The organism is Amycolatopsis viridis (assembly GCF_011758765.1).
Taxonomy (GTDB): Bacteria; Actinomycetota; Actinomycetes; order Mycobacteriales; family Pseudonocardiaceae; genus Amycolatopsis_E; species Amycolatopsis_E viridis.
The window spans coordinates 338559-786039 of sequence record NZ_JAANOU010000001.1; the positions used below are offsets into that span (position 1 = coordinate 338559).

Genomic DNA, 447481 nt, shown 5'->3' on the forward strand with positions numbered 1-447481 from the left:
CAGGAACACCGGGATCCGCACGATCAGGTGCAGGCTGCGGTAGCCGTTCGGCTTGGGCGCGGCGATGTAGTCCTTGGTGCGTACGATCTCGACGTCGTCCTGGCGGCCGAGCATCTCGGCGACCAGGTAGACGTCGGGCACGAACGGGCACACCACGCGGATGCCGGCGACGTCCTCGATGTGCTCGCGGATCGTCTCGATGCGCAGGTCGAGCCCCTTGCGGGCCAGCTTGTCGAGGATCGCCTCCGGCGACTTGACGCGGCTCGCCAGATGCTCGATCGGGTCGTGCTGGTTCGCGAAGTCGAACTCCTCGGACAGGATCCGCAGCTTGGTCATCAGCTCGTCGATGCCGAACTTGTAGACCATGAGTTCGCGCTGGAGCGCCCGGAGCAGCGCGGCCGAGCGGCCGACATCGTCGAGCACGGTCATGCGACCAGCCTACCCAGCGGGTTCAGGGTGCGTCCCGCACCGAGCGGGTGGCTCCGGTCGAGGCCGCGACGACGCAGCAGATGGCGAGCCACTGCAACGGGTGCAGCGCCTCCCCGAGCACCAGCAGCCCGGACAACGCGGCGACCGCCGGTTCGAGGCTCATCAGGATGCCGAACACGCGCGGTGGGATCTTCCGCAGCGCCTCCAGTTCCAGCGAGTACGGGATGACCGAGGACAGCAGCGCCACGGCCAGTCCGATGAGCAGCACCCACGGCGACAGCAGGCTCGTGCCGCTTTCCACGACGCCCACCGGCATCGCCGCGACCGCGGCGACCGCCATGCCCAGCGCGAGGCCCTTGCCCTCCTCGGTCCGCTTGCCCAGGGACGCGGACAGCAGGATGTACAGGCCCCAGCAGGCGCCCGCGACCAGCGCGAACAGGATGCCGAGCAGCGACAGGTCGCCACGCGTCTCGGCGAGCAGCACGACACCACCCGCCGCCAGCGCCGCCCACAGCACGTCGAGCCAGCGCCGCGACCCGGCCAGCGCGACCGCGAGCGGCCCGAGGAATTCGATGGTGACCGCGATGCCCTGCGGGATGCGCGCGAGGGCCTGGTAGAAGGTCACGTTCATGGTGCCGAGCACCACGCCGTACGCGATGACCACCGGCAGCGCCCGGCGGCCCATGCGCAGCACCGGACGCCACACGATCAGCAGCACCAGCGCCGCGAAGAACAACCGCAGCGCGACCGTGCCGGCCGGCCCGGTGCTCGCGAAGAGCTGCTTGGCGAGCGAGGCGCCCACCTGGACGCTGACGATGCCGATCAGCACCTGCAGCGGCGGGGGGATGACCCCGAGTGCCCGCCCCGCCGCGGCGAGCACCCGGGGTTTCGGCAGGCGGCCGCCGACGCCTTCCACGTGAACCTGAACCACGTCTGAAGACGCTAGCGGCCGCCACCGACAGTTCCCAGCGGATCCGGGGCAAGTGCTGTGCAGGCCACCCCCGGAGTGCGGGTTTCCGCGGACAGCGGTCACTCGCTCAGACCTGGGCGGGGACGTCGGTCAGCCGGCGCAGGGTGAACGGCTCGGCGAGGATCTCCTCCAGGACCTGGGCGACGTGGGTGAAGTGCGGCAGCGAGAAGTGGTACTCGAGCGCGGCGCTGTCGGCCCACTCCTCGACGATGATCATGCGGCTGGGGTTTGCCGGGTCCGCGTAGGGCTGGTAGCCCAGGCAGCCTTCCTCGGCGAGCGACGGTGCGATCATCGCGGTCAGCTCGTCGCGCAGGCGCTGCTCCTGCCCGGGCTTGGCGGTGAAACCGGCGACGATGGTGAGGGTGTTCGACATGGTGGGATCTCCTGATCGTCTGGGGTGAACGAGATCCATCCTGCGGCGCCGGCCGGCGCGGGCCCAGGGCTCCGCGCGGCCGGGGTTCACCGAGCCTGGGTCTGCGGGGACCAGGCACCGCAGCGCGGTTCTCGCGGATACTGGGGGCCATGGACCGCGCACAGCAGCTCACCGAGTTCCTCCAGACCCGGCGGGCCCGCCTAAGCCCGGACGAGGCCGGTGCCACCACCTTCGGGGGGCGGCGGCGCGTGCCGGGCCTGCGCCGGGAGGAACTGGCGCTGCTCGCCGGGGTGAGCGTCGACTACTACACCCGCCTGGAACAGGGCCGCGCCCGCAACGTCTCCGCCGACATCCTGGACGCCGTCGCCCGCGCGCTCCGTCTCGACGCGGACGAAACCGCCCACCTGCACAACCTCGCCCAGCCCGGTGCCGTCCGGAAGCGTCCCAGCCGGCCGCAGCAGGTCGGTCCCGAGATGCGCCAGGCGCTGGAGGCCCTGACCACGGCCCCCGCCTACCTGATCGGACGCCGCCTGGACGTCCTGGGGTGGAACGAGCTGGCCCGCCTGCTGGTCGCCGACTTCCCCGCGCTGCCCGCGGCCGAGCGGAACATGGCCCGGCTCGTCTTCCTCGACGACGCGGCCCGCGACCTCTACCCGGACTGGGAGAGCAAGGCGCGCGACACCGTCGCCAACCTGCGGTTCGACGCCGGCCGCCACCCCGACGATCCCCTGCTGGCCGCGCTGGTGGGCGAGCTTTCCCTGCACAGCGCGGACTTCCGCCGCCTGTGGGCCGGCCACGCGGTGCGCGGCAAGACCCGTGGCCGCAAGCGGTTCGCGCATCCCCTGGTGGGCGAGCTCGCCCTGGACTACGTGGCGATGCGCGCCCCCGATGACCCCGACCTGACCATGATGATCTACAGCGCGCCCGCGGGTTCCGACGCCGCAACCGCCCTCCAGCTGCTGGCCGGTCTCGCCGCCCCGGCGGATCCGCGGACCCTGCCCAGCCGCACCTGACCGCCGGCAGGACCCAGCGGAGACGACGAGACCCCCACAGCCGGCAGAGCCGTGGGGGTCGCCGTCCGCGGGAAGATCAGCCGAACCGGCCCGAGATGTAGTCCTCGGTCGCCTTCTCGTTGGGGTTGGAGAAGATCTTCTCCGTGTCGTTGATCTCCACGAGCCGTCCCGGCTGGCCGACACCCGCCAGGTTGAAGAACGCCGTCTGATCCGACACCCGCGCCGCCTGCTGCATGTTGTGCGTGACGATCACGATGGTGTAGTCCTTCTTCAGCTCGGCGATGAGGTCCTCGATCGCCAGCGTCGAGATCGGGTCCAGCGCCGAGCACGGCTCGTCCATCAGCAGCACGTCCGGACGCACGGCGATGGCCCGCGCGATGCACAGCCGCTGCTGCTGGCCGCCGGAGAGGCTGCCGCCCGGCTTGTGCAGCCGGTCCTTGACCTCGTTCCACAGGTTCGCGCCGCGCAGGGCGCGCTCGGCGATCTCGTCGAGCTGCTTCTTGTTCTTCGTGCCGGCCAGCTTGAGCCCGGCCACCACGTTGTCGCGGATGGACATCGTGGGGAACGGGTTGGGCCGCTGGAACACCATGCCGATCGTGCGGCGGACCTGCACCGGGTCCACCGAGGACGAGTAGATGTCCTCGCCGTCCAGCAGCACCTGCCCGTCGGCTCGCGCACCCGGGATGACCTCGTGCATCCGGTTCAGCGTGCGCAGCACGGTGGACTTGCCGCAGCCGGACGGGCCGATGAAGGCGGTGACGTTCCGCGGCGGCACGGACAGCGTGACGCTGTCGACGGCGTGGAACTTGCCGTAGTAGATGTCGAGGTCCTTGACGTCGATTCGCTTGGCCATTGCGGAACGCTCACTTCTTCTTCGGGGCGACCATGCGGGACACCACCGTGGCGATCAGGTTGATGAGGGCGATGATGAGGACCAGCGTGAGCGCCGCGCCCCAGATGCGGTCGAACCCGACGCTGCCCGGCTCCATGGAGTTGGTAGCCCGCTCGTTGTTCATCAACAATGGCAGCGAGGCCTGGTTGTTGCTGAACAGGTCCCAGTTGAGGTAGGCGGAGTAGCCGACCAGCACGAGCAGCGGTGCGGTTTCGCCCATGACCCGGGCGAGCGCCATCATGATGCCGCTGATGATGCCGGACAACGCGGTCGGCAGGACGATCTTCATGATCGTCTTCCACTTGGGCACACCCAGCGCGTAGGACGCCTCGCGCAGGTCGTCCGGCACGATCCGCAGCATTTCCTCCGCGGACCGCACCACGACCGGGATCATCAGCAGCACCAGCGCCAGTGACACCGCGAACCCGCTGCGCGGCAGGCCCAGCGTGGTGATCCACAGCGCGTAGATGAACAACGCGGCCACGATCGACGGCACACCCGACAGGATGTCCACCATGAACGTGGTGATCCGCGCGAGCCGGGTGCCGCGGCCGTATTCGACCAGGTAGATCGCGACGAGCAGGCCCAGCGGCACCGAGATGATCGCGCACATCAGACCCTGTTGGAGGGTGCCGATGATCGCGTGCAGGGCGCCGCCGCCGACCTCGTCGGACAGCACCGACCCGAAGTCCTGGCTCCACCAGTTGGTGTACGGGATGCGCTTCACGCCGTTCGCGATCACCGTGTACAGCACCCACACCAGTGGCGCGACGGCGATCAGGAACGACAGCCACACGAGCACGGTGGCGAGCGCGTTCTTCGCCTTCCGCCCGGCGCTGACCTGCTGGAACGCCGGCGGCGAGGCGAGGCGTTCGGTTTCCGAAAGCGTGGTGGTCATCAGTCCGCCTTCCGCTCGCCGATGATCGACCGGCCCGCGAGGTTCACCGCGAAGGTCAGCACGAACAACACCAGACCGGACGCGATGTAGGCACCGGCGGACTTGGGGTTGTTGAACTCGGCGTAGTTCGCGGCGATCTGCGACGCGAACGTCGCGCCGCCGTCGTTGAGGCTCCAGCCGAACGTCTTGCCCGCCGGGATGTAGAGGATCACGGTGAGCGCGATCGTCTCGCCCAGCGCCCGGCCGAGGCCGAGCATCGAGGCGCCGATGTAGCCGGACTTGCCGAACGGCAGCACCGTCGTCCGGATGACCTCCCAGCGCGTGGCGCCCAGCGCGAGCGCGCCTTCGATCTGGGCGGTCGGCGTGCGCTCGAACACCTCGCGGGACAGCGAGGTGATGATCGGTAGCAGCATCACCGCGAGCACGACGCCGGCGGTGAAGATCGTGCCCTGGAAGTTCGGGTAGACGTTGCCCGTGCCGAAGATCGGGATGAACCCGAGGTTCTTGTTGAGCCATTCCGCGATGGGCGCGAGCTTCGGCGCGAACACGAGGATGCCCCACAGGCCGAAGATGATCGAGGGCACCGCGGCCAGCAGGTCGACGACGTAGGCGAAGGGCCGGGCCAGCCGACGCGGCGCGTACTGGGTCAGGAACAACGCGATGCCCAGGGAGATCGGCATCGCGATGAGCAGCGCCAGCAGCGACGTGTAGATGGTGACCAGCAGCAGGTCCAGGATGCCGAACCGGAGGTGGTTCGGGTCCCCGGTCTGCCATATGCGGGCGGTGAGGAAGTTGAGCTCGTTCGCCTTGAGCGCCGGGATCGCCTGCACGATCAGGAAGATGCCGATCAGCCCGATGAGCGCGACGACGAAGACGCCCGCCCCGGTCGTCAGGTTCTTGAAGATGCGGTCGCCGGGCCGCACCTTGGCGGTCCGGTTCGGTGTGGCCAGTGCCGAGGGGTTCTCAGTGGCCGGTGGTTGCGCCGTAATCGGGGGCCTCCGGGAGTGGTCCGAACGACGACGGACGCCCACCGGTGTCCCCGGTGGGCGTCCGCCTCGCGAATGACTCGCTCATCACGTACTCAGTGCAACCCAATCAGGGGTGGCAAGCAAGGATCAGGAGATCGCGTTGATCGAGGTCAGCACCTTCTCCTGCAGCGACTGCGGGAGCGGCACGAACCCCTTGTCCGCGATCGGCTGCTGCGCGGTGGTCGCCGCGACGGTCAGGAACGCCTTGACCGCCTTGGCCGTGTCCGCGTCGTAGCCCTTCGAGCAAACGATCTCGTAGGTGGTCAGCAGCAGCGGGTACGCGCCCGGGGTGTTGCTGGCGTAGATCTTCTTGAGGTCCATCGCCAGGTCGTTGCTGCCCGGGGTGCGGAACGAGGCGGCGTCCAGGGCCTTCGCCACGTTCTGCGGGGTCAGCTCGACCGCGCCCGAGCCGCTGTCGATCTTGGCGGCGGACAGGCCGTCCTTGACGTAGGACGACTCGACGTAACCGATCGCGCCGTCGGCGGCCCGGATGCCCGAGGCGACACCGTTCGAGCCCTGCGCGCCGTTGCCGACGCCACCCTTGAACGCCTTGCCGGTGCCCTGCGTCCAGGCGCCTTTCGAGGCGGCCTCGAGGTAGGTCTGGAAGTTGTCGGTGGTGCCCGACTCGTCCGACCGCGAGAACACCTGGATCGGCTTGTCCGGCAGGTTGACGCCCGAGTTGAGGGCGGCGATCGCCGGGTCGTTCCACTTGCTGATCTTGCCGTTGAAGATCTTGGCCGCGACCTCGCCGTTCAGGGTGAGCGAAGGAACGCCGTCCAGCTTGTAGGCGATCGCGACCGGGCCGACGACCAGCGGCAGGTTCCACGCCTCGCCACCGGCGCAGCGGGCGTTCGCCGCGTTCTGCTCGTCACCGGTCTTCAGCGGCGAGTCCGAGCCGCCGAAGTCGACCTGCTTCGCGGTGAACTGCTTGACGCCGGCACCGGAACCGGACGCGTTGTAGTTCACGATCTGGCCCTGGCAGGCCTTCGCGTACTGCTGCGCGAAGATGTCCACCGCGGTCTTCTGAGCGGTCGAGCCCTCGCCGGTCAGCGGCGTCTTGCCGCCGCAGACGACGTTCGCGGTCGCGCTCGGCGCGGTGGCCGCACCCGAGGTCTGGGTCTTGCCGGACGAGGCCGGGTCCTGACCGCAGGCGGCGAGCACGAGGGCTGCGCTCGCCGCGATGCCGAGAGCACCCATCGGCCGCATGATCTTCACTTCATGTCCTCCAGCTTGGGAACGCCATTCGTCGCAACCGGACACTAGGCAGCACGGGTGGACAAGCGCCTCTCAACAGATGAACGCAAAGTGAACAAGGTCCCGAATGTGAGGCGCGCTACTTCACTCGACTGGGTGCCGTGTCCTACCCGTGACCTGCGGGTTCGCGATCCGTGACGAAACCTTGGCGGAGGGTTAACACAACGGAACGGCGATCACCGTTCGTATTGGACGTCGACCTCGTGACGGGTGAAGCCGAGTCGTGTGTAGACGGCGATCGCGGGTGCGTTGTCGCCTTCCACGTAGAGGATCACCTGGGGCAGGCCGCGGTCGCGCAGGTACCGCAGACCGGCCAGGGTCAGCGCCTTGCCCAGCCCGCCGCCCTGCGCGCCGGGGTCGACTCCGACGACGTACACCTCGCCCGTCTCCCGGCCGCCGAACCGTCGCGGGTTGGCGGGGTGGACCTTGGTCCAGTGGAAGCCGAGCAGCTTGCCCGTGCCGTCCTCGGCGAGGAAGAAGCCGTCCGCGTCGAACCAGTCCTCGGCCTCCTCGGCACGCAGGTCCTCGACCGTGAGCCTGCCCTGTTCCGGGTGCCAGTCGAAGGCCCGCGCGTTGACCTCGATCACGGCCTGCTCGTCCTGGCCGGGCACGAAGGTGCGCAGCGCGACGCTCTCCGGCAGCCGGGGCTCCGGCCAGGCCGGATCCACCTCGGTGCGCATGACGAGTAGTTCGCGGGCACGCGTGAACCCGGTTCGCCCGGCGAGGGCGGCCGCGCCGGGGTGGTCGCCGTGCGCCCACACCCGCAGGGGCGCCCCGGCGGCGCGCTCGACGAGCGCGGACACCATCTCGGTGCCCACGCCCCGGCGCCGGTGGTCCGGCCGCACGATCAGTTCGGCCACCTGGCGGCCGAACGCGTCACCGCCGGGATCGAGGTGCGCGTACCCGGCGAGCGTGCCGTCGGACCTGGCGAGGAGGTGCGGACCGGTCCGGAACTCGCCGGGCAGCTCCTCACCCGGGCCCAGGTCCGGTCGTCCGTCCACCTCGCGGGCGGCGAGCAGCAGCTCGCGCACCTCGGCGATGGTCTGCCCGTCCAGTTCGTCGACCCACACCACAGTCAGCACGAGATCAACGCTAGTCCGGATCAGCGGGGGGAGAACTCGGTGGACAGCTCGTTCGGGTCGAAGTTGAGCGAAGTCACGCCGGGCTTGACGCCGGGCTTGGCCGGGCGCTCGAACTTGTAGCCGACGTTGCGCACGGTGCCGATCATCTGCTCGTGCTCCGGGCCGAGCTTGGCCCGCAGCCGCCGGACGTGCACGTCCACCGTGCGGGTGCCGCCGAAGAAGTCGTAGCCCCAGACCTCCTGCAGCAGCTGGGCGCGCGTGAACACCCGGCCCGCGTGCTGCGCGAGGTACTTGAGCAGCTCGAACTCCTTGTAGGTGAGCTCCAGGGTGCGGCGGCGCAGGCGCGCGGTGTAGGTGGTCTCGTCGATCACCAGGTCGCCGACCCGCAGTTCGGTGTCCGCCTGGGTGGCGCCGCCGTCGCGGGTGGTGGCCAGCCGCAGCCGGGCGTCGACCTCCGCCGGGCCCGCGGTGGGGAGCAGGATGTCGTCGGTGCGCCACTCGGCGCTGACCGCGACCAGGCCGCCCTCGCCGACGACGGCGATGACCGGCGTGCCGGCCTCGTCCTCGCCGGTGCCCTTGAGCAGGCGGCAGAGGCTCTTCGCGGACGCCAGGTCGGTGCGCGCGTCGAGCAGGATCACGTCCCGGTGCCCGGCGTCGAGGAGCGCGGTGACCTCCGGCGCCCGGACGCGTACGGTGTGCGGCAGCAGGTCAAGAGCGGGAAGGACGGCAGTGGCTTCCGCCTCTGAAGTGAGTACGAGCAGGTCCAGGCTCATCGCCACACCGCCTTCTTGCTAGTTCGCAGCCTTGAGCGCCCCTGGTCTCCGGGCCCAAGGGTAGCGGGTGAACTGCGGAAACCACCTCCCCTGTGCAGCCACCGTCACACTGACGGCACACTGGTTGGCCGAGGCTGAGGCCATCGCCGCCCCGACGCGAGACAGATCGGACACGAAGAGTGAGCAGACCTGTGACCCAGGACCGAGCCGTTCCGCCCGCTGGTTCGCGGCGCCGTGGCCGTCGCACCCGGCGCATCGTCATCAGCCTGGTGGTGCTCGCCGCGCTCCTGGTCGGAGCCGATTTCGGGCTCGCTGCGTTCGCCGAGCACACGGTGTCGCAGAAGGCCAGGGAGCAGCTGGGGCTGAGCGACGACCCCTCGGTGACGATCGAGGGCTTCCCGTTCAGCACGCAGGCGATCAGCGGCGACTACCGGCACATCGCGATGTTCGCGCCCGGCGTGCCGATCAAGGACCTGCAGGACGTGCTGGTGACCGCCGACCTGTACGACGTCCGGGCCCCGCTGTCCGACCTGCTCAACGGCAACACCAAGGCGATCGACATCGGCCGGCTGGAGGCCCAGGTGACGATCAAGGCCAGCGACATCAACAAGGTGGACCCGCTGACCAAGGTCGAGGACCTGCGGATCGCGCCGGCGAGCGTCTCCTACGTGCAGACCGGCCAGGACGCGCAGAGCGGCACCGACACCGGTTCCGGCGAGGGGCAGGGCCAGGACGGCACGGGCGAGCAGGACCAGGACAAGTCGAAGGCCGGTGTCCGCATCTCCGGCTACGTGCAGGTCGCCGGTCAGCGCGTGGAGCTCTTCGCCTTCGCGATGATCGAGCTGCACGGCTCGCGGATCGAGATCGTGCCGACGCGTCTCCAGTACGGGAATGACAAGGGGACAACGGTTGTTCCCCATGCTGTACAGCAGGCGCTGCTGCCGAACTTCAAGGCCACGATCGACACCGGCAACTTGCCGTTCCAGGTGACCCCGACCGCGGTGCAGGTCAACAACGGCTCGGTCACCATCAAGGGCGAGGCCAAGAACGTGACGTTCGGCGGGGCGAGCGGCTCGACCGGAGGGTGACAAGCGGATGACGGGCGTCTGGGTCGTGCTCGGCACGCTGGTGGTCGCCGGGATCGCGGGTGCGCTGCTGCGGGCGCGAAACGGACGGGTCCGCGCCGCGCGGCGCGCGCCTGCTACCGCGCTGCCCGGGCCCGTCGAAGCCGCGCTCGGCGCCGGCGCCCGGGTCACCCTGGTGCAGATCTCCACCACGTTCTGCACCCCGTGCCGGCACACCCGCGCCCTGCTCGGCCCGCTGGCCGAGCGCACCGACGGACTGGCGCACGTCGAGCTCGACGTGACGAACCAGCCGGAGGTCGCCCAGGCGCTGGGTGTGCTGCGCACGCCCACCACGATCGCCTACCGCTCCGACGGCACCGAGCTGTTGCGCGTCGGGGGCGTGCCGAAGGCGCCCGCCCTGCTCGAGGCGCTGCGGCCGCACCTCCCGGCGCGGGTCGCGGATTAGAACGTGTTCCGCGCGGCCGGCGTGCTCGCGCCGCTGCCGCCGCGTCCGCTGACCAGGTGGGAATTTATTTCCTGGATGGTGGGAATGCTCTCAGTGGATGGACACCCCTCCCACTTTCAGGGATCCCCGGGTAGCCTGACCACCGTGTGCAGGCTGCCACTCACTCTGCTGACGCAACGTCGCGCGGTCGACTTCTGCCGCGTGCGCAGCAGCCTGTGTCTCCTCTAGCGGGTCCCACCCGCTCTCCCCGCCGGAAATACTCCGTTCCGACGCGTGCTCGCACGCGCCCTGCCAGGGAGGTGACATGTCAGCAGGCCCAGCCGTAGACCCCCGCGGACCCCGGTTCGCGGCGATCATCACGACCGTCGTGCTCGCGGTGGTCCTCATCAGTGGATGGTGGCCGCTGCTGGCCGTGCAGACGGTCGTGTTCGCGATCGGTGCGTTCATCGGGCTCAAGCCCGCCCCGTACTCGGTGCTCTACCGCCGTCTCGTGGCGCCGCGCCTGGCGCCGACGACGGAGCGGGAGGACGCGGCGCCGCTGCGGTTCGCGCAGGCGGTCGGGTTCGTGTTCGCGTTGATCGGCACCGTCGGGTACGCGTCGGGGATCACCGCGCTGGGCATCGTCGCGACGGCGTTCGCGCTGTTCGCGGCGTTCCTCAACGCGGCGTTCAACTTCTGCCTCGGCTGCGAGATGTACCTCCTGATCCGGCGCTTGGCGCCGAGCCAGGCTTCCTGACGAGTCCACCCACGAGAAGAAGAAAGCGAGTAGTGCTCTCATGAGCCGTGAAGACGTCCTGGTCACCACGCAGTGGGCCGAGGAGAACCTGAACACCCCGGGCGTGGTCTTCGCCGAGGTGGACGAGGACACCACCGCCTACGACGGCGGCCACATCCGCGGTGCGGTCAAGATCGACTGGAAGACGGAGCTGCAGGACCCGGTCCGCCGCGACTTCGTCGACCGGGCCGGGTTCGAGGCCCTGCTGTCCGAGAAGGGCATCTCGAACGACGACCTGGTGGTCCTGTACGGCGGCAACAACAACTGGTTCGCCGCCTACGCCTACTGGTACTTCAAGCTGTACGGCCACGACAAGGTCAAGCTGCTCGACGGCGGCCGCAAGAAGTGGGAGCTGGACGGCCGCGAGCTGACCACCGACGAGGTCAAGCGCGAGCGCACCAACTACGTCGCCAAGGAGCCGGACCTGTCGATCCGCGCCTTCCGCGACGAGGTCGTCGACGCGATCGGCACGAAGAACCTGGTCGACGTCCGCTCGCCGGACGAGTTCACCGGCAAGCTGCTGGCCCCGGCGCACCTGCCGCAGGAGTCCGCGCAGCGCGGTGGCCACATCCCGTCGGCGCTGAACGTGCCGTGGGCCAAGACGGCGAACGAGGACGGCACCTTCAAGACCGCCGAGGAGCTCAAGGAGCTGTACTCCGAGGCCGGCCTGGACACGTCCAAGGCGACCATCGCCTACTGCCGGATCGGCGAGCGGTCCAGCCACACCTGGTTCGCGCTGCACGAGCTGATCGGGCTCGAGGACGTGAAGAACTACGACGGTTCGTGGACCGAGTACGGCTCGCTGGTCGGCGTGCCGATCGAGACCGGGACGGGGAAGTGACGATGAGTGCTGACGGTTGCGGCGCGCCGGTGCAGACGGCGACGCCCGCGGACATCGACACGCAGGGTCAGGTCGTGGTGGCCGGCAAGGTCGTCGGCAGCGACGGCCCGGTCAGCGGCGCGTACGTGCGCCTGCTCAACGGCGACGGCGACTTCGCGGGCGAGGTCCAGGCGTCCCCGGAGGGCGACTTCCGGTTCTACGCCGCGCCCGGCGCCTGGACGGTGCGCGCCCTGCACCGCACGGGCAACGGCGAGGCGTCGCTGACCGCCGAGGGACCGGGCCTGCACCAGGTCGCGATCTCGGTCGGCTGACGATCCACCGACCACGGCCACTCCCGCTGCGCAGCGGCGGGGGTGGCCGTCGTCTTGCCAGGTGACAGCCGCGCGTGGGCGTGGTGCTCGCCACGCCGGTGCGGGGCGAGTGAAGTGCCTGGCAGCGGCTATTCTGCTGGGCGTGGAGATCCTGTTTACGACGCTGCTGGTGCTCGCCGCCATCGCGATCCTCTGGTTCACCGTGTACGTCGTCTACCGGCTGTACGCCGACCAGCGCTGACCGATGACGTCCGGCGATGACGCCGTCGCAGCCGCCGCTGCCCGGGCGGAGTCGACACGGGGACGCAACCTCCCCCAGTTCGACGACCTGCCCATCCCGGTCGACACGGCGAACCTGCGCGAGGGCGAGAACCTGAACGACGCCTGCCTGGCGCTGCTGCCGCTCGTCGGTGTGTGGCGCGGGGAGGGCGAGGTCAACTACCCGACGATCGAGGGTCCCCGCCGCATCGCCCAGCAGCTCACCATCGCGCACGACGGCCGCCCGTTCCTGTACCACGAGGCCCGCTCGTGGCTGCTCGACGACGAGGGCAACGTGATCCGCGCGGCCGCGCGCGAGGTCGGCTGGTGGCGCCCGCAGGCCGACGACACGATCGAGCTGCTGCTGGCGCACAACACCGGCATCGTCGAGGTCTTCTACGGCAAGCCGCGCAACCAGACGTCCTGGGAGCTGGGCACCGACGCGGTCGTGCGCACCTCCACGGCCAAGGAGGTCACCGGCGCGCAGCGGCTCTACGGGCTGGTCAACAACGGCGACCTGGGCTACGTCGAGGAGCGCGCCATGGTCGGCGAACCCATGCAGCCCCACGTTTCCCTTTACCTCAAGCGCGTCGTGGGCTGACGGCTCCCCACCAGGAGACGTGAGGATGCGCTGGCTGCGCTACGGCCCGGACGCCGCGCTCGTCGAGTGCGAGTCGCTGGCCGAGATGAGTGCCGTGCGTGCCGCCGTGGTCACCGCGGCCCTGCCCGATCTCGTCGAGGTCGTGCCCGGCGCGCGCACCGTGCTCATCGCCGCGCGTCCCGGTTCCACGGGTCTCGACGCCGCCCGCAGGCTCATCGAGTCGGCCGACCTGGAAGCGGTGGACGGCGGGGAGTCGCGGGAGATCACGATCGACGTCCGCTACGACGGCGAGGACCTCGACCTCGTGGCGCGGACCGCGGGCGTCACCGCCGACGAGGTGGTCGAGCTGCACACCGGCGCCACCTACACCGTCGCGTTCACCGGGTTCGCCCCCGGTTTCGGCTACCTCACCGGCCTGCCCGAGCCGCTCCAGCAGTCGCGATTGGACACCCCGCGCACGCGCGTGCCGGCCGGGTCGGTGGCGATCGCGGGCGAGTTCACCGGCGTCTACCCGCGCTCGTCGCCCGGCGGGTGGCGACTGCTGGGGCACACCGACGCCGTCCTGTTCGACAGCCGCGCGGAGCGGCCCGCGCTGCTCGCTCCCGGCGACCGGGTGCGGTTCCGGAGCGTCCGGTGAGCCGCGCGCTGGAGGTGGCCGCGACCGGGCCGCTCGCGCTCGTCCAGGACCTCGGCCGGTCCGGGCACGCCCACCTCGGCGTGCCGCCCTCCGGTGCCCTCGACGTGCCGGCGCTGCGGCTGGCCAACCGCCTGGTGGGCAACCCGGAGAGCGCGGCCGGGATCGAGGCGCTGCTCGGCGGGCTCACCGTGACGGCCCGCACGTCGTGCACGGTCGTCGTCACCGGGCCGCCGGTCGCGGTGGCGGTCGACGGCCGTCCGGCGGGCTCGCACGTGCCGGTCCACCTCGGCGCCGGGCAGACCCTGACCATCGGGCGGCCGGACACCGGCCTGCGCTGCTACCTGGCGGTCTCCGGCGGCATCGCCGTCGAACCCGAGCTGGGCAGCCGCTCCCGCGACGTGCTGTCCGGGATCGGCCCACCGCCACTGGAACCGGGCGTCGTGCTGCCGCTGGGCGCGCCGCACGGGATCCCGGCCGGCGCCGACACCGTCACCGCGCCGCCGAACCGGGCCGAGCTGGTCGTCCCGGTGGTCCTCGGCCCGCGCGACGACTGGTTCGGCGAGGCCGCCCACCAGTTGTCCGTGCCGTGGACGGTCACCAGCGAGTCGAACCGGGTCGGCCTGCGCCTGGACGGCCCCGCGCTGCGGCGGACCGCCGAGCGGGACGGTGCCGAACTGCCCAGCGAGGGTGTGATCACCGGCGCGATCCAGGTGCCGCCGAACGGGCTGCCGGTCGTGTTCCTCGCCGACCACCCCACGACCGGTGGCTACCCGGTGATCGCCGTGGTCGTGCCCCGGGCGCTGCCGGCGCTCGCGCAGGCCCGGCCGGGCACGACGGTTCGTTTCCGCCCTTAGGCGTAGAGGTTCTCGTATCCCTGGGCCAGCTCGGCGTGGATCGCCGAGGAGTCCGGCAGCGGGGTGCCGTCCAGCGTGTGCACCCGGGTCAGCTTGCGCACCGAGGACGCGAGGAACACCCCGTCCGCGCCGGCCAGGTCCGCGGTCCGGATCGTCTCGATCTTCGTCGACCAGCCGGCCCGCTCGGCGGCGCGGAACACCGCCGCCTGCGTGGTGCCGGGCAGGATGCCGATGGTTGCGGGCGGGGTGTAGAGCGTGTGGTCGCGCGCGACGATGACGTTCGACGTCGGCCCTTCCAGGACCGAGCCGTCCGTCGCCGTGAAGATCACGTCACCCGCGCCGCGGCGGGCGGCCTCCCGCCCTGCCGCCATGTTCACCGCGTACGACAGCGACTTGGCACCGAGCAGCAGCCACGGCGCGCGTTCGGCCAGGCCCGGGTCGATGCCGCGCTCCAGGGTCACCACGGCGACGCCTTCGTCGCGGGCCCGCAAGACCTTCGGGTCGATTTCGATGCCGAGCGCGAAGGCGGTCGGCTCGGCATCCGGTTCGACGCCGCGCGTGTACACGAGCTTCAGCGCGAACTCGCGGGTGCCGGACCAGTTGTCGATCACGGTCCGCGCCGCGCGCTGCCAGGCGGCGTCGTCCGGCTCCGGCATGTCCAGCATCGAGGCGGAGCGCGCCAGCCGGTCCAGGTGCGGGCGCAGCTCGCGGGCCGTGCCGTCGGCGACCAGGACCGTCTCGAAGATCCCGTCGCCGCGCATCAGGCCGAGGTCCTCGACGCGGATGTGCGGGGTGTCCGGGTCGGCCAGGGTGCCATCCAGAAAAGCGAGTACGCGCATGCGGTCACCGTACTCACCTAACATCGGGGTATGTCGCTCGTTTCTCCGCTCCTCGGCGCGCCGGGCGCCGTCCCGCCGCCGGACGACCACCCCGAGCAGGGCGTGCCCTGGCACTGGGGTGACCCGTTCGCCGAGCAGCGCACCGCCGCGCGTGGCGCCGCCGTGGTGGACCGCTCGCACCGCGAGGTGCTGGAGGTGACCGGGCCGGAGCGCCTGTCCTGGCTGCACCTGGTGATCTCGCAGCACGTCACCGAGCTGGCCGACGGCAGCGGTACCGAGGCGCTGGTACTGGACAGCCAGGGTCACGTCGACAGCCACATGGTGCTGGCGCACACCGGTGCGGCGGTGTACCTGGACACCGATCCCGGTCCGCAGGCCACCAGCGCGCTGCCGAAGGGCGGCAAGCAGACGCTGCGCGAGTACCTCGAGGCGATGAAGTTCTGGTCGCAGGTGGAGATCGCCGACGTCTCCGGTGAGCTCGCGATCCTCACCCTCCTCGGCCCGGATGCGGACCGGGTGCTGTCCGCAGTGGACGTCTCGCTCGGTGCCGAGCCGTACGCGGTGGTGCCGGTGGGCGGCGGTTTCGCCCGGCGCATGCCGTGGCCCGGCCGGTCCGCTGTGGACATCGCGGTGCCGCGCGACGAGCTGGCCGGGTGGTGGCGCCGCCTCACCGACGCGGGTGCCCGCCCGGCGGGCAGCTGGGCGTTCGACGCGCTGCGTGTCGAGTCGCTGCGGCCCCGCCTCGGGGTCGACACCGACGAGCGGACGATCCCGCACGAGGTGAACTGGATCGGCAGCGCCGCGCACGTCGCGAAGGGCTGCTACCGCGGGCAGGAGACGGTGGCGAAGGTGTTCAACGTCGGCCGCCCGCCGCGCCGGATGGTGCTGCTGCACCTGGACGGCTCACCGGAGATCTACCCCGAGACCGGTGACCCGGTGAAACTCGGCGACCGCGTGGTGGGCCGGGTCGGCAGCGTGGCGCAGCACCACGAGCTCGGGCCGATCGCCCTGGCGCTGCTCAAGCGGTCCACCCCGGCGGACGCCGAGTTGCTGGCCGGTGCCGAGGACCGGGTGGTGCAAGCCGCGGTCGACCCCGATTCGGTGCCCGCGGAGGGCGCCGCGCCGGGCCGGGAGGCGGCCGCACGGCTGCGCGGGTGACCGCACCCGCCCTGGCGCCGGGGCCGGGTATGGAGCACTATGTCCCGGTGATCGAAGTCCGGCCGGGCGGGCGCCGTCGCATCGACCGTGTCCTGGACCCCGCCTACGTGCGGGGCCTCGCCGAGCTGTCGCTCGAGCAGCTGCGGGCACGCCGTGACGAGGCCGCCCAGGAGGAGACTGATCTCTCCTACCTGCGGCGATTGCTGCACGCCCGGATCGACATCGTGCGGGCCGAGCAGGAGCGCCGCCGCTCCGGCGGGAGCAGCATCGTCGACCAGCTCGCCACGATCCTGTCGGACAACGCGCTGCGTCCGGCCCGTGGTTCGGGCCGGCACCAGCAGCTGGAGCCTTCGCGCGCCGGCGAGTACCGGCGCCAGGCCGAGGCGCTGGTGGGCAACGCGGACCTGACCGACGTGGGCGCGTTGTCCGACGCGAAGCTGGCCGGCACGCTGGAGGACTACCGCGGCGAGGAGGCGTCGGTGTCCCTGCGGCGGCGCGAGGTGCAGGACGTGGTGGACCAGCTGAACGCCGAGATCGCCGCCCGCTATGCGCGGGGCTCGGCGAACGTCGACGACCTGCTGGCGGCCGAACGCGCCGAGGACAGCTAGAGCGTTCCGCCGTGCTCAGTTGAAGTGCTCGCGGGCGGCCAGCTCGTTCCAGTGGTCGCGCAGATCGGTGAACAGCTCGGCGATCTGTTCGACGTCGCCGGTGCGGAGGGCGTCCATGATGCTGTGCACCTCCTCGGCGCTGGTGTCCGACTCCAGGACGGGATCGGGGATCAGCTGCACCAGCCCGCCGTAGTCGAGCTCCACCGCCGAGCCGGGGTCGAAGTTGGTCAGCCACCGCTCGGTCTCGGCCAGGATCAGGGCCGGGCCGGAGTCGCCGAGGGTCTCCTCGACCAGTTCACGCGCCTCGGCCACGCGCCGGGTCGCGTCGCTCATCGCCACCCGCCACGAGACCTCGCGCCCGGGGTCGTCCGGCCCGGAGCCGAGGTTCAGCCGCCGGTGCTTCGGGTCGACCAGGGCGAACCACGGCAGCGGCACGGTCCAGGTCGTGGACAGGACGTGGACCGCGGCCTGCGGCAGGTCGCCGAGCGCCGAGCTGGCCCTGGCCTTGAGCTTCTCCTCGCTCGCGCCCGTCGCGTCCAGCACCGTGGCGTGCAGCGCCGGGTGCGCGTCGCCGAGGAAGCTCACCAGCGCGGCGGCCGAGCGGGCGCGCACCTCCAGTGGGCACACGAGCGGGCCGGGCCCGACCTGCGCGCCGCTGTCCGTCGGGACCTCCGCCGGGTCGAGCACCAGCACGTCGCGGTTCGGCAGCGCCCGCCCGCCGGGCAACTCGCCCGGGAGCAGCCGGACCGGCGTAGCGGTCTGTGACTTCAACCACATGAGCTGCTCGCGCTCGGCGGCGGAGGCACGGGTCAAGCGGGCCTGTTCCACCGCTTTCCGCAGTTCGGGCGGAGGGGGATCGCCGAACGCGGACAGGGGTTCGTACACCCGGAGGTAGGCCACGAACGGTCGGAGCACCGTTGAATCGTGGCACGTCCACGCGTGCTCGCGTCCACCGACCGGCGCAATCCCGGCAACTGTCGTGACAAGCACACGAAGCCACGTCGCACTGGACCCCCCGGACAGGGTACGGTGTCAGCAAGAACCAATTGTCGAGACGATGCGGGGCCGCCGATTCCCCCGGCCGCCCCGTTCCCTGTGCGAGGGGGTCGAGCCATGGGGCGCGGCCGGGCCAAGGCCAAGCAGACGAAGGTGGCGCGAGAGCTCAAGTACAGCACTCCCGACACAGATTTCGCTGCGCTTCAGCGCGAGCTGTCAGGACAGTCCTCCAATTCTCATCCTCATGACGAGGACGAGAAGTACGAGGACCCGTACGACCCGTACGCCGACGAGGACGACGAGGACGACGGCTACCGTCGTTGACGTCTGATCAGCACACGAGGGTGGGGCCGGCGCTGACCGGAACCCGCCCTCGTGTGCTGTGTCATGCCTCGGCCGGCGCTGGAACTGGAGAGGTGCGATGGCGGACATCCAGCGGGTGGGCGTGGTCGGAGCCGGGTTGATGGGCTCCGGGATCGCCGAGGTGCACGCACGGGCCGGTGTGGACGTGACGGTCGCCGAGGTGAACCAGCCTGCGCTGGACGCCGGCCGGGCCCGCATCGAGAAGTCGCTGCGGCGTGCCGTCAAGGCGGGCAAGCTCGCCGACGAGGACGCGGACGCGGCTCTCGGCCGCCTCACCTTCACCACCGATCTGGCGTCCTTCGCCGACCGCGACCTCGTGATCGAGGCCGTGCTCGAGCAGGAGCAGGCCAAGGTCGAGGTGTTCCGCTCGCTGGACGAGATCGTCGAGCGGCCGGACGCGATCTTCGCCTCCAACACCTCCTCCATCCCGATCACGAGGCTGGGCACCGCCACGAGCCGCCCGCAGCAGGTGATCGGCATCCACTTCTTCAACCCGGTCCCGGTGCTACCGCTGGTCGAGTTGGTGCCCTCGCTGCTGACCGGTGAAGACACGATCGAGCGCGCGGACGCGCACGTGACCGGGTCGCTGGCGAAGACCGTGATCCGCTCGCCGGACCGGGCCGGGTTCGTCGTGAACGCGCTGCTGGTGCCGTACCTGCTGTCGGCGATCCGGATGGTCGAGTCCGGCGTCGCGTCCGCCGAGGACGTCGACCGCGGCATGGAGCTGGGCACCGCGCACCCGATGGGGCCGCTGCGCCTGTCCGACCTGATCGGGTTGGACACCGTCAGGGCGATCGCGGACTCGATGTACGCCGAGTTCAAGGAGCCCCTCTACGCGCCGCCACCGCTGCTGCTGCGCATGGTCGACGCCGGGCTGCTGGGCAAGAAGAGCGGCCGCGGCTTCTACACCTACGGCTGATCGTGGACGAACCACTGCGCGTCGGGCTGGTCGGCGCGGGTCCGTGGGCCCGCACCGTGCACGCGCCCGGCCTGGCCGACCACCCCGCGACGCGGTTGACCGCGGTCTTCACCCGGCGTGCCGAGGCCGCCCGCGAACTGGCCCAGCCCTACGACGCCGACGTCTGCACCAGCCTGGACGACCTGCTTGGCCGGGTGGACGCCGTCGCGTTCGCGGTGCCGCCGGCGACGCAGGCGGAGCTGGCGGTCGAGGCGGCCGGGGCCGGCAAGCACCTCATCCTGGAGAAGCCGATCGCGGCCGATGTCGCGGGCGCCGAGCGGCTGGCCGAAGCGGTGTCCACGGCGGGTGTGGCGAGCCTGGTGATGCTCACCCTGCGCTACGCGACCGCGACCCGGGACTGGCTGGCCGGGCTCGCTGCGGCCGGCGCCTGGAGCGGCGGCGGGGTGCGGTGGCTGTCGGGCGGCCTGCTCGGCGGGCCGTACGCCTCGTCGCCGTGGCGGCAGGCGGACGGCGGCACGCTCGCCGATGTCGGGCCGCACGCGTTCGACCTGCTCGACGCCGCGCTCGGCGGGATCGAGCGGGTGACGTCCGCGCACCGCGGGCCGCACGACCTCTGGCACGTGGTGTTCGAGCACGAGGGCGGTGCGCTGAGCTCGGCGACGTTGTCCCTGCGGATGCCCCTGCGGCCGACGGTGGTCGAGTTCGTCGTGTACGGCGAGCACGGCTACCGCACGCTGGGCCGCCAGGACGGCGGAGCGGGCCAGTCGTTCACCGCGATGCTGGACGACTTCGCGGCGATGATCGACACCGGCACCACCACCCACCCCTGCGACGTCCGCCGCGGCCTGCACCTCCAGCGGTTGCTGGAGACTGCCCGGTCGCTCGCCGCCTAGCGTCGGGTCCGCGCGCTCACCCGCCTCGGGTGGCCATTGCCGCGACGCGTTCGGCGAGGCGGGCCGCGGCCGCGCGCAGCTCCGGCGGTTCGAGGATTTCGGCCTCGAACCCGAGCCGGGCGACGTGCACGGCCAGCCAGTCCGGATCGTCCCCACCCGCCAGGAGCACGCACCACCCGTCGCGGTCCTCCTCGACGCGCCCGATCTGCGGCGGCACCAGGTCCCGCACCTCCTCGGCCGTCGCGTGCAGCCGCACCCGGGCCAAGTAGCGGTACGGCGCCGCGGTGACCGACCGCTGCACGTAGGCGACCGGGTCCGGGTGCTGCCGCGGCCGGAACCGCCAGGTCGTGGCCACCACCTCGTGCATCCGGTCCAGCCGGAAGGTGCGCCAGTCGTCCCGGTCGACGTCCCAGGCCATCAGGTACCAGCGGCGGTTGGTGGCGACCATCCGCACCGGCTCGACCGTCCGCTCCGCTTCCGCGCCGCGGCGGTCCGCGTAGCGGAACCGCACCCGCACCGCGTCCCGGCAGGCGCGGGCGAGGGTGACCAGCAGCTCGGCGTCGATCTCCACTCCCGCAGCGGCCAGCGTCTCGGTGGCGCCGTGCACCGCCCGCACCTCCGCGCGCAGTCGCGGCGGCATGACCTGGTCGAGCTTGGCGAGCACCCGCAGTGCCGCCTCACCGGCACCGACGACCGTCCCGCCGGTGGCCAGCCGCAGCGACACGGCCGTCGCGATCGCTTCCTCGTCGTCCAGCAGCAGCGGAGGCAACCGCGTGCCCGCGCCGAGCTGGTACCCGCCGCCGACGCCCGCGGTCGCGTGCACCGGGTAGCCCACCGCGCGCAGCCGTTCCACGTCGCGGCGCACGCACCGGTCGGTGACACCCAGCTCGGCGGCGAGCTCGGCCGCGGTCCACGACGGCCGCCGCTGTAGCAGTGCCAGCAACCGCAGCACCCGTTCGGTGGTCGCTTCCACGCTCATAACCGAATGGTTCCACAGATCGCGGAACATAACTGTCCGCAATATGCGGGAGGCTGACCGCATGAACTGGAACCCGCTGCTGCGCGAGCAGATCACCGCGCACTGGAGCACGCAGCTGCGCGACCGCCTGGAGGGCCTCACCGACGACGAGTACTTCTGGGAGCCCGCCCCCGGGTGCTGGAGTGTGCGCCCGCGCGGCACGAGCACCGCGCCGGTGCAGGCCGGATCCGGGTCGATGACCATCGACTTCGCGATGCCGCAACCCGAGCCCGCGCCGGTCACCACGATCGCGTGGCGGCTGGGGCACGTGATCGTCGGCATCCTCGCGACCCGCAACGCCCTGCACTTCGGCCGCACGCCCACCGACTACCAATCCTTCGAGTACGCACCCGGTGCGAAGGAAGCACTGGCCCAGCTCGACGAGGAGTACGCCACCTGGGTGGCCGGTGTCGAATCCCTCGGCGAGGCCGGCCTCGCGCGCCCGTGCGGCGAGGCGGAGGGACCGTTCGCCGAGCAGCCGATGGCGGCGCTGGTCCTGAACATCCACCGCGAACTGATCCACCACCTGTCCGAGGTGTGCCTGCTGCGCGACCTGCACCTGCACACCCGGACCCGTCCGGAGGCGAACTGAGCATGGCACGCGACCTACAGATCACCTTCGACTGCGCCGACCCCGCGGGGCTGGCCGTGTTCTGGGCCGAGGCGCTCGGCTACCAGGTGCAGGGCCCGCCCGCCGGGTTCGAGTCGTGGGAGCAGGCGCTCGACGCGATGGGCGTGCCCCCGGAACGGCGCAACGACGCCTCCGCCGTGGTCGACCCGGACGGCGCCGGGCCACGGCTGTTCTTCCAGCGGGTGCCCGAAGGCAAGCAGGTGAAGAACCGGGTGCACCTGGACGTGCGCGCCGCTCCCGGTCTCCAGGGCGACGAGCGGATGGCTGCGCTGGAAGCGGAGGCCGACCGGCTGGTCGCCCACGGCGCGAAGCGCCTCGAACGCTTCGAGCCGCACCCGCCGTTGGGCGCCGGGCACCTCGTCATGGCCGACCCGGAGGGCAACGAGTTCTGCCTGGACTGACCGCCGGGCCGGAGCCCGGTGCATCTCGCTGCTCGTGACCCCGCCGAGGGCCGGGCTAGTCGCCGTACTGGCCGCGGCGGCCGCGTTTCACGTCGCTCCGGCGCTTCTTCGCCGCCAGCCGTCGCTCCTTCGCGCCACGCGACGGTTTGGTGGGGCGCCGGGGTGGCGGGGGCGGTGCGGCCGCCGCGCGCAGGGCCGCGGCCAGCCGCTCCCGCGCGGCCTCCCGGTTGGCCAGCTGGGCGCGGTGTTCACTGGCCGCGATGGTGAGCACGCCGTCGGTCAGCCGGGACCGCAACCGCTCCAGCAGCCGCGGCCGCAGGTCCTCCGGGATCGCGGGGGACCGGGCCACGTCGAACGACAGCTCGACCCGCGAGTCCGTGGTGTTGACGCCCTGGCCGCCCGGCCCGGACGAGCGCGAGAAGCGTTCGCGCAGCTCGGCGGCCGGGATCACCAGCCGCCGGGACACGTGCAGGTCAGAACCGGGGGTGGTCACCGCTCAGCACGGCGCGCGGTGCGTCGCTGTCCTCGGTCGTGCGGATCTCGCCCAGCACCCAGGCCGGCACGTGCCGGGCGGTGAGCACGGCCAGCGCGCGGTCGACGTCCTCGGACCCGACCACCGCGACCATACCGACGCCCATGTTGAACGTCTTCTCCATCTCGGCCCGGTCGACCTTGCCGCGCTGCTGGATCAACGCGAACACCGGCGCCGGCGTCCACGTGCTGCGTTCCAGCTCGGCGCGCAGCCCGGCGGGGATCACCCGCGCCAGGTTCGCCTCCAGACCGCCCCCGGTGACGTGCGCGAAAGTGCGGACGTCGGCCTCGGCGGCGAGGGCCAGGCAGTCCTTGGCGTAGATGCGGGTCGGTTCGAGCATCTCCTCGCCGAGGGTGCGGCCGAACTCCTCGACGTGCCCCTCCAGCGGCATCCGGGCGATCTCCAGCAGCACGTGCCGGGCCAGCGAGTAGCCGTTGGAGTGCAGCCCGGACGCGCCCATGCCGATGACCACGTCACCCGGGCGCACCCGCTCCGGCCCGAGCACCTCGGACGCCTCGACCACGCCCACCCCCGTGGCGGAGATGTCGTAGTCGTGCTCGCCCATCAGGCCCGGGTGCTCGGCGGTCTCGCCGCCCAGCAGCGCACAGCCCGCCTGGACGCAGCCCTCGGCGATGCCGGCGACCAGCGCGGCGATCTTCTCCGGCACCACCTTGCCGACCGCGATGTAGTCCTGCAGGAACAGCGGCTCGGCGCCGGTCACCACCAGGTCGTCCACGACCATCGCGACGAGATCGATGCCGACCGTGTCGTGCTTGTCGAGCGCCTGCGCGACCGCGATCTTCGTGCCCACGCCGTCGGTGGAAGAAGCGAGCACCGGCTCCTTCCACCGGTCGAGCTTGAGCGAGAACAACCCGGCGAACCCGCCGACCCCGCCCAGCACCTCGGGCCGGCTCGCGCGCTCCGCGTGCGGCTTCAGCAGCTCGACGGCCTGGTCACCGGCCTCGATGTCGACGCCGGCGGCGGCGTAGGTGGCGCTGGTGGACTCGCTCACGGCAAGCGGACTCCTGAACTCGACGGAACTCACGGACGCCGGACGGCATCCTCAGCACCGTACCCGGCCTGGGTGACCGTCCGGGCAGCCGCATCCGCGGAGTCCAGTCCCTCCAGCACGTACTTGCCGATGAGGGCGTCGTCGGGCAGCGGGATCGGGTACTGGCCGTCGAAGCAGGCCGTGCACAACCGGGTCTTGGGCTGTTCGGAGGCCGCGACCAGGCTGTCCAGCGACACGTAGCCCAGCGAGTCCGCGCCGATCAGGCGGCGGATGCCCTCCAGGTCGGCGCCGTTGGCCACGAGTTCGGCACGCGAGGCGAAGTCGATGCCGTAGAAGCACGGCCACCGCACCGGCGGCGACGCGATCCGGACGTGCACCGCGACGGCGCCGGCCTCGCGCAGCATCCGCACCAGGGCGCGCTGGGTGTTGCCGCGGACGATCGAGTCGTCCACCACGACCAGCCGCTTGCCGCGGATGACGTCGCGCAGCGGGTTCAGCTTCAACCGGATGCCCAGCTGGCGGATGGTCTGCGACGGCTGGATGAAGGTGCGGCCGACGTAGCCGTTCTTGACCAGGCCCTGGCCGTACGGGATGCCGGACGCCTGCGCGTAGCCGATCGCGGCGGGCGTGCCGGACTCCGGCACCGGGATGACCAGGTCGGCCTCCGCCGGGTGCTCGGCCGCGAGCCGTTTGCCGATCTCGACGCGGGTGCCGTGCACGCTGCGGCCGGCGATGGAGGTGTCCGGGCGGGCCAGGTACACGTATTCGAAGATGCAGCCCTTGGGTTCCGGGCTGGCGAAACGCGCGGACCGCAGGCCCTCGGCGTCGATCGCGATCAGCTCACCGGGCTCGACCTCGCGGACGAACGACGCGCCCACGATGTCCAGGGCGGCGGTTTCGCTCGCCACCACCCAGCCGCGCTCGAGCCGGCCCAGCACCAGCGGCCGCACGCCGTGCGGGTCGCGCGCCGCGTAGAGCGTCGACTCGTCGGCGAAGACCAGGCAGAACGCGCCGCGCAGGGTGGGCAGCAGTTCCAGGGCCGCGGCCTCGGTGCCCTTGTCCGCGGCGGCGTCCGCGAGCAACCCGACGACCAGGTCGGAGTCGCTGGAGGAACCGGTCAGCTCGCCGTGCGGCTTGAGCCCCGCGGCGCGGGTGCGGTCCCGCAGCTCGGCGGCGTTGACCAGGTTGCCGTTGTGGGCGAAGGAGATGCCGCTGCCGGTCGCGGTGTGCCGGAACATCGGCTGGGCGTTCTCCCAGGTCGAGGACCCGGTGGTGGAGTACCGGCAGTGCCCGACCGCGATGTGCCCCTGCAACGAGGAGAGCACCTGCTCGTCGAACACCTGGCTGACCAGGCCGAGGTCCTTGAAGACCACGATCTGCTTGCCGTCGGAGACCGAGATGCCGGCGGCTTCTTGCCCGCGGTGCTGAAGCGCGTACAGGCCGTAGTAGGCCATCTTGGCGACTTCTTCACCGGGGGCCCAGACGCCGAAGACACCGCACTCTTCTCGCGGTTCACGTTCGGGCTGGTCGTCGATGTGGTGGGAAACCACGAAAGTGCTCCCTGGAGACGAGGGCAGGCCTACTCAAGTGTAGATCCTGACCGATCGGTGTGGCCCCCCGTGATCAGTGGCGCTGGCCACGGTGCCGGTCTCCCCTGGTGAGCGGTGTCAGCTCGCGGCGAGCCAGGTGGCCCGGCCGGTGCCGGTGGGCACCCAGCAGCCGCTGCGCGCGGGCGGCTGGGCGGGGGCCGCCGTGTCGTCCGGCAGCGCGAGCAGTTCGTCCAGCACCGGCTGGGCAGCGCCGGACGTGCGCCACAGCACGGTCCGCGGCGCGAGGATGTCCTCCTCGCCGCCGGGCATCCGGGTGGCGACGACGTCGTCCTCGGCGTTGAGGCGGACGACGTCGATGACCGAGTCGTGGGCGCGGACGCCGACGACCGCGATCACGGCGCCCTTCGCGTCCCGCGGGTGCACGAACTGGTAGCCACGGGCGATCAGGTCCTGCAGCAGGTCGTCGATCGACCTGGGGGCGTCAGTGGAGGACATCGTCGAACTCGCCGTCCTTCGCGCCCGCGACGAAGGCTGCCATCTCGTCCCGGGTGTAGATGAGTGCCGGCCCGTCCGGGAAGCGCGAGTTCCGGACGGCGAAGGTGTCCGCGGTGAGCCGGGCGACTTCGACGCAGTTGCCGTTGGCCCCGCTGCGCGCGCTCTTGCGCCAGGTCGCGCTGGTCAGACCGCCGGCGGGCATCCCGTTCACGAACTGGTCAGCCATACTTCCCCCAACCTTCGGGTCAGTGCATCTGCGTGGTGCAAATGCACGTGCACTGGCCTTGTGGTGATCACGCTACCACCGGTTACTGCATGGGTAAATGCACGTGCAATTGGCAGCGCAGGCCGGAATCGCAGGGTGAGGAATGGTGCGAATCAGGCCACTCGATCGGGTGACGAGAACTGGCCTTGCTGGCCTTGTTCGATCACCTGCGGTCAGAATTCCCGATCAGAGCTCGGCCCGCTTCTTCAGCAGCATCTGACGCGTGCGATCCGGGGTCTCCGCGTCCACCGTGAGCCGGTCGAAGGCGCGGCCGTACACCTCGAGGTCTTCCGGTTTCTCCAGGTAGGACGCGCCGTTGAGGTGCTCCACGTAGGCGATGTTCGGCAGGTCCGGCTCGGCGAACTGGAGCAGCGAGAAGGCGCTTTCCGCCGCGAACCCGCTCAGGTCGAACGGGACGATCTGCAGCGCGATGTGCGGCAGTTCGGTCAGCTCCAGGAGCTTGTCGATCTGCTCGCGCAGCACACCGGCACCCCCGATCGGGCGTTCCAGGACGGCCGCGTCGAGGACAGCCCACACCCGCGGCGGTTTCGGGCCGGTCAGCACCTTCTGGCGGCGCATCCGCAGGCCCACCTTGCGTTCGGTGTCCTCGTCCCGGCTGTCCGGGTCGCCGTGGCTGACCACCGCCCGCGCGTACCGCTCGGTCTGCAGCAGGCCGGGCACGAACATCAGCTCGTAGGTGCGGATGCGGAAGGCGGCCTCCTCCAGCCCGATGTAGTTGTCGAACCAGCTGGGCACCAGGTCGTTGTAGGGCTGCCACCAGCCGGGCTGGTTGGACTCCTTGACCATCTGCACGGCCCACGCGCGCTCGGCCGGGTCGTGCACGCCGTACATCGTCAGCAGGTCGGTGACGTCGCGTTCCTTGAACCCGACCCGGCCGAGCTCCATCCGGCTGATCTTCGACTCGGACGCGCGGATCTCCCACGCCGCCGTGGCCCGCGTGATGCCGGCCTTCTCGCGGAGGCGGCGCAGCTGGGTGCCGAGGATCATCCGGCGCGCGGTCGGGCCGGTGCCCGGTTCGGAGCCGGGGAGGTCGATGGGAGCCATCAAGGACCCTTCCTCGCAGGAATCACCGGCTATCCAAGTTACATCGCGGCAGGACGCAGTCAAGAGCGGTGTGGTGCAGGGGCCGTTACAGCCGCACCAGCGGCAACCAGTGCCCGAGGTCGGCCCGGGTCCCGGACGCGGTGACCCGGCCCTCCCGCAGCGCGTCCGTCCACTCCAGACGTCCGGTGGCCAGCTCCAGCCAGGTCCGCGGGTCGGTCTCGACCACGTTCGGCGGCGTCCCGCGGGTGTGGCGTGGCCCCTCGACGCACTGCACGGCCGCGAACGGGGGCACGCGCACCTCCACGCTGCGGCCGGGCGCGTCCTGGGCGAGGGTGCGCAGGCTCAGCCGGACGGCGGCGGCCAGTGCCGGCCGGGCGGGCTGGCCGGCTTCTCCGCTCAACCAAGCCGAAACGGCCTGCAGGGCGGTACGCAATTCGGCAGGGTCAACCGGACGCGGTGCGGGCATGATCAGACAGTAGAGTGCACGGGAGCACACTGAGCACAGCGACGCGGAAACACGGGGTTCGCACATGGCGCAGCGGGACGAGGCAGATCGGCTTCTACCCAATCCTCAGCCCGAGCACAAGCCGGGCAAGCCCAAGATCACCGAGGAGATGCGCGCCAACGCCAGGGCGAACCCGAACAGCTGGCTCTACGTGATCGACGAGGCGTTCGACCCGCACGGGCCGGTGCCGTCGTGGGCCGTCGTCGGGGCCTACCCGGTGAACGGGAGCGGCGACATCGTGGAGGACTTCCACCCCAACGATCGTTACCGGCCGTCGCCCAAGGCCCTCGGTTTCCCGGAACCGCGCAACGACCTGGAGCGCCTGCTGCAGCTGGTGCGGACCAATCACCGGCCGGCGAGCGACCTGCCGCCGGTGATCCTCGACGCCACGCTGTTCGTCTACGCGCTGGCCCCCATGCAGCGGACGGTCATCGGGTTCCACAACACCGACGGCCGCGTCCTCGTGCCGGCCTACACCGCCAAGTCGCTGGTGCCGCCGGAGTGGCCGCACGCCCGCGCGGTGCTCGGCCGCGACATGGTGCCGCTGCTCGCCGGGCACGCGGTCGCGATCAACCCGCACGACGTGGTGACCGCGGTCGTCCCGGCCGAGCACCTGGTGGCCGCGCTCGAGCAAGAGCAAAAAGACTAAACATTCCGCGCGGCGAAGCCAGTCGCATCACGCTTTCGAGGTAAGTCGACTCGCAAAAAGACTTCCATAGAGGCATCGTGACGACCATCGGAGGATGGGAGTCGCCGTGCGATTGTGGAGTTCTGAACTGCGCCTGGGCACGCTCCTCGTGTCCGTGGCATTGGGGACGACGGCGCTGTGCGGAGCCGGGGCGTCCACCGCGTCCACACCGGACTACTCGAAGGCGGAGGGCACCTTCGCCGGATCGCAGATCGCCGCGGTCGAAGGCACCGGGGACCCGCCCCGGTTCGCCGCGGACGCCGGGGCCCTCGGGCACGACGTGAGCGGGCACCAGGGCGAGGTGAACTGGCCGGGCGCCTGGGGAGCGGGCGGCCGGTTCGTCTACGTCAAGGCGACCGAGGGCACCGGCTTCATCAACAAGCAGTTCGCCCAGCAGTACAACGGCTCCTACCAGGTCGGCATGGTCCGCGGCGCCTACCACTTCGCGCGCCCGGACGTGTCCGGCGGCCGCGCGCAGGCCGAGTACTTCCTCGCGCACGGCGGCGGCTGGTCGCCGGACGGGCGGACGCTGCCCGGCGCGCTCGACGCGGAGTACAACCCGTACGGCGACGCCTGTTACGGGCTCGACCCGGCGCGGATGGTGGCCTGGCTGCGCGAGTTCTCCGACACCTACCACGCCCGCACCGGGCGATTCCCGGTCATCTACACGTCCACCAACTGGTGGAACCGGTGCACCGGGAACAACGCGGAGTTCGCGCAGTCGAACCCGTTGTGGATAGCGCGGTACCAGCCGACGATCGGTCCGTTGCCCGCCGGCTGGACGCGCCAGTTCATCTGGCAATTCGCGGACTCGGGCGCGCTGCCCGGTGACCAGAATCTGTTCAACGGCGCACTGGACCAGGTCAAGGGATTCGCCGCGAACAACTAATGGCGTAATCCAGTCGAGTTACGACCAAAGTCGGGCGGTCACCGGCAACAGGCACGAATCATCTGCCGGTAACCGTCAATTCACGGGATTCGGTGACATCACAGGTTTTCGTCACCAAGAATCTCGTCCGGGGCGGTCTCCCTGCACACCGGACCGCCCACCGCGAGGGCACAGGAAAGGACTCCGGTCATGTCTGCTCCACAGAAGAGATGGTGGCGGTGCGCCGCGTCCGCCGCCGCGTCCGCCGCCGTGCTCGTGGTCGGCGCACTGGCCCCGGCCGGTGCGGCGCCACGCACCGTCGACGGGATGCCGACCGACGACTACGTCGCTCGTTACGACCACCCGATGGGTTCCCAGATCAGGCGCGTCGAGGGCGACCATTCGACGCCGGAGACGCAGGCGATCGCCGGCGGGGACCTGGTCGCGTCGGTCGAGGGCATCGACGTGAGTGGCCACCAGGGCAACGTCGACTGGGCGGGTTACTGGGGCCAGGGGAAGCGCTTCGCCTACGTCAAGGCGACCGAGGGCACCTACTACACCAACCCGTACTTCGCCCAGCAGTACAACGGTTCCTACAACATCGGCATGATCCGCGGCGCCTACCACTTCGCCACCCCGGACAACGCTTCCGGCGCCACGCAGGCCAACTACTTCGTCGACCACGGCGGAGGCTGGTCCGGGGACGGCAAGACGCTGCCGGGCGCGGTCGACATGGAGTACAACCCGTACGGCTCCACCTGTTACGGCCTGTCGAAGGGGGCGATGACCGGGTGGATCAAGGACTTCAGTGACACCTACCACGCCCGCACTGGGCGCTACCCGGTGATCTACACCAGCACCAGCTGGTGGAGCCAGTGCGTCGACGGGGCGTTCGCCACGACCAACCCGCTGTGGGTGGCGCGGTACTCCTCGAGCGTGGGCGCGCTGCCGTACAACTGGGGGTTCCACACGTTCTGGCAGTACACCTCCAGTCCGATCGACCAGAACACCTTCAACGGCGCCTACGACCGGCTGCAGGTTCTGGCTACCGCCCGCGACTGAGCGGGTACTGCCGCCCGACGTGGCGGGTCTCTCGTCGCTTTCGCCGGTTTCGCCAGGCAGAATGCCCGTGATCAGTGCACGATGTCCGGGCATGGTGGAACCAGGTTCGGCGTCGATACGTCCGAGCAGGGCGTAGCGATCAGGAAGGCGACGTCGATGACCTACCCACCCCAGCCGGGACAGCCGGAATACGGGCAGCAGCCAGATCCGCACGCCCAGCAGCCAGATCCGCACGGCCAGCAGCCGGGCGCCTACCCCCAGTCGGGGGACTTCCCGCAGCAGGGTGGGCAATACGGCCAGCAATACCCGGGCCAGCAGCCCTACGGCCAGCCCGAGTACGGCCAGCAGCCTTACGGTCAGACCGAGTACGGCCAGCAGCCCTACGGTCAGCCCGGGTACGGCCAGCAGTACCCGGGCTACGACCCCAACTACCCGCAGACGGCGCAGTTCGGTTACGGCGCCCCGCCGCCCGGGGGTGGCGGCAGCAAGAAGGGGCTCTGGATCGGCCTGTCGGTCGGTCTCGTCGTGGTGCTCGCGGCGCTCGGCATCACCGGCTTCTGGGCGCCCGGCTTCTTCCTCGGCAGCGACGACGGGCCGCAGGCCACCGCGCAGCAGCTCATCGACGGGATCCAGAAGCACGACAAGGCCGCGCTCACGGCGCTGAAGTGCGCGAACGCCGACGGTGACGTCCAGGACACGATCGACTCGGTCAACGAGGTCGAGAGCGTCCGCATCGGGCAGGTCAAGCAGAACGGCGACAGCGCAACGGTCGACTTCACCGGCACCGCGTCGGGTGAGCAGGGCACCGGCACCGCCACCCTCGCGAGGGTCAACGGCAAGTGGTGCTGGAAGAGCGTGCAGACCCAGCGGGTCAACACCGGTTCCTCGACCCGGTCGTCCTCCTCGCGGTCGAGCCGCAGCAGCAGCTCTTCGTCGAGCTCGTCGTCCGGCAGCAGCACCGGGGGCACCGGCGGCAGCAACGGCAAGGCCATGGTCGAGGACTTCCTGGCCAAGATGGCCGCGGGTGACGTGAACGGTGTGAGCGCGCTGGTCTGCACCGACGCCACGCAGGACAACAAGGACGACGCGCGGGAGGCGGCCGAGAAGCGCGCCAACGTGCGGCCGACCTACGACAACGCCACCGACCGGATGGTGTCCGGCGACCTGAGCGGCACTCAGCAGGGCGAGCAGGTGACCGGACTGTTCTTCGCGGAGAACTTCGACGGCGCGGGCTTCTGCATCTCGGTGTTCGGGGTCTTCTAACCGCGGGATCGGCGGCCGAGGCCGGGGCGCCTCGGCCGCATGATCAGCGCCGCGACGTAGTACGTGCAGGGCGTCGCGGCGCGGTTGGCGTAGGAGAGGGTGACGTCCGCCGCGAGGTAGAGCGAGTCACCCTCGCCCAGTTCCAGGGTCTGCTCATCGATCGTGAGGGTGAGCAGGCCCTGCTGCACGTACAGGAACTCGTGCGAACCCGCCGCGTAGGGCGGGTAGGTGCCGGCCTCGCAACCGGGCGGCAACGTCGACCGGATCCACTCGAAGTTCACGCCGGGCACGACGGGCGTGAGGATGGTCCGCCGCCACCCGCCCGGTTCGTCGACCACGTCTTGGTCCGCGGCCCGGCGGACCACCATCCGCACCGGCTCGGTGAGCAGGTCCGTCAGCGGCAGCCCGAGCCCGTCCGCGATGCGGTCGAGCACCACCACCGTCGGCGCCTTCGCGCCACGCTCCACCGCGGACAGCATGCTGACGCTCACCGCGGACCGGTCGGCCAGCGCCTGCAGGGTCATCCCGCGGTCCGTCCGTGCGGCCTGAATGCGTCGGCCCAGTGCGGCGAGGTTCATGTATTCTATAGTAGTGGTTGATTCTCCTATCGTGAAATCGGTGGTGTCGGCCGATCTGCCGTCGATCGCCGAGATCTACGCCGGTTACGTGCGCGGCAGCACCGCGACGTTCGAACTGGACCCCCCGGACCTGGCCGAATGGACCCGCCGCTGCACCGCCGTGACGGACGCCGGCCTGCCGTTCCTGGTGGCCGAGCTGGACGGCCGCGTCGCCGGGTACGCGTACTGCTCGCCGTGGAAGCCACGCCCGGCCTACCGGCACACCGCGGAGAACTCGATCTACCTCGCGCCGTGGGCGACCGGCCGTGGTGTGGGCGGCGTACTGCTGGACGCGCTCCTGGACAGCTGCCGGGAAGTCGGCCTGCGCGAGGTGATCGCGGTGATCGCCGACCCGGAGCGCAACCCCGCCTCCCCCGCGCTGCACCGCCGCCGCGGCTTCGCCGACATCGGGGTGCTGCGCAACGTCGGCTACAAGCACGACCGCTGGCTGGACACGCTGCTGCTCCAGAAGAGCCTCGCCGGCTAGCTACAGTTCGGCCATGGAAGATCGCCGCGGGCCCTTGCTCGTCACGATCCTGACAGCGGTTGCGCTGCTGGCCGGGGTGAGCGGCTGGCTGCTGACCGACCCGGCCACCAGCCGGGCGGACGCGTTGCGCACCGGCGGGCTGGCCAGTGGCGCGGTGGTCGCGTTGTACGCGTTGTGGCTCAACGACCGCCGGCGCCGCGTCGAGGAGCGCCGCCAGGAAACCGAACGCCAGCGGCACGAGCTGGAACTGCTCCGCGCGGAACGCGACCGCGAACGCGTGACCGACGAACGCTTCGCGAAGTCCGTCGAGCTGCTCGGCTCCGAGGCCGACCAGGTCCGCGTCGGCGCGATGCACGCGCTCGCCGGGCTCGCCCGCGGCAATCCCGGCTACACCCAGACGGTGCTGGACGTGCTCTGCTCCTACCTGCGGCGCCCCTTCCCCCACCCGGCGTACGGCGACGACACCGACGAGGCCGACGCGAACCGCGAGCACCAGGTGCGGCTGACGGCGAAACGGCTGATCCGGCACCTGCTGCCGCACGTCTCCACACCCGACGCACCCGTGTACGACCTCGACCTGACCGGTGCCAGGGTGACGCGGCTGAACCTGTCCGAACGGGTCGTCGGTCAGGTCCTGCTGGAGCACGCGGAGCTCCAGCACGTCACCCAGCTCATGGGTACGCGGTTCCGCCGGCGCGCCTACTTCACCGGGGTCCGGCCCGGCGACGGCCTGTACCTGACCGGGGCCGAGTTCGAGGACACCGCGGTCTTCTCGGAGATGGTTTCCGCGCACGACGTCGTCCTCGACGGCGCCCGCTTCCGCGCCGGCCTGAGCCTCGCCGGGGCGGAAGTGGCGGGGCGCCTGTCGCTGCGGGACGCGGCGGTGGACGGCGGCCTGTACCTGTCCGGGGCGCGGTTCACCGGGGACGCCGACCTCCGGCTCGCCCGCGAGCCCGGCACCGTCGACTTCGCCGGTGCCGAGGTCGACCAGGCGCGGGAGGTCCGCCTTCCCGCGACCTGGTCGCTCGAACCGTCGGCCGGAGGCCGCGCCCGGCTCGGCTGAACCTCAGTCGAACAGCTTGGGCAGCGTGCCCTCGAACGCCTCACGCAGCTCTTCGAAGCCGAAGGTCGCCACGCCCTGGATCTCCAGGCCGCCCGCCTCCGGGTCCACCACGCCGGCCTTGCGCCACGGCAGCCCGCGCGCGGTGCACATCTCGGTGAACCGCAGCTCCTCCGTGCGCGGCACCGCGACCAGCACGCGCCCGGTCGACTCCGAGAACAGCTGCACGAACGGGTCGGCGTCCTCGTCCAGCAGGGCCCGCGCACCGCACTGCCCCACCAGCACCATCTCCACCAGCGCCTGCGCCAGCCCACCGTCGGACAGGTCGTGCGCGGCCGAGATCATGCCGTCCCGCGAACCGGCGACCAGGACCTCCGCCAGCAGCCGCTCGCGGTCCAGGTCGACCTTCGGCGGCAGACCGCCCAGGTGGCCGTGGATGACGTGCGCCCACGCCGAACCACCGAACTCGTCGTGCGTCTCGCCCAGCAGCAGCAGCGTCTCACCGGCCTCGGCGCCGATCCCGGTGGGAATGCGCCGCCGCACGTCGTCGATCACGCCGAGCACACCGACCACCGGTGTGGGCAGGATCGCGGTGTCCCCGGTCTGGTTGTAGAAGCTCACGTTCCCGCCGGTCACCGGGACGCCCAGCTGCGCGCACCCGTCCGCGATGCCGTGCACGGCCTGCTCGAACTGCCACATCACGCCCGGGTCGGTCGGCGCGCCGAAGTTCAGGCAGTCCGTCACGGCCAGCGGGGTGGCGCCCGTGGTCGCCACGTTGCGGTACGCCTCCGCGAGCGCGATCTGCGCGCCGGCGTACGGGTCGAGGTAGACGAACCGGCTGTTGCAGTCGGTCGACACGGCCACGCCGCGGCCGGTCTCCTCGTCGATCCGGATCATGCCGCCGTCGGCCGGCTGCGCCAGCACGGTGTTGCCGCGCACGTACCGGTCGTACTGGTCGGTGACCCAGTCCTTCGACGCCTGGTTCGGCGACGACACCACCTTCAGCAGCGTCTCGCGGAGCTCGTCCGGGGTGGACGGGCGGTGCAGCTCGTCCGGGGTGTCCGCCTGCAAGGCGTCCTGAGTGGACGGACGGGCGACGGGCCGGTCGTACACCGGGCCCTGGTGCGCCACGGTGCGCGGCGGCACGTCCACCACGGTCTCGCCGTGCCACGTCACCACCAGGTGCTCGCCGTCGGTGACCTCGCCGATCACCGTGGCGATCACGTCCCACTTCGCGCACACCGCGAGGAACTCGTCCACCTTGGACGGCTCGACCACCGCGCACATCCGCTCCTGCGACTCGCTGGAGAGGATCTCCGCCGGGGTCATCCCCTCGGCGCGCAGCGGCACCTGGTCCAGCTCGATCCGCATGCCGCCGTCACCGGCCGCGGCCAGCTCGGACGTCGCGCAGGACAGCCCGGCGCCGCCCAGGTCCTGGATACCGACGACCAGCTTCTCGGCGAACAGCTCCAGGCAGCACTCGATGAGCACCTTCTCGGTGAACGGGTCACCCACCTGGACGCTCGGCAGCTTCTTGCGGCCGCCCGTCGTGGATCCGGTCCCGTCTTCGGTGAAGACGTCACTGGCCAGCACCGACACGCCGCCGATGCCGTCCAGACCGGTCCGCGCCCCGAACAGGATGATCTTGTTGCCGGTGCCCGACGCGAACGCCAGGTGCAGGTCCTCGACCCGCATCGCGCCCACGCACAGCGCGTTCACCAGCGGGTTGCCCGCGTAGCTGGCGTCGAACGCGACCTCGCCGCCGATGTTCGGCAGACCCAGGCAGTTGCCGTACCTGGCGACGCCGGCCACCACACCCGGCAGCACGCGGCGGGTGTCCGGCGCGTCGGCCGGGCCGAAGCGCAGCGAATCGGCCACCGCGAGCGGCCGCGCGCCCATCGCGAGGATGTCGCGCACGATGCCGCCGACACCCGTCGCGGCACCCTGAAAGGGCTCCACATAGGACGGATGGTTGTGGCTCTCCACCTTGAACGTGACCGCCCAGCCGTCACCGATGTCGACCACGCCGGCGTTCTCGCCGATGCCGGCGAGCATCTTCGACCGCATCTCCTCGGTGGTGGTCTCACCGAAGTAACGCAGGTGCTTCTTCGACGACTTGTACGAGCAGTGCTCGCTCCACATCACCGAGTACATGGCCAGTTCGGCGTCCGTCGGCCGCCTGCCCAGGATTTCGCGGATGCGCGCGTACTCGTCGTCGGCGAGCCCGAGCTCGCGGTAGGGCTGGGGCAGGTCCGGCGTTTCCGCGGCCCGCTCGGTCGTGTCGATGGCCAGGGTGTCGGTCACGGGTCCCAGGGTACTTGCAGCGCTCTGACCGGCCGAAAATCGGTGGTGTCAGGTGAGCCGGCGCACTTACGCTCCGTTGTCATGCGCCTCCCGTCCCGGCTCACGCCGCTGCGATTCCTGTGCGCGCTCCTGCGGGCGCGGCCGTGGCTCGCCGTGTCCGCGTGCGTGCTGGGCGCCCTGTGGCTGCTGCCGGCCGCACTGCTGCCGCTCGCGATCGGCGCGGTGGTCGAGGACATCCGCGCGGGCGAGGACCTGCTCGGCGGTGCCGGGCTGGTCGTGCTGCTCGGCGTGGCGCAGGCGGTGTGCGGTGGTGCATTGGTCCTCGCGGTGCACACGATGTGGATCCACGGTGCGGCGGCGACCCAGCAGGCGGTGGTCGAGCACACCGCCCGGCTGGGCGCGTCGCTGCGGCCGCAGGCCGAGACCGGTGACGTGATGGCGCTGTCATCGTCGGACAGCAACCAGATCGGCAACCTGTTCGAGGTGGCCGGCCGGTTGTTCGGCTCGGTGGTGGCCTTCCTGACCGTCAGCCTGGTCCTGATCGGGATGTCGCCGCTGCTGGGCACGATCGCGCTGGTCGGTGTTCCGCTCGCGACGCTGAGCATGGGCAAGCTGGTCGCGCCGCTGCAGCGCCGCAAGGGCGCCCAGCGCGAGGAGCTGTCCAGCGTGAACGCGCTGGCCGCGGACATCGTGTCCGGCCTGCGGATCCTCCGCGGGGTGGGCGGCGAGCAGCAGTTCCTCGGGCGGTTCCGGAACGCGAGCCAGCGGGTCCGGCGGGCCGGTGTCGAGGTGGCGCGCAGCGAATCGTGGCTGGTCGGTGCCGAGGTGCTGCTGCCCGGCCTGGTCACGGTGGCGATCACCTGGCTGGGTGCGCGGTTCGTCGCGGCCGGGACGATCACCGTGGGCCAGCTTGTGACGTTCTACACGTCGGCGGCGTTCCTCGTGGTGCCGGTGGCCACCGCGACGGAGTTCACCGCCGCGTTCTCCTCGGCGACGGTGGCGGCGAAGAAGGTCTGCGCCGTGCTCCGGCTGCGGCCGCTGCTGCCCGAGCCGGACGAGCCGGTCGCGCTGCCGGACGGTCCGCTCGAGCTGCACGACACCCGATCCGGGTTCACCGCGGTCGCCGGCAAGCTGACCGTGGTGGACGCGGGCCCCGAGGCCGAGCCGATGGCTGCCCGGCTGGCCCGGTTCACCGACCCCGAGCCCGGTGAGCGGGTGCTGGTCTCCGGCGTGCCCGCCGACCGCGCGGCGCTGGCCGAACTGCGGTCCCGGGTGGTCTACGCACACAACCAGGACCTGTGGTTCTCCGGCGTCCTGCGTGAGCAGATCGTGCCGTCCGAGCGCGCGGCGGTCGCGCTGTGGGCCGCTGACGCGGACGACATCGTCGAGGGCCTGCCCGCCGGGCTGGACGAGCTGATCGGGGAACGTGGCCGCGAGGTGTCCGGAGGGCAGCGGCAGCGGCTGAACCTGGCCCGCGCGCTCGCCCTGAACCCCGACACCCTGCTGCTCGACGAACCGACGTCGGCGGTCGACGCGCACACCGAGGCCCGCATCACCGAACGGGTCACCGAGCTGCGCCGCGGCCGCACGACCGTCGTGTTCACGGAAAGTCCACTGTGGAAAGCAGTGGCGGACGAGGTGGTCACGTGCGCGCGAAGCTAGTCCTCGCGACCGCCGCTGAGGCCCGCCGGTGGGCGCGGAACCTGCTGCGGACCAACCGGCGCGATTTCGGCCTCGCGGTCGGGCTGTTCGGCCTGGCCACGGCCGCCGGGCTGGCCGGCCCGCAGATCCTCGGGCACCTGGTCGACCTCGCCGCGTCCGGGGGCGGCCCGATCGACCTGCTGGCGCTGGCGTTCCTGGTGGTCCTCGTGGTGCAGGCGGTGCTCAAGCGGCTCGCCCGGTTCCGCGCCGGCGTGCTCGGCGAGCGGGTGCTGGCCGAGACGCGCGAGGGGTTCGTCGAGCGCGCGCTGCGGCTGCCGCTGAGCACGGTCGAGGCGGCCGGCACCGGTGACCTGATCAGCCGCGCGACCACCGACGCCGACCGGATCGACTTCTCGGTGCGCAACGCGATCCCGCAGATCTCGATCTCGCTGATCACGATCGTGGTGACGGTCGCGGGCATGATCGTCACCTCGCCGTTGCTGTCGCTCGGGCTGCTGGTGTCGGCGCCGATCCTGGTGCTGACCCTGCGGTGGTACCTCCGGCGCGCACCCCGGATCGTCGAAACGATGCTCGACCAGTGGTCCCAGGTGCAGTCGAGCCTGCACGAGACGACGGAGGGCGCGCGCACGGCCGAGGCGCTCGGCCTGACCGCGCGGCGGATCGAACTCGGGCACCGCGCGCTCGCCGGGGCGGTCCGCGGCGAGCGGCGACTGCGTGACGTCACCGTGCGCTGGATCCCGTGGCTGCAGATCACGCAGGTCGTGCCGGTCGCGGCGGTGCTGCTGCTCGGCGGCTGGGCCTACCGCGAGGGGCTGGTCGGGCTGGGCACGATCACCACGATGGTGGTCTACGTCCAGGCGCTGGCCGGGCCGATCGAAGAGGCCATGTGGTGGATCGAGGACCTGCAGGTCTCCGGCACCGCGCTGCGCCGCGTCCTCGGCGTGCGCGGCGAGGCGATGCGGGCCGGCGGTCCGCGGCCGCGCGGCCGGGAGATCGTGGTGCGGGACGTGCACTACGGCTACTCGGCCGGGCGCGAGGTGCTGCACGGGATCGACCTGCGGGTGCCGCCCGGCGAGCGGCTGGCGATCGTCGGCCCGTCCGGCGCGGGCAAGTCGACGCTCGGCCGCTTGCTGGCCGGGGTCGCGGCACCCAGTGCCGGCTCGGTGACGATCGGCGGTGCGGAGGTGTCCGAGCTGGCCGAGGACGTGCTGCGCGGCGAGGTGCTGCTGCTCACCCAGGAGCACCACGTGTTCTCCGGCACGCTGCGGGAGAACCTGACGCTGCCGGCGGGGTCCTGGCCGGACGCGGAGCTGGTGCGGGCGTTGACGGCCGTCGGGCTGGGTGAGTGGTTCGCCGGGCTGCCGGACGGCCTGGAGACCCGGCTCGGCTCGGGAGCGCTGCCGGTGCCGGCGGCGACCGCGCAGCAGCTCGCGCTGGCGCGCGTGGTGCTGGCCGATCCGCACACCGTGGTGCTCGACGAGGCGACCTCGCTGCTGGACACGTCGTCCGCGCGGCACCTGGAGCGGTCGTTGAGCGGAGTGCTGGAGGGCCGGACGGTGATCGCGATCGCGCACCGGCTGCACACGGCGGCGGTCGCCGACCGGGTCGCCGTGCTCGAGGCCGGCCGGATCACCGAACTCGGCACCCACACCCAACTGCTCGCCGCCGGCGGCCCGTACGCGCGCCTGGTGGCCGCCGCCCACGTCGGCTGAGCCGCCACCCCACCCCCCGGAGCCGCCAACACGCGGCCAGGAGGCGCCAACGCGCCGCCCGCGGGAGCCAACACGCCGCCCCGAGGAGCCAACACGCCACCCGCGGGAGCCAACACGCCCGCCTCGGCGTGTTGGCCGGTGCGGGCGCCGTGTCTGTCGTTCCCGGCGCCGTGTTGGCCGGTGCGGGCGCGGTGTTTGCCGGTGCGTGAGGCGCAAACACGCGGGGGAGCCAACACGCCGCGCGGAGCAGCGAACACGCTGCCTGGGGGAGGCAACATGCCGCCCGCGGGAGTCAACACCCCGGCCCCAGCGTGTTGGCCGGTGCGGGCGCCGTGTTTGTCATTCCCGGCGCCGTGTTGGCCGGCGCGGGAAGCGCCAACACGCTGCGCGAGGCAGCCAACACGCCGCGCGGAGCAGCGAACACGCCCCCCGCAGGCGCCAACACGCCGCCCGGGGGAGCCAACACGCCGCCGGGAGGCGCCAACACGGCGCCGGGAGCAGCGAACACGCCGCCCGGGGGAGCCAACACGCCGGGCGCGGGTGTGTTTGCCGTTCCCGGCGCCGTGTTTGCTGGTGTGGGTGGGGTGTTGGCTGGTTGGGGTGGGGTGGGGGCGTCGGGTCAGGCGCTGACCAGGCTGTCCACGACGCTCAGGAACACGCCGAGGCCGTCGTCGCTGGGGCCGGTGAGCGCGTCGATCGCGTGCTCGGGGTGCGGCATCAGCCCGACGACACGGCCGTTGGCGCTGCAGATTCCGGCGATGTCGTCACGCGAGCCGTTCGGGTTCTCGCCCACGTAGCGGAACACCACGCGGCCCTCGCCCTCCAGTTCGTCCAATGTGGACTGGTCCGCGACGTAGCCACCCTCGCCGGACTTCAGCGGCACCAGCACCTCGGCGCCGGCCTCGTAGCGGGTCGTCCACGCCGTCGTGTTGTTCTCCACCCGCAGCCACTGGTCCCGGCACACGAAGTGCAGCTTCTTGTTCCGCACCAGCGCGCCCGGCAGCAACCCGGCCTCGCACAGAATCTGGAAGCCGTTGCAGATGCCCAGCACCGGCATGCCGCCCTTGGCCGCGTCGATGACCGACGACATGACCGGGGCGAAGCGGGCGATCGCGCCGCAGCGCAGGTAGTCGCCGTAGGAGAACCCGCCGGGCACGATCACCGCGTCCACCCCGTGCAGGTCCTCGTCGGCGTGCCACAGGTTCACGGCCTCCGCGTCGATGTAGCGGGCGGCGCGGGCCGCGTCCACGTCGTCGAGCGTGCCGGGGAAGGTGATGACCCCGATCTTCACGAGAGCCTCCGCACGGTCCACTCCTCGATCACCGGGTTCGCGAGGAAGCCTTCGGCGATCTTGGCGAGCGTCTCGTCGTCGACCGAGTCGTCGACCTCGAGCTCGAAGTGCTTGCCCTGGCGCACCGAGGTGACCCCGGTGAAGCCGAGCCGCGGCAGCGCCCCGGCGACGGCCTGACCTTGCGGGTCGAGGATCTCGGGCTTGGGCATGACGTCAACCACCACACGGGCCACGGCGGGTCGCTCCAGTAATCGCAGGTAGGCGGTACCCACAGATTCTAACCGTGACGCGCAGCGTCTCCGCTGAGGGTGGTCGTGGGGAAGCGGCCGGAGTGACGCAGGTAACCCGGCGGTGCAGCATCCGGCGCGGACTCAGTTCACGACCTCGACCACGTCACCCGGGCGCAGTGCCTGGTAGAAGGCGACCGCGTCGGAGTGCGAGAGGTGCACGCACCCGTGCGACTGCGCACGCAGGCTGCCCTCGTGGAACGCCACGCCGGTGCTGGTGAAGAACACCGAGTACGGCATCGGGCCCTGGTACTCCCGGCTGTAGTGGTCGATGTCCTTGTACTGCACGCGGAACGTGCCGGTGGGCGTCCGGTGCCCGGGCCTGCCCACGGTGACCGGCACCGGTCCCCGGGTCACCCGGCCGTTGTCGGCGAGCCAGGCTCGGTTGGTGTGCAGCTGGAGACAGACCTTCGCCTGCGAACCGCACGGCGTTTCCGCTGCTTGTGCGGCCGGCGCGGCGATCCCGATCGTACCGAGGATCGCCGCCCCCGCCGCGATGCCGATGATCTTTCGCATACGGGCGGCTACCCGCTAACGCCGCCGGCCATACAACCCGGTGACGAGTTTCCGGACGAGATCGTCGGTTTTCCCGGTCCGGTCGAACGTCGTCAGCTTGAGCGGCACCGCGAACCGCTGCCGGGCGACCGCCTTCGGACGCGCGAACTCACGCAGGCCCTCCGGTCCGTGGATCCGCCCGAAGCCGGAGTCGCCGACGCCGCCGAACGGCAGCGCGGCGGTGCCGGCGAACGAGAACGGTGCGTTGATCGAGATCATCCCGGCCTTGAGCCGCTGGGCCAGCCGGGTGGCGTTGCGGCGGGCGAAGACCGTGGAGCCCAGCCCGTAGGCGGTGGCGTTGGCCTTGTCGACCGCCTCGTCCATGTCGCGCACCTTGGCGATGGTCATGGTCGGTCCGAACGTCTCCTCGCGCACCGCCGCCGAATCCTCCGGCACGTCGACCAGGACGGTCGGCTCGACGAACCGGTCGCCCACCCCGCCGCCCGTCAGCGCGCGGCCACCGCGGGCGAGGGCGTCGGCGATGTGCCTGCGGACGACGTCCAGCTGCGCCGGCATGGTCATCGGGCCGTACTGCTCACCCGGCCTGACCCGGCGGGTCAGCTCCACGACCTTGTCCACGAACCGGTCGTAGACCTGTTCGTGCACGTACACGCGCTCGACCCCGATGCAGGTCTGGCCGGAGTTGGAGAACGCGCCCCACACGGCCGCGTCGGCGGCCGCGTCCACGTCCGCGTCGGCGTCGACGATCAGCGGGTCCTTGCCGCCGGCCTCGATCACCACCGGCGTGAGCGTCTCCGCGGCCGCCGCCATGATCTTCTTGCCGGTCGCGGTGGAGCCGGTGAACGCGATCTTGTCGACGCCGGCGCCGACGAGCGCCGCGCCGGTCGCGCCGAAACCGGTGATCACCTGCAGCACCGGGTACTCGGGCGCCACCTCGGCGAACGCGTCGGCCAGCCACTGGCCGACTCCCGGGGTGTACTCGCTCGGCTTGAACACCACGGCGTTGCCGGCCGCGAGCGCGTACGTGATCGAGCCCAGCGGGGTGTAAACGGGGTAGTTCCACGGCCCGATGACGCCGACCACGCCCAGCGGCTGGTACTCGACGCTGGCCGTGTGGTTGGACAGCAGCAGCCCGGCCGGGCGGCGTTTGCGCCCGAGCACCTTGCGTGCGTTGCGGGCGGCCCAGTGGATGTGCTCGACGGCGAGGACGACCTCCAGCTGCGCGTCTCCGGCCGGTTTGCCGGTCTCCCGGCTGACGACCGCACACAGCTCGGCCATGCGGTGCGTGATGACGGCGTTCCACCGGCGCAGCCGCTCGGCGCGTCCCTCGAACCCCAGGCCCGCCCACCAGGCGGCGGCCTGCCGTGCGCGGTCGACCGCGGCTTGGACGTCCTCCGCGGTGTGCACCGGGTACGTCCCCACGACCTCGTCGGTGGCCGGGTCCAGCGAGTCGAACGTGTCCCGGACGGCTGACGGTTTCGGCTCCACGGCGGTCATCGGCGGCCTCCTTACTACTGTTCAGTAGCCTCAGCATGGCACACCTGGTGGCCGAGCTCACTCCCCCGAGCGGTGCGACCGGTTCAGCGGACCGCCCGCCCGGAGTGATCTTGGCGGCGGCGATCCGGCGGTCCTACGCTGAACCCGACCGAAGGCGGAGGAGTCAACCATGCGAGTAGTCCATTTCGGACACGCCTGTGTCCTGCTGGAGACGGGCAACGCGCGGATCCTGCTCGATCCCGGCGCGTTCTCGGAAGGTTTCGAGGGCGAGCGTGAGCTGGACGCGGTCCTGATCACCCACCAGCACTTCGACCACATCGACAGCGAGAAGCTGCCCAAGCTGCTCGAGGCCAACCCGGGCGCGAAACTGGTCGTCGACCGGGGCACGGAAGAGACCGTGCGCAAGCTCGGACTCGAGTACCAGGTCGTCAACCCGGGCGATGCGCTCGAGATCGGCGGCGCCGCGATCAACGTCGTCGGCGGGCAGCACGCCGTCATCCACGCCGACATCCCGGTCATCCCGAACGTCGGCTACCTCGTCGACCACGGCGCCTTCTACCACCCGGGCGACTCGTTCTTCGTGCCCGAGCAGCAGGTCGACGTGCTCGGCCTGCCCACCGGGGCGCCGTGGCTCAAGGCTGGGGAGGCGGTGGACTACCTGCGTGCCGTCGCGCCGCGGGTCGCCGTGCCGATCCACGAGGCGGTGCTCGCGAACCCGGCGATGCACTACGGCCTGTTCACCAACCTGGCGCCGGAGGGCACCGAGGTGCGCGTGGCGGCGCGCGGCGAGGACGTCAAGCTCCGGTAGGTCGTGCCGAAGGCGCGGTTCTCCAGCGCGACGTCGACCGCGTCGAGGAACGCGTGCCGGAGACCGGGCCGGGCCAGGTCGGCCGCGTCGATGCCGAGCCGCACGAGACCGCCACGCCGGGCGGCCCGCGCCGAGGCCAGCACGAGCGCGAACGCCCGCACGGTCTCGGTGCGATGGTGGTGCGCGGCGAAGCTGTGCACCCGCGACCGGTGGACGGTGCGGGTGCGCAGGTCGTGCACCGCGGCGAGGTCGGCGCACAGCGCGAAGTGCTCGGCGGCCGCGGCGAGCGTGCCCGGTGAGGCGAGCCACCGCGGCGGGGCGAACCCGTCCGCGGCCAGGCCCAGCTCCTCCAGTGCGGCCTTGGCGGCGATCATCCGCAGCCGCGCCTCGTGCGCGGGCAGGCCGGCGAACTCGGCCTTCCGGTGCAGGGTGACGACGCGGTGGCTGGGTGGGATGCGGTGGTCGTAGCCGTGCAGCAGGAGACCGTCACCGCGGCCGGCGCGGTCCCGCACCCAGGCGGTGACGGCCGGGCTGCGTCCCGTGCCCGGCGCGACGAGGAGGGACAGGGGGACGGTGCGGCGGTCCAGCTCCGCGGCGAGTTCGGCGCAGCGGTGCAGCGTCCGCGGACCGATGCCGGACAGCGAGACCAGCAGACGGGCGTCCATGGCACCCAGCGGACCAGATCGTCATGACCAGGCTCTTACCCGCGGGTGACGGCAACCATGACGGGAGCTGACAGGGTTCACCGCCACGCTCGGAGGCATGAGCGATGAACTGAGCGGGAAGGTCGCCCTCGTCGCGGGCGGCACGCGCGGGGCGAGCCGGGCGATCGCGGTGGAGCTGGGGCGCAGGGGCGCGTTCGTGTACGTCACGGGGCGGACCTCCGGTGCGCACCGGTCCGAGGTGAACCGGCCGGAAACGATCGAGGGCACGCTGGAGCGGATCACCGCCGCGGGCGGCACGGGGGCGGCGATCCGGGTGGACCACCTCGACCCGGAGCAGGTGGCGGCGCTGGCCGAGCGGATCGACCGCGAGCAGGGGCGGCTGGACATCCTCGTGGACGGCGTCTGGGGCGGCGACGAGTACATCGGCTGGGGCAAGGCGGTGTGGGAGCTGCCGCTGGAGCACGCGCTGCGGTCGGTCCGCCTGGGGATCGACGCGCACCTCGTGACCAGCCACTTCCTGTTTCCGCTGGTCATCCGCCATCGCGGGGGGCTGGTCGTGGAGATGACCGACGGGACCGAGGAGTACAACCGGAAGTTCCGCGAGGGCACGTCGATCGGCTTCTACGTGGCGAAGGCGGCCTCGCACAGCATCGTCAAGGCCGAGGCGCACGACCTCGCCCCGCACGGCGGGACGGCCGTGGCGCTGACGCCGGGGTGGTTGCGGTCCGAGGCGATGCTGGAGCACTACGGCGTGACCGCGGAGACCTGGCGGGACGCGCTGGAGAAGGAGCCGCACTTCGCCATCTCGGAGTCGCCGGTGTTCGTCGGGAGCGCCGTGGCCGCGCTGGCCGCCGATCCTGATCACGCGCGGTTCTCCGGGCAGACGCTGAACAGCGGGCAGCTGGCCAGGATCTACGAGTTCGACGACGTGGACGGCAGCCGCCCGGACGCGTGGCGCTACATCGACGAGGTGGTCGAGCCCGGCAAGCCCGCGGACGTGACCGGCTACCGGTGACGGTCGGCCATCCGCCGTGCCGCGTCCGCGAACGCGGCGCGCACGGCGGGTGGCTCCACGACCTCCACGTGCACACCGAGCCCGAGCAGCATGCTCGCCGCGATGTCGGGTTGTTCGAGGCCGAGCTCGACCTCCACCCAGCCGTCGTCGTCCGGCGGGCCGGCGGCGTCGAGCGCGGCGAGCGCCAGGTCGGAGTCCACGACCTGGGGCAGCATCCGCACCCCCCACCTGCTCAGGCGCAGCCGCACCGGGTGCCGGTGCACCGAGCGTTCGAACTGCGCCGAGGACTTCTGCCACCAGCCCGCCAGGTCGAAGCCGGTGGGCCGGTCGAACCGGTCGTCGAGCAGTTCGACGGTGCTGATCTTGCTGACGCGGTAGGTCCGGGTGGCCTCCCCGGCCCGCGCCACCAGGTACCAGACCCCCGCCTTGAGGACCAGGCCCAGCGGTTCGAGGACGCGCTCGACGAGGTCGTCACCGCGGCGGTAGGTGATGCCGGCGCGGCGCTGCTCCCACACCGCGCGAGCGATGTCGGCGAGGTGCTCGGCGTCCTCCTCCGAGCGGAACCAGCCGGGCGCGTCCAGGTGGAACCGCTGGGCGAGGTGCTGGGCCTGCTCCCGCAGCGGGGCGGGCAGGGTCGCGGACACCTTGGCGTGCGCCGCGGAGACCGCCGTGCCGAGACCCAGTTCGGCGAGCGCGCGCGGCACGCCCATCGCGAAGATCGCCACCGCTTCCCGGGAGGTCAGACCGTCCAGCCGGGTGCGCCAGCCCTCGACGAGGCGGACCCCGCCGTACCGGCCCGTCTCCGTCCACAGTGGAACACCGGCGGCCTGCAGCGCGGCGATGTCGCGGTGCATGGTCCGCTCCGACACGCCCAGCGCGTCGGCCAGCTCCCCCACGGTCGCGCTGCGCCTGCTCTGCAGGGTGAACAGCAGGGCCACCAGACGTTCCGCGCGCATGACTCCGATGATGCCCGAGCCGGGCGTGCACCCTTTCGCGATCCCGCGTGCTCTTGTGGGTGGTGACGTCAGGAGGGAGCAGTGGGATGGTGGCCGACCGCGGTTGGGCGAGCGAGCAGTTGATCAGGGCCGCGCAGGACGGGGACCTCGAATCGATCACCGCGGTGGTGCACGGGGCCGATTCGCACGTGCGGCGCTTCGCCGCACGTCTGTGCGCCACGCCGCTGGCGTGCTGGATGTTCCGGATCGTCTCGAACGAGTGCCTGCGGCGCCTGCGGCGGCCGGCCCGGCGACCGGTCAGAGGATCGGCTGCGGAACGTACTTCGACGCCTCCGGGAAGCGCTCCAGCACGTCCTCCACCCGCTGCACCACCGCCGCGACCTGGGCGGGTGCCACTCCGGTGAACGAAATCCGGTCAGCCAGCAAGCCGTCCAGGGCGGCCCGGTCCAGCGGCAACCGCTCGTCGGCGGCGAGCCGGTCCAGCAGGTCGTTCCCGGCGCCCTTTTCCCGCATCGCCAGCGCCACCCCGACCGCGTGCTCCTTGATCGCCTCGTGCGCGGTCTCCCGGCCCACGCCGCCGCGCACCGACGCCATCAGCACCTTCGTCGTGGCCAGGAACGGCAGGTACCGCTCCAGCTCGCGAGCCACCACGGCCGGGAACGCACCGAACTCGTCGAGCACCGTGAGGAACGTCTCCAGCAAGCCGTCCAGCGCGAAGAACGCGTCCGGCAGCGCGACCCGGCGCACCACCGAATCCGACACGTCCCCCTCGTTCCACTGGTCGCCGGCCAGCTCGCCGGTCATCGATGCGTACCCGCGCAGCACCACGGCCAGCCCGTTCACCCGCTCGCACGACCGCGTGTTCATCTTGTGCGGCATCGCCGACGAACCGACCTGACCCGGTTGGAAGCCCTCGGTCACCAGCTCGTGCCCGGCCATCAGCCGGATCGTCTTCGCCAGGCTCGACGGCGCCGCCGCCAGCTGCACCAGCGCGGACAGCACGTCGAAGTCCAGCGACCGCGGGTACACCTGCCCGACGCTGGTGAACGTGCGCGCGAACCCGAGGTGGCCGGCGATCCGCCGCTCCAGCTCGGCCAGCGTCTCCGCGGACCCCAGCAGGTCCAGCATGTCCTGCGCCGTGCCCACCGGGCCCTTGATGCCGCGCAACGGGTACCGGCCGATCAGGTCGTCCAGCCGGTCGAACGCCACCAGCAGCTCGTCGGCCGCGGTCGCGAACCGCTTGCCCAGCGTCGTCGCCTGCGCGGCCACGTTGTGCGACCGCCCGGCCATCACCAGCTCGGCGTGCTCCACCGCGAGCGCGGCTAGCCGCGCCAGCACCGCCGCCACCCGCGAGCGGATCAGCTCCAGCGACCGGCGGATCTGCAATTGCTCGACGTTCTCGGTCAGGTCCCGCGAAGTCATGCCCTTGTGCACGTGCTCGTGCCCGGCGAGCGCGTTGAACTCCTCGATGCGCGCCTTCACGTCGTGCCGGGTGACCCGCTCCCGCTCGGCGATGCTGCCCAGGTCGACCTGGTCCAGCACCCGCTCGTAGTCCTCGACGACCCCGTCCGGCACCTCGACACCCAGCTCCCGCTGGGCGCGCAGCACGGCGATCCACAGCTCGCGCTCGAGCTTCACCTTGTTCTCCGGCGACCACAGGGTGACCAGCTCGGGCGACGCGTAGCGGCCGGCGAGGACGTTCGGGATCTGCGGTTTCGTCACGACCCAAGCTTAGAGAGCGCCCGCGCCAGCCTCGCCCGCGCCACCGCCCGTGGATCCGGATCGACCTCGATCAAGGCGTTGACCACGGCACCGTCGACGATCACGATCAGCTCGTCCAGCATGTCCGGCTCGACGACCAGCCCGGACCGGGCGAAGATCTCGGTCAGCAGCTCCCGCAGCTCGGCGCCGAGCGCCCGCATCAACGGCCGCAGGTACGGCCGCCGCCCGGTGGCCACCAGCCGCTCGTAGCGCAGCAGCACCGCCTCGTACCCCGGGTCCTCGCCGAGCAGCTGGTCCAGGACCAGTTCCACGACGCTGTCCACGCCCCGCGGTTCGGCGGGCAGCTCGTCCAGCTGGGCCCGGCCCTTCGCCAGCTCGGAACGGCCGTGGTGCTCGGCGGCGGCACTGATGAGGTCGTCGAGCGAGTCGAAGTAGTACGTCGTGGACGCCAGGGGCAGACCGGCCCGTTCGGCGACCGCACGGTGCCGGATCGCGTCGAAACCGCCCTCGACCAGCAGCGCGGCCGCGGCCTCGACCAGCGCCGCCCGCCTGCGCTCACCCTTCGGTGTGCTCGCCCCGGACGTCATGGCCGCCCATCTAACCAGCTAGAAGCGCGACGCGAGCGCGGTGGCGATCCGCGCCACATCGGTTGCCGGCGGCGCGGCGCTGCCCGGCGCCGGCGTGCTCAGCACGATCAACGTCCCGCCGTGCGCGGTCGCCCGCTCGTCCGCCACCGCCCCGCCGGTGAGCTCCGGGAGCTGCACGCTCGCGCCCGGCGGCAGCACCGTGGCCGACACCGTCCCGGTCCGGCCGTCGATCGCGACGCCGTAGCTCACCGAGCGCGACCCCGGCGTGCAGACGTCCCCGGGGCGCGGCCCGGTGACGCCGGTGGCCGGGAGCTCGCCAGCGAGGGCGGTGGCGAGCTCCCGGTCCACCTTGTCGCACCCGGAGGTGCCCTCGGCCCGCGGGCCGTTCTCCCCGGCGGTCCCCTCTCGTCCCTGCATGGCGGAGGGGCCGGGAAGGCTGGAAGCGGACGGGAGACGCAACGGGGTGTTCACCGGTTGCTCCGGGCCCGCGACATGATCCGATTGAGTGGATCTAGGGGGGACGAAACCGGCAATACCGGCACCGAGCAGGGCGAACACCACGCACAGTGATGCCACCGCGATCGTCGTCCGGCGCCGCGCGGCGGCCCGGGCGGACGCCTCCCGCACGTCCCGCACGTCGAAGCGCGCCGGGGGCGGCTCGCCCGGCGCGGCGCGGAACAACTCCCTCAGCTGGTGCTCATCCACCGGCCTCCACCTCCTCGCCCAGCGCCTCCCGCAGTCGCGCCAGCCCACGGGCCGTCTGGCTCTTCACGTTGCCCTCGCTGCAGCCCAGCACCGCCGCGACACCGGCCACGTCCAGGCCCTCGAAGTACCGCAGCACCAGCACCGCCCGCTGTTTCGGCGGCACCTCGCGCAGCCCGGCCAGCAGGTCCGCGCGCGTGACGACCTGCTCGTCGAGCCGGGCACCGGCGGATTCGGGCTCGGGCAGCCGCTCCACCTGCCGTTCCCGGCGCCAGGGCCGCCGCGACTCGTCGATGGCCGCGCGGACCAGCGTCCGCCGCAGGTAGGCGTCGGTCGCGGCGCGGTCCCGGATGTGGTTCCACTTCCGGTGCAGCGCCACGAACGCCGTCTGCGCGAGGTCGTCCGCCCGGTGCCAGTCCCCGCAGAGCAGGTACGCCGCCCGGCGCACGGCGTCACGCCGGGCCGCGAAGTACTCCGTGAAGTCCTGTTCGGGGTCGTGCACGCCCTCGTCCACGCGTCCAGGCTCTCCGCTCGTCGGTCCCGGCGTAAAGACGGAACCGCCCGGACGGTGGGTTGCACCTTCTTGAAGATCATCTAAATGGTGTGATGTGATCTGACTGTGACCTCAGAAGCCACTCCATTGATCGACTTCCGCTCTGACACCGTCACTCGTCCGGACGACGAGATGCGCAGAGCGATGGCGGCCGCTGAGGTCGGTGACAACGTGATCGACGTGGACCCGACGGTCCGGGAGCTGGAGGAGCGGGCGGCTGCGGTCCTCGGCATGCCGGCCGCGCTCTGGACCCCCAGCGGCACGATGGCCAACCTCGTCGCGCTGTCGGTCCACCTCGAGCGCGGCGACCGGTTCCTCGCGCCGAAGAACGCGCACGTGCTGACCAACGAGCTGGGCTCGGCGGCCTGGCTGGCCGGAGGCATGCCCGAGGCGCTGGAACACGACGGCGGTCCGGGCCGCCCGAAGCCGGAGACGGTCGCGGCGGCCACCGGTCCCCGTGGCGGCCCCTACTACACGCTGCGCACCACGCTCCTGTGCCTGGAGAACACCCACAACGCGGCCGGCGGCGCGGTCATCCCGCCGCACGAGCACGCGCAGTTGCTGTCCACCGCCCGGCAGGCCGGCCTGCGGGTCCACCTCGACGGCGCCCGCATCTGGCACGCCGCCGTCGCGCTCGGCCTGCCGCCCGCCGCGCTGACCGTGGGCGTGGACAGCGTGTCCGCCTGTTTCAGCAAGGCCCTCGGCGCGCCGGCCGGGTCCGTCGTCGCGGGCAGCCGCGAGTTCGTCGAGCGGGCCCGCCGGATGCGGCAGATGCTCGGCGGCGGCATGCGGCAGATCGGGGTGCTCGCCGCGGCCTGCCTGATCGCGCTCGACCGGGTCCCGCTTCTGGCCGAGGAACACGACAAGGCCCGGCGGCTGGCCCACGGGCTCCGCGAGCTGGGCTGGGAGGCCGAAACCCCGGAGACCAACATCGTCCTGGCCCCGGTCGCCGACATCGCGGTGACGCTCGCGTCGTTGCAGGCGCAGGGCGTGCTCGCGCTGCCGATGGCCGGCAAGGTGCGGTTCGTGCTGCACCGGGACGTCTCGGCCGCGGACGTGGACGAGGCGCTGCGCCGCATCAAGGCCGGTGGTCACCCGTGACCGGATGGGTGGTGTTCGACTACGGCGAGGTGATCTGCGGCCGGACGACCGCGTTGCCGGACCTGGCGGCCACACTGGGCGTGCCGCTTGCCGACTTCGAGCCGCACTACTGGCGGCTGCGGGACGGCTACGACCGCGGCAGTTCCGATCTGGAGTACTGGGGCGGGATCGGCGCGGCGCTCGGCGTCGGAGTGGACGAGTCCACCGCGGACACGCTCACCGGCATGGACATCCGCGGCTGGTCGGACGTCCAGCCGTCGTCCCTGGAGCTGGTGGCCGGGCTGAGCGAGGCCGGTGTGCCGCTGGCGCTGCTGTCGAACGCGCCGTCCTCGTTCGCCCGGTTCGCCGAGCGGCAGGACTGGATGCGGCACTTCCGGGTGCGCGTGTTCTCCGGCGACGTGGGCGTCGCGAAACCGGACCCGGAGATCTTCGAACTGCTCGTCGCCCGCCTCGGCGTGCCGGCGGGCGACTGCGTGTTCTTCGACGACCGTCAGTCCAATGTGGATGGAGCTCGAGCCGCGGGCCTGCGCGCGCACCGCTGGGACGGCGCCGAGGCCGCGCGGGCGGTGCTCTAGGGCCGGAGCTGCTTGCGCTCCTTGTTGTTCTTGATCGCGTTGTAGGCGGCGGCGCCGAGGAAACCGACCCCGCCGATGACGGCGATCCACAGCACGGCCTTGAACAGGAAGCCGACCACCGATCCGATCACCATGAACGCGAGCCAGGCGATGATCAGCGCGCCGACGATCTTCCAGAACATGGCTTCCCCTCCGGTTGGGCCACGCGGGCTCGGTCGTCCCGCTACGAGCAGCCTCGCACGGCTGACCGCGGGGATGCCCGTGTTTTCGTCAACGTTCAGGGAAAACCGGGGGTTCCCCCGGAGAGCCAGCCGCCGAGCCGCCGCACGCCCTCGGTGACGTCCGCGGTCGCCCCGGCGAACGAGAACCGGACGAACTTCCCGCCGTCGACCGGGTCGAAGTCGATGCCGGGGGTGATCGCGACCCCGGTGTCGGCGAGCAGGCGCTGGCACCAGCTCAGGCTGTCGGTGGTGTGCGCGGACACGTCGGCGTAGGCGTAGAAGGCCCCGTCGACCGGGGCGACGCGGTCCAGCCCGATGCCCGCCAGGCCGTCCAGCAGCAGGTTCCGGTTGCGCCGGTAGTGCGCGACGTGCCCGTCCAGCTCCGCGTAGGAGTCCGGTTCGAACGCGGCGACCGCGGCGTGCTGGGCGAGCGCGGGCGCGCAGATGTTGAGGTTGCCGGTGAGCACGTCGACCGCGCGGTGCAGGCGTTTCGGCGCGAGCATCCAGCCCAGCCGCCAGCCCGTCATGGCGAAGTACTTGGAGAACGAGCCGAGCACGATGGATTCGGCGGTGGACTGCCACGCGCAGCCGGGCTCGGTGCCGTAGGAGATGCCGTGGTAGATCTCGTCGCTGATCAGTTGCACGCCGCGGGACGAGCACCAGCCGGCGATGGCGGCCAGCTCACCCGGCGGCAGCATCGTGCCGGCCGGGTTGGCCGGGCTCGCGACGATCAGCCCGTCGATCGGGCCCAGCTCCTCGAGCAGGTCGACGGTCGGCTGGAAGCGGGTGCTCTCGTCGGTGGCGAACTCGACGACCTCGCAGCCCAGGGCGGACAGCAGGTTGCGGTAGGCCGGGTAGCCGGGCCGGGCCATGGCCACGCGGGCACCCGCGTCGAACGCGGACAGGAACGCCAGCAGGAACCCACCGGAGGAGCCGGTGGTGACGATGACGTCCTCCGGGCTGACGGTCATGCCGTACCGGCGGTCGTAGTGCCCGGCGATGGCCTCCCGCAGCTCCGGGATGCCGAGCTGGACGGTGTATCCCAGGTTCTGGTCGCGAAGCGCCCGCGCGGCGGCTTCCCGCACCGGCTTCGGCGCACCCGCGCTCGGCTGTCCGGCGGCGAGACTGACGACGTCACCGTGGGTGCGCTGCCGCGCGGCCGCCGCGGAGAGCACCTCCATGACGTGGAAGGGCGCGACGTCCGCCCGCTTGGCCGGACCGGGGAACGAGGCTGAGGCGACCATGGGCTCAGCCTAGGAGGTGGGACGATCCCGCCCGGATGGGCAGGTCCCGGACGCCCCCGCCCGTCCCGGCGCCGTGTTGGCCGCCGCCGGCGCCGTGTTCGCCGCCGCGGGCGCCGTGTTCGCCGGTGCGGGCGCCGTGTTGGCCGGTGCTGGCGGGGTGTTGGCCGGTGCTGGCGGGGTGTTGGCCGGTGCTGGCGGTGTGTTTGCCGGTGCGGGCGGTGTGTTCGCCGCCGCGGGTGGCGTGTTGGCCGCTGGTGGCGTGTTTGCCGGCGCGGGTGGCGTGTTGGCCGGTGCGGGCGCTGTGTTCGCCGCCGCGGGCGCCGTGTTGGCCGCCGCGGGCGCCGTGTTCGCCGGTCCGGGCGGTGTGTTTGCCGGTGCGCGCCGCGCTGCGCTGGCGACCGCGACCGGCAGCACAAGGAAGCGGCAGCACAAGGAAGCGACTACCCCTCAGAACTCCCCCCGCTCCCGATCCCCAGCCCGCTTCGGTCGCCGGCCAGGGGTGTCAAGGCACGCTGTCCCGCCTCGACACGCCTGCTCGGCAACTGGAACACAATCCGGCATCGGGGGCGGGGGAGGTCCCGGGTGACCACCGAGCGCCGAAGGTGCCACCGGCCCAAGGCCGGTTCACGAACGAAGACCAGAAGATGGCAGGCGACGGGATGACCACACTCAAGTGGTTTCCGCTGCTAGTAGCCCCGGTAGCCGCCGCCGTGGGCCATGCTCTTCAGGCCGGGGTGGTCGTCGAAGCCGCCGTACCGGCCGAACGTGTACCGCACACCGGCGATGATGTTGTCCACCGGGTTGTAGATGTCGTCGTGGCCGGGCAGCTTGTACGAGTTGAACGTCGAGTCGATGCACTGCATCAGGCCCTTGGACGGGTGGCCGGCTTTCGCGTTGCTGTCCCACAGGTTGATCGCGTTCGGGTTGCCGCCGGACTCCTTCTCGATGATCGCCCAGATCTTGTCGGTGTCGGCCTCGGTCACGGGGACACCCGCGGCCTGGAGGATGCGGATCGCCTCTTCGATCCACTGCCGCACGGTGCCCGGGGGATGGCCGGTGGGCGGCCCACCGCTCGGGCCGAGACCACCACCGCCACCACCGCCACCACCGCTGCCGGAGCCGCCGCCGCGCAGCCCGCCGGTGCTCTTCATCGGTGTCGGCTTGCCGCCCAGCCGCGGCACCGACGCGTAACCGCCCTCGACGTCCTTGCGCACCAGGCCCATGACGCGGCTGATCTGGTTGTGCGCGCCGTTGAGCAGACCCTGGATCTCCTCCCGCGCGACCGCCGCGATGCCGCTCGTCCGCTGCGCGTTCGCGGCCATGATCTCGGCCGACGTGGGTGCGGGCATCGTCGCGCCCGCCCGGCCTTCGCGGACCTCGCGTTCCCGCGCCTCGGCCGCGTTCGCCCTGGTCACCGCGTCGCTGTTGGCGTCCTCGATGTCTCGCTGCGCCTGCTGCCTGATCGTGTTGACCTGGTGCTTCACGTCGGCCAGCGACGTTTGCAGGTTCGCCAGCTCCCCGGCGACCTCGTCCAGGTGGTCGTTGACCTTCTTGCCCGCGTCGCCGATCTTCCGGACGTAGTCGAAGAACGCGTCCGCGGCGGGGCCGCTCCACGTGCCGCCGCCCAGCGCGCTGGTCGCGTTGTGCAGGGCGGCCGAGTGGTCCGCCGAATCCTTCGACGCCTGCGTGAACTGGTCGGCGACGGCCTGGATGCGCGCCGGGTCGAGCTTCTCCACCTGCTGCGCGCGGGTCTGGACGTCGTTCCATTCGGGCGGCATGCCCGGTGCGGCCACCATCAGATCCGCGAGGCCCCGTCCTTGACGGTGACGCTGTCGCGCGCCGCATCATCCGTTTCGCGCAGCGCCCGCGCCGCGTCACGCAGCGCGGAGCCGGTCGAGCGCATCAGCTCGGCGGCCGCGTCGAACTGCTGGTGCACCCCGTCGCGGAACGTGCCCAGCGCGTGCACCATGCCGTCCGACGGGTGCTCGCCCGGCGCGCGCTCGTCCGGGTGCCTGATCGCGCCGAACGGGTTCTCGCCGGTGACCCCCATAACCTTGTCCTTGGCCTGCTTGAACCGCTCGTGGAGGGCCTCGACCTGGCCTGCCACGTACTCCAACGAGTCCGGATCGCTTTCGGGCACGTCGCTCACTGTAAGGACGATCATCCGAACCCGGGCGCGGTTTCCGGCAGGTTCCACCATCGGGTGACGTCACCCCTCGTCGAGCAGCTCCGCGACCCGCCTGGCCAGCAGCTGGTTGTCGGCCGGCGCGACGGTGGCCCAGTCGTGCCCGCCGACGTGCACCAGGTAGCGCCCGGCGTCGGTGTCGTAGAACGCGACCACCTGGCCGGCTCGGTGCCCGTGCCGTTCGACTCCGAACTGGCCGCGCGTGGTCATCCCGACCAGCATGCCGGCCAGCTCCTGCGCTTCCCACAGCTCGACGCCACGGTCCGCCAGCGCGGTGACCAGCGCCCGTGGATCGCCGCCGGCGTCCGCGTCGGCGGCCCGCAGCGTGCTGTGCGGCAGGCTCACCGAGTGCCCGACCCCGGCCGGCTGGTCACCGGCGACCGACACCGCCGACTCGGCCAGGGCGTTCGGCCGCGCCGGGATCAGCCACACCTCGCCCGAGTCCACCACGGCCAGCACCGCCTCGGCACCGTTGCTCGCGGCGAGACCGCGGATCTCCCGGTCCGTCCACACCCACACGTCCACCGCGACCTGCGGGTTCGCCAGCAGCATCACCAGGTCGGCGATCTCGCCGCCAGCCCGGCGCCCGCGCGCGAGGCCCCGGTCGGCGAGCTGCTCCCAGGCGTGGTCCTCCAGCCGGCGGCGCTCGCTGTGGGTCGGCCCGGCGCTGGGCACACGCAGCGCCGGGTGGGCGCGTGGCAGCCGCAGGCTCTGCCACAGCACGTCGAACTCGAGCGCCGTCAGCACGAGGCTCATCGATCGCCGATCGTGTCCGGTGCCACGTCCCGCCGGTCGGCGAACAGGTCGGTGTCGTCGACGCCGAAGCGCCGGACGCTGCTTCCCGCGTCCTCGCTGTCCGCCGCGCCGTCGGGCGGGGCGGCGGGTTCGAGGATCGCGCGGGTCGCGGCCGGGCCCGGGGTGTGCCCGCCGCGGCGGGCGAGGCGGGCTTCCTCCTCCTCGGGCAGGTCACCCATCGGGACCTGGTGGATCCGGTGCCCCGCGGTGGCGCGGCCGGCGCGGCCGGGCCGGTCGTCCTCCGCGGCCAGGGCCCCGCTCGTTCCGGCGGCGCCGAGCGCGGGCGCGGCCTCGGCGAGCGCGCCGGGCCCACCAGGGCCCCGCACCGCGGCGAACCCGGGGCCGACGGCCGTCGGCGTGGTCGTGACCGGGGGAAGCGCTCCGGCGGCCCGGCCCCTGGCGAGCTCCCCGGCCGCCGGTCCACGGGGAACGCCCTCGCCCGCACCGAGACCGGCGCGGGCTCCGCCGCCCGGCGCGGGCCGCCCCTCGGCCGGCTCACCGGGACCGCGGACCGGTCCCGGGCCCGCCGCCGGCTCGGCGGCGATCTGCGGGGCGGGACCGAGCAGCACTCCGCGGCCAGGTGCGCCGCGTGGACCCGGACCGGCCGCACCCTCCACGCTGCCCGTTCGCCCCGCGGCGTTGCCGGCCCCGCCCGAACGGCCGTCGGCACCGGAGGGCCGCACCGGCGCCGTGCCCGATGCGGGGCCGCTGGGCTCCTGGCCGGCGAATCCGGCGGCGCCGGACCCCGGTTCGCCCGCACCGGCCGGGGCGCCACCCGGTCGAGCGGGTCCACCGGCGAACGGGACGGGGCCGGTGGCGCCCGCAGGCCCGGTCGCCCCGGCCCCCACGGCCGGGCCACCACCCGGGGGCGGCACGGGCGGGAGGTCCGTCGTGCCCTGCGCCTGCGTCACCGAGGTGTCCGGCACCGGCGCACCGCCGGTCACCGGGCTCACCCCCGCGCCGGGCGCGGACACCGGCGAGATCGGCTCCGGAGCGTCCACTGTGGACACCGAGCCGACGTAGTTGCCGCTGTCGTGGGCGTAGGCGTTGAGCGCGTCCACCGCCTGGGCCTTCGCCTCCTCCGCGGCCCGCACGTCGGCCGCGTGGTCGGTCTCGAACCCGAACAGGCTGAACGCGCTGTCGCCGAAGGTGTAGCCGCCGGCCTTGCGCAGGTCCTCCGGTGCCGGCAGCTTGTTCCTGGTCCGGGTGAACGCCTCGGCCTGCTCGAACATCATCCGGGCGGCCTGCTCGACCTTCGCGGTGGCTGCGCCGGAGAACCCGGCCTCCCGCGCGACCACGGCGGACGCCTGCCCGGACGCGTGGCTCTCCCAGTCCACACCGAGCGCCTTGAGCTGCGTGCGCAACGCTTCTTCGGTGCCGGCCAGCGCGGCGGAGATCGACTTCAGCGCGTCCACCGCCGTGGTGATGGCGGCCGGGCCCGGGCCGTCCCGGAACTTCTCCACGACCTGCGCGAGCTGTTCCGGCTGGTAGCCGTCGAACCGCTGGTCCCGCAGCTTCGCCACGAGCTCCGGGATGTCGTACTTGCTGCTGTCGAACGTGGCCACGCCACACCTCACTTCAGCGTTGTCCGGCGGTGGTCACGAGCCGTGCGGGCGGTGGCGGCGCAGCGTCGCCGCCTTCTCGTCCTCGCCGGTCTGGTAGGACTGCGCGGCCTGCCGGAGCCGGGCGGCCAGCTCCCGCAGGTTCCCCACGTAGGCCCGCACGCGCTCGGCGTAGGACGAGCCGCCCCGGGCGACCAGGCGGTTCCACGCGTCGATCGCCGTGGTGCTGATGACGTCCTGGGCCGGCGCCGTGATGTCGAGGTCCGCCAGGTTCCGCCGGATGCGCTCGTCGAGGGCGCCCGCCTGCTCGTCGATCACGTTCGCGACGGCGACCAGCTGGTGCGGGTCGACGCGCAGGTCCGCGGGCACCGACGGCACGGTCGCGCCGAGGGCGCCGAGCGTGGGCACCAGGCCCTGACCGGCGCCGGACAGGTCGTGCTCTGCCATGAAACGCACCCCCGGGTACGGACGGTGACCGACCAGTTCCGGGGAGAAGGCTACCAACCGCGGGGTCAGCCGTGGCCCGGTTCCGCCGAAGCTGCCGGCACCGTGATCTCGCCGCGGGCGGCCTTCAGCCCGATGTCGGTGCGGTGGTGCGACCCGGCGAGGTGGACCTTCGCGACCCGCTCGTACGCCTGCGCCCGGGCCGCGTCGAGGTCCTCGCCCACGCCGACCACGGACAGCACGCGGCCGCCGTGCGACACCACGGCGCCGTCGTCGCGGCGTCGGGTGCCGGCGTGCAGGACGCCCTCGGCCTCCGCCCCGGTGATCACGTCACCCGGGCGCGGCACACCCGGGTAGCCGTCGGCGGCGATCACGACGGTCACCGCGGAACCCGGGTGCCACTCCAGCGGCGGCTGCTCGGCGAGGGTGCCGGTGGCGGTCGCGTGCAGCAGCCGGGCCAGCGGGGTGGCCAGCAGCGCGAGCACGACCTGCGTCTCCGGGTCGCCGAAGCGGCAGTTGAACTCCACCACCTGCGGGCCGTCGGAGGTCAGCGCGAGGCCCGCGTAGAGCAGGCCGGAGAACGGGGTGTCGCGAGCGGCCAGCTCGTCGACCACCGGCTGGACGATGTCGCGCACGATCTCGTCGACCAGTCCCGCGGGCGCCCACGGCAGCGGGGCGTAGGCGCCCATGCCGCCGGTGTTCGGGCCGGTGTCGCCGTCCCCGACCCGCTTGAAGTCCTGCGCGGGCAGCAGCGGCACCACCGTGCGGCCGTCGACCAGGCAGAACAGTGACACCTCCGGCCCGTCGAGGAACGACTCGAGCAGCACCGGGTGGCCGCCGTCGAGCAGCTTCATCGCGTGCGCGCGTGCTGCGTCCCGGTCGGCGGTGACGACGACGCCCTTGCCTGCGGCCAGCCCGTCGTCCTTGACCACCCAGGTCGGGCCGAAGCGGCCCAGCGCGTCGTCGAGCTTCGCCGGGTTGTCCACGATCTCGCTGCGTGCGGTGGGCACCTTCGCGGCGGCCATCACGTCCTTGGCGAACGCCTTCGAGCCCTCGATGCGGGCCGCCGCCGCGGATGGGCCGAACACCGCGATGCCGGCCTTGCGGACCGCGTCCGCCGCGCCCGCGACCAGCGGCACCTCCGGGCCGATCACCACGAGGTCGGCCCGCCAGCTCTTCGCCAGCTCGGCGACCGCGGCCGCGTCGGCGACGTCGACGCCGAGCTGCTCGGCCAGCGCGGCCGTACCGGCGTTGCCGGGCGCGCAGGCGAGCGCGGTGACGGCCGGGTCGTGGGACGCGGCGAGAAGCAGGGCATGTTCACGGGCGCCGGAGCCGATGACAAGGACACGCACGGAACTGAGCCTAGAGGGTTGCCGACGGCACGCCCCGTTCACCCGTCCGCCAGCCGCGCGCCGCCCGCCCGTGCTGCGGCCGTAGTCCGCACCGGCGAGAGTGGTGCGCGATCCCCTTTCGTCCCCCCAGGAGGTTGATCGTGCGGAGAAGACTCGCGGCACTGGTGCTGTCCGGCCTGTTCCTGGCCGGCACCGCCGGTGTCACCAGTGCGAGCCAAGCCGCCCCGGCGAACGAGGAGCGTGCCGAACCAGTGGTCGTCGGACACCGAGGCGCGCCGGGCTACCGGCCGGAGCACACGCTCGCCTCCTACGAGCTCGCCTACCGGCAGGGCGCCGACTGGGTCGACGTCGACCTGGTGCCCACCAAGGACGGCCAGCTGGTCGCCCGCCACGAGAACGAGATCGGCGGCACCACCGACGTCGCCGCGCACCCCGAATTCGCGAACCGCCGGACCACGAAGGTGATCGACGGTGTCCCGCTCACCGGCTGGTTCACCGAGGACTTCACCCTCGCCGAGCTGAAGACGCTGCGCGCCACCGAGCGCATCCCGGACATCCGCCCGGACAACAAGATCTACAACGGACGGTGGCAGATCGCGACCTACCAGGAGGTGCTCGACCTGACCCGGCGCCTGGGCCGCGAGCTGCACCGCACCCTCGGCACCTACCCGGAGGTCAAGCACTCCACCTACTTCGCCTCGATCGGCAACCCCACCGAGCCGAAGCTCGTCGACATCCTCAACCGCAACGGGCTGAACAAGCGCAGCGCACCGGTCGTCATCCAGTCGTTCGAGGTGGCGAACCTCAAGGCGCTGAGCAAGCAGGTGAAGGTGCCGCTGGTGCAGCTCACCTCGGCCACCGGGGCGCCCGCGGACTTCGTCGCGAGCGGCGACAAGCGGACCTACGCCGACCTGGTCACGCCGATCGGGCTCAAGGAGATCTCCACCTACGCCGACTACCTCGGGCCGGAGAAGGCGCAGATCATCCCGCGCACGGCGAGCGGCACGCTCGGCACGCCGACCTCGCTGGTCGCCGACGCGCACGACGCCGGCCTGAAGGTGGTGCCCTACACCTTCCGCAACGAGAACAGCTTCCTGCCGGCCGAGCTGCGGTCGTCGTCCGACCCGGCCGCGTGGGGGAACGTCTTCGCCGAGCTGGACGCCTACCTCGCGACCGGTATCGACGGGCTGTTCGCCGACCAGCCGGACACCGCGCTGGTGGCCGTTCGGTCCTGAGTGGATGGTCCGCGGACACGTCCCGTGCGATCACGGGCCGTGTCCGGTTTTCCGCGCTTGGTGAACGTGATCCCGAACACCCGAAATTTCTTCGCGTCATAGCCTGTCGCCCGGCTAGTCTCAATGAGGACTGAGGGGGATCTGTTTCTCGTTCGGGGTTTCCTCCTGCGGTCGGCCCCTTTCCCGTGAGCCTTCGCAACTGGACGGACACCAGCCCATGACCACCACTTCGGACGACAGACTTCCGAACGCCGACAAACTCGACAGCGCCGTGCTGAAGGTGGCCGCGGTCGTCGTGCTCGGCGCCGTGATGGCGATCCTCGACACCACGGTCGTCAACGTCGCCCTGCAGGCGCTGACGCTGCAATTCCACACCTCGTTCGACACCATCCAGTGGGTCGCCACCGGGTACATGCTGGCGCTGGCCACGGTCATCCCGGTCACCGGCTGGGCGTGTGACCGGTTCGGCACCAAGCGGCTGTACATGCTGGCGATCGCGTTCTTCCTCATCGGCTCGGCGCTGGCCGGGGCGGCGTGGAACATCGAGTCGCTGATCGTGTTCCGGGTCCTGCAGGGCCTCGGCGGCGGCATGCTGATGCCCGCCGGCATGACGATCCTGACCAAGACCGCCGGCCCGCACCGCGTCGGCCGCGTCATGGCCGCGCTCGGTGTGCCGATGCTGCTCGGCCCGATCGGCGGCCCGATCCTCGGTGGCTGGCTGGTCGACTCGGTGAGCTGGCGCTGGATCTTCTACATCAACGTGCCGATCGGCGTCGTCGCGATCCTGCTGGCCTGGCGACTGCTGCCGAAGGACGACCCGCGCCCGGCGGAGAAGTTCGACTTCCCCGGCATGCTGATGCTCTCGCCCGGTCTGGCCGCGCTGATCTACGGCGTGTCGAACATCCCGCACCACGGCGGTGTCGGGGCGACCAACGTGTGGCTGCCCGGCATCATCGGGGTCGTGCTGACCGTCGCGTTCGTCGTGCGGGCGCTGAAGGTGCCGAACCCGCTGGTCGACCTCACCCTGTTCCGCAACCGCACGTTCAGCGTGGCGATGGTGACCATGACCCTGTTCATGATCGCCTTCCTCGGTTCGATGCTGATCCTGCCGACGTACTTCCTGCTGGTGCGCGGGGAGAGCGCCCTGCAGGCCGGTCTGCTGCTCGCGCCGCAGGGCATCGGCGCGATGATCACCATGCCGATCGCGGGCAAGCTGGTCGACAAGATCGGCGCGGGCAAGGTCGTGCTGCCCGGTCTGGTGCTGATCATCGCGAGCATCGCGGTGTTCACCCAGGTCGGTGCCGACACGTCCTACCTGCTGCTGATGGGTGCGCTGTTCGTGATGGGCCTCGGCATGGGCATGACCATGATGCCGATCAGCACCGCGGCGTTGCAGACGCTGACCCAGCGCACCGTGGCCCGCGCCTCGACGGCCATGAACATCGTGCAGCAGACGGCCGGTGCCGTCGGTTCGGCCGTCGTGTCGATCATCCTGGCCAGCCTGCTCGCCGGGAAGTTCGGCGTGCCGACCAGCGACGGTCAGCTGGCGGCGACGGCCGCCCTGATGAACCCGGCCACGCACGACGGTGCCGCCGCGGCCAGCGCCGACGCGTTCGCCTCGACGTTCATCTGGACGCTCGTGCTGGTGGCGCTGTGCCTGGTGCCGGCGCTGTTCCTGCCGAAGAAGCCGGCCCTGCCGCCGGAGGAGGACGCGGTGGAGGGTGCCGCGCCCGCGGTGATGATGCACTGACCTCGTAGTCGGAAGGGGCCCCGGATTTTTCTCCGGGGCCCCTTCTCGTGCGCCAGGCCCGTGCCGTGCGTCTCTCACCGGGTGGGGCGCGTGCCGTTGGGTAAGGATTCCGGTATGGAGCTCCTGACCTTGATGGCGGTGCTGGCCGGTGCCCTGGGTCTGACCGCGGTCGCCCGGCGGTTCAACCTGTCGGCGCCCCTGCTGGTGGTCGTGGCGGCGCTGGCCGTTTCGTTCGTCCCCGGTGTGCCCCGGGTGGAGATGGAGCCGGAGCTCGTCCTCACCCTGGTCCTGCCGCCGCTGCTGTACTCGACCGCGCGGGAGAGCTCGTTCGCCCAGTTCAAGGCCGCTGCCCGGCCCATCATCGGGCTCGGGGTGGTGCTCGTCGTGGTCACGGCGCTGGTCGTCGGGTTCGTCGTGCACCTGTTGCTGCCCGATCTGCCGATGTCGTCGGCGTTCGTGCTCGGTGCCGTGGTCGCGCCGCCGGACGCGGTGACCGCCGCCGCGATCGGCCGCCGCCAGCACCTGCCGCGACGGCTGATGACGGTCCTCACCGGGGAGAGCCTGGTCAACGACGCCGCCGCGCTGACGCTGTACAAGATCGGGCTCGCCGCGGTCCTCGGTGCCGCCGGGTCGCTCGGCCACGGCTTCCTGGTGTTCCTCGTCGCCGCGGTGCTCGGCATCGGCGTCGGGCTCGCCGCGGCGGCGCTGGTCTCCTTCATCCGCCGCAAGCTCGACGACCCGCTGATGGAATCGGTCTTCGGCATCATCGTGCCGTTCGCGGTGTACGTGACGGCGGAGCACCTGCACCCGTTCTCCGCGGACTTCAGCGGGTCCGGCGTGCTCGCGGTGGTGGCCGCCGGGTTGTACCTCGGTGACCGCTCGCTCTACGCCGGCTCGGCCACCCGCGTGCAGGACTCGTCGATCTGGGCGTCGTTCGACGTGCTGCTCGAAGCGCTCGTGTTCGCGCTGATGGGCCTGCAGCTGCCGTTCGTGCTGGAGGGCGTGAGCGCCAACGCGCACGACAACTGGCAGCTGTGGTGGTGCGCGCTCGCCGTGCTCGGGGTCGCGATTGGCATCCGCATCCCGTACGTGTTCCTCAACGCCTACCTGCCCCAGGCGGTCCGGTTCTTCGGGCGCGAACGCGACCGGCCGCCGGCCCGGAACCTCCTCGTGCTGTCCTGGGCCGGCATGCGTGGGGTGGTGACGCTCGCCGCCGCGGCCGGTGTGCCACTGCTGACCCACGCCGGGCAGCCGTTCCCCGGCCGGGACGAGATCCAGCTGTGCGCGTTCGTCGTGGCGATCGGGACGGTGCTGGTCCAGGGCCTCACCCTGCCCGTGCTGATCCGCCGGCTCGGCGTGCACGACAAGGACGACGCGGAGCGCGACGCCGAGGAGGAGATGGCGGCCCGGGAGGCGGCGATGCACGCGGCACTGGACCGCCTCGACGAGATGACCCCCGAGCTGGTCGGCAAGCTCGGCATCCCGCAGGAGCGGGCCGAACGCCTCGGCAACCGGCTGCGGGCGCTGGTCGAGACGCGCTACCGCGGTGCGGTGGCGGCGATCTCGCTCAGCGCGGAGGAACGCGAGTCCAGCCCGCACGCTGCGTTCGTCCAGGCACGCCGCGACCTGCTGCTCGTCCAGCGCGAGACGATGCTGGAGCAACGCGCCGAGGGCAAGCTCGACGACGAGGTGCTGCGCAAGGTCCTGCGCGAGCTGGACCTGGAGGAACTCGCCCTGTCGGACACGCTCATGGCGCGGCTGTCCTGACTTCGCCCGCGTGGCGGCTCACGGGCCGGCCAGCTCGCCGGTGACGCGCAGCGCCCGCGGCGGTCAGGACCTCGCCGCGGAAGTTCGCCGTGCCGGTCGTGAACAGCTCACGCAGAACGATCAGGAACTCGCGCAGCCGGGCGACCGGCCGCTCGGAGCGCAACCCGAAAGTGCTCTCCAGCAGGTCGTTCGCGCCCAGCAGGCCGGGGTGGCGAAGCTTTCGCGTCCCAGCTCGTGGGAGCCCTCGCGCCGGCCGGCCGGGTCCCGCCACCGTGTGGACCATGTCGCTCACCGAAGTCATCGAGGGAACCCGCCAGGCCGTCTCGGCCGATCCGGCCAACGCCGCCGTCTCCTTCACCGTCGCCGGCACGCTGGTCGACGGCACCGCCACCCAGGTCGACGTGCGCGTCCGCGACCACGCCTTCCGCGTCGACGAGCCCACGCCGCTGGGCGGCACGGACACCGCGGCGAACCCGGTCGAGTACGCGCTGGCCGCCCTCGGATCGTGTCAGGTGATCACGTACCAGTTCTGGGCGGCCAAGCTCGGCGTGCCGCTGGACAAGGTGTCCGTGACCGTCGAGGGCGACCTCGACCTGCACGGCTTCTTCGGCTTCGACGGGACCCGCCCCGGCTTCACCGAGGTGCGGGTCACGGTCGAGCTGGACGGCCCGGCCGGGCCCGACGCCTACGCGGACCTCAAGCGCCAGGTCGACGAGCACTGCCCCGTCCTCGACCTCTTCCGCAACCCGACACCGACACAAACCTCACTGGGCTGACCTGCCAATCGGCGCGGGTAGCGGTGCGCGCTGCTTGCGTGGTGCGACCGACCGCGCCGCGCCGAGGAGGGGACGTCGCCTACAGGAACTGGTGGCGGACGATGGTCTGTTCGCGGCCCGGGCCGACGCCGATGGCCGAGACCCGGGCCTGCGACAGCTCCTCGATCCGCTCCACGTAGGCCCGCGCGTTCGCCGGCAGCTCCTCGAACGTCCGGCAGTGCGAGATGTCCTCCCACCAGCCGGGCAGCTCCTCGTAGATCGGCACGGCATGGTGCACGTCGGTCTGCGTCATCGGCATGTCCTCGGTGCGGAAGCCGTCCACCTCGTACCCGATGCAGATCGGCACCCGCTCCAGCCCGGACAGCACGTCGAGCTTGGTGAGGAAGAAGTCGGTGATGCCGTTCACCCGGGTGGCGTACCGGGCGATCACCGCGTCGAACCAGCCGGTGCGCCGCGACCGGCCGGTGGTGACGCCGAACTCGCCGCCGGCCTTGCGCAGGTGCTCGCCCATCGCGTCGTTCAGCTCGGTCGGGAACGGGCCGGACCCGACGCGCGTGGTGTACGCCTTGAGGATGCCGAGCACGGTCGTGATGCGGCCCGGCCCGATGCCCGATCCGGCGCTCGCGCCGCCCGCGGTCGGGTTCGACGAGGTCACGAACGGGTAGGTGCCGTGGTCGACGTCGAGCAGCGTGCCCTGCGACCCCTCCAGCAGCACCGTCTCGCCCCGTTCGAGGGCCTTGTTGAGCTGGAGCCGCGTGTCGGCGATGCGGTGCGCGAACTTCTCGCCCGCGGCCAGCACCTCGTCGGCCACCTGGTCGGCGTCCAGCGCCTTGCGGTTGTAGACCTTGACCAGCACCTGGTTCTTGAACTCCAGGGCGGCCTCGACCTTCTGGCGGAAGATCTTCTCGTCGAGCAGGTCCTGCACGCGGACGCCGACGCGGGCGATCTTGTCCTGGTAGCAGGGGCCGATGCCGCGGCCGGTGGTGCCGATCTTGCGGCTACCCAGGTAACGCTCCGTGACCTTATCGATCGCCACGTGGTACGGCATGATCAGGTGCGCGTCCGCGGAGAGCAGCAGGCGGCTGGTGTCCACGCCGCGCTTCTCCAGGCCGTCCAGCTCGTCGAGCAGCACGCCGGGGTCGACGACCACGCCGTTGCCGATCACGTTGGTGACACCCGGCGTGAGGATCCCGGACGGGATCAGGTGCAGGGCGAAGTTCTCGCCGTTCGGCAGGACGACCGTGTGACCGGCGTTGTTGCCGCCCTGGTAGCGGACGACCCACTGGACACGGTCGCCGAGCAGGTCGGTGGCCTTGCCCTTGCCTTCGTCCCCCCACTGGGCACCGATGAGCACGATGGCCGGCATGTGACACTCCAGGTATTCGGCAACAGGAAATTCAGCGCAGGCAAATGCCGGTGCATGAGCGTAACGGAGGACCCGGTGGCGCGGGGAACGGTGCTGGCTTGCGGGTCTGGTTCGTCACTCCTTCGCAACGAGCCGGGGGTGCGCGAAGTGCCCGCCCAACCCGGCCGGAACGACGTGGATCCCCTGCTCGAGGGCACTTCCGGGGAGCCGTTGATCGTCGTGGGGACGGACGCGGACCTGGCGGCGGTCGTGGTGCGGATCATGCGGAAGAACCGGTTGGGGGACACGCCGGTGGGATACGTGCCGGTCGATCCGGCGTCCCCGGCGGCGCGGCTGTGGGGGCTGCCGGCCGACCCGGCGGACGCGCTCGCCCTCGCCCGCGACGGTGAACCGCGGCCCCGGGCGCTGGTGCGCGACGACAGCGGCGGCGTCCTGATGGGTGAAGCGACGATCGGCCCCGTCACCGGAGAAGCGTACTGTGACGACGTGGTCGCGTTCCGTGGCTCGGCCCGGTCGTTCCTGGTCCGGCCCGGCGCCGGGGGCGTGCGCGTGCGAGTGGTCCGCGGTCTGCTCCGCCGGGCGAGCGAGGTGTCCGGGCGCGCCTGCCAGCTCGGCTGCCACCCGGCCACAGTGGTGCAGAACGGGGTGCCGCACCCGCGGCCGCTGACCCGCCGGACGTGGTACCGGCACACCGAGGACCTGCTGGCGATCCACTCCGGATGACCGGGCGGCTGGCGCGCAGTCAAGGCTGCCCCGGATTCGGCTCACAGGCTGGGAAGCCGGGTCCAAGTGCTGGATTCGTGCTTAGCGTTGTCCCGTGTCTCCCAGCCTCCCCGCGAAAATCCTGCCCCTCGCCGCTGCCGCCGCCCTGCTCGCGAGCGGGTGCTCCTCCGGCGCGACGGCCACGGACGCCGGCCCGCCGCGCCCCGGCGGCACCCTGACGATCGCCGTCGGCTCCAATCCGGACTGCCTCGATCCGCAGCAGACGGGCACCAACGCGGCCCTCAACGTGGGCCGCCAGCTCGTCGACTCGCTCACCGACCAGGACCCGGCCAACGGTGAGATCAAACCGTGGCTCGCCGAGCGGTGGGAGAGCAACGCCGACTCCACCAGCTTCACCTTCCACCTGCGGCCCGGCGCCACGTTCGCCGACGGCACCCCGGTCGACGCGGCCGCGGTCAAGACCAGCTTCGACGGTGTCAAGGCACTGGGCGCGAAAGCGCTGCTGGGTCTGGGGTACCTGGCCGCCTACCGCGGCGCCACCGTGGTCGACCCGTTGACCGTGCGGATCGACTTCACCGCGCCCAGCGCGCAGTTCCTCCAGGCCAGCTCGACGATGTCGCTCGGCATCCTCGCGCCGGCCGCGTACGGGAAAACCCCGGAGCAGCGGTGCCAGGGCGACGGCCTGATCGGTTCCGGGCCGTTCGTCTTCGACAGCTTCAAGCAGAACGCCGACATCGTGATCACCAAGCGCAAGGGCTACGCGTGGGGGTCGTCGCTGTGGCGGCACCAGGGTGAGGCGTACCTCGACCGGATCGACTACAAGATCGTGCCCGAGCCCGGCGTGCGCACCGGAAGCCTGCTGTCCGGCCAGATCGGCGCGACCACCGAGGTCCAGCCGGTGGACGAGACCCAGTTCCAGGGCAACGGGTTCAGCGAGCAGACCCGGCCGAACCCGGGGATCGTGTTCAACCTGCACGCCAACGTCACCCGCGGTGCCCTCACCGACGACAACGTGCGCCAGGCGCTGGTCAAGGGCGTGAACCGGCAGGAGGTGGTGGACACGGTCCTGTCGCCCAACTACAAGCCGGCCACGAGCATCCTGGCCTCCACGACACCGTTGCACGCCGACCTGTCCGCCCAGCTCGCCTACGACCCGGCGGGTGCCGCGCGGTTGCTCGACGCCGCCGGCTGGGTCCCCGGCGCCGACGGCATCCGCGCCAGGAACGGCCAGCGGCTGACGGCGAAGGTCGTCTACGCCCTGGTGTTCAACCAGAGCCAGAGCGTGCTGGAGCTGATCCAGCAGCAGCTGCGCAGGATCGGGTTCGACCTGGTGCTGGAACCGCACCCGAACGCCGAGGTCCTGCAGATCCAGCAGGTGAACAGCTACGACCTCCTCTGGTACAACGTGACCCGCGCCGACCCGGACATCCTGCGCAACAACTTCTCCACCAAGGCGGGCAACCGCAGCCGGCTGCTGCCCGGCAACCCGCTGGACGCGGTGCTCGACGCGCAGGCAGCCACCGTCGACCCGGCGGCCCGCAAGCAGCCGGTGACGGAGGCGCAGCGGCTCATCGTGGCGAACGGCTACGCCATCCCGGTGTTCGAGCTGACCCAGGTCGTGGCGCTCGGACCGGACGTGCACGCGGTGAACTTCGAGGCGTCCTCGCGGTTGCAGTTGTTCGACACGTGGACGTCGGGATCATGAGGCGGTACCTGCTGCGCCGGGCCGGCCAGGCGGTCCTCGTGCTGTGGGCGGCGTTCACGGTGTCGTTCGTGATCCTGTACCTGCTGCCGGGGGACGCGGTGCTCGCGAAGCTCGGCGGCGCGGACACCGGCACGGCGCTCACCGCCGAGCAGGTGGCCCGGGCGCAGGCGGAGTACGGGCTGGACGACCCGTGGCCGGTGCAGTACGGGAAGCGCTTGCTCGCCGCCCTGCACGGTGACTTCGGCAAGTCGATCACCACCGGGGACAGCGCCACGCACATGGTGCTCACCGCGCTGCCGCCGACGCTCGCCGTGGCCGGGCTCGGCCTGGTGCTGGCGATCCTGTTCGGCGGTGGTGCGGCCCTCGCCGGCACCTACACCCGGCACCGGTGGCTGGGCACCCTGTTGCAGTCGCTGCCGCCGCTGGGCATCTCGCTGCCGGTGTTCTGGGTGGGCCTGGTGCTGATCCAGATCTTCTCGTTCCAGCTGCGGGTACTGCCCGCGCTGGGCAACCACGGCCCGGAGTCGCTGATCCTGCCCGCGATCACGCTCGCGCTGCCGACCGGCGCCATCATCGGGCAGGTGCTCGCGAAGAGCCTGCGCACGCAGCTCGCCGAGCCGTACGTGGAGATCGTGCGGGCCCGGGGCGCCGGACGGGCGCGGGTCCACTTCGGACACGTGCTGCGGAACGCGGCGATCCCCGCGCTGACCATGCTGGGCGTGGTCGCCGGTCAGCTGCTGGCCGGCTCGGTGGTGACGGAGACGGTGTTCTCCCGCGACGGCGTCGGCCGCGTCACCACCGCGGCCGTCAACGCGCAGGACGTGCCCGTGGTGCAGGCGGTGATCGTGCTGGCCGCGTTCTGCTTCGTGGTGATCAACCTGGCGGTGGACCTGCTCTACCCGCTGCTCGATCCGCGGGTGCGGAGGGAGGTGGCACATGTCTGACGTCCTCGCGAGGCCGGCGCGCGGCGCGTTCCTGCTGCGACGGCCCGGTTTGGTGCTGGCCGTGCTGGTGCTCACGCTGGTCGTGGCGTGGGCGCTGGTGCCGTCGCTGTTCACCAGCCACGACCCGCTGACCGGAGTACCGCGCGAGAAGCTGCGGGCGCCGTCGGCGGCGCACCTGTTCGGCACCGACGAGACCGGGCGGGACGTGTACGCCCGGGTTGTGCACGGGGCCGCGATGTCCCTGCGGGCCACGCTGCTCGCGGTGCTGATCGCGCTGGTCGCCGGATCCGTGCTGGGCCTGGTCGCCGGGGCCCGCGGCGGCTGGCTGGACTCGGCGCTGATGCGGGTCATGGACGTGCTGCTCGCGATTCCGCCGATCCTGCTGTCGCTGGCGCTGGTCACCGCGCTCGGGTTCGGCACCACCAAGGTGGCGATCGCGGTGGGGGTGGCGAACGTGGCGAACTTCGCGCGCCTGATGCGCGCGGAGGTGATCCGGGTGCGGACCGGGGTGTACGTGGAAGCCGCGCGGGCGAGCGGCGTTCGGTGGTTCGGCGTGCTGGTGCGGCACATCCTGCCCAACGCGGTGGGCCCGGTGGTGGTGCTGGCGGTGCTCACGTTCGGCACCGCGGTGCTGGAGATCTCCGCGCTGAGCTTCCTCGGCTACGGCGCGGCGCCACCGTCGCCGGAATGGGGGTCGCTGGTGTCCGCCGGCCGCGCGTACCTGGCGAGCGCCTGGTGGATGACCACGTTGCCCGGTCTGGTGATCGCCGCGGTGGTGCTGTCGGCGAACCGGTTGTCGAAGGCCCTGGACGGAGAACGGCATGAGTGAACTGCTGGTGGTGCGCGATCTCGCGGTGTCCTACCGCACGCGGTCCGGTGTGGTACCGGCCGTCCGGTCGGTCGGCCTGACCGTGCGAAGTGGACAGACGGTCGCGGTGGTCGGCGAATCCGGTTCGGGCAAGTCGACCACCGCGCACGCCGTGATCGGGCTGCTGCCGCGTGGCGGGCGCATCGAGAGCGGCTCGATCACCTTCGACGGCCGCGAACTGACCTCGCTGCCGGAGAAGGCGTGGCGCTCCGTGCGCGGCGCGGAGATCGCGTTGATCCCGCAGGACCCGACCGTGTCGCTGAACCCGGTCAAGCGGATCGGCGAGCAGGTCGGTGAGGCTCTGGTCGTGCACGGGCTGGCGACCCGGCGCGCGGCCCCGGCGCAGGCCGTCGAGTTGCTGGCGCGGGCCGGGATCGACGACCCGGCGCTGCGGGCGCGGCAGTACCCGCACGAGCTGTCCGGCGGTCTGCGGCAACGCGCGCTGATCGCGGCGGCGCTGGCCGGGCGCCCCCGGCTGATCATCGCGGACGAGCCGACCAGCGCCCTGGACGTGACGGTGCAGCGGCGCATCCTGGACCACCTCGCGGAGCTGGCCGCGGAGGAGAACCTGGCGCTGCTGCTGATCACCCACGACCTGGGGGTCGCGGCCGACCGGGCGGACGAGATCGCGGTGATGTCGCAGGGCCGGCTGGTGGAGCGGGCGCCGAGCGCGGAGCTGCTGGCCGCACCGGCGCAGGACTACACGCGGCGGCTGCTCGCGGCGGCGCCCAGCCTGTCGACGGAGCCGCTGCGGTCACGCCGCCCGGCGGGGCCGGCACTGGTCCGGGTTTCCGGACTGCGCAAGGACTTCGGCGCGACCCGGGCGGTGGACGACGTGTCGTTCGAGATCCCGCGCGGGCAGACCTTGGCGCTGGTCGGCGAATCCGGGTCGGGCAAGTCGACGACGGCGCGGATGGTGCTGCGGCTCGCGGAACCGTCCGCGGGCACGGTGTCGTTCGACGGTTCGGACGTGACCGCCGTGCGCGGTGCGGAGCTGCGGCGGCTGCGGCGGCGGATGCAGCTGGTGTACCAGAACCCGTACGCGTCGCTGAACCCGAAGCTCACGGTGGGCCAGATCGTGTCGGAGCCGTTGCGGGCGTTCCGGGCTCCCGGGCGCCCTGAGGAGTTGCTGGACCAGGTGGCGTTGCCGGCGTCGATGGTGCGGCGCAGGCCGGCGGAGCTGTCCGGCGGGCAGCGGCAGCGGGTGGCGATCGCGCGGGCGCTGGCGCTGCGCCCGGAACTGGTCGTGCTCGACGAGCCGGTGTCGGCCCTCGACGTGTCCGTGCAGGCCCAGATCCTGGAGCTGCTGGTCCGCCTGCAGGACGAGCTGGGGCTGACGTACCTGTTCATCTCGCACGACCTGGCGGTGGTGCGGCAGGTGGCCGACCACGTCGGCGTGATGCGCGCGGGCAACCTGGTGGAACACGGCCCGGCCGACCAGGTCCTGCGGGAGCCGCGGCACGCCTACACCAAGGAACTGCTGAACGCGATCCCCGGGCGGGTGTCGGAGGTGGCCTGACCGCTTGCTCCGGCCTGCGGCGGGGCGCGGCGGGCGCGGCCGGGTTGCGGCGGGTAGCGCCCCGGGCATGGGCCGGTTTCGAGCCGGGGGAGGCTGGGTGTGCCGGCTCGGGTCTGCAACCGGGACGTTCACATCCCGGGCCGGTGGGTGGGCCGCCGGTCGTTGGTACCCGGCCGGCGGCCCGCCGCTCCACCTCTGCGGCCGATCACGGTGCTCGAGTTTTCGGCTGGAGCTGGGCGGTTCGCCAGTGGTTCAGGGATGCGGCCGTGGGACCGGGCAGGTGAGCAGTACCGCGGATATGCGGCATCGCTTCGCCACCCAGCTGTGCAGGTTGGGGTCGATGTAGGTGAGGACGTCATAGATGTCCTGCTGGCGCTGGGTTAGCTCCTTGTTCCAGATCGGCTCATGGTGAGCGAGCCGATTGCGGAACTGGTGAAGGCGCTTGATCGGCTGCTCGATCGTGTGCCGGGCGCGGCTCGGGGCGTGTGGGAATCCGCTGGCCAAACTGGGCCACAGGGTGGTGTTGTACTGCTTGGCCAGCAGATACCGCCAAAATCCGAAGGTCAGTTCCGAGATGGCCTGGCCTTCGCTGGCGTGCTTTCCCTTGCGCCGGACCCGCTGACGGGCCTTTCGGATCTCCTCCCGCGCGGTCGCGTCGAGGTCCTGGCCCGGGTCGTCGAGCCACGAACCGGGACGGCCCTTCGTCTGGTGCCGCGCGGCCAGCTGGCTCGCCAGGACGTTGCGCAGCGCGATTTCCAGGTGGCCGAGGGTTTCCCAGTAGGCGGAGCCCGCCAGCGAGTTCCACGCGTAGAGGTCCAGGGCGGCGGCGCGGTCGTGGTGGCATTTGACCAGGTAGTCGGCCATTCGTGGGGTGCTCATCACAGCCAGCACGGCAGTGTTCGGTTGGTGATCCCCAGTCACGTCGGGTATGGTATTCGGTGAAGACCGCTGAACGGTCCCTGGTGGCTCTGAACAGGGTGGGCCACACCGCTGCGGTTGTGCTTCAGAAGGCGCCGCCCGATGGGCGGCGCCTTCTTGTTTCTGCAGCTCCGACGGCCTTGATCGGCACTGGTGGGCTCAACCGTCAAGCGGACGTCGGTGAACCGGCGTTCTCGCCAGTTCTTCCGGGTCCGCACCTGGTGCGCCGCGCCGCGGTGGGCGGGTCGCCGACCGCTGGTACCGGTCGGCGGCCAGCCACACCGATCACGGTTCCTGGCCGGTCAACCCACCCCCGTCACGCGGTTCCTGCACCACGCGCAGGATTTCCCGCGCCGCGGCGTCGTTCTGCCGGAACGACGGGCCGTTGGTCCGCGGCCGGGTGAACGCGGCCGCCGAGCGGGCGCTCGTGTGCGGGCCCAGCGCGAACCGCCGCGCTTGGGGCCTGCCGAGCGCGTCCAGCAAGCGGCCGTCCGACACCCGCGTGTGGATCAGTCCCGACGGCAGGTCCCGCACCCGCTCCTCGGCCAGCTCGCCCGCGCCCCGAAGCTGCGCCAGCAACCCGTCCGAGGCACGCGAAACGCTCGGCGGCGGCAACCGCGCCTCGATCAGCGTCCGGGCCGTCACCGAGCCCGGGAAGCTGCCCGAGGAGGCCACGAAGCCGTCTTCGCCGAGCGAGATCCGGACGTCCGCGCCCAGGAACGACACCACCCCGGCCTGGTGCAGCGCCAGCAGCTCGTGCAACCGGCGGGGCGGGGGACCGCTCGCGTAGTACGAGAAGAACCCGTGCCACCAGCCGTCCACATCGGACACGTCCAGCCTGCCGGACGCCATCAGGGCCGGCATCTGCTGGTACACCGACAGCAGGGCCATGAACGCACCCAGGTCCGCGGAGTACGCGGCATCCGCCCGCCGCGCCAGGTCGGCCTCCACATAGGACCGCAGGTACTTCCCGAACTCCTCCGCCGAGCCGAACCGCAGTCCGGCCAGCGGGCGGTCCAGCCGGTCGAGGTCGAGCCGGTCCTCCTCGGCCGGCACGGCGCGCCGCACCAGCGCCTGCATCTCGGCGCTGTCCCAGTCGAACGCGGCGAACGCCCGCGCGAACTCGGCGAAGGACATCAGCACCCGCGACGAGTGCCCGGTGAACAGCTCGCTGTAGTACCCCCACGCGAGCTCCTTCGCCACGTGCGGCCACACGTCCGCGCGGAAGTCCAGGTGCCGCTCCCGCGCCAGCAGCTCCGCCACCCGCGCCTGGCCGAAGAACCGCGGCAGCTCCAGCGGCGAGCCCTGCAACCGGTAACCGGGCTTCGCGTGGTAGGGCACCCCGCGCCGGGACCCGATGTGCAGCACCGGTTCCGCGCCGCTGCGCTGGTACACCAGCCCGCCCTCGTGCTCGGTGAACCGCCCGCCGCGGCCCTCGGTCAGCAACAGCATCAGGTCGACGAACGCCAGCCCGAACCCGCGCACCAGCACCGGTTCGCCCGGCGCGACGTGCTCGTAGTCGACGTCGGCGGTGTAGCCGGCCGGGTAGTAGGCCAGCCCGTGCCGCGCCGCGAACCCGGCCAGTTCCCGCTCACCCGAACCCGGGTCGGCGTCGAGGTGCCCGACCGTCAGCACCACCGCGTCCACGTCGAGCGGGTCGGCCACGCCCGCGAGCCACACCCGCGTCCCGTCGATCCGCGTCACCCGCGTGCGGTGCTCCACCACCTCGATGCCGCCCGGCAACCCGGCCAGCACGTGCCGGTACACCCAGTCGAGGTAGGCGCTCGTCAGCCGCCGGGTGGGGAAGGACGTGCCGCGCAACGCGTCCAGCTCGTCCCGCAGGTCCGCCGGTACGTCGTAGCCGATCCGCCCGTTGCGCACCTCCTGCGCCCACTGCCACAGCGACGGCCCGCTCCGCACCGGGCCGGCCATCGTGACCGACTCGTCGGTGAACATCGTGACGTCCTCGGCCATCGAGTTCATCCGCAGCAGCGGGGACTGCTCGTACCGCCAGATCCGGCCGGCGCCGGGCGGGAACGGGTCGATCAGGTGCACCACCAGGCCCGCGGGCCCGAGCAGTTCGGCCGCGTTGGCGGACAGCCGTTCCAGCACGCCGATCCCACGCGGCCCCGCCCCCACGATCGCGAGCTGAGACGGCGCCATGCCCTCGACGCTACGGAAAAACCGGCGCGGCCGGCCGCTCTCCCGAATCCTGGACGCCTACCGGACCCGCGCGATGACCTCCGGGGCCCGGCGGTAGAGCCGCAGCACGCCACCGATGGTGAACTCGGTGAGCAGGTCGACGAGCGCGTCGCGGTCCGGCGCCGCGCCGTGCCAGTCCATCCCGACCAGCGACTCGACCATCGCGAAGTACATCGTGACCAGCGCGGTGTCCGCACGGCCCGGCTCGACGCCGAGGGCCGCCCAGCGCCGCCCGCTCGCCTCGGTGTAGACCCGCGCCAGCCGCTCCCGCAGCCGGGACAGCGCCGGGTCGCCCGCGCGCTCGGCCTCCTGCAACAGGGGCAGCACCACGGGGTGTTCGGCGACGAAGTCGAACAGGTTCGCGTAGTTCCTGCGTGCCCAGCTCTTCAGGTCCAGGCCGGTGTCGCTCACGCCGACCGTGGCGATTGCGGCGTACGCCTGCTCCTCGGCCTGTTCGAGGACAGCCGCGAACACCGCGCGCTTGTCGCCGTACACCTCGTAGACCGCCTGGCGGGTGAGGCCCGCCTCGCGCGCGATCCGTTCGATCGTGGCGCCCGCCAGGCCGCTCGTGGCGAACACCTGCGCAGCGGCGGCGAGGACGAGCGCCCGCTGTTCGTCGACCGGCACCTTCCGGGGCCGGCCGGGTCCACGCTTCGGTGGCACTGCCATGCCTGCCACCCCACCACATTCGTGCGCCGGCCCCGCTGCCGGAAATCGCCCACCCGGGGGAGCGGTCGTGCGGACCCGTTCGCCAGACGTCACGCCGCCGGGCGGAGCGGTGCGGGCCTACTGGAGGCCGGTCGCCGCGGCGGCCGCCGGGTCGGAGTCGGCGATGAACTTCCGGCACCGCTCGTACTCCTCGGTCTCGCCGAGGCGCTGGGCGGCCTTGGCCAGGGCCGCCAGGGCACGCAGGAAGCCCTGGTTGGGGCGGTGGTCCCAGGGCACCGGGCCGAAGCCCTTCCACCCGGCGCGGCGCAGCTGGTCCAGGCCGCGGTGGTAGCCGGTGCGGGCGTAGGCGTAGGCGGGGACGAACTCACCCGCCTCCAGCGACCGCTCGGCCAGGGCCGCCCACGCCTCGCTGAAGTCGGGATGCTCGGCGGCCACGTCGGCCGGGTCGGTGCCCGCGTCCATCGCGGCCTGGGCGTCCACCCGGTCGGGCAGCCGGGTGGGGTCAGGTTCCAGCAGGTTCGTCATGGTGCCCAGTATCGGCGGTTCACACGAACAGGCTCGCGAGGACCCCGCTGCCGAGGAGGACGAGGGCGGCGATCAGAACCGCGGCGACGAAGCGTTTCGGCATCACGGGCCGACACGATGCCCGGCGGCCGCCGCCGGCGCAAGCGGGTCACGCCTCAGGGTGAACCCTGATTTTCGCTCGTCCCGCTCCACCGGCGCGGACGACCATGGATGATGTTCGCATGACGAAGGCGCTCGAGGGGGCCGCCGAGGGTCTTGCCGTGCCGCGCGGACCCATCGGCAAGACGAAGCTGTTTTTCGCGACCCACTGGGAGCGGGGCGCGGCGGGACGGCCCACGCCGGAGTGGGTGCTGCGGTTCGCGTACGGGATGTGGCTGGTCGCGTTCGCCTTCAAGGTGCTCGGCTCGTCGTGGGACATGTCGTGGCACTTCAAGTTCATCCGCGACGACTTCGCGCCGCCGCACCTGATCAACACCGTGGGCACCGGCATCGTCATCGTCCTCGTCGCGATCCACAGCTACACCGGCCTCGGCTGCGACCGCCGCTCGCTGCGGCTGATGCAGGCCGGGCTGGTGATGTTCCTGATCGCGGCGCCGCTGGACGTCATCAACCACCGAATCAGCGGGCTCGACCTGACCGCGTGGAGCCCCACGCACATGCTGCTCTACATCGGCACCGGCGTGATGCTCGCCGGTGTCCTGGACGGCTGGATGAAGTCCGCACCGCCGGGCCGGTTCCGCACGCTGGTGCTGACCGGGCTGTGGGTGTTCTTCCTGGAGAACACGTTCTTCCCCAACGGCCAGCAGGAGTACGGCATCCTCAGCCTGCGGGCGTGGGAGCGCGGCGCCCCGGAGGCCGAGCCGTCGCTGCTGAGCTTCGCCGCCCAGCAGATCGGCCACCCGGTGGACCGGGCCGCGGTGCTGCACTTCGCGATGCCCATCGCCGACTGGGTCTACCCGTTGTGGGGCGTGGGGGTGTCGGCGCTGGTCCTGGCGATCGCCCGGCACACGATCGGCCGGGCGTGGGCGGCGACCGCGGTGGCCGCCGTGTACGTGGCCTACCGCGCGATCATCTGGCCCCTGCTCGTGGCCGGCACGTTCCCGGCCTCGGCGATCCCGTTCTACCTGATCGCCGTGGGGTTCGCGGTGGATGTGGCGTTCCGCGCCGGCCGGGGGCACCGCGTGCTGACCCCGCTGGCCGGCGGGCTGCTGGTGGCCGCGTTCGGGTACGGCGCGCTGTGGCTCCAGTCGCAGCTGCGGCCGTGGCTGCTGGGCGACGCGCACACCGAGTCCGCGCCGCCGTTCGCCTACTGGCCCGCGCTGGCGGTCCTGGTGGGGCTGCCGCTCCTGTGGTGGGCCCTCACGCGGCTGGTGAGGACCCACCGGGAGGTACCGGTCAGCTGATCTTCTGGCCCGCCGACTTGAGGTGCTCGGCGGCCTCGACGATCCGCTTGGCCATCGCCTGCTCGGCCTGCTTGAGGTAGCTGCGCGGGTCGTAGGTCTTCTTGTTGCCGACCTCGCCGTCGATCTTCAGGACGCCGTCGTAGTTCTTGAAGAAGTGGTCGGCGATCGGGCGCGAGAAGGCGTACTGGGTGTCGGTGTCGATGTTCATCTTCACCACGCCGTAGGACACCGCCTCGTGGATCTCCTCGAGCAGCGAGCCGGATCCGCCGTGGAAGACCAGCTCGAACGGCTTGCTGCCCTCGGCCAGGCCCAGCTTCTCCGCGGCCACCTGCTGCCCGCGCTTGAGCACGTCCGGGCGCAGCTTCACGGCGCCCGGCTTGTAGGCGCCGTGCACGTTGCCGAAGGTCGCGGCGAGCAGGTAGCGGCCCTTCTCACCGGTGCCCAGCGCGTCGACGGTCTTCACGAAGTCGCCCTCGGCGGTGTACAGCTTCTCGTTGATCTCGTTCGAGACGCCGTCCTCCTCACCGCCGACCACGCCGATCTCGACCTCGAGGATGATCTTCGCCGCGGCCGCCTTGGCGAGCAGTTCGGCCGCGATCTCCAGGTTCTCGTCCAGGTCGATCGCCGAGCCGTCCCACATGTGCGACTGGAACAGCGGGTTCTGGCCCTTGTTGACGCGCTCCTGGGACAGCGCGATCAGCGGGCGGACGAAGCCGTCCAGCTTGTCCTTCGGGCAGTGGTCGGTGTGCAGGGCGACGTTGACCGGGTACTTCTCGGCGACGACGTGCGCGAACTCGGCGAGCGCGGTCGCGCCGGTCACCATGTCCTTGACCCGGGTGCCGGAGGCGAATTCGGCGCCACCGGTCGAGATCTGGATGATCCCGTCGCTCTCCGCGTCGGCGAACCCGCGCAGGGCGGCGTTGAGGGTCTCCGACGAGGTCACGTTGATCGCCGGGTACGCGAACTCGCCCGCCTTGGCCCGGTCCAGCATCTCCGCGTAGACCTCGGGGGTGGCGATGGGCATCGTGGGTCCTCCTAGCTGTGGTTCGCCTTCCTTGCCCGAATCGTACGAGGTCGGCGGTGGGAGGACAGTGTGCTGGCTCTCTGCGGCGCAGGTCAGGAACGATCAAGTGACCAAAGCCGCTCCGCCCCGGGCGGAGCGGCTTCGCGTGGTCAGGACAGCAGGGCCTCGCTGACGGCCCGGTAGGCGGGCAGCGGGTCGTCGCCGAGGGCCTGGACGCACACGTGGTCGGCCCCGGCGTCGAGGTGGGCCTGGATGCCGCGCGCGATCGAGTCGATGTCGCCGTGCAGGGCGAGCGCGTCGATCAGCGCGTCGCTGCCGCCGTCGTCCAGGTCGGCCTCGGTGAAGCCGTGGCGGAGCAGGTTGGTGCGGTAGTTGACCAGGCCGAGGTACGGGTGCTGGACGGCGGGGCGCCCGATGGCACGGGCCGCGCCGGGGTCGGTCTCCAGCACGATCTTCTGCTCGGGAGCCAGCAGCACGCCCTCGCCGAGGATCTCCCTGGCCTCCCTGGTGTGGGCGGGCGTGGTCAGGTACGGGTGGGCGCCCGCGGTCCGCTCGGCGGAGAGCTTCAGCACCTTCGGGCCCAGGGCGGCGAGCGCGCGGGCGGCGACCGGCACGCCCGCTTCGTCGAGGCCGTCGAGGTAGTCGACGATCTTGTCGTAGGGCTTCTGGTACTCCTGGGTCGCCTCCGGGTGGCCGATGCCGACGCCGAGGAGGAACCGGCCCGGGTGCCGGGCCTCGATGCGGTGGAAGGACGCGCCGACCGTGGCCGCGTCGTCCTTCCACATGTTGACGATGCCGGTGGCGATCGTGATGCGCTCGGTGGCGTCGAGCAGCTCGTCGACGATGTCCAGCCGCCCGTCGGGGGAGCCGCCGATCCAGATCGCGCCGTAGCCGAGTCGTTCGACCTCGCGTGCCAGGTCCGCGTCCAGCTGGTGCCAGTGCCGCCAGATACCGATCTTGCCGAGTTCAAGGGCCATGCCGGTGCCAACTCCGGCGGGGGTGCGTGGAATTCCTCTACCTTGGGGTCATGGCGAAAATCGGTGACCTAGAGGTGTATCCGCTCAACCTGGGTGGCAACGTCTTCGGCTGGACCGCCGACGAGCAGCAGTCCTTCGCGGTGCTCGACGCGTATGCGGCCGCGGGCGGGAACTTCATCGACACCGCGGACGTGTACATGGCGCGCGTTCCGGGCAACTCGGGCGGTGAGTCGGAGACGATCATCGGCAACTGGCTGGCGCGTCGTGGCCGCCGGGACGACATGGTGATCGCGACGAAGGTGGGCGCCTGGCCGGCGCGGCCGGGGGTGAGCGCGAAGAACATCCGCGAGGCGGTGGAGGACTCGCTGCGCCGGCTGCGCACCGACCACATCGACTTGTACTACGCGCACAAGGATGTCGGGGACGTGCCGCTGGCGGAGACGCTGGAAGCGTTCGACTCGCTGGTGCGTGCGGGCAAGGTGCGGTACCTGGGGGCGTCGAACTACAGCGCGGACCGGCTGGCCGAGGCGCTGTCCATTTCGGACCGGGAGGGGTTCGCCCGGTACGTCGCGGTGCAGCCGCAGTACAACCTGGTGGAGCGCGGGTACGAACAGGAGCTGGCCCCGCTCGTGGCGAAGGAGGGGTTGTCGTCGCTGCCGTACTACGGGCTGGCGCGGGGGTTCCTGACCGGGAAGTACCGGTCGCGCGAGGCGGGCGGCAGCCCGCGGGCCGAGGGCGCGCTGGCGTACCTGGACCACCGGGGCGAGCGGGTCCTGGCGGCCCTGGACGACATTGCGGCCGCCCACGGGACCACACCGGCCGCGGTGGCGCTGGCCTGGCTGGCTGCCCAGCCGACGGTCACCGCGCCCATCGCCAGCGCCCGGAACGTGGACCAGCTGACCGACCTGCTGGCTTCCGTGGCACTGCGGTTGAGCGACGCGGAGCTCGCGGCCCTGGACGACGCGTCGCGGTAGGCGCCGGGCGCGCTCGCCGCCGGGCCGGGCGGGAACCGGCGGCCCCGGCCGCCGTTCACCGGGCCACCTCCACTTCCAGTCCCAGCACCCGCACCGTGCGCCGGCGCCGCAGCCAGCCGCGTCCGGGCGGAGCGTCCGGCAGCTCGTCGAGGAACGCCTTGCGCTGCCCTGGTGTCGCCGAGCGCCAGCGCAGGGACAGCGTCGGGCGGACCGGGGCGATGAAGGGCCGTACGCCCTCGTGCGCCTGGTCGAGCCGTTCGTGGTAATCGGGATCGGGGCGGTAGGCGAGGTCGAGGTCGATCAGCGGGTCGGGGCCGCCCGCGTGGTGCTGGCACCGCGCGAGCATCCGGGCGAGCTCGTCCAGCGCGATCCGCACGGTCCAGGGCATCTGGTCCCGCCAGCGGCCGGGAAGCGGTGCGTGCACCGGCGCCGCGGGACCGTCCTCCGCGAGCACGATCAGCGCCCGGATCCGGGTGCCCGCGAGCTCGACGAGAACCTGCTGTTCCTGCGGGTGGACGACGAACCGGGCCTCCCGCCCGGCCAGGACCGACCCCGAGCGTTGCGCCACCCACTCCTGCGCCTCACCGGGCGAGACGAACGTGAACACCAGCTCGTCGCCGGCGAGGGTCATCGCGACCGGGAACAGGGAACCGAGGTCGTGCATGAACTCCGAGCCGACGACGAGTGCGGCCTTCGAGCCGCCTGTGGTCATCGCCCACTCCTCTTGTGCGAGCGCGGCCTACACCTGCAGGTCGGCTTCGATGCGCTTGAGGTAGTGCCGGGCCAGCGCCAGGTTCGCCCGCTCCCGGTCCAGCACCAGGTACAGGAACATGGACGCGCGGGAGCCGGGCGTGTCGAGCAGCCGGATCAGGTGGTACTGGCGGTGCAGCGTGATCAGGATGTCCTCGATCGAGTCGTTGAGCCCCAGCGACGACATCACGCGCAACTTCGACCGCACGACCTCGGTGTTGCCGGCCGCGGCGATCTCCAGGTCGAACCAGTCGTCGCCACCGGCGGTGCCGAGCGACATCCCGCTCTCGTAGTCGACCAGGGCGACGCCGAGAGCGCCGGTGATGCTCATGGCTTCCTTGAGCGCGGTGTCGATGTTCATCATGATCAGTTCCTCCTGTAGCGGGTTTCCGTGCCGGCTAGGCGGTCAGGATCGCGGCGATCCGGTCGATGACGGGCCGGGTCTCGAACAGCAGGCGCCCGACGTTCAGCCCCTTGTCCCCCAGCACCACCATCAGCGCGATCCGGCCGATGGCGTAGACGGCCATGTAGCCGTCGCTGCTGAACACGACGGTCTGGTTCAACGTGCCCTGGCCCGCCAGCTCGGACGCCTGGCGGGCGATGCCCAGGTCGGCGGCGGCGAGCGCGGAGATCTTGGCGGGGTCGATGGTCTCGGCCACGTCGGCGAAGATGCAGATCCCGTCGACCGCCGCCACCACCGTGTCCGTCACCCCGGCGACACTTTCGCGGAGGCCGCGCAATTCGGCGGCGAGTGCGTCGAAGTCCACCACTTGTCCGTCTTTCTCCGTCAGCGGGCGCAAAGTCTCAGGAACGCGACTTTGCGTTCACCGGACGTCAGAAAAATGGCATAAAAATGGGCGACAGCCGAGTGGAATGTCATTCACCCGTTCGAGTGGCGCCTGATCAAGGAGACTACCTCAACTGCACTGAGAGCGCGGGAAGGTGGTCGTGTCTAACCCTGTACAACACGAACGGGTGAAATTGATCGCATCCGGTAACGGCTGGCCGTAGTGGTGGTCGTGTGACAATTTCCGCGCCGGCGGGCCACTGGTTTCCGCTTTTCGGTCGCCGACGTGACGTGGCACGACGGTGATACTCATTCCGAAAAGGACGGACGCGGGAGGGGATCGGTGTGCCGCGGGCACGCCGGGCGGCGATCGCCGGGCGGGAAACCGCGCCCACGGTGAGGACCAACGCGGATTCGTCCGTTCGGCCCAGTCGACACCGCCGTGTGAGATGCGCTACCCCGGCGCGGGCGTGTCGTGGCACGAGCTGGTTCCACTGACGCCGAACGGCAGTGGACTGGCAAGCTCACTCGCATGCGCGCGAGCAGACTGGTCTCAGCCCTGTTGCTGCTCCAGACCCGGGGGCGGATGACCGCGCGGCAGCTGGCCGACGAACTGGACGTCTCCGTCCGGACGATCTACCGGGACATGGACGCGCTGTCCGCGGCCGGCATCCCCCTCTACGCCGACGCCGGTCACGACGGCGGCTACCAGCTGCTCGACGGCTACCGCACCCGGCTCACCGGGCTGACCACCGACGAGGCCGAGGCGCTGTTCCTGTCCGGGTTGCCCGGGGCCGCCGCGGATCTCGGGCTGGGTGCCGTGCTGGCCACCGCCCAGCTCAAGCTGATGGCCGCGCTGCCGGAGGAGCTGCGCGACCGCGCAGGCCAGCTCCAGCAGCGCTTCCACCTGGACACCTCGGGCTGGTACGCCGACCCGGAGCCCACCCCGCACCTGGCGGCGGTGGTGCAGGCCACCTGGAACCAGCTCCGGGTCCGGGTGAAGTACCGCAGGTGGGCCGCCCCGCACGAAGTGACCAGGGTCGTCGAGCCCTACGGCGTGGTGCTCAAGGCGGGACGGTGGTACCTGGTGGGGGGCAGTTCCGGGTCCGTCCGGACCTACCGGGTCTCGCAGATCCTCCGGGTGCAGCCGCTGGCCGAGCGGTTCCCGCGGCCGCCCGGGTTCGATCTGGGGCGGCACTGGGACAGCTACCTCGAGGAGTTCGACGCCCGCCGGTACGTGGGCGAGGCGACGGTCCGCATGACGACGTCGGTGTTCGACCGGCTCACGCACCTGCTCGAACCCGATCTGGCGCGTGCGGCGCGGGAACGCGCCCAACCGGACACCGCGGGCTGGATCCGCACGGTCATCCCGATCGAGTCCACGGACCACACCGCGGGGCTGCTGCTCCGGCTCGGTGCCGAGGCGGAGGTGCTCGCACCGGACTCGCTGCGGCAGCGGCTGGCCACCACCGCCGCGGCGCTCGCCGAGCTGTACGGCAGGCCCGCGCCCCCGGCATGACATCGCATTTCTCGTGATCTTCGCTGACACCGGATGTCAGTGGACCGCCGTTAGCGTCCGGACGCCGGGCCTGCCGCCCGGGTGCACGACGTGAACAGCGAAGGACGAGAAGTGATCCCGGAACACGAGACGTTCGACGGAACCTGGCCGTTCCCGGCCCGCTACTGCGAGGCCGCGGGCTTCCGGCAGCACTACGTGGACGAAGGTCCACGGCGAGGCGGGGAAACCCTGGTGCTGCTCCACGGTGAACCGACCTGGGGCTACCTGTGGCGGCACCTCGTCGGCCCCCTGTCCCGGCAGCACCGGGTGGTCGTGCCGGACCACATGGGCTTCGGCAAGAGCGACACGCCGCCCGGGCGCGGCTACCTCGCCGACGAGCACGTGGACAACCTGGAGCAGCTGCTCGTCGGCGAACTCGACCTGCACGGGATCACGCTGGTGTTGCACGACTGGGGCGGTCCCATCGGCACCGGTTTCGCCCTCCGGCACCCGGATCGCGTCAGCCGCATCCTCGCCACCAACACCGTGCTGCCCCTGGGGCTGCCGGGCTACGCGGAACTGATGCAGCACAACTTCGCGGACAGCTCGTGGTTCCGCTGGGCGCGGGCCGCGCACGCCGACGGCACCCTGGAAGTCCTGCTCGGCAACGCCGGCCACACGATCACCCACCTGATGCTCGCGTTGCAGACCATCACCCGGCCGCAGATCCTCACCCCGACCTGGGTTCGCGCCTACTCCGCGCACTTCACCGGCCGGGCGCAGTGCCGTGGCGTGATCCGGTTCCCCCAGCAGCTCGTGGCCCCCGACCCGGACGCTCCCGCGCCGGCACCGCCCGACCCGGCGGCCGTGGCGGCGCTGCGGGGCAAGCCCGCGCTGCTCGTGCAGGGGATGCGGGACACCGCGCTCCTTCCGCGCTACACCGTGCCCGCGTTCCGGCTCGGCTATCACAGCGCCCCGGTCGTCGAACTGCCCCAGGCTGGTCACTTCACGCCGGAGGACGCGCCGGAGACCCTGCTGGCCCTGCTGGACCTGTTCCTCCAGACCACCTGACCCGCGCTCCACCGGAGATCCCAGATGACTCTCAGCTCCACCAGACCCGTGCTCGTTCTGCTCGCCCTCGGGCTGTTCGCGATCGGCACCGACGGATACGTGATCACCAGTCTGCTTCCCGACGTCGGGCACGCCCTCGGTGTGTCCGACAGCGCCGCGGGACAGCTCATCACGGTGTTCGCCCTCGCCTACGCGGTCGGCGCCCCCGTGCTCGGCGTACTGACCGGCGGCCTGCCCCGGCGCCCGCTGCTGATCGGCAGCCTGGCGGTGTTCGCGCTGACGAACGCGGGCGTCGCGATCGCCGGTTCCTACCCGGTCATGATGGTCGTGCGGGTACTGGCGGCGCTCGCGGCCGCCGTGTTCACCCCCGCCTGCTCGGCCACCGCGGCCGTCCTCGCCGACGATGGCCGGCGCGGCCGGGCGCTGGCCACGGTCGCCGCCGGCGTCAGCCTGTCCACCGCGCTCGGGGTGCCGCTCGGTGCGCTGGTCGGCGCCGCGTTCGGGTGGCGGGTGACCTTCCTGGCCATCGCCGTGCTCGCCGCACTCGCCACGGCCGGGCTCGCCCTGCTGCTGCCCAGCGTGCAGACACCGCCGGCCACCGGGTTGCGCGCCCGAATCGCGGTCGCCCGGACCCGCGGCGTGCCCACCGCGCTCGGTCTCACGGTGCTGTGGATCGCCGGGGCGTTCACCGTGCTGACCTACATCAACCCGGTGCTCGGTGACCTCGCCGGGGTGCGCGGGTCCGGGCTGGCCGTGTGGTTGCTGGTGTTCGGGGTGGCCGCGGTCGCGGGCAATGCCGTGGGCGGGCGCGCGGCCGACGGGTACCCGGCGACCTCGCTGGCCGTGGTGACCACGGCTGGGCTCGCCCTCGCGCTGACTACCTTCGGCGTGCTCGCCTCGCTCGGGGTGCACGGGCGCACGGGCATGGTTGCCGCTGCGGTGGTGCTCGCGGTGTGGGGGGTGTTCGGGTGGGCGTTCATGCCGGTCCAGCAGCACCGGCTGGTCGAGCTGGCCGCCGGGGACGCCGGGGTGGTGCTCTCGCTCAGCGCCAGCGCGACCTACATCGGCATCTCGCTGGGCGGGTTCGCCGGTTCGCTCGCGCTCACCTCGGGTGGCGTCGCCGCGGTGGGCTGGACCGCGGGAGCCATCGAGTCGTGCGCCGTGCTGGCCGCGGTCGCCATCGCGGTGGCGCACCGCCGGGTACGGGGTGTCCGGGCCGCGGCCTCGGGTATGGACACCGCGACTTCACCTACTCGGTAGTAGCTTACTCGCGGTAGGTTGAGGTAGGGTCCGGCCATGGCCAACGTCAAAGGCAAGGTCGTGCTCATCACCGGAGCTGCGCGCGGCATCGGCGCCGGGCTCGCCGAACGGCTCGCGGCCCGCGGGGCCAAGGTCGCCCTCGTCGGGCTGGAGGCGGACGAGCAGCGCAAGGTCGCCGAACGCATCGGCGATTCGGCGCGCGCCTGGGAGGCCGACGTCACCGACTGGACCGCCCTCGAAAAAGCCACGGCCGGCGTCGTGGAGCACTTCGGGGGCATCGACATCGTGATCGCGAACGCGGGAATCGCCACGACGGGCTTCGTCCGCTCCGTCGACCCCGCCGCCTTCGAGAAGGTCATCGAGGTCGACCTGCTCGGCGTGTGGCGCACGTTCCGCGTCACGCTGCCGCACATTATCGAGCGCAAGGGCTACCTGCTGGCGATCTCCTCGCTCGCCGCGATCACCCACGCCCCCGGCATGGCCAACTACGCCGCGGCCAAGGCCGGTGTCGAAGCCTTCTGCAACAGCCTGCGCGCCGAGGTCGCTCACCTCGGCGTCAAGGTCGGCGTCGCCCACCCCACGTGGATCCGCACCGATCTGGTCGAAAGCGCCGACGCCCACCCGGTGTTCGGCAAGCTGCGCGCCGGCATGCCGGGCCTGCTCGGCCGGACCTACCCGCTCGGCGTGGCCCTGGACCACATCGAGGCCGGTGTCCTCAAGCGGGCCCGCGTCATCCACGTACCGAAGTGGGTCGGCCTGCTCAAGGTGGTCCGCGCGCTGCTGCCGCCGGTCGTCGAGCTGGGTTCGCGCACCCGGGTGCCCGCCGCCGACCGCGCCGCGCTCGAGGACATCAAGGCCCGCGGAGCGCGCGAGGCCGCGGTGACCGGGCACGGCGGACGGGCCGCGATCCGATAGGAGCCGACATGTCCCGCCGCGACCAGATCAGGATGACCGGCGACGAGGTCCTCGCGTTCCTCGCCGGGGAGAAGGTCATCAACGTCGCCACCGTCAACCCCAACGGCCGCCCGCACCTCGCCCCGCTGTGGTACGTGCCGCGCGGCGAGGGTGTGGCGACCTGGACCTACCGCAAGTCCCAGAAGGTCGCCAACCTCCGCCGGCTGCCGCAGGCCACCGTGCTGGTCGAGAGCGGCGACACCTACGACCGGCTGCGCGGCGTCCAGTTCGAGGCCGACGTCGAGATCGTCGAGGACACCCCCGCCGTCGCGGCGATCGGCGCGGCCCTGGCCGAGCGCTACGGCGGCGGCTCGCTGGCCGCCGACGTCGTGGCTGCCCAGGCGGCCAAACGGGTCGGGCTGGTGTTCACGCCGACGAAGATCGTCAGCTGGGACCACACCAAGCTCGGCGGCGTCTACTGAAGCCAGGCGCCCAGCGTCGGGTTGATCTCCCGCACCGAGTAGCTCTCCAGCGCGCCTTCCGCGACGTACGGGTCGGCGTCCAGGAGTTTCTGCAGGGCGTCGGCGTCCTCGGCCTGGATCAGGTACGCGCCGCCGGCGTCGTCGGTGAACGGCCCGGCCACCGCGACCGTGCCCTCGTCGGCGAGCTTCTTCAGGTACTCGCGGTGCCGCGGTCGCACCTCCGCGTACTTCCCCTGGTCGTAGACCGTCTGCACCAGGAACCAGGCCATGCGCACCTCCGTCTGAGTACTGCTTCGCACGCTACCGGGTGACCAGGCTCAACCGATACGCTGGGCCGAGCGTGTGCAGCACGTGGACAACGGGTTGGCCGAGGACAGGCGGGGGTACATGGCGGACGGCAGCGCGGGGCGCAGCGTCGAACGCACGCTCGGGCAGTTGCGCACCATGGACGGGGTCGGTACCGCGTCGGCCCAGCCGGCCGGCCCGCTGACGCTGGAGGACCTGTACAAGGTCCACCGGATGCGGCTGGTGCGGCTGGCGATCCTGCTGGTCGACGAGCCGGCCACGGCCGAGGACGTCGTGCAGGAGGCGTTCACCGGCCTCTACCGGAACTGGGGCAAGCTGCGGGACGCCACGGCCGCGGTGGCGTACCTGCGCACCGCGGTGGTCAACGGGTCGCGCAGCGTGCTGCGGCGCCGCAAGACGGCACGCGAGTACGTCCCGCCGCACGCGGTCAACGCGCGCTCCGCGGAGAGCCTGGCGATGCTCTCCAGCGAGCACCAGTCGGTGGTGGACGCGCTGTCGAAGCTGCCGCCGCGGCAGCGCGAGGTGCTGGTGCTGCGCTACTACGGCGGCCTCTCCGAGGCGGAGATCTCCGAGGTCGCGGGCATTTCGAAGGGCACTGTGAAGTCCACCGCGAGCCGGGCGCTGGAAGCCCTCCAGAAGGCCATGAGTGGCTGAGCTGGTTTAGACCAATATGCTGGAGCCTGTGACGGGTTTCGTGCTGACGGGTGGCAGGCTCGCCCTCCCCGAGGGCCTGGTGGACGACGGGTGGCTCGTCGTCACCGGCGGGACGATCGCGGGCATCGGGACCGGGACGCCGCCACCGGGTGAGCAGGTGGACGTGGGCGGTGCCTACGTGGTGCCCGGGTTCGTCGACGCGCACTGCCACGGCGGCGGGGGCGGGTCGTTCTCCAGCGGCGATCCCAAGGAGATCGCCACCGCCATCAAGGCGCACCGCAGGCACGGCACGACCACCATGCTGGCGAGCCTGGTGTCCGATCCGGTGCGGGCGCTGGTCGACCAGATGGCGGTGCTGCGCGAGCTGGTCACCGACGGCGAGCTGGCCGGCATCCACCTGGAGGGACCGTTCATCGCCGCGTCCCGGTGCGGCGCGCACGACCCGGCGGTCCTGCGGGAACCCGACACGGCGACCGTCGACGCCCTGTTGCGCGCCGGCCACGGCGCGGTGCGGATGGTGACGCTGGCGCCGGAGCTGCCCGGCGGCGTGCGCGCGGTGCGCCAGCTGGCGGAAGCCGGGGTGATCGCCGCGATCGGGCACACCGACGGCACCGAGGAGCAGATCCGCCCGGCGATCGACGCGGGCGCGACGGTGGCGACGCACCTGTTCAACGGCATGCGGCCGCTGCACCACCGCGAGCCCGGCCCGATCGGTGTGCTGCTCGACGACGAGCGCATCACCATCGAGCTGATCTGCGACCTGGTCCACGTGCACCCGACGGTGCTGCGGATGGCGGCCCGCTACGCCGGCCGCGGCCGCACGACCCTGATCACCGACGCCATGTCGGCCACCGACGCCGCCGACGGCCGCTACCACCTGGGCCGGCTGGAGGTGGACGTGCGGGACGGGGTGGCGACACTGGCCGACACGGGTTCGCTGGCCGGCAGCACCTTGACCATGGACGCGGCGTTCCGGAACCTGGTCAGGGGCGCGGGGCTGTCCGTCCCGGACGCGGTGCGGGCGACGTCCGGGCGGCCCGCCGAGCTGCTCGGCCTGGACGACCGGCTCGGCTCGTTGCGCACCGGCCTGGCGGCGGACCTGGTGGTGCTGGACGGCGACCTGCGGCCGGCCCGCGTGCTGCGCCATGGCACCTGGATCGCCTGATCACGCCTCCGGTGCGGCGACGTGCTCGACGTACAGCGGCGTCGCGACGAGGATGGTGCGCTCGTCCTCCGGCAGGACCGCGGTGACCCGCGCGTACCCGGCCACCCAGGCGGCTGCGAACCGCGGCTGGAGACGGTCAGCCAGCCGGTCCATGGCCGCCACCACCCCGCCCAGGAACCGCTCGTCCCCGGGGTTCCCGGCCCGGTCCGGGTCGGTCAGCTTCAGCAGCACCTGGGTGAACCGCACCCACATCGACTGGTGCCACCCGTCGTCCATGTCCCGCACGGCGGGCAGCGATCCGACCAGGTGGTGGCGCGAGCCGTGCAGCAACAGCCGGAGCCGGCCGCCCGTCGGGTACTCCGCGGTGGCCTCGTCCACGTCCAGGAACACCACCGCCCCACCGACCTCGCCGTAGGCCATCGGCGCCTCGAAGTGCACCCACTCGCCGGGACGCACTCCGGGCTCGGCGAACCACCGGGGCGCCCGCGGCGACGCCTCCAGCGCGGCGACCGCGCCCGCCAGCCCCGGCTCGGCCTCGCGCGCCGGCTTGCCCACCTTGATGCCGCCGACCGGGGTGCTCACCTGGGCCTCCACGTCCCGCAGGCCGCGCGGGCGCTTCGGCAGGTCGGGGACCAGTTGCCGCAGCTTCGCTTCGGAGACGTAGATCAGTTCACGCACCTGCCCATGGTGCCCGTAGTTGATTACGCTGTGGCCGTGAGCGAGGCGAAGGATCCGGAACGGTTGCTGGCCGAGGCGCTGCAGGCGCAGGCCCGCAACGCGCCGCACCCCGGCCCGCCACCCGGCGGGTGGCCGGAGCCGGGGCTGCTGTCCGGCGCCGGGGCCAGCCCGCTCGAGCGCGAGCGCCTGGCCCTGGAACACCCGCCGGGAAAACCGGCTGCGCCGCCGCGCCGGGGCGTCCCGGCCGGCCCGCTGCCGGTCTACTGGGTGCTCGGGCTGGCGGCCCTGCTGGGCCTCGCGACCGGCGCCGTCATCGGCCTCATCACTCTGTTCTGAGCCCCCATACTGCACACAGGGTCACCCTGTACCGTTTTGTGTTGTGATTCTCGCCGAGACCGCGACCACGCTCGCTCTGATGCCGAAGTGGTTCAACCCCGAGTACCTGCTGACCCAGTTCGGCGCGTACGTGATCGTCGGGCTGTGCCTGGTCATCTTCATCGAGAGCAGCATCTTCCCGGTGCTCCCCGGTGACTCGCTGCTGTTCACCGCCGGCCTGTTCGTGGCGCAGGGCTCGATCCACGCCCCGCTGTGGCTGGTCTGCACCCTGGTGACGATCGCGGCGCTGCTCGGCAACGTGGTCGGCTACCTCATCGGCTGGAAGGCGGGCCCGGCGCTGTTCAAGCGGCCGGACTCGCGGTTCTTCAAGCAGGAGTACGTCGACAAGACGCACGCCTTCCTGGAGAAGCACGGCCCGAAGGCCGTCGTGCTGGCGCGGTTCGTGCCGTTCGTGCGCACGTTCATCACGTGGATCGCCGGTGTCGGCCGGATGGACCCGAAGAAGTACTTCACCTACACCGTGATCGGCGGCATCCTGTGGGCCGCCGGTATCACCGCACTGGGTCACGTGCTCGGCAACATCTCCTTCATCAAGACCAACATCGAGGCCATCTTCATCCTCATCGTGCTGGTCTCGGTGGTGCCGATCGTGATCGAGTACGCCAGGAACCGCCGCGAGAAGAAGCTCGCCGCCGCCCGGTCCGCCGCCGCGCCGGCCGCCGAGTCCGACGCCGAGGTCACGCAGCGGATCCCGCGCGTCGAGCCCTGAGCACGACCCGGAAGGCCGCCGCACGGGAATCGGGTGCGGCGGCCTTTTCGCGTCTCGGACAGCGCCTCCGGGAGCGATCGCCGGCAGGCCCCACGATTCAGCGAAACCGCCTGGGCAGTGGCCAGGTGGATGGCGTCGAGCGAGCACAGTCCGGGTGTGCGGCAGCCCGGACCACCTCGTCGACCTCGTAGCGTGCGATGCGAGCCAACACGGCAGGGACGACGGCGAGGAGTGCCGGCTCGGTCCGCATCAGGGCCCTGGGCAGCTCGACGTTCTTGTACTACAGCCCGCCGCCGGTCGGCGCGGGCTCAGCTCATCGAGAACATCGAGCCCGGGTTGAACAGGTTCTCCGGGTCGAGCGCCTGCTTGATCTGCCGGTGCACGCGCATCCCGACCGGCCCGATCTCGCGCTCCAGCCACTCCCGCTTGATCTTGCCGACGCCGTGCTCGCCGGTCACCGTGCCGCCCAGCGCCAGTCCCACCCGCAGGATCTCGTCGAACGCCCGTCGCGCCCGCGCGAACTCGTCCGCCGAGCCGGGCTGGTAGACGATCGTCGGGTGCATGTTGCCGTCGCCGGCGTGCCCGACCACCGCGATGCGCAGGCCGACCTCCTCGCTGATGCGCTGGCACCCGGCGATCAGCTCGGCGATCCGCGTGCGCGGCACCGAGACGTCGTCGGTCAGCCACACGCCGTACTGCTCCAGCGCGGTCAGCACCACCCGTCGCGCCTGCATCAGCATGCGGCCCTCCTCGAGGTCGTCGGTGGCGTACACCATCGTCGCGCCGCTGTCGGCGCAGATCTGCTCGAGCGCGGCGAGTTCCCGGCGCGCCGCCTCGCCGCCCGAGTCGGACTGGCACAGCAGCAGCGCCTGGCACTCGGATCCGGCGCCGAGGTCGGTCTTCAGGTACGTCTCGGCCGCCTTGATCGAGCTGGCGTCCATGATCTCCATCAGGGACGGCACCAGCCCTTCGCGCACGGTGCGCGCCACCGCGGCGCCGGCGGCCTCGGTGGTGTCGAAGCCCGCGACCAGCGTCGCCGGCGCCTGCGGCAACGGCCGCAACGCCAGCGTGGCCTGCGTGATCACACCGAGCGTGCCCTCGCTGCCCACGAACAGCCGGGCCAGGTCGTACCCGGCGACGCCCTTGACGGTGCGCCGGCCGGTCTTCAGCAGCGACCCGTCGGCCAGCACGACCTCCAGCCCGAGCACGGAGTCGGTGGTCACGCCGTACTTCACGCAGCACAGGCCGCCGGCGTTGGTGGAGAGGTTGCCGCCGATCGTGCACCAGTCGTAGCTGGACGGGTCCGGCGGGTAGAACAGCCCGCGCTTCTCCACCGCGTTGCGGAAGTCGAGGTTGACCACGCCCGGCTGGACCACCGCGAGCCGGTTCCCCGCGTCGATCTCGACGATCCGGTCCAGCTTGGTCATCACCAGCACCACGCAGCCGTCGATCGCGTTCGCCGCGCCGGACAGCCCGCTGCCCGCGCCGCGCGGCACGATCGGCACCTTCGCCGCCGCGCAGGCCCGGACCACCGCCTGCACGCCCTCGGTGTCGGAGGGCAGTACCACCGCCAGCGGCCGCCCGGAGGGGGCCAGCGGCATCATGTCGCGGGCGTAGCTGCCGGTGACGTCGGCGTCCGTCAGAACGGCGTCCCTGCCCAGCTCGGCGCGGAGGGTCGTCAGCAAAGCGTCGGTGCTCATGCATCTATGGTAGTGCGGTCACGTTCGCAGTGCGGAAAAACTTTTCCACCCAGGGCGCGGAAATTCAGTTGCCTGTGGCAACTAAAGTGTCATCGACCACAACGGCGTTATTTGACTGGCGCAACCAACTATCCGGGGTGCATCCTTGACGTAAGCAACTAGTTGCTTCGGTCAATTAAGACAACCCGCACGAAGAGAGTGATCCGGCCATGCCATCACGCGTCGAGGAAGCGGCCTTCACCGACACCGAGCTCGACATCGCCGACGAGCTCGGCGTGCAGCTCGTCCGGTTCATGCGCCTGCTCACCAAGGCCAAGTCCCAGGTGGCCAAGCTCGGTCCGGACGGGATCGAGCGCGCGGCGTACGCCATTCTCTTCCAGCTCGTCCACGACGGGCCGCAGCGCACCAGCAGGCTCGCCGACGCTCTGCACGCCGAGATCTCCACGATCAGCAGGCAGAGCAGCTCGCTGGTCCAGCACGGCCTGGTCGAGCGCCTGGCCGACCCGGAGGACGGGCGCGCCTGCCTGCTCGCCCCGACCCAGGAGGGCCTGCGCGTGTTCGAGGAGAACCGCAAGCAGCGCAACCGCTGGCTCGCCGAGGTGCTCGCGGAGTGGCCGGAGGAGGAACGCCGGGTCCTGAACAAGCTCCTCGACCGGCTCAACACGGGGATCGAAGCGCACGCTCCACATCTCGCCGACCAGATCTCGGCACGCACCAAGGGGGAAAACGCATGACACGCGCCTCACGAGAACAACCGGCGCCGATGGGCGGCGCCGTCGCGGACGAAGGCCCGCGCCTGACCCACAAACAGATCCTGACCATCCTCAGTGGACTCCTGCTGGGGATGTTCCTGGCGGCGCTGGACCAGAACATCGTCAGCGTCGCGATCGTCCGGATCGCCAACGACCTGCACGGCTTCGACCAGCAGGCGTGGGCGACCACGGCGTACCTGATCACCGCGACCATCGCGACGCCGTTGTACGGCAAGCTGTCCGACATCTACGGGCGCAAGCCGTTCTACCTGACCGCGATCGCGTTGTTCGTGGTCGGCTCCGCCGCGTGCACGTTCGCCAACTCGATGTACGAGCTGGCCGCGTTCCGGGCGTTCCAGGGCCTGGGCGCCGGCGGTCTGATGTCGCTCGCCATGACCATCGTCGGCGACGTGGTGCCGGCCCGGGAACGGGTCAAGTACCAGGGCTACTTCATGATGGTGTTCGGTAGCGCGACCGTGCTCGGCCCGGTGCTGGGCGGCCTGTTCTCCGGCTTCGACACCCTCGGCGGCCTCGACGGGTGGCGCTGGATCTTCCTGATCAACGTGCCGATCGGCGCGCTCGCGCTGGCGGTCGTGGCGAAGGTGCTGAACGTGCCGCACCAGCGGCAGGACCACCGCATCGACTGGTTCGGCGCGGGCTCGCTGGCCATCGCCGTGGTGCCGCTGCTGCTGGTCGCCGAGCAGGGCCGCAGCTGGGGCTGGGGCTCGACGACCTCGGTGATCTGCTACGCCGTCGCCGCGTTCGGCGTCGTGCTGTTCCTGTTCGTCGAGTACGTGATGAAGGACGAGGCGCTCATCCCGCTGCGGCTGTTCCGCAACTCGACCTTCAGCGTCTCGATCGGTGGCGGCACCCTCGTCGGTATCGGCATGTTCGGGTCGATCAGCATGATCCCGCTGTACTTCCAGGTCGTGCGGGGTTACTCGCCGACCCAGGCGGGCCTGCTGATGCTGCCGCTGGTCCTGGGCATCATGACCGGCTCGCAGATCTCCGGCCGGATCACCGCGAAGACCGGGCGGTACAAGATCCTGCCGGTGATCGGCACCGTGCTGATCGCCGCGGGTGCCGCGCTCTACGCGCAGGTGCACTACGACAGCCCGCTGTGGCAGCCGCTGCTGATCGCGCTGCTCATCGGCCTGGGCCTGGGTGGCTGCATGCAGACGCTGATCATCGCCGCGCAGAACGCCGGCCCGCGCCGCGACATGGGTGTGTCGACCGCGTCGGCGACGTTCTTCCGGCAGATGGGCGGCACCCTGGGTGTCGCGGTCTTCCTGACCATCCTGTTCAACCTGCTGCCGGGCAAGATCGCCGACGCGTTCGGCGGCGCGCTCCCGAAGGGCTTCGACCAGGGCCAGCTGGGTGCGCTGCAGGCGGACACCAGCGGGCTGCACAACCTGCCCGACGCGGTCCGGGTGCCGATCCTGACCGGGTTCACCAACTCGATGCACGGCGTCTTCTACGTCGCCGGTGGCGTGGCCCTGCTGGCCGCGGTGGTGCTGGCGTTCATGAAGGAGATCCCGCTCGCCGGTGGTCCCGCCGCCAAGCCCGCGCCGCCGGTCGAGGGTGGCGAGGCCCTGCTGCCTGCCGAGGACGCGCAGGCCACGCAGGCCACCGCGGAGGACACCTGGGCGGACGCGGACGCCGCGTTCGAGCAGGAGCGCGAACCGGTTCTCGTCGGCGGGAAGCATGCGCTGAGTGAGAACGGGCACGGCGAGTACCAGCTCACCGGGCAGACCGCGCCGATCACGAACGCGGTCGCCAGCGCCGGGGAGGAGCAGGCCCTGGGCACCGGCGGGCAGGCCATCAACGGCACCGTGCGGCGCCAGGACGGCAGCCCGGTCGGTGGCGCTGCGCTGACCCTGATCGACCAGCGGGGCCGTCAGGTCTCGCGGGCGACCGGTGGTGGCGACGGCGGCTACCGCATCAGCGCGCCGGGCACCGGCACGTACGTGCTGATCGTGTCCGCGGCCGGGCACCAGCCGCAGGCGGCCAGCGTGGTCGTCGGGGGCGGGCCGGCCCGGCTGGACCTGACCCTCATCGGCTCGGGCGAGGTGAGCGGCGTGGTCCGGGTTGCGGGCAAGGCTGTGCCGCTGCCGGGCGCCACCGTGACGCTGACCGACTCGCGCGGTGAAGTCACCGGCGCCGCGATCAGCGACGCTGACGGCGGGTACGTGTTCCGCGGCGTCGGGTCGGGCATCTACACGCTGGTGGCCAGCGCCGACCGGATGCGCCCGGTCGCGTCCCTGATCAGCGTGCCGGACAGCGGCGTGCTGCACCAGGACATCGAGATCGCGGCGGCTGTGGTGCTGGCCGGGACCGCCCGGACCGACAGCGGTCGGCCGGTGCCGGACGCGCGGATCACGGTCCTGGACGCCGACGGCAACGTCGCCTCGGTCGCCCGGACGGATGAAAACGGCGAGTACGTCGTCACCGATCTGCCGGAAGGTGACTACACCGTCGTCGCCAGCGGGTACCCGCCGGCGACGAGCCAGGTGAACCTGCCGGGTGGTGGGGACGTCCAGCACGACGTGCGGCTGGGCTACGAGCAGGTGCTCGACCAGCTCGGCGACCCGGCCGGCAGCGGGGCGGAGAGGTCATGAGCGGATTGCGCGCGCAGATCCACACGGCCGAAGGCTGGGCGGTGGAGAACGCGGTCCTGACGGTGACGGACATGAGCGGCCAGCAGGTCGCGCGTGCCGTTGCCGACGCCACGGGAGCGGTGGTCACCCCACCGCTGCCCGCGGGCGTCTACACCGCGGTCCTCACCGCCGCCGGGTACGCCCCGCTCGCCCGGACCGCGCAGGTCGGATCGGACGGTTCGGGTTCGCTCGGCGAGCTGGTGGTGACGCCGATGGCCGGAGCCATCGAGCTGCCGCCGCCCGGTCCGTGGACCATCGACCCGGTGCACTCCAGCGCCGTGGCGACGGCCCGGCACCTCGGGATCGCCAGCATCAAGGCCCGGTTCTCCGACATCAGCGGCCGCATCGACATCGCGCGGCCGGCCGAGCGGTCCCGGGTCGAGGCCGAGATCAAGGCCGCGAGCATCGACACCGGCATCAAGATGCGTGACGACCACCTGCGGTCGCCGGAGTTCCTGGACGTCGAGACCCATCCGATGATCGGGTTCGTCAGCACCGGCATGCGGCAGCGCGGCGCGGACACCTGGACCCTCGCCGGTGAGCTGACGCTGCACGGCGAGCGCAAGGCGATCGAGATGGAGCTGACCTACGGCGGTTACGGACCCGACCCGTGGGGTGGGATGCGCGTGGCGTTCCACGCGGAGACGCAATTGCACCGCAACGATTTCGCGATCAACTACAACGCGATGGTGCGGGCCGGGGTCGCCGCGATCGGCTCGAACATCAAGATCGAACTCGACATCGAAGCCGTTCAGGGCGAGTCGTTACCGCAAATGTGAGCCGGTTGCGCGGTCGCGCGTTTTCGTCAACGCGCGACCGCGTTCCGTAACGATCGACGCAATTCCGCCGCACGGTTGAGTGCTGTTCGCTCGCGGCACGTAGGCTTTCCGGGTGACTTTCGACTTCGCCGCGTCCGAAGCCGTCGGCGTGGGCTGGTTGGACACGGCCGGCCCGCTGCTGGTCTGGGTCATCGTGCTCAGCTTCGTGTTCGTCGAATGCGCCCTCATCATCGGGCTGTTCCTGCCCGGTGACTCGCTGCTGTTCGCGGCCGGGGTGGTGCTCGCCTCGCACGGCGCGGACGCGAGCGCCTGGCTGCTGTCGGTGGCTGCGCTGGTTGTGGCGGTGGTCGGCAACCAGGTCGGGTACTACATCGGACAGCAGACCGGGGTCCGGTTCATCGCCCGGCGCGGGGGCAAGGTCCTCAACCGGCGCAACCTCGACCGGGCCAGGGAGTTCCTCGACCGCAAGGGCTTCCTCGCGATCGTCGCCGCCCGGTGGATCCCCTGGGTCCGCACGCTGGCGCCGCTGATCGCCGGCGCGGCCCGCATGAACCCGCGCCGCTTCGTGCTCGCCACCGCGCTCGGCGGCGTGTTCTGGGTGCCCACGCTGGTCCTGCTCGGCTACTACGGCGCCGGCTTGCTGGACACGATCCCGTGGGTGAAGACGGTGCTGGTGTGGCTGTCGGTCGCGTTCTTCGTGTTCGGCACCGGCTACGGCGTGTTCCGCTACCGGCAGGAGATGCGCCGCCCGGTCGAGGACGAGCCGGACCAGGAATACCCGGCCGCGGCCTAGCACGTCACGAGTCGATGCCGGCCCAGACCTCGAGCTGGATGCCGTCCGGGTCGCGGAACACCACGACCGCCGAACCCGGCAGCGTCCGCGACGCCTTCGCCGGGCTGTACTCCACCCCGTAGTCCGCGAGCCGCTGCTCCCACTGCTTCAGCTCGGCGTAGGTGCCCACCGTGAACGCCACGTGGTCCAGCCCGGTCCGCCGCTCGTCGAACGGACCGCGCTCGGTGTCCGGGTGCTGCAACAGCACCACCGAGAACGCCTCGCCGGGCGCCTGGAGGCGGACCTTGCGCAGCCCGGTCGCCGGGTCCTCCCGCCGACCCGTCTCCCGCAGGTCCAGCACCCGCTCGTACCAGGGCACGCTCCGGTCGACGTCGGTCACCGTGAGGGCCAGGTGGTGCACTCCGGTCAACTTCGGCATACCGTCCCTCTCACCCGTTCGAGCCCCTCCGTCGGTACAACGTGCCACACGGGTTCCCGGTTTCCGCGGGACGTACCTGTGGACAACCGGGAGATTCATCCACAGGGTGTGGACAGCTTCCTGGCTCGTCCTCGTCAGCGATCCAGGAGCCGGAGATGGATCGCCGAGCAGATCGGCCCGTCGACACTCCGCCCGCAGCTGGGCTGCTGGGTCTTCTTACTCCTTCGCTGTGACCGATGCCGACGATGCGGTGCTGGGAAACGTTGCGCTAGGCGCGGTTGACCAGGTGCACGGCACCGGATGGGTGTCGTACTGGACCACCTCTGCCGCGCGCGGACGGGGAGTGGCCACCAGAGCAGGTGCCGCCGTGGCCGAATGGGCCGTCACCGACGTCGGCCTGTTCCGGCTGGAGCTGGGGCACCGGATGAACAACCCGGCGTCGTGCCGGGTTGCCACGCGCGCCGGGTTCCCGGCTGAGGGCGTGCAGCGCCAGAAGCTCGTGTACGACGGTGTGCGTCACGACGTGGAGCTGCACGCCCGCCTGGCCACGGATCCCGTCCCCAGCTGATGGCTCGCGCCGCGTCTCCCCGCTCCGGCGCGGCCGGACCAGCTGAGCGCCGCTTCAGATCACGAAGTTCTGCAGCGGCAGGTTCTCCAGCACCAGGTCGGCCCGGCTCGCGGTGGTCTCGATCAGGTCGGCGTTGCGCTGGTCGCTGCCCAGGGCCCGGCCCTTCGCCTCGACCAGGGTGCGGCCGTAGCGGCGGTGCCGGTTGACCAGCCGTTCGATCCGCTCCTGCTCGTCCGGCTTCAGGAACCACACCTCCTCGAGCAGCCCGGGCACCTCGCGCCACGGCTCCTCGTCGACCAGCAGGTAGTTGCCCTCGGTGATGACCAGCGGAACCTCCGGCGGCACGCACACCGCGCCGGCGATCGGCTCCTCGATCTCGCGCCGGAACAGCGGCGCGTACACCGTCTCGCTGGTCTCCTTGATGCGGCGCAGCAGGTTCACGTAGCCGTGCGAGTCGAACGTGTCCGGCGCACCCTTGCGCTCGGTGCGGCCCAGCCGCTGCAGCTCGACCTGCGCGAGGTGGAACCCGTCCATCCCGACCACGACCGCGCGGTTGCCGAGCGCGTCGGCCAGCCCGCGGGCCAGGGTGGTCTTGCCGGCCGCGGGCGCGCCCACGATCCCCAGGATGGATCGCCTGCCCCGCGTCACCAGGCCCTCGGCCCTGGTCAGCAGCTCGTCGAACGTCGGACTCGTCACCGTCATCGCACTCCCAACTTCCGCACTTCCGGGACCCACGCCCGGGGTCCCGCGTGCCGCACCTTCGTCGCGGCCACCTCGTTGGCGAACCGGATCAGCTCCGGCAGCCGAAACCGTCCCACGCCGTACGCCAGCGCGCCGTGCCAGACGTCACCCGCGCCCAGCGTGTCCACCGCGCGCACGCGCGGCACCTCGATCTCACCAGCACCGTCCGCCGTTTCCCAGCGCACCGGCCGCGGCCCGTCGGTCACCACGACCGCGGGCACGCCGCGTTCCCGCAAACCCGGCCCCGGGGCGCGGAAGTGCGCCGAGCAGGCCGCGATGCCGACCAGCGGCAGCAGGTCGTCCAGCACCGGTTTCCAGCTGCCCGCGTCCAGCACGACCGGGATGCCGCGCTCGCGCGCCCACCGCGCCACACCGAGTGCCAGCCGCGGCAGGTGCCCGTCGACCAGCACCACCCGGACGTCGTCCGGCAGTTCGCCGGGCATCGCGCCGGGGTGCTGCCCGGCGTTGCGGGACACCACCGTCCGCTCGCCGTCGCGGTCGCGCACCGCCACGGCGCTCACCGCGGGCGGTTCGTCCTGCTCGGGGGCGATGTCGGCGACCCGCACGCCGTGCGCGGACAGGTCGGCGCGGGCCAGCCCGGCGAGCGGGTGCCGGCCCAGTGCCGTCACCAGGACGGCCTCCTCGCCGAGGGCCGCGACCGTCACGGCGGCGTTGGTCGCCGGTCCACCCGCGGCCACCTCGACGCCCAGCGACTGCACCTTCTCGCCCGCCGCCGGCAGCTCCGCCACCCGCTGCACGAGGTCGACCGTGCACAGCCCCGCGAGCAGGACCGTCATGCCGACAGTCCGGTGTGGATCGCCGACTCGACTTCCGTCACCTGCCCGTCCTCGTCGACCCGCAGCGCGCCGGTGATCAGCCCGACCACCTGGTTCATGCTCGTCGTCTTCGGTGACACCACCGCGACGCGGCGGCCCAGCCGGTGCACGTGGATGCGGTCGGCGATCTCGAAGACGTGCGGCATGTTGTGGCTGATCAGCACGACCGGCAGGCCGCGCTCCCGGATGCGGTCGATCAGCTGGAGCACCTTCGCCGATTCGGCGACGCCGAGCGCGGCGGTCGGCTCGTCCATGATCACCGCCTTGGTGCCGAACGCCGCGGCCCGGGCCACGGCGACACCCTGCCGCTGGCCACCGGAGAGTGTCTCGACCGGCTGCGTGATCGACTTGATCTTGATGTCCAGCTCGTCCAGCACCCGCTGGGCCTCGGCGCGCATCTTCGCCGTGTCCAGCTTGCGCACCAGCCCGAGCACCCCGCCGCGGCGGATCTCCCGGCCCAGGAACATGTTCGTCGCGATGTCCTGCGCCGGCGCGAGCGCCAGGTCCTGGTACACGGTCTCGATGCCGCACCGGCGCGCGTCCAGCGGTGTCCGGAAGTGCACCGGTTCGCCGTCGACGAAGATCTCCCCGGAGTCCGGCACCAGTGCCCCGGACAGCGCCTTGATCAGGCTCGACTTGCCGGCACCGTTGTCGCCGACCACGGCGAGCACCTCGCCCGGTTCCAGGTCGAAGTCCGCGCCGTCGAGGGCGGTGACGCGGCCGAAGCGCTTGACCAGGCCGCGCGCCGAAAGGGTGGGGGTCATTTCTTCCTCCTGGCGAGCCGGTCCACGGCCACCGCGGCGATGACCAGCGCACCGGTGGCGACGTCCTGGTACAGCGAGTCGACGCCGAGCTGGGTCAGTCCGGAGCGGAGCACGGTCACGATCAACGCGCCCATCATCGTGCCGAACACCGATCCGCGTCCGCCGAACAGGCTGGTGCCGCCGAGCACGACCGCGGTGATCGAGTCGAGGTTGCCCAGCTGGTAGGCGTTCGGGTCGGCGTTGGGCACCCGGCCGAGCGCCTGCCACGCGGCGATGCCGAAGATCAGCCCGGCCACCAGGTACACGGACACGATCGTCCGGTTGACCTTGATGCCGGTCAGCCGCGCCGACTCGGGCGCGTTGCCGACCGCGTAGACGTGCTTGCCCCACGCGGTCCGGGTCAGCGCGTACCACAGCACGAGGTACATGACCAGCGCGAGCGTCATCCCGTAGGTGACCGGGATGCCGCCGAACAGGTAGCGGCGGGTGCCCAGCCAGGCGGGCAGCGAGCCGGGCGCGATGGGCACCGCCTGCCCGCCCGCGACGAGCTTGCCCGCCGCGGTCAGCATCGTGAACAGGCCGAGCGTGACGATGAACGGCGGCAGCTTGATCCGGGTGACCAGGGAGCCGGTGACCAGCCCGAGCAGGGATGTGACCAGCACGCCGAGGATCAGCGCGAAGATCCCGGGCACGCCGCCGACCAGCAGTTTCGCCATCAGCAGCGTCGCCAGGACCATGGCCGCGGCGTTCGACAGGTCGATGCCGGCGGTGAGGATGATCAGCGTCTGCCCGAGCGCGAGCGTGCCGACCACCAGCGACTGCTCGACCACCAGCGACAGGTTGTCCAGGTCCAGGAACGTGCTGGTGGACACCGAGAACACGACGACCGCGACGACCAGCGCGAGCGCGGGCCCGATGGCGGGGGCGCGCAGGAAGAACTCGCCGAGGCTCTCGCGTTCGCCCCGGTCCACCGTGGTGGTTGTGGCTGTCATTTCGTCCCCCAGCAGTTCTGCAGGCCCCACTCGGTGTTCTGGCTGGCCACGCCGGGCATCGGGTGGTCGGTGATGACGACGGAGCCGGTGTCGATGAACCCGCTCGGCTTCTGCCCGGTCCTGGCGTACCGCACGGCGGCGGTGACGCCCTCCTCGGCCATCTTGCGCGGGAACTGCATGACCGTGGCCGCGTACAAGCCGTCGCGCACGTTCTGCACGCCCTGGCAGCCGCCGTCGATCGAACCCATCACGAGCTGCCCCGCCAGGCCCCGCGCCTGCAACGCCGCGTACGCGCCCCGCGCGGTCGGCTCGTTCATCGTGTAGACGGCGTCGATGTCGGTGGTGCGCTGGAGCAGGTTCTCCATCTTCTGCTGGGCGATGGACTGGTCGCCGTTGGCGTTGTCCCGGCCCACGATCGCCGGATCACCGTCGGAGAGCCCGCTGCCCTCGAGGAACCCGTTGTGCCGGTAGGTGTCCACGGTGCTGCCCGCGGTGCCGTCGATCATGATCACCTTCGGCGGGCGGCCCCCGAGCGCGGCCTTGACGTAGGCGCCCTGCTGGCGGCCGGCCGCGACGTTGTCCGTGGCGTAGGTGGCGTCCACCGCGCTCGCCGGTTCGGTCGCGGTGTCCAGCGCGATCACCAGCACCCCCTCCTGCCGGGCCCTGGCGATGGCGGCGAGCACGCCGGTGGAGGAGTTCGGGGTGATCAGGATCGTGGTGACGCCCTGCTGGACCATGTTCTCGATGGCCCGGACCTGGCCGTCGTTGTCGCCGTCGAACTGGCCGGCCAGCGCCATGAAGGCGGCGCCCTGAGCCTGCGCGGCAGCGCTCGCCGCGTTGCGCAGCTCGACGAAGTACGGGTTGGTTTCGGTCTTCGTCACCAGGCCGACCTTGGCCTGGCCACTGCCCGCCGGGGCCGAGTTCCCGCCCCAGTGGCGCTCGACGGTGCACCCGCTGACGGCCAGCACGCCGGCCGTGACGAGGCACAGGAGACTCCGCTGTCTCACTGGCTCACGCTGCCCTCCGCATCGAGGCTGATCACATTGCCGATCGGGACGGTAGGAGGGCTTACACTCTTCGGCAAGCGTTTGCGCAAACGCTTGCGGACCGTTCGCGCTCGTTGGAGAACCCTGATGCCGTCCAGGCCCACCCAAAAGGACGTCGCCGACCTCGCCGGCGTCTCGATCACCACCGTCTCACACGTGGTGAACGGGACCCGCGCGGTGGCCCCGGAAACCAAGGCCGCGGTGCTGCGCGCCATCGAGGAAACCGGCTACACCGGGGACGCGGTCGCCCGCTCGCTGGTCACCGGCGGCACCCGGCAGATCGGGGTCGCGATCTCGCTGCTGGCCAACCCCTACTTCGCGGCGCTCATGCAGGCCATCGAACGCGAGGCGGCCGCCGCCGGCTACACCGTGCTGCTCGCCGACACCCACGACACGGTCAAGACCGAGCAGGAGACCGTGCGGACGCTGCGGTCCCGGCGGGTCGAAGGCATGCTGCTCACCCCGGCCGCGGGCGACGGGCGCGTGATCAGCGAGCTGGTGTCGCTCGGGCTGCCGACCGTGCTGATCGACCGGCTCACCATGCGCGCCGACGTGGACCAGGTCGGATCGGAGAACATCCAGTCGACGTCCGCGCTCACCGAGCACCTGGCGTCGCTGGGGCACCGGCGGATCGGGTTCGTGGGCGGCATGCCCGGGCTCGCCACGTCGGAGGAGCGCACGCTCGGCTACCGGCTCGGCCTCGGGCGCGGGGGCCTGTCCTGGAACCCGGAGCTGGTGGTGCCGGGGCATTCGTCGCGGGAGGGCGGTGCGGCGGCGACGGCGAAGCTGCTGGCGTTACCGGACCGGCCGACGGCCCTGGTGGTGGCGAACGATTCGATGATGGTCGGCGTGCTGCACGAGATCCGCCGGCGCGGCCTGGTGGTCGGGCGGGACCTCGCGCTGGCCGGGTTCGACGACGTCGAGTGGTCGGACCTGGTCGAGCCGCCGCTGACCACGATGGCCCAGCCCATCGAGGAGATCGGGCGGCGCGCCGTGCGGCTGCTGCTGGCGCGGATCGCGGAGCCGGAGCGGCCGTTCGAGACGGTGCGGTTGCCGCCCCGGTTGATGCACCGCGCGTCCTGCGGGTGCGGCTTGTAGGACGCCTGCCGTGCCGCGGTCGGACAGCCGAGTCCGCGGCGGGAGCTGAGGAACAGGGCCCCCTGTGGTACGACCCTCGAGGTAGCGGGGCAGCAGCCGGGCACTGCGGGTCTGCCAGGTGATCACGTCGGCGGCGCCCCCTTGTGCCGGACCCGGCGTGGTAGCCGCGAAACGGGCACGGAACCACGATCGCCGCTTCCGCGTCCCACCCGGACCGGGAGAGAGGAATCCGGTGGGGGTATCCGACATCATCTTCGGACTCGTGTTCGTGCCACTGGGGCTCTGGATAATCATCAACCCGCGGTCCGTGTGCGAGCCGTCCGACCGGCGCGGCGGCGGCCGCGAGTACACCCAGCAGGAACTGGTGCTCGCCCGCCTCGCGGGTGCCGCGGGCATCCTGCTTTACGTGGCCGCGGTCATCTTGTTCTGAGCGCTCGCGCGCAGCCGGTCCGGCCGCAGCCCGAGCTGGGTGGTGGCTGGTGCGCAGGCAGTCCGGGCAGGTGAAGCTGCGTTGCTGCGGCACCGCGCTGGGCACGCCGGTCAGCCCTCGCAGCCGGGCCGCTTCCACGTCCGCGTCGTCATCATCGCGGCGTTCGCGCTGCCGCCCGCCGCCCGCACCTGATCCCGTGCCGGGCGTCGGCGGGGGCGGTCACAGGGTGGCTGCGGCTTCCAGGAGCATCCAGGCGCCCAGTTGCACCGAGAGGTCCCGCGCCGGGTCGCCGGCCGGCGGTGGCGGCGGTGGCGCGGGCGCGCTCCATTCCGGGCCGAACAGCGGACCGCCGGCCGCGTCGGCGGCACCGGTCCAGGCGGCCTCCGCCGAGGCGAGCACCAACGACCGCGCCGCGTCGGCCTCCGGACCGGCGGGCAGGCGGTGCGCGGCCAGCGCCAGGTAGCGCGCCAGGATCCCGGCGAACAGGCCGCCGTCCCCGCCGCCCTGGCCGCGCAGCACCCCGCCCGGCGCGCAGTGCGCCGCCACCGCCCGGACGGTCCGGCCTGCTCTGTCCAGTTCGGACATTTCCAGGCAGGTGCCGAGGAAGACCCCCTGGCAGTAGGTGTAGATCTCCTGGACCAGGTCGTGACTGTCCACCCGTAACCCGTCCCACACCAGGCCGGTGTCCGGGTCGACGAGCGTCTTCTCCATCCAGTCCAGCAGTTCCCGCGCGCGGGCCACGTCCCCGGCCCGTGCGAACAGGATCGCTGCCGGGCCGTTCGACGGCGCGTTCTTGAACCGGTCCCCGCGCCGCCACCAGATTCCGCCACCGCCCTCCGGCGACCACCCCGACCGCAGCTCACCGAGGAAGAAGCCCACGTCCCGCCCGGTGCGCTGGAGCGCGAGCCCGAGCCACGCCAGGTCGTCGTAGTAGTCGTTGCGCCAGTTGCCGAAGTTGCGCAGCCGCATCGACGACACGAACCGGTCGATCGCCGCCGCCCGCGCGGGAGTGGGGTCGCGCAACTGGGCGTCGACGAGGCAGTCCAGGAAATGCGCCTGCCACCAGTAGTTCCAGTGCCGGTGCACCCGCTGGCCGGGAGTCGCCGGCCAACCGCTCCGCGCGAGCAGCGTGCCCGGCAGGCCCCAGAGGCGGCGCAGGTGCCGGGTGACGATCGCCCGTTCCGCGGCGGCGGCCCAGTCGCTGTGCATGACCCCCATCATGGTTGCGCGCCGGGCATCGCGCTGAGCACGGCTTCTGCCAGGCCGGCTACCAGGCGCTGGCCAGGTCGGCGTGCTGCTGGATCCAGGCGTGCATGACGATGCCGGCGGCGACCCCGGCGTTGATCGAGCGGGTGGAGCCGAACTGCGCGATCGAGACGACCATCGCGGCCGCGTCGTGGGCTTCGGCCGACAGGCCGGGTCCTTCCTGCCCGAACAGCAGCACACACGCCCGCGGCAGGTCGGCGGTCTCGATGCGCTGCGCACCCGGGGTGTTGTCGACCGCCACGATCGTCAGCGCGCGGTCGTGCGCGTACGCGGCGAGCGAGGGGACGTCCGGGTGGTGTTCGAGGTGCTGGTAGCGGTCGGTGACCATCGCGCCCCGCCGGTTCCAGCGGCGCCGTCCCACGATGTGCACCGCGGCCGCCGCGAACGCGTTCGCGGTGCGCACCACCGTGCCGATGTTGTGGTCGTGCTGGAAGTTCTCGATCGCCACGTGGAACGGGTGCCGCCTGCGGTCGATGTCCGCGACGATCGCCTCCCGCCGCCAGTACCGGTAGGCATCCACGACGTTGCGCCGGTCGCCGTCGGCGAGCAGCTCCGGGTCGTAACGCTCGTCGGCGGGCCATTCGCCCGCCCACGGGCCGACGCCCACGGGTTCCCGGGCGGTCCATTCGGTCGGGCCGGCCTCTTCGTTCATGCCACGATCATGCGCCGCGCCCGATCCGCGCGGCGATCCGCGGTCACATCGCCGCGGTTCGCGACCTGGGCCGTTCGCGCGGGCCGGTTGCCCCCGCACCCCGCTGATCGGGGCACCGCAGTCGACGAGGCTGTTGAGCAATCCTCTTGTGGGACAAGTGATCAAACTGATACTTTCGCGCTCCGCTCCCGACCGGAAAGGCGGCACGATGGAACTCCGCAGGACTTTGCTCGCCGCAGGTGCCGTCGCCGCGACCGCCACGGCGGTGCTGGCCGGCACCAGCACCGCCGCGGCCGCCGCCTATTCCCCGCCCGGGGGCTGGGACCACATCTGGCGGGCCGCTGATGGCACCGCAGTGGTGTACGTCGAGGAGCACGGCGACGTGATCAAACTGTGCGACACGAAGAGGAACTCGTTCGGTGCGTTTCTAGCGGTGTGGAAGAACGGCTCCATCATCACCAACTGGACAGCCGGCGACGGGGGCTGCAAGACGCACCAGGCGTCGGAGGGCAAGCCGTACGACCTCCCGGAAGGAGTGCGGATCGAGCTGCGGTTCCACGGCACAGCAGGGGGCCCGGACACGAGGCAGTCCTTCACCAACGACCACTGAGCCGCCCGCGGGCGCGATCGGCTGCGTCCCCGGAAGGGTCTCCGCCGGGCCACCGGCCCGGGCCGCCTGAGGCAGTTCCCGAGCATCCCGGAACCTCCCGGTGAGCGCGAGCATGCCGTGATCTTTCGGCGTTCTCCGCGTAGCGCCCGGACCTCGCGTGGTGTCCTATGCCTGCCGCATCGCGTGTGCCGGCGGGTGTTCCCGGTGCTTCCAGCGCAGGTACGCGCCCGCGTAGGAGAAGACCACCAGCGCCAGCGCCACCGCGGCCACCACCGGCAGCATCGACCGCGGGAACACCGTGCCGTAGATGTAGTAGGCGTTGAACCCGCCGGGGAGCGGACCGAGCCCCTGCAGCTCGCGGAAATAGTCCTCGAGCGCGGTGAGCGGGCAGGGGATCGGTAACACGTTCACGGCCACGCCCCAGATGGCGAAGAACACATGCACGAAAATGCTGCGCGGCCACCGCCAGGCGAGAAACCCGCCGAGACCGATGTAAAGCAGTGCCAGAATGTGCACCCCGACCGTGATGTCGGCCAGCACCCTAGCGGTCGTCACGCCGCCCCCTTCCCGCGAATCCCCTGGTCCCGACATTACTCCCGATCAAGGTAGGAATGCCGACTCGAATTCCGGAGATCACTTCGGGGTTTCCCCCTAGGGGGCGGCGGTAATCACAGTCCGAGGTCGTCCAGGTTCAGCAAGTAGCGATAGGTGAGGCCCTCCTTCTCAATGGCCTCACGGGCACCGGTGTCGCGGTCGACCACCGTCGCCACGCCGACCACCGTCGCCCCGGCCTCGGTGAGCGCCTCGACGGCGGTCAGCACGCTGCCGCCGGTGGTCGAGGTGTCCTCCACCGCCAGCACGCGCTGCCCGGCGACCTCGATGCCCTCGATGCGGCGCTGCATGCCGTGCGACTTGGTGGCCTTGCGCACCACGAACGCGTCGAGCACCTTCCCGTCGGCCGCGGCGGAGTGCAGCATCGCGGTCGCCACCGGATCCGCGCCGAGTGTGAGCCCGCCCACCGCCACGTAGTCCCAGTCGGCCGTCAGCTGACGCATGAGCCGGCCGATGAGCGGGGCCGCCGCGTGGTGCAGCGTGGCCCGCCGCAGGTCGATGTAGTAGTCGGCCTCCTTGCCGGAGGCCAGCACCACCTTGCCGTGCACCACCGACAGCTCGGTGACGAGACGTGCCAGTTCCAACTTCGCGGTTCGATCCAACGCCGGGTTAGCCACGTCCGGAAGTCTTACACACGGCTACGACATTCCCGCGCGTGCGCACGCCCGGTCGAACCGCGCGGCCCACTCACGCAGCTGGTCCCGCAGCTCGGGCGGCCCGACGACCCGGAACTCCGCGCCGAGCGAGCCGAGCGCCAGCGCGGGCCAGTCCAGGGAGGCGGTGGTCATGCGGATCCGGCAGTGCTCCGCGCCGGCCTCCTCGACCGTCGCCCACCGGCCGATCCGGTCCCGCACCACGGCGGCAGGCAGCTCGACGACGACCTCCACCTCGTACGGCCGCGGCAGCGCCCCGAGCGCGTTGCGGACGAACTCGGCCGCGTCGGCCGCGGGCAGTTCCCGCGGCCGGAACCGCGCACCGGTGCCGCGTGGCTCGCTGAGCCGGTCGACGCGGAAGCTGCGCCAGTCGTGCCGGGTCAGGTCGTAGGCGACCAGGTACCACTGGCGGCCCAGCGGGACCAGCCGCAGCGGTTCGACCTCGCGCGCCGACCCGCGGCCGCCGGCATCGGTGTAGGCGAACCGGATGCGCTCGCCGTCCCGGCAGGCGAGTGCGATCGCGGTGAGCACGCCCGGGTCGATGCGGGGCGCGGAGGTGCCGGGCCACACGGCCGGCACGGTCATCTCCCGCAGCGCGTCGACCCGGCGGCGCAGGCGGGCCGGCATCACCTGCGTCACCTTCGCCAGCGCCCGGACCGAGGACTCGGCGAGGCCGTCGGCCGAGTTCTGCGCGGCCGTCTGGAGGCCGACCGTCAACGCGACCGCCTCGTCGTCGTCCACGACGAGCGGCGGCAGCGAGGCGCCCGCGGCGAGCTGGTAACCACCGTCGACGCCGCGCTGCGCCTCCACCGGATATCCCAGCTCGCGCAGGCGGTCGATGTCGCGGCGCAGCGTCCGCGGCGAGACGCCCAGCCGGTCCGCCAGCTCGCTGCCCGGCCAGTACCGGTGGGTCTGCAGCAGGGACAGCAACCGCAGCGTCCGGGAGCTCGTGTTCGCCATGGTTCCGATTCTCGCCCAATTCAGGCCAGAAAGTGGCCGGTATGCCACCTATCGTGGTCTCACCAGGGAAAACGAGGAAGGGAACACGAGATGACCACCGCCGAGACCACCACCGGTGAGCGCGCCGACCTGCTGGCCGCGCTCGCCAAGCACCGCTTCTTCCTGACCTTCACCACCCGCGGCCTGACCGACGAGCAGGCTCGCCTGCGGACCACCGTGAGCGAGCTGTGCCTGGGCGGGCTGATCAAGCACGTCACGTCGGTCGAGCGGGACTGGGCGGCCTTCATCGTCGAGGGCGCCTCCGCGATGCCGAACTTCGCGGAGATGACCGAGGCGGACTTCAAGCAGCGGGAGGACGGCTTCAAGCTGCTGCCCGACGAGACACTGGCGGGCGTACTCGCCGCTTACGAGGAAGTCGCGCGCCGCACCGACGAGCTGGTCGCCACCGTGGACCTGGACGCGGTCCAGGAGCTGCCGAAGGCGCCCTGGAACACCGAGCGGGCGTGGTCCGCGCGCCGGGTGCTGCTGCACATCATCGCCGAGACCGCCCAGCACGCCGGCCACGCCGACATCATCCGCGAGTCCCTGGACGGCCAGAAGACGATGGGCTAGGTGCGGTCGCGGCCGGCGACCAGGCTGGAGATGCGCCGCAGCAATCCCCGCGGCAGCAGGCCGCCGATCGCCACGATCGCCTTGTACTGCGGCGACGGAACGGAGATGACCTTCCCGCGCCGCAGGTCCGCGAGGCCCTCGGCGACCACCCGGTCGGGGGAGAGCCAGAACGCCTTCGGGCCCGGCTTGGCCAGACCGGCGCGCGCGTGGAACTCCGTCTCGGTGAACCCGGGGCACAGCGCCGTCATCCGGATCCCGGCCGGCAGTGCCGCGGCGATGCCCTCGGTGAACGACGTGACCCAGTTCTTGCTCGCCGTGTACGTCGAGCCGCGGCCGGAGAAGAACCCGGCCACACTGGAGACGTTGATGATGTCGCCGCGGCCACGCTCGATCATGCCGGGCAGGGCCGCGCGCGTCAGCCGCAGCACCGCGGTCACGTTCACGTCCAGCTGCGCCTGCAACTCGTCCACCGGCGCGGTCCAGAACTCGCCCGCCAGGCCGAAACCGGCGTTGTTGACCAGCAGATCGACCGGGTCGGCGGCCAGCCGCGCCTCGACGGCGGCCCGGCCGTCCGTGGTGGCCAGGTCCGCGGGCAGCGCGGTGGCCGTGACCCGGTGCCGTTGCGCGAGCTCCCCGGCAAGCGCTTCCAGCCGCTCCGCGTTCCGCGCGACCAGGACCAGGTCGTAGCCCTCCTCGGCGAGGCGGCGGGCGAAGGCGGCGCCGATACCGGCGGTCGCGCCGGTGACCAGCGCCGTGCTCACGGCACCGGCCCGGCGGGCGGCGTGCTCAGGCCGGGCTGCCCGGAATCGCCGGGCTGCCAGTGCCGTCCACCGGCGGCGTACTCGTCGTCGAACGGGTCGACGATGTCGGCGATCTCGCCGAGGTCGCGGAGCAGGCGCTCCAGCCGGGACGGCCCGGCCTGCGGCGCGACGCTGGCGAGCACCCACTCGTTCTCCAGCCACGCCACGCCGACGTCCCCGCCGAGCGCGTCGGCCGCGTCCACGAGCTCCTGGGTGATGACCGCGCGGGCGCCCTCCGGGTCGTCGGCGAACGCGTACCGCTGGCCGACCGGGCCGAGCAGCTCCGGCATGTCCGACCGCTGGAACGGCACGCTCGCCAGCCACAGCTCGACGAGCACCGGGTGCACCCGGTTGCACCGCACCGCCACCACGACCGCCGGGATCTGCCCGTCGGCTTCGATGTCGAACACGAACACCGGGCGGCGGCCGTCGGCGGTGAAGGTGGACCCGACGACGACGTTGACCGCCGTCTCGGCCCGGAAGTAGCCGAGCGCGCCACCGGACCACTGCCGGACGAGCCGCTCGTCCTCCTCGGCGAACTGCCATCCGCGCAGGTCGGACCAGCGCATCCGCTCCCGGTTGCGGGAGCCCTCCCTGGTCCGGTCCACGGCGAGCAGCAGCAGACCCGCCACCAGTGCGACGGCGGCGATGACGAACCAGACCCACGCCGGAATACCCACGGGGGTGAGGGTAGCGCGCTGGGCCGCTGAACCAAGGTCAGCGGCCCGTGTCGCAACCCGTTAGTCCGCCCGGGTGACCACCAGCGTGTCGCCGGAGTCCAGGTCGGGCACGTCCACGCGGACCGTGTCGCCGTCCCGGACCTCGCCGGCCAGCAGCTTCTTCGCCAGCTGGTCACCGATGGCCGACTGCACCAGCCGGCGCAGCGGGCGGGCACCGTAGATCGGGTCGAACCCGTTGAGCGCGAGCCAGTCGCGCGCGGCCGGGGTGACGTCGAGGCTGAGCCGGCGCTGCGCCAGCCGCTGGGCCAGCTTCGCCACCTGGATGTCCACAATGGAGGTCAGCTGCTCGGTGTCCAGCGAGTGGAACACGACGATGTCGTCCAGCCGGTTCAGGAACTCCGGCTTGAAGTGCCGCTGCACCGTGGACAGCACCGCATCCCGCCGCTGCCGCTCGTCGAGCGAGGCGTCCGCGATCGCCTGCGAACCGAGGTTCGAGGTCAGGATCAGGATGGTGTTGCGGAAGTCGACCGTGCGGCCCTGGCCGTCGGTCAGCCGGCCGTCGTCGAGCACCTGCAGCAGCACGTCGAACACGTCCGGGTGCGCCTTCTCCACCTCGTCCAGCAGCACCACCGAGTACGGCCGCCGCCGCACGGCCTCGGTCAGCTGGCCGCCCTGGTCGTAGCCGACGTACCCCGGGGGCGCGCCGACCAGCCGCGCGACGCTGTGCTTCTCGCTGTACTCGCTCATGTCGATGCGGGTCATCGCGCGCTCGTCGTCGAACAGGAACTCCGCCAGCGCCTTGGCCAGCTCGGTCTTGCCGACCCCGGTCGGGCCGAGGAACAGGAAGGAGCCGGTCGGCCGGTCCGGGTCGGCGACCCCGGCGCGCGTGCGCCGCACCGCGTCCGACACCGCCTGCACGGCCTCGCGCTGGCCGACGACCCGCCTGCCGAGCTCCTCCTCCATCCGGAGCAGCTTGCCGGTCTCGCCCTCGAGCAGGCGGCCGGCCGGGATGCCGGTCCAGGCGGAGACCACGTCGGCCACGTCGTCGCTGCCGACCTCTTCCTTGAGCATGACGTCGGCCCCGGACGAGCTGTCCGCGGAGTTGCGCTGCGCCTCCTCCAGCTCCTTCTCCAGCGCCGGGATCCGGCCGTACCGCAGCTCGGCCGCGCGGCCCAGGTCGGCGTCGCGCTCGGCCCGGTCGGCCTCGCCGCGCAGCTGCTCCAGCTGTTCCTTGAGCTCGCGGACCTTCTCGATCGAGCCCTTCTCGTTCTGCCAGCGGGCGGTGAGGGCGGACAGCTCCTCGCGCTTCTCGGCCAGCTCGGCGCGCAGCGCGGCCAGCCGCTCGATCGAGGCCGGGTCCTCCTCCTTGGCCAGGGCCATCTCCTCGATCTCCAGGCGCCGCACGGCGCGCTCGACCTCGTCGATCTCGACGGGCCGGGAGTCGATCTCCATGCGGAGCCGGGACGCGGCCTCGTCGACCAGGTCGATCGCCTTGTCCGGGAGGAACCGCGCGGTGATGTAGCGGTCGGACAGCGTCGCGGCCGACACCAGCGCGGCGTCGGTGATGCGGACACCGTGGTGCACCTCGTAGCGCTCTTTGAGGCCGCGCAGGATGCCGATGGTGTCCTCCACCGATGGCTCGCCGACCAGCACCTGCTGGAAGCGCCGCTCCAGGGCGGCGTCCTTCTCGATGTGCTGGCGGTACTCGTCCAGGGTGGTCGCGCCGACCATGCGCAGCTCGCCGCGGGCGAGCATCGGCTTGATCATGTTGCCGGCGTCCATCGCGCCTTCACCGGTCGCGCCGGCGCCGACGATGGTGTGCAGCTCGTCGATGAACGTGATGACCTGACCGGCCGACTCGGTGATCTCCTTGAGCACGGCCTTGAGGCGCTCCTCGAACTCGCCGCGGTACTTCGCGCCGGCGACCATCGAACCCAGGTCCAGTGCCACGACCCGCTTGCCGCGCAACGACTCCGGGACGTCACCGGCCACGATCCGCTGGGCCAGTCCCTCGACGATCGCAGTCTTGCCGACGCCCGGCTCACCGATCAGCACGGGGTTGTTCTTCGTGCGCCGCGACAGCACCTGGACCACGCGGCGGATCTCGGCGTCCCGGCCGATCACCGGGTCCAGCTCGCCCTTGCGGGCGCGGTCGGTCAGGTCGACGCCGTACTTCTCCAGCGCCTGGAACGTGCCCTCCGGGTCGGGGCTGGTGATGCGGGCGGAACCGCGCACCTTGGTGAACGCCTCGCGCAGCGCGTCCGGCGTGGCGCCGTGCCGCTTGAGCAGGTCGGCCACCTGACCGCCCTCGGCCGCCAGACCCACCATCAGGTGTTCCGTGGAGACGTACTCGTCACCCAGTTCGGTGGCGAGCTTCTGCGCGTGCGTCAGCGACTTGACCGCGGGCGGGTCGAACTGCGGGTTGGACACGGTCGCGCCGGTCGCCGAGGGCAGTGCCTGCGTGATCGGCTCCAGCTCCTTGTGCACCTGACGCGGGTCGGCGCCCACCGCCGTCAGCAGCGGGCCGGCCAGCCCGTCGCCCTGCGCGAGCAACGCACCGAGCAGGTGTGCGGCGGTGACGCTGGGGTTGCCCGCCACGGTCGCCGCCTGCGCCGCCGACGAAATCGCCTGCTGGGTCTTCGTCGTCGGGTTGAAAGCGTCCATCCCACACTCCATGTCGCGACTGCCTGCCGGAGACCCTCCTCCAGGTCCCTCGACAAGTACAACGGCAACAAACTTGAGTGTGTTCCGCTCAACCTCAACTTCTTCGGAAGAGCCAGGAGACAGCTTGCGGGGGACAGAGGCGGCCTTCGCGAGTCCGGTGGACGTCGGGGATCACGGGTTGGAGGTCCCCGCTGACCAGAGGGACCCGTGCCGGTCACTGCCGATGCTGTGTGAAGCCGGGTGAGCTGGGACGTCGCGCGGTGAGCGGTCGCCGGCCACGCCGGCATCGACCGGTGTCAGGTCGCCTTCGGCAGGCCCAGCCCTTCCAGCAGATGTTCTGCGCTGCGGCGAACATCGTGGTCCGGGTCGTTTTCCTTGAGAAAACGCGCAACGGAGCGCACGATCGACCAGCTCGCCAGATAACCCATAGCCACGAGGAGCGCTTGGCGCACATCGGCGTGCCGGTCACGTGCGAGTTCCTGGATGGCCGTTACGATTTGCGGGTCTTCGTTACTCGGTGCGGAGGCCGCGGTCAGATAAACGGCGTGGATCTTCTCATCGGAGGTGCGCGCGGTTCGAAGAAATTCAAAGGATTCCTCGATGGTCCAGCAAGGGAGCGCGGACCGGAGAATTTGAGCGGCCTCCGCCGCTTGCGCTCCTTGGACAACGAGGTACCGGAGTTCGAGGTAGGGGTCCTCGAGAAATGTGATGACCGTTCCGCCGTCCTTTGTCACCCAGACCTGACGTTGCGGGGATTCGCTCTCCCGGGTGGCCGAGTGAATGTGCCACTTCTTGTCGTAGGCGACATAACCCACCTGATCCCTGCTCACGTCGCGCTTCAACACAATGCGCGCACCTGACATGCGTGTCCCTTTTCTGCTCAACTCGGCCATGAGGTTCGCCGATGAAGTTACCGAAGAATCACTCGACCGCTGCTGAGTCAGCAGTTCGACGGATGCGTCAGTTCCACGTCACGCGCCAGCGGGGCGCCGGCGACGACCTCGAGCGGCGCGGCCACCGGGGCGTAACCGCTGGTCACGAGCGTGTAGTCGCCCGCGGGGAGGTCGGTGAAGGCGTACCGGCCCGCCTCGTCGGTCAGGGTCATCGCGACCACCTCGCCGGCCGCGTCGAGCAGCGTCACCTGGGCCTCGGCGATCGGCCGGTCGTCGCGGCCGGCCCGGACGACACCGCTGAGCCGCGCGGTCGGCACCAGGTCGACGTCGTGCGTGGTCTGCCCGCCCTCGATGGTCACCAGCGGCACGGCGACCGGCTGGTGGCCCGGCGCCGTGACGGTCAACGTGTGCACGCCGCCGGGCACGTCGTCGACGCGGTACCACCCGTCCCCGCCGGTGACCAGCGACGAGACGACCTCGCCCTGGTCGTCGGTCAGCACGAGCGTCGCGCCACCAACCGGCTGCCCGCTCGCCGAGCGAACCACGCCGCTCAGCCCACCGGCGCTCGCCATCTCGAGGTCCCGCCGCAGCGGCTGCCCGTCGACGGTGACCATCGCGGCGCTGGGCTGGAACCGGGCGGCAGCCGCGATCAGCAGGTAGGTGGCGTCCGGCGCAGCGGTGAGCCGGTAGCTGCCGTCCGCCGCGGTCAACGTCCGCGCCACCTGCTGCCCCGACCCGTCGGTCAGCGTCAGCGCGGCACCGGCCAGCGGACGGCCCGACGGGCCGGTCACCACGCCGTGCACCGACGAGCCGGAGGGCACCGGCGTGGCCGTCCCGGTGTCGCCGGTCTGCTCGCTCAGGTCGAGGCTGCGGCGCAGCGGCACCTCCTTCATGAACACCACCGCGATCAGCGTGACCACGGCGATGATCCCGCCGGCGAAGAAGATCGAGCCGATGCTGTCGCCGTAGGCGGCCCGCACGATCGACTGGATCGGCTCCGGCAGCGCCGCGAGGTTCAGGCTGCTGCCCGCGCTCGCGGCGCCGGCGTGGATGCCCATCGCGGCGAGCGCGCTGGACACGTGATCGCTGACCTTCACGCCGAGCAGGGCGCCCAGGGCCGACACCCCGGCCGAACCACCCAGCGTGCGGAAGAAGGTGACCACCGACGACGAGGAACCCATGTCCTTCATCGCCACCGTGTTCTGCACGACCAGCACCAGGTTCTGCATCAGCGCGCCGACGCCGAGGCCGAGCAGCGCCAGGTAGGCGCCCATCAGTACCAGGTTGGTCTGGTGGTCGATGCTGCTGAGCAGGAACAGGCTCGCGACCAGCAGCACCGCGCCGCCGAGCATCCACCCCTTGGTCTTGCCGGTGCGCGAGATGACCTGGCCGGCGATCGTCGAGGACAGGAACAGCCCCAGCATCATCGGGATGGTCATCAGACCGGCGTGCGTGGGCGAGTAGCCGCGGGAGAGCTGGTAGTACTGCCCGAGGAACACCGCGCCGCCGAACATCGCCGTGCCGACCGACAGGCTGCCGATCACCGCGAGGGTGAAGGTGCGGTTGCGGAACAACCGTAGCGGGATCACCGGGTCCGAGACCCGCGATTCGACGAGCACCGCCAGTGCCAGCGCCACGACCGCGCCCGCCACGTAGCACAGCGTCGACCAGGACCACCAGGCGAAGCTGCCGCCGGCCAGGGACACCCAGATCAGCAGCAGCGAGACGCCGCCGACGAGCAGGGTCGCGCCCAGCCAGTCGATCTTCACCTGGCGCTTGAGCACCGGCAGGTGCAGGGTCTTGCCCAGGACGATGAACGCCGCCACCGCGACCGGGACGGTGATCCAGAAGTTCCAGCGCCAGCCGAGCGGCGAGTCCACGATCACACCACCCAGCAGCGGTCCGGCGACCGTCGCCAGCGCGAACACCGCGCCGATGTAGCCGCTGTAGCGGCCGCGGTCGCGCGGGGAGATCATCGCCGCGATCACGACCTGGACCAGCGCCTGCATGCCGCCGAGGCCCAGACCCTGGACCGCGCGGAACGCGATCAGCTCGGGCATGGACTGGGAAATGCCGCCGAGCACCGAGCCGGCCGTGAAGATGACGATCGACAGCTGGTACAGCATCTTCTTGCTGAACAGGTCCGACAGCTTGCCCCAGATCGGGGTGCTCGCCGTCGAGGCCAGCAGGGTGGCGGTGACCACCCAGGTGTACTGGCTCTGCGAGCCGTCGAGGTCGGCCAGGATCGTCGGGAGTGCGTTCGAGACGATCGTGGAGGACAGCACGGCGACCAGCAGCGCCAGTAGCAGGCCGGCGAACGCGCGCCCGACCTGGCGCGGTGTCATCGCCTCCTGGTTCGCTGTGGTGCTCACTTCTGCGATCACTTCCTCTTCTCCGCCGGGGCGGACGGGCAGGAGTCCGGCGCGTGGCCGAGGGCCTCGCGCAGTCCTTGGTTCATCACGGTCAACCGGTCGGTGAGCGCTTCGACCTCGTCGTCGGTCCAGTCCGCGAGCGCGCGCTGGATGAAGTCGACGTGCAGTTCGCGCCAGCGCTCCAGTTCGGCGAGGCCCGTCTCGGACAGGCTGATCAGGCTGGCCCGGCCGTCCTCGGGCGCGGGCCTGCGCACGATGAGGCCGGCAGCGGCGAGCTGGGCGATCTGCCTGCTGATCACCGAGATGTCGACCATCTTGCGTTTCGCCAGTTCCGACGGCCGGCTTTCGCCGTGCACGTGGAGTTCGGAGAGCAGCATGGCGGCCGCGGGGTGCAGGCCGTCGTGCTCGCGCTGCCAGGACTGGGTGATCCAGGCGTGCTGGAGCTGTCCGGCCGCGCGCAGGGCGCGCATCAGCTGGACGGCCTTCTCTTCGCGGTCCCCCATGGACCCACCTCCCGGTTGGTTGTCACATACAACTATAGAGGCGGTAGTTGTATGCCACAACTATCTAACTAGGTGATGTGTCCCACGACCGCGGCTTCTCCGGAACCACCCGGAAGGAGCAACTTCGCGTGGATCGGCATCCGGGCCGGATACTCTGCGACCGGCCGGTAACTCGTTCGCGAGCCGGTGACTGACGGAGCGGGGTGGATTATTCATGATCGTTTTCTGCGGCAACGGGCGCTCTGGCCTGCTGCTGCGTGGCGCGCGCCGGCGGTTGCGCGTTCATGAATAATCGATCGCGAGCATGACCGAGCACCCCGGAGCAGCCCCGCAGCCATGACCGCCGGCCCCGTCAGTCCCGTACCCCGGTCCGTGCACCGGCAGGCGCCGCCTGCCGTCACGGCGATGGTGCGCCTGATCCGGGACTCCTGGGCGAAGGCCGAGCCGTACCTGCCCGAGGTGACCCAGTTCTTCTACGGGATGCTGTTCACCCTCGCCCCGGCGACGCGGGACTTCTTCCCGATCAACATGGAGGTGCAGCGCAACCGCATGGTGCGCGCGCTGGTCCACGTCGTGCAGATGGTCGACCAGCCCGACGACCTGGTGCCGTTCCTGCGGCAGCTCGGCCGCGACCACCGCAAGTTCGGGGTCGTGCCGAGCCACTACGAGGCGGTGGGCACCGCGTTGCTCGCGGCGATGAAGACCCAGCTCGGCCCCGACTGGACCGACGAGGTCGAACGCGCGTGGGCGGAGGCGTTCACGATCATCGCCCGCCAGATGCAGGAGGCGGCCGCCACCGACACCAACCCGCCGAACTGGTCCGCGCGGGTGGCCGAGCACCGGCGGCTGACCTGGGACCTGGCGATGGTGCGGCTGGAGCCGGACCAGCACATCCCGTTCCGCCCCGGGCAGTACCTGAGCGTCGAGGTGCCGCAACGGCCGCGGTTGTGGCGGTACCTGTCCCCGGCGAACGCGCCCCGCCCGGACGGCTCCGTGGAGTTCCACATCCGCGCCATCGAGGGCGGCTGGGTGTCCCGGGCCATCGTGAGCCACACCCAGCCGGGCGACGTGTGGCGGTTCGGGCCGCCGGTCGGCACGCTCGGCGTGGACCGGGACAGCGGCCGGGACGTGCTGATGGTCGCCGGCGGCACCGGGGTCGCGCCGATGCAGTCGATGCTCGACGAGCTGTCCCACTGGGGCGAGAACCCGAAGGTGCACCTGTTCTACGGCGGCCGCACGTGGGAGGACCTGTACGCGCTGGAGATGTTGCGGATGCTCGCCTCCTGCAACCCGTGGCTGACCGTGACGCCGGTGGTCGAGTCCGGGCCGCGGCCGGTCGGCGGCGAGGAGGGCACCCTGGCCGACGCGGTGACCCGGTACGGCGCGTGGCCCGGGCGGGACGTGCTGGTCGCGGGCTCACCGGCGATGATCCGGGCGACCGTGTCGCGCATGCTGGTCGCCGGCACCGCGCTCGACCAGATCCGCTACGACCCGTTCACCATCGACTGAGTCCGCGCGTGGAGATCCCGGTCCCGGACGGCACCATCCGCGGGCACCTGGCCACGCCGGGGCGGTTGGTCGCCGGCGAGCCGCCGTGGCCCGGGGTCGTGGTGGTGCACGACGTGGTGGGCCTGTCGCGGGACGCGCGGAACATCACCGACCGCTTCGCCGCCGCGGGGTTCGTGGCGCTCGCCCCGGACCTGTACTCGCGCGGCGGGTTCGTCCGGTGCGTGCGGTCGGTGTTCCGGGAGCTGACCGCCGGCCGCGGGCGCGCGTTCGACGACCTCGCCGCCGCCCGGTCCGTGCTGGCCGCCCGGCCGGACTGCACGGGACGCGTCGGCGTGGCGGGGTTCTGCATGGGCGGTGGGTTCGCGCTGGTGGCCGCCTCCCGCGGGTTCGCCGCGTCCGCGCCGTACTACGGGCCCCTTCCCAATGACCTGTCCGCTTTGGACGGAGCTTGCCCGGTCGTGGCTTCCTACGGCGGGAAGGACCGGTGGCTGAAGGGTGCCGCGGCGAAGCTGGACGAGGAGCTGTCGGCCCGCGGTGTCCCGCACGACGTGGTGGAGTACCCGGAAGCCGGGCACAGCTTCGCGAACCAGTTCCCCGGCCCGGTCGACGTGCTGCTCAAGATCGCCGGGATGAGCTACGACCGCGACGCGAGCGAGGACGCCTGGCGCCGGGTGCTCGCCTTCTTCGCCGAGCACCTCCGCTGACGCTCAGGGCGCCAGCAGCAGCCGGGCCCAGGCGTCGGTGAGCCAGCGCGCGAACCGGTCGGGTGTCCAGCCGCGCCGGTGCACGAGCAGCACCCAGTACTCGGCGGCGGCCATGCTCCAGATGACGTCGGCGACCTCGTCGTCGGACAGGTCGCCGCGCAGTTCCCCGGTGGCGCGCAGGTTCGCGGCGAACCGGTGGATGTCGCGTGCCCGGCGGTCGGTGAGGTCGTCCCACAGCTCGGTGGTCGCCGGGTCCGTCGCGGCGGCATCGCCGAGCGCGAGGAACACCGGCGCCAGGCGCAGCTGGATCCGCGCGACGGCCTGCGCGTAGATGCCGATCTTGTCGCGCGCAGCGGTGGCGGCGCGGATCTGCTGCACGTAGTCCCGCTCCGCGGCGGGTACGGCTGCGTCGGTGCCGGACAGCGCGGTCTCGGCCAGCGCGTGCAGCAGCTGCGGCTTGCGGCCGACGGAGGAGTACACCGTGTCCACCGCGACCCCGGCGCGGCGCGCGACCTGAGCGACGGTCATCGCCGGATAGCCCGACTCCGCCAGCAGGTCACGCGCGGCGGTGAGGATCGCCTGCCGGGTCTGCGCCGCTTGTGCCGCCCGCCGCGGTGAGTGGTAGCGGCGGCGCGGCTGCCCGGCGTTGACGTCCTCCACAATCGGTTCTAGCCTTCCATTATTCATCCGAAGCGTAACGGGATGAATTTTATCAGGAGGCCACCATGGCGGATGGGTCCGGCCGCCGGCACCCCGGTCATGCTCGACCGAGCGCTGTGGATCGGCCGCGAACCCCACCCCACGCCACCGCTGCCCGCGGCGGACGGTGCTCGATCCGCTGCTCCTCGCCGCCGCGCACGAGGCGGGGCGGCGTTCGGCGCGGCGTCACGGTCACCGGCCCAGCCGTCCGCCGACGGACCGCGCTCCGGCAGGCGGTCGGTGCCGGCACCACCTGCCCGCGACGTGCACGCCGGCCGGGGAGCCGGGCATCCGCTCGCAGGCGGCCGCGGCCCGGGAGCACGACGTCGGCCCGGCTCCCCGTGCTCCGGAGGAGATGGCACTCCGCGGCACCGGCGCGCCGGTGGCGTGCCGCCCGCCCGGTGCGGGCGTTCCCATCACCACTTCCTGGAGGTGCCCATGACCCGCCCACCCCTGGTGGCCCGGCAGTTCAGCCACCCCACCGGACCCCTCGGCCGGGTCGCCGGCCGGATGATGGCCCTCGGCAACGGCGGGTTGAACGCGTGGGTGGTCGCCACGACCGCCGCGCGGCTCGACCCGGCCGCGGTCGGCCGCGTAGCCGAGCTCGGACCCGGCCCCGGACTCGGTCTCGCCCGGCTGCTCGACGCGTTCCCCCACGCGCAGGTGTGGGGAGTGGACCGCTCCGAGGCGATGCTGCGGCAGGCGCGCCGCCGCAACGCGGCGGCCCACCGCGCCGGCCGGCTCACGCTCCTGCGGGGCGACACCACCGCGATCCTGGAACTCGCGCCCGTCGACCTGATCGTCGCGGTCCACGTCCTGTACTTCCTCGCCGACCCGGCAACCCAGCTCGGCCGGCTGCACGCCGCGCTCGCCCCGGGGGGCGTGCTCGCGCTCGGCTACCAGTTGCGGCCCCACATGCCGGCCATCTCGCAACAGCAGTTCCCACGGGGCGGTCACCGGCTCTACGAGAGCGACGACGAGGTCCGCGACGTGCTGCGGGACGCCGGGTGGTCCACAGTAGACATTTCAGTGGACGGGCCGCGGGAAGCCCCGCACGGGCGGCTCGCCCTCGCCACCCGGTGACCCGCCCCCGGACGCGCCGAGGGGCCCGCACCACCACGGTGCGAGCCCCTCGGCGAAACGGTCATCGCCGCCGGCGTGGTTTCCAGACCACCAGCGCCGTCTCCTGCCTCATCGGCACCAAATCCTTGCGGTAGGACCGGTGCACCGCCGCCGCGGCCTGCTCGGCTGCCGCGTACGCCGTGGCGATCTCCTCGGTCAGTTCGGCGATCCGGGACTGTAGCGCCTCGACCTGGTTCTCCAGTTCGATGATCCGCTTGATGCCCGCGAGGTTGACGCCCTCCTCCTGGGACAACCGCTGCACCTCACGCAGCAGCGCGATGTCCCGCATCGAGTAGCGCCGACCGCCGCCCGCGGTGCGTCCCGGCGACACCAGGCCCAGCCGGTCGTAGGACCGCAGCGTCTGCGCGTGCAGTCCGGACAGCTGCGCGGCCACGGAAATCACGAAGACCGGGGTCTCCTCGTCCGCCCCCTGCGGCAATCCGCCGAACACCTCGATCAACTCCTCTCCCGGAGCAGTTTCGTGATCTCCGGACGCGGGTCCTGCTTCCCGGCGATCTGCGCGTACGCCTCGAGCGCCTCCCGCTCCGCCGCCTCCAGCCGGGACGGCACGGCCACCTGCAGCGTGACGAGCAGGTCGCCCTGCGCACCGTCGCGCTTGCGGATGCCCTTGCCGCGCACCCGCAGGACCCGGCCGCTGCCGGTGCCCGCGGGCACCTTCACCGAGACCTTCCCGTCCAGCGTCGGCACCGTGATCGTCGTGCCGAGCGCCAGCTCGTGGTAGGCCACCGGGACCGTGATCGTCAGGTCGTTGCCCGAGCGGCCGAACACCGGATCCGGGTTCACGTGCACCCGGACGTAGAGGTCACCGGCCGCGGCGCCGCCCCGGCCCGGTTCACCCTGGCCGGCCAGCCGGATGCGCTGGTTGTCGTCCACCCCGGCCGGCACCCGCACCGTCAGCGTGCGCGTCTGGACGCTCACACCCTCGCCACCGCACTCCGGGCACGGGTCGTCGATGATGCGGCCGCGGCCACGGCAGTCGCGGCACGGCTCGGAGAACGCGAACGCCCCCTGGCTGCGGCTCACCAGCCCGGACCCCTGGCAGGTGGGGCACGTGCGCGGCGAGGTGCCCGGACGGGCACCGTTGCCGTGGCAGGTCGAGCAGGTAGCCGGGCTGGACAGCCGCAGCGGCAGGGTCGCGCCCTGCACCGCCTCGGTGAAGTCGATCCGCACGTCCGTCTCGACGTCGGCGCCGCGCTGGCCGCGGGCCGCCGTGCCCTGCTGGCCGCGCCGGCCGAACAGGCCGCCGAGGATGTCGCCGAGCCCGCCGAAGCCGCCCTGCGCACCCGCGGTCTGGCCGAAGATGTCGCCGAGGTCGAAGCCGCCCGCGCCGCCGCCGGCACCCGGGAAGCCGAAGCCACCGGGGCCGCCGCCCGACCCGAACAGCCGCCGCGCCTCGTCGTACTCCTTGCGCTTGGCCGGATCCGACAGGACGCCGTACGCCTCGGAGACGGCCTTGAACTTCTGCTCGGCCTCCGTGTTGCCCGGGTTGGCGTCCGGGTGGTTCGCCCGCGCCAGCTTGCGGTAGGCCTTCTTGATCTCGTCCTGCGAAGCGTCGGAGGAGACGCCCAGCTCACGGTAGAAGTCCTTGCCGATCCACTCCCGTGCACTCACCGGACGTCTCCTCCTCTCGCTGTGGGAACAGTGCTACTGCTGGGTGTTCTCATCCGGCAACTGCTCGACGGGTAGCTCACCCTCGACCGGGGCGTCGCCCGGCTCGTGGTCGGTGACGCCCACCAGCGCGGCTCGCAGCGTGCGGTCCCCGAACCGGTAACCGCGGCGCAGCACCGTCGTCACCGTCGGCCCGGACACGTCCGGCGAGGTGCTGTGCTGCACGGCCTCGTGCACGCTCGGGTCGAAGGGGTCGCCCTCCGCGCCGAACGGCTCGAGCCCGATCCGCTGCAGGCTCGCGACCAGCTTGTCCGCGACCGCCTTGAACGCACCGGTGAGATCACCGTGCTGCTCGGCCCGCTCGAAGTCGTCGAGCAGCGGGAGCAGCTCGCCCACCACGGTGGCCTTCGCCGCGGAGACCACGGCCTCCCGGTCGCGGTCCACCCGCTTGCGGTAGTTCGCGAACTCCGCCTGCAGGCGCTGCAGGTCGGCGGTGCGCTCCGCGAGCTCCTTCTCGACCTCGGACGGGGCGGCCACCGACTCGTCCACGATGGACTCGCCGAGCGACGGCCCGGCAGGGGCCGCCGGGGCGTCCTGGGCGGACGCCCCGGCAGCCTCCGGCTGGGTCCGCACCTGACCGGTCTCCGGGTCGATCTTGCGCCGGTCCCGGACGACCAGGGGCTCGGTGACCGGCTCCTGCTCGTCGATCTCGTTCGAGTGGCGTCCCGTCACTTCTTCTCGTCCTCGTCCACGATCTCGGCGTCCACCACGTCATCCGCGCCCTTGCCCTCGGACGAACCCGACGCGCCCGACGCGCCGGCCGCACCCGGGTCGCCGCCCGGAGTGGCGCCGCCGGACTGCTGCGCGTTCGCGTACAGGGCGGTGCCCAGCTCCTGCGACGCGGTGTTCAGCTTCTCGATGGCTTCCTTGATCTTGGCCGTGTCGGTGCCCTTGAGCGCCTCGTTGGCCTCGTCGATCGCGGTCTTGACCTTGCCCTTGAGGTCCTCGGGCAGCTTGTCGTCGTTGTCCTTGACGAACTTCTCGGTCTGGTAGACCAGCGTCTCGGCCTGGTTGCGGGTCTCGGCCTCCTCGCGGCGCTTGCGGTCCTCCTCCGCGTGCGCCTCGGCGTCCTTGACCATCCGGTCGATGTCCTCCTTCGGCAGCGCGGAGCCACCGGTGATGGTCATCGACTGTTCCTTGTTGGTGCCCAGGTCCTTCGCGGTGACGTGCACGATGCCGTTCGCGTCGATGTCGAAGGTGACCTCGATCTGCGGCACGCCGCGCGGGGCCGGCGGGATACCGGTCAGCTCGAACATGCCGAGCTTCTTGTTGTGCGCGGCGATCTCGCGCTCGCCCTGGAACACCTGGATCTGCACCGACGGCTGGTTGTCGTCCGCCGTGGAGAAGATCTCCGAGCGCTTGGTCGGGATGGTCGTGTTGCGCTCGATGAGCTTGGTGAACACGCCGCCCTTGGTCTCGATGCCCAGCGACAGCGGGGTCACGTCGAGCAGCAGGACGTCCTTGACCTCACCCTTGAGCACACCGGCCTGCAGCGCCGCGCCGACGGCGACGACCTCGTCCGGGTTCACGCCCTTGTTCGGCTCCTTGCCGCCGGTCAGCTCCTTGACCAGGTCGGACACGGCCGGCATGCGGGTGGAACCGCCGACGAGCACCACGTGGTCGATCTGGCCGACCGAGATGCCCGCGTCGCGGATGACGTTGTTGAACGGCGCCTTGGTGCGGTCCAGCAGGTCGGAGGTGATCCGCTGGAACTCGGCACGGGACAGGTTCTCGTCCAGGAACAGCGGGTTCTTGTCCGCGTCGACGGTGATGTAGGGCAGGTTGATGTTGGCGCTGCTCGAGCTGGACAGCTCGATCTTCGCCTTCTCCGCCGCCTCGCGGATGCGCTGGAGCGCCATCCGGTCCTTGGTCAGGTCGATGCCGTGGCTGGCCTTGAACTTGTCCACCAGCCAGTCGACGATCCGCTGGTCCCAGTCGTCACCACCGAGGTGGTTGTCACCGCTGGTGGCGCGGACCTCGACGACGCCCTCGCCGATCTCCAGCAGCGAGACGTCGAAGGTGCCGCCACCGAGGTCGAAGACCAGGATGGTCTGCTCCTTCTCGCCCTTGTCCAGGCCGTAGGCCAGGGCGGCCGCGGTCGGCTCGTTGACGATGCGGAGCACGTTCAGGCCGGCGATCTGCCCGGCCTCCTTGGTGGCCTGCCGCTGCGCGTCCTCGAAGTAGGCGGGGACGGTGATGACCGCGTCGGTGATCTCCTCACCGAGGTAGGCCTCGGCGTCGCGCTTGAGCTTCATCAGCACGCGGGCGCTGATCTCCTGCGCCGTGTAGGCCTTGCCGTCGATCTCGGTCTTCCAGTCGGTGCCGATGTGCCGCTTCACGGACCGGATCGTCCGGTCGACGTTGGTGACGGCCTGGTTCTTCGCCGGCTGGCCGACCAGCACCTCGCCGTTCTTGGCGAACGCGACGATGGACGGGGTGGTCCGGGAGCCTTCGGAGTTGGCGATGACCGTCGGCTCGCCGCCCTCCAGGACAGCGACGACCGAGTTGGTCGTGCCGAGGTCGATGCCGACCGCTCGCGCCATGGTGTGTTCCCTCCTGGTATGCCTGGTGCGCAGCTTCTCGAGCTGCGGTTTCGCGCCCGCGTTGAGCGCTTCCCACTCAAGTTCTATCTCGGGCGCGCGATGGGCGTCAACCAGACTTGAGTGCTACTCGCTCAACCTTTCTGACAGGGTAACGAGCGGGTTCGCGCCGTTGTTCCCGGCGTCTCGGAAACTTCCCGGGCGATCAAGCCGGCGCCACCGACACATCGCCGCTGGTGCTGTTGAGCTCGAGGACGTGCTGGGCGGACGGGTCCTGCACCACGCCGACGGTCCGGGCGCCGCTCGTGGTGTCCCCGGTCACCCGGTAGCGGTCCGGCGGCACGAGGACCCGGACGTTCCCGCTGAGGGCTTCGGCCCGGACGTCCTCCGGGACGCTCAGCCGCACCTCGATGTTCCCGGACTGGGTGTGCACGGTCACCGGGCCGGCGACGTCGGCGACCTCGATGTTGCCGGAGACGGCGCCCAGGTCGGCCGATGCGACGCCGTACACCTGCAGGTTGCCGGACGTGACCGTCCCGGCGACGGTGGTGCCGCGGGGAACGACGACGTCGTAGTCGGCCGTGCAGTCGTTGCCGCAGCCGTCCAGGACGAGCTGCGTCCCGTTGACGCGGTAGGCCCGGTCCGGCTGGGCGCCGTCGTAGTGGAACGTCTGGTGCACCGAGGTCGTGGCGGTGTCCTCGACCCGGATCCGCACGTCGCCGGAGAGGTTGTCGACCTGCACCGACGAGATCGACTGGGTCACGCTCTGCTGGACCTCGGCGCGATCGGAGATGTGCCACCCGTTCCACGCCAGCGCGATCCCGGCTCCGGCGACGATCAAGGCGACCCCGCCGATCGCGAGTGCAGGCTTCCCCATTGCGTCCTCCCGGATCACGTTTTCGTTGTGGATCACGCTATGGCACGCGGTGGGCCGCCGGTATCGGGGAAGCCCCCGGTTCCACCCGGGGGTCACCCGGAATCGCACTAGGGTGATCAGCGGCCACCGCGGCCACACTGTGACGAGGAGGAATCGATGCCACAGCCACCGAACCCCTACGAATTCCTGCCGTCGGTGCCGTCCTTCACCGTCCGCAGCGACGACGTCGCGGACGGGGAGACGCTCCCCGCTCCGCAGCTGAGCGGCATCTTCGGCGTCCCGGGTGGCGCCGACCGGTCACCGCACCTGGCGTGGGAGGGCTTCCCCGCGGAGACGAAGAGCTTCGCGGTGACCTGCTACGACCCGGACGCCCCGACCGCCAGCGGCTTCTGGCACTGGGCCGTCTACAACATTCCCGCCTCGGTGACCGAGCTGTCCTCCGGCGCCGGTGACGGCTCCGGCCTGCCGCCGGGCGCCGTGACGCTCACCAACGACGGCGGGGTGCGGCAGTTCCTGGGCGCGGCGCCGCCGCCCGGGCACGGTCCGCACCGGTACTTCTTCGTCGTGCACGCCCTGAACGTCGAGTCGCTGGACCTGCCCGACGGTGCGACGCCGGCCTTCCTCGGCTTCAACATGTTCGGCACGACCGTCGGCCGGGCGACGATCACCCCGGTGTACGAGAACAAGGGCTGACGCGCCGCGCGGTGGCGTCGCGGGCCGGCGGCGCCACCGCGGCACCGGCAGCTCAGGCGGTGGCGTCGGCGGGTAGCCGGCCGGCCGGGCGCTCGGCGATGATTTCGATGTCCGGCGAGCCGTCGAGCCGCAGTGCGCAGGGCACCAGGTCGCCGCTCGTGTCGGGCGAGGTGCGCACCCACTCCTCGATCTCCTCGGCCCAGCCCGAGCTCGCACCCGCCACGACGATGTGGTCCGGGCTCAGCAACCCCACCACCACGCTGTCCTCGCCGACCTTCCCGGCGGCGTTCTGGTGGAAGTCGTCCAGCACGATCGCCGACCCGGCGCACAGGTCGTCGTCGCCGCGGCCCAGGGTGAGCAGGGTGCCCTTCTCCTCATCGGTGTACGTCCGGACGAAGAGCCCCCGCTTGAGGTTGGCCATCGCTTCGCCCGCCAGCGCCAGGTACTCCTCCTCGCCCATCTCCTCGACCGTGTTCCGCAGCAGGTGGAGCATGCCGACCCGGCCGGCGGGGGTGACCGTGGTCCGCGCGAAGCCGAGGTAGAGCCTGCCCGCCACCACCGGCAGGGCGGCGTAGTGCTGCAACTGGCTGTCGTGGGTGCGCAGGACGGGCAGCCATTCCCCGTCGTCCCCGTCGTCCGTGACCGTCTCCTCGGCGCGCTCCTGCGCTGCTTCCTCGGCGGTCCGCGCCATCACCTCGGCGGCGTGTGCCAGCGCCGCAGTCCAGTCGTCACCCTCGGGGCGGTCGAACTGGTGGGTTCGCTCGACGCGGCCGAACATCCCGGCCAGGAAGACCCGGTCCACCCGGGAGGGCTGCCAGAGGCAGTGCACCCGGGTCACGTCGGCGGCCTGGATGTTGCGTTCCGCCTGCACCTGGCGCCACGCCTGCCGGACGGCGTCCTCGTCCTTCGCCGGCGCCACTCCCCGGGCCAGATCGTCCTCCCTGCCCTTGATCTGGAAGATGACGACGTTCATGTCCATATCCACGGGATGTGGGACGTCCTTGAACGGCGTTTGGTTGCCCGTTCAACGAGGTTTGAGAAGGTACTCCACGGTCGGTCGCAGCTCTTCCGCGCTCGGCGGCTCGTCGTCGATCAGGCCCTGGATCAGCAGGCCGTCGATGCCGGCCAGGAACACCCGCAGCGCCACCAGGTCGTCCGGCCGCACCATCGACGTCAGCACGTCCAGCCACCGCCGCGCGGCGGGCCGCAACTCCGGTCGCCGCGCGGCCAGCAGGTACAGCTCGTACTCCGCCATCGTCCGGCCGCGCCGCGGTCCGAGCGCCTCCGCGAGGAGCGTGGCCACTTCGGATGCCCCGCGGCTGCCCCGGGAGCGGGCCCGGTCGATCGTCCAGTAAACCTCGGTCGCCATGTCGCGGGCGCACGAGATCAGCGTCGCGATCAGCAGGTCGTCCAGAGTCTCGAAGTGGTAGGTCGTCGAGGTCGTGGGCACCCCGGCCTCCACGGCCACCGTCCGGTGCGTGACCCCGGCGACCCCGTCCCGCTCGATCACCCGCAGCGTGGCGTCGATGATCTCCTGCCGCCGCTTCTCGCCGCGCGCCCGGCGGCCGTCGCGCTGCGGCTTCACGCCGAGCCCACCTCGATCAGCACGACTCCGCCGATCACCAGCGCCAGCCCGGCCACGATCGTCACGTTGATCGTCTCCCCGAGGAACAGCACCCCGATCAGTGCGACGGCCGCGACGCCCACTGCCGCCCAGATCGCGTACGCCACCCCGACCGGCATCCCGCGCTTGAGCACGCTCGCGAGCGCGGCGAACGCGACGAGGTACCCGGCCACCACGAGCAGCGAGGGCCACAGTTTGGTGAAGCCCTCCGACAACTTCATCGAAACAGTAGCGGTGACCTCGGCCGCGATGGCCAGAGCGAGAAGCAAATAGGCGACCATGCGGTCAAACTACCGGTACGATCGTCCCGGTATCCAGCGAGTCCTACGCCACACTCGTGGGACTCGAGTCGCGCCGATCGGTTACTCATGGGTAAATCCGGTTAGGCTCCCGCCAACCCACCACACACGGACGAAAGGCCCCGATCATGGGTGCACTGCAGATCACGCTGGGCGTGGTCGGCGTCGCCGTAAGCATCGTCGCTTGGATCATGTTCGGCACCGGCGTGTACCGGATGGTCCGGATCATCCGGCTCGGACAACCGGACGGCACGCGCAACGGCCCCTTCGGGCCGCGCCTCGTCACACTGATCAAGGAATTCGCCGCCCACACGCGGATGAACAAGTTCCGCCACGTCGGCCCGTGGCACTGGCTGGTCATGTGGGGCTTCCTGATCGGCTCGTTGTCCTGGTTCGAGGCGTACGGCGAGACGTTCGACCCGCACTTCCACTGGCCGGTCATCGGCGCCTGGAGCATCTGGCTGCTGCTCACCGAACTGCTCGGGCTGGGCACCGTCGTCGGTGGTCTCGCCCTGGTGGTCGTCCGCCAGCTGAACCACCCGCGCCGCGCCGACCGGCAGTCGCGCTTCGCCGGGTCGAACTTCAAGCAGGCCTACTTCGTCGAGACCGTCGTGATCGTCGAGGGCCTGGGCATCCTCGGCGTGAAGGCGTTCAAGATCTCCAGCGGCATCGAGGACCCGGCGCTGTGGACGAGCTTCGTCACGAAGCCGCTCGCCGAGATCCTGCCGGCCAGCACGGTCGCGGTCACCATCACCGCGCTGGTCAAGCTGCTGTCCGGCATGATCTGGCTCTACGTCGTCGGCCAGACGCTGACCATGGGCGTGGCCTGGCACCGGTTCAGCGCGTTCTTCAACATCTACTTCAAGCGCGAGGACGACGGCGGTGTCGCACTCGGCCGGCTCAAGCCGATGATGAGCGGGGGCAAGCCGCTCGACTTCGAGGAGGCCGACCCGGAGAAGGACGTCTTCGGGGCCGGTCAGATCGAGGACTTCAGCTGGAAGGGCTGGCTCGACTTCACCACCTGCACCGAGTGCGGTCGCTGCCAGTCGCAGTGCCCGGCGTGGAACACCGGCAAGCCGTTGTCGCCGAAGCTGGTCATCACGCAGCTGCGCGACCACGCCTACGCGAAGGCGCCGTACCTGCTCGCCGGCGGCAAGAAGGACGTCACCGGGGAAGAGGTGGGCCTGACCGGCGAGAACCCGTACGCCGGCATCGACGTCCTCGCCCTGGCCGAGGCCGAGCGGCCGCTGGTCGGCGACGACGGCGGTGTCATCGACCCGGACGTGCTCTGGTCGTGCACCACCTGCGGTGCCTGCGTCGAGCAGTGCCCGGTGGACATCGAGCACGTCGACCACATCGTCGACATGCGCCGCTACCAGGTGATGATCGAGTCGAACTTCCCGACCGAGCTGAACGGGATGTTCAAGAACCTGGAGAACAAGGGCAACCCGTGGGGCCAGAACGCCAAGGACCGGATGGCCTGGGCGGAGGACCTGGACTTCGAGGTGCCGGTGTTCGACGGCGAGCTGGGCGACACCGAGTACCTGTTCTGGGTCGGCTGTGCCGGTGCGTTCGAGGACCGCGCGAAGAAGACCACCCGCGCGGTCGCCGAGCTGCTGCACATCGCCGGGGTCAAGTACGCGGTGCTCGGCCCGGAGGAGTCCTGCACCGGTGACCCGGCCCGCCGCGCCGGCAACGAGTTCCTGTTCCAGATGCTCGCGCAGCAGAACGTCGAGGTGCTGAACTCGGTGTTCGAGGGGCGCGAGCCGGGCAACCGCAAGATCGTCGCGACCTGCGCGCACTGCTTCAACACGCTCGCCAACGAGTACCCCGAGCTGGGCGGGCAGTTCGAGGTGGTGCACCACACGCAGCTGCTGAACCGCCTGGTGCGGGAGAAGCGGCTGGTGCCGGTGGCGCCGATCGCGGACGACGTCACCTACCACGACCCGTGCTACCTCGGCCGCCACAACAAGGTGTACGAGGCGCCGCGTGAGCTGGTCGGCGCGTCCGGGGCGCAGTTCCGCGAGATGCCGCGGCACGGGGACCGGTCGATGTGCTGTGGCGCGGGCGGTGCCCGGATGTGGATGGAAGAGAAGATCGGCAAGCGGATCAACATCGAGCGCGTGGACGAAGCGCTCGGCACCGCACCGTCGAAGATCGCGACCGGCTGCCCGTTCTGCCGGGTCATGCTCACCGACGGGGTGACCGCGCGGCAGAACGACGGCAAGGCGAGCGAGAAGGTCGAGGTCGTGGACGTCTCGCAGCTGCTGTTGTCGGCGGTCAAGCGCCGCCCGCAGCCCGAACCGGCGCCCGGCGCGGAGTCGCTGCCCGCCGTCGGGTCGGACCCGCTGGAGGCGGACGCCCGGACCGACAAGGTGCCCACCGGAACCCCGTTGCCGGCCGAGGACAAGTAGCCCGGCGAGTCCGGACCGCGGGGGCGCCACCGATCAGTCCGGTGGCGCCCCCGCGCGTATCAGCCCTGGCCAGGAGCGCAGTGCGGCGGCTGCTGCGGCGAACATCGGGGACTCGATCGTTCCCAGCGTGCCGGTGTCCTTGCCGCACGCACCAACAGAGCAGCTGCTCCAATATCAGAGCCGGCGGCACCGGTCACAGCGCGGCTCGGGCGTCCAGGCCTGCGCCTGCGCGGCGAGTTCCGCGCGGATCCGGTGGCGCGGCTTGATGTTTCCGGCCTCGTCCTGCCACGGCGTGCCGAACACCCGCATTTCGCGTCGCCACTCCCCGCACACCGGACATCGCACGCGGCGGAAGACCCGACGGCTCGCCACCTCGCCGTGCCGCCCTCCCGACATGTCACCCCTTCCGCACCCGGAAGTAGGACGAGCCGGAATGCTATCCACAGTGTGCCGTGGCGAGCACGAGTGGAGCCGGCCTGGTGCGTCCGCGACCGGGAGCGGGCGGGCTCGACGCGATGCTTCCGCGTCCCGCCGGCCACCTCAATAGCCCGATCGAGTCAACCGGCAAACCGGGACACGAAGGTATTTCGGGCCAATGAGGCCATAGGTCGTGCGGACCGCATGCGTCACCCAATACGGTGACGATCATGACTGCACACCGACGCACGGTGGGCTCGGGTGAGCTCGCGGCCGAGCTCGGCCTGTCGCGGCGTTCGATCAGCCGGTACGCCGAGCGCGGCTGGATCAAACCGGCACTGGTCACCCCCGGCGGCCAGTACCGCTGGGACGTCGAGGACGTGCGCAACCAGCTCGACGCACTGCGGGAGCGCCACCACGACCAGCGCCGCCTGTCCACCTAGGACCAGAAAGCGCTTTCCAGCCACACACCCCGCGGCGCCCGGCCCACACGCCCGCACCCCCAGCAACCACACGCGCGCCCGCCACCCCCAGCTGGCGTGTCTACCGCCCCGCGCGCCGTGTTCACCGCTCGGGCGGTGTGTTGGCCGCCTCGGGCGCCGTGTTGGCCGCTCGGGCGCCGCGTTGGCCGCTCCGCGCGCAGTGTTGGCCGTTCCGGCCGGCGTGTCCGCTGTTCCGGGCCGCGTGTTGGCCGTTCCGGACAGCGTGTTGGCTGCCCTGGGCGTGGTGTTGGCTTCGCCGGGCGGGGTGTTTGCCGTTCCGAGCGGCGTGTTTGCCGGCCCGGGCCGTGTTTGCCGTTCCGGTCCGCGTGTTTGCCAGCCCGCGCGTCGTGTTTGCCGGCCCGCGCGTCGTGTTGGCTGCTCCGCGCGCCGTGTTTGCCGCTCCGGGCGCGGTGTTTGCCGTTACGGGCGGGGTGTTGGCCGGGGCGTCGCATCGGCGGGTGCCGAGCTCGGATCGGTCGCCGGCCCGGGCCGCGCCTCACCCCACCGCGAGTGGCAGGCCGGTGAGTGCGGCTCTCGCCACAGCCGAGAAGCGTTAGCCGCGCCGGTTGTCGTCATCGACACAGGGACACCGCCCGCAGCCGCGGGTACCGTTGGGCGGCGCCCGGGCCCGACCGCCCGGCCCGCCCGGCTCTGACGGGCCGGAAGCACGTCCCACTGCCGGGACCCGATCGGGACCACCCCGGCTCCTCGGAAGGAACTCCCTTGCGGCGAAAACTGCCGCCGATGATCCGCGCGCTCGGAAACCACAACTACCGCCTGTGGGCGGCCGCCGATCTCGTGTCGGTGACCGGCACGTGGATGCAGGTCCTCGGTCTGAACTGGGTGGTGCTGGCGCGCACCGGCTCGGCGACTTCGGTCGGGCTGTCGGTGGTGCTGTCCACCGTCCCGGCCCTGCTCGTCGGGCCGTGGGCGGGCGCGCTCGCCGACCGCTTCCCGCCGCGGCGGATCATCCTCGCCGGCCAGACCACGCACCTGGTCATCGCGCTGCTGCTGGGCATCATGGTGTGGCGGGACATGCCGCTGGCCACGGTCTTCGGCCTCACCGCGCTCGCCGGGCTGGTGGGCGCGTTCGAATCGCCCGCGCTGGGCCGGTTCGCCGGGCAGGTGGTGCCCCGCCGCGACCTGGGCAACGCTCTCGCGCTCGGTTCGATCGTCAACTCCGCGGGCCGCGTTCTCGGCATGAGCCTCGCCGGCGTGCTCGCCGCCGCGGTCGGCAACGCCCTGCTCTTCGTGCTCAACGCGGCCAGTTTCGTGGCCGTGATCGTCACGGTCCTGGTCATCCGCACACGTGAGTTGCACCCGCTCGCGGTCGCCCGGCCGGAGCGTGCCGGGGTGCGCGCGGGCCTGGCCTACGTGCGCGGCAGCCATCGTCTGGTCGTGTTGTTCACCCTCGGGTTCGTGCTGTCCGGTCTCGGCCGCAACTACCAGGTCACCATGGCCGCGATGGCCGACGGCCCACTGCACGCCGGGGCTGCCGGCTACGGCCTGCTCTCCGCCGTCTTCGCGGTCGGCACCGTGATCGGGGGCGTCGTCGCGGCGCGGGTCCGGGAGCTCACCCTGCCGCTGCTGCTCGGCACCGCCGCGGTGACCAGCGTCCTGCAGGCGGTCAGCGGGTTCCTGCCCGGCATGCTGGGGTTCGGCGCCGTGATCCTGCCCATCGCCACCGGGGCGGTCCTCATCGACACCGCGAAGAGCACGCGCCTGCAGCTCGACTCGGCGGAGGACATGCGCGGCCGGGTGCTCGCGATCGACGGGGCCGTCGCGGCAGCCGCGGGCGCCACCGGCGCGCCGCTGCTCGGCTGGATGTGCGAGCGGTTCGGTGCCGGTCACGCGCTGCTGGTCGCGGGTGTGGTCACGCTGGTGGCCACCGCCGTGGCGACCCTCGCGGTGCAGCGAGCGCGCCGCCGCGCCGTCGAACCGGTGCTCGTGGCGTCAGCGGCGTGAGGCGGACATCTCCTCGGCGCTGATGATCGGCGCCGAGCCGGCCAGCGGACGTCCCGCCGACTCGCGGGTGCAGAAGATGCAGACCGCGCCGATGATCCCGGCCGCGATCAGGTAGTAGGCGGGCCAGTTCAGGTCGCCGGTGGCGGCCACCAGTGCCCCCATCACGGTCGACGTGGTGCCGCCGAACAGCGACACGGAGATGTTGAACGCGATCGACAGCGCCCCGGCCCGGATGCGGGTGGGGAACATCGCGGGCAGCGTCGAGGGCAGCGTGCTGGAAAAGCACACCAGCGTCAGTCCCATGATCGCGAGGCCGGCGAACGTCGCCACGCCACCGCCCGCGCGGAGCAGCAGCACCGACGGCAAGGACAGCACGACCAGCCCGATGCACCCGGCCAGCACGACCGGGCGCCGCCCGAACCGGTCGGACAGCCGGCCCAGCACGGTCACCACGAACATCAACAGGACCAGCACCACGATCTGGAGCACCTGCGCGGCGGTCTCCCCGACGCCGTCGTGTCCGTGACCGGGCAGCGTGTCGGTCAGGTAGGTCGGCATGTAGCTGGTGAGCATGTAGTTCGTCACGTTCCAGGCGAGCACCAGTCCGGCGCACAGCAGCATCGCCGGCCAGTAGCGGGCGAAGATGGTGCGGAACTCGTCCCGTGCGGTCCCGCGCTGTTTGCCCTCGCCGGCGACGAAGTTCGCGAACGCGGGTGTCTCCTCCAGGCGCAGCCGGAGGTAGAGGCCGACCATGCCGATCGGCAGCGCGATCAGGAACGGGATCCGCCAGCCCCAGCTGAGCAGCTGCGCCGGGGTGAGCACCGCGGTCAGCACGGTCGCGATGGTGGCGCCCAGCGCGTAGCCGGTGAGCGTGCCGAACTCCAGCCAGCTGCCGAGGAACCCGCGGCGGCGGTCCGGCGCGTACTCGGCGATGAAGGTCATCGCGCTGCCGTACTCGCCGCCGGTCGACACACCCTGCAGCAGCCGGGCGAGGAGGACCAGCAGCGGCGCGGCGATGCCGATGGTCGAGTACCCGGGCACGACGCCGATCGCGAAGGTGCCCACGGCCATCAGGATGACGGTGAGCGACAGCACGCTTTTGCGGCCGATGCGGTCGGACAGCGGACCGAACAGCAGCCCGCCGAACGGCCGGATCAGGAACGACACCGCGAACAACCCGAACGTGGCGATCGTCGCGACCGGGCCGCTCAGGTCGGTGAAGAACACCTTGCTGATCGTGGTGGTCAGGTAGCCGTAGACGCCGAAGTCGTACCACTCGGTGATGTTGCCGATCGCCGCGGCGCCGACCGCCCGTTTGACGACTGCCCGATCCGCAACGTTGACGTCTGGGTCTTGCACCGTCGGCGCGTACCCAGCGGCGGGGCGGGAAAAACCAGCCGGCCGCATGGGTCGCGCCACAGCAGCCACGGCTCGAGTTCACCCGACCGCGCTACCCGGCGGCCGGTCGCACCCGGATTGACCTGCGCTGATCGCGGGTATCCGCCGGAGCGGACCAGTCAGCGGCGACCAGGGGCGGCAGCATGTTGAGCCGGAACGAGCAGCAGCAGCTGAGGACGATCGAGCAGTGGTTCGAGATCACCGATCCCGAGCTGACCAGATCACTGCGCGACGGGCGGCTCCGTAATCTGGGCCTGCCGCGACGGCTTCTGTGCCTCGCGCTGATGGTGCTCGGCGGGGCGTTGATCGGGGTGGGCGCAGTGGCCGCGAACGTTTTCCTGCTGTTCGCCGGCATCGTCGGTCTGACTCTGGGGGTGTGCCTGCGGATCGGGGCGATCCGGCCGTGACGGCGGGGCGGGCACCGGCCCGCCCCGCCGCGTGCGGTCAGCCGAGGACCGCTCGCATCTCGGTGATCTCGGCTTGCTGGGTCTCGGTGATGCGCTGGGCCAGTGCCTTGGCCTCGCCGTTGACGCCCTGTGCCAGCTCGGTCCGCGCCATCTCGACCGCACCCTCGTGGTGTTCGGTCATCATCCGGAGGAACTCCTGGTCGAACGCGGTGCCGGTGGCGTGCTCGAGCATGGCCGTCCCGTCGCCACCCGTGTCACCCGGCATCGAGTGGCCGGTCGGCGCGGCCGGTGCGCCCCAGCGGGTGAGCCAGCCCCGCATCTGCTGGATCTCCGGGTCCTGTGCTCGCTGGACGCGGCCCGCGAGGTCGAGCACCCGCGGGTCGGCGGCGCGGCCCGGTGCCAGCTTCGCCATCTCCACGGCACCCTCGTGGTGGGGGATCATCATCGACACGAACTCGACGTCGGCCTGGTTGTGATCGGGCTGCTGGGCGGGTTCGGCGGACTGCCCGGTGCAGGCCGTGAGGAGTGCGGCGGTCAGCAGGAGACCGCCCAGGATCTTGCGCATGGGAAAAGAGACCTTTCGTGTGTTTGCTGTTGCGAATTCGGCGGGCGGGCGCCGATCACAGCCGCAGCACACACGTGTGGTCGAGCATGGCGCGCCCGGAGGGACGGTCCGGCGCGCGCGAGCGGGGACGCCCGGCGGGGCGGCGCGACGGTGGCGGGGTCCGGATGGCGCGCAACAGCATCCCGAGGCCGAGCACCACGCCGGCGAGCAGGACGGCGAGGCACAGGTGCAGCACGTCGTGGGTCACGCCGTGATCCTGGTGACCGACGGGATGCCCGGAGTCCGCCATCACGCTCATGGCCGGGCTCTCGGGAGCGGCGGCACCGGCGAAGTGGTGCATGCCGACCAGGCCCAGGGCGAGCAGGCACAACAGCACCACGCGTCGCCAGCCGGTCACCGCCACGGGGTCAGGATATCGGCATCGGCGGACCCGGTGGCGGCATCGGTGGCTCCGGCGGTGTGGGTGGTGGCGGCGGTTCGGGTGGCGTGGGCGGCACCGGTTCGGGACCCGGCCCGGGCGGGATCGGCTCGGGACCGGGAGGTTCGGGATGGACCATGGTGTCCTCCTCGGTCGGCTGTGGCCGTTCCGGAATACTCCTGCCGTGCGCGGGCGAACGCCTAGACTCGACCTCATGCGGCGACACCGGCCGGTAGTCGAGGTGCCCGACGTGGTGGGTCTGGGTGCCGGCGACGCGTGCGCCATCGTGCGCCGCGCCGGGCTGGTGCCGGCGGGTCCGGAGGGGATGCCGGCGCCTGAGGACGGTGTGGTCGTCGCGCAGGCGCCGATCGGCACCGCCGGTGCCGAGGAGGGTGCGACGGTCGTCCTCATCACCCAGCACGGGCGCCACCCCGCGGACGACCCGATCACCCCGCCGCCGACCGAAGAGGCCGACACCCTCCAGCCCGCCTGATCCGGACCGTCCACACCTGACTGTCCGTATCGGACGCCCTCGCCGATCACTCGACAGAGTGACACGGGGAACTTTTCCTGTGGGTGATTCCCAACCTTTGACACTGGTTTGACGCCCTCTGGGCCAAACGGGAGCATTCCGCTCCATGTTGATCAGTCACACGCTGACAGTGCGGCTGTTTGTCGACCTGCTGCGGCAGTCCAGCGCCCTGTGTCCACACGGCGCCCGTAGCTGACCCGAGCTTCCCCTTTCGGCATTCCGGGGGAGAACTGTGCCCATTTCCGGGCACGCGTTTTCATGGGAACGAACATGGAGAAGGCATGCGCCTGAAATCGCCAGGATGGCGAAAACTGTTGACCGGCACGGCGGCGGTCGCGATCGCCGCCGGTGCCGTGACCTACACGGGCACGAGCAGTGCCTACGCGGACGTGCAGGTCGTCACCGACGCGAAGACCGCCGCGGACGGCAAGCAGTACTGGGTGGAGAACCACCTCGTCGGCGGAGACCTCGCGAAAATCCGCAGTGAGGGTGCGCAGCGCAAGGAATGGCTGCTCGTCTGGGCCGGTGACGAGAACATCGCGGACACGGCCGTCAAGGACGTCAAGAACCTGCCGGGCACCCTCGGCGGCGGCCTGAACAAGGCCAAGAACGCCCTGCCCGGCCCGGACTTCCTCGCCGTCATCGACGCCACCAAGGGCTCGCCGACGTACGGCAAGGTCGTCAACACCGCCACCGTCGGCCCGCTCGTCGAGAACGAGCCGCACCACATGCAGTACGTGTGGCACAAGGGCGACACCATCTACGCCGGCGCCCTGTTCGCCGCGGCGACGTACGCCTTCGACGTGAGCGCGTTGCCGCAGCTCAAGCTCAAGGGCGTCAGCCTGCCGACGCAGACGCTCGGCGGTTCCGTGCCGGACGCCTACTGGGTGCTCAAGGACGGCACCGCGTACGGCACGTACATGGGTGGCCCGGTCGCACCCGGCCCGTACACCTACGCCAACGGTCAGACCGTGGTCGGCAACGGGTTCGCCGGCAGCCCCGGTGAGGTCGTGCGCTTCGACCAGAACGCGCGGGTGCTGTCGCAGACGTCGGCGGCGACCCCACAGGGCGACAACGCGAAGCTGTGCGAGAACCTGCCGACGCTGAGCCAGCCGACCTGCGCCAACCCGCACGGCATCCAGGCGCGCGAGGACCTGAACACGCTGGTCACCAGCGACTACGCGGAACCGCGCAACATCATCCTGGACCCGGTCAAGCAGCCGTCGCCGTACCTGCGCCGGCCCACCATCCGGACCTGGGACATCTCCGACCGCAACAACCCGAAGCTCAAGGCGGTGTCGTACCTGCCGGACGGCCCGCGGGCCAAGGACTACGACCCGCTGTACGCGGAGAGCCGCGCGGCCATGGAGGCCACGGTGACCAACCTGCCCGGCCACAAGGGCGCGTTCGCCGAGACCATGCAGGGCGGTTCGGTGTTCTACACGCCGGACATCACCAAGCCGCAGCCCCACTGGTACCAGGTGTGGGACGACGGCGCGTCGAACCGGGCGCTGGGCAACAACGACAGCATCGGCGCCAGCTCCAACGGCGGCTGGATCCAGACCAGCCCGGACGACCGCTTCCTCTACCGCGCCATCCAGGGCCGGCAGAAGGGGACCCTCGGCCCGGACGACCCCGGTACCACCGGTGGCGTCTACGTGCTGAACATCGAGAACCTGCTCGCGCAGGGCCCGGACTGGGCCGGTCCCGGCATCCAGACCAAGGAGCAGGCGCGCAGCGGCGCGGACAACGGCGTGCTGCCCACGCTCGCGGGTGCCGCGCCGATCAACCCGGGCACCCCGGGCGCCGGCCCGCACTGGGGCGCGTTCGACAACTTCGTGCTGGGCGGCGACGGTTTCTACCACGAGACCAGCTCGCCGGACCGGGTCGCGGTGTCGAACTACTTCGTGGCACGGTCCGGTTTGGACGGTGACCACAAGGTCAACATCGTGAACCTGTCGCGGGACGGCAAGGCCACGGTGGACCAGGACTTCCGTGACGAGTTCACCGGAGCGGTGGGCATCAACTTCAACCGGAAGTCGTGGCCGCACGGCGAATTCGGCAACGCCAAACCCCACTCGGAACTGTTCGTCGTCGCTGACGCGGACGTGAAGTGAGCACCGCCGTGCGTGGCCGGGCGGACCCGGCCGCGCACGGCCCGGCGCGCATCCCTGTCGAACACCCCTAGCGCTGGAAGAGGTACCTCATGGACCACGGGTCCCATCCGGTCACCGGCTCGGCCGGGCTGGATCTGGCCGCGCTGATCGTGCGGCTGGTGTTGTTGCCCGCCACGGCCTTCGTCGCCGGGATCGGGCTGCTGCGCCCGCAGGTGGAGACGCTGCCGCGCCGGCTGGGGCAGGTCACGGCGGCGCTGGGCGCGCTGTCCGCGGTGCTGGCCGTGGTGTCGGCGGCCGCGTTCGACGTCAACGTCGTGGGCGCGGTCGTGCACGCGCTGCTGGTGCTGGCGGTGCCGGTGCTGACCACGCGCCGCCCGCCGGCGGGCCGGTGGGCGGCGATCGGGCTGCTCGTGCTGCTGATCCTGGAGACCGCGCTGGGCCGCAGCGGCGTGGAGTTCGCGGTCGACACGGTGTACGTCGCCGGAACGGCCGTCTGGTTCGGGCTGGCCGCGCTGGCGCTGGCGCGGGTGCGCACGCCCCGGTTGGGTCCGCTGTCCTGGACCCTCGGCGGCGGGCTGGCCCTGGCGGCCGCCGTGCAGCTGGTCCTGTCCGGGGTGGCCTTCGACCGGCGGGTCTACGAGACGCTGTTCGGTGTCGCGTTGCTGGCCGCTCTCGTGCTGCCGATCGCCGCCACCGCCGCGCGCCGGTTCGCTGTGATCGGGGTCGCCGCGGCGTTCCTGGCCTGGAGCGCGGTCGTGGCGCTGCCGAAGCCGGCCGAGCTGCCGGTGCCCGGGGTTCCGCTGCTCGCCGACGCCGGGGGCGCCCCGGTGCTGGTCAGCCCGCAGCGGCCGGGCGTGAACCTCGTCCACCTGTCCGCGCCGGGCTCGGTGCGGGCCGGCGACGGGACGTCCGTCGAGGCCGTCCCGCGGCCCGGTGCCTCCGGTTACTGGGCCGAGGTCGAGCTGCCCGCGGGACGCAGCGAGCTGGTGGTGGGCGACCGGGTCGTCGAGGTGGACACCGGCACGTCGGCGGGTGTGCCGACGGCGGCCGGGCCGGACGGCCCCGAGTGCGCGACCACCGCGCTGGGCGGGCTGGTGGCCGGCCGCAAGGACGTGCTGACGAGCTGCCCGGCCGACGAACTGTCCGAAGAGGACGCCGACGCCCTGCGCAAGCTGGTCGGTTTCCTGGCCGACCGCAAGACCCAGTCCATCACCGTCGTCGACGACACCACCCCGCGCGGCACGGCGGCGGGACGCGTGGTGCGGGAAGCCGCCGCCGCCGACCGGATCGCCGTCCGGCCGGAGGGCGCCGCGCTGGTGGTGGTCTCGGGCTGGGCGCGGGCGGCCGCGGCACTGGACGGCGCGGCGGCCGCGCAACGGGAACAGCCGGCGTACCCGTTCGGACTCTACGTCGCGCCGTGGCTGCTGACCGGGCCGCTGGTGAACAGCGTGGCGAGCTCGACGGTGCCGCTGCGGTTCGACCCGCGTGAACGGGCCGCGGTGAGCTACGCGGTGGCGCTGGACAACGCGTTCCCCGGTGAGGCGGCGACCGTGACCGGGTTCCGGCAGTGGCTCGGCCCGGAACAGCCGGCCGCGCCACGGGTCCAGCTGTTCGCGTCGGCGCAGGTCAACGCGATGCCGATGCTGCCAGGGCAGCCGCACGCGCCGGGCATGGACTCGCCCGGCGCCGGGCCCGGGTTCTTCGTTCCACAGGGGACGGTCGTGCCGGTCAGTTTTCCGCTCGGATGACCTGGGCGGAGCAGGAAAGGAGAGTGCAGGAAATGCGCAGGAGTGTGGCGAGGGTGCTGGCGGGTGGCGTGATCGCGGCCGCGGCACTCGGTGCCGGGGGCGGCGTCGCGAGCGCCGCCGAGGTGCCCATCTGGGTCGTGCCCGGGGCGGACGCCGGTCCGCTGCTCGACCCGGCGATCGGGGCGCCGGCCACGGCGCTCACGCCGGTCTTCGGACTGCTGACCGAACTGGCCGGCTGACGCCGGGCACGCGAGAGGGCCCCGCACCAGGTGGGTGGTGCGGGGCCCTCTTGGTGCTCAGCTCAGCCGAAGCTCGGCAGGAGCTTGCCCGGCGCCGCGTTGACGGACCGGACCAGCCCGATCACCGGCACGCCCAGCGGCGCGAAGGTGTAGGCGTTGTTGAGGTTGGTCGTGTCCGGCTCGTCCACGACGGCCACCTCGCCCGGCGCGGGCGCGGCCAGCGCGGGTGCCGCGGCGCCGAACACGGCCGCCCCGGCGAGGGCGCTCGCGACGAGGCCCCGGATCACGGTCTTCTGCATGGTCCCACCTTTCTCGACTGTCGGGGATTGCGTTACCCCGCAACGAGAATGGCAGGACAACCGGGTGATTGTCCTGCCATTCCAGCGCTTGGGAATCAGCAGATGGAATCCGCCGGCTTCGGGTTGGCGAGCCCGAACAACGGGCGCAGCTTCAGGCCGATCCAGGTGCCACCGAGGGCGAACACGCCCCACAGCCAGCCGTGCAGGCTGCCGGTAGAGATGCCGGCCAGGTAGGCGCCGATGTTGCAGCCGCCGGCCAGCCGGGCACCGATGCCCATCAGGATCCCGCCGAGGACGGACGCGACCGCGGTGCGCCACGGAATCTCGGAGTGGATCTTCCAGGTGCCCGCCGCCGCGGCGGCAACCGCCGCGCCCAGGATGATGCCGATGTCGGTGAGGCTGGTCTTGTCCGTCCAGATCGGACCGGCCAGCGACTTGGCGTTGCTGGTGGTTTGCCAGAACTCCCAGGTTTCCGGGTGCAGACCCAGCAGCTGCAGGAACTTGGCACCCCACAACGCGAAGGCGAACGTGACGCCCCAGGTGCCGCCGGACACGAGCACGACCGCGCCGGCGAGCACGGCCAGCACGACGGCACCGACCAGCAGCGGCCACGAGCCGCGGAAGACGCGTGCGACCCCCTTCGCGGTCGGCGGGACGCCCACCGGCGGCGGGTTGCGGCGCGCCTGCACGACCCGGGTCACCACGACGACGAGCCCGAGTACGGCGATGGTGATCGCCCACGAACCCCACCATCCGACGTGGTCGGCGAGCAGCACACCGGACACCTGCGGCCAGCCGTTGAAGACCGGGAACGCCCAGGTGTAGAGGACCGACCCGGCGATGAAGCCGCCGAGCGTGAGCACGATCGACGACTGTCCCGCGCCGACCGCGAACAGCGTGCCCGACGCGCACGCGCCGCCGAGCTGCATGCCGATCGCGAACAGCGTCGCCCCGACGAACAACGCGAGCCCAATCGGACCGGCGGTCGCCTTCGGCGTGGTGCCGAACAGGCCGGTCCCGGTGCCGATGAGCAGCGCGATCAGCGTCGCAGCCGTGCCGAGCAGCAGCGCGTGGGCCCGCAGGCCCTCTCCGTTCCCGACGGCCAGCAGCTGCCGCCAGGCCGAGGTGAACCCGAAGCGCGAGTGGTACAAGGCGAGGCCCAGGAACAGTCCGATGACCAGCAGCGCGCCGAACTTGCCGCCGTAGGTGGCCCAGACGTACCAGCTCAGCGCGACCGACCCGGCGGCGGAGATCAGCAGCGGGACCTTGCGGACCGGCTGCTCCGGCTCCGGGATCGGCGCCGCGCACGAAGTGGGCGAGCGCAGCAGGAAGTTGCCGGCCGGCGGCCGGTCGGTGACAGCGGACACAAAGCACTCCAAAACGGACCACGGGGATGAGCCACGGACCACGTTAAGACTCCGTGAACCGTTCGCCCAGCTCATCCCACAGTGCGGTACGCCATCAGGTGGCTGGTGCCGCGCACGAACCCCAGCTGCTCGTAGAACGGCACGACTTCCGGCGCCGCCACCAGCTGCACCCGTCGTGCGCCGGCGAGTTCGACCAGCCGCCGCACCATCCGTCGCCCGAGCCCGCGGCCCTGGTGTCCGGGGTGGACCACCACGTCGACGATCAGCAGGTACATCACCCCGTCGCCGACGAGCCGGGCCATGCCGGCGAGCTCGCGCCGGTCGCGCGCGAGCACGCCGTGCACGGAGTTCTCCAGCGCGGCCCGGCAGGCGTCCGGTCCGGGCGACGGCCAGCCCACCGCGGCCCGCAAGTCGCGATACTCGGCCACCGTGGGTAGACCGTCCTCGACGGTCACCGCGGCTGGTGCGCCGAGGCCGGCCCCACCGGCGCGGACGTGATCGCCCGGTCGATCGATCATGCCGCCAGCCTGGCACCACGCGCGACGTACGTCACGCCGCGAAGATCGCCTGGGCGGCGGCGAATCCGGCGAACGCGGCGCCGATCCCGGCGGCGATCGTGATCACGACGTTCATCGCCGCGTAGAAGTACGCCTTCTGCTCGATCAGCCGCAACGTCTCGAAGCTGAACGTGCTGTAGGTCGTCAGGCCGCCGCAGAACCCGGTGCCGAGGAGCGTGAACAGCGGCTCTGGCAGCGCCGCGCCGGCCAGGGCGCCGAGGACGAGGCAGCCGGTCAGGTTGATCAGCAGCGTGCCCCAGGGGAACGGCCCCCCGTGCCGCGCCTGCACGGTGCGGTCGGTGAGGTAGCGCAGCGGCGCACCGATCATCGCGCCGGCGATGACGAGCAGCGCCGTCATCGCCCTGCCAGCCGGCGGGTCAGGGCGGCACCGGCGAAGACGGCGAGCATGGCCGCCAGCAGGGTCCCGGCCAGGTAGGCGAACGCGACGGCCACCAGGCCCGGCGACAGGAGGTTGTGGAACTCGACGGCGTAGGTCGAGAACGTGGTGAAGCCGCCGAGGACGCCGACGCCGAGGAAGGGCCGGACCAGCGGGTGGGCGACCCGGATCTCGGTGACGATCACCATCAGGACGCCGATCAGGAAGCACCCGGCGACGTTGGTCGCGAACGTCACCCACGGGAAGTGGCCGGGAGCCGTCGGCCAGGCACGGGTCAGGCCGTACCGGGCGAGCGCGCCGAGCCCGCCGCCGATCGCGACCGCCGTGACGGTGGGTAGCTGCGACGGGCGGGGCGGGGCGGTCGCGCCGGGATCACCGCTCACGGCCACCACCGTAACGTGTCAGTCCGCCTGCTCCGGCTCCTCGGTCAGGTCATCGAGCAGGCGGTCGAAGTCGAACTCCGCGCGCAATGCGTCGAAGATCGGCGTGTCGTTGCGGACGCGCTCGTCGGTCTTGCTCATTTCGCATCTTCTCCCTCGCCCGCGCGTGCACTCCCACACGGTTCGGTGTCGCAGGAAGGGCGCTCTCCCCTCGCCCTTGATTTCCTACGATCGGGTTAACGGAAGGTAATATTACCTACTCACCGTAAACACGCAGCGGACAACAGCGGAAGCACAACGCAGATCACACCGTGACAACGTGCCATCGGCGCGCGATACTGGTCAGTAGAGGCGGTGCGGGCGATGGCACTCCACGATGAAGAACAGCGACGGCTGTTGGAGATCGAGCGGCAACTTGCCGCGGAAAACCCACGGCTGGCGCAGCGGCTGGCCGAGCTCCGGCCCATGCGCCTCTCCGGGGTCCTGCTGTCGGTGCTCGGCATCCTCTGCTCCCCGGTCGCCGGACTGTTCCTGCTGGTCGCCGCGGCCCAGTCGCACGCGCCGGTCCTTTACGTGATCGGCACCGTGTTCACCTCCGTCCTGCCCACGGCGCTGATCTGGCGCGCCTGGCTGCACCGGCTGCCCTAGCCTCGCGAACAGCTATTCCGCCTGGGTGGAGTCGCTCGGGGGTTCGGGCGAGGGCCGGGTGTCCCGTTCGGCCTGGTTCGACAGGAAGTGCGGGCTGACGAACCAGAGCGTTGCGAACGTGGCGCCGACCAGGACCGCCACGATCGCCATCGCGAGTGAGCCGTAGACGACCTTCGCGATCAGCGACACCGTCGCGGTGATCGCCGCCGCCAGGCAGCCCAGGCCGGCCAGCACCGCGCGGTTGCCGGCGCGCAGGATGTCGTCCCGGCGCCCGGCGCGGAACAGGATCCGGTGCCACGCCGCCGGCGCCGACAACAGCGCGGTGGACAGCACCGCCAGCAGGACCGCGACCAGGTGCACCGCCTTCTCGAACCCGCTGGCCGACCGGAACTGGGCGGTGAACACCACCGACAGCAGGAAGCCGAACAGGATCTGCACCCCGGCCTGGGCCACGCGCAACTCGCCGAGCAGCTCGTTCACGTTCCGCGCGAGGCGCTGGTTGGGGGTCTCTTCGTCGCGACCGGCCACGGAGATCAGCCTATGGGAGGATGTGCACGGTCACAGAATGACCGATATAGGGAGCATCATGCGAATCGTTCCCTTGGTTCTCGCCGCGGCGGCCCTCCCGGCGCTGTGCCCGGCCGAAGCCGCGGCCGCGCAGGCCGGCTTCGGTTCCGCGGTCGTGCGCTACCGGGCCGACCTGGTGCCGGACGGCGCCACCGTGCGGGCCTTCACCGCCTCCGTGGCGGGCACGCTGACCACATTGTCGGTGCGCGGCCTGCTGCCCAGCCGCGAGTACGGCGCCCACGTGCACACCAAGCCGTGTGGCGCCGCGCCCGCCGACTCCGGCCCGCACTACCAGCACGTGGCGGACCCGGTGCAACCCTCGACCGACCCGGCCTACGCCAACCCGCGCAACGAGATCTGGCTCGACCTCACCACCTCGGCGGACGGCAGCGGGTTCGCCGTCTCGCACGTGGACTGGACCTACGGTGACCGCCTGCCGGGCTCGGTGGTCCTGCACGAGACGCACACGCACACGGACCCGGGTCACGCCGGGACGGCGGGTGGGCGGCTGGCCTGCCTGAACCTGGAATTCGGGCCAAGGTGACCGCCACGACCAGGTGAATTCGGCGTGGGCCGGCGGCCGGTGGGTAGGCCCGGACGGAGGACTGGACGAGGGGGGAAGCGGTGGAAGCGATCCCGGACGACCATCCGGTCTGGGTGACCAGCGCCGAGGGCACCGCCGAGCACGCGGTGCCGGACACGGCGATGGCACCGGGCCTCGAGCTGGAAGCGGTGTGCGGTGCGCGGTTCCTCCCCGCCGCGATGACCGCCCCGCCAGGCAAAACGTGCGACGAGTGCCTGGCGCACCTCCTGGTTCCCGCCCCGCGCGAGCCCGAGCCGCGCCGCCTGTGGCGCCGTTACGTGGCGAAGCACTGAGGTGGGGTCACCGGTGGCGGTGTCACCGGCGCGCCCGTGTGGAGGCCCGCACGACCAGCTCCGGCTTGAACACCACGGATCGGTGCGGCGGCCGGTTCTCCGGGTCGGCCGTCTCCGCGATCAGCAGCTCGGCCGCGGTCTGCCCCAGCCGTCGCGCGGGCTGGCGCACCGAGGTCAGCGGCACTGCGGCGGCCCCGGCGAACTCGATGTCGTCGTAACCGACGATCGCCACCTCGTCCGGCACCCGCACGTCCGCGCCGACCATCGCCTGCAGCACGCCCAGCGCCAGTAGATCGTTGGCGCAGAACACGGCGGTCGGCCGCGGGCTCATCCCGAGCAGCCGCGCACCGGCGTCCCGCCCGGACACCACGTCCAGCTCGGCCGTCTCGATCAGCGACAGCTCCGCGCCGGAGCCCGCCAGCGCCGTTCGCAGCCCGCGCTCGCGGTCCCGGCACTGGGTGAGGATGCGCGGCCCGTTGACCAGCGCGAGGTGCCGGTGCCCGGTCTCCAGCAGGTGCCGCCCGGCCAGCTCGCCGCCGGCGAGATCGTCCACCGACACCGAACTGGCCTCGTCCGCCGGCACCTTCCGGTCGACGAACACGTACGGGATCCCGCTGCGCCGGAACACCTCCAGCGCCGCGCCCGAGGTGTCGACCGGGCTCAGCAGCAGGCCGCGCACCCGCTGTTCGGCCAGCAGCGACAGGTACGACTCCTCGCGGTCCACGCGCTGCCCGCTGTTGCAGGTGATGACGGACAGGCCCGCGTCGTGCGCGGCCTGCTCCGCGCCGCGGGCGACGTCGACGAAGAACGGGTTGGCCAGATCGAGCACGAGCAGCGCCATGATGCGGCTGCGCCCGGCCCGCAGCTGCCGCGCCGACTCGTCGCGGACGTAGCCCAGCTCCTCGATCACCGACAGCACACGTGAGCGGGTGGCGGGCGAGACGATGTGCGGCCGGTTGACCACATTGGACACCGTGCCGATGGAGACCCCGGCTCGCCGGGCCACATCCTTGATGCCGACCATGCGCCCCCTCGCGTTCTGCCAGGTGGTCCAGCGTAGCACGGCTGAAACGTTCAACCGCGCGGCCCGTGGGCGGCGCGACGTGGTCCGGGCCGGACTACTATTGATACGTTTCACCATCGCCCGATCCACTTCGGACTCCGAAACCACTGATCCGGTGACAGCAGCCCGCGCGGCCCGGCGCCAGCACCCATACTGGGGCCATGAACAAGCCGGAGCCGTTGTTCAGCTCGTCCCGGGCCTTCCGCTTGTGGCGCTACAGCGTCGAGCACTCGGAGCTGGTCCTGCGCACCGACGACGACCCGGAGGACCTGGTCGAACTGTTGTTCGAGGGTGTCCTGTCGGTGCGTTTCGACCAGCTCCGGTTCGCCGACATCGTGGTCGGCCGGGCCGAGGACCACATCCTGCAGAGCCCGACGGTCGACATCCCGCACCTGTGCATCGAGCTGGGATCGGCCGGTCACAGCGCCGAGGTGGTGTGCCGCCGCCTGACCTGCGTCGGCGGCACGTACCCCGACGGCAAGATCCTGTGGACGGTGTCCGCCGGGCGGCCCCGCTCGCGCCGCCACGCCGAGCTCCCAGCGGTCGAGCGCACCTGAGGCACGGTGGCCGGGGTCACCGGGGACAATGGCAGACGTGACCGCGACCCTGAGCAAGCCCGCACTGAAGATCGGCCCGTACCAGGTCGATCCCCCGGTGGTGCTCGCGCCCATGGCCGGCATCACGAACGTGGCGTTCCGGCGCCTGTGCCGCGAGTACGGCGCCGGGCTGTACGTGTGCGAGATGATCACCGCGCGCGCCGTCGTCGAGCGTCATCCGGGCACCATGCACATGATGACCTTCGACCGGGGCGAACACCCCCGGTCGATGCAGCTCTACGGTGTCGACCCGAAGACCATGCGGGAAGCCGTCAAGATCATCGTCGGCGAGGGCCTCGCGGACCACATCGACAGCAACTTCGGCTGCCCGGTCGCCAAGGTCACCCGCAAGGGCGGCGGCGCGGCGCTGCCGTACAAGCGGAAGCTCTTCGCGCAGATCGTGCGGGCTTCGGTGGAGGCCGCCGGTGCCGCGGGTGTGCCGTTCACCGTGAAGTTCCGCATCGGTATCGACGACGACCACCTCACTTTCCTCGACGCCGGCCGCATCGCCGAGGCCGAGGGCGCGGCGGCGGTGTCGCTGCACGCCCGCACGGCCGCCCAGCGCTACTCGGGCAAGGCGGACTGGAGCGCGATCGCGCGGCTGAAGGAGGCCGTCCAGACCATCCCGGTGCTGGGCAACGGCGACATCTTCACCGCGGGGGACGCGCTGCGGATGGTCGCCGAGACCGGCTGCGACGGTGTGGTGGTCGGCCGGGGTTGCCTCGGCCGGCCGTGGCTGTTCGGCGAGCTGGAGGCGGCGTTCGCGGGCCGGCCGATCCCGGCCGGGCCCAGCCTCGGTGAGGTTGCCCAGGTGCTGCGGCGGCACGCCGAACTGCTGGTCCAGCACGACGGCCACGACAAGGCGATGCGCGACCTGCGCAAGCACATGGCCTGGTACTTCATGGGCTTCCCGGTCGGCTCCGAGCTGCGCCGCCGGTTCGCGATGGTGTCGTCGATGGCCGAGCTCGACGAGCTGATCGGCCAGCTCGACCACGCGGCACCCTTCCCCGCCGACGCGCTCGGACCCCGCGGCCGGCAGGGCTCGCCCGGCAAGGTCACGCTGCCCCATGGCTGGCTCGACAACCCGGACGACGACCTGGTGCCCGAGGCCGAGGACATGCACTCCGGCGGCTGACGACCGCATCCGCTGCTCGATGGGCAAGCTGACTCACCGCGCCAGGGCGAAGGCCGACTACCTCTGGTTCATCGGATCTCGGGAATGGCCGGTGTTCGTCTCGGCGCTCGGCGTGCTGCTCGGCCTCGTCACGCTGGTGCCGAGCGCGGTCGGCATCGTGCTGTCGGTGGTCGCACTGGCCCTCGGCGTCCTGACGCTCGTCCGCGACGTGCGGATGCTCCGCGGCCGCTGGGCCGCCTACGAGTTCGCCACGATCGCCGCACCCTTCCCGCACGCCGACGTGCCACCCCCGGCCGGCTACCCCGCCGCCCGCTACGTCGACCTCCCCGGACGCGGAACTGCGCTGGTCAGCGATCCGATCGACCGGACACTGTGGACGCAACGGTTCCCGGTCGAGGTCGCCCCGGAGCCCTACCGGCTGCCGGCGGAGCTCAAGGCAACCGCGCCGTACGTGCTGCCGCTGCGGGCGCACGGGCGGTTGCTGTTCAACGGCAGGGTGCTCGGGATGCGGGGCGAACCGCTGCCGTCGGTCGGCCACGGCGCGCCGGTCCGGCTGCAGCGCACCCGGTTCTTCGACGCGCAGTGCTCCAACGAGCTGGCCACGCTGCGGATCGCGCGCCGGGACACCGACCAGGTCTTCGACCTGCGGCGGCACCTGATGGTCGACACCGCGGGGCGTCTGCGCACGCTCGCCGAGAGCCGGCTGGCCGACATCGTCGGGGTGTCCACGGTGGCGGTCACGACCGACGGGTTCGTGCTGGTGGTGCTCCAGTCCCAGCGGAACTCGGCCAGCCAGTCGCTGCTCGCACCGTCCGGCAGCGGGTCACTGGAGCCGCGCGACCTCGGCGGCGACCTGCACGAGGTGGTGCGGGCGGGCATGGAGCGGGAACTGTGCGAGGAGACGGGGGTGCGCCGCGACGAGATCCGGCGGACGACGGTCGTCGGGTTCGCGCGCTGGATGGACCGCGGCGCCAAGCCGGAGTTCTTCGGGCTCACCGAGTTGTCGGTGAGCCGGCAGGATCTCCTCGGCCGCCGGCCGAGCCGGTCGGAGCGCCAGTTCACCGCGGCCGTGCGGTTCGAGGAGATCGACCTGGCCGCCTGCGGACGCGAGCTGGCGGCCGGCGCGCAGCTGCCGACATTGCCCGCGCTGATCGAGCAGAGTGGTTCGCTGCCCCTGCTGCTGGCCCTCCGCGCGGCCGCGTCGTGGACAGTTCGCACTGGTCTGGAGGAGGACGACCGTGTTCACCCCTAACGGCCGTGACGGGCTGCGCGACTCCCTGATCGCCGCGGCCCAGGCCGACGAGCGGATCGGCGGTGCCGCACCGGCGGAATCGGCCCTGGTTGACCGAGAGGACCAGGCCGCACCGTTGCGCGCACACCGGGAGGCGCGCTCGTGAGCTGGCGACCACCGGACGGATCGCCGCCGGACAATCGACGGCTCGAACGGTACCGGCGCCGGGCCGGGCGGGTACACCGCGACTCGGGTGGTGCGGGCCTGGTCTTCGTCGAGCCCGAGGTGCGCTGGACCCAGGTGGGCGGCGCGCTGTGGTGGCGGCGCTGGTCGGCCCCGCACTACGCCGCGCACCTGTGGATGGCGTTGCCGTGGCTCGGCGTTTCGGTTACGGACACGATCGTCGACGCCCGTTTCCTGGAAGCCGAGTTGGCCGACTGGGATGCCGGACGATTCGCAATGCACGGCGAATCGCTCGCGGTGGAGTGGTTGAGTCTGGAGGAATCCCACGAGCTCGCCAGGATCGAATTCGGTTTGTGACTCAACCTGAGCCGCAGCGTTTCGCGCCGGTAGCTTATGCCGGATGTGGGACCTTCTCGGCGACCTGGTGGGTTCGCTGCTCCGCGCTCCGTCGGTGGTCGGGCAGGTGATCCGGTGCCGGCCGATCTAGCTCGCTCGGCATCCCCGTGATGATCCGTGGGTCATCAAAACGTTGTGGGCGTTGACGCTGCACGAGCTTGACGCCGAAGTCCCGGCCGACCAGACGACAGCGTTGATGGCTGTGGCGGCATACGAGCTGCGACGCTGGCAAACGGGCCCTCAGGGGATCTCAGCCTGGCTGGTTGACGAACCCGAGGCGTTCCGGGCAGCGACAGTCTGCCGCGCGAGCTCGCGTATTCGTCTGCAGGGGCAAGCCGGGAGGCGCCGCTCTGCGCCGGCGAGAGATCTGGTGGGTCGTTGGGATGTTGCTGGAGATAGCAGAAGGGGTGCCTCCCGAACCCGGATGGCACCCCTTCTGACCTGCGACGAGCGGATGACGGGAATCGAACCCGCGTTCTCAGCTTGGGAAGCTGATGTTCTACCATTGAACTACATCCGCAGCGACGCACAGCATACACAACGTCTTCTCCGCGCGAAGCGACCCCCTTGACTCGGCGGGGCGCAAGTGACAACACTCGTTGTCGAAGGGGAGGTGCGCATGGACGAGCGGCTGCCGGATCCCGAGTTGTTTCGCAGCGGGGGGTTTCGCCTGGCGGCGAAGGTGTTCGTCAAGGACGACATTCGCGCCACGGAGCGGCAGCTGCGCCGGTTCCGCGAGTTCGCCCAGGTGGAGGATCCGCTGGCGGATGCGGTCGTCGCCTTGTTCCGGAGGTTGCCGAAGAACCACGGGCGCCGCCTGTTCGAACACGCCCTGACCCACGGCGTCCACGACCTCGACAAACCGCCGAAGGAGCTTGTCGACTTCTTCGAGCACGTCGAGGCCACCCCGTACTGGGTGGACCCGGCCCGGCTCGACCGCGGCGCGAGGGCGATCGTCCGCACCGGGGTGCTCGGGCTGTTCCCACTCGGCGACATGTCGCTGATGGGCGGTTACCTCGCCTCCCGCGCCATCAAGACCCTCGTCGCCACCGGGGAGATCGAACGCAAGGCCAGCCGGCGCCTCCTCGAGACCGCGGCGTGGTGGATGGACGTCACCACCCCGGGCGCGCTGGCCGTGCACGCCGCGGGCTACGCGTCGGCCCTCCGCGTCCGGCTGGTGCACGCCCACGTCCGTGCCGCGATGCACCGGCGGCCCGACTGGGACTACCAGGAGTGGGACAAGCCGATCAACCAGGTGCAGACCGCCGGCACCCTGCTCCTGTTCTCCCTCGTCTTCGTCTACGGCACCCAGCTGCTCGGCATCCGCTTCAGCGACCGGGAACGCGCCGACATCCTGCACCTCTGGCGCTACGCCGGCTGGCTGCTCGGCGTCGACGAGGAACTCCTGCCCGCCACCGAGGAGGACGCGTGGCGCCTGTTCTGGCTGCTCGCGTCCACCGAGTTCATCCCCGACACCGACTCCAAACGGCTCGCCAAAGCCTTGATCGACACGCACGCGGCCATCGGCGAGGGCCGGGGCGCCGTCGGCAAGGTCCTGGCCCACCTCTCGGTCGCCGTGCACTCCTCCATCAGCCGCCTCGTGCTCGGCAGAGCCAACGCGGACTTCCTCGAGATCCCCGACGACCCGGTCGCCCAGGGCGCGATTCTCGCGGTCGCGGTCGGTAACTTCGCTGCCGAGACCGCGCGGCGCTTCATCCCCGGCGCCACGGCGCTGCGCGAGTACCTCGGCGCCCTGGAACGCCGCCGCTACGTCGAGCGCCTCGGCCGGATCGCCGAGCTGGATCCCACCTACGCGAGGCACATGCAGGCTGCCTAGGGTTAGCGTGTGCTGCTCAGTGACCGTGACCTTCGCAAAGAGCTCGAGGCCGGCCGGCTCGGCATCGACCCGTTCGACCCGGCGATGCTCCAGCCGTCCAGCATCGACGTGCGGCTGGACCGATTCTTCCGGGTGTTCAACAACAGCCAGTACACGCACATCGACCCGAAGCTCCAGCAGGACGAGCTCACATCGCTGGTCGAAAAGGACGGCGACGACGCGTTCGTGCTGCACCCGGGCGAGTTCGTGCTCGCGTCCACGTTCGAGCTGGTCTCGCTGCCCGACGACCTCGCCGGCCGCCTCGAGGGCAAGTCGTCGCTGGGCCGCCTCGGGCTGCTCACGCACTCCACCGCCGGGTTCATCGACCCCGGATTCACCGGGCACATCACGCTCGAGCTGTCGAACGTGGCGAACCTGCCGATCACGCTCTGGCCCGGCATGAAGATCGGGCAGCTGTGCCTGTTCCGGCTCACCAGCCCGGCGGAGAACCCGTACGGCTCACCCGCCGTCGGCTCCCGCTACCAGGGCCAGCGCGGCCCGACGCCGTCGCGGGCGTACCTGAACTTCCACCGCGTCGACACCGACCGCTAGAGCCCGAACAGCTCGCGCGCCCGCCCGGCGGCCGCCTGCAGGTCGCCGGCGCCGGGAACGACGTCGTCGACACCGCGCAGGCCGGCGCGGTCGAGCAGGCGCTTCTCGTTGACCACCCATTCGCCGCGGGACGCCAGGACCGCGTGCCCGGCCTCCATCGCCGCCGTGGCGAGGGCTCCCGCGAACTCGGTCACGCGGCCCTTCGGCGCATATGCCTGCTCGGCGTAGCTCAGGGTCAGCGCCGCACGTTCGCGCCAGAACGCCGTCGCCGACGAGCGCAGCGCAGCCGGGAACTCCGGCCGCGGCAACGCACCCGCCAGGACCCGGTTGACCGCCAGCTCCGCGACCACCAGGTAGCTGGGGATGCCGGCCAGGTGGAACATCAGCGGTTCCCAGTGGAACCGGCCCTGCTCGGCCTCGGCCACCTCGTGCTCGACGACGTCCAGGTCGCGGTAGTGGACGTCCACCTTGCGGCCGTCGATCGTCAGCCACGCGCCGCCGTTGAAGACGCCGCCGCCCCACGCGCCGATCGCCGAGACCTCCCCGGGCCAGCCGAGAGCGCGCAGGTCGTCCGGGTCGAAGGCGCCGCGGTAGTAGACCGCGAAGTCCCAGTCGCTGTCCGGGCCGGCGGTGCCGGTCGCGCGGGATCCGCCCAGTGTGACGGCCTGCACCGCGGGCAGGCCGGCCAGCCGCGCGGCCACGTCGTTTTCGAAGCTCACGTCCTCGAACTCTCGTGGTCGGTGGGTCGGTTCACCCAGTCGTACCGCAGGACTGGACCATTCTCGCGGTTGCCCCGGGAGGACGCATCCCCTTTTCCAGGGCTCAGCGTTCGAGGGCGTCAGCCGACGAACGCCCGCTCGATGATGGCCCGGGTCTGCACGCCCGGGGGGAGCGTGCCGAAGGCGGTTCCCCAGTCGCCGCCGAGCCGGGACGCGCAGAACGCGTCCGAGACGGCCTTCGGGGCGAACCGCACCAGCAGCGAACCCTGCAACGCCAGCGCCATCGTCTCGGCCAGGTGCCGCGCCCGGTACTGGAGGTCCGTCAGATCCGACAACTCCTTGCGCACCCGCGCGATGGCGTCGTCCAGCCGCGGGTCCGCACCGGCCGCCAGGTCGAGCTCGGCGAAGAACGCCTCCACCGACTCGGGTTGCTTGCCCATCGCGCGCAGGGCGTCCAGTGCGGCGACGTTGCCCGAACCCTCCCAAATGGACAGCAGCGGCGCCTCGCGGTAGAGGCGTGGCATGCCGGAATCCTCGACGTACCCGTTGCCGCCCAGGCATTCCAGCGCCTCGGCGGTGTGGGCGGCGCCGCGCTTGCACACCCAGTACTTGGTGACCGCGAGCGCCAGCCGCCGGAAGGCCTGCTGCGACGGGTCCTCGCTCGCGCCGGCCAGCCGCATCGCGACCGTCGTGGCTGCCTCCGACTCGATGACCAGGTCCGCCAGGACGTTCGCCATCGCGGGCTGGTCGGCGAGCTTGGCGCCGAAGGCCTCGCGGTGACGCGCGTGGTGCACGGCCTGGACGACGGCCTGACGCATCAGCGACGTGGTGCCGAGGACGCAGTCGAGGCGGGTGTTGTTGACCATCTCGATGATGGTCGGCACGCCGCGGCCCTCCTCGCCGATCAGCCAGCCGACCGCGCCGTCGTATTCGATCTCGGACGAGGCGTTGGACTTGTTGCCCAGCTTGTCCTTCAGCCGCTGGAAGAAGATGCGGTTGCGAGTGCCGTCGGGCAGCACGCGCGGCAGCAGGAAGCAGGACAGCCCGCCGGGTGCCTGCGCGAGCGTGAGGAACACGTCCGACATCGGCGCCGAGGTGAACCACTTGTGGCCGGTCAGCACGTACGTGCCGTCGCCCGCGGGCCGGGCTGCGGTGGTGTTCGCGCGGACGTCCGAGCCGCCCTGTTTCTCGGTCATCGACATACCGGCGATGAGCCCGCGCTTCGCCGTCGGCACGCGCAGGCCGAAGTCGTACTCGGTGGCGGCGAGCAGTGGTTCGTAGGTGGCGGCCAGTTCCGGGTTGTGGCGCAGCGTCGGGACCGCGGCGTAGGTCATCGAGACCGGGCACATGTGGCCGGGCTCGGCCTGGTTCCACACGACGATCTTCGCGGCGCGGGCGACGTGCGCGCCCGGCCGGTCCTGGCGCCACGGGGTGGCGTGCAGCCCGTGCCCGACGGCGACGGTCATCAGCTCGTGCCAGTACGGGTGGAACTCGATCTCGTCGACGCGGTGGCCGTAGCGGTCGTGGGTGTGCAGCTTGGGCGGGTTCTCGTTGACGACGCGGCCCCACTCCTGACCCTGCGCGCTGCCGGCGAGGCGGCCCAGCTCGTGGACCTCGTCCTCGGCCCACGCGGCGCCCTCGCGGCGCAGCCCGTCCAGCAGGGCGGCGTCGGCAGCCACGTCGTAGTCGACCAGCGGCGGAACCTGGTTGCGGACCTCGTGGGTGTCAGGCATCAGGGCCTCCCAATGCGCGGAAGATGAACGTGCGGAGCGAGCCGATCGCGTCGATGCTGTCGGTGGTCAACGGGCCGATCAGGACCTCGGCGGCGCCACCGACCAGGGCGGCAGCGGTGAGGTCGGCGTCCTGCGGAGGCAGCAGGCCGCTGCGCACGCCCTCGCGGACGTGACGGGCGAGCTCGTCGCGGAACACGCGCCGGAAGACCATGCGCTCGGCCTCGATCGGCGCATCGACGGGCTCGGCGAGCAGCGCGTACGCCTGGCGCGGCACCTTCAGGGCACGCTCGGCGAAGGTCTCGATCACGGCGGCGACGCGCTCGGCCGGGGTTCCGGGGCGGTCGGCGGCCTTCTGCACGGCCTGGACCTCGTGGTTGACGATCCGCTGGAACAGCTCGACGACCAGCTCGGCCTTGCCGGGGAAGTGCCGGTAGACGGTGCCCGTGGCGACGCCGGCTTGCTCGGCAACGGCGTTGACCGAACAGCCGGCGTAGCCGCGTTCGGCGAGGACCGCACCGGCCGCGGCCAGGATCGCCTCGCGCTGGGCGTCGAGGCGAGCCTGGACCTGCGGGGTGCGGCGGTAGGGCATGAAAGAAGTGAAGCACTGATTCAGTGCTTCAGGCAAGTGCTTGCCGGTACACCTTCCCGGTCAGCTCGGTGATCCGGTCCGCCGAGTCGCGCCAGCCGAGGGTGGTCGGCTCGGAGGTCAGGACCGCCACGATGCGGCGGTCACCCTCGCCGACCGCGCCCGTGGTGTGCATGACGCGGTTGGTCAGGTCGACATCGCCGCTGGATGCGACCGCGGTCGCCGAGCGCACCTCGGGCGAGGCGAGCACGCTGCGCGAGGTGCTGGAAACGCATTCCTCGCCCGGTGCCGGCGCCGCGCCGTAACCGGACCAGCCCTGCTTCACGCCCTGCGGCTTCGGCAGGGCGCTCGGGATGCCGAAGGACTGGTCGAACCCGTCGGCGCCGCACCGCGTCGAGGCGTGCAGGTTGTCCATGATGAAGTCGCGGACCTTGGGGTGCGCGTCCTCGAGGATGTATTCGTACGTCTTGACCATGTCGGCGGCACTGGTCGCGGTGTACCCCCAGGTACCGCGCTTCTCCGCGGGCGGCGGAGCTGTGTCGCTGAGACCGATGCGGGCGACCGAGCGTTTGATGATCTCCTCCCAGCCGTCCCGCACCCAGAGCGTGCTGGCCGCGTCGTCGTTGCTGGAGCGCAGCATCGGCTCGAGCAGGGCCCGGTCGTCGTCCGGGATCTCGTAACCGGGGCCGCGCGCTTCCAGGTAGTCCAGCGCGATGAGCACCTTCACCAGTGAAGCCGACCGGTACTGCCGGTGGGCGTTGGCACCGTGGGTCTTGCCGGTGGTGCGGTCCAGCACGAGATATCCGGCGGTCATGCCCTCGGGCAGGTCACTCGTCGCGGCCGTGGCGGCGGTGGTCGGCGCGACGAGCATCGCGACAGCAGCCGCGCATGTGAAAAACTTGCGCAAATCAATCCCCAGTGGTTGGTGACAAATCGGATGCTCTGGGAGCTTATCGGGTCTGCCCGTAGCGCCTCGCGATGTCGCCGTACCGGGCGAGCACCGCCGCGCGCAGCTCCGGATCGCTGCGCGGCACGGGCTCGATGAAGACCTCGGTGACGTCGGAGAACTCGTCGTGCAGCTCGCCAGCCAGACGCACACACGCTCGCTCGACCTCCGCCGCGCCCAGCGCGTCGTCGAAGTCCACCCGCGCGCACACCAGGACCTGGTCGGTGCCCAGCAGCATCGTCTGCAGGTCAACCACGGCCTCGATCTCCGGTGCCGCCGCCAGGTGCTCGCGGATACCGCGCACCACCGTGAGATCCGCCTGCCGCCCGATCAGCAGCCGCAGGTTGGTCAGACCGAGGATGAACGCCACGACGGCCAGCAGCAGGCCGATCAGGATCGACGCGATCCCGTCGTACAACTCGGAGCCGGTGACGTGGTGCAGGAACAGCCCGGCGAACGCCAGCACCAGACCGATCAACGCCGCCGAGTCCTCCAGGAACACCGTCTTCGGCGCCGGGTCGTCGATGTAGCGCAGGAACCGCCAGATCGTCCGGTTCTGCTCCGCCGCACCCCGCCGCACCTGGTTGAACGCCTGCGACCACGACACCGACTCCATCGCGAACGCCAGTCCCAGCACGACGTACCCGACGATCGGCTTGGTCTGCACGACCGGCTCCCCGAACACCGTGGCGAAACCCTCGTACAACGCGAAGGTTGCCCCCGAAGCGAAGATCGACACCGCGGCCAGCAGCGACCAGAAGTACCGCTCCTTGCCGTAGCCGAACGGGTGCATGACATCCGCCGCGCGGCCGGAGCGGCGCAGCGCGGTGAGGAGCAGGATCTCGGTGAACGTGTCCGCCACCGAGTGCGCCGCCTCCGAGAGCAACGCTCCGGAACCGGTGATCACCCCGGCGACCGCCTTCATGATCGCGATGGCCAGGTTCACGCTCCCGGCCAGCACCACGGTCAGGGTGCTCTCGCCGCCCGCGTCCGGACGTTCCGATTCCTCGCTCACCGGCCGATCGTACGAGTCGATCAGAGCCGCTGCAGGCCGTCGAGGACGCGTTTCATCAGCTCCAGCGGCGGACGTCCCTCGGCGGTCCGCTCGATGCCGTGGATGTGCAGCAGGCCCAGTTCGGCCATGTCGGACAGCAGCACACGGGCGACGCCGAGCGGGATCGACAGCAGCGCCGCGACCTCGGCCAGCGAGCGCGGGCTGTCGACGATGGCTCGCACCGGCTGGTACTCGGCGCTGAGCGCGGGGCCGGTCCACTTCGCGTCGGCGCGGATGGACACCATGGTCTCGATCGCCAGCTCGTACGCCGAGTGCGTGCGCCCCTTGGTCAGTACGTACGGCCGCACGCGCAGCCGGTTGTCGTCCTCGGCGTCGAGCAGCTCGGCGGGCGCCGGCTCGCCGGCGGGCTCGGGGCGGGGCCGCGGCGAGGGCTTGAACTCCTCGTGCGGTTCGGGGTCCGGCAACGGTTCGGGCTCCGATTCAGGCACGGGCAGCGGTTCGGCTGCTCCGGTGTACCGCGCGAGCTGCTCCTCGGCAGGCCACCGGGCGCCGGCGGCCCGTTGGGTTTTCGTGGTCTCGGTCTCGGTGGGGGGCTGGCCCGGGGCTCGTGGTCCCGGACCGGGGGTTTCGGCGTGTTCGCCGGTCGGCTTCCGCAGCCGGGTCGGGGACGGGAGCCGGGCAACGGCGTGCCCGGGCACCGGCTCTCCAGCCGGTCCGGTCTCGCCGGGTTCACCCATGCTCGGCCCCGTTTCGCGCGCGTCAGCCTCCTCCGCGGGCAGCATCGGCAGCGTGACGAACAGGATAACCCGGGTGTCGAGCCGCCGACGGAAGGTAACGGCAGGGACCGCCCTACCGCGGTGGTGTCTTCCGGCGGTGCGCCGGGCCGCATTGCCCCCGGGATTCACGGTGGACTTCGAAAGCAGGAAGCGTTCCGCGGGGGCGGTCGACCCTGTCACAGTGGGTGAGTGCACCGTTCTTGCTGGAGCGGGGTGCTCCCCCAGATTTGCCGGAAAAGGTGGCTTCCCGCCCGGTTCGCTCCACCCAGGTGAAGGTGGGTTGTACCTGCGATCGGGCCGGCTGCTCCGAGGAATCGCGGCAGGAGTGCGCGTATCCGGCCGTGCGGTTGACGCCTCTGTTGCTGGAGCCGCTGATGTGCGACAGGCCGGCGGCGGCGACCAGGCAGCCCGAGGTCGCCGACATGGCTGCCTTGCGTCAGCAGAACGCCGAAATTCCCGGATTGCTTTGATGTCGTAGATCGCTGCGCGAAATTCGTCGATGGCGACCGCCATTCCCACGTCGCCCCGAATATGAGCCGCGGGCAAAGCAGCACGGTGAGAAATCGTCGGTCATGCCATTTTGACTCCGCATGGCACGCCGGCCCTGTCACCGGCCGGGCCCGCCGAGGTCCGGAAGCTGCTACCCAGCACCGTGTGCGCGCACCCGGGCCGGAGCGCTCGCGCAAGGCGCAGTCGCGACTTGAACCCGCGGCTCGCCCGGGTTGGGCACCGCTGGACGCAGGCCGCAGATAGCGCTTGCTAAGCAGACGGCAATAGGCGAAATGGGTGATGACCTTCGGTAACTGGTTGCCGTTGACGGCAGACCCCAGGTACTCGGAATTGCCCGGTTCCCGATGCGGTAGCATCGCTCCGCCACAGATCGTCACCCTGGCTGCGCCAAGGGACGGGCGGCGCGACGTCACGAGTTGCCGTTTGCACCTTGCTGAGTCCTCGTACGGGAAGGACCTGATGTCTGATCGAACTGTGCCCGGTGGCGGGGCCGCCGAAACGAGTGCAGAGGTCACGGGGCCGATACCGGTGGTCTCTGGGGAGGTCGGCAAAATTCCTGGCTCACATCGTGCGTCTGTGCTTCTGGCGAGCCTCGTCATGGTGCTTGCCGGGGTCGTGGCAACTGCAGCTGCTGCGGCAAGGCCCAGCTGGGCACTCCCGCTGTCCATTGCAGTAGTGGTGATCGGCGTGGTGGCAGCGGGGATCGGCCTGCGCCGGACCCCGCCGGCAGCGACCCCGCCGGCAACTGCTGGGCCGCCGCCGGAGCCGCAGTCCGACACGCCGGACACCCTGTTCAGCGGCGAGTACCAGCGGAGAATCGTCTTCGGAAAGCTGTCCGGGCGTCTTCAAGGGTTGAACCGCCGCATGCTTTACGACATCAACACCCTCGAGCATGCGGTCGAAGACCCCGATCTGCTGAAGGGTCTCTTCGGGATCGACCATTTGGCCACTCAGCTGCGCCGCCAGGTCGAGAACGTCGCAGTCCTCGGCGGCGGTACGTTGCAGCGCCGGTCGGACACTCCAGTGCACGTCAACGGTGTCCTGCGGGCGGCGGTCGCCGAGATCGAACACTTCAAACAGGTGGAAATCCTCCCGGCTGACGACCTCCAGATCCACGGCCGCGCCGTGGCCGAGGTGATTCACCTGCTGGCCGAGCTCCTGGAAAACGCCACGACCTTCGCCGATCCCGGCGCGCCGAAGGTCGCCCTGCGCGCGCAGCGGGTGACGGCGGGGCTGTGGATCCAGGTCCAGGACCGAGGTCTGGGCATGCCCTGGGAGGAACGCGAGCGCATCAACCGCTTGCTCGAGGTTTCGACCACGCTCGACGTCGGTGAGCTGCTCGCCGAAGGCCGCATCGGTATGGGTGTGGTCAAGGAGCTGGCGCGACGCTACCGCATCCGGGTCAAGCTGGACGAGAACATGTTCGGTGGTGTCGACGCCAACGTGGTCCTGCCGCATGACCTGCTGGTCGTGGACGTCAAGTCCCAGGAGGCACCGTCCGAGCAGAAAGCGCTCTCTCCGGCCCCCCAGGTCGCGCAGCCCAAGCACGCCGAGCCCGTTCCCGGTGGCTCCCCCGGACGCCATGAACGTGCTGACGACTCGTCGCAGTCTTCGCCGGCCACGTCCACACATGGCTCCGCGGTCGGTCCACCGCCTGCCACACTGCCGGTGCGGGCGCCTGGAGCAGCGTTGTCTGCGCCACTGCACGGTGATCCCAGAGCGTCGAGGGATGCCCCAGCGCCACCGTTGCCGCAACGGAGCGCAGCGCCGACCCACCTGCCACCCGGGCTTCGCGACGAGCCGTCGCATCCCACGGTCCTGGTCCCGGGACACAATCACACGTTGGCCTCGGCGGCCCTGCGCGGCCTGGCGCTCAGCCAGGAAGAGTCCGCGACGCCGCCCACGACCGCTACCACACGAACGCAAGGAGAGTCTCCGTGACCGACGACCTGACTTGGCTGCTACACCGCCTCGTCGACAGGGTTCCCGGTTCTCGCTCCGCAGTCCTGCTGTCCGCGGACGGCATCGCCAAGAACTGGTACGGGTTGGCCGACGACGAGGCCGAAACGCTGGCGGCGATGGCCGGCTCGATCTGTTCGTTGGCGAAAGCGGTCGGGACGCGCTTCGGCGGAACGCCCGAGGGTAATGTGCGGCAGGTGCTGGTCGAGACCGATGGGAGCATTTTGTTCGTCACGGCCCCCAGCATCGGCACCGTCCTCGCTGTCCTGGCCGGCCCTGGGGTGGACGCTGCCACCCTCAGCTATGAGATGGGACGCCTCGGTGACCAGTTGCCTCAGCAGTTGGCTACTCCCGCCCGGCAAGACATCGCGGCGGCGCAGCTGGGAAATCGATAAGGCGTGCCGGACAAGACCGAAGATCCGGGCACAGCGGAGCCCGAGGACCTGTGGGAGCGCCCCTACACCATCACAGCAGGGCGGACGCGCGCCAGCGTGCCACTGGACATGATGTCGCTGGTGTCCGCGACGGGCACCGTCGCGCCCGACCGGTTGCAGCTGGAACACGCGCAGGCGCTACGGCTGTGCGGCAACCCCATCTCGGTCACCGAGGTCGCCGCGGTGCTGAAGCAGCCGATCGCCGTCACCAAGATCCTGCTCGCCGACCTGGTCGTGGCCGGTGCCGCTACCGCGCACACACCTCGCCTGGTCGATTCGTCGAAAATTGACTTGCTGAAGAGATTGGCTGATGGACTCAAGAAGCTCTGACACCGTCCCCGATCAGGCCAAGATCCTGGTCGCCGGCGGCTTCGGCGTGGGCAAGACGACCTTCGTCGGCGCCGTCAGTGAGATCGCGCCCCTCTCCACCGAGGAAACTCTCACCACCGCCAGCGTCGGCACCGACAGCCTGACGGGAGTCGCCCACAAGAGCACCACCACGGTCGCCTTGGACTTCGGCCGGATCACGATCGCCTCCGACCTGGTGCTCTATCTCTTCGGGACGCCAGGGCAAGACCGGTTCTGGTTCATGTGGGACGAGCTCTCCCGGGGAGCTCTCGGGGCCGTCGTTCTGGCCGACACCCGGCGCCTCCAGGATTGTTTCGGCCCCATCGAGTTCTTCGAGCAGCGCGGCATCAACTTCCTCGTCGCGATCAACGACTTCGGTGACGCTTATCCCTACCCGGACGCGCAACTACGCAGTGCCCTCGAGTTGAAACCGCACGTTCCCCTTCTGCACTGCGACGCCCGGCGCGCGCGCTCCGCGAGTTCGGTGCTGGTCACCCTCGTGGAACACATCGCGACCATGTCTCACCGGCCAGCCGCAGAAATCCCCGTTCTGACCACCGCGACCCAGATTCGGAGTATGCCATGACGTACGAGCAGGACGATCGTTTGCGGACCGTTCCGCGGGACCCCGAGGTCTCGGCCCGGATGAAGCGCCTCGCTGAGCTGAACATCGGCAAAGAGCCCGACCCCGCATTCGATGCGTTCGCCGCCAAGCTCGCATCGATCACCGACACCCCGTTCGCCATGGTCAACTTCATCAGCGACCGGGAACAGTACTTCGCCGGTCTCTACACCCCGTCCGGAAATCAACGCGGCGCCGCCCTGCAAGCGGCCCAGGCCACCGAACATCACGGCGTGGGCCGGACGATGGACCTGGACCACGGGTTCTGCCCGCACGTGGTGAGCAGGCGCCTGGCGCTGGTACTCGACGATGTCTGCGAGTGGCCGCAGTTCGTGGGTAACCCGGTCATCAACAAGCTCAGCGTTCGCTCCTACCTCGGCGCGCCGCTGATCGACCGCACCGGGACCGCACTGGGCACCATCTGTGTCATCGACACCCAGCCGCGGGAGTGGGGTCGGCCCGGACTGCAGACGATCAAGCAGCTGGCGGGCGAACTGCTGGAACAGATTCACCTGCGGGAGCGCTGAGCGCGCGGTCGCGGGCGGCGTTCCCCACGCCGAGTTCAGTCGCCAGCTGTTGCGACCACTGCCCCTTCGCCTCCCCGAGCGCGAACTCGGCCAACCGCAGCCGCTGGATGTCGGAGGTGCCCGCCGGGGCATACATGTGGTGCGCGTCGCGTACGTACCGTTCCACCTGGCGGTCGGCTATCAGCCCGTACGCACCATGGATTTCCATCGCGAGTTTCGCGGAGGCCTGCGACAGCTCGTAGTTTTCCAGCTTGGCGCTCATCAGTTCCGCATCACAGGGCAGCCCTTGGTCCAACATGGCGGCCGCGTGGTAGGCCAATACCCGGGCGGTCATCAGCTGCGACTGCATCTGGCCGAGCTTCTGCTTGATCGTCGGCATCATGGCCAGTGCCGCACCGTAGCGGGTGTGTTCCCTGGCGAACCGCGTGGTCGCGTTGACCAGCGCCTGGTGGACGCCGAGAGACACCGCGGTGAGGTTCGGCCGCCCGTACAAGATGCTGGAGGAGTAGGCCACCGCGAGCCCGTCTCCTTCGTCACCGAGCCGGTTCTCCGCCGGCACGCGACAGTTGTCGAAGATGAGCTCACCGAAGCTGAAACCGTGCAGCCCCATGGTTTCCTGCAACGGGCCCAGGGAGAACCCGGGCCGGGTGGACTCCACGAGGAACGCTGTCAGGCCACGTGAGCCTTCCCCCGTCCGCACCACCACGCCGTGCAGGTCGCCGACATGGCTGTTCCCCACGAACACTTTGCGACCGTTGAGAACGTAGTCGTCCCCGTCACGCCGGGCTGTGGCCGACATGCCGAGGACATGACCGCCGGATTCGGGTTCGGTCACCGCGATGGTGGGAAGGCAATCCCCAGCCGCGATGGCCGGCAACCACTGGCGTTTTTGCTCGTAGTTGCCGAAATGCAGGATCTTGGCCACACCGAGCTGGGATGCTTGGGCCATTGCCCCCATCGCCCCGCTGACGCACGACAGTTCTTCGATGATGATGGTCTTGGCCAGATGACCCAATCCCATGCCACCGAACTCCGGCCCGATCGTCACCCCGATCCAGCCCTGCCGGGCTACCAGCCGTGCCAGCTCGTTCTCGACGGCCCGTGATGCCTCCATCTGTCCGATGCGTGGAGCGATGTGCTCTTCGGCGAACTGGCGAACCTCCGCGCGCAAACGATCATGCTCCGGCGACTCAAAGTAGGTCGGAAGGTACACACTGCTCCCCAGGTGAGCTGTTCAGGCTTCGGGAGGTTACCCGATGGCCACCTCATGGCGAGCGTGTCATCACTGTGCGTCAGGCGGTACCGCCTACCTGGTGATCACGGTGCGTACTTTGATGTGATCTCGCTGACTGTGACAGCTATCCCCGTCCTGGTCCGAAGTCGTGACCGCGTCCGGCCGCACCGGCCGCCAGCACCCCGGCCGCCCGCTCGCGCCGCGTCGCCGGACCAGCGTGTCCGGTGCTGGACCCCCTCCCGTTACACTGCAGCTGCGGGCCGTTAGCTCAATCGGTAGAGCTGCTGACTTTTAATCAGTAGGTTCCGGGTTCGAGCCCCGGGCGGCCCACCGATCGCCCCAGGTCAAACCGGGGATGGCGCACGGTGGTGCGCGTGCGCACCGGTGAGTGGTTCAGCGGCGCGTGGTCCGGCGCAGCCAGAGCAGGCCGATCACCGGCAGCACGAGCGGGATGAACAGGTATCCCTCGCCGTAGCCGGACCACACGGTCGCGTCCGGGAAGGCGGCCCGGTCGAACACGCTCAGCGTGCCGACCACGAGCACGCCCAGCAGCTCGGTCGTGCACGCCGCGACCGCCAGCCGGAACGAGCCGCCGCCACGCCGGGCCAGCGCGACCGTCGCGACGATGTAGATCACCGCGGCCACGGCCGACAACGTGTAGGCCAGCGGCGCCTCGTGCCACTTCGTCGTGATCTGCACCGCGGCCCGCGACGTCGCGGCGAGCGCGAAGATCCCGTACACCGCGACCAGGATCCGGCCCGGACCGGTCGCCGCGGTCCGCTGCGACTTCGGCGTCTTCTGCTCGGACGGCTCAGCCATGCCCGGCACCCCATATCTGGTGGATCCGCTCGACCATCACCGGGATCGCGAGGCAGGCCACGCCGAGGATCACGGTGCTCGACCGGCTGCGCTCGGCGAGCGCCCACGCCGTGCCCACCGGCAGGATCACCAGGGCGCCGACGAGGTAGGCCAGGTAGGTCACCATGCTGTGCGGGCGGTCGCCGGCGATCAGCAGCACGACGCCGACGACCAGCTGCGCGACGAGCAGCGCCTCGACGACGGCGAGCGCGGCCAGCAGCGGGCGGCCCGGCTCGCGGCCCCGCGCGGCGGCGACGAACGCCCACACGGCGACCAGCGCCGCAGCGGCCGCGACGGCCACGCCGAACCCGGTGATCACCCGTTCAGCTTAGCGACGTGGTGCGGGCTGCCGGCCGACAGGAGCGGGCTCGGCGGAAACAAACCGACCACGTCCGCGCTCACCCGGATGGCCGGCACAGCGCCCGGCGCACCTCGTGCCGCCGGGAGCAGTGCGGAGGGGCCAGCGCTCGCCGGACGGCGCGGCGATCGGGTGGTGGAAAGTCCACCGGATCACTCTGCGTGATCGGGAAAAGGGCGGGCAGGCCGCCGGTTCGGCGGTTCGGCGCGCGCCCGGCCACGGGGACCATGAACTCCGGGCACGGTGGTCCGCGACGGCACGAGAGGAATCGGGTGATCTTCGAGCTGAGCTGGCGGGGAAACCCGGAACGGATATTCACGGCGATCGTTTCCAGGGCCACGGCCCGCACACCGGCTCTGCGCCCGCCCGGCCGCTGCCCGCAGCGCACCTGTCCGTGGTGCCGGCGGGACGAGCGTCGCGGCGGGTGATTCCCGCACCGAACCCGTACTCGGTTCCTTCCGGGCGTCGTCAGCGGCCATCGGCTGCGGGCGCACCCTGCCGGTGCGCTGCCACCGCGCCCCGGCAGGATGTGCCCGGTGAACTCACCGAAACCGATCACGCGACGGGTGAAGTCCTGGGCCGGCGCGCGTCCCGCCCGGATCGCGATGGCCACGCTGGCGGCCGCGGGGGTCGTCCTGGCGGCAGCACCCACCGCCGCGGCCGGTGAGCCCCACTTCTACCGCTCCTGCGCGCAGGCCGATTTCTCCTGCCAGAACGGCGCCAAGATCTCCGGCCCGACCGACTACAACCGGTGTGCCACGGGCTGGACCACGAAGGTGTGCGTCCAGTACGACGGCGACGTGGTGTACGTGCAGGACGGCTCGGCCGACGGGCGTTCCGCGCTCGGCGCCATCGAGGCCTCCAGCGGGGTGCGGATGCGGGTGTGCCGCAACCCGTACGGGCACGGAACCTGGGTGAGGTGCAAGTTCGACTGGAGCGAGAGCGCCGCCAAGCAGGTCAAGGGCGGCGTCCTGCTGAGCTTCGACGAGATGCACCTCGGGACGCTCTGGTCGTTCACGCAGAACTGACGAGGTCGCTCCCCGGCCCGGAGCCTCTACTCTGGGGTGATCGTTCACCCGTCGGGAATCTCAAGATCACTTGACCGGACCAGCGCCGCGCTGGGACCCTTCTCCCATCGAGTACCGAGAGGGATGGACCGTCGCCGAGATCACGGCCCGCGTGCTGGTCGACGCCGGGGTGCGGCGCGCCTACACCGTGGCCGGCAGCGCGTTCCTCGAGTTCCTCGACGCCATCCGGTTCGAACCGCTGATGGCGCTGGTCACGGCACGCCAGGACACCGGTGCCGCGTTCATGGCCGAAGCCGAGGGCAAGCTGCGTGAGGTCCCCGCGCTGCTGCTCGGCGGGCCCGGCCCGGGCATCGCGGACTTCCTGGTGGCGGTGCGCTCGGCCTACCAGGACGGCACGCCGATGGTGGTCCTGGTCGAGGAGCGGGCGAGCGTCCGGCTCGCCGCTCCGGGCATCCAGGACGGGCTCGCCGAGCTGGACCCGCTCACGCTGTTCGGACCGTTCGCGAAGTGGACCGGCCGCGCCGGGACGGCCGCGCAGGTGCCGGTGCTGGCCGCGCAGGCCGTTCGCGCCGCCCGGGAGGGGCGCCGCGGTCCGGCGGTGCTGGCGGTGCCCGCCGACTTCTGGGTGGCGCCGTTCCACGACGTCATCCCCGACCCCGAGCCGCGTCCGGACGACACGGGCGCGGCGCTGCGGTCCGCGCACGAGGTCGCGGCGCTGCTGGCCGACTCGCGCTACCCGGTGCTGATCGCCGGTGGTGTCGGACGCGCCGCGCGCACGGACCTGATCGCCGCCGCTGACCAGCTCGGCCTGGCCGTCTACACCGCGTTCCGCCGGCAGGACAGCTTCCCGGAGAACCACGCGCGCTACGCCGGCCACCTCGGCCTCGGCATCCCGGCGGGGCAGCTGGACGCCCTGGAGCGGGCCGACGTGGTGCTGGCCGTGGGCACCCGGCTGGACGAGGTGACCACGCAGAACAACCGGTACCCGCTGCCGTCGCAGACGCTGGTGGTGATCGGTCCGGGCCTGCCGGCGACGCATCGCCGCGGGCTGACGTTCCGGATCGACTGCGAGGTCGGCTCGTTCCTGCGGCAGCTGGTCGCGGTCGGCGTCACCCGGTCGCGGCGCAGCTCGGCCGCCAACGCGGCCACCCACACCCACATGACCCCGCCGCGCACCAGCCCGGATCACCCGCTGGTGCACCCCGCGGACGTGGTCCGGGTGCTGCGCAAGGTCGCGCCGGAGGACACGGTGGTGACGGCCGACTCGGACCCGACCGCCCGGTTCGTGCACCGGTACTGGTGCTTCACGCAGCCGCACACCCAGCTCGAGCCGCCGGAGGGCGTGCGCGGCTACGCGGTGCCGGCCGCGCTGGGCGCGAAGCTGGCCGCGCCGAGGCGGACGGTGGTCGCGGTGGTCTCCGACGCCGCCGCCATGATCACCGGGCAGGAACTGGAGACCGCGGTGCGGCACCGCGCGCCGATCCTCGTGGTCGTGTTCCAGAACGGCCTGTTCACCGACCTGGCTACGCACCAGGCCGCCAAGCACGGGCGGCTGCACGGGGTGTCACTCACGGCGGTGGACTTCGCGGCGTGGGCCCGCTCGTTCGGCGCCGCCGGTTACACGATCGAATCGCCCGAGCAGCTGGAGCCGACGTTCCGGCGTGCCCTGCAGCACCAGCGGCCGAGCGTCGTCGACGTGCGCACGGACCCGGACGTGATCGATCCGGACACCCGGTTGTCCGCGCTGTTCCAGCGGCCGCGCAAGACCTAGCGTTTCCGCCGGATGTGTGATCTACTGGTGGTGGTCTTCGAAGATTTTGTGTTCGTGTTCAGGCACGCTCGCAAGATTTGGCGGGCGTAGTGGTTCCCCGTTCGGGGAGGCAAACCGATCCGCCGGTGACCCGGTACATCGAACCGGTGTGCTGTTTGTTTGCAGTATATGGAGATTTTTGCATGGCTCAGGGCACCGTGAAGTGGTTCAACTCCGAGAAGGGGTTCGGCTTCATCACTCCCGACGATGGCGGCGGCGACGTCTTCGTCCACTACTCGGAGATCCAGGGTCGCGGCTTCCGCACCCTGGAGGAGAACCAGCGGGTTGAGTTCGAGATCGGCCAGGGCCAGAAGGGCCCGCAGGCGACCGGCGTTAACGTCCTCTGATTCGACTTCGAACGACAGCCCCCGTCTCTTCGTGAGGCGGGGGCTGTCTTCGTTTCCACCTCGTGTCCAAACGGTGTTCACCAATCGTCCGACCTCGGTCCGCAAGATCGTGCCGTCCGGTACCTTCATGCGGGTGTGGTTCGAGGGCGAGGGGTGGAACCGATGACTGCGACCGCGACGCGGCCCGCCGCGCCCGGCGGCCCGGGCGGTCGGATCCCCGAACCCGCCGCGTCCCCGAACGCGCCGCGCGCCGGTCTGGCCGGCCTGGCCGAACTACCCGGCGCGGCCGTCCGCTCGGTCGTGCGCTCGGCCCGCACCACACCGGGCCGCCTGACGGTGATCGCGGTCGGGCTCGTCGTGCTGGCCCTGCTCGCCGGGGTGGTCGCCACGATCACCCTGCAGGAACGCAAGAACACGATCAACGACCTGATCGACCACCGGGAGCCGCTGGCCGCGGCGTCGCAGGAGGTGTACCGGTCCCTGTCGGACGCGGACGCGACTGCGGCGAGCACGTTCCTCGCGATCGGCGTCGAGCCGCCCGCGCTGCGCCAGCGCTACGACACCTCGATCGCCCGTGCCGGTGTCGCGCTGGGCAAGGCCGCGTCCGACTCGGCGGGCGTGCCCGAGGCGGCCGCGCAGGTGCAGATCCTGACCCGGCAGCTGCCCGTCTACACCGGCCTGGTGGAGACGGCCCGGGCGAACAAGCGGCAGGGTTTCCCGGTCGGCTCGTCCTACCTGCGCGAGGCGTCCGACCTGATGCGCAGCACCATCCTGCCCGCCGCGCAGGACCTCTACCGGATCGACACCGACCGGCTGGCCGGCGAGCAGGACGACGCGAGCGGCTTCCCGTGGGTGAGCACGCTGCTGGTGCTGGCGCTGCTCGCGGCACTGGTCGCGACCCAGGTGTACCTGACCCGCAAGACCAACCGGGTGCTCAACGTCGGCCTGGTCGTCGCGACGGCGGCCACGGTGCTCGTGCTGCTCTGGGGCGCGGCGGCGGTCACTGTGCAGAGCGTGCTGGTCGGCAGCGGCGACTCCGACGGCAGCCACCAGGTCGACGTGCTGGTCCGCACCCGCATCGCGGCGTTGCAGGCCCGCGCCAACGAGATGCTGACGCTGGTCGCGCGCGGTGACGGCGGCACCTACGAACGGGACTTCGACGCGCTCGCGCCGCAGGTCACCGGCCTGCTGGCGGAGGCGAAGGGTTTCGCCACCGGCGACACGGCCCGCGAGGTGCAGGGCGCGGCCGACAACGCGCAGCAGTGGCTGGTCACGCACCAGGAAATCCGGGCCAAGGACGTCGACGGTGCCTACTCCGACGCGGTGAAGCTCGCGGTCGATTCGTCGGTGCCGGGCGGCGCGGCCACCACCTTCGCGCACCTCGACGACGCCCTGGTCGCGGCGATCGGGCACGGCCGGCAGGCGTTCCTGGACGACACGCGCGGCGGCGACCGCGCGCTGACGCTGCTCGCGCCCGGTGTCGCGGTGCTCGCCGTGATCGCGGCCGCGGGCGCCACGATGGGGATTCGGGACAGGCTGAGGGAGTACCGCTGATGGCTCGGGGGAAGGTGGCCGCGCTCGTCGCGGCCGTCGCACTGCTGGCCGCCGCCTGCGGCGGCGCCGGGACACCGGCCGACCCCGCGCCGGTGGGTGACGTGCGGGCGCCGATGCCGGCCGGGACCGGCGGTGGTGACCAGGCCGGTGGCAGCGGCACGGACAACAACTGTGACACCCGCAGCCTCTCGCCGAACGGGTCGATCCCGTCCGGGTCGACCATGGACAAGATCCGCAGCCGCGGCCGGCTGATCGCCGGGGTGGACCAGACGAACTTCCTGTTCGGCTTCCTCAACCCCGCCAGCGGCAACCTCGAGGGCTTCGACATCGAGATCGCCAAGCAGATCGCGGCCTCGATCTTCGGCCGGTGGGAGGGGCACGTCCAGTGGGTGGCCATCCCGTCCTCGGCGCGGGAGAACGTGTTGAAGGATCACCAGGTCGACATCGTCGTCCGCACCTACAGCATCACCTGCAGCCGGATGAAGGACGTCGCGTTCTCCGCGCCGTACTACCAGACCGGTCAGGAGGTGCTGGTGGCCAAGAGCTCCGGGCTGCGTGGCATGGCGGACCTCGGCGGCAAGCGGGTGTGCGCGGCGAAGAACTCCACCTCGCTGTCAACGATCGGCCGCGCGCAGCCGCGGCCGATCCCGGTGTCGGTGAACAACTGGTCGGACTGCCTGGTGCTGCTCCAGCAGGGGCAGGTGGACGCGGTGTCGACCGATAACGTCATCCTCGCCGGCATGGTGCGCCAGGACCCGAACCTGGAGGTCGTGGGGGAGCCGTTGACCCGCGAGTACTACGGCGTCGGCATCCCGCTGGGCCAGGACGACATGGTCCGGTTCGTCAACGCCGTCCTGGAGAACGTCCGCAGCGGCGGCGCCTGGCAGAACACGTACAAGTACTGGATCGAGCCGGCACTCGGCCCCGGTTCGCCGCCGGCCGTGTCCTACCGCTGAGGGGGCGTCCACAGTGTCCGAAGAGGAGCGCCGTTCGCGCCACGCGCGCCCGGACGACCAGCCGGTCACCGGCTCGCTCACCGGCGAACCCGGCACCGGCTGGAGCCGTCCGGTCGACGAGCTGAGCGGCGACCGGCCCGCCCCGATCGACGAGCCGGTGCCGTCGGCGGCCCGCACGCAGATCATCGAGCCGGTCCGGCCGCCCGCGGAACCCGTGGAGCCGGACGACGTCCAGCTCACCAGCGTGCTCGCCTCGCCGGCCCCGATGACCGAGATGATCCGCCCGCCCACCCCGCCGTCCGAGCCGAGCGGGCCCGGCGTGCTGCCCGACCCGGGTACGGACAGCGTGCTGCCGGAGCGGTCCGGCGGCCACACCGGACCGGGCAGCCGGGGCACCGGTTCCGGCGCGTTCCCGGGCACTGCCCGGCGCACCGGTCGGCGCACCTCGCGCCGCGGGCGTCTCGGCGCGGGCCTGGTCGAGGTCCCGCCGGTGCCCTACCGCGACCCGGCTTCGGCCGTCCTCACCAACCCCGTGGTGTCGGAGGAGAAGCGGTACTGCGGCAACTGCTCGGCGAAGGTCGGCCGCGGCCCGGCCGGCCCCGAGGGCGTGTGCGAGAAGTGCGGCACCGCCTACTCGTTCCTGCCCACCCTGCAGCCGGGCGACCTGGTCGGCGGGCAGTACGAGGTGCTCGGCGCGCTCGCCTACGGTGGTCTCGGCTGGATCTACCTCGCCAAGGACCGCAACGTCAACGACCGCTGGGTCGTCCTCAAAGGACTGATCGACACCGGTGACCCGACGGCGGTCGCGGCGGCGGTGAACGAAACCCGGTTCCTGGCCGAGGTCGAGCACCCGAACATCGTCAAGATCTACAACTTCGTGCAGCACCCGGACCCGCGCACCGGCCGCGCCATCGGTTACATCGTGATGGAGTACATCGGCGGTCAGTCGCTGCGCCAGCTCGCGCTGGCCCACCAGCGCGCTGCCGGGCGGCCGGAGCCGCTGCCGGTCGCCCAGGTGATCGCCTACGGCCTGGAGATCCTGCCGGCGCTCGGCTACCTGCACAGCCAGGGCCTGCTGTACTGCGATCTCAAGCCGGACAACGTGATCCAGACCCACGAGCAACTCAAGCTCATCGACCTGGGCGCGGTGCGGCGCATCGACGACTACACCAGCCCGCTGTTCTTCACCACCGGCTACAGCGCCCCGGAGCTGACCACGCACGGCGCGTCGATCGCGTCGGACCTCTACACCGTGGGCCGCACGCTGGCGGTGCTCAGCTTCGAGTTCAACGGCTACACCACGAAGTACAAGGCCGGGCTGCCCACCCCGGACCAGATCCCGCTGTTCAAGCTGTTCGGCTCCTACTACCGGTTCCTCAAGCGCGCCACGCACCCCGACCCGGACCGCCGGTTCGTCTCGGCCGAGGAAATGGCCGACCAGCTGTCCGGGGTGCTGCGCGAGATCATCGCGATGGGCACCGGGAAACCCCGTCCGGCGGTGTCCACTGTGTTCGGTCCGGAGACCAACACCTTCGGGATGGACCTGGACGTGCCGGAGGCGGGCTGGACGGTGCCGCTGCCGGACGCCGTGGAGGTGGTGTCCGGTCTGCCGATCCCGCAGGTCGACACCGACGATCCGGCGGCGGGTGTGCTCGCGACGACGACGGCGCTGGACCCGCGGGCCGCGATCGACGCGCTCGCCGGCGCGCCGCCGGACTCGATCGAGGTGCGGCTGCGCATCGTCCGCGCTCGCATGGAGCTGGGCGAGCTGGCCGAGGCCAGCCGTCAGCTGCAGGCCGCGCAGTACCTGGCGATCCGGGCCGGGTATCCGCACGACTGGCGCATCGACTGGCACCGCGGCCTGATCGAGCTCGCCGGCGACCGGCCCCGGGTGGCGAACGTCGCGTTCGAGACGGTCTACGACGATCTGCCCGGCGAGATCGCCCCGAAGCTCGCGCTCGCGGTGAGCGCGGAGGGCATCGGCGACTACTTCACCGCGGCGCGGCTGTACGAGCAGGTGTGGCGCACGGACCGCTCGTACGTGAGCGCCGCGTTCGGGCTGGCGCGGGTGTACCTGGCGCAGGGCGCGCGGGCCGGGGCGATCGAGGTGCTGGAGTCGGTGCCCCCGGCCTCGACGCACTACATCGCGGCGCAGGTCGCGGCGATCAAGGTCAAGATCCGGGCCAGCGGGCCGGCCGCGCGGGTTGGCGAGGCGGACCTGGTGGACGCGGGTGTGAGGTTGGAGCAGCTGCGGCTGGACGCCGAGGGACGCACGCGGTTGTCCGCGGAGGTGCTGGAGGCGGCATTCGCCCACGTGCAGGCCGCCCCGGCCGGCTACCGGTCGGCCGCCCAGGTGCTCGGTTGTGCACTGTCCGAACGCGACATCCGCTTCGGCCTGGAGCGGTGCTACCGCATGCTGGCGCGGCTGGCGCACACCGCGGCTGAACGCATCGAGCTGGTTGATCGCGCGAACTCGGTGCGCCCCCGCACCCTCACCTGACCCGCCCGCACCCCCCGAATCCGCAAACACGCCGCCGCCAGCGGCAAACACGCCGCCGCGACCGGCAAACACGCCGCCGGGGCCGGCAAACACGCCAACGCACCGGCGTGTTTGCCCTTGCGGGCGCCGTGTTCACCGCTGCGGGCGGCGTGTTGGCCCTGCAAGGCGCTGTCGGGCGGCGGTGCAGGTCAGGGGTTGATGTCCCAGTCGTCGTGCCGCAGCCGCGGGGCCTGGGTGAACTTCGCCAGCGCGTCCGCGTCGCCGTGCGTGGTGAAGTGCTCGAGTCCGACCTGGATGAACAGACCCCGTGCGCGCACGGCCACCGGGCCGTCGGCCGAGTTCAGATGCCCGTCCGCGCTCGCGTAGATCTTGCGCCCCGCCACACCGTCCACCCGCGCGGCGATGAACAGCGTTGTCCCGACCGGAACGGGGCGCAGGAAATCGGTTTCCAGCTTGCCGGTCACCGCGGGCCGGCGCAGCAGGTTGCCGACCGTGGAACCGAGCGCCTCGTCGAAAGCGCACGCCAGCAGTCCACCGTGGGCCAGCCCGGGCGCACCCTGGTGCGCCCGGGTGACCGGGAACCGGGAGTGGACCACACCGGACTCACCGACGGTCGAGTGGATGTGGAGTCCGTTGTCGACGTCGCCGCAGCCGAAGCACTCCGTGTAGTGCATCTCGAGATCGGTGCCCGGCCCGGGTGCCTTGGGGTGGATCTCGGGTCGCTGGGTCTCCACCGGAGGCCAGGGATTCGCAGGTCGGCGTTCGTCGCTCACATCGGACACGGTAACCGGATCTACCGCGGAAACGCGCGGTCACCCCGTCGTCGAAGAGACAAAAGCCACGCCAGGAGGGAAAATTACCAGCCGATGGCACTAAGGTCGCATCCTTGACTGCGCTGGAACGAAAAGTTTGAGGAGGTCGGGGCGAACATGACACACGCTGCGCAGGCGCCCGAGGTGGACGAGAAGACGGTCAGAAGAGCCGTTCTCGCGTCCGCCATGGGTAACGCAACAGAGTGGTACGACTACGGCGTGTTCACCTCGGGCGCGATTGCCGCCAGCATCGGCACCGTGTTCTTTCCCGGTGAGGGGAACGCGATTTTGAAATCGCTGGCGCTGGTGGCGATCGGGTTCGTGGTTAGGCCGTTCGGCGGAGCGTTCTTCGGCCCGTTGGGGGACAAGATCGGCCGGCAGCGCGTGCTGGCGATCACGATCCTGTTGATGTCCGGGTGCACGTTCCTCGTCGGCTGCCTGCCGACCTACGCGGGCGATTACGCGATCGGGATCGGCGCGCCGATCCTGGTCCTGCTGCTCCGGCTGATCCAGGGTTTCAGCACAGGCGGTGAGTACGGCGGCGCGGCGACGTTCATCGCCGAGTACGCCCCGACGCGCAGGCGCGGGTTCTGGGGCAGCTTCCTGGAGATGGGCACGCTGGGCGGTTATGTGCTGGGCAACCTGGTGGTGCTCGCGGTGACCCTGTCGTTCACCGCGGACCAGGTGGACAGCTGGGCGTGGCGGATCCCGTTCTGGGTTGCGCTCCCGCTCGGCCTGATCGGTCTGTACCTGCGGAACAAGCTCGAGGACACCCCGGAGTTCCGGCGTCTCGTGGCGGCGGGCGAGAAGGCGGAAAAGGCGCCGCTGAAGGAAACCCTGTCGCGCAACTGGCGCATGATCCTCAACCTGATCGGGATCGTGCTGCTGCTCAACGTCGCCGACTACATGTTGCTGACGACGATGCCGACGTACTTCACGGACACGTTGAAGATCAGCGACAACACGGCGACGGTGATCATCATCCTGGTGGAGCTGATCCAAATTGCCCTGATCGCCCCGATCGGCGCGCTCTCCGACCGGATCGGCCGAAAACCCCCGCTGATCGCCGCGGCCATCGGCTTCCTGGTGCTCAGCTACCCGTCGATCAAGCTGATGCAGAGCGGCAACACCGTGCTGCTGTTCCTCGGGTTCCTGATCATGGCGCTGCTGCTGGTGCTGATCCTGGCCGTGATCGGGTCGACGTTCCCGGCGATGTTCCCGACGCGCGTGCGGTACGGCGCGTTCGCGATCGGTTACAACGTCTCGACGTCCCTCTTCGGCGGCACCTGCGGGGTCGTCGTGACCGCGCTGATCCACGGCACCGGCAACGAGGACTGGCCCGCCTTCTACCTGATGATCGCGGCCGCGATCGCCCTGTTCCCGATCTTCAAGATCCCGGAGACCGCGCGGGTCCCGATGGACCACATCAACGCCGAGGGCGTGACGACGCCGCCGGCGGCGCGGGCGGCGACGAACTGAGGCGTTGCCGGCCGAACGAAGCGGACCGGGTCCCGTTCGGGGCCCGGTCCTCGCTCACTCGGTGATCTCGGCGGTGGCGTCGGCACGAGGAGCGAAGCGACGCCGGGCGAAGGTGGTCAGAGCCGATGCCACCGCGACCGCCACGCCGGCTTCCACCAGCAGAGCCGTGAACACCATTGCTTCCTCCTCGTGAGTTCTTCGGGCACGCTTCACTGTGCCGTGCTACAGGGATGTGGTCGGGGATGGTCCCCGGGTAACTCATCGCCACGAACTTCGTGAATATTTCGCCGGTCGACCCCCGTTGAGGGGTGATCTCGACCACGGCAGAATGAACGGTGGCGAGAACCGAGCGCCATGAGGGAGGCGGCTGCGGCATGGGCGAGCAACACCGGCCGGATGTGCGGGAAGCGGCGCGGCTGCTGGACGACATGACCCAGCAGATGGTCGCGGTGCCACCGTTGCTCGACGAGCCCGAACCCGGCGAGGCTCCACTGGAGGCCGCGCCGCCACCGGCCCTCGACGGGCACGCGCTCTAGGGTTCAGCACGGGCACGAGGATCTTCCAGGCGCTGAACGCAGTGAAGGCCACCCCCCGAGCGGGGAGTGGCCTTCACGCCATGGCGGGAATCAGCTTGCGAGCGCGGACAGCTTCGTCCACTCCGCCCAGGAGTAGGTCCAGTCGGAGTAGTCGCCGTCCTTCGCGGACAGCGTCTGGGTGCTGCCCGTGATCTCGACGGGGTCGCCCACGAGCGCGCCGTCGTAGTACTCCCTGGCTCGCGCCGGCGACAGGTTGAGGCAGCCGTGCGAGATGTTCTGCTTGCCCTGCGCCCACATCGACTCGGCCAGACCGTGGATGAACTCGCCGTTGTTGGAGATCCGCACCGCCCACGGGACGTTCACGTCGAAGTAGTTGTAGCGCGGGTTGTTCATCGAGTAGGTCGCGTGCTTGGACATCACGACGTGCACGCCGCTGTGCGTCACCCGGCCCGGGTCGCTGTCCAGGCCGTAGCTGACCGGGTAGTCGGCGATCTGGACGCCGTCCCGGATCACCTGCATGCGGTGGGTTCGGGTGTCGCCCTTGACGATCTGCGATCGGCCGATGGAGAACGAGGCCGCCACGTCCTGCTTGCCGTAGATGCCCTCACCGATCTTCCGGCCGTAGAGGTTCGCGGTCACCTTGACCTGCGTGTTCGGCTGCCAGTAGTCCTTCGGCCGCCAGTGCGCGCTGGTGTCGGACACCCAGGCCCACGAGCCCTCGGTCTTCGGCGTGGTCTCGACGGTCAGGGCGTGCTCGACGGCGGCCTTGTCGGTGACCTTGGTCCCGAACGACACCGTGATCGGCATCGCGATGCCGTAGGTCTGGTTGTCCCCGACGTTGAGGCTCGCCGCCACCTGCCGGCGCGGGTTGACGGTGGTGAACGAGCCGTTGATCGTGCTCTGCTTGCCGTCCGCGCCGACCGCGGTGCCGGACCAGGTGTACGTCTTCCCGTAGCCGAGCGGTTCGGCGACCGTCCAGCTGTGCTTGTCCTCGGCGAGGCGCCCGGCAACCTGCTTGCCGTCCGGGTTGGTGAGCGTGACCGCTTGCAGCTCGCCATCGGCGATGCTGACCTGCGCGGCGTCCGCGGGAGCGACGTCCCGCGCACCGTCGGCCGGCTGCACGGTGAGCTTGGCGGACGTGGCCGCGGTCTGCTGCGCGTCGGTGGAGCCCGGCTGCCCCGGGGCGCCGTCCGGTCCCGCGTCACCGCTGCACGCGCTCAGCGTCAGCATCGCGGCCAGCCCCAGCGCGACCAGCGCGAGCGGGCCGCGTCGCTTGTGGAGTTTTGTCACTGTCGAAGCCCCTTCTCCCCTGTCGCCAGACAGACGCGCGCCGGTAGGCGATCGTTGACGCAGAGGAGTGTGACTCCTGCCACTATCGAGGGGCTTCGGTGTCAGAACGCTGCGCTTGGCTGCGTATTTCTCAACCGATCGAGCGGAGTGCGCCGGAGATCGGGTGACGTACTCCGCCACCGGGTCACTGGTGCGCGGGGCTCCGGCGGTCCCAGTTCCGGTCGAAGCGGTGCTGGTCGGTATCCGCGACACCGGTGTGGTCGGCGAACTGGCGGCGCTCCTGCGAAGCCGCTTGGGCCTCCCAGGCGAGGCGCTCGAGCACCCATTCCCGGGCCAGCGCCTGCGGCGACGTGCCGCGCTCCTCGGCGAGGTCCTTGAGCTGGGAGCTGGCGATGAGGTTCATCCGCAGCTGGTAGACCTGCGCCTCACCGAAGCGCTTACCGGTCCCGGTGCTCTCCGGGCCGGTTTCCGGCGCGAGGGCGGCCAGGTAGCTGGTGAGCTCGTGGTCCGCGACGGCGCTCTGCGTTTCCTTGTCCGGCGAGTTCCGGTGCTTGCCCGGGTTGACCGGCTTCAGGTTGGTCCGGGTGTTCCGGCGTCCGAGAGAGGGAAGAGGCACCCGGACACGATAACGGTTGGGTCTCGGAACGACCCTCATTGTGGCGCAGGACACAGGGGTCGCCTTCGGGAAAAGGCTCCCGGAAATGGAGAGGCCCCCGCGCCAGGGGGAGGAACGCGGGGGCCGGAGGGGATCTCCACAGGCGCTGACCGGGGGTGTGTCAGCACGTCGATTGTTACATGACGCGGCCCGATGACGCGAGTGCTGGACGAGAAAAAATGCCCCTCCGCGCCATTGTGGCGTCACCTCCCGTTCATCTCGGAGTCCCGCGGAATGGGAACGTTGCGTATTCGCAGGTTCACTCTGCGGGGGGCTGCGGCGCCGGCGTTCCGCTCGCTAGCCTCGCGCCAGTTGCTGGTCCGGCAGTCCTTCGAGGAGGAGCCATGAGCGGGTCTGTGGAAGTTCGGCAGTTCCTCCTTCGCTACGAAGGCGGCGATCCGGTCGGAACCGGCGTGCCGGTGCAGCGTGCGGGACAGGCCGATGCGCCCCGCGTCTCGGACGACCAGGTGCGGCGGGCGCGGCTGGCGGTTGCCGCGGGGGCGATCGACGCGCAGGACTGTGCCCTGTTGCTGGACATGCTGGGGCTGGCGCCGGACGACGACGGCGTGAACCCGGTGCAGCGCTGAAATCAGGTCAGGGGTGCGCCCCCTGGCCGCACCCCTGACCACCCCAGGACCGGAAAGATACCGGCGCCGAGCCGTCCGGGGCAAACAATTTTTCACCAACTTCCCATGCTGTCGGCATAATTACCGTCACGCCGGCGGTGGCCCATCTGTGCGCACGTTTCGAGCCCGAGTTATGGTAACAGTGTTACCAAACGAAGGGAGCGAGCCATGTCGGTGGAAACCGCGCGCGAGATCCGGCCCGCGGTGCAGGTGTGGGGCGGGAAGTTCATGACCTCGCCGGAACTGGCTGAGGTGGAGCGCGAAGTGGGGCTGGCGCAGCGCGCCTTGTACTTCCGCGGGCGGTCCGCGGTGCTGGGTGATCCGCCGCCCGCCGTGGTCGCCGAGCTGTTCGGCATCTTCCCCCGGTGGATCATCGACCTGGTCCTGCCGCCGGCGACCGAGGCGATCGGCGCGGCCGCGGCGGTTTCGGCCTACACCGAGGCGCTGGCCCGGTGGTCGAAGACGCACCTGCGGGCGTCGTCGCTGGCCGAGTTGCTGCCCCGGCTGGTGGAGGCGGCGGACGCGAGCGGGCTGGCGTTGTTCGCGGGCTGGCAGCAGGTCGCGTGGCCGTCCGACCCGGTCGCGCGGATCGGGCACGGGCTGATGGTGCTGCGCGAGTACCGCGGCGGGCTGCACTTCGCGGCCCTGCGCGCGGTCGGGTTGACGGTGCCCGAGGCGGCGGTGGCCGACCCGGAGGGCGGACGCGGGCGGCTGCTGCGCACCGCGTGGTCGCCGGATGCGGCCGACGAGCTGATCGCCCGCGCCCGGCGCCGACCGGACCTGGACGGCCGCTGGCGGCAGGCGCAGGCGCTGACGGACGAGCGGATGGGGGAGCTGCTCGAGGTCCTGACGAAGACGGAACGCGCGCAACTGGTCGCCGCGCTGGCCGCGCTGGGGTGACGGCGAGCCCCTCGCCTCGGCGGTGCCGTCCGCGGGCCGGCGCACTCCGCCATGGTCCCGGAAGCGGTGTTTTTGCTGGTCAGCCCGCGGTTTTCGCGTTAAGGGATACCGGGTGGAAGGGCGGTTTGGAGGTGTCCTATGCTTGTACTCGCTCCCAGGGGGACCTGAGAGCGCGGTCGGTCGGTCACCCGAGCCGGCCGGGCTCCCATCGTCTAGCGGCCTAGGACTCCGCCCTTTCAAGGCGGCAACGCGGGTTCGAATCCCGTTGGGAGTACGCAAGACAATTGCATAAGGCCCTGTGGCGCAGTTGGTTAGCGCGTCGCCCTGTCACGGCGAAGGTCGCGGGTTCGAGTCCCGTCAGGGTCGCTTCAGCGTCTGGCTTCAGCCGGCGTTTCCGGCCAGGTAGCTCAGTTGGTACGAGCGTCCGCCTGAAAAGCGGAAGGTCGCCGGTTCGACCCCGGCCCTGGCCACCTTCCGAAGAGCCGCTCCGACGCAGGTCGGGGCGGTTTTTTCATGCCTTGGGTCTCCCGCGGCTCTGCCCGGCGTTGACCTTGGTTGACCCCGGATTGCCGCCCCTTGGGGCACGCGGGGGGCACGGCCCTTCTCCCCTCCCCACTCCTTCGGGCTGAGGTGATCTCCTCGCGGCGCGGGTTCACCCCTGCCAGGCCGGGTGGTGCCGGTCAAGGGTCTGCCGGAGGCCGCGAAGCGCCCTTGACCGGTGCCGGCCGGGCTGGCTGCCCTCGGGGCGCGCCGTGAGGAGATCATCGGACTGGTCCGTTCGGCTGATCTCTGAAGCGGTGCCGGGGTCCGGGGCGGAGCCCCGGGTGGTGGCACTGACAAGATGCTGCAGGACTGGGCGGGGGTGAGCTGGATGCGTCGGACACATCAGAACGACTTGCCGCCGGCGAATCTTCGACTGGAGTGGTACCGATACCGCGTCGCGCGACTGATCGATGATCAGGGCGGTCACGCCGGCTGGATCTTCGTGGAGCCGCGACCGTATTCGCTCCAGACTGGTGGACACCTGTGGTGGCGTCGGTGGTCTGCGCCTCGGTACGCGGCCTTCGTGAGCATCATCGTTCCCTGGCATTGGCTTAGGGCGACGGACGAGGTGATTGAGCCGGACATCCTTGACGCCGAGCTGGACGATTGGGATGCGGGCCGGTATGAGTTCGACGGCCAGGTCTTCGCTCTAGAGTGGCTGGATGACGAGGAGTCTGCCCGTCTGGCCGCCTCTGAGTTCTCGTTCCGACTGTGATGCTCGCCGGGCGGCGTCGCGCTGAGCCAAGGTTCGGTCGCCGCGACGGCGGGGCCGCCGGCCGGAGCGGAGCGGGAGGCCGGGCGGCCACCGCTGCGGCGCGCTTGCGCGCCGCCTTGATCCCATAGAGCCAAGTTCGGCACGAACCAGCACCGTTACCACTCCGACACGCTTCGGCAGCCTGAGCACGGGCCGCCTTTGAGCGGACTTTGGGTGTACTGTCACTCTGTCACTTGCCTCAAAGGAGTCTCAAACGATGACCACGGTGCTGGCGGAACTGAAGGCCGTCCTCGGCGGACGGGCGGCATCTAAGGTCGAGACTGAGAAACTTGACTTCAAGGAGCAGAAGTCCAACCCGAAAGAGGCTTTCAACGATCTTGCTGAGGCAGCGGTCTGTTTTGCTAACGGCAGCGGAGGAACGATCGTTGTAGGCGTGGTTGACAACAAGTCGGGCGCTGAAGCCTTCGTCGGGTGCGACTTAGATGCCGCAGCATTGCGGTCGAGGATTCACCAGCTTACAAATCCGGGTCTTTTAGTAGACGTTGAAGAAGTTGTGTTTGCTGAGAAGCGACTCTTGGAGATCAGGGTTCCCGAAGGGCTTGAAGTTTACTCTACGACAAAGGGTTATACTTACCAGAGAATCAATACCGATTGCATGCCGATGCGGCCCTCCGATGTTGCTCGTCTGACGGAAGAGCGTCGCGGAATAGATTGGTCCGCTGGTTCGAGTGGGCGGTCAGTCGATGAAGTCGATCCTCTGGCGATCAGGTATATACGTCGCCTTTTATCGGCTTCGACAGATCAAAAGCGGCAACGGTACGCTGACTTTAACGATATCGACTTGTTGCGAGCTTTGAAGGCTGTGGCTGACGATGGTTGCCTGACAAAGTCCGGAGAGATACTTTTCTGCAATCCTGAATCCGGCTCACTCGACGAGTTGGTTGTTTACCAACACAAGCCGACCCAGTCAGGGGAAGTCGATTCCATCGTACGGCTCCAGGGGCCAGCGGTAACGGCATTCGAGGAGCTTGTGCAGCTTATCCGTACTCGCCAGGGAATTACCCCTGTGACATTGCCAGACGGGCAACAATTGCAGATCGAGGATTATCCTTCTGCTGCTGTCCGTGAAGCCGTCGCCAATGCCTTCATTCATGGTGACTGGAGGTTGCGTGTACCGATTCAGGTCGAGCATTCGCCTCAGTATCTCCGTATCGATTCGCCGGGCCCTCTCGTCTCAGGTATTACGGTTAGCAATATTCTGACACATGGCTCTAGGGCGAGATTTCCTGCTTTGGCTGCCGGGTTTCGCATCCTCGGCCTGGCGGAGGAGGTAGGGCAAGGTGTCGACCGGATGTACAGGGAGATGATCCGATCAGGTCGTGATATTCCAATCATCACAGAAGATCCAAGTAGGGTCTCGGTGCTTTTTCGAGGGCAACCGCCCAAAGTGAGGATCGCCAAATTCCTTGCAACACTTCCTGCGCCTGAGCAGAACGACACCGATACTCTGCTCATAGTGCGGTATCTTTGCGAGAAGAAAACTGTGAGAGCAGATGTGATTGCCGCCGAGATTCAGCGGAGCGATGAGGAGGCGCAAGCGGTTCTTCTCCGCCTATCAACAGATCCAGTTAATATTCTCGAGCCCACTCGGGGGACTATGAACCGCAGATTCCCTTCGTATAGGCTTCGCGCCGAGGTGATCACTCAACTAGGAAATGCTGTAGCATATCACAGTCGAGCAACCGATGATATTGATAAGAAGATCATCGATCACATCAATGACTATGGTGAGATCAATAATCGAACGATCCAACGATTGTTCGACCTTGATGTTTACCAGGCGCGGGATATTCTACGTGACTTGGTTGGGCGGGAGATTATCTCCCGTAGCTCAACTCAGAAGCGCGGAACTGCGGTGAAGTATTCGGCTGGCCCCAAATTTCCGGATAGTAAGCGCCGCAAGAAGGCTGCAGGTTCAACGGGTTCACGTAAGCGCGACGATACTTTGTTCTGATTGCCTTGCATGTACGCCTTCATCTCCTCGGAGGCGAAGGGTTGGCGAAGGCAAGAGCTTTGTCGTCGTGGCGTTTCGCGCGTGGGAGTTTTTCGGCATTTGGATCAGCCTTGCTCTCCCATGCGTGGCACCGTTTAAGAATGTCGCTCGGTTGTATGCTCGTGCGGGGGTTCGTGTAGTCTAATTGGTCCACGAGGCCGAGGTGCTGCATTGTGTTGAACGCACCATCAGTTGCTAACAATAGCCAGTTGGTGTCGGTGAATCGTTTGGTGGTAGACAGAGCTTCGCGTGCTGCTGTTGGTTCAGTTTCGGCGATCCAGTAGCCGCCGGGTTTGTTGCGATACTTGCCTTGCTGCGTCTGTAGATCACGGAGCAACCTGTGGTGTTCGTCGTCGAAGCCGTGGCCGGCGGCGAGGCGTTCGCGGTACTTGCGGCGGGGTTCGAGGTCCAGGTGGTCGATTCGGTCATCGGTGAGGATCTCCCCGCCGGGGAGGATCACGGTGTTGTCGCCGAGAAGCAGCAGGTCAAGGTGCTCGTCGCGTTCGCGGGCGACCGTGACCGTGCTCGATGGCGACTCCCCTGCCTTCAGGTCGTAGTGGGCCGCGGTGGCCTTGATTCCCCCGGCCAGGATCTCTTGCAGGTCCGCGGCCGGATCAACCGTGAGGGCGTCGGCGAGGAAGCGGCCGAGGTAGTCGGCATAGGCGGAGGCTGGGACGGGTACCGGGACGAAGGCGGATGCGCCGTCGAGGAGGATGACCGCGTGCGGGGTCACGAAGATCTTGTCGGCGCTCTCCTCCATCGGTGGGAGCTGCGCGGTTGTGACTCGCATGTGTTCACCAAACGTAGGGTCCTGCGGCAAGTTCGCTGTCGGTGATGGTCAGCCCGTCGTAGGTCGCTCGCACGACCAGCGACATCGGCTGTTGTCCGACCTGCCGGAACACGTCGGCGAGATGCGCTCGGAGGTAGTGCGTCGCGCCGAGTGATCCGATGCCGTGGATACCCGCGATGTGGACGATCACACGGTTGTCGATCATGTGCCGGGCCACATACGCCACGTCGGCCGACTGCGGCGCGGGCTCGTCGGACGGCGAACCAATCCGCGTGCCGTCCTCCCGCTGCTCGATCCACCACCGGCCGTTGTCCTCGGTCATCGCCAAGGTGGGATCGCGGGAGAGCAGGTCAGCGCCGATGGGAGCGGACTTCGGACCGCACACGACGATCGTGTCTCCGGTCGGCGGCTCGGTCCGGTCGGGCTCGATCTGGTAGCGGGAGGTCGCAAGCGAGAGCGCCGTCAACAGCGCTTCGAGCTGGTTGGCGGTCTCGGCGTCCTCGGCCGCGATCAACGGGCGTTCACGATCGGTCGTCTGGTACCGGTACGGCACGCCGATGCTCACCGGGCCGACGCCGAAGTACGCTCGCTCGGCGGCGGGTGCGGTGCTGCGGATCTGCGTGATTCGGCCCTTCGTAATGCCAAGCGCTCCGGCGATCTCGGTGTAGCTCATGCCCAGCTCGCGGTGCGCTTCCTCGATCGCGGCCTTCCGGAGCCGCGCCAGCTCGGTCGCTCGTTGCTGGTAGGTCGTGAGCAGCTCGGTTGCGCGCTTGCCCCGGCGGATCGGGTCGGGGTCGCGCCGGACGCTGTCGAAGTCCTCGGTGCTCACAAGGTCGGAGTTTAGACCCCCTTGACGCGTCCCGTCAGGGGCCGGTACATTGCTGTTTAGACCCCCTAGACACGGCAGGGTGCACTATGGAGCGGGTGTTTAGGGGCCTAAACCGGCCGAGAGGGCCACGGCACGAGGAGTTCGAAGAGATGGCGATCAGCAGGGGGCACCGGTTCCGGGTCGAGTTCGATGAGGCGTTTCCGCAGGGTCTGGTGATGGTGGGTGAGGTGTCGCCGGACAACGAGTACCAGTCGCGGGAGGACCGAGCGGCGGGTCGTCCGGCTCGGCAGCGGGTGGACGAGATCACGGGTAAGCGGCAGTGGAAGGTCACGGTGACCGACCCGTCGGAGCCGAACGCGAAGCGGGCTTCGTTCGAAGTCACGTTGCTGGCCGATGTCCAGCCGGTGCCGACGACCAGCGAGGTGCTGCCGGGGATGCGCCCGGTTGAGCTGGAGGGGCTGACCGCGGAGCCGCGTGTGGCTGGCAACGGTGAGTTCAAGTACCAGTCGTACGTGTTCCGGGCGTCCGGCTTCAAGGCGGTCAACGCGGGTGGTGGCCGGGGCAAGTCGCAGGGCGGGCCGGCTGAGTCGGCCAAGGCCGCGTGACGGATGTGGTCACGATGACGTGTCACGACACCAAGCCGCCCAAGTTTCGGCTGAACGAGCAGCCGGGTCCGCCGGGCTACATGTACGAGAACGTCGCGAACCACGTGGCGGCGCGGATCGAGGCGGGGGAGCTGCCTCCGCACACCCCGCTGGCGAGCGAGCGGGAGTTCGCCAAGGAGTACGGCGTCTCGCTCGGCACCGCCCGCCACGCGATCGAGATCCTGCGCAAGCGCGGCCTGGTGATCACGATCCCGTCCAAGGGCACGTTCGTGACGGACCGGCGGAGTTCCTGAACCCGGCACGGGGACGAGTGAAGGAGTGTGACCGTCCCGCTCGTCCCCGTGCCATCCCACCCACGACCACGAGGGGAGGTGATGGTGGTGTCGCCGAGGCTACCGCGCTCCCGGCGCCGCTGGTTCGTCCGGCGTCGGTGCTGGATCTGCGGAGGACGGCAACGAGTGATGCGAGACAAAGTGCTTGTTTGTAAGGCCTGCCAACGGAAGTCGGTCGAAGGCCTCCAAGTCCAGATAGGACGAAAGCTAACGCGCGAAGGGTTCGTGCGGCGATGTCGTGCGCCCTGATTCACGTCCCGAGTTGTTAGGCGCAGAAGCGGTACCTGGCTACCAACCTTTCCCGCTTCTGCGCTGTCCACACCTGACGGAGCAGACGTTGAAGACCATAGACAACCGTACACAACGAGCGTCAAGAGACCGCGTCCCGACGCGGTGTGGTGCGTGCCGCAAGTTCGCCCGTTTGGCACCGGGGGACACTGAGTGCGCTACGTGCGCGGGGCGGCTGCCCCTGGACATTCCGTCTGGGGGTGGCCGCTGATGGACGCGCACACCCTCGGAGTTCTCCTGCTCGGCAGCGGTGCCCTGGCCGTGGTCGTCTGGGTGCTGCACAAGCTCGGCAAAGCCCTGGCCGGCCTCGCCGAAACCCTCGCCGCGGTCGCGGTGGTGTTCCTGGCGTTGTGGTGGCTGTGCAAGGGCCTGTTCTGGGTCGTCGCGCAGATCGTGATGCACCCACGCACCAGCCTGACGGTGGTCGCGGTGGCGGCCTGGTGCTATTGGCTCGGCTGGCTCTCGCTGGTCGTCACCGTGACGGTGGTGGCGTCGGGCCTGGCGTCCTGGCGGTGGTTCCACCTCGTGTCCTACGACCAGTGGGCCGGGCGGGTGCTGCGGACGTGGTGGCAGAAGTGGGCGATCTACATGCCCAAGCTGCCCGAGTGGCTGCACGCCTGCGGCCTGAGCGTGAAGGACGACGCGATCCCCGTCGACGTGACAGTGACGCTGGTGGGGCGCAAGAAGGTGTCCCGGGAGCAGCGGTCAGCTGGGGTGCGCGTGCCGAAGGTGACGCGGGTGAAGTCCGGGCCGTCCTGGGATGAGGTGCAGGTCCGGTTGATGCCGGGGCAGAAGCCGGAGGACTTCGACGACGCCGCCCGAGCCCTGGCCTCGGCTCGGAAGGTCAGCCGGTGCCAGGTGCGGGAAATCGCCCCGAACGTCGTGTCGATCGACTTCCAGCGCCGCAACCTGCTCGCCGCGCCCGTGCCGTGCCCGGAGCTCGGGGAGCGGGCGGTGGATCTGCGGCGGGTGTGGTCCGGGCGCACCGAGTACGGGCAGGACTGGCACGTCCCGCTGCACGGCTCCGGCAGTCACACCCTCGTCGCCGGGGCCTCGGGGGCGGGCAAGAACTCGGTGATGTGGTGCCCCCTGGTGTCGATCGCCCCGGCGATCCGGGACGGCCTGGTGCGGGTCTCCGGCATCGACCCGAAGGGCATGGAACTTGCCTACGGGCGCGGAATCTTCCATCGCTACGCGGTGACGCCCAAGGACGCGCTGGAAGTCCTGGACGAGTTGGTAGCCGCGATGGATGCCCGCAAGACGGAGTTCGCCGGGCGGGTCCGGAACGTCCCGATCAGCACCGAGAACCCGCTGGAGCTGGTCGAGTTCGACGAAATCGGCGCACTCACGAAGTACACCGACCGCAAGACGCGTGAGCAGATCGTGGAACGCGTCGCGCTGCTGACCACGCAGGGCAGGGCGCTCGGGTTCACAGTCCGCGGCTATGTGCAGGAGCCGACGAAGGACACGGTGCCGGTGCGGGAGCTGTTCCCCCGCCGCATCTGCCTCCGCGTCACCGCGAAATCCCACGTCGGCATGGTTCTCGGAGACCAGGCCTATGAGCGGGGTGCGTGGGCGAACCGGATCGCCGAGACCGAAGCCGGCGTCGGCTACGTCTGGGGCGAAGGACTGCGCGAACCCCTGCGCGTCCGGGCCGGCTGGGTGCCCGACGACACCGTGAAGGCCCTGGAAGCCTTCGTCACCGGCCGGATGGTGATCGGGGGTGCGGCCGCATGACCAGCCACGACGTGTTGCCCTACCTCGATGCGCTGCGGGATCACCTCGTCCGGCATGCGGTGCCCTCGCCGGTGTCGGTGGAGTGCACGACCTGGCGGGAGCCCGAGGCGGTGCACCTGCACGAGCTCGGTTTGGACGGGCTCGCCTCGGCGCTGCTGGGCTGGGCGCGAACGCTCGACGGCGTGACCCTGACCGCCCTCCGGCATGAGGATGCCCCGTCGGTGCATCTGACCTTGGTCGGCCGGATGGCGACCGGCGTTCCGGTGCACGTCTGGGGCGCGGTCCGGTACGAGCGGGCGGTGTTCCCGGACCTGCCGCGCGGGGTGGAGCAGGACGTGGAACTGGCCACCCTGCACGGCTGGGCCCGGCGGGAGGTGGCTGCGTGAGCACTCGTGCTGAGCGGATGCGGTTGCCGCTGTCCACCGAGGTCATGAAGGCCACCGCCGAGAAACACGGGGTGTGCGTGCGGCCGTTCACGATGGAAGTCGGGGACCCGGGCACCGGCGAACTCCGCTATGTCGCCGTGCCCTGCGGCTCCACCGTGGAGAGCGTGTGTGGGCCGTGTGCGAAGAAGGCCAAGGCGTTGCGGATGGCGCAGTGCCGGGAGGGCTGGCACCTGACCGAGGAACCCGACTTCACCCCGGCCCCGCCCACGGCTGAGCAGAAGGAGTTGATGGAGTTCCGCGCCGATCTGGTGGCGCGGTATCGGGAGGCGGTCGAGCACGGGGAGGAGGGCCAGGCCGACGAACTCCGGGAGGAGATCCGCGGCGTGGATGAGGAACTTCGGCAACTCGGCATGCGCGGCCGGTTGCCCTCGCCGGATCTGCCCTCGAAGCGGCCGGTGAAGCGGTCGACCAAGCGGCGGCAGGATGCGCCCAACCTGCCCCGGAGGAAGGTCGCCAAGACCACCGTGGGCCGGGAGTACGCGGGCAAGTTCCGGCCGTCGATGTTCGTGACGCTGACCTGCGACACCTACGGCCGGGTCCGGGAGGACGGCACACCCGTCGATCCGTCGAGCTATGACTACCGCAGGGCGGCGCGGGATGCGGTGCACTTCGCCTCGCTGGTGGATCGGTGGTGGCAGAACCTCCGCCGCGTCGTCGGCTGGGATGTCCAGTACTTCGCGACCGTGGAACCGCAGAAGCGCACCGCCCCGCACCTGCACGCGGCGTTGCGGGGGTCGATCCCGCATGAGGTGCTGCGGCAGGTCACGGAGGCCACCTACCACCAGGTGTGGTGGCCGAAGCATGACGAGCTGATCTATAGCGGGGATCGGCTGCCCGTGTGGGATGCGCGGGTGAAGGGGTTTGTGGATCCGGAGAAGCACGAGCCGTTGACGCCGTGGGAGGAGGCGGTGGAGGAGGTCGAGGAACCCGCGCACGTGGTGACGTTCGGGCGGCAGGTGCACTCCAAGGGCATCCTCGGCGGCACCGAAGAAGCCGGACGCCACATCGGCTACCTCACCAAGTACCTCACCAAATCCACCGGCGAGGTGGTCGAGGCAACCTCGGCGAGGCAGCGGGAACACCACGACCGGCTCCACGCCGAACTCGCGATCACCCCGTGCTCCCCTCGGTGTGCGGTGTGGCTGCTCTACGGCGTACAGCCGCTGGGGGCGACCAGCCGGATGACTCCGGGGCACTGCAAGGGGCGGGCGCACCGCCGGACCACCCTCGGGCTGCCCGGCCGGCGGGTGCTCGTCTCGCGCAAGTGGTCGGGCAAGTCCCTTGCCGATCACAAGGCGGACCGGAAGGCGTTCGTCCGGGACATGCTCGCAGGCGTCGGCATCGTCAAGCCCGAACAGGACACCTCGCGGCTGATCTGGCGCAAGGTCCAACCCGGCGACCGCGACGCACCACCAAGGGCACACCTGCTCATGCGAGCCATCGCAGAACGGATCACCTGGAAAGCCGAGTACGACCGAGCACTACTCGCGGCAGGCCCACCACCAGGCAGTCCAGAAACTTCGGCAATTCGGCTGGCGGCGTAGGCGGAGGGGGACATGCAGAAGAAGTACCTGACGGTCGAAGAGGCCGGTGAGTACCTGAACACGGGGGTTCGGTTCGTGCGACGGTTGATCGCGGAACGGCGGATCGCGTTCCACAAGATCGGCGTTCACGTTCGGCTGGCTGTTGACGACCTGGAGGCGTTCGTGCAGGCAGGCCGGGTCGAGCCGGTCGAGGTGCGCTGGTCCGGCGGGAGGGCTGCTTGATGGCGAGCAGCAAGGGACGCCGGAGGTTCGGGAAGGTCCGGAAGCTGCCTTCGGGCCGGTGGCAGGCATCGTTCATCGCGCCGAACGGAAAGCGGCAGTACGCGCCGAACACTTTTCGGACGAAGACTGATGCCGATCGCTGGCTCGTCGGGGTCGAGGCGGACATCAGCCGCGGGGCTTGGCTGGATGACAAGCTCGGCCGGGAAACGTTCGGCAACTGCGCCGATGCCTACCTCCGGGACAACCCGGACGTGGGGGACCGCTGGGAGGAGACGTGCCGGCGGAACATGCGCCTGCATATGACGGAGCTGTTTGACCTGCCGTTGATCGCGATCACTCCGCCGGTCGTGCGGAGCTGGTACGGCAAGGCGCTGGCGGGGACGGGAGGGAAGACCTCCATCGCTCAGTCGTACCGGTTCCTGCGGGCGGTGATGAACCAGGCGAAGCGGGACGGGGCGATCCAGGTCAACCCGTGCCAGATACCGGGCGCTGGGTCCGACAAGGCCAAGGAACGGGGGATCGCCACACCGGGCCAGGTGGCGGAGCTGGTCGACGCGATCACTCCTCGATACCGGGCGGCCGTCCTGCTCGCCGCTTGGTGCGGGCTGCGGCGTGGGGAGGTGTGCGGGCTCCGGACCGAGGACGTGGACCTGGTCGGTGGGGTGATCACGGTGCGCAAGAACCGGGTGGAGCTGTTGGAGAGCCCGAAGAAGTACGACAAGGACCCGAAGACGGATGCGGGGCGCCGGGAGATCGCGTTTCCTCCGCATCTCAAGCCCTACCTGGTCGAGCACATGACCAAGTGGGCGGGAACGGAGCGATTCTTCGTGGGCCGCGACGGTCAGCCGATGCGGGGCAACGCGGTCTATCAGGCGTTCGTCCGTGCCCGGAAGCGCGTCGGTGTGGACGTGTCCTTCCACGACCTGCGCCACACCGGACAGACGCTCGCCGCGAGCACTGGCGCGACGCTGGCGGATCTCAAGAAGCGGCTCGGGCACTCGTCGGCTGCGGCTGCGCTGCGCTACCTCCACGCGGTCGAGGGGAGGGACAAGGAACTGGCCGGGGAGCTGAGCAAGCTGGCCGAACGGGGCGACGCGATCAAGCTCCCGAAGACGATCATCGTGAAGCACTGATTGGGGCACGCGGGGTGCACGAACCGGCCGTGCACCCCGCCTGACCAGCGGAAACATCTGCGCCTGAAAAGCGGAAGGTCGCCGGTTCGACCCCGGCCCTGGCCACCGCTAGAGCAGCACAAACGGCCCCCACCGAGCACGGTGGGGGCCGTTTGGCGTCCGGCTCGTTGCATTTGTCGTTGCAGTTGGCCGCGATCAGGTCGTCGTCAGGACGCCCAGAGGTAGCCGTTCAGCCGCTCCGCGATATCGCGGCGGAGCCCTCCGGTGATGTGCTGGTACCGCTTCGCCATGGCACTGTTTGACAGCCCATGAGGTCGAGCACCGTTCGGTCGGGCACCCCGAGGATGAGCAGCACTGTGGCGGCGGTGGGCGAGCGCCGTAGAGTCGAGGTCTGCTATTGGCCGCCTCGTCCATACTGGACCGTCGCGCTGACCTGGACCTGGCCGGAGTGCACCGCGTCCTGCCGAGCCTGCCGCGACCGGGCGATCGACAGCAGTCGCCGCAGCGTGCGAGCATCTGCCCGTGGGCGGACATTGACGGGAGGCGGCAGCGATGTCGCACGGGCACGGTCACCGATCTCCATGGGCGCGGCTGCGCCGGTTCACGCCGCACAGCCACGACAGCGCCGACCGGTTCGACAACGCGCTGGAAACCAGCAATCGCGGCATGCGCACGCTCGTCCGGTCGTTCCTGGCGCTGTTCGGCACCGCCGTCGCGCAGGCGGTCGTCGTGCTGTTCACCGGCTCGGTCGCGCTGCTCGGCGACACCATCCACAACTTCGCGGACGCGCTCACCGCGCTCCCGGTCGGTGTCGCCTTCGCGCTCGGCCGCCGTGCCGCGAGCCGCCGGTTCACCTACGGGCTCGGCCGCGCCGAGGACCTCGCCGGGGTGCTCGTCGTGTTGATCATCGCCGCGTCGGCGGTACTGGCCGGCTACGAAGGCGTCCGGCGCCTCGCCGACCCGCGGCCGGTCACCGGGTTGTGGGTGGTCGCCGCGGCCGGTGTGATCGGGTTCCTCGGCAACGAGCTGGTCGCCCGGTGGCGCATCGCGGTCGGCCGCCGCATCGGCTCGGCGGCCCTGATCGCCGACGGGCTGCACGCCCGCACCGACGGGTTCACCTCCCTGGCGGTGGTGCTCGGCGCGGCCGGCGTCGCGCTCGGGTTCCCGATGGCCGACCCGATCGTCGGGCTCGTCATCACCGCCGTGATCCTGCTGGTGCTGCGCGACGCCGCGAAGGAGGTGTTCCGGCGGTTGCTGGACGCGGTCGACCCCGCCACCGTCGACCTGGTCGAGCGCGTCGCCCGCGAGGTGGACGGCGTGCGGGCGGCGGGTGAGGTCCGGATGCGCTGGATCGGCCACCGCCTGCGCGCCGAACTGTCCGTCGCGGTCGACCCCGCCCTGACCGTCACCGCGGCGCACCACCTCGCGCACCAGGTCGAGCGCCGGCTGACGCAGCGCGTTCCGCGGCTGACCGCCGCGGTCGTGCACACCGAACCGGCGCTGGGCGCCGAGCAGGCGCACCAGCTCGCCGGTCCACAGTAGAAAATCTCTGTGAACTAGATCACTTGCTCCGCACATTGATTGCCGCTATTGTGCTTCCTTGGTTCAGTGGATCTCGAACACATTCGACAGGAACTGGCTGCCTTCTCCGGTACCCGGCTCGCCGAGGCGAGCGGGACCGTCTTCGCTCTGTACGACCCCAACGGTGATCTGCCACCCCAGCGGCAGCTGCCGTGGGCGACCATCGTCACCGCGGACACCGAGTTCGACAACGCCTCGGACCTCGACCGGCCCGGCGTCTTCCGGCTCAACATCGGCCTGACGCGTGCCCGGTTCGGCGAGGTCGTGCCGCCGGGGGACTACGACGTGACCGCCCTGGACGTGCTGTTCCCGCACCCCGTCTACGCCGGGCAGCACTGGGTCTGCGTGATCAACCCCGACCGCACCTGGCCGGCCGCCCGGAAACTGCTGGACGAGGCGTACGAGTTCGCGGTGCGGAAGTTCGACAACGCCGAGCGGCGGCGCCGGTAGCCTGCCCGCATGGACGTACGGCGCCGGCGGGTCGCGGCTCAGCTCCTCGACCGGACGCACACCCTCGGCCTGGTCGGCGCCGTGCGTCACCTCGTGGCCGTGCAGGCGCAGGACCCGGCCGCCGTCCCGCTCGCGCTGCGCGCCCGGGTCCCCGGCGCGACCGCCACCGAACTGGAAACCGCGCGCCACCAAGGAGAGCTCGTCCGCTGCTGGGGGCCGCGCGGCACCCTGCACCTCGTGGCCCGCGACGACCTGAACTGGCTGTACCCGCTGGTCAAACCGAACCCGGCGAACTCGCTCCGCCGGCTCCGGCAACTCGACGTGGACCGGGCGGAGCCGGCCAGGGCGGCCACCGCGCTCGCCGGACAGGGCCCGCTCACCAAGGCCGAACTCGGCGAGCGGCTCGGTGCCGAGGGGCAGGCGATCGTCCACCTGGCGATGCTCGCGGCCGCCGAAGGGCTCGTCGTGCTCGGGCCGGAGCGGGCGGGCAAGCCGACCTACGTGCACGCCGCCGACTGGCTGGGCGCACCGCTGCCGACCCGGCCGCGCGACGGGGCGCTCGACCGACTCGTCGCCCGGTACCGGGCCGCCCACGAACCAGCCGAGCCGGCGGATCTCGCCGCCTGGTCAGGACTGCCGCTCGCCCCGCTGCAAGCCGCCTGGCGACCCTCCACAGCAGACACCAGGGAGGCCGGGCCGGTGGTGCGCCTGCTCCCCGCCTTCGACGAGTACCTGCTCGGCTGGCGCACCCGCGACCACGCGGTTGCCCCGGAACACCGCAAACTCGTCCACCCCGGTGGCGGCATCATCAAGGCGGCCGTCCTCGTCGACGGCCGCGTCGCCGGTACCTGGACCCGCGCCGGGGACGGTATCGACGTGCAGCCCTTCGCGCCACTGCCGGACCTCACCGCGGAGATCGAGGACCTGCGCCGGTTCGCCGGAAAATGAGTCGATCACCGCGCCCGCGGCCACTACCCTGGCGCACGTGACCAGCCCCGAGTCGGACAGAAGCTAGCGGATCACCCCGCTACTGCTGTTTTCCGACTCGGGAGCTTTGTCATGCCCTTTGCCGTGTACCTGCTCGGGCTCGCCGTCTTCGCCCAGAGCACCTCGGAGTTCATGCTGTCCGGCCTGGTCCCGGACATCGCCGCCGACCTGCGCGTCTCGATCGCCGACGCCGGGTACCTGACCTCGGCGTTCGCGGTCGGGATGATCGCCGGTGCGCCGCTGCTCGCGATCCTCGCGCGGCGCTGGTCGCAACGCCGCGCCGTCACCGCGTTCTTGGTGGTCTTCGCCGCCACGCACGTGCTCGGCGCGCTCACCTCCAGCTATGCCGTCCTGCTCGGCGCCCGGATCGTCGCGGCACTGGCCAACGCCGGGTTCTGGGCGCTGGCCACCACGGTCGCCGTCGGACTGGTCGCCGCGGACGCCAAGGGCCGGGCGATGTCCGTCCTCATGGGCGGCGTCACCCTCGCCTGCGTGGTGGGCGTTCCCGGCGGCGCCGTGCTCGGCCAGGCGTGGGGCTGGCGTTCCGCGTTCTGGGCCGTGGCCGCGCTGGCCGTCGTGGCCACGCTCGCCGTCGTGCGCACCATCCCGGTGTCCAAACCGGACACCCCGGCGACCGCGGTCCGTCCGTTGCTGCGCCGTCCGCTGCTGCTCACCTACGCCACCAACGCGTTGGTCCAGGGCGCCACCTTCGCCTCGTTCACCTACCTCGCGCCGCTGGTCACGGAGGTGACCGGACTGCCGGGCGCGTGGGTGCCGGGCTCACTCGTGCTGTTCGGTGCCGGTGCGTGCGCCGGCATCGTGTTCGGCGGCCGCGTCGCCGACGCCCGGCCACGCACCGTGCTGCTCGCCGGCACCAGCGCACTGGCGGTGGGCTGGGTCGTGCTCGCGGTGGGCGCCTCCAGCGCGGTGGTCACGCTGGTCCTGGTGTTCGTGCAGGGGATGCTGGCCTTCGGGCTCGCGCCCGCGCTGACCTCGCGCGTCTTCTACCAGGCGCCCGGCAATGCACTCGCCGGCGGTTTCACCACGGCCGCGTTCAACGTCGGCAACACGCTCGGCCCCGCGCTCGGCGGGCTCGCGATCGAGGCCGGGTTCGGATTCCGGTCGCCCGTCGTGGTGAGCGCGTTGCTCATGATCGTCTCAGTCGCGCAGGTGCACGCCCAGGTCCGACCGGCCCGGCGCGAGGTCGGCGCGTAGCACCAGGTTTTCGTCGTAGTCGCCGCCGTTCTGGCGGCGGAACGGGATCGGCTCCGCGGTCGGCAGCGTGCGGAGCCGGTCCCGCAGCCCGGCGACGGCCGCGGCGTACCCGGCCTCGTCCAGGCGGTCGGCGCTGAACACGGGGTACGGCGGCAGCGGCGCGATGCCGGTGTACCAGAAAGCGCCGTGGTGCAACGGGAACAGCAGGTCGTCGAGGTCCCCGTTGACACCGCGCGGGCCGATGCTGGCCGGCCGCGCGCCGACTGTGGTCACCACCATCGCCCGCTTGCCGGTGAGCTGGCCGTCGCCGTAGCGCAGCACGGTGCCGTCGGCCGCCTTGATGCCGTAGCCCAGGCCCTTGACGAGCACCCGGTCGAACCAGCCCTTGAGGATGGCCGGCATCCCATACCACCACAGCGGGAACTGCACCACGAGCGCGTCCGCCCAGGCCAGCTTCTCATGCTCGGCCTGGATGTCCGCGGGCAGACGGCCGGACCGGTACGCCTCGTGCGACGCGGCCGCGACCCGCATCCGCTCGCGCGGGTCGTGCCCGAAGTCGTCGTAGTCGACGACCGGGTTCCACTTCATCGCGTACAGGTCGGAAACCTGGTAGGAGTGGCCGAGCTCCGCCAGGGCCGCGAGGCCCTCGTCCCGCAGCGCGGCGTTGAGCGAGCGTCCCTCCGGATGGGCGAAGATCCACAGCACGTTCATGACTCCAGAGTCCGTGCCCGCGACCACGGCGACGAGTGGCCCGATGGCCAGTGTGTGTCAGGATTGGGCCATGACGGTTTTCTCCGGCGACGGCCGCCACCGGGTTGCGGTGCTGGTTCGCGACGGCCTGCTGCCGATCGAGCTGGGGATCGTGCACCGCCTGTTCGGGCAGGCCAGGGACGGCGGCCGGACGCTGTACGAGGTCCGCACCTGCACGCTGCACCCGGGTGCGGTGCGCACCGACGCCGACTTCACCATCAACGTCGACCACGGTCTCGATGCCCTCGCCGAGGCCGACACCATCATCGTGACCTCCTCCGACGAGGACTACGGCCCGCAGTCCGGCGGGCCGCTGCGGGGGCCGCTCGCGGACGCCTTCGCCACCATCCGGCCGGGCACCCGGATCGCGTCGAACTGCAGCGGCGCGTTCGTGCTCGCCGCCGCCGGGCTGCTCGACGGCCGCCCGGCCACCACGCACTGGAAGTCCGCCCACGACCTGCGCACGCTCTACCCGCGGGTGCAGGTCGACCCGAACGTGCTCTACACCGAGTCCGGCAACGTCCTGACCTCCGCCGGGGTCGCCTCCGGCATCGACCTGTGCCTGCACATGATCCGGCGGGACCACGGTGCCGCGGTGGCCAACGACGTCGCGCGCGGCACGATCGTCGCGCCGCACCGCGAGGGCGGCCAGGCCCAGTACATCCCGCGGCCGGTTCCCCAGCCGGCCGTGTCCTCGACCGGCGCGGCCCGCGCCTGGGCGCTGGCGAACCTGCACCGGCCGCTCACGCTGCGTCAGCTGGCCGCCCGCGAGTCGATGAGCGTGCGCACCTTCACCCGCCGCTTCCGCGACGAGGTCGGTCTCTCCCCGGGGCAGTGGCTGACCCAGCAGCGCGTCGAACGCGCCCGCCAGCTGCTGGAGGAGACCGATCTGCCGATCGACCGGGTCGCCGAGGAGGCCGGGTTCGGCAGCGCCGGCTCGCTGCGTCAGCACCTGCAGGCCGCGCTCGGCGTCTCACCCAGCGGCTACCGGTACACCTTCCGCGGCAGCCGTTCCGCGGATCAGGACCACAGCTCGCCGGCCGGCAGCGGCTTGCCCAGGTAGTAGCCCTGGGCCTGGTCGCAGCCGAGCCGCTTGAGGATCTCCAGCTGCTGGGCGTTTTCCACGCCCTCGGCGACCACGGTGAGGTGCACGGCGTGGGCCATCGCGATGATGCTGGTCACGATCACTTCCGCGTCCCCGCTTTCACCCAGACCAGTGATGAACGACCGGTCGATCTTCAGCGTGTCCAGCGTCAGCCGTTGTAGCTGCGCGAGCGAGGAGTAACCGGTGCCGAAGTCGTCGATCGCCAGGCAGACCCCGATCTCCCGCAGCGCGGCCAGCGTCTTGCTGGTCACCGTCGAATCCCGCATCAACGCGCTCTCGGTGATCTCCAGGCACAGCGCGTCCGCCGGCAGGCCGGTCACCGCCAGAGCCTCTTCCACCGCCAGGACCAGCGCCGGATCGTCGAGCTGACGGGTCGACAGGTTGATCTTCAGGGCCACCTTGACGCCACCGGCCCGGCGGCGCGCGACCTCCCGCGTCGTCTCCCGCAGGATGTGCGAGCCGAGCAGGTTGATCAGGTCGCTCTCCTCGGCGAGCGGGATGAACTCGGCGGGCGAGATCGGCCCGTGCACCGGGTGCGTCCACCGCAGCAGGCCCTCGACCGCGACCACCTCGTCGGTGCGCAGGTCGACCACCGGCTGGTACGCCGCCCACAGCCGGCCGTGCCGGACGGCGTCCCGCAGGTCCTGCTCCAGGCGCAGCCGCCGCTGCATCCGCATGCGCAGCTCGACGTCGAAGAACTCATAGCGGCCCCGGCCCAGCGTCTTCGCGTGGTACATCGCCACGTCCGCGTCCCGCAGCAGCTCGTCGGCGTCGCGCTGGTCACCCGGACCGGTCATCACGATGCCGATGCTCGCGTCGACGTGCAGCCGCCGCCCGTCCACCGAGATCGGGGTGGTCACCGCGTCCCGGATGTGGTGGGTCAGCGCCCGCACCCCGGACTCGTCGTGCACCCCGAACGCGATCACCACGAACTCGTCACCGCCGAGCCGGCCCACCACGTCCCCGGCGCGCACCGCGTGCCGCAGCCGCTCCCCGACGATCTGCAGCACCCGGTCGCCGACCGTGTGACCCAGCGAGTCGTTGATGACCTTGAACTTGTCCAGGTCGATGAACAGCACCGCGGTGGTGCCGTAGCCCTTCTCCCGCAGCGCCGCGGTGAGCCGCTGCAGGACGAGCGTGCGGTTGGCCAAGCCGGTCAGCGGGTCGTGGGTGGCGTCGTGCGCGAGCCGCTCGCCGATCGCCCTGCGCTCGGTGATGTCGGTGAACGACACCACGAACGCCGAGGACGCCATGTCCTCCGGGTTCATCGCCCGGCACGACAGGGACAGCCAGACGATCCGGCCGTCCGCGCGCTTGGTGCGCATGACGCGGCCCTGCTGCGGTCCGCTACCACGGCGCAGCTGCGCCGAGGGGTACTCCGACGGGTCGAGGCGGCGGCCGTCCTCGTCGTAGAGCGGCCAGCTGTCCGGTCGCGTGGACACCAGCTGCGCCTCGCTGAGCCCGAGGATGTGCTGGGCCGCCGGGTTTGCCGACATGATCCGGCCGTCCGGCCCGATCACCAGCACTCCCTCGTCCAGCGCGGCGACGACCGTGCTGTACTGGCGTTCCGCCCGGCGGCGGGCCGTCTCGTCGGCGCACACCAGCACGTAGCCGTCGTCCATCTCGGCCGCCGAAACCCGCACCGCGAGCGCCGAGCCGTCGGCCGCGCGGTGCGTGGCCTGCGCGACGCCGCCGTGCGCGAGCACCGCACCCGGGTCCAGCGGCGCCCCGACCAGCCGGCCGACCGCCTGGCCGAGGGCCTCGTCGGCGGGGCGGCCGTAGATGGCCTCGGCAGCCGGGTTCCAGCTGGTCACCACCCCACGCGAGTCGGTGGCAATGATCGCGTCGCTGACGTGCTGGACGAGAGCGGCCTGGTAGCGCAGCGCGGCCTCGGCGGCCCGCTGCGCGCTGATGTCCCGCATGATCACCTGGAAGGCCGGCTTGCCCTCCCAGGTGGTGCGCACCGACACCGATTCGACGGTGAAGCGTTCACCGTTCAGCCTGGTCAGCACGGCCTCCGCCGGTTCGGAGGTGGCCCCCGGCTCGTTCAGCCCGGCGATCCGGCGCAGTATCGACGGCACGGACGGCGGGTCCACGAACCGCGTGATCGGACTGCCCAGCATCTCGGAGGCGGTCTGTGCCCCGATGAACCGGACCGCGGCCGGGTTCGCGTAGGTGAGCACGCCGTACTGGTGCACCACGATCGCGTCCGGGCTCAACTCGACCAGCAGGCGGTAGCGGTCGGCGAGGTCGGCCAGTTCGCGGCGGTCCTCGTGCCGGTCGGTGACATCGGTGACGATGCCGAACATCCCGCCCGCATGGCTGCGTGCCCGCAGCTGCATCCAGCGCGAGTGACCCGCCGGGGTCAGGTACGGCTGCTCGAGCTCCAGGTCGTGCCACACAGGTGCGGTGCGGGCGGCCAGCAGCAACGGCTCGACCAGCTCGGCGAGCCGGGCACGGACCTCGGACTCGGGCGCTCCCGGCACGGCCAGCAACCGGTCGAGGCCGGGTTGCCAGGCGAGCACCTGGCCCTCGAGGTCGTAGCTCCAGATCACGGCGCGATCGGCGGACAGCGCCAGGTCGATCACTTGTTCCTGATCGACGGACAGGCCGGACACGCCTTCGCCGGAGGTGGCGTTTGGCTCCATTTTTCGTCCGATCCGCCGCTCAGGTTCTGTAGTTCGATTACACCATTCGGCGGTATCGCCGTCCTGTGGACGGATCAATCTCGGCCGACTCGCTGCTCCCGATTGTGGCCGGGTGCCCCGCCGACGTTCCCTTGAGACGGATCCGTTCCTCGGAACGGATCGTAGTTGCAACCACAAAGGAGGGGCGAGTGCGATGGACTCGCAGCAAATGGCAATCTGCGGAATCGGGGCCGTCACCGGATACGGGTGGGGCCGGGAGCATCTCTGGGACGGCCTGACGTCCGGCAAACCGGCGGCCGGCCTGGAATCCGGTTACGGTGCGCATCCGAGTGAGCCGGGCTGGGTGGCAAAAATCCCCGAAGGTGGTAACCCGATCGATGGGCCGAGCCGGTTCGCGCGGGCGATGCGCGCCGCCGCCCGGGAAGCGATCGCCGACGCGGGGGAGCGTGGCTGGCAGCCCGGGAAGCGCGTTGGCCTGCTGCACGCCGCAGTGCTCGGCGACGTGGACCTGTGGCGGCAGTTCTACCTCGAGCGCAACTGCGACCTGCGGCCCCGCGAGTACCTCGGGCTGATGCCCTCCACACCGATGTCGACCTTCATGCAGGAGTACGGGTTCCACGGCCCGGCGATGAACGTCTCCGCCATGTGCGCCTCCGGCAACGCCGGACTGCTCACCGCCAAGGCGTGGCTGGACGCGGGCGTCGTCGACGACGTGGTGTTCGTCGCGACCGACGTCTCCGCGTCGCCGGAGAACGTCCTGCACTTCGTGCGCCTGGGGGTGGCGGTGACCGACGTCGAGCCCCTCGAGGCCTGCCGCCCGTTCCAGGAGGGCAGCCGCGGGTTCCCGGTGGGCGAGGCGTCGGTCGCGTTCGTGCTGTCCAAGAACGCGACCCGGCCCTACGCGCTCGCGCTGGGTGGTGCCATGTCGCACGACGGGTATCACGTGACCTCCGTGGACCCGGACCTGAGCCAGGTGCGCGGGTGTTTCCGGGACGCGCTGGCCAACGCCGGGGTACCCGCCGCGGCGATCCGCTACCTCAACGCGCACGGACCGGGGACCAGGCAGTGCGACCAGGCCGAGGCGACGATCCTGGAGCAGGAGTTCGACAGCTCGACCGGCATCTACTCGCTCAAGCCGCTCACCGGGCACTGCCAGTGCGCGGCCTCGGCGGTCGAGGCGGCGGTCACAGCGCTCGGCTACGACCGCGGGTTCGTCCCGGCACCGCCCGCGGTGGCTGCCGGGCACCCGCAGCTGCTCACCGGCCGCGTGCCGATCGGTGACGGCCTGACCGCCAAGTCGTCGCTCGGCATGGGCGGCCACAACTCGGTGTTGGTGCTCGGACCACCCGCCTGATCAGGGCGAGAGCCACTTTCCCGGCACTTGTCGCCGGGGAAGTGGCGCCCCCGGCGTAGCCGGGGATCATGGGCGCGTGGCCGAACGCGAGCACCCGTGGTGGAAAGTCATGTGCCTGACCGGTGTGGACTACTTCTCCACGCTGGGGTACCAGCCGGGCATCGCGGCGCTCGCGGCCGGCCTGCTGTCCCCGGTGGCGACGATCGTGCTGGTCGTGCTCACCCTGGCCGGCGCACTGCCGATCTACCGGCGGGTGGCCGCGGAGAGCCCGCACGGCCAGGGCTCACTGGCGATGCTGGAGAAGCTGCTGTCCCGGTGGAAGGGCAAGCTGCTGGTCCTGGCGCTGCTCGGGTTCGCCGCGACCGACTTCGTCATCACGATCACCCTGTCCGCCGCCGACGCGGCCGCGCACGCCAGCGAGAACCCGTACCTGGGTTTCCTGCACGGCGAGAACCTGCTGATCACGCTGGTGCTGATCGCCGCTCTGGGCGCGGTGTTCTTCAAGGGCTTCGCCGAGGCGATCGGGATCGCGGTCGCCCTGGTCGGCGTGTACCTGCTGCTCAACGCGGTCGTCGTGGCCTCCGCGATCGCCCACGTCATCCGTAGCCCGCACTTGGTGGTCGACTGGAAGAACCTGCTGTTCGCCCAGCACGGCAACATCTGGGTGATGGCCGGGGTGTCCCTGCTGGTCTTCCCCAAGCTCGCGCTCGGCCTGTCCGGGTTCGAGACCGGGGTGTCGGTGATGCCGCTGGTGCACGGTCCCGACCTGAGGGGGCGGATCCGGCACACCCGCCGCCTGCTCACCACGGCCGCGTTGATCATGAGCGCGTTCCTGATCGTGTCCAGCTTCAGCACGAGCGTGCTGATCCCGCAGGCGGAGTTCGAGCCGGGCGGTCCGGCGAACGGCCGCGCACTGGCCTACCTCGCGCACGCCTACCTCGGCAACGCCTTCGGCACGGTGTACGACGCGAGCACCATCGCGATCCTGTGGTTCGCCGGGGCGTCGGCGATGGCCGGCCTGCTCAACCTCGTCCCGCGTTACCTGCCCCGCTACGGCATGGCGCCGAGCTGGGCGGCGGCGACCCGTCCGCTGGTCGTGGTGATCTCGCTGATCGCGTTCTTGATCACCTGGATCTTCGACGCGAGCGTCGACGCGCAGGGCGGCGCGTACGCGACGGGCGTGCTGGTGCTGATCTCCTCGGCCGCGCTGGCGGTGACGCTGTCCGCGCGGCGGCGCCGGCGGACCGCGGCCTTCGTGGCCTACCTCGTCATCACGGTCGTGTTCGGCTACACGACGATGGCGAACATCGTCGAGCGGCCGGACGGGGTGAAGATCGCCGCGCTGTTCATCCTCGCGATCATCAGCACGTCGCTGATCTCGCGCGCCACCCGCTCGCTGGAGCTGCGGGTCGAGGAGGTCCGGTTCGACGCGGCCGCCCAGCGCATCCTGGACCGGGCCGTGCGCAGCGGGCACGTGCGGATCATCGCGAACGAGCCCGACGCCCGGGACGCGTGAAGAGCCCGTCGATCGCCAACGCCATCGCGGCGATCCTGCTGCACGTTCGCGACCACACGGGCATCCGCCCGGACGTGTACTTCGCCTGGACCGAGGGCAACCCGTTCCGGTTCATCGTGCGCTACCTGATCTTCGGCGACGGCGACATCCCGCCGGTCACCCGCGAGGTGCTGCGCCGCGCCGAGCCGGATCCGAGCCGGCGGCCGCTGGTGCACGTCGGCTGATGGTTGCCCCACACCGCGGACTGGTCGAAGATCGGGGCATGACTGCGCGCACGACACCGCCGTTCCGCGCCGACCACGTGGGCAGCCTGCTGCGGCCCGCCGAGTTGCACCGGGCCAGGGAGGACTTCGCACGCGGCGCGATCGGCGCCGACGACCTCAAGGCGGTGGAGGACCGGGCGATCCGGGACGTGGTCGCCATGCAGCGGGAGGTCGGGCTGCGGTCGGCCACCGACGGCGAGTTCCGCCGCGCCTCCTGGCACATGGACTTCATCTACCAGCTCGACGGCGTCTCACGCAGCGACGAGAAGCTGCACGTCAAGTTCCACAACGCGGCCGGCGACCTCGAATTCAGCCCGGCCGGGCTGAAGGTCGACGGCAAGGTCGGGCTGAGCCGGACCATCTTCGGCGACCACTTCACCTTCCTCAAGTCCATTGTGGACGAGTCGCAGACGCCGAAGCAGACCATCCCGTCACCGAGCATGATCTACTACCGCGGCGGCAGGCGCGCGGTGTCCGAGGAGGTCTACCCGGACCTGGAGGAGTTCTACGCAGACCTCGCCGCCGCCTACGCCGCGGAGATCGCCGGCATGGCCGAGCTGGGCTGCACCTACCTGCAGCTCGACGACACCAGCCTGGCCTACCTCAACGACCCGGCGCAGCGGCGGCTGGTCGCCGAGATGGGCGGCGACCCCGACAAGCAGCACCTGCGCAACATCAAGACCATGAACGCGGCGCTGGCCGGGCGGCCGGCGGGACTGACCGTCACCACCCACCTGTGCCGCGGCAACTTCCGCTCCTCCTGGGTCGCCTCCGGCGGCTACGACTTCGTCGCCGACGCGCTGTTCAACGAGCTGGACGTGGACGGCTACTTCCTGGAGTTCGACGACGAACGCTCCGGCGGGTTCGAGCCGCTGCGGTTCGTGCCGAAGGGCAAGTACGTCGTGCTCGGCCTGGTCACCACCAAGCGCGGCGAGCTGGAGCCGGTCGATGTGCTGCGGCGGCGGATCGACGAGGCCGCCCGGTACGTCGACCTCGACCAGCTGTGCCTGTCCGGGCAATGCGGGTTCTCCTCCACGGAGGAGGGCAACGACCTGACCCAGGACGAGCAGAAGGCGAAGCTCGAGCGGATCGTGGCCACCGCCGAGCTGGTCTGGGGCCGTTAACCTGGGCTGATGCGGCACACATCGGCGCAGGCGCCCTCGGTGGTCGACCGCGTGCTGGACGTGCTGGCCGCCTTCACCCCCGACCGGCCGGCGATGACGTTGTCCGAGCTGAGCCGCCGCACCGGGCTGCCGCTGTCCACCACGCACCGGATCGTGGGTGAGCTGGCGCGGCGTGGTGCGCTGGAGCGGCAGGACGACGGGCGGTACCGGGTCGGGTTGTGGCTGTGGGAGGTCGCCTCGCTGTCCCCGCGCGGCACGGTGCTGCGCGACGCGGCCATGCCGTTCCTGGAGGACCTGTACGAGGCCACGCACGAGAACGTGCAGCTCGCGGTGCTCGACGCGCCGGACGTGGTGTACGTCGAGCGCATCTCCGGGCGCAACGCGGTCAGCATCGTCTCGCGCCCCGGTGGGCGGCTCGCCGCGCACGCGACCGGCGTCGGTCTGGTGCTGCTCGCGCACGCCCCGGCGGAGGTGCAGGAGGAGGTGCTGTCCGGGCCACTGCGCCAGTACACGCCCAAGACGATCACCACGGCCGAGGAGCTGCGGCGTGCGCTGGCCGACGCGCGGCGCGACGGCTACGTGATCAGTGACCGGCAGGTGGAGATGGTGTCGCTGTCCGTCGCGGCCCCGGTCTACGGCGCGGACGACACGGTGGTGGCCGCGATCTCGATCGTCATCCCGGCGGCCGGTCCGGACCCGCGCTCGATGGTGCCGGCCGTACGGGCTGCCGCGCGGGGGATTTCCCGGGCGCTGGGGGCGCCCCGCGTGCTGCGGCAGCCGGGCTGACGACGGCGGGTGCGGTCCGGCGCCACCCGGGCTGGCCAACACGCTGCCTGGACCGGCGAACACGGCGCCTGGTGCGGCGAACACGCTGCCCCGGACGGTGAACACGCTGCCCGGACCGGCGAACACGCCGGCTGGTGCGGCCAACACGCTGCCCGGAACGGCGAACACGCCGCCCAGACCGGCGAACACGCTGCCCGGGACGGCCAACTCGTGGCGTGTTTGCCGGGGGGTGCGGCGTGTTGGCCGTCCGTGCGGGCGGGCGCGAGACTGCTCGCCGCCGAGGGGTGTGCGGGGCCAACACGGCGGGGTCGAGCTTCCATTGGGTGGAAGCGGTGCTGGTCTACGGCCCGGGCCACCCGCATCCTGGGTGCGGCAACAGCGGAGCTTGGAGGTTCGTGGTGACGCGCACACAGGTCGGGATCATCGGTGCCGGGCCGGCGGGTCTGCTGCTGTCGTACCTGCTGCACGCCGAGGGTGTCGACGCGGTGGTCCTGGAGGCGCGCAGCCGGGCCTACGTGGAGAAGCGGGTGCGCGCCGGGGTGTGCGAGCACCCGACGGTCGAGCTGCTGCGGGAGATCGGCGTCGCGGACCGGCTGGACGCGGAAGGGCTGCCGCACCACGGTTTCGCGCTCCGGTTCGACGGTCAGGACCACCGGATCGCGCTGACCGAGCTGACCGGCAAGTCGATCACGGTGTACGGCCAGCAGGAGATCGTGAAGGACCTGATCGCCGCGCACGAGGCCAAGGGGTATCCGGTCCACTTCGAGGTCTCCGGCGTCGAGCTGCACGACGTGGACACCGATCGGCCGCGTATCACCTACCGCGACGCCGACGGGGCCGCGCGGACCCTGGAGTGCGACGCGATCGCCGGTTGCGACGGCTTCCACGGTGTCAGCAGGCCGGCGATCCCGGCGGATGCGGTCACCACGTTCGACCGCGAGTACCCGTTCGCGTGGCTGGGTGTGCTCGCGCGGACCCCGCCGTCGCACGAGGAGCTGATCTACACCCACCACGAGCGCGGTTTCGCCCTGCACAGCATGCGCTCGCCGGAGATCACCCGGCTCTACCTGCAGGTGCCCAGCGACGAGAAGATCGAGAACTGGCCGGACGACCGGATCTGGTCCGAACTGGACGTCCGCCTCACCACGAACGCACACGACTTCGTGTTGCGCGAGGGGCCGATCCTGGACAAGGGCATCACGCCGATGCGCAGCTTCGTCACCGAGCCCATGCGGTACGGCCGGCTCTTCCTCGCCGGGGATGCGGCGCACATCGTCCCGCCCACCGGTGCCAAGGGCATGAACCTCGCGGTCGCCGACGTCCGGGTGCTGTCCCGGGCACTGGTGGAGTTGTTGCGCCACGGGCGGTCCGAGCTGGCCGAGTCCTATTCGGACACCTGCCTGCGACGCGTGTGGCGGGCCGAGCACTTCTCCTGGTACATGACGTCGATGCTGCACGTGGACCCGTCGGCGGATGCTTTCGCCCGGCGGCTCCAGCTGTCGCAACTGCGCTACACGGCGAGCTCCCGCGCGGCCGCGACCAGCATCGCGGAGAACTACGTGGGCCTGCCGTTCGCCTGACGCGGCGGCGCGAGCAGCCCCAGAGCGGCTTCCGAGGGCGATCCGGGTTCGGCGGTGAACACCGCGATTCGCTGCCCCTCGTCGGTCAGGGCGAGGAGTTCGTCGGTCAGCGTCAGCCGGCCGGCGACGGGATGGTGGTACTCCCGGGAGTGCGAGGCGCAACCCCGGACCGAGTGCTGCGCCCACAGCCGGGCGAACTCCGCGCTCTTCATGGCCAGTTCGCCGATCAGCGCGGCCAGCCGGCTGTCGTCCGGGTAGCGCCCGGCGATCATCCGCAGGTCGGCCACCGTGTCGCGGGCCTTGTCCGGCCAGGCGGTGAACAGCTCCCGCAACTGCGGGTCCAGGAAGAACATGCGTGTCCAGTTCGGACGGTCCGCGGTCCGCTCCGGCGCACCGAAGTCGAGGTGCCGGGCCAGCAGGGCGTGCGCCATCCGGTTCCAGGCCAGGATGTCCGTGCGCCGACCGAGTACCAGCGCGGGCACGTCCCGGAAGGACTCGATCATCACGCGGACCTCGGACCGGAGTTGCTCGCGCGGCGCCGGCCGTTGCGGACGTCGTCCGGGGCGGGCGAGGGTGAGCAGGTGGGTGCGCTCGTCCTCGTCCAGGCGCAGGACACGGGCCAGTGCCTCCAGGACCGCGTCCGACGCGTTCCGGCTCTGCCCCTGTTCGAGCCGCGTGTAGTAGGCGGCGCTGACCCCGGCCAGCTGGGCGAGTTCCTCTCGCCGCAGGCCGGGAACCCGCCGCCGCTCGCCGTGGCTCGGCAGGCCGGCGTCGGCGGGCTGCAACCGCGCTCGCCGGGACTTCAGGAACTCACCCAACTCCACCTCACCGAGTATCGCCGATCTCCCGGCGGGCAGCCTGACCCTGCCGTTGGTAGGAACAGCAGGTGCCTGGACCGGTGGTGGCACTCCGGTCAGGCTGGAGCTCGTGAAGATCATCGTGATCGGTGCGCACGGCACCATCGGCAGCGCTGTCGTCCGCTCGCTGGAACCGCGGCACGAGGTCGTCCGCGCTGCGCGGCGCGGGCCGGTGCGTGTGGACCTGGCCGACCCGTCCTCCGTCGATCGCCTGTTCACCGCGGTGCCCGAGGTCGACGCGGTGGTGTGCTGCGCGGCCAGTGGCGGGATGACACCGCTGCTGAGCGGCGCCGACGAGGAGTTCACCGCCGGGCTGGACGGGAAGCTGCTGGGGCAGGTGCACCTGGTGCGGCGGGCCGTGCGCCACGTCCGCGACGGCGGGTCGATCACCTTGACCAGCGGTCGGTTCGCCGCGCCGGTTCCCGGTAGTTCCTGGGGCCACCTCGTCAACGCCGGGCTGGAGGAGTTCGTCCGGGCGGCCGCGATCGAGATGCCACGCGGGATCCGCCTCAACGTCGTCAGCCCGGGCTGGGTGGCGGGAACTCCGTCGGCGCCGGACGACGCAATCCCCGTCGCCGAGGTCGCGCGTGCCTATCTGGAGCTCATCGAGGGTTCCGCCCAGGGCGAGATCGTCAACCCAGGGTTGACGATCTAGACAACGTCAACCTAGGGTTGACGCATGACCAGTTCCGTGAAACTCGACGACCTGATCGAGGCCGTCAACCGCCAGCACCCCGACTCCGACGCCCTGCAGCACCTCACCGGTGCCGTGCTGCTCGCCGAGCACCTCGGCGACCTCGCCGACCACCTGATCGGCCACTTCGTCGACCAGGCGCGTCGCAGCGGCGCGTCCTGGACCGACATCGGCGCCAGCATGGGCGTGTCCAAGCAGGCCGCGCAGAAACGGTTCGTGCCCAAGGACTTTTCGAGCGCGGAAGCGTTCACCCGCTTCACCGAACGCGCCCGGCGGGCGATCGTGACCGCCGAGAAGGTTGCGCGGGGCACCGGCGGCGAACAGATCGACACCGGCCACCTCCTGATCGGCGTGGTCGGCGAACGGGACGGCCTCGCGGCGAAGGCGCTGGAGAAACTCGGCGCGACGCCGGAGGCCGTGGGTGAGCGGGTGCACGCGACCCTCCCGCCGCCCGTCGACGAGCTGCCCGCCCACATCCCGTTCGGTCCGCGTGCCCGCAAGGTGATCGAGCTGACCGTGCGGGAAGCCCTGCGGCTGGGGCACAACTACGTCGGCACCGAGCACATCCTGCTGGCCCTGCTCGACCAGGCCGACGGGCCGGCCTTCGACGTGCTCACCGAACTCGGCATCACCAAGGACGCCGTCGACGGGGAGGTCCGCGCGATGCTGCGGACCCTGTTCCCGGACGCGTGACGGGCGCCCACGCGGGCGCCCGTCACGCGGGCGATCAGGCCCCGATCTCCGGGCGGCCGTCGTCGGCCCAGCGGGTGTGGAACGAGCCCTCCCGGTCGACCCTGCGGTAGGTGTGCGCGCCGAAGAAGTCGCGCTGCCCCTGCACCAGGGCGGCCGGGAGCCGCTCGGCACGCAAGCCGTCGTAGTAGGCCAGGGCGGTCGAGAAGCCCGGCGTCGGGATTCCCAGCCGCGCCGCGGTGGAGATCACCGAACGCCACGACTCCTGCGCGTCCTCCACGGCCTTGCGGAAGTCGCCTGCGGTGAGCAGCGTCGGCAGTCCCGGCTCGTCGGCGTAGGCGGCGCGGATGTCGTCCAGGAACTTGGCCCGGATGATGCAGCCGCCACGCCAGATCGCGGCCAGCGCACCCAGGTCGATGTCCCAGCCGTACTCGGCGCCACCGGCCTGGATCTGGTTGAAGCCCTGGGCGTAGGCGACGATCTTCGACGCGTACAGCGCGCGCTCCACGTCGTCGGCGAACGTCTCCGCCGCCGCGCCGGTCAGCGGCGTGCGGGCCGGGCCGGGCAGGCCGCGGCTGGCCTTGCGCAGGTCCGCGCTGCCGGACAGCGACCGCGCGAACACCGCCTCCGCGATGCCGCTGATCGGCACCCCGAGGTCCAGTCCGATCTGGACGGTCCAGCGGCCGGTGCCCTTCTGCTCGGCCTGGTCGGCGACGACGTCCACGAACGGCCTGCCGGTCGCGGCGTCGACGTGCGCCAGCACCTCGGCGGTGATCTCGATCAGGTACGAGTCGAGACGACCGGTGTTCCAGGTCCGGAACACCTCCGCGATCTGCGCCGGCTCGTAGCCCAGCGCACCGCGCAACAGGTCGAAGGACTCCGCGATCAGCTGCATGTCGGCGTACTCGATGCCGTTGTGCACCATCTTCACGAAGTGCCCGGCGCCGTCGGGGCCGACGTGGGTGCAGCACGGGTCGCCGTCGACCTTGGCCGAGATGCTCTCGAACAGCGGTCCCAGCGACTCGTACGACTCCGGCGACCCGCCCGGCATGATGCTCGGCCCGTGCAGCGCGCCCTCCTCGCCGCCGGAGACGCCGGTGCCGACGAAGTGCAGTCCGCGCTCGCGCAGGGCCGCCTCGCGCCGCCGGGTGTCGGCGAAGTGCGCGTTGCCCGCGTCGACGATCACGTCGCCCTTGTCCAGCAGCGGGGCGAACTCCTCGATCACCGCGTCCGTCGGGGCGCCGGCCTTGACCATGATCACCAGCTTGCGCGGCCGTTCGAGCGCGTCCACGAACTCCTGCGCGGAGTAGGTGGGGATGAAGTCGCCTTCGTCGCCGAACTGCTCCACCAGCTCGCGGGTGCGCTGGTCGGAACGGTTGTGCAGGGCGACGGTGTGCCCGTGCCGCGCCAGGTTGCGCGCCAGGTTCCGGCCCATGACGGCCAGGCCCGTGACGCCGATGCTCGCCTTCTTGCTCATGCGCAGCCTTTCCCTCTCTAAGCTCTTCCCGCACCCTAGCGCGGTGCGGTGTTCTCCCAGGTGAACGCGTGGGTAACTAGCGTTCGTCCCACTTTCCTGTCATGCTGCTCACGGTCACTACCGCATTACGGTGCGGCATGGAGTACGGTCGGTGGGTTCGGACCAGGGGCGAGGTGCCGTGGAGCGGGTGAGGGCGCGGAAAATTAGCCATGGCTAGCACCGTTACTTCCCGTCGCAAACAACTCGGCAACGAGCTCCGGCACGCGCGGCTGGCCGCGAAGATGACCCAGCAGCAGGTCGCCGAGGTGCTCGGGTGCACCCAGGGCAAGGTCAACAAGATCGAGTCCGGTGCGGTGGGTGTCAAGCTCGGTGACGTGCGCACCATGCTGGAAACGTTCGGCGTCGACGGGGACGAGTCGGAGGCGTTGCTGCGCCTCGCCCGCGCTGCGGCCGGTAACCGTGGTGCCTGGTCCGGCTACCGGTCGGTGGTGCCGCACTGGTTCCGCACGTTCACCGACCTCGAGCCGGCGGCCGTGGAGATCATGACCTGGCACGGCGAGCGCATCCCCGGCCCGTTGCAGTCCGAGCACTACATGCTCAAGCAGTTCACCGAGTTCGGCGCCACCGACGTCACCTCGCTGGTGCGCAACCGGCTGGACCGCAAGGCCGTGTTCGACCAGCCGCAGCCGCCGTACTACCGGTTCATCATCAGCGAAGCCGCGCTGCACCGCGCGCCCGGCGGTCAGGCACCGGCGGTGATGCTGGACCAGATCGAGCACCTGCTGGAGCTGGACCGGCGCCAGCGCGTGTACATCCACGTGCTGTCCTTCGGCGCCCGGCTGGCCGCGGTGCCGAACGACTTCACGATCATGCGGTTCCCGGAGCGCACCCGCGACTTCGTCTACGTCGAACACTCGGCGGGCGGCGTCTACCTCGACGAGCAGAAGGACTTCCAGCTGTTCGTCGACGCGTGGGACCGCCTGCGCGGCGCGGCACTGGAACGGCAGGAGACCCGCGAATTCCTCGAGACGATGGCGGAGCGGTACCGCGCCGAGATGGGCGCCTGAGGCCGCCGGCAGCGTCTCAGACCGCCGACAGCGCGGCGGTGAGCCGGGCGCGGACGACGTCCAGCGCGGCGATCTTGTCCTCGACTGCGGCGAGGCGCCGGGCGACGACCCGCGCGCTGGCCGGGCAGATCGGGCCGCCGGTGACCTCCTCGTCCAGGCAGCCGAGCAGCGCCCGGACGTCGTCGGCGGTCAGACCCGCGGCGAGCAGCAGCCGGATGTTGCGGACCCGGCCGAGCATCCGCGGTTGACTCCATGCCGCGACGCTAGGGCTTGACCCTGGCGTCAACGTCAAGTCCGGATCAGCTCCGCGGGCGGGGGAGGGCCAGTTCGGCGTTGTGCCGCCACGCGTGCCAGTGCCGGCGGAACGAGCGCGGCAGCAGTGTCCACCGGCGATGGGTGGGTGGCGCCACCGCGGGTTCGGCGCGCTCGGCTGTGGTCGAGCCGGTCAGGATCCGGACGGTCATCCTCGTCCTCCTTCCAGCCGCGGCCCGGGGTTCCCGGCGGCGGCCTTCGCGAGGCAGCGCTCGCACGGCATCCCGGCGCCGAGCGTCAGCCATTCGATCTCGGGCAGCGCGAGACGGGCGCCGCACCGGGCGGTGATCGCGCCGTCGAGGACTGTGCCGGGCTCCAGCGGGAACAGGTGGGCGCAGCGGCGGGCCTCCCGCTCGGTGCCGGGCGCCGGGCGGCCGATCACGGTCACCGGACCGGGCCAGTCCTCGCGCAGGTACCACACCGCGGAGGCATCGGCGTCATCGGCGAGCCAGTCGAGCATGCGGGAAAGCGCTTCCGCCGGGGTTGCCGCCCGGACTGCGGTGTCCCGGCCGTTGACCTTGCCGACGACCATGAACGGGGCCGGCGCGGAGCGGTCCGCCACCTCTGCTGCGAGCACCGTCGAACCTCCCCAGGGCGTGCCGGAACGAGCGGGCTGTTTCATGATCAACCCCGACCGGCAGGAATAATCCTAGTCCTGGAATAATCCCAGTGTCGAGTGATCAACAACGGTGTCACCCGACCGGACCCGGGGGATCCGACGAACGGACCAGGGCACGCACGGCGCGCGACGCGCCGGGGCGGCTCCACACGCACGGAGGTAGGCACTGATGCCGGAACAGCCACGAACGGTGCAGTACGACCCGCGCACAGCGGCGCACCTGTTCGACGAGTCGAAGTGGCAGAAGTCCTTCGCCAGTGAGCCCAACGGCGGCAACTGCGTCGAGGTGAACCTCGCCGCGCCCGGGCTCGTCGGGGTGCGCGACACCAAGCTGGCGGCCAGCCCGGTCTTCGTCTTCGACGCGGGCGAGTGGGCGGCTTTCCTGGAGGGGGTCAAGGCGGGCCAGTTCGACCTGCACGCCTGACCACGATTATCACGAGTTCGTGTGTTATCCACCACATTGTGCCGACAGTGGTGAACGACCGTGAACGGCGCTTCCGGGCGGCCCGGCGGCCCGGAAGCGCCGGGTGATCAGTCGGCACCAGCCGCGGCGACGGCGGCCGGATCGCTCGGTGGGCCGAGCAGAACTTCACTGCTCAGACGGTGGGCGGCAGCACGGTCTACGACCTGGCGCCGGGCGCGACCACCGGGTAGGTACACTGAAGGCGGACCCCCGCGGCGTCCATCCTGTGAACCTCCCCAGGGCCGGAAGGCAGCAAGGATAAGCAGGCTCTGACGGGTGCGGGGGTCCCCTTCGTCAAGGGACTGCCCTTGCACGAAGGGGACTTCGTCCGCGGTGTCTTCCCGGGGGGCGACCCCCCGGACCCCCGCGGTGCGAGCTCCTCGCCTTGGCGGGCGCTGGGCGCGACCGGTGGGGACCAGCGTGCGTTGGGTTGTCGGTGGGGGCCGGTACTCTCGCTTCGTGGCCCTGGCTCTCTACCGCAAGTACCGTCCGGCGACCTTCGCCGAGGTCGTCGGGCAGGAGCACGTCACCGAACCGCTGCGTGCCGCCCTGACGGCGGGCCGCATCAACCACGCGTACCTGTTCTCCGGGCCGCGCGGCTGCGGCAAGACCTCCAGCGCGCGGATCATGGCCCGCTCCCTGAACTGCGTCGAAGGCCCCACCCCCGACCCCTGCGGCAAGTGCGACTCCTGCCGCGCGCTGGCGCCCGAGGGTCCCGGCAGCATCGACGTCACCGAGCTCGACGCGGCCAGCCACGGTGGCGTCGACGACGCCCGCGAACTCCGCGACCGCGCCTTCTACGCACCGGCCGAATCCCGGTACCGGGTGTTCATCATCGACGAGGCGCACATGGTCACCACGCAGGGCTTCAACGCCCTGCTCAAGATCGTCGAAGAGCCGCCGGAACACCTGATCTTCATCTTCGCCACCACCGAGCCGGACAAGGTGCTGCCGACCATCCGGTCGCGCACCCACCACTACCCGTTCCGGCTGATCCCGCCCAGTGCCATGCGCGACCTGCTGGAACGCAACGTCGCTGCCGAGGGCATCCACGTCGACCCGGCCGTGTACCCGCTGGTGATCCGCGCCGGCGGCGGCTCGGCGCGCGACACGCAGTCGGTGCTGGACCAGCTGCTGGCCGGCGCGGGCCCGGACGGCGTCACCTACGACCGGGCGATCTCGCTGCTCGGCGTCACCGACTCGGCCCTGATCAACGACATGATCGACGGCCTCGCCGCAGACGACTCGGCCGCGGTGTTCGGCACGGTCGACCGGCTGGTCGAGGCCGGGCACGAGCCGCGCCGGTTCGCCAGCGACCTGCTCGACCGCCTGCGTGACCTGGTGCTGCTGCGGTCGGTGCCGGACGCGGCGGCGCGCAACCTGGTGTCCGCGCCCGCCGACGAGCTGGACCGGATGACGGCGCAGGCCGAGCGCGCTGGCCTGGCGACCCTGACCCGGTACGCGGAGATCGTGCACAACGGGTTGCTGGAGATGCGCGGCGCGACGGCTCCGCGGCTGCTGCTCGAGCTGCTGTGCGCGCGGATGCTGCTGCCGTCCGCGTCGGAGGGCGAGGCCGCCGTGCTGCAACGGCTGGAGCGGCTGGAACGCCGGGTCACGGTGAGCGGCGGCGGAAGCCTGCCGCCGTCCGACGGCCAGGCGCCCGCGCCGGAACGCTTCCAGCGGCCCTCGCAGCGCCCGGCAGCTGGATCGGCGCCGGACACGGCGTCCGGTGAGCCGTCCCGCCCGGCGGCGGAGGCCGCATCGGCCAGGTCACGTCCCGCCCCGGAAGCTCCCGTCCGCCGCGCGGCCGAACCCGCCGCAGCCCCCGGCCCGGCACCGCGCCCGGAGTCCGCTGCGGCCCCGGAGGTTGCCGCAGCGGGAACTGCCGCCCCCGGCGGGCCGCGGCCGGTGGCCGAAACCGCGTCGCGTCCCGCGCCGGAGGCGCCGGTGCGCCGTCCCACCGAACCGGTCGCACCCCCCGAAGCAGCTGAGGCCACCGGTGCAGCCGGAGTCGCTGAAGCCACCGGAGCCACCGCACCCGGCGGGATCGACGCGGCCGCGATCCGGCGGGTCTGGCCGGACCTGCTGGCCGCGATCCGCAAGACGAGCCGCAGCACCGAGGCGATGATGATCAACGCGACGGTGCAGAGCGTGGAGGGCTCGCTGGTGACGCTGGCGCACAGCGCGGAACCCCTGGCGCGCCGGTTGTCGGAGCCGCGCAACGCCGACTTCATCGCCGGTGCCCTGCACGAGGTGCTCGGCGGCACGTGGCAGGTGCGCTGCGTGCACGGTGGTGGTGGCGGCGGTTCGGCTCGCCGGGACGGCCCGGCGCCGCGCCCGAACCCGCCACAGCGTGAGGCGCCGCAGCAGCGGACGTTCCAGCGCCCCACCCCGGCCGCCGCGCCGGCACCAGCGCCGGAGCCGGCGGCCCGGCGCGAGCCGCCGCCGGAACCCGCGGACGACATCCCCCTCCCGCCCGAGCCGGAGGACGAGGAAACGGCGATGGCCGACGCGGGAGGCCCCGTGCCGGACGTGGTGCCCGCCCCGCAGACCGACCCGGAGGAACTGGCGCGCCGCCTGCTGGCCGAGCACCTGGGCGCCCAGCCGATCGACTGACCACGGACCGGCGGACGACAGCCCGCCCGGTCAGAAACCCGCGTAGTGGGCCAGGTACGAAATCACCGCGGAAGCGACAGCCGCGGCATACCGCTGCCGCCCGTCCACAGTGGACATCAACGCGGCATCGACGGCGTTGCGCATGTTCCCGCATTCCACGAGCACCGCGGGGCGGTCGGACAGGTTCAGCCCGGCCAGGTCGTTCCGGGGCGCCAACCCGTCCGAACCCAGGTAGTTCGACACCGGGAACCCGCCCGCGGCCATCCCGGACCGCAGCGCCCGGGCCAGTTCCAGTGACGGCTCGCCCTGCGCGGCGTTCAACGGCGGGCTCGAGTACGCCACGTGGAAGCCGCGCGCGCCGGCTGCGGTGGAGCCGTCCGCGTGGATCGACACCACCGCGTCCGCCCCGGCACGGTTCCCGATCGCCGCGCGTTCGTTCACACACGGTCCCACGCCGGAATCGTCGGTGCGCGTGTACACCACCCGCACCCCCTGCGCCGACAGCAGCGCGCCGGTCCGCTGCGCCACGTCCCAGGTGAACGCGTGCTCCGGATACCCGCGACCGGTCGCGGTGCCCGTGGTGTTGCACGGCTTCGTCTGCCCGCGCCCGGCCGGCACCGGCGCGTTGATCACTCCCGGCCGGCCCGCGTTGCCGCCGTTGTGCCCGGGATCGAGCACCACCGTCACCGCCTTCCGCGGCGGCACCGACGACGGCGCTGGGGAGGACGGCACTGGGGAAGACGGCGCTGGGGAGGACGGCGCCGGAGCCGACGACGACGGAACCACCGGGGACGACGAGGGAGCCACTGGGGCCACCGCCGGGGAACACGCGGCGACCAGCAACACCCAGCTCAGGACCAGGCCGATACGACTGCGCACGGCGAACACGGTGCCACAGCCGTCCGAGCTACGCTGGAACCCACAGCACAGGAGCGACGAAACGGGGATCATGGTGCAACCCGGCGGTGGAATGCCCGACATGCAGGCCATCCTCCAGCAGGCGCAGCAGATGCAGCAGCAGCTCGTCGCCGCGCAGGAGGAGCTCGCCCGCACCGAGGTGACCGGCACGTCCGGCGGCGGTCTGGTCACCGCGACCGTCACCGGCGGCATGGAGCTCAAGTCCCTGCAGATCGACCCGAAGGTGGTCGACCCCGACGACACCGAGACGCTCGCCGACCTGGTCGTCGCCGCGGTGCGGGACGCGATGGCGAGCGCGCAGAAGCTCACCGAGGAGAAGCTCGGCCCGGTCGCCGGCGCTCTCGGCGGCGGTGGCGGCATGCCCGACCTCGGCGGACTCGGTCTGCCCGGCCTGACGTAGCGGGCCCCGTTGTACGAAGGGGTAGTCCAGGACCTGATCGACGAGCTGGGGCACCTGCCCGGCATCGGCCCGAAGAGCGCGCAGCGGATCGCCTTCCACCTGCTGGCCGCCGACCCGGCCGACATCGCCCGGCTGCAGGACGTGCTCGGCAAGGTCCGCGAAGGCGTGCAGTTCTGCGAGATCTGCGGCAACGTCTCCGAGCAACAGCAGTGCCGCATCTGCCGGGACCCGCGGCGGGACACGGCGCTGATCTGCGTCGTCGAGGAGCCCAAGGACGTGCTCGCGGTCGAGCGCACCCGCGAGTTCAAGGGCCGCTACCACGTGCTGGGTGGCGCGCTCGACCCGCTGTCCGGCATCGGCCCGGACCAGCTGCGCATCCGCGAGCTGCTGGCCCGGCTCGGCGCGGAGCAGGTCACCGAGGTGATCATCGCGACCGACCCGAACACGGAGGGCGAGGCCACCGCGACCTACCTGGTGCGGATGCTGCGGGACTTCCCCGGCTTGGCCGTGACGCGGCTCGCGTCGGGTCTGCCGATGGGCGGTGACCTGGAGTTCGCCGATGAGCTGACCCTCGGCCGCGCCCTGTCCGGCCGCCGCGCTTTGTGACGCTGGTCGACGACGTGCTGGCCGGCCCGCCCCGGTGGGGGCGGGTCCGGCTGGTCGCCGTGGACGGCCCGTCCGGCGCCGGCAAGACCACCTTCGCCGCGCGGCTCGTCGACGCCTTCCGCGCCCGCGGCGTGACGACCGGTCTGGTCGCGACCGACCACTACGCGACCTGGGACGACCCGGTGGCGTGGTGGCCGCGGCTGGTCACCGAAGTGCTCCGGCCGCTGGCCGCCGGCCGCCCCGCGGTCTACCGCCCAGTGGACTGGACCACTGGTGCACCACGACCCGGGCCGATCCGCACGGTCCACCCGGTCGACGTGCTCGTGCTGGAGGGCGTGTCCGCCGGCCGGGCATCGATCCGCCCCGCGCTGTCCGCCCTGTGCTGGGTCGAGGGGCCGGATCCGGAGACCCGGCTGGCCCGGGCGGTCCGGCGGGACGGCGAGGGTGTTCGTGGTCCGCTCGCCGCTTGGCAGCAGTTCGAACGGGGTTGGTTCGCGGTCGATGGGACCCGCGGGCACGTACATCCGGACGGGTTAGTGCTTTCGTCCGGTCTTACGCAGCGTGAGAACTTTTCGTAACTTTTTGAACGGTATGCGCCGTTTTGTCTCGTTTTACGTAGCGCGATCGTAACCTCACACGCTTACCGAACTCGCCACATCCCATTAGTGTCGTCGATCACATACTGGAACTTCCACAAGGAGTGCGAGCATGCTCCCAACGCGGGCAGGTGGGTTGCGCCGCATCGCCCTGATCGGGCTTGCCGGCGCCCTCGCGGTCACGGCGGCCGCTTGCGCCTCCGAGCGCGGCTCGGGCAACAACGGCGCCAGCGACACCTTCATCTTCGGGGCGGCCGGAGCCCCGAAGAACTTCGATCCGATCTTCAACGACGACGGCGAGAGTTTCCGCCCCGCCCGCCAGATGTTCGACACCCTGGTCACCTACAAGCCGGGTACCACCGAGCTGCAGGGCGCGCTCGCCACGGCGTGGACACCGAGCGACGGCAACAAGACCTGGACCTTCACGCTGCGCCAGGGCGTCAAGTTCCACGACGGCACCCCCTTCAACGCCGCGGCGGTCTGCTTCAACTTCGACCGCTGGTACAACATGAAGGGCGCCGCCGCCCAGAGCCAGATGATCTACTACGGCGACGTCTTCGAGGGCTTCGCCAAGAACGAGGCCGACACCACCGGCCAGCCCGTCTACAAGAGCTGCGAGGCCAAGGACGACCACACCGCCGTTCTCCACCTCAACAAGCCCAAGGGTGCGTTCCCGGACGCGTTCGGCCTGACCTCGTTGTCGATGTCCAGCCCGGACGCGCTGAAGAAGTACAACGCCGACACCGTGACGCAGAGCGGCGAGGCGTTCACCTACTCGCCCTACGCCACCGACCACCCGACCGGTACCGGCCCGTACAAGTTCGACAGCTTCGACAAGGCGAACAACACGATCACCCTGGTCCGCAACGAGGACTACTGGGGCGAGAAGGCCAAGACCGCCAAGCTCATCTTCAAGATCATCCCGGACGAGAACGCCCGCAAGCAGGAGCTCGCGGCCGGCACCATCGACGGCTACGACTACCCGAACCCGGCGGACTACAACTCGCTCAAGCAGGCCGGCGACCAGGTGCTGATCCGGCCCGCGTTCAACATCCTCTACCTGGGCATCAACCAGAAGAACAACCCGAAGCTCAAGGACGTGCGGGTCCGCAAGGCGATCGAGTTCGCCATCAACAAGGACCAGCTCGTCAAGAACCGGCTGCCGCAGGGCGCCTATCCGCAGGACCAGTTCCTGCCGAACAACGTGCCCGGACACACCGACGCGGTGGAGAAGGACAGCTACAACCCGGACGTGGCCCGGCAGCTGCTGGCCCAGGCCGGCGCCTCGGACCTGGCGCTGAACTTCTACGTGCCGACCGAGGTCACGCGGCCGTACATGCCGAACCCGGTGGACATCGCCGCCGCGGTCACCGACGACCTGAAGGCGGTCGGCATCAAGGTCAACGTGGTCCAGGAGCCGTGGAACGGCGGGTACAAGGACTCCGTGCAGAAGGCCGGCAAGCAGGACCTGCACCTGCTCGGCTGGACCGGTGACTACGCCGACGCGGGCAACTTCATCGGCACGTTCTTCGGGCGGCCGAAGCCGGAGTTCGGTTTCGACAACCCGCAGATCTTCAGTGCACTGTCCACTGCGGATGCCCAGGCCACGCCGGACGCGAAGAAGGCCGCCTACGAGAACGCCAGCGTGCTGATCTCCCAGTACGTCCCGGCGGTCCCGCTGTCGTCGTCCCCGCCGGCGATCGTGGTCCGCGGGAACGTCAAGGGCCTGGTCCCGACCCCGCTGACCGACGAGCGCTTCTACACGGTCACCAAGGGCTGAGTTCCGCTCCCGGCGGCGGGGAGGCGCAGGCTTTCCCGCCGCCGCGCGGACTGAGGCGATCACATGCTCCGATTCGTGATCCGTCGGTTGCTGCAAGCGATCCCGACGCTCCTCGTGCTCTCTGTCCTGGTCTTCGCCTGGCTCCGCCTGCTGCCCGGTGGTCCCGCCACCGCGCTGCTCGGCGACAAGGCGACGCCGGAGAAGGTCGCGGCGATGAACAACGTGCTCGGACTGGATCAGCCGATCCCGGTCCAGTACTTCAAGTTCCTCGGCCGGATCCTCACCGGTGACTTCGGCGCGTCCCTGATCAGCGGCGACGGCGTGCTCACCGAGATCGCGCGGGCGTTCCCCGCCACGGTCGAACTGTCCCTGGCCGCGCTGGTCCTCGCCGTCGGGTTCGGCATCCCGATGGGATACCTCGCCGCGCGCTACCGCGGCCGGTTCCTGGACAACGCGACCGTGCTCACCACGCTGGTCGGGGTCGCGGTGCCGGTGTTCTTCTTCGGTGTGCTGCTCAAGTACGTGTTCGCGCAGAAGCTGGGTGTCCTGCCGCCCTCGGGCCGCCAGGACGTGACCATCGACGCCACGCACATCACCGGCTTCTTCACCCTGGACGGCCTGCTCACCGGTGAGCTGGACGCGACCTGGGACGCGATCAAGCACCTGATCCTGCCGTCGATCGCGCTGGCCAGCATCCCGTTCGCGGTGATCGTGCGGATCACCCGGGCCTCCGTGCTGGACGTGCAGCAGGAGGACTTCGTGCGCACCGCGGAGTCCAAGGGCCTGACCACGGCGACGATCCGGCAGCGGCACGTGCTGCGCAACGCGTTGCTGCCGGTGTCGACCACGATCGGCCTGCAGACCGGTCTGCTGCTGGCCGGCGCCGTGCTGACCGAGAAGGTGTTCAACTGGAACGGGCTCGGCGCGCTGCTGGCCCAGGGCATCGAACGCCGGGACTACCCGCGGCTGCAGGCGTTGCTGCTGCTGGCCGCGACGGTGTACGTCCTGGTCAACCTCCTGGTCGACATCTCGTATGCGATCATCGATCCGAGGGTGCGGGTGCGATGACCTCCATGTTGCGGCGCAAGGCCGAACGCATCGACGACCTCGCGGAGTCCGGCGGCACCAGCCTGGCGGCGGACGCGGTGAAGCGGATGTCGCGCAACCCGGTGGCGATCATCGGCGCGGTCATCACGGTTCTGTTCGTGCTGCTGGCGATCCTGGCCCCGTTCCTGGCACCGAAGAACCCCTACATCCCCTACGACGAGCTGCGCGTGAACCTGCGGCCGGACTTCATCCCCGGGCCGATGGACGGGTTCGTGCTCGGCAGCGACCACCGCGGGTACGACTTCTTCTCCCGGCTGCTGGTCGGCGCGCGGCAGACGCTGATCGTCGGTGTGGTCGCCACGTTGATCGGGTTGACGATCGGCATGGTCATCGGCGGGCTGGCCGGCGCGCTGGGCGGCTGGGTGGACACGCTGCTGATGCGGTTCACCGACATCTTGCTCGCGATTCCCTCGCTGCTGCTGGCGATCTCGATCGCGGCGCTGTTCTCCCAGGGGACACAGTGGACGGTCATCATCGCGGTGGCGGTGGTGAGCGTGCCGGTGTTCGCCCGGCTGTTGCGCGGGGCGATGCTCGCGCAGCGGTCGAGCGACCACGCGCTGGCGGCGACCGCGCTGGGTGTGCGGCGCCGCACGATCGTGTTCCGGCACATGCTGCCCAACTCACTCGGCCCGGTGGTCGTGCAGGCCACCCTGACGCTGGCGACGTCGATCATCGACGTGGCCGCCCTGTCGTTCCTCGGCCTCGGCGACAACAACACCAGCCGGGCGGAGTGGGGCCTGATGCTGGCCCAGGCCCAGTCCCTGCTGGACGTCAAGCCGAGCCTGGCGTTCTACCCGGCCATCGCGATCATCGTGGTGGCGCTGGGGTTCACACTGCTCGGTGAGTCGCTGCGCGAGGCGCTCGACCCGAAGAACAGGCGGTAACGCGTTGAGTCTTCTGCGAGTACACGACCTGTCGGTGGTGTTCCACCGCAAGGGAACCCGGCCGTTCACGGCGGTCGACGGGGTCGGCTTCGAGGTCGAGCCGGGCCGCACGGTCGGCCTGGTCGGCGAGTCGGGCAGCGGCAAGTCGGTCACTGCGCTGGCGATCATGGGCCTCCTGCCGAAGCGGGGCGCGACCGTCTCCGGCGAGGTCCTGTTCGAGGACACCGACCTGCTGCAGCTGTCCGACCGGCAGCTGCGCGACCGGCGGGGCCGCGACCTCGGCATGGTGTTCCAGGACCCGCTGTCGTCACTGAACCCGGTGATCCCGATCGGTCTGCAGATCACCGAGGTGCTGGAACGGCACCGCAAGATGGAGCGCAAGCAGGCCCGGGTGGAGGCCGCGGACCTGCTCGACCGCGTCGGCATCCCGGACCCGGACCGGCGCCTGTCGGAGTACCCGCACCAGCTCTCCGGCGGCATGCGGCAGCGCGCGCTCATCGCGATCGCGCTGGCCTGCCGCCCGCGGCTGCTGATCGCGGACGAGCCGACGACCGCGCTGGACGTGACGATCCAGGCGCAGATCCTGGCGTTGCTGTCCGAGCTGGTGCGCGACACCGGCACGGCGCTGATCATGATCACCCACGACCTCGGCGTGGTCGCGGGGTTGTGCGACGAGGTGAACGTCATGTACGGCGGGCGGATCGTCGAGCGCGCGGAGCGGCACGCGCTGTTCGCCGCTGCCCGGCACCCGTACACCCACGGCCTGCTGTCCTCGATCCCGCGGCTGGACGCGCCGCGCGGGGAGAAGCTGGTGCCGATCAAGGGCTCCGTCGCGGACAACATCCCGTGGTCGCAGGGTTGCGCGTTCGCGCCGCGCTGCCCGAACGCGCTGGACGTCTGCCGCGAGGTCACGCCCGAGCTCGGCGCGGACTCCGGCGGCATGCTGCGGTGCCACAATCCGGTGGGCCGCCCGGTCGCGGCGGGCGAGGGGGTGCGCTGATGTCCGAACCGCTGGTGCACACCGAAGGCCTGGAAGTGCACTTCCCGATCAAGCGCGGCCTCGTGCTGGACCGCACGGTCGGTCACGTCTACGCCGTCGACGGCGTGGACCTGGAGATCCGGCGTGGCGAGACCTACGGCCTGGTCGGCGAGTCCGGTTGTGGCAAGACCACGCTCGGCCGCAGCCTGCTGCGGCTGGTCGAGCCGACCGGCGGGCGGGCGGTGTTCGACGGCGTCGACCTGTCCACGCTCAAGGGCGAGGCGCTGCGGAAGATGCGGCGCCGGATGCAGATGGTGTTCCAGGACCCGCTGTCCAGCCTGGACCCGCGGCAGTCGGTCGAATCGATCCTCGTCGAGGGCATGCGGGCGCACGGCCTGGACAAGGGTCCGGAGAGCACCCGCAAGCGTTTGCGCGAGCTGCTGGACGCGGTCGGGCTGGCCGAGAACTCGCTGCGGAAGTACCCGCACGAGTTCTCCGGCGGGCAGCGGCAGCGCATCGGGATCGCGCGGGCGCTGGCCGTCGAGCCGGATCTGATCGTGGCCGACGAGCCGGTGTCCGCGCTGGACGTGTCCGTGCAGGCGCAGGTGATCAACCTGCTCGAGGAGCTGCAGGACTCGCTCGGCCTGACCTATCTGGTGATCGCCCACGACCTCGCCGTGGTCCGGCACATCTCCGACCGCATCGGGGTGATGTACCTGGGTTCGCTGGTCGAGGAGACCGACGCGGGGACGCTGTACGACGAGCCGCTGCACCCGTACACGCGCGCGCTGCTGTCGGCGATCCCGGTGCCGGACCCGGTCGTCGAGGACAGCCGGGAGCAGATCCTGCTGGCCGGCGATCTGCCCTCGCCGGCCAGCCCGCCGTCGGGTTGCCGGTTCCACACCCGCTGCCCGTGGCGGCAGGAGACCCGGTGCGACACCGAGCGGCCCGCGCTGCGTGAGCTCGGCGCGGGACACCGGGTGGCCTGCCACTGGGCGGAGGACATCCAGGCCGGGCGCATCACGCCGCACGAGGTGGAACCGGAATTGGTGAACGCGCGGTCGTCACCCGATTCCGCGGTTCCGCAGGCCGCGTCGGTGGCGGAATTGCTGGAGCCCTGAGACGGGTACCCTGACGGCAGTTCCGCCCGTGTCCGAGTAGGGAGTCCGACCGGTGCACATCGACCAGTGGCTGGAGACCATCCCGCCGCTCCTCGTCTACCTGGCAGTGGGCCTGGTGATCGCGTGCGAGAGCCTCGGGGTCCCGCTGCCGGGCGAGATCGTGCTGGTCAGCGCGGCGCTGCTGGCGTCGCAGCACAGCGGGCTGAACCCCTGGGTGGTCGGCATCGTCGGCAGCGGCGGCGCCATCATCGGGGACAGCATCGGTTACGTGATCGGGCGCAAGGGCGGGCAGCGGCTGTTCGACTGGGCCGGGCGGAAATTCCCGAAGCATTTCGGCCCGGACCACGTGCACACCGCGGAACGGATGTTCCGGAAACGGGGCATGTGGGCGGTCTTCTTCGGGCGGTTCGTCGCAATTCTGCGCATTCTGTGCGGTCCGTTGGCCGGGTCGCTGCACATGCACTACCCGCGGTTCCTCCTGGCGAACGCGCTGGGCGGGATCGCCTGGGCCGGCGGCACGACGGCCCTGGTGTACACGCTCGGCGTGGTCGCGGAGAAGTGGCTGTCCCGGTTCTCCTACATCGCGCTGGTTGTCGCCATCGTGGCGGGCGTGGTGATCAGCCTGGTGGTCAAGAAGCGGATGGGCCGGCGTCACGAGGAGACGAACTCGGCCGAGCGCGCCTCCGCCGAGCGCTGACGCCTGGGTAGCGAGCCGAACAGCACGCCCGCCACCACGACCGCGCCGGCCAGCACCTCGACCAGCGCCGGGGTCTCGTCCAGCGCGACGAACGCGGCGGACATGCCGATCACCGGCACGAGCAGGGAGAACGGCGCCACCACGTTCGCCGGGTTGCGGCGCATGAGGACGGTCCAGATGCTCGACCCGAGGACCGTGCCGACGAGCACGACGTAGGCGAACCCGGCCAGCCCGGCCAGTCCCCCGGCCGTGCCGAGCGTGGCCAGCGAGTGCCATTGCGCCGCCGGGCCCTCGAAGATCGTGGACAGCGTGAGCATCGGGATCGGCGGCACCACGGACATCCACAGCGTGAGGTGGACCGGGTTGTCCGGCCGGGCCTGGCGCGAGCAGATGTTGCCGGCGGCCCAGCTCACCGCGCCGAGCAGGGTGAGCACGACCGGCAGCAGCGCCGCGTTCTCCGCGCGGTGCCAGGCGATCACGCCCATCCCGGCGACCGCCGCGAGGATCCCGCTCAGCTGCCGCGCCGACAGCGGTTCCCGCAGGAAGAGGCCGCCGAGCAGGACGGTGAACGGTGCCGACGCCTGCAGCACGAGCGACGCCAGCCCGGTCGGCATGCCGTGGGTGAGCGCGATGAACAGGAACGCGAACTGGCCGGTGCCGAACCACAGGCCGAAGCCGATCAGCCAGCGCAGTGGCACCTTCGGCCGCGGGATGAACAGGATCGTGGGGACCGCGATGACCGCGAAGCGCAGCGCTCCGGCGAACAGCGGCGGGAAGTGGCCGAGCATGGGGTGCATCGCGATGAAGTTCAGACCCCACAGGACGACGACGAACAGGGCGAGGAGACGGTCGCGTAGAGACATGGGCGCGCAGCGCCTCCTTGAGGGGGGGGGGCGGTGGGTGGGACCTCTCCAGCGTGCCTGCGGTAACTGTGAAGAACAATCGAGAATGTTTGCAGCCACCGTGTAGCGTTCCTTCATGGATGTCGGCCGGTTGCGGGTGCTGCGCGAGTTCGCCGACCGGGGCAGCGTGACGGCCGCCGCGAAGGCGTTGCACTGCACGCCCTCGGCGGTGTCGCAGCAGCTCAGGGCATTGCAGGCGGAGGTCGGGCTGGTGTTGACCGAACCGGCCGGGCGCGGTCTGCGGTTGACCGACGCCGGCCGGACGCTGGTGGTGCACGCGGACGAGGTGATCGCCGCGCTGGACCGGGCGGAGGCCGCGCTGGACGTCTTCCGCAGCCTGCCGCACGGGCGGGTGCGGGTGGCGATCTTCCCGTCCGCGGCATTGATGCTGCTGCCCGGTCTGCTGCACCGGTTGGGCGAGGTCGAGGGGCTGGACGTCGAGGTGCGTTACCTCGACATGACCCCGCGCGAGGTGCCGGAGCTGGTGGCGGACTTCGACATCGTGGTCACCCACCGGGACGAGCACGCCGAGCCGTTCCCGTCCGCACGGCTGGACGTGGTGCCGTTGCTGCGGGAACCGCTGGACGTCGCGCTCCCGGGCGGGCACCGGCTGGCCCGCCGGAGGCGGGTGGACCTCACCGAGCTGGCCGGGGAACAGTGGATCTCGGTGGACGTCGGCTTCCCGGTCGACGACGTGCTGCGCTCGCTCGCGGTCCGGACCGGGGTGCGGCCGCAGGTCACGCAGCGCATCAACGACTTCCGGATCATCGAGGCGCTGGTCGCCGCGGGGCACGGTATCGCGCTGCTGCCGCGGTACACGCTCGCCGGTACCTGGTCGAGGCGGATCGTGCGCCGCCCGCTGGCCGGTATCCGCGCGGCGCGCCTCATCGAAGCCGTGTTGCGCACCGGGACCGGCACCCGCCCTCCGGTGGCCACCGTGCTGGAGCTGCTGCACGCCGAAGCCGAGGCGGTGACCCGCAAGGCGTGACCGCCAGGGTGCCCGCCCCGGTGTCGGGTACCTGCAGGACGGATCGTCCGACGGATGTGCGGCGATCGCGGTCATCAGGACGCCGCCCAGGTGTTCTGCTGAATCGCTCCGTGACGAAGGTCGGAGGCCACTGGTTGTTCAAGATCAACTGACCAACCCTGCTCGTAGCTGTGACACGCGGTCCGGCATGATGCGCCGGGTGAAATCACCGAAACCGATCATGCGACGAGTCATGTCCTGGGCGATGGCCACCTTGGCGACCGCCGGCATCGTCGTGGCCGCGGCCCCGACTGCCGCGGCTGCGCCTGGCGAACCCCAGTTCTTCGGGTCGTGCGACGTGTCCCTGTACACGTGCCAGGACGGCGCCAAGGTGTCCGCCCCGGGGCCCCACGACCGCTGCGGCACCGGCCCCGAGCACACCAAGGTGTGCATCCGGTACGACGGCGACGTGGTGTACGTGCAGGACGGATCGTCCGACGGACGTGCGGTGATGGCGGTCATCGAGCAGTACACCGGCAAGCACTGGGACAACGCCCGGCTCTGCCGCAACCCGCACGGGCACGGGACCTGGGCGAGGTGCCGGTTCGACTGGAAGGAGAGCGCCACCAAGGTGGTCCAAGGCTCTGTCCTGTTGAGCACCTCCTTGACCAGGACCGAAACGCTCTGGTCGTTCGAGAACAACTGACCTCACTGGTTGTGGCGGAGGTCACTGTCACGTCTGCGGTCCGGCCGGTGCCTCGTGTGCGTAGACGGTCACCGACCACGAGGAGGACGACAGACATGGCACCCCGCATCGACATGGCCGCCACCGAGATCGGCGCCAAGCTCATGAAGCGGTTCGCCAACCTGCACACGGTGCTCCAGCAGTCGACGCTGCCGGTCTCCACCCAGGAGCTGGTCTCGCTGCGTGCCAGCCAGATCAACGGCTGCGCGCCCTGCGTCGACATGCACACCAAGGAGGCGGCGGCCGCGGGGGAGACCGCGGTCCGGCTGAACCTGGTCGCGGTGTGGCGCGAGGCCACGGTGTTCACCGCGGCGGAGCGTGCGGCGCTGGCACTCGTCGAGGAGGGCACCCGGCTGGCCGACCACCACCAGGGCGTGTCGGACGAGACGTGGGCGCAGGTGCGCGAGCACTACGACGACGAGCAGATCACCGCGCTCGTCGCCCTGGTCGGCCTGATCAACGCGGCCAACCGGATGAACGTGATCGTGCGCAACCAGGGCGGCTCGTACGAGCCCGGCATGCTGGCCGCGGTCGCGAGCTGAGGGAAGGAGACGGCCGGCCGCCGGATCGGCGGCCGGCCGTGTCGCGTCAGCGGTGGGCGCGGTTGACCGCGGACACCACGGCACGCAGGGACGCCGTCACGATGGACGGGTCGATCCCGATACCCCAGAACACCTTGTCGCCGACGGCGCACTCGATGTACGAGGCCGCCTTCGCGTCGTCGCCGGGGGTCAGCGTGTGCTCGCTGTAGTCCAGCAGCCGCAGGTCGTAGCCCACGGTGGACAGCGCGTCGAAGAACGCCGCGATCGGACCGTTGCCGGTACCGGTGATCTCCTGCTCCTCGCCGTCCACGCGGACGGTGGCACGCAGCTGGTAGTCGCCGTTGGCCGTGACGTGCTGGTTGATCAGCTGCAGCGGCGTCTCGGCCTCCAGGTACTCGCGGGCGAACGCGTCCCACATGGTCCGCGGGTCGACCTCGCCGCCTTCGCTGTCGGTGTAGCGCTGGATGACCTGGGAGAACTCGATCTGCAGCCGCCGCGGCAGGTCGAGCTGGTGCTCGGTCTTCATGATGTAGGCGACGCCGCCCTTGCCGGACTGCGAGTTGACCCGGATGACGGCCTCGTAGCTGCGGCCGACGTCCTTCGGGTCGATGGGCAGGTAGGGCACCTCCCACGGGAACTCGTCGACCGGTACGCCGGCCTTCTCCGCGGCGCGGTGCAGCGCGTCGAAGCCCTTGTTGATCGCGTCCTGGTGGCTGCCGGAGAACGCGGTGAACACCAGGTCGCCGCCCCACGGGGTGCGTTCGTGCACGGGCAGCTGGTTGCAGTACTCGACGGTGCGCTTGATCTCGTCGATGTCGGAGAAGTCGATCTGCGGGTCGATGCCCTGGCTGAACATGTTCATGCCCAGCGCGACCAGGTCCACGTTGCCGGTGCGCTCACCGTTGCCGAACAGGCAGCCCTCGATGCGGTCCGCGCCGGCCTGGTAGCCCAGCTCCGCGGCCGCGATACCGGTGCCGCGGTCGTTGTGCGGGTGCAGCGAGAGGATCACCGCATCGCGGCGGTCCAGGTTGCGGCCCATCCACTCGATCGAGTCGGCGTAGACGTTCGGGGTGGCCATCTCCACGGTCGCGGGCAGGTTCAGGATCACCGGCCGCTCCGGCGTGGGCTGCCAGATGTCGGTGACCGCGTTGCACACCTCGGCGGCGTAGGACAGCTCGGTGCCGGTGTAGGACTCCGGCGAGTACTGGAACCGGAAGTCGGTGTCGGAGTACTTCTGTGCGTACTCCACCACCAGGTCGGCGGCCTGCAGAGCGATCTTCTTGATGCCCTCGCGCTCCTCGCGGAACACCACGCGGCGCTGCAGGATCGACGTGGAGTTGTAGATGTGCACGATGGCCTGCGGCGCGCCCTCCAGCGAGGCGAACGTGCGCTCGATCAGCTCCGGGCGGCATTGGGTCAGCACCTGGATGCGCACGTCCTCGGGGATCGCGCCGTCCTCGATGATCTCCCGCACGAAGTCGAAGTCGGTCTGGCTCGCCGCCGGGAAGCCGACCTCGATCTCCTTGTAGCCCATGCGGACGAGCAGGTCGAAGAACTTGCGCTTGCGCGCCGGCGACATCGGGTCGATCAGGGCCTGGTTGCCGTCACGCAGGTCCACCGCGCACCACAGCGGCGCGCGTTCGATGCGCTTGTCGGGCCAGGTCCGGTCGGGCAGCTCGATGTTCTCCACCAGCTTGTACCAGGGCTGGTACCGGTGGAACGGCATCGAACTGCCGCGCTGCGCGTTCCACGCGGGCTGGTCGGCCGGGGCGGGGCGGGACGGCTTGCGAATGCGGCTCACGGTGGGATCGGAGCTGGTGGTCATGCTGGGAAACTCTCCTGCCGGATGATCGGGCGACCGGCGGCGTGACGAAGCCCCGCGACGGGGGGCCGGTCCGGATCAGGCCCCGTCGCGGCAGCGAAGCAGGAGAGCACGCGCCACGGAGCCACTGTATCCCGGTCGTGATGATGATGAAAAGCGCCCCGGTCGGTTACTCGCAGGTAGCCAAGTGGCGGCGGGCGTGGGAAACTCTCCGGCATGGCCGAGCACGCCGAGAAGCGCCAGAGCGACGTCGATGAGGACAAGCGTCCCGCGCGCGCCCAGCGCCAGGTGAACTGGGGGCGCGTGAGGGACCAGGTGGTCGGGCTGATCGCCGGCATCGTCCGCTGGGTCGGCCTGATCTTCGCGCTCATCCTGGTGCTGCACGTCATCTTCGTGGTCGGCGGCGCCAACCCGGACAACGGGATCGTGGCGTTCGCGCGCGACTGGTCCGACGGCCTGTCGCTCGGGTTCAAGGACCTGTTCGAGCCCGCGGACGAGAAGCTGCGCGTCCTGGTGAACTACGGCATCGCGGCGATCTTCTGGCTGGTGGTCTCGTCGATCGTGACCCGCCTCGTCCGGCGCCTCGGCGGTGCCGGCGTCGGCTGACCGCACCACCGCCGAGGGCCGGTCAGAAGGCGGGCGCGCCCCACTCGCCGGTGTAGGCGAACTCGCCCAGCGGCAGCCGTCGCCGCGACGAGCGTTCCCGCTCGATCAGCTTCGCCACCCCGAGCACCGCGGGGTCCCCGGCGTGCCCGACGGCGATCGCCACGCGCGGGACCGCGAAGGCGGGCACCGCGAACCGGGTGCGCACTTCGTCCGCGTCGAACCCGGCCATCTGGTGCGCCACCAGGCCCTCCGCGACCGCCTGGAGCACGAGGTTCTGCGCGGCCAGGCCCAGCCCGTACTCGGCGTAGGGGATCTCACCCTTGTCGTTGCGGGTCACCACGACCGCCACCAGCAGGGCGCCCGCCCGGTGTGCCCACGCCTGGTTCCGCTCGGTCAGCGTGCCGAGGATCTGCCGGAACGTGGCGTCCCCGCGCCGCCCGGCGAGGAACCGCGCCGGTTGCGTGTTGCCGAACGACGCCGCCCACCGCGCCGCCTCCAGCAGCGCCCGCAGCTGGTCCCAGCTCACCTCCCGCGTCTCGTCGAGCGCCCGCGGGCTCCACCGCTCGGCGATCACGTCCGTCAGGGGAACACTGGATTCGGCCGGTTTGCGCATCACACGGCATATTCCCAGACGGTGAGCGCGTACGCGCCGAACCACGCACTCAGCAGCGCGACAGCCGAGCACACCTGCACGACCGTTGCGGTCCGCCGCTTCGCCAGCGCGATCGCCACCGGGACCAGCAGCGTGAAGGCGGGCAGCAGGAACCGCGGCTTCGCGTGCATCAGGCTGCTCGATGCCAGGCAGAGGAACATGACCCCGGCGGCGTACACCGCCAGCACCGCCTCCCGGCGCTGGCGCACCAGCACCACGAACCCGGCCAGCGCGCCCGCGATCACCCCGACCGTCAGCACGCTCATCGCCGTGTTGCTGCCGGTGAGCACCTCGGCTACGAACTGCGCCGTGGACAGCCCGCCGTCGAACCGCGTCAGCCAGCCCTGCCACTCCAGGTCGGACCACGTGCTCAGCTGCTCGGCCAGGCCGGCGCCCGGGTGCACCCGCAGACCGGTCCACCACAGGTAACCGAACAACCCGGCGGGGGCCAGCGCCAGCGCGGCCAGCGGCCGGACACCGTCCGTGCGGCGCACCAGTGCGGTCACCGCGGCGACCGCGACCGCGATGATCAGCGCCAGCGCGGTCGACCGCACCAGCCCTGCGGCCAGGCAGCACACGCCGGCCAGCTCCCACCGCCGCTCCAGCAGCGCGACGAGCGTCCACACGGCCAGCGCGCAGAACAGCGCCTCAGTGTAGGCCATCGACAACGCGATGCTCATCGGCGTCGCCGCGAACAACGCGACCAGGATGTGGCCGGCCCGCCGTGAACCGCCGCGCACGATCCGCCCGAGCCGGGCCAGGCCGTAGGCGGCGCACAACCCGGCGACCAGCGAGATGATCAGCGCGGCTGCGGTCGCACCGAACGGCGGCGTCAGCACCCGGATCAGGAACGGGTACGCCGGGAAGAAGGCCCGGGAGGTGAACGGGTTCGGCACGTCGAAGGCGTCCGGAATGGGGCCGAGGTCGTAGCCGTGGGCGGCGATCTTCAGGTACCACTCGCCGTCCCACGCGGTCAGCCGCGACCACAGGCTCGTGTCGTGCACGGCGGCGAACACCGTGAGCACCACAACACCGAGAGCCCGCACACCGAGGTAGACCAGCGCCGGCAGCAGGAGTGTGCTGCGTCTCGACAGCGGTCCCCCGAGGTTTAGCGGCAGGCCAGCGGCCGCTTCGCCGCGCCGTTCCGCGGTGCCGCTCACTGCCTCCACGCCATCGCCTCTGGTTCGTTTTTGAAGATTGGGGCAAAACAGGTTAGACATTTTCCCACGCCGGTGACCAGGTGCAGTGGTCGGAGCCACATTACCGGGTGGCTGAGCGCCTAACCCCCGGTAGGCTGCTGCGAAAGGTGCGAAGTAGGAGGTCGGCAGACAAGTGGCGCTCGTGGTCCAGAAATACGGCGGTTCGTCGCTGGAGAGCGCTGATCGCATCAAGCGCGTGGCCGAACGGATCGTGGCCACCAAGAAGGCGGGCAACGACGTGGTCGTCGTGTGCTCCGCCATGGGTGACACCACCGACGAGTTGCTCGACCTGGCCCAGCAGGTCAACCCGGTGCCGCCCGAACGAGAGATGGACATGCTGCTCACCGCGGGTGAACGCATCTCCAACGCGCTTGTCGCGATGGCGATTTCGGCACACGGTTCCGAGGCGTGGTCGTTCACCGGGTCCCAGGCGGGCGTGGTCACGACGGGTGTGCACGGCAACGCGCGCATCATCGACGTGACGCCCAGCCGGGTCACCGAAGCCCTCGAGCAGGGCTACATCGCGCTGGTCGCCGGGTTCCAGGGCGTCGCGCAGGACACCAAGGACATCACCACCCTCGGCCGCGGCGGTTCGGACACCACCGCGGTGGCGCTGGCCGCGGCGCTGGACGCGGACGTGTGCGAGATCTACTCCGATGTGGACGGCGTGTACACCGCCGACCCGCGGATCGTGACCAACGCGCGCAAACTCGACACCATTCCGTACGAGGAGATGCTGGAACTCGCCGCGAGCGGGTCGAAGATCCTCCACCTGCGCTCGGTCGAGTACGCCCGCCGCTACGGCGTGCCGATCCGGGTTCGTTCGTCCTACAGCGACAAGCCGGGCACCACGGTGGCCGGTTCGATTGAGGAGATCCCCGTGGAACAAGCGTTGATCACCGGTGTGGCGCACGACCGGTCGGAGGCCAAGGTCACCGTCACCGGGGTGCCGGACCACGCCGGCGCTGCGGCGCGGATCTTCCGGGTCATCGCCGACGCCGAGATCGACATCGACATGGTGCTGCAGAACGTGTCCAACACCGCCGGCCGCACCGACATCACCTTCACGCTGTCCAAGGCCAACGGCCCCAAGGCCGTCGCCGAGCTGGAGAAGCTGAAGGGCGAGCTGGAGTTCGACTCCGTGCTCTACGACGACCAGGTCGGGAAGGTGTCGCTGGTGGGCGCGGGCATGCGCTCGCACCCGGGCGTCACCGCGACCTTCTGCGAGGCGCTGGCCAAGGTCGGCGTCAACATCGAAATCATCAACACCTCGGAGATCCGGATCTCGGTCCTGATCCGGGACGCGCAGCTGGACGACGCGGTGCGCGCGATCCACGAGGCGTTCGAACTGGGCGGCGACGAGGAAGCCGTGGTCTACGCAGGGAGTGGTCGCTGACATGGCACCAACGTTGGCTCTGGTCGGCGCGACCGGCGCGGTCGGCACCGTCATGATCGACATCATCAACGCGCGGGAAAGCGTTCCGTGGGGGGAGATCCGCCTGATCGCCTCGCCGCGGTCGGCGGGCAAGAAGATCACCGTGCGCGGCGAGGAGCTGACCGTCGTCGCACTCTCCCCGGAGGCCTTCGACGGCGTCGACGTCGCGATGTTCGACGTGCCGGACGAGGTGTCCGCCGAGTGGGCGCCGGTCGCCGCGGAGCGCGGCGCGATCGCGGTCGACAACTCGGGCGCGTTCCGGATGGACGACGAGGTGCCCCTGGTGGTGCCCGAGGTCAACGCCGACAAGGTGCGGGAGCGGCCGCGCGGCATCATCGCCAACCCGAACTGCACCACCCTGTCGATGATGGCGGCGCTCGGTGCGCTGCACCGCGAGTTCGGGCTGACCGAGCTGGTGGTCGCGTCCTACCAGGCGGCCTCCGGCGCCGGCCAGCCCGGCATCGACCGGCTGCAGGCCGAGCTGGCCGCGGTGTCCGGCAAGGGCCTGGGCGCGACGGCCGGGGACGTGCGGGCCGAGCTGGAGGCGGCCGGGCTGCCGCTGGCGGACACCCCGTTCGCGGGCACGCCGCTGGCCTTGAACGTCGTGCCCGCCGCCGGTTCCTACAAGGGCGACGGCTGGTTCTCCGAGGAGCTGAAGGTCCGCAACGAGTCGCGCAAGATCCTCGGGATCCCGGACCTCAAGGTGTCCGCGACCTGCGTCCGCGTCCCGGTGGTCACCACGCACTCGCTGGCCGTGCACGCCACGTTCGCGCGTGAGGTGACGGTGGAGGCGGCGCACAAGGTGTTCGCGGCCCAGCCGACGATCGTGCTGGTCGACGACCCGGCGAACGGGAAGTTCCCGAGCCCGGCGGAGGTCGTCGGCGGCGACCCGACCTACGTGGGCCGGGTGCGGCAGGCGCTGGACTTCCCGAACACGCTGGACTTCTTCGTGTGCGGGGACAACCTGCGCAAGGGTGCGGCGCTGAACACCTACGAGATCGCCGAGCAGCTCGCTCCCGAATTCGCCTGACGGACACGCAGAGTCGCCCCAGCCTCCCGGAAATCACTCTATTGGGAGGCGGCTTCTCCCTGGCCTGACATGAATGCGCTTCTAGTGTGGGCGCAGTCGTGGCAGTTCATGGCAGGGAGAAGTCGGGGAGCTCGCGTTGGCAAGGCATGTCCTGGCCGCGTTAGTGTGCGCGGTGGCGCTGCTCGGGTTGAGCGCGCCGCTGCTCGTGGCGACCGCGGACGACACCGACGGCCCGCTCACCGTGCGCATCGTGCGTGGCGAGACCGGGGTCGCCGGCGTCCTCGTCGTGGCCACCGATCCGAGCGGCGCCAGCGTCAGCGGGGTCACCGGTCCGGACGGGTCGGTTCAGCTCGCCACCTCGCCGCTGACCGGCGGCAAGTACCGCGTGGATGCCGTGATCCCGGCGTCGATGCCCGACGTCAAGCCGGCGCCGGAGGAGGCCAGCCGGGCCAGCCTGACCGAGTTCGTCGACGTCAGCGGCGGCAAGGCGGTCACCCTGACCATGGGTGTCGGCGGCCTGGACGGGCCGGTCCAGCTCGGTGACCGGGTCTGGTTCGACACCGACGGCGACGGTATCCAGGACGGGGACGAGCCGCCGCTGCCCGGCGTGCGCGTCCAGCTCCTGGCCTGCGACGGCGGTGGGGCGCCCATCGCCGAGAAGACCACCGACCGCGCCGGGCGCTACCTCTTCGGCGAAGCCGACGGGTTGCGGCCGGACAGCTGTTACACGGTCAAGTTCGACTTCGGCGGTGTGGACACCCGGCCACTGCCCGGTTCCCCGCCGGCCGATGGTCTCAAATGGACTGTTCCGCACGCCGGCGACCAGTCGCTGGATTCCGATGTGGACCCGGGCACCGGCGCGGTGCGGGTGGCGATCGGGCCGTCCGGTTCGGTCGACCACAGCGTGGACGCCGGCGTCGTCGGTGGTCTGAACCGGGTGGGCGACCTGGTGTGGGCCGACCTCAACCGCAACGGGGTGCAGGACCCGGGCGAGCCGGGGATCGCCGATGTCGGGGTGCGGCTGCAGAAGGCCGACGGGACCCTGGTCGCCGGAACCAGCACCGGCCCGCACGGCCAGTACCAGTTCTCCCACCTGCCCGACGGTGCCTACCAGGTCTGCTTCGACACCGCGAAGCTCCCGCCCCAGTACGGCGACTACCAGCTCACCCGGCCGCGCGCCGGCAACGCCGGCCAGGACTCCGCACCGGACCCGGCCACCGGCTGCACCGCGCCGACCGAGCTCAACCCGGGCCGCACCCAGGACCTCGCGCTGGACGCCGGCCTGGCCGCCCCGGTGAACCGCATCTCGGCGCTGGTGTGGCACGACACCGACGGCGACGGCCGGCCCTCGGTGGTCGAGCCGGGCATCGGCGGTGTGCCGGTGAAGCTGCGTGGCGAGGACGGGAAGCAGATCGCGATGACCACCACCGGGCCGGACGGGAAGTACGTCTTCGACGACCTGCCGTCCGGGTCGTTCGTGGTGTGCCTGGACCTGGCCGCCCTGCCGCAGGCCGGGGCTGACTTCACCCCGGTGACCAGGAGCGAGGCCTCTGGTGCCGACCCGGCGACCGGCTGCACGCCACCCGTCACGCTCGGCCTCGGCAAGCGTGAGGACACCGCGCTCAACGTGGGACTCGCCGCGCCGGGCAACCGCATCGGCGACCGGGTGTGGGTGGACACCAACCGCAACGGGATCGCCGACGCCACCGAGTCCGGTCCGAGCGGCGTGCCGGTCAAGCTGGTCCGCCCGGACGGCACCACGGAGAGCACCACGGCCACCGGGGCGGACGGGCAGTACCGGTTCACCGGCATGCCGGACGGCACTTACCAGGTGTGCGTCGACCGGGCGGCACTGCCCGCGCCGGTCACCGGGTACCAGTTCACCCGGCCCAGGGCTGGGGAGTCCACAAAGGATTCCGATGTGGACCTCGCCAGCGGGTGTGCGCCGCCGGTCGCGGTCGGCGCCGGGCACCGCGACGGCGGAGCCGTGGGCGTCGGCCTGGTGCCGCCACGCAACCGGGTCGGCAACCTGCTGTGGATCGATGGCAACGGCAACGGGATGCAGGACCCGGACGAGCCCGGCGTCGCGGGGGTGGTGGTGACGATGGTCGACGCCGCGGGCCGGCCGGTTGCCGTGACGCGCACCGCCGCGGACGGCTCGTACCTGCTCGACGACGTGCCGGACGGGTCGTACCGCGTCTGCGTCGACCTCGCCGGTCTGCCCGGGCAGTTCCGCGGCTTCCGGCTCACCGGCGCCGACGGCGACGCGGGCTGCACGGCACCGGTCACCGTCGGACCGCAGCCGCGGGAGGACCTCTCCGTGCGGATCGGCCTCGTCAGCGCCAGTCCGGCGGTGGCGACCGCCGCGCAGGAGTCGTCGAGCGGCGGTGGGTTCCCGGTCGGCTGGGTGCTGTTCGGGGCCGTCGCGGCGATCGGTGCGGTGGTCGGCGTGCGCTGGTGGAAGGCGGCCGGCGAGGACCTGTGACCCGGTGGTCCGGGCGGGACGGGATTCCGCGGGCCGCCTTGGCAGCTGCGCCGCGGCGGCTCCTAGGATCGACTGCCATGACTGCGCACACACTGGCCGGCGGCACGTTCCAGCTCGCGGAGGGGCTGCCCGTCGGGCGCATGGGCTACGGTGCGATGCAGCTGGCCGGCCCGGGCGTGTTCGGGCCGCCCGCGGACCGGGACGCCGCGGTCGCGGTCCTGCGCGAGGCCGTCGAGCTGGGCGTCAACCACATCGACACCGCCGACTTCTACGGCCCGTACGTCACCAACCAGATCATCCGCGAGGCCCTGCACCCCTACGACGGGCTGGTCGTCGTGACCAAGGTCGGTGCGGTGCGGGACGCCGAGGGCGCCTGGATCCACCAGCGGTCGCCCGAGCAGCTGCGCGCCCAGGTGCACGACAACCTGCGCAACCTCGGTGTCGACGCGCTCGACGTGGTCAACCTGCGGGTCGGCGGCGGGGACGACGGGCACTCCGCGGTGCCGGGCTCGATCGCCGAGCCGTTCCTCGCGCTCGTGGAGATGCAGCAGGAGGGGCTGATCAGGCACCTCGGGATCAGCACCGTGAACGCCGAGCAGGTGGCCGAGGCACGGTCGATCGCCCCGATCGTGTGCGTGCAGAACGCCTACAACGTCGCCCACCGCGAGGACGACGAGCTGATCGACTCCCTGGCCGCGCAGGGCATCGCGTACGTGCCGTACTTCCCGTTGGGCGGGTTCTCGCCGCTGCAGTCGGAGGTGCTGGACGCGGTGGCCGCCCGCCTCGGCGCGACTCCGATGGCCGTCGCGCTGGCGTGGCTGCTGCGGCGCTCGCCGAACATCTTGCTCATCCCGGGTACGTCGTCGCTCGGCCACCTGCGCGAGAACGTGGCCGCCGTGTCGCTGGACCTGCCGGACGACGTGCTCGACGCGCTGGACGCGCTCGCCTGACGCGGCGTGGTCAACGCACGGCGACGGCGGCGGTGGGGGCCCTCCGCCGCCGCAGCCCGGCCCCCGCCGCCGCGAACCCGAGGCCGAACAGGCCGGCCGCGGCGAACCCCCAGCCGGGCGCCGTGTGGTCGATCACGAACCCGATCACCGGGCTGCCGGCGCCCATCCCGAACCGGGTGGCCGCGTCCAGCAGGCCCATCGCCTCGCCGCGCACCCGCGGTGGCGCCAGGCCCGTGACCTCCTCGGCGGTCGACGCGAGCGTCGGCGCGCACGCCAGGTTCGTCGGGACCAGGGCGAGCGCGAGCAGCCACCACGGCAGCCCGGCGACGAGGCCGACCGGGATCACCAGCACGGTCAGCAGCACCATCAGGCGCAGCGGGGACAGTGACTGGCGGACCGCGCCGTGCACGATGCCCCCCGCCGCCGACGCGACGCACATCACGGCGATCACCACGCCGGTCCAGGTCACCTCTCCGGTGGCCCGCAGCGCCGCGAGGGTCGCCAGCTCGGTGCCGATCAGGCAGAACAGGGCTCCCGACGCGACGAGCAGTGCGCCGACGAGGCGCGGCGTGACCCACTCCCGCATGGGTGGGCGCTCCGCGGTGACCGTCTCGGCCTCGTGCCGGATCGGCGGGTTGAACCAGCACAACGCGACGGTGCCGAGGGCGAAGCACGCGCCGATCCCGCTCAGCGCCGCCGTCGAAGACAGCTGCGTCGACAGGGCGATGGCCGCGGCGGGGCCGGCCATGTAGCTCGTCTCGAGCAGGATCGAGTCGAGCGAGTAGGCGGACCGCCGGGACTCCGGCGGCACCAGCGCGGTCAGCACCTGGCGGGCGATCGACGTGGCGGGCAGTACGAGCGCGCCCGCCGGTAGTGCGGCCGCGAGCAGCGCCGGGTACGGCAGGTGCGGGGTGGCCAGCCAGAACGCCGCCGAGGTGAGGCCGCAGACCGCGCTGACCGGACGCAGGCCGTAGCGGTCGATCATCCGGCCGACGAGCGGCGCGCCGAGGGCGCTGCCGAGCATCGTCGCCGTCCCCACCAGGCCGGCCTCACCGTAACCGCGGCCCAGGTCGGTGACGACGTGCAGGGTCAGGGTGAGCCCGGTCGCGGTCATCGGCAGCCGGATGAGGAAGAACAGCAGCATCGTCGTCCGGACGCCGGGCACAGCGAGGACGCGGCGATACGGCTGGAGGGACATGCTCCCACTCTGGCACGCCCGTGCAACTCCATTTCGGTGCCGGGTTCTGCGTGCCCGGCGGGGTGAAGATCAATCCCGATCGGGTGGCGGCGCGCATGGTCCCGCATTTCGTTGGTATCTCCGCCTCGCGTCAGGCACCCACATCAGGAGGTAGGGAATGAAAGCCACGCTCGCCCGGATCGTCGCCATCGTGGTGGCAGGCAGTGCGCTCGCCTTGGGCGGTAGCGCTGTCGCTTCCGCCGACGGGTCGGGCACGTCGAGCACGCAAGCCGCCGGGGACCAGCTCGCGCAGCTGCGCCAGGAGCTGGTCGACCGGGCCTACACGGCGGACGTGCCCGGCACCCAGCGCGCGCTCGGGCAGATGAGCCCGCTGCTCGGGGACCTCGCCACCGGTGAGCAGTACACCGTTCAATCGGACACGCGGGAGACCGCCGCCTCCGCGCAGGACGACGCCACCACGGCGAGCCGGATCATCGCCGACCCGGCTCAGGCGGAGCACGTCAAGCAGGCTCCCGCGGTGCCGTCGGCGCTGCCGAACCTGCCGCCGCCGCTGGACATCGTCGCGGACCTGCTGAAGACCCTGATCCAGAAGCTCACGGACCTGCTGAATGCCCTCGTCGGCAACCCGCCGGCGCTCACGGTGCCGACGTCCTGACAGCTCACCGGGCGGCAAGGCTCCGATGTGGACGATCCACATCGGAGCCTTTTTCGTCCCCCGTGCGGGCGAGAGCAGCAGTTCGGGTGAGTTTGATCAACCAGGGGGTGATCCGGCCACGGAGCGCGATCTTCACGCGGCCAATTTTGATCAACCGGGCGATGCAGTACTGGTGCGGGTTCACCGGATGCGGTTGCCGCGCCGCAAGATCGAACTCGGCACGTGAGCGTTCGGCCCCCGGCGCGGCGTGGTGCCGAGTGGTGGGAGATCAACTTGGCAGGTAGTCAAGAGCGTGACAGGTCCACCGAGGCCAGGAGGTAGGGAGATGTTAGGCAAGTTCGCCCGGGTCATCGCCGTGGCGGTGGCCGGCAGCGTGCTGGCGATGGGCGGCGCCGGCGTCGCCGCCGCCGGGGGCAAGGGCACGTCCAGCACGCAGGCCGCCGCGGAGCAGGTCCTCCAGTTGCGCGACCAGCTCGCGAGGGCCGCCTACGCCGGAGATGTCGCCGGTACCCAGCGTTCGCTCGGCCAGATGAGCCCGGTCCTCGGTGACCTCGCCGCGGGGCAGAAGTACAGCATCCAGTCCGATGCGCAGCAGACCGCTGCCACCAGCAACGACTACGCCACCGAGGCGAGCCGGATCCTGGCCGACCCGTCGAAGGCGGGCGAGGTCCGCCAGCTGCCGCCGGTGCCGGACATCCCGGACCTGCCGCCGCCGCTGAACATCGTCAGCAACCTGCTCAAGAACCTGTTGAAGACCGTGACGGGTCTGCTCGCTTCGCTGCTCGGCTCGGCTCCGCCACTCCCAGTGCCGGTGCCGGTGCCGGTTCCGGTGCACTGACCAGCTTTTCCGGCAGGGGGAGACCGGGATCCGATGTGGACGTCCACATCGGATCCCGGTCTTTTTTACGCCCGCAGTCCCACGCGCAGGGCGCCGGCCGCCTCCGAGGTCGCCTCGCGGAAGCGCCTGCCGATGCCCAGGAAGTTCACGTAGCCGTGGATGAGGTCCGGCTGACGGCTCAGCGTCACCGGCACGCCGGCGGCCCGCAGCTTCGCCGCGTATTCCTCGCCCTCGTCCCGCAACGGGTCGAAGCCGGCGGTCGCCACGTAGGCGGGCGGCAGCCCGGTGAAGTCCTCGGCCAGCAGCGGTGACAGCCGGGTGTCGGTGCGGTCCACCCCGGCGGGCGCGTAGTGGTCGAGGAACCAGGTCATGTCCGCGTCGGTGAGGAAGAAGCCGTCACCGAACAGCTCCCGCGACCGGCGCCGCCTGCTCGCGTCGACACCGGGGTAGAGCAGCATCTGGAACGCCGGGGCCGGGCCACCGCGCCTCGTCGTCACCTGTGCGGTGACGGCCGCGAGGTTGCCGCCCGCGCTGTCCCCGCCGACCGCGATCCGCTCCGGGTCGGCGCCCAGGTCGGCGGCCTTCGCGTGGGCGTAGCCGAACGCGGCGATGGCGTCCTCGGTGGCCGCCGGGAACGGGTGTTCGGGCGCGAGCCGGTACTCCACCGACAGCACCCGCACACCGGAGTGCTTGGCGAAGTACCGCGCGGTGTTGTCGTGGCTGGCGCGGCTGCCGATCACCCAGCCACCGCCGTGGAAGAACACCAGCAGCGCCGAGCCCGACGGCAGGCCCGCGGGCTCGTACAGCGTGGCCGGCAGCGGGCCGTGCTCCGCCGGGATGTCGATCTCCCGGGTGCGGACCGGTTCGATCCGCGCGCCGCTGACCAGGGTGCCGGATTCGACGATGCGCCGCCGGGCCTCCTCCGGGGTGTCCGAGGACATGCTCACCCGGGCGATCTGCTGGAGCCGGAGCAGCAGTTGTGCGTCGAGTGCCAGCTCCTGGCCGTCCAGCCGGACCGGGCGCCCGGCGATGAGCCGGCGGGCCGGCTCGGGGAGCCCGAAGATGAACGGAGCCGCGACGGCTTCGACGCGGCTCAGCAGTGAGGTCGCCATGCCCCGCAGGTTACTCACTGGTAGGCGCGCTGGCCAGGTGTGATCGGCGCCTCCGTCCCAGATCCTGGTCCTCCACTTAGGTAGAGGGGCTAGCCTCGGTTGCGTGACTAGTGCGGCGATCAACGTGGTCGGTATCGGCGGTTCCCTGCGCCCGGGCTCCCAGTCGGAGCGGGCCCTGCGGATCGCGCTGGACAGCGCGGCCGAGGCCGGCGCCCAGACAGTCGCCCTCACCGGCCCGGACCTCGTGCTGCCGTTCTACGACTCGGCGATCACCGAGCGCACCCCGGAGGCGACCCGGCTGGTGGAGGCCATCCGCCACGCCGACGGGCTCGTCATCGTCTCGCCCGGCTACCACGGCGCGCTGTCCGGGCTGATCAAGAACGCCCTGGACTACGTCGAGGACCTGCGCCCGGACCGGCGCCCCTACCTGGACGGCCGGGCGGTCGGGCTGGCCGCGGTCGCCTACGGCTGGCAGGCGGCGGTGACCACGCTGGACCAGCTGCGGACCATCACCCACGCCCTGCGCGGCTGGCCCACCCCGCTGGGCGGTTCGCTGAACACCGCCGAGGTCAAGTTCGACGAGGTCGGCGGTGCCTCCGAGGAGAAGGCCGTCACCACCCTGCGCCTCATCGGACGGCAGGTCGTCGAGTTCGCCCGCGCCCGGCACTGAGGATTCGTTTCCGCCACTGGTGGGTATTCCCCGACCGAAGCCTGCCGCCAGGGGAGGGAACCACGTGCAACCGGTCTACACAGCGGTCGCGACCGCGCGCGGTGACGGGCGCAACGGCGAGGTCACCTCGTCGGACGGGGTGATCGACGAGCAGCTGGCCGTGCCCAAGGAGATGGGCGGGCCGGGCGGTGAGATGACGAACCCCGAGCAGCTGTTCGCCGCCGGGTACGCGGCCTGCTTCCACGGCGCCGTGCGGCTCGTGGCGCGGAAGGCCGGCGTGGACCTGACCGAGTCGTCGGTCACCGCCGAGGTCGGTATCGGCCGCGACGGCGGTGAGCTGGAACTGGCCGTCAAGCTGATCGCGCACCTGCCGGGCCTGCCGCAGGACAAGGCCGGCGCGCTGGCGGCCCAGGCGCACCACGTGTGCCCGTACTCCCGTGCGACCAGGGGAAACATCCAGGTCGAGATCACCGCGACGACCTGAGGAAGAGTTGCCGACAAGGAGGATTGTTTCGATGGCGAACGCACCCATCCAGAGCCCGCTCAGCCCGGCCGACAAGGAGATCACCGGTAACGCGCTGCAGGCCGCGCTGGTCGACCTGGTCGACCTGTCCCTGATCGCGAAGCAGGCGCACTGGAACGTGGTCGGGTCCAACTTCCGCAGCGTGCACCTCCAGCTGGACGAGCTGGTGGCTACCGCGCGCAACTACGTGGACGAGGTCGCCGAGCGCGCCAACGCGATCGGCATCTCGCCCAACGGCAAGGCCAAGACCGTCGTGGAGAGCTCCGGGCTGCGCGAGTACCCGGACAACTGGCAGAGCGTGGAGTCCACGATCGAGAACGTCGTGAAGATTCTCGCCGACCTGATCCAGCGCATGCGCAAGCGCATCGACGAGACGGACAAGAGCGACCTGGTCACCCAGGACCTGTTCATCGAGATCACCCACGAGCTGGAGAAGGCCCACTGGATGTGGCAGGCGCAGACCGCCTGATCCAGGGCTGAGCGCGGGCCCCGGGGCGCTGTCCCCGGGGCCCGTCGCGTCAGCTCAGGCCGACCGCTTTCATCGCGAAGTGCACTTCGGCCGCGGTCTGCCGGATCGTTTCGGCGATCACCAGCGAGCCGTGCCCGGCGTCGTAGCGGTAGAACTCGTAGGGCAGGTCGCGCTGGGCCAGCCGCTCCAGGTAGTTCTCGATCTGCCGGATCGGGCAGCGCGGGTCGTTGTCGCCGGCCAGGACCAGCACCGGTGCCTTGACCGCGTCGACGTAGGTGATCGGCGAGCACTCCCGGTACACCGCCGGCACGTCCTCCGGGGAGCCGCCGAACAGCGCCCGGTCGAACTGGCGCAGCTGCTCCATCTCGTCCTCGTACGCGGCGACGTAGTCGGCCACGGGCACGCTCGCCACCCCGGCCGCCCACCGGTCCGGCTGGGTGCCCAGGGCGAGCAGCGTCAGGTAACCGCCCCAGGACGCCCCGGCGACCACCGTCCGCGCCGGGTCGCTCAGGCCGCTCTCGACGGCCCAGTCGTAGACCGCGGCGACGTCCTCCAGCTCGGTCAGGCCCGGCCGTCCCTCGATCGCGTCGCGCCACGCCGAGCCGTAGCCGGTGGAGCCGCGGTAGTTGACCTCGACGACGGCGAACCCGGCGTCCAGCCACACCGCGCGGTAGGCGGAGAAGCGGTCCTCGTCCGTCGCGTGCGGGCCGCCGTGCAACGTGAACACCGTGGGCAGCGGCCCCTCCGGCGCGGCCACCGGGCGGGCGACCAGCGCGTGCACGCGGCCACCGGTGCCCTCGACGAACGCGTCCGTGACCGGCGCCGAACCGGGTGCCGGGTCGCCGGGCGGGGTGAGCAGCACCGTGTCGGTGCCGCCGGTCGCGCGGGCCCGGACCACGCCGGGCTCGGCGGCGCTGGACCAGGAGTACTCGATGGTGCCGTCCGGCCGTACCCCGGCGCCGCCGATCCGGCCCGGCGGAGTCTCCACAACGGACAGTTCACGGGTGGCCAGGTCGTAGGAGTACAGCGCGCTGCGCGCCTCGTGGAAGTGCACGACGAGCAGCGCGTCGGCCTTCGGGTACCAGGTGGCGGCGACCTCGCCGGGCAGGCCGAGGTCCAGCTCCTCCTCGGTGTCCGCGCCGACGTCCCAGATCAGCAGCTCCTCGCGGCCGCGGCGCTCGTGCAGCACCAGCAGCCGCTGGTCACCGGCGATCGGGGAGAACTCGAGCGGCGTCAGGCCCTTGCCCTCGCCGTCCCACTTCTCCGCGACGGCGGTGAAGCCGGTGGTGTTCACGACCCGGACCGCGGGGTGGCGGGAGTCACCGTGTTCGGCGTGCGAGATCGCGAGCAGCGACTCGTCGCGGGACAGCGCTGCGACCCCGGCGTCCTGGTCGCTCGAGTAGAAGCGGGTGGTCTCGCCGTCGCGGGTGGCGAACAGCTCACTGCCGTCGTCGGTGGAGACGCCGGCGGCGATGACGCGGTGACCGATCTCCAGCCCGGCCGGGTAGCCGGCGTGGACGCCGGGCAGGGCGGGCTCCGCGGGGCCGCCGTCGAAGGGCTGGCGCTGCCAGACGCCGAACTCGTCACCGTCGGTGTCGTCGAACCACCAGATGGCCGAGCCGTCGGGCGCGGGCGTGGCGTGCAGGGTGCCGTTGGGGCGGTCGGTGACCTGGCGGTGCTCGCCGGTGCCGCGGTCCCAGGCGTAGACCTCCCAGACGCCGCTGGCGTTGGAGACGTAGATGTTCTTCTCCGGCGCGTCGAGGGCCCAGTCCGGCACCGACACGCGCGGCGCGTGGAACCGGGCGCGCCAGCGGGCCTCGGCCTCGGGGTCGTCGAAGAGGCGGTCGGGGATGGTCGCGGGCGGGTGCTGGGTAGTCACCCCTCGATCCTGCCAGCAACTGCCCGTACCGTGTGCGTGTGCTGGAGGGATACGCGCCCGGGGTCGAGCGGGACGCGCTGTCGATCATGGCGTCACGCACCGCAGCCGACCGTGCGGAGTACGTGTTGCGGCTGCTGCGGCCGGGCATGCGCGTGCTCGACGTCGGGTGCGGCCCCGGCACGATCACCGCGGGCCTCGCCACGATCGCCGGGCGGGGTTGCGTGGTAGGCGTGGACCGGGATCCGCGTCAGTTCCCGGAGTCGTCCACAGTGGAGTTCGTTGCCGGGGACGTGTACGCGCTGCCGGTGGCGGACGAGAGCGTGGACCTGGTGTTCGCGCATGCGCTGGTCGAGCACCTGGCGCGCCCGGCCGACGCCCTGGCGGAGATGCGCCGCGCGCTGCGGCCGGGTGGCGTCCTGGCTCTGTCTACTTCGGACTGGTCGCGGGCGCGGCTGCGGCCGGGGACGGCGAACGTCGCCGCCGCGCTGCGCGGGCACTACCTGTTGCGGCGGCGGGCGGGTGGGGACCCGTTCGCGGGGAAGCACGTGGCGTCGTGGGTGTCGGCCGCGGGGTTCCGGGACGTGCGGACGCACGGCCGGTTCCGGTCGGACATGTCGTACCGGGCGTTGGCCCGGTACGTGGAGGCGCGGCTGGACGCGGCGCTGAGCGCTTCGCCGGTGGACCGGGACCAGCTGGCCTCGGCGGCCCGCTCGGCATGGGCCTGGTCACACAGCGGAGACGGCGAGTTCGCCCAGTACTGGGTAGAACTCCTGGCAGTGAAGTGAGCCGCTACCCCGCCCCGCGGTACTCGGCGCGGACGTCGCACGCGCCCCACGCGGCAACGGGCGCGAAGGTCGCCCCGCGACACGCGCCACACCGGTCGCCCCAGGCGGCACTCGCGGTCGAGGGTATTTGTCTGCCCGTAAGTGGCGATCGGCAGTTCAGGACCTCGGCGCGGACGTCGCTTCGCGACACGCGCCACACGCGGCACCCGGCCGCTCCGGGCGGTACTCGCGGGGGGTCCAGGGGGCTTGCCCCCTGGCGGGGGTCTGGGGGTTCGACCCCCAGAGGACACAACGCGGAATCCCCCTGTCCGCGCTTTCCGCGGACAGGGGGATCCCTGGATAACGCGTCGGGGTGGCGGGATTTGAACCCACGACCTCCTCGACCCGAACGAGGCACGCTACCAAGCTGCGCCACACCCCGATGTACTGCTCAGCGGGTCGAGGAAGAGTTTAGCGGACGTCGCTGCGGGCTCTGCGGGGGGTGGCCTTGGTGGTCTCCGGGCTTGTCTGGCGGCGTTCGACCAGCGTCAACAGGGTCGCTTCGGGTGGGCAGGCGAAGCGGGCGGGGGCGTAGGGGGAGGTGCCCAGGCCGGCTGAGACGTGCAGCCACATGTGGGCGCCCCAGCGGGAGGCGCCGCGGGCGCGGGAGCGGTCGAGTTCGCAGTTGGTGACGAGGGCGCCGATGCCGGGGATGCGCAGCTGTCCGCCGTGGGTGTGGCCGGCGAGCACGAGGTCGTATCCGTCGGCGGCGAACGGGTCGAGGATGCGCGGCTCGGGTGAGTGGGTGACGCCGAGGCGGAGGGTGGCGGTGTCGGCGGGGCCGGCGATCTCGCGGTAGCGGTCGCGGTGCAGGTGGGGGTCGTCGAGGCCGGCGGCGAACACGGTCTGCCCGGCGACGGTGAGGGTGCGCCGGACGTGGGTGAGGTCGTGCCAGCCGTGTTCGAGGAACGCCGCACGCAGGTCGCGCCAGGGGAGTTTGGTGCCGTGGATGCGCTTCTTCTTGCCGCGTGGCATGAGGTAGCGGGCCGGGTTCTTCGGTTTGGGTGCGTAGTAGTCGTTGCTGCCGAACACGAACAGGCCGGGCCGCTCGAGCAGCGGGCCGAGCGCGCGCAGGACGGCGGGCACGGCTTTGGGGTGGGCGAGGTTGTCGCCGGTGTTGACGACGAGGTCGGGGTCGAGCCGGTCGAGCGCGGCGACCCAGCGTTGCTTGGTGTGCTGGCCGGGCAGCATGTGCAGGTCGGAGATGTGCAGGACCCGCATCGATTGCGCGCCGGGTGCCAGGACGGGCAGTTCGGCCTCGCGGAGCACGAAGTGCCGCCGTTCGATGCCGGAGGCGTACCCGATCGCGGCGGCGCCGAGCGCGACCGTTCCGGCGGCGAGGCGTTTGGCTGTCAGCTGATGGCTGTCACGGACCGTGCTCACGCGACCCAGGATACGGGTCGGCGGGCTGGGAACGCCGGGTGTCGCGGGCGGGCACGCACGGCCGGACCGCGGGTCCGCGGTCCGGCCGTGCGGTCAGCGAGCCCGCTCGTACCGGGGATCCGACGGCGGGAGCGGCAGGATCGGATCGTTGGGCGTGAGGATCTTGCTCATCGCGCCGAACCACGTCCGGGCCGGTGTCTTGCCACCGAACATGTTGCCGTTCTCGCAGGTGTAGACGTTGCCGGGCCCCCCGTCGCAGAGACCGCCGCTGCCGCCCTCGGGCCGGAACACCATCGCGGAGCCGGCGAGCTGCGGGGTGCCGCCCACGAACGCCGCGGAGCCGTTGCTCTGCGTGGTCCCGGTCTTGCCGATCATCTGACGGTTCCAGTTGACCTGGGCGGCCGCGGCGGCGGAGGTGCCGCCGGGCTGGTCGTCCTTGCTCATGCCGATCGCCAGCGTGTTCGCGGCGGCTTCGTCCATCACCTGCTCGCACGGCTGCTCGCTGATCGGGATGGGCTTGCCCGTGCGGTCCTGGACCTGGCCGATCGGCGTGGGCGGGCACCAGGTGCCGCCGCTGAGGATCGTCGCGGCGACGTTGGCCATTTCCAGGTTGCTCGTCGCGGACACCCCGAGGGTGAACGCGCCCTGCCCCGGCGATTTGTCGGTCGGACCGAAGTAGGCGGTCTGCGTCTTGTTCTCGCCCGGGTTCTTCGAGTCCGGCTTGACCTCGCCGCCGCCGATGTTGCGCGACATGGTCTCGCGCAGGCCGAGCTTGCTCGCCATGTCGACGACCGGCCCCATCCCCGTCTTCTCCTCGAGGATGACGAACGCGGTGTTGGGCGAGGTTTGCAGACCCTGTTGCAGCGTCATCGTCCGCGTGCCGCCGTCGTAGTCCGTGGCGTTGCCCAGGCAGTACGCGTAGGTGCCCTGGGCCACCAGTGGACATCGCTGGCGGTTGCCGCCGGTGAACACGTTCGACACGTAGAAGTTGGGCACTTCGAACGTGTCGTAGATGCCCATCACGTGGTTCTGGAGCGCCGCCGCCGAGGTGAAGATCTTGTAGCTCGACCCGGCGCCACCGGTGTTGTACACACCCGAGGGCAGCGCGTAGGTGGTCTGCCCCGCGCTGGCGTCGGTGCCGTAGTCGCGGTTCGCGGCGAGCGCGACCACCTCGTGCCGGTTCTTACCGGGCCGCACCAGGGACAGCGTGTTCGCCACGTTCTTCTGCGTCTTGCTGACCTGGGTCTGCGCGGACACCTTCGCCTCGTGGTTGGCCCGCTGGTCCATCGTGGTGCGGATGGTGTAGCCGCCGCTGTAGAGGTCGGCCTTGGTCATGCCGTGGGAGAGCAGGTAGTCCTGGACGTACTGGCAGAAGAACCCGTTCTCCGGGCCGGCGCCGATGCAGTTCGCGGCGGGTTTCGACGGTCCGCCGGGCACCACGCCCAGCGGCTCGGTCTTCATCCGGTCCGCGTCGGCCTTGGACAGCTTCAGGTTGTCCACCATGCGGTCCAGCACCAGGTTGCGGCGCTCGGTGGCGCGGTCCGGGTGGCTCCACGGGTCGAACGCCGGCGGGTTGTTGACCATGCCCGCGAGCAGTGCGGCCTGCGTGACCGACAGCTTGTCCGCCGTGGTGTTGAAGTACGCCTGCGCGGCCGCGCCGACGCCGTAGATCTTGCGCGAGAACTCGACCACGTTGAGGTAGCTGGTGAGGAGCTGGTCCTTGGTCATGGTGTGTTCGAGCTGGATCGCGATCCGCGCTTCCTTGAGCTTGCGGGCGAGCGACTGCTCCTGGGCCTTCTGCTGGCCCACCGGGTCGTCCCGGTAGATCACGTTGATCATGTAGTTCTTGACGTACTGCTGGGTGAGTGTGGACGCACCCTGGGTGTCCCCGCCGGCGCTGTTGCTCAGCGCCGCACGCAGCGTGCCCTTCCAGTCGACGCCGTGGTGCTCGTAGAACCGCCGGTCCTCGGTGGAGACCAGGGCCCATTTCATGGCCTCGTTGATCTGGTCGCTCGCCGTCGGAATGCGGTACTGGTCGTACAGCGTGGCGATCTGGTTCCCCGCCGAATCGGTGATCGTGGTGACCAGCGGCGGCGGGACGTTGGCGAGTTCGGCGGACATGCTGTCGACCGTCTCGCTCGCCCTGTTCGAGGCCACACCCGCAGCGCCGACCACGGGGAACAGCACCCCGGCGACGAGGATCCCGGCGAGCAGGCACAGGCCGAGGAGTTTGAACAGACCATCCGTCTTGCGCACGGTGGCCAGGGTAGTGGGAAGTGATGTTCGGCCGTCGGGCCGCGTGCGCCAAATACCACGGGAACGCCAGAACCGCGAGGTGTTCCGGTAACGAATTTCCTTCGGGCCCTTGGCGATGGGAACCGTCGGCCTCTACAGTCCGTCAACGTCTCACGTACGGCGGAGCCGGGGAGGCTCCGGGTGAGCAGGCACACCACGAGGGGAGCTTGGGGGATGGAATCCACACCACAGAGCTGGCGCATCCGCGCCCTCTGCCGGGACGCGGATCCGGATGAGCTGTTCGTGCGGGGAGCGGACCAGAACCGGGCGAAACTGGTCTGCATGGGATGCCCGGTGCGCACCGAGTGCCTGGCCGAGGCGCTGGACAACCGCATCAGCTTCGGGATCTGGGGCGGGATGACCGAGCGGGAACGCCGGGCCCTGCTGCGCCGCCGGCCGGACGTCGAGTCCTGGTCCGACCTGCTGGACTCGGCGCGGAAGGACTTCGCCGAAGCGGCCTCCTGAGGTCGCCGGCGGGTCAGCCGGCCAACCGGTCGCCGATCTCCCGGAGACCACCGAGGTCGTGCACGTCGCTGGGGAGCGCGGGCACCTCGACCAAGGGGACTCCGGGATGCGCGCGGGTGAAGCGCGCCAGCAGCCGCTTCTCGCGCTCGGCGAGCGCGACCCGGTCGGCGTGCAGCTGGAGCACCGCCGTCGCCAGCGGCGCGCTCGCCTCCAGCTTCTCGGCCGCGGACAGCGCCGCGGTGGCCGTCAGGTCCGCGAGCACCGGGTGGGTGCGGTTGGCGACCAGCCCGGCCAGCGGCATGTGCTCGCCGCCGAGGCGCTCCACGAAGTAGCTGGCCTCACGCAGCGCGTCCGGCTCCGGCGCGGCCACCACCAGGAACGACGTGCCCGCCGAGCGCAGCAGCTCGGAGGTCTTGCGTGCGCGTTCGCGGAACCCGCCGAACATGCTGTCGAAGGCCTGCATGAACGCGGACGCGTCGGCGAGCAGCTGCCCGCCGATGATCGTGGACACCGCTTTGGCGAAGATCGTGAACCCGGTGCTGACCACCTTGCGGATGCCCCAGCCGCCGGCTTTCGCGGGGCCGGTCAGCAGCCGGATCATGCGCCCGTCCAGCGCGCTGGACAGGCGGTTCGGCGCGTCCAGGAAGTCCAGCGCGGACCGGCTCGGCGGGGTGTCCACGACGATCAGGTCCCACTCGTCGGTGGCCGCGAGCTGGCCCAGCTTCTCCATCGCCATGTATTCCTGCGTCCCGGAGAACGAGGTGGAAATGGTCTGGTAGAAGGGGTTCGCGAGCAGCGCCTCGGCGCGTTCCGGCCCGGCGTGGGTGCGCACCATGTCGTCGAAGGTGCGCCGCATGTCGAGCATCATCGCCCACAGCTCGCCCTTGGGCTCGAAACCCGCGACGGACACCTGCCGCGGGTGGTTGCCCAGCTCCCGCAGCCCGAGGGCCTGGGCCAGCCGCCGCGCCGGGTCGATCGTCAGCACGACGGTCTGCCGTCCCCGCTCGGCCGCCCGCAGCGCGAGCGCGGCCGCGGTGGTGGTCTTGCCGACGCCGCCCGAGCCGCAGCAGACGACGATCCGGGTCTGCGGGTCGTCGATCAGCACGTCGATGTCGAGCCGTTCGGTCATCAGCGCACCCCCTGGTCGGTCAGCGACTCGGCGATGTCGTAGAGCGCAGCCAGGTCGATGCCGGTGGACTCCTCGGGCAGCTCCAGTGTCGGCAGGTCCGCCTCGGCGAGCTGCTCGCGCGCCCGCTGCTCGGCGGCGACCCGGATGGCGTGCTCGACGGTCTCCGCGACCAGCGCGTCCAGCGTGGCCTCGGGCAGCTCGAGCCCGGCCGCGGCCAAGCCGCTGCGCACGCGCGAGGCGTCCACCCGGCCGTCGGCGGCGGGGGTCACCGACCGGGCCGGCAACCGCGGCGGCCGCACCCGGTTGACCAGCACCGCGCCCGGACGCAGGTCGGCGCCGTCCAGCTCGGCCACCGCCTCGACGGTCTCGCGCACCGGCATCTCCTCCAGGAGCGTGACCAGGTGGATCACCGTCTCCTCGGAGTGCAGCAACCGCACCACGCCCTCGGCCTGCCCGCGGATGGGGCCGGCCTTCGCCAGGTCGGTGAGGGCCTTGGTGACGTCGAGGAACTTGACCACGCGCCCGGTGGGGGGCGCGTCGACCACGACCGCGTCGTAGACGTGCCTGCCGTCCGGTCCGGTGCGCCCGACGCACTCCTTGATCTTGCCGGTGAGCAGCACGTCCCGCAGGCCCGGCGCGAGCGTGGTGGCGAACTCGATCGCCCCCATCCGGCGCAGGGTCCGGCCGGCGAAGCCCAGGTTGTAGAACATCTCGAAGTACTCGAGCAGCGCCGCTTCCACGTCGATGTGCAGGGCCCGCAGCTCGCCGCCGCCGGGGACCGCCGCGATGCGCTGCTCGGCGTAGGGCAGCGGCTGGGTGTCGAAGAGCTGCGCGAACCCCTGCCTGCCCTCGACCTCGACCAGCAGCACCCGCCGCCCGTGGCTGGCGAGCGCGATCCCGAGGGCCGCGGCCATGGTGGTCTTGCCGGTGCCGCCCTTGCCGGTGACGAAGTGCAACCGGGCGCGGGCGAGCTCGTCGGTCCATCCGGCCAGGGGTGTGCTCACACGATCCAGCGTAAATGAGCGATCACGCCGCCGCCGCGAGGAGCACTTCCCACCACCACTAGATTGACCATCATGAGCGCCACGAAGTGGGAGTACGCCACCGTTCCACTGCTGATCCACGCGACCAAGCAGATCCTCGACCAGTGGGGCGAGGACGGCTGGGAGCTGGTCACGGTGCTGCCCAACCCGAGCGGGGAGCAGCACGTCGCTTACCTCAAGCGGGTCAAGGCATGAGCGAGCTCGCGAGCGGAGCGTCGAGCACCGTGCTCGCCGCGTCCGGGGAGGTGGCGGCATGAGCTGGGGTGAGCGTCTGGCCGAACTGGGGATCGAGCTGCCGGATGCCGTCGCGCCGCTGGCGGCCTACGTGCCGGCCGTGCGCACCGGATCCCTCGTCTACACCGCCGGCCAGCTGGCGTTCGTCCAGGGCGAGCTCGAAGCGACCGGCAAGGTCGGTGCGGAGGTCAGCCCGGAGGAGGCCAAGCGGCACGCCCGGACGGCGGTGCTGAACGCGCTGGCGGCCGTCGACGCACTGGTCGGGATCGACTCGATCGTCCGGATCGTGAAGGTCGTCGGGTTCGTCGCGTCCGCCGAGGGGTTCACCGGGCAGCCGGCCGTGATCAACGGTGCGTCGGAGCTGCTCGGGGAGATCTTCGGCGAGCAGGGCCGGCACGCCCGCTCCGCGGTGGGGGTGTCCGAGCTGCCGCTGGGGGCGCCGGTCGAGATCGAACTGATCGCCGAGGTGCGGTGATGGACGCCCACAAGGACCCCGACATCGAGTCCTCGTGCCACGAGCTGCTGCTGCGGCTGGCCGGGCGCCTGCCCGACCGGCTGCTCTGGCGCTACCGGGACTGGCTGGGCGAGGGCGCGATGTCGACCTTGGCTCGAACGTTGCCCCGCACCCTGCTCAAGCACAACATCGATCTCGACCAGCCGGAGTATCGCCTGCTGGTGGCGGGTCTCGTGCCGCACGGCGCGGACTGGCACCAGGTGAGTTCGACCCTGGGGGTGGACGAGCCCGGCGAGAACCGGTACACATTCTCCCCGAGTGCACCCGATCAGGTGAACTCGGTTGACTCGGTGTCCGCGCTGCTCCACGCCACCCTGCGGGGTCGGCCGGACGTCGGCGAGGTGCGGCAGAGCTGGCGTCAGCGCACGGGGGAGGACCCCAAACGCGTGTTGCTGATCACGGCCCTGTCCGGACTGCCGAGGCTGACTGGGGAGCTGCAGCGGGTCCTGCGGGTGCTGGGGGACGAGGAACCCAGCGTCGAGGTGATGCCGCCGCGGTTCGAGCTGCCGGAGTACCACCAGGCCGCACTGGCGGGCTCCGAGCTCGTCTGCGTCGGCGCGGTGGACACCGGTCACCGGCTCGTCGCCGCGTAACGGCACTCCTGCCGAGCTGGAGGGAGAAGCTAGATGGTGGACGTCCACGACGGGATCGCGAGCGATGGGTTCGCGGTGCCGTTGCGGCTGCACAACCTGTTGCTGGGGCTGGCAGGCCGCTTGGACGACAGCCTGCTGTCGGAGGCGCGCGAGCTCATCGCGCGGGCGCGCCTCGACGAGGCCGCCGAGCTGACGACGGGTGCGCTGATCGCGGGCCGGCTGCCGGTCCGCGAGGCCGAACGGCACGAGCTGGCCCTGGTGCTGGAGCTGACCCGGTCGGACGCGACGCTCGCCGACCAGCTCACGGTGAACGAGCCGGAGGCCGAGACCGGCGTCGGTCACCGCTTCAGCGGGGAGGACCAGCCCGAGCAGGGTGTCGCCGACGCACTCGATCGCACCCTCCAGGTGCTGCCGGACCTGCGCTCGGTGCACGCGGTGTGGCGCAACACCCCGGCGGGCAGCGTGCCTGGTCCGTTGCCGCAGCGCGTGGTGCTGGTCGAGATCGGGCCGGAGGGCAATCCGCCGGCCGCCGCGTACCGGATCGACGCCGCGCTGCGCCGCGCCGGGATCCAGTCGGTCGTCGAGGTGACCGGGCCGACCACCGACCGCTCCCGCTACCACGAGCAGGCCCTGACCGCGGCGACCGCGGTCTGGCTCTCGGGCGGCGCGGTCCCGCCGTCTGCACCCACGCCGCCGGCCCAGCGGCAGGGCGCGGGCCGGCACGTGGCGCACGCCTCGGCCGCGGCCGGGGACGAGCCCGAGGAGCCCGAACCGCCGGCTCCCGAGGAGACCGCGCAGCCGGCCGACACCGGCGAGGTGAGCGAAGTCACCCCGCTCGACGAGCCGGAGACGACCGAGGCGGTCGCCGCGCCGGGCGGGCCGGGCCACATGTTCAAGCCCCGTGAGCAGGGTCCGGAGCCCGCGCGCGTGGAGAACACGATGGACATGACCTCCGAGGAGGTCGCGCAACTGCGGGCGCAGCTGGCGGCGGAGGACGGCGAGAAGCCGCGCACGGTGGCATCGGCGACGATCGGCCCGGGCGAGGTGATCGAGATCCCGGAGCTCGACCTGAACGACCCGCAACTGTCCGAGCGCGACCGGCAGCTCCTGCGTGAGCTGCACGCCGAGCTCGCGGAGCGGGAGCGCGCCGAGTCCGCCAAGGTCCGTGCCAACGGGGTGAGCAGGTCCGAGGACGACCCGCGTTGGGTGGACGGCTTCTCCGGTTCCTGACGACCACGTAAGTTGCGGTGTGTGGTGCAACTTGATTTCCGGATCCCGGGGACGATGAACTTCTCCGTCGCGGAGCCGGCCGAACCGGCCGTGCCCCGCGACGCGGCGACAGTGCTGCTGCTGCGCGACGGCGACGACGGTCTCGAAGTCTTCCTCCAGCGGCGGGTGGCCGCGATGGCGTTCGCCGCCGGCATGACGGTCTTCCCCGGCGGCGGGGTGGACCAGCGCGACGCCGACGCGACGGTGGCGTGGGCCGGTCCGCCCGCGGCCGAGTGGGCGGGCTGGTTCAACGGAACCGAACAGGTCGCCCGCGCCCTGGTGTGCGCCGCGGTGCGGGAGACGTTCGAGGAGTCCGGTGTGCTGCTCGCCGGAACGGCCGACGAGGTGGTGACCGACACCGCCCGGTATGCCGGCGCGCGGGAGGCGCTCGTCTCGCGTGAGCTGTCGCTGGCGGATTTCCTGGCCCGGGAAGGGCTCACCCTGCGCTCCGACCTGCTGCGTCCGTGGGCGCACTGGATCACGCCGGCGCAGGAGAAGCGCCGCTACGACACCCGCTTCTTCGCCGCGATCCTGCCCGCCGGCCAGGAGGCCGACGGCAAGACCACCGAGGCCGAATCCTCCGGCTGGCGGCGACCCGCCGACGCCCTCGCCGACGCCGAGGCCGGCCGCAGCACGTTGATGCCCCCGACCTGGTACACGCTGACCGAGCTGGCCGCGTTCGACACCGCGGCGGCGGCGCTGGCCGCCGAGCGCACCGTCGAGGCGATCATCCCGAAGCTCATCCGCGAGGGCGACGAGATCCGGGTGGTCGTGGAATGAGCCACCCCGCCTACGGCGTCCTCCGCGAGGTCTCGCCCACCGCGTCGGTCCTGCTGGAGAACAACCCGTCCACGATGACGCTGGACGGCACCAACACCTGGGTTCTGCGGGCGCCCGGCGCTCGCGAGTGCGTGATCGTCGACCCGGGCTACCAGGACCTGGACCACCTGCCGCGGCTCGCCGAGCAGGGTCCGGTCGCGCTGATCCTGCTCACCCACCACCACCCCGACCACACCGAGGGCGCGCCGTGGCTGGCGGAGCGGGTGCAGGCGCCGGTGCGCGCCTTCGACGCCGCGCTGTGCCGGGACGCGGCCCCGTTCGCCGACGGCGAGGTGGTCTCCGCGGCGGGCCTGGACATCGAGGTCCTGCACACGCCCGGCCACACCGCCGACTCGGTCTGCCTGCGGATCGGCGACCAGGTCCTGACCGGCGACACGATCCTCGGCCGCGGCACGACGGTGCTCACCGACCTCGGGTCGTACCTGGAGTCGCTGCGCCGGCTGATCGAGCTGCCGCCCGGCCTGCTCGCGCTGCCCGGTCACGGCCCGGAGATGGCCGACTTGCGGGTCGTCGCGCAGGAGTACCTGGACCACCGCGAGCAGCGGCTCGACCAGGTCCGCGCGGCGCTGGCGAAGCTGGGCCGGCACGCCACCGCGCGTCAGGTGGTGGAGCTCGTCTACGCCGACGTGGACCGGGCACTGTGGACCCCCGCCGAGCACAGCGTCCAGGCCCAGCTGGCGTACCTGCGCTCCACCGGCCACCGGTAGAGCGCGCTACCCGACGAGGACCTGCTCCCGCGGCTCCTTGACGGTGCCGCGCAGCAGGTACACGACGGCGGCGAGGACCAGCGCCGCACCGGTCGCCGTGAGGAACGCGGTGGCCGGTCCGGAGTGCTCGACCAGGAACCCGCTCACCGACTGCCCGAACGCCAGACCCAGCGTCACGGCCGTGAGGACCCAGCCGAACGCCTCGGCCGCCCTGCCCTGCGGCGCGACGATCTCGATCGCAGCCGAGTGGGTCGCCGACTGCGGCGTGATCAGCGCGCCGGCCGCGAGCATCGCCACCGCGAGACCCCACAGCGTGGACGGCCACGCCAGCAGCGCCACGAGCAGCCCGAACCCGGCCAGCAGCACCGGCAACCGCAGCGGCATCTCCCGCGGCCACGGCCGCAGGCTGTAGGCCACGCCGAACGCGACCGAGCTGACCGACCACACCGACAGCAGCACCCCGCCGAGCGCCGGTTCACCGGCCTCGGTGGTCGCGGCCGGTACCGCGACCTCGACGAACCCGATCACCACACCGAACCCGAGCGCGGCCACCGCCAGCGTCCGCATGCCCGGGCTGCTCAGGGCGCCGAGCAGCGACCGGTGGGTGCGGCCCGCCGGGCCCCACGCGCGCACGGCCGGGCTCAGCGCGAACAGGGTCGACCCGGCGACCATGCACGCACCGCCGGTGACCATCCCGGTGCCCGGCCACGGCGCCGCGACGAGCAGACCGGCCAGACCCGGGCCGAGGATGAAGAAGACCTCCATGCTGATCGCTTCGTAGGCGTAGGCCGCGTTGCGCGCGTTCGCGTCCGGCACCAGGCGCCCCCACAACGCGCGCGACGCCGAACCGACCATCGGCTCGGTGATGCCGATGCCGAACGACAACAGGACGAGCACCGGCGTGGCTGCGTGGGCCTCGATCGCCAGCGCGAGCGTCACCAGGATCACCGCGAACATCGCCGCGGTGGCCAGCAGCGGGCGTGTGGGGCCGAACCGGTCGATCAGCCTGCCCTGCACCACCGACCCGACCGCGACCCCGACCAGCGAGCTGGCCGACACCAGCCCCGCCACGGCGAAGGACCCCAGCTCCTGCTGCGTGTAGAGCAGCGCGGACAGGCCGATCATCGCGATCGGCAGGCGCGCCAGGATCGACGCGACCATCGGACGGGTCGCGCCCGGTGTGGTCAGGGCAGCACGGTAGTCGGCGAGGGAGGTCTGGGACACGCGTACCAGTATGCCCTGGATTGGTACGCGAGTACCAGTAATTTACGCCTCAGGTCTCGAACTGATAACGGCTGACAGTTTTTTCCCGGGCGGGCGCAACGAACCCGCATCGGGCGCGTCTGTGAGGGTGAACGGCCTTGAAGTTCGGGGTATCGGCCGTGGCAAGGTTGACAGAGGAATACAGCTCCCTCCGGCGATGGGTCGGGGCCGGAACCGGAGGGCGGGGAGCGCGGTCTGTCGGGGGATGGCCCGCGCAACAGCAAAGGAACCGGTGCGCCACGTCGGGGGTGGCGCCCGGTTCCTTTGTTTTTGCTGTCAGTACTTGTGCCGGAACCTGCCGGCTAGCGGGCGCGGCGGGCGAGGCGTTCCGGGTCGAGGATCAGCACGCTCTTGCCTTCGAGCCGCAGCCAGCCGCGGTGCGCGAAGTCGGCCAGCGCCTTGTTCACGGTCTCCCGGGAGGCGCCGACGTACTGGGCGATCTCCTCCTGCGTCAGGTCGTGCGTGACCCGCAGGATGCCGGCCTCCTGGCTGCCGAACCGCTGCGCCAGTTGCAGCAGAGCGCGCGCCACCCGGCCCGGGACGTCGGTGAAGATCAGCTCGGCGACCATGTTGTTCGTCCGGCGCAGCCTGCGGGCGATCACCCGCAGCAGCTGCTCGGCGATCTCCGGCCGGTTCGCGATCCACTTCCGCAGCGACGGCCGGTCCATCGACACCGCCCGCACCTCGGTGACCGTGGTGGCGGTCGAGGTGCGCGGGCCGGGGTCGAAGATGGACAGCTCGCCGAACATGTCCGAGGGCCCGGCGATCCACAGCAGGTTCTCCCGGCCGTCGGCCGACTTCCGGCCGATCTTCACCTTGCCGGACAGGATGATGTACAGCTTGTCGCCGGGCTCGCCCTCGGAGAAGATCACATGACCCCGCGGGAACTCCACGGTTTCCAGGGTCTGGGCGAGCGCCTCAGCCGCGGCCGGCTCCACCCCCTGGAAGATGCCCGCCCGGGCCAGGGTCTCGTCCACCTCGTGCCTCCTCGTCGGTGGCGACCGTGTTCCCGCCATCCGGGGCGTGTCGCCGATCACTTGCGTGCAGTCTAGGCCGTCGGGACGAGATCGCCGCTGGGCACGCCGAGGGCAGGCCGATCACCGCCCGGCCGGGCGAGGGCGATCTCGCTCCGAACGGACAGCCTAAACCTCGCTGAATCGGTCGAGGTCAGCGGGTCTTGCGGGGGCGCAGCCGGGCGGCCCGGCCGCCGAGGCGGCGCAGCCGGAACAGTTCCAGCGCACGGCCGATGCCGTGCCCGTACAGCGCCCTGACCTCGTTCGGACGGGCCTGCTCGAGGAACTCCTCGACCTCTTCCTCCTGGACCGCGACGTGGCGCAGCCGGGTCTCCACCCGCTCCATGGCCAGCGCGAAGAACATCATCACGAGTGGCACCGCTACTACGAACCAGACAGTCATCGGTTCTGAATCCTCGCTCATCACGGCTCGGGGGTGGTGTCAGGGGTCCGGCGTGTCGGCCTCTTCCAACAGCGGCGCGGCGGCTTCCGTAGGCTAGCGGCGTGCCGAACGCGTCTCGTGTGAACCCCCGGAAGGGTGAGGAGAGTCGCCTCGCACTCGTCCGACGCGCCCGCCGGATGCTGCGTTGCCTCGCCGAGGCGTATCCCGGCGCACACTGCGAGCTCGACTTCACCACTCCGCTGGAGTTGCTGGTCGCGGTGGTGCTGTCGGCGCAGACCACCGACGTGCGCGTGAACGAGGTCACCCCCGCGTTGTTCGCGCGGTACCGCACCGCGGCGGACTACGCCGGCGCGGACCGCACCGAGCTGGAGGAGCTGATCCGGCCCACCGGCTTCTACCGGGCCAAGGCGAACTCGCTGATGGGTCTGGGCGCCGCGCTCGTGGAGCGGTTCGACGGCGAGGTGCCGGGACGGCTGGCGGACCTGGTCACGCTGCCCGGCGTGGGCCGCAAGACCGCGAACGTCGTGCTCGGCAACGCGTTCGACGTGCCCGGCATCACGGTGGACACGCACTTCGGCCGCCTGGTGCGCCGCTGGGGCTGGACCACCGAGGAGGACCCGGTCAAGGTCGAGCACGCGGTCGGTGAGCTCATCCCCCGCAAGGAGTGGACCATGCTCTCGCACCGGGTGATCTTCCACGGCCGCCGCATCTGCCACGCGCGGAAACCGGCGTGCGGCGCGTGCCCGCTCGCGCGGGACTGCCCCTCCTACGGCACCGGGCCGACCGGGTTCGAGGAGGCCGCGAAGCTGGTCAAGGGCCCGGAGCGGGACCACCTGCTCGCGATGGTGACCGCGCGGTGACCACGGCGACCAAATGGGCGCTCGCGGCGGGCGTGCTGGTGCTCGCGGTGATCGTGGCCGTGCTGCCGCGCGTCCGCTCCGCGGACTCACCGGCCGCCGGCCCGGACCTCACCGCCCCCCGCGCCGCCGCGGCCCTGCCCGCGTGCCCGGCCGGCACCGGCACGGTGCCGCAGCTCGCCGGGGTGACCACCGAATGCCTCGGCGACGGCGCGACGGTCGACCTCGGCAGCGCGCTGGCCGGCCAGGTGACCGTGGTCAACGTGTGGGCCACCTGGTGCCAGCCGTGCCGCACCGAGCTGCCCGTGCTCCAGCGCTACGCCGGCGAGCCGGGCGCCGCGCGCGTGCTCACGGTGCAGGTGCAGAGCAAGCCGGACGACGGCCTCAAGCTGCTCACCGACCTCGGCGTCCGCTTGCCGACGGTGTTCGACGGCGACGGCGGGACCGGCCCGGTCCGGGAGGCGCTCAAGGTGCCGCCCGCGCTGCCCGCGTCCTACCTGGTCACCGCGGACGGACGGGTCCGCTTCATCGAGAGCCCACGCACGTTCACCGATCCTGAGCAGGTGCGTGAGGTCGTCCGGAGGCTGTCGTGAAGGGACCGCTGGTCGATCCGGCGACGGTGCCGGGCTGGCTGCGCCCGCTGGTCGAGGCCAGCGGGGAACTGGACTCGACCGCGTTCACCCGGTTCACCCCGCCCGAGGACGAGCTGACCCGGGCCGCTTCCGTGCTGATCCTGTTCGGCGACGGCGCGCGCGGGCCGGACGTCCTGCTGCTGCGCCGCGCCGACACGCTCGGCTCGCACGCCGGGCAGGTGGCCTTCCCCGGTGGCGGCGCGGAGCCCGGCGACGCCGACGTGGTCGCCACCGCGCTGCGCGAGGCCGAGGAGGAAACCGGCGTCGACCCGGCCGGGGTGCGGCCGGTCGCGGTGCTGCCCCAGCTGTTCATCCCGGTGTCCCGGTTCGCGGTGACTCCGGTGCTCGCCCACTGGCGCCGGCCGTCGCCGGTGCACGCCGTCGACCCGGCCGAGACCGCGGCGGTCGCGAGGGTGCCGCTCGCCGAACTGGCGGACCCGGCCAACCGGTTCCAGGTGCGGCGGCCCGGTACCGGGTACCGCGGACCGGCCTTCACGGTCGACGGGATGTTCGTGTGGGGGTTCACCGCCGGGCTGCTGACCGTTCTGCTGGAGCTGGGTGGCTGGGCACGCGAGTGGGACCGCGCCGACGTGCGGGATCTTGACGTAGCGTTGCGCGATCATCTGCTCGCGACCGAAGGGGAGACGCAGTGAACTGGGTCGACCTCCTGGTCATCCTGCTGGCGCTGGTGGCGGCGGTGTCCGGCGCCCGCCAGGGTGTGGTGATCGCGCTGCCCGCACTGGTCGGCGTGATCGGCGGCGCCGTGCTCGGTATCCGGATCGCGCCGTGGGTCGTGGGGTTGTTCGACAACCCCGCAGCCAAGGTCGCCTTCGCTGTCGCGACGGTGGTGTTCCTGGTGGCGCTGGGTGAGACGCTCGGCGTGTGGCTGGGCCGGCGGTTCAAGTACGCGGTCAAGCGACGGGTCAACACCGACAAGCTGACCGGCATCGACCAGACGCTGGGCGCGATCGTGCAGGCGGTCGTGGTGTTCGTGGTGGCGTGGCTGATCGCGGTGCCGCTCACCGGCGTTGCGGCGCTGCCCGGCCTGGCGCGGGCGATCAACAACTCGACCGTGCTCGGCACGGTCGACAAGGCGATGCCCCCGGCGGCCGCGGGGCTGCCGAGCGAGCTGCGCAAACTGCTCGACGTCTCCGGCTTCCCGTCCATTGTGGACCCGTTCCAGAAGACGCCGATCAACGACACCGCGCCGCCGGACGCGGCGCTGCAGGACAGCGCGACCGTGCAACAGGTGCGCGGCAGCGTGCTGAAGATCCGCGGCACCGCCGAATCCTGCTCACGGACGCTGGAGGGCAGCGGGTTCGTGATCGCCCCGCAGCGGGTCATGACGAACGCGCACGTGGTGGCCGGCACCGAGACGACGGCGGTGGAGACCACGGCCGGGCGGCTGCCGGCGCGGGTCGTGTACTTCGACCCGGAGGTCGACGTGGCGGTGCTCGCGGTGCCCCGGCTGGACGCGCCGCCGCTGACGCTGGCCAGCCAGCCGGCGAAGGCGGGGGACAGCGCGATCGTGCTGGGCTATCCGCTGGACGGCCCATTCCGGGCGACGCCGGCCCGCGTCCGCAACCAGATCACCCTCCAGGGCCCGGACATCTACGACTCGCGCACTGTGCGCCGGGACGTGTACACGGTGCGGGCGCAGGTGCGCAGCGGGAACTCGGGGGGTCCGCTGGTGGCTCCGAACGGCCAGGTGGTCGGCGTGGTGTTCGGGGCGTCGGTGGAGGACTCGGACACCGGCTTCACCCTGACCGGCAACCAGGTGCGACCGGTGATCGAGTCCGCGTCCGCGTTGAGCGCCCGGGTCTCGACGGGCAACTGCGCCGCCTGACCCCACCCCGCACGTCGTGTTCGCCGCCCCGCGCGCCGTGTTCGCCGCCCCGGCCGCCGTGTCGGCCGCTCCGCGCGCCGTGTTCGCCGCTCCACGTGGCGTGTTGGCCGTCCCGGCCGCCGTGTCGGCCGCTCCGCGCGCCGTGTTCGCCGCTCCGCGCGCCGTGTTGGCCGTCCCGGGTGGCGTGTTGGCTGCTCCCGGCGCTGTGTGGCACATCGCGTGCCGCGGCAGCGGCCTCGCTCAGGTCCGCGCCAGGAAGTCCAGCAGCGCCTTCGTGGTCGGCTCGGGCGCCTCGAGGTGCGGGAAGTGGCCGATGCCGTCCAGTTCGTCCATCGCCGAGCGCGGGCCGCGCCACGGGGCCGACGCGCGGGCGGTTTCCGGCAGCACGCACGGGTCCGCGGCACCGTGGATCTGCAGCACCGGGGCCGGCACGCGGGCGCTCACCTCGGTCGCGAACCGCCGCCCCTCGCCGCGGAACTGCGCCCGGAACGCCCACCGGTAGTACTCCAGCGCGCTGTGCGCGACGCCGGGGATGAGCATGGCCTCGCGGAACAGCGCAGAGCTCGTGTCGAAATCGGCGGTGGCCGTCCACTGCGGACCGGACCAGGCGCGCAGCAGACCCGCGAGGTTGGCCCCGTCGTCCTCGGTCAGCCACCGCTCCGGCGCCACCGGCACCTGGAAGCGGAACAGGTGCGCGAGCGCCCGTGCCTGGTTGGACCGCTTGCGCCGGAGCCCGGTCCGCGCGATCGCGCTGCGCAGGGCCAGCGGGTGCGCACCGCCGAGGACGGTCACCGACGCGACGACCCGGGGGTGCAGCGCGGCCGCCGTCCACGCCAGCAGCCCGCCCCAGGCGTGACCGACCAGGTGCGCCTGCCGTTCGCCGAGGGCCCGCACCAGGCCGGCGACGTCGCCCGCCAGCGTCCAGCCGTCGTAGCCGCGCGGCGGTTTGTCCGAATCGCCGTACCCGCGCAGATCGGCCGCGACCGCGTGGTAGCCCGCGTCGGCGAGGGCGGTGAGCTGGTGCCGCCAGGTCCACCAGAACTGCCCGAAACCGTGCAGGAACAACACCAGCGGCCCGTCCCCGGCCTCGGCGACGTGCAACCGGATTCCGTTCGCGGACACGTCGCGGTGCGCCCAGGGCCCGTCGATCCGGACGAGGGACGGGTCGGGCGGTGTCACGAGTGCGGCTGCGCGGTTCAGCTGTGTTCGGCGACGGTGTCCCGGCGCGGCTTGAGGGCCGCGGCGGTGTCCTTGACGCTGGTGATCGTGCGTTCCGGCGCCCGGATCTTCTTGACCTTTCGCCAGCCGAGGATCCCGAACAGCCCCGCGACCAGCAGCATCAGCAGGAACACGATCCCGAACGCGGCCCACCGCTTGAGCCATTCGGACAGCAGCTCACCGAGGAAGAAAAAGAAGAAGAACGAGCTGTAGAGCCCGATGACCCCGGCGATGATGAAGAAGACACTGCCCTTGACGCCCTTGCGGACCTCGCCGATGACCTCCGACCTGGCCAGCTCGACCTCGGCCCTGACCAGGGTGGACAGGTGCTGGGTGGCCTGGCTGACGAGGCTGCCGATCGACTGGCCGTCGGCCGCGGTCTCGGCCTCCGGGCTCAACGGGATGTAGGGCACGGCCCCGTGGGCATCCCGACCGTTGCGTTCGTGCTCCTGGCTGCTCACGGGGGTCATCGTGCCAGACAACCCCGGGAGCGGCTCGGTTAGTCCTCCTGCGCGGCGTGTACCTTGTTGCGCCGCAGCAGCACGGCCGCCCCGGTCAGCGAGCACACCGCGGAGGCCAGCAGCACGGCGGTGCGCGCCAGTTCACTCGCCTCGCCCTCCAGCGCGAGGTCGGCGATCAGCAGCGCCACCGTGAACCCGACGCCGCCGAGCAGCGACAACGCCGCGATGTCGCGCCAGCCGACCCCGCTCGGCCGCTCCGCGAGCCGCAGCTTCACCGCCGCGAAGCAGGCGCCGAAGATGCCGACCGCCTTGCCCGTGACCAGCCCGAGGAACACCGCCAGCGGCACCGCCTCGGTGAACACGCGGCCCAGCGAGTCGCCGCTGATCCTGATCCCGGCGGCGAACAGCGCGAACACCGGCACGGCGACGGCCGCCGACCACGGCTGCAGCCGGTGCTCCAGCCGGATCGCCGGCGCCTCCGCCTCGCCCGGGTCCGGTCGCACCCGAGTGAGCAGGCCCAGTGCGACACCGGCGATGGTCGCGTGCACCCCCGCCGAGTGCATCGCGACCCAGACGACGACGGCGAGCGGCACGTACACCCAGGGCGTGCGCACCCGCTTGTACTGCAACACCGCGAACAACGCCAGTGCGGCGACCGTCACCGCCGCTGCCACCAGGTCGAACTCGGTGGTGAACAGCACCGCGATGAGGATGATCGCGCCCAGGTCGTCGACCACGGCCAGGGACAGCAGGAACACCCGCGCGCTGCCCGGCAGGTTCGACGCGGTGAGCGCGAGCACGCCGAGCGCGAACGCGATGTCCGTCGCGGTCGGGATCGCCCAGGCCTGCGTCATCCCGGGTGCCCCGGCGCCCACGACGAGCGCGACCAGCGCCGGCACGACCATCCCGCCGAGCGCGGCGACGAGCGGCAGCAGCGCCTTCTTCGGCCGGGACAGCTCGCCGACCACCAGTTCCCGTTTGAGCTCGAGCCCGGCGACGTAGAAGAACAACGCCAGCAGGCCGTCCTTGGCCCAGTCGCCGACCGACAGGTTCAGGTGCAGCAGGTGCGGACCGAGGTGGAAGTCCCGCACCGCCCGGTAGGACCCGCTGATCGGGGAGTTGGCCCAGATCAGGGCGATCGCGGTGGCGGCGAGCAGGATCATGCCGCCGGTGGTTTCCGTGCGCAGGTAACGCACGAACTCGGCGGCGGGACGGCGCGGCTGGTCCACGAACGGCTCCTTGTGGGATCGGTCGGCTGACTCCTGCCGACCAGACTTCCCGGCGCACCAGGTTCCATCATACCTTACGGATCGGTAACCTATTCGCGCGAAAATGCCCTATCATGTCGCCGGCCAACGTTGTCTAGACCATAAGGACGTGGCGCTGTGACGACCTCCACCGAGGCGAAGCGGGACACACGGTTCTTCGGGCACCCGATCGGGCTCGCGAACCTGTTCGGCGTCGAGATGTGGGAACGCTTCTCGTTCTACGGGATGCTCGGCATCCTGCCGATCTACCTCTACTACTCGGTCGCCGAGGGCGGCCTCGAGATGCCGGAGGCCACCGCCACCAGCATCGTCGGGGCCTACGGCGGCCTGGTCTACCTGGCGACCATCGTGGGTGCCTGGACCGCCGACCGCGTGCTCGGGTCCGAGCGCACGCTGTTCTACAGCGCGGTGCTGATCATGATCGGGCACATCAGCCTCGCGCTGCTGCCCGGCTTCCTCGGGATCGGCGTTGGTCTCGCGTGCGTCGCGATCGGCAGCGGCGGGCTCAAGGGCAACGCCACCGCGGTCGTGGGAACGCTCTACGGCGAGAAGGACCAGCGGCGCGACGCCGGCTTCACGATCTTCTACATGGGGGTGAACCTCGGCGCTTTCGTCGGCCCGCTGCTCACCGGGCTGGCGCAGAGCGAGGTCGGGTTCCACCTCGGGTTCGGCCTCGCCGCGATCGGTATGGCGGTCGGCCTGACCCAGTACACGATCTTCCGGCGGAACCTGCCGGACACCGCCCGGGAGGTGCCCAACCCGCTGCCGGTGCAGCAGCGGCCGGCGGTCGGCGGGGTCCTGGTGGCACTGGTGGTCGTGATCGTGCTGGCCGTGCTCACCGGCATCATCACCGCGGCCAACCTGTCCGACGTGGTCGTCTGGATCGTCGGCCTCGCGGCCGTCGTCTACTTCGGGATCCTCCTGAGCAGCCGCAAGATCACTGCGCTCGAGCGGCGGCGGGTGCTGTCGTTCATCCCGATGTTCATCGCCAGCGCCGCGTTCTTCGCGCTCTACCAGCAGCAGTTCACCGTCGTCGCGATCTACTCCGACCAGCGGCTGGACCGGAACCTGTTCGGCTGGGAGATGCCGGTGAGCTGGGTGCAGTCGATCAACCCGGTGTTCATCCTCGTGCTGGCGCCGATCATCGCCGCGATCTGGACGAAACTCGGGGACCGGCAGCCGTCGTCGCCGGTGAAGTTCGCGCTCGGCACCTCGGTGATGGGCGTGGCGTTCCTGCTGTTCCTGCTCTTCGCCGGGGGCGCCGGCAACAGCACGCCGTTGCTCGCGCTGGCCGGGATCCTGCTGGTGTTCACCGTCGCGGAGCTGATGCTGTCGCCGATCGGGCTGTCGCTGTCGACGAAACTGGCGCCGGAGGCGTTCCGCACGCAGATGGTCGCGCTGAACTTCCTGTCGGTGTCGCTGGGGACTGCGCTGTCCGGTTCCCTGGCGCAGTACTACGGCACCGACCACGAGGCGTCCTACTTCGGCATCGTCGGCGCGGTGGCTGTCGTGATCGGGGTGGTGCTGGCGCTGATCAGCCCGTTCGTCCGGAAGCTGATGTGCGGTGTGCGCTAGCCGGTGGTGACGCCGAACAGCGTGCCGACGTAGTAGGTGATCAGCATCGTCAGGGCGCCGACCCCGACGTTGCGGATCACCGCGCGGCGGGCTCCGGCGTTGCCGAGGCGCGCGCTGGTGTAGCCGGTCAGCGCCAGCCCCACGACGACGGCGATCACGCACGTCCACACGCGCCAGCTGGTCGGTGGCAGAGCGATCGCGACCAGCGGGATGATCGCGCCGACGGTGAACGCGACCAGGGACGCCCACGCGGCCTGCCACGGGCTGGTGAGCTCGTCCGGGTCGATGCCGAGTTCGGCATCGGCGTGGGCCGCGAGGGCGTCCTTCCGGGTCAGCTCGCGAGCCACCTGCTCGGCCAGCTCCCGCGACAGGCCCTTCGCCTCGTAGATGTCGGCGAGTTCCTGTTCCTCGGCCTCGGGCATGGTCTTCAGTTCGTGCTTTTCCAGCCGGAGCGCGGCCTGTTCGGTATCGCGCTGAGTGCTCACCGAAACGTATTCACCGCCCGCCATGGAAAGCGCGCCGGCGACCAACCCGGCGATTCCGGCCATCAGAATGGCGCCGTGGTCGGTGGTCGCGCCGGCGACTCCGACGACGATCCCCGCGACGGACACGATGCCGTCGTTGGCACCCAGCACTCCCGCACGCAGCCAGTTCAGGCGGCTGCCCAGGCTGTCGTGGTGGGGTTCGTGGGCATGCGCCTCGGCGGAGTCCCTCGTTTCGGTCACCCCGTCATTGAACCAGCCCGGGACGCCCGACCCGTAATAGCTGAGTCTTACCTAAACGTCCGCGGAACCTTCGCGGTAGATCTGCGCGGAACTGGTCCGGCCTTGCGTACACGGTAGATACCGGCGATGGTGAACCCCGCGAGCAGTGCGTCCAGATCGCACATGCGGGCACGCTGGTGGATTCGCAGGGGCCGCGCACCCGGATTCCGTGGCCGCGCGGCTCCGCCTCAGCCGATCGCCTCGGGCAGCCGCCGCACGCGGTAGCCGGCCTCGATCGTGTTCCCCGTCGCGGGGTCGCCCAGCTCCACGCGCCACTGCCCGGCGAACTGGTTCACGCCCGGCACCATCGGGATCGTCCCCGAGATCAGCACGACGCCCGGCTGGTGCAGCCCGCGCTCGCGCAGCACGTCGAGCCAGTGCTGCGGCGGCAGCAGCTCGGCGAGAGTGCCGTCCTGGATCAGCTCGCCGTCGGCCCAAGCGCGCAGCGTCAGCGAGTCGATCCGGTCCGCGACGTCGTCCAGCCGCCACGCCCGGCGCCCGAGCACGTCCGGCGCCGCGTTCTTGCTCCACGCCACCCCGTGCACCTCCAGCTCCCGGTCGGTGTGGTCGCAGGCGACAGTGAGCAGGGCGCCCTCGGTGGTGATCACCAGCGCCCACTCCGCCTCACCCGAGGTGCGGTCGTGCTGGACGGGGACCTCGTCGGTCTGGCTGGCGAGGTACGGCGCCACCGGGTACAGCGCCGGGGTGACCTTCGGAGCGGGCACGCCCAGCTCGGCCAGCTCGGCGACGTGCGCGGCGACGTCGGCCTGGTCGCGGCCGGCGTACCCGGCGTTGAGCAGCGTGGTCACTTCGGTCGTCACCGTCGCGCCGTCGGGCAGGTCGAAGCTCAGCGTCGGCATGTCGTCCTCCGTTGTTCGGGGTAACCCACTTCTTACCTGCGGGGGCTTGCGCATGCAGGTTGTATACAACGAGTATTACAGCATCGGAGCACCGAAGAGATCAGGATGTGAGCAATGACCTCGGTTACACCGGACGTCGACCGCGCATCGTTGCGCCGGGCCTTCCTGGCGAGCCTGTCCGGGACGTCGCTGGAGTGGTACGACTTCGCCGCCTACTCCGTGGCCGCCGCCACCGTGTTCGGCCACCAGTTCTTCCCGGCCGGTGATCCGCTGGTCAGCACGATGGCCGCGTTCTCCACCTACGCCGTCGGTTACCTGTCCCGCCCGCTCGGCGGGTTCGTCTTCGGCCGCCTCGGCGACGTCCTCGGCCGCAAGCGGGTGCTGGTGACCACGCTGCTGCTCACCGGCATCGCCACCTTCCTCATCGGTGTCCTGCCGACGCACGCCGCGATCGGCGGGGCGGCGGCGGTCCTGCTCGTGCTGCTGCGGTTCGCCCAGGGCGTCGGCATCGGCGGCGAGTGGGGCGGCGCGGTGCTGCTGTCCAGCGAGTTCGGCGATCCGAAGAAGCGCGGGTTCTGGGCATCGGCGGCGCAGGTCGGGCCCCCCGCGGGCAACCTGCTCGCGAACGGCGTGCTGGCGGTGCTCGCCCTGCTGCTGACCGAGGCGCAGTTCGACTCGTGGGGCTGGCGCGTGGCGTTCCTGCTGTCCGCCGTGCTGGTCGCGTTCGGCCTGTGGATCCGGCTCAAGCTGGAGGAGACCCCGGTCTTCAAGCGCATCGCGGAAAGCGGCGAGCGGCCCAGCGCGCCGATCTCCGAGGTGTTCCGCCACGAGTGGCGGGCCCTGCTGGCCGCGATCTTCGTCCGCGTCTGCCCGGACGTGCTGTACGCGCTGTTCACCGTGTTCGTGCTGACCTACATGAAGCAGGAACTGGGCATGACGCGCAGTCAGGGTCTGACTGCGGTGATGATCGGGTCGGCCGGCCAGCTCATCCTGATGCCCGCGTTCGGCGCGCTGTCCGACCGGATGAACCGCCGCCTGCTCTACCTCGTGGCGACGGTGGCGGCCGCTGTCTGGCCGTTCGTGTTCTTCCCGCTGGTCTCCGGCCGCTCGTTCGGCCTGCTGCTGGTCGGGGTCGTCGGCGCGCTGGTCATCCACGCCGCGCTGTACGGACCGCAGGCGGCCCTCATCACCGAGCAGTTCAGCGAACGCCTGCGCTACACCGGCAGCTCGCTGGCCTACACGCTGGCCGGGGTGATCGGCGGTGCCATCGCCCCGCTGCTGTTCACCTCGCTGCTGGCCGGGTTCGGCAGCTGGCTCGCGCTGGCGCTGTACGTGGTGGTGACCGCCGTGGTCAGCATCGTCGGCCTCGCGCTGGCGCGGGAGGCGCGGGACGAGGCTCAGGTCGTCGTCAGCTGATGCTTCAGGGTCCGGGCGTGGTGGTCGTCGATGGCGGCCATCGCCGCCTCGACCTCGCCGTTGGCCAGCGCGGTCACGATGGCCTGGTGCTCACGGACGACCTCGGCGTGCCGGGTCCCGGAGCGGCGCAGCGCGACGAGACCGGCCCGGACCTGCCGGGCTCGCAACGCGGTGTAGGTCCGGCTCAGCATCGCGTTGCCGGCAGCCTCGACGAGCAGCGTGTGGAAGGTGGTGTCCAGCTCGATGAATTCCTTGGCCGAGGCCGGGTCGTCACAGCGCTCCTGCTGTTCGAGGATCTTCTGCATCGCCGGCCAGGGCGCAGTCCCGGCCGCCAGCACCCGCTCGGCCGCGAAGCGCTCGAGCAGATTGCGGAGTTCGACGAGGTCCCGCAGGTCGCGCCCGGTCAACGGGGCGATGTAGGCACCGCGGTTGGGCACCAGCTGCACCAGTTCCTCGGCCGCGAGCTGGAGCAACGCCTCGCGGACCGGGGTGCGCGAGACACCCACGCGTTCGGCGATCTCCTGCTCGCTGATGAATCCGCCCTCGGCGTCCGGCTCGGCCAGCACCGTGTTCTTCAGGTAGTCGTACGCCTTCGCGCGGCCGGACAGCGCGGATTTGCTCGTCGGCATCGGACTCCTTCCATACACACTGTATACAGATCGTACGCGGATTGTGCCCGTGCCGACGAGAACGCCGGGGCGGAGGCCTGATCGAGTGGGCCTCCGCCCCGGCGAGTCGGGGGTAGTGCGCTCAGGTGTCGAGTTCGGCCAGCGCCTGCCGGGCCTGCTCCAGCTCCGCCTCGAGTGCGGCAACCTTGGCCTTCTGCTGCTCGACGGCGGCATTGATCACCTCGTCGATCGGGATCGACAGGTCCTCGTGCAGCTCCTTGGCCGCGCGGGAAACCGCCGAGGCGGGGATCTTGAGCCCCTGGGCAACCCATTTCGAACCGTGCTTGAGTTCCGCCTGCCACTCGCCGTCCGCGGTGCCGGTGACGGTGAGCGTGAGCTCGACGGTGCGGGTCTTCTTCGCCGCGGAGCCCTTCGGGCGGCCGCGCTTGGGCTTGGCCTCTTCGGTTTCAGCGGGAGCGGCTGCGGCTGCGGAGTCGTTCGCGACCGGCGCCGGCGTGACGGGGGTGTCCTGCTCCTGCGGGGTGGTCGTGGTGTCCAAGCTCATCGGTGCTGCGGTCTCCCTCTCGTGGGGTCCGGCTACGTCGGCCCGAAGTGTAGAACAGGCGTTCGATAGCCGCTCGCTGGGGTTGATGCCGGATGATTGTCTCGCGACGTCGGCACCCCGCTGTTCTGGGGACGCGGCGTTGTCACCTGCTAGCCCGGACGGGTGGGACGGGGCGGGGTCGTCCGACCGGGGCGTGGTCGCGCGTCGCGTTACACATTTTTACCCGATCGGGTGTATCTGACCTTTGGTAGCGACCTCGGAAAATGCCACGTTTGCGCAGCTCTCCCACGGCGGTGGCCGTCACCCTTAGGTTTGATCACCTAAGGGGGTCCTGATAGCAATGAGGCCCAAGGTGCACTTGCGGTGCCGCATGTCTTGGGGGAAGCGGCCCGGCCTTGGTCAATTCTTTGTCCGATGTTGATCCTCAAGGATTGTGGTAATGCCCATGACGTGCAGCTCGCGCGCGCAGATGGAATCCGCGCGCCGCGGCCGGCTCCCGGTCCGGCTCCTCGCCGTGGCCGGAGTTTCGACCCTGGCTCTGCTCACCGGAGCGTGCTCCGGCGGCGACAACGGCGACGTGAAGCCCGCCGCGGTGAGCCAGGAAGACCTGACCCAGCTGCCGGAGGCGACGACGTTCGCCACGGTGGCCAACGCCCCGCTCGACCCGCAGCCGACCGGCGGCGCGACGTCGGGCAAGGTGGTCCACCCGAAGGCCGACATCGTCGTGTACGACGGTGTCGGTGGCAAGGCGATCGCGAAACTGCCGTCGATCCAGATGGGATCGCCGACGTGGGTGCCGGTGGTTTCGGAGCAGGGCGAGTGGGCGCAGGTGCTGCTGCCGACCCGGCCCAACGCCGCCTCCGGCTGGATCCACCTCAGCAACGACGCCACCGAGACCGCGCAGAACGACTACGCGATCAACGTGAACCGTGCCGCCTTCACCCTGGAAATCCTGCAGGGCGGCAAGTCGATCGGGAAGTGGACGATCGGCACCGGCAAGCCCGAACACCCGACCCCGGCGGGGCGTGCTTACATCATCGCCTCGATCGAGGAAACGAAGAACACCTACAGCCCGATCGTCCTGCCGCTGAGCTACCACTCGGATTCGCTGGAAACCTTCGGCGGCGGCCCGGGCACGGTGGGCCTGCACACCTGGCGGGACAACAGCTTCTCCGGCCAGGCGAACAGCGACGGCTGCATCCGGGTCCCCTCGGAAGCGCTGACCGAGCTCGTCAAACTGCCGCTCGGCACGATCGTGAACATCACGTGACGCACTGAGCTTCTTCACTCTTCCCGCCGGCGGGCAGATGCACCATGGGGAGCCCGCCGGCGGATCATTTCCGCATTTCCCATTTCACGAAAGGTAATTCCTTGTCCACAAAGAAGGCTGTGGCCGGCGGCGTCGGTCTGCTCGCGACCGCGCTGGCCACTTCGGTTCTGCTCGCGCCGGCCGCCGGGGCGACCGCGCCCACCACGACCACCTCGGCCAACGAGACCGGCGTCAACTCCGCTTACGCGATCGCCGCCAAGGGTCTGCTCGGCGCCGACAAGAGCCCGTACGTCACCGACGCCGAGGGCTTCTCGCAGGAGTCGCTCGCCAAGCTGGACGTGCCGGGCCTGGCGCACGTCCGCCTGCTCAACGCCGCCGCCGGTGCCGGCCGGGCGCGCGCCAGCGTCGCCGACGTGAACATCGGCCTCGGCCTCGGCCGGCCGCTGCTGACCGCTTCCGCGATCGAGGCGACCTGCAAGGACGGCAAGGGCAGCTCCTCGCTGGCCAAGGCTCGGCTGGGTGACGCCACCCTGGACGTCGCCGCGCCGGCGAACACCACCGTCGCCGTGCCGGGCGTGCTCTCGGTCGTGCTGAACAAGCAGGTCAAGCACGACGACGGCTCGATCACCGTCACCGCCATCTCCGTCAAGATCGACAACGTGCAGACGCTCGACCTCGCGTCGGTCACCTGCGTGCCGGGCGACGACCACGACGGTGGCAAGCCGACCACGTCGCCGGGCAAGCCGACCAGCTCGAAGCCGAGCACCAGCGGCCACGCCCCGACGTCGACGAAGACCAGCTCCGGCGGCGGCGCCGGTGCCGGCGCGGGCGACAAGCCGGACGCCAACGGCAAGGCGCCGCGGCCGACCCCGGTGAAGGCCCACCTGGACGTGACCGGCTGATCCGGTCGTCCTCGGGTTCCCCATGAAAAGGGGCCTGCACCCACTGCGGGTGCAGGCCCCTTTTTCCGTGTTCAGTCCTCCGACTTGCCCGACTTCAGGCCACTGGAGATGAGTTCCATGACGCTGGAGTCGGCGAGGGTGGTGACGTCGCCGATCTGGCGGTTCTCCGCCACGTCACGCAGGAGGCGGCGCATGATCTTGCCCGAGCGGGTCTTGGGCAGTTCGGGCACGACCATGATCTGCCGCGGCTTGGCGATCGGGCCGATCTCCTTGGCCACGTGGTTGCGCAGCTCCTGCACGGCCTCCTCGCCGCCCTCGGCCGCGGAACCGCGCAGGATCACGAACGCGACGATGCCCTGTCCGGTCGTCGGGTCGGTCGCGCCGACCACCGCGGCCTCGGCCACGGTCGGGTGCGAGACCAGTGCGGACTCGACCTCGGTGGTGGAGATGCGGTGGCCCGACACGTTCATCACGTCGTCGACCCGGCCCAGCAGCCAGATGTCGCCGTCGTTGTCGTACTTGGCGCCGTCACCGGCGAAGTAGTAACCCTGGTCGGCGAAGCGGGACCAGTAGGTGTCGCGGTAGCGTTCCTCGTCACCCCAGATTCCGCGCAGCATCGACGGCCACGGCTTGTCCAGCACCAGGTAACCGCCGCCGCCCTTGCCGACCTCGGTGCCGCTGTCGTCCACGACCTTCGCCGAGATGCCGGGCAGCGGACGCTGCGCCGACCCGGGCTTGGCCGCGGTGACACCCGGCAGCGGCGAGATCATGATCGAACCGGTCTCCGTCTGCCACCAGGTGTCGACCACCGGTGTCTTGCCGGCACCGATGTTGTCGCGGTACCACATCCACGCCTCGGGGTTGATCGGCTCACCCACGCTGCCCAGGACCCGCAAGCTGGACAGGTCGTACTCGGCGGGGATGTTCTCGCCCCACTTCATGAACGTGCGGATCAGCGTGGGGGCGGTGTAGTAGATGGAAACCTTGTTGTTCTGGATGATCTCCCAGTGCCGGCCCTCGTGCGGGGTGTTCGGGGTCCCCTCGTAGACGACCTGGGTGGCGCGGTTGGCCAGCGGCCCGTAGACGATGTAGGAGTGCCCGGTGACCCAGCCGATGTCGGCGGTGCACCAGTAGATGTCCTCGCCCGGCTTGTGGTCGAAGACGATGTGGTGGGTGTAGGCGGTCTGCGTGAGGTAGCCGCCGGAGGTGTGCAGAATGCCCTTGGGCTTCCCGGTGGTGCCGCTGGTGTAGAGGATGAACAGCGGGTGCTCCGAGTCGAACGCCTCGGGTGTGTGCTCGGCCGACTGACTGTCGACCAGCTCGTGCCACCACAGGTCGCGGCCCTCGCGCATGGGGACGTCGTCGCCGGTGCGGCGCACGACGATGACCTTCTCGACCGACGGGGCGCCGTCGAGGGCCTCGTCGACGTTCGTCTTCATCGGGGCGGCCTTGCCACGTCGGTACTGGCCGTCGGAGGTGATCACGACCTTGGCTTCGGCGTCGTCGACGCGGGAGCGCAGCGCGGCGGGGGAGAAACCGCCGAACACGACCGAGTGCAACGCGCCGAGCCGGGCGCAGGCCAGCATCGCCACGATCGCTTCGGGGATCATCGGGAGCTGGATCGCCACCCGGTCACCCGAGCCCACCCCCAGCGAGATCAGGGCGTTGGCGGCCTTGGACACCTCGTCCTTGAGCTGGGCGTAGGTGATGTCGCGGGTATCGCCGGGCTCACCGATCCAGTGGATCGCGACCTGGTCCCCGTGCCCGGCCTCCACGTGCCGGTCCACGCAGTTGTAGGCGACGTTCAGCTTGCCGCCGACGAACCACTTCGCGACCGGGGCGTCCGACCAGTCCAGCACCTGCGACCACTTCGTGTCCCAGTGCAACCGCTCCGCCTGCTCGGCCCAGAACGCTTCCCGGTCCGCGTCTGCCTTCTCGTACCAATCGGCCTTCGCGTTGGCCTGCGCCGCGAACTCCTCGGTGGGCGGGAACGTCCGGTTCTCGGTGAGCAGGTTGTCCAGCGCGGGGGACTGCTCTGTCATGGTGCACGGCCTCCTGAAGTCACTCATCTCTGGCTGACGCCGGATGCACGGTAGCGACGTTAGCCCTCGCAATGAAAGACCGCAGCTCTTCACCTTCGGTGCCGTGTTGGTCACCGCACGCGATCGAGCAGTTTCTGCTGTGTCGCGGGCCACTCCTCGGCCAGAAGGGAGTAGACGACGGTGTCCCGGAGGCTCCCGTCCGGGCGAATCCGGTGGGCGCGCAGGACCCCTTCCCGGGCGGCGCCGAGCCGTTCGATCGCCCGCTGTGACCGCTCGTTGCCGTGATCGGTGTGCCAGGTGACCCGCACCGCGCCCAGGACGTCGAAGGCGCGCTCCAGCAGGAGCAGCTTGGCCTCGGTGTTGATCGCGCTGCGCTGCCACGGCGCGCCGATCCAGGTGTAGCCGATGGCGAGGCCGCGGTGGCGCGGGTCGATCTCGTAATAGGAGGTGGTGCCGGCGACCCGGCCGCCGGCGACGTCGATCTGGGCCCATGCGGCACGGGTGGGGTCGGCGAGGATGTCGTCGATCATCGCCCGGGTGGCGTCGGGGGTGGCGGGCCGGCGGAGGCTGAGCCACCGCCACACCTCCGGATCGCGGCCCGCCTCGTGCAGGCCGTCGGCGTGCTCCTGGCTGAGTGGTTCGAGGATGACGTGCTTGCCGCGCAGGACGGGCCGGTCGTGCCAGGACATGTCCTTGACGGTAGAGGCCGCGGTGGACCGGGAGCATATCCAGTTCCAGCTTGGTTTCAAGGTCCACTTCGCCGCCTCATATGCTCGCGGGTACGCGGCGAAGGAGGTCGGAGTGGCTGAGCGGGAAGAGCTCACCTGGCAGTTGTTCGGTTCGGCCAGCCGGGAGCTCGCCCAGCAGGTCGCGGACAGCGGGTACGAACCGGACGTGATCCTGTCCATCGCCCGTGGCGGGCTGTTCGTCGCGGGGGCGCTCGGCTACGCCCTGGACGTGAAGAACCTGCACGTCATGAACGTGGAGTTCTACACCGGCGTCGGCGAGCGGCTGGAGCTGCCGGTGATGCTGCCGCCGGTCCCCAACGCGGTCGACCTGACCGGCGCGAAGGTCCTGATCGCCGACGACGTCGCGGACACCGGTGCGACGCTGAAGCTGGTGCGCGACTTCTGCGCCAGCCACGTCGCCGACGTCCGCTGCGCGGTCGTGTACGAAAAGCCGTGGTCCGAGGTCAAGTGTGAGTACGTGTGGCGCCGGACCGACCGGTGGATCAACTTCGCCTGGTCGACGGAACCGCCGGTCGTCCACCGGAAGGGCCAGGTGCTGGACGCATGAGTGACCCACTGGCGCCGCTCCTCGAACTGGACGGCGTGGCCGACGCGGCCAAGAAGGCGCAGGACGCGGTCTTCGCCGTCCACCGACTCCCGGCGAACTTGCGCGGCGGCTCCGCCACCGCTGCCGAAGCATCGGTGCGCGCGGCGCGGGCATCGGCCGCGCTGGACGGCGCCGACCCGGAAATCCCGGCCGACGCCGAGGTGAGGGACCCGGTCCTGGCCGGCGCCTTGCGGGTCGCGGAAGCGAGCGAGTCGCTGCTCCCCACCTGGCGCCGCGCTCCCCGGCAGGCGCTGGCGCGGATGCACGTGCTGGCGGCCGCGGACCTCGTCACCGACCAGGACACGCTGGGCCGTCCGGGGCCGGCGGCCGGTGCCCGCCTCGACCTGCTGACGCAGCTGGTCACCGGCGCGACAGCGGCGCCGGGCCCGGTGCTGACCGCCGTCGTGCACGGCGAGCTGCTGGCCCTGAAACCGTTCGGCACCGCGGACGGCGTCCTGGCGCGAGCGGCCGCTCGCCTGACCATGACTGCGGCCGGCGTCGACCCGAAGGGCCTGAGCGTTCCCGAGGTGGCTTTCCTCCGCCGGGCATCGCGTTACCAGGAGGCGGCGGCGGCCTTCGCCACCGGAACCCCCGACGGGGTGCGTGAATGGCTGCTGTTCAGCTGCGAAGCACTCGAAGCGGGTGCGCGGGAAGCCAGAAGCATCGCCGACGCCGCCGGGTGACCGCCGCGCTACCCGTCTTCGAGTACTGGCGGGTGCATGCCGTCCCCAGCCGGCCGGTCTTGTCGTTGCCGGGTGCGGTGCCCCGGCCTCAGCTCGTCGCGCAGGCGAGCAGTGCCTCCCGCACGTGCCCACCGTTCGCGGCCAGCATTTCGGCGGCCGTCGCGGAGTCCACTCCGGACAGCAGGTGCACCAGCGCGACCTTCAGGTCACCGTCGGCCTCCGCGAGCGCGTGGGCGGCCTCCTGCTCGTCCGCACCGGTCGCTTCGGAGAGGATCCGCAGCGTGCGGCCGCGCAGCTTCGCGTTCGTCGCCCGGAGGCTCACCATCAGGTTCGAGTAGGTCCGGCCCAGCTTGATCATCGTCGCGGTGGAGAACGCGGTCAGCAGGATCTTCTGCGCCGAGCCGGCCTTCATCCGCGTCGACCCCGCGATGACCTCCGGTCCGGTGTCCACGGCGATGAACACGTCGACCCCGGCCGGCCGCGCCAACCGCGGGTTGCCGGACACCAGACCGGTCTTCGCGCCGAGCCGGCCGGCCTCCTGCAGCGCACCGAGAACGAACGGTGTGCGCCCGGAGGCGGTCAGCCCCAGCACGAAATCGCCTGCCCGCACCGAAGCCGACATCTCCGCGCCACCGGCGGTCGCGTCGTCCTCGGCGTTCTCGACCGCTTCGCGCAACGCCCGGTCACCGCCCGCGTGGTGTGCGACGAACCAGTCCGCCGGCACGTTGTACGTCGGCACGAGCTCGGCGGCGTCCAGTGTGGCGAGGCGACCGGAGGTGCCCGCACCGACGTAGTGCACCCGATGGCCGGTGCTCAGCGCCGCCACCGCGTGGTCCACCGCGTCCGCCAGTTCCGGCAGCACCTTGGCGACCGCGTCGGGGACCCGGCGATCCTCGTCGTTGATCAGGGTCAGGATGCCCAGCGTCGGCATCCGGTCGATCTCCGTCGTGCGGGGATTGCGCTGCTCGGTCGGAGAATCGACGTGGACCACCTGACTCGGCACCGTCACCATGCGTCTCACCGTTTCCTTCGTGCTCACTTTCCGGTCTCTCGCGGCCGCCTCCGGCCGTCCGGCCGCACGCCGAGGCGGTGCCCGCCGACGGCGTCCCGCGTCGCTTCCAGCGCCGCGGATGCGCTCTCCATGTGGCGCTGGGCCACGCCGATGAACAGGCAGTCGATGACCGTGAGCTGGGCGATCCTGCTCGCGGTCGCGCCCGACCGGAACGTCGTCTCGCGCGCGGCGGTGGTCAGGACGTGGTCGGCGACCTCGGTGATCGGCGAGCGCGGGAAGTTCGTCAGCGCCACCGTGGTCGCGCCGTGCTCGCGCGCCACCCGCAGAGCTTCGACGGTGTCGGTCGTCGCACCGGTGTGCGAGACGCCGATCGCGACGTCACCGGCGCCGAGCACCGCTGCCGAGGTCAGCATGATGTGGGTGTCCGACCACGCGAAGCACACGCGGCCGATGCGGTGCAGCTTCTGCTGCAGATCCGCGGCGACGAACGCGCTCGCCCCGACGCCGTAGACGTCGGTGCGGCCGGCGTTGGCGAGCAGGTCGATGACATGCTGCAGGGTCACGATGTCGAGCTGGTCGGCGGTCTCCTCCACGGCCCGTGCATCGGCGAAGCTGACCTTGCCCACCACGGCGGCCAGGTCGTCGTCGACCGCGATCTCGCCACCGATGTTGCGGGACGAGCGCGCCTCGGACCGGGCGGTGTCCGCGGCCAGCGCGATCCGCAGCTGGGGATACCCGCCCACGCCCACGGCCTTGCAGAACCGGGTGACCGTGGTCTCGCTGGTGTTCGCGGCGAGGGCGACCTCGGTGATGCTGCGGCGCGCTACTGCGGATGGGTCCTCGAGGACCACTTTGGCTACGCGCTGTTCCGCCCGCGCCAAACCGGGCAAGAGTGATCGAATCCGGACGAGCGGGCTGGTTTCGGTCTCCCGCGCGGCTGATCCGATCTCGTTCGGTGCCTGCGCGGTCACGGAATCGGGTTCCGATTCCGTGAGAAACTTACCAACTGTAGGCATTTGAGACAAGGTTACCCACATCCTTAGGGATGATCGCAACTCGTGCGCCCCTGCACGTCCGAGCTGCGGTGACTCAGTTGCCCGGAAAGTCGCCAACCACGTCCGAGTTGTTAACGTCATGAAGTTAACGACTTGGCAACTTACTGCGGTTCCCGAAACGGCCGTCGATCCTGGGTGGCGCGCGTTCGCCGCCCACTGTTAGGGACGGGCGAGCGCCAAAGGTATGACGCGCGTGGGCACATTTCCCGGCGCCGATGGAGCAGCGAGGCGGTAGCGCTGCGTGACGAACCACCGCGTCCGGAATTCAACGCGGTGTCGTTCGTGCTGGTTACTCGCCGACCGGGATGCGCGCCACGCCGGCCCCGACGGCAGGGCCGGGACGGAAGCTCACCTGAACGGCCGCGGGTAATTCGGCCCGCAGGTGTGGGCTACATCGCGTCGGCCAGCGCGGTCGACCAGGTCTCTCGCGCGGCGTTGATCGAGCCCCAGTTCCGGGTCGGGTGCACGCGGTTGGTGAGCAGGATCGCAAACGACCGTGACACCGGGTCGATGACCAGTGACGTGCCCGTGAACCCGGTGTGCCCGGCGGTCGCGGGCGAGGACAGCCCGCCCATGTAGAACCGCTGGTTCAGTTCGAAGCCGAGACCGTGTGCGTGACCGGGAAACGCCTGGTTGTAGTCGGTGAGCATGTCCCGCACGGTCCCCGGACGCAGGATCCGCGCGCCGCGGTAGGTACCGCCGTTGAGGATCGTCTGCGCCAGCACCGCCATGTCCCGTGCCGTCGAGAAGATGCCTGCGTGGCCGGACACGCCGCCGAGCGCCCACGCGTTCTCGTCGTGCACCTGACCGCGGACCATCCCGCGCGGGGGATCCGCCTCGAACTCGGTGGCTGCGATCCGGCTGAGCTCGCTCGCGGGCGGGTTGAACGTCGTATCGGTCATGCCGAGCGGCTGCGTGATCCGCTCCCGGACCACGGCGTCCAGGGACCGGCCGCTGATCCGCTCCACCAGGAAGCCGAGCGTCATCAGGTTGATGTCCGAGTACAGGTAGGCGGTGCCCGGCGGATTCGTCAGTGGACTGTCGAGCACGGCTCGGCGGCGTGACGGGATGTCCGGATAGCCCTGCCACAGGGCCGGTCGCGGGTCGGCCTCGAGGCCGGAGGTGTGCGTGAGGAGCTGGCGCACGGTGACGTCTTGCTTGCCGTTCACCGCGAACTCGGGCAGGGCTTCCGCAACCGGCTCGTCCAGGGCGATCTTGCCGTCCTCGACCAGCTGCATCACGGCGAGCGAGGTGAACAGCTTCGTGATCGACGCCATGTCGAAGATCGTGTCCGGGCGCATGGGAACCTGCTGCTCCGGCGGCAGCTCGGTGCCCGCCGCGTCGGCGAACCGGAGTGCCCCGCCCGTCGCGATCTCGTCGATGATCACGCCGTCGTGTGCGAGCAGGCCGACGGCGCCGGAGAAGTGCGGATGTCCGGTCGCCGGGTCCGGCTTGGTCCAGTCGGTCAGGAAGCCGTCGGCGGCGCGCAGCGGCGCCGCGTCGAGCCCGGCGTCGGCGGGCGTGCCCGGGCGAAGCACCGTGTCGGGCGGTGCGAACTCGTAGTGCGGACGGTCGACCCGCCCGGTGTGGGCTTGTTCGTTGATGGTGGTGCTCGCTCCGGGAATGGTCAGTGCGGATGCGGCCAGTACCACCGCGACCAGTAGTTTGCCCGCTCGCACGCCGGGCCTCACCGGTAGTGGAGGTAGGGCCGGCGACGGGTGCTGAACTCGCCGAGCTCGGACTGCCACGAGCTGACGATCTCGTCCACTCCGGCGCCACGATCGACCATGGTGCGCAGCCGGTCGGAACCGGACAGCTTGTCGATTCCGTTGTCGGGCCGCCAGCCGAACAGGCCGGGGTGCAGCTTCTTCGCGGTGACGAGCATGGCCACCGCGGTGCGGATGGCGTCGAACGAAGCCGGATCGGTGACCGTGAGCTGTACCCCGCCACAGGTCTGGTTCACGAACTTGCCGAACGTCGGCACGAAGTAGGTCTCGCGGAAGCGCGCCCCCGGCAGCGCGAGCGCAGTCAGCTCCTCCCGCCACCGCCAGTCCACACCGGGGGCGCCGAGGATCTCGAAGGGCCGTGTCGTGCCCCGGCCCTCCGAGAAGACGGTGCCCTCGAACAGGCCCGTGCCGGGGTAGACCAGTGCCGTGTCCGCGGTCGGCATGTTCGGGCTCGGTGGCGTCCAGTTCAGCCCGGTGTCGGCGAACAAGATGTCCCGTCGCCACCCCTCGGCCCACACCACCCGCAGGTCCGCCACGCGCACGCCATCGGCGGGGAGCAACTCGGCAGCGAAGTACTGCGCCAGCTCTCCGACGGTCATGCCGTGCTGCTGGACGATCGGTTTGAGCCCGACACCGGAGGCGAACTCCGGCCGCAGCATCGGGCCGTAAGGCTTGCCGCCGATGGGGTTCGGCCGGTCGAGCACGACGAACCCGGCACCGGTCCGGCCGGCGGCGGACATCGCCGTGTACATCGACCAGATGTAGGTGTAGAACCGCGCCCCGACATCGGCGATGTCGAACACGACCAGCTCAACGCCGGCCTTCGTGAACATCCCGGCCAGCTTCGCGGCGTCGGCCCCGTACGCGTCGTAGACCGGAATGCCCGTGCGTGGATCGGTGTAGTCGCCCTCGGAGCCACCGGCCTGTGCGCTGCCCCGGAACCCGTGCTCCGGGCCGAACGCGGCTACCGGGCGGACACCGGCGGCGATCATCGAGTCGACTACGTGGTCGCCGTTGCCGAGCACGCCGGTCGGATTGGAGAGCACGCCGATCCTGCGGCCGGCGAGCGCACGCCAGCCCTCACGGGCGAGGACGTCTGCGCCGGGAACCACCGATGCGCGAGGTGTCAACGCCGTCGCGGGTGCCGGCTCCGCCATCGCAGACCCGCCGGTGACGAGCGGTGTCGCCAACGCACCCGTGACCAGGAACCGGCGACGGCTGAGGTTCACCATGTCAGACCGGTCCGGAAGGGATACCGGATCTGCCCGGTGTCATCCCCGGCCGGGACCCCGACGGGCAGCTTGCCCTGTGGCGCGATCTCGCCCTTGAGCACCTTCGCCAGCGAAGTCATCGTCACGTCCCGCCAGTCGTACGTTGCCACCCAGGTCGGCACGTCGGCGAAGCCCGCGTCGTACGGTTCCTGAACGGTCACGGCGACGACCGGCTTCCCCGTGCCCAGCAGCTCACGTACGAGCTCGCCCTGACCGGTGTCGCTGCGCAGTCCGTTGGTCAGGACGACGACCGTGTCCGCTCCGCGTGCCGCTGTCACCGACTCCTCGATCTTCGCGGCGCTCGGTTTGGCGCCCGTCGAAACCGCCGTGCCACCGAGCTGTCCGGCCAGTGCCCGGACCGGCTCGGCCGGGTAACCGGGGTAGTCCGGGTTGTTCCACCCGGTCACCAGGATCTTGCCGGGGTTGCGCAGGGGGAGCAGCCCGGCGTCGTTGCGCAGCAGGGTGGTCGTGCGGTCGGTGACGGCCTGGATCGCGGCCCGGCTGGCCGCCGTTCCGACCGCCTGCCGGACTGTGCGCATGCTGACCAGCGGCTTCGCCACAATGCCGCGCTTGTCCTTGAGCTTGAGGATCCGCAGCACGCTCTGGTTGATGCGGTCTTCGGTGAGCCGCCCGCTCTTCACCGCGTCGAGGACGCCGTTGACGGCGAGGCCCAGGTCGGGGGGCATCAGCATCTGGTCGACGCCGGCTTCCAGCGCCAGCACCGGGATCTCCCCGTCGCTGTGCATCTGCCGCACGCCCGCCATCTGCAGCGAATCGGTGGCGACCACGCCGTCGTAGTGCAACTCGTCGCGCAGAATCCCCGTCATGATCGGCTTCGACAGCGTCGCCGGCTCTCCGGAGGGGTCCAGGCTGGGAACCGTGATGTGCGCGGACATGATCACGTCGATGCCGGCGTCGATCGCGGCCTGGAACGGGGGCAGGTCGACCTGCCGCCACTGCTCCGCAGTGCGGTTGATCGTGGGCAGCCCGGAGTGGCTGTCGGTGGCGGCGTCGCCGTGCCCGGGGAAGTGCTTGGCCGCGGCCGACACCGTCTCGGTCGCCGGTCCGGAGTTCTGGTACCCGTCGATCTCCGCGGTGACCATCTGGCTGACCAGAGCGGGATCCGCGGAGAACGATCGTGAGCCGATGACCGGGTTGAGCGGGTTGGAGTTGACGTCGGCGTCGGGTGCGAAGTCCTGGTTGATGCCCATCGCCCGCAGCTCGTGACCGTTCACCGTGGCGAGGGTGCGCGCGTCCTCGGCGCTGCGGCCGGCGCCGACGGCCATGCTGGACGGGAACTCGGTCGCCGGCGCGGCGATGCGCGTGACGCGGCCGCCCTCCTGGTCCGTCGAGATGATCAACGGCACCCGCGCGCCGGAGGCGAGCGCAGCCTGTTGCAGCCCGTTCGACAGGCGCGCGAGCTGCGCCGGGTCGTCCACGTTGTCGGTGCCGGAGTTGTTGAAGTAGATGACCCCGCCCGGGTGGTAGCGCTGGACGACCTCGGCTGGCGTGTCCACCCCGTACTTCTTGCGGTTGCCCTCGTCGGGCTGGTCGGCCGCCTTGCCCCACACGTCGGCGACGAAGAGCTGCCCAACCTTCTCCTCGAGCGACATGCGCTGCAACGTCTGCTCGGCCCAGCCGCCCTGAAAACCGCCCGGTGCGGCGGAGGCGGTGCTCACGGCGCTCACGCCGAGCACACCCGCGACCATCGCGGTAAGCACATGACTCCTCCGGCGCATCACGAACCTCCCCTGATGATGACTGCCGGCGATCGGGCCGGCACTGGGGGAAGCTACTCAGTCGCCGCGGAGCAGGTCAACGACCACCTTACTTTTGGCGGAGTCCGAAAGTGTCTTTCCGCGCCTGTCACCCACTTGGGCGAATCCATTGGACATAAAAATGCGCGGGCGCCGCCAGCGACATCGCCGGCGGCGCCCGCCCGCGCGGACCACTCGGGTGACCAAGCTGCAACTCATGTCGTACCTACGGGGACTCGGCGTCCGGCGTCCCGGTACGCAGTCCCTCGACGACAAGCCTCCCGCGGCGCGCTGCGCGTGGGTGCCCGGTAGTCCGCGCACGGAGATCTTCGGGGAGTGACGGGACTTCTCTTCGTCTCGTCCTTGGCCGAATGACGTCCGCACTAACTTTGTACCCAGTGGCGCGCGTCACTTCAAGGGGTCGGACGGGTGCACCGGTACAGACGCTCGATCCGGTGATGGTGCCACCGTCAGCGACTAGACTTCTCTGTTCCCCCACGGCGTTTGCGTGTCAGACCGTACCAGGTGACACCGGCCGCGGCCACCGCGCCCAGTCCCAGTCCGACGGCCAAAGTGGCCGGTGACGGTGCCGGGAAACGGCTGCGCAAGGAGACCGGTTTGGTGAACTCCAGCACCGGCCAGCCGTGCTCGGCCGCGGTCCGCCGCAGGAGCCGGTCCGGGTTCACCGCGTGCGGCCTGCCCACCGTCTCCAGCAGCGGAACGTCGGTGCTGGAATCGGAATAGGCGTAACACTCCGCGAGTTCGTAACCGTTTTCCACGGCCAGTTGCTTCGCGGCCACGGCCTTTTGCTCGCCATAACAGTAGAAAGCAATTTCGCCGGAATAGCGGCCGTCCACGACCCCCATTCTCGTCGCGACGCTCGCGGTCGCGCCCAGCATCGCCGCGATCGGCGCCACCACCTCGTCGCCGGCCGCCGACAGCACGATCACGTCGTGACCCTGCTCCCGGTGCCACGTGATCAGCTCGGCGGCCTCGGCGTAGACGAGCGGATCGACGATGTCGTGCAGCGTCTCGTTGACGATCGCACGCACCTGGGCGACGTCCCAGCCCTTGCACAACGCGGAGATCTCCGCCCGCATCCGCTCGGTCCGGTCCGCGTCGGCCCCGGAGAGGGAGAAGACGAACTGCGCGTAGGCGCTCTTCAACGCGGCGCGCTTGCTGATCAGCCCCTCCCGCAGCAACGGCTTGCTGAAGGCCAGGGCGCTGGAGGAGGCGATGATCGTCTTGTCCAGGTCGAAGAAGGCCGCGACCCCGGTTCCGGGGGCGGCGGGCTGATCGCTCGGCGGCGACGTGGAGGGTTCGGCCACCGGTTCAGGATAGGAGGAGGCCGTCCACCGGGTGTGAGGTGACCACGAACGGTACCGGCCGGTCGGAAATTCGTTGCCGTCGCGGGAAATCGATTGCCGGTGCCGTTACCGAATTGTGGGTGTCGCGGAGCACGTTCCGGCCGGTCCAGCCGAGTTAGAGTGGAGCGCATCCGGTGTTCCCACCGGCGGTTCAGTCCGACCCCCCGGGGCTGAACCCACGGCGACCCCCGTCCTCCCCCTGGCGGGGGTCGTCCCTTTTCACTCGCGCGCGGGCGCGGATCCTGTCACGGCTCACCGACGATTCTGCTCGGTAGAGCCGTTTCGGCCCTGAGTTGTCCACATGACCCTGGTTGTCCACAGGCTCAGCCGGAGCTCCTTGTCTCGGCATTGTGCGGGCACGACGGTGGAGGCAGGTCAATCACCGATCACTGCTGGGGGCCGTCATGAACCACGTTCGTCCGCTCGTCGTCGCCCACGACGAAGTCATGCTCGACGAGATCCTGCGCGTCGCCGCCGCCGTGGGCTGCGAGACGGAGCGCGCACCCGACCTGCTCGCCGCGCGGCCGCGCTGGCCGGACGCGCCGCTGGTGCTCGTCGACGAGCAGGCGGCCGACGCCGACGTGGACCTGCCGCGCCGCCCGGGCGTCCTGCTGATCACCAAGGGCGCACCCGACGCCCGCACCTGGCAGCGGGCGTTCCGGGCCGGGGTCGAGGACGTCGTGTCGCTGCCGGAGGACGAGGCCGTGCTGGCCACCGCGCTGGCCGACGTCGTCGATGGTCCCGGGGTGCCCGGCGGGCGGATCATCGGGGTGCTGGGCGGCCGGGGCGGAGCCGGCGCGTCCATTCTGGCGGCGGCCACCGCATTGGCCGCCTGCCGCACCGAGCCCGGCGGTCTGCTGGTGGACTGCGACCCGCTCTCCGGCGGCATCGACGCGATGCTGGGCGCCGAGAACACCGACGGTCTGCGCTGGCCCGAGCTGCGGCCGGGCTCCGGGCGGTTGTCGATGCCGGCGTTGCTGAAGTCCCTGCCGGAGTTCCGGTACCGCGGGCTGCGGCTGCCCTTCCTGTCGTGCCACCGCAACGGCGACGGGCCGACCGCACAGGCGCTGGCGGCGGTCGTCGAGGCCGGACGACGGGCCGGCCGGACCGTGGTGTGCGATCTGCCGCGCCACCTGGACGGTCCGGGACTTGCGGTGATCGCCCGGGCCGACCTGGTCGTCGTGGTGATCCCGGCGGAGATGCGGGCGTGTCTCGCGGCCCGGCGGGTGGTCAAGCAGCTGGGCGATCCGGCCGACCGGGTCCGGCTCGTCGTGCGCGGGCCTGCGCCGGGCGACCTGGACCCGAGCGTGGCCGCCGGTGCGGTCGGGCTACCGCTGTTGACCTCGATGCCGCTGGAGCGGCAGCTGGATCGGGAGATCGAACAGGGCAACTTCCTGCCGCGGCCGCGGGGCGCGCTGCTGGAGACGGGGCGCCTGATCCTGGCCGAGGCGCGGGCGAAGCAGGTGCTGGCGGCATGAACTTCGAGCTGGTCGAACGGGTTCGCCACCGGCTGGCGGGCACCGGTGCCGGCACCGATCCGGTGGCGCTGGCAGACGCGGTCCGCGCCGAGGCGGGGCGCCCGGTCGGGCACACCGAGGTCCTGGACGCGCTGCGCGTGGTCCGGCAGGAGCTGGCCGGCGCGGGGCCGCTGGAGCCGTTGCTGTCCCTGCCCGGCGTCACCGACGTCCTGGTGACCGGGCCGGACGAGGTCTGGGTGGATGGCGCCGACGGTCTCCGACGCACCGAGGTGCGTTTCCCCAGCGACGATTCGGTGCGCCGCCTCGCCCAGCGGCTCGCGCTGGCAGCCGGACGGCGGCTCGACGACGCCCAGCCGTACGTCGACGGCTGGCTTCCCGGCCTCGGCCCGCACGGCCGGGTCCGGCTGCACGCCGTGCTACCGCCGATCGCGGCGGACGGTACCTGCGTGTCGCTGCGCCTCCTCCGGCCGGCCGTGCACGACCTTGCCGCCTTGCGTGCGCTGGGCACGTTCGGGGCGGACGGTGTCGAACTGGTCGAGGCCGTCGTCGCCGCCCGGCTGTCCTTCCTCGTCACCGGCGGCACCGGCGCGGGCAAGAGCACGCTGCTCGCGGCGATGCTCGGGGCCGTCAATCCCGCCGAGCGGATCGTGTGTGTCGAGGACGCAGCCGAGCTCCAGCCCGCCCACCCGCAGTTCGTGCGTCTGATCGCCCGTCCGCCGAATGTCGAGGGGGCAGGCGAGGTGGGCCTGCGGGACCTGGTGCGCCAGGCGTTGCGCATGCGGCCCGACCGGCTCGTCGTCGGCGAGGTCCGGGGACACGAGGTGTGCGAGTTGCTGAACGCGTTGAACACCGGGCACGACGGCAGCGCGGGAACCCTGCACGCGAACTCGACGGCGGAAGTACCCGCACGGCTAGAAGCACTCGCCGCGCTGGGTGGCCTGTCCCGCGCCGCGCTGCACAGTCAGCTCGCGGCGGCCGTCCAGGTCGTGCTCCACATGCGCCGCTCGGCGTCCGGACGACGCGAGCTGGCCGAAGTCGGCGTACTCAGCCGCGCGGACAACGGGGACGTACGCGTGCTCCCCGTGTGGCAGGAGGGCGAATGGACGAAGCGGCGCGTGCTCTTCTCCGCGTTGTTGCCCCGGACGGACGGCCGATGAGCCGCTCCGAGACCCTTCGCGCTCCATCCGCTGCTGGACCTACGCACCCGGTTGTCCTCACCGGCGGGGTGGGTGACCCATGTTGGCCCAGTCTCTGACCTGCGCGGGCGTGGCGGTGCTCTGCTGGCCACCGGTGCGCGGCGCTGCAGCCCGCCTGCGAGCGCTCGTCCCACCGGCCGAGCGGCGGCCGCTCCCGAAGCCTCGGCCGGTGTACGCGGTGGCGCTGGTTCCCGTGTTGTTCCTCGTACCGCCGATGGTGTGCGCTGCCGGGGTCCTGCTCGGCTGGGCCGGGTGGCACCGGTGGCGCGCCCGCCGCGCGGCGAAGACAGGGTTGGCGATGCGCCGGGCGCTGGCTGAGGCCTTGCACGCCATGGTCGTCGATCTCCGGGCGGGTGCGCCGCCCGCGCTGGCCGCGGAGTCCGCGGCAGCCGATGCGGCCCCTCCGGTCGCCGACATCCTCGAAGCCGTGTCCGGCGCCGCCCGCCTCGGCAGCGACCTCGCTGCGGCTCTGGCGACGGTCCCGACCGCGGACCCACTGCTGCCTGCCCGGGGACGCCTGGTGCGCGCATGGGTGCTGAGCCAACGGCACGGGCTCCCGCTCGCGGACCTGCTCGATGCGGTCCGCCGGGACATCTCCGCCGAACTGCGCTTCACGAGCCAGGCCGAGGCCGCGATGGCCGGACCCCGTGCCAGCGCCGCGGTGCTCGCGGCCCTGCCCGGATTCGGGCTGCTGTTGGGGGAGGGGATGGGCGCGCATCCGGTGCACATCCTTCTCGCGACCGGCGGCGGCAACCTGCTCTTGCTGCTCGGCACCGGGCTGGTGATCGCGGGCGGGACGTGGAGTGCCCGGATCACGAGACGAGGAGCGCTGCGATGAGCGCGGCCACCACAGTCGTCGCGTTGCTGGGCGCGGCGCTGCTGACCCTGCCGGGCAGGCCGGTTCCCGGTCTGCGGTTGACCCGCCTCTTCCCCGCGCCACGGGCACCTGCTCGGCTCCGGCGTCGCCGGCTGCGCAGTGACCCGCTCGACCTCGCCGCGAGCTGGGACCTGCTGGCCGCCTGCCTGCGCGCTGGGCAACCGGTCCCGGCTGCACTGCGAGCGGTGGCCGACGACGGCGTGGGACCGGAAGCGCAGGCCCTCCGCGCGACGGCCGGTCTGCTGGAACTCGGCGCGGATGCGAACGAGGCATGGGTGCCCGCGCTGGACTGCTCCGGCACCGCCGAATTCGCGCGCGCGGCCAGGCGGACCGCACGCAGCGGGACCACCCTCGCCGACGCAGCCGCCGATCTGGCCAGCGGCATCCGTGCCGGCCTGGGAGACCGAGCCGAGGCACGCGCCCAGCGGGCGGGCGTGCTGATCGCCGGGCCGCTTGGCCTCTGCTTCCTCCCGGCCTTCGTGTGCCTCGGGGTCGTGCCCGTGGTCCTCGGTCTGGCCGGCCGCCTCAATGTGTTCTGACCCTCCACAGTAGAGAGAAGAGGTACCCCATGTTGTTCCGCACCAAGCCCACCGGCCGTCACGCCGCCCCGGCCCCACCCCGCTGGTGGCGCCGCTGGTTCCGTCCGGCGGTGGCCGCGGACGACGGGATGAGCACCGCCGAGTACGCGATCGGCACGATCGCCGCCGCTGCCCTCGCCGCCGTGCTCTACTCCGTCGTGACGGGAGACTCGGTGGTCGGCGCGCTCACCGGGCTGGTCCAGCAAGCCCTCACCCCGGGGTTCTGATGGCGGCCCGTCCCCGCGCCGGCCCGTCCGGGAAGCGCCGGGGCCCGGTGCCAACTCGCCGGGCCGGACGACCGACCGCGGATCGTGGGGCTGTGACGGTCGAGGCGGCGATCGCGTTGTGCGCCCTGACGGTGGTGGTCGGGATGGTGCTCGCCGGCATGACGGCCATCTCCGGTCAGCTGCGCTGCACCGACGCCGCCCGTGAAGCCGCACGGCTCGTCGCCCGGGGAGAACCGCAGCTGGCGGCGCAGGCGGTCACGCAGATCGCCCCCGCGGGTGCGCAACTCTCGGTGAAGACCGAGGGGGACGCCATCACCGTCGAGGTGCGGGCCTCCGCCGCCGGTTCGCTCCTGCCGGGCCTGCACCTGACTGCCAGCGCCTTCGCGGTGCTCGAACCGGGAGCCGGGGATGCACCACGCTGACCCGCGGTCCCGAGACGGGGAGCAGCGCCCACGGGACCAGACGTCCAGCCGGATCCCGCTGGCTCCACCCAGGGGATGCGCTGAGCGAGTACCGGACGATCAACCGCAGACCAGCCCCGGAGGGCGGCGACGTCCCCGTCCACCGGCGGCGCCCGAGCGGGGGAGCGGACCACGCCGCCAAGCCTCCTCACCGCCCGCGGACCACCACGAGCTGCGCGAGCGTGATCGTGGTGCCGCGACCGTGTGGGCCGCCGGCGCGATCGCCGCGCTGCTGGTCATCGCGGGGCTGCTGTGGGGCCTCGGTGCCGCGACGATCGCACGGCACCGGGCCGCCGGGGCCGCCGACCTGGCCGCGCTGGCGGCCGCCGGGCAGGCGCTCCGCGGTGCGGACGTCGCGTGCGGGCGGGCCCAGTGGGTCGCCGACCGGATGGCGGCCCGGATGGTGAGCTGCCGGTTCGACGGGTGGGACGCACTCGTCGAGGTGTCCGTCGACACCGGCCTCGGGTCGACACCCGGGCGGGCTCGGGCCGGGCCGTGATGCGCTCGGACGTCGGTGCGGTCGGCCGCGGACCACCCGCCGCATTGGCTGCACATCGCGGCTTGGCCGCGGGATGAGCCGGAAGACGCGAGCGGGCTCCGGGAGCGGCGGAGCTGGGCAACCCGTGCCACCGCGGGGCGGACGCCTCCCGGGCCGGGGTGAGTGGTGCGACGAGCGGTCACCGCCGGGGTGAGTGGTGGGTGAGCCGGCGCCGGGTGGGCGGTCGCCCTCGTGCGGCGAGCGGTCACCGGCTCCGGCCGGCGACCTGGCCGCGAGTATCGAGAAAACATCGGTATGCAGGAGAAACGTGTGCTGGAGATCACGTGCGGGTGTCGAGGCCGGACCCGGTTCGCCGCCGGGAGGGGATCGGCCGTGGGTGTTCGGCCGGGCCGAGCGGGCTGGTTCGCTCGTCGCCCCGGAGCGGCCGGTTGTCGCGCGGCGGGTTCCGGCACTGTGCAACTTGCCGTTTATTGAACACAGGCAGCCACCGCGAGCGGTGGAACAAGCAAGGAGTTGTGGACGGAAATGTTGGACACGGATTGGTCGGACAGCTGGCGGGGCGCCTTCCGCATCGAGCTTCGTGCGGAGGCCATCGGCCTTGCCTGGCACGGGTGGCCGGTGCTGCCCGGCACGTTTCCGGCGCACGCCGAGGCCGGAGGCTCGTGGACCGGTCCGGTGCCCGTCCACCAGGACTGGGCCGACCGGCTCGACGCCCACCCCAACGAGGTGGCCACCTGGTGGAACGGCCGGCCCTACAGCCTCCTCGTCGCGACCGGCACCGTGCTGGACGCCGTCGAGGTCCCCGATGAACTGGGCAAGCGGGCGGCTCGACTGCTCCGGGCCACCGGCCACCCCGCACCGATCGTGGCCACGCCCAACGGCCGCTGGCTGTTCCTGACCACCGTCGCCGACCGCCTCCCGCAGGAACTGGCCGCCGAAGGCACGGTCCGCTGGCACGGGCAGGGCAGCTGGATCCCGCTCCCGCCCACCCCGTTCCAGCACGGCGTCGTCCACTGGCGGGTCAAGCCGGACGTGTGGGGCTGGCGCCTCCCGACCGCCGACGCAGTGCACTCGGTGCTCGCCCGCGCTCTCGACCAGCACGATGCTGACCAGGCCGCCTTCGCCGGCGCCGGTCAGTTCGCCGCAGCCTGAGCCACCCCGTGGCCGTGCCGGGCGCTGTGAGAACTCACCGCCCCGAGCACGGTGTCCAGCACGGCCACCGCCCCCGCCTTGTCCAGTGGGTCGTTACCGTTCCCGCACTTCGGTGACTGCACACAGGACGGGCATCCCGCCGGGCACTCGCAGGAGACGATGGCCTCCCGCGTAGCGGCCAGCCACGGGACCACGGCAGCGAAACCGCGATCGGCGAATCCCGCACCTCCGGGATGGCCGTCGTGCACGAACACCGTCGCCTCCCCGGTGTCAGCGTGCAACGCGGTCGAGACGCCGCCGATATCCCACCGGTCGCACGTAGCGAACAGCGGTAGCAGGCCGATCGCCGCGTGCTCGGCGGCGTGCAGGGCGCCGGGGATGCGCGCCGGATCCAGACCGGCGCCCCCCGGCGCCCCGCCGACCTCCAGCAACTCCGGGCGGATCGTGTACCAGACCGCCCGCGTCTCCAACGTCTGCGCCGGCAGGTCCAGCGCCACCTGATCCAGCACCTCGCCCGACGGGCGGCGCCGCAGATACCCCACCACCTGCGAAGTCACCGCGACCTCCCCCAGGCACACGCTCACCCCGCCGTAGTCCACCCGCTCCTGGGTGCGCAGCACCGCGATGTCGGCGACCTCCCGCGCCGACGTGGTCCACTCCGGATCCTCCGCGTGCACCAGCGCGATGCCGGACTCCAGATCCAGCTCGTCCACCACGTACGACGAGCCCTGGTGCAGGTACACCGCCCCCGGGTGCACGGTCGTGCACGCCGAACCCGGGTCGACCGTGCCCAGCAGCCGTGACGTGTCCGCCTCGACCACGGCGATCTGCTCGCCACCCGAGCCGCGGATGTCCACCTCGTACTGCGGCCGGTCTCGTGACGTCCAGTACCAGCCACTCGGGCGGCGGCGCAGCAGCCCGTCGGCCACGAGCCGGTCCAGCACCTCCCGCGCCGCGACACCACCGAACGTCTCCAGCTCACCGCTGGTCAACGGCAACTCCGCCGCCGCGCACGCCAGCTGCGGCGCCAGCACGTACGGGTTCGACGGATCCAGCACCGCCGTCTCCACCGGCCGCTCCAGCACCGCCGCCGGGTGGTGCACCAGATACGTGTCCAGCGGATCGTCCCGCGCCACGAACACGACCAGCGCATCGTCCCCGGCCCGCCCGGCCCGCCCCGCCTGCTGCCAGAACGACGCCAGCGTGCCCGGATACCCGGCCAGCACCACCGCGTCCAGCCCCGCGATGTCCACCCCCAGCTCCAGCGCGTTCGTCGTCGCGACACCCGTCAGCTCACCCGACAGCAGCGCCCGCTCCAGCGCCCGCCGCTCCTCCGGCAGGAAACCAGCCCGGTACGCCGCCACCTGCGACGGCAGCTCGCTGTCCACTTCGGACAACAAGCGCCGGGCGCCCAGCGCGGTCAGCTCCGCGCCCCGCCGGGACCGGACGAACGCCAGCGTCCGCGCGCCCTCGATGACCAGCTCCGCGAGGATCCGGCTCGCCTCCGCGCCGGCCGACCGGCGCACCGGGGCACCGTGCTCGCCCAGGTAGTCCTCCAGCAGCGGGGGCTCCCACAGCGCCACCGTCCGCGCCCCGCGCGGCGACGCGTCCTCCACGACCGGCACGCAGTCGGCGCCGACCAGCCGGCACGCGAACTCGCCCGGCTCAGCCGTGGTCGCCGACGCCAGGATGAACACCGGCGACGACCCGTAGTGCCGCGCCACCCGTTGCAGCCGCCGCAGCAGCAACGCGACGTGCGACCCGAACACGCCGCGGTAGCTGTGGCACTCGTCGATCACGACGTAGGAGAGCTTGCGGAACAGCCGCGCCCAGCGCGAGTGCGCCGCCAGGATGCCGCGGTGCAGCATGTCCGGGTTCGTGAACACCCACCGCGCGTGTGCCCGAACCCAGTCGCGCTCGGCCATCGGCGTGTCCCCGTCGTACGACGCCGCGCGCACCCCGGGAACGTCCAGTCCGGACACCGCCCGCAGCTGGTCGGCGCCCAGCGCCTTGGTCGGCGAGAGGTACAGCGCGCACGCCTTGTCGTCCGCCGCCAGCGCTGACAGGACCGGCAGCTGGTAGCACAACGACTTGCCGGAAGCCGTGCCCGTGGACACGACGACGTGCTGCCCGGCGAAGGCCAGCGACGCTGCTTCCGCCTGGTGCGCCCAGGGCCGCTCCACGCCGCCGGACCGCAGGGCCGCCACCACCCGCTCGTCCGCCCAGTCCGGCCACTCGGTGTGCCGCGCCGCGCGCGCCGGCAGGTCGGCCACGTGGGTGACCGGGTCCTCCGGGATACCGGCGGTGACCCGGTGCAGCAGCCGCCGCGCCCGCTCGGTTCCCGCCACGACTTCCACGGTAGACAGCTTCGCACAGGTGTACGACAGAACTGGCCGGGCGGAAAAAGATCATGAACCGTGAGCAGGGTCACATGTACGGAGTGTGATCGTTAGGGGACGCCCTGACCGCGCGGATTCCATTACCAATACACTCCGGGCAACCGGCACCACTTGTGGTGTAGATCCCATGCCAGCGTCGGCACGGCTTCCCCTAGGCGGGCTGTCACTGGCGACAGGAACGTTTCCAGGAGGACGGATGTCCCGGCAGACCCTCGCGGAGGGCCTCGACTTCTCCGGAGGTGACTACGGCATCGTTGCCGTGGTCGCCGTCATAGCCCTGGCCGCTCTGGTCATCGGCTGGTTCCTGCTCAAGGAGGTGCTGGCCGCGGGCCAGGGCACCGCCAAGATGCAGGACATCGCCAAGGCCGTGCAGGAAGGCGCGGCCGCGTATCTCAAGCGGCAGCGCAACACCCTCTCGATCTTCGGGGTCGTGGTGTTCCTGCTGTTGCTCGCGCTGCCCGCGGACGACTGGAACGAGCGCATCGGCCGTTCCGTGTTCTTCCTCGTCGGCGCCGTGTTCTCGTTCCTCATCGGGTACACGGGCATGTGGCTGGCGACGCGGGCCAACCTGCGTGTCGCGGCCGCCTCGCGGGAGCCGGGTGGCCGGGAGAAGGCGATGCGCGCTGCGTTCCGCACCGGTGGTGCGGTCGGCATGTTCACCGTCGGCCTCGGCCTGTTCGGCGCCGCGGTCGTCGTGCTCGCCTACACCGGTCAGGCCCCGAAGGTGCTCGAAGGCTTCGGTTTCGGTGCCGCGCTGATCGCGATGTTCATGCGGGTCGGCGGCGGCATCTTCACCAAGGCCGCCGACGTGGGTGCCGACCTGGTCGGCAAGGTCGAGCAGAACATCCCGGAGGACGACCCGCGCAACGCGGCCACGATCGCCGACAACGTCGGTGACAACGTGGGTGACTGCGCCGGGATGGCGGCGGACCTGTTCGAGTCCTACGCGGTGACGCTGGTCGCCGCGCTGATCCTGGGCAGCACCGCCTTCGGCGTGCACGGTCTGCTGTTCCCGCTGATCGTGCCGGCCATCGGGGTGGTCACCGCGGTCATCGGCGTCTACATCACGCGGGCCCGCTCGGGTGAGAACGGCCTGGTCACGATCAACCGCTCGTTCTACATCTCCGCCGCCATCTCGGCGGTGCTGTGCGCGGTCGCGTCGTTCGTGTACCTGCCCGGGTCCTTCGCCGACTTCGGCGCGGCGCACGCCGGCGTCGCCGGCAACCCCGCGGTCATCGCGTTCGTCGCCGTGATCATCGGCATCGTGCTGGCCGGTGTCATCCTGCGGCTGACCGGCTACTACACCGGTACCGAGCACGGGCCGGTGCGCAACGTCGGCGAGACCTCCCGCACCGGTGCGGCGACGGTCATCCTGTCCGGTATCTCGGTCGGCTTCGAGTCGGCCGTCTACACCGCGCTGGTGATCGGTGCCGCGGTGTTCGGCGCCTACCTGCTGGGCGGCACGGTCGCCCTGTTCGCGGTCGCCCTGGCCGGCACCGGCCTGCTGACCACCGTCGGTGTCATCGTCGCGATGGACACCTTCGGCCCGGTCTCGGACAACGCGCAGGGCATCGCGGAGATGTCCGGCGAGGTCGACGAGGACGCGGCGCAGATCCTGACCGAACTGGACGCGGTCGGCAACACCACGAAGGCCATCACCAAGGGCATCGCGATCGCCACCGCGGTGCTCGCCGCGACGGCGCTGTTCGGCTCCTACCAGGACTCGATCGCCAAGGCGGTGGCCGACATCGGCGAGTCCGCGGCGGGCGTGAAGTCGTTCGTGGACACGATCGTCAGCCCGAACACGCTGGTCGGCGTGATCGTCGGTGCCGCGGTGGTCTTCCTGTTCTCCGGTCTCGCGGTCAACGCCGTGTCCCGCGCCGCGGGTGCGGTGGTGTACGAGGTGCGCCGCCAGTTCCGCGACATCCCGGGGATCATGGAGGGCACCACGCGGCCGGAGTACGGCAAGGTCGTCGACATCGTGACCCGCGACTCGCTGCGGGAGCTGGCCACCCCCGGTCTGCTCGCGGTGTTCGCCCCGATCGCCGTCGGCTTCGGTCTCGGTACCGGTGCGCTCGCCGGTTACCTGGCCGGCGCGATCGCCACCGGCACGCTGATGGCGATCTTCCTGGCCAACTCCGGTGGGGCGTGGGACAACGCGAAGAAGCTGGTCGAGGACGGTCACCACGGTGGCAAGGGTTCCGAGGCGCACGCCGCGACGGTCATCGGCGACACCGTCGGCGACCCGTTCAAGGACACCGCGGGCCCGGCCATCAACCCGCTGATCAAGGTGATGAACCTGGTCTCGGTGCTGATCGCGCCGGCCATCGTGCAGTTCTCGATCGGACCGGACGCCTCCGCGGGGGTCCGGATCGCGATCTCGCTGGTCGCCGTGGCGATCATCGTCGCCGCGATCGTGGTGTCGAAGCGGCGCGCGAGTGTCATGACCGACACGCCGAGCGAGGACGCCACCCCGGCGAAGACCGCCTGATCCGCTCTGCCGAAGCCGGGCCCGTCACCACAGAACGTGACGGGCCCGGCTTTTTGTGCTGCCCGACGGTTGCGGTCCGCAATCGTCTCGGTACCGTCGGGTAAGAGGTTGGCGTCGACAGGAGGTGCGTGCGTGCGGCCCGGGCAGTCCGTGTTCCTGGTGGTGCTGACCGGGCTGTGTGTGGGCCTTTCCGGATGTGGCCGGCCACCCGCGAGCACCGACCCGGGCGGGCCGGGTCTGTCGCGGGAGCAGGTCCAGTTGCAGGACGCCGAGGCCCGCTGGGCCGACGACTACTGCGTCGCGGTCGGTTCCCTGGTCGAGAAGCTGGTGACCATGCCGAGCGTGGACCCGAGCACCCCGCAGCGTGCCGTGCGGTCGTCCAGCGAGCTGCTCGGCTCGGTGATCGACGGTCTGGACCGTGCGCTGGACGGTCTGCACACGATGCCGCCGTCGCCGGTGCCGGAGGGCGAGGCGGTGCGGGAGCGGGCTGTGTCGGACTTCCAGGGCGTGCGCGACCGGGCGGCCGCCGCCCGGCAACGGCTCGATGCGACCGCGCCGGGCGCTATCGACGCGGCCACCCTCGGGCAGGCGAACGGGCCGCTGACCGAGGTGGCCGGTCTCGATCTGCTGGACCGTTTCGACGCCGTGCCCGAGCTGGCGACCGCGGTCGCGCACGCGCCGGTGTGCCGGCAGCTCGCCGCCCAGGTGACGGCCGCGCCGCGCTAGGTCATACGGCTCCGGGCGTAGGCGCCCATGGCGTCGCGCAGGTACTCGGCGAATCCGGGTTGGACGGCCTCGTACTGGTTGCGGAACCGCTCGTCGTCGCTGTAGAGGCGGCCGAGTCCGGCGTAGGACGTGGCATCCGGCGTCCAGAAGTGCTCCAGCCACGCCCGGTGCGCCGCGACGGCGTCCAGCACGCGCTCGTCGTCGGCCGGCACCCCTTCGCGGGCCAGCTCGGCCAGCCGGTCGGTCGCCCCGGCGCCCTCCCGCTTCACGGCAGCCCACTTCTCGTCCGACCAGGTCTTGCTTCGTTCGTGTGAGCGGACGGCGTTGTCACCCCACCGTTCGGCTGCTTCCTGCGCGAGCCATTCCGCCTTCTCGGAGTGCGGCGAAAACCCCTCGAACAGTTCGTGTGCGGACATGTGTTCTCCTCCTTCCAGTTCGGCAATCGTCCGGGTGACGGTGGTGGCGAGCCGGTCCAGCCGGTCGCGCTCCGCCAGCAGCCACTTCCGGTGCAGCCGCAGCGCCTGGGCGCGGGACACCGACCCGCCGAGGATCTCCGCGATCGTGTCCAGGCCGAGGCCCAGCTCCCGCAGGAGGCGGATCTGCTGCAGCCGGATGAGCTGTTCCCGCTGGTAGAAGCGCCTCCCGCTGCTGTCGGCGTACGCCGGCGGGAGCAGCCCGATGTCGTCGTAGTGCCGCAGGGTCCGGGAGGTCACCCCGGATGCCTTCGACACTTGTGCGATCGACAGCGGCTCGTCCATCTCGTCTCCTCCGTCCCCGTTGGAATCCACGCTAAAGGTTGACGCTGCGTCAACTTCAAGAACTTTTTCACCGCGACGACTCGCGGGAAATCGAACGCGTGTTCTACCCTGTCCGCTGTGGATCAAATGTCGCTCTTCTCGGCGGAGGCGAGCGGCCCGGACATCGCCGACCTGAGCGGCGTTCTGTGCGGGCAGGGCCAGATCACCGGCTTCGCGCGCACGGCCGCTCGCCTCACCGTGGAGGTCGACGAGGCGTGGCGCGCGAGGGTGCTGGCCGCGGAGTTCGGCAGGCGCGGGGTGTCGGCCGAGCCGACCCGCACCGAGGACGGCAGACCGATGATCCGCACCGCCTTCCGGCGCGATCTGATCGGGCTCGCGCGGGCCTGGCTGGGCGAGGCGGGGACGGGGAAGACGCTGCCGGGCCGGTTCCGGCTCACCGGGGCGGCTCTGCGGCTGTGGGCGCTGGCGTCGGGCCGGCCGGGTGTGCAGGGGTACCTGCTGGCCGTCGACGAGCGGGCGCCGGACACCCACGAACCGCTCGCCGAGGCGTTTCGCCAGCTCGGCCTGCCCGCGCAGCTGGTCGGCCCGAAGGGTGGCGGCCCGGCGGTGCGGGTCAACGGGCGGCGGCGGCTCGCGACGCTGGCCGAGCTGATCGGCATGCCGCCGCCGGGCGCCGAGCCGGTGTGGCCGCAGCACGCACCGGCTCGGCAGGCGGTGTGATCAGGCGGGAACGGGCAGCGGCAGCGCGGCCGGCTTGGGCAGCCGGCAGCCGTCCCGGACGAGGCTGAGCTGGTTGTTCCGGGTGAAGCAGGCCGGGATGCGGTAGGTTTGCTGGCCGTAGGTCAGGCCCTGCTGGGCGAAGACCTCGCCGTTTTCGTCGACCTCGCACGGGTTGTCGAACGTGCAGGCTTCGCCCCTGTCGTTGCCCGTGTTGTGGATTCCGACGATCTCGCCGCTGCCCTCGTCGACGACCGGGGCACCGGAGGTGCCGTGGATCGTGTTGCAGCCCGGCGCGTACCGGATCGAGTCCTTCCACGTCCAGCCGCCTTCGTGCACCGAGTACACGATGCGGTCGATCGAGCAGTGCCAGGTGCGGGTGAAGAAGCCGGAGACGATGCTGACCGGGGTGCCGACGTTCGCCGGTGCGGCGGCGAGCGTCAGCGGGTGGCCGCCGAGTTCCCGGGCGATCTCGCGGTAGGACGCATCGAGGGCGTAGAGCGCGATGTCGGTGTCGGTCATCGTCGCGTACACGACCTTGGACGCGTGCAGCAGGCCGAGCTGGTGACCGTCCGCGCCGAGCAGTGCCATCTCGCGGCGGACCGGCTGGTTGACCACCACTTCGCCGGGATCGGGCATACCGGACTCCAGGCAGTGCCCGTTGGTGAGGACCAGCGCCCGGTCCAGATCGCTCGACTGGGGCAACCGGACGAGTGAACCGGAGCAGTTGCTGAGCTTGACGATGCCGTTGTAGCCGCCGGCTGCGGCGGAGGCGGTGACGGCCCCGGCCAGGCCGGGCACGAGGAGCAGGACGGCCAGTACGGCGAGCAGGCGGCGCAACATAGCGCGGAGCGTAGCGGAACGGCTACGGAGAAGCCCCGGGAAGCGTGTGCCTGGCATCACGTGCTAGGTGTGGAAAGGGGACGATGCCGCACGCTGTTTCCCATCCCGGACGGGACGCGCGACGGCGTGTTACGTCACCTCGGGGGACATCACCGGCAGGCAACGTGCACACTTGCTGGTTGAACCGGCGCCGCTGCGTGGACAGCGGCGGGATCGAAGCAGGAGAGCGGACAGCGTGGCTGGATCGACGAAGACGAAGAAGAACGACGCCGGGGCGAACGGCGCCGGTCGTCGACGGCTCGTGATCGTCGAGTCGCCCGCCAAGGCCCGCAAGATCGCCTCGTACCTCGGCCCGGGGTACGTGGTGGAGTCCTCGGTCGGGCACATCCGCGACCTGCCGTCGAAGGCCGAGGACGTCCCGGCCAAGTACAAGGGCGAGTCCTGGGCGAAGCTCGGCGTGAACGTCGACCACGACTTCGAGCCGCTCTACGTCGTCTCGGCGGACAAGAAGGCCAAGGTCACCGAGCTCAAGGGCCTGCTCAAGGACGTCGACGAGCTCTTCCTCGCCACCGACCCCGACCGTGAGGGCGAGGCCATCGCCTGGCACCTGCTCGAGACGCTCAAGCCGAAGGTCCCGGTGCGCCGGATGGTTTTCCACGAGGTGACCGAGCAGGCCGTGCGCGCCGCTGCCGAGGACACCCGTGAGCTGGACGGGGACCTGGTCGACGCGCAGGAGACCCGCCGCATCCTCGACCGGCTCTACGGTTACGAGGTCTCGCCGGTGCTGTGGAAGAAGGTCATGCCGAGGCTGTCGGCGGGCCGGGTGCAGTCGGTGGCGACCCGTCTGGTGGTCGAGCGCGAGCGTGAGCGCATCAAGTTCACCTCGGCCTCCTACTGGGACATCTCGGCCACGATGTCGAGCGCGGACGCTGGTCCCGACGACCCGCGCCAGTTCCCGGCGCGGCTGGTGTCGGTCGACGGCGCTCGCCTGGCCACCGGCAAGGACTTCGACGCTTCGGGGCAGCTGAAGGCGAACGCCCAGGACGTCCGGGTGCTCGACGAGGCCGGCGCGCGGGCACTGGCCGAGGGCCTGCACCAGCGGGACTTCACGGTCACCAGCGTCGAGGAGAAGCCGTACACGCGGCGCCCGTACGCACCGTTCATGACCTCGACGCTGCAGCAGGAGGCCGGCCGCAAGCTGCGCTTCAACGCCGAGACCACGATGCAGATCGCGCAGCGGCTGTACCAGAACGGCTACATCACCTACATGCGTACCGACTCCACGACGCTGTCGGAGTCGGCGCTGGCGGCGGCGCGCAGCCAGGCGACCGAGCTGTACGGCGCGGACCACGTCTCGCCGACCCCGCGGCAGTACACCCGCAAGGTCAAGAACGCGCAGGAGGCCCACGAGGCGATCCGGCCGGCCGGTGAGGTGTTCCGGACGCCGGGCCAGGTCGCGGGCGAGCTGCAGGCCGACGAGTTCCGGCTGTACGAGCTGATCTGGCAGCGCACGATCGCCTCGCAGATGGCCGACGCGAAGGGCACCACGATCTCGGTGCGGATCACCGGCACGTCGAGCACCGGGGAGGAGTGCACCTTCGCTTCGTCCGGGCGGACGATCACCTTCGCCGGTTTCCTCAAGGCCTACGTCGAGGCGGTGGACGCGGACTCCGGTGCCGAGGCCGATGACAAGCAGAGCCGCCTGCCGCAGCTGGTCAAGGACCAGCCGCTGACCGCGGGTGAGCTGTCCCCGGACGGCCACGCGACCACGCCGCCGGCGCGCTACAACGAGCCCAGCCTGGTCAGCAAGCTGGAGGAGCTGGGCATCGGCCGCCCGTCGACGTACGCGTCGATCATCAAGACCATCCAGGACCGCGGCTACGTGTGGAAGAAGGGGTCGGCGCTGGTCCCGTCGTGGGTCGCCTTCGCCGTGGTCGGGCTGCTGGAGCGCCACTTCGAGCGGCTGGTGGACTACGACTTCACCGCGGCGATGGAGGACGAGCTCGACCGCATCGCGGCCGGGAACGAGCAGCGCACCCGCTGGCTGTCGCGGTTCTACTTCGGCGGCGAGCAGGGCGTAGACGGCTCGGTCGGACGCCTGGGCGGCTTGAAGAAGCTGGTCAGCGGCGGTGTGGAGGACATCGACCCGCGCGAGATCAACTCCATCCCGATGTTCGAGGACCAGGACGGCCGCACGGTGTACGTGCGGGTTGGCCGGTACGGCCCGTACATCGAGCGCGAGGTGGACGGGAAGCCCCAGCGCGCGAACCTGCCCGAGGACCTCCCGCCGGACGAGCTGACCCCGGAGATCGCGGAGAAGCTGTTCGCGACGCCGCAGGAGGGCCGGTCGCTGGGCGTGGACCCGGTCACCGGGCACGAGATCGTCGCCAAGGAGGGCCGCTTCGGGCCGTACGTGACCGAGGTGCTGCCCGAGCCCGAGGAGGCCGAGGGCGGCAAGAAGACCAGCAAGGCGAAGAAGCCGAAGCCGCGCACCGGCTCGCTGTTCCAGTCGATGAACATCCAGACGGTGACCCTGGACGACGCGCTCAAGCTGTTGTCGCTGCCGCGTGTGGTGGGCAAGGACCCGGAGTCGGGTGAGGAGATCACCGCCCAGAACGGCCGCTACGGGCCGTACCTGAAGAAGGGCACCGACTCGCGGTCGCTGTCGAGCGAGGACCAGATCTTCTCGATCACGCTCGACGAGGCGCTGAAGATCTACGCCGAGCCGAAGCAGCGCGGGCGTCGTGGCCCGGCCAAGCCGCCGCTGAAGGAGCTGGGCGAGGACCCGGTGTCGAAGAAGCCGATGGTGGTCAAGGACGGCCGGTTCGGGCCGTACGTGACCGACGGGGAGTACAACGCGACCCTGCGCAAGGGCGACAGCATCGAGGGGCTGACCCCGGAGCGCGCGTCCGAGCTGCTCGCCGAGAAGCGGGCGAAGGGGCCGGCGCCGAAGAAGAAGGCGCCCGCGCGCAAGGCCCCGGCGAAGAAGGCGACCACCGCGAAGGCCGCTGCCAAGAAGTAGGGCTCGAACAGCAGTTCGACCGAAATTGTCGGTGCCCGGGTGCACACTGCCCGCGTGACGACGATCGACGAACTGCTGACCGAGGCCGCCCGGCCGGTGCTGGACGCGGTGCCGGAGCGGGCCAGCACCTGGGACCTGTACGCCCCGTTCGCGACGGACGAGGACGTGGAGCGGATCCGGTACCCGCTGAGCCGCTCCAGCGATCCGGCCGACCTGGTGGCCGAGGCCGAAGAGCACAACGCGTGGATGGCGCAGCTGCGGGACTCGCCGTTCGTCGAGGGCGGCGACCTGACCGACGACGCCATGCGGGCGTTCGCGCTGATGCTGCGCGGCCCGATCCGGATGGTGCTCACCGGCGTGCACAGCGGGCTGGCCGGGCCGCTGGACGTGCGGGTGTACGCCGACACGGCGGCCGGTGTGCTGTGGAGCTGGCGCCCGGACGCCACCCAGGTCGGCGGATGGGGCTTCCGCGAGCTGCGGTCGCTGTTCGACCGGGTGGTCGGGTTCGTGCCGGAGCGGCGCCGGGGCCGGTTCGGTTCGCTGATGCTGCACGCCGGCCCGTCCGGTGAGCTGACCGGGCGGGACGCCGAGCAGGCGGTGCGGGTGCGGGAGTTCCTGCGCCGCCCGCGCACCGGCACCACGGTGGTCGATCTGATGGCGTTCGACCGCCGCTGCGCCCAGTTCCCGCGCCTGGGGTACGTGGTGGTGGACAACGACCTGGGCCGCCACGTGCTGGCGACGGTCACCGAGCCGGGCGAGGGCGGGGAGCTGTTCCTGGTGCCCTCCGACCGCGACCGCCTGGCGCAGTGGATGACCGAGGCGGTCGAGGCGGCGATGACCTGTGCCTGATCATCCGGTCGCGGACAGTGATCACCAGGTGGCCCGGATGGGCGCGTGCTCGCCGGGAATTCCCCACTACCCTGGGACGAGGTGTTTCCAGACGCACGGGAGTGGTCAGCATGAGTCCGGCGAAGGACGACGCTCGTTTCGACGGCGACGGCACGCAGTCCGGACTGCAGCCGCTGACGTTCGGCGACGCGGTGTCGGGATCGGTGGACGACGGCGAGCGGTACGAGCCGCTCAAGGTGGCCAAGCCGGTCGAGCCGGACCCGGAGAAGGTGCGTCAGATGATCGAGGCCATGGCCGACAAGCCGGCCGCTCCGGATGCTCCGGCCGCACCGCCCGAGGTGCCGGTGGACGACATCCCGCCCGCGGCCCCGGCTCCGGCGGTGCCGCCCGCGCCGCCGCTGGGCATCCTGCCGAGGCAGCGCACCTGGCGGGGCCGGCCGAAGCTGGGCTCGTGGTCACGTCCGTCGTTCCGGCTGCCGCGGCCGGGCGAGGGCGGCACCGTCCGCCGGGCGAAGCCGTCCAGCGGGTCGGCCGCGTTCCTGGTCGCGGTGCTGTTGATGGTCGTGTTCGGCGTGCTCGCGATCCAGTTCCTGACCAGCTTGATCGATACGATCGGCGGCATCTTCCGCTGACGCCCATCCGGGCGATCCGCGCGAATCGGGCGGGTACGGTCCACCAGGACGGGCACTCTCAGGTCGGCACAGCTACCCTGGCTCCACGGTTGGGGGACACCGGCTTGTTGCGCCAGGGGTTCCTCAGCGCCACGGGAGTGAGTGGGGTGGGTCCGATCAGCGAGGTCATGCAGGAGCAACCCGGCGCGGGGAAAGATGCGCCGGCCGGGCGTGACACCTCGACGCTCCACCGGGCCCGGCGGGTGCTGGCGATCCGCCCCTTCCGGCGGCTGTGGGGCATCACCTACCTGTGCAGTGTCGCCGACTGGCTGACGTTCCTCGGTCTGACGACCCTCGCGGCTCAGATGACGAACAGCTACATCGCGAAGAACTTCGCGTTCACCGGTGTGGTGCTGTCCGCGTTGCTGCCTGGCCTGATCTTCGCGCCGCTGGGCGGGCTGCTCGCCGACCGCTTCGACCGCCGCAAGGTCATGTTCGTCGCGGACCTGTTCCGCTGCGGCTTCCTGCTCTCGGTGGCGTTCGTCGGCACCTGGTGGTGGCTGTACATCGCCAACTTCCTGGCCAGCGCGAGCGCGATGATGTGGATCCCGTCGAAGGAGGCGGCGGTCCCGAACCTGCTCAAGCGGCCCGACCAGGTGGAGACGGCCAACCAGCTCGGCATGGTGATGACGTACGGGCTCGCCACGGTCACCGCGGGCGGTGTCTACGCCATCGTCACCCAGATCGTGGCGGCGGTCGGGCTGCCCGACGGTTTCCTCGGGCAGCTGGGCGTCGCCAAGGTCATCGTCGTGCTGATCGCGCTGCTGTACCTGACGAGTGCCATCCTGGTGCTGACCCGCGTCCCGGAGCTGTCGATCCGCAAGCCGCGCATGGCCGGGGTCGCGCACGAGCAGGCCGAGAAGGCCGCGAAGCCGGTCACCGAGGACGTGCCGGGGCTGGGCGCCCTGGTCAAGGACGCCGGCAAGTACATCAAGAGCACCCCGTTGGTCCGCGGCCTGCTGATCGGCGCCGCGGGTGCCTTCGCCGCGGGTGGTGCGGTGGTCGGGTCGGCCAAGACGTATTCGTCGAGCCTGAACGCCGGTGAATCCACGTGGGGCCTGCTCGTCGTGGCCGTGTTCATCGGGCTCGCCACCGGCATGGGCGGGGCGCCGAAGCTGGCACGGCGGCTGCCCCACGACCGGTTGTTCGGCATCTCGATCGTGCTGGCCGGGCTCGCGCTGATCCTGGTGGCGCTGTCGCCGCACGTGACGGTGTCGCTCGTCGCGGTGGCGGTCGTCGGCGCGTGCGCCGGCGCCGCGTTCCTGACCGGTGTCACGATCATCGGTTCGCAGGTCGAGGACGCGATCCGCGGCCGGATCAACGCGATCTACCAGTCGATGATGAAGGTCATCGTGTTCGGGTCGGTATCGCTGGTGCCGCTGTTGATCGGTCTGACGAGCTCGCACCGGGTCAGGGTCTGGGGCAACGAGATCACCATCGACGGCACCCGGCCGGTGATGCTCGGTGGCGGCGCGCTCGCCGCGATCGTCGGCGTCATCGCCTACCGGCAGATGGACTCGCGGCGGTCCGAGCCGATCATGGCCGACCTCCGCAACGCCATCCGCCGCCGTCCGCGCCGGGTCAACGGTCTGCTCATCGCGCTGGAGGGCACCACCGTCGCGGACACCGCGGCGCAGGCGACCAAGCTCGCCGAGTGGCTGTGCTCGGTCAGCCCGCGCCCGGTCGTGCTGGCCGCCGACCCGGCGCTGGACGACGAACGGCTGACCACGATCATCGGCAGCGCCTCGCTGTCCGGGGCGCGTGCCCAGGCACTCGCGGCGGCCGCGGTCCGGGCCGACATCGTGGAACGCAACGTGCAGCCCGCCCTGGACAACGGCGCGATCGTGGTGATGGAGCGCTTCGTCGACTCACCGCTGGCGCACCTGTCCGCGGTCGCCGGGCTGGACGCGAAGGAGCTGGAGGGCCTCGCCGACTGGGCGACCGGCCGCCTGCGGCCGGACGTGACCGTGCTGCTCGACGCCGATCCCGGCGCCGCCAACGCTCCCGGTCCGATCTCGGTCGAGGACCAGTGGCGCGTGCAGACGCTGCTCAGTGAGATGGCCGAAGCCGACCCGGACCACTACGTCGTGGTGGACGCCGATGCGCCGGAGGACGCGGTCGCCGACCGCGTGCGCACGGCCGTCACCTCGGTGCTCGTGCAGCGCAAGCTCGGGCTCGCGCCGCTCGCCGAGGCGGAGGACGCGTGACCGCTGTCGTCACCCCGGCCGGGGTGTGGGCTCAGCTGGTCGGTCAGGACCACGCGGTCGAGGTGCTGTCCGCGGCCGCGGACGCGGCGGCCCGGATCGTCGCCGGCGAACCCGCCCCGCCGGGCGCGATGACGCACGCCTGGCTGCTCACCGGGCCGCCGGGGTCCGGCCGGTCGGTCGCGGCGCGGGCGTTCGCGGCGGCCTTGCAGTGCATCACCGGCACCGGCTGCGGCCAGTGCCCGGGTTGCCGCACCGCGATGCACGGCACCCACGCCGACGTGCGGCTGGTCATCCCGGAGGGGCTGTCGATCTCGGTCGCCGAGATGCGGTCGCTGGTGCAGGCCGCGGCGCGCCGGCCGACGACGGGCCAGTGGCAGGTCGTGATCATCGAGGACGCCGACCGGCTCACCGAGGGCGCGTCGAACGCCCTGCTCAAGGCCGTCGAGGAGCCGCCGGAGCGGACGGTGTTCCTGCTGTGCGCGCCGTCCGACCACCCGGAGGACGTCTCGGTCACCATCCGCTCGCGCTGCCGTCTGGTGACGCTGCGGACGCCGGCGGCCGAGGCGATCGCGCGGGTGCTGGCCGACCGGGACGGCGTGGACCCGGAGTTGGCCGAGTGGGCGGCGTCGGTGTGCGGCGGTCACGTCGGCCGCGCCCGGCGGCTCGCGACGGACGACAACGCCCGCAAGCGCCGGGAGTCGGTGTTGCAGATCCCGTTGGGCCTCACGCGCCCCGGCGACGTGTTCCGGTGTGCGGACGACCTGATCGCGGTGGCCGAGGCGGACGCGACCGAGGAGAGCAAGGTCCGCGACGAGGCGGAGAAGGCCGAGTTGCGCAACGCGATGGGCGGCGACGCGACGGGCAGGGGCGTCGCCGGGGCCAAACGCGCGGCCGAGGCCGCGGTCAAGCAGCTGGAGAAGCGCCAGAAGTCGCGGGCGACGCGCACCCAGCGGGACACGCTCGACCTGGCGCTGGTGGACCTGGCTGGGTTCTACCGGGACGTCCTGGTCACCATCAGCGGCGCCGATGCCCGGTACAACCACCCGGACCACGCCCAGGACATCGCCCAGGCCGCCCGCCAGTGGACGGCCGAGGCGACCCTCAAGCGCCTGGAAGCAGTGCTGGCCTGCCGGGAAGCGATCCTGTGGAACGTCAAGCCGAGGATCGCCGTGGAAGCGATGCTGACCGCGCTGCGCCACGGCTGACCGCGCTGCGAACGGGAACCGGCCCCCTCCCGCAACGCGGAGGGGGCCGGAACCAGGAGGAACGTCAGTCCCGCGGCCGCGGCGTCGGCGAGGGTTTCACCACGGCGGCCGTCATGCGGCGCCGTGCCGGGAAGGCGGCCACCAGCACGACCCCGAGCAGCAGCAACGCGGTCCCGGTCCAGAACATCGGCACCGCCGAGTAGGCGCCGGCGGTGTACGCCAGCTTCTGCGGCACGCCGGGCGCGGCGCCACCGGCCGGCTTGGCGGGCGTGGTCGAACCGCACACGACCCCGCCCTCGGGCGCGTACGCCCGGCCGATCTGCTCGCCCAGCGACAGCTGCGCCAGCGACGACGGCAGCGCGTCGTGGCCGGCCGGGAGCAGGTTCTTCAGCCCGGTGGTCGGCAGGATCTGCAGGTCCAGCATCCGGGCGGAGGCGCCCAGCTGGAAGCCCTTGAACGGCTCGGTCAGGTTCTGGCCCTTCTGGGTCAGCTCCGCGATGCTCAGCCGCAGCACGCCCAGGTCGAGCACCTTGCCCGCGGTGTCCGGAACCTGCTGCAGGCCCTTCTGCGCGGTCGCGACCAGGCCGCCGACCACCGGCAGGTCCTGCAGCGGGCCGAACTGCTGCGACAGGCCGGACAGGGGCAGCCCGATCGGGATGTCCTTGGTGGGGTTGTTGGCGTCCAGCGTGTAGAGCACCTTGCCCTGCCGCTCGATGCTGATCACCGGAGCCGTGTACTCGACCTTGGAGGTCTTCTCGTCGCCGGTGGAGGTGATCTTCAGCATCGGCTGGCTGACCACCTTCAGCGTCAGCTCGAGTGGGGTGCCCTTGAGGATCTCGATGTCGGCGGCCTGCAGCGTGGACACCGACTGGACCGCCTTGTTCGGCGAACCCGGGATGTCGACGAGCTGCACCACCGACCGGGAGGACAGCGTGTTGGGCAGGCTGAGCACGGAGTTCGTGCCGTCGGACTTGGTCTGCGTGCCGCCGCTGAGCAGACCGCCGAGCGTCTGCAGCCCCTTGGTGGGGTCGAACCCGTCGGCCAGCTGCACGTTGCTCAGGTTGAGCCCGTCGATCGGCAGGTTCGGCAGCGACGGGATGGCGTTCAGCAGGGACAGGCTCGCCACCGACGTGCTGGCGTCGGCGATCGTGCCGACGCACGGCCCGAGGCTGGGGCTGTAGCGCGCGTGCACCTTGCCGTTCAGCAGCCCGACGTTGAGCAGCGGGTTCTGCGGCGCGTTCAGTCCGCCGGTCAGCGGCTGCTCGTTGTCCGGCAGCGCTGTCTGCACGAGGCTGCCCGGCGCCTGCGGCGCGTTCCCGCCCACCGCGAGCCCGAACGGGGATGACTGGGCGATCGACTTCTCGTAGCTGAGCAGGGCCTCGGAGTTGGCCTGCGCGCTGGACAGGCCCATCCCGGCCTCGAGCGCGGACTGCTTGGGCAGCTGGTCCCCGAAGCCGGGCAGGATCGTGCTGGTCGGGACCGAGTTCGGCAGCAGGCGCAGCACCCCGAGCGCGGCGGCCGCGTCACCGACGGCGTGGCCGAGCGGCTGGGGGCCCTCCTGGCCGATGAACGGCGGCTGCCCCGGGTGGGCCGGCTGCGGGGTCGGGGTGGTGGGGATCGTGCTCTCCGCCATGGCCGGCGTGGCCGACAGGACGAGCACGGCCGCGGCGACCGGCAGCGCCAGCGCGCGAGGCATGCGTCGACGCATGTGGATGGTCCTCCCAGTACGACCAGGCCGGTCTGGAGTGACCGGCGTCGCAGAGCCTAACGACACGGGGGGTGCCGAGTGACGCAAGAGGGGTCGCTACACTTGTTCGTGTTGCCGCCTTAGCTCAGTCGGCCAGAGCGGCTCACTCGTAATGAGCAGGTCAGGGGTTCGATTCCCCTAGGCGGCTCCGGCAACAACAGGGCCTCCCCGGATCTTTCCGGGGAGGCCCTGTTCCTGGGTGGGGGAAAGGTGGGTCCGGCGGTGGCGACTCGGCACCTGTACGTGGTGCGGCACGGCGCGGCTGACCCGTTCGGTGAACTGACCGAGGTGGGGCGGCGGCAGTCGGAACTGCTCGGCGAGCGCCTGGCTGCCCTGCCGGTCGATGCCGTGTGGCATTCGCCCCTTGCCCGGGCCGTGAATTCGGCCCGGATCATCGGTGCGCAGCTGCCGGGTGTGCCGGTGCGGGAAGCGGCCGAGCTGGTCGACCATGTGCCGTACGTGCCGGCCGAGCCGCCCCCGGCCTGGGCGGGGTTCTTCGACGGCTACGACCCGGCGGAAGCCGCCGCCGGCGCCCGGCTGGCGGAAGCGCTGATCGCCAGGTTCGCGCGGCCCGCCGAAGCCGAGACCCACGAGGTCCTGGTCACCCACGCCTACCAGGTGGCGTGGCTGGTGCGGCACGCCCTGGACGCGCCACTGGTCAGGTGGCTCGGGCTGAGCTGCGGCAACACCGCGCTGACGGCGATCGAGTACCGCGATGGCGTGACGCCGGCCGTGCTGCTGTTCAACGACATGGGCCACCTGCCGCCGGAGCTGCGCTGGACGGGCTTCGGGCCCGGCCCGCGGCCCTGACGCAGCGTTCCGCTCAAGCGGTCCGGAGCACCGCTCGAGCGGCGGCGAGGCGTTCGGCTTCGTCGCGCGGCGAGTGGTCTCCCGTCACGTCGTCGGCCCAGTCGAGCAGCCGGCGCAGGTGGGCGTCGGCTGCGGTCGTCACGACCGGCGGCCGGCCGAGGGCCACTTCACCGCTGGTCCCGTCGATGGTGACGAGTGTGCCTTCGCCAATGGTGCGTCCGCCGGCCCGCACCGAGCCCGCCGCCGCGTCGATGGTCAGGCCGGCCACACCCACGACCGCCGGTTTCCGCAGGGCGCGCGCGACGACCGCCGCGTGGCTCGCCGGACCGCCGTGGGCGGTGACGATCCCGGCGGCGGCGGCCAGACCACGCATGTCGTGCGGTGACGTTTCCGGGCGCACCAGGACGACCGGCCCGTCCGCGGCCATCCGCACTGCCCCGTCCGGGGTGGTCGCCACCCGGCCCGCCGCGACACCCGGGCAAGCGCCCAGCCCGCGCGCCAGGATGTCGGCGCCCGCGGTCGTGATCCGCGGCGTGCGGACGTGCTGGAGGTGGTGCGGCGAGACTCGGAGCAGCGCTTCGCGGCGGTCGATCACGCGCTCGTCGGCGAGCTCGGTCGCCACGCGTACCGCGGCGGCGCCGGTGAACCCGCCGGACCGGACCTGCAACATCCACAGCTCGCCGGCTTCGAAGGTGAACTCGACGTAGCAGGCGTCCCGGTAGTGCCCCTCCACGCGGCTCAGGGCGTCGAGCAGGCCGGCCCACACCGCGGGTTCCCGGTCGGCGAGCTCGTGCAACGGCCGCGTCAGGGCGGTTCCGGAGACGACGTCCGCTCCGATGTGTCCGAAGAGGACTTCGCCGAACGGAACGTTCTCGCCGGTGCTGGGGTCGCGGCTGAACGCGACTCCGGTGCCGCTGTGCTCGTCGCGGTTGCCGAACACCATGGTCTGGACGATTACGGCGGTGCCGAGGTGGTGCGGGATGCCGTGCAACTCGCGGTAGGTTCTCGCGCGCGGGGTGTTCCACGACGAGAACACGGTCTCCACCGCCAGTGCCAGCTGCCGGTGCGCATCGTCCGGGATCGGGCGGTCGCCGGTCATCGCCGCGGCGAAGCCGGACAGGAAGCGCTGCCGCGAATCCCGGGCGAACACGGGGTCGCCCGTCTCGGCTGCCAGCGCGGCCGTGGCCCGGGTGGTGAGACCGAGGTTGAGGATCGTGTCCATCATGCCGGGCATCGACACGCTCGCCCCGGAGCGGACGGACACCGGCAACGGCCGTCGTGATCCCCCGAACCGGCGCCCGGTGACGGATTCGAGGCCCGTCATGGCTTCCCCGAGTTCGTCCTCGAGTCCGCCGGGAAGACGCCCGTCACGCAGGAACGCGCGGCACGCCTCGGTGGTGACGACGAACCCGGCGGGCACCGGCAGGCCGAGGCGGTGCAGAACCACGAGGCCGTGCGCCTTGTTGCCCAGGAGATCCACGTCGTCCGCGGCCCCTGTGGAGAGCGGGCGGATCCACTTCATCGCGGGATCCCGAGCGTGGCGAGGAGATCTTCGTGCAGTTCGGACCACACCGTGTGGAACGACGCGGTGCTGTCGGCCACGTACTCCAGTGCTCCGCGCGCGGCCTGGGTGAGGGCGTTGGTGAGGCGGACCCGGTAACGGCCGAACCGGGGCAGCGCCGCGGCGAGCTCGTCGCAGACGACGGTGGCACGCCGGTGGAATTCGGCGAACCGGTCGAGGACCCGCGCGTCGTAGGCCGGGTCGCGGTGATCGTTACCGGTCAGGACGCCGTCGACGACCCGGAGTTGCCACGCGGTGCAGAGGTCGAGCAGTTCCGGGTTGAGCGGGAGGAACCTGTGGTAGGCCGCGGTCACGGCGGCGCGGGCACCGGCCGTGTCCAGCTCGGTGCTGATCCACTCCGCGTCCGCCGCCCGGCCGTCGTCCGTCAGTGCCCACCCGCCGAACTCGCCGGGGAAGTGCGTGACGAGACCGGCGACCGCCAGATCGATCAGTTCGGACTCGACCTCGGATTCGCCGAGCCCGGTGGCCGCCGCCAAGCGGGTGAGGCCGGCGCTGCCGCCGCACCGCAGGGCGTGGAGCACCAGAACGCCGGCCCCGGTCGCCGGGAGCTCGGGCCGGATCATGCGCCGGCCCGCCGCGGCCGCGTGCTCTCGGGTACGTCGGCGGTCGAGGCCGCGTAGGCGGCGCCGCGGCCGCCGGCCCTGGCGACGATCACGCCGTCCCGGACGCGCACCGCGGCTTCCGTCTCGTCGTCGACCGCGGGCACGCCGATCGCCGCCGCCACCCGGGCCGCGTCGTCGACGATCAGGCGCACGGGCCGCCACGCTTCCGGCGGGAACACCCGGCGCAGGCAGCCGGTGAGGTCCGCGATCCGGAGACGCACCAGGCGTCCGGTCTCGGCCGGGTCGCTGGTGACCACGACGACCGTGGCTTCCTCACCGGGCCGGACGGAGCGGATTGCCTCCTCCGCGGCGCTGAGGCGGCCGGCACCCAGCACGGTGATCAGACCGTCGCCGCCCCACCCGACCTCGTCGCCGCTGATCCGGTCCAGCAGTCCGACGGGCGGATCCCAGCCGTCCGCGCACGGCTGCGCGGGCGCGACGTGGGGCAGGTGCGGTGGCGCCCAGCTGTCGGCGAGGTCGGTTGCGGCCAGGTGGCGGCACGCGCGGACCACGTCGAAGGGATCGCCGAAGCCCGGCGCGGTCTCGGCCAGGTGGCTCCACCCGCCCAGCAGGGTCAGCACCAGCTCGGCCAGCCGGACACGCCGGATCGGTGCCGCGCCGGGTTCGCCGGACTCCAGCGCGACCGCGAGCAGCACCGCTTCCAGCTCCGCCACCTGTGCCCGCACCGTGCGCGCGTGGTCGTCGTCGAGGACACCGGCCAGCGAGCGCAGTTGCAGCCGCCCGTCCGCAGCTGTATCGCCGGTGAGCGGTAGCCGGTCGAGCCAGACGCGGGCGAACGCGGCCAGCGCCTCCTCCGGGGAGGCCGGCGGGACCTGCGGTCCGGTTCCGGCCGGCCTCTCGACCAGGTCGATCAAGACGGCCAGGTACAAGGCCCGTTTGCTCGGGAAGTTCGAGTACACGGCGCCGCGGGTCAGCTCGGCGCGCTCGGCGATCCGGTCGACCTTCGCCAGGGCGTAACCGTGCTCGCTGAACTCCTCCTCGGCGGCCGCCAGCACCGACGCGCGAGTGCGTTCCTGCTGTTGCGCCCGGGTCAGCCGGACCATCCGCAGCTCCTCCCCTTACGGCATCATCGGATACTTTACACATTCCGATGTTCACAACATCTGGAAGAGCTACGGCGTCAACGGCCTACAACCGCCGGGGATGCGCAGCCGCCGGCTCGTGCGGGCGGCCGAGGTGGCGCGCCAGCAACCGGTCGAGCAGCATCGCGCCGGCGGCCAGCGCGAGGAACAGCGCCGCGATCACCAGGCAGTTCACCGCGACCCGCGGGTAACCGAGCGCCGCCACGTCGATGAACGGGTACGGGTAGAAGCCGTCGATCGCCCCGCGGACCAGGGTGAACGCCAGCCACGCGACCGGGTAGACCACCGACCACCCGATGATCCGCGGCGTGACGGCGCCGCGCGGCCCGAACAGCAGCCAGCCGAGCACGCCGAGCAGCGGGGACGCGGTGTGCAGCAGGAAGTCCGCGAGCCAGGCCCACCCGCTGAGGTCGTGCAACCCGGCCAGCGCCAGGTGGAACACGATCCCGGTGACCGCGATCGCGAGCACGCCGTCCAGCCGCAGCGTGCGGAACGCGGTGGACGTCCACCGTGGACGGATCGCGAGCAGCAGGCTGGTGGCACCCACGATCAGGTTGGACTGGATCGTGAAGTAGGCGAAGACGTTGGCCAACCGCGCGGCCGCCGAGTCGTACCGGCCGCCCATCACCCCGGACGTGACGAACAGCTGCGTGACCACACCGAGCAGCACAACCAGGGCGTGCAGCCCGAACCACCAGCGCGCGATCCTCATGCCGGGACGGTAAACGGCCGGGCACCGCTCGCGCCGAAGCCACGCCGGGCGCCGTTGGGACACCGGTCCCGAAAGGTAGGCTGAGCGTCCTCATCCGCACCAGGAGGACATCGCAGTGGCCGTCACCCCGCCCGGGCAGCGCGAGCGGCTCTCCCCGAACCAGCTCGCCAAGCAGGAGCAGATCGTCGAAGCGGCGCGGCAGGTGCTCGCGCGCGACGGGCTGGCCGGGTGCACGGCGCGGGCGATCGCCGACGCGAGCCCGCTCACCAAGAGCGCCATCCACTACTACTTCAGCGACATCGACGTGCTCGTCGACCGCGCGATGGCTGCGCACGTGACCGCCTTCCTCGACGAGCTGCGCGAGGTGGCCGGCCGCCACGCCGACCCGCGGGAGAAGCTGTGGGCCGTCCTCGAGTCCTACCTCGACAGCTTCGCCAAGGAGGCCGACTCCGCGTTCCTCTGGTTCGAGTACTGGATCGCGGTCAGCCGCGCCGAGCACCCGGAGGCGATCGAGGTGATGCTGCGTTCGGTGACCGAGCTGCTCACCGAGCTGCTCGCCGGGGTCGGCGTGATCGACCCGCGCGCCCGGGCCCGGGCGCTGATGTCCTACCTGCTGGGCGCGGTCGTGCAGCAGCGCGTCCGGCGCCGCCCGTTCGGCACCCTCCGTGAGGAGATCGAGTCGCTCTGCCTGGCCTAAGGTTCCGGGTATGCCATTGTTTTCCTTCGAGGGCGTCAGCCCCACCGTGCACCCGGACGCCTGGATCGCGCCCACCGCGACCCTGATCGGCGACGTCGTGATCGAGAAGGACGTCTCGATCTGGTACGGCGCGGTCCTGCGGGCCGACTTCGGCAAGATCATCGTGCGCGAGGGCGCCAACATCCAGGACAACTCGGTTGTCCACGTGAACACCGGCGTGTGCGAGATCGGCCGGAACGTCACGGTCGGCCACATGTGCCTGGTGCACGACTGCACCGTCGGCGAGCAGGCCCTGATCGGCAACGGCTCCACCGTGCTGGACCAGTCGGTCATCGGGGAACGGACGCTGATCGCCGCCGGATCCACCGTCACACCGGGCACCCAGGTGCCGCCCGAGGTCATCGCGATGGGCAGCCCGGCGAAGAAGTTCGTGCCGCTGAGCGACTCCGCCCGCGGCTGGATCGACCACAACGCGGCGATCTACCAGCAGCTGGCCAAGCGGCACGCGGACGGTGTCGCACCCGTCGACTAAGCTGGTCGCACGAAATGCGACTGGCGCCGTAGAGGTGGAGCACCACCGGGAAGCGACCGACGAGGCCGGCACCGCGCGCCTGGGTGTAGCCAGTGTCAGGAGTAGGAAGATGACGCACCAGCCAGCCATCCCCACGCTCACCGCGGCCGACCCGCAGATCGCCGGACTCGTCGAGGACGAAGCGCGCCGCCAGGCGGAGAAGATCCGCCTGATCGCCTCCGAGAACTACGTGTCCGAGGCGGTCCTGGAGGCCACCGGGTCCGTGCTGACCAACAAGTACTCCGAGGGCTACGCGGGCAAGCGGTACTACGAGGGCCAGCAGTTCATCGACCAGGTCGAGCAGGTCGCGATCGAACGGGCCAAGGCGCTCTTCGGCGTCGACCACGCCAACGTCCAGCCGTACTCGGGCTCGCCGGCCAACCTGGCCGCCTACCTGGCGTTCGCCAGCCCCGGCGACACGGTGATGGGCATGGCCCTGCCCGACGGCGGCCACCTCACGCACGGCTGGTCGGTCTCGGCCACCGGCAAGTGGTTCAACCCCGTCCGGTACGGCGTGCGGAAGGAAACCGGCCGCGTCGACCTCGACCAGGTCCGCGAGCTGGCGCTGGAGCACCGGCCGAAGCTGATCTTCGCCGGCGGCACGGCGATTCCGCGCACCATCGACTTCCCGGCCTTCGCCGAGATCGCCAACGAGGTCGGCGCCGTACTGGTGGCCGACATCGCGCACATCGCCGGTCTGGTCGCCGGCGGCGCGCACCCGTCGCCGGTCGGGCACGCGCCGGTCATCACCACGACCACGCACAAGACCCTGCGCGGTCCGCGCGGCGCGATGATCCTGACCGACGCCGAGCACGCCAAGGCCATCGACAAGGCCGTGTTCCCCGGCCTGCAGGGCGGCCCGCACAACCACACCACCGCCGCGATCGCGGTGGCCCTGGGCGAGGCGGCCAAGCCCGGTTTCCGCGACTACGCGCACGCCATCGTCGCCAACGCCAAGGCGCTGGCCGAGGCTCTGATCGAGCGCGGCTTCGACCTGGTGTCCGGCGGAACCGACAACCACCTGCTGCTGGTCGACCTGACCAGCAAGCAGATCGGCGGCAAGCCGGCCGCGCAGGCGCTGGACCGTGCCGGTATCGAGCTGAACTACAACACGGTGCCGTTCGACCCGCGCAAGCCGTTCGACCCGTCCGGTATCCGGCTCGGCACCGCGGCCATCACCACCCGCGGCCTCACCCCGGAGCACCAGCCGCAGATCGCGGAGTGGATCGACCGCACCGTCACCGCGGCCGCGGCCGGCGACGAGGAGACGATCACCCGGATCGCCGGCGAGGTGCGTGACCTGCTCGCGGCGTACCCGATCCCCGGATACCGCGCGTAGCAGCCCGACCCGAACGAAACGCCCCTTCCCCGCACGGGGAAGGGGCGTTGTTCACATCCGCACTCAGTGGTGCTCGCCGCCTTCGGCGGCCTCCTTCGCGAGCCGGTCGATCTCCCGCTGGTAGGAGCGCTTGATCTCGGCCTCGGCCTCGGCGCGGCCGACCCACTGCGAGCCCTCGACGCTCTTGGCCGGCTCCAGGTCCTTGTACACCTGGAAGAAGTGCTCGATCTCGAGCTTGTGGAACTCGTTCAGGTGGTGGATGTCCCGCAGGTGCTCCAGCCGCGGGTCGTCCGACGGCACCGCGAGAACCTTGTCGTCCGGTCCCTTCTCGTCCGTCATCCGGAACATGCCGATCGCGCGGCAGCGGATCAGGCAGCCCGGGAACGTCGGCTCCTGGACGAGCACCAGTACGTCGAGCGGGTCGCCGTCCTGCCCCAGGGTGTCGTCGATGAAGCCGTAGTCGGCCGGGTACTGGGTGGCCGTGAACAGGGTCCGGTCCAGGCGGATGCGACCGGTCTTGTGGTCCACCTCGTACTTGTTGCGCTCCCCCTTGGGGATTTCGATCGTGGCGTCGAACTCCACGGCGTCCTCGCTGACCTCGTCTTTTCCCGCCGATACCGGCGGCTTACGTTTTCGCTAACTTGTCGTCACTAGTGTGGACCACGCGCCGTTGGGAAGTCGCACTGATGTCGTCTTGACAACACTGAGTTTGCCCGCGGCGTGTCGCCGGTGAGGAGGAGGGGTGCGTGCCGAGCAACGACCAGCCCGAGTGGCCTTCGGAGGACACCGACGCCGCGCGGGAGGAGAACCCCGCTGACGGCGGTGCGACGGCTCAGCTGCCCCTGCCTGGCACGCCCTCGCTGCCGGAGTCCCCGACGGTGTTCGTCCCCGCCCCGCCGGAGCGCGACGACCGGACGGACGCGGCGGCCGACCCGCCGCACGAGCAGGCGACCGCCCCACACCGCGTTCCCCGCGACGACCGCCCTGGTGAGCAGCCGACCGCACCCCAGCAGGTCCCGGGCCGGGCCGGCCGACCCGGCCCCACGGGGCCGGGCCAGTCCGAGCCGCGACCAGCGGCTCCCGGCAGCACGGACGACGGTGCGCGGTCCGGCGAGCAGGGCGCGGGAGACCCGGGCCGGGACCGGTCCGCACAGCACGACCCGGACCAGCCGGCACAGTCCCGCCCACAACCGGGACCGCGTGAGCACGCCCAGGACGGTGGCCAGTTCGGCGCGCCGGGTGAGCAGGGTGGTGGCGAACCGGACGCGCCGCGGCCCGGTGCGCAGGGCGCGGCCCAGCCGGGCTCGGGCCGGCCGGGCGAGCAGGACGGCGCACCGGGACAGCGGGGCCGGGGCGAGCCGGACCAGTCCCGCCCGGCGTCTGGTGTGCCGGATGCGCGGGGGCCCGTGGAGCCGGAGTGGGCCCGGCCGGGCGCCGCGGGTGAGCCGGGCGCGGGTTGGCAGGACCGGTCGTGGTCCGGTGCCCAGGCTGGGCCGGGTGCCGGCCATCAGGACGGGCCGCGGCCCGGGGTCCAGGGCGAGCAGGGGCCCGCCGAGCCGGAGTGGGCCCGGCCCGGCGCCCAGCAGAACGCGTCCGGCCGGCCGGACCGCCCCCAGCCGATGCCGCCGTCGGCAGTCCCGCTCATGCAGCCGATGCGCATCGAGCCGAGCGGGGAGATCCACCCGGCCGAGACGACCACCGGGGAGGAGAAACCGCCGGTCGAAGCCCCGGCCCCACCGAAGCGCCGTCGCGGGCGGGTGCTGGCGGTCAGCGCGCTGGTGCTGGTGCTGGTCGTCGCGGTGGGGGTCGCGCTCGCCACGCCCTACGTCTCCAACCGGCTGGCCCTGCCGTGGGCGCCGAACCGGCCCAAGGCCGACGCCCCCGAGCCGGTTCCGGTGGCCCTCTCGCTCAAGCCCCCCAGCTCCGCGGCGCCGGAACCGACGCCGGCCGGGGTGTCCGCGGCGCTCTCCCAGCCGGCGGGCAACGGGGCGCTGGGCACGCTCACCGGCTCGGTCATCGACCCGGCGAACGGCCAGATGCTGTGGGACCGCAACTCCGGTCAGCTGCGCACCCCGGCTTCCACCACCAAGTTGCTGACGACCGCCGCCGCGCTGCTCGCCATGGACGCCGGCACGCAGCTGAGCACCAAGGTCGTCGAGGGCTCCTCGCCGGACACCGCGGTCCTCGTCGCGGGCGGCGACGTCACCCTGTCCTCCCTGCCGGCCGGTCAGCAGTCGGTCTACCCGGGTGCCGCGCACCTCGACGACCTCGTCGCCCAGGTCAAGCAGGCCAGCGGCGGCTCCGTCAAGCAGGTGCTGATCGACACGTCCGTTTGGACGGGTGCGCAGACCGCGCCGGGCTGGGCGCCCAACGACGCGCCGATATTCACGGCACCGATGACGCCGGTGATGCTCGACGGCGGCCTGGACAACCCGAAGAACGACCACTCGGTGCGCGTCACGCAGCCGGCGAACACCGTGCTGCAGACCTTCGCGCAGCGGCTCGGCGCGACGGCGGCCGGCCCCGGCGCCGCACCGCAGGACGCGAAGGTGCTCGGCGAGGTCAAGTCGGCGCCGCTGAGCGAGCTGATCGCCCGCGCGCTGGAGACGTCGGACAACACGCTCGCCGAGGCGATCGGCCGGATGACCGCCATCGCCACCGGCCACGAACCGTCGTTCGCCGGCGCGGCGCAAGCCACGTTGTCGGTGCTCGCGCAGCACGGGTTCGACGTCTCGCAGGTGCGGCTGAGCGACACCAGCGGGCTCTCCCCGCAGAACAGCGTGCCGGCGAAGTTGCTCGCGCAGATCCTGGCGGCCGCGGCCGGCCCGGACGACAAGGATGCGCGGACGGCGAGGCTGCGCCCGATGCTGTCCGGCCTGCCGGTGGCCGGTGGCAGCGGCACCCTGGTCGACCGTTACAAGGAATACGGTTCCCAGTCGGGCCGGGGATGGGTGCGCGCCAAGACGGGCACTCTGTCCGGTGTCCACACGTTGGCAGGGGTAGTGCTCGACGCGGACGGGCGCGTGCTGGTGTTCGCGTTGATGTCCGACGGGGCCGACCAGCGGAGCGCGCGGGCGGCACTGGATGTCGTCGCGGCCTCGCTGCAAGGCTGCGGGTGCCGGTAGCTTCGGGAAGGTGGACACGATGAGTGAGGGCACGACCCGGCCGGTCGTCGACTGGTCACTGGCCGCGTCCACGGGTGCCTTCCTCGTCCGGGGTGGCCCGGTGGTTTCGCGCGAGGAGGCTCGCGAGGCCGTCACCGAGCTGCGTGAGCTGACGGTGGACGCCGAGGCCCACGTGCGTGATCTGACCGGCCTGGGCGCCGGCCTCCCGCTGCTGCCCGGCGACGTCGTGGACCGGCCCGGCTGGGTGCGCTCGGCCGCCGCCGGGCTCGACGCCCTCACCGCGCGAGCGTTGCCGCCCAACCCGGCCGGGGCGTTCGGCCCGGTGCTGGCCGGCGGTGCCGGTGTGCAGACCGGTGTGGTGCTGGCCTTCCTCGCCTCCCGGGTGCTGGGGCAGTACGACCCGTTCGGCGGGCCGGACGGGGCCGGGCGGTTGTTGCTGGTGGCGCCGAACGTGGTCACGGCGCAGCAGGCGCTGCGCGTACCGGGCCGCGACTTCCGGCTGTGGGTGTGCCTGCACGAGAGCACGCACCGGTTGCAGTTCACCGCGGTGAGCTGGCTGCGGGACTACTTCGCCGGCGAGGTCGAGCGGCTGGTCAGCGGCCTGACCGCGGACACCGACGGGATGACCGACCTGCTCGGCAGGCTGCCGGACGCGCTGCGCGAGGCCCGGCGGGCCAAGGCCGACGGGCTGGTCGCGGTCGGTCAGCTGTTGCGCTCGCCCGAGCAGCGCGCGGTGTTCGACCGGCTGCTCGCGCTGTCCACGCTGCTCGAGGGGCACGCGGACTACGTGATGGACGCGGTGGGGCCGGGTGTGGTGCCCAGCGTGGAGACCATCCGGGCGCGGTTCACCGACCGCCGCAAGGGCGGTGGCCTGCTGGACCGGTTGCTGCGGGCGTTGCTCGGGGTGGACGCCAAGATCCGCCAGTACGCGCAGGGCGCGGCCTTCACCCGGCACGTCGTGGACCGGGTCGGGATGGCCGGGTTCAACGCCGTCTGGACTTCGCCGAACACGCTGCCGACCCGGGCCGAGATCATCGATCCCGAGGCGTGGGTGCGGCGCGTCCACCGGTGAGCGGCCCGCACCCCGCGGTGGCCGCGGTGCGCCGCGCGGTGCGGAACCTCCTCGCGCAGTGCCCGGGCGTGCCGGCGGTCGACGTCGCGGTGTCCGGGGGCGCCGACTCGCTCGCGCTCACCGAGGCAGCGGTGTTCACCGGGCGCCGGCTCGGGCTGCCGGTGCGGGCGCTGGTCGTCGACCACGGTATGCAGGCCGGGTCCGCACGCGTCGCCGCGGAGGCGGCCGAGGTCGCGCGCAAGCTCGGGGTGGATGCGGCGGAGGTGCTGACCGTCGAGGCGACCGGGCCCGGCGGACCCGAGGCGGCTGCCCGCAACGCCCGGTACGCCGCGCTGCGCGCACACCACCGCGGCATCGTCCTGCTCGGGCACACGCGGGACGACCAGGCCGAGACCGTCCTCCTCGGACTCGGCCGCGGCTCCGGCCCGCGCTCGATCGCCGGCATGCGTGCGCTGGATCTCCCGTGGGGTAGGCCACTTCTGGATTTGCCCCGGTCGGCCACGCGGGCGGCCTGCCAGGCGCTCGGCCTGACCCCCTGGGAGGACCCGCACAACAGCGATCCGCGCTACGCCCGGGTGCGGCTGCGCACCGAGGTGCTACCCCTGCTGGAAGACGTCCTCCAGGGCGGGGTGGCGGCCGCGCTCGCGCGCACTGCCGCCCAGCTCAGGGAGGACACCGAGGCGCTCGACGCCCTCGCCGCCGGCTTCCTGGACCGGCACGGCGAACCGGACATCCCGGCGCTGTCGCCGCTGCCGGCATCCCTCCGGCGGAGGATCCTCCGCGCCTGGCTCACCGCGCGGGGTGCACGTGACCTCACCGACGCCCACCTGCGGTCGGTCGACGCGCTGGTCGGTGACTGGCGCGGTCAGGGCGGTGTTTGGCTACCCGGCGGCTTGGTGGTGACCCGGACACATGGCAGGCTTGCCATGAATCCACCGGAAACCAGAGGGGACTGACCCGTGTACGAAGGCGAGATCGCCTCCGTTCTCATCACCGAGCAGCAGATCGGTGACAAGATCACCGAGCTCGCCAAGCAGATCGCGGCGGACTACGAACGCGAGACGACGGCCGGCGATCTGCTGCTGGTGGGCGTGCTCAAGGGCGCGGTCATGTTCATGACCGACTTCGCCCGCGCGCTGCCGATGCCGGCGCAGCTGGAGTTCATGGCCGTCTCCTCGTACGGCTCGTCCACGTCGTCCTCCGGGGTGGTGCGCATCCTCAAGGACCTCGACCGGGACATCACCGGGCGGCACGTGCTGATCGTCGAGGACATCGTCGATTCCGGCCTCACTCTGTCCTGGCTGCTGAAGAACCTGGCGAGCCGCAACCCGGCGTCATTGGAGGTCGTGACGCTGTTGCGCAAGCCGGAGGCGGTCAAGGTCGACGTCCCGGTGCGCTACGTCGGTTTCGACATCCCGAACGAGTTCGTCGTCGGCTACGGTCTGGACTACGCGGAGCGCTACCGCGACCTGCCTTACATCGGCACGCTTGAGCCAAAGGTGTACGGCGCCTGAACACTATCCGTGACCACCGGGAATTCCCGATTCCGATCATCCCGGAACGCGTCATGAGTGTCGGTGTGGTGCGTTAGCCTGGCGAGCGAGGGTGACGGGCCGCGACGCGGTGCCGACATGGGGTAGGGAGAGCTGATGGGGAGCTACGCGGACGCCGCGGCGTTCCGGAACGCCGCCGTGAACGGTCAGCTGGGGGTTGACCCGGACGCCGCGCAGACGGTTCTGACGAAGATCCGCCTCGGCAAGGACCAGGTGGAGAACCTGCTGCGCAACGCCGGGTCCCTGGCCGAGCCGCCGAAGCTGGGCAACAACCCCGTGGGCAACGCCATCGCCGCGAAGTTCGTGCAGCGCGCCGACGGGGGCGGCGAGTCCTACGTGACGGCGTTGCGCAACCTGTACCACCAGTACCAACAGGCCGAGGACGCGATCGTCGCGGCCATGAGCCACTACGACAAGATCGAGCAGGCCGCCGGGGACGCGCTGGCGTCCGGCCGCCAGGTCTGAGTCCGGGGGGACCGAGCACCGTGACTTCACCGACTTCACCGACTTCACCGACTTCACCGAACAACGCGGCCGGCGGCGAGAGCGTCCAGCTGGGCGACAACGGCGAGGCCGCGGCGCTGGTGCAGCAGGCCCGCAGCAGCGCAGGCGGGTTCACCTACGGCGGCGACCGCGCCATCGGCAGCCCGCCGAACTGGGCGTCGCAGGAGAGCACCCAGCTCTACCTCGGCGCCACCCAGGACAACGACCCGGCCACGGCCGAGGCCACCGGGCGGCACTGGCAATCCCACGGCGACAGCCTGCACCAGGCGGCCGACGACCTCTACCGCGCGATCACGGAGCTGGGCAACGCGTGGATCGGGCAGGGCGCGGGTTCCGCGCAGGGCGCGCTGGTCGGGATCGCCAACTCCAGCAAGCAGGCCGGCGACGCGGCACACACGATGTCCAGCCGGATGGTGCAGCAGGCCGCCGCGGCCGCCGAGGTCAAGAAGATGCCGGCGCCGAAGGAGTTCGACCCGGGCAAGCAGACGGCGGCGATGCTCGCCGGTGGCCCGGCCGCGATGGTCGCGGACATGAAGCAGCAGTCCGATGAGGCCCGCGCCGTGCACGCCCAGCAGGTGCAGTACTTCAACGCCTACACGCAGACGATGTCCGAGGTGGACAGTGCCACCCCGAGCTTCGGGCCGGAGTCGCTGGGCCTGCCTGCGGACGGTCGTCTCGGCGGCACCTCGGCGCAGTCGCTGGGAGCGGTGTCCGGTGGGGTGGCGAGCGGCCTTGGCGCCGTTGGGGTCGGCGAGGTCGGTGCGGTCGGCGGTGGTGTCCCCGGCGGCGGTGCGACCAGCTTCACCCCCGGCGGCCAGCCTGGTGGCGCTCCCGCGGCGCCCGGTGCCCCGGCGCCCGCGCCCGCGGTCGCGCCGGGCACGGTCAGCGGTGCCGGGCAGGCGGTCCCCGCGCCGACCGGGTCCGGTGGTGGTGGTTCCGCTGCGCTGGGCGCGGTGGCTGGGCTCGGCGCCGCGGGCTTGGCCGCAGTGGGCGGCCGGGCTGTTCTCGGGCGGGGCAGCAGGTCCGGTGCCAAGGAACCGGCCGACGGGACGGCGGCCAGCTCGGACCAGTCCCAGCAGCAGCCCAACGGCACCGCGCAGCAGCAGGGCCTGGTCAACGCCGGTGGCACCATCGGCGGCGCCAGTGCGCCGCCCGCTTCGGGCCTGGGCGGCGGCCTGGGCGCCGGCGGCGCGCACGGGGCGGAGGACGAGGAGCACACCCGCGCGTCGTTCCTCGTCGAGGCCGACCCGGACGAGGCGTTCGGCGCCACCGTGGCCACCGCGCCGCCGGTCATCGGGGCCTGGGACGACGAGGACGACCGCTGATCCGGCGCTGAGGCGCGAACCGGAAAGAGGGACTTGATGGCGCGAGCGGAGCTGCTCACTCCGCTGGAACTTGACTTCCTGTGGGAGTCCTTCGGTGCAGGTGAACTGCCGTACCCGTTGGACGTGCGTTCGCACGGCGCGACGATGGACGAGCGCGCCCGGTTGCGCCGGCAGACCCTGGACCGCCTCGCCGAGCGGGGCGCCGCCGACGGGCGCGGCCGTCCCGCGCCGCACGTCGAGGAGTTCTTCCAGGTCCTGGCCGGGCCGGAGACCAGCCTGGACAGCGTGCACATCACCGCGCCCGACGCGCCGCCGCTGCTCGCGGTGGCGGCGGCCCTCGCCGGGCGTGGGGTGCTCGCGGTGCACGATCAGCGCGGTTTCCACTTCCAGCCGCTGCCGGCGGACGGCCTCGCGAGTGCCATCGTGTCGCTGCTGCCGGCCGCGCCGCGGGGCACCGAGAAGTCGATCACCGTCCCGCTGGAACAGCTGGTGGGGGCCACGGGTGCCGACTTCCTGCAGCGGCGCCCGGCGGGCGGCGCTCGCACCGGCGCCGACGACGACCGCAAGGCACTGGCCAGGATGCAGGCCCAGCCCCGCCTGCGGGGTGGCCAGATCGGCGCCAACGCGCGCAGCCGCAGCGGTGCCCGGACCCGGCCGCCGGTGCTGAGCTGGTTCGACACCGGGAGCGGCCGCTACTTCACGCAGGCCAGCCGCGGGCACGACGGGCGCGACTGGATCACCATCGCCCCGGCCGACGCGGCGACCCTGCGGCACCGGCTGGGCGAGATGCTGGCCGCCGCCGCCCGCGAAACCCTGGCGCCGGGTGGTGCCTGGTGAACCGCGCTGGGTTCTCGACGTCCTTCACGCCGCTGACCTTCGACTTCCTGTGGGAGGCGGCGGGCATCGGCGAGCTGCCGTACCCGCTGCAGGTGCGCTCGCACGGCGCGACCATGGACGAGCGCGCGCGGCTGCGCCGGCAGGCCCTCGACGAGCTCAAGGTCCGCGGCCTGTGCGACCACCACGGACGGCTGGACCCGCGGGGCGCGGACTGGTTCCGGGTGCTGTCGCAGGCCACGATCAGCATCGACGCGGTGCACATCCCGGACTTCCAGGCGCCACCGGTGTCGATCCTCGCGGCCACCGACGGCGTGCTGGGCGTGGTCGCGATACAGGACGCGTCCGGCATCCGGGTCCGGCCCGCGTTCCCGGAGGGGCTGGCGTCCACGGTCGTCGATCTGCTGCCGCCGGGCACGCGCGGCACCGAGGCTTCCATCACACTTCCGGTCGACGAGGCCCTGCGGATCCCGCCGTCGCGGCCGGCCGTCCCGGTCGGTGGCGACCCGAAGCCGCGGCGCCGGTCGCTGTCCGAGCGCCCCGCCGACCCGCGCGAGGCGTACGCGCGGCTCGCCGGCCAGCCCCGCTTGCGGGGTGGTCAGCTGGCCGCGAACAGCCGGTCCGGGGTGCACGGCCGGCGCAGGTCACCGGTGCTGGGCTGGTTCGACACGGCCACCGGCCGTTACCTCAGCCTGTCCCGGCCCGGGGCCGACGGGCGGGAGTGGGTGACGGTCTCGGCCGCGGACGCGAAGACGCTGCGTACGAGGCTGTCCGAGATGGTGGCGGCCGTCACCGGAGAACCGGGCCACTGACGCGACCGGCCCCGGGAACCAGCGCGCGTGACCGGCCGTTGACCTGCTGGAGACTCGTGCAGGTGCCCATGTCAGCCGGACTGTACCCTGGATGGACGGGGTGTTCCTCGCACACCGCAAGTTGTTGTCTACACCGTGACGGCGGATGTGACATCTACCGCCTAGCCAGGGAGGGTCGAGGCCGAACGGCCGAGGCATATGGACCGGAAGCGCCTGCTCAGGAACCCGCTGCTGTGGATCGTCGCGGTTGTGTTGATCTTCCTCTTGGTCAACACCCTCACCGACAGCGACCGCGGTTACACCCAGGCACCCACTTCACAGGCGATCGCGCAGATCGACGCGAACAACGTGAAGGAAGCCAACCTGGAGGACAAGGAGCAGCAGCTCAAGCTGACGCTCAACAACAAGATCGATGTCGACGGCCAGCAGGTCGATCAGATCATCGCACCGTTCCCCTCGGACGCCAGTGACCTGATCTACTCGAAGCTGATCGACAAGAAGAACATCAAGTTCACCACCACGGTGACGCAGCAGGGCTTCTTCACGCAGATCCTGTACTACATCATCCCGCTGGGCCTGCTGCTCCTGCTGCTCATGTGGATGATGAACAACGCCCAGGGCGGCGGGAACCGCGTCCTGAACTTCGGCAAGTCCAAGGCCAAGCAGCTGAACAAGGACATGCCGAAGACGACCTTCGCCGACGTCGCGGGGGCGGACGAGGCGGTCGAAGAGCTCTACGAGATCAAGGACTTCCTGCAGAACCCGGCCCGTTACCAGGCACTGGGCGCGAAGATCCCGAAGGGCGTGCTGCTGTACGGCCCGCCCGGCACCGGTAAGACGCTGCTCGCGCGCGCGGTCGCCGGTGAGGCCGGCGTGCCGTTCTACACGATCTCCGGTTCGGACTTCGTCGAGATGTTCGTCGGTGTCGGTGCCTCCCGGGTGCGCGACCTGTTCGAGCAGGCCAAGCAGAACGCCCCGTGCATCATCTTCGTCGACGAGATCGACGCGGTCGGCCGCCAGCGCGGCGCCGGCCTCGGCGGTGGTCACGACGAGCGCGAGCAGACGCTGAACCAGCTGCTCGTCGAGATGGACGGCTTCGACTCGCGCGGCGGCATCATCCTGATCGCGGCGACCAACCGGCCGGACATCCTGGACCCGGCGCTGCTGCGCCCGGGCCGGTTCGACCGGCAGATCCCGGTGTCCGCGCCGGACCTGGCCGGCCGCCGCGCCATCCTCGAGGTGCACTCGAAGGGCAAGCCGCTGGCCCAGGGCGTCGACCTCAACTCGCTGGCCAAGCGCACCGTGGGCATGTCCGGCGCCGACCTGGCCAACGTCATCAACGAGGCCGCGCTGCTCACCGCCCGGCAGAACGGGCACGTGATCACCGACGCTGCGCTCGAGGAGTCGGTCGACCGGGTGGTCGGCGGCCCGGCCCGCAAGAGCCGGATCATCTCCGAGCAGGAGAAGAAGATCACCGCCTACCACGAGGGCGGGCACGCGCTCGCGGCGTGGGCGATGCCGGACCTGGAGCCGGTCTACAAGCTCACGATCCTGCCGCGTGGCCGCACCGGCGGGCACGCGCTGGTCGTCCCCGAGGACGACAAGCAGTTGATGACCCGCTCGGAGATGATCGCCCGGCTGGTGTTCGCGATGGGTGGCCGCACCGCGGAGGAGCTGGTCTTCCACGAGCCCACCACCGGTGCGTCGGGCGACATCGAGCAGGCGACCAAGATCGCCAAGGCGATGGTCATGGAGTACGGCATGAGCGCCCGCCTGGGTGCCGTGAAGTACGGCCAGGACCAGGGTGACCCGTTCCTGGGTCGCTCCGCGGGCCGCCAGCCGGACTACTCGCTCGAGGTCGCGCACGAGATCGACGAAGAGGTGCGCAAGCTCATCGAGACCGCGCACACCGAGGCGTGGGAGGTGCTCAACACCTACCGCGACGTGCTCGACGACCTGGTGCTGGAGCTCCTGGAGAAGGAAACGCTCACCCGCAAGGACCTGGAGCGGATCTTCGCGACGGTCGAGAAGCGGCCGCACATCACCGTGTTCAACGAGTTCGGTGAGCGCACCCCGTCGGACAAGCCGCCGATCAAGACGCCCGGTGAGCTGGCCATGGAGCGCGGCGAGCCGTGGCCGCCACCGGAGAAGAAGCCGGCGCCGCGTCCGGTGCCGACCCCCGTCGGGACCGCCCCGGGCGGCGGTGACCTGCCGGGCGGGCCGCCGTACCACCAGCCGCAACCACCGTCGAACCCGTACGCGCCCCCGTCGCCGGGCGGCAACTACCCGCCGTCCAACGGCGGGCGCCCGTACGGCCCGAACGGCACCGGTCAGTGGCCGCAGCCCAACGGCGGCAACCAGGCCGGCCCGCCGAACTACGGTGCGCCTCCGGGGTGGACCCCGGCGACGCAGCCCGGTGGGCAGGGGCCGTGGCGCCCGAACCAGGGCGAGCAGCCACGACAGGGTGACGGGTTCGGCGGCTCCGAGGAGGGGCAGGGCCAGCACCGGCGTCACCCCGACGAGCAGGACGGTCAAGATCGACAGTGAGCTGATGCCCGAGGAGGGTCCGGTCTTCGACCAGGCGCGTGCCGAAAAGGCGGTGCGTGAGCTGCTGGAGGCCGTGGGCGAGAACCCGGACCGGGAGGGTCTGCGTGACACCCCGGCCCGGGTCGCTCGCGCCTACCAGGAGATGTTCGCGGGGCTCTACACCGATCCGGCGGCGGTCCTGGAACGCACCTTCGACGAGTCGCACGAAGAGCTCGTGCTGGTCACCGACATCCCGATGTACAGCACCTGCGAGCACCACCTCGTGCCGTTCCACGGGGTGGCGCACGTCGGGTACATCCCGAACAGCCAGGGCAAGGTCACCGGCCTGTCGAAGCTGGCGCGGCTGGTCGACCTCTACGCGAAGCGCCCGCAGGTGCAGGAGCGGCTCACGTCGCAGATCGCGGACGCGCTGGTGCGCAAGCTGGAGCCGCGTGGCGTGATCGTCGTGGTCGAAGCCGAGCACCTGTGCATGTCGATGCGTGGCATCCGCAAGCCGGGAGCCCGCACGACGACGTCCGCGGTGCGCGGCATGCTGCAGACGTCCGCGAGGTCCCGGGCGGAGGCGCTGGACCTCATCAAGGGCCGTCGATGACCACCGGGGCGCCGGACCGTTGTCTGGTGATGGGCGTCCTGAACGTCACGCCGGACTCGTTCTCCGACGGCGGCCGGTACCTGGATCTGGACGCGGCGCTGGCTCACGCGCACGAGATGTGGGAGCGCGGCGCGGACGTCATCGACGTGGGCGGCGAGTCGACCCGGCCCGGATCCTCCCGGGTGGATCCGGAGACCGAGATCGCCCGCGTGCTGCCCGTGGTGCGCGCGCTGGCGGCGGACGGCCTCCGGTTGTCGGTCGACACCACGCGTGCGGCGGTCGCCGAGGCGGCGCTGGACGCGGGTGCCCGGATCATCAACGACGTGTCGGGTGGGCTGGCCGACCCGGACATGGCGAAGGTGGCTGCGACCAGCCAGGTGCCCTGGGTGCTGATGCACTGGCGCGGGCACAGCAAGGACATGAACGCGCTGGCGACGTACACCGACGTGGTGTCGGAGGTCCGGGACGAGCTGCGTGCCCGGGTCGACGCTGCGCTGGCCGCCGGGGTTTCGCCGGAGAAGATCATCCTCGATCCGGGGCTGGGGTTCGCCAAACGCGGTGAGCACGACTGGGCGTTGCTGAACCGGCTGGACGTGTTCCTGGACATGGGTTTCCCGGTGCTGGTGGGGGCGTCGCGCAAGCGGTTCCTGGGCAGCCTGCTGGCTGTCGACGGGGTGCCGCGCCCGCCGGACGGGCGGGAGGACGCGACGGCGGCGGTGTCGGCGATCGCGGCGGTCAAGGGTGCGTGGGGGGTACGGGTGCACAACGTGGGTGCGTCGCTGGACGCGGTCGCGGTGGCTGCGGCGTGGCGGCGTGGGCATGCCTGACCGGATCACGCTCACCGGGCTGCGGGTGTTCGGCCGGCACGGGGTGTTCGAGCACGAGAAGCGGGACGGGCAGGAGTTCGTCGTCGACATCGTCGCGTGGCTCGATCTCGCCCCGGCCGCGGCGACGGACGATCTGACGCAGACGCTGCACTACGGTGAGCTGGCGCAGCTGGCGGCGGACATCGTCGGCGGCGAGCCCTACGACCTGATCGAGAGCGTGGCCGGGCGCATCGCGGACGAGGTGCTGAAAGAGGATTCGCGTCTGTCGGCGGTGGAGGTGACGGTGCACAAGCCGTCCGCGCCGATCCCGCTGAGTTTCGATGACGTGGCGGTCACCGTGCACCGGGAGCGTGGGTGAGGGCGGTCCTGTCGCTGGGTTCGAACCTCGGTGACCGGCTGGGACACCTGAAGTCCGTGGTGGACTTCTTCGGGCCTGCCGTCGTCGCGGTGTCCAGTGTGTACGAAACGGAGCCGTGGGGTGTCGAGGACCAGCCGGACTTCCTGAACGCGGTGTGCATTGTGGACGATCCGGCCCGGGACGAATGGGCGTGGCTGCGGGCCGGCCAATCGCTGGAGGCACGCGCCGGCCGGGTCCGCGAGGTGCGGTGGGGCCCGCGCACGCTGGACGTGGACGTGGTGACGGTCGACGGTGTCCGCTCGGACGACCCGGAACTGCTGCTGCCGCACCCGGGAACGCCGGACCGGGCCAGCGTGCTGATCCCGTGGATGGAGATCGAGCCGGACGCGGTGCTGCCCGGCCACGGCCCGATCCGCGAGCTGCTGGAGGCGCGCCCCGAGTCGGACCGCGCCTCCGTGCGCCTGCTGCAGTCCTTCCCGCGCTGACTGGCGGAGCGGCGGGGAACCGGCTGCGGTCGGGCGATCCGGTCAAGCGCGCAAGGCCGCGGTCAGCCACTCGACCGCCGGTACGCGTGCCGGTATCTCCGGCCAGCCGTTCATGATCGCCATCAGCTGCCAGTACCGTTCGGCCCTGCCGTCGGTCCCGGCGGCGATCCGGTCGGCCAGCGACGCGCGGAACGCGTGGTCGGCCGGGTCCTGTCCGTCCCGCGCCGAGGTTCGCGCGACGTCGTCGGCCAGTGCGCGGCCTTCCGGGGATTCCGGCGGCAGCCCTGCTTCCAGCGCCTGCTGCGCCCGCTCACTCCACGCGAACCACTCCTGCGGCGGCGGGCCGAACTCCGCCCCCGCACCCACGGCGTCCGCGTGCCGCTCGCTCATGCGCCGGATCGCGGCCCGGAACTCCGGATCCTGGATCAGCTCCGCGAACTCGATCCACGCCTCCAGCTGTTCGGGTGACGGGTCGTCGGGCAGTTCTGGCTTCGCCGAGCGCATCCGTTCGTAGAACCCGGTGTCGACGGCCAGCCCGTCGGTCATCTCCCGCCAGAACTCCGCCACCAGACGGGCTCGCTCCTCATCGGACATCGCGGCGAGTTTGTTCATCAGTTCCACCTCCGCCAGTTCGGATTTCCGCTTCACGAACGCACGCAGCACCGCGCGCCGCAGCCGGAGCCTGCGGATCTGCTCGTCCAGCGCATCGAGGTGGCGCTGCGCCAGCCGGGACACGCTTGTCTCCCGGTCCAGCACCGCGGACACCTCGGCCAGCCCCAGGCCGAGCTCGCGCAGCGTCTTGATCAGCTCGAGCCGGGCCATGGCCGTCACGTCGTAGAGCCGGTAGCCGGATCCGGTGCGATCGGCGGGCGGGAGCAGCCCCTCGTCGGAGTAGAACCGGATGGTCTTCACCGGCAACCCGGTGCGCCGGCTCAACTCGCCGATGGTGAACGTCCCGTCCACACGTCCCATGCTCAACCCTCCAGTCACTGGAGAGTCAACTGTGCCAGGATCCCCTGGGTACCGTGGGCGGTATGCACTTCACGCGGCCTCGTGAGCTGGTGATCGCCGGGCTGATCGGGCTGGTGGTCGCGTACCTGCTGTTCCGGTTCGCCTACGGAGACCTGCCCCAGCTGCCGCGGCCGGCCGGCGCGACCCTGCTGGTGCTCGCGGTGATCGAAATCCCGCTCGCGTTCGCGATGCGGTCGCGGGTGCGGTCCCGCCGGGTGGTGAACGCGGTGTCGGCAGCGCGCACGGTGGCGCTCGCGAAGGCGTCCTCGCTGCTGGGCGCGATCATGCTCGGAGCGTGGGCCGGCATCGCCGGTGCGCTGATCCCGCGGGCACCTGAGGTGGCCGCGGCATCGAGAGACCTCTACAGCGTCGCGATCGGGGCGGTGTGCGCGGCGGTGCTTATCGCCGCGGCGCTGTGGCTGGAACACTGCTGCCGCACGCCCGACGACGACGAGCGTGATCCCGATCATCGCCCGACCGGTTAACGCTGCGAATCGACCGCTCGAAGTACCAACTAGGTCTCGGACGGATAACTAGCGGGTACGGTGTTGGTCATGACTGGCGAGGGTGACGAGACGCGCGGCCGCGTCGTGGGCAGGCCGTGGTTTCTCATCGGCCTGGTCCTCGTGGTCGGCGCCACGATTCCGCTGGTGCTGGCCGACGACGTGCGCTTCATGCGGCTGGGGATCGTCGCGGCGCTGTGGGCGGCGCTGATCGGCGCTTTCCTCGCGGTGCGGTACCGCCGCCAGGCGACCGACACCGAGGAGGCGGTCGCGCAGGCGCAGGAGGTCTACGAGCTGGAGCTCGAGCGCGAGATCGCTGCGCGGCGCGAGTTCGAGCTGGAGGTCGAAGCCGAGACGCGGCAACGCATCGAGTCCGAGTCGCGCAGCGAGCTGGACGCCCTGCGTGCGGAAATCGCGTCCCTGCGGGACAACCTGCAGAACCTCTTCGGTGGCGAGGTGCTGCTCGAGCGCGTGGCGCTGACCGCGCAGGCCACCCGGATGCGGGCGCTGCGCGAGGAGCAGCGGGTCGTCGAACCCGGGCCGGCCAAGCCGGTGCAGATCGCCGCCGCCAAGAAGCGGGAGGGCACCGACCGGCCCACCGAGTTCATCGAGCGCGTGCGGGAGAAGGAGGCGGCGCGCACCGGCGGCCGGCCGAGCGCGCCGGAGCCGCGGCGGCCCGAGGTGTCGATGGACCTGCCCGCGCGCCGGGTCGTCAACGCCGAACCCGTGGACGCGGAGCGGACCCGGGTGCAACCGGCGGCGAAGAAGCCGGAGCGCACGCAGGCCCGGGCGGCCGAGCCGAGCCGTCCCGCGCCCAGTCGTCCGGAACGCCCCCGTCCGCCCGCCGCCACGGCGCCCGTCAAGCGTGAACCGCCGCGCGTCGAGCAGCCGACGGAGGTCGCCAAGGTCGTCGAACCGGACCGCCCGCCGCGTGCGGAGCGTCCGGCGACCGACCTGTCCGCGGCGTTCCCGACGCGCGTGACGCGCCCGGTGCAGCCGCCGGTCGCCGAGCCGCGGGGCGAGGCCGTCCGTGACGAGGCTCCGCGGGCGGAGCCGCCGCGGAACGAGCCGGAGCCCGGGAAACCGGTGGCATCGGAGGATCACCCCGCGATCAACGAGACCCTGCCGGTCGAGGTCCGGCGGCTCGCGCAGCAGGGCCGGCCGGGCGGCCGCCGTCGCCGGGCCGAGGAGGACGAGGCGCCCACCGGCCGCCGTCGCCGCCCCGCCGACAACGAAGCGCGGCGCATCGCGGACGAGCCGGAGGAGGAAACGGCAACGGCTTCGCGCCGGTCCACGGCCGGTGCCGGGGTCGCGGGCCGCCGCCGCTCGGCCGATGCCAGTGGGTACCGGTCCGGCGCGGCCATCTCGGGCCGGCGTTCCGCGGAAGCCGCGAGCCGCGCGGTCGAGGAGCCGGCCGGCCGTCGTCACCGCTCCGAAGGCGAAACCCCGGCCCGGACGGCCACCGGCCGCCGCGCCGTGGCGGACGACGACACCGGCTCGCACTCCGCGGGCCGCTCGGTGAGCGAACTGCTGGCCGCCAACGGCAAGACGGCGGCCCCGCGACGCCGCCGCCGCGCGGAGGACTGACACCCCGCGGGGCTGCGCACCCGGGCAGCCGCCGTCCTGAAACGCGATCAGCGTGCGGACGCCGGACAGGCGCTCGCCCGGCCGACCAGTCACCGTAAAGTGCCGGGCTGTGACGGCACCCCCTCGCAGGCTCACCGTGCTCCTGCCCGTGCTCGGGCTCGTCGTGCTGGCCGCGTGCGGCCTCACCGTGCTCGGCGTGGTCACGGTGCAGGTCGGCCCGGTCGCGGTGGCCATCGGCGTCGCCGCGGCGCTGGTTCCCGTCGCGGTCGTCGTGGCCGCCATCCTGTGGGTCGACCGCTGGGAACCGGAGCCGGCGAAGTTGCTGCTCGTCGCCTTCTTCTGGGGCGCCTGCCTCGCCGCGATCACCGCGCTGCTGATCAACAACACCGCCGAAACGGTCGGCGACCTCCTGCTCGGCGAGGGCCGCGGCAGCAAGCTCAGCGCGCTCCTGTCCGCCCCACTGGTCGAGGAAGCCGCGAAGGCGTCGTTCGTGCTCGCCGTGCTGCTGCGCCGCGCCGACGAGTTCGACGGGATCATCGACGGCATCGTCTACGCCGGGTTCACCGCCGCCGGGTTCGCCTTCTCCGAGAACATCTACTACTTCGGCCGCGCCTTCGCCGACTACGGCTTCGGCGACGCCACCAGCACCGGGGTGATCGCCGCGTTCGTGCTGCGCGGCGTGATGTCGCCGTTCACCCACCCGCTGTTCGCCGCGCTCACCGGCATCGGTTTCGGCTACGCCGCCCGAGCCGGCAACCGGACGGTCAAGATCCTCGCGCCGCTCGGCGGTTACCTCGCCGCCGTCCTGCTGCACGCCCTGTGGAACGGTGCGGCGGTCCTCGGTGGCGCGAAGACCTTCCTCAACGTCTACTTCCTGATCATGGTCCCGCTGTTCATCGCGGTCGTGCTGCTCGTCCTCCTGCAACGCCGGCGCGAACAACGGATCGTCACCGCCGCACTGCCCGCCATGGTGGAGGCGCGGCTCATCGCGCCGTCGGAGGTCGAGTTGCTGTCCACGCTCGCCGGCCGTCGCGAGTGGCGGCGTGAGGCCCGGCAGCAGTCCGGGCGCGCCGCCGCGAAGGCTGTCGCCCGCTACCAGGCGAGCGTGACCGAACTCGCCTTCCTGCGCCGCCGCACGGGCACCCCGGACCACGAACAGCGCAAGCTCCAGCTGCTCGCGACGCTGCGCAATTCCCGCGCCGATGCGGTGCGGCTGGCGGGTGACGGCGGGCAGTCCCGGTGAACCGGGTCGGGTGAAGCTGGTCACCTGCGCCCGACCGGCGGCGTGCCCGCGAGCTACTCTCGCCCCGTCGTCCGGTACCCGCGAACGGAGCGGGACTGGAACGAGCGGAGGAGTTCTGCTGCCATGAGCGTCCACCGGGGCACGCCGTGAGCCGGCCCGCCCGGCTCGGCGTCGGGGTGATTTCCGCCGGCCGCGTGGGCAGCGTTGTCGGCGCCGCGCTGGCCCGCGCCGGGCACACCGTGGTCGCCGCCTCCGGTATCTCCGCCGCCTCCCAGGCCCGTGCCGAGCGCATGCTGCCCGGTGTCCCGCTGTCACCGCCGGACCAGGTCGCCACCTCCGCCGACCTCGTGCTGCTCGCGGTACCCGACGACGAGCTCGCCGGCCTGGTCCGCGGGCTGGCCGCCACCGGATCCTGGCGGCCCGGTCAGATCGTCATCCACACCTCCGGCGCGCACGGTCTCGACGTGCTCGCGCCCGCGGCGGAAGCCGGTGCGCTGCCGCTGGCCCTGCACCCGGTGATGACGTTCACCGGCCGCTCCGAGGATCTGGACCGGCTGACCGCCTGCAGCGTGGGCGTCACCGCCGCGGCCGGTGACGAGGCGGCGTGGAACGTCGGCGAGGCGCTGACGGTCGAGATGGGCGCGGAGCCGGTGCGCGTGCCGGAAGCTGCCCGGCCGCTGTACCACGCGGCGCTCGCGCACGGCGCCAACCACCTGATCACCCTCGTCGACGACTGCGTGGACCTGTTGCGGAGCGCGGGAATCGCCAACGCCGAGCGCATGCTCGGCCCACTGTTGTCCGCCGCGCTGGACAACGCGCTGCGCCACGGCGACCGCGCCCTGACCGGTCCGGTCGCGCGCGGCGACACCGGTACGCTGCGCAAGCACCTCGAGGTGCTCGAAGCCACCGAGCCCGCGATCGTGCCCGCCTACACCGCCCTCGCGCGGCGCACCGCGCGGCGAGCGGAAGCGGCCGGCCTGCTCGACGCCGGTGCCGCCGCCGACATCACCGAACTCCTGGAAGGGCCGGGAAACCCGTGACCACACCCAAATTCAGCCGCGGGCGGCTGAACACGTTCCAGACGCCCGGCGACGTCCACCGGGTCACCGCCGCGCTCCGGTCGGTCGGCCGCAAGGTCGCGCTGGTGCCCACGATGGGCGCCCTGCACGCCGGGCACCGCGAGCTCATCCGCCGCGCCAAGCGGCTGCCGAACACCGTCGTGGCGGTGTCGATCTTCGTGAACCCGTTGCAGTTCGGTGAGGGTGAGGACTTCGACGCGTACCCGCGCCCCCTGGAGCGGGACCTGGCGATCCTCGCCGAGGACGGCGTGGAGATCGCGTTCGTGCCGAAGGTCGGCGACCTCTACGCCGAGGGTCACGCGGTGACCCTGCACCCCGGCCCGCTCGGCGACGAGCTGGAGGGCGCCCACCGCCCCGGGCACTTCGCCGGCGTGCTGACGGTGGTGGCGAAGCTGTTCAACATCGTCACGCCGGACTACGCGTTCTTCGGCGAGAAGGACTACCAGCAGCTGGTCCTGATCAAGCGGATGGTGCGCGACCTCGATCTCGACGTCCGCGTGATCGGGGTGCCGACCGTCCGGGAGCCGGACGGGCTGGCGCTGTCCTCCCGCAACGTCTACCTCGCGCCCGAACAGCGGGAATCGGCCGTGGTGCTGTCGGCGGCGCTGGCCGCGGGCGGGCACGCCGGGCCGCGCGGGGCGGAGGCGGTGCTCGCGGCGGCGCGCGACACGCTGGCCGCCCGTCCGGAGGTCGCCGTCGATTATCTGGAGTTGCGCGGAACCGATCTCGGTCCCGCACCCGTCGATGGGGAAGCACGGCTGCTGATCGCCGCCCGCGTCGGGCGGACCCGGCTGATCGACAACGTCCCGGTGGTGCTGGGCGCGTCGGAGGAAGAGAGATAACCATGTACCGCACGATGCTGAAGTCGAAGATCCATCGCGCGACGGTCACCCAGGCCAACCTGCACTACGTCGGGTCGGTCACGATCGACGAGACGCTGATGGAGGCGGCCGACCTGCTGCCCGGCGAACTCGTGTCCATTGTGGACGTAACCAACGGCGCGCGGCTGGAGACCTACGTGATCCCCGGCGAGCGGGACAGCGGTGTCATCGGCATCAACGGCGCGGCCGCCCACCTCGTCCACCCGGGCGACCTGGTGATCATGATCGCCTACGGGCAGATGGACAACGCCGAAGCGGCCACCTACCGGCCGCGGATCGTGTTCGTCGACGACGAGAACCGCGTCAAGCACTCCGGCAGCGATCCCGGCCACGCACCCGCCGGCTCGGGCCTGGTCAGCGGCAGCATCCCGATCGGGTCGCCGGACCGGGAGAACCCGTTCCCGGTCGCCGAGACCGTGGACGCGGCGCGCCTCGACGCGCTGCTGCACGCCGAGAGCTGAGCCGCGGTGCTCCTGGCGATCGACGTCGGCAACACGAACGTCGTGCTCGGCCTCTACGAGGGCCGGGGGGACGCGGCCAAGCTCGTCGGCGACTGGCGCATGCGGACCGACGCGCAGATGACCGCCGACGAGCTGGCGCTGACCATGCGCGGGCTGCTGGGCACCCACGCCGATGCGATCACGGGGATCAGCGCCCTGTCGACCGTGCCGGCGGTGCTGCGGGAGATGCGGGTGATGCTCGGCCGCTACTACCCGCGGGTGCCGAAGGTGGTCGTCGAGCCCGGCGTGCGCACCGGCGTCCCGCTGCTGGTCGACAACCCGCGGGAGGTGGGGGCGGACCGGCTGGTCAACACCCTCGCCGCGCACCACCTCTACCGCACCGCCTGCGTGGTGGTCGACTTCGGGACCTCGACCAACGTCGACGTGATCTCGGCGAAGGGTGAGTTCCTCGGCGGCGCGTTCGCGCCGGGCATCGAGATCTCGGTGGACGCGCTGGCCGCCCGGGCGGCGGCGCTGCGCAAGGTCGAGCTCGCCCGGCCGCGGTCGGTGATCGGGAAGAACACGGTGGAGTGCTTGCAGTCCGGCATCGTGTTCGGGTTCGCCGGCCAGGTCGACGGGCTGGTGCGGCGGATCGTGCGGGAGCTGACCGCGCGCACCCACGAACCAGTCACCGTGCTCGGCACCGGCGGGCTCGCGCCGCTGGTGATCGGCGAGTCGGAGACGATCACCGAGCACGTGCCGGATCTGACGCTGCTCGGCCTGCGGCTCGCCTTCGAACGGCAGACGCGGTAACGGCGCTCCGCCCGGTGGACGGTGGTGACGCCGGCAGGTCGAATTCGCCACCGGCGGTGGCCGGGTTGGTGCGCGATTTCGGTAAGGGCAGCGTCGGCGTCGAACCAGTGGAACGCCTGACCGGCGAGCACCGCGTCGGCGCTGGAACCGGGCAGCGGAGTCAGTTCGGCCGTGCCGTCCAGGATCGGCACGTCTGGGTGGTGCCGGCCGAACTCGGCTCGGATCTCCGGGTCCGGTTCCACGGCGGTGACCCGGAGGCCGAGCGCGCGCAGTCCGCCGGTGGGCTGTCCGGTGCCCGCGCCGAGATCCACCACTTCGGCGGCCCGTGGTGGCACCGCCCAGTGCAGCGCGTCGAGCGGGTAGTCCGGACGGTGCTTGGCTTAGTCCGCGATGCTATCGGTGATCTCCACGGCCGGTACAGGTAATCCGGTTGGCCCAGCCGGAAGCGGGGTTCGTACCCTGTCCGCATGACGGATTCCCCCTCCCCGGATCGCCCCGTGCCCGCTGACGACCTGCCCGAACAGATGCGGGTCCGGCGGGCCAAGCGCGATCGCCTGCTCGCGGAGGGCGTGGAGCCGTACCCGGTGGAGGTGCCGCGCACCCACACGCTCGCGCAGGTGCGCGCGGCCCACCCGGACCTGCCGCCGGACACCGCGACCGGTGAGACCGTCGGCGTGACCGGCCGCGTGATGTACCTGCGCAACACCGGCAAGCTGTGCTTCGCCACGCTGCGCGGCGGGGACGGCACCGAACTGCAGGCCATGATCAGCCTGGCGAAGGTCGGCGAGGAGGCTCTGGCCGCGTGGAAGGGCGACGTCGACCTCGGCGACCACGTGTTCGTCCGCGGCGAGGTCATCACCTCCAAGCGCGGTGAGCTCTCCGTGATGGCCGACGAATGGCGGATGGCCGCGAAGGCGTTGCGCCCGCTCCCGGTCGCGCACAAGGACCTGGCCGAGGAGACACGGGTCCGGCAGCGTTATGTCGACCTGATCCTGCGCGAGCAGGCGCGCGATGTGGTGCGCACCCGCGCGGCCGTGATGCGATCGCTGCGGGAGTCCTTCCACCGGCGCGGTTTCACCGAGGTGGAAACGCCGATGCTGCAGACCCTGCACGGTGGCGCTTCGGCCCGCCCGTTCGTCACCCATTCGAACGCGTTCGACATCGACCTGTATCTGCGGATCGCGCCGGAGCTGTTCCTGAAGCGCTGCGTGGTGGGCGGGATCGAGAAGGTCTTCGAGATCAACCGCAACTTCCGCAACGAGGGCAGCGACTCCTCGCATTCGCCGGAATTCGCGATGCTGGAGTACTACGAGGCGTACGCCACCTACGACACCAACGCGGTGATGACCCGTGAGCTCATCCAGGAAGCCGCGCAGGCGGTTTTCGGGAGCCTGGAGGTCACGCTGGCCGACGGCAGCACCTACGACCTGTCCGGCGAGTGGACGTCGCTGAGCATGTACGACTCCTTGTCGGACGCGCTGGGCGAGGAGGTCACCCCGCAGACCCCGGCGGAGAAGCTGCGCGGGTTCGCCGAGGCCCGTGGTCTGGAGGTCGACCCGAAACTGGGCCACGGGAAGCTGGTCGAGGAACTGTGGGAGCACCTCGTGGGCGACCACCTGCACGCCCCGACTTTCGTGCGGGATTTCCCGATCGAAACCTCGCCGCTGACCCGCCAGCACCGCAGCAAGCCCGGGGTGGCCGAGAAGTGGGACCTCTACGTCCGGGGATTCGAGTTGGCCACCGGATACTCCGAGCTCGTCGATCCGGTGATCGAGCGGGAAAGATTGGTGGACCAGGCCCGCCGCGCCGCAGCCGGCGATAGTGAAGCGATGCGCCTGGACGAGGATTTCCTGCGTGCGCTCGAGTACGGAATGCCACCGAGTGGTGGCGTGGGAATGGGCGTCGATCGCCTGCTGATGGCGCTCACCGGTCTCGGCATCCGGGAGACGATCCTCTTCCCGCTGGTGCGGCCCGAATAGTTACGCAACACACCGGGCGCGGTATCGGTAAGGTGATTTGCGTGCCGCCCCGATTCCAGGTATTAATGTCCTAGTCATTGGGTTCTGGTCAGGGCGCCTGCCCCTGCCCGATCATTCGCGGCTGGCCCAAACGGGAGGAAACACATGGCACAGAAGGTGCTGGTGTCGCTCATCGACGACATCGACGGCTCGGAGGCGGACGAGACCGTCGAGTTCGGACTTGACGGCATCTCGTACCAGATCGACCTCTCGGCGGAAAACGCCGAGGAGCTCCGTGACGCGCTGGCCCAGTACGTCGAGCACGCGCGGCGTGCCGGTGGCCGCAAGCGCGGCTCGGCGGGCCGCCCGCCGGCGGGGAAGGCGCCCGGCCGGCCCGCTTCGGTCGATCGCGAGCAGAACCAGGCTATTCGCGCCTGGGCACGGAAGAACGGCTTCCAGGTTTCCGACCGCGGCCGTATCCCGTCCGAGGTGGTGGAGGCCTACCACAAGAAGAACTGACCTCGTTCGGGCAAAGAGGGGCGTGGAAGGGCCGCCGGGGATTCCCGGCGGCTTTTTTCACGGCGCGTCCCGGTTGAACGCAGTTCTATCCGTGTGGTCATTCGTGAGTACCTGTCGCTTTTGTTCAAGACACCGGTGACGCGATTCGGCTGAATGGGGGCATGATGGACCTTCGATCGATGCTGGACCGCGCGGCGCGGGAGTTCGTCCGGCTGCTCCGCGCCGTCGAACCCGGGCAACTCGGCAACCGCACGCCGTGCACCGAATACGACGTGCGTGCCCTGCTCAACCACCTTCTGCATTGGGGGCCGTGGCTCGTGGCGGCCCTGCGGCGGGAGCCGGCGCCCGCCGCAGCCGGGAACGAGCGGGACGCGGACCTCACCGGCGGTGACTGGCTGGGTGATTTGTGCACCCTTGTGGATGATCTTGTGGACGCGGGCGGGCGGCCGGGAGCGCTGGCGGGGACGACGAAGTTCGGCTCGGCGGAGATGCCGGCGCGGATGATCGCCGAAATGGTGCTGACCGAGTGGGTGGTGCACGGCTGGGACCTGGCGCGGGCGACCGGGCAGTCGCTGGTGGTCGACGCGGATGTGGCGGAGGCGCTGTTCACCTCCGTGCAGGGGTTGGCCGGTCAGGCACGGGAGATGACGGTCTTCGGCCCCGCGGTGCCCTGCCCCGCCGACGCGCCGGTGCTGGACCGCCTGCTGGCCCTCACCGGCCGCGATCCGGCCTGGCAGCGGCCTGCCTCGTGACCGCCCGCCGGTCCGGACCGGCGGGCGACGGCACCGGGAGGTGTGGCGGAGGTCACCGGCGGCAGGTGCGGGGGCAGCCGTCGCACAACGGCTGCTCCGGGAGCAGGTAGGAAAAGCAGCAGCTCTCCCGCCGCCGGGCCCACCCGTGTTCGGTCCGCCGCAGCCGGCTGGACGCGGTGAGCGGCGGGTGGTGCCCGTCGAGCACCAGGCGGGCGTCGGCTACGCCGGCGTCCTCGTCGCCGGCGTACAACCCGGACCACCACAGCGTGCTGTCCAGGGCGTCCGTCGCCGCGGCCCAGAGCATGCGGCGCCCCAGCCGGCTCAGCGGCGCGTACGCCTGCACGAACCGCGCTGCGTGCGCCGTGTACCTGGCGCGCAGCACCGCGGCCAGTGCTCGCTCGTCGGCCACCACCGTCGCCTGGGGCAGGCCGGCCGCCGGGTCGCCGGGCAGGCAGTAGAACTCCTCGCCCAGCACCGCCACCCCTTCCGGGTGGGGGCGGTCCGGGCACAGGCGGAACGCGAGTTCGCCCGGCCGCAGCGTGGGTACTCGCCGTTCGTGATGGAGCAGCAACGCACCGGTGAACGCGGGCACGTGCAGGTACCAGGACATGACGAACCCGGCCGTCGTCCGGTCGGGTGCTTCGCCGAACTGCGCCCGCAGCCATTCACCGAGCAGCTTGCGCCACACGTCGAACCGCGCCGGGTCGTCCAGCAGGTCGCTGCAGTGCTGCCAGGTCCCCGTCGCGGGCACGTCGGTGCGCAGCTCCAACCGGTCCTGGCGGGCGGCCACCCGGGTGACGGACGCGCCGAGGGCGTCCAGCGCCGTGTCGATGGCGGACCTCCCTGCTCCATCCGGGTGATTAGGTTGGCCTTACCTTACTCAATCCGGCCCCGCGCGCCAGTTCCGGTACCCGCCGGGGTGTTCGCGGTGAGCGGACAAACACGGCCCCGCGGAATCGCCGGGAGAAGCCGTGCGTTGGACTCTTACGTCAGCGACCAGCGCAGACTCATCGCCGGGCACGTCCGGCGTCTACACCAGCTGTGACCTAATCCGCCCCAGTGGTAGTCCGGCGGCACCGCCTGGCTACTACAGTGGACTCACGGTGCTGAATCCATCGCCACGTGATGGGTGCTCACCGCCGGCGCAGCAGTCGAGGGAGTGGGAATGTTCGAGAGGTTCACCGACCGCGCGAGGCGGGTGGTCGTCCTGGCCCAGGAAGAGGCCCGGATGCTCAACCACAACTACATCGGCACCGAGCACATCCTCCTGGGCCTGATCCACGAGGGTGAGGGTGTCGCCGCCAAGGCGCTCGAATCGTTGGGTATCGCGCTGGAAGGCGTCCGTCAGCAGGTCGAGGAGATCATCGGCCAGGGCCAGCAGGCGCCGAGCGGGCACATCCCGTTCACCCCGCGCGCCAAGAAGGTGCTCGAGCTGTCGCTGCGCGAGGCGCTGCAGCTCGGCCACAACTACATCGGCACCGAGCACATCCTGCTCGGCCTGATCCGCGAGGGCGAGGGCGTCGCCGCGCAGGTGCTCGTCAAGCTCGGCGCGGACCTCAACCGGGTGCGCCAGCAGGTGCTGCAGCTGCTGTCCGGCTACCAGGGCAAGGAGCCCGCCGAGGCCGGCTCCGGCCGTGGCGAGGGCACCCCGTCGTCGTCGCTGGTGCTCGACCAGTTCGGCCGCAACCTCACCCAGTCGGCGCGTGAGGGCAAGCTGGACCCGGTGATCGGGCGCGGCAAGGAGATCGAGCGGGTCATGCAGGTGCTGTCCCGCCGCACCAAGAACAACCCGGTGCTGATCGGCGAGCCCGGCGTCGGCAAGACCGCCGTCGTCGAGGGCCTGGCCCAGAACATCGTCAAGGGCGAGGTGCCCGAGACGCTCAAGGACAAGCAGCTCTACACGCTCGACCTGGGCTCCCTGGTCGCCGGTTCCCGCTACCGCGGTGACTTCGAAGAGCGCCTGAAGAAGGTGCTCAAGGAGATCAAGACCCGCGGCGACATCATCCTGTTCATCGACGAGCTGCACACGCTCGTCGGCGCGGGTGCCGCCGAGGGCGCGATCGACGCCGCGTCGATCCTCAAGCCGATGCTGGCCCGTGGTGAGCTGCAGACCATCGGCGCCACCACCCTCGAGGAGTACCGCAAGTACATCGAGAAGGACGCCGCGCTGGAGCGCCGCTTCCAGCCGATCCAGGTCGGCGAGCCCTCGCTCGAGCACACCATCGAGATCCTCAAGGGCCTGCGGGACCGCTACGAGGCGCACCACCGGGTGTCGATCACCGACTCCGCGCTGGTCGCCGCGGCCACCCTGGCCGACCGGTACATCAACGACCGGTTCCTGCCGGACAAGGCGATCGACCTGATCGACGAGGCCGGCGCCCGCATGCGCATCCGCCGCATGACGGCTCCGCCGGACCTGCGCGAGTTCGACGAGAAGATCGCCAAGGTCCGCCGCGACAAGGAGTCCGCGATCGACGCGCAGGACTTCGAGCGCGCCGCGCGGCTGCGCGACGAGGAGAAGAACCTGCTCGCGCAGAAGTCCGAGCGGGAGAAGCAGTGGAAGGACGGTGACCTGGACGTCGTCGCCGAGGTCGACGACGAGCAGATCGCCGAGGTCCTCGCCAACTGGACCGGCATCCCGGTGTTCAAGCTCACCGAGGAGGAGACCACCCGTCTGCTCCGCATGGAGGACGAGCTGCACAAGCGGATCATCGGCCAGGAGGACGCCGTCCGGGCCGTCTCCCAGGCGATCCGCCGCACCCGCGCCGGCCTGAAGGACCCGAAGCGCCCGTCCGGCTCGTTCATCTTCGCCGGCCCGTCCGGTGTCGGTAAGACCGAGCTGTCCAAGGCGCTGGCCGAGTTCCTGTTCGGCGAGGACGACGCCCTGATCCAGATCGACATGGGCGAGTTCCACGACCGGTACACCGCCTCGCGGCTGTTCGGTGCCCCTCCGGGGTACGTCGGCTACGAGGAGGGCGGCCAGCTCACCGAGAAGGTGCGCCGCAAGCCGTTCTCGGTGGTCCTGTTCGACGAGATCGAGAAGGCCCACCAGGAGATCTACAACACCCTGTTGCAGGTCCTCGAGGACGGCCGCCTCACCGACGGTCAGGGTCGCACGGTCGACTTCAAGAACACGGTGCTGATCTTCACCTCGAACCTGGGCACGTCGGACATCTCCAAGACCGTCAGCCTGGGCTTCTCTTCCGGCAGCGACGAGGGATCGCGCTACGAGAAGATGAAGCAGAAGGTCAACGAGGAGATGAAGAAGCACTTCCGGCCGGAGTTCCTGAACCGGATCGACGACATCATCGTCTTCCACCAGCTCACCCAGGAGCAGATCATCGAGATGGTCGACCTGATGGTGACGCGGGTGGAGACCCAGCTGAAGGCCAAGGACATGGCCATCGAGCTGACCGACAAGGCGAAGGCGCTGCTCGCGAAGCGCGGCTTCGACCCGGTGCTCGGTGCCCGTCCGCTGCGCCGGACCATCCAGCGGGAGATCGAGGACCAGCTGTCCGAGAAGATCCTGTTCGGCGAGGTTGAGCCGGGTCAGATCGTGATCGTCGACGTCGAGGGCTGGAGCGGCAACCCGGAGGACCGCGACGACGAGGCGCGCTTCGTCTTCCGCGGCGAGCCGAAGCCGGCCGACGTCCCCGACGCCCCGCCGGTGAGCATCGGCGCGGGCACCCACGAGGACGACGCCGAAGGCGAGCGTTGATCAACTAGCCGATCGAGCGAAGTGCCCCCAGGGACTTTCCCTGGGGGCACTCGCACGTCCGGGACCGGCGAGGCCGCGCCGCGATCTGGAACAGTGGTACCCGTGCGGGTGGCACTGCTCGGCCCGGTGCGGGCCCAGTCGGACGACGGCACGCCGATCGACATCGGCGGTGCCCGGCTGCGCATGCTCCTCGCCCGGCTGGCGCTGGATCCCGGCCGCGCGGTCGGTACCGCCGCGCTCATCGACGGCCTGTGGGGCGCCGACCCGCCCGCGGACGCCGGCAACGCCCTGCAGTCCCTGGTCTCGCGGCTGCGCCGGGCGCTGGGCGGCGCGGGCACGGTCCACTCCTCGTCCGGCGGCTACCTGCTGGACGCCGAGGTCGACGCCCACCGTTTCGAGGAGCTCGCCGGGCGCGGGCGCCGTGACCTGGCGGCCGGCCGGCCCGCCGAGGCTGCCGCGGTTCTCGCCGAAGCCCTGGCGTTGTGGCGCGGGGAAGCGCTGGCCGACGTGCGCGACGCCCCGTTCGCGCAGGCGCCGGTCACCCGGCTGGACGAGCTGCGCATCGCGGCCCTGGAGGACCGGTTCCAGGCCGAGCTGGCCCTCGGCCGCCACGCCGAGGTGCTCGCCGACCTGGAGGCGGCCGCGGACGCGCATCCGATGCGGGAACGGCTCGCCGCGCTGCGCATGCGGGCGCTGGCCGCGAGCGGGCGCCAGGCCGACGCGCTGGCCGTCTTCGACCGGATCCGCGCCACGCTCGCCGAGGAGCTGGGCGTCGACCCGTCCGCCGAGCTCAGCGAGACGCACCTGAAGGTCCTGCGCGGCGAGGTGACACCACCACGCGCCGAGTCCACCCTGCCGGTCCGGTTGACCAGCTTCGTCGGCCGCGAGCGCGAGCTCGACCGGGTGGCGTGGACGTTGTCGTCGGCGCGGCTCGTCACCCTCGTCGGCCCCGGCGGCGCGGGCAAGACCCGCCTGGCGACCGAAGCGGCGGAGCGCGATGCGGCGCACGGCCCCGGGCGGGTGTGGTTCGTCGCGCTCGCGGGTGTGCGGGACGCCGGGGACGTGCCGGCCGCGATCCTCGGTGCGCTGGGGCCGCTGGACTTCCGGGTGACCAGCGCGCCGCGCGTGCCGGTGGACGCGATGGCCCAGATCGTGGCGCGGCTGGACGGCGGTGACGCGTTGCTGGTGCTGGACAACTGCGAGCACGTCGTGGAGGCGGTGGCGGAGGTGGCGTTCCAGCTGCTCGCCCGCGTGCCCGGGTTGCGCATCCTCGCCACCAGCCGGGAACCGCTCGCGATCACCGGCGAGGCGTTGTGCCAGGTCGGCCCGCTGGAGGTCGCCGAGGCGGTGCGGTTGTTCACCGATCGGGCCGTCGCGGTGCGACCGGACTTCACCCTGACGGGGGCCACAGGGTCCACGGGGTCCACAGGGTCCACTGGGTCCACTGGGTCCACTGGGTCCACATCGGAGGCCGTCGCGGAGATCTGCGAGCGCCTGGACGGATTGCCGCTCGCGCTGGAGCTGGCCGCCGCGCGGCTGCGGTCGATGACCGCGGAGCAGATCGCGCGCCACCTGGACGACCGCTTCCGGCTGCTGAACACCGGCAGCCGCACGGCGATGCCGCGTCAGCGGACGCTGCGGGCGGTGGTCGAATGGAGCTGGGACCTGCTGGAGAAGCCGGAACGGCTCCTGGCCCGGCGGTTGTCGGTGTTCGCCGGTGGCGCCACGGTCGCCTCGGCCGAGGCCGTGTGCGCCGACGAGCTGCTGCCGGCCGAGGACGTGCTGTACGTGCTCGGATCACTGGTCGAGAAGTCCATCGTGGACGCCGTCGCGACGGGTGGTGAGCCGCGGTACCGGATGCTGGAGACCCTGCGCGCGTACGGCGCCGAGCGGCTCGACGTGGCCGGGGAACGGTCGGCGGCGACGCGGCGCTTCGCCGGGTACTTCCTCGCGCTGGCGGAGGAGAACGAGCCGAAACTCCGCGCGCACGAGCAGGTCCGCGCCCTCGAAACGTTCGGCGCCGAGTACGACAACATCATGTCCGCGCTGCGCCGCGCCCTAGACGAACGGGACGCGGAGACCGCGGCGCGGCTGATCCTCGCCACCCAGTGGTACTGGGTGATCCGCGGTTTCAACGCCGAGCCGGCACCCCTGCTGGCGGAGGTGCTGCGGCTGCCGGGCCTGCCCGCGGACGCGCGCGCCTGCATCACGATCATGCACGCGCTGATGACGAGCATGCCCGCCATCCGGCGCGACGACCTGCCCGAGCTGGTCGAGGAGTGCGTGCGCAGCGGTGCGGTGCAGCGGTACCCGATGCTGGCGCTGGCCCTGCCGATGAGCTGTTTCCTCGGCGGCCACCGCGAGCTGGCCGAACGCGAACTGGCCAGGGCGCAGCGCAGCGGTGACCCGTGGACGATCGCGTGCGCGAGCTGGGTCGAGGGGTTCCTGGCGGACCAGCAGGGCGATCGCGAGCGAGGTGCCCGCGCCCGCGACCGGGGACTGGCCGGGTTCCGCGAATGCGGTGACCGGTGGGGAACCGCGATGACCGTGGCGATGCAGGCGGAGGCGCATTCGCTGCGCGGTGACCACGCAGCGGCGATCGCCGGGTTCGAAGAAGGGCTGCGGATCGTCCGCGAGCTGTCCTCGGCCGACGACACCGTGCAGCAGCTGACCCGGCTCGCGGAGGAGCGGGCGCGGGCCGGGGACGTCGAGGCGGCGTGGCGGGATCTCGCCGAGGCCGAGCGGCTGGCGGGTGACAAGGTGGACCGGCAGGCGATGATCGCCTTCCGGAAGCTCGAGGTGGCCCGCCGCTGCGGGAAGCTCGACGTGGCGCGCGCGGCCCACGCCTGGCTGGCGGCCAACGTGCACCGGGTCCCGTTCCCGGGGGAGATGGCGGCGGAACTGCTCGGCGTCTCCGAGGCGTCGCTGTTGGCGACCGAGGGCCGCACCGCCGAGGCGTGGCGGTTGCTGCCGGCGCCGTTGCGCTCGTCGAGCCGGCGCTGGGACCTGCCGGACGTGGCGCGGGCAGCCACCGTCGTCGCCCGGCTGTGCCACGCCGACCGCGATTTCGAGTGTGCCGCCTGGGTGCTCGGGTTGACCGCGGCGATCCGCGGCGCGTTCGACGACGGGGACCCGGAGCTGCGCGCGGTGGTGGCCGAGCTTCGCGCGGAGCTCGGCGGGACCGGCTACGAGTCGGCCTACCGGCGCGGCGCGGAGCTCCCCAGCGACCGCGCGGTCGAGGCGGTCGAGGACGCGGTGGCCGACCGGCTGCGCTGACGGGCCTCCGCCGACCCCCAGCAACCGGCGGAGACCCGTCGCGGGCGGTCAGGCCGCCCGGTTCCGGTAGGCACGCATCGCGAGCGGGAAGAACACCGCCACGATCCCCGCCAGCCAGGCCAGCGCGCCCAGCAGCGGCCCGGCGACCGGGCCGCCGCCCAGCAGCCCGCGCATCGTCTCGGTGAGCAGGCTGACCGGACTGACCTCGGACCACGCCCGCAGCCAGCCGGGCATGGTGCCGGACGGGACGAACACGTTGCTGCCAAAGGTGATCGGCATCATCACCGCCACCATCACGCCCTGCACGGCTCCCGGGCTGCGCAGGAGCATCCCGGCGAAGACCGCGATCCAGCAGAAGCACAACCCGGCGAGCAGCATCAACGCGACGGCGACCAGCAGCGCTCCTGGACCGGCGTGCAGCCGGTAGCCCATGATCGTGCCGGTGACCAGCAGCACCGCGAGCGCCACCGCGTAGCGCACCACGTCCGACAGCACCGCTCCGACGAGCGGCGCCGACCGCGCGATCGGCATGCTGCGGAACCGGTCGAACACGCCCTTCGCGACGTCGGTGTTGAGCGAGGTGCCGGTGGCCATGCTGGCGAACACCGTGTTCTGCACCATCAGACCGGGCACCAGGGCCTGGAGGTAGGCGCTCGTGCTGCCGGCGATCGCACCGCCGAACAGGTATCCGAACATCAGCAGGAACAGGATCGGCTGGAGGGTCACGTCCAGCAGCTGCTCGGGGTTCTTGCGGATCTTCAGCACCCCGCGCCAGGCGAGCGTGAACCCGTCCTGCAGGGCGGTGCCCGGGCTGATCCGCCGGGGCGGATCGGCAACGGCGGTGGTCACACCAGGCTCCTTTCGGGTGCGGTCTCCTCGGCCGGTTTTCCGGTCAGCGCCAGGAAGACCTCGTCCAGGCTGGGCAGGCGCAGTGCCAGTTCGTCGGCGGTGATGCCGGCCTCGTCCAGTTTGCGGACCACTGTGGACAACAGGACCGGATCGCCCACGGGCGCGGTGAGCAGCCCGACGTCGTGGTCGCGGGCGGGTTCGGCCCCGGTCAGCTCGGTCAGGATCCGCGCCACCGCCTCGAAGTCACCTCGGGCACTCGGCCGGACCTGCATGGTCTGCCCGCCGACGCGGCGTTTGAGCTCGTCCGGGCGGCCCTCCGCGACGACCCGGCCGTGGTCGATCACCGTGATCGTGTCGGCGAGCTGATCGGCCTCGTCGAGGTACTGCGTCGTCAGCAGCACCGTCGCGCCGTCGTCGACGAGCCGCCGCACGACCTGCCACACCTCGTTGCGCGCGTGCGGGTCCAGGCCGGTGGTGGGCTCGTCCAGGTAGAGCAGCTTCGGGCGCCCGACCAGGCTGGCCGCGAGGTCCAGCCGCCGCCGCATGCCACCCGAGTACGTCTTCGCGGCGCGCCCGGCGGCGTCGCTCAGCTCGAACTGCTCCAGCAGCTCGGCCGCGCGAGCCTTCGCGCCGGCCCGGCTCAGCCCGAGCAGGCGGCCCAGCAGCACCAGGTTCTCCGTCCCGGACAGGTCCTCGTCCACCGAGGCGTACTGGCCGGTCAGCCCGATCAGGCCGCGCACCCGCACCGCGTCGCGCACCACGTCGTAGCCGCCGACGGTCGCGTGCCCGGCGTCCGGCCGCGCCAGGGTGGCCAGGATCCGCACCATCGTGGTCTTGCCGGCGCCGTTCGGGCCGAGCACGCCGACCACCTTGCCGGTGGGCACCTCCAGGTCGACCCCGTTCAGGGCGGTGGTGGAACCGAACCGTTTCACCAGGCCGTCCGCCTGGATCGCCAAGGTCATGAAATCCTCCTCCTGTGTCGGAACCGACTGTGCCGGGGGAACCTGACAGCGCACGCACAGATGACTGTCAGCCGCGGCCGGGGCGTGTCAGGAAAACTGGGCGGGTGGTGTTCTTCGCCGTGCTGGCCGCGCTGTTCGCGGTCTTCGCGGTGATGCGCCTGGCCGGTGTCGACGGCGGGCGGCTCACCGCGTCGCTGATCGCGCTCACGCCGTACTGGGTCGTGTGCGGCCTGGTCCTCGCGGTTGTCACCCTCGCGCTCCGGCACTGGTGGATCGGCGGGATCGTGCTGGTGCTCGCGCTCGTGGTGGGCGGCGTGGTGGTGCCCCGGGCGGCCGCCTCGGCCCAGCCGCCGGCGCACGGGCGGGCACTACGTGTGATGTCGTCGAACATGTACTACGGCGAGGCCGACCCGGCCACGATCGTGCGGCTGGTGCGGGAGAACCAGGTCGACGTGCTCAACCTGCTGGAACTGACGCCGTCGGCGGTGGGCGCCCTGCGGGCCGCCGGGCTGTCCGACCTGCTGCCGTACCAGGTGCTGCGGCCGGCCGCGCGCGCCTCGGGAACGGGCGTGCTGTCGCGGTACCCGCTCACCGAGTTGTCCCTGCCCGGGCCGTCGGTCTTCGCGCAGCCCAGTGCGCGGCTGGACCTCGGTGGCGGGTCGTCGGTGGAGGTCGTCGCGGTGCACCCGACGGCGCCGGTGGCGGACGCGGGGGCGTGGAAGTCGGAGATCGCGGGTCTGCCGCATCCCGACCCGCACTGCCCGGTGCGCGTGCTGGCCGGCGACTTCAACGCCACGCTCGACCACGCCACGTTGCGGAACCTGATCGCGACCGGCTACGCGGACGCCGGCGACGCGACGGGGGAGGGCTTCACGGCGACCTGGCCGTCGAAGCTGCTGCCGCCCCCGGTCGCGATCGATCACGTCCTGGTCGACGCCCGCGCCGCGGTGACGTCCTACCGCGTGTTCCCGGTGCCGGGCTCCGACCACCGGGCCGTGGTCGCTTCGATCACGCTCCCGTGAGCTGCGCGTGCCGCACGAACCGCGCCACGTCCCGGGAGGTCGCCGTGGCCGCCCACACGACGTGCAGCTCGCTGGGTGACAGCCCGGTCACCCGTGCCACGGCGACGCCGGTGAGCGGCAGCTCCGGCAGCATCGTGGCGGGCACGAAACCGACCGCCTGACCGAGCCGCACCGCCCCCGCGTACTCCGCGCCGTTGCGCACCCACGGGCCCGGCCGCCACTCGTACTCCACGAGGTCGGTGCCCGTCCAGTACGCCGTCTCCGCCGCGGAGGAGTCCCGCCATCGCGGGAACGCCTCGCCCGCCAGCTCGGCCCGGTCGATCTTGTCCAGACCGGCCAGCGGGTGTGCTGCCGGCAGCAGCGCGACCCGCTCGTCGACGCGGACCGGGTCGCTGTCCAGGCCGCGGGCGTCGAACGGGACGCGCAGCAGGCCCACGTCGGCCGCGCCCGTGCGCAGCTCGTCCGCCTGCACCGGCCAGTCGGCCACCGCCGCCACCGCCGCCGGTTCATGCTGCTCGTTGTAGGAGTCGACGAGCCGCTGGAGCGTGTCCACGTCGCAGGCGCGCGCCGTCACCCGGAGCCGGGGACCGTCCTGGCCGAGCCGGGCCACGCGGGTGATCGCCGCGCGGGCGTGCTCGTCGATCCCACGGCCCTCCTCGGCGAGCAGGTGCCCCGCGGCGGTGAGCTCCGCCCCCTGGCGCCCGCGGGTGAACAACGCCGTGCCGACCTCGTCCTCCAGCACCCGGATCGCGCGGGACAGCGCCGGCTGGGTCATCCCGAGGCGCTGCGCGGCGGCGGTGAAGGTGCCCTCCGCCGCGACGGCGAGGAAGTACCGCAGGTGCTTCAGATCCACTCCGACAGGCTGCCATGCCGGGCGGGCATGGCGGCATGTTCGCGCGGCTTTGGACGGATTCCCGCCAGTCCGCTGAGGTGGAGGTCATGACGCAGAAGGCAATCGTGACGGCAGGAACCCGCGGGCTCGGATTCGCGGTGGCGCGGGAACTGTCCCAGCGCGACTACGAGGTGACGATCATCGGGCGGCACGCGGAACGCGGGAAGGAGGCCGCGGGGGAGATCGGTGCCCGGTTCGTCCAGGCCGACCTCTCGGTGCTGGCCGAGGTGCGGGCGCTCGGCCGGCGGCTGGCCGACGAGGGTCCGTGGCAGCTGCTGGTGAACAACGTGGGCGGGATGTGGTCGGCGCGGTGGGAGACCGCGGACGGTATCGAGGCGAGCTTCGCGGTCAACCACCTGTCACCGCTGCTGCTCACCGAGGCACTGCTCGACGCGCTGCGGGCGGGCGGCCCGAGCCGGATCGTGGACGTCACGTCGTCGTCGATCCAGGCCGCGCTGCTCGTCGGCACGCCGACCTACCGGGAGATCGAGGAGCCCGGCGAGTACTACGGCATGGCGGTGTCCGGGCGCGCCAAGCTCGCGCACCTGGCCTACAACCGGGAACTGGCCGAGCGGTTGCGCGGCAGCGGTGTCGCGGTGCTCGCGGCCGATCCCGGCCCCGCGGCGACCCCGAACGCGGCCGAGATGACACCGGAGATCCTGCCGCCGGCGCTGCGGCCGCAGTGGGAGCAGATCCGCGAGGCGTGCCGGCGGCCGGTCGCCGAAGCGGCGCGCTCGATCGTGTTCGCCGCGACCGAGCCGCTGGAGAGCGGGCTGGTGATCGGCCCGGACTGCACCCCGTCCACGGAGCTGACAGCCGCGCTGACCCGCGAGCTGATCGCGGCGGCCCGTGCGCTCACCGAGCGGGTGCTGGGCTAGGGAACAGAAACCGTGCTTACCGGATCCGGCCGCTCGGGGGGCGTGACGGCCGGATCCGGTATGCCCGGACGACTGGTGGAGGCACGGTGGCGCCCGTGCGACCGCAGTCTTGGAGTGAGAGGGGAGAAGCCGCCCCACGGGACGCGTGGAACCTTCACATTCACCGGATCGAGTGGTGGTGGCCAGTAGCCCTTGATCGCCATGTCCTGGTTGACCACGAAGGCCGCGAGGTGGTCGCCACCGGCCGCGGCGAGCTCACCGAGTAACCGGCGTCGCCGAGCAGCAGCGCTGCTGCTCGTCGGCTACGGCACCCGGTCAGCCACCGAGCAGGGCTGTCAGCGCGGGAAGGGCGGCAGACGGCAGGGACACCCCGCGGCCGTGCCGGACCTCCGCCTCGCGCGGGTTGATGCGGATCAGCGCGCCGGTCGCGGCGGAGGCCAGCTCGGCGTAGCGGCGCACGGTCGGCACCGCGCGGCCGGCGCCCACCTCGACGACGACGGCCCGCCGGTTCGCGCGGCGCCACTCGTCGAGCGCGCGCATCTGCGCGTCGGTGCGTTCGGGCAGCCAGTCGAAGTCGCCGAACATCAGGATGTTCGGCCGGGCCGCCGCGCCGCAGTCCGGGCACGACGGCAGCGGCGGGCGGGCGCGCATGGTCGATTCGTCGATTTCCAGGGACAACTCGCCGGCGGGCCAGATGGCCGGGCCGCACGGGATCGTGCACTGGAGGTGGTGGATGGAGCCGTGCGCCTCGGCGACCAGCCCGAACCCGGCCGCCTGGAACTGGCCGTCCACATTGGACGTGAACACGGCGGCGCCGCCGGGCAGCCGGGATCCGAACCGCAGCAGCAGCCCGAACCCGGCGTGCGGTGCGGTGCGCCGGTACAGGTCGAGCCGGTGACCGTAGAAACCCCAGGCCAGTTCCGGGTCCTCGGCGAAGTGCCGCGGGTCGGCCAGCTCGGCGAAGCTCAGCCCGAGCCGGGCGTAGGGCGGGTAGGCCCGCCAGAACCCCTCGTCGCCGCGGAAGTCCGGCAGCCCCGAGTCGACACCCATGCCGGCGCCCGCGCAGACCAGGAGCGCGGAGGCACCGGCGAGCAGCTCGGCGGCCTCGGCCAGGCCGTCACCGGTCATCAGTCGAGCGGGACGACCTCGAACTCCAGCAGGTTCGCCCCGCTGGCCACCGGACGTGCGCTCTGCCCGGCGTGCGCCTCCTTGGCCGCGCCACCGGCCCACGCCTGGTACGCCTCCTCGGACTCCCACTTCGTGTAGACGAAGTAGCGGTTGTCCCCGGCGACCGGGCGCAGCAGCTCGAAGCCGAGGAAGCCGGGCTGCCCGTCCACCGAGTGGGCGCGGTTGGCGAACCGCTTCTCCAGTTCGGGGCCTGAACCTTCGGGGACCTCGATCGCGTTGATCTTCACGACTGCCATGACCTCAGCCTACCGAGCGGCCCCGGCGCGCCCGCCGCAGTCGCTATGGTGGACCGTAATGGGGATCACAGATGACGAACGCACCCTGGCCCGGGGGCTCGCCGCGGACCTGCGGAGGATCGTTCAGGCGGCCGCTCTCGTCGTCGACGAGGACAGCCCGGCGGAGGAGCTGATCGGCCGGATCGCGGGATACCTCGGTGTCGGGTTCCGCCAGGTCGTGCTGGTCGCGCAGGAGTTCCCGCCGTGGGAACACGCGAACGTCCACCGTGGGGTGGCGGCCTACCTCGCCGAACGCGGCGGCGATCCGGACTGGTTCGGCATCACCGGGGCGAACCGGACGAACGAGGAACTGACCGGGATGCTGACGGCGGCGCGGCGGCACGGCGCGTACGAACTCGGCGCGGTCGACATGGCGACCGTCGCGGTCGGACCGGAGGAGGCCGTCGAGGTCATCCAGTTCGGCCTGGTCGCGACCACCGCCCCGGACGGCGCGCCGGTGATCGTCGCGCTGCGCGGGCCGAACGTGCAGCACGGGCCGCTGGCGGTGTCGCGCGTCGAGGTCCTGGCCCGCGACCACACCACCGCGGGTGTGGTGCGCGACCGCATCGAGCAGTTCACCCGTGCGCACGACGTGCTGCGCGGGAAGGTCCTGGCGTTCGGCAGCAGCGAGTACCGGGGCAACGAGCTGCTGACGTTCCTGCCGCGGCCGGAGCTGACCGCCGAGCAGGTGGTGCTGCCCCCGGGCGTGCTGCCGACCATCGAGGACCACATCGTCGGCATCGCCGAGCACGCCGACCGGCTGCGGGCCGCTGGTCAGCACCTCAAGCGCGGGCTGCTGCTGCACGGCCCGCCGGGCACCGGCAAGACGCACACCGTGCGGTACCTGATGAGCCGGCTGTCCGGCAGCACGGTGATCATCCTGACCGGCGCGGCGATGCGGTTCATCAGCAAGGCGGCCGAGCTGGCCCGGCGGTTGCAGCCGTCGATCCTGGTGGTCGAGGACGTCGACCTGGTCGCCGAGGACCGCACCACGCCCCACGGTGGCGGCCCCCTGCTGTTCAGCCTGCTCGACGCGATGGACGGGATCGGGGCGGACGCGGACGTCACGTTCGTGTTGACGACCAACCGGCCGGAGGCGCTGGAGGCGGCGTTGCGGGACCGGCCCGGGCGGGTCGATCTCGCGGTGGAGATCCCGCGACCGGACGCCGAGGGGCGGCGGAAGCTGCTGGAGCTGTACGCGCGCGGCGTGGATCTGCGGGCCGACCTGGAGCCGGTGATCGCCGAGACGGAGGGCGTGACGGCGTCGTTCATCAAGGAGCTGCTGCGCCGCGCGGTGCTGCACGAGGTGCGGGCCGGCGCGGACGGCGAGCGGTTGCGGGTGGGCGGGGAAGCGCTGTCGGCCGCGTTGCGGGACATGCAGGATTCGCGGAACTCGCTGACCAGGTCGTTGCTCGGCAGCTGATTGAATGACGCGCGTGAGCGTGGTCGACTTCGGTGGCGACGGCCGCCCGATCGTGGTGATGCACGGGCTGATGGGCCGGGCGCGCACGTGGTGGCGGGTGGCGCAGTGGCTGCGCCGGTACGGGCACGTGGTCGGCTTCGACGCACGCGGGCACGGGCGCGGGCCGCGTGGCGGGCCGTGGACGACGGAACAGTTCGTCGCCGACGCCGCCGCACTCGTGCGCTCGCTGGGGGAGCCGGCGGTGCTGATCGGCCATTCGATGGGCGGCCTGCACGCGTGGTCCCTGGCGGCGACGCACCCCGAGCTGGTGCACGCGGTCGTGGTGGAGGACATGGCGCCGGACCACCGCGGCCGGACGGTCGACACGTGGCGCGGGTACTTCGAGTCGTGGCCGGTGCCGTTCCAGTCGCTGGCGCACGTGCGTGACTTCTTCGGCGACGCGGGCGAGTACTTCACCGAGTGCGTGGAGGAACGCTCCGACGGCTACCACCTGATCGCCGCCCTGGACGACCTGTACGAGATCGCGTCGGAGTGGGGGCGGCGGGACTACTGGCCGCTGGTGGAATCCGTGCGGTGCCCGATGCTCGTCATCGAGGCCGAACACACCTTCATGCCCGCCGGGCAGCAGGCGGAGATGGCCCGGCGGGCACCCGAAGGCCGGCACGTCGTGGCGCCGGGCGCGGGCCACGTCGTGCACGACTCGGCGCCGGAGTTCTACCGGGGCGCGGTCGAGGCGTTCCTGTCGGAACTGCTGGGCCGGTAACCCCGCCCGGCAACGCCGGGACGGCCACCCGGGCCACTCCCGCGGGCGTCGCTACGTGTGTTCGCCGGGCAGGGCGAAGCGGCCGTCGGTGGTTTGTTCCACGAGGCCGTCGACCAGGAGGGAGTCCAGGCAGCGGTCCCGCTGGCCGTTGTCCGACCAGACCACGTCCAGGCTGGACTTGACCACCGGGCCGGGCGTGCCCCGCAGCACGTCGAGCAGCAGGCCGCGCACGTGCCGGTCCGTTCCGGCGTACTTCTGCGTCGCCTTCGGCGGTCCGCTGTAGGCCGGGCGGCCGGCCTTCTGCCAGGCGCAATCGGCGTACACCGGGCAGTCCGCGCACCTCGGCGACCGGGCCGTGCACACCACGGCGCCCAGTTCCATCAGCGCCGCCGAGAACCGCGCCGCCCGGTCCTCCGCGCGCGGGAGCAGCACCTCGACGTCGGCCATGTCCCTCGACGTGGACGGTGGGCCCGCGTCGCCCGCGCCGTGGACCGCGCGTGCCACCACGCGCCGCACGTTCGTGTCCACCACCGGTGCCCGCTTGCCGTACGCGAACGCCGCCACGGCGCGCGCCGTGTACGCGCCGATCCCGGGCAAGGCCAGCAGGGTGTCCACATCGGACGGCACCACGTCGCCGTGTTCCGCGGCGATGGCCGTCGCCGCCGCGTGCAGCCGCAAGGCGCGGCGCGGGTAGCCGAGCTTGCCCCACGCCCGCAGCACCTCGCCCTGGCTCGCCGCCGCCAGCGCGGACGGCACCGGCCACCGCGCCATCCACTCGTGCCAGATCGGTTCGACTCGCGCGACCGGCGTCTGCTGCAGCATGATCTCGCTGACCAGCACACCCCACGCGGTGCACTCCGGACGCCGCCACGGGAGGTCGCGGGCGCACGAGTCGAACCAGTCGATCAGCAGCTCGGGGTCGATGGGCACGCGCCCAGGTTAGTTGCCGGTCACCTCGGTGACCTTGCCGGTGTGCACGTCGTACACGAACCCGCGCACCTTGTCCGTGTGCGGGAGGTACGGGCTCCGCTGCACGCGCCGCACCTGCCGGCGCACGCTGTCCTCGACATCGCCGAACGCCTCGACGGACCAGGTCGGCCGGACGCCGCACTCCGACTCGAGCTCGTCCTTGAAGCCGTCCTCGGTGACCGTCGAGACGCCGCACGCGGTGTGCTGCATGATCAGCACCTCTTCGGTGCCCAGCTTGCGCTGGGACAGCGCGAGCGAGCGGATCACGTCGTCGGTCACCACGCCGCCACCGTTGCGCAGGACGTGCGCCTCGCCCTCGGCGAGCCCGAACACCTCCGGCACGCGGATGCGGGCGTCCATGCAGGTGAGGATCGCGACCTTCAGCGCGGGCCGCGCGTCCGACCGGTCGCCGACGGTCTCGGGGTGCTCCTGGTTGCGCTGGAGCAGGGTGTCGATTGCGGTCACATGTGCCTCCCGGGATCGGTTCGGGAACAATTCCACCGGGTGCCCGCACCCCGCGCAATGAGGAGGATCACGGCCCGAACCAGTGCTGCTCCATGGTGCGCGGTGGCGCGGACGTGGTGCCGATCCGCAGCTGGGTGGTGAGCGTGATGATCCGCGGCTTCACGTGGTCGCCGGAGGACAGCAGCAGCTTCCCCGCTGCCCGGCCCTTCTCCAGCACCGGCTGGTGCACCGTGGTCAGGCCCGCCCGTTCGGCCTCGGCGATGCCGTCGAACCCGGTGACGGTGAGGTCCGCCGGCACCCGCAGACCCCGCCGGTGCGCCTCGGCGAGCGCGCCGAGCGCGAGGATGTCCGAGGTGCAGATCAGGGCGGTGACCTGGGGATGGGTGTCGAGCAGCTGGCGGGCGGCGGCGGCGCCGTCGTCCACGTTGTGTTCGAAACGCTCCATCACCGGCACGGTCGACCAGTCGACACCGACCTTGCCGAACGCCTTCGCCAGTGCCTCCAGCCGGGCGCGCTGCACGTGGAAGTGCGCGCTGCGCTGCCGGTCCAGATAGGCGAAGCCGTCGTTGCGATCCCGCGCGAGCCGCATGCACAGCACGCCGATCTGGCGGTGCCCGAGACCGATGATGTGCTCGGCCAGCTCGGTGACGGCCGTGGTGTCGTCGGGGCCGACGCGGTCGACACCCTCGATGCGCGGCTGGTCGATGATCACGGTCGGCACCGGGCGCGCGAGGACGGCGCCCAGGTGCGGGTCGTCGTCCGGCACCGAGTAGACGACGAACCCGTCGACGCCCGCCCGGTGCACGGCCACCACGTCGTCGCGGCCGGGGCTGGCCGGTACCAGGTGCAGCCCGACCCCGGCGTCCTCGCACGCCAGCGCGAGACCTTCGAGCACGCCGATCGCGGCCGGGTCGCGGAAGGCGTACGACAGGTTCTCGGTGAGCAGCAGGCCGACGGCGCCGGCCTTGCGGGTGCGCAGCGACCGCGCCACCGGGTCCGGGCCGGGGTACCCCAGGCGGCGGGCGGTTTCCAGCACCCGCTTGCGCAGCTCGGGGGACAGCTGGTCCGGGCGGTTGTAGGCGTTGGACACGGTGGTCCGCGACACGCCGAGCTCCGCGGCGAGCGACGCCAACGTCGCCTGTCGCCTCATGCGCATAGGACGCCCCATGAGGGAACCGTAACGGTTCAGAACGAAGTCGTGAAGTCGAACGCCGTCCGTGCGTCGTGCGCCACTGCGCAACGTCACGTTCAGGCGGCTGTAACCGAGGGGGTGAGATCGTCACCCATTGGGGTAAGGTGAACTCGAAAACCGTTTCCAATAGTGCGCGAAGAAGCGTCCCACCTCGTACTTCAGGAGTGCTCGCGATGAGATTCCCCCGCCTCCTCGGTCTCGCGTCCGCCGCGACGGCCCTCGTCCTCGGACTCACCGCCTGTGGCGGGGGTAACACGGGCAGCGACACCGGCGGCAAGATCAAGGTCGTCGCGTCCACCAACGTCTGGGGCACCGTGCTCGCCGCGATCGGCGGTGACCAGGTCGCGGTCACCTCGATCATCAACGACGCGAGCGCGGACCCGCATTCCTACGAGACCACCCCCGCCGACGCCATCGCCGCGCAGAACGCCCAGCTCACCCTGGCCAACGGCGGCGGCTACGACGACTTCTTCGGCAAGCTCGCCGACCAGGCCACCAACGCCCGCAAGCTGACCGCCACCGAGATCGCCGCGACCGGCGGCGAGAACGAGCACGTCTGGTACAGCTTCCCGGCGGTGGCCAAGGTCGCCGGCCAGATCGCCACGCAGCTCGGCCAGATCAAGCCGGACGCCGCGCAAACCTTCACCGCCAACGCCGCGAACTTCACCGCGCGGCTCGACCAGCTCACCCAGCGGGCGGCGCAGATCGGCGCCGGCCACCCGGACACGAAGGTCCTGGTCACCGAGCCGGTCGCGCACTACCTGATCGAGACCGCCCAGCTCACCGACGCCACTCCGGCGAAGTTCTCCGAGGCCGTCGAGGCGGAGGCCGACGTCCCGCCCGCCGCGCTCGCCGAGTTCACCTCCCTGATCAACGGCAAGCAGGTCAAGGCGCTGATCAACAACGAGCAGACGGTCACCCCGGTGACCCAGCAGGTCGTCGCCGAGGCGAACCGGGCCGGCGTCCCCGTGGTCGGCGTGACCGAGACGCTGCCCACCGGCATGACGGACTACATTGCCTGGATGACCAGCGAAGTCGACGATCTGGCGAAGGCGCTGAACTCTTGAGCCCCGCGGTCGAGATCACCGGCGCGACCCTCGCGTTCGGCGCGCGCACGCTGTGGTCCGGTTTGGACCTTTCGGTCGAACCCGGCGAGTTCGTGGCCGTCCTCGGCCCGAACGGGTCCGGCAAGACCAGCCTGCTGAAGGTGCTGCTCGGCCTGCAGCCCCTGTCGCGGGGCCGCGTGCGCTTCCACAACGACCACCCGGTCGGGTACATCCCGCAGCAGCGGGCGATGGCCGACGGGCTGACGTTGCGCGGCGTCGACCTGGTCGGGCTCGGTCTCGACGGGCACCGGTGGGGCACCGGGCTGCGCGGGCTGGCCGAGCGGCGGCGGCGGGTGTCCGCCGCGATCGCGGCGGTCGGCGCGCAGTCCTACGCGAAACAGCCGGTCGGCAAGCTGTCCGGTGGTGAACAGCAGCGGTTGCGGGTCGCGCAGGCGCTGGTCGGCGAGCCGGACGTGCTGCTGTGCGACGAGCCGCTGCTGTCCCTGGACCTCGCGCACCAGCGCGCGGTGAGCGAGCTGATCGACGCCCGGCGCCGCGCGGCCGGCACCGCGGTGCTGTTCGTGACGCACGAGATCAACCCGATCCTGCCCTACGTGGACCGGGTCCTGTACCTGGTCGACGGCCGGTTCCGGATCGGCCCGCCGGAGGTCGTGATGACGTCGGAGACCCTGTCCGAGCTGTACCGGGCGCACGTCGAGGTGGTCCGCGTCGGCGGCCAGATCCACGTCGCCGGAGCGCGCAGCGCGGTCTGCGAGGACGAACCCCACCACCTGGACGAGCGCGTCTCCTGAAAGCCCAGAAGGTTCCCGCTGACATGGACAAGTTCTTCGACTTCGGTCTGACCGCGCAGCTGCTCGGGCTGCCGTTCGTGCGGACCGCTCTGCTCGCCGCGGCCGTGCTCGGCCTCGTCGCCGGGGTGCTCGGCCCGCTGATCGTGACCCGGCGGATGTCCTTCGCCGTGCACGGCACCGCCGAGCTGGCGTTCACCGGCGCCGCCGGTGCGCTGCTGCTCGGTGTCGGCGTCGAGTTCGGCGCGCTGGGCGGTGCGGTGATCGCCGCGTTGCTGCTCGGCCTGCTCGGCGGCCGCGAGTCCGACCGCGACTCGGTGATCGGCGCGATCCTGTCCTTCGGGCTCGGTCTCGGCGTGCTGTTCCTCTGGCTGAACCCGGGCCGCACGGCGAACAAGTTCGGCATCCTCATCGGTCAGGTCGTGTCGATCGAGACGACCAACCTGATCGTGCTCGTCATCGCCGCGGTGGTCGTGCTGCTGATCCTCGCGGCCATCTACCGGCCGCTGCTGTTCGCGAGCGTCGACCCGCACGTCGCCGCCGCGCGCGGGGTGCCGGCGCGCACGTTGTCCGTGGTGTTCGCCGTGCTCGTCGGCGTCGCCACCGCGCTCGGCGTGCAGATCGTGGGCGCGCTGCTGGTCGTCGCGATGATGGTGACCCCGGCGGCGGCGGCAGCACGGCTGACCGCGAGCCCGTGGAAGGTGACCGTGCTGGCGATCGTGTTCGCCGAGACCGCCGCGCTGGGCGGCATCGTCCTTTCGCTCGCGCCCGGAGCACCCGTGAGCGCCTTCGTCACCGCCATCGCGTTCACGATCTACCTGATCTGCCGCCTCGTCGCCCACCTGCGCGACCGGGCAGGCCGGGTCAGCGAACCGGATGCTGCTGCAGTTGCGCCTGCAGCGCCGTGAGGAACCCGTCGGTCAGGAACGGCAGCTGACCACTGGACACACTGCGCTCCACTGTCTCCACCACCACCACGTCGGAGTTGACGAACATCCCGATCGCTTGGTCCTGACTCGTCTTCGGGGTGAAGTAGGCGAGCATGGTCAGGTTGGCGAACCCGGCGGCCAGGTATCGCGAGGACGCCTTGGTGAACGAGTCGCCGTAGAACAGGGTTTTCCGGTTCACGGTGGATGACATCGGCGCGGCGAACCGGTAGGACGGCGTCTCGATGTCGGCGACGGTCGGTCCGGCCCGGTCGACGAGGCCGTCCGGCCGCAGGTCGTACAACGCGTTCGTCTTGTCGGCCTTCCGGCCCAGCAGCGGCGGCAGGTCCGCGGCCACGGTGTACCTGCCGACCTGCCTGCTCTGCCAGGTCGCGGTGATCCCGGGTTGCACGGCCTCGGCGACCGCGCGGGTCATCACCAGCGAACCCTCGTCGGCCCAGTGCGTGTCGTTGGACGGGTAGACCGGGTGGCCGACCCGCTGCGCTTCGGCGGTCAGCCCGGGCCGCAGGTCCACCGCGCCGGCCGCGTCGAGCTGCTGCCAGGTCGGCGCCTCGGCGGCGCGGTGGCAGTCCTTGCCGGGGTAGCTCGCGGGCAGGTACTGGGGGACCATCGTGGACTTGTCCGGCGCGACGACCCACACGAACGTGCGGCCGGACGCTTCGATGAGGGCGCGCAACCGGTTCATCCGGTCCAGTGTCTCGGACAGCATGTGCACCGGCGCGCACTTGGCCTCGGCGTCGTAACCGAAGTACAGCCAGCCCTGCCCGCCCTCGATCACCTGCCGGTACCCGGCCTGGTCGACCGGCCCGGAGGTGGTGGGCTGGTCGTCCGCCGCCGGTGCCTGCGCCGGTGGCGGGCCGCCGGGCAGCGGACCGGTCCCGCTGGTGCCGCCCTGGTCGCGCGGCGGGGTCTCGCCGAAGAACGTGCGGCTGATCCAGTCCGCCGCCTCGATCGCGGCGTTGCGGAAGGCCAGCTGGTCGGTGGCCCAGGCGGGCAGGCCGGTGAAGAACGCCCAGCCCTCACCCACGCTCGGGAAGGCGGTCAGGTGCCGGTTCTCGATCTCGGCGGGGCGCGTGCCGAACACCCACAGCAGCGCCGGGGTCGTGAAGAACACGACCGCGCTGATCAACGCGGCGAGCTGCCGGCCGCCGTGGCGGGGCCGGTACAGGGAGTGCTCGCGGGGCAGCCACGCCTCGTGCACCGCGGGGAGTTGCTGCGGTTCGTGCGCCACGCGGCACACGGTAACCGTTCACCTAGTGCAACATGAGCAGTACCTGCAACTCGCCGACGGCGAACCCGATCACGGCGCCGACCGCGATCAGCTTCCACTCCTCGCGCCGGAACGCCGGCCGCAGCAGGTTCTCGTACTCCTCGGGAGTCAGCGCGATCATCCGCCGCTCCACCATGTTCGCCAGATCCATCGCCTCCACCAGGTACGGTTCCGCGTGGCGGAGCAGGTACGGCAGCTGGGCGAGCGAAGCGGTGGCCGCGGTCCCGGTCATCTCCCGCAGCCGCTCACCGCCGACGGCGGCGGACACCAGCGGGCGGATCAGCCCGGCCTGCTCGTCCACCGCCCGTGCCACCACGCGCCGCACCACCGCGGCCAGCCGATCGGCGCGCGGACCGGTCAGCAGCTCGTCGAGCAGGTTGGGCACGGTCAGCACTTCCCGGGCGATGATCGCGCCGTACTGCCGGGCGACCTCGGCCTTGCGCCGCTGGAACTTGCCGTGCAGCGTGACCGGTCCGATCCGCACCGGACGGCGCGGCACGAAGATCATCTTGATGGCGAGCCAGTCGGTGAACAGCCCGATGACACCCCCGAACGCCGGCAGCACCCACGGGTTCTTGGTCAGCGCCCACACCACGGCCTGCACGAGCCCGAGGGCGAATCCGAAGTAGATCCCGCACCGGGCGATGAAGGTCATTTCGGGCCGGGACGTCTCCCGGATCAGCCGCACCAGCAGGGCGCGGTCACGGGTCAGCCGCTCGACGATCATGTGCTTGACGTCGAGCACGCCGTCGAGATCGGCGCGGATCTCGTCGAGCAGCTCCCGCACCAGCCGCGGTGCCCCGGCCTGCAGCTGTTTGACGATCAGGTCCTGGGCCATCGGCGGCAGCGACTCCCACAGCCGCGGGTGGTGCCGGGCCAGCACGTCGCGAGCCAGGTCGTCGATCGCGCGCAGCAGCGGTTGCTCGATTTCCCGCACCAGCCGGCCGGGCTGGATCCGGGCGATCACCTCACCCAGGTCGATCAGGTTCGTGGTGAGCAGGTCGGTGGCGATCGCCGCCATGCGGCCGCCGTGTTTGGGCACCACGCCCTGCCACCCGAAGACCGGGCGGACCCCGACGAACTCCAGCGGGCGGAACATCATCTCGATCGCCACGCGCTTCGTGACGTAGCCGATCAGGGCGGCGATGAACGGGATCGCGGCGTAGAGCGGCCAGTGGCGGGTGAGATCGGCCAGAACCGCGTCCATCGCCACCCCCATCCCGGTCCCGCGAAACTAGTGCAGGAGCACGATCGCCTGGAGCTCACCCACGAGCCCGCCGATGATCGCACCGACGGCGATCAGCTTCCACTCGTCCTGCCGGAACGCCGGCCGCAGCAACTCCTCGAACTCCACCGGCGACAACCGCCGCATGCGGTCGACGATGGTGTTCCGCACGTCGAGGGCGTTGACCGCGTAGTCCTCCGCGTACCGGATGGTGTCCGGCACGCGCTCGGCGGCCTTCAGCGCGGCGGCCTGTTTCATCTCCTGCCACTTGCGGGTGCCCACGGCCGCGGCGACGAGGGGCTTGACGACACCGGCCTGCGCGTCGATGGTGCGCTGCACCTCGCGGCCGATCAGGTGGAACAGCCGGTCGGCCTTCGGGCCTTTCAGGATGGCCTCGAGCAGGTTCGGGATCGTGATGATCTCCCGCGCGATCATGTCACCGTAGTCGGCGGCGACCTGGTCGCGGCGCTTCTGGAACACGCCTTGCCAGGTGTAGAGGCCGAGGAACTCGCGCGGCTCCCGCGGCAGGAAGATCATCTTCAGGGCGAGCCAGTCGGTGAACCAGCCGATGCCCAGACCGAACACCGGCATCACGATCGACGACTTGGTCAGCGCCCACACCAGCAGCTGGACGCAACCGAGCGCGAAGCCGAACACCAGCCCGGAGTTGGCGATGAACCGCATCTCGGGGCGGGAGATGTCCCGGATGAGCCGGTTCAGCAGGCTCTTGTCGCGGACCAGGTTGGTGATGACCATGCTCTTCAGGTCGAGGACGTCCTCGATGTTGTCCGCGAGCTCCCGCATGATCTTCGCGATCACCTTGGGCGCCTCGGCCTGGATGCGGCGCAGCAGCAGTTCGCGCGCACCGGCGGGCAACGCCTCCCACAGCCGCGGCTGGTACTGCTCCATGACCTCCTCGGTGATCTCCCCGACCACCTGCAGGAGTGGTTCCTCGATCTCCTTGGCCACCTGTTCCGGGTCGAGGCGGGCGAAGATCTCCTTCGGGTCGACCAGGTTGCTGGTCAGCATGTCGGTGGCCGTGGCCGCCATGCGCTCGGCGTTGGCCGGCAGGACGCCCTGCCACCCGAGGAACGGCCGGATGCCGACGAACTCGATCGGCCGGAACATCATCTCGATCGCGACGCGCTTGGTGACGTACCCGATGAGGGCGGCGATGAACGGCATCGAGACGTAGAGCGGCCAGTGTTCGGCCAGGTCGGCCACGATCTGCTGCAGTTGCACCGGCCCCTCCCTCGCGAGTCCCGCCGAACCGTATCCCAGCTTCCCGGGGGCCGGTGTGCACCGGATTCAGTTGATCTTCGACAATGGGTCACCCGAAAGTATGGAAACCCAGGTCCAATAGCACTAAGGTGCCCGCATGCCTCCTGCCGAGTCCCAAGATCCCATCGCTGGTAATCCCCTCTTCCCCCTCGTGTTCCGCGGCTACGACCGGCCGCCGGTGGACGAGAAGTTCGCGCAGCTGAACGCCGAGCTCAAGGAGACCGCGGTCTCCCGTGACGAGGCGCTGTCGTCGGTTGCCGAGCTGACCCGTGCGCTGTCCTACGCCCAGCAGGAGCTGAGCGAGGCCAAGCAAGCGCTGTCCCGGATGGCGAGCGACCCGTCGAGCGCCACGACGATGACCGAGCGCGTGCGCACGATGATGACCCTCGCCGAGGAGGAGATCGCCGAGCTCAAGAGCCGCGCCGACGCGCAGGCGGACGACATCCGTGCCGCCGCCGACAAGTACGACCTCGACACCCGCAAGGCCGCCGACAAGATGGTCGCCGAACGCGAAGCCGAGCTGGCCAAGCGGCGCGACGACCTGGAACTGGAGTTCCAGGAACGGCACACCGCGCTCACCACCGAGCACGAGAACCTGATGGAGCAGGGCCGGGCCGAGATCGCGCGCCTGAACGAGGAGGCCGCCGCGGAGCGCGCTCGCCTGGACGCCGAAGCAGCCGACGCGCGTGCCAAGGCCGAGCAGGAGACCGCCGAGGCGCTGGCCCGCAAGACCGAAGAGGTCGAGACGGCTCTGGCGAAGAAGACCGAAGAGGTCGAGTCCGCCCTGGCCCGCAAGACCAAGGAGATCGAGGAGCGGCTCGCCAAGGACACCCGGGAGACCGAGGAGCGCCTCGCCAAGCTGGTCGCCGACACCGAGGCCAAGATCGCCAAGGACACCGAGTCGACCGAGAGCCGCCTGGCGAAGCTCACCGCGGACACCGAGTCGCGGCTGGCCAAGCAGACGTCCGAGGCGGAGAACCGGGCATCCACCCTGGTCGCCGACGCGGAGCGTCAGCTGTCCGAGGCGCAGCAGGCCCGCACCGAGGCGTTCGAGTTCCGCCGCGAGGTCACCGAGCGCCTCACGGCCACCCACTCGGCCCTCCAGGAAGCGCTGGACACCCTCATCCCGGCCGACGACCGGGCCCCGGTCGCCTGACGGATTTCTTCGAGGCGCTGGCGCAACGAGGCGCCAGCGCTTTTTCCTGTGCCACGAGTGAGCTGGGTGGTCATCCCGGAGCCGCCCGTCCGGTGAGGACTCCCTTGATCTTTTCCGGCGCCTTCGGCGCCCGGTGGTCACCCGGGGAGGTCTGGGGCGTGAGCGGTTCGTTGGCCGTTGCCAAAACAGGTTCGCGAAAACCGGCACTGGGGTTCGTGAACTCCGCGGAATGGCTGGGAAAACCAGTGCTGCGGAATGCGTCGCTGGGTGGTGGCACCTCCGGCCGCCGGTGTCCGGCTCGCCTTGATTCCGCCGGGAAGCGCTGCTGGGTACGCCTCAAATCCATCCGCGCCGGGTCAGTTCCGCGACGAAGCGCTGGTAGTTCTCCTCGAGCGCGGGTTGTTCAGCGGGATCCGGATGAATCGTGCTGCTTCCGCCCGGGATCAGGTCCGCCGCCTCGGTCAAGCCGCCCGGCAACACGGCGGCCGCGGCGAGCATTGCTGCTCCGTACCCGGTTTCGGCTTGGGGGGAGATCTGCAGGTCCAGCCCGGTGACCGTCGCCCGGATGCGGGTCCACAACGGACTCCGGCTGCCGCCGCCCGCGGCCACCAGCGGTCCCGTCACGGGCACCCCCAGCTCACGCAACCGCGCCAACGCCAGCCGCTCCACGAACGCGACGCCCTCCAAGCGCGCGCGGTGCAGCTCGACCTCGTCCCGCGGCTCGCCCAGCACGAAGCCGCGCGCCTCCGGCGAGACGAACGGGAAGCGCTCTCCAGCCCGCCGCAACGGGTACGCCACCACCCCTGCGGGACCGCGCTCCGCTGCCGCCGCGTCCAGCTCGGCCAGGTTCGCCACACCGGCCACGGCCTCGCCGCCGGTGTTCGACGCCCCGCCCGGCAGCCACCACCCGTCCGGGTGCCGGTGGCTGTACAACGCACCCGAGGGATCACGCACCAGTTGCTCGGTGACGCCCTTGAGCACGTACGTCGTGCCCAGGATGCCGGCGAACCGGCCCGGCGTCACCGCACCCGTCGCCAGCTGGCCGGCGCACCCGTCGGTCATGCCGGCCACCACCAGGCACCCCCGCGGCAGGCCGGCGACCGGGCCGGGCAGCTCGCCCAGCACGGTCGTCGGCCGCACGACCTCGGGGAGCCAGTCCACCCCGAAGTCGAACACCTCGGCCGCCCACTCCTCGCGCAACGGGTCGTACCCGCTTTTCAGGGCATGCGAGGAGTCGGTCGCCACCGGGCGGCCGAGGAGCTTTTCACCGATCAGGTCCGGCGTGTGCCGGATGCCGGCCGCGTCCGGGCACGTGCGGCGCAACCAGTTGATCCGGCCCAGCGCGGCCGTGGGCGACACGCTCATCCCCAGCTCGTGCCACCGCCGCGCGCCCACCTCCGCGGCCTTCGCGTTGTCGTCCGCGCCGCGGCGGTCGTCGTACATCAGGGCCGGGCCGAGCGGCTCGCCCCGCGAGTCGACCGCGACGATCGTGCCCGAGGTGGCGGACACGGCAACCGCGCGCACCGGCTCGGCGACCTCCGCGGTCACCCGCCGCAGCACCGCCTCGACCGCAGGCCACCACGCCCGCGCGTCCTGCTCGCTGCGGCCCGACTCGTCCCGCACCGGGGCGGGCAGCGGCGCCGAGGCCGTCATCCGCACCGAACCGTCGCCGCCGACCGCGAAGGCACGCACCCCCGCGGTCGCGACGTCGACACCGACGACGGTCACGAGCGTGCCGCCGTCACGTCCTGCAAGCTGGCGTCCTCCTCGATCGCCTTCTTCGTGGTCTCCGGCAGCTTGAGGAACCGGGTCAGCACCGCGGCCACGATGTAGAGGGCCGCGAAGATGATCACCACGCCCGCCGCGCCGGCCGGACCGAGGAACAGCGACACGATCGCCGGACCGACGAACGCGGCCGCACCGGCGCCGAGGTTCAGCAACGCCATCGCACCACCCTTGTTCTCCGGCGCGAGCGACGGCAGCAGCGCCGAGATCGGCACGAACCCGGCCAGCGTCGCGCCGTAGAGCGCGCCGACGAGCAGGGCCACCCAGTAGTAGTCCGCGCCCAGCGAGGTCGGCACGAAGTACAGCAGCAGGATCGAGATGGCGCAGCCGATCGCTCCGAACCAGAAGATCGTGCGCTGCCAGCCGATCTTGTCCGAGGCCACGCCGAAGATCAGGTTGAAGAAGATGTTCGTGCCGTAGATGACCGACACCAGCAGCAGCCACCGGCCCTCGCCGAACCCGATCTTGTCGGCGAAGATCGTCGGGAAGAACACCAGCATGCCGAACTCGGGCGCGGTGTTGATGACCCGCACGATCATGCCGATGCCCACCCGCGGCTTCTTCCAGGCGATGGACACACTGGACACCAGGCTCTGCACCGGCTGCACACCCTCCGGCGCCAGCCGCGTGAAGCCGGTCCGCTCCCGCACGCCGAGCACGCACAGCAGGCCACCAATGGCGAGGACACCCACCGACAGCCACAACGTGCCGTAGTGCCCGAGCACCGGGTTGGTGAAGCTCGCGACCAGCGAACCCAGCGTGGGCAGGCCACCGGTGAAGGCGAAGTAGAACCAGCCGACCGCGGCACCGAGGCGGGCGACCGGCGCGACCGCGGTGATCCACACCAGGAACCCGAACGCGAACATCGGGTAACCGAAACCGCGAACGCCGTAGGTGATCAGCATCAGCGCGAAGTTCTCGCTGGGCACTGCGACGGCGAGGAACAGCACGTCGAACACGACCCAGATCGTCAGGCCGATCCACATCACCCGGCGCGGCCCCCACAGCTCGGACAACGCACCGGACAGCCACGAGGCGAGCATCACCGCCACGCCGTATGCGGTGATCACATACGAGGCGTGAATTTCGGTGCCCGCGCCGTTGTCGGCCATGAACGGGGCGATGAACCCGGACTCGACGCCGTCGCCGACCATGAACAGCAACAGGCCGACGTAGCCGAGGAACAGCGGGGCCGGCAGCCCCCACCTGGCGAGGAGTCCGCCGAAGCCCCTGTCCGGCTGGGACAACCTCGATGTTGCCGTGTGCGTCATCACGCGCCTCCATGAGTGTCGAACTCAAGTTATCATGAGGCATGTGAAATTCACACGCAAGAGTGTGAACCGATCAGACCTCGGCGAGGGTCACGTTCGTCTGGTCCGCCAGCTCGCTGAGGACGTACTTGGAGACGCCGGAGTCGATGACCAGGTGGTGGAAGTCCTCCACTTCGGCCAGCCGGTGCAGCGCCGTGCGCGGCACCTTGCTGGAGTCCATCAGCAGCACGCGGATCCCGGCGCTGGCCAGCATCGCCCGCTTGACCATCACGATCTCGGGCTCCTGGTGGTAGGTCATCTCGCTGTTCATCGCCGAGGTCGACACGAACGTCGCGTCCACGGTCAGCCGCTCGACCGCCTCCAGGCAGGGCATGCCGAGGAACGAGTCGTGCGTGGGCGAGTAGTCGCCGCCCAGGGCGATCAGGCGCAGGTCGTCGACGTGTTTGAGCACGTCGATGGTGCGCAGGTAGTTCGTGGCCACCGTCAGCGGGGTGACCTCGTGCAACAGCCTGGCGAGCGCGAGAGCGGTGGTGGAGTCGTCCAGCAGGATCGACATGCCCGGCTCGACGAAGCGCAGCGCCTCCCTGGCGATCGCCGCCTTGGCCTCGACGTGCGCGTTCAGCCGGTATTCGGTGTTGCTCTCGAACACCGTGGACGGCTGGGCCGACACCCCGCCGCGGTACTTGCGCAGCAGCCCGCGGCGGGCGAGCTCGTCCAGGTCGCGGTGCACCGTCATCACGCTCACGCCGGTCAGTTCGGCCAGTTCCGCGGCCGATGCCTGGCCCTTCTTCACGACGTAGTCGGTGATGCGCTGCTGCCGGATGTTACGAGAGCGGGCGCTCCCGCTGGACTTGTCTTCCACGGCTCAAGGCTAGGCCGTGGGCAGGTTGAACCGGCGCAGGCTCGTCGCGTCGCCGTCGATCCCGATCTCGGTGAGGGCCGCGTTCTCCACCCTCGGGAAGACCTGGCGGTAGGTGTGGACGGGGATGCCGAGCAGCTCGCACAGGGTCAGCCGGATCAGCGTGTTGTGCGCGACGACCAGCACGGGGCCGTTCTCGCGCGCCGCGATCGCCCGGAGGGCGGCCGCACCCCGGCGTGCTGCGTCCGCGGTCGGCTCCGCGCCGGGGAAGGCCCCGGCCACCGGGTCCGCCCGGAAGGCCGCCACGACCTGCGGGTCCAGTTCGGACAGCACCCGGCCTTCGGCGATGCCGAAGTGCACCTCGCGCAGGTCGTCCAGCACGACGGGCTCGAGCCCGAGTGCGCGGGCGGACGGTTCCGCGGTGACCTGTGCCCGGGCCTGCGGCGACCGGTAGAGCGCGCTGATCCGCTCGCCGGAGGCGGCCAGGTAGGCGGCCAGCTGTTCGGCCTGGCGGCGCCCGCGGTCGGTGAGGCCGACCTCGCTGGTGCCGGCGTACCGGTTCTCCGCGTGCCATTCGGTCTCGCCGTGGCGAACCAGCAGCAGCCGGGTTTCCATCCGTCCTCCCGTGACAAGTCTCGGATCCGGTGTTAATTTAACACCAACGGCGTGAAAGGGGTTGTCGCAATGGGTTTCGCCGCGGTGGTGTTCGACCTCGACGGTGTGCTGGTCGAGAGTGAACACCTCTGGGAGGAGAACTGGGTCGCCTACGCGGCGGCCCACGGTGTCGAGTGGACGGCCGCCGACACCGCCACCGTCCAGGGCATGAGCGCTCCGGAGTGGGCGGCGTACCTGGCGGAACGCAGCGGCACCCCGGAGACCCCGGAGCAGGTCGAGAAGGCCGTGGTCGACGGGATGATCGCGTCGATCGCGAACGGGGAGGCGCCGCTGCTGGACGGCGCGGAGGCGATGGTGCGGGACGTGGCGGCCCGCGTTCCCGTCGCGCTCGCGTCCTCGGCGGCGCGCCGGGTCATCGACGCGGTGCTGGAGACGCACGGGCTGACGCGGGAGTTCGCCGCGACGGTGTCCAGCGCCGAGGTGCCCCGCGGCAAGCCGAGCCCGGACGTCTACGCCGAGGCGGCGTCCCGCCTGGGCTTCCGGGGCGAGCAGTGCCTGGGGGTGGAGGACTCCAGCAACGGCATCCGCGCCGCGGCGGCGGCCGGGCTGACCGTCATCGCCCTGCCCAACCCGACCTACCCGCCCAAGCCGGACGCGCTGGCGCTGGCCGCGCAGGTCGCCGAGTCCAACCACGACGTCCGGAACCTGCTGCTCGCCTACCTCACCGGAGAGCTGGTGCGCTCATGACCACCCTGGGAACAGCCGAGACGTTCAAGCGGGACTGGCTGGACGGCTTCGTCACCGCCTACGGGCGCGAGGTGCGCAAGGTGCCGGACGCCTACGGCGTGCTGGGCCGCGGCGTGCCCCGCCGGGGCAAGGTCGCCGTGGTCATCGGCGGCGGCTGTGGCCACTACCCGGCCTTCGCCGGCCTGGTCGGGCCAGGACTGGCCGACGCCGCCGTGGTCGGTGACGTGTTCACCAGCCCGAGCGCCGAGCAGGTCTACCGCACCGCCCGCGCCGCCGAGGGGGCGCGGGGGTGCTGTTCGCCTACGGCAACTACGCGGGTGACGTGCTGCACTTCGGCCTCGCCGCGCGCCGCCTGGCGGCGGAGGGGATCGACAGCCGCACGATCCTGGTCACCGACGACATCGCCAGTGGCCCGGTCGAGGAGCCCGGTCGGCGCCGCGGCGTGGCCGGTGACTTCATCGTCTTCAAGGTCGCCGGTGCGGCGGCCGAGCGCGGCGACGACCTGGACGCGGTGTACGCGGCGGCGGTGAAGGCGAACGCGCACACCCGCACGTTCGGTGTCGCCTTCGGCGGCTGCACCCTGCCCGGCGCGAACGAGCCGTTGTTCACCGTGGGCGAGTCCGAAATGGAGCTCGGCCTGGGCATCCACGGCGAGCCGGGGGTTCGCACGGTGGGCCGCCTCGGCGCGGCTGAGCTGGCCGACGAACTGGTGGACGGCCTGCTGCCGGAGCTGCCGGAGGGCGACGGACGGGTCGCCGTGCTGGTGAACGGTCTGGGCCGGACCAAATACGAAGAGATGTTCGTGACCTACACCCGGATCCACGAGCGCCTCACCGCCGCCGGGCTGACGCCGGTGCACACCGAGGTCGGCGAGTTCGTCACGTCGCTGGACATGGCTGGGGTCTCGTTGTCCGTCCTGGTGCTCGACGACGAACTGGCCGAGCTGTACGGCGCGCCGTGCGACACCCCGGGTTACCGCAGCGGCGGCGCGATCATGACTCCGGTCCCACTTTCGTCCACTGTGGACAAACAGCTGGACCGGCCGGAAGGTGACGGCGTCGAGGTCGTCGACCGGGTGCTGACCGCCGCGATGCGCAGCATCGAGGAGAACGAGGCCGAGCTGGGGCGGCTCGACGCGGTCGCGGCGGACGGCGACCACGGCCTCGGCATGACCCGGGGGATGCGGGCCGCCGTGTCGGCCGCGCGCCGGGCGGCCGGTTCGTCGGTCGCCGACACGCTGCTGGCCGCCGGGACCGCGCTCGCGGACGCTGCCGGCGGTGCGTCCGGCGCGCTGTACGGCGTGCTGCTCGCCGAGACCGGCGCCGGGCTGCGGGTCGACGAGATCACCACGAGCGCGGTCGCCGACGCCGTGGACGGAGCGGTGCGCGCGTTCACCGAGCTGGGCAAGGCCGAGCTGGGCGAGAAGACGATGCTGGACGCGATCGAGCCGTTCCGGCAGGCGCTGCGCAAGCAGGCCGGGGCCGGTGCCGCGCTGGCGGACGCGTGGCGCAAGGCCGCGCAGGCGGCCACGCTCGCCGCCGAGGAGACCGCGAACCTGGTGCCCGCCAAGGGGCGCGCGGCCCGGCTGGCGCAGCGCAGCAAGGGGCACGCCGATCCCGGCGCGACCTCGTTCGCCCTGATCGTCACGGCGATCGGGGAAGCTCTGAGCAAGGAGGGGAACTGATGCGGGTCGTGGTGGCCGCGGACAACGCCGGCGTGCTGCTGAAGAACGAGGTGCGGGACCTGCTGCGCGCGGACGACCGCGTCACCGAGGTGATCGACCTCGGCGTGGACAGCCCGGACGACGACCGCGCGTACCCGATCTTCGGGCTGGCCGCGGCCGAGAAGATCGCGGCCGGTGAGGCCGACCGGGGTGTCCTGGTCTGCGGCACCGGGATCGGCGTGGCGATCTCGGCGAACAAGGTACCGGGAGTGCGCGCCACGGTCGCACACGATTCATACTCGGCCGAGCGGTCGGTGAAGTCGAACAACTGCCAGATCATCACGTTCGGTGCCCGGGTCATCGGGGCCGAGCTGGCGAAGAAGATCGTCACCGAGTGGCTCGGCTACACGTTCGACCCGGGTTCGCCCAGCGCGGCCAAGGTCGCCCACATCACCGAATACGAACAGGTTCACGCGGCCGGCTGAGGCCCGACGGGTTCAAGGAGGAGCCACAGTGCGCGTTCTGTGCGCGGGAGATGAGTTCGTCGGCAACAACCTGCTGGCCGACGCGGTGCGGGCCGAGCTGCCCACCGAGCCCGAGTTCCGCGAGCTGTTGCTGCCCTGGCCGATCGAGCCGTTCGGCCCGGTCGGCGGGGTGCACGAGGCGAGCGGCACCGAGGAGCAGGTCATCGAGGCGCTGGCCGGGGCCGAGGTCGCGGTCACCCAGATGGCGCCGTTCACCAAGAAGGTCTTCGCCGCCGCGCCCGAGCTGAAGCTCGTGTCGGTGTGCCGCGGCGGTCCGGTGAACGTCGACCTGGCCGCCGCCACGGAGGCGGGTGTCGCCGTGACGTACGCGCCGGGGCGCAACGCGACCGCCGCCGCGGAGTTCGCGATCGGCATGATCCTCGCCGCGATGCGCCGCATCTCGACCTCGTCGGCCGAGCTGCTGGGCGGCACCTGGCGCGGTGACTACTACGCCTACCCCAATGCCGGTCTGGAGCTCGAGGGCACCACCGTGGGCCTGGTCGGGTACGGCGCGATCGGCTCGCGGGTGGCGAAGGTGCTGGTCGCGTTCGGGGCGAAGGTGCTGGTCGCCGACCCGTACGCGAAGCCGGAGCACATCGCGGCGGACGGCGCCGAGCTGGTTGAGCTGGAGGACCTGCTGCGCCGCAGCGCGGTCGTCAGCCTGCACGCGCGGCTGACCGACGAGACGCGGCACCTGATCAACGCGGAGCGGCTCGCCCTGCTGCCGGAGGGCGCGGTGCTCGTCAACTCCGCCCGCGGCGGCCTGCTCGACTACGCGCCGTTGCCGGAGATGCTGCGCACCGGCCGGCTCGGCGCGCTGGCCCTGGACGTCTACGACGTCGAACCGCCGCCGGCCGACTGGGCCTTGCGCGACGCGCCGAACGTCATCGCGACGCCGCACCTGGCGGGGGCCAGCCGCCAGACCGCGGAGCGCGCCGCGCGGATCGTGGCCGCCGAGGTCGGCCGGTACGCTCGCGGTGAGCAGCTGGCCAACGTCGCGAACCCGGATGTGCTGCGATGATCATCGGCGTCGACATCGGTACTTCGCTGACGAAGGCCGTCGTGTTCGACGAGGCCGGGGTGTCGTTGCACCAGGCCACCACGCCGTCGGAGGTGCGCCACCTGTCCGGCGGCCGTGTCGAGCAGGATCTCGACCAGGTGGTCGGCACGGTCGCGACCGTCGTGCGGGAGGTCGCGGCGAAGCTGGACGCCCCGGTCACCGCGCTCGCGTTGACCGGCCAGGGTGACGGCGTGTGGCTGCGGGACGAGGACGGCAACGCGGTGCGCCCGGCCATCTCCTGGCTGGACGGGCGGGCCAACGCCCTGCTCGCGAAGTGGCAGGCAGACGGCATCACCCGCGAGGTGTTCCGCCGCACCGGTTCCGGCATGTTCCCCGGCTGCGCAGCCGCGATCCTGTCCTATTTGGACATGCACGAGCCTGAGGTGCTGGATCGCGCGGTGGTCGCCGGTTACTGCGTCGACGCGGTGGTGCAGCGGTTGACCGGTGAGATCACCGTCGACGTGTCCGATGCATCGCTGCCGTTCCTCGACCCCAAGACCCGGCAGTACGACGACGGTGCGATCGCCGCCGTCGGGTTGTCCCACCGGCGCGGTCTGCTGGCCGATCCGGCCCCGCCGAAGGCGGTGTTCTCGCTGAACCGACGGGGCGCGGAACTGCTCGGCCTGCCGGAGGGCCTTCCGGTGACGGCGGGGCCGTTCGACCTGCCGGCCAGCGCGATCGGCGCCGGTGTGCGCGCGCCGGGCGACGGCATCCTCACGGCGGGCACCACGTTGGCCTGCCAGGTGCTCACGGACAGCGCGGAGTTCGACGGCGAGGGCGAGCCGGCCGGGATGTTCCTGTCGACGCCGGCGCCGGGCGAGTACCTGCACGCGATGCCGGCGATGGTCGGCACCGCCGGCATCGATTGGATCTGCCGGCTGCTGGGCATCGAGGTCACCGGGATCGGGGCACTGCTCGCGCAGAGCCCGCCCGGCGCCGCCGGGGTGCGGGCGCTTCCGTTCCTGTCCGCGTCCGGTGAACGGGCGCCGTTCGTGGACGCGTCCGCGCGGGCGCAGTTCGCCGGGTTGAGCCTGGAGCACGGGCAGGCGGACGTGGTGCGGGCGCTGTGCGAGTCGATCGCGTACGCCGCCCGCCACTGCTTCGAGGCCGCCGGGCTGTCCGGCCGGCTGTACGCGTGCGGCGGCGGGGTGCGTTCGGCCGAGTGGACGCAGATCTTCGCCGACGTGCTCGGCCGCCCCATCGTGATCCCGAGTGATCCGGGGGTGGGGGCGCGGGGTGCCGTCCTGGTCGCGGCCGAGGCGCTGAACCAGCCGTTCGACGCGGAGTTGTGGGCGAGCAGCTCGCGGACCGTGTCGCCGGTGCCCGAGAACATCGACTTCTACCAGGGCGGTTATGCGGACTACCAGGCGTCGCTGACCGCCGCACGAGGGTTGTGGCGACTGTGATCCTGGCTGACGAACGACGAGCGGTGTGCGAGTACGCGCGGCGGTTGTCCGCCGACGGGCTCGTGGTGGGCACGTCCGGCAACATCTCCGCGCGGTCGGGTGAGCTGGTCGCGATGACCCCGACCGGGGTGGACTACGGCGTGCTGACCCCGGAGGACATCCCGGTGGTGTCCCTCGACGGGTCCATTGTGGAGGGCAAGCTGCGGCCGACGAGCGAGATGCCGATGCACCTCGCGGTGTACACCAAGGCCGCCGACCCGGACGGCGCGCCGATCACCGGTGTGGTGCACACGCACTCGGTGCACGCCACGGCGGTGTCCACTCTGGTCGACGAGGTGCCTCCGGTGCACTACATGCTGGCCACCATCGGCCCGTCCGCCCGGGTGGCGCGCTACGCCACCTACGGCACCGAGGAACTGGCATCGGCGATGCTGGAGGCGCTGGACGGCCGCCGCGGCTGTGTGCTGGGCAACCACGGGACGATCACGTACGGCGATGGCCTCGCGGCCGCGTACAGCCGGGCCGAGCAGTTGGAGTGGCTGTGCCGGGTGTGGCTGCTGGCCCGGTCAGCGGGAGAGCCGCGGCTGCTGCCGCCGGAGGAGATCGCGCACGTGGTCGAGAAACTCAGGGGGTACGGCCAGAAATAGGCCGCGGCCCCGGGCGCGGCGGCATGCTGGGCGGGTGGGGGAGATCGTCACCCATCTCGAGACGACCAGCCCCGCCGACCTGCGCCCGGCCCCGCCCGTACCCGGGTCTCGGTCGAGCACGTCGCTGCCAGTTCCGCGCTGGTGGGCCCGACGACCGTGCGGATCGGCAAGCCCTACAACTGGCCGAAATCCCGCTGGAGCGGCGACGAGTGGGCCGGCTATCTGGCCCGCGAGGGCCGCCAGTGCGTACTGATCCGCTACCTGAGCGAAGTCGCGGGCCTGGCAGACTTCCAATCCCACGGCGACGGCGAAGTCGAGATCACCACGTTCGGCGTGGTGCCGGAGTACGTGGGGAAGGGCATCGGCGCCTATGCGCTGACCCTGGTAGTCGAACGGGCATGGCACGCCGCGCCGGACATCCGGCGGATCTGGCTGCACACTTCGGACCTCGACCATCCGCACGCCCTGCCGAACTACCACCGCCGGGCTTCCGCACGTACCGCACGGCCCACGGACAGCGCTGACCGCGAGACGACCGATGTTCCAGGGTTTCCACCTGACGCTCGCCGTACGCGGTGGTGCTGTTCTGCGTTCCGGTGTGAGGAGCGAGCGGCGGGAGTTCCTGGACTACGTGGTCGATGGGCAGCCCCTGCCGGTGATCTCGGCTGCGGAGCGATCACAGCGGCGATCGTTCAGCACGACGAACACGTCATCTGGCGCGACTTCGCCGGCAGGACTCGATCGGTCAGCAGCTCGAACGCTACCCGGACGTCGGCCCGTTCCGGTTCAGCGCCGACGAGTACCGGATTGCCCTCGAGCAGGTGCGCTGCCGTCAGAACTGGTAGTACAGGAACGGGCTGAACGTCCCGTTCGCGACCAGGATCGCGGCGTACAGGGCGCCCGCGGTCATCACGCCGATGCGCAACCCGACCGCGGGCCGGGTGCGGGCGGCTTCCAGCAGCGGCCCGGTCACCGGGAGGGCCGGCAGCGCGAAGATCGCCAGGGCCGCGATCAGGATGACCAGCCGCTGGTTGGTCAGCGCCGCGTCGACGACGTCGGTCAGGCCGTCCGCGTCCGGCACCACCATGTGGCCGATCATGGTGAACGCGTGCCCGATGTCGGGCGACTTGAAGAACACCCAGCCGAACACCACGAGCACCAGGGTCAGGATCCGGCGCCCCACTCTGGCGGTCACCGCCGGTGGCGTGCGGTCCCAGCCGAAGCGGCGTTCGAGGATCAGCAGCAGCCCGTGGTAGCAGCCCCACACCAGGAACGTCCAGTTCGCGCCGTGCCAGAAGCCGGTCAGCACGAACACGATGCACAGGTTCCGGTACGTCGTCGCCGCGCCCTCGCGGTTGCCGCCGAGCGGGATGTACACGTAGTCGCGGAACCAGCGGGACAGCGACATGTGCCAGCGCCGCCAGAACTCCGTCACCGTCACCGACGAGTACGGCCGGGCGAAGTTCTCCGGCAGCCGGAACCCGAACATCCGGCCCAGCCCGATCGCCATGTCGGAGTAGCCGGAGAAGTCGAAGTACAGCTGCAACGTGTAGCCGACGGCGCCGAGCCACGCGATCGCGAACGTCAGGTCCCCGCCCGACGTCGCGAAGCACGCCTCGACCATCGGGCTCAGCGAGTCCGCGATGATCGCCTTCTTGCACAGCCCCAGCGCGAACCGCGGGAAGCCGGCTGCGATGTCGTCCAGCCGGTGCGACCGCCGCTGCGGCAGCTGGTCCGCGATCTCCCGGTAGCGCACGATCGGCCCGGCCACGAGCTGCGGGAACATCGCGATGTAGGTCATGAACGACACCGGGTCGCGCAGCGCCCGCCGCTCGCCCCGGTAGATGTCGACCACGTACGAGATGTGGTGGAACGTGAAGAACGAGATGCCGATCGGCAGCGCCAGGTGCGCGACCGGGAACGAGCCGCCGAACAGGCCGGTGAAGTAGTCGATCTGCTGCGTGGCGAACCCGGCGTACTTCCAGACCACCAGGATGCCGACGTCGAAGCAGATCACCGCGCTCAGCAGCGCCCGCCGGCGGGACGAGGGCGCCGGCGAGCCCGGTTCGAGCGCCGTGCCGGCCGCGAAGTTGACCACCATGCAGGCCAGCAGCAGCAGGGTGAACGCGCCCGCGCCGCTGGCGTAGAAGATCAGGCTGGCGATCGCGATGATGCCGTTCCGCCAGCTCCTCGGCAGCACCAGCACGGCGAGCAGCACCGCCGGCAGGAAGTACCAGAGGAACAGCGGTGAAGCGAACGACATCGACCTGAAGTCCCCCTGTGCAACCGGATCAGCGTGCTGACCTTAACCGACGCGGTTGGCCCGAAGGAGTGAAACTCCCGCTTCGCACGAGAGACGGTCACGGCTGGTCCTGGCCAGCTGCGCCGGGTTCTCCGGGGCCAGGACCGGCTCCGGGTCAGACGCGGCCCGCGGTGCGGCGGCGCCGCGCGACCTCGGCCAGCAGCACCGCCGCGGCGACCGAGGCGTTCAGCGACTCCACCCCGGCGGCCATCGGGATGGATACCGTCTCGTCGCAGGTTTCGCGTACCAGCCGGGACAGGCCACGGCCCTCGGAGCCGACCACGACCACCAGCGGGTCCGTCGCCAGCGACAGGTCGTCGATCCCGACCGAACCGTCCGCGTCCAGGCCCGCGATCATCAGGCCCTCCTCCGCCCACAGCTTCAGCTGCCGCGTCAGGTTCGTGGCGATCGCGATCGGCATCTTCGCCGCGGTGCCGGCGCTCGTCCGCCACGCGACCGCCGTGATGCCCGCGCTGCGGCGCTGGGGCAGCAGCACCCCGTGCGCCCCGAACGCCGCCGCCGACCGCACCACCGCGCCCAGGTTCCGCGGGTCGGTGACGCCGTCCAGCGCCACCAGCAACGGCGGTTCACCGGAGTTCTGCGCGATCGCCAGCAGGTCGTCCGGGTGGCTGTACTCGAACGGCGGCACCTGCAACCCGAGGCCCTGGTGGACCGCCCGGTTGGTCTTGCGGTCCAGTTCCTCGCGCGGGATCTCCAGAATCGAAATGCCCTTGTCCGCCGCCAGCCGCACGGCTTCGGTGACCCGGTCGTCCGCGTCGATGTTCAGCGCCACGAACAGCGTCGTGCCCGGCACCCCCGCCCGCAGCGCCTCGACCACCGGGTTGCGGCCGGCGATGATCTCCGGCCCTTCGCGCCGGTCCCGAGACTTCTCCGCGCGTGCCGCAGCCGCCGCCGCGCGCTTCTGCGCCGGGTGCCCGGGGCGCATCTCCGCCCGCGGAGTCGGGCCCTTGCCCTCGAGCCCGCGGCGGCGCTGACCGCCGGAGCCGACGACCGCGCCCTTCTTCGTGCCGGTCTTGCGGATCGCACCCCGGCGCTTGGAATTGCCTGCCATTTAAGCTTCTTTCACGGTCCACACGGGACCATCGGGAGTATCTTCGACCGTGATGCCCGCCTTGAGCAGGCGGTCGCGCACGGCGTCGGCCCGGGCGAAGTCCCGTGCGGCGCGCGCCTCCTGGCGCTCCGCGAGCATCGCCTCGACCAACTCGGCCAGTGCGGCCCTCGCCGGCGTCTCCGCCGCCGAGCCCTCCGCCCATTCGGGTGCGAGCGGGTCCAGCCCGAGCACACTCATCATCGCCCGCACCGACCCGGCGGCCGCGCGCGCCTTGGCGTCATCGCCGGAGTCGAGCGCGGCGTTACCCTCGCGCACCAGGTTGTGCACGGCCGCGACCGCCGCCGGGGTGGACAGGTCGTCGTCCATCGCCGTGACGAACTCGGGCGCCAGCTCGCCGGGCTCGACCGTGCCGGTCCGCTGCGCCGCGCGGCGCAGGAAGCCCTCGATCCGCCGGTAGCCCTGCGCGGCCTCGGACAGCGCCCCGTCGGAGTACTCGATCGTGGACCGGTAGTGCGGTTGCACCAGGTAGTAGCGCAGCTCGACGGCGCGGTAGTCGCGCAGCATCGCCTCGATCGAGACGACGTTGCCCAGCGACTTCGACATCTTCTCACCGGACAGCGTCACCCACGCGTTGTGCAGCCAGAACCGCGCGAACGGGTCACCGGCGGCCTGCGACTGGGCACGCTCGTTCTCGTGGTGCGGGAACACCAGGTCGACACCACCGCCGTGGATGTCGAACTCGGCCCCCAGGTACGTGGTCGCCATCGCCGAGCACTCCAGGTGCCAGCCCGGTCGGCCGTCGCCCCACGGCGTCGGCCACGACGGCTCACCGGGCTTCGCGCTCTTCCACAGCGTGAAGTCGCGGGGGTCGCGCTTGCCCTCGGCCAGCGTCTCGCCCTGCTGCACCTCGTCCAGCTTCTGCCGCGACAACGCGCCGTAGCCGGGGAAGGTCGACACGGCGAAGTACACGTCCCCGCCCGCCGCGTACGCGTGCCCGGTGTCGATGAGGCGCTGCATCAGCTCGACCATCTGGGTGACGTGCCCGGTGGCGCGCGGCGCGATGGACGGCGGCAGGCAGCCCAGGACGGTGTACGCCTCCTCGAACGCCCGTTCGTGCGTGGCCGCCCACTCCCACCACGGCCGCCCGGCGTCCGCGGCCTTGGTGAGGATCTTGTCGTCGATGTCGGTGACGTTGCGCACGAAGAGCACGTCGAGTCCACTGTGGATCAGCCAGCGGCGCAGGACGTCGTAGTTCAGAGCGCCGCGGACGTGCCCGATGTGCGGGATGCCCTGCACGGTGGCCCCACAGACGTACATGGACGCCGTTCCGCTACGGGCGGGGTGGAATTCCCGCACGCTCCTGGTCGCGGTGTCGTAGAGATGAAGGGCCACTCCGAAATGGTACGGGTCACGTTCGCGCCGCTCAGAGCACCCCGTGCGTGCGCAGGGCCGTGAGCAGGCCGTCCGGGCGCTCGGCGGTCGGCAGCGGGTCGACGAGGGCGAACGCGCAGCCCAGCGCCGTCGCCCCGCCGTCCGCCTCCGCGCTGTCGCCGACCATCAGCGTGCGCTCCGGCGCGACGCCCAGCCGGTCGGCCAGCAACCGGAAGATCTCGGGTTGCGGCTTGATGAAGCCGTGCTCGAAGGAGAGCACGAACTCGTCGACGAACTCGCCGTAGCCGCGCATGGTGAACGCCGGCCGGATGTCGAAGGCGATGTTGCTCAGCACGCCGACCTTGACCCCCTTGGCGGAGATGGCCTTGAGCGCGGCCTCGGTGTCCGGGTACGGCGTCCACTCCGCGGGATCGTTCAGACGGCGGTACAGCGCCTCGGCCTGCTCGGCGTTCGCGACGCCGGACTTGCGCAGCACCTCGAGGTAGACCTTGCGGTGCAGGACCGGGTCGAGGTCCCGGTTGTCCCACGCGTGCTGGTACTCCTCGGACAGCTCGACGACCTGCCCGGTGGGGGCGGTCATGCGGCGCATCAGCTCGGTCTGGGCCTCGACGTCGAGCGGGGCGCCGTCGGAGCCGGTGAGATCGGAGAGCCAGCTGGGGTCCTGCTCAAGCCGGAAGAGGGTGCCGGAGAAGTCGAACATCACCGCCTGAATCGTCACAGATGACAGGCTACCGGCGATGACCTTGCGGGCGGTGTGAGTTATCCGGCCGGCAGCAGCAACGCGGTGGCGATCGCGGCGATGCCCTCGCCGCGACCGGTCAGACCGAGCCCGTCGGTGGTGGTGCCACTCACGCTGACCGGGCCGCCCGCGGCCTTGCTCAACGCCTCCTGGGCCTCGTCGCGGCGCGTGCCGATCCGCGGGGCGTTGCCGATGACCTGCACCGATGCGTTGCCCAGCTGCCAGCCACCTGCTTCGACCAGCCGCCGCGCCTCGGCCACGAACTCGGTGCCGTGCGCGCCGGCCCAGCGCGGGTCGCTGGTGCCGAACACCGCGCCGAGGTCGCCGAGCCCGGCCGCGGACAGCATCGCGTCGCACAACGCGTGCGCGGCCACGTCACCGTCGGAGTGACCGGCGCAGCCCGCCACGTCCTCCCAGAACAGCCCGGCTATCCAGCACTCGCGGCCCGCCTCGATCGGATGGACGTCGACCCCGGTCCCGACCCTCAACCCTGCTCCTCGAGTAGTGCTTCCGCGACGGCCACGTCGAAGGCCGTGGTGAGCCGGAGCGCGGTGGGGTGCCCGGCCACGGTCCGCACGCTACCGGGGAGGTCCGACAGCGGGTCCGAGCCGCGGGCGCAGACCTTGCCGAGCACGTCGGGGCGGTAACCGACGGGCGTCTGCACGACCCGCAGCCGGTCCCGGTCGGAGGTGCTCTCGATCACCCCGCCGGAGACGAGTTTGACCGTGTCGGTCACGGGTAGCACCGGAACGATCGCCTCTGCCCCGGCGAGCACCGCCTCGGCCACCGCGCGGACGGTGGCGGGCGGCACGAACGGACGTGCGACGTCGTGCACCAGGACGACGTCGGCGGACTCCCCGGCGGCGTCGAGCGCCAGCCGGGCCGACTCGGCGCGGTCGGCCCCGCACGCCAGTACCCGGCACCGGGAACCGGCGCCGGGTACGGCTCGGATGATCACTTCACAGTCCCCGAGCGCGGATTTGGGGACCGCCACCACCAGGCGGTCGGCGCATCCGGACGCCAGCAGACCCGCCACGGCGTGCCGCAGCAACGGCGCACCGTGCACGAGCCTGCAGGGGTCCGGCCCCTCGGGGTCGGCGATGAGTAGCGCTGCCACCTTCATCGCCGGTGTCTCGTTTCGCGGGACGAGCTGTGTCTCATGAGCTCAGCGTGGTGGATGAGCAGAGTGTGCCCGGCCCATCTCGCGAGGTCAGTCCGTGCTCTAGACGGCCGCTGTTTCCAGGACCTCGTCGAGCAGCGTCTCCGCCTTGCCCTCGTCGGTGCCTTCCGCCAGGGCGAGCTCGCTGACCAGTATCTGACGGGCCTTGGCCAGCATCCGCTTCTCGCCGGCGGACAGGCCGCGGTCCTTCTCGCGCCGCCAGAGGTCGCGCACCACTTCGGCCACCTTGTTGACGTCGCCGGAGGCGAGCTTCTCCAGGTTGGCCTTGTACCGCCGAGACCAGTTCGTGGGCTCCTCGGTGTGCGGCGCCCGCAGCACGTCGAAGACCCGGTTGAGGCCGTCCTGGCCCACGACGTCCCGCACGCCCACGATCTCGGCGTTGTCAGCGGGCACGCGAACCGTCAGGTCCCCTTGCGCGACTTTGAGGACGAGGTACTGCTTTTCCTCGCCCTTGATCACGCGGGTCTCGATCGCTTCGATGAGTGCGGCACCGTGGTGCGGGTAGACGACGGTCTCTCCGACCTTGAAAACCATGTGTCCTCTGCCCCTTTCGCTGGCTCCATCTTAGCACGTCGCGAGGGGGGTCACCTAGCGGGCCGAGATCGTCATCGCAGGTCAGGGGCCATCCGGGGGGTTGACAAACCGATAAAGTGCATGCTCATGCAGGTGGTGGGGAACCCTGTCGACATTGTCTTGCTGATCCACTGTGGACGGTAATTCGGCCCCTCGGCGCACGCTCGGTGGCGGGCTTTCCGGCCCTGGTTGACCTACTCCCGCCGGCCCACCACCACCCTCAACGGAGCCGCTTCGCGGCGCAGATAGGATCGGGCCGGTACGGCTTCTAGGAGGGACTGAGACCGTGAGGCTGCAGAAACGTCGTGTGTTCGGCGCGAGCGTGGTCGCCGTGGGTGCCGCCCTGGCTCTCGCCGGGTGCGGGGCCGGGCAGATCGCCCAGACCAGCACCATGCTGCCCGCGGTCAACGGCGCCATGGGCCAGGCGGGCAAGCTCGTGGTGCGGGACGCCGCCCTGGTGAACCGCAACGACTGCGAGCAGGCCTACGCGAGCGGCTCCAGCGCCCCGCTGACGCTGGTCATCGCCAACGACGGCACCGCCGACGACGATCTGGTCAGCGTGAGCAGCCCGAACGCCGCGAACGCCAGCGTCCAGGGCCAGAAGACGGTCGTGGCGGGCAGCAAGCTCCTCGTCGGCCCGGTCACCGAGGGTGAGTCGCTCGTGCAGACGGGGTCCAGCTCCGCCGCGCCGGCCTCGTCCGCCGCGCCGGCCTCGTCCGCCGCGCCGGCCTCGTCCGCAGCGCCGGCCCCGGGGTCCGCTTCGCCGACCGCGGGCCCGACCGGGCAGCCGCCGCGCATCGGCCACGCCGAGGTCGTCCTGCAGAGCCTGAAGTCGGTCGTGTGGCCCGGCCAGCTGGTCCCGGTCACCTTCACCTTCCGCAACTCCGGTTCGGTGACCGTGCAGCTGCCGATCCAGGCGCCCACCGTCCAGCTCAACTGCCAGGCGCCCGCCTCGCAGGAAGCCGGCGGTCACTGAAACTGTCGGTGGTGCCCGCTAGCGTGACCGGTCATGGTCAAGAAGGGCACCAGCTACCGCTGCGGTGAGTGCGGGTACGAGGCCGCCAAGTGGGTCGGCCGCTGCCCGGAGTGCCAGGCGTGGGGCACGATCGAAGAGCGCGGGGACGCGCGCCCGGCGATCGCCCGGGTCGCGGCCGGTGCGCCGAGCGCGCCCGCCCGGCCGATCGGTCAGGTCGACGTGGAGGCCGCTCGCGCCCGCACCACCGGGGTGGGCGAGCTGGACCGGGTGCTCGGCGGCGGACTGGTGCCCGGTGCGGTCGTGCTGCTGGCCGGCGAGCCCGGGGTCGGCAAGTCGACCCTGTTGCTCGAGGTGGCCTACCAGTGGGCCCGCGGCGGGACGGGGCCCGCGCTGTACGTCACCGGTGAGGAGTCCGCGGGTCAGGTGCGGCTGCGCGCCGAGCGGACGAAGAACGTGCACGAACGCGTGTTCCTCGCCGCGGAAAGCGATCTGTCGGCGATCCTCGGGCACGTCGACGCGGTCAAGCCGGGTGTGCTGATCGTCGACTCGGTGCAGACCATGGCATCCCCGCAGGTCGAGGGCGCGCCGGGCGGGGTCACGCAGGTCCGGGCCGTCACGGCCGGGCTGGTCGCGCTCGCCAAGGAACGCGGGCTGCCGGTCGTGCTGGTCGGGCACGTCACGAAGGACGGCTCGGTCGCCGGCCCGCGCGTGCTGGAGCACCTGGTGGACGTGGTGCTGCACTTCGAGGGCGACCGGCATTCCACGCTGCGCCTGGTCCGCGGTGTGAAGAACCGGTTCGGGCCCGCGGACGAGATCGGCTGCTTCGAGCTGCGCGAGGACGGCATCGTCGGCGTGCCGGATCCGTCGGGGCTGTTCCTGAACCGGCGGGAGGACGCGGTGCCGGGCACCGCGGTCACGGTCACCGTCGAGGGCAAGCGGCCACTGCTGTGCGAGGTGCAGGCACTGGTGTCCAGCGCCGGTGCGCCGCAGCCCAGGAGGGCCGTGAGCGGCCTGGATTCGGCGAGGGTGGCGATGGTCCTCGCGGTGCTGGAGAAGCGCGGTGGGATCAGGCTGGGCGACCGGGACGTGTATTCGGCGACGGTCGGCGGGATGAAGGTCACCGAGCCGGCCGTCGACCTCGCGGTGATCCTCGCGCTGTGGTCGTCGGTGCGGGACGTGGCGCTGTCGCCGCGGCTGGTGGTCGTCGGCGAGGTCGGGCTGGCGGGGGAGATCCGCCGGGTCACCGGGGCCGGACGGCGGCTGGCCGAGGCGGCGCGGCTGGGCTTCACGCACGCGCTCGTGCCGCCGGACCCGGGGAAACTGCCGGACGGCATCCGCGTGCTGGAGGTCGACTCGGTGGCCGCGGCGCTGCACGCGGCCAACCACGCCTGACGTCCGCGGCCGCGTTGGCCACCCGGCCCGGACGTGACGAAGGCCCCCTCCGGCTCCGGAGGGGGCCTTCGACGACGATCGGGTCAGGCGGACAGCAGCTTCGCGCACCGGATCAGGCCCAGGTGCGAGTACGCCTGCGGGTGGTTGCCCAGCGACCGTTCCGCCACCGGGTCGTACTGCTCGGGCAGCAGACCCGTCGGGCCGGCCGCGTCGACCAGCTGCTCGAACAGCTCCTCGGCCTCGGTGCGGCGCCCGGTCAGCAGGTACGCCTCGATCAGCCACGCGGCGCACAGGTGGAACCCGCCCTCACCGCCCGGCAAACCGTCGTCCCGGCGGTACCGGTAAACGGTCGAGCCGCTGCGCAGCTCGGCCTCGATCGCGGTCACCGTGGACTGGAACCGCTCGTCCGACGGGTCGATCAGCCCGGACAGCCCGACGAACAGCGACGCCGCGTCCAGGTCGGTGCCGTCGTAGGCCGTGGTGAACGCCTGGACCTCGTCGTTCCAGCCGTGGGTGAGCACGTCCCGGGCGATCTCCTCACGCAGCTCCGGCCACCCGGCCGGGATCTCCCGCCCGTACACCTCGCCGAGCTTGATCGCGCGGTCCACCGTCACCCAGCACATCACGCGCGAGTACACCCGGTGCCGCGGCACGTGCCGCTCCTCCCAGATGCCGTGGTCCGGCTCGGACCAGCGCCGCGTCACCGCCTCGGCCATGGCGCGCACCAGCTGCCAGTCCTCGTCCCGCAGCTCGCCGCGCACCTGCGCCAGCTCGGCCACCAGCTCCACGACCGGGCCGAACACGTCCAGCTGCACCTGGTGGTTCGCCAGGTTGCCGACCCGCACCGGGCGCGAACCCGCGTACCCGGGCAGCGAGTCGATCACCGCCTCGGCGCCCAGCTGGTTGCCGTTGATCGTGTACAGCGGGTGCAGCCGCTCCGGGCCGGCCAGCGTCGACAGCACGCCGTGCAGCCACCGCAGGTACCCCTCGGCCTCGGTCAGCGAGCCCAGCCCCACCAGCTCGCGCACCGTGAACGCGGCGTCGCGGATCCAGCAGTAGCGGTAGTCCCAGTTCCGCACGCCGCCGATCTCCTCGGGCAGCGACGTGGTGGCGGCCGCCAGCACCGCGCCGGTGTCGGCGTTGCACAGGCCGCGCAGCGTCAGCGCCGACCGCGCGACCAGCTCCGACTCGACGTTGGGCAGCTTCAGCGTGGTGGCCCAGTCGCTCCAGTAGGCGCCGGCGCGGGCGCGGCGCTCCGCTTCGGACGAGTCGTGCGCCCCGAGATCCGTGGTGCCGCACCGCAGTTCGAGTACGACCGGCTCGTCCTGGGTGGGCTGGACCAGCGCGGTCGCGGTGTCGTGCAGCCCGTCGGAGGTGATCTCCCAGGCCACACCCGGCGAGCGCAGCACGATCGGCTCGGACGTGCCCAGCACGCGCAGGCCCTCGGGGTCGGCCACCAGCCGCACCGGCACGCCACCGAACTCCGGTCGCGGCGCGAACACCACGGACGCCGCGGCCGTGCCGGAGATGACACGCACCAGGTCGGTGCGGTGCGGTGGGCCGTCCGGTTCGAGGTAGTCCGTCACCAGCAGCCGCGACCAGCGGGTTTCCACGGTCATCGTGTTCGGCAGGTACCGCTGGCCCAGCGGCAGGCCGTTGTGGTGCGGTTTGATCGAGAAGTGGCCGGCGCCGGTGCCGCCGAGCAGGTCGGCGAACACCGCTGGGGCGTCCGGGCCGGGGTGGCACATCCAGGTCAGCCGGGCGTCCGGGGTGACGAGGGCGACCGCGCGCTCGTTGGACAGCATGGACAGCCGCTCGATCGGCGGAGCCTGCTCACCGTAGAGCCAGTTGCGGCGCTCCTCCAGCATGAACGCCAGGACCGTGGCGACGTCCTCGGTGCCGGGCACCGTGTACGCCGCCAGCGTCTCGCCGTCACCGACCTTGACGCCGACGTCCGGCCCGGACAGCCGGGCGAACGCCTTCTCGTCGGTGACGTCGTCACCGAGGAAGATCGCCGCGGTGGCGCCGACCTGGTGGCGCAGTGTGTCCAGCGCACGGCCCTTGTCGGTCTGCACGACGGCCAGCTCGACGACCTCCTTGCCGTCGGTGGTCGTCACACCCTCCCACGTGCACGGTCCACTGTGGACCTCGTCGAGCACGCGGCGGGCGGCGTCCCGGTCGGCGCGGCGGACGTGCACCGCGATGCTGGCCGGCTTGACCTCCAGCGACACACCCGGCACGTCACCGGCGATGCGTTCCAGCTCCGCCTCGACCCGCCGGTGCAGGTCGCGGGCCTGGGCGTCGAGCTCGTGCACGAAGCCGATGTCGAATTCGGAACCGTGGCTGCCCACGAGGTGCACCTCGTGCGGCAGTCGCGACAGGATGGCGAGGTCGCGCAGCGCCCGGCCGGAGATGACTGCGGTCGTCGTCTCGTGCAGCCCGGCCAGCGAGCGCAGCGCGCCCACCGACTCGGGCAGCGGGCGCGCCTCGTCCGGGTTGGTCACGATCGGAGCCAAGGTCCCGTCGTAGTCGCAAGCGACCAGCAAACGCGGCGTGCGAGCGATCTGCACGATCGCACGGCGCAGCTCAGCGGGCAGGGACTCGGCGGTCACCACTCCTCCTTAAGGAGCTCAAAAGCTTTTAGCTACAGGTGGGCCACTCAGGCGGCCGGTTCGGACCCGAGCGCTTCGAGGAACGACCGTGCCCACCTGTCGACGTCGTGGGTGAGGACCTGACGCCGCAACGCGCGCATCCGGCGTCTGCCCTCGGCAGGGTCGAGCGTAATGGCCGCCTCCAGGGCGTTCTTCACCCCGTCGAGATCATGCGGGTTGACGAGAAAAGCGCTGGTCAGCTCGGCGGCGGCACCGGCGAACTCGGAGAGCACGAGCGAGCCACCGAGGTCGTGACGGCACGCGACGTACTCCTTGCAGACCAGATTCATCCCATCGCGCAGCGGGGTGACGACCATGACGTCGGCCGCGCTGTAGAACGCGGCGAGTTCCTTGCGGTCCACCGACTGGTGCAGGTAGTGCACGACCGGGTGACCGACGCGGGCGAACTCGCCGTTGATCCGGCCCACCATCTGCTCGATCTCGGTGCGCATCCGCTGGTAGTGCTCGACGCGTTCCCGGCTGGGGGTGGCCAGCTGGACGAAAGTGACGTCCTCGGGCTGGACACGGCCCTCCTGGAGCAGTTCGTGCAGAGCCTGCAGGCGCAGGTCGATGCCCTTCGTGTAGTCCAGGCGGTCGACCCCCAGCAGGACCGTCCTCGGGTTGCCCAGGTCGCGGCGCAGCTGGGCGGCCCGCTCCGACACCTCCTTGGTGCGGGCGAGCGAGTCGAGGCCGGCGGCGTCGATCGAGATCGGGAACGCCCCGACCCGGACCGTCCGGTTGCCGACCTGCATCATGCCCGGCCGGGACCGCACGCCGACCGCGCCGCGGCTCGGTTCGAGCCCGAGCAGCGTGCGGGCCAGCCACAGGAAGTTCTGCGCGCCGCCCGGCCGGTGGAACCCGACCAGGTCGGCACCGATCAGGCCGCGCACGATCTCGGCCCGCCACGGCAGCTGCATGAACAGCTCCACCGGCGGGAACGGGATGTGCAGGAAGAACCCGATGCGCAGGTCCGGCCGCAGTTCCCGGAGCATGCTCGGCACCAGTTGCAGCTGGTAGTCCTGCACCCACACGGTGGCGCCCTCGGCCGAGACCTGCGCGCTGGCCTCGGCGAAGCGGCGGTTGACCTGGACGTAGGACTCCCACCAGCCGCGGTCGAACACCGGCGGCGCGACCACGTCGTGGTACAGCGGCCACAGCGTGGCGTTGGAGAAGCCCTCGTAGTAGTCGCGGACCTCTTCGGTGGACAGCGACACCGGGTACAGGACCAGGCCCTCGTCGCTGAACGGGTCGACGTCCACGCCCGGCACGCCCGGCCAGCCGACCCAGGCGCCCTTGCGCGAGCGCAGGAACGGTTCCAGCGCCGACACCAGCCCGCCCGGGCTCGCGGTCCAGCGCTGGTTGCCGTCGGCGGTCCGTTCGAGGTCGACGGGCAGCCGGTTGGCGACCACGACGAAGTCCGCCGAGGCCGTGCCGATCCCTGGTTCGCTCACGTGGACATGCTCCCTTGTCGTCCGCTGGAACACTATCTCGCGCCGGCGAACCAGGATCCACCGCGCGGTGGCTCAAGGACGGCTACTCCAGTCGCCGCTCGCTCGTCTGCAGCGGACCCGCCATGCGGGGGCCCGCGAGCTTCCGTTCGAGACGGCCGAGACCGGTGCGGACCGGCTGCGCGAGGTACTCCCCGAGTACCACACCGGCGGCCAGCGCAAGCCCGATCGCGGCCGCTTTGATCAGCGTCGCGAGGTTGCCGTTGCTCTGGGTGGCCAGTTCATACAGGCCACGGTACGTGGACAGACCGGGCAGCAACGGGGTGATCCCGGACACCGCGACGACCAGCGGAGTCACCTTCAACCGGCGGGCGAGCACACCGCCGGAGAAGCCCACCACGATCGCCGCCACAGCCGAGGAGGTGATGACGTCGAAGCGGCCCACGATCACCAGCGCGCCGTACACGCCGGCACCGATCGCACCGGCCGCGGCCGCCACCAGCATGGACCGCATCGTCGAGTAGCTGGCGAGCGCGAAGCACGCCGCCGCGGCCGCCCCCGCGGGCACGATGACCAGCAGGCTGTTGGCCGTCTGCGCGGGCAGCACCGGTTCCGCCGGGGCGAACCCGAGGGCCTTGGCGATGTTCAGCGCGAGCGCGACACCGGTGATCAGCCCGGCACTCATCAGGACCGTTTCCATGGTGCGGCCCGCGGCGGTGACGTTGTAGCCGGTGATGGCGTCCTGCACGGCGGAGACCGTGGACAGACCGGACAGCAACACGGTGATGGCCGCCGCGGCGACCAGCGTGGAGAAGCGCGCCGGGACGAGACCGGTGTTCACCGCGACGGTCGCCAGCCCCGTCGCCACCAGGCCGCCGACGGCCTGCTGGAAGAAGAACGGCAGCGCGACGCGGTTCAGCAGCCGGCCGAGCCGGTCGATGAGCGCGGAGATGATCAGCGCGCCGACCGCGACGTCCGCGGTGCCGCTGAGCAGCAGGGTGATGAAGAAGGCCATGCCGCCCCAGGCCAGCGTGGCGACCCAGCGCGGGTAGGGGTGCGGCGCCGTGGTGATCCGGTGCAGCTCGGTGTACGACTCTTCGGCGCTGAGGTTGCCGCGCAGGATCTGCTGGACGAGCATCTCCGTCTGCGACAGACGGGTGTAGTCGAGGCTGCGCGACCGGACCACCCGCAGAGCGGTGATCGGGTTCGCGTCGGTGCCCCGGTGGCAGGTGACGGTGATGGACGTGAAGATCACGTCCACCTCGCAGTGCGGGAGACCGAAGGCGGCGGTCAACGACAGGATCGTCGCGGTCACGTCCGACGCGCCCGCCCCGCTGGCCATCTGCACCTCGCCGATGCGCAGGACCAGGTCGAGCACGAAGTTGACGGTCGCCTCGTCGGGCAGGGCGGGACCGAGTTCGGTGGTCGCGTCCGGCGCCGGCTGATCGCCGGTCGGCGCTTCCAGGATGTGCCAGGCCCGGCGCCGCGGCTCGGTCGATCGCCGCCGCCGGTTGGCCTTGTCGACGCCCGGATCCACCGGCGCCTCGAGAATGTGCCAGCCGCGCCTGCGGGTCACCGGGCCCCGGACGCGCTGGGTGCTGTTCATGCGGCCGTCACCTCCTTGATTTGGCCTCCCGGCTGGCCCATCGCCTGGATCACGCCGGTCGTTGCAAAGGGGCAACCGTGGCGTGCGCCACTCAGCCGATCATCCACGAAACCGGAGGGCCCGGCAGCGGTTGCTAGGATGGCCCCGGCCAGGCCGACTTAGCTCAGCTGGTAGAGCAGCTGTCTTGTAAACAGCAGGTCAGGGGTTCGAGCCCCCTAGTCGGCTCCCCGTGCGGCCAGGGTGTTTCCCCGCGAGAGGAGACACCCTGGCCGGCTCGTCCCAGCTTCAGGCTCGCCCGAACCCGTGGTAGCAACGTTAGGCAGCCCGCGCGCATTCCCGTGACCTGCGCGAACGGGCCGAAGTCAGGGACCTGCGCCGCCGGCGACACGCGCACGGCGGACTTCTACGCCGGACTCGGTTTCGACCGGGTCGCGGAGCTGCCCGGTTCCGGTGATCGGCATCGAGGTCGACGACGTCGAAGAGGCGGCGCGCTATTGCGAGAGGCCGCTCTCGGCTCTGCCCGGGGGCGGAGGAGAGCCACGACCACCGCGATTCGTTCGGTCGCCGTCACGTCGGTCATCGTCATGACGGTAGAAGCTCGAGTTAACTCAAAGACAAACCGCGACTCACGCTGTCGGGAGGGCAAACACGCCGCCCGCGACGGCGAACACGCTGCCCGGAGCGGCGAACACGCTGGAACCTTTCGGTGATCTTCGCTGCGCGCATGTCCGCAACGTGTGGACGGAATTATCCGGGTATCGAAGTACCGATTTCGATCGCTCGTTCGGCGGACGCCGAGAGCCCGATTGGTCCCATATGGTGCGGCCGGGAGGAATGCATGGAGCGAGAAATCGGCGGTGCGGGCGGTGGTTCCAAACCCGGGCGCGGCAAGAAGACCGGGCGGGTGGTCGCCGCCGCCGCGCTGGTCGGCGTGGTGGGCGTGGGTGGCGGTGCGGTGAGCCTGGGCGGCGGTGCCGCGGTCGAGGGGGCGGTGGCCGATTCCGGGGCGAACGCCGTGGCCGGCCGCGGGCTGAACGCCAGGAAGGCGGACGGCAAACGCTCCGCCGAGCGCGGCAAGCCGGACGAGGCGTGGCAGCGACTCGGGTTGCGCGGGGTGCGGAAAGCGGTGCGCCAGGACGCGTCCTGCCTGTTCCAGTCGACCGGTGAGATCCGCGAATTCTTCCTGCGCACACCGTGCACCGCGCTGGAGCGGCGATTGCTCGCCGTGGGGGACGGCGACGGGAACACGGCGCTGATCTCCGTGGTCTGGGTGAGTTTCCGCTCGCGCGGCCAGGCACGCGACTTCGACCGGCTCGAAAAGGTTCACGGCAACGGCGACATCGTCCCGCTCGGCGCTGCGTTGATCGAAATGGCGGACGTCCGGTTCACGGCGCGGCACTTCGATTCCCGGGTGCGCGGCAACACGGTCGTCATCGCCGAGTCGGAGTGCGCGACCGGCCGGGTCAGTGGTGCCGTGCTGGACGCCCTGGCCGAGGTGGCGGTGCACCTGCCGCGCAGCTGACGGGTAACACCGGCGCCAGGCCGGTGGTCCGATGAAGAGCCCTAAGCCTCTGGTCGCGCGGCCCGTGCCGGGTGTGCACTGCCGGACGCGGCCGAGGCCGGAGTCGGCGGGCGCCACCCGCCCGGCGCGGCCGGAAGGAGGCACTCATGACTGCCGACGAGCGACGTGAGCGCATGCGCCGGGTGCTGGACCTGATGTGGAACCAGGGTGAGCTCGCCGCCTGCGCGGACCTGTGCGCCCCGAACTGCACGTTCCACGACCCGAGCTTCGAGGTCGACGGCGTCGAAGGGTTCCAGCGCCAGGTCCGCGAGCTGCGCACGGCGAACCCGGACCTGCACATGGACATCCACGACGTGGTCGTCGAGGGCGACCTGTGCGCGGTGCGGTGGACCATGGGCGGCACGGCACGGGCGGAGTTCCGCGGGCTGCCTGCGACCGGCAAGACCTACGTGATGAGCGGGATGCTGTTCGGCAAGTGGGCCGACGACCGCGTCGTGGAGATGTGGACCAACTACGACCTGCTGGGCGCACTGCAGCAGCTCGGGATCATCCCGGAGATGGCCTCGCGCGAATCCGCGGGCTGAGGTCACTCCAGTTCGGCCAGGCGCAGCCGCAGGTGCGCCACCAGCGGTTCGCTCAGGCCGAGCGCCAGGGCCCGCCGGTACGCGGCCCGCGCGGCTTCGGTGTCGCCGAGGCGGTGCAGCAGCTCCGCGCGGGTCGCGTGCCACCAGGGGTAGCGCGTGAGCCCGGGAATCGCGTCCACCAGGGACAGACCGGCGGCCGGGCCGTCGCGCTCGGCCACCGCCGCCGCCCGGTTCAACCGGGCCACCGGGGAATCGGCCACCTCCAGCAGCACGTCGTACCACGAGATCAACGCGTCCCAGTTCGTCTCGGCATAGGTGGGTGCCAGCGCGTGGCAGGCCGCGATCGCGGCCTGCACCAGGTACTCCTCCGGCGCCGCCGCGCGCTGCAGTCCGCGGCCCAGGTACGACACGCCCTCCTTGATGGCGGCCACGTCCCAGCGCGACCGGTCCTGGTCGGGCAGCAGCACCGGCACCCCGTCGGCATCCACCCGGGCGGCGCGGCGCGAGTTCTGCAGCAGCAGCAACGCGAGCAGGCCCAGCGCGGTCGGCTCGTCCGGCATCAGCCCGGCCAGCAGCCGGGCCAGCCGGATCGCCTCGTCGGCCAGTTCGGCCCGCACCAGGTCGGTGCCCGCGGCTGCGGCGTAGCCCTCGTTGAAGATCAGGTACACCGTCGCCGCCACGCCCGCGAGCCGGTCCGGCAGCTCGGCCGCTGCGGGCACGCGATACGGAATGCAGGCCTGCGTGATCTTCTGCCGGGCGCGGGTCAGGCGTTTGGCCATCGTCGCCTCCGGCACCAGCAGCGCCCGCGCGACCTCCGCCGTCGACAACCCGCCCAGCGTCCGCAGCGCCAGCGCCACCTGGGCTTCCAGCGACAGCGCCGGGTGGCAGCAGGTGAACACCAGCCGCAGCAGGTCGTCCGGCACGGTTTCGACCGGCTCCGGTTCGACGAACGGCATCGCCGTCGCCTCCTTCCCGGACCGCGCCGCCTCGCGGCGGAACAGGTCCACCGCCCGCCGCTTCGCCGTGACCAGCAGCCAGCCGCGCGGGTTGTCCGGCACCCCGTCCCGCGGCCAGGTCTCCAGCGCCCGTACCACGGCGTCCTGCACCGCGTCCTCGGCCAGCCCGACGTCGCCGGTGACGCGGATCAGCGTGGCCAGCACCCGGGTCCCCTCGTCCCGCACCAGCCGCGCGACCGCGTCACCGGCCTCCATGATCAAAACCGGTCAGAACTCGATCACCGGGCGGATCTCCACGACCCCGTCCCACGCCGCCGGGAGCCGTGCCGCGAGCCGCACGGCCTCGTCGAGGTCCGCGCATTCGAACAGGTAGAACCCGGTCAACGCCTCTTTCGTCTCGGCGTAGGGGCCGTCGCTGGTCAGGACGTCCCCGCCCTTGCCCCCGGACACGCGCACGGTGGTCGCGGTCGAGGTCGGGTAGAGGGCCTTACCGCCGCGGATCACGGCCGCCGCGGCCGCGCCGAAGTCCAGGTACTCCTGGGTGGTCTCCGCGTGCTCGGGCGCCGACCAGTCGACGTCCGCGGTGTAGAGCAGGGCGGCATAGGTGGGCATGGCTGCTCCTCGGGTGTGCGCACCGGCGCCGGTCGCCGGTGTTCACGATAAGGACGAACAGCCTCCCGCCGCGCTGGACAACGCGGACGGATTTGTTTTCCGGCCGGGCGGCAGCGCTACTTGGTGATGCGGCCCAGCGCGCGGACCACCGCGATGCAGCGGTTCTCGATGTAGTCCATGCCCGCGGCTTCGGCGATGCGCCGCGCCTCCGGGGAGACGATGCCCTGCTGCAACCACAGCGCCCTGGCCCCGATCGCGGCCGCCTGCTCGGCCACCGCCGGTGCCTCCGGGGCGGGGCGGAACACGTCGACGAGGTCCACCGGTTCGGGGATGTCGGCCAGGGACCGGTAGACCTTCTCGCCCAGGAGTTCGTCGGCCGAGGGGTGCACCGGGATGATCCGGAACCCGGCCGCCTGCATCGCGGCCGGAACCGAGTGCGCGGCCTTCGCCGGGTCGCGGCTCAGCCCCACCACGGCGATCGTGTTCGCAGCTTTCAGGATGTCTTCGCCCAGATCGGCCATACCCTGCCAAACCGCCGCCGACCAGGCGTTATTCCACGGGCAGGCCCCGGGCCGCCCGGAACCGCGCCACCAGGTCCATCGCGACCCGCGGGTCGAACGCCATCTGCTGCCGGGCCAGCGCGAGCAGCTGTGGTTCACCGCCGGGCACGCGGTGCAGCCGGTCCTGGGTGAGGTCGTCGGTGAACACGTCGCGGATCGTCGCGCAGAACAGCAGGTACGCGGCGGCCTGGGCACGCAGGTCCGGCAGGCCCGGACCGCTGCTGATCTTCGCCCCGAGCGCGCGCAGCTCGCCGGGTCCCTCCGTCGCCGGGATCGCCACCAGGTCGGCGATCAAGCTCGACCGTTCCGGTGACGGCTCGGCGCCGCGGGCCGCGCCGGTGAACGCGTGCGCCTTGCGTTCCAGCTCCCGCCGGACCAGCAGCGCGGCGACCGCGCTCAACGTCTGCCCGGCGGGGATGTCGAGCAGATCGACGACCGTGCGGCGCAGGTCGCGCGGCAGGCCGCCGGAGAGGCAGTGGCACAGGCACCCGAACTGTTCCGGCAACCCGGGCACCCGGCGGCTGATCCACGCCCGGCTGTCCGCGGGGGTGAAGTTGTCCAGCCGCACCATTTCCGAGAAGGCGCTGTCGAACGCGTCCCGCGCCGGGATGCCGCGGCGCTCGAACGAGACGACGGCGTCGTCGGACACCGACACCAGGAACAGGCACCCGGGCACGTCGAACACGCCCTTGATGTCGTTGACCAGCTCCTGGGCCTTCTGCGGGTCGGCGATCTTGTCCAGCTCGTCGACCGCGATCACGACCCGGTCGGTCACGTCCGCGGCCCGCAGGACCCCGGCCGCGTATTCGGCGAACGCGCGGAACTCGTCGACCACCTCCGGGTAGCTCAGCTGCTGCTCGGCGCTCTGCGCCGACCGGGTCCAGCCGGCCTCGCCCTGGAGCGGCAGGGCGAGCTTGCCGGACCAGCCGGTCGTGTAGGTCTGCAGGAACCGGATGCGGCGCAGCTGCTGCCCGGCCACCGCACGAAGCTCCCGCAGCCGCGGATCGGCGGCCCGTGGCACCGGCCGCACCCCGCGGGCCACCCGGACGCCGAGCGCGACCAGGTTCGCCACGATCACCAGCGCCACGAGACCGGCGAGCACCAGCACCGCGACCCGCCACCCGGTCAGATCGCCGGTCAGCGGGGGCGGGTCGGTGACGAACCGCACCGGCGACCGTCCCCACGCCCAGCTGCCGAGCAGGACGGTCACCGTCAGCGCGGCGAGGTGGCCGAGCAGCCGGCGCAGCAGGTGTGCCAGCCGTTCCCGCCGCCGCACGGGCGCCACCAGCCGCGTGAACGTCGCCCACCGCTGCGGCCGTTCGGTGCCGTGCGTGCGGGTGATGACCTCCTTGCAGAGCAGTGCGTGCAGGTACAGCACGAAGTCGCGGGCCTCGTAGCGGGCGGGTGCGGAGGCGATCGCGGCGAGTGGTGGCCGGGCCGGATCGCCGAGCACGCCAGTGGCGACGAGCCGGATCGCGGTGCTCTTGCCGGCCCCGCGGTGTCCGGCCAGCGCGATGGCCCCGGTCTCGGACCGGGTGACGGCGGTGCGCAGCCGGTCGACGGCCGCGGTGAGCACCGGCGGGGCGGTCGGTGAGTCGGTGTAGAGGTCCTGGATCGCGCGGTAGGTGAACTCGGTGCTGTCCGGCGGGATCCGCGTGGCCTCGAGGTAGCGGAGCAACGCCGGCCAGACGATCCGCTCGGCGGCGTGCACGCGCCACAGGTGGTCAACCGGGAGCGTGACGACCCGGGTGAGGAGCCCGTGCAGCGGCTCGACCCAGCGGGACCCGGCCCGGGAGGCGATCGCGAGCACGGCGAGATAACCGGCCACCCCGACCAGCGCCGACCACCACGGCAGGTTCGGCCAGGCGCGGACCAGCAGCAAGTGGTAGCCGAACACCGCGGCGAATCCGGCGGCGAGCCGGACGTGGTCCAGTGCGCCGAGCCGCGGGTACTCGTCGGCCAGCCGGGACACGATGACCCCGTCGAAGGAGGGGTCGCGCAGGAACCCGGCCCTGCCCTCGGCGAGCTGGTCCGCCAGGTCCAGGTCCTGGCCGAGCGCCTCCCGCGCCGCGCGCAGCGGGATGCGCTGTTCGGCCAGCATCCCGCGGGCCCGGTCGGAGAACAGGACGGCGGTGATCAACGCGTCGTCGTCCCCAGCCGCCACGGGTGATCAGCTTAGTCAGCGCACCACCACGACGTGCTCCCCGCGCGGGACGAACTCGCCGATCACCGGGGCACCGGGGATCTCCCCGGCCAGCAGCAGGCCGCCCGAGGTCTGCGCGTCAGCCAGCAGCAGGGCCTCCTCCTCGGGCACCGCGGACAGGTCGGTGTGCGGCCGGACCCAGTCGAGGTTGCGCCGGGTGCCCCCGCTGACGTGCCCCGCCGCCAGCGCCGGCCGTGCACCATCCACATAGGACACGGCGGCGGCGTCGACCACCGCGGTCACCCCGCTGGCCCGCGCCATCTTGTAGAGGTGCCCGAGCAGGCCGAACCCGGTCACGTCCGTGGCGGCGGTGATGCCGGCTTCGAGTGCGGCGCGGGCGGCCGGGGCGTTGAGCGTCGTCATCACCTCGACCGCCTCCGGGAACCGCTCACCGGTCGCCTTGTGCCGCGAGTTGAGCACCCCGATGCCGAGCGGTTTGGTCAGCGACAACGGCATCCCGGCCCGGGCCGCGTCGTTGCGCAGCAGCCGGTCCGGATCGCCGGTACCGGTCACCGCGAGACCGTACTTCGGCTCCGGGTCGTCCACGCTGTGCCCGCCGGCGAGGTGGCAGCCGGCCTCGGCGCAGACGTCCGCCCCGCCGCGCAGCGCCTCCGCCGCCAGCTCGAACGGCAGCACCTCCCGCGGCCAGCCGAGCAGGTTCACCGCCACGACCGGGCTGCCGCCCATCGCGTAGACGTCCGACAGCGCGTTGGCCGCCGCGATCCGCCCCCAGTCGTAGGCGTCGTCGACCACGGGCGTGAAGAAGTCGGTGGTCGCGATGAGGGCGAGCCCGTCCTGGATCCGCACGGCCGCCGCGTCGTCCCCGTCGTCCAGTCCGACCAGCAGCTCCCCGGCCGGGGCGGACGGCTGCCGCCCGACCAGCCCGCGCACCACGTCCTCCAGCTCGCCGGGCGGGATCTTGCAGGCGCACCCGCCGCCGTGCGCGTACTGCGTCAGTCGGTAGCCCATGTGCACATCGTGCCGTGCTCGCGCTGCGCCGGCCGCCCGAAGTTGCGATCATGGGGGTGTCCCCCAGGGAGGCGTATCCGGTCTGGTGGCCGGCGCGGTCTTCAAAACCGTTGAGCGGCAGGCGCTGTCGCTGGCGGGTTCGATTCCCGTCCGCCTCCGCCACCCAGGGAGGAGCGAGGAGTGGCCGACCCCCGTCGCCGGGTGCCGCGGACCGACGCGCTGCTCGCGCACCCGCGCCTGGCCGCGGCCGAGCGGGTGCTCGGCCGCAGCCTGGTGAAGGCCGCCGTGGTGGCGGCGCAGGACCGTGCGCGGGCCGGGGAGATCGAGCCGGAGCAGGTCGCCGAGCAGGCGATCGCGGCGTTGCCGGCGGCGGCGACGACCTTGCGGCCGGTGGTCAACGCGACCGGTGTCCTCGTGCACACCAACCTCGGCCGGGCGCCGCTGTCCCGGGCCGCACTGGACGCCGTGGTCACCGCGGGCCGGGGCACCGACGTCGAGTTCGACCTCGCCACCGGCCGCCGCGCCCGCCGTGGGCGTGGGGTGCTCGCCGCGCTCGCCGAGGCGGTGCCGGCCGCGGGCGCGGTGCACGTGGTCAACAACAACGCGGCGGCGCTGCTGCTCGCCGCGCTCGCGCTCGCGCCGGGCAAGGAGATCGTGATCAGCCGGGGTGAGCTGGTCGAGATCGGCGACGGGTTCCGCATCCCCGAGCTGCTGGAGTCCACCGGCGCCCGGCTGCGTGAGGTGGGCACCACCAACCGGACGAGCCTGCGCGACTACTCGGCGGCGCTGGGCCCGGACACCGGGTTCGTGCTCAAGGTGCACCCGTCGAACTTCCGGGTCACCGGGTTCACCGCGGAGGTGCCGGTGTGCGAGCTGGCGACCCTCGGCGTGCCGCTGGTGGCCGACATCGGGTCCGGGCTGCTGGCCCCGCACCCGGTGCTGCCGGACGAACCGGACGCGACCACGGCGCTGCGCGACGGCGCGGACCTGGTGACCGCCAGCGGCGACAAGCTGCTGGGTGGCCCGCAGGCCGGGCTGCTGCTGGGTTCCGCCGATCTGGTGGAGAAGCTGCGCCGGCACCCGGCGGCGCGCGCGTTGCGGGTGGACAAGCTGACCTTGGCCGCGCTGGAGGCCACCGTGCGGGGTCCGGAGCCGCCGGTGGCGCGGGCGCTGGCCGCGGACGTGGCGGACCTGCGCCGGCGGGCCGAGGCGCTGGCCGTGCGGATGCCCGGCGCCACCGTCGAGTCGTGCCGCGCCGCGGTCGGCGGCGGTGGCGCGCCGGGCGTCGAGCTGCCGTCGGTGGCGGTGAGCCTGCCCGGATCGTGGGCGGAACCGCTGCGCACCGGCTCGCCGTCCGTGGTGGGCCGGGTCGAGCGCGGCCGGTGCCTGCTGGACCTGCGCTCGGTCGACCCGGACGAGGACGAACTGCTGGTCGCGGCGGTGCGGGCGTGTACGTCGTAGCGACGGCGGGGCACGTCGACCACGGCAAGTCGACGCTGGTGGAGCGGCTCACCGGCACCTGGCCGGACCGGCTCGCCGAGGAGCAGCGCCGCGGCCTGACGATCGAGCTGGGCTTCGCGTGGACGGAGATCGACGGGCGGCGGCTGGCCTTCGTGGACGTGCCCGGTCACGAACGGTTCGTCCCGAACATGCTGGCGGGGGTCGGGCCGGTGCCGGCGGTGGTGTTCGTCGTCGCCGCGGACGAGGGGTGGATGCCGCAGTCGGCCGAGCACCTGGCGGCGTTGCGGGCGCTCGGTGTCCGGCACGCGCTGCTCGTCGTGACGAAGGCGGATCTGGCCGACCCGCGGCCCGCGCGGGAGGAAGCGCTTTCCCACCTGGCGGCCCTGGGCCGGTGCGACGCGGTGGCCGTCGGGCGGGGCGGGGACCTGGGGCCGTTGCGGCGGGCGTTGTGCGCGCTGGTCGACCGGTTGCCCGCGCCCGATCCGGCGGCGGACGTCCGGCTGTGGGTGGACCGGGCGTTCACGGTGCGCGGCGCCGGGACGGTGGTGACCGGGACGCTGGCCGGCGGCACCCTGCGGGCCGGGGACGAGCTGGAGCTCGCCGGGGAGCGGGTGAGCGTGCGTGGCTTGCAGGCGCTCGGGACCGGGGAACGCGAGGTGACGGCGGTCGCGCGGGTCGCGGTGAACCTGCGCGGTGTGGACCGCGGCCAGGTGCGGCGGGGCGATGCCCTGCTCACCCCGGGGGCGTGGGTGCACACGTCGGAGGTGGACGTGGCCGTGCGCGCCCAGGGCGAGTTGCACCGGGAACTCGTGCTGCACCTGGGCGCGGCCGCGGTCGCGGTGCATGTCCGTCCACTCGGGACGGACGCGGCGCGGTTGCGGCTGCGGGAGCCGTTGCCGCTGCGGATCGGGGACACCGGGTTGCTGCGAGATCCGGGCGAGCACCGCATCGCAGCCGGTGTCACGGTGCTGGACGTGCGGCCGCCGCCGCTGAGGCGCCGCGGGTCGGCGCGGGCGCGGGCGGCGGAGCTGGCCTCCGGGCGCGTCGCGCCACCGCCGATCGCGCGGGCGGCTGAACTGCGGGCGATGGGCTTTCCGTTGACCGGTAAGCGGATCGGTGACTGGGTCGTCGATGACGAGGCGATGACGCGGGCGCGCGAGCGGGCGCTGTCGCGGTTCGACGAGTGGTCCCGCCGCAACCCGGTGGCGGCCGGCATGCCGGTGGAGGCACTGCGCCAGGCACTCGACCTTCCCGCGGCCGAGCTGGTGCGGGCGGCACTGGACGGAACCGGGCTGGAGGTCGCGGACGGGCTCGTCCGCCGTCCCGGCGCCGGGTTGCCGCCGCGGGTCCTGTCCGCGCTGGCGCGGCTGGACGAGCGGTTCCGGTCGCAGCCGTTCCGCGCGCCCGAGGCCGACGACCTCGCCGGGCTGGGATTGGGCGCGCGGGAACTGGCGGCGGCCGTGCGCGCCGGACGGCTGGTCCGGATCGCGGACGGCGTGTTCCTCGGCCCGGACGCCCCGGCCCGCGCCGCCGAGGCGCTGGCCGCGCTGACCCAGCCGTTCACGGTCAGCGAGGCCCGGCGCGCGCTCGGTACGACGCGCCGCGTGGCCGTGCCACTGCTGGAGCTGCTCGACGCCCGGCGGATCACCGCGCAGGCCCCCGATTCCCGCCGCCACCTGCGCTGAGCTGCGCCGGCACGCTGGTTTCGCTCGGAAGCGTGACGGGTACTCGACTCTCGGTGAGGGAGAGGAGCTCGTCATGGACACGAACGCCTATGTGGCCTTCCTGGTGGTGGGGGCGCTCATCGTCATGATCGACGGCCAGTTCGTCTACCACAGCGGAAAGCGGTACCTGGCGAACGGGCAGGGCGAATCGGAATCCGGGGCGTCCATGGCCAGGCTGGTCGCGGTGCTGTTCCACATCGCGACGCTGGGCGTGCTCGCGCTCATCTCGACGATCGGTTTCCCCGGCGGCACCTCGGCAACGGCCATCGTGGGGCGCATCGGGGTGTTCCTGCTGGTCCTGGCGCTGGCTCACGGCATCACCATCGCCGTGCTGGCGCGTCAGCGCGAGGAGCAGGTCGTCGAGCAGATCAACACGCGGATGAACGCGCCGGCGCAGCGCCCGGCGGACCACTCGCTGAACGACCCCGTCGTCTCGCCGGTGCCCGGCCAGGAGGGTCGCGACCCGCGGGTCAGCCCCAGCCTGGAAAGCGGCGCCCCGTACACGACCGACCGGTACTGACCGCCCGTCACCAGTGGCCGGGCACCGGTGCGGCCTCCTCGCCGGTGCCCGGCCACGGTGGTGCCGTCACGGCGACCACCTGGAGGCCGGCCGGCCCGCCGCGGAACTGGAACGCCGTGCCGAGCGGGATGGTCAGGCAGGTGCCGGGCCGCAGTTCGGTGATCTCCTCGCGCCCGTCCTGCCCGCGCCACAGGCGGCCGCTGCCGCCGACGACGTACCAGATCTCCTCGACGGTGGCGTGCTCGACGGCCCGCGAGACCTGCCCCGGGGCGAGCGCGAAGTGGGCGAAGCTCGCCACCGCGGGCAGGGTGCACAGCGGACGGACCGTGGACCCGTCGGGTGCGGTGACCTCGGCGCTGTCCGCGACGTGCGTGGTGGTGAACGGGGTCACCCGCCCACCGTAGGGTCACCCGCCCGGTCGCAGCGACCCGTGGCGGGCGGGTTCAGCCGCAAATGGCGCCCTGCGCGGCGGAACCGACCAGTCGCGCGTACTTGGCCAGTACCCCGGTCCGCCGGGGCGGCTCCGGCATCTGCCAGCCCGCCCGGCGCTCCGCCAGCTCCTCGGGCGTGATGCCCAGGTCGAGTGTCCTGGCCTCCATGTCGAGGACGATCGGGTCGCCGTCGCGGACGAAGGCGATCGGCCCGCCGTGCGCGGCTTCCGGCGCGACGTGCCCGATGCACAACCCGGTGGTGCCGCCGGAGAACCGGCCGTCGGTGAGCAGCAGGACCTCCTTGCCCAGTCCCGCGCCCTTGATCGCGCCGGTCACGGCCAGCATCTCGCGCATCCCGGGTCCGCCGCGCGGGCCCTCGTACCGGATCACCACGACGTCCCCGGGTTGCAGCGTCGGCAGTGCGTCCATCGCCGCCTTCTCCCCGTCGAACACGCGTGCCCGGCCCTCGAAGCGGGACGAGTCGAACCCGGCGCTCTTCACCACCGCACCCTCCGGGGCGAGGCTGCCGTGCAGGATCGTCAGTCCGCCGGTCGGGCGAATCGGGTTCGACAGCTTCCGCACGACCTCGCCGTCCAGTTCGGGCGGCGCCAGCTCGGCCAGGTTCTCGGCCACCGTCTTGCCGGTGACGGTGAGGCAGTCGCCGTTCAGCAGGCCCGCGTCGAGCAGCGCCTTCATCACCACCGGGACACCGCCGACCCGGTCCACCGCCGTCATCACGTGCCGCCCGAACGGCTTGACGTCGGCGAGGTGCGGCACGCGGTCACCGATCCGGGTGAAGTCGTCCAGCGTCAGCTCCACCTCGGCCTCGTGCGCGATGGCCAGCAGGTGCAGCACCGCGTTGGTCGACCCGCCGAGCGCCATCACCACGGCGATCGCGTTCTCGAACGCCTCCCGGGTCAGCACGTCCCGGGCGGTGATCCCGGCGCCGAGCATCCCGACGACGGCCTCGCCGCTCTCCCGCGCGAACCGGTCGCGCCGCCGGTCCACCGACGGCGGGCTGGCCGACCCGGGCAGTGACATGCCCAGCGCCTCGGCCGCGCACGCCATCGTGTTCGCCGTGTACATGCCGCCGCACGCGCCCTCTCCGGGGCAGATCGCGCGTTCGATCTTGTCGACCTCCTCGCGCGAGATCAGCCCGCGCGCACACGCACCGACCGCCTCGAACGCGTCGATGATCGTCACCTCGCGGCCGTCGACGGTGCCCGGCAGGATCGAGCCGGCGTAGAGGAACACCGCCGCCACGTCCAGGCGCGCCGCGGCCATCAGCATGCCCGGCAGGCTCTTGTCGCAGCCGGCGAGCAGGACCGCGCCGTCCAGCCGCTCGGCCTCCATCACGGTCTCCACCGAGTCGGCGATGATCTCGCGCGACACCAGCGAGAAGTGCATGCCCTCGTGGCCCATGCTGATGCCGTCGCTGACCGAGATCGTGCCGAACTCCATCGGGAACCCGCCGCCCGCGTGCACCCCCTGCTTGCTCGCCTGCGCCAACCGTTGCAGGGACAGGTTGCACGGTGTTATCTCGTTCCATGACGAGGCGATGCCGATCTGGGGCTTGGCGAAGTCCTCGTCGCCCATACCCACCGCACGCAGCATGCCGCGCGCCGCCGCGCGCTCCAGCCCGTCCGTCACGTCCCGGGACCGCGGTTTGAGGTCAGCCATGGTGAGCACCATAGGCCCGAGATCCATTCTCTACACAACATTGACGACCGAGAAGAAATTGTCGAGAATCAAGGCCATGACGACGGTGTCATTCGATCGACGGCCCGAGGACTACAAGCACTGGCGGTTGCGGATCGAGCCGCCGATCGCCTGGCTCGAGATGGACGTCGACGAGCACGGCGGGCTCGTGCCGGGGTACGAGCTCAAACTCAACTCCTACGACCTGGGCGTCGACATCGAGCTCTACGACGCCGTCCAGCGGCTGCGCTTCGAGCACCCCGAGGTGCGGGCCGTGATCCTGACCAGCGCCAAGGACAAGGTCTTCTGCGCCGGAGCCAACATCCGGATGCTCGCCGGCTCCGCCCACGAGTGGAAGGTGAACTTCTGCAAGTTCACCAACGAGACCCGTAACGGCATCGAGGACGCCACCGAGAACTCCGGCCAGATCTACCTCGCCGCGGTCAACGGCAGCTGCGCCGGCGGTGGCTACGAGATCGCACTGGCCTGCGAGAAGATCCTGCTGGTCGACGACAACTCCTCGACCGTGGCGCTGCCCGAGGTGCCGCTGCTCGGTGTGCTGCCCGGCACCGGCGGCCTGACCCGCGTCACCGACAAGCGGCGCGTCCGCAAGGACCGCGCCGACGTGTTCGCCACCCGCCCGGACGGCGTCAAGGGGCGCACGGCCGTCGAGTGGCGGCTGGTCGACGAGCTGGTTCCGCGGCAGGACTTCCGTGCTGTCGTGGAGCAGCGCGCCCGTGAGCTGGCCGCGTCCAGCACCAGGCCGGCCGACGCGCCGGGCATCGTGCTCGAACCGCTGGAACGCGAGGTGACCGAGGACCGCATCACCTACCCGCACGTGACCGCCGAGCTGGACCGGGACACCGGCGTCGTGACGATCACCGTCCGCGGACCGCGAGGCGACGGCTGGCTGCTGGCGATGACCCGCGAGCTGGACGACCTCATCCTCCGCCTGCGGACCAACGAACCCGAGCTGGGCACCTGGGTCGTGCGGACCGAAGGCGATCCGGACGCCGTGCTCGCCGCCGAGCGGGCGGTGCTGACCGGGACGGACTGGTTGTCCAACGAGATCCTGCACTACTACAAACGCACGCTGAAACGGCTCGACGTCACCAGCCGCAGCCTGATCGCGCTGGTCGAACCGGGCAGCTGCTTCGCCGGGGTACTGCTGGAGCTGGCGCTGGCCTGCGACCGGCAGTACATGTTGGACGGTCCGCCGATCGACGACGAGGACAGCGACGAGCGGGCGTTCCTGGTGCTGTCCGAGGCCAACTTCGGCGCCTTCCCGATGGGCAACGGGCTGTCCCGGCTGGAGTCGAGGTTCTACGGCGACCACGACCACCTCGACCGGCTCAAGCGGGAACGCGACCGGCGGCTGTCCGCGGGCGAAGCGGTCGAGCTGGGCCTGGTCACCGAGGCCCCGGACGACATCGACTGGCCGGACGAGATCCGGATCGTGCTGGAAGGCCGGGCGGCGCTGTCGCCGGACGCCCTTACCGGCATGGAGGCCAACCACCGGTTCGTCGGCCCGGAAACCCTCGAGACCAAGATCTTCGGCCGCCTGACGGCCTGGCAGAACTGGATCTTCACGAGACCGAACGCCTCCGGCCCGGACGGCGCGCTGCGCCGCTACGGCACCGGCCAGAAGGCTTCCTACGACCGCAAGCGGGTGTGACATGCCGACCAGGATCGACTACGACGCCAAGATCCCGAACAACGTGGAGCTGTCCGACAACCGGCGCCTGCAGCGGGCGCTGGAGGGCTGGCAGCCGAAGTTCATGCACTGGTGGGCCGAGATGGGCCCGGCCCTGGAGACTCAGGGGGTGTACCTGCGCACCGCGGTCAGCGTCGGCCGCGAGGGCTGGGCGCACTTCGACCACGTGGTGCCGCAGGACTACCGCTGGGGCATCTTCCTGGCCGAGCGCGACCCGGACCGCCGGATCGCCTTCGGCGAGCACCAGGGCGAACCGGCCTGGCAGCAGGTGCCCGGCGAGTACCGGGCCGACCTGCAACGGCTGATCGTGATCCAGGGCGACACCGAACCGGCTTCGGTGGAGCAGCAGAAGCTGCTCGGCCTGACCGCGCCGAGCCTGTACGACCTGCGCAACCTCTTCCAGGTCAACGTGGAGGAGGGCCGTCACCTGTGGGCGATGGTCTACCTGCTGCACGCCTACTTCGGCAAGGAGGGCCGCGAGGAGGCGGAGGCGCTGCTGTACCGCAACTCCGGCAGCCCCGACACGCCGCGCATCCTCGGTGCGTTCAACGAGGAGACCGCGGACTGGCTCGCGTTCTACATGTTCACCTACTTCACCGACCGGGACGGCAAGTACCAGCTGGGCACGCTCAAGGAGTCGGCGTTCGACCCGTTGTCGCGCACCTGCGAGTTCATGCTCAAGGAGGAGGCGCACCACATGTTCGTCGGCACCACGGGTGTCGACCGGGTGGTGATGCGCAGCGCCGAGCTGATCCGCGAGCACGACACCACGGACATCGCCTCACACGGGGGCATCCCGCTGGACATCATCCAGCGCTACCTGAACTTCCACTACACCGTGTCGCTGGACCTGTTCGGCAGCGAGACGTCGACCAACGCGGCCAACTACTACACCGCCGGGCTCAAGGGCCGGTGGATGGAGACCCGCCGCAAGGACGACCACCAGCTGACCGACGACGCGGCGACGCTGGACAAGCCGCAACCGGACGGCACCTGGACCAGCGAGGAGATGCAGAAGATCCTGCTGCTCAACCTCGACCTGCGGCGGGAGTACATCGCCGACTGCGAATCCGGTGTCAAACGGTGGAACAAGATCCTCACCGACGCCGGCATCGACTTCCGGTTCCGCCTGCCGCACCCTGGTTTCAACCGCAAGGTCGGCATAAACTCCGGCCACCACATCACGCCGGACGGGACGATCGTGGACGAAGCGACCTGGGAGCGCAACCGCAAGCGCTGGCTGCCGAGCAGCGAGGACCTCGCGTTCGTCCGGTCGCTCATGCACCCGGTGTACGAGCGCGGCAAGATCGCGAGCTGGGTCGCCCCGCCGCGCCAGGGCATCAACGGCAAGCCGTTCGACTACGAGTACGTGTACCTGTGACCTGCGAAGGGCGGGCGTGATGGCCGAGTTCAACGCGGCGGACCACCTGGTCGACCGGCACGTCCGGGACGGTGACGGCGCCCGCACCGCGGTCGTCACGGCCGCCCGCACGCTGACCTACGCCGAGCTTTCCGACGCGGTGCACCGCGTCGCCGGTGGACTCGCGGACATCGGCGTGCGGCCGGAGGAGCGGGTCATGCTGTGCATGGTCGACGGCATCGAAATGCTCACCGGCATCCTCGGCGCGATGTGCGCCGGCGCGGTGCCGGTGCCGGTGTCGACCATGGTGACCGGGCCGGAGCTGGGCCGGGTGCTCGCGGATTCGCGGGCGCGCGTGCTGTGCGTGTCGGGCGAGTTCACCGCGGCCGCCAAAGAGGCGGTCGAGCTGGCGCCCGAGGTCACCGACGTCGTCCTGGACCGCGCGGACCCGGCGTCGTTCTCCCGGGTGTCCACACACGACTGGACCCGGCTGTCCACAGCGGACCCCCGGGAAACCTACCGCACGTGGGAGGATTCGCCCGCGCTGTGGTTGTACACCTCCGGCACGACCGGGCAGCCGAAGGGCGCGATGCACCGCCACGCGAGCATCCGCGCGGTGTGCGATACCTATGGCCGGCAGGTGCTCGGCATCCGGCCGGAGGACCGGTGCTTCTCGGTCGCGAAGCTGTTCTTCGCCTACGGCATCGGCAACTCCGCGTTCTTCCCGCTGTCGGCCGGGGCGAGCACCGTGTTCGAACCGGGACGGCCGACGCCGCAGCTGGTAGCTGACCGGGTGCGCACCGAGCGGCCGACGTTGTTCTTCGGCGTGCCGACGTTCTACTCCGCGCTGCTCGCCGCGGACCTGCCGGCCGACACGTTTTCGTCGGTGCGGCAGGCGGTTTCCGCGGGCGAGCCGCTGCCGGCGGTGATCTACGAGCGGTTCCTCGCGAAGTTCGGGGTGGAGATCCTGGACGGCATCGGGTCGACCGAGGCGCTGCACATCTTCCTGTCCAACCGCCCGGGCGAGGTGGTGCCCGGCACGACCGGGGTCGCGGTGCCCGGGTACGAGCTGGAGATCCGCGACCCGCTCGGCACGCTGGTCGAGGGCCCTGGGCAGCCGGGGGAGCTGTACGTGCGCGGGCCGTCGACCGCGTTCGGCTACTGGAGCCGGTACGAGACGTCCAAGCACGTGTTCCAGGGCGAATGGCTGCGGACGGGGGACAGCTACGTGCGCAATCCCGACGGCACCTACACCTGCCTGGGCAGGTTCGACGACATGCTCAAGGCGGGCGGCATCTGGGTGTCGCCCGCGGAGGTGGAGCAGCGGTTGCTCCAGCACCCGGACGTGGCCGAGGTGGCGGTGGTGGCCGCGCCCGGCTCGGACGGCATCGAGAAGCCGGTGGCGTGCGTGGTGCCCGCCGCCGGCCACACGGTCGATCCGGATGCGCTGATCGATTTCTGCCGGGAGGGGCTCGCCGCGTTCAAACGGCCGCGTGCCGTGGTCGAGGCCGCGGAGCTGCCGAAGACCGCGACCGGCAAGATCCGCCGGAACGTGATCCGCGGGCTGGTGCGGGACTCGCTGCGGCCGGGAGCGCTCAGGTGATCGACGGCTACACCGTGGTGGACGCGCACGTCCACCCGCCGCGGCTGAGCACGCTGAAACCGGCGTGGCTGGAGTGGGCCGAGCAGTTCTCCGGGCCGCACGACTGGCGCTCGGTCTACGACACCGATGGCACCGTCGTGCCCGGGCGGCTGGACGCCCTGTTCGAGTCCGAAGGGGTCGACCGGGCACTGTTGTTCTGCGAGTACAGCCCGCGCGCGACCGGGATCCAGCCGATCGAGGACAACCTGCCGATCGTCGAGCACAACCCGGAGCGGTTCCGGCTGGTGGCGAACGTGAACCCGCACCTGCACCACCCGGTGGCGGTCGAGGTGGAGCGGCAGCTCGACCTCGGTGCGGTGGCGCTGAAGATCCACCCGGTGCATGGCGCGTTCTCACCGGCGGACAAGGAGCTGTACGCGGCGTACCACGTGTGTGCCGAGCGCGGGGTGCCGGTGATCATCCACTCGGGCACGAGCAGCTTTCCCGGCGCCCGCGCGAGCTTCGGCAACCCGGAGCTGATGTCCGACGTCGTCGAGGACTTCCCGTCGGTGCCGTTCGTGTTCGCCCACGGTGGCCGCGGGTGGTGGTACGACGTGGCCGCGTTCCTGGCGCTGGCACGCGACAACGTGTGGCTCGACCTCGCCGGTCTGCCACCGAAGAAGCTGCCGGAGTACTACGCGCGGTTCGACTTCACCCGGCTCGCCGGCCGGTTCGTGTTCGGCACGGACTGGCCGGGTGTCCCCGGCACGCGCCGGAACGTCCAGGCGCTGGCCGAGCTGGGCCTGCCGGACGCTGTGATGCGGGACGTGCTGGCCGGCAACGCCGGGAAGCTGTTCCCCGGCCTGGGCATCTAACCGCAGCTCCCCGCGAGCAGGCGGCAAACACGCGGCGCCGAGCAGCAAACACCCCGCGTCGAGCGGCAAACACGCCGCCGCGCGCCGTGTTTGCCGCTCCGGGCGCCGTGTCGGCCGTTCCCGGCGTCGTGTTTGCCGCTCCGGGCGTCGTGTTTGTCGTTGCCGGCGCTGTGTTGGCCGCGCCGGACGAGGCTGTCGGGGCACCGGGCCTCCGCACGCGGTAAAGGTCCGCTCCGGACGCCTCGGGCGACGGGATGACCACGCGGCTCACCGCGGTAGGGTGCGCGGCCCTGGTTGCTCAGCCCATGACCTGGTGCAGGCAGAGGACGTTGCCTTCGGAGTCGGTGAACCAGGCGGCCTTTTCGTTGCCCATCGTGGCGATGTGGTCCTGGGTGCGCAGGTCGCCGGAGTCGAAGTCGGCGAAGTGCACGCCGCGGGATTCCAGGTCGCGCACTTCGGACGCGATGTCACCGACCTCGAAGCTCAGTGCGGTGTTCTCGCTCGGTTTGGTGTCCGGCAGCGGCCGCAGGCCGATCACGTGACCGGAGCCGGCCTCGAAGAAGCAGGTCCCGTCGGGGCCGGTTTCGGTCTGCCGCAGGCCGAGCTGGTCACCGTAGAAGTGCCGTGCCCGCTCGGTGTCCTGCGCCGGGAGCATGTGGGTGATGGTGGACGTGGTGAGCATGTCGCCTCCTTCTCCAGCGACGAGAGCACTCATGGTGCGCCTCGGGACTGGCGGGGGCAACCGGGTGTCAGCTCGTGCTGTTGACCTCGCGGAGCGTGCGCATCGCGTCGGCCAGTGCCTGCGACGCCTCCGGTCCCAGCGGCTCCAGCACGCGCCGCCGCAGGATTTCCGCACACGTCTGGCGCGCCTTCTCCGCGACCTCGCGCCCGTGCTCGGTGAGGCAGGCGAACGTCACGCGCCGGTCGTCCGGGCTCGGTTGGCGGGTGATCAGACCGGCGGCGGTGAGGCGGTCGGCCACCTTGGTGAATCCGCCGCTGGACAGCGCCGCCTCGGTGGCCAGCCGCGTCATCGGCATGCGGTGGCCGGGCGTGCGCACCAGCCGGAGCAGGATGTCGAACGGCGCCGGCGCCAGACCGAACCGCTCGGCGATCTCGTCCATGAGTCGATCCTGTGTGGCGAGGTACCCCTCGATGACGAGGCCCCACCAGGTCACGATCTCGTCGTCGCCGGGCATGCTCACCCCGCGACTGTACCAGCATAACTCTTTCTGGAATATATCTTGCTGGCGAGAGGTTGTTCCGGTTGTCCCGGGGTCCGGCGAAGGAGCAGACGATGTCCATCAAGACCAGCGGCTTGCACCACGTGACCGCGATCGGCGGCGACCCGCAGCGCAACGCCGGCTTCTACCTGCGCACCCTCGGCCTGCGCCTGGTGAAGACCACCGTCAACTTCGACGATCCAGGCACCTACCACCTGTACTACGGCGACCAGTCCGGGAAGCCGGGCACGCTGCTGACCTTCTTCCCCCGGCCGGACGCGCCGAGCGGTCGCATCGGCACCGGTCAGGCCACCACCACCGCCTTCTCCGTGCCGGAGCAGTCGATCGGGTGGTGGAAGGACCACCTGGCCGACGCCGGCATCACCACCGGTCGCATCGCCAACCGCGCGGGTGAAGACGTCCTGACCTTCCGCGACCCGGACGGGCTCCAGCTCGCGCTCGTCGCGCATCCGCAGGGTGACCCGCGCGATCCGTGGGACAACGGGCACGTCCCGGCCGAGCACGCGATCCGCGGCCTGCACTCGGTCACCCTCTCGGTCACCGAGGAGGACGCGACCGCCGAGATGTTCGGTGAGCTGGGCCTGACGTTCGCCGGACAGGACAGCAACCGCCTGCGCTTCACCGCCGGCGAGGGCGGCCCGGGCGCGATGGTCGACGTGCTGGTCACCCCCGGCACGCCGCGCGGGCTGGTCGCCACCGGCACCGTGCACCACGTCGCGTGGCGTGCGCCGGACGAGACCAGCCAGGCCGCCTGGCGCGAGGAGCTCGTCGACCGGGGTGTGCACGTCACCTCGATCCTGGACCGGCAGTACTTCCGCTCGATCTACTTCCGCGAGCCGGGCGGGACGCTGCTGGAGATCGCGACCGACCAGCCCGGGTTCGCCGTCGACGAGCCGCTGCTGGAGCTGGGCCGCGCGCTCAAGCTGCCGCCGTGGCTGGAGCCGGACCGCGAGCAGATCGAGCGCGCGCTGCCGAAGCTGGACATCCCGGGCGAGAACAACCGGGTGGACCGGACCGGCCGTTCCTAGAACTCGGTGGGCCGCATCAACGCGTCGGAACCGCCGTCGATCGCGAACTGGGCGCCGTGGATGTAGCCGGCGTGCGGTCCGAGCAGGTAGACGATCAGCGCGGCCACTTCCTCCGGTGTCCCGTGCCGCGCAATGGGCGGCTGGTAGCTGCGGATCGCGTCGCCGTAACGGGACGCCAGCCCGGCCTGCAGCAGGGGAGTGTCGACCGCCCCGGGCGCCACGGTGTTCAGCCGGACCCCGGCCGCGCCCCATTCGGCGACCCGTTGTCGCACCGCGACCGTGACCGCGTTCTTCGACCACGAGTACGCGAGATGCCCGGCGAACTCACCGGCGTCGGCCAGCGCGGCAGCCTCCGTGCCGCGGGAGATGGGGTTGTCCGCCCACCGGACCATCGTCGACGCGGACGACGACACCGCCACCGCAGCTCCGCGCAGCGCGGGGAACAGGCCGTCCAGCACCTCGACCGCGCCACGGTAGTTCACCTCGATGATCTGCATCGGATCCGGCACGTGCGGCCCGACTCCGGCGCACAGCACGAGCCCGTCCAGCTCGGGCGCCCGGTCGAGCACACCGCCGATCGCCGCACGGCGACCGTCCGAAGTGGATAGATCGGCGCAGACCTCGGCGTCGCGCAGGTCCACGCCGATCACGCGGTGCCCCGCCGTTCGCAGCGCCGAGGCCACCGCGGCACCGATTCCCGATGCCGCCCCGGTCACGGCGATCACGTCAGCACACATCGCGTCCCCCGGTAGATCGTCGGCATGCACTTGTTGCAGTGCACGCACAGCGAGCGCGCCCCGGAGCGCAGCCGCAGCGGCAGGTCCGGCTCGCGCAGCAGCGCCCGTGCCATCGCGACGAACGCGAAACCTTCCGCCAGTGCCCGTTCCATCGTCTCCAGCCGGGTGATCCCGCCCAGCAGGATCAGCGGCAACTCCAGCGCCGCCCGGAACTGCCGGGCCCGGTCCAGCAGGTACGCCTCCTGGAACGGATAGCTGCGCAGGAACGCGCGGCCACCCGCCCGCACCCCCCACCGCACCGGCCGGGGGAACGCCTCCGCGAACTCCCGCACCGGCGCATCGCCGGTGAACAGGTACATCGGGTTCAGCAGCGAGCTTCCCGCGGTCAGCTCCAGCGCGTCGAGCGTGCCGTCCGCCTCCAGCCACCGCGCGACCTGCACGCTCTCGTCCAGCCAGAACCCGCCGGGCACGCCGTCGTCCATGTTGAGCTTCGCCGTCACCGCGATGCGGTCGCCGACGGCGTCCCGCACCGCCCGCGCGACCTCCCGCGCCAGCCGGGCCCGGTTGGCCGGTGAACCGCCGTAGGAATCGGTGCGCCGGTTGAGCCGCGGACTCAGGAAGGAACTGACCAGGTAGTTGTGTCCGAAGTGGAGTTCCACGGCGTCGAAGCCGGACTCGATCGCCAGCCGAGCGGCCGAGGCGTGTGCGCGCACCACCCGGGACAGATCGTCCACAGTGGCCGATCGCGTGAACCGCATCCCCAGCGGGTTGGGGAACCGGCCCGGCGCCAGCGCGGGTAACCGGTTGGATGCCGCGTTCGCGACCGGACCCGCGTGACCGATCTGCGCGCTCACCGCGGCACCCTCCGCGTGCACGGCGTCGGTGAGCCGCCGCAGGCCCGGCACCGCCTCCGCGCGCATCCAGATCTGGTGCCGGTCGGTCCGGCCCTCGGGGGAGACCGCGCAGTAGGCCACCGTGGTCATCCCGGCCCCGCCGCGCGCCACCCGCCGGTGGAACTCGATCAGCCGGTCGGTGACCAGCGCGTCCGGTGTCGCGCCCTCGAACGTCGCCGCCTTGATGATCCGGTTGCGCAGCCGGACCGGGCCCAGCTGCGCAGGCGCGAACACCGTGAACGCCTCGGACGACTCGGACAACTCCGTCATGATTCCGCCAGCCCGGCGGTGACGAACGCCCGCAGCGTCCCGGCCGGTACGTCCCCGGGCACCCCGCCGGCGAAGAACTGGAGCACCAGCCCGAAGGCGAGCAGCCAGCGCTGCGCGGCCGCGGCCTGCGACAGCTCCGGGCGCGCGTCCCGCAGCAGCTCGATCCACGGCTCCAGCCCGAACCAGCGTGACGTCCACACCGCCTCCCGCCGTCCCAGCACGAACCGGGCCAGCAGGCGCAGCCGCAACCGGCCGACCGGGTCCGCGGCGAGCTCGGCCAGCGGGGTCACGACGAGGTCGACCAGTTCGGGCACCGTCGGTACCCATCCGTCGCGCCGGCGTTCGGTGACCTCGTCCAGCCGCTGCCGCCACACGGGCGCGACCCGGGTCTCCAGCAGCGCCGCGATCAGGGCGTCCTTGGAGCCGAAGTGGTAGTGCACCGCGGCCGGGTTCATGCCGGCTGCGCTGTTGATGGCGCGCACGGACACGCTGTCGTAGGCGTCGCCGCCGGATTCGAGCAACAGGCGCTCGGCGACCGTGAGCAGCCGCTCGCGCGTGGTGGCATCGGTGCTCGGCACCCCTCCAGCGAACCACATGCCCATCACCGAATCAATCACTGATTGACCCGCGCCGGGCGGCAGAATGGGGGCATGGCGGACGCGGTGCGCAGGTGGGCGCGGCAGCTGGCGGACTGGGCCATCCCGGAGCACATCCTGGCCGCCGCTCCCGAGTCGCCCTGGGTGGTGCCGCGCACGGTGTTCGCCCGCCGGGCGGACCGGCAGATCGCGGAGCCCGGGACGCCGACGCACCAGGCCGTGCTGGACGCGCTGCCGGGCACCGTGCTCGACGTCGGTGCGGGTGCCGGTGCCGCGAGCCTGCCGTGCGCACGGGCGATCACGCACGTCACCGCGGTGGACACCAGCGCCGGGCTGCTCGCCGAGTTCCGCCGGCGGGCCGAGGCGCTGTCGCTGTCCCACACCGAGATCGAGGGGCGGTGGCCGGACGTCGCGGTCGGGCCTGCCGACGTCGTCGTCTGCGCCCACGTCCTCTACAACGCGCCGGACCTCGCGCCGTTCGTCGCCGCGCTCACCGCGCACGCGCGCCGCAAGGTCGTCGTCGAGCTGGCGCAGGCGCACCCGCTGACCAGCCTCAACCCGCTGTGGCGGCACTTCCACGGCATCGACCGCCCGTCCGGTCCGACGGCCGGGGACGCGATCGCCGCGCTGCGCGAACTCGGCGTCGAACCGGAGGTCGTGCGCTGGCGCAAGGCCCCGAAGCCGGAGTACGAGCGCTTCGACGAGCTGGTCGACGTCACGCGCCGCCGCCTGTGCCTGCCCGCCGAGCGGGCGGACGAGGTGGCCGAGGTGCTGCGGGGCCTCGGCGTGGACGAGAGCACTCCGCCCGATCTGGGGTCGTCCGGCCGGGAAGTGGTCACGCTCAGCTGGCGGGTTCCCCGGCCCGGGTGACTTCGACCTGCGGGAACCCACCCACCCGAGCACAATTCCGGTATGACGCACGCGCAGGGGGACAAGCCGGTGAGCGGCACCCCACCCCAGCCGCCCGTGACGCAACCAGCACCCGCGAAACCGGTCCGGATCAAGCGGACCCGCGTCAGCGGCACCTGGTTCGCGATCATCATCGCGCTGATCATCCTGATCTTCCTGCTGATCTTCATCCTGCAGAACCTGGCCTCGACCACCGTCACCTTCCTCGGCATGCAGGGCAGCCTGCCGCTGGCCGTCGCGATGCTGTTCTCCGCGATCGCCGGTGCGGTGCTCGTCGCCCTGGTCGGCGGCGCCCGGATCGTCCAGTTGCGCAAGGCGACGCGGAAGGCGAACAAGGCGGTGCGCTGACCCGGCCGTACCATCGTCCCCGGAAACGGGGTGATGCGGTTGACCAGCGAGAACCTGCCGAGTTCGCCGGAGGGCGGCGACGAGAACCTGCTGCGCCGGGCGGGACGGCTCGCCGGATGGGCCGCGCGCACCGGGGTCACCCTCGGCCGTCGCCTGCCGGTGCCCGGTCTGGAACTGGCCGGCGAGGGGTTGCGGCAGGTCGAACGTCAGGTCCTGACCGGCCTGCGCCGCCGCCTCGACGAGGTCGACGACCCGTACGTGATCGCGCTCAACGCGGCGGGCACCCAGCACGCGCCGGACCCGGCCGGTGAGCTGGTCCCGGCCCGCGAGCCGCTGCGGGCCGCGATGAAGGAACTGCTCGACCGCTCCGTCGGTTTCCGCCGGGACCAGGCGCGCGAGTACCTTTACGCGACCGTGCTCCGGCAGCTGACGCCGGACGAGGCCCGCATCATCGCCACCCTCGCGACCGGCGCGGCCTTCCCCGTGATCGACGTGACCGAACGCGGCTTCGGTGGCGGCCGGACCATCCTGCGCAACGCCTCCACGGTCGGCAAGGCGGCAGGGGTGACGCTGGCCGACGAGGTGCCCGGCTACCTGACGCGGCTGTCCGGGTTCGGTCTGGTGGAGCTGGACGACGAGTCGCCCGAGCTGGAGTCGCAGTACGAGATCCTGGCGACCGAGGACCTGGTCCGCACCGCGGTGAAGTCCGCCCGGCGGGCCCGGCTGGTGCGGCGGACCGTGCGCCTGTCGCGGTTCGGGAGGCGGTTCTGGGTCGCCTGCGATCCAGGCGACTGGGCTCGCGTCCTGTGATCGCTGCCACTACCGTGTAACACGAGGCGTCCCAGGTGCGCTCTACGTGACAGGCCCCCACCTGGATTGCGGCCATAGCACACCGGCTTCGGCGACGCCAGCTCCCTGTTGTCATTCTCACGTGTGTTTCGTCGTTTTTGCAGGTAGCCAGCGTGTGGGTGACACGTTGCGCTGAACGACCTAATCATCTCTGTTAGGTTGTTTTGACATGTCCGGAAAGCACTTGATCGAAAATCCGACCAAGGCCGACGGGGCTGCGCTTTGGCGAATCGCTCGCGATTCGCAAAAGCTCGATCTCAACTCGCCTTACGCATATCTGCTGTGGTGCCGCGATTTCGCCGACACCTCGGTGGTGGCGCGGGTGGATGGCAATGCGGTCGGATTCGTGATCGCCTATCGCCGCCCCGCGGCGCCGGATACGGCGCTCGTCTGGCAGGTTGCCGTCGACGCGTCCCAGCGGGGGCAGGGGCTGGCCGGATCCCTGCTCGACGACCTGTTCACGCGCCTGGTGGCCGACGGGGTGCGCTACCTCGAGACCACCATCACGCCCGACAACAAAGCGTCCATCCGCCTGTTCACCTCCTTTGCCGAGCGGTGGCAGGCGCATCTGGAGACCACTGAGCTGTTCAGCACGGCGGACTTTCCGGACGACGACACCCGGCACGAGCGGGAAGACCTTTATCGAATCGGTCCGCTCCGGCCGCGATAACGGCGAATTGGGCGAGGACGCCCGTGCGATTAGCTGTCGACCAGCACCAGTGAGGGGATAACCCAACGTGAGCATCTTCGAAAAGCTCGAATCCGAAGTGCGCAGCTACAGCCGGGGATGGCCGGTCGTGTTCGACCGGGCGCAGGGCACCCACCTCTACGGCGAGGACGGCCGCGCCTACCTCGACTTCTTCGCCGGCGCGGGCGCGCTGAACTACGGGCACAACAACCCCGTGCTCAAGCAGGCCCTGATCGACTACATCCAGCGCGACGGCGTCACGCACGCCCTCGACATGTTCACCGTCGCCAAGCGCGACCTGCTCGAGACGTTCGACGAGCACATCCTCAAGCCGCGCGAGCTGGACTACAAGGTCATCTTCCCGGGCCCCGGCGGTGCCAACGCCGTCGAGGCGGCCCTGAAGCTGGCCCGCAAGGTCACCGGCCGCGAGTCGGTCATCAACTTCACCAACGCCTTCCACGGCATGACGATCGGCGCGCTGTCGGTCACCGGGAACTCGATGAAGCGGCACGGCGCCGGCATCCCGCTGGTCCACGCGACCCCGATGCCCTACGACCAGTACTTCGACGGGGCGTACCCGGACTTCCTGTACTTCGAGCGCCTGCTCGAGGACTCCGGCAGCGGGCTCAACGAGCCTGCCGCCGTGATCGTGGAGACCGTGCAGGGCGAGGGCGGCATCAACGCGGCCGGCATGGAGTGGCTGCGTGGCCTGGCCGACCTGTGCAAGCGGCACGACATCCTGCTGATCGTCGACGACGTGCAGATGGGCTGCGGCCGCACCGGCCCGTTCTTCAGCTTCGAGGACGCGGGCATCAAGCCGGACATCGTGTGCCTGTCGAAGTCGATCAGCGGCTACGGGCTGCCGATGGCGCTCACGCTCATCCGCCCGGAGCTGGACGTGTGGGAGCCCGGTGAGCACAACGGCACCTTCCGCGGCATCAGCCCCGCGTTCGTCACCGCCGCCGAGGCCCTGCGCACCTACTGGAGTGACGACGAACTGGAGAAGGCCACCCGCGCCAAGGGCGAGCGCATCGGCGCCGCGCTGCAGGGCCTGGTCGACGCCTACCCGGACGCCCAGCTGACCGCGAAGGGCCGCGGCCTCGCCCGCGGTTTGGAGTTCCAGAACGGGGAACTCGCCAGCAAGGTGTGCGCGGCGGCCTTCGAACGCGGCCTGCTGATGGAGACCTCCGGGCCGGACGGCGAGGTGGCGAAGCTGCTGCCGCCGCTGACCGTCACCGACGCCGAGATCGGCGAGGGGCTGGAGATCATCGACGCCTCCGTCCAGGCCGTGCTCGGGAAGTAGAACAACGAGAAGAGGAGAAGTTTTGATCGTCCGGACCCTCGACGAGATCACCGACACCGACGCCGACATCAAGACGCCGAACTGGCGCTCGAAGCGGATCGTCCTCGCCAAGGAGAAGGTCGGTTTCTCGGTGCACGAGACCACGCTGTACGCGGGGACCGTCAACGACTTCTGGTACGCCAACCACATCGAGGCGGTCTTCGTCTACGAGGGCGAAGGCGAGATCACGAACAAGGAGACCGGGGAGACCTTCCAGCTCCGGCCCGGCTCGCTCTACCTGTTGAACAACCACGACAAGCACCAGGTCCGGCCGAAGACCGACATGAAGACCGTCTGCGTCTTCAACCCGCCGGTGACCGGGCGTGAGGTGCACGACGAGAACGGCGTGTACCCGCTGGTGCTCGAGGAAGACGCGGAAGCCACCGCCTGAGCCACCCCGAAAGCGAAGCCCCTACCGGAAGGCACATCGCATACAAGGAGGCGAACCGATTTGACGATCATGGAACCCGGTGTCCAGGACAGTTACCCCACGCGGGTCGCTGCCGCCACCCAGCCGATCGACCGGGCCGACCCGACGGTCTGGGGCACCGAGGCCGACGGCCCGGTCGACGCGGCGACGCTCGCTTCGCACGACGCGAAGGGCTACCACATCGTCGAGGGGTTGCTCTCCCCGGCGGAGGTGCAGGGCTACTGGCAGGAGCTGGTCCGGCTCTCCAGCGACGAGCAGCTGAAGGCCGACGAGCGGGTGATCACGGAGAAGCAGACCGGCAGCGTCCGGTCGATCTTCGAGGTCCACAAGATCAGCGAGCTGATCGCCGAGCTGGTCCGCGACCCGCGGATCCTGGACCGGGCCCGGCAGATCCTCGGCTCCGAGGTGTACATCCACCAGAGCCGCGTGAACTACATGCCGGGCTTCAAGGGCACCGGGTTCTACTGGCACTCCGACTTCGAGACCTGGCACGCCGAGGACGGCATGTCGCGGCCTCGGGCGGTGAGCTGCTCGATCGCGCTGACCGACAACTACCCCTTCAACGGCGGCCTGATGGTCATGCCGGGCTCGCAGCGGACGTTCGTGCCGTGCGTGGGCGCGACCCCGGACGACTACTACAAGTCGTCGCTGAAGGAGCAGGAGATCGGCGTGCCCAGCGAGGACGACATCACCAAGCTCGCGGCGGAGTACGGGATCGACCAGTTCACCGGGCCGGCCGGCTCGGCGTTGTGGTTCGACTCGAACATCATGCACGGGTCCGGCAACAACATCACGCCGTATCCGCGCTCGAACATCTTCCTGGTGTTCAACAGCGTCGAGAACGCGCTCGTCGAGCCGTTCGCCGCCGCGAAGCCCCGGCCGACCTTCATCGGCAGCCGGGACTTCACGCCTGTGACGCGATAGACACCGGAAGAAGTGCGGGTCGGGTGTAGCCGGTTCATCGCGCCCTGTTACAGTGCCGCCACTGCGAACGGCGGCAACATGGGTCTTCCTTGCTCGGGGTGAATTCCGTGTGACGCCGGTAGCGATGACGTGGCACACCCTGCCCCGTCACTTGTTTCACCGAGTGCGGCCCCGCACCATCAGATCGGGACTGATGGTGCGGGGCCGTACTCGTTGTCTGCCACGGCGCGGTGCTCGGGGAGGGGCCGGTGCGCGAGGGGTTGCGGGTCCGGCTGCTCGGCCCGGTGGAGCTGTCCGCGGATGGCCGCGCGGTCCCGGTCGGCGGCGCGGGGGTGCGCGGGCTGCTCGCGATGCTGGCGCTCGCGCCGAACCGCATTGTCGCCCTCGACGACCTGATCGGCGCGCTGTGGCGGGACCCGCCGCCGACGGCGCGCACGATCGTGCACGGCAACGTCTCGCAGTTGCGCCGGGTCCTGCGGTCGCTGGCGACCAGCCAGGCGCGGATCGAGACCGCGCCACCGGGCTACCGGCTGCGCATCGACCCGTCGCTGATCGACGTCCACCAGGCCCGCGCGTTGTCCGAGCGCGCCGAGGCCGCGCCGCTGAACGAGCGCGGACAACTGCTGGCCGAGGCGTGGGCGCTGTGGCGGGGTCCGGTGCTGGGCGGGCTGCCGGAGTCGGTGCGCGCACCCGAGCTGGACGACCTGCGGACGGCGGTGCACGGCGCCCGGGTCGACGCCGACCTCGCTCTCGGCCGTCACGAGGAGCTGATCGCCGAGCTGGTCCCGCTCGTCCGGCAGGACCCGCGGCGCGAGCGGACGGCCGGCCAGCTCATGCGCGCCCTCTACCACTCCGGCCGCCGGGCGGAAGCGCTCGAGGTGTACCGGGAGGTCGCGCGGTACGCGTCCCGCAAGCTCGGCCTCGACCCCGGGCCGGACCTGCGCGCGCTGCACCAGCACGTGCTGCACGACGACCTCGCACCGGCTGCCGCCGCGATCGACGCCCGGCGCGTCGTCCCGCGCCAGCTGCCGCCCGCGGTCGCCGTGCTGGCCGGGCGGTCGGCGGACCTGGCGTGGCTGGACGGGCTGGACACGATCGGCGTGCTCACCGGGCCGCCCGGGGTCGGCAAGAGCGCGCTGGCCGTGAGCTGGGCGCACCACGCGAGCGCCCGGTTCCCGGACGGTGTCCTGTTCGCTGCGTTGCACGGGTTCGACGCCGCACATGCGCCGATGCCCGTGGCCGCGGTGCTCGCGCAGTTCCTGCTCGGGCTCGGGGTGCCGCCACCCGGGCTGCCGCAGTCCGAGGACGAGCGGCTCGCGCTGTACCGGTCGCTGACCGGTGAGCGGCGGATGCTGGTCGTGCTCGACGACGCGCGGTCGGCCGACCAGGTGCGGCCGTTGCTGCCGCCCGGGCCGGGTTCGCTGGCCGTGGTGACGTCCCGGGCGCGGCTGGACGGGCTGACCGTGTCGCACGGCGCCCGGGTGCGGCCGCTGGCACCCCTGGCGCGGGACGACTCGGTGCGGCTGATCGGCGAGGTGGCGGGCGAGGCGGCGGCCGGGCACCACGAGCAGCTGGCGCGGTTGTGCGGCGACCTGCCGCTCGCGCTGCGGATCGCCGGCGCCCGGCTGGCGGCCGCCCCGGCGTGGGCCGTGCCGGAGTTCGTGGCGGAGCTGGCGGGCGAGCGGACGCGGCTGGACGCGCTGGACGTGGACGACGCCGGGGTGCGGGCGGCGCTGGACGTGTCGTACCGGGGTCTGCCGGACGAGGTCGCCGGTCTGTTCCAGGTGCTCGCGGCGTTTCCCGGGCCGGCGGTGGGCCCGTTCCCGGCGGCGGCGCTGGGCGAGGTGCCGGTCGCCGAGGCGCGGCGGCGGTTGCGGGTGCTGGCGGCGCACCACCTGCTGGCCGAGAGCGGACCGGACGTGTTCACGCAGCACGACCTGGTGCGGCTCTACCAGCGTGAGCTGGGTGGCACGTCCCCGGCCGCGCTGGCCCGCGTGGTGGGCTACTACCAGGCGGCGGCCGACCGGGCGCGGCGGTGCCTGCTGCGGATCGTGGACCCCCTGGAGTTCTCCGCCGGGCCGCTGCCCGAGCTGGCCGGCTTCGACGACGCGCTGGCGTGGTTCGCGGCCGAGTGGCCGAACCTCCTGGCGGTGCTGGAGGCCGCGGCGCAGGCCGGGCTGCACCGGGACGTCTGGCGCCTGGCGCGCGTGGTGCACACCTACCGCGTGGTGCGGCCCCTGTGGGACGAGTGGCAGCAGCTGGTCGCGCTGGGGATGGCCGCGGCGGAGGCGTGCGGGGACGCCGAGGCGCGGTTCTGGATGCTGATCTCGCGGTGCGCGCTGTCCCTGACGTTCGGCCTGGGAGCGGAGAGCCTGGCGGACGCGTCGGCCGCCGTGGCGCTGGCCGGCGCCGATTTCCGGCGCCGGATCTGCGCGATGATCCACCTCGGCAGCGCGCTGGGCTCCTGCGGTCGGCATGAGGAGTCGGTGGCGTGCCTGGGTGAGGCGATCGAGGCGGCGGCGCGGGCAGGTGCGGACGAGTTGCGGGGGCAGGCGCTGGCGAACTGCGCCGAGGTGGAGAAGGCGCGGGGCCGGTTCACGCGGGCGATCGAGCACCAGCTCGCGTCGCTGGAGATCGACCGGCGCCTCGGGGACGACAGCTACCTGGTGGTGTCGCTGAACAACCTGGCCGAGTCCTACCTCGGCCTGGGAGACGACGAGCGGGCGATGTCGTACGCGAGCGACGCGGTGGAGCTCGCGGCACGCCGGGGGTTCCAGCTGCAGGAGTCCGTCGGCCGGTTCACCGTGGGGCGGCTCCTGCGGCGCCGCGGAGACCTCGAAGGTGCCCGGCGGCAGGTCGAGCTGGCGGCGGAACTGCACGAGCGGGTGAGCCCCCACCCGTCCGCGGCGATGCTCGCCGAGCTGGCGGCGCTGGGTTCCGCCCGGGCGTGACGACGAGCGTGCGCCGCGAGGCGGGCCGGACGCTCACTGGTCGAACAGGTTCACTTCCGGCGTGATCTCCAGCAGCTCGTGCACGGGACGGCCGCGGCGGCCGTCGATCGTCGTGGTGCGGACGACCCGCAGGCGGGCGGTCACCGGGCGGTCCAGGTTCTCCTTGATCTGGTCCAGCAGGTCCGGCGCCACCGCACCCTGGATCGTCCCGCCGGTCTCGCGCTCCAGGTAGAAGATCCGGCGCCGCGTGCGAACCCCGTCCAGCCTGCCCGACACCGTCTCGTAGCCGACCTCTTCCCGCGACTCGCGCAGGCTGCTGTGCAGCACCTTCGCCTGGTCGGTCGTCATGCTGCGCGTCACGTCCTCACCGGACGTCGGGGTCAGCTGCAACCCGATGCCGGTGTTCTTCACGACCGCGCTGACGATGTCGCTCACCGCGTTGCGCACCGTGTCCCGCTGCAGCAGCACGGCGTCCAGCGCGCCGTCGTCCGAACCGTTCGCCGGCAGGAAGTCGCACAGCTCCTTCACCGCCCGCTCGGACAGCGTCTCGATGCCGTCGTGGATCAACGCGTCGTCCGGTGCCGGCTCGGGGAACCCGAAGAAGATCGTGTTGCCCGCCTGCCCGCGCTGGATCAGCGGCGCCTTGTCCCGGTCCGTCTGCTGGACGTAGGTGATCTCGCCCTGCGGGTTGCGGATGATGTGCCCGACCTTCGCCGTCGCGTCCTGCAACGCACGGCTGATGTCGGAGAACGTGTACGCGTCCAGGTTGGTCGGCCCCAACATCGACACCCGCAGCAACGGTGATCGCGCCGTGCGCTCGAACTTCGCGTGCGCGGCCATCGCCGACGCGCGCGCCAGGTCGTCCAGCCACGTACCGCCCGGGATCTCCTCGGCGATCCGCCGGAAGTCCATCATCACCACACCACCTCGGGGAAACCGCGGTGCCCGTCGGCCGACCAGGTGGCCGCCCAGGTCTCCTCGTCACCGGGGAAACACAGGAACCCGTCGAGCAAGCCGCCGACGGGTTGCACCTGATCGAGGTACATCGCGGGTTGCCCGACGATCACCCCGCGCAGGGTCAGCAGCCCGTACAGCGAATCCCGCACCGGGCCGGTCATGCGCTTGAGCCCGCCCCAGTCGTCCGGGATGAGCACCACGTCGAGGCCGCTGGGCACGTCCGGCGTCCGGGTGATGAACGAACCGCCGATCCACGCGCGGCCGCTCGGGATGATCCGGGCGACCGCGCCGAGGTAGCTGTTCAGGGCGCTGAATAGGATCTCGCGGGCGTTCTGGTGCGGCGCGTCGAAGACGAGACGTTCGTAGATGTCGGCCACGTCCGCCGGCAGCCGCCCGGGCGGCAGCACCCCCTGCGGGGTCCAATGGGGCAGCGGCATGGTCAGAAACTATCAGCGAGGCGCGGCGTCTCCGTTGAGGGTGGTGGTGGTGACGGGCGGGGTCAGCAGCTCGCTCAGCTCGCCGCGGCGTGGTCGTCCGGCACCGGCGGAGCCGCCACGAACGGCGCCAGCTCCGGCCGCTTCGGCGACAGCCCGTCACCCATCGACTCGCCGCGCAGCTGCCGCCGGATCCAGGGCAGCAGGTGCGTCTTCGTCCACGCCAGGTCCGACCGGCGCATCGCGATCCAGTCCGCCCGCGCGTCGATGACCGGCCAGGGCTCGCGCCAGTCCTCAGCCGTGGGCACCCCCAGCACCTCGGCCGCGCGCAACGCGATCCGCCGGTGCCCCTCGGCCGTGAAGTGCAGCCGGTCGTCGCTCCAGGCGCGCGGGTCGTGCAGCACGTCCATCGCCCACATGTCGACGATCTTCGCGCCGTGCCGGGCCGCGCTGGTCCACAGGTGGGCGTTGTAGATGCCGATCTTGCCGCGCAACACGCTCATCACCGGCAGGTGCTTGGTGTCCGGGCCGTTGAACACGAGCACGTCGATGCCCGCCGCGCGCAGCTTGCCGATCACCTCGTCCAGCTGCGCCGCGATCTCGTCCACGTCCGAACCCGGCACGATCACATCGTTGCCGCCCGCGCACAGCGTCACCAGGTCCGGCTTGAGCTCCAGCGCGATCGGCACCTGCTCCTCGACGATCTCGGCGAGCATCTTGCCGCGCAACGCCAGGTTGGCGTACTGGAACCCCGGTTCGCCCTCGGCGAGGATCTCGGCGAGCCGGTCCGCCCAGCCCCGGAACGTCCCGTCCGGGTTCAGGTCGTTGAGCCCCTCGGTGAAACTGTCACCGAGCGCGACATAACTGTTGTACCCACGCACGCTGCCGTCCCCTTTCGCCAGCACCTGTAGAGCGCCCGCACCCCTTGAACAACTCAGCAGGATGCACGTCTAATCCCGACCTACGCCACCGTTGGTTCAGTCCCGGGTCGCATTCTCTTGCCTTGTCGGCCTCCTGAGCTTCGCCATTACGCCCCGCCCCGTGATCCTGTGGTCAAGATCTCGATGGTAACTGCCCGCACCGACAGTTTTGGGGCAGGCTGGTGGGGTGACCGAACAAGCCACGCCGGAACGGGAATCGCTGGCCGCCATCCTGGGGGGCCGCAACGGCGCGATCGACGCGAGCCTGCCGCCGCTGGCGTTCGTGATCGGCTGGCTGGCCGCGGGCTCCTCGATCGCCTGGGGCTCGGCCGCCGCGATCGCCGTGGCCGTCGCCGTGGGTGCCGTCCGGCTGGTGCGCGGCGACAAGGCGCGGGCCGTGGTGGTCAGCCTCGCCGCGGTGATCGTGGCCGCGCTGATCGCGTTGCACACCGGCCGCGCCCAGGACTTCTTCCTGATCCAGGTGTTGTCCAACGTGGCCAGCGCACTGCTGTGGCTGACCAGCGCGGTCGTGCGGTGGCCGCTGCTGGGCGTGGTGGTCGGCCTCCTGCTCGGGCAGAAGACCCGGTGGCGGCGCGATCCCGACCTGGTGCGGGCCTACTCGCGGGCGAGCCTGGTGTGGTCGTTGCAGTACGTGCTGCGGGTCGCCGTCTACCTGCCGCTGTGGTGGGCGGGTGAGCTGGTGGCGCTGGGCGTCTCGCGCACCGTGCTGACGTGGCCGTTGCAGGCGCTGACCATCGCGGCGAGCGGGTGGGTGCTCTACCGGACGCTGCCGCGGGACCACCCCGGCCTGCGGGTCGTGCGGTCCGGGTAGCGGGCAAGTAAGAGCCCCCGGCGAGGGGGAGTCCGGGGGCTGCCTGAACCGTACGCCGGGCGGCGCCGGCCGCGCTCGTGCTGCGCGCACGAAAAATGTCGGGATGTTTGGTCTCCGCTGATCAGCCCGGTCGCCGGGCCAGGTCCTCGCCGAACGCCTCCACCGCGGCCAGCCAGGCCGCTCCGAGCACACCGTCGGAGCTGGCGCGGACGTCGAGCCCGGCCAGTTTCGCGCGCACCCGCGCCCCCACCCGGGTGTCCTCGCCGAGCACGCTGCCGACCAGCACGATCGGCGAGTCCTCGCCCGGGTCCCGGGTCGCCAGTGCGGTCGCGACCAGCAGGTCCGCGGCGCGTTCGACGATGTCCGCCGCGGCCGGGTCGGCTACCGCGACCAGCGGGGCGAAGCGCGCCAGCCGGATCGGGGCCTCGGCGTTGGCGACCGTGATCAGCCGCCGCCACGCGAGGCGCCGGTCGGCCGGGTCGACCCCGGCCTCGGCGAGCACGGCGGTGGCCAGCGGCCCGAGCTCGGCGTCGCGCCCGAGCGCCGCCAGGGTCGCGCGCACCGCCTCCCGGCCGAGCCAGAACCCCGAGCCCTCGTCGCCGAGCAGCCAGCCGTACCCGCCCTCGGTGGCCACCATGCGGTGCCCGCGGATGCGGCCGGCGATCGAGCCCGTTCCCGCGATCAGGACCGTCCCGTCCGGCGCGTCGGTGGCCGAGGCGAACGCGACCTCGGCGTCGGTCAGGATCACGACCGGGTCCAGCCCGAGGGCGCGCCAGGTGCGGTCGAACAGGGCCGCGACGACCGGATCGGTCAGCTTGGCCGTGCCGGCCATGCCGATCACGCAGGCGCTCGCACCGGCCGGTTCCGGGTGCGCGGCGCGGATCGCCGCCGCCAGGTTCGCGACCGCCTCCTCGGGCGGGTGCGAGTTCGGGTTCGCGCCGCCCGCCCGGCCGGTGCCCAGCACGGTGCCGTCCGCGGCGACGGCCATGGCGCGGGTGGACGTGCCACCCGCGTCGACTCCCAGCACGAACTTCATCGGGTCCGGGTCACCTTGTGCAGCCCGCGCGGGCGGTCCGGGTCGAGCCCGCGGGCCAGCGCCAGCCCGAGTGCGATCCGCTGCACCGGCAGCACCTCCAGCACCGGCGCGATTTCCTCGGCCACGGCCGGCACCGGGATGCGGACCGCGGCCGGCACGTCACCCGCGGACGAGCCCAGGGCCAGCACGTCCGCGCCCCGGTCGGCGACGGCGGTCAGCACGTCCGTCAGGGCGGCGGTGCCCCGGCCGGCGCTGGTGATCGCCAGCACGGCGGTCTCCTCGTCCACGGCCGCGACCGGGCCGTGCAGCAGGTCCGCGCCGCTGTACGCACGGGCCGCCAGGTAGCTGGTCTCGGCGAGCTTGAGCGCCGACTCCAGCGCGGTCGCGTAGGAGTAGCCGCGGCCGGTGGTGATGATCCGGTCGACGAAGCGGTAGCGGTCCACCGCGCGCTGCACGTCGACGTCCAGGGCCTGCCGGGCCAGCGGCTCGATCTCCGCAGCAGCCACCGCGTCGCCACCCCGGACCGCGTCGACGAGCAGGTACAACGCGAGCAAGGTGGCCGAGTAGGTCTTGGTCGCGGCCACCGCGGTCTCGGTGCCGGCACCGATGTCCACGGACAGCTGGGCTGCGCCGCCCAGGGGTGAGGCCGGCGTGTTCGTCACCGCGACCGTCAGTGCGCCTTGCTTGCGCGCCGTCTGGGTGAACTCGAGCAGGTCGGGCGAGCCGCCGCTCTGGCTGACCGAGACGAGCAGCACGTCCCGCAGGTCGGGGCGTGCGCCGTAGAGGGTCACCGTGGAGGGTGAGACGAGTCCGGCCGGCAGACCGAGCAGGACCTCGATGAGGTACTTCGCGTACAGCGCCGCGTGGTCGCTCGACCCGCGTGCGGCCAGCAGTGCGAACCGCGGGGGCCGCCGGGCGATTTCCCGGGCGACCTGGGCGATTTCGGCGCGGCGGGCCACCAGTCCACCCAGCACGGCCGGCTGATCGGCGATCTCGGCGGCCATGTGCTGTCCGGGGTTGCTCATCCCTGATCCCTTCGCAGGTCTAGACCAATGTTACCCCGGGCGCGCGCCCCGGTGGAAAGGGTAGTTTCATCCTGCGCCAGGGGCGCGGTTCGAGGAGGAGTTCGGTCATGTTGGAGTCACCTGCGCGCGGTCAGCGCGAGCCCAAGTACTGGGCGTTGAAGCAGCATCTGCTCGACCTGCTGGAGACGATGCCGCCGGGTTCGCCGATCCCCACCGAGCGCGCGCTGGCCACCGAGTTCGCGGTCTCCCGCACCACCGTGCGCCAGGCGCTCGCGGACCTGACCGCCGAGGGCCGGCTGCACCGCGTCCAGGGCAAGGGCACGTTCGCGGCCGAGCCGAAGCTGGCGCAGCGGTTGCAGCTGTCCTCCTACACCGAGGACATGCGCGCGAAGGGCCGTGAGCCGTCGTCGAAGCTGCTGGAGGTGGAGGAGCTGACGGCCGAGCCCGAGCTGGCGAAGCTGCTCGGCATCCGCAACGGTGCCAAGGTGCTGCGGATGCGCCGCCTGCGCCTGGCCGACGGCGAACCGATGGCGCTGGAGACCACGCACCTGCCGCTGGGCCGGTTCCGCGGCCTGCGCAAGCACGTGTCGGCGGGCGGTTCGCTGTACGCGGTGTTGCGGGAGCACTACGGCGTGGAGATGGACAGCGCGGAGGAAACCATCGAAACCGCCCTCGCCGGGCCGCAGGAGGCCGACCTGCTGGGTGCCGACGTGGGCACGCCGATGCTCCTGCTGTCCCGGCATTCGTTCGCCACGGACGGCAAACCGGTCGAATTCGTGCGGTCGATCTACCGGGGTGACCGGTACAAGTTCGTCACCACCCTGCGGCGCCCCTGACCTCACAAGATCCCTTGACGTGTCAAGGAATCGTTAACCCGAGTCGGTCCACTGTGGACGATGAGAGTGGCTTCCGTCACCATCCCGCAACGCGGGGAGCATCTCAATCGACACACACGTTGGACACGACGGGGTAACCACGAGAGGGAGAGCGAACACACCGCGATCATGACCGAGGTGAAGGAAGAGAGCGGCGAAAAGAAGTCCGGGCTGTCTCCGGCGCAGGTGGTGGCGTCGGCGCTGGCCGCGGTGACGGCTGCCTTCCTGGGCTCCACGCTGGGCGTGGCGGGGACGGTCATCGGCGCCGGGATCGCGAGCGTGGTCACGACGGTGGGGAGCGAGATCTACCTGCGGTCGCTGCGGCGCACCCGCGCGGCGGCCCGGCGGACGGCCGAGCTGCTGGCGGTGGCGGAGACCCGGCAGCAGACGAACGTGGTCCCGCCGGTGGCGGCGCCGCGCTCGACCCATCCGCTGATCAGGCACCAGCAGCAGAACGGGACGACGCAGCGAAGACCGGCCGCGCAGCTGACGGACGTGCAGCGCACCCGGGTGGTGCACCCGGTGGCGCCGCCGCCGCTGGGCGGCCCGACACGGCGCATGCCGGTCGCCGGACAGGGTGGGTCGGCGCGTGGTGAGCGCACCGTGTTCATCCCGAAGCCGGTGGACCCACCGGCCACCGAGGAGGCGCCGGCATCGGGGAAGAAGGCCTGGTGGAAGACGCGGTGGGCGCTCGCGGCGGCCACCAGTGTCGTGGCGTTCGTGGTCGGCATGCTGGCCATCACCGGTTTTGAGACCGCCACCGGGAGCACCGTGTCCGGCGGGACCGGCACCACGCTGGGCCGGGTGGTCGGCGGATCCGGCGGGGGCGCCGAGCAGCGGAAGACCAGCGAGGTCCCGGCGAGTACGCGGAGCTCCACGCCGCACGAGAAGGCGCCGGCCGGCACGAGCAGCAGGCCGACTTCATCGAGCGAGGAGGAGACCGAGCCGCCCGTGACGACCACCCCGAGCGGCAGCGCGCGGCAACAGCCCTCCACGGCCTCGCCGACGCAGACGACGGCGCCGACCAGCCCCTGACCCACCAGACCCGCGGTCGCGGACGGGCCCTTCGCGAGGTTTCGCGGAGGGCCCGTTGCTGTGTTCGTGCCGGCTAGGGGAGCTGGGAGCGCAGTGCCCTGGCGGCCGCTGCGGGGTCGTCCGCCTCGGTGATCGCCCGCACCACGACGACCCGGGACGCTCCGGCCGCCAGCACGTCCGGCAGCCGCTCCGCGTCGATGCCGCCGATGGCGAACCACGGCCGCGCGGTGCCGAACTCCGCGGCCGCGCGCACCAGGTCGAGCCCCGGCGCGGGGCGGCCCGGCTTGGTCGGTGTCGGCCAGCAGGGGCCGGTGCAGAAGTAGTCCGCTCCATCTTCCACCGCCGCCGCCCGTGCCTGGGTGACGTCGTGCGTGGACAGGCCGATCACCGGCTCGTCGCCGATGATCCGGCGCGCCAGCGGCACCGGCAGGTCGTCCTGGCCCAGGTGCAGTACGTCTGCGTCCACCGCCGCTGCGATGTCCGCCCGGTCGTTCACCGCCAGCAAGGCCCCGTGCCGTGCGCACGCCTCCGCCAGGATCTCCAGCGCGGCGAGCTCCTGGCGGGCTTCCAGCGGCACGTCGTCCCGCTTGTCCCGCAGCTGCACGATGTCCACACCGCCGGCCAGTGCAGCGTCGGCGAACTCGGCCAGATCCGGCCGGTCCCCGGTGCACAGGTACAGCCGTGCCGTGTCGAGTCGCTTCCGGATCTGGTCCCCGCTGAGCCCTGGCATGGCCTGAACCCTATCTCGCGGGTTAGGGTGTGGTTGTCCGCACGGGAGCCCGGGTCACGGGCTGAGAGGGAGCTGGAGCGCTCCGACCGTGGAACCTGATCCGGATCATGCCGGCGCAGGGAGCGTGATTCTGATGAGCAAGCACCACGTGACCGTCGTGGGTGGCGGTGTCATCGGCCTGTCCGTGGCCTGGCGCGCCGCGGCGGCCGGGCACCGCGTCACCGTCGTGGACCCCGCACCCGGCCGCGGTGCGTCCTGGGTGGCCGGCGGGATGCTGGCCCCCGTCACCGAGGCCTGGCCCGGCGAGGAGGAGTCGCTCGCCCTCGGCGAGGAGTCGCTGCGCCGCTGGCCAGATTTCGCGCAAGCGCTTGCGCACGACGGTGGCGACCCTGGGCTGTCCTTCGCGGGGACGGTCGTCGTCGCCCTGGACCGCGCGGACGCCGACCAGCTGGACATCGTGGCCGGCTACCTGCGCTCGGTCGGCCGCGAGGTCGAGCAGGTCACCAGCCGCCGCTTGCGCGCGCTCGAACCCGGGCTGGGCGCCGTGCGGGGCGGCCTGCTCGTGCCCGGTGACCTGGCCGTCGACAACCGCCGCCTGCTGCGCTCGCTCCAGGCCGCCGCGGTCGCCCGCGGCGCGGAGTTCACGGCCGGCGAAGCCATCGCCGTCGAACCGGGCCTCGTCCGGACGGCGCGCGGCGACCTCCGCTGCGATGTCGTGGTGATCGCCGCCGGCGCCCACAGCGCGCGGCTGCACCCGCTGCTGGCGCGCGGCGTCCGCCCGCTGAAGGGCGAGATCCTCCGGTTGCGGGCGCGACGCACCAGCCTGCCACCGCCCGCGCGCACCGTGCGCGCCGTCGTCGAGGGGCGGCCGGTGTACCTCGTGCCGCGGGCGGACGGCGAACTGGTCCTCGGCGCGACCCAGTACGAGGCCGGGTTCGACGGGACCGTCACCGCCCGCGGCGTCCGCGAGCTGCTGGAGGGTGCCGAGCGGATCTTTCCCGGCATCGACGAGTACGAGCTGGTCGAGACCGCCGCCGGGCTGCGCGCGGCCAGCGTCGACACGCTCCCGTTCATCGGGGACCTGGGGGACGGCGTCCTCGCCGCCACCGGTCATCACCGCAACGGTCTGCTCATGGCGCCGGTGACCGCCGACGCCGTGGTGGCGTGGCTGGCCGGGGAGAAACCGCCCGAGGAGGCGCTCGCGGCGGACCCGGGCCGGCTGGAACCAGGAGGGGTTTGATGGAAGTGCAGGTCAACGGCCAGTGGCGGGCGTTCCCCGACGGCTCGACGGTCGCCGACGTGATGAGGGCGATCGACGCGCCCGACCGCGGTGTGGCGGTCGCGCTCGACGGCGAGGTGGTGCGGCGCGGCACCTGGGCGCAGCAGGTCGTGCCGGCCGGGGCGCGCCTGGAGATCCTGACGGCGGTGCAAGGTGGGTGAGGTCATGTTCGACGGCGACCAGCTCGTGATCGGGGAGCACAAGCTCTCCTCGCGGCTGATCATCGGAACCGGTGGTGCGGCGAACCTGTCCGTGCTGGAACGCGCGCTGGTCGCGTCGGGGACGGAACTGACGACCGTCGCGATGCGCCGCGCCGACACCGAGGGCGGCTCGGGTGTGCTGGATCTGCTGCGCCGGCTCGGCATCCGGCTCCTGCCGAACACCGCGGGCTGCCGCAACGCGGCCGAGGCGGTGCTCACCGCGCGGCTGGCCCGCGAGGCGCTGGAGACCGACCTGATCAAGCTGGAGGTGCAGGCCGACGACCGCACGCTGCTGCCCGATCCGGTCGAGACGCTCGACGCGGCCGAGCAGCTCGTCGCGGACGGGTTCACCGTGTTCGCCTACACCAACGACGACCCGGTGCTCGCCCTGCGGCTGGAGGAGGCGGGCTGCGCCGCGGTGATGCCGCTGGGCGCCCCGATCGGCACCGGGCTGGGGATCCGCAACCCGCACAACATCGAGCTGATCGTGGCCCGCGCCGGGGTGCCGATCATCCTCGACGCGGGGATCGGCACCGCCTCGGACGCGGCGCTGGCGATGGAGCTGGGTTGTGACGCGGTGCTGCTGGCCACGGCCGTCACCCGGGCACAGGACCCGGAACGCATGGCGTACGCGATGCGGTCCGCGGTGACCGCCGGGCGGCTGGCGCGTCAGGCGGGGCGCATCCCGCAGCGGTTCTGGGCGCACGCGTCGAGCCCGCCGCGCTGAGAATCCGGACTTCACCTCGGCTTGCCGTGACGAGCCCGTATGGTTTACCGCACCCCGCACGGTCCGCGAGGCGAAGGAGCTCGAGAGTGGTTGAGTCAACCGAGGATGTCGCTGGACGGTTGTTCCTCGCCGTCGGCAGGCTGTCCCGGTCACTGCGGCAGGCCGGCACGCCCGGCCCCGGCCACGGCTCCATTTCCGCGCTGTCCACCCTGGTCGTGCTGGGGCCGATGCGGCTGGGTGACCTGGCGGCGAAGGAGGGCGTGGCGGCCGCGACGATGTCCCGGATCGTCGCCTCACTGGTGGACGCGGGCTGGGCGAGCCGCGAACCCGATCCGGTCGACCGCCGGGCGTGGCTCGCCACAGCCACCCCGGCGGGCGAGCGCATGCTGCTCGATCTGCGGTCCACCCGGGTGCACGAGCTGCAGAAACGCATCGACCGGCTGTCGCCGGAGCACCAGGCCGCGCTCGGCGAGGCGCTGCCGGCGCTGGAGGCGCTGCTGGCCGGCGAGGAGAGCTGACGCCCGGCGGCCGGGCGCGGGTCAGCGGTTCTCGGGCGCGAGCCGCCAGAAGGCGGACACCGGGCCGACCTTCGCGCCCATCGGGTAGGAGTGGGCGACCGCGTTGCTGACGAACCACTTCCCGAACCGCGCGGCCTCCGGCACCGGCATGCCCCGCGCCAGACCCGCGGTCAGGGCGGAGGCCATCGCGTCCCCGGCGCCGTGCGTGTGCGGCGTGGAGAACCGCGGCCCCGGCAGTTCGACGAACGACCGGCCGTCGTAGAGCAGGTCGACGCACTCCGGGTCCCGCGTCAGGTGCCCGCTCTTGACCAGCACGTACTTCGGGCCGAGTTCCTTCAGCGCGACCGCCGCGTCGTGCATGCCGGCGCGGTCGGTCACCTCGAGCCCGGTGAGCAGGCGCACCTCGTCGAGGTTCGGCGTGATCACCGCGGCGCGCGGCAGCAGCAGGTCCCGCAGCGCGGCCAGCCCGGCCGCGTCGAACAGCGGGTGCCCGTGCATCGAGGCGGCCACCGGGTCGACCACGAACGGGACCTTGGTGTCCCGGCCGATCTCCGCCCGGTCACACGCGGCCGCGACCGCCTCGATGATCTCGGCTGAGGCGAGCATCCCGGTTTTCGCCGCCTGCATGCCCATGTCGGCGGCGACGGCCTCGATCTGCCCGGCCACGATCCGCGCCGGGATATCGGCCCGGTCGTGCACGCCGAGGGTGTTCTGCACGGTCACCGCGGTCACCGCGACCAAACCGTGCACCCCGCAGGTCAGGAACGTGCGCAGGTCCGCCTGCAGCCCCGCCGCGCCACCGGAGTCGGATCCGGCGATGGTGAGGGCGGCAGGCGGACTCGCGTTCTGGCTCATGCCTCCAGTGTCGCAAACGGGCCGATCAGGCGAGCCGCCAGAACGGCGACACCGGCCCGACACCCCCGCCCAGCGGGTACGCCTCCGCCACGCACCGCTCGATGAACCGCTTGCCCTCGTCGACCGCGTCCGGCACGCCCAGTCCCTTGGCGAGGAACGCGGTGATCGACGAGGCGAGCGTGTCGCCACCGCCGTGCGTGTGCGGGGTGTCGATGCGGCGCGCGGACAGCTCGATGTACTGCACCCCGTCGGAGAGCAGGTCCACGCACTCCGGGTCGTCGTAGAGGTGCCCGCCCTTGACGAGCACCCACATCGGACCCAGGGCCAGCAGCGCCCGCGCGGCGTCGCGCTGGCTGTCCCGGTCGGTGACCTCGACCCCGGTGAGCAGCCGGACCTCGTCCAGGTTCGGTGTCACCAGGGTCGCGCGCGGGAACAGCTCGGTGCGGATGGCCTCCAGCGCCTCCTCGCGCAGCAGCGCGTCGCCGTGCATCGACGCCGCCACCGGGTCCACCACGAACGGCACGCTGGAATTCCGTCCGATGTGGACCTCGTCCAGGGTCTTGGCGACCTCGCCGATGATCTCCGCGGTGGCCAGCATGCCGGTCTTCGCGGCGTCCACGCCCATGTCCCCGGCGACGGCCCGGATCTGCGCGGACACCACGTCCGGCGGGATCTCGGTGAAGCCCTGCACGCCCAGCGAGTTCTGCACCGTGACCGCGGTGACGGCGGTCATCCCGTGCACCCCGCAGGCGAAGAAGGTGCGCAGGTCGGCCTGGATGCCCGCGCCACCGCCGGAATCGCTTCCGGCGATGGTCAGCGCGGTCTTCGGGGTGACGGTCATCAGGGCTGGACCACCGGGAGGTAGACCTGCTTGCCGCTCTCGGTGAACTCCGCCGACTTCTCCTGCATCCCGGCCTCGATGGCGTCCAGCGTGGACAGGCCGTGCTCCTCGGCGTACTTGCGCACGTCCTGCGTGATGCGCATGGAGCAGAACTTCGGCCCGCACATCGAGCAGAAGTGCGCGGTCTTGGCGGGCTCCGCGGGCAGCGTCTCGTCGTGGTAGGCGCGCGCGGTGTCCGGATCGAGCGAGAGGTTGAACTGGTCGGTCCAGCGGAACTCGAACCGGGCCTTGGACAGCTCGTCGTCCCATTCCTGCGCGTACGGGTGGCCCTTCGCCAGGTCCGCGGCGTGCGCCGCGATCTTGTACGCGATCACCCCGGCCTTCACGTCGTCGCGGTCGGGCAGGCCCAGGTGCTCCTTGGGCGTGACGTAACACAGCATCGCCGTGCCGTACCAGCCGATCTGCGCGGCGCCGATGGCCGAGGTGATGTGGTCGTAGGCCGGCGCGATGTCCGTCGTGAGTGGACCGAGCGTGTAGAACGGTGCTTCGCCGCAGAGCCGTTCCTCCAGCTCCACGTTCTCCTTGATCTTGTGCATCGGCACGTGGCCGGGGCCCTCGATCATCACCTGCACGTCGTGCGCGCGGGCGATGTGCGTCAGCTCGCCGAGCGTTTCCAGCTCCGCGAACTGGGCGCGGTCGTTGGCGTCGGCGATCGAACCCGGGCGCAGCCCGTCACCGAGGGAGAAGGTGACGTCGTAGGCCCGCAGGATCTCGCACAGTTCCTCGAAGTGCGTGTAGAGGAACGACTCCCGGTGGTGCGCGAGGCACCACGCGGCCATGATCGAGCCGCCGCGGGAGACGATGCCGGTGACGCGGTTCGCGGTCAGCGGGACGTAGCGCAGCAGTACGCCGGCGTGCACGGTCATGTAGTCCACGCCCTGCTCGCACTGCTCGATCACGGTGTCCCGGTAGACCTCCCAGGACAGCTTCGCCGGATCGCCGTCGACCTTCTCCAGCGCCTGGTAGATCGGCACGGTGCCGACCGGAACGGGGGAGTTGCGCAGGATCCATTCGCGCGTCTCGTGGATCCGCTTGCCGGTGGACAGGTCCATGATCGTGTCGGCGCCCCACCGGGTCGCCCACACCATCTTGTCCACTTCTTCCTCGACCGACGACCACACGGCCGAGTTGCCCATGTTCGCGTTGACCTTCACCAGGAAGTTCTTCCCGATGATCATGGGCTCGCTCTCCGGGTGTTTCCGGTTCACCGGGATCACCGCACGGCCGGCGGCCACCTCTGCGCGCACGAACTCGGCGCTCACGCGCTCGCGCGCCGCGACGAACTCCATTTCCCGGGTGACGACACCCGCCTTGGCGAACCCCAGCTGGGTGTTGTGCTCGCGGCCGTCCAGCCAGCCGGAACGGGTCCGAAAAAGTCCATTGTGGACGTCGATGGTGACGTCCGGGTCGGTGTACGGGCCGGAGGTGTCGTAGACGTCGAAGTGGCCGCCGTTGCTCAGATCGATGCGGCGCACGGGGACGCGAAGCCCGTTCTCGGTGTGGTGGTAGACCTTGCGGGAACCGGTGATCGGCCCGGTGGTCACGGTCGGCGCGACGTTCTTGCCGTTTTCCAGCGTCGTCACTGGCGAAGTCACTCCCTACGCCGGCATTACCCGGTCAGGTTCGGCGGTCGGCGGCGCCGGGTCCCAACGGACACCAGCCGCCCTCTCAGCACGCCAAGGCGCGAGCTCCCGCGTTGTTCGGTTGTCGGTCCGACCATGCCATGGCGCGCTCCAGACCTCAAGAGCACGACGGTGAGACCGCTCACCGGTCGTGCTGCTGGTGGTGTTCGAGGCCGGGGCGCGGTGCGGGAACCTGGCCGGCGGCGGCTCGGCGCGAGCCGGTGCGGTGGTGGGGGTGTTCGTGCTGGTCCTCGCGCTGCAGACGCGCGTGGTGGTGGCCGGCGCCGGCGCGCGGTCGCGGTCTACCCGTCGATCTGCAACCTGGGGATCAGCGCGGGAGCCTGGTTGGGCGGGCGCGCGTTGTCGGCCGGGGCGCGTGCTCGGTGGGCTGGCCGTGTCAGCTCTCCACCGCCACCGCCATCGCCACGCCGAACGCCACGAACACGCCGCCTGAGGACTTTTCCAGCCGCTGCCGGACGGTGGCGGTGCGCAGCCAGCGCCCGACGCGGGTGAGCGCGAGGGCGAGCGCGGTGTACCAGACGGTGTCGGTGAGCATCCAGACGAGGACGAGGAGCAGCAGCGGCAGCGGGCCCGCGGCGTGGGCGGGGACGAACTGCGGGAGGAACGAGATCGCGAAGACCCCGGCCTTCGGGTTGGTGACGTTGATCAGGAAGCCGGCCCGGAACCCGGCGCCCGGCCTGGGCTCGTCGACGGGGCCGTGGCGGCGGAGCAGCATCCGCGCGCCGAGGAAGACGAGGTAAACCGCACCGGCGATGCGCAGCACCGTGTAGGCGGTTTCGGACGCGACGAGCAGCGCGGAGATCCCGAACACCGCGGCCAGGCCCCACACCAGCACACCGGCCTCGATTCCGGCGATCGTGGCGAGCGAGTTCCGCCGGGAGCCGCGGGCGGACTGCTTGACCAGCATGAGGGTAGCCGGCCCGGGCACGAGCGCGATGAGGAAGGCGGCGGGCACGAACGCGAGCACATTGGGCATCCCCGCACGGTGGCGGACCGGGGTCGCCCGCGGCAACCGCATTTCGGGCATGCTCGTCGCAGGCCCGCGACGAGGATGCCGACCAGTCGGCGCGCGTCGTAGGGGTGCTTGCGGTTCGCGCCCGCGGAGATCTGGGAACTGCCCACGGGCCACGACGGCATGATCACGCTGCCCGCGGAGCTGAGTGAGCTGCTCCTGAAGCTCACCTGAGGGCCGCGGGCGGACGGGCCGGACCGCGGCTGACCACGGAGAACGGGCTTCTACGCTGCTGTCTTCATGATGGATGCCGCTATTTTGGGTAGGTCGAGCGAGGAGGTGGGGCGAGGATGAGCAGTGCCGTGACGGGCTACGGCTGGGATTGGCAGGCCCTGCTGCGTACCTGGCAGGAGCTCGACGTGCCCGAAGGGTGGCGTGCGGAGATCACCGAGGGGGGAGTGACGATGACGCCGCCGCCCGGGAACGGGCACAGCAACATCGCGGAGCTGGTCAACCGGGCCTTGGTCCGTGCGGCGCCGGACGAGCGGGCTGTCCTGCAGACGCTGGGGATCGCCATCAGCGGGGCGAGCCGGCTGTACCAGCCCGACCTGGTGGTGGTTCCACGCCGTGAGCTGCTCACCCGCCCGGACACCGTGCCGGTCCCCGCGAAGACGGCGGAGCTGGTGGTGGAGATCGTCTCGCGAGGCAATGCCCGCACGGACGTGTCGAGAAGCTGTGGGCCTACGCGCAGGCGCCGGTTCCGCTCTACCTCCTGATCGACCGCTACACCGAACCCAAGCCGTCCGTCACGCTCTACTCCGACCCGGTGGACGGGCACTACCGCCGTTCGGAGCAGGTTTCCTTCGGCGAGCAGATCCGGCTGCCCGCGCCGTTCGGCCTGGCGCTGGACACCGCCGCCTTCTAGTTCACCAGCTCGCTCGGCGTCGCGAACACGTCGACCATCGCGCCGTTGCGCAGCACGGTGATCGCCAGGCGGGTGCCGATCACCTCCGCGAACAGCTGCCGCTGGATGTCCTGCGCGTCCGTGATCCGCGAGCGGCCCACGGTCAGCACCAGGTCGCCCGGCCGCAGCCCGGCGCGCTCCGCGGGGCCGCCGCGCACCACCTCGACGATCCGCAGCCCGGCGCGCTGCCCGGTGTGCTCCGCGACGTCGTCCGGCAGCGGCGCCGGCACCCCCACCACGCCGAGGTACGCCCGCCGCACCCGGCCCTCCACCGTGAGCGTGTCGATGATCCGCCGGGTGGTGTCGTTGATCGGCACCGCGAGGCCCAGCCCGAAGCCGGCGACCGCGGTGTTGACCCCCACCACCCGGCCGGCCGAATCCGCGAGGGCCCCGCCCGAGTTGCCCGGGTTCAGGGCCGCGTCCGTCTGGATCACGTTCTCGATCACCCGCCCGGCGCTGCGCGTGCGCACCGGCAGCGACCGGCCCAGCGCGCTGACCACCCCGGCCGTCACCGACCCGGCCAGCCCCAGCGGACTCCCGATCGCGACCACCAGCTGACCCACGACCAGCTTGTCCGCGTCGCCCAGCCGCGCGGCGGGCGGCGCCTCGGACGCGCGCAGCACGGCCAGGTCGGACAGCGGGTCCGCACCCACCACCGTGAACCGGGTCTCCGTACCGTCCGAGTAGGTCGCGATGCCGTGCGCGCCGCTCCCCACCACGTGCGCGTTCGTCACCAGGTGACCGTCATCGGCGAACACGACCGCCGATCCGCTGCCGCGGGCCAGCCGCACGCTCGCGACGTGCGGGGTCACCTCGGCGGCCACCGAGCTCACCGAGCGTGAGTAGGCGTCGAGGGCATCGGCGTCGTCCACCGCCACCACCACCCGGGCAATTACACCGTTACATCCGTAACCAGTGTGCGCTTGCCGACGCCGGGTGGCCGCCCCGTTCACCGAGGGCGAAAGCTCAGTCCGCGCCGGGCAGCCAGGACAGGCCCGGCACGCCCCACTTGTTGCGCTTGAGCATCCGCTTCGCGTCGCGCGCGTGGCGGCCGACGAGGCGGTCCAGGTAGATGAAGCCGTCCAGGTGGTCGGTCTCGTGCTGCAGGCACCGCGCGAAGTACCCGGTGCCCTCGACCTCGATCGGGTTGCCGTCCAGGTCGGAACCGGTGACCTTCGCCCACTTCGCCCGCCCCGTCGGGTACGACTCGCCGGGCGCCGACAGGCAGCCCTCCCAGTCGTCGTCCGGGTCGGGCATGGTCTCCGGGATTTCGGAGGTCTCCAGCTTCGGGTTGACCACCAGGCCCTTGTGCCGCACGCCCTCGTCGTCCGGGCAGTCGTAGACGAACACGCGCAGGTCGACGCCGATCTGGTTGGCCGCGAGCCCCACGCCTTCGGCGGCGTACATCGTCTCGAACATGTCGTCGGTGAGGGTGCGCAGCTCGTCGTCGAACTTCTCCACCTCACGGGTGGGCTGGTGCAGCACCGGGTCGCCGGCGATCCGGATCGGGTGGATGGTCACAATCCGCGATCGTACCCAGCGCACGACCCGTGACGCGCCGGGCCGTGATCCCACAACCGGACCCTCGACCCGTGGTTGAATGGCGCCCGCGGGATGACAACCGTGTGATTTGCGAGTTGAGGAGTCAGATGGACGCCGCGGAGTCGATGGCCGAGGGCGACCGGCCGTCGCCCGAGCCCACCGGCGACGAGGGCGGGCTCACGCCCCGCGAGCTGAAGATGCTGGCGTTCGAACGCCAGTGGTGGCGCTACGCGGGCGCCAAGGAGCAGGCCGTCCGCGAGGAGTTCGGCCTCTCGCCCACCCGGTACTACCAGCTGCTCAACCAGCTCCTCGACAAAGAGGAAGCGATGCGCGCCGACCCGATGCTCGTCAAGCGGTTGCGCCGGATGCGCAGCACGCGGCAGCGCAAGCGGGTCGCCCGGCGACTGGGGATCGAAGCGCTATGAACTTTCCGCAGGGTCTGTCCCGCCCGCTGCGCCTGGCCGGTGTGGTGCTGATCGGGGTCGCTCTGGTGGCGGTCGTGATCGGCGGCATCACCGCGCTGAACGGCGGCGGGGACAGTGACCAGACCGCGGCGCCGAGCTCCACCGCCGGCCGCGGCACGCCGTCGCCGGAGCCGACCACCGTGCCGAGCTCCACCGAACCGCCGCCGTCCAGCCCGGCGCCGTCGCCGTCGCCGGAGGTGTCCCCGCCGGGCCAGCCGACGGACACGCCCGCCCCGGGCGGCCCCGGTGGCGCGCCGGGCCAGCCGGGCGGCACGCCCGGCCAGAACCAGGGTGGGACGGCCGCCGACCAGACCGCCGCCAAGTGGGTGCCGGTGCGCGTCTACAACAACAGCACCATCCACGGGCTCGCCGCCCGCGCGGCCGAGGACCTGACGGCCAACGGCTGGAACGTCGTCGAGTCCGGCAACTACCCGTACGGCATCATCCCGACGACCACGGCGTACTACACGCCGGGCACCGACGAGGAGACCGCCGCGCGCTCGTTGGCCGTCGCGTTCGGCATGAAGGTCGAACCGCGCTTCGAGGGCATCCGGGACGCGAGCCCGGGCGTCATCGTCATCGTGACCAACGACTACAAGGGCTCCCAGGTCAAGGGCTCCTGACCGATCCTCAGGCCCGGTTCGCCGCGTAGGCCTCCAGCGCGGCGAGCTGCGCCGGGTCGAGCGACGGGCGGACGGTCTCGCGCGCCTTCTCCAGGTGTGCCGCGGTGACCTCCGCGGCGTCCAGCGACTCGCGCATCGCCGTCAGCGCGGCCTCCCGGATCAGCGCCGCGCAGTCCGCCGCCGAGTAGCCGGCCAGGGTGCCCGCGACGGCGGCCAGGTCCACATCGGACGCCAGTGGCGTGTGCCGGGCCGTGGCACGCAGGATCTCGGTCCGCGCCGGCGCGTCCGGCGGTGGCACGTACACCAGCCGCTCCAGCCGTCCCGGGCGCAGCAGGGCCGGGTCGACGAGCTCGGGCCGGTTGGTCGCGCCGAGCACGACCACGTCCCGCATCGGCTCGACCCCGTCCAGCTCGGTCAGCAGTGCGGCCACCACCCGGTCGGACACGCCCGAGTCGCCGGACTGCCCGCGGCGCGGCGCGAGCGCGTCGATCTCGTCCAGGAACACCAGCGAGGGCGCTGCGTCGGCAGCCTTGCGGAACAGCTCGCGCACCGCGCGTTCGGACTCACCGACCCACTTGTCCAGCAGCTCGGCGCCCTTGACCGCGAACACGTTCAAGGCGCCGGTGCCGGCCAGCGCGCGGACCAGGAACGTCTTGCCGCCACCCGGCGGCCCGTACAGCAGCACGCCGCGCGGCGGCGCGATCCCGAGCCGCGCGAACGAGTCCGGGTACCGCAGCGGCCACAGCACCGCCTCGGTCAGCGACTGCTTGACCTCGGTCATGTCGCCGACGTCGTCCAGCGTCAGTCCGCCGGTGGCCAGGTTGTCCGATGTGGACATCGAGATCGGGCGGACGGACTGCAGCGCGTCCAGCAGATCCTGCTGGGCGATCCGCGGTTCGGTCTCGTCCCGCTGCCGCAGGGCGGCGCGGACCGCGGCGTCCCGGCGCAGCGCGAGCAGGTCCGCGGCCACGAAACCGGGCGTGCGTTCGGCGATCCCGCCAAGGTCCACAGTGGAGTCCAGCGGCACGTCCCGTAGCAGCACGCGCAGCAGTTCGATGCGCACCCGGACGTCCGGCTGCGGGATCGCCAGCTCGCGGTCGAGCAGGTCGGCGGCGCGCAGGCGCGGATCGCACGCCTCGGGGCGGGCCGTGGTCGCGACGACCGCGAGCTCCGTCCGGGCCAGTGCGCCGCGCAGCTCGTCCAGCACCACGGTGGCGACCGGCGGGGGCTGGGCCGCCGGGAGGAGCGTGTCGATGTCGGTGATCAACAGGACCGCCGGTCCGCCCGACGCGGCTTGGTCGATCGCCTCGCGCAGCCGGGTGGCGATCGCGTTCGGTTCCAGCACGGCGACCGACGGTGCGGCCAGCACGACCACCCGCAGGTTCTCCGCCGCGGCGACC

General features: G+C 71.4%; 449 protein-coding genes, 9 tRNA genes, 1 other RNA gene, 4 pseudogenes and 2 riboswitches (2 of these 465 only partly in view). Of the genes and pseudogenes, 258 read left to right on the forward strand and 205 right to left on the reverse strand.

All coding sequences use genetic code 11. The features are described 5' to 3' along the window. The 3 genes from FHX46_RS01650 to FHX46_RS01660 form a co-directional block, all read right to left on the reverse strand. Positions 1-429: the 5' portion of a GTP pyrophosphokinase gene (locus FHX46_RS01650; RefSeq protein WP_167109995.1), read on the reverse strand. 213 nt of this gene lie to the left of the window's left edge; 429 of the gene's 642 nt are visible here — the first part of the coding sequence; it begins with the start codon at positions 427-429; its stop codon lies off the left edge, out of view. A gap of 22 nt (positions 430-451) precedes the next feature. Then, positions 452-1345 carry an EamA family transporter gene (locus tag FHX46_RS01655; RefSeq protein WP_167121003.1) on the reverse strand — a complete coding sequence of 298 codons (894 nt, stop codon included), beginning with the start codon at positions 1343-1345 and terminating at the stop codon, positions 452-454. A 121-nt stretch (positions 1346-1466) separates the two neighbouring features. Beyond that, entirely contained in the window at positions 1467-1772 is a 306-nt protein-coding gene (locus tag FHX46_RS01660) for a putative quinol monooxygenase (RefSeq protein ID WP_167109997.1), read from the reverse strand. A 149-nt stretch (positions 1773-1921) separates the two neighbouring features. Between FHX46_RS01660 and FHX46_RS01665 the strand changes: the two genes are divergently transcribed. Further along, positions 1922-2785 carry a helix-turn-helix domain-containing protein gene (locus FHX46_RS01665; RefSeq protein ID WP_167109999.1) on the forward strand — a complete coding sequence of 288 codons (864 nt, stop codon included), beginning with the start codon at positions 1922-1924 and terminating at the stop codon, positions 2783-2785. Positions 2786-2861: 76 nt separating this feature from the next. On the opposite strand, the gene pstB is transcribed toward FHX46_RS01665, so the two are convergent. The 6 genes from pstB to FHX46_RS01695 form a co-directional block, all read right to left on the reverse strand. Beyond that, on the reverse strand, positions 2862-3638 hold the full coding sequence (pstB, locus tag FHX46_RS01670) for a phosphate ABC transporter ATP-binding protein PstB (RefSeq protein WP_167110001.1): 777 nt from the start codon (positions 3636-3638) through the stop codon (positions 2862-2864). A 10-nt stretch (positions 3639-3648) separates the two neighbouring features. Then, positions 3649-4575, reverse strand: a complete 927-nt coding sequence (gene pstA, locus FHX46_RS01675; protein WP_167110003.1) for a phosphate ABC transporter permease PstA — start codon at positions 4573-4575, stop codon at positions 3649-3651. Continuing rightward, positions 4575-5498 (reverse strand): phosphate ABC transporter permease subunit PstC, encoded by a 924-nt coding sequence (gene pstC / locus FHX46_RS01680; RefSeq protein WP_167110005.1) that lies wholly within the window; start codon positions 5496-5498, stop codon positions 4575-4577. Before pstC ends, pstA begins: the two co-directional genes overlap by 1 nt. Positions 5499-5690: 192 nt before the next feature. Further along, positions 5691-6818 (reverse strand): phosphate ABC transporter substrate-binding protein PstS, encoded by a 1128-nt coding sequence (gene pstS / locus FHX46_RS01685; protein ID WP_167110007.1) that lies wholly within the window; start codon positions 6816-6818, stop codon positions 5691-5693. Positions 6819-7033: 215 nt separating this feature from the next. After that, positions 7034-7939, reverse strand: a complete 906-nt coding sequence (gene mshD / locus FHX46_RS01690) for a mycothiol synthase (RefSeq protein WP_167110009.1) — start codon at positions 7937-7939, stop codon at positions 7034-7036. A gap of 20 nt (positions 7940-7959) precedes the next feature. Further along, the gene (locus FHX46_RS01695) at positions 7960-8712 is read right to left on the reverse strand and encodes a winged helix-turn-helix transcriptional regulator (protein WP_167110011.1); all 753 of its coding nucleotides are present in this window, start codon (positions 8710-8712) and stop codon (positions 7960-7962) included. Between the two features lie 191 nt (positions 8713-8903). Between FHX46_RS01695 and FHX46_RS01700 the strand changes: the two genes are divergently transcribed. From FHX46_RS01700 to FHX46_RS01735, 8 genes are all read left to right on the forward strand, one after another. Further along, the gene (locus FHX46_RS01700; RefSeq protein WP_313885995.1) at positions 8904-9800 is read left to right on the forward strand and encodes an LmeA family phospholipid-binding protein; all 897 of its coding nucleotides are present in this window, start codon (positions 8904-8906) and stop codon (positions 9798-9800) included. Between the two features lie 7 nt (positions 9801-9807). After that, positions 9808-10242 carry a thioredoxin family protein gene (locus FHX46_RS01705; protein WP_167110015.1) on the forward strand — a complete coding sequence of 145 codons (435 nt, stop codon included), beginning with the start codon at positions 9808-9810 and terminating at the stop codon, positions 10240-10242. A gap of 304 nt (positions 10243-10546) precedes the next feature. Further along, the gene (locus FHX46_RS01710; RefSeq protein WP_167110017.1) at positions 10547-10978 is read left to right on the forward strand and encodes a DUF4395 domain-containing protein; all 432 of its coding nucleotides are present in this window, start codon (positions 10547-10549) and stop codon (positions 10976-10978) included. Between the two features lie 40 nt (positions 10979-11018). Then, positions 11019-11858 carry a sulfurtransferase gene (locus FHX46_RS01715; RefSeq protein ID WP_167110018.1) on the forward strand — a complete coding sequence of 280 codons (840 nt, stop codon included), beginning with the start codon at positions 11019-11021 and terminating at the stop codon, positions 11856-11858. Between the two features lie 2 nt (positions 11859-11860). Continuing rightward, entirely contained in the window at positions 11861-12169 is a 309-nt protein-coding gene (locus FHX46_RS01720) for a DUF1416 domain-containing protein (RefSeq protein WP_167102438.1), read from the forward strand. A 244-nt stretch (positions 12170-12413) separates the two neighbouring features. Further along, positions 12414-13028, forward strand: a complete 615-nt coding sequence (locus tag FHX46_RS01725) for an FABP family protein (protein WP_167110020.1) — start codon at positions 12414-12416, stop codon at positions 13026-13028. Positions 13029-13053: 25 nt separating this feature from the next. Continuing rightward, positions 13054-13665, forward strand: coding sequence for a 5-oxoprolinase subunit PxpB (gene pxpB, locus FHX46_RS01730; protein WP_167110022.1), 612 nt, complete (start codon positions 13054-13056; stop codon positions 13663-13665). Beyond that, positions 13662-14519, forward strand: a complete 858-nt coding sequence (locus FHX46_RS01735) for a 5-oxoprolinase subunit C family protein (RefSeq protein WP_167110024.1) — start codon at positions 13662-13664, stop codon at positions 14517-14519. The genes pxpB and FHX46_RS01735 overlap by 4 nt, the downstream gene beginning before the upstream one ends. On the opposite strand, the gene FHX46_RS01740 is transcribed toward FHX46_RS01735, so the two are convergent. Beyond that, positions 14516-15358: an aminodeoxychorismate lyase gene (locus FHX46_RS01740; protein ID WP_167110026.1), complete on the reverse strand. Its 843-nt coding sequence runs from the start codon at positions 15356-15358 to the stop codon at positions 14516-14518. The two genes, FHX46_RS01735 and FHX46_RS01740, sit on opposite strands and share 4 nt — an antisense overlap. Positions 15359-15388: 30 nt before the next feature. Between FHX46_RS01740 and ygfZ the strand changes: the two genes are divergently transcribed. Together ygfZ and FHX46_RS01750 are read left to right on the forward strand one after the other, a co-directional pair. Next, positions 15389-16516, forward strand: coding sequence for a CAF17-like 4Fe-4S cluster assembly/insertion protein YgfZ (ygfZ, locus tag FHX46_RS01745; protein WP_167110028.1), 1128 nt, complete (start codon positions 15389-15391; stop codon positions 16514-16516). A gap of 47 nt (positions 16517-16563) precedes the next feature. Continuing rightward, positions 16564-17124 carry an RsiG family protein gene (locus FHX46_RS01750; protein ID WP_167110030.1) on the forward strand — a complete coding sequence of 187 codons (561 nt, stop codon included), beginning with the start codon at positions 16564-16566 and terminating at the stop codon, positions 17122-17124. A gap of 15 nt (positions 17125-17139) precedes the next feature. On the opposite strand, the gene FHX46_RS01755 is transcribed toward FHX46_RS01750, so the two are convergent. Then, positions 17140-18039 carry a hypothetical protein gene (locus FHX46_RS01755; protein WP_167110032.1) on the reverse strand — a complete coding sequence of 300 codons (900 nt, stop codon included), beginning with the start codon at positions 18037-18039 and terminating at the stop codon, positions 17140-17142. Positions 18040-18237: 198 nt separating this feature from the next. Between FHX46_RS01755 and FHX46_RS01760 the strand changes: the two genes are divergently transcribed. From FHX46_RS01760 to FHX46_RS01770, 3 genes are all read left to right on the forward strand, one after another. Beyond that, positions 18238-18444, forward strand: coding sequence for a DUF3073 domain-containing protein (locus FHX46_RS01760; protein ID WP_167121005.1), 207 nt, complete (start codon positions 18238-18240; stop codon positions 18442-18444). Between the two features lie 97 nt (positions 18445-18541). Then, a complete protein-coding gene (locus FHX46_RS01765; RefSeq protein ID WP_167110034.1) occupies positions 18542-19402 on the forward strand; it encodes a 3-hydroxybutyryl-CoA dehydrogenase in 861 nt (286 codons plus the stop codon). Positions 19403-19404: 2 nt separating this feature from the next. Next, on the forward strand, positions 19405-20295 hold the full coding sequence (locus FHX46_RS01770) for a Gfo/Idh/MocA family protein (protein ID WP_167110036.1): 891 nt from the start codon (positions 19405-19407) through the stop codon (positions 20293-20295). 16 nt (positions 20296-20311) lie between these two features. Here the strand turns inward: FHX46_RS01770 and FHX46_RS01775 are convergent, their stop codons facing one another. Next, positions 20312-21274 (reverse strand): helix-turn-helix transcriptional regulator, encoded by a 963-nt coding sequence (locus FHX46_RS01775; protein WP_167110038.1) that lies wholly within the window; start codon positions 21272-21274, stop codon positions 20312-20314. Positions 21275-21335: 61 nt separating this feature from the next. Between FHX46_RS01775 and FHX46_RS01780 the strand changes: the two genes are divergently transcribed. Then, positions 21336-21905, forward strand: coding sequence for a DinB family protein (locus tag FHX46_RS01780; RefSeq protein ID WP_167121006.1), 570 nt, complete (start codon positions 21336-21338; stop codon positions 21903-21905). A gap of 2 nt (positions 21906-21907) precedes the next feature. Continuing rightward, the gene (locus FHX46_RS01785) at positions 21908-22345 is read left to right on the forward strand and encodes a VOC family protein (RefSeq protein ID WP_167110040.1); all 438 of its coding nucleotides are present in this window, start codon (positions 21908-21910) and stop codon (positions 22343-22345) included. Positions 22346-22400: 55 nt separating this feature from the next. On the opposite strand, the gene arfB is transcribed toward FHX46_RS01785, so the two are convergent. The 7 genes from arfB to FHX46_RS01820 all read right to left on the reverse strand — a co-directional run bounded on the left by arfB (position 22401) and on the right by FHX46_RS01820 (position 27730). Further along, the gene (arfB, locus tag FHX46_RS01790; RefSeq protein ID WP_167110041.1) at positions 22401-22838 is read right to left on the reverse strand and encodes an alternative ribosome rescue aminoacyl-tRNA hydrolase ArfB; all 438 of its coding nucleotides are present in this window, start codon (positions 22836-22838) and stop codon (positions 22401-22403) included. Next, positions 22819-23889 carry a phosphoribosylformylglycinamidine cyclo-ligase gene (gene purM / locus FHX46_RS01795; RefSeq protein WP_167102480.1) on the reverse strand — a complete coding sequence of 357 codons (1071 nt, stop codon included), beginning with the start codon at positions 23887-23889 and terminating at the stop codon, positions 22819-22821. Before purM ends, arfB begins: the two co-directional genes overlap by 20 nt. A gap of 29 nt (positions 23890-23918) precedes the next feature. Further along, positions 23919-25439, reverse strand: a complete 1521-nt coding sequence (gene purF, locus FHX46_RS01800) for an amidophosphoribosyltransferase (RefSeq protein ID WP_167110043.1) — start codon at positions 25437-25439, stop codon at positions 23919-23921. 117 nt (positions 25440-25556) lie between these two features. Further along, positions 25557-25934 (reverse strand): hypothetical protein, encoded by a 378-nt coding sequence (locus tag FHX46_RS01805; protein ID WP_167110045.1) that lies wholly within the window; start codon positions 25932-25934, stop codon positions 25557-25559. After that, positions 25921-26160, reverse strand: a complete 240-nt coding sequence (locus FHX46_RS01810; RefSeq protein WP_167102489.1) for a DUF397 domain-containing protein — start codon at positions 26158-26160, stop codon at positions 25921-25923. Before FHX46_RS01810 ends, FHX46_RS01805 begins: the two co-directional genes overlap by 14 nt. 225 nt (positions 26161-26385) lie before the next feature. Continuing rightward, positions 26386-27264, reverse strand: a complete 879-nt coding sequence (locus FHX46_RS01815; protein ID WP_167110047.1) for a helix-turn-helix domain-containing protein — start codon at positions 27262-27264, stop codon at positions 26386-26388. Between the two features lie 85 nt (positions 27265-27349). Beyond that, complete coding sequence (locus tag FHX46_RS01820) at positions 27350-27730, reverse strand: sterol carrier family protein (RefSeq protein WP_167110049.1); 381 nt, start codon at positions 27728-27730, stop codon at positions 27350-27352. A gap of 64 nt (positions 27731-27794) precedes the next feature. On the opposite strand from FHX46_RS01820, the gene FHX46_RS01825 reads away from it, so the two are divergent. The 4 genes from FHX46_RS01825 (at position 27795) to FHX46_RS28735 (ending at position 31650) form a co-directional block, all read left to right on the forward strand. Continuing rightward, the gene (locus tag FHX46_RS01825) at positions 27795-28418 is read left to right on the forward strand and encodes a type VII secretion system-associated protein (RefSeq protein ID WP_167110051.1); all 624 of its coding nucleotides are present in this window, start codon (positions 27795-27797) and stop codon (positions 28416-28418) included. 94 nt (positions 28419-28512) lie between these two features. Then, positions 28513-29346 carry a lysozyme gene (locus tag FHX46_RS01830; protein ID WP_167110053.1) on the forward strand — a complete coding sequence of 278 codons (834 nt, stop codon included), beginning with the start codon at positions 28513-28515 and terminating at the stop codon, positions 29344-29346. A gap of 189 nt (positions 29347-29535) precedes the next feature. After that, on the forward strand, positions 29536-30387 hold the full coding sequence (locus tag FHX46_RS01835; protein ID WP_167110055.1) for a lysozyme: 852 nt from the start codon (positions 29536-29538) through the stop codon (positions 30385-30387). A gap of 156 nt (positions 30388-30543) precedes the next feature. Next, entirely contained in the window at positions 30544-31650 is a 1107-nt protein-coding gene (locus tag FHX46_RS28735; protein ID WP_167110056.1) for a hypothetical protein, read from the forward strand. Here FHX46_RS28735 and FHX46_RS01845 read toward each other — a convergent pair. Beyond that, positions 31647-32228, reverse strand: coding sequence for a helix-turn-helix domain-containing protein (locus FHX46_RS01845; protein ID WP_167110058.1), 582 nt, complete (start codon positions 32226-32228; stop codon positions 31647-31649). The genes FHX46_RS28735 and FHX46_RS01845 overlap by 4 nt on opposite strands. Positions 32229-32241: 13 nt before the next feature. Here FHX46_RS01845 and FHX46_RS01850 point away from each other — a divergent pair, with 13 nt between their 5' ends. Continuing rightward, positions 32242-32754 (forward strand): GNAT family N-acetyltransferase, encoded by a 513-nt coding sequence (locus tag FHX46_RS01850; RefSeq protein ID WP_313885996.1) that lies wholly within the window; start codon positions 32242-32244, stop codon positions 32752-32754. 13 nt (positions 32755-32767) lie between these two features. Beyond that, positions 32768-33817: a pentapeptide repeat-containing protein gene (locus tag FHX46_RS01855; RefSeq protein WP_167110062.1), complete on the forward strand. Its 1050-nt coding sequence runs from the start codon at positions 32768-32770 to the stop codon at positions 33815-33817. 3 nt (positions 33818-33820) lie between these two features. Here FHX46_RS01855 and purL read toward each other — a convergent pair whose 3' ends face one another. Next, positions 33821-36118, reverse strand: a complete 2298-nt coding sequence (purL, locus tag FHX46_RS01860) for a phosphoribosylformylglycinamidine synthase subunit PurL (RefSeq protein WP_167110063.1) — start codon at positions 36116-36118, stop codon at positions 33821-33823. An 81-nt stretch (positions 36119-36199) separates the two neighbouring features. Here purL and FHX46_RS01865 point away from each other — a divergent pair, with 81 nt between their 5' ends. Then, entirely contained in the window at positions 36200-37780 is a 1581-nt protein-coding gene (locus FHX46_RS01865) for an ABC transporter transmembrane domain-containing protein (protein ID WP_167110065.1), read from the forward strand. Then, positions 37765-39492 carry an ABC transporter ATP-binding protein gene (locus tag FHX46_RS01870; RefSeq protein ID WP_167110067.1) on the forward strand — a complete coding sequence of 576 codons (1728 nt, stop codon included), beginning with the start codon at positions 37765-37767 and terminating at the stop codon, positions 39490-39492. Before FHX46_RS01865 ends, FHX46_RS01870 begins: the two co-directional genes overlap by 16 nt. A gap of 619 nt (positions 39493-40111) precedes the next feature. Here the strand turns inward: FHX46_RS01870 and purQ are convergent. The 4 genes from purQ to FHX46_RS01890 all read right to left on the reverse strand — a co-directional run bounded on the left by purQ (position 40112) and on the right by FHX46_RS01890 (position 43083). Continuing rightward, positions 40112-40783 (reverse strand): phosphoribosylformylglycinamidine synthase subunit PurQ, encoded by a 672-nt coding sequence (purQ, locus tag FHX46_RS01875; RefSeq protein WP_167110069.1) that lies wholly within the window; start codon positions 40781-40783, stop codon positions 40112-40114. After that, on the reverse strand, positions 40780-41016 hold the full coding sequence (gene purS, locus FHX46_RS01880) for a phosphoribosylformylglycinamidine synthase subunit PurS (protein WP_020421402.1): 237 nt from the start codon (positions 41014-41016) through the stop codon (positions 40780-40782). The genes purQ and purS overlap by 4 nt, the downstream gene beginning before the upstream one ends. Before the next feature lie 138 nt (positions 41017-41154). Beyond that, positions 41155-41586, reverse strand: a complete 432-nt coding sequence (locus FHX46_RS01885) for a L,D-transpeptidase (protein ID WP_167110071.1) — start codon at positions 41584-41586, stop codon at positions 41155-41157. Positions 41587-41601: 15 nt separating this feature from the next. Then, a complete protein-coding gene (locus FHX46_RS01890; RefSeq protein ID WP_167110073.1) occupies positions 41602-43083 on the reverse strand; it encodes an aldehyde dehydrogenase family protein in 1482 nt (493 codons plus the stop codon). A 169-nt stretch (positions 43084-43252) separates the two neighbouring features. Here FHX46_RS01890 and FHX46_RS01895 point away from each other — a divergent pair, with 169 nt between their 5' ends. Continuing rightward, positions 43253-43891: an MBL fold metallo-hydrolase gene (locus FHX46_RS01895; protein ID WP_167110075.1), complete on the forward strand. Its 639-nt coding sequence runs from the start codon at positions 43253-43255 to the stop codon at positions 43889-43891. On the opposite strand, the gene FHX46_RS01900 is transcribed toward FHX46_RS01895, so the two are convergent. After that, positions 43810-44556, reverse strand: coding sequence for a DUF2334 domain-containing protein (locus FHX46_RS01900; RefSeq protein ID WP_208399964.1), 747 nt, complete (start codon positions 44554-44556; stop codon positions 43810-43812). The two genes, FHX46_RS01895 and FHX46_RS01900, sit on opposite strands and share 82 nt — an antisense overlap. A gap of 97 nt (positions 44557-44653) precedes the next feature. Between FHX46_RS01900 and FHX46_RS01905 the strand changes: the two genes are divergently transcribed. Then, positions 44654-45571, forward strand: coding sequence for an SDR family oxidoreductase (locus tag FHX46_RS01905; RefSeq protein WP_167110077.1), 918 nt, complete (start codon positions 44654-44656; stop codon positions 45569-45571). On the opposite strand, the gene FHX46_RS01910 is transcribed toward FHX46_RS01905, so the two are convergent. The 5 genes from FHX46_RS01910 to FHX46_RS01930 all read right to left on the reverse strand — a co-directional run bounded on the left by FHX46_RS01910 (position 45562) and on the right by FHX46_RS01930 (position 50052). Beyond that, positions 45562-46527 carry a helix-turn-helix transcriptional regulator gene (locus tag FHX46_RS01910; protein WP_167110079.1) on the reverse strand — a complete coding sequence of 322 codons (966 nt, stop codon included), beginning with the start codon at positions 46525-46527 and terminating at the stop codon, positions 45562-45564. The genes FHX46_RS01905 and FHX46_RS01910 overlap by 10 nt on opposite strands. A 297-nt stretch (positions 46528-46824) precedes the next feature. Further along, positions 46825-48249, reverse strand: coding sequence for an adenylosuccinate lyase (gene purB, locus FHX46_RS01915; RefSeq protein ID WP_167110081.1), 1425 nt, complete (start codon positions 48247-48249; stop codon positions 46825-46827). Further along, the gene (locus tag FHX46_RS01920; RefSeq protein WP_167110083.1) at positions 48246-48836 is read right to left on the reverse strand and encodes a TetR/AcrR family transcriptional regulator; all 591 of its coding nucleotides are present in this window, start codon (positions 48834-48836) and stop codon (positions 48246-48248) included. The genes purB and FHX46_RS01920 overlap by 4 nt, the downstream gene beginning before the upstream one ends. 18 nt (positions 48837-48854) lie before the next feature. Beyond that, entirely contained in the window at positions 48855-49541 is a 687-nt protein-coding gene (locus FHX46_RS01925; protein ID WP_167110085.1) for a hypothetical protein, read from the reverse strand. After that, positions 49534-50052, reverse strand: coding sequence for a SigE family RNA polymerase sigma factor (locus tag FHX46_RS01930; RefSeq protein WP_167110087.1), 519 nt, complete (start codon positions 50050-50052; stop codon positions 49534-49536). The genes FHX46_RS01925 and FHX46_RS01930 overlap by 8 nt, the downstream gene beginning before the upstream one ends. 126 nt (positions 50053-50178) lie before the next feature. On the opposite strand from FHX46_RS01930, the gene FHX46_RS01935 reads away from it, so the two are divergent. Both FHX46_RS01935 and FHX46_RS01940 read left to right on the forward strand, forming a co-directional pair. Further along, entirely contained in the window at positions 50179-51192 is a 1014-nt protein-coding gene (locus FHX46_RS01935) for a threonine aldolase family protein (protein WP_390622647.1), read from the forward strand. After that, positions 51189-51767 (forward strand): HAD family hydrolase, encoded by a 579-nt coding sequence (locus FHX46_RS01940; protein WP_167110089.1) that lies wholly within the window; start codon positions 51189-51191, stop codon positions 51765-51767. Before FHX46_RS01935 ends, FHX46_RS01940 begins: the two co-directional genes overlap by 4 nt. Here FHX46_RS01940 and FHX46_RS01945 read toward each other — a convergent pair. From FHX46_RS01945 to purD, 8 genes are all read right to left on the reverse strand, one after another. Continuing rightward, entirely contained in the window at positions 51764-51949 is a 186-nt protein-coding gene (locus FHX46_RS01945; protein WP_167102573.1) for a hypothetical protein, read from the reverse strand. The genes FHX46_RS01940 and FHX46_RS01945 overlap by 4 nt on opposite strands. Positions 51950-52044: 95 nt before the next feature. Beyond that, a complete protein-coding gene (locus FHX46_RS01950; RefSeq protein ID WP_167110091.1) occupies positions 52045-53232 on the reverse strand; it encodes a pyridoxal phosphate-dependent aminotransferase in 1188 nt (395 codons plus the stop codon). A 686-nt stretch (positions 53233-53918) separates the two neighbouring features. Beyond that, positions 53919-55010 carry a transglycosylase SLT domain-containing protein gene (locus tag FHX46_RS01955; RefSeq protein ID WP_243871205.1) on the reverse strand — a complete coding sequence of 364 codons (1092 nt, stop codon included), beginning with the start codon at positions 55008-55010 and terminating at the stop codon, positions 53919-53921. A 17-nt stretch (positions 55011-55027) separates the two neighbouring features. Next, a complete protein-coding gene (locus tag FHX46_RS01960) occupies positions 55028-55372 on the reverse strand; it encodes a hypothetical protein (RefSeq protein WP_167110093.1) in 345 nt (114 codons plus the stop codon). Between the two features lie 69 nt (positions 55373-55441). Further along, positions 55442-56173: an ESX secretion-associated protein EspG gene (locus FHX46_RS01965; protein ID WP_167110095.1), complete on the reverse strand. Its 732-nt coding sequence runs from the start codon at positions 56171-56173 to the stop codon at positions 55442-55444. After that, complete coding sequence (locus tag FHX46_RS01970) at positions 56170-57777, reverse strand: PPE domain-containing protein (protein WP_167110097.1); 1608 nt, start codon at positions 57775-57777, stop codon at positions 56170-56172. The genes FHX46_RS01965 and FHX46_RS01970 overlap by 4 nt, the downstream gene beginning before the upstream one ends. A 33-nt stretch (positions 57778-57810) precedes the next feature. Then, positions 57811-58221 (reverse strand): PE domain-containing protein, encoded by a 411-nt coding sequence (locus tag FHX46_RS01975; RefSeq protein ID WP_167110099.1) that lies wholly within the window; start codon positions 58219-58221, stop codon positions 57811-57813. A gap of 65 nt (positions 58222-58286) precedes the next feature. After that, positions 58287-59570, reverse strand: coding sequence for a phosphoribosylamine--glycine ligase (purD, locus tag FHX46_RS01980; RefSeq protein ID WP_167110101.1), 1284 nt, complete (start codon positions 59568-59570; stop codon positions 58287-58289). Between the two features lie 137 nt (positions 59571-59707). On the opposite strand from purD, the gene FHX46_RS01985 reads away from it, so the two are divergent. From FHX46_RS01985 to FHX46_RS02005, 4 genes are all read left to right on the forward strand, one after another. Further along, positions 59708-60805 carry a glycerophosphodiester phosphodiesterase gene (locus FHX46_RS01985; RefSeq protein WP_167121014.1) on the forward strand — a complete coding sequence of 366 codons (1098 nt, stop codon included), beginning with the start codon at positions 59708-59710 and terminating at the stop codon, positions 60803-60805. A gap of 217 nt (positions 60806-61022) precedes the next feature. Continuing rightward, the gene (locus FHX46_RS01990) at positions 61023-62555 is read left to right on the forward strand and encodes a DHA2 family efflux MFS transporter permease subunit (RefSeq protein WP_167110103.1); all 1533 of its coding nucleotides are present in this window, start codon (positions 61023-61025) and stop codon (positions 62553-62555) included. A 114-nt stretch (positions 62556-62669) separates the two neighbouring features. Then, complete coding sequence (locus tag FHX46_RS01995; protein ID WP_167110105.1) at positions 62670-64322, forward strand: Na+/H+ antiporter; 1653 nt, start codon at positions 62670-62672, stop codon at positions 64320-64322. A 281-nt stretch (positions 64323-64603) separates the two neighbouring features. Beyond that, positions 64604-65098 carry an OsmC family protein gene (locus tag FHX46_RS02005; RefSeq protein ID WP_167110107.1) on the forward strand — a complete coding sequence of 165 codons (495 nt, stop codon included), beginning with the start codon at positions 64604-64606 and terminating at the stop codon, positions 65096-65098. Positions 65099-65177: 79 nt separating this feature from the next. Here FHX46_RS02005 and FHX46_RS02010 read toward each other — a convergent pair whose 3' ends face one another. Further along, complete coding sequence (locus FHX46_RS02010; protein WP_167110109.1) at positions 65178-66464, reverse strand: adenylosuccinate synthase; 1287 nt, start codon at positions 66462-66464, stop codon at positions 65178-65180. Positions 66465-66602: 138 nt separating this feature from the next. On the opposite strand from FHX46_RS02010, the gene FHX46_RS02015 reads away from it, so the two are divergent. From FHX46_RS02015 to FHX46_RS02035, 5 genes are all read left to right on the forward strand, one after another. Then, on the forward strand, positions 66603-67187 hold the full coding sequence (locus FHX46_RS02015) for a hypothetical protein (protein WP_167110111.1): 585 nt from the start codon (positions 66603-66605) through the stop codon (positions 67185-67187). 94 nt (positions 67188-67281) lie between these two features. Continuing rightward, positions 67282-68892 (forward strand): ABC transporter substrate-binding protein, encoded by a 1611-nt coding sequence (locus FHX46_RS02020; RefSeq protein ID WP_313885997.1) that lies wholly within the window; start codon positions 67282-67284, stop codon positions 68890-68892. Beyond that, positions 68889-69836: an ABC transporter permease gene (locus FHX46_RS02025; RefSeq protein ID WP_167110113.1), complete on the forward strand. Its 948-nt coding sequence runs from the start codon at positions 68889-68891 to the stop codon at positions 69834-69836. The genes FHX46_RS02020 and FHX46_RS02025 overlap by 4 nt, the downstream gene beginning before the upstream one ends. After that, on the forward strand, positions 69829-70665 hold the full coding sequence (locus FHX46_RS02030; RefSeq protein WP_167110115.1) for an ABC transporter permease: 837 nt from the start codon (positions 69829-69831) through the stop codon (positions 70663-70665). The genes FHX46_RS02025 and FHX46_RS02030 overlap by 8 nt, the downstream gene beginning before the upstream one ends. Beyond that, positions 70658-72223, forward strand: a complete 1566-nt coding sequence (locus FHX46_RS02035; protein WP_167110117.1) for a dipeptide ABC transporter ATP-binding protein — start codon at positions 70658-70660, stop codon at positions 72221-72223. The genes FHX46_RS02030 and FHX46_RS02035 overlap by 8 nt, the downstream gene beginning before the upstream one ends. 252 nt (positions 72224-72475) lie before the next feature. Here FHX46_RS02035 and FHX46_RS02040 read toward each other — a convergent pair whose 3' ends face one another. From FHX46_RS02040 to FHX46_RS02055, 4 genes are all read right to left on the reverse strand, one after another. After that, positions 72476-73087 (reverse strand): Abi family protein, encoded by a 612-nt coding sequence (locus FHX46_RS02040; RefSeq protein ID WP_208399968.1) that lies wholly within the window; start codon positions 73085-73087, stop codon positions 72476-72478. Between the two features lie 339 nt (positions 73088-73426). Then, the gene (locus tag FHX46_RS02045) at positions 73427-75304 is read right to left on the reverse strand and encodes an FAD/NAD(P)-binding protein (RefSeq protein ID WP_167110119.1); all 1878 of its coding nucleotides are present in this window, start codon (positions 75302-75304) and stop codon (positions 73427-73429) included. 57 nt (positions 75305-75361) lie between these two features. Next, positions 75362-76012: a TetR/AcrR family transcriptional regulator gene (locus tag FHX46_RS02050; RefSeq protein ID WP_167110121.1), complete on the reverse strand. Its 651-nt coding sequence runs from the start codon at positions 76010-76012 to the stop codon at positions 75362-75364. Positions 76013-76129: 117 nt separating this feature from the next. After that, entirely contained in the window at positions 76130-76537 is a 408-nt protein-coding gene (locus tag FHX46_RS02055; protein ID WP_167102621.1) for a DUF3151 domain-containing protein, read from the reverse strand. Between the two features lie 221 nt (positions 76538-76758). Between FHX46_RS02055 and FHX46_RS02060 the strand changes: the two genes are divergently transcribed. Next, positions 76759-77940 carry a hypothetical protein gene (locus FHX46_RS02060; protein WP_167110123.1) on the forward strand — a complete coding sequence of 394 codons (1182 nt, stop codon included), beginning with the start codon at positions 76759-76761 and terminating at the stop codon, positions 77938-77940. On the opposite strand, the gene fbaA is transcribed toward FHX46_RS02060, so the two are convergent. After that, positions 77933-78964, reverse strand: a complete 1032-nt coding sequence (fbaA, locus tag FHX46_RS02065) for a class II fructose-bisphosphate aldolase (protein ID WP_167110124.1) — start codon at positions 78962-78964, stop codon at positions 77933-77935. The two genes, FHX46_RS02060 and fbaA, sit on opposite strands and share 8 nt — an antisense overlap. Before the next feature lie 149 nt (positions 78965-79113). Then, positions 79114-79941 carry an LLM class F420-dependent oxidoreductase gene (locus tag FHX46_RS02070; RefSeq protein WP_167110126.1) on the reverse strand — a complete coding sequence of 276 codons (828 nt, stop codon included), beginning with the start codon at positions 79939-79941 and terminating at the stop codon, positions 79114-79116. 50 nt (positions 79942-79991) lie between these two features. Between FHX46_RS02070 and FHX46_RS02075 the strand changes: the two genes are divergently transcribed. Continuing rightward, positions 79992-80915, forward strand: coding sequence for an aldo/keto reductase (locus tag FHX46_RS02075; protein WP_167110128.1), 924 nt, complete (start codon positions 79992-79994; stop codon positions 80913-80915). A gap of 55 nt (positions 80916-80970) precedes the next feature. Here FHX46_RS02075 and FHX46_RS02080 read toward each other — a convergent pair whose 3' ends face one another. The 3 genes from FHX46_RS02080 to FHX46_RS02090 are packed head-to-tail and all read right to left on the reverse strand — an operon-like array spanning position 80971 to position 82432. Beyond that, positions 80971-81627 (reverse strand): hypothetical protein, encoded by a 657-nt coding sequence (locus tag FHX46_RS02080; protein ID WP_167110130.1) that lies wholly within the window; start codon positions 81625-81627, stop codon positions 80971-80973. Between the two features lie 27 nt (positions 81628-81654). Next, complete coding sequence (locus FHX46_RS02085; RefSeq protein ID WP_167109094.1) at positions 81655-82026, reverse strand: hypothetical protein; 372 nt, start codon at positions 82024-82026, stop codon at positions 81655-81657. A 37-nt stretch (positions 82027-82063) separates the two neighbouring features. Then, the gene (locus FHX46_RS02090) at positions 82064-82432 is read right to left on the reverse strand and encodes a roadblock/LC7 domain-containing protein (RefSeq protein WP_167110132.1); all 369 of its coding nucleotides are present in this window, start codon (positions 82430-82432) and stop codon (positions 82064-82066) included. A gap of 552 nt (positions 82433-82984) precedes the next feature. Between FHX46_RS02090 and FHX46_RS02095 the strand changes: the two genes are divergently transcribed. From FHX46_RS02095 to FHX46_RS02115, 5 genes are all read left to right on the forward strand, one after another. After that, positions 82985-83971: a helix-turn-helix transcriptional regulator gene (locus FHX46_RS02095; RefSeq protein WP_167110134.1), complete on the forward strand. Its 987-nt coding sequence runs from the start codon at positions 82985-82987 to the stop codon at positions 83969-83971. A 111-nt stretch (positions 83972-84082) separates the two neighbouring features. Further along, positions 84083-85021 (forward strand): alpha/beta fold hydrolase, encoded by a 939-nt coding sequence (locus FHX46_RS02100; RefSeq protein WP_167110136.1) that lies wholly within the window; start codon positions 84083-84085, stop codon positions 85019-85021. A 24-nt stretch (positions 85022-85045) separates the two neighbouring features. After that, positions 85046-86281 carry an MFS transporter gene (locus tag FHX46_RS02105; protein WP_167110138.1) on the forward strand — a complete coding sequence of 412 codons (1236 nt, stop codon included), beginning with the start codon at positions 85046-85048 and terminating at the stop codon, positions 86279-86281. A 36-nt stretch (positions 86282-86317) separates the two neighbouring features. Next, positions 86318-87196 carry an SDR family oxidoreductase gene (locus FHX46_RS02110; protein WP_167110140.1) on the forward strand — a complete coding sequence of 293 codons (879 nt, stop codon included), beginning with the start codon at positions 86318-86320 and terminating at the stop codon, positions 87194-87196. 8 nt (positions 87197-87204) lie between these two features. After that, entirely contained in the window at positions 87205-87657 is a 453-nt protein-coding gene (locus FHX46_RS02115; RefSeq protein ID WP_167110142.1) for a pyridoxamine 5'-phosphate oxidase family protein, read from the forward strand. Here FHX46_RS02115 and FHX46_RS02120 read toward each other — a convergent pair. After that, on the reverse strand, positions 87651-87926 hold the full coding sequence (locus FHX46_RS02120) for a YciI family protein (protein WP_167110144.1): 276 nt from the start codon (positions 87924-87926) through the stop codon (positions 87651-87653). The genes FHX46_RS02115 and FHX46_RS02120 overlap by 7 nt on opposite strands. Positions 87927-88044: 118 nt before the next feature. On the opposite strand from FHX46_RS02120, the gene FHX46_RS02125 reads away from it, so the two are divergent. Both FHX46_RS02125 and nagA read left to right on the forward strand, forming a co-directional pair. Next, the gene (locus FHX46_RS02125) at positions 88045-88617 is read left to right on the forward strand and encodes a SigE family RNA polymerase sigma factor (RefSeq protein WP_167102653.1); all 573 of its coding nucleotides are present in this window, start codon (positions 88045-88047) and stop codon (positions 88615-88617) included. Positions 88618-88657: 40 nt separating this feature from the next. Then, positions 88658-89782 (forward strand): N-acetylglucosamine-6-phosphate deacetylase, encoded by a 1125-nt coding sequence (gene nagA, locus FHX46_RS02130; protein ID WP_167121019.1) that lies wholly within the window; start codon positions 88658-88660, stop codon positions 89780-89782. Here nagA and FHX46_RS02135 read toward each other — a convergent pair whose 3' ends face one another. Beyond that, the gene (locus FHX46_RS02135; protein WP_167110146.1) at positions 89783-90460 is read right to left on the reverse strand and encodes an SAVMC3_10250 family protein; all 678 of its coding nucleotides are present in this window, start codon (positions 90458-90460) and stop codon (positions 89783-89785) included. It abuts the gene before it with no gap. A 36-nt stretch (positions 90461-90496) separates the two neighbouring features. Between FHX46_RS02135 and FHX46_RS02140 the strand changes: the two genes are divergently transcribed. Then, the gene (locus FHX46_RS02140) at positions 90497-90796 is read left to right on the forward strand and encodes a hypothetical protein (protein WP_167110148.1); all 300 of its coding nucleotides are present in this window, start codon (positions 90497-90499) and stop codon (positions 90794-90796) included. Between the two features lie 79 nt (positions 90797-90875). Next, positions 90876-91565 (forward strand): DedA family protein, encoded by a 690-nt coding sequence (locus tag FHX46_RS02145; RefSeq protein WP_208400435.1) that lies wholly within the window; start codon positions 90876-90878, stop codon positions 91563-91565. Positions 91566-91873: 308 nt separating this feature from the next. Here FHX46_RS02145 and FHX46_RS02150 read toward each other — a convergent pair whose 3' ends face one another. Next, complete coding sequence (locus FHX46_RS02150; protein WP_167110152.1) at positions 91874-93265, reverse strand: FAD-binding oxidoreductase; 1392 nt, start codon at positions 93263-93265, stop codon at positions 91874-91876. 209 nt (positions 93266-93474) lie between these two features. Here FHX46_RS02150 and FHX46_RS02155 point away from each other — a divergent pair, with 209 nt between their 5' ends. The 4 genes from FHX46_RS02155 to FHX46_RS02170 all read left to right on the forward strand — a co-directional run bounded on the left by FHX46_RS02155 (position 93475) and on the right by FHX46_RS02170 (position 98246). Further along, a complete protein-coding gene (locus FHX46_RS02155) occupies positions 93475-93999 on the forward strand; it encodes a MarR family winged helix-turn-helix transcriptional regulator (protein ID WP_167110154.1) in 525 nt (174 codons plus the stop codon). Continuing rightward, on the forward strand, positions 93996-96635 hold the full coding sequence (locus tag FHX46_RS02160; RefSeq protein ID WP_167110156.1) for an MFS transporter: 2640 nt from the start codon (positions 93996-93998) through the stop codon (positions 96633-96635). The genes FHX46_RS02155 and FHX46_RS02160 overlap by 4 nt, the downstream gene beginning before the upstream one ends. Continuing rightward, positions 96632-97453: a YceI family protein gene (locus tag FHX46_RS02165; RefSeq protein WP_167110158.1), complete on the forward strand. Its 822-nt coding sequence runs from the start codon at positions 96632-96634 to the stop codon at positions 97451-97453. The genes FHX46_RS02160 and FHX46_RS02165 overlap by 4 nt, the downstream gene beginning before the upstream one ends. A gap of 112 nt (positions 97454-97565) precedes the next feature. Then, positions 97566-98246, forward strand: coding sequence for a DedA family protein (locus FHX46_RS02170; RefSeq protein WP_167110160.1), 681 nt, complete (start codon positions 97566-97568; stop codon positions 98244-98246). 4 nt (positions 98247-98250) lie between these two features. On the opposite strand, the gene FHX46_RS02175 is transcribed toward FHX46_RS02170, so the two are convergent. Beyond that, positions 98251-98664 carry a VOC family protein gene (locus tag FHX46_RS02175; protein ID WP_167110162.1) on the reverse strand — a complete coding sequence of 138 codons (414 nt, stop codon included), beginning with the start codon at positions 98662-98664 and terminating at the stop codon, positions 98251-98253. Positions 98665-98770: 106 nt separating this feature from the next. Here FHX46_RS02175 and FHX46_RS02180 point away from each other — a divergent pair, with 106 nt between their 5' ends. Then, on the forward strand, positions 98771-99232 hold the full coding sequence (locus tag FHX46_RS02180; protein WP_208399972.1) for a GNAT family N-acetyltransferase: 462 nt from the start codon (positions 98771-98773) through the stop codon (positions 99230-99232). A gap of 54 nt (positions 99233-99286) precedes the next feature. Here FHX46_RS02180 and FHX46_RS02185 read toward each other — a convergent pair whose 3' ends face one another. The 5 genes from FHX46_RS02185 to FHX46_RS02205 are packed head-to-tail and all read right to left on the reverse strand — an operon-like array spanning position 99287 to position 103572. Beyond that, positions 99287-99934, reverse strand: a complete 648-nt coding sequence (locus tag FHX46_RS02185; protein ID WP_167102684.1) for a nucleoside/nucleotide kinase family protein — start codon at positions 99932-99934, stop codon at positions 99287-99289. Next, a complete protein-coding gene (locus tag FHX46_RS02190) occupies positions 99931-100770 on the reverse strand; it encodes a PfkB family carbohydrate kinase (protein ID WP_167110164.1) in 840 nt (279 codons plus the stop codon). Before FHX46_RS02190 ends, FHX46_RS02185 begins: the two co-directional genes overlap by 4 nt. Next, positions 100767-101573 (reverse strand): ATP-binding cassette domain-containing protein, encoded by an 807-nt coding sequence (locus tag FHX46_RS02195; protein ID WP_167110166.1) that lies wholly within the window; start codon positions 101571-101573, stop codon positions 100767-100769. Before FHX46_RS02195 ends, FHX46_RS02190 begins: the two co-directional genes overlap by 4 nt. After that, positions 101570-102565, reverse strand: coding sequence for an ABC transporter permease (locus FHX46_RS02200; RefSeq protein ID WP_167110168.1), 996 nt, complete (start codon positions 102563-102565; stop codon positions 101570-101572). The genes FHX46_RS02195 and FHX46_RS02200 overlap by 4 nt, the downstream gene beginning before the upstream one ends. After that, positions 102562-103572, reverse strand: a complete 1011-nt coding sequence (locus tag FHX46_RS02205; protein WP_167110169.1) for a substrate-binding domain-containing protein — start codon at positions 103570-103572, stop codon at positions 102562-102564. Before FHX46_RS02205 ends, FHX46_RS02200 begins: the two co-directional genes overlap by 4 nt. Before the next feature lie 126 nt (positions 103573-103698). Here FHX46_RS02205 and FHX46_RS02210 point away from each other — a divergent pair, with 126 nt between their 5' ends. Then, entirely contained in the window at positions 103699-104709 is a 1011-nt protein-coding gene (locus FHX46_RS02210) for a LacI family DNA-binding transcriptional regulator (RefSeq protein WP_167110171.1), read from the forward strand. A 232-nt stretch (positions 104710-104941) separates the two neighbouring features. Beyond that, complete coding sequence (locus FHX46_RS02215) at positions 104942-105139, forward strand: hypothetical protein (protein ID WP_167110173.1); 198 nt, start codon at positions 104942-104944, stop codon at positions 105137-105139. Between the two features lie 219 nt (positions 105140-105358). Here the strand turns inward: FHX46_RS02215 and FHX46_RS02220 are convergent, their stop codons facing one another. Together FHX46_RS02220 and FHX46_RS02225 are read right to left on the reverse strand one after the other, a co-directional pair. Continuing rightward, entirely contained in the window at positions 105359-106348 is a 990-nt protein-coding gene (locus tag FHX46_RS02220; RefSeq protein WP_167110175.1) for a glycoside hydrolase family 76 protein, read from the reverse strand. Between the two features lie 58 nt (positions 106349-106406). Next, positions 106407-107057, reverse strand: coding sequence for an RNA methyltransferase (locus FHX46_RS02225; RefSeq protein ID WP_167110177.1), 651 nt, complete (start codon positions 107055-107057; stop codon positions 106407-106409). A gap of 208 nt (positions 107058-107265) precedes the next feature. Here FHX46_RS02225 and FHX46_RS02230 point away from each other — a divergent pair, with 208 nt between their 5' ends. Then, positions 107266-107667 carry a hypothetical protein gene (locus FHX46_RS02230; protein ID WP_167110179.1) on the forward strand — a complete coding sequence of 134 codons (402 nt, stop codon included), beginning with the start codon at positions 107266-107268 and terminating at the stop codon, positions 107665-107667. A gap of 165 nt (positions 107668-107832) precedes the next feature. Here the strand turns inward: FHX46_RS02230 and FHX46_RS02235 are convergent, their stop codons facing one another. The 3 genes from FHX46_RS02235 to FHX46_RS02245 form a co-directional block, all read right to left on the reverse strand. Next, positions 107833-108258: a DUF2784 domain-containing protein gene (locus FHX46_RS02235; RefSeq protein ID WP_167110181.1), complete on the reverse strand. Its 426-nt coding sequence runs from the start codon at positions 108256-108258 to the stop codon at positions 107833-107835. A 77-nt stretch (positions 108259-108335) separates the two neighbouring features. Beyond that, on the reverse strand, positions 108336-108896 hold the full coding sequence (pyrE, locus tag FHX46_RS02240; RefSeq protein WP_167110183.1) for an orotate phosphoribosyltransferase: 561 nt from the start codon (positions 108894-108896) through the stop codon (positions 108336-108338). Between the two features lie 21 nt (positions 108897-108917). Next, a complete protein-coding gene (locus tag FHX46_RS02245; RefSeq protein WP_167110186.1) occupies positions 108918-109892 on the reverse strand; it encodes a helix-turn-helix transcriptional regulator in 975 nt (324 codons plus the stop codon). Between the two features lie 90 nt (positions 109893-109982). Between FHX46_RS02245 and FHX46_RS02250 the strand changes: the two genes are divergently transcribed. Continuing rightward, positions 109983-110504 (forward strand): DinB family protein, encoded by a 522-nt coding sequence (locus FHX46_RS02250; RefSeq protein ID WP_167110188.1) that lies wholly within the window; start codon positions 109983-109985, stop codon positions 110502-110504. On the opposite strand, the gene FHX46_RS02255 is transcribed toward FHX46_RS02250, so the two are convergent. The 6 genes from FHX46_RS02255 to FHX46_RS02280 all read right to left on the reverse strand — a co-directional run bounded on the left by FHX46_RS02255 (position 110501) and on the right by FHX46_RS02280 (position 118416). After that, positions 110501-111265 (reverse strand): SDR family NAD(P)-dependent oxidoreductase, encoded by a 765-nt coding sequence (locus tag FHX46_RS02255; protein WP_167110190.1) that lies wholly within the window; start codon positions 111263-111265, stop codon positions 110501-110503. The genes FHX46_RS02250 and FHX46_RS02255 overlap by 4 nt on opposite strands. After that, positions 111262-111984 carry a hypothetical protein gene (locus FHX46_RS02260; protein WP_167110192.1) on the reverse strand — a complete coding sequence of 241 codons (723 nt, stop codon included), beginning with the start codon at positions 111982-111984 and terminating at the stop codon, positions 111262-111264. Before FHX46_RS02260 ends, FHX46_RS02255 begins: the two co-directional genes overlap by 4 nt. Positions 111985-112044: 60 nt before the next feature. Then, on the reverse strand, positions 112045-114648 hold the full coding sequence (clpB, locus tag FHX46_RS02265; protein WP_167110194.1) for an ATP-dependent chaperone ClpB: 2604 nt from the start codon (positions 114646-114648) through the stop codon (positions 112045-112047). A gap of 296 nt (positions 114649-114944) precedes the next feature. Beyond that, complete coding sequence (locus FHX46_RS02270; protein ID WP_167110196.1) at positions 114945-115541, reverse strand: HEAT repeat domain-containing protein; 597 nt, start codon at positions 115539-115541, stop codon at positions 114945-114947. Between the two features lie 47 nt (positions 115542-115588). Beyond that, on the reverse strand, positions 115589-117886 hold the full coding sequence (locus tag FHX46_RS02275; protein WP_208400441.1) for an MFS transporter: 2298 nt from the start codon (positions 117884-117886) through the stop codon (positions 115589-115591). Positions 117887-117921: 35 nt separating this feature from the next. Next, positions 117922-118416, reverse strand: a complete 495-nt coding sequence (locus FHX46_RS02280; RefSeq protein ID WP_167110200.1) for a MarR family winged helix-turn-helix transcriptional regulator — start codon at positions 118414-118416, stop codon at positions 117922-117924. Between the two features lie 336 nt (positions 118417-118752). On the opposite strand from FHX46_RS02280, the gene FHX46_RS02285 reads away from it, so the two are divergent. Together FHX46_RS02285 and FHX46_RS02290 are read left to right on the forward strand one after the other, a co-directional pair. After that, on the forward strand, positions 118753-119925 hold the full coding sequence (locus tag FHX46_RS02285) for a globin domain-containing protein (RefSeq protein ID WP_208399973.1): 1173 nt from the start codon (positions 118753-118755) through the stop codon (positions 119923-119925). An 8-nt stretch (positions 119926-119933) separates the two neighbouring features. Next, positions 119934-120629 (forward strand): dienelactone hydrolase family protein, encoded by a 696-nt coding sequence (locus FHX46_RS02290; protein WP_167110204.1) that lies wholly within the window; start codon positions 119934-119936, stop codon positions 120627-120629. 3 nt (positions 120630-120632) lie between these two features. Here the strand turns inward: FHX46_RS02290 and FHX46_RS02295 are convergent, their stop codons facing one another. Then, positions 120633-121289: a TetR/AcrR family transcriptional regulator gene (locus FHX46_RS02295; protein WP_313885998.1), complete on the reverse strand. Its 657-nt coding sequence runs from the start codon at positions 121287-121289 to the stop codon at positions 120633-120635. Between the two features lie 477 nt (positions 121290-121766). Between FHX46_RS02295 and FHX46_RS02300 the strand changes: the two genes are divergently transcribed. Next, the gene (locus FHX46_RS02300; RefSeq protein WP_167110208.1) at positions 121767-122411 is read left to right on the forward strand and encodes a class I SAM-dependent methyltransferase; all 645 of its coding nucleotides are present in this window, start codon (positions 121767-121769) and stop codon (positions 122409-122411) included. A gap of 61 nt (positions 122412-122472) precedes the next feature. Here the strand turns inward: FHX46_RS02300 and FHX46_RS02305 are convergent, their stop codons facing one another. The 5 genes from FHX46_RS02305 to FHX46_RS02325 all read right to left on the reverse strand — a co-directional run bounded on the left by FHX46_RS02305 (position 122473) and on the right by FHX46_RS02325 (position 127556). Beyond that, complete coding sequence (locus FHX46_RS02305) at positions 122473-122910, reverse strand: heat shock protein transcriptional repressor HspR (protein ID WP_243871208.1); 438 nt, start codon at positions 122908-122910, stop codon at positions 122473-122475. Continuing rightward, a complete protein-coding gene (gene dnaJ / locus FHX46_RS02310; RefSeq protein WP_167110210.1) occupies positions 122907-124082 on the reverse strand; it encodes a molecular chaperone DnaJ in 1176 nt (391 codons plus the stop codon). The genes FHX46_RS02305 and dnaJ overlap by 4 nt, the downstream gene beginning before the upstream one ends. A 33-nt stretch (positions 124083-124115) precedes the next feature. Then, on the reverse strand, positions 124116-124811 hold the full coding sequence (gene grpE, locus FHX46_RS02315; protein ID WP_167110211.1) for a nucleotide exchange factor GrpE: 696 nt from the start codon (positions 124809-124811) through the stop codon (positions 124116-124118). Then, complete coding sequence (gene dnaK / locus FHX46_RS02320; RefSeq protein WP_167110213.1) at positions 124808-126682, reverse strand: molecular chaperone DnaK; 1875 nt, start codon at positions 126680-126682, stop codon at positions 124808-124810. Before dnaK ends, grpE begins: the two co-directional genes overlap by 4 nt. A gap of 202 nt (positions 126683-126884) precedes the next feature. Next, the gene (locus FHX46_RS02325; protein ID WP_167110215.1) at positions 126885-127556 is read right to left on the reverse strand and encodes a DUF4097 family beta strand repeat-containing protein; all 672 of its coding nucleotides are present in this window, start codon (positions 127554-127556) and stop codon (positions 126885-126887) included. 156 nt (positions 127557-127712) lie between these two features. Between FHX46_RS02325 and FHX46_RS02330 the strand changes: the two genes are divergently transcribed. Next, positions 127713-128249, forward strand: a complete 537-nt coding sequence (locus FHX46_RS02330) for a YbhB/YbcL family Raf kinase inhibitor-like protein (RefSeq protein WP_167110217.1) — start codon at positions 127713-127715, stop codon at positions 128247-128249. Positions 128250-128301: 52 nt separating this feature from the next. Here the strand turns inward: FHX46_RS02330 and FHX46_RS02335 are convergent, their stop codons facing one another. The 3 genes from FHX46_RS02335 to FHX46_RS02345 are packed head-to-tail and all read right to left on the reverse strand — an operon-like array spanning position 128302 to position 130154. Then, positions 128302-129222, reverse strand: a complete 921-nt coding sequence (locus tag FHX46_RS02335) for a hypothetical protein (RefSeq protein WP_167110219.1) — start codon at positions 129220-129222, stop codon at positions 128302-128304. 51 nt (positions 129223-129273) lie between these two features. Beyond that, a complete protein-coding gene (locus tag FHX46_RS02340) occupies positions 129274-129834 on the reverse strand; it encodes a TetR/AcrR family transcriptional regulator (protein ID WP_167110221.1) in 561 nt (186 codons plus the stop codon). Continuing rightward, positions 129831-130154, reverse strand: coding sequence for a DMT family transporter (locus tag FHX46_RS02345; RefSeq protein WP_167110223.1), 324 nt, complete (start codon positions 130152-130154; stop codon positions 129831-129833). Before FHX46_RS02345 ends, FHX46_RS02340 begins: the two co-directional genes overlap by 4 nt. A gap of 146 nt (positions 130155-130300) precedes the next feature. Here FHX46_RS02345 and FHX46_RS02350 point away from each other — a divergent pair, with 146 nt between their 5' ends. Further along, positions 130301-132586: a (Fe-S)-binding protein gene (locus FHX46_RS02350; protein ID WP_167110225.1), complete on the forward strand. Its 2286-nt coding sequence runs from the start codon at positions 130301-130303 to the stop codon at positions 132584-132586. Between the two features lie 174 nt (positions 132587-132760). Here the strand turns inward: FHX46_RS02350 and FHX46_RS28210 are convergent, their stop codons facing one another. Beyond that, positions 132761-132982 (reverse strand): hypothetical protein, encoded by a 222-nt coding sequence (locus FHX46_RS28210; RefSeq protein ID WP_208399974.1) that lies wholly within the window; start codon positions 132980-132982, stop codon positions 132761-132763. Between the two features lie 251 nt (positions 132983-133233). Here FHX46_RS28210 and FHX46_RS02355 point away from each other — a divergent pair, with 251 nt between their 5' ends. Continuing rightward, positions 133234-133446, forward strand: coding sequence for a MerR family transcriptional regulator (locus tag FHX46_RS02355; protein WP_208399975.1), 213 nt, complete (start codon positions 133234-133236; stop codon positions 133444-133446). Between the two features lie 783 nt (positions 133447-134229). Continuing rightward, complete coding sequence (locus tag FHX46_RS02360; RefSeq protein WP_167110227.1) at positions 134230-135450, forward strand: MFS transporter; 1221 nt, start codon at positions 134230-134232, stop codon at positions 135448-135450. Here FHX46_RS02360 and FHX46_RS02365 read toward each other — a convergent pair. Continuing rightward, on the reverse strand, positions 135439-136809 hold the full coding sequence (locus FHX46_RS02365; RefSeq protein ID WP_313885999.1) for an MFS transporter: 1371 nt from the start codon (positions 136807-136809) through the stop codon (positions 135439-135441). The genes FHX46_RS02360 and FHX46_RS02365 overlap by 12 nt on opposite strands. Before the next feature lie 182 nt (positions 136810-136991). On the opposite strand from FHX46_RS02365, the gene FHX46_RS02370 reads away from it, so the two are divergent. Beyond that, positions 136992-137255: a DUF3040 domain-containing protein gene (locus FHX46_RS02370; protein WP_167110229.1), complete on the forward strand. Its 264-nt coding sequence runs from the start codon at positions 136992-136994 to the stop codon at positions 137253-137255. 37 nt (positions 137256-137292) lie between these two features. On the opposite strand, the gene FHX46_RS02375 is transcribed toward FHX46_RS02370, so the two are convergent. Together FHX46_RS02375 and FHX46_RS02380 are read right to left on the reverse strand one after the other, a co-directional pair. Beyond that, positions 137293-137820, reverse strand: a complete 528-nt coding sequence (locus FHX46_RS02375; RefSeq protein WP_167110231.1) for a DUF305 domain-containing protein — start codon at positions 137818-137820, stop codon at positions 137293-137295. Between the two features lie 55 nt (positions 137821-137875). Then, the gene (locus tag FHX46_RS02380; RefSeq protein ID WP_313886000.1) at positions 137876-138223 is read right to left on the reverse strand and encodes a hypothetical protein; all 348 of its coding nucleotides are present in this window, start codon (positions 138221-138223) and stop codon (positions 137876-137878) included. 229 nt (positions 138224-138452) lie between these two features. On the opposite strand from FHX46_RS02380, the gene FHX46_RS02385 reads away from it, so the two are divergent. The 4 genes from FHX46_RS02385 to FHX46_RS02400 all read left to right on the forward strand — a co-directional run bounded on the left by FHX46_RS02385 (position 138453) and on the right by FHX46_RS02400 (position 142874). Then, positions 138453-138731, forward strand: coding sequence for a PASTA domain-containing protein (locus FHX46_RS02385; protein ID WP_208399976.1), 279 nt, complete (start codon positions 138453-138455; stop codon positions 138729-138731). Between the two features lie 320 nt (positions 138732-139051). After that, the gene (locus FHX46_RS02390; protein ID WP_167110233.1) at positions 139052-140887 is read left to right on the forward strand and encodes a hypothetical protein; all 1836 of its coding nucleotides are present in this window, start codon (positions 139052-139054) and stop codon (positions 140885-140887) included. A gap of 89 nt (positions 140888-140976) precedes the next feature. Then, the gene (locus FHX46_RS02395) at positions 140977-142635 is read left to right on the forward strand and encodes a hypothetical protein (RefSeq protein WP_167110235.1); all 1659 of its coding nucleotides are present in this window, start codon (positions 140977-140979) and stop codon (positions 142633-142635) included. Between the two features lie 32 nt (positions 142636-142667). Beyond that, positions 142668-142874 carry a hypothetical protein gene (locus FHX46_RS02400; protein WP_208399977.1) on the forward strand — a complete coding sequence of 69 codons (207 nt, stop codon included), beginning with the start codon at positions 142668-142670 and terminating at the stop codon, positions 142872-142874. Positions 142875-142936: 62 nt separating this feature from the next. Here FHX46_RS02400 and FHX46_RS02405 read toward each other — a convergent pair whose 3' ends face one another. From FHX46_RS02405 to crcB (FHX46_RS02425), 5 genes are all read right to left on the reverse strand, one after another. After that, positions 142937-143173 carry a hypothetical protein gene (locus tag FHX46_RS02405; RefSeq protein ID WP_167102792.1) on the reverse strand — a complete coding sequence of 79 codons (237 nt, stop codon included), beginning with the start codon at positions 143171-143173 and terminating at the stop codon, positions 142937-142939. 95 nt (positions 143174-143268) lie between these two features. Next, entirely contained in the window at positions 143269-144540 is a 1272-nt protein-coding gene (locus FHX46_RS02410; RefSeq protein ID WP_167110237.1) for a YeeE/YedE family protein, read from the reverse strand. A 71-nt stretch (positions 144541-144611) separates the two neighbouring features. Further along, positions 144612-145058 (reverse strand): GNAT family N-acetyltransferase, encoded by a 447-nt coding sequence (locus tag FHX46_RS02415; RefSeq protein WP_167110239.1) that lies wholly within the window; start codon positions 145056-145058, stop codon positions 144612-144614. Between the two features lie 31 nt (positions 145059-145089). Next, entirely contained in the window at positions 145090-145455 is a 366-nt protein-coding gene (gene crcB / locus FHX46_RS02420) for a fluoride efflux transporter CrcB (protein ID WP_167110241.1), read from the reverse strand. Continuing rightward, positions 145452-145877, reverse strand: coding sequence for a fluoride efflux transporter CrcB (gene crcB, locus FHX46_RS02425; RefSeq protein WP_313886001.1), 426 nt, complete (start codon positions 145875-145877; stop codon positions 145452-145454). The genes crcB (FHX46_RS02420) and crcB (FHX46_RS02425) overlap by 4 nt, the downstream gene beginning before the upstream one ends. A 360-nt stretch (positions 145878-146237) precedes the next feature. Between crcB (FHX46_RS02425) and FHX46_RS02430 the strand changes: the two genes are divergently transcribed. Continuing rightward, positions 146238-146522: a DUF3040 domain-containing protein gene (locus FHX46_RS02430; RefSeq protein ID WP_208399978.1), complete on the forward strand. Its 285-nt coding sequence runs from the start codon at positions 146238-146240 to the stop codon at positions 146520-146522. Positions 146523-146534: 12 nt separating this feature from the next. Here FHX46_RS02430 and FHX46_RS02435 read toward each other — a convergent pair whose 3' ends face one another. Beyond that, a complete protein-coding gene (locus tag FHX46_RS02435; protein ID WP_167110247.1) occupies positions 146535-147050 on the reverse strand; it encodes a DUF6328 family protein in 516 nt (171 codons plus the stop codon). 58 nt (positions 147051-147108) lie between these two features. Here FHX46_RS02435 and FHX46_RS02440 point away from each other — a divergent pair, with 58 nt between their 5' ends. Next, complete coding sequence (locus FHX46_RS02440; protein WP_167110249.1) at positions 147109-147633, forward strand: superoxide dismutase family protein; 525 nt, start codon at positions 147109-147111, stop codon at positions 147631-147633. Between the two features lie 80 nt (positions 147634-147713). After that, positions 147714-147965, forward strand: coding sequence for a hypothetical protein (locus tag FHX46_RS02445; protein ID WP_167110251.1), 252 nt, complete (start codon positions 147714-147716; stop codon positions 147963-147965). Positions 147966-147987: 22 nt separating this feature from the next. On the opposite strand, the gene FHX46_RS02450 is transcribed toward FHX46_RS02445, so the two are convergent. Continuing rightward, positions 147988-148989: a LacI family DNA-binding transcriptional regulator gene (locus FHX46_RS02450; protein WP_167110253.1), complete on the reverse strand. Its 1002-nt coding sequence runs from the start codon at positions 148987-148989 to the stop codon at positions 147988-147990. A gap of 200 nt (positions 148990-149189) precedes the next feature. Here FHX46_RS02450 and FHX46_RS02455 point away from each other — a divergent pair, with 200 nt between their 5' ends. From FHX46_RS02455 to FHX46_RS02475, 5 genes are all read left to right on the forward strand, one after another. After that, positions 149190-149585, forward strand: coding sequence for a hypothetical protein (locus tag FHX46_RS02455; RefSeq protein WP_167110255.1), 396 nt, complete (start codon positions 149190-149192; stop codon positions 149583-149585). Between the two features lie 28 nt (positions 149586-149613). After that, positions 149614-150759: a tRNA dihydrouridine synthase DusB gene (gene dusB / locus FHX46_RS02460; protein ID WP_167110257.1), complete on the forward strand. Its 1146-nt coding sequence runs from the start codon at positions 149614-149616 to the stop codon at positions 150757-150759. A 19-nt stretch (positions 150760-150778) separates the two neighbouring features. Further along, positions 150779-152011 (forward strand): hypothetical protein, encoded by a 1233-nt coding sequence (locus FHX46_RS02465; RefSeq protein ID WP_167110259.1) that lies wholly within the window; start codon positions 150779-150781, stop codon positions 152009-152011. Next, the gene (locus tag FHX46_RS02470) at positions 151998-152156 is read left to right on the forward strand and encodes a hypothetical protein (protein WP_167110261.1); all 159 of its coding nucleotides are present in this window, start codon (positions 151998-152000) and stop codon (positions 152154-152156) included. The genes FHX46_RS02465 and FHX46_RS02470 overlap by 14 nt, the downstream gene beginning before the upstream one ends. Positions 152157-152275: 119 nt before the next feature. Beyond that, complete coding sequence (locus FHX46_RS02475) at positions 152276-152530, forward strand: hypothetical protein (protein ID WP_167110262.1); 255 nt, start codon at positions 152276-152278, stop codon at positions 152528-152530. A gap of 488 nt (positions 152531-153018) precedes the next feature. Here FHX46_RS02475 and FHX46_RS02480 read toward each other — a convergent pair. After that, positions 153019-153089: transfer RNA gene (locus FHX46_RS02480), tRNA-Gly, on the reverse strand. A gap of 99 nt (positions 153090-153188) precedes the next feature. Here FHX46_RS02480 and FHX46_RS02485 point away from each other — a divergent pair. Together FHX46_RS02485 and dcd are read left to right on the forward strand one after the other, a co-directional pair. Next, a complete protein-coding gene (locus FHX46_RS02485) occupies positions 153189-154406 on the forward strand; it encodes an oxygenase MpaB family protein (RefSeq protein ID WP_167110264.1) in 1218 nt (405 codons plus the stop codon). Between the two features lie 9 nt (positions 154407-154415). Beyond that, entirely contained in the window at positions 154416-154997 is a 582-nt protein-coding gene (gene dcd, locus FHX46_RS02490; RefSeq protein WP_167102877.1) for a dCTP deaminase, read from the forward strand. On the opposite strand, the gene FHX46_RS02495 is transcribed toward dcd, so the two are convergent. The 6 genes from FHX46_RS02495 to FHX46_RS28355 form a co-directional block, all read right to left on the reverse strand. Continuing rightward, positions 154994-155716 (reverse strand): nucleotidyltransferase domain-containing protein, encoded by a 723-nt coding sequence (locus FHX46_RS02495; RefSeq protein WP_167110266.1) that lies wholly within the window; start codon positions 155714-155716, stop codon positions 154994-154996. The genes dcd and FHX46_RS02495 overlap by 4 nt on opposite strands. 119 nt (positions 155717-155835) lie before the next feature. After that, positions 155836-157449: an acyl-CoA dehydrogenase family protein gene (locus tag FHX46_RS02500; protein ID WP_167110268.1), complete on the reverse strand. Its 1614-nt coding sequence runs from the start codon at positions 157447-157449 to the stop codon at positions 155836-155838. Further along, positions 157442-158038, reverse strand: coding sequence for a TetR/AcrR family transcriptional regulator (locus FHX46_RS02505; RefSeq protein WP_167110270.1), 597 nt, complete (start codon positions 158036-158038; stop codon positions 157442-157444). The genes FHX46_RS02500 and FHX46_RS02505 overlap by 8 nt, the downstream gene beginning before the upstream one ends. Positions 158039-158066: 28 nt before the next feature. Then, entirely contained in the window at positions 158067-158906 is an 840-nt protein-coding gene (locus FHX46_RS02510; protein ID WP_167110272.1) for a serine hydrolase, read from the reverse strand. A gap of 79 nt (positions 158907-158985) precedes the next feature. After that, positions 158986-159996 (reverse strand): cation diffusion facilitator family transporter, encoded by a 1011-nt coding sequence (locus FHX46_RS02515; protein ID WP_167110275.1) that lies wholly within the window; start codon positions 159994-159996, stop codon positions 158986-158988. Between the two features lie 20 nt (positions 159997-160016). Then, positions 160017-160484 (reverse strand): DUF742 domain-containing protein, encoded by a 468-nt coding sequence (locus tag FHX46_RS28355; RefSeq protein ID WP_313886002.1) that lies wholly within the window; start codon positions 160482-160484, stop codon positions 160017-160019. A 1374-nt stretch (positions 160485-161858) separates the two neighbouring features. On the opposite strand from FHX46_RS28355, the gene FHX46_RS02525 reads away from it, so the two are divergent. Genes FHX46_RS02525 through FHX46_RS02545 form a run of 5 tightly spaced genes read left to right on the forward strand, consistent with a single transcriptional unit; the run spans position 161859 to position 165172 of the window. Then, positions 161859-163223 (forward strand): ATP-binding protein, encoded by a 1365-nt coding sequence (locus tag FHX46_RS02525; protein ID WP_167110279.1) that lies wholly within the window; start codon positions 161859-161861, stop codon positions 163221-163223. Further along, positions 163220-163636 (forward strand): roadblock/LC7 domain-containing protein, encoded by a 417-nt coding sequence (locus FHX46_RS02530; RefSeq protein ID WP_167110281.1) that lies wholly within the window; start codon positions 163220-163222, stop codon positions 163634-163636. Before FHX46_RS02525 ends, FHX46_RS02530 begins: the two co-directional genes overlap by 4 nt. 3 nt (positions 163637-163639) lie before the next feature. Continuing rightward, positions 163640-164005: a DUF742 domain-containing protein gene (locus FHX46_RS02535; protein WP_167110283.1), complete on the forward strand. Its 366-nt coding sequence runs from the start codon at positions 163640-163642 to the stop codon at positions 164003-164005. Beyond that, positions 163986-164609 carry a GTP-binding protein gene (locus FHX46_RS02540; RefSeq protein WP_167110285.1) on the forward strand — a complete coding sequence of 208 codons (624 nt, stop codon included), beginning with the start codon at positions 163986-163988 and terminating at the stop codon, positions 164607-164609. The genes FHX46_RS02535 and FHX46_RS02540 overlap by 20 nt, the downstream gene beginning before the upstream one ends. Next, the gene (locus FHX46_RS02545; protein WP_167110287.1) at positions 164606-165172 is read left to right on the forward strand and encodes a GAF domain-containing protein; all 567 of its coding nucleotides are present in this window, start codon (positions 164606-164608) and stop codon (positions 165170-165172) included. Before FHX46_RS02540 ends, FHX46_RS02545 begins: the two co-directional genes overlap by 4 nt. Here the strand turns inward: FHX46_RS02545 and FHX46_RS02550 are convergent. Further along, on the reverse strand, positions 165120-166385 hold the full coding sequence (locus FHX46_RS02550) for an acyl-CoA dehydrogenase family protein (RefSeq protein ID WP_167110289.1): 1266 nt from the start codon (positions 166383-166385) through the stop codon (positions 165120-165122). The genes FHX46_RS02545 and FHX46_RS02550 overlap by 53 nt on opposite strands. Before the next feature lie 278 nt (positions 166386-166663). On the opposite strand from FHX46_RS02550, the gene FHX46_RS02555 reads away from it, so the two are divergent. Then, positions 166664-166736: transfer RNA gene (locus FHX46_RS02555), tRNA-Lys, on the forward strand. Positions 166737-166799: 63 nt separating this feature from the next. Here FHX46_RS02555 and FHX46_RS02560 read toward each other — a convergent pair. Next, positions 166800-167225: a hypothetical protein gene (locus FHX46_RS02560; protein WP_167110291.1), complete on the reverse strand. Its 426-nt coding sequence runs from the start codon at positions 167223-167225 to the stop codon at positions 166800-166802. Further along, on the reverse strand, positions 167218-167583 hold the full coding sequence (locus FHX46_RS02565; RefSeq protein WP_167110293.1) for a hypothetical protein: 366 nt from the start codon (positions 167581-167583) through the stop codon (positions 167218-167220). Before FHX46_RS02565 ends, FHX46_RS02560 begins: the two co-directional genes overlap by 8 nt. Positions 167584-168158: 575 nt before the next feature. Here FHX46_RS02565 and FHX46_RS02570 point away from each other — a divergent pair. The 6 genes from FHX46_RS02570 to FHX46_RS02595 all read left to right on the forward strand — a co-directional run bounded on the left by FHX46_RS02570 (position 168159) and on the right by FHX46_RS02595 (position 175817). Beyond that, on the forward strand, positions 168159-168650 hold the full coding sequence (locus FHX46_RS02570; protein WP_167110295.1) for a hypothetical protein: 492 nt from the start codon (positions 168159-168161) through the stop codon (positions 168648-168650). Between the two features lie 106 nt (positions 168651-168756). Next, positions 168757-170421: a thiamine pyrophosphate-dependent enzyme gene (locus FHX46_RS02575; RefSeq protein ID WP_449224100.1), complete on the forward strand. Its 1665-nt coding sequence runs from the start codon at positions 168757-168759 to the stop codon at positions 170419-170421. A 182-nt stretch (positions 170422-170603) separates the two neighbouring features. Then, on the forward strand, positions 170604-170807 hold the full coding sequence (locus FHX46_RS02580) for a cold-shock protein (RefSeq protein WP_017985575.1): 204 nt from the start codon (positions 170604-170606) through the stop codon (positions 170805-170807). A gap of 162 nt (positions 170808-170969) precedes the next feature. Next, the gene (locus tag FHX46_RS02585) at positions 170970-172361 is read left to right on the forward strand and encodes a hypothetical protein (protein WP_208399980.1); all 1392 of its coding nucleotides are present in this window, start codon (positions 170970-170972) and stop codon (positions 172359-172361) included. Next, positions 172361-173317, forward strand: coding sequence for a glutamate ABC transporter substrate-binding protein (locus FHX46_RS02590; RefSeq protein WP_167110297.1), 957 nt, complete (start codon positions 172361-172363; stop codon positions 173315-173317). Before FHX46_RS02585 ends, FHX46_RS02590 begins: the two co-directional genes overlap by 1 nt. Positions 173318-173330: 13 nt before the next feature. Further along, positions 173331-175817 carry a tetratricopeptide repeat protein gene (locus FHX46_RS02595; RefSeq protein WP_167110299.1) on the forward strand — a complete coding sequence of 829 codons (2487 nt, stop codon included), beginning with the start codon at positions 173331-173333 and terminating at the stop codon, positions 175815-175817. Positions 175818-176005: 188 nt separating this feature from the next. On the opposite strand, the gene FHX46_RS02600 is transcribed toward FHX46_RS02595, so the two are convergent. Next, a complete protein-coding gene (locus FHX46_RS02600; RefSeq protein WP_167121039.1) occupies positions 176006-176491 on the reverse strand; it encodes a PaaI family thioesterase in 486 nt (161 codons plus the stop codon). Positions 176492-176746: 255 nt separating this feature from the next. Here FHX46_RS02600 and FHX46_RS02605 point away from each other — a divergent pair, with 255 nt between their 5' ends. After that, positions 176747-178108, forward strand: coding sequence for an MFS transporter (locus tag FHX46_RS02605; protein ID WP_208399981.1), 1362 nt, complete (start codon positions 176747-176749; stop codon positions 178106-178108). Between the two features lie 54 nt (positions 178109-178162). Here FHX46_RS02605 and FHX46_RS28740 read toward each other — a convergent pair whose 3' ends face one another. After that, on the reverse strand, positions 178163-178285 hold the full coding sequence (locus FHX46_RS28740) for a hypothetical protein (RefSeq protein ID WP_279588875.1): 123 nt from the start codon (positions 178283-178285) through the stop codon (positions 178163-178165). 197 nt (positions 178286-178482) lie between these two features. Here FHX46_RS28740 and FHX46_RS02610 point away from each other — a divergent pair, with 197 nt between their 5' ends. Further along, complete coding sequence (locus tag FHX46_RS02610) at positions 178483-178644, forward strand: hypothetical protein (RefSeq protein ID WP_167109603.1); 162 nt, start codon at positions 178483-178485, stop codon at positions 178642-178644. A 90-nt stretch (positions 178645-178734) separates the two neighbouring features. Here FHX46_RS02610 and FHX46_RS02615 read toward each other — a convergent pair whose 3' ends face one another. Together FHX46_RS02615 and FHX46_RS02620 are read right to left on the reverse strand one after the other, a co-directional pair. After that, positions 178735-179934, reverse strand: coding sequence for a L,D-transpeptidase (locus FHX46_RS02615; protein WP_167110301.1), 1200 nt, complete (start codon positions 179932-179934; stop codon positions 178735-178737). 184 nt (positions 179935-180118) lie between these two features. Further along, positions 180119-180550 (reverse strand): hypothetical protein, encoded by a 432-nt coding sequence (locus FHX46_RS02620; protein ID WP_167110303.1) that lies wholly within the window; start codon positions 180548-180550, stop codon positions 180119-180121. A gap of 383 nt (positions 180551-180933) precedes the next feature. Here FHX46_RS02620 and FHX46_RS02625 point away from each other — a divergent pair, with 383 nt between their 5' ends. The 7 genes from FHX46_RS02625 (at position 180934) to FHX46_RS02655 (ending at position 185387) form a co-directional block, all read left to right on the forward strand. Further along, entirely contained in the window at positions 180934-181176 is a 243-nt protein-coding gene (locus FHX46_RS02625) for a hypothetical protein (RefSeq protein ID WP_167110305.1), read from the forward strand. A gap of 207 nt (positions 181177-181383) precedes the next feature. Continuing rightward, the gene (locus FHX46_RS02630) at positions 181384-182115 is read left to right on the forward strand and encodes an SCO6745 family protein (protein ID WP_167110307.1); all 732 of its coding nucleotides are present in this window, start codon (positions 181384-181386) and stop codon (positions 182113-182115) included. 201 nt (positions 182116-182316) lie between these two features. After that, positions 182317-182389: transfer RNA gene (locus FHX46_RS02635), tRNA-Glu, on the forward strand. An 18-nt stretch (positions 182390-182407) separates the two neighbouring features. Next, positions 182408-182481 (forward strand) — tRNA-Asp (locus FHX46_RS02640). A 30-nt stretch (positions 182482-182511) separates the two neighbouring features. Then, positions 182512-182585, forward strand: a tRNA-Phe gene (locus FHX46_RS02645). 596 nt (positions 182586-183181) lie between these two features. Then, a complete protein-coding gene (locus FHX46_RS28215) occupies positions 183182-183373 on the forward strand; it encodes a hypothetical protein (RefSeq protein ID WP_208399983.1) in 192 nt (63 codons plus the stop codon). 256 nt (positions 183374-183629) lie between these two features. Beyond that, a complete protein-coding gene (locus FHX46_RS02655; RefSeq protein WP_167110309.1) occupies positions 183630-185387 on the forward strand; it encodes an RNA-binding domain-containing protein in 1758 nt (585 codons plus the stop codon). A 19-nt stretch (positions 185388-185406) separates the two neighbouring features. On the opposite strand, the gene FHX46_RS02660 is transcribed toward FHX46_RS02655, so the two are convergent. Next, positions 185407-186186 carry a hypothetical protein gene (locus FHX46_RS02660; RefSeq protein ID WP_243871209.1) on the reverse strand — a complete coding sequence of 260 codons (780 nt, stop codon included), beginning with the start codon at positions 186184-186186 and terminating at the stop codon, positions 185407-185409. Between the two features lie 34 nt (positions 186187-186220). Beyond that, complete coding sequence (locus FHX46_RS02665; protein WP_167110313.1) at positions 186221-187045, reverse strand: hypothetical protein; 825 nt, start codon at positions 187043-187045, stop codon at positions 186221-186223. Positions 187046-187194: 149 nt separating this feature from the next. Between FHX46_RS02665 and FHX46_RS02670 the strand changes: the two genes are divergently transcribed. The 11 genes from FHX46_RS02670 to FHX46_RS02720 all read left to right on the forward strand — a co-directional run bounded on the left by FHX46_RS02670 (position 187195) and on the right by FHX46_RS02720 (position 197585). Continuing rightward, positions 187195-187650 carry a hypothetical protein gene (locus FHX46_RS02670; RefSeq protein WP_167110315.1) on the forward strand — a complete coding sequence of 152 codons (456 nt, stop codon included), beginning with the start codon at positions 187195-187197 and terminating at the stop codon, positions 187648-187650. Positions 187651-187664: 14 nt separating this feature from the next. Next, positions 187665-187943, forward strand: a complete 279-nt coding sequence (locus tag FHX46_RS02675; RefSeq protein ID WP_243871210.1) for a winged helix-turn-helix domain-containing protein — start codon at positions 187665-187667, stop codon at positions 187941-187943. A gap of 537 nt (positions 187944-188480) precedes the next feature. Next, a complete protein-coding gene (locus tag FHX46_RS02680; protein WP_167110317.1) occupies positions 188481-190007 on the forward strand; it encodes an FtsK/SpoIIIE domain-containing protein in 1527 nt (508 codons plus the stop codon). Further along, positions 190004-190393, forward strand: coding sequence for a hypothetical protein (locus tag FHX46_RS02685; protein WP_167110319.1), 390 nt, complete (start codon positions 190004-190006; stop codon positions 190391-190393). Before FHX46_RS02680 ends, FHX46_RS02685 begins: the two co-directional genes overlap by 4 nt. A 17-nt stretch (positions 190394-190410) precedes the next feature. Next, positions 190411-191997 carry a replication initiator gene (locus FHX46_RS02690; protein ID WP_167121045.1) on the forward strand — a complete coding sequence of 529 codons (1587 nt, stop codon included), beginning with the start codon at positions 190411-190413 and terminating at the stop codon, positions 191995-191997. A 12-nt stretch (positions 191998-192009) separates the two neighbouring features. After that, positions 192010-192219: an excisionase family DNA-binding protein gene (locus FHX46_RS02695; protein WP_027933489.1), complete on the forward strand. Its 210-nt coding sequence runs from the start codon at positions 192010-192012 to the stop codon at positions 192217-192219. Continuing rightward, the gene (locus tag FHX46_RS02700) at positions 192219-193352 is read left to right on the forward strand and encodes a tyrosine-type recombinase/integrase (protein ID WP_167110321.1); all 1134 of its coding nucleotides are present in this window, start codon (positions 192219-192221) and stop codon (positions 193350-193352) included. The genes FHX46_RS02695 and FHX46_RS02700 overlap by 1 nt, the downstream gene beginning before the upstream one ends. Before the next feature lie 552 nt (positions 193353-193904). After that, a complete protein-coding gene (locus FHX46_RS02705; RefSeq protein WP_167110323.1) occupies positions 193905-194894 on the forward strand; it encodes a cation diffusion facilitator family transporter in 990 nt (329 codons plus the stop codon). Positions 194895-194960: 66 nt separating this feature from the next. After that, entirely contained in the window at positions 194961-195383 is a 423-nt protein-coding gene (locus tag FHX46_RS02710; protein ID WP_167110325.1) for a DUF6194 family protein, read from the forward strand. Positions 195384-195392: 9 nt separating this feature from the next. Continuing rightward, on the forward strand, positions 195393-196331 hold the full coding sequence (locus FHX46_RS02715) for a winged helix DNA-binding domain-containing protein (protein ID WP_167110327.1): 939 nt from the start codon (positions 195393-195395) through the stop codon (positions 196329-196331). 111 nt (positions 196332-196442) lie between these two features. Then, complete coding sequence (locus FHX46_RS02720) at positions 196443-197585, forward strand: Cmx/CmrA family chloramphenicol efflux MFS transporter (protein WP_167110329.1); 1143 nt, start codon at positions 196443-196445, stop codon at positions 197583-197585. Here the strand turns inward: FHX46_RS02720 and FHX46_RS02725 are convergent. Continuing rightward, the gene (locus FHX46_RS02725) at positions 197529-198296 is read right to left on the reverse strand and encodes an NAD(P)H-dependent oxidoreductase (protein WP_167110331.1); all 768 of its coding nucleotides are present in this window, start codon (positions 198294-198296) and stop codon (positions 197529-197531) included. The genes FHX46_RS02720 and FHX46_RS02725 overlap by 57 nt on opposite strands. A gap of 70 nt (positions 198297-198366) precedes the next feature. On the opposite strand from FHX46_RS02725, the gene FHX46_RS02730 reads away from it, so the two are divergent. Next, on the forward strand, positions 198367-199398 hold the full coding sequence (locus FHX46_RS02730; protein WP_390622578.1) for a GlxA family transcriptional regulator: 1032 nt from the start codon (positions 198367-198369) through the stop codon (positions 199396-199398). Here the strand turns inward: FHX46_RS02730 and FHX46_RS02735 are convergent. Further along, positions 199356-202088 carry a sensor domain-containing protein gene (locus FHX46_RS02735; protein WP_167110333.1) on the reverse strand — a complete coding sequence of 911 codons (2733 nt, stop codon included), beginning with the start codon at positions 202086-202088 and terminating at the stop codon, positions 199356-199358. The two genes, FHX46_RS02730 and FHX46_RS02735, sit on opposite strands and share 43 nt — an antisense overlap. Positions 202089-202281: 193 nt before the next feature. Between FHX46_RS02735 and FHX46_RS02740 the strand changes: the two genes are divergently transcribed. The 6 genes from FHX46_RS02740 to pobA all read left to right on the forward strand — a co-directional run bounded on the left by FHX46_RS02740 (position 202282) and on the right by pobA (position 208711). Further along, positions 202282-203442, forward strand: coding sequence for a beta-ketoacyl synthase N-terminal-like domain-containing protein (locus FHX46_RS02740; RefSeq protein WP_167110335.1), 1161 nt, complete (start codon positions 202282-202284; stop codon positions 203440-203442). 76 nt (positions 203443-203518) lie between these two features. Further along, positions 203519-204958 carry an amino acid transporter gene (locus tag FHX46_RS28360; protein WP_243871211.1) on the forward strand — a complete coding sequence of 480 codons (1440 nt, stop codon included), beginning with the start codon at positions 203519-203521 and terminating at the stop codon, positions 204956-204958. After that, positions 204955-205182 (forward strand): hypothetical protein, encoded by a 228-nt coding sequence (locus FHX46_RS28365; protein WP_243871212.1) that lies wholly within the window; start codon positions 204955-204957, stop codon positions 205180-205182. The genes FHX46_RS28360 and FHX46_RS28365 overlap by 4 nt, the downstream gene beginning before the upstream one ends. A 38-nt stretch (positions 205183-205220) precedes the next feature. Beyond that, complete coding sequence (locus tag FHX46_RS02750) at positions 205221-206345, forward strand: 5-methyltetrahydropteroyltriglutamate--homocysteine S-methyltransferase (protein ID WP_167110337.1); 1125 nt, start codon at positions 205221-205223, stop codon at positions 206343-206345. A gap of 9 nt (positions 206346-206354) precedes the next feature. Further along, entirely contained in the window at positions 206355-207131 is a 777-nt protein-coding gene (locus FHX46_RS02755) for an IclR family transcriptional regulator (protein ID WP_167110339.1), read from the forward strand. A 398-nt stretch (positions 207132-207529) separates the two neighbouring features. Further along, on the forward strand, positions 207530-208711 hold the full coding sequence (pobA, locus tag FHX46_RS02760; protein WP_167110341.1) for a 4-hydroxybenzoate 3-monooxygenase: 1182 nt from the start codon (positions 207530-207532) through the stop codon (positions 208709-208711). Here pobA and FHX46_RS02765 read toward each other — a convergent pair. After that, a complete protein-coding gene (locus FHX46_RS02765; RefSeq protein ID WP_313886003.1) occupies positions 208687-209535 on the reverse strand; it encodes a helix-turn-helix domain-containing protein in 849 nt (282 codons plus the stop codon). The genes pobA and FHX46_RS02765 overlap by 25 nt on opposite strands. Before the next feature lie 103 nt (positions 209536-209638). On the opposite strand from FHX46_RS02765, the gene FHX46_RS02770 reads away from it, so the two are divergent. Next, complete coding sequence (locus FHX46_RS02770) at positions 209639-210223, forward strand: short chain dehydrogenase (RefSeq protein ID WP_167110345.1); 585 nt, start codon at positions 209639-209641, stop codon at positions 210221-210223. A 24-nt stretch (positions 210224-210247) separates the two neighbouring features. Further along, positions 210248-210955 carry a Clp protease N-terminal domain-containing protein gene (locus tag FHX46_RS02775; protein WP_167110347.1) on the forward strand — a complete coding sequence of 236 codons (708 nt, stop codon included), beginning with the start codon at positions 210248-210250 and terminating at the stop codon, positions 210953-210955. A 34-nt stretch (positions 210956-210989) separates the two neighbouring features. Here FHX46_RS02775 and gndA read toward each other — a convergent pair whose 3' ends face one another. After that, positions 210990-212429: an NADP-dependent phosphogluconate dehydrogenase gene (gene gndA, locus FHX46_RS02780; RefSeq protein WP_167110349.1), complete on the reverse strand. Its 1440-nt coding sequence runs from the start codon at positions 212427-212429 to the stop codon at positions 210990-210992. A gap of 209 nt (positions 212430-212638) precedes the next feature. Between gndA and FHX46_RS02785 the strand changes: the two genes are divergently transcribed. After that, a complete protein-coding gene (locus FHX46_RS02785) occupies positions 212639-213496 on the forward strand; it encodes a helix-turn-helix domain-containing protein (protein WP_167110351.1) in 858 nt (285 codons plus the stop codon). 16 nt (positions 213497-213512) lie between these two features. Here FHX46_RS02785 and FHX46_RS02790 read toward each other — a convergent pair whose 3' ends face one another. The 3 genes from FHX46_RS02790 to FHX46_RS02800 form a co-directional block, all read right to left on the reverse strand. After that, positions 213513-213734, reverse strand: a complete 222-nt coding sequence (locus tag FHX46_RS02790; RefSeq protein ID WP_167110353.1) for a MerR family DNA-binding protein — start codon at positions 213732-213734, stop codon at positions 213513-213515. A 61-nt stretch (positions 213735-213795) separates the two neighbouring features. Further along, the gene (locus tag FHX46_RS02795) at positions 213796-213960 is read right to left on the reverse strand and encodes a hypothetical protein (protein ID WP_167110355.1); all 165 of its coding nucleotides are present in this window, start codon (positions 213958-213960) and stop codon (positions 213796-213798) included. Next, positions 213957-214385, reverse strand: a complete 429-nt coding sequence (locus tag FHX46_RS02800; RefSeq protein WP_167110357.1) for a hypothetical protein — start codon at positions 214383-214385, stop codon at positions 213957-213959. Before FHX46_RS02800 ends, FHX46_RS02795 begins: the two co-directional genes overlap by 4 nt. A gap of 211 nt (positions 214386-214596) precedes the next feature. Between FHX46_RS02800 and FHX46_RS02805 the strand changes: the two genes are divergently transcribed. From FHX46_RS02805 to FHX46_RS02815, 3 genes are all read left to right on the forward strand, one after another. Next, positions 214597-214851 (forward strand): DUF397 domain-containing protein, encoded by a 255-nt coding sequence (locus FHX46_RS02805; protein WP_167110359.1) that lies wholly within the window; start codon positions 214597-214599, stop codon positions 214849-214851. A gap of 238 nt (positions 214852-215089) precedes the next feature. Then, an RNA gene (gene ffs, locus FHX46_RS02810) (signal recognition particle sRNA small type) lies at positions 215090-215186 on the forward strand. A gap of 163 nt (positions 215187-215349) precedes the next feature. After that, positions 215350-217506, forward strand: a complete 2157-nt coding sequence (locus FHX46_RS02815; protein ID WP_167110361.1) for a DNA polymerase III subunit gamma and tau — start codon at positions 215350-215352, stop codon at positions 217504-217506. Positions 217507-217536: 30 nt separating this feature from the next. Here the strand turns inward: FHX46_RS02815 and FHX46_RS02820 are convergent, their stop codons facing one another. Beyond that, entirely contained in the window at positions 217537-218238 is a 702-nt protein-coding gene (locus tag FHX46_RS02820) for an N-acetylmuramoyl-L-alanine amidase (protein ID WP_390622579.1), read from the reverse strand. Between the two features lie 217 nt (positions 218239-218455). Between FHX46_RS02820 and FHX46_RS02825 the strand changes: the two genes are divergently transcribed. From FHX46_RS02825 to FHX46_RS02865, 9 genes are all read left to right on the forward strand, one after another. Then, entirely contained in the window at positions 218456-218824 is a 369-nt protein-coding gene (locus tag FHX46_RS02825; protein WP_167110364.1) for a YbaB/EbfC family nucleoid-associated protein, read from the forward strand. A 9-nt stretch (positions 218825-218833) separates the two neighbouring features. Next, positions 218834-219430, forward strand: a complete 597-nt coding sequence (recR, locus tag FHX46_RS02830; RefSeq protein WP_167103047.1) for a recombination mediator RecR — start codon at positions 218834-218836, stop codon at positions 219428-219430. A 14-nt stretch (positions 219431-219444) separates the two neighbouring features. Then, positions 219445-220008 (forward strand): uridine kinase, encoded by a 564-nt coding sequence (locus FHX46_RS02835; RefSeq protein WP_167121048.1) that lies wholly within the window; start codon positions 219445-219447, stop codon positions 220006-220008. Positions 220009-220138: 130 nt separating this feature from the next. Further along, positions 220139-221806: an ABC transporter substrate-binding protein gene (locus FHX46_RS02840; protein WP_208399986.1), complete on the forward strand. Its 1668-nt coding sequence runs from the start codon at positions 220139-220141 to the stop codon at positions 221804-221806. Between the two features lie 63 nt (positions 221807-221869). After that, a complete protein-coding gene (locus tag FHX46_RS02845) occupies positions 221870-222874 on the forward strand; it encodes an ABC transporter permease (RefSeq protein ID WP_167110366.1) in 1005 nt (334 codons plus the stop codon). Next, positions 222871-223797 carry an ABC transporter permease gene (locus FHX46_RS02850; RefSeq protein WP_167110368.1) on the forward strand — a complete coding sequence of 309 codons (927 nt, stop codon included), beginning with the start codon at positions 222871-222873 and terminating at the stop codon, positions 223795-223797. Before FHX46_RS02845 ends, FHX46_RS02850 begins: the two co-directional genes overlap by 4 nt. A gap of 4 nt (positions 223798-223801) precedes the next feature. After that, entirely contained in the window at positions 223802-224797 is a 996-nt protein-coding gene (locus tag FHX46_RS02855; protein WP_167110370.1) for an ABC transporter ATP-binding protein, read from the forward strand. Next, entirely contained in the window at positions 224797-225897 is a 1101-nt protein-coding gene (locus tag FHX46_RS02860; RefSeq protein WP_167110372.1) for an ABC transporter ATP-binding protein, read from the forward strand. The genes FHX46_RS02855 and FHX46_RS02860 overlap by 1 nt, the downstream gene beginning before the upstream one ends. Positions 225898-225949: 52 nt before the next feature. Continuing rightward, a complete protein-coding gene (locus FHX46_RS02865) occupies positions 225950-226594 on the forward strand; it encodes a DedA family protein (RefSeq protein ID WP_167110374.1) in 645 nt (214 codons plus the stop codon). On the opposite strand, the gene FHX46_RS02870 is transcribed toward FHX46_RS02865, so the two are convergent. After that, on the reverse strand, positions 226549-227457 hold the full coding sequence (locus FHX46_RS02870) for an EamA family transporter (protein WP_167110376.1): 909 nt from the start codon (positions 227455-227457) through the stop codon (positions 226549-226551). The genes FHX46_RS02865 and FHX46_RS02870 overlap by 46 nt on opposite strands. A gap of 115 nt (positions 227458-227572) precedes the next feature. Here FHX46_RS02870 and FHX46_RS02875 point away from each other — a divergent pair, with 115 nt between their 5' ends. From FHX46_RS02875 to FHX46_RS02885, 3 genes are all read left to right on the forward strand, one after another. Further along, positions 227573-228484, forward strand: coding sequence for a LysR family transcriptional regulator (locus FHX46_RS02875; RefSeq protein ID WP_167110378.1), 912 nt, complete (start codon positions 227573-227575; stop codon positions 228482-228484). A 220-nt stretch (positions 228485-228704) separates the two neighbouring features. Further along, a complete protein-coding gene (locus FHX46_RS02880; protein ID WP_167110380.1) occupies positions 228705-229169 on the forward strand; it encodes a hypothetical protein in 465 nt (154 codons plus the stop codon). 95 nt (positions 229170-229264) lie between these two features. Continuing rightward, positions 229265-229750 carry a carboxymuconolactone decarboxylase family protein gene (locus FHX46_RS02885; protein ID WP_167110383.1) on the forward strand — a complete coding sequence of 162 codons (486 nt, stop codon included), beginning with the start codon at positions 229265-229267 and terminating at the stop codon, positions 229748-229750. 46 nt (positions 229751-229796) lie between these two features. Here the strand turns inward: FHX46_RS02885 and leuA are convergent, their stop codons facing one another. Then, complete coding sequence (gene leuA / locus FHX46_RS02890; protein WP_167110385.1) at positions 229797-231575, reverse strand: 2-isopropylmalate synthase; 1779 nt, start codon at positions 231573-231575, stop codon at positions 229797-229799. A 213-nt stretch (positions 231576-231788) separates the two neighbouring features. Here leuA and FHX46_RS02895 point away from each other — a divergent pair, with 213 nt between their 5' ends. Beyond that, a complete protein-coding gene (locus tag FHX46_RS02895) occupies positions 231789-232178 on the forward strand; it encodes a hypothetical protein (protein WP_167110387.1) in 390 nt (129 codons plus the stop codon). 22 nt (positions 232179-232200) lie between these two features. Here the strand turns inward: FHX46_RS02895 and FHX46_RS02900 are convergent, their stop codons facing one another. Together FHX46_RS02900 and FHX46_RS02905 are read right to left on the reverse strand one after the other, a co-directional pair. Continuing rightward, on the reverse strand, positions 232201-232791 hold the full coding sequence (locus FHX46_RS02900) for a nitroreductase family protein (protein WP_167110389.1): 591 nt from the start codon (positions 232789-232791) through the stop codon (positions 232201-232203). After that, positions 232791-233990, reverse strand: coding sequence for a mannosyltransferase family protein (locus tag FHX46_RS02905; RefSeq protein WP_313886004.1), 1200 nt, complete (start codon positions 233988-233990; stop codon positions 232791-232793). Before FHX46_RS02905 ends, FHX46_RS02900 begins: the two co-directional genes overlap by 1 nt. A gap of 172 nt (positions 233991-234162) precedes the next feature. On the opposite strand from FHX46_RS02905, the gene FHX46_RS02910 reads away from it, so the two are divergent. From FHX46_RS02910 to FHX46_RS02925, 4 genes are all read left to right on the forward strand, one after another. Then, positions 234163-235425: an aspartate kinase gene (locus FHX46_RS02910; protein WP_167110393.1), complete on the forward strand. Its 1263-nt coding sequence runs from the start codon at positions 234163-234165 to the stop codon at positions 235423-235425. Position 235426: 1 nt separating this feature from the next. Beyond that, positions 235427-236494 carry an aspartate-semialdehyde dehydrogenase gene (locus FHX46_RS02915; RefSeq protein ID WP_167110395.1) on the forward strand — a complete coding sequence of 356 codons (1068 nt, stop codon included), beginning with the start codon at positions 235427-235429 and terminating at the stop codon, positions 236492-236494. A 136-nt stretch (positions 236495-236630) separates the two neighbouring features. Continuing rightward, positions 236631-238979: an SdrD B-like domain-containing protein gene (locus FHX46_RS02920; protein WP_243871213.1), complete on the forward strand. Its 2349-nt coding sequence runs from the start codon at positions 236631-236633 to the stop codon at positions 238977-238979. A 77-nt stretch (positions 238980-239056) separates the two neighbouring features. After that, positions 239057-239929 (forward strand): aldo/keto reductase family oxidoreductase, encoded by an 873-nt coding sequence (locus FHX46_RS02925; protein ID WP_167110397.1) that lies wholly within the window; start codon positions 239057-239059, stop codon positions 239927-239929. 10 nt (positions 239930-239939) lie between these two features. Here FHX46_RS02925 and FHX46_RS02930 read toward each other — a convergent pair whose 3' ends face one another. Next, a complete protein-coding gene (locus tag FHX46_RS02930) occupies positions 239940-241127 on the reverse strand; it encodes an MFS transporter (RefSeq protein ID WP_167110399.1) in 1188 nt (395 codons plus the stop codon). 157 nt (positions 241128-241284) lie between these two features. On the opposite strand from FHX46_RS02930, the gene FHX46_RS02935 reads away from it, so the two are divergent. The 3 genes from FHX46_RS02935 (at position 241285) to FHX46_RS02945 (ending at position 242620) form a co-directional block, all read left to right on the forward strand. After that, the gene (locus FHX46_RS02935) at positions 241285-241782 is read left to right on the forward strand and encodes a hypothetical protein (protein ID WP_167110401.1); all 498 of its coding nucleotides are present in this window, start codon (positions 241285-241287) and stop codon (positions 241780-241782) included. Between the two features lie 25 nt (positions 241783-241807). Beyond that, positions 241808-242008: a hypothetical protein gene (locus tag FHX46_RS02940; protein WP_167110403.1), complete on the forward strand. Its 201-nt coding sequence runs from the start codon at positions 241808-241810 to the stop codon at positions 242006-242008. A gap of 99 nt (positions 242009-242107) precedes the next feature. Beyond that, positions 242108-242620 carry a hypothetical protein gene (locus tag FHX46_RS02945; protein WP_167110405.1) on the forward strand — a complete coding sequence of 171 codons (513 nt, stop codon included), beginning with the start codon at positions 242108-242110 and terminating at the stop codon, positions 242618-242620. Between the two features lie 65 nt (positions 242621-242685). Here FHX46_RS02945 and FHX46_RS02950 read toward each other — a convergent pair whose 3' ends face one another. Then, entirely contained in the window at positions 242686-243732 is a 1047-nt protein-coding gene (locus FHX46_RS02950; RefSeq protein ID WP_167110407.1) for an alpha/beta hydrolase, read from the reverse strand. A gap of 124 nt (positions 243733-243856) precedes the next feature. Here FHX46_RS02950 and FHX46_RS02955 point away from each other — a divergent pair, with 124 nt between their 5' ends. From FHX46_RS02955 to FHX46_RS02965, 3 genes are all read left to right on the forward strand, one after another. After that, complete coding sequence (locus tag FHX46_RS02955; protein ID WP_167121054.1) at positions 243857-244402, forward strand: NADPH-dependent FMN reductase; 546 nt, start codon at positions 243857-243859, stop codon at positions 244400-244402. Between the two features lie 64 nt (positions 244403-244466). After that, positions 244467-244886 (forward strand): organic hydroperoxide resistance protein, encoded by a 420-nt coding sequence (locus FHX46_RS02960; protein WP_167110409.1) that lies wholly within the window; start codon positions 244467-244469, stop codon positions 244884-244886. 31 nt (positions 244887-244917) lie between these two features. Next, positions 244918-245394, forward strand: a complete 477-nt coding sequence (locus FHX46_RS02965; protein ID WP_167110411.1) for a Dps family protein — start codon at positions 244918-244920, stop codon at positions 245392-245394. A gap of 49 nt (positions 245395-245443) precedes the next feature. On the opposite strand, the gene FHX46_RS02970 is transcribed toward FHX46_RS02965, so the two are convergent. Next, positions 245444-247273, reverse strand: a complete 1830-nt coding sequence (locus FHX46_RS02970; RefSeq protein WP_167110413.1) for a prolyl oligopeptidase family serine peptidase — start codon at positions 247271-247273, stop codon at positions 245444-245446. 38 nt (positions 247274-247311) lie between these two features. Between FHX46_RS02970 and FHX46_RS02975 the strand changes: the two genes are divergently transcribed. Continuing rightward, complete coding sequence (locus FHX46_RS02975) at positions 247312-248058, forward strand: class I SAM-dependent methyltransferase (protein WP_167110415.1); 747 nt, start codon at positions 247312-247314, stop codon at positions 248056-248058. A 347-nt stretch (positions 248059-248405) separates the two neighbouring features. Here the strand turns inward: FHX46_RS02975 and FHX46_RS02980 are convergent. The 3 genes from FHX46_RS02980 to FHX46_RS02990 form a co-directional block, all read right to left on the reverse strand. Beyond that, positions 248406-248479: transfer RNA gene (locus FHX46_RS02980), tRNA-Pro, on the reverse strand. 29 nt (positions 248480-248508) lie between these two features. After that, complete coding sequence (locus tag FHX46_RS02985) at positions 248509-249480, reverse strand: metallophosphoesterase (protein ID WP_167110417.1); 972 nt, start codon at positions 249478-249480, stop codon at positions 248509-248511. A gap of 93 nt (positions 249481-249573) precedes the next feature. After that, positions 249574-251736 (reverse strand): transglycosylase domain-containing protein, encoded by a 2163-nt coding sequence (locus FHX46_RS02990; RefSeq protein ID WP_167110419.1) that lies wholly within the window; start codon positions 251734-251736, stop codon positions 249574-249576. 213 nt (positions 251737-251949) lie between these two features. Here FHX46_RS02990 and FHX46_RS02995 point away from each other — a divergent pair, with 213 nt between their 5' ends. Continuing rightward, a complete protein-coding gene (locus FHX46_RS02995; protein ID WP_167110421.1) occupies positions 251950-252240 on the forward strand; it encodes a WhiB family transcriptional regulator in 291 nt (96 codons plus the stop codon). A gap of 13 nt (positions 252241-252253) precedes the next feature. On the opposite strand, the gene FHX46_RS03000 is transcribed toward FHX46_RS02995, so the two are convergent. Both FHX46_RS03000 and FHX46_RS03005 read right to left on the reverse strand, forming a co-directional pair. Then, positions 252254-253369, reverse strand: coding sequence for an ArsA family ATPase (locus tag FHX46_RS03000; protein WP_167110423.1), 1116 nt, complete (start codon positions 253367-253369; stop codon positions 252254-252256). Next, complete coding sequence (locus FHX46_RS03005; protein ID WP_167110425.1) at positions 253369-254373, reverse strand: ArsA-related P-loop ATPase; 1005 nt, start codon at positions 254371-254373, stop codon at positions 253369-253371. Before FHX46_RS03005 ends, FHX46_RS03000 begins: the two co-directional genes overlap by 1 nt. Before the next feature lie 72 nt (positions 254374-254445). Here FHX46_RS03005 and FHX46_RS03010 point away from each other — a divergent pair, with 72 nt between their 5' ends. From FHX46_RS03010 to FHX46_RS03035, 6 genes are read left to right on the forward strand one after another with little or no spacing between them, the layout of a single operon-like run. Then, on the forward strand, positions 254446-254607 hold the full coding sequence (locus FHX46_RS03010; protein ID WP_167110427.1) for a DUF4177 domain-containing protein: 162 nt from the start codon (positions 254446-254448) through the stop codon (positions 254605-254607). A gap of 58 nt (positions 254608-254665) precedes the next feature. Next, on the forward strand, positions 254666-255121 hold the full coding sequence (locus tag FHX46_RS03015; RefSeq protein ID WP_167110429.1) for a RidA family protein: 456 nt from the start codon (positions 254666-254668) through the stop codon (positions 255119-255121). Continuing rightward, entirely contained in the window at positions 255121-255753 is a 633-nt protein-coding gene (locus FHX46_RS03020) for a hypothetical protein (RefSeq protein WP_167103139.1), read from the forward strand. The genes FHX46_RS03015 and FHX46_RS03020 overlap by 1 nt, the downstream gene beginning before the upstream one ends. Positions 255754-255786: 33 nt before the next feature. Continuing rightward, complete coding sequence (locus FHX46_RS03025) at positions 255787-256983, forward strand: hypothetical protein (RefSeq protein WP_167110431.1); 1197 nt, start codon at positions 255787-255789, stop codon at positions 256981-256983. Positions 256984-257037: 54 nt separating this feature from the next. Next, positions 257038-257802, forward strand: a complete 765-nt coding sequence (locus FHX46_RS03030; protein WP_167121056.1) for an NUDIX hydrolase — start codon at positions 257038-257040, stop codon at positions 257800-257802. After that, positions 257799-258569 carry an MBL fold metallo-hydrolase gene (locus tag FHX46_RS03035; protein ID WP_167110433.1) on the forward strand — a complete coding sequence of 257 codons (771 nt, stop codon included), beginning with the start codon at positions 257799-257801 and terminating at the stop codon, positions 258567-258569. The genes FHX46_RS03030 and FHX46_RS03035 overlap by 4 nt, the downstream gene beginning before the upstream one ends. A 6-nt stretch (positions 258570-258575) precedes the next feature. Here the strand turns inward: FHX46_RS03035 and FHX46_RS03040 are convergent, their stop codons facing one another. The 3 genes from FHX46_RS03040 to FHX46_RS03050 form a co-directional block, all read right to left on the reverse strand. Further along, complete coding sequence (locus FHX46_RS03040) at positions 258576-259793, reverse strand: MFS transporter (RefSeq protein ID WP_167110435.1); 1218 nt, start codon at positions 259791-259793, stop codon at positions 258576-258578. A gap of 341 nt (positions 259794-260134) precedes the next feature. Then, the gene (locus tag FHX46_RS03045) at positions 260135-260809 is read right to left on the reverse strand and encodes a Crp/Fnr family transcriptional regulator (RefSeq protein WP_017985500.1); all 675 of its coding nucleotides are present in this window, start codon (positions 260807-260809) and stop codon (positions 260135-260137) included. 190 nt (positions 260810-260999) lie between these two features. After that, positions 261000-261248 carry a hypothetical protein gene (locus tag FHX46_RS03050; RefSeq protein WP_167103151.1) on the reverse strand — a complete coding sequence of 83 codons (249 nt, stop codon included), beginning with the start codon at positions 261246-261248 and terminating at the stop codon, positions 261000-261002. Between the two features lie 176 nt (positions 261249-261424). Here FHX46_RS03050 and nth point away from each other — a divergent pair, with 176 nt between their 5' ends. The 4 genes from nth to FHX46_RS03070 are packed head-to-tail and all read left to right on the forward strand — an operon-like array spanning position 261425 to position 264583. Beyond that, entirely contained in the window at positions 261425-262108 is a 684-nt protein-coding gene (nth, locus tag FHX46_RS03055; protein ID WP_167121058.1) for an endonuclease III, read from the forward strand. Then, positions 262105-262698 carry a TlpA family protein disulfide reductase gene (locus FHX46_RS03060; RefSeq protein WP_167110437.1) on the forward strand — a complete coding sequence of 198 codons (594 nt, stop codon included), beginning with the start codon at positions 262105-262107 and terminating at the stop codon, positions 262696-262698. Before nth ends, FHX46_RS03060 begins: the two co-directional genes overlap by 4 nt. Next, on the forward strand, positions 262695-263390 hold the full coding sequence (locus tag FHX46_RS03065; RefSeq protein WP_167110439.1) for an NUDIX hydrolase: 696 nt from the start codon (positions 262695-262697) through the stop codon (positions 263388-263390). Before FHX46_RS03060 ends, FHX46_RS03065 begins: the two co-directional genes overlap by 4 nt. Beyond that, complete coding sequence (locus FHX46_RS03070) at positions 263387-264583, forward strand: MarP family serine protease (RefSeq protein WP_167110441.1); 1197 nt, start codon at positions 263387-263389, stop codon at positions 264581-264583. The genes FHX46_RS03065 and FHX46_RS03070 overlap by 4 nt, the downstream gene beginning before the upstream one ends. 240 nt (positions 264584-264823) lie before the next feature. On the opposite strand, the gene FHX46_RS03075 is transcribed toward FHX46_RS03070, so the two are convergent. From FHX46_RS03075 to nhaA, 3 genes are read right to left on the reverse strand one after another with little or no spacing between them, the layout of a single operon-like run. Then, positions 264824-265762 carry an alpha/beta fold hydrolase gene (locus FHX46_RS03075; protein WP_167110443.1) on the reverse strand — a complete coding sequence of 313 codons (939 nt, stop codon included), beginning with the start codon at positions 265760-265762 and terminating at the stop codon, positions 264824-264826. Positions 265763-265779: 17 nt separating this feature from the next. Further along, complete coding sequence (locus FHX46_RS03080; protein WP_167110445.1) at positions 265780-266262, reverse strand: phage holin family protein; 483 nt, start codon at positions 266260-266262, stop codon at positions 265780-265782. 38 nt (positions 266263-266300) lie between these two features. Further along, entirely contained in the window at positions 266301-267425 is a 1125-nt protein-coding gene (gene nhaA, locus FHX46_RS03085) for a Na+/H+ antiporter NhaA (RefSeq protein WP_243871412.1), read from the reverse strand. Between the two features lie 222 nt (positions 267426-267647). Between nhaA and FHX46_RS03090 the strand changes: the two genes are divergently transcribed. After that, the gene (locus tag FHX46_RS03090; protein WP_167110449.1) at positions 267648-269105 is read left to right on the forward strand and encodes a peptide MFS transporter; all 1458 of its coding nucleotides are present in this window, start codon (positions 267648-267650) and stop codon (positions 269103-269105) included. Here the strand turns inward: FHX46_RS03090 and FHX46_RS03095 are convergent. Continuing rightward, complete coding sequence (locus FHX46_RS03095; protein ID WP_167110451.1) at positions 269102-269830, reverse strand: VIT1/CCC1 transporter family protein; 729 nt, start codon at positions 269828-269830, stop codon at positions 269102-269104. The genes FHX46_RS03090 and FHX46_RS03095 overlap by 4 nt on opposite strands. A gap of 227 nt (positions 269831-270057) precedes the next feature. Further along, on the reverse strand, positions 270058-270729 hold the full coding sequence (locus FHX46_RS03100) for a DUF2848 domain-containing protein (RefSeq protein WP_167110453.1): 672 nt from the start codon (positions 270727-270729) through the stop codon (positions 270058-270060). A gap of 114 nt (positions 270730-270843) precedes the next feature. Here FHX46_RS03100 and FHX46_RS03105 point away from each other — a divergent pair, with 114 nt between their 5' ends. Next, a complete protein-coding gene (locus FHX46_RS03105) occupies positions 270844-272145 on the forward strand; it encodes an MFS transporter (protein ID WP_167110454.1) in 1302 nt (433 codons plus the stop codon). Here FHX46_RS03105 and FHX46_RS03110 read toward each other — a convergent pair. Further along, a complete protein-coding gene (locus FHX46_RS03110) occupies positions 272127-272774 on the reverse strand; it encodes a GntR family transcriptional regulator (RefSeq protein WP_167110456.1) in 648 nt (215 codons plus the stop codon). The genes FHX46_RS03105 and FHX46_RS03110 overlap by 19 nt on opposite strands. Before the next feature lie 121 nt (positions 272775-272895). Next, the gene (locus tag FHX46_RS03115) at positions 272896-273318 is read right to left on the reverse strand and encodes a DUF6319 family protein (RefSeq protein WP_167110458.1); all 423 of its coding nucleotides are present in this window, start codon (positions 273316-273318) and stop codon (positions 272896-272898) included. 439 nt (positions 273319-273757) lie between these two features. On the opposite strand from FHX46_RS03115, the gene FHX46_RS03120 reads away from it, so the two are divergent. Then, complete coding sequence (locus FHX46_RS03120) at positions 273758-274588, forward strand: L,D-transpeptidase (RefSeq protein ID WP_167103193.1); 831 nt, start codon at positions 273758-273760, stop codon at positions 274586-274588. A gap of 101 nt (positions 274589-274689) precedes the next feature. Further along, entirely contained in the window at positions 274690-275490 is an 801-nt protein-coding gene (locus FHX46_RS03125; protein ID WP_208399988.1) for a choice-of-anchor P family protein, read from the forward strand. A gap of 71 nt (positions 275491-275561) precedes the next feature. Here the strand turns inward: FHX46_RS03125 and acs are convergent, their stop codons facing one another. Both acs and FHX46_RS03135 read right to left on the reverse strand, forming a co-directional pair. Further along, complete coding sequence (gene acs / locus FHX46_RS03130; RefSeq protein WP_167110460.1) at positions 275562-277532, reverse strand: acetate--CoA ligase; 1971 nt, start codon at positions 277530-277532, stop codon at positions 275562-275564. A 110-nt stretch (positions 277533-277642) separates the two neighbouring features. Beyond that, entirely contained in the window at positions 277643-278221 is a 579-nt protein-coding gene (locus FHX46_RS03135) for a GNAT family N-acetyltransferase (RefSeq protein ID WP_167110462.1), read from the reverse strand. A gap of 112 nt (positions 278222-278333) precedes the next feature. Here FHX46_RS03135 and FHX46_RS03140 point away from each other — a divergent pair, with 112 nt between their 5' ends. Beyond that, positions 278334-278828, forward strand: a complete 495-nt coding sequence (locus FHX46_RS03140; RefSeq protein WP_167110464.1) for a phosphoribosyltransferase — start codon at positions 278334-278336, stop codon at positions 278826-278828. After that, positions 278825-279550 (forward strand): oxidoreductase, encoded by a 726-nt coding sequence (locus tag FHX46_RS03145; RefSeq protein WP_167110466.1) that lies wholly within the window; start codon positions 278825-278827, stop codon positions 279548-279550. The genes FHX46_RS03140 and FHX46_RS03145 overlap by 4 nt, the downstream gene beginning before the upstream one ends. A gap of 88 nt (positions 279551-279638) precedes the next feature. Here FHX46_RS03145 and FHX46_RS03150 read toward each other — a convergent pair whose 3' ends face one another. The 6 genes and pseudogenes from FHX46_RS03150 to FHX46_RS03175 all read right to left on the reverse strand — a co-directional run bounded on the left by FHX46_RS03150 (position 279639) and on the right by FHX46_RS03175 (position 287700). Next, a complete protein-coding gene (locus FHX46_RS03150) occupies positions 279639-280562 on the reverse strand; it encodes an N-acetylmuramic acid 6-phosphate etherase (RefSeq protein ID WP_167110468.1) in 924 nt (307 codons plus the stop codon). A 23-nt stretch (positions 280563-280585) separates the two neighbouring features. Next, the gene (locus FHX46_RS03155; protein WP_208399989.1) at positions 280586-281578 is read right to left on the reverse strand and encodes a MurR/RpiR family transcriptional regulator; all 993 of its coding nucleotides are present in this window, start codon (positions 281576-281578) and stop codon (positions 280586-280588) included. Positions 281579-282009: 431 nt separating this feature from the next. After that, positions 282010-283296: pseudogene (locus FHX46_RS03160) on the reverse strand (serine hydrolase domain-containing protein); the annotation flags it as partial. 8 nt (positions 283297-283304) lie between these two features. Continuing rightward, a complete protein-coding gene (locus FHX46_RS03165; protein WP_313886271.1) occupies positions 283305-284573 on the reverse strand; it encodes an exo-beta-N-acetylmuramidase NamZ family protein in 1269 nt (422 codons plus the stop codon). After that, entirely contained in the window at positions 284570-286354 is a 1785-nt protein-coding gene (locus FHX46_RS03170; RefSeq protein WP_167110474.1) for a glycoside hydrolase family 3 protein, read from the reverse strand. The genes FHX46_RS03165 and FHX46_RS03170 overlap by 4 nt, the downstream gene beginning before the upstream one ends. A gap of 488 nt (positions 286355-286842) precedes the next feature. Next, on the reverse strand, positions 286843-287700 hold the full coding sequence (locus FHX46_RS03175; RefSeq protein ID WP_167110476.1) for an HAD family hydrolase: 858 nt from the start codon (positions 287698-287700) through the stop codon (positions 286843-286845). A gap of 443 nt (positions 287701-288143) precedes the next feature. On the opposite strand from FHX46_RS03175, the gene ssd reads away from it, so the two are divergent. The 8 genes from ssd to FHX46_RS03215 all read left to right on the forward strand — a co-directional run bounded on the left by ssd (position 288144) and on the right by FHX46_RS03215 (position 294207). Continuing rightward, positions 288144-289217: a septum site-determining protein Ssd gene (ssd, locus tag FHX46_RS03180; protein ID WP_167110478.1), complete on the forward strand. Its 1074-nt coding sequence runs from the start codon at positions 288144-288146 to the stop codon at positions 289215-289217. Beyond that, complete coding sequence (locus FHX46_RS03185; protein WP_167110480.1) at positions 289214-290374, forward strand: TadA family conjugal transfer-associated ATPase; 1161 nt, start codon at positions 289214-289216, stop codon at positions 290372-290374. Before ssd ends, FHX46_RS03185 begins: the two co-directional genes overlap by 4 nt. Before the next feature lie 217 nt (positions 290375-290591). After that, positions 290592-291251, forward strand: a complete 660-nt coding sequence (locus tag FHX46_RS03190) for a type II secretion system F family protein (protein ID WP_313886006.1) — start codon at positions 290592-290594, stop codon at positions 291249-291251. After that, the gene (locus tag FHX46_RS03195; RefSeq protein ID WP_167110483.1) at positions 291248-291829 is read left to right on the forward strand and encodes a type II secretion system F family protein; all 582 of its coding nucleotides are present in this window, start codon (positions 291248-291250) and stop codon (positions 291827-291829) included. The genes FHX46_RS03190 and FHX46_RS03195 overlap by 4 nt, the downstream gene beginning before the upstream one ends. Positions 291830-291858: 29 nt before the next feature. Beyond that, positions 291859-292095: a DUF4244 domain-containing protein gene (locus tag FHX46_RS03200; RefSeq protein ID WP_167110485.1), complete on the forward strand. Its 237-nt coding sequence runs from the start codon at positions 291859-291861 to the stop codon at positions 292093-292095. Between the two features lie 47 nt (positions 292096-292142). Continuing rightward, on the forward strand, positions 292143-292517 hold the full coding sequence (locus FHX46_RS03205) for a TadE family type IV pilus minor pilin (RefSeq protein WP_167110487.1): 375 nt from the start codon (positions 292143-292145) through the stop codon (positions 292515-292517). A gap of 211 nt (positions 292518-292728) precedes the next feature. Then, positions 292729-293055: an Rv3654c family TadE-like protein gene (locus FHX46_RS28960; RefSeq protein WP_167121064.1), complete on the forward strand. Its 327-nt coding sequence runs from the start codon at positions 292729-292731 to the stop codon at positions 293053-293055. 525 nt (positions 293056-293580) lie between these two features. Then, complete coding sequence (locus tag FHX46_RS03215; protein ID WP_167110489.1) at positions 293581-294207, forward strand: bifunctional DNA primase/polymerase; 627 nt, start codon at positions 293581-293583, stop codon at positions 294205-294207. On the opposite strand, the gene FHX46_RS03220 is transcribed toward FHX46_RS03215, so the two are convergent. Beyond that, positions 294189-296564 (reverse strand): DEAD/DEAH box helicase, encoded by a 2376-nt coding sequence (locus FHX46_RS03220; RefSeq protein WP_167110491.1) that lies wholly within the window; start codon positions 296562-296564, stop codon positions 294189-294191. The two genes, FHX46_RS03215 and FHX46_RS03220, sit on opposite strands and share 19 nt — an antisense overlap. A gap of 238 nt (positions 296565-296802) precedes the next feature. On the opposite strand from FHX46_RS03220, the gene FHX46_RS03225 reads away from it, so the two are divergent. Both FHX46_RS03225 and FHX46_RS03230 read left to right on the forward strand, forming a co-directional pair. Then, positions 296803-299097, forward strand: coding sequence for a sodium-translocating pyrophosphatase (locus FHX46_RS03225; protein WP_167110493.1), 2295 nt, complete (start codon positions 296803-296805; stop codon positions 299095-299097). Between the two features lie 132 nt (positions 299098-299229). Next, positions 299230-299823, forward strand: coding sequence for a hypothetical protein (locus tag FHX46_RS03230; RefSeq protein ID WP_167110495.1), 594 nt, complete (start codon positions 299230-299232; stop codon positions 299821-299823). Here FHX46_RS03230 and FHX46_RS03235 read toward each other — a convergent pair. Further along, complete coding sequence (locus tag FHX46_RS03235; RefSeq protein WP_167110497.1) at positions 299820-300581, reverse strand: MerR family transcriptional regulator; 762 nt, start codon at positions 300579-300581, stop codon at positions 299820-299822. The two genes, FHX46_RS03230 and FHX46_RS03235, sit on opposite strands and share 4 nt — an antisense overlap. A 126-nt stretch (positions 300582-300707) precedes the next feature. Between FHX46_RS03235 and FHX46_RS03240 the strand changes: the two genes are divergently transcribed. Continuing rightward, positions 300708-301301: a hypothetical protein gene (locus FHX46_RS03240; protein ID WP_208400483.1), complete on the forward strand. Its 594-nt coding sequence runs from the start codon at positions 300708-300710 to the stop codon at positions 301299-301301. On the opposite strand, the gene FHX46_RS03245 is transcribed toward FHX46_RS03240, so the two are convergent. Beyond that, the gene (locus tag FHX46_RS03245) at positions 301302-302141 is read right to left on the reverse strand and encodes a S1 family peptidase (RefSeq protein WP_167110501.1); all 840 of its coding nucleotides are present in this window, start codon (positions 302139-302141) and stop codon (positions 301302-301304) included. A gap of 235 nt (positions 302142-302376) precedes the next feature. Between FHX46_RS03245 and topA the strand changes: the two genes are divergently transcribed. The 5 genes from topA (at position 302377) to FHX46_RS03270 (ending at position 310095) form a co-directional block, all read left to right on the forward strand. Then, complete coding sequence (topA, locus tag FHX46_RS03250; protein WP_167110503.1) at positions 302377-305163, forward strand: type I DNA topoisomerase; 2787 nt, start codon at positions 302377-302379, stop codon at positions 305161-305163. A gap of 54 nt (positions 305164-305217) precedes the next feature. Further along, on the forward strand, positions 305218-306012 hold the full coding sequence (locus FHX46_RS03255) for a hypothetical protein (RefSeq protein WP_167110505.1): 795 nt from the start codon (positions 305218-305220) through the stop codon (positions 306010-306012). A gap of 110 nt (positions 306013-306122) precedes the next feature. Beyond that, positions 306123-306644 carry a hypothetical protein gene (locus FHX46_RS03260; protein WP_208399992.1) on the forward strand — a complete coding sequence of 174 codons (522 nt, stop codon included), beginning with the start codon at positions 306123-306125 and terminating at the stop codon, positions 306642-306644. A 167-nt stretch (positions 306645-306811) separates the two neighbouring features. Then, positions 306812-308890 carry a bifunctional MFS transporter/dTMP kinase gene (locus FHX46_RS03265; RefSeq protein WP_167121066.1) on the forward strand — a complete coding sequence of 693 codons (2079 nt, stop codon included), beginning with the start codon at positions 306812-306814 and terminating at the stop codon, positions 308888-308890. Beyond that, a complete protein-coding gene (locus FHX46_RS03270) occupies positions 308887-310095 on the forward strand; it encodes a DNA polymerase III subunit delta' (protein ID WP_167110509.1) in 1209 nt (402 codons plus the stop codon). Before FHX46_RS03265 ends, FHX46_RS03270 begins: the two co-directional genes overlap by 4 nt. 64 nt (positions 310096-310159) lie before the next feature. Here the strand turns inward: FHX46_RS03270 and FHX46_RS03275 are convergent, their stop codons facing one another. Further along, positions 310160-311803 carry a hypothetical protein gene (locus FHX46_RS03275; protein ID WP_243871215.1) on the reverse strand — a complete coding sequence of 548 codons (1644 nt, stop codon included), beginning with the start codon at positions 311801-311803 and terminating at the stop codon, positions 310160-310162. Positions 311804-311916: 113 nt separating this feature from the next. Here FHX46_RS03275 and FHX46_RS03280 point away from each other — a divergent pair. After that, positions 311917-311990, forward strand: a tRNA-Thr gene (locus FHX46_RS03280). Positions 311991-312064: 74 nt separating this feature from the next. Beyond that, positions 312065-312652 (forward strand): histidine phosphatase family protein, encoded by a 588-nt coding sequence (locus FHX46_RS03285; RefSeq protein ID WP_167110511.1) that lies wholly within the window; start codon positions 312065-312067, stop codon positions 312650-312652. Between the two features lie 13 nt (positions 312653-312665). Here the strand turns inward: FHX46_RS03285 and FHX46_RS03290 are convergent, their stop codons facing one another. The 4 genes from FHX46_RS03290 to FHX46_RS03305 all read right to left on the reverse strand — a co-directional run bounded on the left by FHX46_RS03290 (position 312666) and on the right by FHX46_RS03305 (position 316651). Then, positions 312666-314174 (reverse strand): pyruvate, phosphate dikinase, encoded by a 1509-nt coding sequence (locus FHX46_RS03290; protein ID WP_167110513.1) that lies wholly within the window; start codon positions 314172-314174, stop codon positions 312666-312668. Then, positions 314171-314797: a transcriptional regulator gene (locus tag FHX46_RS03295; protein ID WP_167110515.1), complete on the reverse strand. Its 627-nt coding sequence runs from the start codon at positions 314795-314797 to the stop codon at positions 314171-314173. The genes FHX46_RS03290 and FHX46_RS03295 overlap by 4 nt, the downstream gene beginning before the upstream one ends. After that, positions 314794-315900, reverse strand: a complete 1107-nt coding sequence (locus FHX46_RS03300; protein WP_167110517.1) for a TetR/AcrR family transcriptional regulator — start codon at positions 315898-315900, stop codon at positions 314794-314796. Before FHX46_RS03300 ends, FHX46_RS03295 begins: the two co-directional genes overlap by 4 nt. Before the next feature lie 85 nt (positions 315901-315985). Continuing rightward, positions 315986-316651 carry a Pr6Pr family membrane protein gene (locus FHX46_RS03305; RefSeq protein WP_167110519.1) on the reverse strand — a complete coding sequence of 222 codons (666 nt, stop codon included), beginning with the start codon at positions 316649-316651 and terminating at the stop codon, positions 315986-315988. Positions 316652-316766: 115 nt separating this feature from the next. Between FHX46_RS03305 and FHX46_RS03310 the strand changes: the two genes are divergently transcribed. The 3 genes from FHX46_RS03310 (at position 316767) to FHX46_RS03320 (ending at position 319258) form a co-directional block, all read left to right on the forward strand. Continuing rightward, the gene (locus FHX46_RS03310; protein ID WP_167110521.1) at positions 316767-317348 is read left to right on the forward strand and encodes a TetR/AcrR family transcriptional regulator; all 582 of its coding nucleotides are present in this window, start codon (positions 316767-316769) and stop codon (positions 317346-317348) included. Between the two features lie 10 nt (positions 317349-317358). After that, a complete protein-coding gene (locus FHX46_RS03315) occupies positions 317359-317880 on the forward strand; it encodes a gamma carbonic anhydrase family protein (protein WP_167110523.1) in 522 nt (173 codons plus the stop codon). Between the two features lie 6 nt (positions 317881-317886). Then, positions 317887-317972, forward strand: a riboswitch (ZMP/ZTP riboswitch). A 17-nt stretch (positions 317973-317989) separates the two neighbouring features. After that, a complete protein-coding gene (locus tag FHX46_RS03320; protein WP_167110525.1) occupies positions 317990-319258 on the forward strand; it encodes a serine hydroxymethyltransferase in 1269 nt (422 codons plus the stop codon). A gap of 63 nt (positions 319259-319321) precedes the next feature. Here FHX46_RS03320 and FHX46_RS03325 read toward each other — a convergent pair whose 3' ends face one another. Next, complete coding sequence (locus FHX46_RS03325) at positions 319322-319840, reverse strand: inorganic diphosphatase (protein WP_027933612.1); 519 nt, start codon at positions 319838-319840, stop codon at positions 319322-319324. Positions 319841-320004: 164 nt separating this feature from the next. On the opposite strand from FHX46_RS03325, the gene dacB reads away from it, so the two are divergent. From dacB to folK, 13 genes are all read left to right on the forward strand, one after another. Beyond that, positions 320005-322383: a D-alanyl-D-alanine carboxypeptidase/D-alanyl-D-alanine endopeptidase gene (dacB, locus tag FHX46_RS03330; protein WP_313886008.1), complete on the forward strand. Its 2379-nt coding sequence runs from the start codon at positions 320005-320007 to the stop codon at positions 322381-322383. 19 nt (positions 322384-322402) lie between these two features. Next, entirely contained in the window at positions 322403-323455 is a 1053-nt protein-coding gene (locus FHX46_RS03335) for a zinc-dependent metalloprotease (RefSeq protein ID WP_167110527.1), read from the forward strand. Next, positions 323452-324411 (forward strand): tRNA lysidine(34) synthetase TilS, encoded by a 960-nt coding sequence (gene tilS, locus FHX46_RS03340; RefSeq protein ID WP_167110528.1) that lies wholly within the window; start codon positions 323452-323454, stop codon positions 324409-324411. The genes FHX46_RS03335 and tilS overlap by 4 nt, the downstream gene beginning before the upstream one ends. 3 nt (positions 324412-324414) lie before the next feature. Next, complete coding sequence (hpt, locus tag FHX46_RS03345) at positions 324415-324969, forward strand: hypoxanthine phosphoribosyltransferase (protein ID WP_167110531.1); 555 nt, start codon at positions 324415-324417, stop codon at positions 324967-324969. A 135-nt stretch (positions 324970-325104) separates the two neighbouring features. Then, positions 325105-325473 (forward strand): hypothetical protein, encoded by a 369-nt coding sequence (locus FHX46_RS03350; protein ID WP_167103297.1) that lies wholly within the window; start codon positions 325105-325107, stop codon positions 325471-325473. A gap of 20 nt (positions 325474-325493) precedes the next feature. Then, positions 325494-326837, forward strand: coding sequence for a hypothetical protein (locus tag FHX46_RS03355; RefSeq protein ID WP_313886009.1), 1344 nt, complete (start codon positions 325494-325496; stop codon positions 326835-326837). Positions 326838-326873: 36 nt separating this feature from the next. After that, the gene (locus tag FHX46_RS03360) at positions 326874-327674 is read left to right on the forward strand and encodes an ESX secretion-associated protein EspG (RefSeq protein WP_167110533.1); all 801 of its coding nucleotides are present in this window, start codon (positions 326874-326876) and stop codon (positions 327672-327674) included. Further along, positions 327671-328483 (forward strand): ESX secretion-associated protein EspG, encoded by an 813-nt coding sequence (locus FHX46_RS03365; RefSeq protein ID WP_167110535.1) that lies wholly within the window; start codon positions 327671-327673, stop codon positions 328481-328483. Before FHX46_RS03360 ends, FHX46_RS03365 begins: the two co-directional genes overlap by 4 nt. A gap of 198 nt (positions 328484-328681) precedes the next feature. Then, positions 328682-331030 carry an ATP-dependent zinc metalloprotease FtsH gene (ftsH, locus tag FHX46_RS03370; RefSeq protein ID WP_167110536.1) on the forward strand — a complete coding sequence of 783 codons (2349 nt, stop codon included), beginning with the start codon at positions 328682-328684 and terminating at the stop codon, positions 331028-331030. Positions 331031-331034: 4 nt separating this feature from the next. After that, positions 331035-331622 (forward strand): GTP cyclohydrolase I FolE, encoded by a 588-nt coding sequence (folE, locus tag FHX46_RS03375; RefSeq protein ID WP_167110538.1) that lies wholly within the window; start codon positions 331035-331037, stop codon positions 331620-331622. Then, positions 331619-332449 carry a dihydropteroate synthase gene (folP, locus tag FHX46_RS03380; protein WP_167110540.1) on the forward strand — a complete coding sequence of 277 codons (831 nt, stop codon included), beginning with the start codon at positions 331619-331621 and terminating at the stop codon, positions 332447-332449. The genes folE and folP overlap by 4 nt, the downstream gene beginning before the upstream one ends. After that, entirely contained in the window at positions 332442-332807 is a 366-nt protein-coding gene (gene folB / locus FHX46_RS03385) for a dihydroneopterin aldolase (RefSeq protein ID WP_167110542.1), read from the forward strand. Before folP ends, folB begins: the two co-directional genes overlap by 8 nt. Continuing rightward, a complete protein-coding gene (gene folK, locus FHX46_RS03390; protein ID WP_167110544.1) occupies positions 332804-333292 on the forward strand; it encodes a 2-amino-4-hydroxy-6-hydroxymethyldihydropteridine diphosphokinase in 489 nt (162 codons plus the stop codon). The genes folB and folK overlap by 4 nt, the downstream gene beginning before the upstream one ends. Positions 333293-333334: 42 nt before the next feature. Here the strand turns inward: folK and FHX46_RS03395 are convergent, their stop codons facing one another. Further along, a complete protein-coding gene (locus tag FHX46_RS03395) occupies positions 333335-334264 on the reverse strand; it encodes a MerR family transcriptional regulator (protein WP_167110546.1) in 930 nt (309 codons plus the stop codon). Positions 334265-334326: 62 nt separating this feature from the next. Between FHX46_RS03395 and FHX46_RS03400 the strand changes: the two genes are divergently transcribed. The 7 genes from FHX46_RS03400 to FHX46_RS03430 all read left to right on the forward strand — a co-directional run bounded on the left by FHX46_RS03400 (position 334327) and on the right by FHX46_RS03430 (position 340849). After that, positions 334327-334788 (forward strand): DUF3180 domain-containing protein, encoded by a 462-nt coding sequence (locus FHX46_RS03400; protein WP_167110548.1) that lies wholly within the window; start codon positions 334327-334329, stop codon positions 334786-334788. Positions 334789-334857: 69 nt separating this feature from the next. After that, on the forward strand, positions 334858-336393 hold the full coding sequence (locus FHX46_RS03405; protein WP_167110550.1) for a DUF6779 domain-containing protein: 1536 nt from the start codon (positions 334858-334860) through the stop codon (positions 336391-336393). A 136-nt stretch (positions 336394-336529) separates the two neighbouring features. Further along, positions 336530-337636, forward strand: a complete 1107-nt coding sequence (locus FHX46_RS03410) for a PrsW family intramembrane metalloprotease (RefSeq protein ID WP_167121072.1) — start codon at positions 336530-336532, stop codon at positions 337634-337636. 95 nt (positions 337637-337731) lie between these two features. After that, positions 337732-338676 (forward strand): Rossmann-like and DUF2520 domain-containing protein, encoded by a 945-nt coding sequence (locus FHX46_RS03415; RefSeq protein ID WP_208400492.1) that lies wholly within the window; start codon positions 337732-337734, stop codon positions 338674-338676. Beyond that, a complete protein-coding gene (gene panC, locus FHX46_RS03420; protein ID WP_167110554.1) occupies positions 338673-339557 on the forward strand; it encodes a pantoate--beta-alanine ligase in 885 nt (294 codons plus the stop codon). The genes FHX46_RS03415 and panC overlap by 4 nt, the downstream gene beginning before the upstream one ends. Positions 339558-339559: 2 nt before the next feature. Further along, the gene (gene panD, locus FHX46_RS03425; RefSeq protein WP_167110556.1) at positions 339560-340057 is read left to right on the forward strand and encodes an aspartate 1-decarboxylase; all 498 of its coding nucleotides are present in this window, start codon (positions 339560-339562) and stop codon (positions 340055-340057) included. Between the two features lie 6 nt (positions 340058-340063). Beyond that, the gene (locus FHX46_RS03430; RefSeq protein ID WP_167110558.1) at positions 340064-340849 is read left to right on the forward strand and encodes a type III pantothenate kinase; all 786 of its coding nucleotides are present in this window, start codon (positions 340064-340066) and stop codon (positions 340847-340849) included. A gap of 131 nt (positions 340850-340980) precedes the next feature. Here the strand turns inward: FHX46_RS03430 and FHX46_RS28375 are convergent. Then, a pseudogene (locus FHX46_RS28375) lies at positions 340981-341184 on the reverse strand (methyltransferase domain-containing protein); the annotation flags it as partial. 132 nt (positions 341185-341316) lie between these two features. Here FHX46_RS28375 and lysS point away from each other — a divergent pair. The 3 genes from lysS to FHX46_RS03450 all read left to right on the forward strand — a co-directional run bounded on the left by lysS (position 341317) and on the right by FHX46_RS03450 (position 344078). Next, the gene (gene lysS, locus FHX46_RS03440; RefSeq protein ID WP_167110560.1) at positions 341317-342828 is read left to right on the forward strand and encodes a lysine--tRNA ligase; all 1512 of its coding nucleotides are present in this window, start codon (positions 341317-341319) and stop codon (positions 342826-342828) included. 144 nt (positions 342829-342972) lie between these two features. Beyond that, complete coding sequence (locus FHX46_RS03445) at positions 342973-343326, forward strand: histone-like nucleoid-structuring protein Lsr2 (protein ID WP_167103347.1); 354 nt, start codon at positions 342973-342975, stop codon at positions 343324-343326. A 161-nt stretch (positions 343327-343487) separates the two neighbouring features. Next, complete coding sequence (locus FHX46_RS03450) at positions 343488-344078, forward strand: TIGR03086 family metal-binding protein (RefSeq protein WP_243871216.1); 591 nt, start codon at positions 343488-343490, stop codon at positions 344076-344078. Between the two features lie 52 nt (positions 344079-344130). Here the strand turns inward: FHX46_RS03450 and FHX46_RS03455 are convergent, their stop codons facing one another. Continuing rightward, positions 344131-344868: a (2Fe-2S)-binding protein gene (locus tag FHX46_RS03455; RefSeq protein ID WP_167110561.1), complete on the reverse strand. Its 738-nt coding sequence runs from the start codon at positions 344866-344868 to the stop codon at positions 344131-344133. Positions 344869-345243: 375 nt separating this feature from the next. Here FHX46_RS03455 and FHX46_RS03460 point away from each other — a divergent pair, with 375 nt between their 5' ends. Together FHX46_RS03460 and FHX46_RS03465 are read left to right on the forward strand one after the other, a co-directional pair. Beyond that, positions 345244-347796 carry an ATP-dependent Clp protease ATP-binding subunit gene (locus FHX46_RS03460; protein WP_167110563.1) on the forward strand — a complete coding sequence of 851 codons (2553 nt, stop codon included), beginning with the start codon at positions 345244-345246 and terminating at the stop codon, positions 347794-347796. A gap of 102 nt (positions 347797-347898) precedes the next feature. Then, positions 347899-351072, forward strand: coding sequence for a BTAD domain-containing putative transcriptional regulator (locus tag FHX46_RS03465; RefSeq protein WP_167110565.1), 3174 nt, complete (start codon positions 347899-347901; stop codon positions 351070-351072). 48 nt (positions 351073-351120) lie between these two features. Here FHX46_RS03465 and FHX46_RS03470 read toward each other — a convergent pair whose 3' ends face one another. Continuing rightward, positions 351121-351921, reverse strand: a complete 801-nt coding sequence (locus FHX46_RS03470; RefSeq protein ID WP_167110567.1) for an ABC transporter permease — start codon at positions 351919-351921, stop codon at positions 351121-351123. Then, complete coding sequence (locus FHX46_RS03475; protein ID WP_167110570.1) at positions 351918-352883, reverse strand: ATP-binding cassette domain-containing protein; 966 nt, start codon at positions 352881-352883, stop codon at positions 351918-351920. The genes FHX46_RS03470 and FHX46_RS03475 overlap by 4 nt, the downstream gene beginning before the upstream one ends. Before the next feature lie 104 nt (positions 352884-352987). Here FHX46_RS03475 and FHX46_RS03480 point away from each other — a divergent pair, with 104 nt between their 5' ends. Beyond that, entirely contained in the window at positions 352988-353905 is a 918-nt protein-coding gene (locus tag FHX46_RS03480; RefSeq protein WP_167110572.1) for an endonuclease/exonuclease/phosphatase family protein, read from the forward strand. Here FHX46_RS03480 and FHX46_RS03485 read toward each other — a convergent pair. Continuing rightward, positions 353892-354758, reverse strand: a complete 867-nt coding sequence (locus FHX46_RS03485; protein WP_167110574.1) for a LysR family transcriptional regulator — start codon at positions 354756-354758, stop codon at positions 353892-353894. The genes FHX46_RS03480 and FHX46_RS03485 overlap by 14 nt on opposite strands. A gap of 86 nt (positions 354759-354844) precedes the next feature. Here FHX46_RS03485 and FHX46_RS03490 point away from each other — a divergent pair, with 86 nt between their 5' ends. Next, the gene (locus tag FHX46_RS03490; RefSeq protein ID WP_167110576.1) at positions 354845-355675 is read left to right on the forward strand and encodes an SDR family NAD(P)-dependent oxidoreductase; all 831 of its coding nucleotides are present in this window, start codon (positions 354845-354847) and stop codon (positions 355673-355675) included. Positions 355676-355990: 315 nt separating this feature from the next. On the opposite strand, the gene FHX46_RS03495 is transcribed toward FHX46_RS03490, so the two are convergent. Together FHX46_RS03495 and FHX46_RS03500 are read right to left on the reverse strand one after the other, a co-directional pair. Beyond that, on the reverse strand, positions 355991-356803 hold the full coding sequence (locus FHX46_RS03495; RefSeq protein ID WP_167110578.1) for an SIR2 family NAD-dependent protein deacylase: 813 nt from the start codon (positions 356801-356803) through the stop codon (positions 355991-355993). Further along, complete coding sequence (locus FHX46_RS03500) at positions 356803-357099, reverse strand: antibiotic biosynthesis monooxygenase family protein (protein WP_167110580.1); 297 nt, start codon at positions 357097-357099, stop codon at positions 356803-356805. The genes FHX46_RS03495 and FHX46_RS03500 overlap by 1 nt, the downstream gene beginning before the upstream one ends. A gap of 58 nt (positions 357100-357157) precedes the next feature. Here FHX46_RS03500 and FHX46_RS03505 point away from each other — a divergent pair, with 58 nt between their 5' ends. Further along, positions 357158-358561, forward strand: coding sequence for an AAA family ATPase (locus FHX46_RS03505; RefSeq protein WP_167110582.1), 1404 nt, complete (start codon positions 357158-357160; stop codon positions 358559-358561). A 4-nt stretch (positions 358562-358565) separates the two neighbouring features. Further along, on the forward strand, positions 358566-359324 hold the full coding sequence (locus FHX46_RS03510; RefSeq protein ID WP_167110584.1) for an alpha/beta fold hydrolase: 759 nt from the start codon (positions 358566-358568) through the stop codon (positions 359322-359324). A gap of 51 nt (positions 359325-359375) precedes the next feature. Here FHX46_RS03510 and FHX46_RS03515 read toward each other — a convergent pair whose 3' ends face one another. From FHX46_RS03515 to FHX46_RS03525, 3 genes are all read right to left on the reverse strand, one after another. Then, on the reverse strand, positions 359376-360254 hold the full coding sequence (locus FHX46_RS03515) for an A/G-specific adenine glycosylase (RefSeq protein ID WP_167110586.1): 879 nt from the start codon (positions 360252-360254) through the stop codon (positions 359376-359378). Between the two features lie 9 nt (positions 360255-360263). Continuing rightward, positions 360264-360758 carry a beta-class carbonic anhydrase gene (locus FHX46_RS03520; RefSeq protein ID WP_167103417.1) on the reverse strand — a complete coding sequence of 165 codons (495 nt, stop codon included), beginning with the start codon at positions 360756-360758 and terminating at the stop codon, positions 360264-360266. 67 nt (positions 360759-360825) lie between these two features. Further along, on the reverse strand, positions 360826-361926 hold the full coding sequence (locus FHX46_RS03525; RefSeq protein ID WP_167110588.1) for a LacI family DNA-binding transcriptional regulator: 1101 nt from the start codon (positions 361924-361926) through the stop codon (positions 360826-360828). Positions 361927-362123: 197 nt separating this feature from the next. Here FHX46_RS03525 and FHX46_RS03530 point away from each other — a divergent pair, with 197 nt between their 5' ends. From FHX46_RS03530 to FHX46_RS03540, 3 genes are read left to right on the forward strand one after another with little or no spacing between them, the layout of a single operon-like run. Then, positions 362124-363017: a metal ABC transporter solute-binding protein, Zn/Mn family gene (locus tag FHX46_RS03530; RefSeq protein ID WP_167110590.1), complete on the forward strand. Its 894-nt coding sequence runs from the start codon at positions 362124-362126 to the stop codon at positions 363015-363017. Next, a complete protein-coding gene (locus FHX46_RS03535) occupies positions 363014-363808 on the forward strand; it encodes a metal ABC transporter ATP-binding protein (RefSeq protein WP_167110592.1) in 795 nt (264 codons plus the stop codon). Before FHX46_RS03530 ends, FHX46_RS03535 begins: the two co-directional genes overlap by 4 nt. A gap of 23 nt (positions 363809-363831) precedes the next feature. Further along, the gene (locus FHX46_RS03540; protein WP_167110593.1) at positions 363832-364713 is read left to right on the forward strand and encodes a metal ABC transporter permease; all 882 of its coding nucleotides are present in this window, start codon (positions 363832-363834) and stop codon (positions 364711-364713) included. Here FHX46_RS03540 and FHX46_RS03545 read toward each other — a convergent pair. From FHX46_RS03545 to FHX46_RS03555, 3 genes are read right to left on the reverse strand one after another with little or no spacing between them, the layout of a single operon-like run. Beyond that, positions 364670-365983, reverse strand: a complete 1314-nt coding sequence (locus tag FHX46_RS03545; protein ID WP_167110595.1) for an alginate O-acetyltransferase AlgX-related protein — start codon at positions 365981-365983, stop codon at positions 364670-364672. The genes FHX46_RS03540 and FHX46_RS03545 overlap by 44 nt on opposite strands. Before the next feature lie 22 nt (positions 365984-366005). Further along, positions 366006-367229 carry a DUF445 domain-containing protein gene (locus FHX46_RS03550; RefSeq protein ID WP_167110597.1) on the reverse strand — a complete coding sequence of 408 codons (1224 nt, stop codon included), beginning with the start codon at positions 367227-367229 and terminating at the stop codon, positions 366006-366008. Positions 367230-367256: 27 nt separating this feature from the next. Then, the gene (locus tag FHX46_RS03555; protein WP_167110599.1) at positions 367257-368489 is read right to left on the reverse strand and encodes a DUF445 domain-containing protein; all 1233 of its coding nucleotides are present in this window, start codon (positions 368487-368489) and stop codon (positions 367257-367259) included. A gap of 136 nt (positions 368490-368625) precedes the next feature. Between FHX46_RS03555 and FHX46_RS03560 the strand changes: the two genes are divergently transcribed. Then, the gene (locus FHX46_RS03560) at positions 368626-369684 is read left to right on the forward strand and encodes a hypothetical protein (RefSeq protein WP_208399993.1); all 1059 of its coding nucleotides are present in this window, start codon (positions 368626-368628) and stop codon (positions 369682-369684) included. A gap of 336 nt (positions 369685-370020) precedes the next feature. Here FHX46_RS03560 and FHX46_RS03565 read toward each other — a convergent pair whose 3' ends face one another. The 4 genes from FHX46_RS03565 to FHX46_RS03580 form a co-directional block, all read right to left on the reverse strand. Continuing rightward, positions 370021-371412, reverse strand: a complete 1392-nt coding sequence (locus FHX46_RS03565; RefSeq protein WP_167110601.1) for an FGGY-family carbohydrate kinase — start codon at positions 371410-371412, stop codon at positions 370021-370023. After that, a complete protein-coding gene (locus FHX46_RS03570) occupies positions 371409-372740 on the reverse strand; it encodes an MFS transporter (RefSeq protein ID WP_208399994.1) in 1332 nt (443 codons plus the stop codon). The genes FHX46_RS03565 and FHX46_RS03570 overlap by 4 nt, the downstream gene beginning before the upstream one ends. Positions 372741-372813: 73 nt before the next feature. Further along, on the reverse strand, positions 372814-373602 hold the full coding sequence (locus FHX46_RS03575) for a DeoR/GlpR family DNA-binding transcription regulator (protein ID WP_167110602.1): 789 nt from the start codon (positions 373600-373602) through the stop codon (positions 372814-372816). A 9-nt stretch (positions 373603-373611) separates the two neighbouring features. Further along, positions 373612-374214 carry a histidine phosphatase family protein gene (locus tag FHX46_RS03580; RefSeq protein ID WP_167110604.1) on the reverse strand — a complete coding sequence of 201 codons (603 nt, stop codon included), beginning with the start codon at positions 374212-374214 and terminating at the stop codon, positions 373612-373614. Between the two features lie 69 nt (positions 374215-374283). Between FHX46_RS03580 and FHX46_RS03585 the strand changes: the two genes are divergently transcribed. The 7 genes and pseudogenes from FHX46_RS03585 to FHX46_RS28380 all read left to right on the forward strand — a co-directional run bounded on the left by FHX46_RS03585 (position 374284) and on the right by FHX46_RS28380 (position 381122). Then, positions 374284-374961: an HAD family hydrolase gene (locus FHX46_RS03585; protein ID WP_167110606.1), complete on the forward strand. Its 678-nt coding sequence runs from the start codon at positions 374284-374286 to the stop codon at positions 374959-374961. After that, positions 374958-376645: pseudogene (gene dhaL / locus FHX46_RS03590) on the forward strand (dihydroxyacetone kinase subunit DhaL). Before FHX46_RS03585 ends, dhaL begins: the two are co-directional and overlap by 4 nt. Then, complete coding sequence (locus FHX46_RS03595) at positions 376645-377109, forward strand: ribose-5-phosphate isomerase (protein ID WP_167110608.1); 465 nt, start codon at positions 376645-376647, stop codon at positions 377107-377109. The pseudogene dhaL and the gene FHX46_RS03595 overlap by 1 nt, the downstream one beginning before the upstream one ends. A 28-nt stretch (positions 377110-377137) precedes the next feature. Continuing rightward, on the forward strand, positions 377138-378169 hold the full coding sequence (locus FHX46_RS03600) for a 2-hydroxyacid dehydrogenase (RefSeq protein WP_167110610.1): 1032 nt from the start codon (positions 377138-377140) through the stop codon (positions 378167-378169). Then, positions 378166-379614 carry an FGGY-family carbohydrate kinase gene (locus FHX46_RS03605; RefSeq protein ID WP_167110612.1) on the forward strand — a complete coding sequence of 483 codons (1449 nt, stop codon included), beginning with the start codon at positions 378166-378168 and terminating at the stop codon, positions 379612-379614. The genes FHX46_RS03600 and FHX46_RS03605 overlap by 4 nt, the downstream gene beginning before the upstream one ends. Next, the gene (locus FHX46_RS03610) at positions 379611-380261 is read left to right on the forward strand and encodes a class II aldolase/adducin family protein (RefSeq protein WP_167110614.1); all 651 of its coding nucleotides are present in this window, start codon (positions 379611-379613) and stop codon (positions 380259-380261) included. Before FHX46_RS03605 ends, FHX46_RS03610 begins: the two co-directional genes overlap by 4 nt. A 156-nt stretch (positions 380262-380417) precedes the next feature. Then, positions 380418-381122, forward strand: coding sequence for a GNAT family N-acetyltransferase (locus FHX46_RS28380; RefSeq protein ID WP_313886010.1), 705 nt, complete (start codon positions 380418-380420; stop codon positions 381120-381122). On the opposite strand, the gene FHX46_RS03625 is transcribed toward FHX46_RS28380, so the two are convergent. The 7 genes from FHX46_RS03625 to FHX46_RS03655 all read right to left on the reverse strand — a co-directional run bounded on the left by FHX46_RS03625 (position 381094) and on the right by FHX46_RS03655 (position 387480). Then, entirely contained in the window at positions 381094-382524 is a 1431-nt protein-coding gene (locus FHX46_RS03625; protein ID WP_167110616.1) for an MBOAT family O-acyltransferase, read from the reverse strand. The genes FHX46_RS28380 and FHX46_RS03625 overlap by 29 nt on opposite strands. 154 nt (positions 382525-382678) lie before the next feature. Next, complete coding sequence (rlmB, locus tag FHX46_RS03630) at positions 382679-383635, reverse strand: 23S rRNA (guanosine(2251)-2'-O)-methyltransferase RlmB (protein WP_167103474.1); 957 nt, start codon at positions 383633-383635, stop codon at positions 382679-382681. After that, complete coding sequence (gene cysS / locus FHX46_RS03635; protein ID WP_167110618.1) at positions 383636-385027, reverse strand: cysteine--tRNA ligase; 1392 nt, start codon at positions 385025-385027, stop codon at positions 383636-383638. 31 nt (positions 385028-385058) lie between these two features. Then, positions 385059-385745, reverse strand: a complete 687-nt coding sequence (locus FHX46_RS03640; protein ID WP_167110620.1) for an HAD family hydrolase — start codon at positions 385743-385745, stop codon at positions 385059-385061. 41 nt (positions 385746-385786) lie between these two features. Further along, a complete protein-coding gene (ispF, locus tag FHX46_RS03645; protein ID WP_167110622.1) occupies positions 385787-386254 on the reverse strand; it encodes a 2-C-methyl-D-erythritol 2,4-cyclodiphosphate synthase in 468 nt (155 codons plus the stop codon). Beyond that, positions 386251-386889: an IspD/TarI family cytidylyltransferase gene (locus FHX46_RS03650; protein ID WP_167110624.1), complete on the reverse strand. Its 639-nt coding sequence runs from the start codon at positions 386887-386889 to the stop codon at positions 386251-386253. Before FHX46_RS03650 ends, ispF begins: the two co-directional genes overlap by 4 nt. A gap of 99 nt (positions 386890-386988) precedes the next feature. Continuing rightward, a complete protein-coding gene (locus FHX46_RS03655; protein ID WP_020417039.1) occupies positions 386989-387480 on the reverse strand; it encodes a CarD family transcriptional regulator in 492 nt (163 codons plus the stop codon). A 325-nt stretch (positions 387481-387805) separates the two neighbouring features. On the opposite strand from FHX46_RS03655, the gene FHX46_RS03660 reads away from it, so the two are divergent. Together FHX46_RS03660 and radA are read left to right on the forward strand one after the other, a co-directional pair. Further along, positions 387806-388495, forward strand: a complete 690-nt coding sequence (locus tag FHX46_RS03660; protein ID WP_167110626.1) for a hypothetical protein — start codon at positions 387806-387808, stop codon at positions 388493-388495. Between the two features lie 33 nt (positions 388496-388528). Continuing rightward, a complete protein-coding gene (radA, locus tag FHX46_RS03665) occupies positions 388529-389887 on the forward strand; it encodes a DNA repair protein RadA (RefSeq protein ID WP_167103492.1) in 1359 nt (452 codons plus the stop codon). Between the two features lie 83 nt (positions 389888-389970). Here radA and otsB read toward each other — a convergent pair whose 3' ends face one another. From otsB to FHX46_RS03680, 3 genes are all read right to left on the reverse strand, one after another. Continuing rightward, positions 389971-392499 carry a trehalose-phosphatase gene (otsB, locus tag FHX46_RS03670; RefSeq protein ID WP_167110628.1) on the reverse strand — a complete coding sequence of 843 codons (2529 nt, stop codon included), beginning with the start codon at positions 392497-392499 and terminating at the stop codon, positions 389971-389973. Between the two features lie 47 nt (positions 392500-392546). After that, positions 392547-393989, reverse strand: coding sequence for an alpha,alpha-trehalose-phosphate synthase (UDP-forming) (locus tag FHX46_RS03675; RefSeq protein WP_167110630.1), 1443 nt, complete (start codon positions 393987-393989; stop codon positions 392547-392549). Positions 393990-394071: 82 nt separating this feature from the next. Then, complete coding sequence (locus tag FHX46_RS03680; RefSeq protein WP_167110631.1) at positions 394072-395592, reverse strand: threonine/serine exporter family protein; 1521 nt, start codon at positions 395590-395592, stop codon at positions 394072-394074. Between the two features lie 152 nt (positions 395593-395744). On the opposite strand from FHX46_RS03680, the gene FHX46_RS03685 reads away from it, so the two are divergent. The 3 genes from FHX46_RS03685 to FHX46_RS03695 all read left to right on the forward strand — a co-directional run bounded on the left by FHX46_RS03685 (position 395745) and on the right by FHX46_RS03695 (position 397698). Beyond that, positions 395745-395817, forward strand: a tRNA-Thr gene (locus FHX46_RS03685). A 613-nt stretch (positions 395818-396430) separates the two neighbouring features. Next, complete coding sequence (locus FHX46_RS03690; RefSeq protein ID WP_243871217.1) at positions 396431-397114, forward strand: hypothetical protein; 684 nt, start codon at positions 396431-396433, stop codon at positions 397112-397114. A gap of 146 nt (positions 397115-397260) precedes the next feature. Next, positions 397261-397698 carry an ester cyclase gene (locus FHX46_RS03695; protein WP_167110633.1) on the forward strand — a complete coding sequence of 146 codons (438 nt, stop codon included), beginning with the start codon at positions 397261-397263 and terminating at the stop codon, positions 397696-397698. Positions 397699-397700: 2 nt separating this feature from the next. Here the strand turns inward: FHX46_RS03695 and FHX46_RS03700 are convergent, their stop codons facing one another. The 5 genes from FHX46_RS03700 to selD form a co-directional block, all read right to left on the reverse strand. Further along, positions 397701-398909, reverse strand: coding sequence for an RNA polymerase sigma factor (locus tag FHX46_RS03700; RefSeq protein WP_208399995.1), 1209 nt, complete (start codon positions 398907-398909; stop codon positions 397701-397703). Positions 398910-398921: 12 nt separating this feature from the next. Beyond that, complete coding sequence (locus tag FHX46_RS03705; protein ID WP_167110635.1) at positions 398922-399266, reverse strand: YciI family protein; 345 nt, start codon at positions 399264-399266, stop codon at positions 398922-398924. Positions 399267-399382: 116 nt separating this feature from the next. Then, on the reverse strand, positions 399383-399787 hold the full coding sequence (locus FHX46_RS03710; protein ID WP_167110637.1) for a CoA-binding protein: 405 nt from the start codon (positions 399785-399787) through the stop codon (positions 399383-399385). Between the two features lie 28 nt (positions 399788-399815). Next, positions 399816-401990: a hypothetical protein gene (locus FHX46_RS03715; protein ID WP_313886011.1), complete on the reverse strand. Its 2175-nt coding sequence runs from the start codon at positions 401988-401990 to the stop codon at positions 399816-399818. 15 nt (positions 401991-402005) lie between these two features. Then, positions 402006-402998, reverse strand: a complete 993-nt coding sequence (selD, locus tag FHX46_RS03720; protein WP_167110639.1) for a selenide, water dikinase SelD — start codon at positions 402996-402998, stop codon at positions 402006-402008. 67 nt (positions 402999-403065) lie between these two features. Here selD and FHX46_RS03725 point away from each other — a divergent pair. From FHX46_RS03725 to FHX46_RS03740, 4 genes are all read left to right on the forward strand, one after another. After that, positions 403066-403160 (forward strand) — tRNA-Sec (locus FHX46_RS03725). Between the two features lie 18 nt (positions 403161-403178). Next, positions 403179-404459, forward strand: a complete 1281-nt coding sequence (gene selA / locus FHX46_RS03730; protein ID WP_167110641.1) for an L-seryl-tRNA(Sec) selenium transferase — start codon at positions 403179-403181, stop codon at positions 404457-404459. Then, positions 404447-406144 carry a selenocysteine-specific translation elongation factor gene (selB, locus tag FHX46_RS03735; RefSeq protein ID WP_167110643.1) on the forward strand — a complete coding sequence of 566 codons (1698 nt, stop codon included), beginning with the start codon at positions 404447-404449 and terminating at the stop codon, positions 406142-406144. Before selA ends, selB begins: the two co-directional genes overlap by 13 nt. 73 nt (positions 406145-406217) lie before the next feature. Further along, on the forward strand, positions 406218-406703 hold the full coding sequence (locus FHX46_RS03740) for a hypothetical protein (RefSeq protein ID WP_167103532.1): 486 nt from the start codon (positions 406218-406220) through the stop codon (positions 406701-406703). Between the two features lie 7 nt (positions 406704-406710). Here the strand turns inward: FHX46_RS03740 and FHX46_RS03745 are convergent, their stop codons facing one another. Together FHX46_RS03745 and ilvD are read right to left on the reverse strand one after the other, a co-directional pair. After that, a complete protein-coding gene (locus FHX46_RS03745; protein WP_167110645.1) occupies positions 406711-407094 on the reverse strand; it encodes a cupin domain-containing protein in 384 nt (127 codons plus the stop codon). Positions 407095-407146: 52 nt separating this feature from the next. Further along, positions 407147-408814: a dihydroxy-acid dehydratase gene (gene ilvD, locus FHX46_RS03750; RefSeq protein ID WP_208399996.1), complete on the reverse strand. Its 1668-nt coding sequence runs from the start codon at positions 408812-408814 to the stop codon at positions 407147-407149. Between the two features lie 76 nt (positions 408815-408890). Here ilvD and boxC point away from each other — a divergent pair, with 76 nt between their 5' ends. The 4 genes from boxC to FHX46_RS03770 are packed head-to-tail and all read left to right on the forward strand — an operon-like array spanning position 408891 to position 414363. Then, a complete protein-coding gene (gene boxC, locus FHX46_RS03755; RefSeq protein WP_167110647.1) occupies positions 408891-410507 on the forward strand; it encodes a 2,3-epoxybenzoyl-CoA dihydrolase in 1617 nt (538 codons plus the stop codon). Between the two features lies 1 nt (position 410508). After that, positions 410509-411927, forward strand: coding sequence for a benzoyl-CoA 2,3-epoxidase subunit BoxB (gene boxB / locus FHX46_RS03760; RefSeq protein ID WP_167110649.1), 1419 nt, complete (start codon positions 410509-410511; stop codon positions 411925-411927). 19 nt (positions 411928-411946) lie between these two features. Continuing rightward, the gene (locus FHX46_RS03765; RefSeq protein ID WP_167110651.1) at positions 411947-413509 is read left to right on the forward strand and encodes a benzoate-CoA ligase family protein; all 1563 of its coding nucleotides are present in this window, start codon (positions 411947-411949) and stop codon (positions 413507-413509) included. Further along, entirely contained in the window at positions 413506-414363 is an 858-nt protein-coding gene (locus FHX46_RS03770; protein WP_167110653.1) for an amidohydrolase family protein, read from the forward strand. The genes FHX46_RS03765 and FHX46_RS03770 overlap by 4 nt, the downstream gene beginning before the upstream one ends. Before the next feature lie 298 nt (positions 414364-414661). Here the strand turns inward: FHX46_RS03770 and FHX46_RS03775 are convergent, their stop codons facing one another. Both FHX46_RS03775 and FHX46_RS03780 read right to left on the reverse strand, forming a co-directional pair. Then, positions 414662-415045, reverse strand: a complete 384-nt coding sequence (locus tag FHX46_RS03775) for a VOC family protein (RefSeq protein WP_167110655.1) — start codon at positions 415043-415045, stop codon at positions 414662-414664. A gap of 67 nt (positions 415046-415112) precedes the next feature. Further along, positions 415113-415559 (reverse strand): MarR family winged helix-turn-helix transcriptional regulator, encoded by a 447-nt coding sequence (locus FHX46_RS03780; protein ID WP_208400513.1) that lies wholly within the window; start codon positions 415557-415559, stop codon positions 415113-415115. 98 nt (positions 415560-415657) lie between these two features. Here FHX46_RS03780 and FHX46_RS03785 point away from each other — a divergent pair, with 98 nt between their 5' ends. Beyond that, a complete protein-coding gene (locus FHX46_RS03785) occupies positions 415658-416632 on the forward strand; it encodes a ring-cleaving dioxygenase (protein WP_167110659.1) in 975 nt (324 codons plus the stop codon). Here FHX46_RS03785 and FHX46_RS03790 read toward each other — a convergent pair. The 3 genes from FHX46_RS03790 to FHX46_RS03800 are packed head-to-tail and all read right to left on the reverse strand — an operon-like array spanning position 416629 to position 419110. Beyond that, positions 416629-417357, reverse strand: a complete 729-nt coding sequence (locus FHX46_RS03790) for an SDR family oxidoreductase (protein WP_313886012.1) — start codon at positions 417355-417357, stop codon at positions 416629-416631. The genes FHX46_RS03785 and FHX46_RS03790 overlap by 4 nt on opposite strands. Further along, positions 417354-418532: an NADH:flavin oxidoreductase gene (locus FHX46_RS03795; protein WP_167110663.1), complete on the reverse strand. Its 1179-nt coding sequence runs from the start codon at positions 418530-418532 to the stop codon at positions 417354-417356. The genes FHX46_RS03790 and FHX46_RS03795 overlap by 4 nt, the downstream gene beginning before the upstream one ends. Continuing rightward, positions 418529-419110 carry a TetR/AcrR family transcriptional regulator gene (locus FHX46_RS03800; protein ID WP_167110665.1) on the reverse strand — a complete coding sequence of 194 codons (582 nt, stop codon included), beginning with the start codon at positions 419108-419110 and terminating at the stop codon, positions 418529-418531. The genes FHX46_RS03795 and FHX46_RS03800 overlap by 4 nt, the downstream gene beginning before the upstream one ends. 72 nt (positions 419111-419182) lie before the next feature. Here FHX46_RS03800 and FHX46_RS03805 point away from each other — a divergent pair, with 72 nt between their 5' ends. From FHX46_RS03805 to FHX46_RS03840, 8 genes are all read left to right on the forward strand, one after another. Next, positions 419183-419998 (forward strand): class I SAM-dependent methyltransferase, encoded by an 816-nt coding sequence (locus FHX46_RS03805; protein ID WP_167110667.1) that lies wholly within the window; start codon positions 419183-419185, stop codon positions 419996-419998. A 42-nt stretch (positions 419999-420040) separates the two neighbouring features. Then, positions 420041-420385, forward strand: coding sequence for a LapA family protein (locus FHX46_RS03810; protein ID WP_167110669.1), 345 nt, complete (start codon positions 420041-420043; stop codon positions 420383-420385). Positions 420386-420418: 33 nt separating this feature from the next. Next, positions 420419-421195, forward strand: a complete 777-nt coding sequence (locus tag FHX46_RS03815) for an Abi-alpha family protein (protein ID WP_167110671.1) — start codon at positions 420419-420421, stop codon at positions 421193-421195. 208 nt (positions 421196-421403) lie between these two features. Next, entirely contained in the window at positions 421404-421904 is a 501-nt protein-coding gene (ectA, locus tag FHX46_RS03820) for a diaminobutyrate acetyltransferase (RefSeq protein WP_167110673.1), read from the forward strand. Between the two features lie 67 nt (positions 421905-421971). Beyond that, positions 421972-423225 carry a diaminobutyrate--2-oxoglutarate transaminase gene (gene ectB / locus FHX46_RS03825; protein ID WP_167110675.1) on the forward strand — a complete coding sequence of 418 codons (1254 nt, stop codon included), beginning with the start codon at positions 421972-421974 and terminating at the stop codon, positions 423223-423225. A 22-nt stretch (positions 423226-423247) separates the two neighbouring features. Beyond that, complete coding sequence (locus FHX46_RS03830) at positions 423248-423655, forward strand: ectoine synthase (protein WP_167110677.1); 408 nt, start codon at positions 423248-423250, stop codon at positions 423653-423655. Between the two features lie 69 nt (positions 423656-423724). Continuing rightward, positions 423725-424618 carry an ectoine hydroxylase gene (gene thpD / locus FHX46_RS03835; protein ID WP_167121087.1) on the forward strand — a complete coding sequence of 298 codons (894 nt, stop codon included), beginning with the start codon at positions 423725-423727 and terminating at the stop codon, positions 424616-424618. 248 nt (positions 424619-424866) lie between these two features. Further along, positions 424867-427569: an AfsR/SARP family transcriptional regulator gene (locus tag FHX46_RS03840; protein WP_313886013.1), complete on the forward strand. Its 2703-nt coding sequence runs from the start codon at positions 424867-424869 to the stop codon at positions 427567-427569. A 33-nt stretch (positions 427570-427602) separates the two neighbouring features. Here the strand turns inward: FHX46_RS03840 and FHX46_RS03845 are convergent, their stop codons facing one another. The 3 genes from FHX46_RS03845 to FHX46_RS03855 form a co-directional block, all read right to left on the reverse strand. Beyond that, positions 427603-428481 (reverse strand): hypothetical protein, encoded by an 879-nt coding sequence (locus FHX46_RS03845; protein ID WP_208400514.1) that lies wholly within the window; start codon positions 428479-428481, stop codon positions 427603-427605. Positions 428482-428483: 2 nt separating this feature from the next. Beyond that, on the reverse strand, positions 428484-428963 hold the full coding sequence (locus tag FHX46_RS03850; RefSeq protein ID WP_167110680.1) for a DUF6932 family protein: 480 nt from the start codon (positions 428961-428963) through the stop codon (positions 428484-428486). A 74-nt stretch (positions 428964-429037) separates the two neighbouring features. Beyond that, positions 429038-429841, reverse strand: a complete 804-nt coding sequence (locus FHX46_RS03855) for an SGNH/GDSL hydrolase family protein (RefSeq protein ID WP_167110682.1) — start codon at positions 429839-429841, stop codon at positions 429038-429040. A gap of 226 nt (positions 429842-430067) precedes the next feature. On the opposite strand from FHX46_RS03855, the gene FHX46_RS03860 reads away from it, so the two are divergent. Further along, entirely contained in the window at positions 430068-430712 is a 645-nt protein-coding gene (locus tag FHX46_RS03860; protein ID WP_167110684.1) for a DUF3159 domain-containing protein, read from the forward strand. Between the two features lie 121 nt (positions 430713-430833). On the opposite strand, the gene FHX46_RS03865 is transcribed toward FHX46_RS03860, so the two are convergent. Then, positions 430834-431748, reverse strand: a complete 915-nt coding sequence (locus FHX46_RS03865) for an N-acetylglucosamine kinase (RefSeq protein ID WP_167110686.1) — start codon at positions 431746-431748, stop codon at positions 430834-430836. Next, a complete protein-coding gene (locus FHX46_RS03870; protein WP_167121090.1) occupies positions 431745-432752 on the reverse strand; it encodes an SIS domain-containing protein in 1008 nt (335 codons plus the stop codon). The genes FHX46_RS03865 and FHX46_RS03870 overlap by 4 nt, the downstream gene beginning before the upstream one ends. Positions 432753-432880: 128 nt before the next feature. Between FHX46_RS03870 and FHX46_RS03875 the strand changes: the two genes are divergently transcribed. After that, the gene (locus FHX46_RS03875; RefSeq protein WP_167110687.1) at positions 432881-433609 is read left to right on the forward strand and encodes a GntR family transcriptional regulator; all 729 of its coding nucleotides are present in this window, start codon (positions 432881-432883) and stop codon (positions 433607-433609) included. Between the two features lie 168 nt (positions 433610-433777). Beyond that, on the forward strand, positions 433778-434683 hold the full coding sequence (locus FHX46_RS03880) for a hypothetical protein (protein WP_167110689.1): 906 nt from the start codon (positions 433778-433780) through the stop codon (positions 434681-434683). Between the two features lie 73 nt (positions 434684-434756). On the opposite strand, the gene thiE is transcribed toward FHX46_RS03880, so the two are convergent. After that, positions 434757-435413 (reverse strand): thiamine phosphate synthase, encoded by a 657-nt coding sequence (gene thiE / locus FHX46_RS03885; RefSeq protein ID WP_167110691.1) that lies wholly within the window; start codon positions 435411-435413, stop codon positions 434757-434759. A gap of 31 nt (positions 435414-435444) precedes the next feature. After that, positions 435445-435552: riboswitch (TPP riboswitch) on the forward strand. Between thiE and thiO the strand changes: the two genes are divergently transcribed. The 4 genes from thiO (at position 435547) to FHX46_RS03905 (ending at position 438137) form a co-directional block, all read left to right on the forward strand. Then, on the forward strand, positions 435547-436653 hold the full coding sequence (gene thiO / locus FHX46_RS03890) for a glycine oxidase ThiO (protein WP_167110693.1): 1107 nt from the start codon (positions 435547-435549) through the stop codon (positions 436651-436653). (Overlaps the previous riboswitch by 6 nt.) Next, positions 436653-436853 (forward strand): sulfur carrier protein ThiS, encoded by a 201-nt coding sequence (gene thiS / locus FHX46_RS03895; RefSeq protein WP_167110695.1) that lies wholly within the window; start codon positions 436653-436655, stop codon positions 436851-436853. The genes thiO and thiS overlap by 1 nt, the downstream gene beginning before the upstream one ends. Before the next feature lie 4 nt (positions 436854-436857). Further along, positions 436858-437619: a thiazole synthase gene (thiG, locus tag FHX46_RS03900; RefSeq protein ID WP_167110697.1), complete on the forward strand. Its 762-nt coding sequence runs from the start codon at positions 436858-436860 to the stop codon at positions 437617-437619. 86 nt (positions 437620-437705) lie between these two features. Beyond that, positions 437706-438137, forward strand: a complete 432-nt coding sequence (locus tag FHX46_RS03905; protein ID WP_167110699.1) for a MarR family winged helix-turn-helix transcriptional regulator — start codon at positions 437706-437708, stop codon at positions 438135-438137. Positions 438138-438158: 21 nt separating this feature from the next. Here FHX46_RS03905 and thiD (FHX46_RS03910) read toward each other — a convergent pair whose 3' ends face one another. The 4 genes from thiD (FHX46_RS03910) to FHX46_RS03925 all read right to left on the reverse strand — a co-directional run bounded on the left by thiD (FHX46_RS03910) (position 438159) and on the right by FHX46_RS03925 (position 442512). Next, positions 438159-438992 carry a bifunctional hydroxymethylpyrimidine kinase/phosphomethylpyrimidine kinase gene (gene thiD / locus FHX46_RS03910; RefSeq protein WP_167110701.1) on the reverse strand — a complete coding sequence of 278 codons (834 nt, stop codon included), beginning with the start codon at positions 438990-438992 and terminating at the stop codon, positions 438159-438161. A 25-nt stretch (positions 438993-439017) separates the two neighbouring features. Further along, the gene (gene thiD / locus FHX46_RS03915; protein ID WP_167110703.1) at positions 439018-439833 is read right to left on the reverse strand and encodes a bifunctional hydroxymethylpyrimidine kinase/phosphomethylpyrimidine kinase; all 816 of its coding nucleotides are present in this window, start codon (positions 439831-439833) and stop codon (positions 439018-439020) included. Continuing rightward, entirely contained in the window at positions 439833-441476 is a 1644-nt protein-coding gene (gene thiC / locus FHX46_RS03920) for a phosphomethylpyrimidine synthase ThiC (RefSeq protein WP_313886014.1), read from the reverse strand. Before thiC ends, thiD (FHX46_RS03915) begins: the two co-directional genes overlap by 1 nt. Before the next feature lie 436 nt (positions 441477-441912). Then, positions 441913-442512 (reverse strand): LysE family translocator, encoded by a 600-nt coding sequence (locus tag FHX46_RS03925; RefSeq protein ID WP_167110705.1) that lies wholly within the window; start codon positions 442510-442512, stop codon positions 441913-441915. A 440-nt stretch (positions 442513-442952) separates the two neighbouring features. Between FHX46_RS03925 and FHX46_RS03935 the strand changes: the two are divergent. Beyond that, positions 442953-443413: pseudogene (locus FHX46_RS03935) on the forward strand (Uma2 family endonuclease). Here the strand turns inward: FHX46_RS03935 and FHX46_RS03940 are convergent. Together FHX46_RS03940 and FHX46_RS03945 are read right to left on the reverse strand one after the other, a co-directional pair. Then, positions 443410-444324: a S1C family serine protease gene (locus FHX46_RS03940; RefSeq protein WP_167110707.1), complete on the reverse strand. Its 915-nt coding sequence runs from the start codon at positions 444322-444324 to the stop codon at positions 443410-443412. The pseudogene FHX46_RS03935 and the gene FHX46_RS03940 sit on opposite strands and share 4 nt — an antisense overlap. A 94-nt stretch (positions 444325-444418) precedes the next feature. Continuing rightward, positions 444419-444973: a peptide deformylase gene (locus tag FHX46_RS03945; protein ID WP_167110708.1), complete on the reverse strand. Its 555-nt coding sequence runs from the start codon at positions 444971-444973 to the stop codon at positions 444419-444421. Positions 444974-445101: 128 nt separating this feature from the next. On the opposite strand from FHX46_RS03945, the gene FHX46_RS03950 reads away from it, so the two are divergent. Next, positions 445102-445419, forward strand: coding sequence for a DUF3263 domain-containing protein (locus FHX46_RS03950; protein WP_167110710.1), 318 nt, complete (start codon positions 445102-445104; stop codon positions 445417-445419). Beyond that, entirely contained in the window at positions 445416-446081 is a 666-nt protein-coding gene (locus tag FHX46_RS03955; protein ID WP_167110712.1) for a LytR C-terminal domain-containing protein, read from the forward strand. The genes FHX46_RS03950 and FHX46_RS03955 overlap by 4 nt, the downstream gene beginning before the upstream one ends. 7 nt (positions 446082-446088) lie before the next feature. Here FHX46_RS03955 and FHX46_RS03960 read toward each other — a convergent pair whose 3' ends face one another. Further along, positions 446089-447481: the 3' portion of an AAA family ATPase gene (locus FHX46_RS03960; RefSeq protein ID WP_167110714.1), read on the reverse strand. Its footprint extends 809 nt past the window's final position; 1393 of the gene's 2202 nt are visible here — the last part of the coding sequence; its start codon lies off the right edge, out of view; the stop codon is at positions 446089-446091.

Bases quoted from the DNA above. Each gene is read 5' to 3' on its own strand.
- folP (WP_167110540.1), top strand. From the start codon at position 331,619: ATGACCACCGGGGCGCCGGACCGTTGTCTGGTGATGGGCGTCCTGAAC.
- FHX46_RS02625 (WP_167110305.1), top strand. From the start codon at position 180,934: ATGAGCGGGTCTGTGGAAGTTCGGCAGTTCCTCCTTCGCTACGAAGGC.
- FHX46_RS02945 (WP_167110405.1), top strand. From the start codon at position 242,108: ATGTTAGGCAAGTTCGCCCGGGTCATCGCCGTGGCGGTGGCCGGCAGC.
- FHX46_RS02870 (WP_167110376.1), bottom strand. From the start codon at position 227,457: ATGTCTCTACGCGACCGTCTCCTCGCCCTGTTCGTCGTCGTCCTGTGG.
- FHX46_RS02585 (WP_208399980.1), top strand. From the start codon at position 170,970: ATGACTGCGACCGCGACGCGGCCCGCCGCGCCCGGCGGCCCGGGCGGT.
- FHX46_RS01780 (WP_167121006.1), top strand. From the start codon at position 21,336: ATGAACTGGAACCCGCTGCTGCGCGAGCAGATCACCGCGCACTGGAGC.
- FHX46_RS03655 (WP_020417039.1), bottom strand. From the start codon at position 387,480: ATGGTTTTCAAGGTCGGAGAGACCGTCGTCTACCCGCACCACGGTGCC.
- FHX46_RS03845 (WP_208400514.1), bottom strand. From the start codon at position 428,481: ATGGACTTCCGGCGGATCGCCGAGGAGATCCCGGGCGGTACGTGGCTG.
- FHX46_RS02915 (WP_167110395.1), top strand. From the start codon at position 235,427: ATGGCACCAACGTTGGCTCTGGTCGGCGCGACCGGCGCGGTCGGCACC.
- FHX46_RS02505 (WP_167110270.1), bottom strand. From the start codon at position 158,038: ATGCCCTACCGCCGCACCCCGCAGGTCCAGGCTCGCCTCGACGCCCAG.
- FHX46_RS03105 (WP_167110454.1), top strand. From the start codon at position 270,844: ATGACCTCGGTTACACCGGACGTCGACCGCGCATCGTTGCGCCGGGCC.
- FHX46_RS03805 (WP_167110667.1), top strand. From the start codon at position 419,183: ATGGCGGACGCGGTGCGCAGGTGGGCGCGGCAGCTGGCGGACTGGGCC.
- FHX46_RS02660 (WP_243871209.1), bottom strand. From the start codon at position 186,186: ATGGAGGAGAGCGCCGACAAGATCTTCGTGACCCCGCACGCGGTCATC.
- dusB (WP_167110257.1), top strand. From the start codon at position 149,614: ATGGCAGACGTGACCGCGACCCTGAGCAAGCCCGCACTGAAGATCGGC.
- FHX46_RS02045 (WP_167110119.1), bottom strand. From the start codon at position 75,304: ATGGCGCCGTCTCAGCTCGCGATCGTGGGGGCGGGGCCGCGTGGGATC.
- FHX46_RS01825 (WP_167110051.1), top strand. From the start codon at position 27,795: ATGGCGCAGCGGGACGAGGCAGATCGGCTTCTACCCAATCCTCAGCCC.
- FHX46_RS02415 (WP_167110239.1), bottom strand. From the start codon at position 145,058: ATGATCGATCGACCGGGCGATCACGTCCGCGCCGGTGGGGCCGGCCTC.
- FHX46_RS02715 (WP_167110327.1), top strand. From the start codon at position 195,393: ATGGACGTACGGCGCCGGCGGGTCGCGGCTCAGCTCCTCGACCGGACG.
- FHX46_RS02010 (WP_167110109.1), bottom strand. From the start codon at position 66,464: ATGCCGGCCATCGTGCTCATCGGTGCCCAGTGGGGGGACGAAGGCAAG.
- FHX46_RS03780 (WP_208400513.1), bottom strand. From the start codon at position 415,559: ATGCCCGGCGACGACGAGATCGTGACCTGGTGGGGCCTCGTCATCGAG.
- FHX46_RS03525 (WP_167110588.1), bottom strand. From the start codon at position 361,926: ATGGGGCGTCCTATGCGCATGAGGCGACAGGCGACGTTGGCGTCGCTC.
- thiE (WP_167110691.1), bottom strand. From the start codon at position 435,413: ATGCCAGGGCTCAGCGGGGACCAGATCCGGAAGCGACTCGACACGGCA.
- FHX46_RS01865 (WP_167110065.1), top strand. From the start codon at position 36,200: ATGCGCCTCCCGTCCCGGCTCACGCCGCTGCGATTCCTGTGCGCGCTC.
- FHX46_RS02560 (WP_167110291.1), bottom strand. From the start codon at position 167,225: ATGGCTGAGCCGTCCGAGCAGAAGACGCCGAAGTCGCAGCGGACCGCG.
- FHX46_RS01900 (WP_208399964.1), bottom strand. From the start codon at position 44,556: ATGGACGCCCGTCTGCTGGTCTCGCTGTCCGGCATCGGTCCGCGGACG.
- FHX46_RS03115 (WP_167110458.1), bottom strand. From the start codon at position 273,318: ATGAGCTTGGACACCACGACCACCCCGCAGGAGCAGGACACCCCCGTC.
- leuA (WP_167110385.1), bottom strand. From the start codon at position 231,575: ATGACCACCAGCTCCGATCCCACCGTGAGCCGCATTCGCAAGCCGTCC.
- FHX46_RS02160 (WP_167110156.1), top strand. From the start codon at position 93,996: ATGACACGCGCCTCACGAGAACAACCGGCGCCGATGGGCGGCGCCGTC.
- FHX46_RS02360 (WP_167110227.1), top strand. From the start codon at position 134,230: ATGATCCGCGCGCTCGGAAACCACAACTACCGCCTGTGGGCGGCCGCC.
- FHX46_RS03150 (WP_167110468.1), bottom strand. From the start codon at position 280,562: ATGGTGACGGTGCCGAGTCAGGTGGTCCACGTCGATTCTCCGACCGAG.
- FHX46_RS02345 (WP_167110223.1), bottom strand. From the start codon at position 130,154: ATGGTCGCCTATTTGCTTCTCGCTCTGGCCATCGCGGCCGAGGTCACC.
- folB (WP_167110542.1), top strand. From the start codon at position 332,442: ATGCCTGACCGGATCACGCTCACCGGGCTGCGGGTGTTCGGCCGGCAC.
- FHX46_RS02185 (WP_167102684.1), bottom strand. From the start codon at position 99,934: ATGACGGTGACGAGTCCGACGTTCGACGAGCTGCTGACCAGGGCCGAG.
- FHX46_RS02055 (WP_167102621.1), bottom strand. From the start codon at position 76,537: ATGACGAACCTGCTGGAACCTGACCCCACCCGGCTGCCCGACCGGGTG.
- FHX46_RS01920 (WP_167110083.1), bottom strand. From the start codon at position 48,836: ATGACGTCCGGGGCGAGCACACCGAAGGGTGAGCGCAGGCGGGCGGCG.
- FHX46_RS02005 (WP_167110107.1), top strand. From the start codon at position 64,604: ATGTCGCTCACCGAAGTCATCGAGGGAACCCGCCAGGCCGTCTCGGCC.
- FHX46_RS02755 (WP_167110339.1), top strand. From the start codon at position 206,355: ATGCGGCACACATCGGCGCAGGCGCCCTCGGTGGTCGACCGCGTGCTG.
- lysS (WP_167110560.1), top strand. From the start codon at position 341,317: ATGACGGATTCCCCCTCCCCGGATCGCCCCGTGCCCGCTGACGACCTG.
- FHX46_RS03475 (WP_167110570.1), bottom strand. From the start codon at position 352,883: ATGACCTTGGCGATCCAGGCGGACGGCCTGGTGAAACGGTTCGGTTCC.
- FHX46_RS02695 (WP_027933489.1), top strand. From the start codon at position 192,010: ATGCAGAAGAAGTACCTGACGGTCGAAGAGGCCGGTGAGTACCTGAAC.
- FHX46_RS01710 (WP_167110017.1), top strand. From the start codon at position 10,547: ATGTCAGCAGGCCCAGCCGTAGACCCCCGCGGACCCCGGTTCGCGGCG.
- FHX46_RS02700 (WP_167110321.1), top strand. From the start codon at position 192,219: ATGGCGAGCAGCAAGGGACGCCGGAGGTTCGGGAAGGTCCGGAAGCTG.
- FHX46_RS01845 (WP_167110058.1), bottom strand. From the start codon at position 32,228: ATGAACCTCGCCGCACTGGGCCGACGCATTCAGGCCGCACGGACGGAC.
- FHX46_RS03145 (WP_167110466.1), top strand. From the start codon at position 278,825: ATGAGTGACCCACTGGCGCCGCTCCTCGAACTGGACGGCGTGGCCGAC.
- gndA (WP_167110349.1), bottom strand. From the start codon at position 212,429: ATGAGCAAGAAGGCGAGCATCGGCGTCACGGGCCTGGCCGTCATGGGC.
- FHX46_RS02400 (WP_208399977.1), top strand. From the start codon at position 142,668: ATGCGCAGGAGTGTGGCGAGGGTGCTGGCGGGTGGCGTGATCGCGGCC.
- FHX46_RS02155 (WP_167110154.1), top strand. From the start codon at position 93,475: ATGCCATCACGCGTCGAGGAAGCGGCCTTCACCGACACCGAGCTCGAC.
- FHX46_RS02165 (WP_167110158.1), top strand. From the start codon at position 96,632: ATGAGCGGATTGCGCGCGCAGATCCACACGGCCGAAGGCTGGGCGGTG.
- pstA (WP_167110003.1), bottom strand. From the start codon at position 4,575: ATGACCACCACGCTTTCGGAAACCGAACGCCTCGCCTCGCCGCCGGCG.
- FHX46_RS02095 (WP_167110134.1), top strand. From the start codon at position 82,985: ATGCGCGCGAGCAGACTGGTCTCAGCCCTGTTGCTGCTCCAGACCCGG.
- FHX46_RS02825 (WP_167110364.1), top strand. From the start codon at position 218,456: ATGGTGCAACCCGGCGGTGGAATGCCCGACATGCAGGCCATCCTCCAG.
- FHX46_RS02200 (WP_167110168.1), bottom strand. From the start codon at position 102,565: ATGACAGCCACAACCACCACGGTGGACCGGGGCGAACGCGAGAGCCTC.
- FHX46_RS03595 (WP_167110608.1), top strand. From the start codon at position 376,645: ATGCGGGTCGTGGTGGCCGCGGACAACGCCGGCGTGCTGCTGAAGAAC.
- FHX46_RS02720 (WP_167110329.1), top strand. From the start codon at position 196,443: ATGCCCTTTGCCGTGTACCTGCTCGGGCTCGCCGTCTTCGCCCAGAGC.
- FHX46_RS03295 (WP_167110515.1), bottom strand. From the start codon at position 314,797: ATGATCCGGCCCGAGCTCCCGGCGACCGGGGCCGGCGTTCTGGTGCTC.
- FHX46_RS02150 (WP_167110152.1), bottom strand. From the start codon at position 93,265: ATGAGCACCGACGCTTTGCTGACGACCCTCCGCGCCGAGCTGGGCAGG.
- pxpB (WP_167110022.1), top strand. From the start codon at position 13,054: ATGCGCTGGCTGCGCTACGGCCCGGACGCCGCGCTCGTCGAGTGCGAG.
- FHX46_RS02125 (WP_167102653.1), top strand. From the start codon at position 88,045: ATGGCGGACGGCAGCGCGGGGCGCAGCGTCGAACGCACGCTCGGGCAG.
- FHX46_RS03335 (WP_167110527.1), top strand. From the start codon at position 322,403: ATGAGTGAGGGCACGACCCGGCCGGTCGTCGACTGGTCACTGGCCGCG.
- FHX46_RS02220 (WP_167110175.1), bottom strand. From the start codon at position 106,348: ATGCACAGCGACTGGGCCGCCGCCGCGGAACGGGCGATCGTCACCCGG.
- FHX46_RS02605 (WP_208399981.1), top strand. From the start codon at position 176,747: ATGACACACGCTGCGCAGGCGCCCGAGGTGGACGAGAAGACGGTCAGA.
- FHX46_RS02275 (WP_208400441.1), bottom strand. From the start codon at position 117,886: ATGACACCGCGCCAGGTCGGGCGCGCGTTCGCCGGCCTGCTACTGGCG.
- FHX46_RS02805 (WP_167110359.1), top strand. From the start codon at position 214,597: ATGCCGGAACAGCCACGAACGGTGCAGTACGACCCGCGCACAGCGGCG.
- FHX46_RS03810 (WP_167110669.1), top strand. From the start codon at position 420,041: ATGACGCACGCGCAGGGGGACAAGCCGGTGAGCGGCACCCCACCCCAG.
- FHX46_RS01885 (WP_167110071.1), bottom strand. From the start codon at position 41,586: ATGCGAAAGATCATCGGCATCGCGGCGGGGGCGGCGATCCTCGGTACG.
- FHX46_RS02940 (WP_167110403.1), top strand. From the start codon at position 241,808: ATGTGGACGATCCACATCGGAGCCTTTTTCGTCCCCCGTGCGGGCGAG.
- FHX46_RS01990 (WP_167110103.1), top strand. From the start codon at position 61,023: ATGACCACCACTTCGGACGACAGACTTCCGAACGCCGACAAACTCGAC.
- FHX46_RS03950 (WP_167110710.1), top strand. From the start codon at position 445,102: ATGGACGCCGCGGAGTCGATGGCCGAGGGCGACCGGCCGTCGCCCGAG.
- ftsH (WP_167110536.1), top strand. From the start codon at position 328,682: ATGGACCGGAAGCGCCTGCTCAGGAACCCGCTGCTGTGGATCGTCGCG.
- FHX46_RS02580 (WP_017985575.1), top strand. From the start codon at position 170,604: ATGGCTCAGGGCACCGTGAAGTGGTTCAACTCCGAGAAGGGGTTCGGC.
- FHX46_RS03200 (WP_167110485.1), top strand. From the start codon at position 291,859: ATGTTGTTCCGCACCAAGCCCACCGGCCGTCACGCCGCCCCGGCCCCA.
- FHX46_RS03580 (WP_167110604.1), bottom strand. From the start codon at position 374,214: ATGGAAACCCGGCTGCTGCTGGTTCGCCACGGCGAGACCGAATGGCAC.
- FHX46_RS02950 (WP_167110407.1), bottom strand. From the start codon at position 243,732: ATGGCGACCTCACTGCTGAGCCGCGTCGAAGCCGTCGCGGCTCCGTTC.
- FHX46_RS01820 (WP_167110049.1), bottom strand. From the start codon at position 27,730: ATGCCCGCACCGCGTCCGGTTGACCCTGCCGAATTGCGTACCGCCCTG.
- FHX46_RS02670 (WP_167110315.1), top strand. From the start codon at position 187,195: ATGGCGATCAGCAGGGGGCACCGGTTCCGGGTCGAGTTCGATGAGGCG.
- pstB (WP_167110001.1), bottom strand. From the start codon at position 3,638: ATGGCCAAGCGAATCGACGTCAAGGACCTCGACATCTACTACGGCAAG.
- FHX46_RS02070 (WP_167110126.1), bottom strand. From the start codon at position 79,941: ATGGCCCTTGAACTCGGCAAGATCGGTATCTGGCGGCACTGGCACCAG.
- thiS (WP_167110695.1), top strand. From the start codon at position 436,653: ATGGAAGTGCAGGTCAACGGCCAGTGGCGGGCGTTCCCCGACGGCTCG.
- FHX46_RS01905 (WP_167110077.1), top strand. From the start codon at position 44,654: ATGAGCGATGAACTGAGCGGGAAGGTCGCCCTCGTCGCGGGCGGCACG.
- FHX46_RS02510 (WP_167110272.1), bottom strand. From the start codon at position 158,906: ATGCTCGTCGCGCCGACCACCGCCGCCACGGCCGCGACGAGTGACCTG.
- FHX46_RS02925 (WP_167110397.1), top strand. From the start codon at position 239,057: ATGACTGCGCACACACTGGCCGGCGGCACGTTCCAGCTCGCGGAGGGG.
- FHX46_RS02230 (WP_167110179.1), top strand. From the start codon at position 107,266: ATGGAACTCCGCAGGACTTTGCTCGCCGCAGGTGCCGTCGCCGCGACC.
- FHX46_RS01720 (WP_167102438.1), top strand. From the start codon at position 11,861: ATGAGTGCTGACGGTTGCGGCGCGCCGGTGCAGACGGCGACGCCCGCG.
- FHX46_RS02485 (WP_167110264.1), top strand. From the start codon at position 153,189: ATGGACGAGCGGCTGCCGGATCCCGAGTTGTTTCGCAGCGGGGGGTTT.
- FHX46_RS02040 (WP_208399968.1), bottom strand. From the start codon at position 73,087: ATGGCCGACTACCTGGTCAAATGCCACCACGACCGCGCCGCCGCCCTG.
- FHX46_RS03100 (WP_167110453.1), bottom strand. From the start codon at position 270,729: ATGCCGACGCTGAGCTTCGACCTGCCCGACGGCGCGACGGTGACGACC.
- FHX46_RS02680 (WP_167110317.1), top strand. From the start codon at position 188,481: ATGGACGCGCACACCCTCGGAGTTCTCCTGCTCGGCAGCGGTGCCCTG.
- FHX46_RS01740 (WP_167110026.1), bottom strand. From the start codon at position 15,358: ATGCGCGTACTCGCTTTTCTGGATGGCACCCTGGCCGACCCGGACACC.
- FHX46_RS02115 (WP_167110142.1), top strand. From the start codon at position 87,205: ATGTCCCGCCGCGACCAGATCAGGATGACCGGCGACGAGGTCCTCGCG.
- FHX46_RS03300 (WP_167110517.1), bottom strand. From the start codon at position 315,900: ATGGTCCGGCTGACCCGGGCGCAACAGCAGGAACGCACTCGCGCGTCG.
- FHX46_RS03700 (WP_208399995.1), bottom strand. From the start codon at position 398,909: ATGGAGGCCGGTGACGCGGTCGCGCGGCTGGTGCGGGACGAGGGGACC.
- FHX46_RS02355 (WP_208399975.1), top strand. From the start codon at position 133,234: ATGACTGCACACCGACGCACGGTGGGCTCGGGTGAGCTCGCGGCCGAG.
- FHX46_RS02330 (WP_167110217.1), top strand. From the start codon at position 127,713: ATGCCACAGCCACCGAACCCCTACGAATTCCTGCCGTCGGTGCCGTCC.
- FHX46_RS02145 (WP_208400435.1), top strand. From the start codon at position 90,876: ATGCCGAAGTGGTTCAACCCCGAGTACCTGCTGACCCAGTTCGGCGCG.
- FHX46_RS02730 (WP_390622578.1), top strand. From the start codon at position 198,367: ATGACGGTTTTCTCCGGCGACGGCCGCCACCGGGTTGCGGTGCTGGTT.
- FHX46_RS03850 (WP_167110680.1), bottom strand. From the start codon at position 428,963: ATGCCGCTGCCCCATTGGACCCCGCAGGGGGTGCTGCCGCCCGGGCGG.
- boxC (WP_167110647.1), top strand. From the start codon at position 408,891: ATGACGACGGTGTCATTCGATCGACGGCCCGAGGACTACAAGCACTGG.
- boxB (WP_167110649.1), top strand. From the start codon at position 410,509: ATGCCGACCAGGATCGACTACGACGCCAAGATCCCGAACAACGTGGAG.
- FHX46_RS03625 (WP_167110616.1), bottom strand. From the start codon at position 382,524: ATGTCGTTCGCTTCACCGCTGTTCCTCTGGTACTTCCTGCCGGCGGTG.
- FHX46_RS03500 (WP_167110580.1), bottom strand. From the start codon at position 357,099: ATGGCAGTCGTGAAGATCAACGCGATCGAGGTCCCCGAAGGTTCAGGC.
- FHX46_RS02965 (WP_167110411.1), top strand. From the start codon at position 244,918: ATGGCGAACGCACCCATCCAGAGCCCGCTCAGCCCGGCCGACAAGGAG.
- thiO (WP_167110693.1), top strand. From the start codon at position 435,547: ATGAGCAAGCACCACGTGACCGTCGTGGGTGGCGGTGTCATCGGCCTG.
- FHX46_RS01950 (WP_167110091.1), bottom strand. From the start codon at position 53,232: ATGGTCGCCTCAGCCTCGTTCCCCGGTCCGGCCAAGCGGGCGGACGTC.
- FHX46_RS02840 (WP_208399986.1), top strand. From the start codon at position 220,139: ATGCTCCCAACGCGGGCAGGTGGGTTGCGCCGCATCGCCCTGATCGGG.
- FHX46_RS03740 (WP_167103532.1), top strand. From the start codon at position 406,218: ATGGACACGAACGCCTATGTGGCCTTCCTGGTGGTGGGGGCGCTCATC.
- FHX46_RS02655 (WP_167110309.1), top strand. From the start codon at position 183,630: ATGACCACGGTGCTGGCGGAACTGAAGGCCGTCCTCGGCGGACGGGCG.
- FHX46_RS02935 (WP_167110401.1), top strand. From the start codon at position 241,285: ATGAAAGCCACGCTCGCCCGGATCGTCGCCATCGTGGTGGCAGGCAGT.
- FHX46_RS02060 (WP_167110123.1), top strand. From the start codon at position 76,759: ATGACGAAGGCGCTCGAGGGGGCCGCCGAGGGTCTTGCCGTGCCGCGC.
- FHX46_RS01715 (WP_167110018.1), top strand. From the start codon at position 11,019: ATGAGCCGTGAAGACGTCCTGGTCACCACGCAGTGGGCCGAGGAGAAC.
- FHX46_RS03875 (WP_167110687.1), top strand. From the start codon at position 432,881: ATGTTGGAGTCACCTGCGCGCGGTCAGCGCGAGCCCAAGTACTGGGCG.
- FHX46_RS28740 (WP_279588875.1), bottom strand. From the start codon at position 178,285: ATGGTGTTCACGGCTCTGCTGGTGGAAGCCGGCGTGGCGGTCGCGGTG.
- FHX46_RS03000 (WP_167110423.1), bottom strand. From the start codon at position 253,369: ATGACCGAACGGCTCGACATCGACGTGCTGATCGACGACCCGCAGACC.
- nhaA (WP_243871412.1), bottom strand. From the start codon at position 267,425: ATGATCCTGCTCGCCGCCACCGCGATCGCCCTGATCTGGGCCAACTCC.
- FHX46_RS02795 (WP_167110355.1), bottom strand. From the start codon at position 213,960: ATGACCGTCCGGATCCTGACCGGCTCGACCACAGCCGAGCGCGCCGAA.
- FHX46_RS03505 (WP_167110582.1), top strand. From the start codon at position 357,158: ATGGGGATCACAGATGACGAACGCACCCTGGCCCGGGGGCTCGCCGCG.
- FHX46_RS02785 (WP_167110351.1), top strand. From the start codon at position 212,639: ATGGCTAGCACCGTTACTTCCCGTCGCAAACAACTCGGCAACGAGCTC.
- FHX46_RS03880 (WP_167110689.1), top strand. From the start codon at position 433,778: ATGACCGAGGTGAAGGAAGAGAGCGGCGAAAAGAAGTCCGGGCTGTCT.
- folE (WP_167110538.1), top strand. From the start codon at position 331,035: ATGCCCGAGGAGGGTCCGGTCTTCGACCAGGCGCGTGCCGAAAAGGCG.
- acs (WP_167110460.1), bottom strand. From the start codon at position 277,532: ATGACAGAGCAGTCCCCCGCGCTGGACAACCTGCTCACCGAGAACCGG.
- FHX46_RS02325 (WP_167110215.1), bottom strand. From the start codon at position 127,556: ATGGGGAAGCCTGCACTCGCGATCGGCGGGGTCGCCTTGATCGTCGCC.
- FHX46_RS01855 (WP_167110062.1), top strand. From the start codon at position 32,768: ATGGAAGATCGCCGCGGGCCCTTGCTCGTCACGATCCTGACAGCGGTT.
- FHX46_RS02335 (WP_167110219.1), bottom strand. From the start codon at position 129,222: ATGAACGTCGTCATCTTCCAGATCAAGGGCAGGGAGGACGATCTGGCC.
- FHX46_RS01965 (WP_167110095.1), bottom strand. From the start codon at position 56,173: ATGAGCCTCGTGCTGACGGCGCTCGAGTTCGACGTGCTGTGGCAGAGC.
- FHX46_RS03305 (WP_167110519.1), bottom strand. From the start codon at position 316,651: ATGAGGATCGCGCGCTGGTGGTTCGGGCTGCACGCCCTGGTTGTGCTG.
- FHX46_RS01955 (WP_243871205.1), bottom strand. From the start codon at position 55,010: ATGCCGCCCGAATGGAACGACGTCCAGACCCGCGCGCAGCAGGTGGAG.
- FHX46_RS02300 (WP_167110208.1), top strand. From the start codon at position 121,767: ATGACCCGCCCACCCCTGGTGGCCCGGCAGTTCAGCCACCCCACCGGA.
- FHX46_RS02110 (WP_167110140.1), top strand. From the start codon at position 86,318: ATGGCCAACGTCAAAGGCAAGGTCGTGCTCATCACCGGAGCTGCGCGC.
- FHX46_RS02600 (WP_167121039.1), bottom strand. From the start codon at position 176,491: ATGCACTACACGGAGTGCTTCGGCTGCGGCGACGTCGACAACGGACTC.
- FHX46_RS03705 (WP_167110635.1), bottom strand. From the start codon at position 399,266: ATGCCCACCTATGCCGCCCTGCTCTACACCGCGGACGTCGACTGGTCG.
- FHX46_RS03530 (WP_167110590.1), top strand. From the start codon at position 362,124: ATGAGATTCCCCCGCCTCCTCGGTCTCGCGTCCGCCGCGACGGCCCTC.
- nth (WP_167121058.1), top strand. From the start codon at position 261,425: ATGCTGCGTTGCCTCGCCGAGGCGTATCCCGGCGCACACTGCGAGCTC.
- FHX46_RS03245 (WP_167110501.1), bottom strand. From the start codon at position 302,141: ATGTTGCGCCGCCTGCTCGCCGTACTGGCCGTCCTGCTCCTCGTGCCC.
- FHX46_RS01975 (WP_167110099.1), bottom strand. From the start codon at position 58,221: ATGGCAGAGCACGACCTGTCCGGCGCCGGTCAGGGCCTGGTGCCCACG.
- FHX46_RS02500 (WP_167110268.1), bottom strand. From the start codon at position 157,449: ATGCCTGACACCCACGAGGTCCGCAACCAGGTTCCGCCGCTGGTCGAC.
- FHX46_RS01805 (WP_167110045.1), bottom strand. From the start codon at position 25,934: ATGTCCTCCACTGACGCCCCCAGGTCGATCGACGACCTGCTGCAGGAC.
- radA (WP_167103492.1), top strand. From the start codon at position 388,529: ATGGTCAAGAAGGGCACCAGCTACCGCTGCGGTGAGTGCGGGTACGAG.
- FHX46_RS02455 (WP_167110255.1), top strand. From the start codon at position 149,190: ATGAACAAGCCGGAGCCGTTGTTCAGCTCGTCCCGGGCCTTCCGCTTG.
- FHX46_RS03015 (WP_167110429.1), top strand. From the start codon at position 254,666: ATGAGCTGGGGTGAGCGTCTGGCCGAACTGGGGATCGAGCTGCCGGAT.
- thiG (WP_167110697.1), top strand. From the start codon at position 436,858: ATGTTCGACGGCGACCAGCTCGTGATCGGGGAGCACAAGCTCTCCTCG.
- FHX46_RS02900 (WP_167110389.1), bottom strand. From the start codon at position 232,791: ATGCGCAAACCGGCCGAATCCAGTGTTCCCCTGACGGACGTGATCGCC.
- FHX46_RS02405 (WP_167102792.1), bottom strand. From the start codon at position 143,173: ATGCAGAAGACCGTGATCCGGGGCCTCGTCGCGAGCGCCCTCGCCGGG.
- FHX46_RS03350 (WP_167103297.1), top strand. From the start codon at position 325,105: ATGGGGAGCTACGCGGACGCCGCGGCGTTCCGGAACGCCGCCGTGAAC.
- FHX46_RS01660 (WP_167109997.1), bottom strand. From the start codon at position 1,772: ATGTCGAACACCCTCACCATCGTCGCCGGTTTCACCGCCAAGCCCGGG.
- thpD (WP_167121087.1), top strand. From the start codon at position 423,725: ATGGAACCCGGTGTCCAGGACAGTTACCCCACGCGGGTCGCTGCCGCC.
- FHX46_RS02025 (WP_167110113.1), top strand. From the start codon at position 68,889: ATGAGGCGGTACCTGCTGCGCCGGGCCGGCCAGGCGGTCCTCGTGCTG.
- FHX46_RS28735 (WP_167110056.1), top strand. From the start codon at position 30,544: ATGACCTACCCACCCCAGCCGGGACAGCCGGAATACGGGCAGCAGCCA.
- FHX46_RS02270 (WP_167110196.1), bottom strand. From the start codon at position 115,541: ATGGCCGAGTTGAGCAGAAAAGGGACACGCATGTCAGGTGCGCGCATT.
- FHX46_RS03955 (WP_167110712.1), top strand. From the start codon at position 445,416: ATGAACTTTCCGCAGGGTCTGTCCCGCCCGCTGCGCCTGGCCGGTGTG.
- FHX46_RS01815 (WP_167110047.1), bottom strand. From the start codon at position 27,264: ATGGCTCCCATCGACCTCCCCGGCTCCGAACCGGGCACCGGCCCGACC.
- FHX46_RS03050 (WP_167103151.1), bottom strand. From the start codon at position 261,248: ATGACTGTCTGGTTCGTAGTAGCGGTGCCACTCGTGATGATGTTCTTC.
- FHX46_RS03035 (WP_167110433.1), top strand. From the start codon at position 257,799: ATGAGCCACCCCGCCTACGGCGTCCTCCGCGAGGTCTCGCCCACCGCG.
- ectA (WP_167110673.1), top strand. From the start codon at position 421,404: ATGTCCGGAAAGCACTTGATCGAAAATCCGACCAAGGCCGACGGGGCT.
- FHX46_RS03025 (WP_167110431.1), top strand. From the start codon at position 255,787: ATGGTGGACGTCCACGACGGGATCGCGAGCGATGGGTTCGCGGTGCCG.
- FHX46_RS03775 (WP_167110655.1), bottom strand. From the start codon at position 415,045: ATGCTCACCACGTCCACCATCACCCACATGCTCCCGGCGCAGGACACC.
- FHX46_RS03785 (WP_167110659.1), top strand. From the start codon at position 415,658: ATGTCCATCAAGACCAGCGGCTTGCACCACGTGACCGCGATCGGCGGC.
- selD (WP_167110639.1), bottom strand. From the start codon at position 402,998: ATGGGCTACCGACTGACGCAGTACGCGCACGGCGGCGGGTGCGCCTGC.
- FHX46_RS03870 (WP_167121090.1), bottom strand. From the start codon at position 432,752: ATGGCCGCCGAGATCGCCGATCAGCCGGCCGTGCTGGGTGGACTGGTG.
- FHX46_RS03360 (WP_167110533.1), top strand. From the start codon at position 326,874: ATGGCGCGAGCGGAGCTGCTCACTCCGCTGGAACTTGACTTCCTGTGG.
- FHX46_RS02875 (WP_167110378.1), top strand. From the start codon at position 227,573: ATGGATGTCGGCCGGTTGCGGGTGCTGCGCGAGTTCGCCGACCGGGGC.
- FHX46_RS02210 (WP_167110171.1), top strand. From the start codon at position 103,699: ATGCCGTCCAGGCCCACCCAAAAGGACGTCGCCGACCTCGCCGGCGTC.
- FHX46_RS03240 (WP_208400483.1), top strand. From the start codon at position 300,708: ATGTCGCTCTTCTCGGCGGAGGCGAGCGGCCCGGACATCGCCGACCTG.
- FHX46_RS03795 (WP_167110663.1), bottom strand. From the start codon at position 418,532: ATGACGGAGTTGTCCGAGTCGTCCGAGGCGTTCACGGTGTTCGCGCCT.
- FHX46_RS02370 (WP_167110229.1), top strand. From the start codon at position 136,992: ATGTTGAGCCGGAACGAGCAGCAGCAGCTGAGGACGATCGAGCAGTGG.
- FHX46_RS03695 (WP_167110633.1), top strand. From the start codon at position 397,261: ATGACTGCCGACGAGCGACGTGAGCGCATGCGCCGGGTGCTGGACCTG.
- FHX46_RS02895 (WP_167110387.1), top strand. From the start codon at position 231,789: ATGGCCGAGCACGCCGAGAAGCGCCAGAGCGACGTCGATGAGGACAAG.
- FHX46_RS02630 (WP_167110307.1), top strand. From the start codon at position 181,384: ATGTCGGTGGAAACCGCGCGCGAGATCCGGCCCGCGGTGCAGGTGTGG.
- FHX46_RS02050 (WP_167110121.1), bottom strand. From the start codon at position 76,012: ATGGCAGTGCCACCGAAGCGTGGACCCGGCCGGCCCCGGAAGGTGCCG.
- FHX46_RS03185 (WP_167110480.1), top strand. From the start codon at position 289,214: ATGAACTTCGAGCTGGTCGAACGGGTTCGCCACCGGCTGGCGGGCACC.
- FHX46_RS02440 (WP_167110249.1), top strand. From the start codon at position 147,109: ATGCGAATCGTTCCCTTGGTTCTCGCCGCGGCGGCCCTCCCGGCGCTG.
- FHX46_RS03765 (WP_167110651.1), top strand. From the start codon at position 411,947: ATGGCCGAGTTCAACGCGGCGGACCACCTGGTCGACCGGCACGTCCGG.
- FHX46_RS03400 (WP_167110548.1), top strand. From the start codon at position 334,327: ATGCACTTCACGCGGCCTCGTGAGCTGGTGATCGCCGGGCTGATCGGG.
- FHX46_RS01945 (WP_167102573.1), bottom strand. From the start codon at position 51,949: ATGTTCTGGAAGATCGTCGGCGCGCTGATCATCGCCTGGCTCGCGTTC.
- FHX46_RS01705 (WP_167110015.1), top strand. From the start codon at position 9,808: ATGACGGGCGTCTGGGTCGTGCTCGGCACGCTGGTGGTCGCCGGGATC.
- FHX46_RS03510 (WP_167110584.1), top strand. From the start codon at position 358,566: ATGACGCGCGTGAGCGTGGTCGACTTCGGTGGCGACGGCCGCCCGATC.
- FHX46_RS02465 (WP_167110259.1), top strand. From the start codon at position 150,779: ATGGGCAAGCTGACTCACCGCGCCAGGGCGAAGGCCGACTACCTCTGG.
- FHX46_RS02120 (WP_167110144.1), bottom strand. From the start codon at position 87,926: ATGGCCTGGTTCCTGGTGCAGACGGTCTACGACCAGGGGAAGTACGCG.
- FHX46_RS02280 (WP_167110200.1), bottom strand. From the start codon at position 118,416: ATGGGGGACCGCGAAGAGAAGGCCGTCCAGCTGATGCGCGCCCTGCGC.
- FHX46_RS01760 (WP_167121005.1), top strand. From the start codon at position 18,238: ATGGGGCGCGGCCGGGCCAAGGCCAAGCAGACGAAGGTGGCGCGAGAG.
- FHX46_RS02390 (WP_167110233.1), top strand. From the start codon at position 139,052: ATGCGCCTGAAATCGCCAGGATGGCGAAAACTGTTGACCGGCACGGCG.
- FHX46_RS02375 (WP_167110231.1), bottom strand. From the start codon at position 137,820: ATGCGCAAGATCCTGGGCGGTCTCCTGCTGACCGCCGCACTCCTCACG.
- FHX46_RS01725 (WP_167110020.1), top strand. From the start codon at position 12,414: ATGACGTCCGGCGATGACGCCGTCGCAGCCGCCGCTGCCCGGGCGGAG.
- FHX46_RS02725 (WP_167110331.1), bottom strand. From the start codon at position 198,296: ATGAACGTGCTGTGGATCTTCGCCCATCCGGAGGGACGCTCGCTCAAC.
- panD (WP_167110556.1), top strand. From the start codon at position 339,560: ATGTACCGCACGATGCTGAAGTCGAAGATCCATCGCGCGACGGTCACC.
- FHX46_RS03460 (WP_167110563.1), top strand. From the start codon at position 345,244: ATGTTCGAGAGGTTCACCGACCGCGCGAGGCGGGTGGTCGTCCTGGCC.
- dnaK (WP_167110213.1), bottom strand. From the start codon at position 126,682: ATGGCGCGAGCGGTCGGCATCGACCTCGGCACGACCAACTCGGTCGTC.
- FHX46_RS03030 (WP_167121056.1), top strand. From the start codon at position 257,038: ATGAACTTCTCCGTCGCGGAGCCGGCCGAACCGGCCGTGCCCCGCGAC.
- FHX46_RS03405 (WP_167110550.1), top strand. From the start codon at position 334,858: ATGACTGGCGAGGGTGACGAGACGCGCGGCCGCGTCGTGGGCAGGCCG.
- FHX46_RS03235 (WP_167110497.1), bottom strand. From the start codon at position 300,581: ATGGACGAGCCGCTGTCGATCGCACAAGTGTCGAAGGCATCCGGGGTG.
- rlmB (WP_167103474.1), bottom strand. From the start codon at position 383,635: ATGGCAGGCAATTCCAAGCGCCGGGGTGCGATCCGCAAGACCGGCACG.
- ygfZ (WP_167110028.1), top strand. From the start codon at position 15,389: ATGTCGCTCGTTTCTCCGCTCCTCGGCGCGCCGGGCGCCGTCCCGCCG.
- FHX46_RS02285 (WP_208399973.1), top strand. From the start codon at position 118,753: ATGACCGCCGGCCCCGTCAGTCCCGTACCCCGGTCCGTGCACCGGCAG.
- fbaA (WP_167110124.1), bottom strand. From the start codon at position 78,964: ATGCCCATCGCCACCCCCGAGGTCTACGCGGAGATGCTGGACCGGGCC.
- FHX46_RS02860 (WP_167110372.1), top strand. From the start codon at position 224,797: ATGTCCGAACCGCTGGTGCACACCGAAGGCCTGGAAGTGCACTTCCCG.
- FHX46_RS02750 (WP_167110337.1), top strand. From the start codon at position 205,221: ATGACTGCGCGCACGACACCGCCGTTCCGCGCCGACCACGTGGGCAGC.
- FHX46_RS01765 (WP_167110034.1), top strand. From the start codon at position 18,542: ATGGCGGACATCCAGCGGGTGGGCGTGGTCGGAGCCGGGTTGATGGGC.
- FHX46_RS03570 (WP_208399994.1), bottom strand. From the start codon at position 372,740: ATGACGCACACGGCAACATCGAGGTTGTCCCAGCCGGACAGGGGCTTC.
- FHX46_RS03450 (WP_243871216.1), top strand. From the start codon at position 343,488: ATGATGGACCTTCGATCGATGCTGGACCGCGCGGCGCGGGAGTTCGTC.
- FHX46_RS02545 (WP_167110287.1), top strand. From the start codon at position 164,606: ATGACGTACGAGCAGGACGATCGTTTGCGGACCGTTCCGCGGGACCCC.
- FHX46_RS02885 (WP_167110383.1), top strand. From the start codon at position 229,265: ATGGCACCCCGCATCGACATGGCCGCCACCGAGATCGGCGCCAAGCTC.
- FHX46_RS03155 (WP_208399989.1), bottom strand. From the start codon at position 281,578: ATGCCTACAGTTGGTAAGTTTCTCACGGAATCGGAACCCGATTCCGTG.
- FHX46_RS01665 (WP_167109999.1), top strand. From the start codon at position 1,922: ATGGACCGCGCACAGCAGCTCACCGAGTTCCTCCAGACCCGGCGGGCC.
- FHX46_RS01775 (WP_167110038.1), bottom strand. From the start codon at position 21,274: ATGAGCGTGGAAGCGACCACCGAACGGGTGCTGCGGTTGCTGGCACTG.
- FHX46_RS02105 (WP_167110138.1), top strand. From the start codon at position 85,046: ATGACTCTCAGCTCCACCAGACCCGTGCTCGTTCTGCTCGCCCTCGGG.
- FHX46_RS02845 (WP_167110366.1), top strand. From the start codon at position 221,870: ATGCTCCGATTCGTGATCCGTCGGTTGCTGCAAGCGATCCCGACGCTC.
- FHX46_RS02705 (WP_167110323.1), top strand. From the start codon at position 193,905: ATGTCGCACGGGCACGGTCACCGATCTCCATGGGCGCGGCTGCGCCGG.
- FHX46_RS03315 (WP_167110523.1), top strand. From the start codon at position 317,359: ATGCCATTGTTTTCCTTCGAGGGCGTCAGCCCCACCGTGCACCCGGAC.
- FHX46_RS02190 (WP_167110164.1), bottom strand. From the start codon at position 100,770: ATGACGGTCCTGCTCGCGGGGCTGTGCACGGTCGACCTCGTGCAGCGG.
- FHX46_RS03010 (WP_167110427.1), top strand. From the start codon at position 254,446: ATGAGCGCCACGAAGTGGGAGTACGCCACCGTTCCACTGCTGATCCAC.
- FHX46_RS01695 (WP_167110011.1), bottom strand. From the start codon at position 8,712: ATGAGCCTGGACCTGCTCGTACTCACTTCAGAGGCGGAAGCCACTGCC.
- FHX46_RS02175 (WP_167110162.1), bottom strand. From the start codon at position 98,664: ATGCCGAAGTTGACCGGAGTGCACCACCTGGCCCTCACGGTGACCGAC.
- FHX46_RS03680 (WP_167110631.1), bottom strand. From the start codon at position 395,592: ATGAACAGCACCCAGCGCGTCCGGGGCCCGGTGACCCGCAGGCGCGGC.
- FHX46_RS01835 (WP_167110055.1), top strand. From the start codon at position 29,536: ATGTCTGCTCCACAGAAGAGATGGTGGCGGTGCGCCGCGTCCGCCGCC.
- FHX46_RS02740 (WP_167110335.1), top strand. From the start codon at position 202,282: ATGGACTCGCAGCAAATGGCAATCTGCGGAATCGGGGCCGTCACCGGA.
- FHX46_RS03265 (WP_167121066.1), top strand. From the start codon at position 306,812: ATGCAGGAGCAACCCGGCGCGGGGAAAGATGCGCCGGCCGGGCGTGAC.
- FHX46_RS03195 (WP_167110483.1), top strand. From the start codon at position 291,248: ATGAGCGCGGCCACCACAGTCGTCGCGTTGCTGGGCGCGGCGCTGCTG.
- FHX46_RS02675 (WP_243871210.1), top strand. From the start codon at position 187,665: ATGACGTGTCACGACACCAAGCCGCCCAAGTTTCGGCTGAACGAGCAG.
- FHX46_RS02775 (WP_167110347.1), top strand. From the start codon at position 210,248: ATGACCAGTTCCGTGAAACTCGACGACCTGATCGAGGCCGTCAACCGC.
- FHX46_RS02430 (WP_208399978.1), top strand. From the start codon at position 146,238: ATGGCACTCCACGATGAAGAACAGCGACGGCTGTTGGAGATCGAGCGG.
- FHX46_RS03320 (WP_167110525.1), top strand. From the start codon at position 317,990: ATGACGCACCAGCCAGCCATCCCCACGCTCACCGCGGCCGACCCGCAG.
- FHX46_RS02085 (WP_167109094.1), bottom strand. From the start codon at position 82,026: ATGAACATCGACACCGCGCTCAAGGAAGCCATGAGCATCACCGGCGCT.
- FHX46_RS01890 (WP_167110073.1), bottom strand. From the start codon at position 43,083: ATGACCGCCGTGGAGCCGAAACCGTCAGCCGTCCGGGACACGTTCGAC.
- FHX46_RS03540 (WP_167110593.1), top strand. From the start codon at position 363,832: ATGGACAAGTTCTTCGACTTCGGTCTGACCGCGCAGCTGCTCGGGCTG.
- FHX46_RS01810 (WP_167102489.1), bottom strand. From the start codon at position 26,160: ATGGCTGACCAGTTCGTGAACGGGATGCCCGCCGGCGGTCTGACCAGC.
- FHX46_RS03550 (WP_167110597.1), bottom strand. From the start codon at position 367,229: ATGGACGCGGTTCTGGCCGATCTCACCCGCCACTGGCCGCTCTACGCC.
- FHX46_RS03605 (WP_167110612.1), top strand. From the start codon at position 378,166: ATGATCATCGGCGTCGACATCGGTACTTCGCTGACGAAGGCCGTCGTG.
- thiD (WP_167110703.1), bottom strand. From the start codon at position 439,833: ATGACCGTCACCCCGAAGACCGCGCTGACCATCGCCGGAAGCGATTCC.
- FHX46_RS02930 (WP_167110399.1), bottom strand. From the start codon at position 241,127: ATGTCCCTCCAGCCGTATCGCCGCGTCCTCGCTGTGCCCGGCGTCCGG.
- FHX46_RS01785 (WP_167110040.1), top strand. From the start codon at position 21,908: ATGGCACGCGACCTACAGATCACCTTCGACTGCGCCGACCCCGCGGGG.
- FHX46_RS03865 (WP_167110686.1), bottom strand. From the start codon at position 431,748: ATGAAGTTCGTGCTGGGAGTCGACGCGGGTGGCACGTCCACCCGCGCC.
- FHX46_RS03395 (WP_167110546.1), bottom strand. From the start codon at position 334,264: ATGGGACGTGTGGACGGGACGTTCACCATCGGCGAGTTGAGCCGGCGC.
- FHX46_RS02395 (WP_167110235.1), top strand. From the start codon at position 140,977: ATGGACCACGGGTCCCATCCGGTCACCGGCTCGGCCGGGCTGGATCTG.
- FHX46_RS02590 (WP_167110297.1), top strand. From the start codon at position 172,361: ATGGCTCGGGGGAAGGTGGCCGCGCTCGTCGCGGCCGTCGCACTGCTG.
- FHX46_RS03560 (WP_208399993.1), top strand. From the start codon at position 368,626: ATGCCTCCTGCCGAGTCCCAAGATCCCATCGCTGGTAATCCCCTCTTC.
- FHX46_RS03260 (WP_208399992.1), top strand. From the start codon at position 306,123: ATGAGTCCGGCGAAGGACGACGCTCGTTTCGACGGCGACGGCACGCAG.
- FHX46_RS03585 (WP_167110606.1), top strand. From the start codon at position 374,284: ATGGGTTTCGCCGCGGTGGTGTTCGACCTCGACGGTGTGCTGGTCGAG.
- FHX46_RS02195 (WP_167110166.1), bottom strand. From the start codon at position 101,573: ATGACCCCCACCCTTTCGGCGCGCGGCCTGGTCAAGCGCTTCGGCCGC.
- FHX46_RS02610 (WP_167109603.1), top strand. From the start codon at position 178,483: ATGGGCGAGCAACACCGGCCGGATGTGCGGGAAGCGGCGCGGCTGCTG.
- FHX46_RS03710 (WP_167110637.1), bottom strand. From the start codon at position 399,787: ATGGCCGATCTGGGCGAAGACATCCTGAAAGCTGCGAACACGATCGCC.
- ilvD (WP_208399996.1), bottom strand. From the start codon at position 408,814: ATGGCTGACCTCAAACCGCGGTCCCGGGACGTGACGGACGGGCTGGAG.
- FHX46_RS03215 (WP_167110489.1), top strand. From the start codon at position 293,581: ATGTTGGACACGGATTGGTCGGACAGCTGGCGGGGCGCCTTCCGCATC.
- FHX46_RS02790 (WP_167110353.1), bottom strand. From the start codon at position 213,734: ATGCTCGGCCGGGTCCGCAACATCCGGCTGCTGCTCGCCGCGGGTCTG.
- FHX46_RS01995 (WP_167110105.1), top strand. From the start codon at position 62,670: ATGGAGCTCCTGACCTTGATGGCGGTGCTGGCCGGTGCCCTGGGTCTG.
- FHX46_RS03120 (WP_167103193.1), top strand. From the start codon at position 273,758: ATGCCCATGACGTGCAGCTCGCGCGCGCAGATGGAATCCGCGCGCCGC.
- FHX46_RS02225 (WP_167110177.1), bottom strand. From the start codon at position 107,057: ATGAACGAAGAGGCCGGCCCGACCGAATGGACCGCCCGGGAACCCGTG.
- FHX46_RS02245 (WP_167110186.1), bottom strand. From the start codon at position 109,892: ATGGCGAACACGAGCTCCCGGACGCTGCGGTTGCTGTCCCTGCTGCAG.
- clpB (WP_167110194.1), bottom strand. From the start codon at position 114,648: ATGGACGCTTTCAACCCGACGACGAAGACCCAGCAGGCGATTTCGTCG.
- thiD (WP_167110701.1), bottom strand. From the start codon at position 438,992: ATGAGCCAGAACGCGAGTCCGCCTGCCGCCCTCACCATCGCCGGATCC.
- FHX46_RS01910 (WP_167110079.1), bottom strand. From the start codon at position 46,527: ATGCGCGCGGAACGTCTGGTGGCCCTGCTGTTCACCCTGCAGAGCAGG.
- FHX46_RS02035 (WP_167110117.1), top strand. From the start codon at position 70,658: ATGAGTGAACTGCTGGTGGTGCGCGATCTCGCGGTGTCCTACCGCACG.
- FHX46_RS03495 (WP_167110578.1), bottom strand. From the start codon at position 356,803: ATGACCGGTGACGGCCTGGCCGAGGCCGCCGAGCTGCTCGCCGGTGCC.
- FHX46_RS03110 (WP_167110456.1), bottom strand. From the start codon at position 272,774: ATGCCGACGAGCAAATCCGCGCTGTCCGGCCGCGCGAAGGCGTACGAC.
- FHX46_RS03690 (WP_243871217.1), top strand. From the start codon at position 396,431: ATGGAGCGAGAAATCGGCGGTGCGGGCGGTGGTTCCAAACCCGGGCGC.
- FHX46_RS02235 (WP_167110181.1), bottom strand. From the start codon at position 108,258: ATGTCGGGACCAGGGGATTCGCGGGAAGGGGGCGGCGTGACGACCGCT.
- ssd (WP_167110478.1), top strand. From the start codon at position 288,144: ATGAACCACGTTCGTCCGCTCGTCGTCGCCCACGACGAAGTCATGCTC.
- FHX46_RS03490 (WP_167110576.1), top strand. From the start codon at position 354,845: ATGACGCAGAAGGCAATCGTGACGGCAGGAACCCGCGGGCTCGGATTC.
- FHX46_RS03020 (WP_167103139.1), top strand. From the start codon at position 255,121: ATGGACGCCCACAAGGACCCCGACATCGAGTCCTCGTGCCACGAGCTG.
- FHX46_RS02735 (WP_167110333.1), bottom strand. From the start codon at position 202,088: ATGGAGCCAAACGCCACCTCCGGCGAAGGCGTGTCCGGCCTGTCCGTC.
- FHX46_RS28210 (WP_208399974.1), bottom strand. From the start codon at position 132,982: ATGTCGGGAGGGCGGCACGGCGAGGTGGCGAGCCGTCGGGTCTTCCGC.
- FHX46_RS03925 (WP_167110705.1), bottom strand. From the start codon at position 442,512: ATGCCCAATGTGCTCGCGTTCGTGCCCGCCGCCTTCCTCATCGCGCTC.
- FHX46_RS03650 (WP_167110624.1), bottom strand. From the start codon at position 386,889: ATGAAGGTGGCAGCGCTACTCATCGCCGACCCCGAGGGGCCGGACCCC.
- FHX46_RS03290 (WP_167110513.1), bottom strand. From the start codon at position 314,174: ATGAAGTGGATCCGCCCGCTCTCCACAGGGGCCGCGGACGACGTGGAT.
- FHX46_RS03815 (WP_167110671.1), top strand. From the start codon at position 420,419: ATGCGGTTGACCAGCGAGAACCTGCCGAGTTCGCCGGAGGGCGGCGAC.
- FHX46_RS02080 (WP_167110130.1), bottom strand. From the start codon at position 81,627: ATGACCACAGGCGGCTCGAAGGCCGCACTCGTCGTCGGCTCGGAGTTC.
- FHX46_RS02850 (WP_167110368.1), top strand. From the start codon at position 222,871: ATGACCTCCATGTTGCGGCGCAAGGCCGAACGCATCGACGACCTCGCG.
- FHX46_RS03170 (WP_167110474.1), bottom strand. From the start codon at position 286,354: ATGCGCCGGAGGAGTCATGTGCTTACCGCGATGGTCGCGGGTGTGCTC.
- FHX46_RS02075 (WP_167110128.1), top strand. From the start codon at position 79,992: ATGGCGAAAATCGGTGACCTAGAGGTGTATCCGCTCAACCTGGGTGGC.
- FHX46_RS03135 (WP_167110462.1), bottom strand. From the start codon at position 278,221: ATGTCCTGGCACGACCGGCCCGTCCTGCGCGGCAAGCACGTCATCCTC.
- FHX46_RS02385 (WP_208399976.1), top strand. From the start codon at position 138,453: ATGCGGCGACACCGGCCGGTAGTCGAGGTGCCCGACGTGGTGGGTCTG.
- FHX46_RS02995 (WP_167110421.1), top strand. From the start codon at position 251,950: ATGGAATCCACACCACAGAGCTGGCGCATCCGCGCCCTCTGCCGGGAC.
- FHX46_RS02540 (WP_167110285.1), top strand. From the start codon at position 163,986: ATGGACTCAAGAAGCTCTGACACCGTCCCCGATCAGGCCAAGATCCTG.
- FHX46_RS03275 (WP_243871215.1), bottom strand. From the start codon at position 311,803: ATGCGTCGACGCATGCCTCGCGCGCTGGCGCTGCCGGTCGCCGCGGCC.
- FHX46_RS02350 (WP_167110225.1), top strand. From the start codon at position 130,301: ATGGGTGCACTGCAGATCACGCTGGGCGTGGTCGGCGTCGCCGTAAGC.
- FHX46_RS02690 (WP_167121045.1), top strand. From the start codon at position 190,411: ATGCGGTTGCCGCTGTCCACCGAGGTCATGAAGGCCACCGCCGAGAAA.
- crcB (WP_167110241.1), bottom strand. From the start codon at position 145,455: ATGACGGCGCTGCTCGTCATCGCCGGCGCGATGATCGGTGCGCCGCTG.
- FHX46_RS02030 (WP_167110115.1), top strand. From the start codon at position 69,829: ATGTCTGACGTCCTCGCGAGGCCGGCGCGCGGCGCGTTCCTGCTGCGA.
- FHX46_RS03225 (WP_167110493.1), top strand. From the start codon at position 296,803: ATGTCCCGGCAGACCCTCGCGGAGGGCCTCGACTTCTCCGGAGGTGAC.
- FHX46_RS02880 (WP_167110380.1), top strand. From the start codon at position 228,705: ATGCGACGAGTCATGTCCTGGGCGATGGCCACCTTGGCGACCGCCGGC.
- FHX46_RS01895 (WP_167110075.1), top strand. From the start codon at position 43,253: ATGCGAGTAGTCCATTTCGGACACGCCTGTGTCCTGCTGGAGACGGGC.
- FHX46_RS02685 (WP_167110319.1), top strand. From the start codon at position 190,004: ATGACCAGCCACGACGTGTTGCCCTACCTCGATGCGCTGCGGGATCAC.
- FHX46_RS02450 (WP_167110253.1), bottom strand. From the start codon at position 148,989: ATGGTCGGCATCAAGGATGTGGCCCGGCGAGCCGGGGTCTCCATCGGC.
- FHX46_RS01830 (WP_167110053.1), top strand. From the start codon at position 28,513: ATGGGAGTCGCCGTGCGATTGTGGAGTTCTGAACTGCGCCTGGGCACG.
- FHX46_RS03445 (WP_167103347.1), top strand. From the start codon at position 342,973: ATGGCACAGAAGGTGCTGGTGTCGCTCATCGACGACATCGACGGCTCG.
- FHX46_RS02250 (WP_167110188.1), top strand. From the start codon at position 109,983: ATGACCACCGCCGAGACCACCACCGGTGAGCGCGCCGACCTGCTGGCC.